Here is a 452,088-nt window from a genome sequence, read left to right as displayed (position 1 = left end):
GCTCGTATCGATCGCAACCTCGTCTTTCATTTCGAGTTTGATCGTCTCAGTGAGGGCTTGCCCGCCCCGGAACTTCGGAACCGAGAGCCTGTTCTCGACATCCGTACCTCGCACTGTCGTCGTCAGATCGAACACGATGTCGGCCATGTGTTTTGTCGTATCCCGGTTGTCGGGGATGGAATGACCGGAGAGGCAATGAAGAATCGCGATACTGCCCGTATTCACCATGTGGTTTTGCAGGTCGTTGAGGAAGTTCTGATAGCGGCTTGGCTCCCGCCGTTCGAGCGCGTCGACCGGATCAATGATGAGATTCGCACCTTCCGGAAGCGCACGGATCAGTCGGTTCGCCTGATCGAGCGGTTCGTTGCCGCTGATATCTCGTACCGTTGGACTGCCGGTCGGGGCGCTGGTCGATTCGATGGCATCCCTGACGGCCTGATCGTTTCGCTGGCTCGTGAGATAGAGCGACCCGCGCGCAGCGGTCAACTGGTACAGAAGTAGTTCCGACTGACTAGCTGGGGAGGCACTAAAGGCGATAATGCTCCCCGGAGGAATACCTCCGTTGAGCTTCCTGTCGAGAACGTCGATTCCCGTATCCAGCCGCCCCGTCATTGTCTGGGTAGCATAGTTTCGTTTAGTACATAGTTCTTTGCCTCTTACCAGAGTACTGGCCAGAGTAGTCAATCATCCAATGTTACTGATCTCCAGTTGGCCGACCACGTGTTCGTAGGTCCGTCTGACCTCCGGGGATCGTAGCGGTCGCCTGGTATCTGGAATCGGAATAATCCTGCTGGTACCGAGGAGTCGTTCCGCCCCCTCGGGGACGGTATCTGCCCCGGTAATAACAGCCCCGATGACCGGCGAGCCGAGCTGTTCGGCCATCGCCGCGGTCTTTGCAGTATCTCGGAGACTCGCCGGTTCCGCGGTCGAGACCAGCAGAATTCCTGATGCAACCTCGATGGGAACTGCGGCGTCCCTACCAGCACCCGCGGGACAGTCGATCACTGTCTGTGCCGGATGACCTCCACAGAACTCCTCGACCCGCTCAAAGATCTGCTGGCGTCCCTGTGGCGTCGCCGTTTCTGGTGCTTCGAGGATGGTTACTCCGGGGCCAGCACATCGGTCCCTCAACTCCTCGACTCGGATCGAGCGGACAGGTAGCGATCGAAGCGGGGCTGTTTGCGCTAGCGAGCGGAGGTCTGGCATATCCCAGTCCCCCTCGACGCCGATTACTGGCGAGTCACTCCCCGCAACGATTGCTCGCGCTATTGCTACTGTCGTCGTCGTTTTGCCGCAGCCGCCTTTCCCGCCTGCGATGGCGATCACGGGGTGTCTGGTGCGGGATCGTATATAAACCCCGGGACTACTCCTCGGCGCCCGCCGTTCTACCCACACGGTCAGCTGCTCGCTCCGGGTCGTCGATTTCGTCCATCACGCGCTCGTGGAACGACTGCAGGACGGCGCTTTCGTCCTCCGCCAGTACGACATCACTGGCGGACAGCGTGGCCAGTCCGAACGCGCGCGGTGTCGGCGAGTTTACCGGCTGACTGACGACGTCGATGTCGCCGCGCTGGATCGCATCCAGTATCTCCTCGATCCCGTCGAGATCGAGTTTGTCCTCGATAATCTCGCGATACGTTTCCTCGATAACGGCGAACTCATCCAGGTCCTGTGCGAACCCGAGCAACATCTCGCTGGATACCTGCTGTTCGCTCGCGGACTTCTCGTAGCCCTTGTACCGTTTGAGGATCATCAGCGAACGCGTTGCGTTGATCCGAAAATACCGCTGGAGGAGGTCGGTCCCGTCGAGACTCGCCCGTAAGAGTTCCCTGGCGTTCTCGGGGGCAGTATCTTCTATGATACCCTGTACGTCGACTTTTCGGTTCAGTGGCATCGAGATGGTAAAACCGTTATCCGCGACGGCGACGGTCACGTTGGCGTTCGTCTCCTGTGCACAGCGATAGGCGAGCAAACGCGAGAGGCCGTCGTTGAACTGTCGGCCGTAGTTCGAGTGGACGTGAAATCGCCGCTCGTACTCGTCGTGGTCCCGCTCGACTTCGATCGCCAGTCGCTCGTCGGTGCTGACGCTCTCGACGCCCGCATAACGGATCTGGTGTTCGAAGATTCGTGCGATCGCACGGACACTGTCGTCGTCGAGCGGGAACTGTCGGAGCCAGTGACGGACGGAGGCCGCGTCACCTTCCTCGTACTTGTCGACGATCTCACGCTGGAATCGCAGGACCTCTTTTCCAAGATCGTACGAGAGCGGAAGGCGCTCGGAGTACCACGAGGGGACTGTCGGCCGGGCGCTCGTTCGATCGACGTAGACTTTCGATCCACGCCGATACCGGTACTCGAAGTTCGAGCCGCCGAGGACGAAGACGTCACCCGGTTCGAGGGTGTCGAGGTACGTTTCGTCGAGCTGTCCGACCCACTCGTCGCTCGCACGAGTGAAGACGTCACAGCTAAACGAGTCGGGGATCGTCCCGATATTGGTCATATAAATAACGCGTGCGAGTCGGCCGCGTTTTCCGATCAACGGCAGTCCGACGGGAAACTCTTCGTGGTGATGTTCGCCCTCCGGTGGATCGTTACGGTCGCGCCAGATCTTGGCGTAGACGTTCTTTGCTTCGAGTCCCTCGTAGTCGGCCGTCAGGTAGCGAGCGAGTTGCTCGAACTCCTCGTCGGTGTAGTCTCTGTAGGGGTAGGCTCGGCGTAGAATGTGTAGAACTTCTGCCTCGGGGCGGATCTCCCCGATCGCCATCCCGTAGACGTGTTGGGCTGCAACGTCCTGTGGCTTCGACGGGATATCGACACTGTCGACGAACCCCTCCTCGGCCGTTTTGAGCATGACCGCACACTCGATGAGTTCGTCGCGATCGAGGGCGATCACCCGCCCGGTGACGGTCTGGCCGACGCGGTGGCCCGCCCGTCCGACGCGCTGGAGCAGCGAGGCAACGGACTTCGGACTCCCGACCTGTACCACGAGATCGACGTGTGGCATGTCGATTCCCAGTTCGAGGCTCGTCGAGGTCGACACGAACTCCAGCGATCCGTCTTTGAGAGCCCCTTCGATCCGTTCGCGTTCGTCCTTCGAGAGACTGCCATGGTGACAGCCGGAGTTCTCCTCATCGTACCCCTCGAAACGCTCGCGGAGGTTGTGCAGGACGCGCTCGGCCCCTGATCGGGTGTTCGTAAAAACGAGCGTGTTGGTGTGGTCGTCGATCAGGTCGTGTAGCTTGCGGTAGAATCGGTCCTGAATCACGTCACGCCGGGTGTGGATCAGGTCGGCGGTCGGTGACTGCAGTTGGATGTCGAACTCGCGGGCAAACCGCGCGTCGACGATTTCGTACGGCCGGGAGTCGCTGCCGGGTTCTGCCTGTCCGACGAGGAACTCCGCAACGGTCGAGAGTGGATCGATCGTCGCCGAACAGCCGATACGAGTGGGCGAGCCGTCGGCGAGTGCTTCGAGCCGTTCGAGACTCACGCTCAGGTGCGTGCCGCGCTTTCCCGATGCCAGTGCGTGGATCTCGTCGACCACGACGTACTCCACTGTCCGGAGTTTCTCGCGGAATTTCGGAGAGTTGAGCAAGATTGCGAGCGTTTCGGGCGTCGTGTTGAGGATGTGTGGCGTCTCCTCGAGCATCCGCTGGCGCTCACTGTCTTTCGTATCGCCGTGACGAATCGCGTGGCGGATATTCGATGCGTTGTCGGTGTCTGCCCGTTCGCGTTCGATCTCGGCGATGCCGTCGAGTGGGACGGTCAGGTTCCGGTGGATATCGTTCGCGAGGGATTTCAGCGGAGAGACGTACAGACAGTAGACCGAATTGTCGAGACCCTGCTCCCGTTCTCGGGTGAACAGTTCGTCGATGATTGCAGTGAAGCTGGCGAGCGTCTTGCCGCTGCCCGTCGGCGCACAGATCAGCGTATGCTCGTCGTCGTCGATCAGTGGGATGGCCCGCTTCTGAGGCGGCGTAAAAAAGCCCTTGTTCTCGTCGACGTACTCGCCGAACTCCCGCACCCACCATTCCTGGACGAGCGGATCGAGTCGTTCTAGAACGTCGCCGTCGGTGACAGACTGACTGTCGATAGTGGTCTTACCGACGCGCTCGATCAGCTCTTTCCAGCCCATTATCTGCTACTGAGAGTCGGTCGCCCAAGTGCGTTTGGTCGGGCCGAGGAAAACTACTGTTCGCTGGCTTCGTCGCTGGAGTCGTCTGCACCGCGAGCCATGGCTGCACTGGCTCCCGCCGGGCCGTTCGCCTCCAGACGTCGCTCGACCAATCCCTCGAAGTCGGCACTCGAGTCGTACTCGTCGCGGCACTGAAGGACGACACCTCCACGGTCAGTTATTTCGTACAGGCCCGAGCGCTCGGCAGGGCCGATCTTTTCGACCAGTCCGTAATCCTCGAGCACGGGTAACCGGTTGTTGACGTTCTTTCGGCTCTTGCCGGTGATGTGAGCGAGATTCGGAGCGACGTTGCGTCCGTAGGCGTGTAATGCTTCCAGTATCAGGAAGTCTGTTGGCTGTCGCAGTTTCACGGTTGTACTCCTTGAGTAATGATAGTTGGCGCCCGATAAGTAACCATCCCTTTTCTACTGACCGGGAACGCCGAAATCAACAGCCAATGGAAATTACCGTCGGCAATTATAAGTTGCGGGGGCACGATAGGCTATTCGTGGCCTGGCGAGTCAGATGTCCCAGACCCCCGAACGCCGGGCCACAGTTCAGCCATGTCAGAGCACTACGACCGCCCTCTCCCGGAGGCTGCCGATGACAGACCACAGTAGCGTGGAACGGTTCGCGGAGACTCGGCCCTCCCGTTCCTCCCCAGCAGTGGTTCTCTTGACAGACACCGAGGGCTATCGAACGACGGTTCTGTCCGCGCTGTCCGACGCTGCCACACTGACAACGGTAGATACTGCCCACGACGTGACGATCGCGGAATTCGATCTCGCCATCGTCGAGCAGGGAAAGCTTCCGGACAGGGTGGTTGAGGGAGAGACAACGTGCAAGACGCCGATTCTGTACATAACATCCGATGAGTCAAGCGTTCCGTCCAGCGTCTGGAGGGCGATCACCGACGTAGTTTCGCCCTGTGCAACGACTGCATCTCTGGGTGCGCGAATCCACAACACTATCAGTACTCCGAGGGACCATCGACAGCAACACGGCCTCGTCGGTATCGATTGTGTTCCGGAACCAACAGTATCGGTCGATGTCACCGACGGAAAACGGATCGTGAGACATACCAACACTGCGTTCGAGACGGAGTTCGGTTTCGAACCGGAAGACGTGACGGACAGGCGACTCGAAGAACTGATCGTCCCGGACGTGTCAAGAGAGTACACCGCGGACCTCACCAATCGAGCAGTCGCCGGAGAAACCATCGAACGCGTGCTTCGCCGGGATACGCGATATGGGCGACGGGATTACCTCGTTCGGATGGTCGAATCCCACCACTGCGAAGCCGATCTCTGGATCACGTACACCGACGTAACGAACAAACGGTGTCGGGAACAACAGGTCAAAGTACTCAACCGCGTGCTCCGTCACAACCTCCGCAACGATATGAACATAATCCTCGGGAACGTCGAACGGCTACTCTCCGAGGTCGACGACCAGCGTGCGGCGGAAGTCGGCGAAGAGATCAGACGGGCAGCCGAAAGTCTCGTCGGACTGGGCGACACGGCAAGCACCCTCCGGGAAACATGGGACAACGTCGATCCGACTGCGATCGATCTCGTACAGGTCGCCGAGCGCGTACGACGGGATGTTCGCAGGGAGACTCCCTCCACAGAAATACGGGTAACAACCCCAGAACGGTGCTGGGTTAACGGCGATTCCCGACTGGTCGCCGCGGTCTCCGAACTGGTCGAAAACGCGATCGATCATACGCCCCCTGGTACGGACATCGAGCTCGAAGTCGAATCGGAGGGTGACTGGGCGCGGATCAGTGTGCTCGACGACGGACCGGGACTGCCAGAGTCGGAACGGGCAGTCCTTAACGGGAACGCTGAGACACCGCTTGATCACGGCAGTGGACTGGGTCTGTGGATCGTCAACTGGATCGTCTCGGTTTCGGGCGGGCAACTCGCAGTCGATGTCGACGAGGGAGCCAGTACGGCCGTGACGATCTCGTTACCGATTGCTGATGTGGAGGCGAAGTGAACCACCGGTTCACACACTAATAGAGTTGAATGTTGACTGTCGTCGGTATGTTTATTCACATCCTCTTCGTAGATGGGTTCTACATGGGTAGTACCCGTCTCGGTGGGAGGTGTTCGGCCTCATGAATATCGAATTCACAGCGCGCGAGTCTGGCGGGGTAGAAATCGTCGACCCGATCGAGCGCGTTCATTACACGCTGAACACGCCGAAACGACAGTCGGTCAGCGATGCCGACAGCGCGCGCTTTCGATTTCCCGTCGACGCCGCCGTGCAGATACACTGTAAGCGCATAACCCTCCCCACCGTCCCCGCGACGCTCGTACGGGACGGCTCCGGCAGCGTCGTCACGCAGATCGAACATTTCTCAGACGGGTCACTGCCGGACGGCGAGTACGAGATCGAACTCTCGCTCCCGCTCAAAGTGTACATTCGTGTGGAGAGTGCGATCGAGTTCAGCTCGGACGACGAGCAGCTGGTGATCGACTTCGGGAAGCCCACCGACGTCTCGATCGGCGCACGGTCGAAACACGAACAGCCAGCGGGAACGATTACCACGACCGAGCAGCCGAGAGATATTATGCAAACGGTGTCGGCGCTTGGCTCCTCGCTGAAAACCACTTCGCCTGAACGCTCGCTGCCCACCCTTCGTGGCCATCCGCCGGAGATCGAACTCGGCGAACGACTTTCGATCCCGGACGGAATCACTGCGCCCGATACGGAAATCGAACTGCAGGTTCCGCTCACGTACGAACACGTGTTCCCCGCCGCGCCGCTGGCGTACTACCTCGGTGCGACGATGTGCCCCGGGGAGGAGCCACGAATCGTGACGGGCGACGGCTACACACAGGAGCTAATCGCAGCACCAACCTACGAGGAGCGCGTCGCCCGCACGCTCAAGCAGGTGTTCTTCCTCGACTGTGTGACACGCACGGAGGGGTTGTATCCGGTCCCGCTGCGGGAACGATCGCGTCTCGAAGAGCGGATCGAACTGCCCTTCAACAGGCTCTACGAACTCCCGCCAGCGGATCGCCTGGCGACGTATCTCGACGCTGTGGCCTACAGCGACGTCGATGACCTGCTCCCCGACTGGAAGCTCACGACACACGTCTCGCCGACCGCAGGGACGATCGAAACTCTGCCGTACCTGATCAACGACCTCGCGATCGTCCGAATCGCCGATCCGCAGGAACTCTCCCGCTCGTCCGTCGAGGACACTGGCATGGGGGCGTACACCCGCGGTGCTGACACCCGAAGCGCCACCGGGCAGTCCCCCGACACAACCTACGTCCAGCTAGACGAAGACGACGACGCAGTCGAGCAGGCCTGGATCGGCGACGAGACCCCGGTCGGCCTGAGCAAAGCGATTCCCGAAGCCTATCGCAACCGGTTCGACCGCGAGCCGTCCAGCGGAGACATCTCGATCACAGTCATCTGTAACGACGACCGGATGGACCGCGAACGCGGCGTCGTCGACGAGGTGTACGGTTCGCGCGAACGCCTGCCCTTCGAGGTCTCGATGAGCCACGATCTGACGACCGAGGAACTCGCGGACGCGCTCGCCCAGCCTGCCGACTTTCTCCACTACATCGGCCACATCGAGGACGGCGGCTTTCGCTGCACCGACGGTCTCCTCGACGCAAGTGAACTCGATAGCGTGGCCGTCGATGCGTTCCTGCTCAACGCCTGCCAGTCCTACCATCAGGGGCGGGCGCTGATCGAAAATGGCGCGATCGGCGGCGTCGTCACGCTAAGCGACGTCATCAACTCAGGCGCAATCCGTATCGGTTCGACGCTCGCACGCTTGCTTAACTCCGGATTCCCGCTTCGTGCCGCGTTACAGATCGCCAAAGGGGAAAGTATCGTCGGCAGCCAGTACCTCGTGATCGGTGACGGCGGGTTGGCGATTACGCAGGCTGAGAGTGGGACGCCGTTGCTCGGCCATATTGAAGAACAGGCAGACGAGTACGAGCTTACTCTTGAGGCTTTCCCAACTACTTCTGGCGGGATGGGTGGGTTGATACAGCCGAACGTCGAATCGATTTCTAGTTATAAAATCAATTCTGGACCGCTAGATCCGGTTAAAATGACGCGTGAAGAGCTATTACGGTTTTTGCAGCTCGAAATGGCACCTATGAAAATGAACGGTCGGCTGCGATGGAGTACAGAATTAACGGCGGAACTTTCTTCAGACTAATCAATTGTTTTTGCCATCGCCGCCGCCGCTCCACCAACCTGACTGAGCGCCAGCAGTATCGTGAACAGCACGCCGATCATCCGCGGGTGTTCTCTGAGGAACGATTCCATCTTGCCGTTGTTGCTGTCTGCCATGGTACATACCAATGGTAATTGCCGATGGAAATAAAGATATTTAAAGTATACTTACAGTAAAAATAATGGATTATACTATATTCAAGAGAAAGTATTTTTTAAATACTATCAGCAGTCGAATAGAGCTGTTTAAGCCACTATTACTCGGAAATAAGGACTAACCACCGGCGGACGTCGTTCCGGATCAGTTTGAGAATCGGGGGACGGTCTCCGTCTCGACGACGGTATCGAAGGCACTGCGTAGCATGTAGATCGTCTGGTCGTCGTGGGCGGCGGCGTCGAGGTAGAACTGGCCGACCGCGTCGGCAGCAGCAATGCGACTGGTGAGGATGTGCAAGAACCGGAAGAGGCGTTCGGTTTCGATATCTTCGAGCAGTGCGGTCAGCGAGTGGACGCAGACGACGGTCCCGCCCGCGTCATCGAGGAGCGAACTGATCTCGATACCCGTAGTGCTCAGGTTCGTGGGGTCCGAGAGCCGTTTGACAGTCATATCGTCGGCCGTGAGGTCGGAGTCCGCATCGGTCAGCAGGCGTTTTCGTCCGTCCACACTGAGCCGCTCGGTGCGTTCGATCGCTGGCGTCGGATCCGGACCACAGGCGAGTACGAGCAGGTCGTCGACCGACCGGGCTCGCACGAACCGCTCGGTGTATTCGATGTCGCTTTGATCTCCGGGAATGAGTATCAACGCGCTGGTCCCCGCTTTCTGGGAGGGAGCTGTGGACGATTGTCCGGTGGTTAATTTCTCGTCGTCGGCCATAGGTCATATCTTGGAAGATGCGTATAAATGTATTCTGGAACAACGACGAGCGAGTCACAAGAGATTATGTGAGCGACGACGTGCATCTATCCATGCGCGTCACATTTCTGGGGACCGGCAGCGCGATGCCGACCGGCGAACGGTATCAATCGGCGACGCTGCTGCGTGACGACGACCGACGACTGCTCGTCGACTGTGGTGCTGGGACGCTACAGCGGCTCCAGCAAAGCGGCGTCGGCTACGAGGCAGTCGCTACGGTATTGCTCACGCACCACCACCTCGATCACGTCGCGGATCTCTTTCCGCTGCTCAAAGCACGGTGGCTCGCCGGTGAAGAACATCTCACGGTCGTCGGGCCACGTGGGACGAAAGCGCTGGTCGACGGACTGTTCGAGGTCCACGATTACCTTGATGGGCGAATCGACGTGAGTATCCGCGAAATCGCATCCGGCGAACACGTGATCTCGGGGTTCGATCTGAGCGCACGTGAGGTCAGGCACTCGAAACGGACGCTCGCCTATCGGTTCGACGATCGACTCACGCTGAGCGGGGACACCGAGGCGTTCGAGGGGCTGGCCGACTTTGCAGACGGCTCGGCCGTCTTCGTCCACGACTGCTCGTTCCCGGACGACGTCGACGTCGACAACCACCCGACGCCGACCGAGCTGGGGAACGTCCTGTCGGGCCACGAGTACGGCCGTGTCTATCTCACGCATCTGTACCCCCACACCGACGGCCGCCACGACGAGATGCTCGACGCGATCGCGGCACAGTATGAGGGCGAGGTCCGGTTCGCCGAGGATCTCATGACGGTTCGAGTGAGCTAGGACTCGTCGTCCGAAAGTGGCCGGGACAGTCGATCGAGCCGATCCTGAGCGCTCTTTTTTCGGTCCGTCGTCTCATCCGGTTGGTAGCTGAGGTCGGTGAGGGTGGCGTCTTCGACCGTCGCTCGAAACACTGCCCCCTCGTGACGTCCGTCTTCAGGCACCTCCAGCACGTCTATCACGTACTCGTCGACGACTGCACCGTCGGCTTCGAGCAGGAGCGTTGCGTGTTCGCCGTCGACGATCCGATCGAGGACGGCGTCGTACGTTTCACTCATCAGTGGATACTAGCCACGACAGGGGCTTGAGTGTCCGGTGATGTGATCGCCGCCGTGTCGTCCTCGGGCTTGTGTTCTACCAGCTCGGCAGGGTCGGTGGTCTCGTCGTGTTCGGTCGTGACGGTCGTCTCCTCGCCATCAGTATAAACTACGATATCTCCGTGGACGCCGGTCCAGTAGGTCTCGATGTCACGACCGGCGAACGACTCCATGACCTCGTCGTGGGGATGACCGTACTGGCTATCGAGCGCGCTGGAGATCACGGCAACCTCGGGCTTGACGGCATCCAGGAACGGCTCGGTCGAACTGGTCGAGGAGCCGTGATGGCCGGCCTGATAGAGTTCAGCATCGAGTTCATCGCCGTGCGCGTCGACCATGCGCTGTTCGGCGTCCTGTTCGGCGTCTCCGGTCGTAAGATAGCTCGTCCCGCCGATTTCGACCGACAGCGTAACGCTGTTCTCGTGAAGATCAGTACCTGAATCGCCTGCAGGAGGGTTGTATACCTCGACGGTCGTCTCGCCGAACGCGAAGCTATCGCCGTCCTCGACAGTACGAAGATCGACGTCGTGGCGCTCGACAGCATCGAGATACCGATCGTATGTCGCGGAGGTATGTGCAACACCGCTGTCGTAGGCTGTTCCGATCCCCTCTGCGTCTTCCTCGTAGTAATCGATCACCGCCTCGTGGCCGCCGATGTGGTCGGCATGGCCGTGGGTCGCCACGAGGTGATCGATCCGCTCGACATCCTGTTCGTCGAGATAGGCGAGGACTTCCTCACCGTCCTGTCGCCAGTCTCCGGTGTCGATCAGCATCGTTTCACCTCCGGGTTCGATCAGCAGGGTCGCGTCGGCCTGTCCGACGTCGATATGGTGGATCTCGACGGCGTCGTCGAGCGGCTCGGTCGCTTCGTCCTCGGTATCGCCGAGGGACGCGGTCTGTTCATCATCGGCTGCATCGACGGGGATGTCGCCGACACAGCCTGCCGTGACGAGCAGGAGGCTGACGCAGACGACGAGGAGCCCGCGGTGCATACCCTTTTGACGGTACTCTGTCGCATAAACCTCCGGGCGTTTCTCGACTCCAGAGACGTTGATTTTCCGTACGACTGCAAAGGAATTATATTCTGATCGAATAAATACCGCACCATGACGACCGGGATATTGATCGCTGGTGGCGTCGTACTCCTGTTGGTCCTGATTGTTCTCTTCATATACGTTCCGGACTGGGACACGACCTCGGAATCGACGAAGGCCGCACAGTCCGCACTGGAGACAGTAGCACTGGGTCGGGACGCGGATCTCGTTGCGGAACCACCGAGCGTCCATAAGACACCAGAGGTGAATACGCATCGAGATGGCGATCCGATCGTTGTCCCGATTATCGAAGTCACGCTGGATACTGACGACGAGCCGGATCGTGCGACCGGCTATCGGATCGCCGCGGGCGTTCTCGAAGCGGTCCATCCGGAGTACACCGATACCCACGTCCGGAACTACGACATCCATTTGGTCCAGGACGAGGACACCTGGGTGAGACAGCCGGACAAGTGCCGAATCGCCGTCACGCCAGCACTGGTCGAACGACTTACCCGCGAACCGGATTTCGACGCGCAGGATCTCCAGCGGGAGGTCGAAGCGGCAGACGACGGCGATGACGAGATTCCACCTGTGGCGTGGGGTGAACCGCTCGACTACTGGCATAATGATGGGTCGTCAGCGGCGGCCGTCACGACGACTGGCGTCCAGTAACAGAGAATCGGCGACGAAACGAGGAACCGACGCTCTTACTCCTCTGTGTTTTCGTCGGCACCGAGCACGCGGTTCGCGGCGTATACCGCCCCGCCAGCGACGCCCGCCGCACCGGCAGCGACGCCGAAGCCGGGCAGTCCATCGTCCTCGTCGTCAGCGTCGTCGTCTTCCTCCTCTCCGTCTTCCTCGTCGATCTCTTCGTCACCGAGCGCGACGTAGGGGATCTGTGCGTAATTGTCCTCGTCGTACGCGAGTGCGTCCTCGTTGTCGACGTCCTCGGCAGTCAGTAGATCGATGACGTTCGGGGCCGTGCCGTGTTCCGCGCCGCCGAACTGCCACTCGCTGGCCTCGGATTCGACTGCCCGGACGCCGCCGTCACCGTAGCCGTCGTAGCTCATGACGATCACGGCCATACCGGCTTCGGGCAGGTAATCGATCGCGTGCTTGTCGAACTCGACGACGATAGTGTTCGGATCCTCGTCGGGATCGTAGCTGTAGTCGCCCTCCTCACCGACGATGTCGCCGTCGGCATCGTAGACTGTGTGTTCCCCCGGCCCGGCGGTCAGGACGTGCTGGTACGGTGCGGCGAGTTCGGCGTTGACGCCGGTTCGGGCCTCCGTTTCCCCGTCGTCGACCTCCGGATCGTTGAGATATACCTGAATGTGCTGGTGTGAGACGCCGCTGTCGTTGTCCCATGGGTTCGACACCTCGTTATGGAACTCGAACTCGAAACGGAACGTCTCGTCTGTTTCTTCAATGGTTACGCCCGCGAGATCGAACTCGCCTTCGGGGATCTCTTCCGTACCGGGGTAGGTGTAGTTGCCCGGACCGAAATCAGTTCCTTCGGGCTGTTCGAACTCCGCGATGACGTTCCCCGGCAGGCTGAAGTCGGTCGGCTCGTCGGCTTCGAGGACGATTCCAGTCGGGACATCGATCTCGACGTACTCGTGTTCCTCATTGACCTCGAGCCCGGCATCGTCGCCAGTGATGAGGTTTTCCGATTCGACGTAATCGCCGATCCGGACGGTCTGTGTGTCGTCACTGAAATCGAGCAAGACGACGACGCGTCGATCCGTCTCGGGATCGTAGCGTGCGTACGCGAGCGTGGAGTCCGAATCCGCTTCGTAGTCGATCCGTTCGACCCGGGCGTGATGCTGGAGGGCGGGATGGGACTTGCGCAGGTCGACGAGCTGCTGGTAGAACTCCAAGGTGTTCTCGTCGAAGTCGCCCCAGTTCATCGGCTCACGCCAGTCGGTCAGGCCAGTCTCCTGCCCGTAGTAGATCATCGGGACGCCGGGGAGGGTAAACGTCGCCGTCCCGGCAGCCAGCTGTGCCATGAAGCCGTGCTGTTCGAGATACCGGTCCGTGTCGTGGTTCTCTATGTACTGCATGAACAGCGACTCGGGATGTGCGCCGTTCCGGAACCGGTCCTCGTAGGCTTCGAGGACTTCCTCTGCCGTTCCTTCCGCAGCAGCGCCGAGCGCGCCGTGGAGGTGGTTGTCGTAGTGGACGTCGAAGCCGCCCGCACCGAACTCTTCGTCGTACGGCAGCGTCTCGTCGAGCATGAAGAAGTCGGAGTCGTACTCGGTGACCCGCTGGTAAATCTCCTTCCAGAAGTGGTTTGGCACGCCCCACGCGATGTCGGCGCGAAAGCCATCGACTTTGGGTGCCCAGAAGTCGACGACGTCGAGACACCACTCGCGGACTTCAGGGTTTTCGTGATCGAGGTTCGGGATCCCGTCCCAGCCGTAGTACGCCTCGCGGTTGCCGTCATCGTCCCAGCGGAACCAGTCGTAGTACTTTTCATGCTCTTCGTGGCTCTCGTCGAGCGCCGCCTGGAAGAACGGATGATTCTCGGAGGCGTGGTTGATGACGAGGTCGAAGACGACCTTGATGTCGCGGTCGTGTGCCTCGTCGACCAGGTTCTCGAAGTCTTCCATCGTTCCGAGATCCGGATCGACGTCGAAGTAGTCGGTCTTGTGGTACCCGTGGGGGCCGCCTTCCGCCTCTGGCGTTCCGAACCCGCGGTCGGTCGGCACAAAGGGCGTCATCCACAGAACGTCGACGCCGAGCTCGTCGAGATGGTCGAGTCTGCCGGCAATCTCGTCGAATCCGGGCGTGTCGTCCGTGGCGATCGTTTCGCCGTCGAGCTCCTGTTCGGGGAAGCGCCGCGTGAAAATGGAGTAGATAATCGAGTTTTCGACCCAGTCAGGAGCTTTGTACGGGTGTTCGACGTGCAAATCGTCACCCTCGGGAACGAGCTTGATCATGTCCGCAACGGAATGGCGGTCACCGACCGCGACGGCGTGGACCCGGACCGGGTCGGTGATCTCCGACGCGGAGATCGTCCCGTTGCCTGCGAGCACGTCTTTGTCCCGATCGTCGACGTAGAACTCAACGTCGACCTGCTCGTCGATGACATCCTCGCGGTCTGGGGCCATCGCATTCGCCGAGAGCAGGACCTGTCCCTCGACGACTTCGGCATCGAGATCCACGCGCGGACGTGGATCGTCCTCGTCTTCCTCGGGGAAGACACGGACCGTCAGCTCGTGTGTACCGTCGGGCGCGTCGAGTTCGAGGGTATACTCGCCCGGAACGTCCGGCTCGAACTCGGCGACCGCGGCGTCAGTGGGGGTTGCCGAGGAGTCAGCCGGGGCATCGACGACCGACCAGGAGTACTCTGCGTCGCCGTCCGGGTTCCGTGGCGCGAGGTCGTCCCGGATATTTTCCTCATCGAAGTTCGGGTTGACGAATCCGCGTCCCTTATGTGTAAACCGTGGGGGGCCGGGGTGATGAGAGCCGTCGTCTGTCTCCAGATCGAGCTCCGATCGGTTCTCCGTGTGGTCCGCAGCGGCGGGGACACCGGTTGCCGTCAAACCGGCGACAGCGGCGAGACTGGTGATGAATGTTCTACGTTGCACTGTACCACCCAGTTAGACTACGGACTGATAATAATTATGGTAATCAATTACTTCACAGATTTAATTTCTTCCGTCTACTTCGGAGTTGTATTTGTATATTACACCAGTATTCCCCGAATACGGTGTGATCCGTTAATTCACGATGTGCTGTCCGGACGCTTCTCCGAGAGGACCGTCCGCTTGAACCGACAGACCTCCTCGTCGTCCTGATTGAACACCGCTACAGCCATTGCGACGATCCCACGCTCGCCGTCGCTGGTCTCTCGCTTGTCCGTGACAGTCGTCTCCGCGCGGATCGTATCGCCGTGGAACACCGGGGCAAGATGCTCGACGTCGTCGTAGGCGAGGTTCGCAACGATCGTCCCGTCCGTCGTCTCGGGGATGGTCAGCCCGACGGCGAGGCTCATCGTGTACAGTCCGTTGACCACGCGCTCGCCGAACTCCGTCTCGGCGGCAAACTCGGCGTCGAGATGGAGCGGCTGTTGGTTCATCGTCAGGTCGCAAAACCGCTGGTTGTCGCTCTCACTTATCGTCCGTCGTTTCTCGTGTACGATTCGCTCGCCGACCTCGAATTCCTCGTAGTACTTGCCGGCCATACCTGGGAATCAGCCAGTATTGACAAAAGCCCACCGGCAAGAGTGTCCCTACTGGGTGCGACATCGGCCTCCGTACTGGTGGATTGCGGTGGTTTTTAACGGAGGGGGACCTACCGGACGGACATGACTGACGACGGGCAGACGGGACTTGCCGAGTTCGGTTTGGGGGAGGATGACTCGTCCTCCAGCGACGACGAGCGGGATCTCGCCGCGGAAGCCCGGGCTGTGGCCGGAGACGGCGACGGAAGCGGGATCGAAACGATCGATCCGACGCGGGACGGCCTCGATGCTCGGTACGGCGAACCAGCCGAGACGATACGGCTCTCCGTGATGCAGATCGATTACACGATCGCGGGGCGAGGGCAACACGAGCGGCCCATCATCAACGTGTTCGGCCGGGACGAGGACGACGACCCACATCACGTCAGAGTGCTCGGCTTCCAGCCGTACTTCTATGCTCCTACAGATACCCTCGAACGCCCACCCGAAGAGGAGTACGACGGCCTGGTCGACTCCGACGAGACCGACGAGAACGGCGAGCCCTTCGAGAGCATTCGCGGGGAACACCTCACGAAAATCTACGGCCGAACGCCGCGGGACGTCGGGGAGGTCCGTGACGAGTTCGATCACTACGAGGCCGACATTCTCTTTCCGAACCGGTTCCTGATCGACAAAGACATTCAGAGCGGCGTCGAGGTGCCTGTGCGCCGGGACGAGGAGGGTGCGTTGATCGTCGCCCACGAGGAAGTCGAGGCGGCCGAGATGACCGCGACACCGCGCGTCAACACGTTCGACCTGGAGGTCGACGACCGACACGGCTTCCCCGAACCCGAGGACGCCGAACAGCCGATCATCTGTCTGGCGAGCCACGACTCCTACGACGACGAGTACATCCTCTGGCTCTACGACGCACCGGTCGGCGGCGTCGATGCTCCAGACGCCCTGGAGGGCTACGATCCGCTCACCGACGAGGCCGACTACGAGGTCAGAACGTTCGACAGCGAGGAGGCGCTGCTGGAGGCGTTTCTGGACTATCTCGGAGACACCGATCCGGACGTCCTCACGGGCTGGAACTTCGAGGACTTCGACGCGCCGTATCTGGTCAACCGACTCGAGAATCTCGGCCTCTCGTACGATCGCCTCTCCCGCGTTGGCGAAGTCTGGGCCGGTGGGTGGGGCGGCCCGGATATCAAGGGACGGGTCGTCTTCGATCTGCTCTATGCCTACAAGCGCACCCAGTTCACCGAGCTCGAATCTTACCGGCTCGACGCCGTCGGCGAACAGGAGCTCGGCGTCGGCAAGGAACGGTACACCGGTGATATCGGCGATCTCTGGGAGGACGATCCCGAACAGCTTCTAGAGTACAACCTCCGGGACGTCGAACTTTGTGTCGAACTGGATCGCAAACAGAATATCGTCGAGTTCTGGGACGAGGTCCGAACGTTCGTCGGCTGCAAGCTTGAAGACGCACCGACACCCGGCGACGCAGTCGACATGTACGTCCTGCACAAGGTACACGGCAATTTCTCGCTTCCCTCAAAAGGGAAACACGAGGGGGAGGATTACGAGGGAGGTGCCGTCTTTGACCCGATTACCGGTGTTAAAGAAAACGTCACCGTGCTTGACCTGAAGAGTCTATACCCCATGTGCATGGTGACGACAAACGCCTCGCCCGAGACGAAAGTAGATCCCGACGAGTACGGTGACGAGACCTACCGTGCACCCAACGGGACGCACTTCCGCAAGGAGCCGGACGGGATCATCCGGGAGATGGTCGACGAACTGCTGACCGAACGCGAGAACAAGAAAGAGCTCCGGAACGAGCACGATCCCGACAGCGAGGCCTACGCCAGATACGACCAGCAGCAGGGAGCTGTCAAGGTTATTATGAATTCGCTCTACGGTGTTCTGGGATGGGATCGGTTCCGTCTGTACGACAAGGAAATGGGTGCAGCAGTGACTGCAACGGGACGTGAGGTAATCGAGTTCACCGAAGAGGCTGCGAACGAACTTGACTACGATGTGACATATGGGGATAGTGTCACCGGTGATCGACCGATCGTGGTGCGGGACCCCACCGGAGCCGTTCGAATCAGGCCGATCGAAGAGTTGTTCGAGACGGGAAGCGATCTCGACGCCGCTGGCGAGGTTCTCATCAGTGCTGACGGCGGGACAGTCGCTACAGCGACGACCGGGAAGGATCGCCGGACACTCGACGGCTGGGAAGCGTTATCGCTGTCCGAAACCGGAGAAGCCGAGTGGCAGCCGATCGAGGGCGTGATCCGTCACGAAACGGACAAACCGGTCTGTCGACTCCAGCACAAGTTCGGCGAGTCGACGGTGACACGAGATCACTCGTTCGTCGTCGAGGACGACGGCAAGTACGTCGAAGCGAAGCCAGAGGATGTCGACGAACCGCTCCGTGTACCTACCGTCCCATCGGTCGAGCCGATCGAGACCATCGATGTCTACGAGGTGCTTGACGGATATGTCCGTGAGTACGAGGACGGTCGGAGTGTGGGCAGCGAGAACGCAATCTCGAAAACCAAGCGCATCCATGCGGACGACAATCGAGTCTGGTTCGGACACGAACACCACGACGACGTCGAGTCGACTATCTCTGTCCAGCGGCACATCGACATCGATTCCGAGGACGGTCGAGCGCTCGTCCGCCTGCTCGCCGCCTACATTTCCGAGGGGAGCGCCTCGACAGTTGAGACGACAGAGGCGAAGTTCGGCGCGTCGGTTGCCGAGTCCCGGCGGGAGTGGCTAGAAGGACTTCAGGACGATTACCGGAGACTGTTCGAGGGTGCAACTGCCGGGATCACGGCTTCTGACAGCCGGGACGAGCGTGCTATCGCGTCCGACGACGGCGACGACTACGTCTACGACGACGGGACGTTGAAACTCCAGATGATGAATGAGCTTTCGGCGGTGTTCTTCCGCGAGTTCGCAGGGCAGTCATCCAGGGGTAAACGTATCCCCTCTTTCGTTTTCCATCTTCCATCGGAGCTTCAGGACCTGTTTATCGACGTCCTCGTCGAAGGGGACGGCTCCCGTGAGTTCCCGCGGTACTCCGAGGGATATTGCGAACGGAACTTCGACTACGAGACCGTGAGTCGGGAACTCGCGGCAGGACTCTCGATGCTGCTTACCCAGCGCGGACGCAAGCACTCGCTCAAATACCGGTCTGAAAAGGGAAGCTACACGATCCGCACGTGTGAGTTCTATCGATCGGGCCGAGAGCCTGTCGTCCGCGAAGTCGAACACGACGGCTACGTATACGACCTGAGCGTTGCCGAGAACGAGAACTTCGTCGACGGGGTTGGCGGTGTCGTCCTGCACAACACCGACTCCGTGATGCTCGAACTCGGTCCTGATATCGAAACTGACGACGCCATCGAGCAATCCTTCGAGATCGAGGAGCACATCAATTCCGCGTACGACCGGTTCGCGCGTGACGAGCTGAACGCTGCCGAGCACCGCTTCCAGATCGAGTTCGAGAAGCTCTATCGGCGATTCTTCCAGGCGGGCAAGAAGAAACGCTACGCGGGCCACATCGTCTGGAAGGAGGGCAAAGACGTCGACGACATCGACATCACCGGGTTCGAGTACCAGCGTTCCGATATTGCCCAGATCACCAAAGAGGTCCAGCTGGAAGTGATCACCCGGATCGTCCGCGGTGAGGATATCGAGGACGTCAAGACCTACGTCCACGACATCATTCAGGAGGTGCAGGCTGGCGAGGTTTCGCTGGACGAGATCGGGATCCCCGGTGGGATCGGCAAGAAACTCGACAACTACGACACCGACACGGCGCAGGTCCGGGGGGCGAAGTACGCCAACGAGCTGCTGGGGACGAACTTCTCCAGTGGATCGAAGCCGAAACGGCTCTACCTCAAAAAGGTCCATCCGAGTTTCTTCGAGCGGATGGAACGAGAGGAAGGGTTCGATCCGCAGACCGATCTCCTCTACGGCGAGTTCAAACGCGACCCGGACGTAATCTGTTTCGAGTACGACGATCAGATCCCAGAGGAGTTCGAGATCGACTACGAGAAGATGCTCGACAAGACGCTCAAGGGACCGATCGAGCGCGTTCTCGAAGCGCTCGATATCTCCTGGTCGGAGGTCAAAAGCGGCCAGGAGCAGACGGGGCTCGGCGGGTTCATGTAGCACGGCTGTTCTGGTTGCCAGTCGGGCGACCAGTTTATACTCCCCCACGCAGAACCCCACAGATGTGACAGATCGAGGATCACGCCACGGCCGCCTTTCGTATCACGGGACACCCGGCCCGCTGAACTCGCTCCAGCACTGGCCCGACGCGAAACACCCCCTGCGGATCATGCTCAACTATGTCGTTATCGTTCTCTGCCGGATCTCTCCCAGCCTCAAACTGAAAAGCTGGCTGCTCCGCCGCCTCGGCGTGAGCGTCGGCAAGGGCGTCTCGTGGGGACTCGAATCGACGCCGGATGTCTTCTGGCCTGAGTTGATTACCGTCGAGGACCACGCAATCATCGGCTACGACGCAACGATACTCTGCCACGAGTTCTTGCAGGACGAGTACCGACTTGGTGAGGTTGTCGTTGGCGAGCGGGCGATGATCGGAGCGGGCGCAGTCGTCCTTCCGGGTGTCGAGATCGGAGCGGGCGCACAGGTTGCGGCGAACTCGCTGGTCACAGAAGACATCCCGCCGGGTGAGACAGTCGCCGGCGTTCCGGCGGAGCCACTGTCCTCGAGAGATGAGTCGGACTAGCGTATTTCGAGCGGAAACTGGCCTGGCGATCTGGAGCCAGACGGATCACAGAAACCGGTCATCTGCTGTTTTCGCCTCGACGTCATCGTGACTCTCCGCAACCCACCCGTCGTCGGTGGACGAGGGAATATCGAACCCCGAAACGAGCGGTTTGATATCGAGCAATGGCGTTCCGTCCACTACGTCGACATCCCCGACAGCGAGCTCGTTGTCGTCGATAGATTCCACGGAAACAACTGACAGCCCGATCCGGTTAGGGCGACGCGGAGCGCGAGTTGCAAAGAGTCCGCGCTCCGTTTCGTCGAGGAACGGTTCTACACTCATCGAGGCACCGTCCTCGCCGGCGTGAAAGTGATACAGGAGGATACAGTGTGAGAACCCGTCGAGATCAGCTAGACCCTCGGCGTACTGGGGTTCGAGGACTACTGTCCCCCGCGCTGCTTCGTCCCCGGATGGCTGAATCGGCATTCCATCGGGGTCTTCGAAGGGGGTGAAGATCGTTCCGATAGGCTCGTACTCGACAGTGTCCATGGCTGAGAGCTATCGCTCAGCGGAGCATCAATCCTCCGAAGACCGCCGATTGTTACGCAAATTCACGGGTCACCCGATGAACGAACCCAAGCTATCTTGATAGCGCGCCGCGATAGTACTGGTATGGCTGACGAAATTGACGACACGGACGAACTGCCGTCAGTGCCGGGTCGACTCGCGAGCGAACAGCCCGAGGTATGGGAGGCGTACTCGGACCTTGGTAAAGCCTGTTCGGAGGCCGGCCCCATCGACGACGAGACGAAACGGATCGTGAAGCTCGCGCTCGCCGTTGGCGCGCAGTCCGAAGGGGCAGTCCACTCGCATACACGGCGCGGTCTCGACGAGGGGATCGACCCCAAAGCGCTCGAACACGTCGGTATTCTTGCGATCCCGACGCTCGGGTTTCCTGAAGCGATGGCAGGGCTAAGCTGGATCGAGGATTACACTGACGAGTGAAAACGGAGACGGGTTCTACAGCAGGTCCTCGACAGCGTCGGCGACTTCTTCCGGCGTATCACCGACTGGAACGCCGGCGTCGTTGAGCGCGTTGATTTTCGACTCCGCGGTGCCGGTACCGGAACCGGAGACGATCGCACCGGCATGGCCCATCCGTTTCCCCGGCGGCGCGGTGCGGCCCGCGATGAAGCCAGTGACCGGCGTGTCCATGTTCTCTGCGATGTACTTGGCAGCCTGTTCCTCGTCCTCGCCACCGATCTCGCCGCACATCACGACGACATCGGTGTCGGGGTCGGACTCGAACGCTTCGAGCGCGTCGATGAAGGTCGTCCCGATGATCGGGTCCCCGCCGATGCCGATGGCGGTGGACTGGCCGAGTCCACGGTCAGTGAGGTTATCCACGACCTGGTAGGTCAGCGTACCCGAACGCGAAACGAGCCCGACGTTCCCCGGGGAGAAGATGTTGCCCGGCAGGATGCCGAGTTTCGACTCGCCCGGGGTGATGATGCCCGGACAGTTCGGGCCGATCAGGCGCGTATCGGTCTCGGTGAGGCGTTTGTTTACCTTCGCCATATCCTGGGTTGGGACTCCTTCGGTGATGGCGACCGCAAGGTCGAGTGGTGAGTCAAGTGCCTCGAAGATGGCGTCACCCGCGAACGCTGGCGGAACGAAGATGACGGATGCGTCGGCGTCTTCCTCGCGTGCTGCCGCCTCGACGGTGTCGTAGACCGGCACACCGTGGACTTCCTGCCCGCCGCGGCCAGGTACCGCACCGGCGACGACGTTGGTCCCGTACTCGATCATCTGTCCGGCGTGGAACTTCCCTTCACCGCCGGTGATCCCCTGTACGACAACGCGTGTGTCTTCATCTACCAGAACGGACATTATGCATCCACCTCCTGTGCGTACTCGACCGAGCGTTGTACCGCGTCCTCGAGCGTCTTCTCGATGGTCACGAGGTCCTCGTTGAGGATCTCCATTCCCTCCTCCCAGTTGGTCCCGGCGAGTCGAACGACGACCGGTTTGGGAATCTCGTCGAACTGTTCGAGCGCGCTGTTGATCCCCTTGGCGACTTCGTCGCCGCGGGTGATCCCACCGAAGATGTTGAACACGACCGAGTCGACGTTCTCGTCGGAGAAGACCATATCCAGCGCGTTGGCGATTCGCTCGGCTTTCGCGCCGCCACCGACGTCGAGGAAGTTGGCGGGCTCGCCGCCGTAGTGATCCACGAGGTCGAGCGTCGTCATCACCAGCCCTGCACCGTTGCCGATGATGCCGACGTTGCCCGAGAGGCGGACGTAATCGAAGCCGTACTCGTCGGCCTTGGCTTCGAGTTCGTCGCCGCCCGCGGAGGTGTCCTCCATCTCGACGAGGTCGGGCTGGCGGAACAGCGCGTCCTCGTCGATGTTCATGACGGCGTCGGCAGCGATTACCTCGTCGTCCGCCGTGACCATCAGCGGGTTGATCTCGGCTTCCGTGGCGTCGTTGTCGGCCCAGAGCTGATAGAGCGTCCGCAGGACCGAGGCGACGTCAGTGGCGACCTCACGGTCGACGCCCGCCTCGAAGACGGCGCGGCGGGCCTGATACGGGAACATTCCGAAGGCCGGATCGACGTGCTCGCGAACGATCGCGTCGGGGTCCTCCTCGGCGACCTGCTCGATGTCGACGCCGCCTTTCGTCGAGACCATCGCGACCGGCTTGCCCTCGCCCCGGTCCATCGTGATCCCCAGATAGAGTTCGTTGACGAAGTCGACGGCACCCTCGACGAGCACGCTGTCGACGTGCAGCCCCTTCAGGTCCATCCCGAGGATCGACTCGGCGGCTTCGCGGGCCTCCTCGGCGTCGTCGACGAGTTCGATCCCGCCGGCTTTCCCGCGTCCACCGACCTGTACCTGCGCTTTGATCGCGACCGGATACCCGATCTCATCGGCCGCCTCGACCACTCCGTCGGCGGTCTTCGCGAGCGTCGACGGCGGCGTCGGAATCCCGGCGTCGGCGAACACCTGCTTCGCCTGATATTCGTGTAGCTTCATTCTGACTCGTCATCTACTTTCGCAGAACCCGAGTTAGTAGTGTCGAAACGTGCCGGTGGGAAACACACCGCTTGCGGTGGCCGGCCGTCCAGACGACCCCACTCAGGCGGGCTGTCCACTCACGGAGAGCGACGCCGAACAGAGCCCACCCAGTGCGATAGTTTGCCAGTACGCAGTGAGTCGATAGAGGATCGCAATCGCCGTGGCAGTCGCGGGCGACAATCCAGTGACGAGCGTGATCATTCCGGCAAGAACGAACTCGACGCCGCCCAGACCACCCGGGAGAGGTACCAGAAAGCCTAGCTTGCTCAGTGCGACGACCAGGAACGCCAGCCCAAGTGGAATGTGGGTCCCAAGCGCGAGCGCGACGATGTAAACGGGAAGCATAAGGAAGAACCAACCGACGTGCGCGTAGACAACTGCCGCGGCCACGCTCCGGCGGTCTTTTGACACCAGGTCGAGCGTTTCGTAGAACCCGGCGAGCCGTTCACGCACCGCCTCCTCGCTGATTCGTTCCGCCAGATTCGTCGAAACGTAGGCCACGAGCGCCCGGACACCCCCTGTGACCCCCACAACCCCACGCTGGACGATGCCGCGTCGAGACCAGAAAACGGCCAGCAGTCCACCGACCGCTGCTACGAGCAACGGGACGGCCACGTAGTAGAGACCCAGATTCGGCAACCGGGATTGTCCGACGACGAAGTACACAAAGCCGACGGTTCCGAACGTATAATAGGGCACGTAGTTCAGAAAGTCCGCACTTACGACCGTCGCCAGGTCGGACTCGTACTCGCTGTTGGTGTACTGGGAGAGAACGTAGGCAATACCCGGCCCTGCCGCGACCTGGCCGTACGGGGTGACGTACTTGAGGAACATCCCAGTCAGGAAGATCCGCAGAACGAGAAGACGTGGTGTGCTTTCACCGATGATCCCGAGTAACCGATACCAGACCATACTCCGAAATACCTGACAGACGCCTGCGGCGACAAACGCGAGCGCATATATCGATAACGATGCGTCCCCCGCAGCATCGAATACATCGTCCCAGCCGACAGCGTAGACGAGGAGCACGAGCGCAATACCCGCACCTGCAAACCCAAGCAGTAGCCGACGATCCATTACAGTGTCCCAGTAATCCGAGTTACAAAACGTTTGGTCTCTTTCCGTACCGTTTGGTCTCTTTCCGTACGCCGAGCGGCTGACAAAACCGCGGTACGTCTCCGCGTGGTAACGACTGTCCCCCCGCCGCCAAACGAAAGCCCTTTTATTCACCCGTGGAATAGAACGGAGTGCAGTAAGACAGCGGGCGTGGGTAGCCAAGCTAGGCCAACGGCGCAGCGTTGAGGGCGCTGTCCTGTAGAGGTCCGCCGGTTCAAATCCGGTCCCACGCATCGCATTGGCGGCCACACCGCCGAAGTCGATGCACGGTGCATTCCTCTTGGGACTGCACCCACGCACAACTTCTACCGAAACAACGTCCGAGAGAGCGATCAGCCCGATTTGATATCGAGTCGGCTCAAACCAATCAGCGATGCTTCTATCGACACATCCACTACAGGCTTGCACTTTCACGGCCAGCAACACATGGCCGAGGCGCGCTGTATGCGCGCCGACGGGGGAGGGCAGGCGGTCCGCGGTGGCAGCCGATAGCAAAGCGACCGGTCGACGACGAAACGCGTTTGACCGCGGGCGCCACTAGAACGACCAGTGACAGAGGACGAGCCCTCGCCGCCCGACGAATCGCCTGCCGACTCGGACGACACTAATACCCCCCGGACCCTCTCGATCAGCAGCTTCTACGACGCGCTCGAAGCCGTCGGCCGACCGGTCATCACTGCCAGTGAGCTCGCCCGTGAAGCCGACTGGAGCCACGCCGAAGCCGACGGCGCGCTCGACAATCTCGTCGGGTCGGGGGAGCTCCAGCGCATCGACGTCGAAACCGACCCAGTCGTCTGGTTCCCGACTGACTGGGGCGAGCTCGCCGACCGCGAACGCGTCATCCCGTTCCCCAGACGCCGCGAGATAGTCGTCGACAAACCAACCCAGTTCACCCGCGCACAGCTCTCGCAGTTCGCCCATCTCGTCGACGTCTCCGGCGCAGAAGCCTACCGCTACGAGATCCGGAAGGAAGACATCTGGCAAGCGCCCTACGAGAGCTTCGACCGCCTGCTCCGCACGATCCGGCAGGTGCTCCCCGAGCGTCAGCCCGAACTGGAAGAATGGATCAAAGATCAGTGGAACAGAGCCCGTCAGTTCCGCCTCCGCACGCACGAGGACGGCTACACCGTCCTCGAAGCCGTGAGCGCCGAGCTGATGGGCAACGTCGCCAGACAGGAACTCGACGAGAGCCAGCTCCGTGCGCCAATCTCGGACACCGAAAGCTGGGTCGCCGAGGGATCGGAGGCTTCGATCAAGCGGAGGCTCTACGAGGCGGGCTATCCCGTCCAGGATAACCGAGAGCTGGAGACTGGCGACCCGCTCGACATCTCGCTCGATCTCGACTTGCGCGGATATCAGCGCGACTGGGTCAGCCGGTTCGTCGACTCCGGGTCGGGCGTCCTCGTCGGCCCGCCGGGAAGCGGCAAGACCGTCGCTGCGATGGGAATTATGGAGGCGGTTGGCGGCGAGACGCTGATCCTCGTGCCGACCCGCGAACTGGCGAGCCAGTGGCGCGACGAATTGCTCGCACGGACCGACCTCACGGCAGAGCAGATCGGTCAGTACCATGGCGGCGCGAAAGAGATCAGGCCGATCACGATTGCAACCTATCGCACCGCAGGGATGGATCGGCACCGCTCGCTGTTCGACAGTCGGCGATGGGGCCTGATCGTCTACGATGAGGTCCATCACGTTCCATCCGACGTCTACCGGCGGACCGGCGAGTTGCAGAGCCGCCACCGGCTCGGCCTCTCGGCGACCCCGATCCGCGAGGACGAGCGCGAGCAGGATATCTACACCCTTGTCGGCCCGCCGATCGGCACCGACTGGGACGAACTGTTCGACGCTGGCTACGTCCAGGAGCCCAAAGTCGAGATCCGGTACGTACCCTGGGACGAGGAGACCTATCAGGACGAGTACGCCACCGCGGAGAGTCACGAAAAACGCCAGCTTGCGGCGGCCAACCCACTCAAGACCGACGAAATACGGTCGATCCTCGGCGAGCACGGCAATGCGAAGGCGCTCATCTTCGCGGATTACATCGATCAGGGCGATGCCCTGGCAGAGGCGCTATCGATCCCGTTCATCAGCGGCGAGATGCGCCACGCGCGCAGGGAGAAACTGTTTTCCCAGTTCCGGCAGGGCGAGCGGGACACGTTGATCGTCTCGCGCGTGGGCGACGAAGGGATCGATCTCCCGGACGCCGATCTGGCAATTCTTTCCTCCGGACTTGGTGGGTCACGTCGGCAGGGCTCCCAGCGTGCGGGGCGGACGATGCGTCCCGCAGGAAAGTCCCGAGTGTACGTGCTGGCGACTCGCGGGACGACCGAGGAGGACTTCGCACAACGCCAGTTGCAGCACCTCCGATCGAAGGGGATTCGCGTTCAGGAGGTCGATAGCGAGCGAGTAAATTTGGAGTAGATTCAACTCCGGTTTAACGGTCAAGGTCGGGTCGTTATAATAGAGAGACTCCCTATATTTACTGTATCAGACGTAATTTTCTCATCCCGGAATGTTTTAGTAATATTGGAGGCAATCGATTGCTAATGAATTGGGACTCCATCACACTCCGGAAAGACCGGGGGATTACCCCCGTTGTCGCCGTGATTTTACTTGTGGGACTCGTTCTTATGAGTGCCACACTCACTGTTCTTGCGGGGATGAGTCTGATGGAGACGATCGAGGACCAACAGGATTTCGAGGAGGCGGAAACGGACATGCAGACCATCCAGTCCGAGTTACATGCTGCAAGCACCAGCCAGGATGCGTTCAACTCGTTTGTTTCGACTAACGAGGATGTTCGTGTGGGAGGGGATGCAACCGTCATGCTAGAAAGCGGAGGCGAGAAGGCCGAAATCCCACTGCAGTCACTCGTTCGTGACACTGACACTGGCCACGTGACGCTGGAAGGCGGGGGTATCTTCCGAACGCAGGATGGCCACACGACGATTTCGTCACCACCTGACATCCGAATCGACGATGAAGGTATCGATATCCAGTTGAGTGGGTTCGACGGCGAGGCAGGTCATTCGAGTGACGAACTCCGGATTGAAACGGGCCCAGAGATCGATCTTGATGAGGACACACAGGATGACCTCGACACCGTCATCGACGAGTTTGTCGATCCGGACGAGGATCCAAAACTGGAGCTAACCGTCGAGAGCGAGCATGCTGAAGCGTGGGAGCGACACTTCCAGAATCAGGATGCATCGGTCTGGAGTATCACGACGGACCTCGACGATGACGAAGTCGAAGCCACAATTTACCGCGGGGACGGAGAGGATGGGATCCTTATTAAAACCGACGACGGATACGGACTCGATACGCCGAACAATCACGTCGTCGAAACGAATGACAACCAGATTTTCGCCGATCCACTGCTTATTAACGCCGAAGACGACGCAGTAACACCGGAGATGGAGCTGTCGGTGTGCGAAACTGACGGCACCCTGCTGGAGGACGAGCGGGTCGCTTACGATGACGAGCTCTCTCCCGACGAGGAGGTAGTGGTTGGCGCTAACAACAACGAATGGCTACGTATCGACGATGATGGAAACGTCGACAACAGTGGGAACGCGTTCTTCAACCCAAGATCCAACGGAGACCGAGCGTTGGACTTGACAGAGGGGGAACGGTACGAATATCGAATCGAAACCGACCCGGGTGAACAGGACCACGAAGGCTGGTTCTACTACACCGACACAAATGACATCGACGGGGGATTCGTCTTTGAGGAAGTTCAAACGGAGACCGTCGACGGCGAAATTCGGATACGTGCGGACATCACGAACATCGACGACTCATCGGATACGCAGGATATCGAACTGGAAATCGAGGGTGTAGCGGATCCGATCATGCGTGACGGTCTCGATCTCGACCAGGGCGAAACGGAAACCGTCGGGTGGCAACTCGACGAGTCCAGTTTCCCAGAAGGGGAGTACGATTTCACCCTGTCCACCGAGAGCGTCATTGGCGGCGACGAGGTCGAGTATGACGGGACGGTTACCGCACCGAATGCCGTAGAGGCGTTCCGGATCACCGATGATCTCGGGGTTCCGGAAGACGACTGGATCGGGGAAAACCCCCACATCGTGAGTAGCGAAGACGACGTGACAATCAAGGCCGAGATCACCAATCAGTATCCGGAGCAGGAAACCCAGGATATCACCCTTGATATCGACGGAGAACCACAGAGCGATACAAAAGAGACCACACTCGACTCCGGTGAGTCGAAGGAGGTCGAATTAACGGTTGACGATCTCGACGGCAGCGATAGCGGGGAACTGTATGAATACACGATCGCGACTGAGGACGATGAGTTAGACGAAGCGGGTGCGTTCCTCGTCGTCGACGAACCATCCGAGTTCGAGATTACCGGCCACGAGATCGACGGCGCGATTAAAGCTGGTAGTCCGCTCTCGGTGAACGTTGATATCGACAATCAGGGGCCAGCGGACGAGCAGTTCGTCCTGCTCACGGATTTCGATGACCAGTTCGTCGACAGCAATGAGGTGGAGATCGACAATCGCGGGACTGCGAACGACGTGTCGCTCACCTGGGGCGAGGTCGTCCCGGCCGACGATGGCGCGATTACGGTGACCACAGCGACCGATAGCCAAACGATAGCCGAACCTGACGACATCGACCCGTTCGTCGACATCAAGGATGTCAGTATCGACGGCCCGATCGAACAGGGTGAGTCGGCGACTGTCGACGTCGATATCACGACGACCGGCGACGCGCCGGACGATCACGTCCTGCAGTTGAACGACTCCGGAGAGACGGAAACGGTCGTGAGCGATCTCGATGACGGTGAGGGAACGGTGTCGTTCGAGTACGACACCGATGCTGACGTGATCACGCACCGCCTGCACCTGGAAACGTACGATCAGGCTAACAACGTCGTCGATGCCGAAGCGGATGAAGTGCTGGTAGTTGAGCGGGATGGCCCCGTCTGTGGAGATGTCGACTACGAGCAGGACGAAGACGATTTCTACCTGATCGAGACTGTCGATCAGCTACAGTGTATCAACGAGCACGGGTTGGACGAGAACTACCGGCTCGCAAACGATATTGATGCGCACGGGACCGAGTACTGGAACCCACAGCTATTCGGAGAGGAGCAAGGATTCGAGCCGATCGGTAGTGAGAGTTCTGACTTCACTGGCACCCTAGATGGCGATGGGAACGAAATCCGTGGATTGAGCATAGATAGACCGTCTGAAGATGGAGTTGGCTTGATCGGGGTCGCTGGGCTGGACAATAATCAAAATCAGGGGAGTGTAGGTGACGGTGCATACGTTGAACGGTTGCGTTTGAGTGATATCGATGTTGCTGGAAATAAAGAAGTCGGCGGGCTTGCTGGAAACTTCGCTGGGACTGTGGAGGATGTGTCAGTTGAAGGGACGGTAACTGCCGACGAACAACGCGCCGCAATTGTCGTGGGACGAGCAAACAATGCAGACTTATCTAACCGCATCGTTGCTGTGGGTGAGGTTACTGGTGGGAGCACTGGCGCTGAAGTTGACCGTGGTATTGGGGCAATTGTTGGACGTCCCTCTTGGTACACGACGGTCGATACGGGGTACGCGCAGGCTGATGTCACTGGGCCGGAGAACGTCGGTGGGTTGATGGGCACTTCATCACGTTATGCGTCCGAATTCGAGCAAATGTACTTCGTCGGTGATGTAACAGCAACAAATAACCCGGACACTGCTGGGGCAATTACTGGACTCATCGAAGATCCACCGCGAGGAGCTGGCGGAGAGGATGTGTTCGATTCCAGTGTTTACTGGGAAACGAGCGCCACAGACGATGCTTGGGGCTCAGTCGACCCAGGGGCTCAATTCACCGATGATATGCAGGAACGCTCCGACGAGATGATGCAAGGGTTCGATGTAAACCAAGATGACAAACTTGGAGACCTTGATTTCGAAGAGGACCACGAAGACAATCCGTGGGTCGCCATCCCGGGCGATTACCCGCGCTTCGCCTGGGAACTCGCCGCGGAAGGCCAGTTCGAGGTCGACATCAACGAGGACGAATCCACGACCAGCGTCACCGCAGGCGAGGAGGTCGACGTGAGCACGACGATCACGAGTCGGTACGCCGACAGGGACGAGGATGCGACCGAGACGCAAACAATAACGCTGATCGGTCCCGATGGAGACATCGTCGCGAGTGAGGAAGTGACGATCGACAGCACGCTCGGAACGGACGAGGAAGTCGACCGTACCATCACATGGCCGACCAGCATTCAGGACGAAGGTGACGGTCAGGAACTCACAGTACGAACCGAAGATGACCAGGAGGACACGATCACTGTCGACATCGACGAACCCGAACGCGGTGTCGGTAGCTCCGATCCTGACGTTGACGGCGGGGACATCGACATCGGTGACGATATCGGTTCAGGCGACGTCGAGGATATCGACCTCGAAGACGAAATCGACATCGGTGTCGACGTGATCGAGATCAGCTAGAACCGGTACTCGACGCCGTCATCCCCATCTTCTACAGTAACCCCGAGCGCTTCCAGATCGTCACGCAACGCGTCAGCACGCTCGTAGTTACCGGCCTCCCGTTCGTCCTCGCGGACGTCCAGCACGAGCTCGACCAGTTCTTCGGCGAGTCGGACGTCCCCGCCGGTGTCGCCGTCGAAGGCGAAGCCAAGCGCCTCGCCGCCGAGCGTCTCGAAGGCGTCGATGGCGTCGGTGAGGCCCTGATAGTCGTAGCGGTCCGATTCGACGTGTTTGTTCACCGCACCGGCGATCTCCAGCAGCGCGGCCAGCGCCTCGCGGGTGTTGAAGTTGTCGTTCATCGCCGCCTTGAACTCCGATCGGGCGTCCTGAACGGTCTCGTGGAGCTGCTCGTCGCGGACTTTCGTCCCGGCGTCGGGACTGTCGGCGGCCTCGACGGCGGTCCGGTAGCCACGGTCGAGGCGCTCCCAGCGCTCGACAGCCTCGTCGAGGGCCGCCTCGCTGTAGGTCTGTTTGCTGTCGAAGGCCGCCGAGAGCAGGAACATCCGGATGGCGTTCGGGCCGAACTCGCCCATGGCGTTGCGGACGGTAAAGAAGTTCTCCAGGCTGGACGACATTTTCTCGCCATCGGTTTCGAGCAGGTTGACGTGGAGCCAGTAGCGGGCGAACTGCTCGCCGGTCGCGGCCTCGCTCTGGGCAATCTCGTTTTCGTGGTGCGGGAAGATCAGGTCCTGCCCGCCGACGTGGATGTCGATCGAGTCGTCGAGATGCGTCGTGCTCATCGCGGAGCATTCGATGTGCCAGCCGGGACGGCCCTCGCCCCACGGCGACTCCCAGGTCTGCCCACCGGAGTCGGCGTCGTCAGGGTGGGCCTCGCCCGCCTTCCAGAGCGCGAAGTCGGCGGGGTTTCGCTTCTCGGAGCGTTCGTCGGGGTCGCCCTGCGATTCGATCTCCTCTAGATCCTGATTCGAGAGCTTGCCGTACTCGTCGAACGTCGAGACGTCGAAGTAGACCGAGCCGCTGGCTTCGTAAGCGTGGCCCTGGTCGATCAGGGTTTCGACGAGGTCGATGATCTCGGGAACGTGCTCGCTTACTCGTGGGTAGACGTCGGCACGTTTGAGATTCAGCGAGCGCATGTCCTCGATCGTCTCGCCCACGAAGTGACGGGCGACCTCGGGTTCGGTGTCGCCGAACTCCTCACCGACTCTGGCGACGATCTTCTCGTTGACGTCCGTGAAGTTCTCGACGTGGCGGACGTCGTAGCCCAACTGCTCCAGCCAGCGGTGCATTACGTCGACGTGAACCCACGAACGGGCGTGACCGAGATGTGGAAGGTCCGAAACCGTCAGGCCACAGTAGTACAGGAGCACCGAGTCGGGATCCTGTGGCTCGAACGGCTCCGTCTCGCCCGTCAGGGAGTTCGTGACCTGCAGCGTCATCGTGTCGGTAGTTCAGCCAGCGGGCGCTTGAATCCACCGACTGCGGGAGGCGAAAGCTGGAGAGCTCCGGAGGGTGGGGCCGCCTGACGGAGTGTAATATTGTAACATTCTATAGTAACAGCAAGGACGCCGACTCGAAACCCACAAGCATCCCTCGTCCCACCCACCAGTAATGCCTACGGGTGCGATACCGACGGCGTCGCTGTCGGGCGGGATGGATCTACATATCACCCTCGAAAGCGGCCAGTCGTATCTCTGGCGACGCGAGGATGGACGGATGTACGAGAACGCCGATGAGGGCTCACCCTGGTACTACACCGTCGTCGACGGCGACGTGATCCGGGTCCGACAGACGGAGTCGACAATCGACTGGCACGCCAGCACGGATGCAGAGGGACTGGTCAGGGAACTGTTACGGCTCGACGACGATCTGGACGGAATCTTCGGGGCTGCGCCCGACGAGCCGATGCTCGACGAGGCTTACGAGTACGCGAAGGGACTCCGACTCGTCAACGATCCGTCATTCCCCACGCTAATCTCGTTTATTCTCTCCCAGCAGATGCGGGTCGAGCGCATCCACTCGATGACGACGACGCTGGCTCGCGAATACGGTCGAGAGATCGCGTTCGACGGGCGGACGTATCACGCCTTTCCGACGCCCGAGGAACTCGCTGGGGCGACTGAATCAGAGCTCCGCGAGCTCGGACTGGGTTACCGTGCGCCGTACGTGGTACGGACCGCGGAGATGGTTGCAGAGGGCGAGGCCCACCCGAACGAAGCGCTCGGACTCCCCTACGAGGACGCCCGCGAGAGCCTGACGCGGTTCGTCGGCGTCGGTGACAAAGTCGCTGACTGCGTCCTGTTGTTCTCCCTCGACTATCTGGAGGCTGTTCCGCTGGATACGTGGATCAGGACCGCAATCGAAGAGTACTTTCCCGACTGTGATCGCGGCAGCTACGCCGACACCTCCCGGGCGATTCGCCGCCGGTTCGGCGTCGGCGACGGCGACGACTACGCGGGCTACGTCCAGACGTACGTGTTTCACTACCTTCGGACGCGGGAGTAGCACGACCGTACAGGCAGCTATTGCGATGGGGCGGAGCTATCCCTTGATGTTGCACACGGGGAACGTCCGGGCGACTTTATCGCCGATTCCGAGCGCGTCCGAGACCCGGACCACTTCGTCGACGTCTTTGTAGACACCGGGTGCCTCTTCTGCCACTGTTGCTCCGCTCTGGGCTTTCACGTACACCTGCTGGGACTCGCGCAGATCGTCCTGGACGTCGCCGCCCCAGAACTCGTTTTTGGCCTGCGTCCGGGACATGAGACGCCCCGCGCCGTGTGCTGTCGAGCCGAACGTCTCTTCCATCGAGCGGTCGCCACCGCGCAAGACGTAGCTGCCCGCGCCCATGCTGCCGGGGATGATGACCGGCTGGCCGACGTCACGATAGGCCGCCGGAACCTCGGGATGCCCGGCAGGGAACGCTCTGGTCGCCCCCTTCCGGTGGACGTACAGCTCCCGGTCCTCACCGTCGACGGTGTGGGTCTCCTTCTTGGCGATGTTGTGGGCCACGTCGTAGAGCAGTTCCATCTCCATCTGTTCCCACGTCCGGTCGAAAACGCGCTCGAACACCCGCCGCGTGCGGTGCATGATGAGCTGGCGGTTCACCCACGCGAAGTTGATCGCGGCACACATCGCGCCGTAGTACTCCTCGGCGAGTTTCGACCCGGCAGGCGCGGCGGCCAGCTCTTTGTCCGGTAGCTGCTGGAGGAGCCCGCTGTGGGTTTTCTCGATCTTGCGGAGGTAGTCGTTGCAGGTCTGGTGGCCCAGCCCGCGGCTCCCGCAGTGGATCAGGACGACGATCTGGTCCTCGCGGAGATCGAACTCGTCGGCGACGTCCTCGCGGAAGACATCAGTGACGCGCTGGACTTCGAGGAAGTGGTTCCCGCTCCCGAGGCTCCCGATCTGGTTTTTGCCGCGATCTTTCGCCTTCTGTGAGATCGCGGATGGATCGGCGTCGGGGCGACGCCCTTCGTCCTCGCAGGCCAGCAGGTCGGCTTCGACGCCGTAGCCTTCTTCGACGGCCCACTCGACGCCGTTTTCGAGGATGGCTTCGACGGTGTCGATGTCGCTTTCGACGATTCCGCCGCCGCCAAGACCCGATGGAACGTTGGCAAAGAGCGAGTCGACGAGCTCCTCCTCGTGGCCTTTCACGTCCTCGTACGTGAGGTTAGTCGTCATCATTCGAACTCCGCAATTCACGTCATAGCCGACCGCTCCCGGCGAAATACAGCCGCTTTCGGCGTCGAGTGCTCCCACGCCCCCCACGGGAAACCCATACCCCTGGTGGCCGTCGGGCATACAGATCGCGTGTTTGGTCATGCCGGGGAGATGCGTCGCGTTTTTCAGTTGCTGGAGGGTCTTGTCCTCCGAGATCTCGTCGAGCAACTGCTCGCTGGCGAGGACACGCGCCGGCGTGCGCATATCCCCTTCCTGTGGGATCTCCCAGACGTAGTCCCGTACCTTGTGCAGCGTGATGCCATCGGCGTCGTAGGTGGTCATACTCGAACATGCAACGCGGACGGCCCAATAGGTTACGACGTGTTTCGACACTGTGAAGTCGTGGCGAACTGGTGACGCGTTCCGGAGTCACGAAGCAGGTGGTCACGCCACGCTGACCGCCCCGTGATGATTCGTCAGGGCATACGCGAGGCTGGCCGCGGAATCGTATTTGAACCTGTGGGGAATAGCGATCTGTCGAGGGCGCACCTACAACCCGTCGCCCCGGTCCGACATCACCGCCTCGCCGGGACGGGTCATCGCGCCGACGCCGAGTTTTGTGCCAGCGTTGAGGCTCGTGTTGATCCCGGTCTTCACGCCATCGGCGAGGACGACCCCGAGCTTTCGGCGACCTGTGTCGACCTGCTCACCTTTGACCGCCATCTGGACCGGCTTGTTGTCGTGACGGAGATTGGCGACGATGGTTCCTGCCCCGAGGTTCGCGTCGGCACCGATCACCGAGTCGCCCACATATGAAAGGTGGCCGACGCTGGCGTCGTCGAGCAGTATCGAGTTTTTGATCTCGACGCCGTTGCCGACGCGGGCGTTTCTCCCGACCACTGTCGCTCCGCGGACGTAGGCGTTCGGCCCGACGTCAGCCCCGGACTGAATGAGGACCGCCCCCTCGACGTACGCCCCGGAACGGACACAAGCGCCCTCCTCGACGATGACCTCGCCCTGGATCGTCGCGCCGTCCTCGACCGTCCCGTGGATCCGACGCGAGAGGGTATCGAGCAATCGTTCGTTGGCGTCGAGCAGCTCCCACGGTCTTCCCACGTCGAGCCAGCGCCCGCCGTGTTCGACAGCGACGACCGGTCGACTGTCCTCGATCGCGAGTTCGATCGAGTCCGTGATCTCGTACTCGCCGCGCTCGCTGCGTCCCGTCCGGTCGATGTACTCGAAGATCTCCGGTTCGAAGCTGTACAGCCCGAGGTTGGCGAGATTCGAGGGGGGATCGGACGGCTTCTCGACGATCCCAGTTACCCGGTCGCCATCTCGGGAAATGACGCCGTATGCGGTCGGATCATCGACGCGCATCGTGGCAATGGCGCTGGTCTCGGCGTCGGCCAGCTTGGCGACGAGCCCGTCATCGATCATCACATCTCCGTTGAGCGCAAGGAACCGCTCGCTGATGTGTGGTCCAGCTTCTTCGATCGCGTGTGCTGTGCCCCGCTGTTCGGTCTGTTCGACGTACGTAATCGGCTTGCCGAGGTGTTCGTCCCCGAGGTGCGAACGGATCGAGTCTGCCCGATACCCGACAACGAGGACGTAGCCGTCGACGTGTTCGGCAGCGATATCGAGGACGTGCTCGACCAATGGTTTGCCGGCAACCGGAAGCATCGGCTTGGGTCTGGTCGCGGTCAGCGGTCGCATCCGCGTTCCTTCACCTGCGGCGAGAACGACAGCTTTCATCGTTCTATCACCCCAGTTGTGGAGGGCTGGGCGGTCGGGGTCTCTCCGCCGTTGTCTGTGTGAGTCACGGGTGAATGTCCTCGTACTGGTTTGAATACTTTGGCGTGGCAGCGGTGCTGGGTTCGTCAACTCGGTGCCACAGGAACAGCAAAACGATGACCAGCAAGGTTTTTGCGGGCGTGGCGAGCATCCGGAAACGATGACCGAGGACGTCTGTGTGTTGATCCCAACCCTCGACGAGGCCACGACGATCGGTGACGTGATCGATGGGTTTCGATCGGAAGGGTACGAGACGATCCTCGTAATAGATGGCGGATCGACTGATGGAACGCAATCGATCGCACGCGAACACGGAGCTGACGTCCTCGAACAGCGCGGCGATGGGAAAGGCCAGGCTGTGTCGGAAGCCCTCAACCGAATCGAGACCGAGTACGTGCTGCTCGTTGACGGGGACGGGACGTATCGGCCAGGGGACGCCGAGAAAATGCTCGAACCGCTCAGGGAGGGGCGAGCAGAACACGTCATCGGCAACCGGTTTGCGGATATGACACCAGGGGCGATGTCGCGGCTCAACCGGTTCGGTAACCGACTGATCAACCGGACGTTTGCCGCAGTTCATCACCGAGATCTCACCGACGTGCTCAGCGGCTACCGGGCGTTCACCGCAGACTCTGTCCGTCAACTGGACCTTTCGGCTAACGGGTTCGGGATCGAGACTGAACTGGCAGTCGAGTGTGTCCGCCAGGGGATCGACATCGAAGTCGTCCCAATCACGTACGAGCCACGGCCCGATGGCTCGGAAACGAACCTCAATCCGATCCGAGATGGCGCAGTGATCTTCCTCACACTCTATCGACTTGCCAAACTCAACAACCCGATGCTGTACTACGGCTCGATCGGGTTGACGAGCGGTACAGTCGGCGTTGTCCTCGGCCTCTACGTCGGCTACCGCTGGTTCTTCGAGGGGATCAGCCACGAGGTGCTTGCGTTGCTGTCCGCATTTACGATATTGCTGGGAGTCCAGATACTAATGTTCGGTATCCTCTCTGATATGATCGTCACGCTGCACCGGGAACAGCGACGGCGCATCGAGCGGATCGCGGAGGACGACGAGTGAGTACGGTCGGTCTAGAACGGAAGCATCTCGCGGACCTGTGCCAGCAGTCCGACCGACGTCGAGTTCCGTCGCTCCTCGAAGACGGGATACAGGGCATTGAGCAGGTCCTGTTCCGAGTCGAACTCCGAGCGCCCCGTTTCGTCGAGTGCAGTTCGAAGATCGACGGTGAAACCGTGGGTGTTGAACGGGATGGACTCGTTCTGGATGGCGTCGACGATCTCTTCGTCGGTCGCTGGAAACGCCAGATCGGTCTCATCGAGACGGGCGTCGACGGCCGCGATACCGAACTCGATCGCGTCGGGTTCTTCGCTGCCGTTACTCGGTGGGCGGGCTGCCATACCTAACACAGATACGTCCCCCTAAATCAACTCTGTGCTTGCCCGCCGGGAGCTAGTTCGGTCGCAAGGTCTATCGGTATCTCCGGCCAACGTCCGGCCATGACCGAGTACACGACCGTCTCGATCCCGAAGGATCTCGCCGACCGGGTCGACGAGACTATCGAGGGGACGAGCTTTTCGAGCACCAGCGACCTCGTCCGGTTTATGCTCAGAAGTATCGTCATCCAGCACCAGCAACGCGGCGAGCTGACCGAAGCCGAGTTCGAGGTACTCGCAGAACAGTTGAGCGAACTGGGCTATCTGGAGTAACCGTCCTCGAACCCATCCTCGGGCGGGATAGCGTTGAGGATAGTGAGGGATAGCCGCCTGCCCGAGCGATTATACGCCCGAAGGTCCGATCGCTTCCAGGGCGGGACGGCGACCAGCATCACCTCGTGAAGATCGTCTTCGCGCGTCACGTCGTGGGTACCGTCAGGATGTGAGAGGAACCGCCCCTGTGTCTGTCGCGGCGGGATTGTAAAGTCCATCCCGAAGACGACGTTAACTGACCGATCCTGCTGTGGGACGTACAGATCCGTGAACACGGGGGTATCAGGGTCGAGATCCTCGGCCCCGTCGAGGTCGCCAGCGGGAGTCACCGACAGCGCCATACTCAGCGACTCGGGATCCTCCTGGGCGGCATACTCCAGCAACGCATCTACCAGCCCCTCGGTCACGAAGACGTCTGTGTCACGGCTCACTGTATGGTGCTTGAGGGGAACGGCTGTTAACGATACCGCTCCGGACAGCTCAGAACGGCAACATCGAACGCGCCGCGGAGAGGTAGACGCGAGGCATCCGCTTTCGGGACCCGGCGAGTGCGTCCCGCATCGCGGGCGTTGCGTCTTCCAGTACGGGCGTGCCGTGGCCGACGAGGAGCCGCTCTGCGTCGACGTTCTCGAAGGCGTCCCGTGGCGGGGTCCCGCGACGCATCGGGTGGACACCGACGCGCTCGTCCGCGGTAACGAAGTAGCTCGCCCGGCCGAACGATTCGGGAACGACGAGGGTTCCGCTCTCGGCATCGTACAGCGCGATCTCCTTCCAGAACCGGCTCTCGACTACCGGGATGACCTCGAAAGGCGTGCCCTGCAGGGTGTCGCCGAAGCGCTCGATGTCGGCGTCGAGCGCTGTGGCCACGTCGTCCATCGACTCGTGGACGTAGACGGGCACGTCGTGACGCCGCGCGATCGCGGCGCTGTCGCGCTTGTGCCGGTCGAGGAGAACGACGACGCCCGCGACTGGGCCATACTCCGCGACGGCATCGTCCAGTCCATCGGCATCGACCGGATCGACCAGCCAGACCTCCTCGTCGACGACGATCGCGTGACCGGCGCGTTCCATCCCCTCGTCGGGATAGGCAATCCAGCTCATTCCGCCGTCCCACTCGACCGTCTTCTCCAGTTCGGCTTTCCCGCTGGCTTTGATGGGCATCTGTCTGTCGGATACTGGGGAACCGACGCCGATAAACCCTGTCGTCGCGGTCAGTTCTGTAACACTACAGTTATCGAAGTGCTCACTACAAATAATATAGTTAATTACTACACTTTCCGAAGTAAAGCCGTCCTCCGATAGCGGCGAACGACGGGTCGAAAGTAGGGAATATATACACCGGGCCGCTAGCCGAGTCCGTGGCATCGCCCTACGATATCCTCGGCGTGACGCGTGACGCCGACGAGGAGGAGGTGCTTGACGCCTATCGAGAACGAGTCAAGGAGACGCATCCGGACCACGGCGGCTCCGCACGCGCGTTCCAGGCCGTCAAAACGGCCTACGAGCGGATCGAGGCGGGCGAGGTCAGTCCGGTGTCGGTTCACGAGGGACGCGAAGCCGTCGAGGAGACCGACGAGCGTCCGCAGTATCGGGTGGAGTTTCTCAACTACGAGCGACTGGACGAGCACGACTGGAGCCTCGACGACGAGGACCTGTTCGAGAAGGCAGCCGACGCGAATCTGGGGAACGCGGACTACGGTGAGATCACGGTCGAGGAGTCGGAAACGTTGCTCGAAGCCGCCGAGAACGCCGGGCTGGCATGGCCCTTCGCCTGTCGCGGCGGGGCCTGCTCGAACTGTGCGGTCGCGGTGATCGACGGCGAAGTTCCGATCCCGACGAGTCACGTTCTCACCCAGGAGATGATCGACCGCGGAATCCGGCTTTCCTGCATCACGACGCCGGTAACCGAGGACACGCAAGTCGTCTTCAACGTCAAACATATGCCCGCGATGGAGGACCTGCTGCTCTCGGAAAGCCGGTTCAACCGGGCGTACGGAACGGATTAACTACAGGCAGGTGTACGAAACAGACGGAGCTACAGCCGGTCGCGATCGATCTCGACGCCGGGCGGCGTGACGATCAGGAATCCCCGAAAGTGGACCAGTTCGCCGTCCTCGTCGCGCACCTCCCGGGCGAAGCCAGCAGCCAGTTCGTTCACGTCCCCATCCACATTGAGTACAAGGACGTTTCCGTCCAGGACGGTCTGGAGCCACTCCGCGGGATCGGTTGTCCCATCAAGCACGCCCAGCACGACCCGCCCCTCGAGGGACTCGCCGTCTTCCTCGTCCTCTATGTAGTCTTCGACCGACCGGAGATCGAGGTTGAAATCGGACATGTCCCACCCGAGGCACCCCCCCGAGAAAAAACCTTCTCAGTTCTGTGGGAGAAGCGTCTGCTCACTGGCCTGTGGACACGACTCGTGGTGATCCCGAGAACGTATGTCGTCTGACGCCGCTTCGCTGGCGAGCACAGGGTGAACTGCTCCGGGGTCAAGCCCCGAGGCACTCGGCCTGTTCCGCCTGTAGATCCGGATTTGTCATATTTGACGTCCTCTCACCGGGCCGGACTGGCCGAACGAACGATACGCTTATATGTTGGGACGTGATTCGTTGAGATACCATGTCCGACCAACCGTCCATGGATTCGTCCTCTGACACCAGTCAGGGGGGTCGAGTTCTTCCAGGGCACGTTAGATTCCACTGACGAAATTGAGTCAGCACGCGTTTTCGATACCACACTCCGCGACGGAGAGCAGTCACCCCGCACATCGTTCTCGTACGAAGACAAACGCGAGATAGCGGCTGTGCTGGACGAGATGGGCACCCACGTCATCGAGGCCGGGTTCCCCGTCAACTCCGACGCGGAGTTCGAGGCAGTACGTGACATCGCAAAACACACGTCCACGACGACCTGCGGTCTGGCCCGGGTCGTCGACAAGGACATCGAGGCCGCGCTCGACAGCGGCGTCGAGATGGTCCACGTGTTCTCCTCGACGAGCGATGTCCAGATCGAGGATTCGATGCACGCAACCCGCGAGGAAGTAGTAGAGCGTTCGGTCGCCGCCGTGGAGCGAGTCAAGGATGCAGGCGCGATCTGCATGTACTCGCCGATGGACGCGACCCGCACCGACGAGGACTATCTGATCGAGGTAATCGAGGCGGTAACCGAGGCCGGGACCGACTGGATCAACATCCCCGATACCTGCGGCGTGGCGACGCCGCGCCGGTTCTACGACCTGATCAGCACGGTCGTCTCCCACACCGACGCCAACGTCGACGTCCACACCCACGACGACTTCGGGCTGGCGACCGCCAACGCCCTTTCGGGCATCGAGGCGGGCGCAAAACAGGCACAGGTGTCGGTCAACTCGATCGGCGAGCGCGCTGGCAACGCGGCCTACGAGGAGTTCGTGATGGCGATCGAATCGGTGTATCAGGTCGATACCGGCATCGACACGACACGTATCACCGAGCTCTCGCGGCTGGTCGAGGAGAAAAGCGGGATCGACGTGCCGGGCAACAAGCCCGTCGTCGGCGAGAACGCCTTCTCCCACGAGAGCGGTATCCACGCCGCGGGCGTCATCGAGAACTCCGACACGTTCGAGCCGGGCGTCATGACCCCACAGATGGTCGGCGCACACCGCAAGCTGGTGCTGGGTAAACACACCGGCAACCACTCGGTTCGCGAACGGCTGGAAGACGCCGGATTCGCGCCGACCGACGAGGAAGTTCGGGCGCTCACACGTCAGGTGAAAGACCGTGGCGCGGAGAAAGAACGTGTGACGATGGAGATGCTGAAGGAGTTCGCCCACGAGCAGGGCATCAAGCGCACCGAGGAGGTCCGCGCCTGATGACCGCTTCCCGGTTTGCCGGTAGTGACAACCCCGAGCTACCGGTACACGTCGCTCCGACTCACAAGAATTATGTACACGAAGGGCATCAGAAGCGTACTGATGACACGGACCGTCACGGCTGGTGTGCCCGAGGCCGCCAGCACCCGGTCCGTCCGACGTCTTCTCGGTGTGATCGTAGGGGCCTTCTAGCCCCACCACTACTACAGTTTTCGACCCGGCCCGCATCGACCGTAGATCACACAGTCACCGCTCGAACCATGTATCGATCCCGACACCCACGACGACAGTATCGCCAGCCAACCACCACAGCACGGCCAACAGGTGATCGTGCATGAGCGAACCGGCACACGCCGCGGAGATTCCCGAGGACGGTGAAGACGCCAAAGCGGACCAACAGCCCGTCACTACGGGCGCGGAGGCGGTCGTCCGCGCGCTCGAAAACGACGGCGTCGAACACCTCTTTGGCGTTCAGGGCGGGGCGATCATGCCCGTCTACGACGCGCTGTACAGCTCAGAGCAGCTCACCCACGTCACGATGGCCCACGAGCAGGGTGCGGCTCACGCTGCGGACGCCTACGGCGTCGTCGCAAACGACCCTGGTGTCTGTCTTGCGACGTCCGGGCCGGGCGCGACGAACCTCATCACGGGCATCGCGGACGCCTCAATGGACTCCGATCCGTTCGTCGCCCTGACTGGACAGGTCCCGACGAACTTCGTCGGTAACGACGCCTTCCAGGAGACGGATACGACCGGCGTGACCGATCCGATCACGAAACACAACATCTTTGCGGACGACTCCGATACGGTCGGCGACGATGTCGGCTCCGCGCTCGCGCTCTCCCGTGAGGGACGACCCGGTCCGACCCTGGTCGACCTGCCCAAGGATATCACGCTGGGCGAGACCGACGCCGAACCGGGCGAAGCGACGGTTCCGGACACATACGAGTACACCGAGCACGCCGAGCCGGACAGTATCGCGGAAGCCGCACGCGCGATCGAAGCTGCGGAACGGCCCACGATCCTCGCGGGCGGGGGTGTCATCCGGAGCGAGGCCTCCGAGGAACTGTACGAGTTCGCGACGGAGTACGAGATCCCGGTCGTCACGACGATGCCGGGCACCGGCGCGTTCCCGGAGGACCACGAGCTCTCGATGGCGGGCGGCGGAATGCACGGCACCGGCTTCGCCAACATGGCGATGCACCATTCCAGCCTGCTGATCGGTATCGGGACGCGCTTCGACGATCGGCTGACCGGCGGCATCGAGACGTTCGCCCCCGAGGCCGAGGTCGTTCACGTCGATATCGATCCCGCCGAGATCAGCAAGAACGTCCATGCCGACTACCCGCTGATCGGCGACGCGGGGACGGTTATCGAGCAGCTCGACGACGAGATCGAGCACGCGCCCGACGCGGACGAGTGGCGCGAGCAGTGCCAGACGTGGAAAGCGGAGTATCCGATGGATTACCCGGTCCCCGAGGACCGCGCGCTCCAGCCGGAGTTCGTCGTCGAGGCGCTGGACGAGGCCACGAGCGATCGTGCGATCGTCACTACCGGTGTCGGCCAGCACCAGATGTGGGCCTGGCAGTACTGGGACTGGCTGGAACCGCGCACGTTCGTCAGCTCGAACGGTCTGGGAACGATGGGCTACGGCCTGCCCGCGGCGATCGGCGCACGCGTCGCGGCCGACGATGACCAGGAGGTCATCTGTTTCGAGGGCGATGGCTCGTTCCTGATGACGATGCAGGAGCTCTCTGTCGCCGTCCGCGAGAACATGGACATCACCGTCGCCGTGTTGAACAACGAGTACATCGGGATGGTTCGCCAGTGGCAGGACGCCTTCTTCGAGGGGCGTCACGCCGCCTCGGAGTACGGCTGGTGTCCCGAATTCGACAAGCTCGCCGAGGCGTTCGGCGCCCACGGCGAGGCAGTCGAGAACTACGACGAGGTCGCAGACGCCGTCGAGGCCGCAATGGAGTACGACGGCCCGAGTGTCATTGACTTCCGCATCGACCCACAGGCGAACGTCTACCCGATGGTCCCAAGCGGTGGAAACAACGGGAAGTTCGCACTGAACGCAAGCCAGCTGGACGACATCTGACAATGAGCGACGACATCGATTCCAAGGCACTGGAGGGACCGCATCCGAGCGAACGACCGGAGACGTCACGAAGACGCAACCCGCAGGGAATCCGGATCGACCCCGACGCAGAGGCCGAACCGGACACCCGGCAGGTCGTCCTCTCCGCGCTGGTCGCTCACGAACCCGGCGTACTCGCGAACGTCGCCTCGCTGTTCAGCCGGCGCCAGTTCAACATCGAGAGCCTGACCGTCGGCGCGACGACCGACGAGAACCGCGCCCGAATCACGCTCGTCATCGAGGAGCCGGATCCGGGCATCGAGCAGGCCAAAAAACAGCTACAGAAGCTTGTGCCTGTCGTCTCCGTGACCGAGCTGCCGGCCGACGCGACGCGGCGGGATCTGGCCCTGATCAAGGTCGATGGGACCCATCCCGATCAGGTCCAGTCCCTGGCGGAGATGTACGGCGGGCAGGCGGTCGACGCAGGGCAGGAGACCGTCACCGTCGAGATCACGGGAAGCGAGCAAAAGATTGACGCCGCGATCGACGCGTTCGAGCGGTTCGGGATCGTCGAGATCGTCCGGACCGGAACGGCCGCGCTGACCCGCGGCGCAGAACGGACCGCGCCCAACGGACCGCAGATCGCAGAACCGGAAAGCAAAGAAGTGCCGGCCGACGACTAAACACTGAGAGACCTATGGCAGACGAATTTACCACGACAGTATATCGAGACGAAGACGCGGATAGCACGTATATCGAAGACAAGACGGTCGCCGTTCTCGGCTACGGGAGCCAGGGCCACGCACACGCGCTCAACCTGAACGACAGCGGCGTCGACGTGATCGTTGGCCTGCGCGAGGATTCGTCCTCGTGGCCCGAGGCCGAAAGCGAGGGGTTGCGCGTCGAGACGCCCGATGTCGCCGCCGCCGAGGCCGACATCGTGCAGATGCTCGTGCCCGACACGATCCAGCCCGCAGTCTACGAGGCGATAGCCGATGGACTGGAGGCCGGAGATACCTTGCAGTTCGCTCACGGATTCAACATCCACTACGGCCAGATCCGCCCGCCGGAGGACGTCGACGTGACGATGGTCGCTCCGAAGTCCCCCGGCCATCTCGTGCGCCGCACCTATCAGCGCGGCGAGGGTGTTCCGGGTCTGATCGCGGTGTATCAGGACGCGACCGGCGATGCCAAAGAACAGTCGCTGGCCTACGCGGAAGCGATCGGCTGTACCCGTGCGGGCGTCATCGAGACGACGTTCCAGGAGGAGGTCGAAACCGACCTGTTCGGCGAGCAGGCCGTTCTCTGTGGCGGCGTCACGGAGCTGATGAAGATGGGCTACGAGACGCTCGTCGATGCGGGCTACTCCCCGGAGATGGCCTACTTCGAGTGCATGAACGAGATGAAGCTCATCGTCGACCTGATCTACGAGGACGGGCTGATGGGCATGTGGAACTCCGTCTCGGACACCGCCGAGTACGGCGGAATAACCCGCGGCGAGTACGTCGTCGACGACGAGTACGCCCGCGAGGGGATGGAGCAGGTACTCGAAGAGGTACAGAACGGCGAGTTCGCCCGCGAGTGGATCACCGAGAACCAGACGAACCGACCGAGCTACAAACAGCTGCGCGCCGCCGAGGAGGGACACGAGATCGAGGACGTCGGCGGCCGTCTGCGCGAACTGTTCGCGTGGGAAGAACAGCGGGAGGAAGTGCCAGCAGATGACTGACAGCATGCAAGACGTCGATCACACCCACCCGTTCGGGGACGCCAGCGCGGCCCGCTCGTTCGAGCGCGGCCCGACAGTCGTTACCGACGGCGGGTCTCCAGAATCGGACGAGACGAGCGACGGACAGATGGCGGACGTCGATCACGTCCCGCCCCATGGCGAGGGGGCAGCCCCCGCCTTCGAGCGCGGCGGAGACCGGCAGGCTGACGTAGTCACACACGACGAGGGAGTATATAATGAGTGATGGAACGCTGTACGACAAGGTATGGGAGAACCACAAGGTAACGGAGCTGCCGAACGGACAGGATCAGCTGTTCATCGGCCTGCATCTCGTCCACGAGGTGACGAGCCCACAGGCCTTCGGCATGCTGCGCGAACGCGACCTGAACGTCGCGTACCCCGAGCGGACGTTCGCGACGACAGACCACATCGTCCCGACTCAGGAGGAAAAGCGAAAACGACCCCTTGAAGACGAGAAGTCCGAGGAGATGCTCGATGCCCTGGAGACCAACACGGGCGAGAACGGCATCACTTTCTTCGACTTCGAATCGGGCAAGCAGGGAATCACGCACGTCGTCGCGCCCGAACTGGGGCTGAGCCAGCCCGGGATGACTGTCGCCTGTGGTGACAGCCACACGGCGACTCACGGTGCCTTTGGCTCGATCGGCGTGGGAATCGGAACCAGCCAGATCCGCGACGTGCTCGCGACTGGCTGTATCGCCGCCGACAAGCAGAAAGTCCGCCGTATCGAGATCGAGGGGAGTCTCGGCGAGGGCGTCTACGCCAAGGACATCATCCTGAAGATCATCCAGGAGCTGGGCGTTGACGGCGGGGTCGGTCACGTCTACGAGTACGGCGGCCCGGCGATCGAGGAGCTCGATATGGAAGGCCGCCTGGCGATCTGTAACATGTCGATCGAGGGCGGCGCGCGAGCGGGCTATATCAACCCCGACGAAACCACCTACGAGTACCTGCGCGGTCGCGAGTACGTCCCCGAGGGCGAGGCCTTCGACGAACTCGTCGAATACTGGGAGTCGATCAAAAGCGACGCCGACGCCGAATACGACGACGTCGTGACGATCAACGTCGACGACATCGACCCCCTCGTGACCTGGGGGATCAACCCCGGACAGGTCATCGAGGTATCCGAGCCGATCCCGGCTCCCTCGGATCTTCCCACCCAGACAGAACAGGAGGCCGCCGAACAGGCGCTCGATCACATGGAGCTGTCGCCGGGCGACTCGATGCTCGGCTACGACGTCGATGTCGCCTTCCTTGGCACCTGTACGAACGGTCGAGTCTCGGACTTCGAAGTCGCTGCCGACATCATCGAGGGCCAGCAGGTCCCCGACGACGTCTGGGCGCTCGCGGTTCCCGGATCGGAGACCGTCCGCAAGGAGTGTGAGGCCCGCGGTATCGACCAGACGTTCATCGAGGCTGGCTGGGAATGGCGACGTGCTGGCTGTTCGATGTGTCTGGCGATGAACGACGACAAACTCGGTGCCGACGAGGTCTGTGCGTCCTCCTCGAACCGGAACTTCATCGGCCGGCAGGGAGACAAGGACGGGCGGACCGTCCTCATGAGCCCTGCGATGGTCGCCGCCGCGGCGGTAGAGGGTGAAGTTACCGATGCCCGACGGTTCCTGGACGACGGACCGTCGGACGTGCTTGCAGCCGACGACGTCGAGGAGGTGGCAGACTGATGTCGGGTGAGAACCACATCACCGAGGTTTCGGGCACCGGCGTCCCGATCCCCGGCGACGACATCGACACCGATCAGATCCTGCCCGCGCGGTTCATGAAAGAGGTGACCTTCGACAACATGGCCGATTACCTCTTTTACGACGCGCGGCGGGACGACGACGGCGAGTTCAACGACCACCCGCTCAACGAGTTCGAGGGGGCCAACATCGCGGTCGTCAACAAGAACTTCGGCTGTGGCTCCTCCCGCGAGCACGCCCCCCAGGCCATGATGCGCTGGGGCGTCGACGGCGTCGTCGGCGAGACGTTCGCGGAGATCTTCGCGGACAACTGCAAGTCCCTTGGCATCCCCGCCGCGACGGCGGACAAAGAGACCGTGACCGCGCTCCAGGAGTGGATCCGCGAGCACCCGGACGGCGACGTCGAGATCGACGTCGAGGACGAGACCGTCACCTACGGCGAGACCACTGTGGATGTCGATATTGACAGCTCGATGCAAGAAGCGCTCGTCGACGGGATCTGGGACACGACCGCGCTGATGTACTCGAACATGAGCAAGGTCGAGGCGACCGTTGACGGGCTTCCCTACGTCGAATCGGACGAGTGAACTACCCTACCCTACTCGCTCACGGCTGACGCCGTTCGCTCCTTGAGGGTAGGGCTTCCTGATTCTACGACGCGCTTTGCAGATACAGGCGTATCCACAGGGAGCGCAGTCTCTACAGGCGTTGATTCGGAGTATCCCACTCCTATGTCTTCGAGGCCGCGAGAAAGAATGTTCCACGCCGCGTTCGCGTCCCTGTCCGCCTCAAACCCGCAGGCGGGACAGGAATGTTCACGGACCCACAACGGCTTCTCCGTCGAAACGCCGCACGCCGCGCACTCCTTGGTCGTCCCTCCCGGGTTGACCGCGACGAAGTGCGTCCCCTCGCGCTCACACTTGTATTCGAGCAACGAGAGGAACGTTCGCCACGCCGCCGACGCCCTGTTGCGACTGTTCGACGGTGATTCGAGCATCCTCTTCACGTTCAAGTCTTCGACCGCCACGAAGTCGTACTCTCGGGCGTAGTACGCCGAGAGCTTGTGGAGGAAGTCGCGGCGCTTCCGTCGAAGGTCGGCGTGACACTCCGCGACCCGTCGCCGTTGCTTCTCCCAGTTGTTCGACCCGTGTTCCTTCCGTGAGAGGGACCGCTGTTCGCGTTCCAAGCGTTCGCGCTCGTCGGTGAGGTCGAGCGACCCGACCGCCGTCCCGTCGGTGTCGTGGGCGTACTTGAGAATTCCTACGTCGATACCGACGTATTTCTCGGGGTTCTCAGGCGGTTCGGGTGGTTCGCGGTCCATTTCGACGCCGAAGGTGGCGAACCACTCGCCCGTCGGTTCCTTCTTAACCGTGACCTGTTTGAGCGTCGCGTCGTCGGGGATGGCGCGGTGGAGTCGAATCGGTATGTTTCCGAGTTTCGAGAGTGACAGCACAGTCTGACCGCCCTTCTTGTCGAGCTTGAAGCCAGACTGACTGTACGTGAAACTGCGGAACTCCCGTGGCGACTTCCACTTGAGTTGACCGACGCCGTAGCCGTTCTTCTTGAGCGCCGAGAGTCCTTTGAGGTTGTCGAACAGGCGTTCCACGACGGTTTGGAGGACCTTCGAGTACACGTCCGAGAGGCCGTCCCACCACTTCTTGAGGTCGGGAAGTTCCGACCGAAGCGTGGTCATGGACGGCAGTTCGCCGTGTTCATCTTGGTACTCGTTGAGGCGGTAGAGCGTGTGGTTGTACAGTTGCCTACAAATGTCTCGGTGGCGGTCCAACTCCTCGCGGTGGGCGTCGGACGGTTTGAGACGGTACTTGTAGGCGTAGTACATCCGTTACTCTCGCTCCTCGATTAGTTCATCCAATTTTTCTTGAACGAACGAGGAAAGGTTCAGGTGGTTTTCCTGAATCCACTCGGCTTGGTCGTCGCGGATAGAGATGTTCTTGCGCGTTGCCACACCACACAATACACAAACTACACAAATAAGAGTTGCGATTGCGTGGGCCTGTGGGCCGAGTGTTGAACGTGTTTGCTACTCGTGCGGCGCTGTATCCCCTCCCTACTCGCTCCCTTCGGTCGCTCCTTGAGGAAGGGGGCTTAGCGCCTCGGTTCAGCTAAAACCGCCGTAGATTCGTTTTTCTGAGTTGCTGACGGAGAGAGTAGCTGTATCTATTGTACAGCATCAATCAATACATATCAATATAACTATACCACTGTGCTTTTGACCATAGAAACCAACCTCGCGGTGCATGTCGAACCAACAGAGCCGCCGCCGATTTATCGCTGCGAGTGGAACCGTCGCCCTCACTGCCCTGGCCGGCTGTGCCGATGACGGCGATGAAAACGGAGCCGTGGAGGTCGACGATAGCGACGACGAGAACGGAACAGAAAACGATGACGACGGATCTATCGGCGAGATCGACGAGGTCCCTGTAGCGATCGAGGAGTATCTACAGGACGCGCCTAACTACGATGGGACGATGGTCGACGCGACAGGCGAGGAGCAGGTGACAGTCTCACTGACTGACACCAACGTCTTCGAACCGGCCGCGATCCGGATCGACTCGGGCACGACCGTCGAATGGGTCTGGGAGGGTGGTGCGCACAACGTCGTCTCCGACGAGGATTCCGCATCGGACTTCAACAGCGGTGATGTCGTTGCCGAAGACGGGACGACTTTCGATCAGTCCTTTGACGACGACGGGATTCAGCTGTACTACTGTGAACCCCACACTGCTGAAGGGATGTACGGCGCGATCGATGTCACCGAGACCGAAGGCTGATCGACCACCCGCAGTAATTGCGTTTTTGTCCCGCTTCTTTGTCCCGCCGGACCGGTCGCCGTGAGATACAAAACCCCGCCAGTCGAAGATCATCTGTGGCACCTTCACACGTCCTCGTCCCGCTGGACGGCTCGCCGCTGGCTGACGACGCACTCGAACACGCACTGGAAACGTTCGAGTGTCCGATCACGGTTGTGAACGTCATCCTGCCGCTCGACGCGCCGATGAGCGAGGGGGGTCTTCTCGGCGCTGATGAGGAGCGAGTCGGTGCCGCCCGCGAGCACGCCGAACTGGTAATCGAGCAAGCGGAACGTCAGGCAGACGTGGCGGATCGAACGGTCGACATCATGATCGAGACTGGTGATCCGGCGGACGTGATCCTCGACGTTGCCGAGGACCGTGACGTCGATCACGTCGTCATGGGCGGGCACGGCGGCGACGCGAATCGGATCGCAAAACGGCTCCTCGGGACGGTTGCGACGAAAGTCGTGGCGGAAGCTCCGGTGTCCGTGACTGTGATCAGGTAGTTACTGAATTCCCAGCACGGTCGAAAGCAGTTGATACAGCCCGAAGCCGATGACGATCGACGTCGAGAGCGTGATCAGCCAGAACGCCAGCGTGACGCCGATCTTTCTGCGCGAGACGCCAGCCGAGCCAGCGGCGAGCCCGCCCCCGATCACGCCCGAGATGATGATGTTATTGAAGGAGGTGGGGATGCCAAGCGCGATTGCGATCTGGGCGATGATGAAGCCGGGGACAAGCGCGGCGATCGACCGACGAGCTCCCAGCTGGGCGTACTCTCGGGAGGTTGCCTGCAGCAGCCGTGGTGCGCCCATCCATGCACCGGCAAGGATCCCCACTGCACCGATCGTCAGCAGGACGATTCCTGGGAGCCCGAGTTCGACGCCAAAGAGGTTTTCGAGGGGGCCGGTTGCCAGTCCGACCTGACTGCCCCCACTGGAGAAAGCGACGACACCCCCCAGCACGAGGAGGAACGTTTTGATACCCTTTTCGGCCGATTTTATGGTCTGCTTGCGGATAAACGAGAACCCCACAACGCCGAACACGAGGGTTACGAGCACGACAGCGACGTCGATCCCAAGCACTGTGGGTTCTCCGACGAGCCGCGAGACGAACTCCGCAACCGAATTCTGGTCGATTTCCGGTGGCGACGGTATCACGCCGAGTCGAATATTCGCGAGGATCCCACCGACGATACCCGCCAGCAGCGGAACTCCGACAGTATCGGGAATGTCGTCCCGTCTGAGTAGTTTCGCGGTTATATAGGCCATCCCACCGGAGGTCGGGGGGACGAGGAGCCAGAAGGTGACGAGTTCGCGATACGTATCGATTGCCGGCGCGCCGCCGAGCGAGAGCCCGACACCGACCATCGCTCCGGTCGTCGCGAACGCCGCTGGCACCGGATACCCGGAGTAGACACCGAAGATCATGAATGACGCAGCAGTGATGAGTCCCGCAATCGCGGCGAGCGCGGTAATCTGAACGTCGAGAATCAGGCTCTGTCCGACAGTCTCGGAGATCGCACCACCCTGCGTGAGCGCGCCCAGCGCCGCAAGGATGCCGATAATAAACGCCGCTCGCATTGTCGAGATGGCGTTCGCGCCGATCGCCGGGGCGAAGGGGGGCGAGTTGCTGTTCGCGCCGAGCGCCCACGCCATAAACAGGCAGGTGAGGGTCCCCAGGCCGACGAGCGCCCAGAACGCAACCGACACGTCAGGGCCACCCCGATCTGCGACACTTGGTCCTCGGGAGCGCCGACGGGTCGTGAGTTCCGATCCCGGTAGCGTACATATCATGGGATGTGTCGGCGGAGCGGTTAATCCTTGAGGTGACGTCGCGGTGTCGAACCGAATCCCTTTCTTATCCTCACAGCATCTGGGGTGGTAATGACACATCGGATCGCCGTGATCCCGGGCGACGGAATCGGACAGGAAGTGACCCCAGCGGCAGTCGAGGTGCTCGACGCCCTCGATATCGAGTTCGATTTCGTCGAGGGGGATGCGGGTGACGCGACGAAAGCCGAAACTGGTGAAGCGCTTCCACAGGATACCCGCGAACTCGCACGCGGTGCCGATGCGACGCTGTTCGGTGCAGCGGGCGAGACCGCCGCCGACGTGATCCTCCCGCTGCGTGAGGTCGTCGGCTCCTTTGCCAACGTTCGCCCGGCAGTCTCCTACCCCGGCCTCGACGCCGTCCAGCCCGATACCGACCTCGTCTTCATTCGTGAGAACACCGAGGGCGTCTACTCGGGGATCGAAAGCGAAATCGCCGACGGCGTGACGACGCTGACTCGCGTCATCACCGAGGACGCCTCACGGGATATCGCCGAGTTCGGCTTCGAGTACGCCGAGACGAACGGCTACGACGACGTGACGATCGCCCACAAGGCAAACGTCATGCGCGAGACGGACGGGCTCTTTCTGGAGACCGCCGAGGCCGTCGCCGAGGAACGCGGCGCGGAATACGACACCGCCCTGATGGACGCGCTGGCGATGCATCTGATCACCCATCCCGAGGACTACGGCGTCGTCATCTGTCCGAACCTCGCGGGCGATATGCTGTCGGATCTGGCGGCCGGACTCGTCGGCGGTCTCGGACTCCTCCCGAGCGCGAACGTCGGGTCGGAGAACGCGCTGTTCGAACCGGTCCACGGCTCTGCGCCCGACATCGCCGGTGAGGGCGTCGCCAATCCTACCGCAATGATTCTGTCGGCCGCGATGATGCTCGACCATCTCGGATACGGCGAGGACGGTGACCGGGTCCGCGATGCGACCGAAGCTGTCCTCGATGCGGGGCCACGCACACCGGATCTCGGCGGCGATGCGTCCACCGAGGACGTCACCGCGGCGATCATCGAGCGGCTCTGAGTGTCCGGTTACTCCTTTTGACTGTATTTTCCGGGGGTCTGTCAATGGTGAGCCCCGACGATTAAGCGACCCCCGCGCGAAATCCAACGTATATGCCAGAAATAGATCTCGACGAGGAGACGATCGAACGACTCGACAACCTGCAGGTCGAGGACGAGTCCTACGACGAGCTAATCAACGAACTGATCAACATCTATCAGGCTGAAGAACTGACGTTATTCAAAACTGAGTAGTAGTTCCCACCCGGTCAGCTTAGCCCAGCAGGTAGCGCAGCCACGGATTCTGCTGGACGATCTCGGTCTGTTCGAGTTTGGAATCGAGGCCGAGGATCCGGCCAGCGCCGAACGCGCCGAGACCGAACAGCAAGAGCATGTAGACAAAGGAGCTGTCGATGAAGTAGCCGTTCTCGACCGGGAACCCGGCCATGAGTCCACCCTCCCACGCGGCGGTCCAGAACATGAGCATCTGGATCGCACCCATCATAGCCGCAAAGCGGACGAAGACGCCGAACAGGAGTGCAAGTCCGATGAGTACCTGTCCGAAGATCACGAGCGGGTCGAACAGCCAGGCGAGGTCGGCGAATGCGGCGAACATTCCGCTGAGCGGGTTCGCCGGATCGATTGCGTTTTCGAGAAATCCTGCCGAACTCCACGCGAGCGGATCGCCGAAGCCACCTTCGGCCCACTTTTCGATCCCTGCCTGAAAGAATATCCACGCCATCACGAGACGCAGGGAGAGCATCGAGTAGCCGACCCACGTCTCCGAGTATTCGTAACTTACCGTTCGACCGAACATCTCGGTTTCGAGCGTCCGTTCCGATGGTTGCGTTGCCATTATTGTTGCCTCCAGTTCTGGGTTCTCAGGCAAAACCCTTCAAATGACGGGGTCGGTTTTCAAAGAGTGGGAACTACAGTTTTCGGGCTATTCAGACGCTCTCGCTGCCGCATTGCATGCCGTCTCCCACTGTCCCTGTGATTCGAGATGGGACTGTAGTCGCTCTGCGTACTCCTGAGCGAGAGTCTCGGCTGCTTCGATCCGCTTGGCGTCCCCACCGCCGTCACCACCCATCCCGAACACACCCAGTATGCTGTCGATGATGCCGCCACCCCCACTGCCTCCCGACGACCCTCCCGGGGCTCCGCCCATCGCGCCCATCTGATCGCGCACGTCGTCCAGTGCGGGCATCACCTGCGGGACGCTCTCCGTGTTTGCGACGACCCGGGCCTCCTCCGGCGTCTCGGGGTTCTCGATCTCCAGCTCCACCGCGGTCATGATCATCCCCCACTCCTGGCTGGAAAACTCGGATGCCTGTACCTGTTCCGAAAACTCTTGATCTACTTTCATACGTGCGCCGACGATCCTGTCGGTCCAGTCACTGTTGCCCATATCGGTCGTACGGCTAACAGCCGTATTAGATCTGTGGAAAACGGAGCCGCCCGATCAGTCGTTGATCGTCACGTCGGCGTGCAGACTCTCTTTGAGCGCGTCGTGGACCTTGCAGAGTTCCTGAGCGCGCTCGTTGACCTTTGCTGCCGTCTCGTCGTCGAGGTCGGCCTCGGTCGTGACGTCGAACGAGATCGATTCGAGCTTGTCGTCGTCGTTCAGTTCGCCCGTAACCGCGATCTCGACCTCGCCGAGGTCGCCGCCGCCACGTTGTTCGGAGCCGACGCGGAGCGCCGGGACGAAACACGCGCTATACGTGGCGAGCAGTGTTTCGAGCGTGTCAGGCGCGTCCTCGCCGGTGGCGTCGATGGTCGTCTCGAACTCTCGAATCTTGTTCTGCGTCGAAAAGCCCTCCGTGGAGGTGCTGTGTACTTCTTTGGCCATAGCAGCCACTGTTTCAACGCCCGTCGTTGTAAGGGTTGTTCAATCGGAAAGCGGATGGTGAAAGCTACGACGATAGCTCGAAGCTCTCGTCGCCGTCCAGCACGTGGACGTCAGCGTCGCTTCCCGTCGCTTTCACCTCGCGGACGAAGTCGTCCGTGTCGATCTCGATCGGCGGGAACGAGTCGTAATGCATCGGGAACGCGTGGTCGACATCGAGCCAGTCGACTGCGATTGCCGCCTGCATCGGCCCCATCGTGAAGTGATCGCCGACCGGAACGGCCGCGGCGTCGGGTTCGAGATACGGCGCGATCACGTCGCGCATCTCGGTCATCAGCCCGGTATCGCCTGCGTGGTAGAACGTCGTACTCTCCTCGTCAGCGACCTGCGTCGGCTTCGTGTCGCTGATGACGTAGCCCGCCGGCATTCCGGCACTGGGTGCCTCGAAGCCCGAGCCCACGCCGTTCGAGTGGTCGGCCCGGTGCATCGTCACGTAGGCGTCGCCAAGTTCGACCGTTCCGCCGAGGTTCATTCCGATCACTGCGTCCTCGTCGACACCGTGCTCGCTGACCACGTGTCCGGTCACTTCCGGGTTGCCCACGACTGTCGCGTCCTCGAAGGCCCCAACATCGGCGACGTGGTCGTCGTGACCGTGGGTGAGAAGCACGTAATCGGGGGAGTCTATGTCCGTAGGGTCGAGATCTGTCTTCGGGTTATCGAAGAACGGGTCGATCAGCAGGTCGGTGTCTCCGACGACGATGCGCCAGGTCGAGTGACCGTGCCAGGTGAGTTCCATGGTACGTCGGGGCGTACTCCCTTCATCCACTTAGTGGTAACTGAATTGACTGATACGGAGTCCCATAGATACCCAACAAGAACGTACCGGTCACCGGCAGGTACTGGCACGTTCCGGCGCTCCAGCGCTGAAGGCGGTCGCGAGGATGGGACTTTTGAGCCTCCCGGATAAACTGTGTCCATGCTCACACTACAACTGGACGACTTCATGCTCGAACTGAAAGACGGCGCGATCAAGAACGTCGGGCCGTCGAACAAGACCGCGACGGCGAAGCTATTCGACGTGGAGCAAGCAACAGCGCGGGAGTTCGGCGACAAGCGCGTCAAACTCGTGTTCGAGGATGCTGAGGGCAGCGAGATACAGGTGGCACTGTTCCCCGAAGACGTCCGATCCATCGCCGAGGATATCGACCAGCTAGAAGCGGAGAGTCCGGCCTTCGAGTAGTCGATCCGACGTCAGTCCCGGCCACGCGCCGAGAGAGTTTCGACAACAGTTTTAGGGCGGGGCTATTCAATTCGATCAAATGAGCAACTGTATCATCTGTGGCAAGCCCGTGGATGGGCTCGTCTGTAGCACACACGAAGAGGACGTTGCGTTCGAGTTCCGTGGGAACTCCCCGGAGCAGCTCACGCCGAACCGGTATTATAAGGGTGAGGTCGATGGCTTCGCCGAGTTCGGCGTCTTCGTCAACATCGGCGATAGCGTCACCGGCCTCCTCCACCGTAGCGAACTCGATCAGCGACTTGACAGCCTCGACTGGGACACTGGCGACGACATGTACGTCAAGGTCAAATCGATTCGGGACAACGGCGATGTCGATCTGGGCTGGTCGATCCGACAGGAAGACCGGGATTTCCGCGGCCGACTGATTGACGCACCGAGCGGCGACAAAAAGTACGACGAGGACGAGTCGGGAAACGCCGATAAGTCGTCGGCAACGGTCGACGACGATACAGCACCTGACACGACGGACGAGACGGTGGCTCCGAACGGTGGCACGACGCAGGGAGAACAGCAGACCGGGGACGCGACGACGGTAGTCGACGAAGCAGTCGAGACGCTCGTCGACGAGTCTGCCGATGCGGACGACGCGGAATCGTCCCTCGAAGATGGCGAATCGGACGAGGAAGAACCGGACGACGATATCGAGGCGGATGAGCCGGAGCCCGACATCGACGACGAGCCAGCAGACGATGTAGCGGCGGAGACGATCGAACGTTCCGAGATCGACACGCTCGGAGACAGAGTCGGCGACCGCGTCCGGATCGAAGGAGAAGTCGTGAGCGTCCGGCAGACCAGTGGCCCGACGATCTTCGAGCTGCGAGACGAGACCGGCACCGTCGAGTGTGCCGCCTTCGAGGAAGCGGGCGTTCGAGCGTACCCCGAGATCGAGACCGACGACTTCGTCAGGCTCGACGGCGAGGTCGAACTCCGACGCGAGGAACTGCAGGTCGAGACCGCGGCCCTGATGGAGCTGACCGGCGGCGAGCGCGCCGTCGTCGAAGAGCGACTCCGGGACGCGCTCTCGGAGGCTGCCCGGCCCGAGGAGATCGAGCTGCTGGCCGACCACGACGCCGTCGCCGCAGTCGAGGATGGAATCGAAGCCGCAACGACGGCGATCCGTCGCGCCATCATGATCGGTCGACCGATCGTCGTTCGCCATAGCGCGACCGCCGACGGCTACGCGGCCGGTGCCGCACTCGAACGCGCTGCACTGCCCCTGATCCGCGAGGAACACGACCGACAGGATGCGATCTACAACTACTTCAATCGACGACCGCTCGAAGGTCATATCTACGACATGGAGGCCGCGACCAACGACGTGACGAACATGCTGGAAGCCCGTGAACGACACGGCGAACAGCTACCCCTGGTCGTGCTTGTGGACGTCGGTAGCACGAAAGAGTCCAGAGACGGCTACGAACTGCTGGATGTCTACGACGTCGAACGCGTTGTAATCGACACCCACGCGCCGGACGAGGGCGTCGATTCGGCCGTCGATACCTTCGTCTCCGCCGAGGATGTCACGACACCCGCGATCGCAGCGAACGTCGCTGCGGCGGTCAACCCCGACGTTCGCGCTGATCTCGAACACGTCCCCGCAGTTGGGTACTGGGAAGCCGCTCCCGAGCAGTACGTCGAGCTTGCCAACGAAGCGGGCTACGACACCGAGGCAGTACAGGAGCTCCGCGAAGCGATCGCGCTGGAGGCGTTCTACCAGACCTACCGCGACAAGCGCGAACTGATCACGGACCTGCTGTTCGAGCGCGCCGAGGGGCTCGCCGGGCACGTCAGCGAGCAGTTCCGAACGAAACTCGACACCGAGATCGAGACCGCCGAACGGAACCTGACCACGCGGGAGGCAAAAGGCGTTCACTTCGCGGTTCTCGATACCGACGCCTACACCCACCAGTACGACTTCCCGACGACGACGCTACTCGTCGACGCGCTCCACCGTCGCGAGAGCGAGGAGCTGGGGACGCCGCTCGTGACGCTCGGCGTCGACGACGACGAGATCCATGTGCGTAGCTCGGTTGGCCTCGACGTCCGAGAGATAGCCGACCAGGCAGCCGAGCGAGCCAACAACGCCGCCGTTTCCGCGGTGGGTGGCCGTGACGGTCACATCGAGTTCCTCGCGGGCGGCCGTGACGACGTGCTCGAAGCCGTCATCGCATCGATCGCGAGCGAGCTGTAACCAGTCGATACTCTTATTCGCCGCAAGTCGCTTTGATCGGGTAATGAGTACCGAGTCGGACGCCACCGAAAGCGAGGCGTTCGAGAACGCCTGTTCGGAGCTTGTCGATCAGATCCTCGCGGGGGAGATAGAGCGAGACGACCTGGAGAGCGCCAAGCTCGATGTCTGCTCGGAGTTTTCCTCGCCCAAGGTGCCAAAACATACTGACCTACTGGATTACGCACCGCAGGAGCGCCGCGAGGAACTGGAAGCCGTCCTGCAGCGCAAACCGGTCAGAACGGCCTCGGGCGTCTCGCCGGTGGCGATCATGACCAGCCCGCACAACTGCCCGCACGGGAAGTGTCTGTACTGTCCCGGCGGCCCGGGCTCGGAGTTTTCGAGCTCACAGAGCTACACTGGCCACGAGCCAGCGGCGGCCCGTGGCGAGCAGAACGACTACGATCCCTACGGGCAAGTGACCCTGCGGCTCCACCAGCTCCGGGAGATCGGCCATCCCGTCGACAAGGTCGAGCTGATCCTGATGGGCGGGACGATGACCGCCCGGAGCCACGACTATCAGGAATGGTTCGTCAAGCGCGCCCTCCAGGCGATGAACGACTACGATCTGGAGGCAGAGCCCTCGCCCGCCGAGGAAATGAGTTTCGCACCCGACCCCGAAGACGTCGAGTTCGAGTATCTCGAAGACGTCATCGCGCGAAACGAGACAAACGAGATCCGCAATATCGGGACGACGTTCGAGACCAAACCGGACTGGTGTGACCCCGAACAGATCGACCGAATGCTCGATCTGGGTGGGACGAAAGTCGAGGTCGGCGTCCAGACTACCTTCGAGCGGATCAACCGCGAGATGCATCGCGGTCACGGCGCACAGGCGTCGATCGACGCCAACCGCCGGCTTCGGGACGCCGCGTTCAAGGTCGGCTTCCACATGATGCCCGGCCAGCCCGGTATGTCCCACGAAATGTGTATCGAGGACTTCCGCCGGCTGTTCGAGGACGAGGAGTGGAAGCCCGACTACCTGAAGATCTACCCGACGCTGATCGTCCGTGGGACCCGGACCTACGACATGTGGCACGACGGCGAGTACGATCCCCTGACCAACGAGGAGGCCGCCGAAATCGTCGCCGAGATCATGTCGATGATTCCCCGATACACTCGGCTCCAGCGCGTCCAGCGGGACATCCCCGCGGACTTCATCGACGCAGGCGTCTGGAAGTCCAACCTTCGCCAGCTTGCCTGGAAGGAGATGGACAAGCACGGCTGGGAGTGTGAGGACATCCGGTCCCGTGAAGCGGGGATGAATGATGAAGAGCCCGAGAATATCGAACTCGACGTGATGACCTACGAGGCAAGCGGCGGGACGGAACACTTCATCAGCTTCGAAGATTTCGAGAAGGACATTCTGGTCGGCTTCTGTCGACTCCGGCTCCCGAACGACCCCGTGCGCCGGGAGCTACAGGACGCCGCGCTGGTCCGGGAACTGCACGTATACGGCAGCGAGGCCGCGATCGGACAGGACGCCGCCGGAGACCAGCACCAGCACAAGGGGTATGGTCGACGCCTCATCGAGACGGCAGAGGAACTGGCCGCCGACGCTGGCTACGGCAAGGTCAGCGTGATCAGCGGCATCGGTGCCCGCGAGTACTACCGTGAGAAGCTGGGGTATTATCAAGACGGGCCGTACGTGAGCAAGCGATTGTAGCGAGCGAGGGCGGTCCGAGCGAGCAGTTTTTGGCCGAGATTTTTCGAGGAGTGTAGCGAGCCGTTCAGTCGGCCACCGCCTCGATCCGGTCGTTGACGCTCGCCTCGGCATCGAGGAGCGTCGTTCTGGACCCGGCCTGAAATTCGAACGACACTGTCGTTCCGCTGGAATCCTCGGTGTCGAACTGGACCCGCCCGTCGTGTAGCTGTGATACCCACCTGACCAGCCACAGGCCGACGCTACTGGCGTGGACGAGTGCAGTCTCTTCACCTGCATCGAGTGATCGCAGTTCCGCATCCGGGATTCCCGGACCGTTGTCTTCGATGTCAAGCGAGACCGCGCCGTCCGTCCGATCCAGCGAGATGTGGATCTGACGAAGAGATTTTTCGTTGTGTCTGACCGCGTTTTCGAGGACTTCCCGGACCGCGTATCGGATCGACTCGTCGCATTCGACCCACGCTCTGGACGGGAGATCGGTCGTGATATCGACGGCGAGATTCCCCGACCCGGCGTGTTCAACCTCGCTCTTGACGATTTCGACGAGGTCTACAACGTGCTCGTCGCTAAGGGTCGGATCGACGTTTTCGAGCATCTTTAGCTTCTCGCTGATTGCCGTAATCCCTTCGGCAGTCTGCTGGACCGCTCTGGCGTGGTCCCGATCCGTTTCGCAGTCCAGACGCTCGGTGAGGATCTCGGCGTACCCCTGTATCACGTTGATGTCGTTTCGGATGTTATGTCGGAAGACCCGGTGGAGCACCTGCAGTTGTTCGTTCGCAGCCCGTAGCTTCGTCTGGGCGGTTGACATCTGCTGGCGGTGGATGGTCGAGAGCAGGTAGATCAACACGGCAGAAAGAGCGATGAAGGTCCAGCTTTTTGCCAGTCCGATCGCAGTCGGCGGTGCCTGAGCGGTAAAGAGCGCCGCCAGCAGCAAATCCGTGGCAGGGACCCAGAGAATTCCGAATACCAAGTACCCGAGCGAGATTTTCAGCGGCGACATGCTGATCAGGGACTTGACGCGACTCATACGGAGTATCAGTAGTTCGATGCCTATAACCATGGCGACTGGCAATAATTTCACAGGAACGGTAAACGCCAGAGTTAATAATAATGGAGTAGAGAATAATAACACTGCCGTAGCGGTCCCACAATACTACCCGTGAACGAATCACACGAGCTCCACGAAGACGAGAGCGCCCAGAACCTCACCGGGCTCCGCGCGATAATCGAAGAGTACGACAACGAAGCCGACGAGTGTACTATTTTCCCGTCCGACGTCCCGGACGACCGGGAGACGACCACCTGGATCTCGGCGAAAGCAGAGTCGTTCGTAGCCCTCGACGACCGACAGTAATCAGACCAATTTATCCGTACTTCGGGGACCACCCGTAGGAATACCGACAGTTTTTATCAGTGCCGTCGTAGGTGCAACCCATGCACGAACGAACCGCAGAGCGGTTCCGCGAGAACGCTGTCGGAATCGCGTCGACAGTCGTTACCGGGACGTGGCTGGCGATGCTGTTTCTGATCCCCGACAGCATGGCCTGGCTAGCATTCTTGCTCTTTGGTTACATCGTTATCGTCCCCGTGACCGCGATGCTGTTCGGCGACGAAGAGGAGATGGAAGAATGGGTCGACGAGTACGACGGGGAAGTGTCGACACCACGAGACGACGACTCTCACCCGAGAGATGCCCTCGAAACGCTGCGGACTCGATACGCTCGCGGCGATCTCACTGACGAGCAGTTCGAGCGGAAACTCGACCGGTTGCTGGAAACGGAGACGCTCGAAGACGTCGAGGATAGACAGCGGCGCAAGGAACGCGATGTCGAATTCGAGCACTGATCAGACCGCGAGCGCGACGTCCACCACGAGCATCACGCCGAACCCGGTGAGGAAGGTGAGCGTCGCCAGATCGGCGTAGCCGTGGCCGTGGCTGGAGGGAATCATCTCCCGGAAGACGACGGCGACCATCGTTCCGGCCGCAAATCCGGCTGCCGCGGGGAACAGTCCCGAGACGACCGTAACGAGCACGAACCCGAGTGCCGCTGCGATCGGTTCGGGGACCGCACCCGAAAGCGTCGTGTAGAGGATCGTATTCCCCTTCGAGAGCCCTGCCCTGTCCGCGGGGACGGCCATCGCGAAGCCGTCAGGGATGTTCTGGACGCCGATTGCGATGGCAAGAGCGACACCAACGGCGTCGAAGCCGCTGGCAAAGGCGATCCCGATGGCCAGCCCCTCCGGGATGTTGTGGATAGTGATCGAGCCAGCGATCAGCACGGCCTGTCGCCAGTTTTCGGCGTTCTTGAGCGTGATATCGTCATCAGCGCCGTGAACCACTGGCCCGCGAAAGTACAGGTGAACGTGCGGTAACAATCTGTTAGCACCGAGCAGGGCGATACCGCCGACCAGAAAACCGCCCAGCACCTCGCCGATGCCGCCGAGTTCGAGGCCGGGGACGAGCAGGGCGAACACGGCCGCACCGAACATGATCCCCGCCGCCATCCCGACCGCACCATCGTAGGTTCGGTGGCTGATCCGTCCGGTGATCAGGACCGGGAGTGCGCCGATTCCGGTGGCACAGCCAGCCGCGAGCGCGATTAGCGTGACTTCCAGCAGTGAAACCATCGATACGACCACTTGACAGTTCGTCGGGAGGGGACTTCAGTATCCATGCGGAGCGACACGCATTTTTGCCCCCGGCAAGACCTGTGGGTATGGACCAGAAGCAGGAGCTGACGAGCGTCGACCTCGCCGCCCTCGTCTCCGAGTTCGGAGCGTACGAGGGGGCGAAAGTCGACAAAGCCTATCTCTACGGCGACGACTTCCTCCGGCTGAAGATGCGGGATTTCGACCGCGGTCGCGTCGAGTTGCTGGTCGAGATCAGCGACGTCAAGCGTGCCCATCTCGCTGCGCCCGAGCGCGTCCCCGACGCGCCGGGGCGACCGCCGAACTTCGCAATGATGCTTCGCAACCGGCTTTCGGGTGCGGACTTTGCCGGGGTAGAGCAGTACGAGTTCGACCGGATCCTCAGTTTCGAATTCGAGCGCGACGACGAGAACACGACCATTGTCACCGAGCTATTCGGGCCGGGCAACGTCGCTGTCGTCGACCCGAACAACGATGTGATCGACTGTCTCGACACCGTCCGGCTGAAATCCCGGACCGTTGCTCCCGGCGCACAGTACGAGTTCCCCGAATCGCAGATCCATCCGCTGACGATGTCCTACGAGGCCTTTGTCGCGATCATGGACGACTCCGATTCCGACGTCGTCCGGACCCTCGCAACACAGCTCAACTTCGGCGGGCTCTACGCCGAGGAGCTCTGTACCCGCGCAGGCATCGAGAAGACGACCGACATTGGCGATGCCGACGAGTCGGTGTACGAACCGCTGTACGCCGCCATCGACGAACTCGCGGTCGAACTGCGGACCGGAGGCAGAGACCCCCGCGTGTACTACGAGGAAACCGACGAGGGGAGCCGACGGCAGGTCGACGTGACGCCGATCCCGCTGGAGGAGTACGATCACCTGGAGAGCGAGGTCTTCGACACGTTCAACGCCGCCGTCGACGAGTATTTTTATAAACTCGATCTGACCGAAGAGGAGGAAAGCTCGGGCGAGACACAGCGGCCCGACTTCGAGAGCGAGATCGAGAAACAACAACGGATCATCGAACAGCAGGAGGGCGCGATCGAGGGGTTCGAGCAGGACGCCGACGTCGAGCGCGAAAAGGCCGAGTCGCTGTACGCCAACTACGATCTGGTCGACGAGGTGCTCTCGACGATTCAGGCCGCCCGAGCCGAGGACGTGCCGTGGGACGAGATCGAGGAAACCTTCGAACAGGGTGCAGAACAGGGGATCGCAGAGGCCGAAGCCGTCCGCCGGATCGACGCCGACGAGGGATTCGTCACCATCGACATCGACGGCGTCGACGTGCGCCTCGACGCGAGCGAGGGCGTCGAACACAACGCTGATCGATTGTATCGGGAAGCAAAGCGTATCGAAGAAAAGAAAGAGGGCGCGCTGGCGGCCATCGAGGACACCCGCGAGGCGCTCGAAGACGTCAGGCAGCGCCGCGACGAGTGGGAACGGCGACAGGAGCAAGACGACACGGACGAGGAGGGTGACGACGAAGAGACCGATCGCGACTGGCTCTCCATGCCGTCGATCCCCGTCCGTAGCTCCGAGCAGTGGTACGAGCGCTTCCGCTGGTTCCGCACAACCGACGGCTATCTCGTGATCGGCGGGCGGAACGCGGACCAGAACGAGGAACTGGTCAAGAAGTACCTCGACAAGGGCGACCGCTTTTTCCACGCGCAGGCCCACGGCGGCCCGGTGACGATTCTGAAGGCCACGGATCCGAGCGAGGCGGCACGCGATGTCGACGTCCCTGACTCCAGCGAGCAGGAGGCCGCACAGTTCGCGGTATCCTATTCGTCGGTCTGGAAGGATGGCCGCTACTCGGGGGACGTCTACGCAGTCGACCACGATCAGGTCTCGAAGACGCCCGAGAGCGGCGAGTTTCTGGAGAAAGGCGGCTTCGCGATCCGTGGCGACCGCGAGTACTTCCGGGACGTCGAGATCGGTGCCGCGGTCGGGATTACCTGTGAACCGTCGACGCGTGTAATCGGTGGGCCACCCGCCGCGGTTCGCGAACACGCCGAGACCGTGATCGAGGTCGAACCGGGCAGGTACGCACAGGGAGACGTGGCAAAACGGATCTACCGGCAGTTCCGCGAGCGGTTCGCGGATACCTCCTTCGTCCGGAAGGTCGCGAGCCCCGATCTGATCCAGCATTTCCTGCCGCCGGGCGGGAGCCGAATGCTGGACGAGTAGGGGGGACCAGACAGTCTCTGTTACTGCTCGCCTAGATTCGGCACCCACACGTGTACGGTCGTACCACTATCGGTTACCTCGAAGTCGAGATCACCGCCGAGTACCGCGACGACCCAGCTGACGAGCCAGAGCCCGAGTCCGCTCCCGTGGTAGAGCTGTGAGCTCTCCCCGGATTCGATCGCCTCGATCTCGTGATCGGGGATTCCGGGGCCGTCGTCGGCGATCACGATGGCGACACCATCCGAGTCCCTCGTTGCAGTAATCCCGAGCCGTCGTTCTGACGAGTCGTTGTGCTGGAGGCCGTTCTCGACGAGGTTTTCGAGTACTACTTCGAGTTGGTGAGGGTATGTCGAGACAGCGAGATCCGGTGGGACGTCGCTGACGATTTCGGCCGAGGGGTAGTTCCGGGCAGTCCGTTCGACGATCCGATCGACCAGATCACCGATTGCGACCCGCTCGATCGCACGGTCGGCTACCGACAGGTGACGTTCGACGGCGTGTGCTTGCTGGCTAAGGTCGACGATCCCCTCGATGACGGCTTCAATCTCGTCGACACGCTGTTGGCGTTGCTCGGAATCCTCGATCTCGGCCAGCTGAGTGACGTGCCCCTCGACGAGGGAGAGTTCGTTGCGCAAGTTGTGTCTGAGGAGCCGGTTCAGCACGGTAATTCGCTGTTGTCGTCGCCGCTTCCCCGTGACATCTCGATAGACGACCGCATAGCCCATCACGTCGCCGGTCGGGCCCTCGACTGCTGAGCGGCTCGTCTGAAGCGTTCGGCCGAGTCGGTCGATCGTTTCGGGGACATCTGTCGGACCACCATCTCCAGTCTCATGGAGGTTCGCCAGTGGCTCACCGAGACACTGGGCACGGTCGCAATCCAGCAGTTGGCAGGCGCTCTCGTTGATCTGTAACACCGTCCCGTCAGTCGAGACGATGACGACGCCGTCGTCGAGTTGCTGGAGCGCCCTCGCTTCGCCGATCCGACGGGTTGCCGGGACGAACTCGAACAGGCGATGTCTGGCAGCCGCGTACGTGAGCGCAACGCTCATTGCACCAAAACCGAGTGGCAACAGGGGCATCGCAGGGTCCGGTTCAAGCTGCATAACGTCGATCCCGGCCGCCACGTACGGCGAGACCGATCCGAGAAGGAGGGCAAACGCCTGCTCGGAGAACAGCTCGTCGTGCTCCGAGAGCGATCTGTGAAGGAACACGAGCCCGATGGGCGACAGCGAGAACAGCGCGAGCAACTGGACGACGTGGATGACGTTCGAGTCGGTATCGACGATCGGCACGTCGCCCGAGAGGTCGACGAACACCTCCGAGAAGACCAGCCCGTGAATCGGACCCGTGACGTTGAGCACGAACACGCTAGCCAGTACCGTGATGACGGCGAGATGTCCACGACGTCCCAGCAGTTCCGCCCGACCAGTGTAGGTGAGCACGAAGAGAAACCAGCAGGCGACCGCCAGCGTTCCGAGTGCCAGCTGGAGGTGTTCCAGAAATGCCAGTGTCGCCGGAGCCCGAATCACCGTCGCGAGAAGAATATAGGTCCCCGTGTAGACACAGACCACGAGGTTCATTGCAGTAAGCCAGAGCGCGCCGGGAATCGTCCGATACCGGAACGTGTACACGGAGAGCACACCGGCCGTGACGGCGACGACGACGAGCACCCACACCCACGCTGGCATCGCGGCAACTCCGTCCATTGGCGATCGTTCGTCCTACACCACACCATACTGATAATTCAATGTATCGGCCACTTCCCGACGGGCACGAATAACAGCGCACTTACCGGACGGGAACGCACCAATCGATATGAGAATTCAGGATCGCCATCAGGTCGAGGGGGGTCGCGAGCGGATGACGCTCGTCCCCGAGAGCCTCGACGACCTCTGGCATCTGCAGTACGTCCTCGAACCCGGCGACCTCGTCGGCGGCGATACGACGCGCCGGATTCAGCGCAACGACGACCAGATGCGCGACACCGGTGGCGAGCGCGAACACATGTCCGTCACCATCGACGTCGAGGAAGTCGAGTTCCACAAGTTCTCGAATCGCCTGCGCGTCGCCGGAACGATCGACGACTGCTCGCGAGAGGACCAGCTCGGTCTGCATCACACGCTCAACGTCGAGGAACGCGACGAGATCACCGTCGAAAAGCGGTTCAAACCCGATCAGGAAGAACGGTTGCAGGAGGCCGTCGAAGCCACCGATAATCCGGACGTCGCCATCGCGACCGTCGAGGAGGGACAGGCACACATCCACTCGGTCGAGCAGTACGGCACCGAGGAGTACGCCCGATTTACGGGCACGACTGGGAAAGGCGAGTTCTCCCGGTCGCGCGACGAGTTGTTCGGGGAGCTAACCGACGCGCTCGCCCGTCTGGACGTCGACGCCATCATCCTTGCTGGACCGGGATTTACCAAGAAAGACACTTACTCGTACATCGAAGAGGAAGCGTCGGAACTGACAGACAGAATAACGATGGTCGACACGAGCGGCGTCGGCGACCGGGGCGTCCACGAGGTGCTCAAGCGTGGTGCGGTCGATGACGTCCAGGCCGAAACTCGCATCGCCGAGGAGGCAGACCTGATCGACGAGCTAACACAGCGGATGGCTGACGGCGCAAAAGCGTCCTACGGTCCCGGGAACGTCGCGGAGGCAGCGGAGTTCGGGGCGATCGAGACGCTGCTGATCCTTGATGACCGGCTCAGAACCGAACGAAGCGGCGAGGGGGACTGGGCGATCGACGCCGACGACGTGATTACGCAGGTCGAACGACAGGGCGGCGATGTCGTCGTCTTCTCGGGCGAATTTGATCCCGGCCAGCAGTTATCGAACCTCGGCGGGATCGCGGCACTGCTCCGATATCGCCTGGATTGACAGTGGTACATTGTTTACAAAGTTACTCGTCGTCGAACGGCGATCCGGCGGCTTCCGGTTCGTGTCCATCGAGACTGATGATGTTCTCACGGCCCACCCGTAACTTCGAGAGCTCTCCCTCGTCTTCCATATCCGAGAGAAGCATACTCACCTTCGACTTCGACCAGCCGGTCTCTTCGACGATCCGAACCTGTTTCATCCGGCCGCCGTTCTCCTCGAGGAGCGACCTCACGCGCGCTTCGTCGGTCAGTAACTCCTCGTCAGGAACCGCCGGGTCGTCCGTCGACTCCGACGCCGACGGCTCAGTCGAATCCCTCGATTGCTCGGCCGTATTGGCGGGCACAAGCCGTTCGAACACCGTCGCATCACGTCGCCACGCGACGATAATTCCGATTCCGAGCACGAGCACGATAATCCCGGTGAACAGCATCCACGGATCGTCGTCTTCCGACCCGTTCGGATTCGCGTTCGGTTCACCGTTCACCTCCGATTCATCGACTGCATCTGCAGGCTGAAGGACCGCTCGTGGCTGGTTATCGCTGAAGACCTCCTCTCCCTTCCACGTAATCGAGTCGCTGTCGGTCAGCTCCGATCCCGAGTACTCTCCGGTCTCTCTCGGCTCGTATTCAGTGAAGACGAGTCCATCTCCGGCCTCGAAGACGATCCACTGATCCTCACCGATGTAGTGTCCGCCCTCGTAGATATCGCCGACCACCACGCGGTCGTCCTGTTGGTCACCGAACCCTTCCCAGTAAAACGACATTCTGACGACGCCGACCGAGTTACCCTGCGTGTCGGTTTCAACGCCAGCCTCGCGTTCGAACTGCCGGGCCGCCATCTCACGGTCCAGTTCGTCATCCGCATTCCTGACGAGTGCCTCCGCCTGATCGCGGAAGTCGGCGAACAACTGGTGGTCCTCGTCGTCATTGAACTCGGCTGCGAACGTCTCGAACTGTTCGACCTCTTCATCGTCGTCGAGATGCCGGTTCGTCTGGAACGTCCACTGTACCGTCCCGTTCTCGTGGATCGTGAGCTTGAACTGTTCGTTGTCGACTTCCTCGCTCTGAGCGGCCGACAGCTGGCTGTCGGTTTCAACTTCGCTCGTTGAGACGTGCTCGCCTGCCGTCACACTGCCGGTTGCAGGAATAACACCCAGAGTACCCACAATCAGCAGAATAACCACGAGTCCGATACCCAGCGAGCGCTCCATAGTATAGTAGAACAACGCGGGTAGTACAAAAGACCTTGCGACAGGAGACGGGTCGGAAAATCTACTGACAGATCAGGGAGCCAATCGGTTCTTCCGTCCTTTCATGTGCTCGTTGTAGTACTCGAACGTGATCGGACACCATTCTTCGGCAATATCGAGGATATCCTCGGTTAGTCCACGGATCTCCCACTGCGCGTCGGCTTCGCCTCGCATATCCGCCACGTGCATCAGCATCCGGGCGTTCATCGACATCACCATGTTCACTTCAGTCCCGATCGGTAGGACGAATCGGGCGTCCTCCGGCGGCATCCCCAGATCAAGCAGTTCCTGATAGTCCTCCACCGACTGGCGTACCGACCGCTGAAATATCTCCTCGCGACGCTCGACCGTCTCGTCGTCGACCTGTCCCGCTTTCTGATTCCGGCCGACCCAGTTGGGGTCGCTCGCAGAGGGGGGTGTGACAACCATCTCGCCGTCCTCGACGTCAGCAGGATCAACGTCGTCGAAGGCGACGTAGCGCATCGACTGCACGTCGAAAGAGACGTGGCGGTGACGCGTGATCTGTGCCATACACGAGCGACTGATCCCTTTCACGGCGAACGTTATTTGCGGGTGCTCGAACGGCCCAAAGTGGCCGTGGTTGAGCAGATGGCCGATCAGTGTCGCCTTTTTGTCTTCGATCGTTTCACCGTCTACCGACTCCATCGTCTCCTCGAAGGACTGGTCGCCAACGAATTCGGACATGTAGTCGTTCCGCGCGCCGGTACAGATGACCTCCTCGGGGTTTTCCGTTGCTTCGAGCAGTTGGACTTCCATACACACGTGGCTAGAGGGGAGATAGATAATCCTACTGTTCCCCCATGGGATCGAAGCGCCCACGCGAGCAGTGTACAGTATGGTGTATCAAACCGCAGCACCGGACGAGGTCGACTCAGTGATCGACGACGGACAGGGCGGCATGTGGTTTCTCGGGGACGCACTCGATACGGCGGCACTCGGTGTGACTCTCCTCGAACTCGAAGAGGGAGAGAGCGGGCTGTAGCACGACCACAGCGAAGACGACATCGAGGAAGTCTACGTCGTGATCGAGGGAGCAGTGGAAGTCGAACTCGACGGGGACGCCGAACGTCTCGGACCGGACGTGGCGATCCGGCTCTCGGCGGACCAGACCCGGCAATTACATAACATTGACGACGGGAAGGTACGGCTGCTGCTGGTAAGCGTACCGGAGTAGCGACCTCGTGCCGACAGGTCCAAACACCGGGCTGACCTATCAGCCTGCTATGGTTACGAACATCGCGAAGGGCGTACAGGCGTTCACCAGCAACGCGTTTCTCGTTCCGGGTGACCGGACGGTGCTCGTCGACACAGGCGCGAACTTCGACGCCGTTGGCAGACTCCGCGAGCGCGTCGACACGCTCGATGCGGTGGTCCTGACGCACACACATCAGGACCACATCGACAACGTGCCCGCAATCACGGACGCCTTCGATGTCGAGACGTGGGGCTACGATGCCGACCACTCAGCCGTCGACGTTGCCATCACGGACGAGGAAACCCTCATACTCGGCGACGACGAGTACGTCGCCCTGCACACGCCGGGTCACAAGAACGATCACCTCTGTTTTTATTCGGCGGCGGCGAGCCGGCTGTTCGCTGGCGACCTCGTGTTTCAGAACGGCGCGTTCGGTCGGACGGATCTTCCTGAAGGCGATCGTGAACTGCTGGTCGAGAGTATCGATAGAGTGCTCGCCCGAATCGACGACTCGCTCTCTGAGTTACACGTGGGCCACGGGCCGAGCGTCACGAACGAGCCCTACTCCCAGATCGAGCTTTCCAGGCGAATGGCGCGCGAGCGATGACTCGGCTATCGTGGTCTGCAGTCAGTTCCTACTCGTCGGTCTGCAGGCCGTAGTAGCCCGGTTCATCCTCTGATCGGGGGTCGGCGATCACCAGATCGTCGGCGTGGACCATCACCCACGGGATCGCCCAGTCGAGCAGGACGTCCTCGGTTTCGGCCTCCAGCTCGGCGTCCGGGTCGAGTTGCTGGAGCAGGCGAGCGATCTCGTAGACTGTGTACAGTTGGTCCGGTTCGAGCAGATCTTCGGGCGTGCTGAATTCGCAGGGAAAGAGCTGATCGAACTCGGATTTTGGTATCGGCATACCGGTCTGTAGACCAGACTGGCGGGTAAATGGCGCGGTTCGGTCCCGGACCACTACAACACCGTCCAGTATCAACTCTCGATTTCGGGCGATCCCCGTCAAACTTAAATATGGCTCCGGCAAAGCCCCACTGTCTAATGCCCAAAGTCGAGATCAACGTGCCCGAACATCTGGAGATGCAGATCACACAGATGATCGAGCAAGGCGAGTTCGTAAACCGTGAAGAAGCGATCGAAGACCTGCTGTCCGCAGGCCTCAAAGCGTACAAGACGAGCGGTCCTTCCGACGACACACAACAGGGGTTCGACGAAGGGCTGGAAGACGACGGAATGATGGGTCACGACGACGAGTACGTCTTCTAGCACGACTCCGTTCGACCGGAGAGAAGCGCTGGTGCTTTTACGCAAGACGTTGACTTCCATGTATGGTCAGTGTCACTGTCTGGAACGAGTACCGACATGAGCGAGAGAACGATGAAGTCGGTGAGATCTATCCCGATGGAATCCACACCGCCCTCGCGGAACTGCTCGAAGACGCGGGCCACGACGTCCGCACTGCGACGCTCGACGAGGACGAGCATGGTCTCCCCCAGGCGGTCCTCGACGACACTGATGTCCTCCTGTGGTGGGGCCATATCGCCCATGACGAAGTGCGCGACGACGTCGCAGAGCGCGTCGTCGAACGGGTCCGGGAGGGGATGGGCTTTCTGCCACTCCACTCCGCACACTACTCGAAGCCGTTCAAGCGTCTGATGGGGACGAGCTGTTCGCTCAAGTGGCGCGAAGTCGGCGAGACCGAACGGCTCTGGACTGTCGAGCCGGGACACCCGATCACCGCCGGTCTCGACGAGTCCATTGAGGTGCCAAAAGCGGAGATGTACGGCGAGCGCTTCGACGTACCACAGCCCGATGCGCTTGTCTTCGTGAGCTGGTTCGAGGGCGGCGAAGTGTTCCGCAGCGGCTGTTGTTACCGCCGTGGGAGCGGCCGGATCTTCTACTTCCGCCCCGGCCACGAGGAGTACCCGATCTACTTCCAGGACGAGATTCGACAGGTGATCGTAAACGCCGTCGACTGGGCCGCGCCGACCGACGGACCGGAGCCGTACTTCGGAAACGCCGAGCCAGCCGAGTCGATCGAAAAGTAGGGATCAGTCGAAATCGGGGAGATCGTCTGGCGCGTCGTACTCGGCTTCCCAGTCGATGTACTCCTCTTTGAGCACCTCCGAGATGATCTGTCCGAACTCCGTCATTGCGGCGTTGATACCCGAGACGGTGCCCCAAGAATCGAGGTCGGAATGGTACTCCTGCTCGCGCCAGTCCTCCGGAATGCCAGGCGCGTTGTACCCCACCCGATCTGCGAAGTCGTCCCAGAAGAAATCGAACGCGGCGAACATACCGAGTTCGACCGCTATCCTGTACTCCTCCTCATCGAGGTCGGTGTGATCGCACCAGTGATCGAACCCCTCGACCCAGGCACCCTCCCGAAGAAACGTTTCGAGATCGTCACGGCGGTACTCCGAATCCTCATCGAGATGATCGTCGTCTTCGTACTTGTCGGGGACCTGTTCGACCAGTTCCGGCGGTTCAGGGGGGTCGACATCGAGACTCATATACACGTTGTAGGGACGAGGAGTGAATAAGGTTCCCGCAGGCGATTGCGTCGCGCTGGGGCGTCCAGTCAGTGCTGGTGGAGCGGACGACGCTCCATCTGCTGGCGCAACTCGGCCAGTGCGGCCTTGTCGACACCGCCGTCGAACTGCGCGATCAGCGTGAGTACTTCGGGCTTTGGCACCTTGACGCCGCCTTCTTCGAGGACATCTTCGGGGCGTTCGCGGAGTTCTCGGATCGTCCCGACAGCGAGCAGATAGGGGATCGCCCACGCGGCCAGCGTGTTCCCGCGGTGTTCCGGCAACGCTTCGAGATAGATCAGAGCGTCGTCGAGATAGCCCGCCGCTCGGTCGGTGACGCGTTCGATCACGCTCGTCACCTCGCGGCGGTTCTGTTTCTCGCAGACGGCGTCCTGCTCGACGCCGTACTCTCGTAACCAGCTCGCGGGCAGGTAGACGTTGTTCTCCTCGTGGTAGTCGTCGGTGACGTCCTTTGCAACGTTGACGAGCTGAAGCAGGAGAGCAAACGAACGGGCGTGTTCCTGTAACACTTCGGTTCGCTGTGGGTCGGTTCCCCGGGTGACCAGATTCGTTATGAGTTCGCCGACGGTCCCGGCGGCGTACCAGCAGTACTCCTCGAGTTCGTCGGGTGTCTCGATCCGCAATCCGCCCGTCTCGGCGTGCCGGTCAACGAACGTCGCCATTCCGCCAACCAGTTCGCAGACAGGATCTCGTATCGCTTCCCGGTCCGCTTCCGGGAGATGCTCGAAGGTCCGAACGATGCGGGGGGCGTTCTCGACGACCTCCCAGTCGTCGGCGTCCTCGCCGGGTTCGTCAGGAATCCACTCGGCGACGTCATCGTCGAACTCTTGGACTGTCACGTCCCCATCACGTGCGATCGCTTCTTGGTACTCTTCAAGCAACTCCTGCTGGATAGCTGGGGGGATATGGCCCGCGTCCTCGACCGTATCCGCGACGCGACAGAGGAGGTAGCCGACACATATCCGCGAAGCCATAGGCTCGTCCAGCACGTCAATCGTGATCGCAAACGTTCGCGAGACGTCCGAGACGGCGTCGAAACACCAGGCCAGGTCCTCGTCGAACGTCACCTCTTGGGTGTCGTTCATCCTCGTAGTAACTTCTCTAGACGCCAGAGATAAAAAGGTCTAAGGAATCACCTCCAGCGGAACATCCACTACTCGTGCGTTGTAAACGGTTTTTGATGCACGTTATGAAAACGGTGAAGTGACATGACACGAACGGTTCGGTATGGATTTCACGCTCACGACGGAGCAACGCCAGATCGACGAGATGGTGACGGAGTTCGTCGATGAGGAAGTCGTCCCACGGGCAGGGGAGATCGACGAGACCGACGAGTTTCCGCGCGACCTCCTCGACGAGATGGCCGACCTCGGCCTGCTCGGAATGCCGTTTCCAGAGGAGTACGGCGGTGCCGGACTCGATTATCACAGCTACGCGCTCGCGCTGGCGGAGATCAGCCGCGGTAGCGGTGGGCTCGGGACGATCGTCGCCGCCCACACCAGCCTCGCGGGCAATATGCTCTACGAGTTCGGCGACGACACACAGAAAGAAACGTATCTGACGCCGCTCAACGAGGGCCGGGAGATCGGCGCGTTTGCCCTCTCGGAACCGGGCGCGGGCAGTGACGTGCCCGCGATGGAGACGACTGCCGACCCGGTTGGTGGTAGCGATAGCGATGCCGCCGAGTACGTCCTGAACGGCAACAAACTCTGGATCTCGAACGGCTCGGTCGCCGAGACCGTCGTCGTCTTCGCCAAGACCGACGAGGAGGCCGGAAACAAAGGGATCTCCTCGTTCGTGGTTCGACCCGAGGAAGACGACGGGTTCCACGTCGAGGGCACCGAACACAAACTCGGGGATAAGGGCTGTCCGACCGCGGAGTTACGGTTCGACGACCTGCGAATCCCCGCCGAACGTCGCCTCGGCGCGGAGGGCGACGGGTTCGTCCAGGCGCTGAAGACGCTCAATGCCGGGCGGATTACTATCGCGGCCCGTGGGGTTGGAATCGCGCAGGCCGCCCTCGACGCCGCCGTCGAGTACGCAAACGAACGCGAGCAGTTCGACCAGCCTATCGGCGAGTTCCAGTCGATTAAACACAAGATTGCCGACATGGACACCAGACTGCAGGCCGCAAAACTGCTCATGCACCGCGCGGCCGACCGGAAGATTCGGGGAGAGAAGTACATCAAGGAAGCCGCTCAGGCCAAACTCTACGCCAGCGAGGTCTCGCGCGAGGTCGCCAACGAGGGGATCCAGATCCACGGCGGCTACGGCTACACGAAGGATTTCCCTGTCGAGCGCTACTACCGTGACGCGAAGCTCAACGAGATCTACGAGGGGACGAGCGAGGTGCTTCGGAACACGATCGGCGATCAGGTGCTCGACGGATAGTCGAGCTCCTCACGCATCCACTCGAACTGGCGCTCGACGCTCCGGCGTCCCGGTTCGGTCAGCGCATACACGTCGTGCAGTCCCTCGGTTCGCTTCTCGACGAATCCCGTTCGTTCTAGCTGGTCGAGCGCGCCGTAGAACTGCCGCGGCTCGAACCGTCTGTCGTATCGTCGCTCGATCGCCGTCTTGAGCGCCTGACCGTTGCGTTCCTCGTCGTACAGCAGTACACAGAGGTCGCGTCGAAGGCCGCTCTGGAGCCACTGGGACATACTCGATACACTCACGGCAGGCGCTTTGCCGTTCCGATACTGCTTCCGGAACCGACAGCTTCGATTAGGGGCCGTCCTAACCGCCGTGTATGAGCGACGGGACCGCCGAGGCAGACGACGTCACCGCGGAGTACTACACGACTGACACCGAGCGTATCCTCGCGTTCGAAGTGGACGGCCGGACTGCCGCGATCGCCCAGAACAGCGAAGGCTACGCGATGCTGAAAGTCCGGCCGAGTGCGGACGGCGACGAACTCGAACGCTACTACGGCTTCGACATGGCACTGGACCACGCCGCCGAACTACTGGGGACGTCACCGAACGATCTCCCGGTACCCGACGCTGCGAGGGACATGGGAATGTAACCCCCGTCGAACTGGCGCGCTCAGTTGACGGCCAGGTAGACGAACAGAAAGGAGAAATAAATCAGTACGAGCACAGCCAGCACTTTCAGTCGGAAGAGACCGATCTCATCGTTTTCCGCCAAGTAGGCTTCCTGAAACGTATCACGTTCGTCGTCATCGATCGACTCGGGATGATCGAGCCCGACGTGCAACTTGCGGAGCCGTTCGGTCCTGAACGGTCGGTTACAGTACGGACAGCTGTGTGTCGGTGCATCGTCCGGAACCTCGTACCGGCTCGGACCGTGGGTTTGGCTTCCAGACATGCGCGATTACAGCCCTGCGCCGACGTACAGCACGACGACGAGGAACACCCAGACGATATCGACGAAGTGCCAGTACATCGAGGTTGTGCTCACGGAGACGTGACGTTCGGCGGAGTACTGCCCCCTGAGCGCCCGGACGAATACGATACTCATCATGACGATACCGAGCGCGACGTGAATACCGTGCAGACCAGTCAGCGCGTAGAAACCGTTCGAAAACGCGCCCTCGAAGAAGCCGTAGTTGTACTGGACGATGAACTCGTAGTACTCGAACGCCCAGCCGCTAATGAAGATCACGCCGAGGAGGATCGTCAGGCCGAACAGTCGGATGAACCGTTTTCGGTTCTCGTTGAGAAGCGCGACGTGTGCGTAGTGGATCGTCGCACTGCTGGCGAGCAGGATGATCGTGTTGAAAATCACAACGGAATTGACTAGCGCCGGAACATCGCTGAAATCACCGGTCGGCCAGCTCGCGCCAACGCGGATAAAGAAGTAGTAGACGAACAGTGCACCGAACGTAGCTATCTCGGAGCCGAGGAAAGTGAGCATTCCCCACCGAAGCTTCTGTTCGTGTTTATGATCGGCTTCACGACTCCAGAAGTCGGCGACGAAGGCGTGGTAGAGCCAGCCGTAGATCCCGCCGAGGAAGATCAGTGCACTCAGTGCGAACGTGACGCCACCGACGAGTTGTTCACCGAGTAGATAGATTGCAGCAGCAATATAAAATCCTGATCCACCAACCGCCGTAATGAAGGGCCACCAGCTAGCCTCCCCGAATCCGCGGGGGAAGTCTTTCACCGCGGGAAGGTGGTGCCCGTGGTCGTCAGCAGCGTCGTCAACGGTCATATGGAGGGGTTATACTCCGAGTATTAAAAATCCATCCAACCGAACCAGCGTAACGGACTAGATCGAGGCGACTGCTGCGCTACCGGACAGCTACAATCGTCGCTGGGGCTGATACTTTGCCGATAGTTCTCGACCGAGGTACATCGTCACGATGACGAGGACACCGACGAAGACGATCGATCCGACAAGCGGTGTCGGAACGGCTGTAAACAGTCCTGGAGCGACGGAGTAGACGCCAATCGCTGTCAGTCCACCAACAAGGAGCCAGAGGACAGCGACGAGCGCGCGAAACCACAACTGTTCGCCGAAATCGACCCCACCGCTTTCGAGTGCTTTGTGACTGGACATATTCTCAACCCGTTATTTGGGGACCGGATTATTAAAGAGGCAGTCGCTTCCCGCGATCTGAGAACGTCTCAATCGGCAGGTCGTTCGATGACCCACACCAGAGCGACAAGGGATATTGCATAGATCACCAACGAGAGTTCTGCCGCACTATCGAGTGTTCCAGTCGCCGCGACCGATCCCCCACTGAGTGCACCGACGACGAGGGCAAGCAGTGAACCGGTACAGGTCACACAGCTCAACAGGCCGACCAGTCCGACAGAACCGGCTCCAAGCGATCGACCGAGTGCAACGTAGACCAGATAGGTCAGTCCGAGGTAGGCGACGACGCGGAACGGAACGACCGATACTGTGAGGCCCGATCCTTCGTAGACGATCATCGGTCCCCACCCGGGGGGGAGCGAATGAACCGTGAAACCACCACCCGCACCGCCGATAGAGACGAGCCCGCCGACCCACGAGAGGAGCAAAAAGTATGCACCTGCGATCACAGAGACCGTTCCGGACACTGGCGGAGACCGTCGCCATGCGACGACAATCGCGACTAGTGACAGGTTGATCCAGATCAACGGATACGCATACTGCCAGGCCGACACATCGGTCGCACCGGACGTCTGTACGTACGCCAGCACGGCGGCTACTTCCACCAGGAGCACTCCGGCACCCGCTGCAAGCAGTCGATACGGGGGGGACGTCTCAGGAACCGTCTGTCGGTGTACTCGTTCCATGGGCTGATCAGGAGTTCACGCTCGAACCGTCCGGGAACCTCCCATAGATGATGAGGGCGGCGATGTAGAGCCCTCCGACGAGCATCGTGGTACGGGCAGAAACCTCGATGTTCACGAATGACAGGAGCGTCCTGAGCTCGATTAGTACCGGGATGCTAAACCCGATCAGGATCAGGAGCCCTGTATTCGAGATCCTACTCATCGCAACACCTCGATGAAGTGAGTGAGATCGGCCATGACAGGGAAGGCTTCACCACCGAGACCGAACAGGCCACCGTCACTAACGATGCTGGCGAGAGGGAGCGTGTACGCGAGGATAACCATCACGATCGCGATTGCCGTCCAGAGCTTTAGATTGTCGAGGACCTGCGGGGCGTCTTCGGGTCCGGACAGTGCCGGAGGCAGCTCATCGTCGACAGGGTTCTCGACGCGGGGCCCAAGCGCGGTGAGCAGGGCATTCCCGAGGAACAGGACCAGTGAGACAAAGAGGATGGTCCCGCCGAGCGCGATCTGGGCGTCCAGTTCTCCAACCGTCCCAATCGATGCCTCGAAAGTGACATCCTGATACTGCGGCTCGGCAGTCCGGCGCGGAATACCGAGTAGACCGGCCCGATGCATCGCGTTCGACATGAACGTCATGCCGACGAACCAGAGGATCACCTGAAACAGGCCGATCTGTTTGCTGTACAGCGGGGAGCCGGTGAGCTGTGGGAGGAGCCAGTACGTCCCCGCCATCAACGTCAGCGCGACGGCAGTCCCGACTGTCAGGTGGAAGTGGCCGGGCACCCACAGCGAGTTGTGCACGAGGTAGTTGATATTCATGCCGGCGTTGATCATCCCACTAAATCCGCCTGCGGCAAACATCAACCCTGCAAGCGCCATCCCGGCGAAGGCCGGGTCGCGCCACGGAAGGGCCTTGAGCCAGCCGAGTTTGCCCTCGCCACCGCGCTGTCGCGCGCCGTGTTCCATGCTGGCGACCACGGTAAAGGCGGTGAGCAGGCTCGGCAGGAGCAAGAACATCGTGTTGGTCATCGCGATGAACTTGAACCCTTCCGCGATACCGGGATCGAGATACTGGTGGTGGATCCCGACCGGCGTCGAGAGCAACAGGAAGAGAACGAAGACGACACGTGCGAGCGGGTCGCTGAAGAGCCGTCCGCCCGAAAGCTTGGGCAGCACAGTGTACCACAGCAGGTACGCGGGCATCAACCAGAAGTACACGACGGGGTGACCCCAGTACCAGAACAGCGTCCGCGTCAGCAGCGGATTGACTGTATCGACCAGGCCCAGCGACCAGGGGAGCAAGAAGACGAGGATGGCGACAGCGATACCGAGCGTCGCAATGTACCACATGATCATCGTCGTCAGCACCATGAACGTCTGCAACGGAATCCTGTCGTCGGGGTTCTCTTTGGTCCATGCCCACCACGATCGGAACCAGTCAGCACCGGCAAGCCACGTCCCGATGACGAACATCGTCAGTCCGATGTAAAAGAGCGGATGAGCCTGCAGCGGTGCGTAGAACGTAAAGAGGACAGCCGCGCTCATGTTGATCGAATCGACAAAGCCCGCGAAGATCGGGATCGCCACGAACACGGTCCCCAGACTCATCAGCGCGTACCACGACCAGGTAAACCGGATGTCCTCGACGTGTCGATCGAGGCTCGACGTGACTGCCCACGTGAAGATGCCGACCAGGAAGAAGATAGTGAACGTGATCACCATGAAGACGCCGTGACCGGTCAGCACGTCGTAGTACTGTGTCGAGTCGATAATCCGGACGAAATCAGTGCGATGGAGCGTCTGTATCAGGCCGAAGACGCCACCGAAAAACAGCGCGACGAAGGAACTGTACAGTGAATAACGGATGATACGGGCTTCCTGTGGAAACCGATCGACGTACGTGCTCATTCTTCGTCCACCTCGAACTCGTCTTCAGGGACGACATGTACCTCGCCTTCCATCCCGTGGTGGCCCGCGCCACAGTACTCGTTACAGACGACTCCGTACTCGCCAGGCTCCTCGAACTCGACCGTCATCGTCGCCACCTCCCCGGGAATCACCATCGTATTGACGTTCGTACCGACGATTTCGTAGCCGTGTATCACGTCCGGCGAGGTGACGTGGAAGGTCACTGTACTGTTGGCCGGCACCTCGAGGGGATCGGGATTAAACCGGTACTGTTCGGCAACGACGTACGCCTCGTAGGTCCCATCATCCATCTCTGCGACGCGTGGATCAGCGAATCGCTCGTCCTCGTCGAGTCCGTCCGGATCGATCGAGGACTCCGAGTCGTCGATCATCGCTATACCGAGGCCGACAGCCCCGTAGGTTACTGTCGCGATGAACCCCACGATGAGCACCATCGACGCGACGAGCCAGAGTTTCTCGTAGCTGTGAATATTCATACTGTACCGACCACCGTCGGGCCGTGTTCGGCGAACTCGACGAAGTACATGAAGAACCACATTATTGTGAGGATCACGAAATATATCGCAATCAGCGTGAGCGTTCCGATCGGGTCGAACTCGTCGTGCCCGATTTCTCGTATTTCTCGTTCCTCGGTCATATGGCCCCTTTAGAAACACCTCATTTCTACGCTGTCGTCTATTCTCATGTTTTGGGATTGTGACCAAGATTCATGTAGGGCATCCCCCGATATGTGGGTATGACTACTTCTCTTCTCACGCCTCGACACGGCGCAGCGCTGGGATTACTGGCCATCATCCCCGCGCTCGTGTACGCGATCGGACGCCCGAGTCTGGCCGGCTACGTTGCGGCTGTGAACATCGTGATCATTTTCGGGTCGCTGTACATCGCGATGCAGCCTGTCGAGGGGGACCTCCACGGTTCCGATGACGACTCCCACGAGTCGACATAGCGGATGAGCGCGACCGTTCTCGCGGTGGTCGGGGCTGGCGGTCTCTCGGTCGTTGAACTCGGCGTCTTCGTGCTGATCGGGCTCCTCGCGGGCGCACACTGTCTCGGCATGTGTGGGCCGCTCGTCACGGCGTACGGTGACCGGATCTCGGCGTCCAGGGACGACCGCCGCTCGGACACGCTCTCGTGGTTCGAGGTCCGCCAGCACGGGCTGTTCAATCTCGGCCGGACTGCCAGCTACGCGGCGATCGGTGGGGTGTTCGGCCTGCTCGGTGCCGTCGCATTCGCTTCGAGTGAGGCTATCGCGGCCGCCGGTGATTCGGTGCGTGCCAGCACTGGTATCATCGTCGGGATCGCGATCATCCTCGCCGGCGTCTACTACCTCCGTGGTCAGTCGGGCGTGCCCGGCGGGCGGATTCCGGTCCTCGGAACCGTCTTCAGACGTCTGAGTGGACTCCTCGCAAGCCGTGTCGACCGCCTGGCGACTTCCGGTGGGATCGTCGGTCTCGGCGCGATCCATGGTCTGCTGCCCTGTCCGATCATCTATCCGGCCTATCTGTACGCCTTCACAACGGGCGATCCGATCCACGGTGCGATCGTACTGGGCGTACTCGGCCTCGGGACGATCCCGACGCTCTTTATTTACGGCACGTTCATTCAGGCAGTGTCGGCGACGTCCCGTCGCCGCGTCCACCGCGCGCTTGGTGCTGCGTTCATTCTCCTTGGATACATACCGCTCCAGCACGGACTGATGCTGTACGGGATCCATCTGCCGCATCCGCCGCTCCCTCACTATCAGCCGCTCTGACCATGCAGAACGCTGCTTCCACCCGGCAACAGTCGACAGAAACCGACGCCGAGTGTCGCCTCTGCGAACTGCCAGTTCCCGCAGAACCCATCACCGACCCCGAGGTGGACGGCGAGTTCTGCTGCAGAGGCTGTCTGGCGGTCCAGCGTACCCTCGGTGACGTCGATGCTGACGGAGTCGACGAACTCCGGGCGGACACCGCCGACGATCCCGATGAGGTTGAAGGGGAGGAGCTGTACCTCGCGGTCGATGGCATGCACTGTTCGACCTGTGAACTGTTCCTCGAAAACCGTGCGAGTGAGATCGACGGCGTCGAGGCGGCGCGGGCGAGCTACGCGACCGACACGGTCCAGATCACCTACGACGCCGAGACGACCGATCCCAGTGATCTTCCCGACGCGATCTCGGGGATGGGCTATGAGGCACGTCCACGAGCGGACGATACGAACAGCTCCACCGAGAGCGCCGCGCTGGTCAAGTTCCTGCTCGGCGGCGGGCTGTTCGGGATGATGGTGATGCTCTGGTACGTGCTCTTTCTTTACCCCACCTACTTCGGCTTCGATCCGGTCGTCGAGCTGGGCGGCTTCGACGGGCTCTACATCTACGCCAACATCTGGCTGCTGACCTCGCTGGTTCTCTTTTACACCGGGTATCCGATCCTTCGGGGAGCCCTCGTCAGTCTCCGTGCGAGGCAGCCGAACATGGACCTGCTCGTCACCCTCGCTGCAACAGGGGCCTACGCCTACAGCACCCTCGCGATGCTCGCCGGGCGGTCGGATCTGTATTTCGACGTAACGGTAGCGGTCGTCCTGGTCGTCACCGCGGGCAACTACTACGAGGGGCGGATCAAGGAACGCGCGGCGGGACTGCTATCTGATCTGACGCAGTTACAGGTCGAGGACGCCCGGCTGAACGAGAGCGGCGAGTCCGTCCCGATCGACGCGGTCGATGCTGGCGAGGAACTACTCGTCAGGCCGGGCGAACGGGTGCCGCTCGACGGGACAGTTCTTGACGGGAGCGCGGCCGTCGACGAGGCGCTGATCACCGGCGAATCCGTCCCCGTCGAGAAAGGGCCGGGCGACCCCGTGCTCGGCGGGACGGTTGTGACCGACCAGCCGCTCGTCGTCGAGGTCGGCGAGGAGGCCGCAAGCACGCTCGATCGCATCGTCGAACTGCTGTGGTCGATCCAGAGCACGCGCCCCGGCGTCCAGCGGCTCGCAGATCGGCTCGCGATCGTGTTCGTCCCGCTCGTCGTTTTGCTGTCATCGGTCACCGCCCTCTGGTTGCTCGCCACCGGATCAGCGTTCACGCCGGCGATGCTCACCGCGCTCACCGTGTTGATCGTCTCCTGTCCCTGTGCGCTCGGACTGGCTACACCGCTTGCTGTCGCGTCCGGCGTACAGACGGCCGCAAAGCGCGGGATCGTGATCGCCGCGGAGACCATCTTCGAGGACGCGCCGGAGGTCGACATCGTGGCCTTCGACAAGACCGGAACGCTGACGACAGCCGAAATGACGGTCGAGCGCGTCGACGCCGACGACACCGAAGCCGTGCTCGCCCGTGCGGCCGCGCTGGAACGACTTACGGAACACCCGGTCGCCCGGGCGATCGTCGAACACGCCGGCGATGCTGACGACAGTTCGTCCCACGAAGTCGACGAGTTCGAACGCCACGCCCGCGGCGTTACGGGACGACTGGACGGCGATCAGGTTGTTGTCGGCCATCCACTGCTGTTCGCGGAACGTGACTGGGAGATCCACTCCCGGTTCGAATCGACGATCGCCGAGGCGCGTAACAGCGGATCCGTGCCGATCGTCGTTGGGTGGAACGGACGGGCCGCGGGCGTCGTGGTGGTCGGCGATACGCCACGACCGAACTGGGACGACGTCCTGTCACGGGTTGGCGAGGACCGGCGGGTCGTCGTCATCACCGGCGACGAGGGAGCAGCGGCCGAGCGGTTCCGTGTCGCCCCGGCGGTCGACGATGTGTTCGCGGGAGTCCCACCGGAAGCCAAAGCCGAGACCGTCAAGCGGCTTCGAGCGCAGGGCACGACCGCGATGGTCGGCGACGGGAGCAACGACGCACCGGCGCTGGCCGCTGCGGACGTCGGGATAGCACTCGGTAATGGCACCGAGCTAGCGACGGACGCCGCAGATGCCGTGATCGCCAGCGGCGACCTCGGCGGCGTCCCGGACGTGTTCGACCTCGCGGCGCGGACGAACCGTCGGATCAAACAGAACCTCGGTTGGGCGTTCGTCTACAACGCTATCGCGATTCCACTCGCGATCACCGGCCACCTCAACCCCCTGCTGGCCGCCGCCGCAATGGCGCTGTCGAGTCTTCTGGTCGTCCTCAACTCTTCGCGGAGTCTATAGGCGGGTTTCGGCGCTCGTACCAGATGCCCTAATGTGGTCCACTGCCTGTTTCCCTCCATGTACGAGAACAATCTCGGCAGACGACGGGTCCTGGTAGCTGCGACCGGGGTAGCGGTTGGCGCGCTCGCCGGTTGTCTCGGTGATGACGATACACCGGAGCCGATCGCCCTCGACGACGGACAGTCCTGTGATCAGTGTGGCATGGTGATCGAGGAACACCCTGGCCCAACTGGGCAAATATTCTTCGAGGACTACCCGGACGATCGGGAGGGCCCAGCACACTTCTGTAGCGGTACCTGTACCTACCAGTACCGGTTCGATGCCGAAGATGCCGGGCAAACGCCGATCGTCACGTATCTCACCGACTACAGCGGCGTCGATTACAGCCTCACGGACGACGAGGAGCAGCCGTTCATCTCTGCGCACCTGGACCCGGACGACTACGCCGATGAAACAGGAATGACCTTCGCCGCAGGATCGGATGTCCACGGCGCGATGGGTCCCGATCTGATTCCGTTCGGGGACGACGACGATGCCGCGACCTTCGCCGACGAACACGGTGGTGACGTCGTCACCCACGACGAGATCAACCGCGAGCTACTCGATGCGATGGCGAACTGATCACCGCTGCGAGACGCCCAGCGCAGCGACGCTCAGCCCGATCACTGTCCAGACCAGTAGACTGAACGTGCTCGCGACGGGCGAGGCGTAGCCGGTCTCAGTCTCGAACGCGACGTACAGTACCGTCTCGAACACCAGCCCCCGGTAGGCACTCGTGGGCGACGCCGCGATTGCTGTAATCAAGGTATCACCGGTCACCCATCCCGCCCCGACACCACGCAGGACGAGCAGATCCAGCCCAACTACGAGTCCACCGAGACCGACGACAGCGAACGTCAGTGCCGTTTTCCGGGTGCTCGCCAGCGCGGAGAGTGCAAGCACCACAGCCAGCACCATCAGTGCGTAGGCAAGCGTCAGGAGGACGAACCGACCGAACAGGAGTGGCGAGTCGATGCCACGGTGGGTCGCGACGATCGTCGTGTCCGGTCCAGCGGAGAGCCAGACGAGGATACCGACCACGAAGAGTGGGAGACCGAGCATCGCCACGAGAGCGACCGCTCGGCCCACGTACACGCCCGCGACGTACGCCCAGTCAGGCACCGGATAGGTCTCCAGTACTGACAGCTCGTCACGCTGGATATCGTCCGCAATCGACCGGTAGCCGATCGCGAACGCGACCGCCGGAACGAGCAGTTCGAGCGGCAAAAGCAGATCGACCGCGGTCGGGACGTATCCGGCGTCGATGCCACCACCAACGATCCCGATACCGATAATAACGGCGGCGACACCGGCGAACAGTAGAAGGTAGCTACGCGACCGGACGATACTCGCCAGTTCACGACCGAAGAGGACCCGCGCCGCACGGCGACCGCTCATGTGCTTACCCCCGCGACATCGACCGTCTCAGTCGAACCAGTCGTGGCCGCTCCAAACACATCCCAGAGCGAGTCGACGCCGTGAGCCGACCGCAGGTCCGTCGGCGTCCCGTCTGCCACGACGCTTCCGCGGTCGAGCACGAGCACGCGGTCAGCGGTTCGTTCGACTAGCGAGAGATCGTGCGAGCTTACGAGCACTGCTGTGCCGTCGGCGGCGAGTTCGTTTGCAACTTCGAAGGTCCGGCGCCGCATCCCGGGATCGAGCCCGCTCCCCGGTTCGTCGAGAACGACAAGCGGCGGATCGCCGACGGTTGCCTGTGCGATTCCGAGCAGTCGCGTCATTCCGCCAGAGAGGGCTTCGACGCGGCGGTTGGACGCGTCCGCAAGGCCGACCTGTGAGAGCCGATCCGTCCCCTCCTCCTCTACGAGCGCGCGATAGAAATCGATCGTCTCACGAACGGTAAACCCCGGTCTGAAGGTCGGACGCTGGGGCAGGTACCCAATCTCGCGCTCGCGGTCCGGCCCCCGATACTCGACGGTCCCCTCGGTCGGCGATAACAATCGGGCAAGCACGCGCAAGAGCGTCGTCTTTCCCGACCCGTTCGGTCCGACGATCGCCATCACTTGCCCCGGCTCGACGTCGACCGAAATATCGTCGAGCACGTCGACCTCATCGAAGGAGTGACTGACGGATTCGGCTCGAAGGATCGCCTCGGTCGTCACGATGTGTCACCCCCCTCCTCGACGGAGTCGGACCGTTGCTCTTCGTCGAGCGTTGCGAGCGTCTCAGGGTTTGCAGGCTCCGCAAGCGGCGCGGTGTCGATGACGCTTCCACTACGGAGTCCGGGCGTTGTCCCGCGTAACTCACTCAGCCCCCGTGCGGCGGGGGATTCCGCGAGGGTCACCGCGCCATCGGTCCGATGAAGTTGGCTCTGCACGGGGTCTGTCGGCGAGTATGAGCGGTCCAGTACGCCACCGGATGACGAGCCGTACGCACCATCCCAGTAGTTGCCCGCTCCGTCGAATGTCCAGATCCGGAGCGGTCCGATGTTCGCGTCGACGTGCTGGTCGTTTGCGATGATATCGTTCTGTACGACCCGGTTCGAAGCCAGGATCGATCCGGTTCGGAGACCGACATCGTTGTCGTAGACGACGTTTTTCTCGTATAGCGACTGATCCGCGCTTGTCGTGATCCCGTACTCGTTGTCCGCGACGACGTTGTCGGCGACGTAGCTCTGTGATCCGGCGGGAAGGATCCCATGCGTCGACTCACGGACATCGTTGCCGACAATCGCGTTGTGAGTCGGATTCGTCATAATCGTCAACCCGGCGAGTTCGTGCCCACGAGCGTGGTTGTCCGCGATCACCGAGTCCGAGCTGTGCATCAGATGGACGCCAAAGCGGCTGTCGTAGAACTCGTTGTCCCGGATCACAGTCCCGTGTGAGCGGTGGAGGTAGACGCCATCGCGGCCACCGTCGAACGTGGAGTTCTGGACCACACCCGGCGAACGCATCGACATGACGCCCATAAAGCCGTCACGCCACTCCTCGCTCCCATCGACTGCGATCCCATCGACGACCGCGTCCGGGGCGTCACGAAGTAAGACACCGTTTGCCGGTGTCTCGATCGAGACGTCAGCGATGTAGACGCCGCTTGCGTCGACGACGTGGACGCCAGCATCACCGTGTCCGTACCCCGATTCGATGTTGGCGTCCCAGTCATCTTCGTCCTCGTCTTCAGTCGCCGCATCGGGATCGCGAGTCTGATTGCCAACCCCTTCGACGTGAACTCCTTCGATGGCTACGTCGTCGGTCCGGACTTCGATAACGTTCCCCTCGCCGTCACCGTGGATCGTCGCGTCGTCGCCACTGAGCGTAAGGGGCTTGTCGATACTGATCGTCTCCTCGTACGTCCCCGGCTCGACGTTGACTGTCGACCCCGCCGGTGCATCGTCGATCACTTCCTGAATCGTCTCTCCGTCCTCGACGGTGCGTACTTCCTCGCGGTCGAGCAGGGGAGTGACAGCGTCGACCCGATCGTCCGCCTGTGCGCGCTGGTCGTCGACCCCGTCCCGGACGATATCGGCGCTATCGACATCGAACGTTCTGGTGCGGAGTTCAGCCCAATCTACGACCTCGCCGCCGTACTCCGAACTGAACTCGGCGGCAGCGGATTCCGTGCCGAACGGGACGACCGCATCTCCAGCGGGCGTACGCGCCTCGCTGTCGACTACGAAAGACGCATCGCTCGCATCGACCCAGCCAGTCGATGTCTCGGCGGTCAGATACCCCTCATCCGTGAGTTCGACTGACGTCCTCCCGTAGTTCGAGACGTAGACGACCAGCGGGTAGCCGAACTGCTGCTCGTGTTCGGGCTGGTCGAGCGTACTAACTGCCTGCTCGACACCGTAGTAGCCGACTACGTACTCGTACTGGGAGTAAAACACCTGCACACGGGGGATCGAGAGGTCCTCGTGCTCGGCGTCACGCTGGTCTTCCTGTGAGATACCCAGCGTCGTCACTGAGTCGAACGGTTCCGGCGAAGGGGCCGCTTCGTCAACATCAGCGACGAACACGCCGACAGCAATGATTCCCATCAGGCCAGCGATGATCACCACCGCAATGGTTAGCTCCCGACCACGGTACAGCATCTGGTTCACACGTCGTTATATCGGGTGTGGTGATTTACGTTGTCTGGTGTGGTTCTCGAACGGGCAGCGAAAACAGGCTCGCAATAGCTGTACGATCCACTGGTCGTGCTGAAAACACCGGAGGGTTACTCGTCGTTACCGTTCGCTTCGTCGCCGTTCTCCTCTTCTTCAGCTTCGGCCAGTTGCTCTTCCATGGTCTCGTCGAACTCCTCTTCAGTGACGACGTGGGTCTCAAAGAGCATGCCCGAATGGCCAGCGCCACAGTACTCAGTACAGTAGCCCTGATACGAGCCAGTCTCGGTCGGGGTCGTCGACACAGTGTGGACCACGCCGGGCTGGGCCTGCTGTTTCACGCCCAGCTCCGGTATGTGAATCATATGTAACCAGTTCTCCGCAGTCACCTGCATGTACACCTCTTGCCCCTCAGGGATGTACATCTCGTTCGTCATCTCGACGCCCTCGTGCTCGTTCTGGTACTCGAAGTGCCACTGCCAGGCGTCGTCTCCCTCGATTTCGACAACGACGGCGTCTTCGGGTGGTTCGTCGTCGGCCATTGAGCTGACCTGGGGATCCGCCATGACCTCGAAGGCGGCAAAACCGACGAACAGCAGGACGATAGCAGTCGCGATCGTCCACGTGATCTCCAGACGGCGGTTCTCCTCGGTCGGCTTCGGATCGTCGTTGTTCCGGAACTTCAGGACGGCGTAAATGAGGATCCCTTGAACCAGTAACGTGATCGGCAGGGCGACGATGAGCAGCCGTTCGTTGAGGTCGTAGATCAGCTCCGCAGAGGTGGACGCCGCCGAAACCGGCTGAGCCAGTAGCAGCAACAGCGTCCCCGTCCACACGGTGATCAGGGCGATCCGCGCTCTCTTCATTATGGGTCATTCTTAGGGAAAGGGGGTTAAATATGTGCTGACTTTTCGACTCACAGCCCGACAAAGCGCGCCGCATAAGTATCCCCAGTCGAATGGTATCTCAAGAGGTAGTCGTACGTGTCACACCCCGCCGTTCGAAGCGAATCGAGTTTCCCGCTGGTCGGTACTCACGACCGGTTCACGTGGTTACTGACCACGACGGTGATGGGTGTGTATCTGCTGATCGTCGTCGGCGCGACGACGACGATCACCGACGCTGCAGCGGCGTGCGGGGGCTGGCCAGCCTGTGGCGGAGAGTGGGTTGCCATCTCCGATACACAGATCGCGATCGCATGGGGCCACCGAGTAACTGCCCTTATCGTCGGTCTGCTCGTCGCGATCACCGCTGGAATCGCCTTGATCGGGGACGCGTCACGACGTGTTCAGGCGGCGCTCGGGCTCGGTGTAGCCCTGTACACGACACAGGTGGCTATCGGCGCGGCCGCCGCGACCGTTGGTCTGACCGGTGTGCTCTCGAACCTGCACCTGCTCGTCGCGATGGCCGTGTTTGGAACGCTGGTGATCGCGCTCGCGTGGACACTCGAAGCCGAGACGGCCGGTCTCGACGTCGACACCGATCCCGCAGAGCCGGAGCCCGAGCCCGAACCAGTCGAAGATGTTCCGACACCCGCGGTCCCGGATGACGTGCTGGGCCGGGCAAAACTGACCGCATTCGCCTATTTCCGACTGATGAAACCGCGTCTGATGTGGCTGCTCTGTCTCGTGGCATCAGCAGGAATGGCGCTGGCCGCAGGTCCCGACCTGACCGTTCGGACAATCGTGTTGACGCTTACCGGTGGTGTACTGGCGATCGGCGCGAGCGGGACGTTCAACCACGTACTGGAACGCGACGTCGACAAAAAGATGGCCCGAACCTCGGACCGACCGGTCGCAACCCACCTCGTCCCCGTTCGAAATGCGATAGCCTTTGGAGGCCTGCTGACCGTCGCGTCACTCGCCGTTTTCCTGCAGGTGAACCTGCTTGCGGCAGCGCTTGGACTGATTGCGATCCTGTTTTACAGTGTGATATACACGCTGGTACTAAAGCCGAACACGGTCCAGAATACGGTGATCGGCGGCGCTGCCGGAGCACTCCCTGCGATGATCGGCTGGGCGGCCGTCACAGGACGGATCGGCCTGCCGGGGCTCGCGCTCGCAGGTGTGATCTTCCTGTGGACACCCGCTCACTTCTACAACCTCGCACTGGCGTACAAGGACGACTACGCCAGAGGCGGGTTCCCGATGATGCCGGTCGTCCACGGTGAAGCGGTCACGAGAAAGCATATCCTGTGGTATCTGGCTGCAACCCTGCTGGGCGCGAGCGCACTTTCGGTCATCACGGACCTCGGCGTTCTCTACGCCGCGACGACAGTCACCCTGGGCGCTGTCTTCCTCTGGGCAGTCATCCGCCTCCACTGGGAGCGCACCGAACAGGCGGCGTTCCGCGCGTTCCACGCCTCAAACGCCTATCTCGGTGCGCTGCTCGTCGCAATCGTCGTCGACGCACTCGTCCTGTAACTGATGCGCTTACTCACAGAACAATCCGATCTCGATCGTTTCCTGCCCGGCAGGGAGACCGCCCTGCTGTACGCGGTCATCATCAACACCCAGCTCATCTTCGTCGGTATGTATCTTCTCATGATCGGTCAGACGAGTGTGACGACGTTTCACGTCTACCCACTGATCTGGTTGAACGTCGGCGCGTGGGCGCTCTACCGAACGTCGCCGGCCGAGGCGTCAGTTCGAACACGGCGGATCGCGCGGGCAGTCGCCGGGGGCTATTTCGTGCTGCTTGCCCTCCTCGGCGGGCTGGTCTCACCGGGTGCGTCGTTCTACGAGACAGCCTTCGCAGGCGGATTCAACGTGAACGTCGTGGGGCCGCCGGGGCTCGTCCCGAACCTGTACTACGGCGGTGAGCTTATCGAGCTCTCGCTGATGCCCGCCCTCCTCGTCGGCTACGCCGCGCTGACCTATCTCGTCTACGCGACGATTATCGATGCGACCAACGCCGCGATCTCGGGGCTGCTCGGATTGATCTCCTGTGTGAGCTGTACGTGGCCGCTGATCGCCGCCATCGTGGCAAGTCTCACCGGCGGTTCGGCGAGCGCGTTCACCGCCGCCACGTCGGGGTGGTCCTTTGGCCTGTCGACGGCCGTCTTCGTCGTGACGGTCGCCCTGCTGTACTGGCGGCCGTTCGGGCGGTAGCGTCAGCGCCCACACTCGTCTCGGGCGCTTTATACTTCGGAAGGTAGAAACCCCACGTAGCTGTGGCCCGTCTCTCGCTTCGAACCAGTTTGAAGACGCTCGACGAGTTTGACGCGCTCGTACTCGTCTCGTTACTCTGGTTTCTCGCGAAGTTCGTCCGTTATGCGTTCCCGCCGCTGTTCGAGCCGCTACAGGGCGTCTATGGAGTCACGAACGCCGAAATCGGGTTTGCGTACACCGGGTTCATGCTGACCTACGCCGCGATGCAGTTCCCCTCGGGCGCGCTCGCGGATCGGTTCGGCTCGGTTCGCGTCATCGCGACCGGAAGTATGGTCGCCGCGCTGGCGGCGCTCGCCCTGGTTATCGATTCGCCCTTCGCCGTCCTCGTCGGCGCAATGGTCCTGATGGGCGCGGGGACGGGTGCACACAAGACGGTCGCGATTCGCCTGCTTTCGCGCCTGTATCCTGCCAGAACGGGCCGGGCGCTGGGAACGATGGATACGATCGGCACGTTTGCGGGTGTGGTCGCACCGGCGGTCGTCGTCGCCGTCCTTGCGGGACCAGCCCTGCTCGGCGAGAGCTGGCGCACGGTCTTTCTCGTTGCTGGACTCGCGGGGGTCGCCGGAACGGTCGCGTTCACGTTGCGGGTCTCTGATCCGGACGGGACGGACAGTGCTGGCGCGTCAGGCGGGACAGTTCGTGAATACGTCACGCTCTTTCGAAGCCCGCGCTTGCTCGCCTTCGTCCTCGTCACGGTGCTGTTCGGGTTTACCTACAACGGCGTCGTCGCCTTTCTACCGCTGTATCTCACCAGCGAGGCGGGTCTGACGCCCGCGACCGCGAGTCTGCTCTTTGCGGCGCTGTTCGCCGCGAGCGTCGTGCAGGTCGTCTCCGGAACGCTCAGCGACCGGGTTGGCGAGTTACCGGTGATCGTCGCTACGCTCGCGCTGGCGACGACCGCACTCGCCGCGCTTGTCGTCCTGACGCCGACGGGTCGGCCGCTCGTGCTCGGCGCGGTCGTCGTGGTGATCGGCCTCGGCTCACACGGATTTCGGCCAGTCCGGGGTGCCTACTGGATGTCGGTGCTCCCCGAGTCACTTGCGGGGGGCAGTCTGGGAATCGTTCGGACGCTCCTGATGGGATCGGGTGCGCTCGCTCCGGCCGTCGTCGGCGTCCTCTCCGAGTCGGTCGGGTTCGTCCCGACGTTCTGGGTCCTCACAGCGACGATTGCCTGCTCCGCTACGCTCGCCGCGGTGTTGCTGTTCACCCGATGAAACCCGCTGGCTCCCCCGGCCGTTGATACTGTAGGCGACGCGTTAGTACATATGACAGCGACCCTCACACAACCAACGGTCCTTCTCCCGGTCGACGTCGACGAGCCGACGACGCCGCCGGACGCACTCATCGACCTGCTGGGCCCCCACCGTGTGGTCGTCCTCGGCTACGGAATGGTCCCCGACCAGACGCCGACCGAGCAGTACGAAGCCGAGTTTGGAGACGCTGCGCGCGAGCGGATCGGGGCCATCGTTGACGAGTTCGAGGGCGAGAACGACGTCATCTCGACGGTCGTTTTCACGAGGGACCGATCCCAGACGGTGGACCGCGTCGCCGAGGAGCACGGGGTCGACGCAGTGGTAACACCCGCCGAGATCGACGACCGCGTAGACGAGGTACTCGTGCCCATCAAGGGCGATCCAAACATCGTACGCATCGTGGAGTTCACGGGTCGATTGCTCGACAACGGCGAGGCATCGGTTACCGTGTTCCACGTCGCGGAGTCGGACGCCGACGAGGCGCGTGCGGAGTTCCTGTTGCGCGGTGCCTGCGACAAACTCCGGGAATACGGCGTCGATGCCGACCGAGTGGGATGGAAACAGGAACGGTCCGGATCGGCGGCGAAAACGATCGCAGCGACTGCCGAGGAGTACGACCTACTGGTCGTCGGTGAATCCGAGCCATCGCTCCGGCGACGGATCCTCGGTGGCGTCACGGGCCGGATTAGCGACCGAACGAACCGCCCGACGCTCGTGGTCAGGCGTCGGTGAGTACGTCCCCGCAATCAGTCTCGATGGCCCCAGCGCTTGCCCTCCTCGTCGTAGCGGGCCTCCGAGATCCGGTCGTGCTGGTCGTCGCTGAGCGAGACGTCGACCGCGCCGACGTTCTCGTCTAGCTGGTCGACGGTGCGCGCGCCGACGATCGGGACGCAGGTGAACTTCTCCTGATCCATGAGCCAGCGCAGGGACACCTGTGCGGGCGTGGCGTCGACCTCCTCGGCGACGGCCCGAATCTCGTCGAGCACCTGCCAGCCCCGATCGGAGACGTAGAAGTTGTCGAACCGGGGGTCGATATCGCCGCGTGAGCCCTCCGGTGCGTCGATGCCATCGTCGGTGCGCTCGTACTTGCCCGTCAGGAACCCGCCCGCCAGCGGCGAGTACGGACAGACCGCGATGTCCTGATCGGCGCAGACGTCCAGATAGTCCACCACGTCGTCGCGATAGGCGGCGTGGAACAGGGGCTGGGTTACGTCGAACCATTCGAGCCCCTCCACGTCGCTCTTCCAGAGGGCCTTCGTGAGCTTCCAGGCGGCCATCGTCGACGCCCCGATGTAGTGGACCTTGCCCTCGCGCACGAGGTCGTTGAGGGTCCGCAGGGTCTCTTCGATCCTCGTATCGTCGTCGAAGCGGTGGATGTAGTACAGATCGAGGTAGTCGGTACCGAGCCGATCCAGCGTGCCCTCTATCTGTGACCGGATGTGCTTGCGTCCAAGCCCCGAGTCGTTCGGGCCGGGTTCGCCGTCGCCGTCGTAGGGGAAGTAGACCTTCGAGGCGAGGACGAAGTCGTCGCGCTTCTGGTCTTCCAGCCACTCGCCGATCCACTGCTCGCTTTTCCCGTTCGGCGTGCCGTAGACGTTCGCGGTGTCGATGAAGTTGATCCCGCGCTCCGCCGCTGCATCGAGCAGTTCGTGGGCCTCCTCTTTGCTCGTTTCTACGGTCCCATCGGTGTCGCGACCGAAGCGCCACGTACCGAGACAGAGCTGTGAGACTGACGTGCCGGTCGAACCGAGCTGTGTGTACTCCATACGACCGCATATCGCCCGCCGAGGGAGTTAATCGGTTGGGTAGCGGTCAGCTGGTACGTCGGATCGTGGAACCGTCGTGACAGGCACAAAACATATACGACGATCCCATCACCGATTACCCATGGTCACCCCTGAATACGCGCTGGAGGGTAGCCGATGACACCCCCGAGCCGTCGGCAGGTCCTCGGCGTGAGTGCTATGGCTCTCCTCGCTGGCTGTGTAGACCAAGAGTCACAGCCGGAAGACGAACACGGGGATGACGACGAAGACCCCGACGAACAGCAGAATGACCCCGATGAGGAACCACCGTCAGACGAGTATCTGTATCTGAGCGCATGGATTATAGAGGATGTACCGGCATCTATTGACCCGATTCCATCAGACGATGATCGAGTCGACGGCGTTGGCCTCTTTACCGAAGTGTTCGAGAAACTTTCTGACGAGGATCACGAACGAGGGACTGTTCGGAGTGCTGAATTCGGCGAGTTCGAGGCGGTTTCTACCGGCGAAATCAGTGTAATGAGCGAGGATGGGAAAGCGACACAGGAGGCCTACGAGGATCTTCCAGAACAGAGTTCCGAAGAGCTTCCAACGACGCCCTATCTCGAACACGAGGGGGAAGTCATTAGCGTTCGTCTTACCGTTTTGAGAGAAGAATAGTATCATCGAATAGTATGTTTATTTACCAGAATCAAGGCGAGAATGCCCCTTCCTCAACGAGCGACCAACGGGGGCGAGTAGGGAGGGGATGAATCGCCGCACGCAGTGCAAACCATTAAATAAAAATATTTTTAATCAATAAATAGCGATGGAATACAGTCACCGCTACCACGCTTACCCGACACAAGAGGTGGCGGAGACTGTCGAACATCACATCGACGTTCATCGCCAAGCGTACAACTTTACGCGGTACGAATACACAACCCACAGAGACGCCGACGATGTTGGATCGGCGTACAAGCATCACAACCGTCTCACCGACTGGAAAGACGAGTTCCCCCTGTTCAAAGAGGTTCACTCCAAAGCACTCCAGCGAACCGTCACGCGGTTCTACCAGAACCTCTCGAACCTCTCTGAACAGAAAGCTAATGGGAACACTGTCGGGATGCTCAAGTGGAAATCTCCGGCGGAGTACCAGAGTATGACGTATTCGCAGTCCGGCTTCGAACTCAAAAACAAGAGTGGCCGCCACGCGACACTCTGGCTCTCGAAAATCGGTGACATCAACATCCGGTACCACCGCGAGATCCCCGACAAAACAGACATCAAAGAAGTCACAATCAAGAAAGAGACAACTGGAGAGTGGTTCGTCTCTTTTGGTCTCGAAACCGACGAGGCCGATCTCCCCGAGAAACCTGACGTGGATTCGCTCACCACGAACAACAGCGTTGGCATCGACCTCGGTATCCGCAACTATATTCACACCAGCGATGGAAAGACCGTGGATTGGCTTGATCTCGAAGACGAGCACGAACAGCTCCGCCGCGAGCAACGCAAGCTCTCACGGAAGGAACAAGGGTCAAACAACTACGAGAAACAACGACTGAAGGTTGCGAAAGCCAAGCGTCACCTCCGGCAGAAGGTGCTGGACTACCAACACAAACTCACGACGTGGCTGGTCAAAGAGTACGACGCTGTGTTCGTTGAGGACTTGAACGTAAAAGGGATGCTCGAACAGTCCCACAACGCTCGTAACAAGCAGGACGCGGCGTGGCGACAGTTCATCACGCTCCTCGAATACAAAGCCGAGTTGTACGGGACACACGTCGTTCAGGTCGAAGCCGCTGGGACGACGAAAGAGTGTGCGTCGTGTGGCGTGGAAGCCGCGAAACCCATCTGGGTCAGAGAACATTCCTGTCCGTCGTGTGGGTTCGAATGTGACCGTGATGCAAATGCAGCGATGAACGTCTTGCAGAGAGGCTTTTCTGAGTTAGGGCTGGGATGGCCCGAAGACACGCCTGTGGAGACTGCGCTCCCTACGGACACCACTTCGGTGTCTGCAAAGCGCGTCATCGAAACAGGAAGCCCCACCCTCAACGAAGCCGCACCAGCGGCTGAGTAGGGTGGGGTAGTTCACGCGACTTCTCGACGATCCCTTCGAGTTCGTCCGCGTCCTCCTCCGGGAGCGTTCCGAATCCCTCAGGCCAATCGGCGGTCGCGTCGTCCAGTATGCGATCCACGAGGACGTCTTCCCGGATGCCGATGGTCTCTGTCCCCACACTTGTGTCTGTATATACAAACACAACACCACTGGTGACGGCTCACTCCCCGAGAAACTCGTTCAGTTCCTGGAACTCCTCTCTCGACAGAATTACGTGCGTCTCGAACGCGTCGAACTGCTCGAAGTCGTCATCGATCGTCAACACCGTGTTGACGCCCTCCTCGATGGCGACCTGTGCGTAGTAGCCATCCCAGCCGCCGACGTTGGCGGTCCGGGCGCGGTCGAAGCCGCCGCGGACCGTCGCCTCCGGCAGTCGGTTACACCAGTGGACCCGCCGGGCATCCATGAAGTTCTCCAGCAGTCGGGCGGCTTCTGCGTTCGTCCGCCCGTAGTAGGTCGTCAGCACGGCATGGGCACCGAACAGCGCGGGGTAGGGGACGACGGCGTCGATTTTGCCCGCGATCGCGTCGTGGACGTACGAGAGCGCGGCGTCGCGGACCGGCGCGTCGGTGTGTGCCAGCGCGATCACACCGACATCGAACAGGTATGGCCCTCCGCCATCGCTCATCGATCGCCCTCGCGCGCACCACGCTCCACGGCCTCGCGGTGCCGACGGGCGCTCGGCGCCACATCGTCAAGCGGCTTCAGGTCGCTTTCCGCACCGGTCTCTCCAACGAGTCGCTCCATCCGTTCGATGACCTGTTCGGGATCGGGTTCCGGTTCGACGACCGCTTTCCCGTCCTCCTCGCGGACCTCGACCTCCGTACCGGGCGCGATACCGAGCCGCTCACGGAGCTCCTTTGGAAGGACGATCCGCCCTTTTGCGTCGACCTGAACCATAGTCCCACTTTGAGTGGGAAACGTATAACAGTTTTCGCTCACGTCATCCCACAGTGATTAGTCGGCTCGGTAACAACCTCGAATCATGACACTCACTGTCGCGGGCTTCGGCCTCGGCGGCCTCGGTCAGCTAGAACTCCAGTTGTTCGCGGATATGGACGGCGTCGACGTGATCGCCGGTGCCGATCCGTCCGGAAAGGCCCGAAAGACGTTCGCAAGCGAGTTCGACGCCCCGGCGTACGAGACGACCGACGAACTCCTCGACGAGCACGCGCCGGATATCGTGAACATCGCCTCGATCCACTCGGTCCACCACGAACAGGTACTACAGGCCCTCGACGCCGGGGCGCATGTCCACGTCGAGAAGCCGATGACCACGACCGTCGAGGACGCCGTTACGCTCGTCGATGCCGCTGCGGCGTCGAATCAGCAGGTGCAAGTGGGCTACCAGCGTCACTTCGATCCGCGTTTTCGCGAACTCCGCGAGTGTATCGAGTCGGGGATGATCGGCGAGCCACACTTCGTGGACTGTCACCTCGAACAGGACTGGGTCGACTACGCGAAGACGTGGCGTGGCGATCCCGAGCTATCCGGCGGTGGCTTTCTCTATGACTCGGGCTCGCACCTGCTCGACGTCCTGCTGTGGACGCTCGACGCCGAGCCGGTCTCGGTGAGCGCGACGATCGACGAGCACGGGACGGGCGTCGACATCAACAGCGCGCTCTCCGTGGAACTTGAGCGCGAGGACGGGCGAGTGACCGCGAGCGCCGCGCTCGTGGGCAATGGCCCAACAACGCCGGATGTCGGTGACTCGCTGAACATCTACGGTACTGACGGAAGAGTCTCTCAGGACGAGAGCGGCGTGACGCGAACCGACCCGGGCGGGGAACCGGCGTCGATTCCAGTGGAGGGCGAGACGGACTTCGTCACTCTGACCGAGGCAAAACTGGAGAACCTGCTCGATGCGATCCGCAACGACTCGGCGGTTGCGGTACCGCCCGAGTACGGCCTGTGGGCCATCGCACTCGCCGAGGCGGCAGCCATCTCGGCCGAACGAGGGGAGCGCGTCGACGTGCAGACGCTGCTCGAAAACGCGCGAAGCGGGTAGACTCGTTTCAGTTATGTACTTCAATACTTGTAGCATATTGCTACAGTATTCGAAGTAAGGGAATATCGATGATGAGTTCCTCACGCGCCCGAGTTCGTCAGCTCGGCAGCCGCCCGGTCCGGTCGACGATGAACAGTATGACGACGCTCGCACCCAGAACGACCGCGCTGGCGGCGAACACCTCGTCGTAGGTGTAGCCCCCCTCGATGAAGACACCAAGTACATACGACCCCAGCGACTGGCTGAGCATCCAGATGGAGCTGAAGACCGCGTAGGCGCTCCCGCGGGTCTCGTCGGGGAGCGTCCCGAGGACGTAGGTATCGACTGCAGGGAAGAGCGTGTGGATGACAAAGCCGATAACGACAGTGACAGCAATCAGTCCAGGAAGGCTTTCGACGGTCGTCAAGACGAACAGGCTTGCGGCGAAGGTTCCGACGATACCAAGCAGGTAGGGAATTTTTGGGAGTCGATCCGCGAGATCGCCACCGACGAAGAAGGCGGGGATCCCCGCAGCAAACACCAGCGTGAGCATCGTGCTCGACATGCCCCGGGAGAGCCCCTTCGACTGCATGTAGAGTTCGTAAAAGTTGAACACACCCTGCCAGATGAAGACGGTGATGCCAGCGATAGCGAGCGCTGTCCCGATGAGTCGCCACTCCGAAAGCGCGCCAGCGATCAGATCGCTATCCTCCCGACCGGCGTCGGGGAGGTCCGTCTGACCTGCGACCACGTAGATATAGAGGGTAACAGCACCCGCGCCAACGGCGATGAGCCACAGCGAGAGCCGCCAGTTCACGAACAGCGTCAGCGCGACCAGCGGGGCCGCGACGACCGCTGCGACCTGACTGGCCGCGCCGTGGACCCCCATCACCCGACCAACCCGGTCGGGAAACAGTTCGCTCACCAGTGGGTTCGCCGAAACGAAGTAGACCCCCGAAGCGATCCCCATGAGGAAGGTCCCGATCATCAGGTGTGGCACCGTCGTTGCGGTCGCCGCCACCGCCGACGAGCCTGCGAGGATCGTCCCCGACACCAGCACGAGATGATGCCGTGGGACTTTGGTCAGCAACCAGCCGGTTGGCAGCCGAAGCGAGGCGCTACCGACCCACGCAAGCGTAACGACCAGCCCGGCCGTGGCCTCACCGATGGCGAACTCCGCGATAAAGACATCGAGCAACGGTGCGAAGATGATCCGTGCGAGGTTGACGAGAAAGACGAGCCCGCACAGGGAGGCGAAGAGTCGAGTGCGACCCACTTTAGGAGTCTGCCAGCAGTTCCTCGGCTGTCACCAGCGATTCGAGTTCGACGTCGATTTCAGCGAGGTTCTCGCGCCCCCCTTCGTTTCTGTCGACGACGACTACCACGCGGTCGACCGTCGCACCCGCATCGCGCAGCGCTTCTACGGCGTCGACCGCGCTCTGTCCGGTCGTCGCGATGTCTTCGAGGACGACTATCTCCTCACCGTCGTCGAGATGCCCCTCGATCAGATTCGCTGTCCCGTACTCCTTTTTTTGCTTGCGGGCGATCACGTAAGGCTGACCGGTCTCGACGCTGGTAACGGCGACCAGTGGGACGGCACCGAGCGCGACGCCTGCGAGTTTCTCATCGTCGATCCGCTCAGCGAATGCTTCGGCGATCAACTCGAGACAGTGCGGGTCGGTCTCGAAGAGGTACTTGTCGACGTAGTACTCGCTCGTCCCGCCGTGAGAGAGCTCGAACTCGCCGTACTGGACCGCGTCGGCGTCCCGCAGCGCCGCAATGAGTTCGTCGTTTGCCATACTACCAACTCGTTACGGGGGCGGTATAAGCGCCGTGAAACGTCGGCGTGAGGACGTGGGGACGCAGGGAAACGCGGGCGCCGCCGGATCGATCACTGCGCCGCCGCGGCGTCGACGACCCGCCCGACGAACAGCAGCGTCTCTGTGGGCCGGTCGCGGATACAGAAGAGGAACGGTCGATCGACGGTCATCTCGAAGGTGTCCTGTGGTGCCGACTCCTCCATTCCGACCGCGGTCGCCGCGGCGGCCTCAGTTCCCTCCTCGTCGACCGATACGAAGGCGTCGTGCCAGACGTCGCTGATCGCCAGCCCGCCGTCCTCGACGATTCCGCTGAAGTCGGCCGAACCGAGGTCGAACGCGACTTCCATCCCGAGTGCCGAGAGGACCTCTTTGAGCGCGAACGAGGACTCGTACTCGAAGCGCGGTAGCTCGATCGTCCCCTGAATCGTGGATAGCTCGCCAAGCAGTCCACCGAGCGTCGCCGGATCGAGAGCCTCCTCGAAGGCCTCGAACTCGCCCTCGGCGGGCAATATCACGATCATGCTCACTTCGTTGCCGACGTAGGGCAGGTCGACGAGCTGGTGGCCATCGACTTCGGCGTACGGGAACCGTTGTTCTTGAGACATCATCTCGACCTCCCCAGTCTCGCCGTCGAGCGCGGTGAACTCGGCGGGCTCGGTCGCCCCCTCGTTGAACTGGTGGAGCCAGCTCGCGTGAAAGTAGATCGCGTTGGTCAGCACGAGGACGGTCGAGGCATCGACGGCGTTCTGCGGGAGTAACTCGTCGATCCGGTCTTCCGTCTGCTCGGCGATGTACTCGTTGATCTCGGTGCGAGCAGCCCCGGGATCAGTCTCGAAGGGAACCGAACGGAGCTCTGCGCCGTAGTGTTCGTCGAGGGTGTCGAGAAACTCGTCCCGATAGGGGTATTCCTCGCGCCCCCAGACGTCGTTGACCGCGCGGAGCGTGAACGGCTCGCCGTCGTTGTTATCCTGGGCGTCCGAACGGGCATCGAGTTCGGCGTCCAGATCCGCGAAGGCGGCATGCTGTTCGTCCTGATCGAGCGCGAAGGCGAGTGCGTCGGCCATCGCCGTCTCGGTGTCGTCGCGCGCCCCCGCCCACGTCATCGCCAGCGCGGCGCGGATGCTATACGGTGAGAAAAAGAGGTTCTCCTCGGGGGTGTCCTCGATCAACTCCACGAGGGCGTCCAGTGCGAACTGGTCGTTGCCAGCAACGAGCTGGTCCAGATCTTGAGTGGGGAGATCGTCGATGCTCCCACCCATCCCCCCACCGGGGCTATCGAGCCCGTCCAGACACCCGGCGAGCAGCGCGCCCTGTACCGCGCCGGCCAGCGCCAGCACCTCGCGACGACCGCGCGCCGGCGTCATTCGCTCCCGTGTCATACTTGCAGAGTCGACGACCCACACAAAGGGCTTTCTGTAGACTCAAAGAGCTGCTGTCGTCATCCTTCCTCGTAAACCGTTTTAAACACGGGCTTCAATTGAGTGCATATGGGATTTGACGAGATGGACGTCGACACCATCTGGATGGACGGCGAGTTCGTGGACTGGGAGGACGCCCAGATCCACGTGCTCACACACGGACTGCACTACGGTACTGGCATCTTCGAGGGTGTGCGATGTTACGACACCGAGGACGGCCCAGCTCTGTTTCGCTGGGATGCCCACCTCGACCGATTTTACGAGTCCGGCAAGCCCTACGAGATGGAGATCGAACACGACCGCGAGGAACTGACCGAAGCGACGATGGAGCTGATCCGCAGACAGGACCTCGAATCCTGTTACATCCGGCCGATCGCCTTCTACGGCTACAACAGCCTCGGCGTGAGTCCGAAAGACTGCCCGACCCGCACCGCCATCGCATGCTGGCCGTGGGGTACCTACCTCGGCGAGGACGCCCTCGAAAACGGCGTCGAGGTGATGGTCTCCTCGTGGCGGAAACACTCCTCCAGTCAGATCCCGACAAACGCCAAGACGACCGGGCTCTACGTCAACAGCATGCTCGCTGGGGAGGAAGCCCGCCGAAACGGCTTCACCGAGGCAATCGTGCTCGACAAGGAGGGCTACGTCGCCGAAGGCCCCGGCGAGAATATCTTCCTCGTCCGCGACGGCGAGCTGTACACGCCCGCGCTCTCCCAGTCGATCCTCGACGGCATCACGCGCCAGAGCGTCATCGAGGTCGCCCGCGATCTGGGCTACACCGTCCACGACCAGGCGACGATCGGGCGCGGCGAGTTGCACACGGCTGATGAACTGTTCTTCACCGGGACCGCCGCGGAGGTCACGCCGATCCGGCAGGTGGACAACGTCGAGATCGGCTCAGGAACGCGCGGGCCGGTGACCGAGGAGATTCAACAGGAGTTCTTCGACATGCTCGAATCGCCACCCGAGAAGTACGACGACTGGTTCACCTACGTCTAGAGCATCCAGCGTCCCGTGTTATTCGTCGGACTCGATCGTCACGTCGGTACTGTCTTCGTGTTTGCGGTTGTCGGACCCCTGTTTGTCCTCCTGATCTCTCGACACCCGCCGCGGATCGAGCCGACCGTACTCGGTGTCGGCCGCCTCCTGTACATCGATCGGGATCCCACCGATACTCTGTCTTCCTGGCCCGTTCCCGTTGGAATCACCGAAGCCAGCGCTCAGCAGTCGTGTCAGCGCCTCCTCGACGCGCTCATCGACCTCCTGGATGTCCTCGGGTTCGACCTCGATGACGAAGCCAGTAGTGATGTTCGGCGCGGTCGGCATGAAGAGGATCTCCCGGCCGTCGCTGGTCTGCTTGCCGGTTTTAAACGCGGTGAGACGCATATCGTCCCACGGTTCTATCTTGACCGGGGTCTGAAGGGCGTCGGTCCCGCCCAGTGCCGTCTCGGCCGCCATCTTCGAGGCGTTATAGACGACGCGAAGACCCGGGAGACGGTTCACCAGATCGTCGAGTGCGCTCTCGGCGAATCCCCCGAGTGCGGTCCGCATCAGATACCCCACTGCAAACACCAGTAACACGAACACGAGCAGGGTTACGATGACTCGCACCAGGTCAGTCGGAAGCCAACCCAGCCCCACAGTCGCGAGCAGGTCACCGTCGATGGCGGCGACGAACGGAAGCCCGGCGATGAACCCGGCCAACCAGATAACCACCCAGAGCGTGACGATGATCGGAACCAGGACGACGAGACCGCTCCCGAAGTCCCGTTTCCATGTTGTCATTACTTCCACTTCGGCGTCCTCCCTAATGAGCGCTGTTATCCTTCACCGTCGAGCGCGAGGAAAAACGATCAGGATCGCCCGAGCACCGCTCTCGCAGCGAACAGCGCGTTCTCCTTGCGCTCCATGACGCGCCGGTAAAAGTATGAGAGCCACCGATCGCCGTAGGGCGCGTACTGCCAGACCGTACAGTCCTCAGCGAGATCGATCTGAGCGGATTCTCTGACGCCCATCAGCATCTGGATCTCGAAGTCGGTCCCGTGGCGCTCGTGGAGTTCCTGAGCGTGCTCGATCATCGCCGGGTCGTGACTACCGACCGCGACACCGGACTCGCGGTGCTCGAAGGCGTACCGGAGTAGCTCGCGGTACTCCGCGTTGACGCGCTCTTTGCGACTGTAAGAGATGTCGGCTGGCTCGTCGTAGGCCCCCTTGACGAGTCGGAGCTTTCCCGGCACATCGACCAGTCGTTCGAGATCCTCGCGGGTCCGTTGCAGGTTTGCCTGCAAACAGAGCCCCACCGTTCCGTGTTCGCGGGCAAGCGGTTCGAATGCGTCAATAGTGGTATCGGTGGTCGTATGATCCTCCATATCGACCCAGACGAACACGTCCCGCAGTGTGGCGTGCTCGACGATCGCTGTGAGGTTCGTCTCGAAGTACTCTGGATCGACGTCGAGACCTATCTGCGAGGGCTTGACCGAGATACAGGCCTGCAGATCCTCCGCCGCGATATCCTCTATCAGCTGGAGATACGCGTCCCGATCCGCGGCCGCCTCAGCGCGCGCATCGTAGTGCTCGCCGAGCAGGTTGAGGATCACGCCGATGCCGTGTTCGTTGTACTCGCGGGTGTGAGCAAGTGCTTCGGCGGGGGTCTCTCCGGCGACGAAGTTGTTCGCAATCGGCGGGAGCATATCGGACCGTTGGTAGTGTAGGGTTGTATAGTGTTCCCCGCCGAGAATCGTGAGTGTTTATGCCGGTCGGCCGACAGACCCGTGTATGAATCCACTGGAGATCGTCGTCGTTGCCTTCTGGCTGATGTTGCCCGCGTACGTCCCCAACAACGCGGCCGTGCTGACCGGCGGCGGCCCACCGATCGATGGCGGGCGAACCTGGAACGACAAGCGTGTCCTCGGTGACGGAAAAACGTGGCGGGGGACTGCGGGTGGCATCCTCGCGGGTGTTGGCCTCGGCCTCCTGTTGAATTTCCTCGCCGAAAGCGTCAGCTCGGCGTTTGCGTTCACTGTCCCCGAGTTCCCACTCGCGGCGCTGTTCGCACTGGCCGCCGGAGCGATGCTTGGCGACATTCTGGCGTCCTTCCTGAAACGCCGAACGGGGCGTGAACGCGGTGCGGCCTTCCCCGGTATCGACCAGCTGGACTTCGTCGTCGTCTCGCTCGTGCTAACCGCACTGGTCGCCACAGACTGGTTCATCCAGTGGTTCACGCTGCCGGTGATCCTCGCCGTCCTGATCCTGACGCCAGTCCTGCACGTCGGGACGAATATCATCGCGTTCAAACTCGGGCTGAAAGACGAACCGTGGTAGCCGGGCGTTGATCGCCAACCGTCGTATAGTGGACAGGATTCTTCAGTGGGAATCGACTACCGACTACTATGACGCGATCAGCGACGCCGCCACGGGATGTATCCGGGCGAGCAGATATGACTACCGTCGGCTACATCATCGCTGGCGGTGTACTACTCCTGTTGTTCCCGCTGTTACCCTTCATTGCACTCGCGTGGTTACTCAGTCGATGGCTGGGTACCGAACCGCGGGCGGAGAAAGCCTGAGGAACACTACCGACGGGCCGACCACTGACCGATTGGCTAGAACGGGATGGTAGCCAGTAGACTCGCGACCGTCGCTGGCATCTCGCCGTCAGTCGTCAGGACGACGTAGAGTGCGCCAAACTGGATGGCGTTGAATGCCCCATGGATTACGATGGGCACGAAGAGGTTCTCGGTGTACTCGTACAGGCCGCCGAGCACGAGACTGATGAAGAACAGTCCGATGATCGTCGGCATACTGTCGAAACCGCCGTAGGCCGGAATGTGGACGACTGCGAACAGCACGCTCGCGAGAACGAGGCCTGGCAAGACCCCGGAACGATTGACGAACTTCGTCTGGATGAGTCCGCGAAAGAGCAGCTCCTCGCCTGGGCCGATCAACAGGAACGAAAGCGGGATCATCACAAGCAGTATCTCGGGATTGGCGGTCGCCATTTCGACGACTTCGTGTTCGGATCCCTCGTAGCCAAGCGCCGCCAGTGCGCTCTGGACGCCGATCGAAGCCGCGAACGCGCCGAGAATCCCTCCGAAGACCCAGCCGACCTCCCGGAGTGTCGGCATCCGGAGCCGAATGAACTCGAGTCCGTATCCCTGACGGGACATATACCATGCCGAAATCCCGAGCATACCGATTCCCTGCAGAGTGACCGTCGAGATCACTGATAACAGGACAAGATCTTCGAACACCGGGACGCCGACACCCTGTAATGCGACAAGTATAATCACTGCCGTGACGGTTCCGATCAGGAACGCCCCGATTACCAGTCCGATCGAGACGGCGGTGATACGGAGTAACGACCTGTCTCCATCACCGTCCGACTGGATATCGTCGTCGCCGGTCGTGTCCCCGACAAAACCGTCGGTGTTTGGGTCGTCACTGTCAGTTGTGTGCCAGTCGTTACCGTCCTCGGGCGGGTCATCGACCCCCCAGCCATCGCCGTCCTCCGGTGGGTCGTCGTCGACTCCCCAGTCGTCGCCATCCTCGTTCCAGTCTGACATCTGTCGGACTCTACGGACTGGACGGCCTAAAAGGTGCCAATTCCGGGTGGTCGCTCACAGGCTCTCTCGCTCTTCGGGTGCACCCTTCGAGATCGAGGTGTCGACCATACTGGACAGTTCCTGCACACAGTTCCGACAGTACCGATATTCCGGTTCGTTCTCGGTGTGACAGAAACCACAGTGGACCACTGGCTCGTCGTCAATGTCGCCTCCGGACTCGGATCGGGTGGCGTCTACGGCCGGATCCGTCTGTGCTGGGGTATTTTTATCGACCGGCAGTCCGTCGGAGCGGCGGTAGAGGTAGTAGCCGACGAGCAGGTGCATCAGCACGAAGATGCCGGCGTACGCGAGCACCCACGTCGGAACCGTCTCGACGGATATCATTGAGCGAAAATACGCGCTCTCGATACTAAAACGTTATCGGGGCGAGACCGTATCCTACTAACGGCTTGCACGCCGAATAGGACGTATGCCTACGGCAACTCGGGACGGCGTGTCACTGTACTACGATACCTGGGGAAGCGGGGAGACGGTCGTTTTCATCGAGGACGTGGGGTTTGGCGCGTGGCTCTGGGGGTGGCAGAACGACGCCCTGGCTGGGCCGTTCGAGACGCTCGTCTGGGACCTTCGAGGGACTGGTCGGTCCGATGTGCCTGAAGGACCGTACACCGTTCCACAGATGGCCAACGATCTGGAGGCGGTGCTCGCCGACCATGGTGTCCGAAACGTCCATCTCGTCGGCTGCGGACTTGGCGGAATGGTCGCGCTCGATTACGCACAGCGACACAACCGCGCCGAGACGCTGACGCTGATCGGGACGACTCCGGGCGGCGACGAGGCTGAGCGAAACATCGACCGGCTCGACGACGCGTTCGCGCCGCGGGACGACGAGGAAGCGCTGGCGTCGTCGCTGGAAGCGGTTCTTTCTGCCGCTTTCCGGGAGCAACATCCGGAGGCAGTAGAGCGGATCACGGCATGGCGCGCCGAGGACGATGCCGGACGGGAGGCATGGGAGGCGCAGGCGGCCGCGTTCGAGGGCTACGAACACCGAGATCCGCTGTACGAGACGACGGTGCCGACGCTCGTACTGCATGGCGAAGACGACGAAATCGTCCCATTCTCGAACGCCGAACTGCTAGATCGGGAGCTGCCACGGAGTGAACTGGAGGCCGCACCCGAAGCAGGCCATCTCGTCGGCGTCGAGCGGGCGACCGGCGTCAACGACGCGATTATCGGGTTCCTTGAAGCGCACGTCGAGTCGGACCAGTGAGGACTGGTTGCACGGTTGAATATATAAACCACGAACCACCTCGTTAATCGTTAGCACGACTCAACAGCCGTTTGAGACCGTCTACATGCAGAATCTCTGTCACAGGATGCGGCACGTTTCTCGTGGGGCGGAATGCCTTTTAGCGTGTACGGCCTCCAGTTGAGTACAGATGAGTCGACCGCGCATCGCCGTGTTGAACGCAGCCCACGACCCCGAGCACAACCGGCGGAATTTCCGCCGGGAGCTCGACGCCGACCTCGTGGAGTTCGACGTAACTAACGTCGAGGTTCCATCCGAAGTCCGGCGCTTCGACGGGGTCGTCGTCACAGGGTCACGCGTCTCCGTGTACTGGGACGAAGACTGGATCGCACCCACGCGAGAGTGGGTGCAGGGGGCTATCGAGGCAGGGCTGCCGTGTCTAGGCGTCTGTTGGGGCCACCAGCTACTGGCCGACGCGCTCGGCGGCGAAGTCGCGGATATGGGCGAGTACGAGATCGGTTACCGCGAGATCGAACACCACGGCGAGTCGAGGCTGTTCGACGGGATCGACGAGCGGTTCACCGCCTTTACGACCCACTCCGACGAGGTGGTCTCGCCACCCCCCGGTGCCGAGGTGCTCGCCGAGAACGACTACTCGATCCACGCGTTCCGCAAGGATCGGGTGTTCGGCGTCCAGTTCCATCCCGAGTACGACACCGAAACTGCTCGTGAGGTGACGCTCGGCAAGGATCTGGCCGACGAGCGCATTCAGCAGGTACTCGACGGCATCACCGAGGAGAACTACGCGAAGGCCTGCGAGGCGAAACTGGTCTTCGAGAACTGGCTCGACTTCGTTGACGATCTGCGTCAGCCCGAGACCGCCGTCGGCAGTGACGCCGTGGATCCGGCAGGGGCAGACTGAGAACCAACTTCGGTAGCGGTTCCGACCTGAGCGGACTTCTCCGGCCTGCTGTGCCATACTTCAATAGCTGTAGTGTAATGCTTCTAGAACTGTAGTGTTGTACTTCGAGTTCTGTAGTCACCGGCGGACGTATTTTGGCCCCACGGGTAGAATTCCCACCATGCTCGATTATGTCGATCTGGAGGCCGACCTCGCCGAAGAAGAGCGGCTGATCCGCGACACGGCCCGGGAGTTCGTCGCGGACCGCGTAAAACCGTCTGTCGGGGAGTGGTTCGAGTCCGGCGAGTTCCCCGAACACCTGATCGAGGAGATGGGTGATCTGGGGTTTTATGCGCCGAATCTGGAGGGCTACGGCTCGGCGAACGTGAGCGAGCGAGCGTACGGCCTGCTCATGCAGGAACTGGAAGCGGGCGATTCGGGGATTCGCTCGATGGCGAGCGTCCAGGGCGCACTCGTGATGTATCCGATCCACGCCTTCGGCACCGCCGCCCAGAAGGACCGCTGGCTCCCCGCGCTCGGTCAGGGCGATGCAGTCGGCTGCTTTGGGCTCACGGAACCGGAACACGGGTCCGATCCGGCCAGCATGGAGACCCGTGCAGAGGTGGACGGCGACGGCTACCTGCTCACAGGAACGAAGACGTGGATCACGAACGCGCCGATCGCTGACCTCGCGATAGTCTGGGCACGGGACGTCTCCGCGGAGGGTCAGCCGGTCCGTGGCTTCCTCGTCGAGACTGACGCTGACGGAGTAACGGTGAGCGAAATCGACGGCAAGCTCTCGATGCGGGCGTCCTCGACCGGTGAGATTTCGATGGACGACGCCTATGTTCCGCCGGAGAACGTCCTCGACGTTACGGGGATGAAAGGGCCGCTCTCCTGTCTGACCCAGGCCCGGTACGGCATCGCCTGGGGGGCGGTCGGCGCGGCCCGGGACTGCTTCGAGACGGCCCGCGAGTACGCGACCGATCGCGAGCAGTTCGACCGACCGATCGCGGGCTTTCAGCTGCAACAGGAGAAACTCACCGAAATGGCAACGCAGGTGACGACGGCCCAGCTACTGGCCCACCGGCTCGCCGACCTGAAGGAACGCGGTGATCTGCGTCCACAGCAGGTCTCGATGGCGAAACGCAACAACGTTCGGATGGCTCGCAAGCAGGCCGCTGTAGCTCGTGAAATACTTGGTGGGAACGGTATCACCACGGACTACTCGCCGATGCGCCACCTGGCCAACATGGAGACCGTCTACACCTACGAGGGGACCCACGATATTCATTCGTTGATCGTGGGTGAGGATCTCACTGGCCTTGCAGCCTTCGAGTGACGCGAAAGCGTCACGAGAAACGGTGGGAGGACAGTGAGCAATCGGCCTTGCAGCCTTCGAGTGACGCGAAAGCGTCACGAGAAACGGTGGGAGGACAGTGAGCAATCGGCCTTGCAGCCTTCGAGTGACGCGAAAGCGTCACGAGAAACGGTGGGAGGACAGTGAGCAATCGGCCTTGCAGCCTTCGAGTGACGCGAAAGCGTCACGAGAAACGGTGGGAGGACAGTGAGCAATCGGCCTCGCAGCCTTCGCGTAAAGGGAAGGGCCGCTCTGGCGGTTCTCAGAGAGTATCAGTCCGAAACGGTGAACGATAGCTGGTCGTCGTCCAGATCGTTCAATAGTCCGGAGCGGTCGGCCCGGTTGACAACGTACTCGCCGATGTAGACGGCCAGCGCACCGAGTGCCACGCCGACGACCACATCAGTCAACCAGTGGATACCCAGATACATCGTCGAAATCACGACGCTTGTTCCCAGCAGGAGCGCGAACGGTGTCCAGCGGGGGAACTCCCGGTGGCTCATCAGTGCCAGAATCATTGCAGTAACCGAAAGCGAGGTGTGCAACGAGGGGAAGACGTTGGTGTTGGTGTTGACCGCCGAGGTCAGAAACATCACTTCGGGGTACACCTCGTACATCGGCTGGCTGAGCAACCCGTCCATCACGTTACGCGGGCCATAGGCGATAAACAGCGTGTACATCAAGACACCGATACCGTAGTTGGCTGCGTATGCGATCAGCGTCACTTTCAGGTTGTGAAGGCTATCGCTGAACAGATATGCGATCATCGGGAAGACGAGCAACGCCACGTAGCCGAACACGTAAATAAACGAGAAGTAAAACGCTGCTTGCTCCGGAAACGCGTTCTGGAGCGCAATGAGGAACTCTCCTTCGATACCATATAACACACCTGTGACGTTTTGTCCGACCACCCACGAGATGTCCTGACTGACGTCGTGGAGACCTTTGTTAATTCCAAGTACGAGTACAAGCACAACCAAAAACGGCGCGACGTTGTACAGGCGGCGCTTGAACACCTCGGGTTCACGGAGGGGCGCAGAGAGGTGGGAGGGACCGACACAGACCACTAGGAGGGCTCCGAGGAGGGCGGCAGTGCCGAGGGCGACAATTCCTGTAACTATCAGTAACGACATCCTATATGTATCCACGAGCGTCTCGATAATGAAACTACTGTCTCCAGATTGTCGGGATGACTCCCTGTTCGTTCGGGATTCTTCAGGATAGTTCACGACGGATTGGAGAGGTGTGTCAGCTATGTCGGTAGGCGTGTGCTGCCCGTGCAGCCAACCGAGCGACACGCACAGGCTCTGGTCGGCCATTCCCAGAGGCAAATCTCTGCACGACTGTCTCGGTGTCGACATCTCCAATCGATCTAACAAAAATCGTGTTGCCGTCGACGGATACCGATTGTCGGGTGGGTAGAGACCGATAGATCTCCAGGCGTTTCCGGAGCGATTCCCCCTCGAATTCGCGTCGTATCGCCGGTTCTAGTCCGGTACTGTCTTCATAGCTCACCGAGAGTATCGGCCGATCGATCCGGTCATATACTGCCTGGAGATCACAGAGGTTGTACCAAGATAGTGCGATCCCCGATAGCAGTACATAACGGATGTCGTCGCGGTCGACCAGACGACAGACAGCGTCGGTCACGTCCAGACCGCCGACAGTGGTCCGTTCGAAGCCAATGCCATCTACTACTCGATCAGCCCGAACGACCGCGCCCGCAAGCGTGGCGTACGACTCATCAGCCGAACCGCTGTACGATTCGGCGATCCCAAGCGCCCGCGTTCCGGGCCGCATCGACGTCACTCGTCTTTGATCTCTTCGAGACGGTCAAGGAGTTCGTTGTTCGATGCCCCAATCTCGTACTCTATCTCGCCGTCGTGCTCGCTGCCCGCTCCGACGTTGTTCTCATCAATATCCGTATCAAAATCCTGATTTTCCTGTTCGGATTCGTCGTAGCTACCGAATCCCATACATGAACCATTAACGATTCCGCACACTAAAATCATACGCCGAGGTCGGTCGTAATGGCTCCGTTTCGCATCCAGTTGTTATTCGGGTAGTCTCCCCAGCTGCCGGGCCCACAAGCGTTATATACGTAATACTCGGAAATGAGTAGTGTGCCTTTCGATGTCCGCCCGTCAACGGCGGTCACCATCCTGTTCGTCGTGATCGCTACGATCGCTGGCGCGTCGATAGTGACCGCCGAGTTCTCCGAACCAGCGTCGACCCAGGAACCCGAAACTGTGACGCTGGAAGACGGGTCGGAACTGTGGCCGTACACGAGTCGAGAGTCGAGCACTCAGGAACGAACGCTCTCGATTAACCTCGTCGTCTATGGCGATTCCGATGTGACCGAGCGCGCACTGCGAGAGTCCACGCTCGCAGACTGGGAAGACATCGAAGAGGACGAACAGGATATCGCCCCAGCAGAGGAGTTCGAGATTGATGGAAACGCAACGTCGACCGTGGCGTGGGGCGGCGCGGATGGTGCGACCCGGTACGTGTATGTCGATCCGGCCGACGGAACGCCGGTGTGGCTCGTGGAGTCATATCAGCTAGCGGACGGTGACTATCTCGGCGACCGGCGTCATATTCGGGCCTACAACGATCCAGACGACGGGGACTGGACCGCGATGCAGGCCCACGACGAGCACTGGGACTGGTTCCATCTGCGACACACCGTCCACAGTATCGAAGACTCCCAGCTAGCCGTCGAGGAGGAGTTCATCGACCGATGGTATGTCGAGAACCTCAGCCGTGATCGGTTCGGTAACGACGAGAGCTCCGATGCGGACGGCTGGGTGACGATCGTCGATCTCGACGACCGTGCCACGTACCTGCTGTTTGCTGGCCTGTTGCTTGGTTCACTCAGGGCGGCCCGGACGGTCGAGCATAGTCAGGAGCTGTGGTCGAACGACGACGTTCAGACGACGGTGCGCTCGTTGCTGGCTGTCGCCGTGCTGGTCGCTCTCTACCTGTCCATTCGGTTCGGTGCGGTCGGCGCGGAGCGTCTTCTCCCCGAACTCAACCCAAAGCTCATCGTGGCCGTCTTCTACCCGCTGCTGGTGATCGGGTTTCCGATCGCGGCCTATCTCACGACGCGACAGCTTGATCGATCACAGGCGTTTACCGCGGCAGCCCTTGGCTTTGCAGTCGCTATCTTCCTCGATTACACGGTTATGGGTGTGACAACGCTCCCACTCGACACGTTCGTCCATCGTGGCGCACTCGCCGTTGGGATCGGGTTGATCGCTGCAGGGGCGTCACAGACAGCGCGGAAACCGGGGATCGAGTTCGGCTACGTCAGGACTGGTGCATTGCTCTGGGCCGTCGCGGTGACCCTCCCACTGTTGCAGTTCGTCTAGTCGGGACTTCGGTAAGGTCGCTCCCACGTTGGCGTGGCCCGGGCGTACACGACGACGCCGGTAAATATCACGACGTAGAGGAGCCAGTTCGGCAGGCCGATCCAGCTAAAGATCGACGATGTCAACAGCACCCAAGTCGCCAGCACTGCTGTATCTGTCAGTATCCGCTTCCGGTTGTATTGCAGGTATGCAACCAGTCGGCGTGACCGTGACGGGATCGTGGGTGGGCTTCCGTTATTACTCTCCGTAAGAGCAACCTCGTGGGACGTCTCACTGTCTGAATCGGTCATTACCGATCAGACTGTGGGAGTTCGATAGCCTGGCCATCCACGAACACCGTCGGCTCCCGCAAGATTCCATCGAGGTGGAGCGGCGCGTCGGTATCCCCGCCGATCCCGGCGTCGTCTCCGATTGCGATATGTACGGTCCCGGCGGCCTTTTCGTCGAGGAGAACGGATCCAACCAGTTCAGGTACACCGACGTTCGTCCCGATCCCCAGTTCCGCGAGGTTGTACGCGTCCTGTCCGACCTCCTCGCCAGCGGTCTCGATCTGTGCGCGTATCTCGTCGTCGCTGATTTCGGTGACATAGCCGTCCTCGACCACGAAGGAGAGCTGTTGGCCCTCCCCGAGCAGGCCGTGAGGCCGCATCGTGCCGTCCACGACGAACGTTCCGTCGGCCGAGGTCGGACTAATAAATACCTCACCAGCGGGCAGGTTCGAGAACTCACCGGGCTCGTGAACGATCCCCGTATCTGTCTGCCACTCCCGGCCGCCCACCGCGAAGGTGATGTCCGTGCCCGCGGGCGTCGTGACCCGGATCTCGTCGGCGTCCTGAACGGTCTCTAGCAGCTCCGCGGAGGCCGACGCGATCGATTCGTAGTCGGCGTCGAGACCGGTCGTGAACACGTCCTCGGTGATTCCCGGCAGCGTCGCGCCGCGCGCGCCCGACTCACACGCAGTTCCGCGAGCACGGGTGTGACTCAGGCTCTTTGTCGTCGGCGCGAGGAAGACGTCGGATTCGGCCATCGCGGCGGCAACCGGGGCTGGGGGCTCCTGTCCGTGCTGGTCCCCCGGCTGATAGCGCAGGATCGTCGCCTCGTCAGTGACTGCTGTTGCGGCGTCGTACAGCGCCTCGCCGATCGGCTGGCGCTTGTCGTCGGTAACGATCAGACAGGACTCCTCGGCACGGACATTCAGACACTGCTGTACTGCAGTTTCTGCGGCCTCGTAGAGCTCGCTCATACCGACTCCTCGGCTGGCAGCGTGTTAGGTCTTGTTCTCCCGATGCTCGAAAAATATCCGAGAGTAGAGCGTTACTTTTCGAGCGCTTCGATCGCGGCCAGTGGCTCGCCGGTGAGCGCTTTGAGGTATGCCCCTCCGGCGATCGAGAGATGATTGAAGTGTTCGGTCCCGATGTCGTACATCTCGACCGAGCGGGAGGTATCGCCACCGCCGACGACCGAGAAACAGTCGGTGTCGGCGACCGCCTGCAGGACGCCACGGGTCCCGTAACTGAACTCCTCGATCTCGAACACGCCGAGCGCGCCCTTCACGAGGACCGCCTCGGATTCCTCGACGTGTGGCCGGTACGCGTCGATCGTCGCCTCACCGATATCCATGTACTCGTCGGGCCCGCCCTGCAGGCTCTCCATGCGGTCGGTAACCCGCTCTCCGTTCTCGTCCTCGCGCGCGACATCGACGGGAAGGGAGATCCGGTCACCGTACTCGTCGATGACCTCGCGGATCGTCTCCTCGTTTGCCTCCCAGTTGTCGTCGTAGAGGCCGCCAGGACCCTCCGGCGTGTCCCTGCCGATCTCGTAACCGTTCGCGCGCTGGAATAGGTGGCCGACGATCCCGCCGAGCAGGAACTGGTCGACCTTTTCATCCAGATGCTCCATCGCCGCGATGACGTCCTCGGCCTTCGTGCCGCCGAGCACCATCGTGACCTTCCCGTCGAACTCGCGGCGCTCGACGCTGGTGTTGTACTCGTACTCGTCGGCCATCACACGTCCAGCGTAGCTGTCCATGACCTGCGGGAAGCCGACGATCGAAGTGTGTGCACGGTGGGCGACCGAGTAGCCGTCGTTGACGTAGGCATCGAACTCCGGTGCGAGTGTCTGGACGAACTCCGTCTCGCCGTGCTCTTCTGGCGTCAGGTCGGCGAGTTCCTCGTCGGTCATCCGGACGTTCTCCAGCAGGATCACGTCGCCGGATTCGAGATCGTCGATCGCGTCCAGTGCCTCCTCGCCGTAGGTCGAGGGGACGTACTCGACCGACTCACCGACGTGATCCGCAAGGATATCCGCGTGCTGTTCGAGCGTGACGAACGTGTCACGGCCCGGACGGCCCTGATGGGCCATCAGTGCGATCGCGTGATCGTTCGCGAGCAGTTCCGAGATCGTCTCCGCGTGACGCACGAACCGTCGGTTGTCCTGCACCTCCCCGTCGTCGACAGGGGCGTTCACGTCGATGCGCATCAGGAGTCGTTGCTGGTCGTCGAGGTCGTCGATAGTTTCGAACATAGTTTGGTATGGGCTGCGGTGAATTAAAAAGGTGGTCCGTCGCTCAGGCTTCGTCGAGGGCGTACTGCGCGAGGTCGATCATGCGGTTCGAGAAGCCGACCTCGTTGTCGTACCACGCAAGCACCTTCACGAGACCGTCTTCGACCTTCATGGTCGACTCGGCGTCGATAAGGGACGAATACGGCTGACCGATGACGTCACGGGAGACGATCTCGTCTTCCGTGTAGCCCATGACCCCCTCGAGCTCGCCGTTGGCTGCTTCCTCGAACGCGGCGTTGACTTCCTCGGCGGAGACCTCTTCGGCGAGGTCTACCGTCAGGTCGGTGATGGAGCCGTCCGGGACGGGGACGCGCATCGCCATACCGTCGAGCTTGCCTTCGAGCTCCGGCAGGACCTCGGTGGTGGCCTGTGCGGCACCGGTCGAAGTCGGGACGATGTTTTCGGCTGCTGCGCGGCCACGGCGTCGTTTGGCGAGCGGACCGTCAACCAGTGCCTGCGTGCCGGTGTAGGCGTGTGTCGTGGTCAGGACGCCGGATTCGATGCCGAACTCCTCGTCGAGCACCTTCGCGACCGGTGCCACGGAGTTCGTGGTACAGGAGGCGTTCGAGAGGACGTCTTCGCCGTCGTACTCGTCGTGGTTGACGCCGAAGACGATCGTCAGGACCTCCTTTTCACCTTTCGGCGGTGCGGAGATGATCGTCTTGTCCGCGCCCGCTTCGACGTGCTTGTAGGCGTCGTCGTAGTTCCGGAACAGGCCGGTACACTCGAAGGCTGCGTCGACATCGTACTCTTCCCACGGCAGTTCGGCGGGGTCGCGCTTGGAGAAGACGTCGAACGTCTCGTCGCCAACAACGATCGAATCCCCGTCAACGGAGACATCGTCAGTACGGCCATGGACGCTGTCGTACTCGAGGAGATACGCCATATCGTCGATATCCATGACATCGTTGATACCGACGATTTCGACGGTATCGTCTTCGAGTGCGGCACGGAATACGTTTCGACCGATGCGGCCGAAGCCGTTCAGTCCAACTCGGGTCGGGTCGTCTGGAGATCCACTCATACCTGAACATTTTCTATGTCCTGAGTAAAGTATTTATCTAAAATCGCCTCGGTCAGCACACATATACTGCAAAAAATAATTAAGATGTGACGGACGTAGTCGTGCTGGTTGAGGAACTATACACTCGCCCAACAAGCAGGAACAAACACTGCTACGCCGACCCATGCGTGTCTTCCGTCCAGTCGAACACGGGCTCGCTGTCGATATACTACTCGGTTACGTATTCTAATCTATAATCGGTCAGGAAAATTTATGACACTCGGGATTGGAGACGTAGATATGCTCTCCGTGGGTGTTAACGGCTATGGGACGATCGGGAAACGCGTCGCCGATGCGGTCCGTGTCCAGCCCGATATGACTGTACGAGGCGTTGCCAAAACGTCTCCGGGCCACGTTGCCGATCACGCAACCTCGATCGGGTACCCGCTATACGCGGTCTCCGAGGACGAGATAGCTTCGTTCGAGGCCGCAGGTCTCGACGTTGCGGGAACCATCCGGGAGCTCGTCGCCAAGAGCGACGTGATCGTTGATGCCACTCCCGGGGGTATCGGCGAGCAGAACCACACACTGTACGAGCAACTAGAAACCCCGGCAGTGTTTCAGGGTGCCGAGACACCAGCAGTCGCAGAGACCAGTTTCAACGCCCGTGCAAATTACGACGAGGCCAGAGATGCGTCGTACGTGCGTGTCGTCTCCTGTAACACGACGGGGTTATCGCGATTGCTCGCACCACTGAAAGAGGCATATGGCATCGACGCGGTTCGCGCAACGCTGATCCGTCGCGGCGGTGACCCAGACCAGCCCTCTCGGGGTCCGATCAATGATATCCTTCCAGATCCAGTTACCGTTCCCTCACATCACGGACCGGACGTCCGAACGATCTTCCCTTCGCTCTCGATCGATACTATGGGCGTGACCGTCCCTGCCACACTGATGCACCTTCACGGCGTTAACGTCACGCTCGAATCGACGCCCGACATCGAGGCCGTTCGCGACCTGCTAGCAAAGGAACCCCGGATATTCGTCGTTCCCGAGTCCGCCCGAATCGAGGGCTGTGGCGCACTCCGCGAGTTCGCACGGGATGCTGGACGCCCTCGTGGCGACATCTGGGAGAACTGCATCTGGGACGAGTCAATCTCTGTCAGCGGAAGCGAGTTCTACTGCTTTCAGGCGATCCACCAGGAAGCAGATGTGGTCCCCGAAAACGTCGATGCGCTCCGCGCGATGTTCAACCTGAAAGACGCCGCCGAGAGCATCGCCACAACCGACGAACGTCTCGGGGTCTCGTTCCGTCAGCACTCACGGGCCAGCGAGCAAGTGTTCACTGAGCGTGCGTGTGACGACTGAACAAACTCCAAGGGCCGGTAGCATCTCGAACGTACGGATCTGAACCAGCGATTGTCAATCGCTGGTAGCGGTGACTGTGACCTGCCTTTCCGGACCGCCGGAACGAATGACCAAACGGACACGGTGCTAGACACTGTCGACATACGGATTCTGGTCTGACTGGACCGTGATCGGCGCTACTCTAGCATGGACAGAAGGCTTTTGCTGGGCTGGTGACTAGCCACAGCTATGAGACGCGACGACCGCGACGATCCCTTCGATGATCTGTTTCGCGAGATAGAGCGGATGATGAACGATATGATGAGCGGCGATGTAGACTTCGAGTCCAGCACTGGCCTCGAGTCCGGGCCGGGGTTCGGCGCCGATACCCACGTCGACATCCACGAAACCGACGACGAAATCCGTGTAATCGCCGACATCCCGGGCGTCGACAAGGAAGCGATCGACCTCAAGTGTGATGGCGAGGTACTGACGATCTCCGCGGCGAACGAGCGGCGTCAGTACGACGACAAGGTCTCTCTGCCGGGTACTGTCGACGAACACTCCGCCGACGCGACCTACAACAACGGCGTTCTCGAAGTCGTCTTCGACCGCGCCGACGACTCCGCGGACATAGACCTCGACTGAGCGCTCCGCGCTCGCGGGCAGCGGACGCCGTCCAACTTCTCGTCACCGCTTTGCGGTCCGCTCGATCGACGCTGATAACCGGTCATAGAAGCCGTTCTCGTACTTCGTCGCCGCATCGACCGTCGGCCGCGCATTCGTCTCGCTGACGACAGCCCGATCCTCGCTTACGAGGAGATCTACCCCAAGCAGCGAGATATCTAGCTCCGCTGCTACCCGTTCGGCCAACTCACGCAGGCGATCCGGCAGATCGACACCGCTCGCGTTCGCACCACGGTGGACGTTGTGTTTCCACTGGTCGGAGCGAAGCGCGTCATCCGGCAACCGCCGTTCGACGGCACCGACGTACTCGCCGTCAACGATCATCGCCCGATAGTCGGTCGCGTCCGCGATGTACTCCTGCACGAGAAACGACTTGTCACCGGTCGCGCGGTAATCGTGTACAAGATCGAGGTAGTCGACAACGCCCAGAAACGAATCGAGATCGTGGACTTTCGCTACGCCGACACCGCGTGTCGCCGAGTTGGGTTTGACGACAACCGGCGGCTCGAATCGTTCAAAAACGTCGACCAGCTCGGCCTGATCGACAGGGTTCGATACCATGGCCGTCTTGGGAACTGGAACTCCGGCGGCGTCGAGTCGAGCGATCACGCCACCCTTGTTTCGTGAAGTGACGACCGCCTCGCGGCCGTTGATCCAGGGGATATCGAACAGTGCGTCGGCCACCCCACCTTCCATGAGTCGTCCCGGATAGACGAAGCCGACATCGAACTCCCCACGTCGTCCCGCATCGCCCGTGAGTGCGAGTGTCCGCTCAGTAACTGGAACGTGATGAAGCCGGATGTCTCGGTCTGCCAGTGGGTCGCGGATCCGCTCGAACGTCTCCGCACGGTTGACCGCGACGAGGTCGATCATAGCCGTCACTGGGGAACAGAAACGCAAAAGGATGCTGTTCGGTCACCGACCGATCTCAGGCGACGAGTTGCTCTTCGCCACGCTCGACGACGATCCGGCACGGCGGCGAGAGCTTGTTGTAGGACCGTCGGAAGGCTTCTTTGACCTCGGCGGCCTGATCGACGTCACACCAGGCGGTGAAGATGCGGTCGCCCTCGGGAATCCGGGCGGCGGTGCCAACGATCTTGCCGAAGGACTGGCGCATCCCGTCGGAGACACGGTCGGCTCCTGCGCCGGTTGCCTGTTTGTTCTCACGCAGGACCTGGTGGGGGAACTTCCGCAGGGTCATCTTGTAGTTGCCCTCGCCGAACTCCTTGATGAGGTGGCGATTCGCGGACAGACGGGCGCTTTCGAGCGCGCCGTGGCGGAGCTGGACGGCTTCCTCGGTGACCAGACTGATCTGGACGGGGTAGTCATCGGGATCGGCCTGCAGGTCGCCCATCTGATGCTGAGCGATCTTCGAGCCGGGAATGCCCCCCATATACTCGCGGCGCGTGTAGGAGGGCTTGTCTATCTGCCGATACATAGAGGCGGGTTTCTCGGACATGGTTGTTATCCGGACGGATGCCGAGGCGGCCGATAAAGCCTTCGAAGGGACGGACAGTCAGCCGAGTCCAACCTCGTATATCACGGCAACGTACAGCACCGCATACTGGAAGGCGTTAAACGCGCCGTGAATGAGCGCAGGGACGAGGACGTTGTCAGTACGTGCGTAGGTTACCGCCAGAACGAGCGACAGTGTGAATGCCAGCGCGAGGCCGGCCAGTGCGACCGAAAACGGAGCGGTGGCGTACGCCGGGAGATAGATAGCGGCGTACAGGACACTACTGAGCACGACCGAGCTGGTCCGGGTAAACGAGGAGTACAACGATCGCTGGATCACGCTCCGAAAGAGCAGTTCCTCGGCCGGCCCGACCAGCAACGCCGAGATGAGCAACACAGCAAGGAACAGCTCAGGAGGGGGATCGAGATCACCTTCGATGACACCAGATGGCGACGGGGGGACTCCAAGTCCAGCGAGTAGCTCCGCACTGAGGAGCAAGACGAGCAACAGTCCAATGAATCCTCCAAGACAGTACAGGAGCTCCCGCGTGTCCAGCCAGCGGATATCAATGGACTCGATTCCCCGCTCTCGCCAGTAGAGATACACCACCGTGACGGTCACGAATCCGGCTGCGGCCGCAAGCTGGCCACTCACAGCATCCGCGAAGCCCCGATCGACAACCAACAGTGCGGTTGTGATCGAGCCGACCAGCGCGTCGAAAACTCCAGTAGCGATCACCGCAGTCACCGCGACAATGCTGGCGACGAGGAGCGTGTCCAACCGGTCAAGTAACTCGTCAACCCGCAGTTCAGCCCAGTCGACTATCCCGATCACACCGCTTGTCACGCCGACCCCAACTGCCAGCGGCGGCCAGATCGATACCGCAATCCCCGCGTCAGTCAGCACGACGATTACGGACAACGAAGGTAGTACCGCTCCCATGCTTCCGCCGACCGTCGCCACCACACCGGTCCAGCGGCCGAGCCAGCCGTACCGGCGACCAAGAAACCCGGCGAGGGAAAGGAGTGCGAACGCGGTGGCCAGCAACGGTGGTGAGACCGGGATCGGAAGGGCATCGTCAACCACCGGCGGCGAGGGCCAGGGCTGGAGCGTCGCGGCCGCAGTGAGAGCCGCGCAGGCGATTCCCATATCGACGAATCTCCCCCGGTCCATGCTTTGGGCCACCACTCCAGTGGCGCTATTCGATCCGTAATGTTGTTTTCGCGTCGACAGCATCGGCCTCCTCGAACTCGCCACCGCCGAGCAGGCCGCGAGCCGCACGTTTCCCCCACTCAACAGCGGGCTGCTGGAACGTATCGACGCCGTAGAGTTCTCCCGCTAGCACGCAAGCGGCCTCCATCCCGTAGAGGAGCCCCCCAAGACTGCGCTCGTCGACGCGATCAATTTCCACCCGGATATTGGGGCGTCCCGCCGCGGCGAGACTTGCCTCGGTCGCGGCGAACTCGGCGTCGAGCAGCTCGCCCAGCGAGCGATCGCCGAGATAGGAGAGTCCCTCGATATCGGTAGTCGGTATATTCCGGTCGGCCCGTTCGGTCGCCCGGACCAGCGTGACCATCGTGTTTCGGGGACCTGCACGGTAGAGCTGCAACTGGGAGTGCTGGTCGGTCGCACCGAGAGTCCGAACCGGCGTCTGTCCGAGACCGTCCTTGCCCAGACTCTCGGCCCAGAGCTGTGCGAACCACTCCGCGTAGGTCTCCAGAGACTCGGCGTAGGGCATCATCGCGTTGACCGCCGCCCCGCGGACATCGAGCGCGTACGCCGTCGCGCCGTAGGCGTATGCGGGGCACTCGAACAGCGAGCCAGTGAGGCCGTCAGCGACCTCGCCTGCCCCCGCAAGAATCGCTTCGATATCGTGGCCATCGAGTACGGCGGCCGCAAGACCGACTGTAGAGAGTACAGAGAAACGACCCGGTACCCCATCTGGGACCTGCAGGTTCGGCAGGTCGTGTGTCTCTGAAAGCTCACGCAGCGGCCCTTCATCGCCGGTCGTGACGAACGTCCGGTCAGTCCAGTCGACACCCGCCTGGTTCATCGCATCGCGTACGACGAGGAAATTCGCCAGCGTCTCCGCGGTCGTCCCCGAGCGGGAGACGACGTTGACTGCGGTATCCGACAGCGGGACGGCATCGAGCTGTTGGGTAATTCGCGCCGGGTCGACGTTATCGAGCACGTGGACCGAAAGGTCTCCGTCCAGGGCGTCCACGAGCGTCGCCGCACCGAGCGCGCTTCCGCCGATGCCCACAAGGAGGAGATGATCAGCGTCGTCGAACGGTTCGACTGCAGTCCGGATCCTCGACGGATCGGCGGTCTCGGGCAGGTTGAGAGCCGCGTAGCCGTGTTCGCTGTTCGCCCGACCACGTTCGATCCGCTCGTGGGCCTGTGTGACGCCCTCGTCGAGGCGCTCCAGCGAGTTACGAGAGACTCCTGGGGAAGCCACCGTCGCGAGCGCATTACCGATATCTACGTCCATACGAGAGGTTCCAGCCCGCGGGATCAAAAACCCGCCGCACACCGTGGGAACGCGAGCCGGGAGCTTCGGGACTAACGGCTCGTCAGCGATGTACCGGGCGGTTTAACCCGTCGCCGTTCTAATTGGCGGGCAATGACTGATGCGGCGACGGACGGGACAGCGACCGAGAGTGGTTCACGGAGTATTCTCCGCAGGTCCTACGGCCGGACCGTCCGCGCCAGCGACTCGTTGCTGTTGCGCTCGTACGCAGTGGTGAGTGCTCTCGTTGGACTATTCATGGTAGCGCTGGTCCTGCTTGGTCTCCCGATCTGGATCGCCCAGACGGAAGGGTCGACAGCCACGAATATGATCGGCCGGGCGCTCCTACCGATCGTGGGGCTGGCCTTGCTCGCCCCACTTGTCGGTCCAGTGCTCTACGCGGCGAAGAACCGCGCAAAGGGACGTGCTGATCGGAAAGGTGACGCCGCGCTTGGAGCCGCTGGATACCTGTTTGTACTCTCGATGTATCTCTCGCTCGTGATCTCTGCCCCCGAAAGTGCCCGCTCGGACCCACCCGCACTCCTCTCGCCTGCCATCGAGTTCTTCTACGGACTGCCGCCGCTTGCGGGTTTGCTCCCACCAGTCGTGGGGGCCGTCCTGATCTACGCAGTCCAGCGCTGGATCTGGCGGTGAGCCCGCCGGTTAGGCGAACACGAAACCCCGAAGTGTCCCGGATCGATTACTGGAAGTATGACAAGAAAGACAGGCACGTTCGTCGTCACCAGTGCGGACGAGGACTCGGCAGTCTTTCGCGACGTGACGAACGGGCAGATACACACCCTCGGGACGAATCCAGACGTGAGCGAGCGGGACGTCGTCGACGCGACCATCGAACCGGAACCCCCGATGGACGTCGTCTGGTCGGTCCTCGAGATCGATGCTCGTCGAGAGATCGAGATCGTCGATTCCGAGCTCTCGCCGACGAAACAGGCCAGAGAGATCGCCGCCGACCAGTCAATCGGCGACGTCGAGCGCGTCGAGCGCGCCGGAACTGGCGAACTGCACGTCATCTCAGTACCCCCATCGGAAACTGCGGCTGCCGCCGCTGATGTGGTCGACGACCTTGCGACGCTTGAACGCGCAGCCCGGCTGGACGCCGTCCGAGTCGAGGTCCGATCCGACGCCGATGAAGGGGTGCTCAACGTCAGATATCTTCCCGACTGAACCGGCGAGAGCTGGCTGCTCGGCCACTGAGCGTGCAAGTTCTTAATTATTGTTTCTTCGTAGGCGACGCGATTAAGCCCCACCAGTGCCTATTTTCGTCGTAGACGTAATCAGAATGTCCACAATGTCACTCCCTGAACAGCTAGAGCCGTATCGAGATCGTTTCGAGAGCATCGACCGAGAAATCGCGGCGTGGATGGACCGGTGGAGTCTTCCGATTCTGCAGTTCGGGCTCGGTGTCGTGTTCATCTGGTTCGGCGCGCTAAAGGTCTTCGGCGTCAGTCCAGCGGGCGATCTCGTCGCCGCGACGGTCTACGTGGTTCCGCCCGAGTTGTTCGTCCCGATTCTGGGGGTCTGGGAGGTGTTGATTGGGGTCTGTCTCCTCTACAAGCCGCTGATACGGCTCGGTATCCTGCTGTTGGCGGTACAGATGCCGGGTACCTTTCTGCCGCTCGTACTGTTACCGGATGTAGCCTTCGTCACCTTCCCCCACGCGCTGACAGTCGAGGGGCAGTACATCATCAAAAATCTCGTGATTATCGGTGCGGCACTGGTGGTCGGCTCGACAGTTCGGGAGCAGGAGTGAGCGGTCTGCCCTCTATTCTCGCCGACGCTCCTCGGCCAGTCGGAATGCAACGACCGCGAAGCCGGTGATCGTCAGTACGAAGCGCTCGCCGGTGCCCGCAATGGGAAACCGTCGCTCGACGTCCTCGGGCGTCTCGCCCGGCGTCGGATTCACGCCGGTCGTGTAGTGAGTATCCTCAACTGTGCCTTCTGCGGTCTCGCCGTCGATGAACGTCTGGACGAGCCCGCGCTGATCGGAAATAAGGAGTTCACCCGAGAGATCGTAAAATCGGTCGTGCAGGGGCCAGAAGAGGTTTACGCCGTTGAAAAACGCATCCAACAGGATGTGTCCAAAGATCAGCGCGACCATGCTGACCCACGTTACTCGGACCCCCCAGTCGCCCCACTTGCCTTTGACGTACGATTCCTCACGCCAGCGGACGTCCCACCACAGCGCCAGCAGTACCAGGGTCGGAAAGACGAGGTTGTGGAAGTACGCACGATGTGCTCCCGGAATCCAGATATCGATGATCGTATCCAGATCGATAGCGGCGGTGACGGCCATGACGATGAAGATCGACTTCGCGTCAAAGTGGCGTGCGAGCAATGCTGTCCCGATCAGTCCGGCGAAAGCGACGTGAACGACGGTCGAGGGCATATATTGCGTCAGGGCTGTTCCATGTTAGCATTTATGTTGCCGATACTCAGATGGGGTTCGTCAACTGTCGAATTCCACTTTCGATATTCTTTTGGTCCGCGCTTGCACAGCACTGTGCATGACGACCCAGCAGGACCCCCGGCGGAATCTCGCCGAAAAGATCGCGGGCGAGATCACGCTCAGCGACGATCCCGGCGCGACCCTGCGCAAGTGGCGGACCGACTTCGACGCCTCCCAGACGGAACTCGCCGACGAACTCGATATCTCCTCCTCGGTCATCAGCGATTACGAGAGCGGCCGCCGCGCGAGTCCTGGCATTAGCGTCATCAACCGTATCGTCGAGGCGTTGCTCGCTATCGACGAGCGTCGCGGCGGCGACCGGATCCGTCAGTACGCCCGCGTGCTCTCGGCTGGTTTCGAGAGCGATATCGTTCTGGACCTGCGCGAGTACTCGACGTCGATCCCGCTCGACCGGTTCTATGATGCTATCGACGCCACCGAAATCGTCGACGGAGAACAGGACTCGGTGACCGGCCACACAGTGATCGACAGTATCAGCGCGATCACCCGTCTCTCCAGTGAGGAGTTCTTCCGACTGTACGGCCAGAGCACGAATCGTAGTCTCGTCTTTACTGGCGTCACCCGCGGGGAGTCACCGCTGGTCGCACTCCGCGTGGTCAACCCGACGCCAAATGCCGTCGTCCTCCACGGACTTGACCCCGACGACCTCTGGGAACACGCCCCCAAACTGGCCGCGATCGACGGTTACTCGCTGGCCGTCTCGAACGCCGAGGTCGACGGCATGCTCGATTCGATCCGCGACCTGCCCTGATTATTCGGCGTGGCTGGCCGTCACATCGTCGAGGATCACCACTTCTCCATCTACGACATCCACTTCGAGCAGATGCTGGACATCGATCGGCAGCTCGACCGGGTCCTCTCCGGTTCGGCGTCGGATGACGACCGCCGCCTCGACGAGTTCGCCACCGGTCTCGGCGATAGCGTCACACATTGCCCGGATCGTCCCGCCGGTCGCGTAGACGTCGTCGACAAACAGCAGACGCTCACCGTCCTCGATACAGTTGATGTAGAGTTCGTCCTCGGCGTAGCCCGTCGTCTGGTGGACTGCAACCTCATCCTCGAACCCGTACTCGCGTTTTCTGGCGACCACGAACGGAATTCCCGTCTGCATGCTCAGGGCAGCAGCGTGATGGACGCCCATCGCTTCTGCCGTGATGATCCTGTCGACCCGATCGAAGTCTACGACGTCCTCGAATGCAGTTGCGATCTCGCGTAACAGGTCCGGCTGGACCTCCGGCAAGCAGTCAGTTACCGGATGGACGAAGTACTGGTACTCGCCTCGGTCGACGATGGGTGCCTCGCGCAGCGTGCGCTTGAGCGTCTCCATACTGGAATATCGACGGCACCGATCAAAAAACGACCGGGCACTGTGAAGCCACCGAAATCGTCAGGTGGACGCTATTAGTAGTGAAAACCAATGCCGGAACATCTCTACACCGAATATCCTGAGTTGTACGACGCAATCCAGTCGGGCTGGAACTACGACCGGGATGTGCAGTTCCTCCACGAGGCGCTGATGCGTCATGATATCGACGGGAATCGACTGCTGGAAGTCGGATGTGGAACAGGGGAACACACGACCCGACTCGCCGCTGCCGGATTCGATGTAACTGCGGTCGATAAGCACGCAGGAATGCTTGATCGTGCCCGGGAGAAATGCGATGTGAACTTCCACCGGATGGCGCTCCCTGACCTCCCGTCCGGACGGTTCGACGCCATCGTGGCGATCCGTGGCGTCGTCAATCACCTCCCGCCGGACGCCCTGGAGCCAGCACTCTCAGCGATCGAAACACACCTCGCAGGGGGCGGACTCGTTGTCTTCGACAACTCAGCACTACCGGCAGAGGGAAACGATCTGGCACTGGACGACGGAACTGACGACGACCCGGCCTACGCCCGCATCGCCAGACACGTCCCCACCGACGACGGGCGACTGGAATGGCAATCCGTCGTGTTCTCCGATGAGACGTGTTTCGTCAACACGCGCCGGATGACACCGTTCGAAGACGAGCAGACCGCGGCTGCGCTCGACGACTATGGATTCGAGGTAGAACGACACGACGGCTATGGTCCACAGGACCATCGAACCGTCTTTGTTGCCCGCGCCTGAGCCTTACTCGACGTAGCGGTACTTGCGCTCGCCCATCCGACCCCAGCCATCGAAGACGAACTCGGACTCGGGTGTCGTAAGCTCCTCGACTTCCGTATCCATCTCGTGGTTGTGGGCGTCGTGGATCTCCTCGTACTCCGAGAATGTGAGTTCGTAGCGCGATTCAAGTTGTTCGTCGACGTTCAGCGCCTCGATCTCCTCGCGCCAGTTCCCCTGGACGGTCTCGGTATGGATCTCGGCCTGTGCCCCGCTGCCATAGGAGCCGACCAGCAGACGCTGTCCTGCGAGATCGGTATCATGCTCGGCGGCGTGACGGAGCGCGCTGATCCGCGCGACGTGGACCGAGCCGGTGTACCAGTTGCCGACCTCGCGAGCGATGCCGAGCGTCGGTTCGATCGTCGCCGTGTACCAGTCCTGATACCGTTCGGTCCCCGAGAGCGCATCGGTGTACTCGGTCAGTGCGTCGAAGAATGCCTCGTCGTCGGCAAACTCCTCGCGCCGGGGCTGCTCGCCGATCTCCTCGGCCATCACGTCAGCGATGTCGGTGTCGCGGATCAGGTTCCGGTACGCCAGCACGGCAGCCTTGCGCACCATTCCCGGGAAGGGCGTGTGGAAGGGACCGTACGCGAAGTCGTTGGGGTGGATATCCCCCGCCACGGACTTGTAGTCCTCCAGCGCCTCGCGCATCCGCGCGAGATACACCTGCACCGATCGCTTGCCGTCGACGCTCGGGAACTGCTGGTTGGGCTTGAGAAAGTCTGTCTCGTCGGCCGAACCATAGCCCTGCTCGACCGACAGCGAGACGAGATCCGGATCCTCGTCGATGAGCATTGCCACAGCACCCGCACCCTGTGTCGCCTCACCGGGATCGTCCCGCGCGTACAGCGCCGTGTCCGTGGCGATCACGAGCGCCGCCTTGCCGCGATTGCGCCCCGCACGGATCCAGTTGTACGCGTCGTCCAGACTCTGCGTGCCCGCGATACAGGCGAACTTTCGCTCGCCCTTGTTCGCGTGGTGGAAATCGCCCTCGTAGACCTGTTCGAGACAGCCAGCGACGTACGTCGACACCGGCTTGGAGTTGTCGAAGGCACTCTCGGTGGCCACGTCGATCCGCCCGATGTCCTCGGGTTCGAGTCCTTTGCGCTCCATCAGGCGATGGGAGGCGTTGGCCGCCATCGTCACGATATCCTCGTAGCTATCCGGGAACGAACTGCCGGTCAGTCCGAGCCCCTTCGTGTACTTCTCGGGATCTTCGCCCTTCTGTGGCGCGAACGTGTTCGGCAGGTCGAGTCTGAGGTTGCCCGTCCTGATCTCGATGGCGTCGATACCGACTTCAGTCATGGCTAGACGTGTGTGAAGGTTCTATATGGGTTTGTCGATAGGGGTTTCGACGATTGTCGTCTTGTTCGGGCTTTCGGGACTCCAAAACACCTGCACCGCGATCATTAGCTGACTCCTACGATCTATCAGTCCACCACGATCGTATACGAGCGCTGACTTCCGTCAGCAAAGTACAGAGTCAGGTCGATCTCTTCTCCACTCATGTCGACCCGCGTCCCTCGACCGTCACCATCGCCCTCCTCGAAATCCCTTAGCGCAACAGTCAGTTCGCTTTCAGGATCGATACTGACAGACGTATCGAGGGATTCAGTTTTCCCACCGATTTCGATTCCATCCCCACTATCGAGGTTCAACGCCTCCGTCCCGCCAATTGTGACCTCCGGCGAGTTCTGGTCGTTGATTCGGGTTGCGACCGTCGTCGTACTCTCTATCGATATCGAGTCTATCATCACCTGCGTGTCACCGGTATTCCCGATATCGAAGTCGACGCCTGCATTGTTGTTACCAGTCGCGACAGGTGTTCCAACCTGTTCGACAGAGTTTGCTGCATTGTTCACCGTGAACGATCCCTGTTCGCTCACTTCCTCGGCGTTCTCGGCATCCGCAGTTGTCGTGTACGTGTATTCGTCTTTTGGGAACTGATCGTCCACGGTGAACGTCACCGTAGTCTCACTGCTCGCGGTGATATCATCGGCGTCAATTGTGTCCTCGTAGACGTTCCCTTCAGTGTCGCCGTCTATCGAGAGCGTCACTACGAGGCCCTCAGTCGCCACGCCGTTTTGCTCGTCGACGGTTACATCGACTGTATCGTAGGTCGTACCCGGAGTGCCGTCTTCAAGCCCGCTCACGTCAGTAATTTCGAGAGACGCGTCGGTCGCATCGGTAAGCTGGAAGTCCTGTTCGGTCGTTTCATCTTCGTTGACTTCGAACGTTGCTGGCTCCGATTCCCCGAACCCGTTTGCGTTCGCAGTAACATCCTCGTACGTTCCGGTGAGGACATCGGTAATATCGTAATTACCGTCGCCATCGGTCATCACTGTCTCGTCGATTCCATCACCGCTGATAGTCACCTCTTCGGTTTCAAGTGGGCTACCATCTGGTTCTGTAATCTGCCCTTCCAACGTCCCAGTCGCGTCGGAGATAACTTCAACAGTGATCCGTTCTTCGTGTCCACCGCTCGCGACAAACAGGTCAAATTCCCCAAGTTCGTCGAAGTCTCGAATCTCAACCTCTGCAGTACCATCAGTGAACTCGGTGTCTTCAGACTTGATACTGATACCTGTGTTATCACGGTCCCGGTAGTAGAAGTCGACGTTCGCACCGTTGATATCGCCCGGGATTGTCTCGGCAAGGAAAATTGAATCGCCAGCGCCCCGCACGACCTCGTAATCTGCAGTATCACCCGGCTCGACGTTACCGTCAGGTTGTGGCTCAGACCATTCGATATCATACGTGCTGGTGCCGACAGACCCGCCAGCCTCCGCGCCAACATCGTTCTCATCCACTGTCGTCGTCAGCGTCTTCTCGTCGACGGTACTGCCGTCGATCGACCAGTCGATCTCGTCGCCCACACGATTCGCACCGACGGAGACGCGTCCGTCGCTGTCGCTCGTTTCCTCGTCGCCGTCGATCTCGACGGTCGCGCCCTCGACGGGGTTGTTGAACCGATCACGGACCTCGACGGTCGCCGTATTCACCTGATAGAGATACGCAGCACGGTCCTCGGGCTCTCCACGCGTGACGCTCCCGACGCCGACCTCGGCCATCCGCAGGTCGAGCTCGTCGTCGACGTCGAACTGGACCGCCCCGTCACTCGCAGCAACATCACTGAGCTCGTCGTATTCTTCGAGTTCCTCTACCCAGTAGGACTCGTGGCGCTCGCTGATCGGGAGCGTGATCGTACCGTCAGTGACCGTCACGGTGTTCCCCGAACTGCTCAGCGACCGCCGGGGCACCGTGACGGTCGAACTCGACGCCGCCTGTACCTCCCCGCGGAGCGTGATCAGTGACAGTTCGCCGTCGTCGACGAGGTCGCCGGACGCGAGCGTTGTCGGTGACCCACGCGGATTGTCGTTGATTAGTTCGCCGTGTTCGTAGACGGTTGTGGGTGCGTTCCGGTACTCGTTGTAGTTCGGTTCGTACTGGAGCCGGTTTGTCGTAATCGAGTCCCGATCGGTCCAGAATGTTTGGACATTGTCAGCGTCATCGATGGTGACTCCGTCAAACGCAATCTCCCCGTTCTCGACCGTCCGCAACTGCCCACTCGGGGACCCCGGATTCACGAAGAAGGTCCGCGAGGGGTAGGTCGTCCCGAGCCGAACGGAGTGTGACCCGCGCGTCCCCTCTCGCGCGGAGGCGTCAATCCCGTTCGTGAGATCGACCATCTGGCTCTGGACGTCCTGGTTGTGGTTGAACTCCACGCCGGAGTTCTGGCTGGGGACGACGGTGGCCTGATAGGAGGCCATCGCGATCACGATGAAGGCAAACAGGATCATGGCCCCGATCTGGATGGCCGCGCCGCGCTCGTCGCCCCTGAACGTCATACTACAGAGTGGATGGTATCCGGCAATAAAAAGGCTGTTGCGGAACCGACCCGATCAAACGGGGTCTGGCCCTCACCTCTGGTGGTTACCCCCCAGTCAACTCATTCTGCCGGGCGGTGTCGCCACCATGGTGCCTGCCACCGCAAGCACGTTGGCGCTATGTTGGGTGGTCAGACCGTGCTCGCCGCCGCCGAGCAGGCCCGACGCTGGCCCACGCTAGTCGCGCCACTTGATCGAACAGCCCTGCGAATGACGCCACTCAACGTCAACCGGCTCACCGGCCAGGATCGATTCTATCGCCTGTTGCACGTAGAACTCGGTCGCGTCCGAGTCGGGATCCATGGCGTCGTCAAGACGGCCCTGATAGGCCAGTCGGAACTCGCCGTCTTCGTTCGCGAAGAGGAACGGGTCAGGCGTACAGACCGCACCGTAGGCTTCGGCCACCTCCTGAGATTCGTCGCGAAGATATGCGTCGTAGGCGATCGTACCGTCATCGACGTACTCGACCATCGCCTCGAAGGAGTCGTCGGGATACTCCTCGGCATCGTTGGGGTTGATGCCGACGACGGCGGCGCCCTCGTACGACGCCGCGAGCTCGTTGAGGTGGTCGAACTTCGCTTTCGCGTACGGGCAGTGGTTACACGTGAAGACGATCAGGAGTGCCTCATTGTCCGCAAAGGAGTCGAGGGTGTACGTCTCGCCGTCGACTCCGGGCAGTTCGAAGTCGGGTGCTGGATCGCCGTCCTCCAGTGCCGGATCTGATTCTTTCAGTACCATACCTGCCTTTCGGACGGCTCGGTTTTGTCGTTTGTGTCTATAGAGGGCAACAGTGCGGCTCCCACCCGAGCGCGAACACGCGGCGCTTTTCACTCACCGGGCCGGAAGATGCTCATGCTCACTTTCGTCGGACTCGGACTCTACGACGAGCGCTCGATCACGGTCGAGGGCCAGCGCGCCCTGCGCGAGGCCGATCGCGCGTTCGCGGAGTTTTACACCAGCAAGCTGATCGGTACCAGCGCCGAGGAGCTCGAAGCCCACCACGGCACCGAGATCGACGTGCGCGACCGGGCGGGCGTCGAACAGGATCCGGAACCGATCCTCGACGCCGCCGCGTCGGGCGACGCCGTCTTTCTCACTGCCGGGGATACTATGATCTCGACGACCCACGTCGACCTGCGCCTGCGTGCCCACGAGCGCGGCATCGAGACTCGCGTGATCCACGGCATCACCGCCCAGACGGCGACGAGTTCGCTCACCGGCCTGCAGAACTACCGCTTTGGCAAGGCGACGACGCTTCCGTTCCCCTACGCCCACGGCGCGGACGGGTTGCCCGCGAGCGTCACCGACACCATCGAGGCGAACCGTGATGCGGACCTGCATACGGTCGTCTACCTCGACATCAAGGCCGACCGAGAGGAGTACATGACCGCCGACGTCGGCGCTGAGTTGCTCGCCGAGGAGTACCCAGACCTCGTAGGAGTGGTCGTCGCCCGTGCGGGCAGTCCGGAACCGCTGGTCGAGGCTGCCCCACTGTCGGACCTCGCCGAGCGCGAGTTCGGTGAGCCGCTCCACCTGCTCGTCATCCCCGGCGAACTCCACCTGCTCGAAGCCGACGCACTCTGTGAACTCGCGGGCGCGGATCGGGACGCACTCGAAATTTCTTGAGCGAGGTGAACTGCTGGCTGTGGACCGCGAAATTCAAATGACCGACCGTTCTACACGACGTATGGCCAAATACTCGACCGGCGGCTCCTCGGACTCGGGGGACGGCGGTGCCTGCGAGCTGTGTGGCGCGACCAGCGAGTCGCTTCGCACCGCGAAGGTCGCGGGCGCGACGCTCGATGTCTGTCCGGACTGTCGCCCACACGACGACAACGCGCACAAGGACAAGAAACAGCGGCGGAAGCAGGGCGGCGGGAGCGACAGTGGCTCGACTGGCTCGTCCTCGACGGCGCCCGAATCGAGCGGCCCACAGACCGGCAGCGAGAGCATGTGGGACGGCGATACGAGCCACTGGGAAGAAGGCGGGACCGACTACGACGACGACCAGCTTCCGTATCTGATCCGTGGCTACGGCGAAATCGTCGAAGACGCCCGACAGAATGCCGGACTCCAGCGCGAGGAACTCGCCGATGAGCTCGGCGTTCCCGAGTCCGATCTCCTCGCCGTCGAACAGAGTCGTGCAGTCGAGTCCGGCATCGGCGGCTCCCTCATCGAGGCGCTCGAAAAGCGGCTGGATGTCGAGTTAGTCGACGAGTGAGCTATCATCAAAGCGGGACAGAAAAACAGGGGTGAGAGTAGATCAGACGATCTGTAAATGGTCCTCACGCAGTTCGTCTTCGGTGAACTCCTGTTCGTAGACCTCCGCATGTGTTTGCTTGCCAGTTCAACCGCTTCCTCCTCGTTTTCGGACTGAATGATGAACCGACACGTATCCGACACCGATTCGCAGTCCAGTTTGTGTGCTTGTGCCATAGTATCCCCCGCGACGTCGGACGATTTTCGAGAATCCAACCAGTGTACTGGTCGATCGGCGTCGCTTTGTTCCCAGTCCCGTTCCACCCCCTGTACGCCTATTTTGCCGTCCGGGCAGGACGCCGAGACGCCCCGCTTTCGCGGCGTGACAGCTGGGGGCGTGGCTGTACGGCACCGTTGTGGGGGCAACGCTGATCGGGGTGTTGGCGTCGCCGCCGGATCCGATCACCCAGAGTGCGATCCAGTTCGTACTGCTCGTACCCGCTGGCGTGATCCTGTACCTGCTCGTCTTCGCGGGCGGGACCGATATGCTCATCCGTCGTTTCAGTCAATTCTGACTGCGCCCTAGCTTTTTCGCGTGAGCGCCGGAACTACCGGTATGGAACTGTCCGACGAACAGCAGGCCATCCGGGACGTAGTCCACGAGTTCGCTGTCGAGGAGCTTCAGCCGATCGCCCGGGAGGCAGACGAGACCGAACAGTTCCCGGAGGACATCTGGGACGGGCTGGCGGACCTCGATCTGACCGGACTGACAACGCCCGGGGCCTACGGCGGCTACGACGCCGATCGAGTGACCTACGCACTGGTCAACGAGGAGGTCGCGTACGGCGCGCTGGCGGTAGCGACCGCGCTGTCGGTCCACTGTCTGGCAACCTCGTGTATCGCGGAGTTCGGTAGCGAGAGACAGAAAGACCGGTGGCTCCCCGAGATGGCAAAGGGGCGACCCGTCGGCGCGTTCGCACTCTCGGAGCCGGGAGCGGGCTCGAACCCCGCCGAGATGACAACCGAGGCCCGACCCGTGGGCGGCGATGGGGACAGCGACCCGACAGAGTACGTCCTCGACGGCGAGAAGCAGTGGATCACCAACGGCGAGCGTGCGGGCGTCTACATCGTCTTCGCGAAGACAGACAGCGAGGATCCGGACTCGATCACGCAATTCGTCGTTCCGGGCGACGCTGACGGCCTCTCAGTGGGCGATCCGGAGGAGAAACTCGGCCTCCGCGCCAGTGACACCACCTCGCTCACCTTCGACGACGTGCGGATCCCCGCCGAGAACCGGCTGACGCCCGAGGGGGAGGGCCTGAGCGCCGCGCTCTCGATCCTCACCGGCGGACGAATCGGGATCGCCGCCCAGTCAGTCGGCCTCGCCCAGTCGGCCTTCGACATGGCACGTGAGTACGTCGGCGAGCGCGAACAGTTCGGCGGTCCAATCGCCGACATTCAGACGGTTCGACACAAAATTGCGGAGATGTACGCGGAGATCCAGAGCGCCCGGGCGATCACACTCACTGCTGCCCGGGCAGACGACCGCGGGGACGACGGCCCCCTGCAGGCAAGCGTGGCCAAGTACGTCGCCAGCGAAACCGCCATGGACGTTACCAACGAGGCAGTTCAGCTCCACGGCGGCTACGGCTACGTCACCGAGTTCGACGTCGAACGGCTCTACCGGGACGCCCGCGTGACGACTATCTACGAGGGCACCAGCGAAATCCAGAAGACGATCATCGCACGGCACCTGCTCGACTAGTCCTCACGCAGGCGTTCAACGTCCTCCCGGAGCGCTTCGAGTTCGTCCTTGCGTTGATCGAGCTCCGAGAGCGCGTCGTCGACCTCGGCGAGCAGTCGGTCCGGATCTGGAGTATCAGTGTCCAGCAGGACGCCGTGTGCGGTCCCATCGATATCGTCCTCGCCTATCGACTCGACGCGCACGTCGGGCCTGTCGACGCCGTTTGCTGGCGTCGAGCCGGTCCGTTCGACGGGCTCGGCCGGGACGCCGGTTACGGTCGTTTCCGGCGGGACGTCCTCGACCACGACCGCGCCAGCACCCACGGTGGCGTCCTCCCCGATCGTGATGTCACCGATCAACGTGGCGTTCGCGCCGAGGGTCACGCCGTCTTCGAGCGTCGGATGGCGCTTCTCGGGATACGGCGAGTTACCGCCCAGCGTACAGCCGTGATGCATGTGAACGTCGTCGCCGATCGCGGCCGTTTCGCCGATCACGACGCCGGAACCGTGATCGATGAAACAGCGCCGTCCGATCTCCGCTGCGGGATGGATCTCGATATTCGTGAGCCCGCGGGACAGGTGTGAGACGAGGCGGGCGAGCCAGTGAAAGCCCCACGACCAGAGAGCATGGGCGATCCGATGGAGCCAGACGGCCTGCAGGCCAGGATAGCAAGTAATGACCTCGCGACGGGTTTTCGCGGCAGGGTCGGTCTCCAGCGCCGTCCGGACGTCCTCGCGCAGTCGCTCAAACATGAATCAGTGTCCGCTGTCCAGGCAATTGATCGACCGGTTCAGTTCGCCTTACGCCGCTCCCCCTCAGACGACAGCACCGGGCCACGGTGTCGCAGTGGCTATCGAACGCGAACGCATCGGTGTTGGCTGTCGTCCACATACTCGATGGTAGTATCGACCCGGACAAAAAAGGCGTTCCATCCGTCGGGGAAACGGCAAGAGGTTTTTTCACCGGGAACCCCCTCGGTACGGTAGATGGACGGCGACCACACCGATCCGGCAGAACTGGCGGCCGCGCTCCGCGAACGCGCACTGGATTCGCCAACCGATGTCGATACCGGTCGGATCCGCGCGCTGCTTTCTGACCCGGCGCTTCCACCCGGTGTTCACGCGGACGCCGTGGCTGCCCTGCTGGAAGTGGCCCAGAGCGGGCAACACGTCGACGGGGAGTTCGCTGGGCTGGTCGCCCGATTACTCGGTCGCCCCTCGCTCGATGCCGATCCCCTGCTGTTACGCTGTCTCCGTGCAATCGCTGTCGACCATCCCGAAGCGGTGCTCGACCACAAGGACGTGATCGTCGAACACGTGACTGTCGAGGACGACGAGAGCACGCAGGCTGCGACCGGCTGCTGCGTGGAGCTCGTTGCAACGGATCCCGAAGGGTTGCTCGATCTCGTCCCGACGCTGTCTGCCCTGCTCGACGCCGACGATCCGACGCGGACGAACGCGCTCTACGTCCTCTCACAGCTCGCCGTGGGCTACCCCGAGGAAGTCAAACCAGTCGTCCCACAGCTACTGGACGGGATATCGGATCGGGCGGTTGCCTATCAGACCAACGCGCTGTCCGCGCTCGGCGCGATCGCATCGGCGTATCCGTCGGCTGCGGTCGAGGCCATCGATGAACTGACGGCGCTTGCCGACGCGGACCATCCGGGCGTCCGGGGGAACGCCATCGGTCTGATCGCGGACGTCGCACAGGAGCATCCGGACCGTACGACCGATGCGGTCGACGTCGTGACCGAGCGTCTCGACGATGACGACGAATACGTCCGTGGCAACGCCGTCTCGGCGATCCTGCACGTCGGGCTTGAACGTCCCGATGCGATCGTCGAGGCGACCGACCGACTCGAAGAGAGACTAGACGACCCTGCGCCTATCGTGCGTAGCAATGCCTGCAAGGCGGTCGGGTCGCTCGACATCGAGGACGCCAGAGAACGGCTCGAAACGCTCGAATCCGACGACCCGAACGAGGAGGTACGCGAGCACGCCGGATGGGCCTTGGAGCAACTGGAGTAGGACTCACCGACGCCGAGCGTACACCGCTACCGCGAGCAGGGCAACGACGACAGCGACGATCCCAAACCCTGACAGCGAGTCGTCCGCGTCCAGTTGATCGGTTTCGCTCTCGTCATCGCCGTTCTCGGAGTCGTCATCCTGGTCAGTAGACTCCCCGTGTTCCTGATCAGTATCGTCAACACCGTTGTCGTCAGTACTGGTATCATCGTCCTCTCCGTTCGTGTCCGTCTCGTCATGATCAAGCTGGAGGACGACAACCATCTGCCCGTGTGAGTGCTCCGGATCATACGTCCAGCCACCACCGGCTTCCTCGTAGGAGCGAGCATCGGCCAGCGGGTCGACACTCGAATTCCACGACTGGGCGTCCTGCTGGAGATATCCGACTACCTCGATCCGGTCCTCGTACTCGCCGTCGACTTCCGCCTCGCCGTACTCGACTGTGCCATCCGCGGGCATGCCGTGAATCTCCAGACAGTGCGAGTCGAGATAGCCGTCGCCCTGCGGGAGATCCGGATCAGTACCGAACTGATCGGCATCCAGTGGGCGCTCGTAGTGCTCGGTCAGCGGGAGCTCGACCACGAACGGGTCGGCGTGTGAGTGCCAGTCCAGCGATTCGCCGGTCGGGACTGTAACCGTGGTGTTCGGGACCGTCTCCCCGACCACTACCTCACCGTCGTCGTTGTACAGCGACACACAGAGCTTCCCGGAGCCATCGCCGAGGTACGGATCGCGATACTCGTCACGGGGATTGACGTAACTTATCCAGCTGCCGTCGCTGGCTTCAGCCTCGAAATACGGATCACCGCGCTCTGGGACCGGTTCGATGTACGGTTCTTCGACCGTATCCTGGCTCTGATCCTGATCGCTCTGTTCACCTGTTGTTTCGTTCTGTAACGGGGCGGTATCGTCACCAACGGATGACCCCCATCCCACCTCGGAGGTCAGACCGATCATACCTATCCCGATCAGCGCCACCCCAACGACGAGCACGACGACGGTCGATCCCGATAGCTCGGCCATAGACTGAATCGACTATCGTCGACCTGCGACGTAACTATACGTCGTCTACCGGCAGGTAAAGATAACCTACTAACAGTTCCCTGTGCCGGGAGCAGACTGTGACGGGCGTGATCAGAACTAGCTGTCAGCGAACCCACAACTGCAGTACAGAAAAGGAGCAGGCCGTCTATTCGAGATCGAAGCGGTCGAGTTGCATTACGTGCGCCCAGGTGTCGACGAAGTCCTGAACGAACGTCTCCTCGGCGTCATCGGCCGCGTAGGTCTCGGCGATAGCACGGAGTCGGGAGTGCGATCCGAAGATGAGATCAACACGGGTGCCCGTCCATACGAGTTCGCCGGAGTCCCGACCGTAGGCCTCATAGATACCGTCTGACGCGGATTCCCACTCCGTGTCCATATCCAGCAGGTTCACGAAGAAGTCATTTGTCAGCGTCCCCGGCCGGTCGGTGAGGACGCCGTGATCCGAGTCCTGATAAGTGGCTCCGAGCGCGCGCATCCCGCCGACGAGGACAGTCATCTCGGACGCCGTCAGGTTCAGCAGCTCGGCTTTATCGACGAGCAGTTCCTCCGCGGGCTGGTCGAGGTCGTCGCCGAGATAGTTCCGGAACCCGTCGGCCTTCGGTTTGAGTGCCTCGAAGGAGTCGACATCGGTCTGTGCCTGAGTGGCGTCAGTCCGCCCCGGCTCGAAAGGAACTGTTACGTCGTAGCCAGCCTCTGCAGCGGCCTGTTCGACGGCCGCGTTGCCGCCCAGTACGATCAGGTCGGCCAGCGATACCCGGGTGTCATCGGACTGGGAATCGTTGAACTCCGCCTGAATCTCCTCCAGCGTCTCCAGCACGGTCGCTAGCTGTTCTGGCTCGTTGACCTCCCAGCTTTGCTGGGGTTCGAGGCGGATCCGGGCTCCGTTCGCGCCGCCGCGTTTGTCGCTGTCGCGGTACGTCGACGCCGACGCCCACGCCGTCTTGACCAGCTGCGGGATCGACAGCTCCGACCCGAGGAGATCCTCTTTGAGCGCCGCCGCGTCGTCCGCATCGATGAGATCGTAGTCCGCGTCGGGAAGCGGGTCCTGCCAGATCATCTCCTCGTCCGGAACCTCGGGACCGAGGAACCGCGAGGGCGGGCCCATATCCCGGTGGGTCAGCTTGTACCAGGCTTTCGCGAAGGCCATCCCGAACGCCATCGGGTTCTCCTGGAACCGCTCGACGATCTCGCGGTACTCGGGATCCCGCTTCAGCGCGATATCCGTCGTCAGCATCATCGGCGTTTGCGTCTCGGATGGGTCGTGAGCGTCCGGAACGGTGTCTTCTAGCTCCTCGTCTTTCGGCGTCCACTGCCAGGCCCCGCCGGCACCTTTCTCCGGTTCCCACTCGTAATCGAGCAGGTTGTTGAGATAGCCCATATCCCACTCTGTCGGAGACTGGGTCCACGGACCCTCGATGCCACTGGTAATCGTGTCGGCCCCCTTGCCGGAGCCGTGCTCGTTCTCCCAGCCCAGCCCCTGCTGTTCGATCGGGGCGGCTTCGGGTTCGGGGCCGAGATTGTCCGTATCGTCGGCGCCGTGAACCTTCCCGAACGTGTGTCCACCCGCTATGAGCGCCGCCGTCTCCTCGTCGCTCATCGCCATGCGGTCGAACGTCTGTCGAATGTTCTCCGCCGAGGCCTCCGGATCGGGGTTCCCGTCCGGCCCCTCCGGGTTCACGTAGATGAGGCCCATGACGGACGCGCCGAGTCCTTCCTGAATGCCCCCCGGCTCGTCGAAGCGCTCGTTCGCTTCCATCTCGTCTTCGGGTCCCCAGTAGACCGACTCGTCAGGCTCGAACGCGTCCTCACGTCCGCCAGCGAACCCGAACGTCTCGAAGCCCATGGACTCGATGGCGACATTTCCTGCCAGAATCATCAGATCGGCCCACGAGAGTTTGCGGCCGTACTTCTGTTTGACCGGCCAGAGCAGTCGGCGGGCCTTGTCGAGGTTCGCGTTGTCCGGCCAGCTGTTGATCGGTGCGAAGCGCTGTCGGCCACCTGCCGCACCGCCCCGGCCGTCGCTGGTCCGATACGTGCCCGCGCTGTGCCAGGCCATTCGAATCATCAACGGCCCGTAGTGGCCGTAGTCGGCCGGCCACCAGTCCTGTGATGTCGTGAGAACATCCTCGATGTCGGCTTTTACGGCGTCGAGATCGAGCGACTCGAACTCCTCGGCGTAATCGAACTCCTCATCCATCGGCCCGACATCGCGGGCGTTCTGGTCGAGTGTTTTCAGATCCAGCTGATTCGGCCACCAGTCCTGATTGGACCAATTCATCGTCAGATCTTTACTCGTTTGGCCTGATAAAGTTGTTCAAGTGATTGAGGAAGTTCCTCGTTCAATAAAAATTTTAAGCAGTTCAAGAACTGTCGTGTGAGGTCGTAGACGGCATCTCGATTCGGTCGCCGTGATATGGGAAACACGCGTTCTGACCCGTCGCTACGCTCTTCGTCGTGACGTCGTCAACTTCGCTCCGCGCGCCTTGCGTAGTTCAAACCGTCCCAACATGGCGGAGTTGCTGGCCGCGGATTGCTCACAGCAAAATCAGTGGGTTGGGCAAGATTTGAACTTGCGGCCCTCGCCGTGTGAAGGCGATGTCATAACCAGACTAGACCACCAACCCGCGTAAAAAATCGTACCGCCGCTCCGAACTTAAGCCTTACTTTCGGCAGGTGCGGCGTCCTCGCCGTGACGATAGGCGTGGATCCGCTCGCGGGCCTTTCCGACGGCCTCTTTTGCCTCACCTTCGGCCCGTTCCTCGATCTCTTCGAGGTCGGCCCGGATCTTGTCGAGGCGGCTCGCCTCCGGTTCTTCGTCGCCGCCCGTTAGTTCCCGGAACTTCTCCTCGACGGGTTCGAGCTCCTCGGCAACGCCCTGTTTAGCTTTCTTTCCGGCGCGGGTCAGGTAGTATCGTGCATCCTCGAAGTGCTTGTTCATATCCGACCTTACGCAAGGGACAGATATAACTCTTGTGCCCTAACCGATCTGACGTGTCGTTCTGACTATACAGATAATCGCACTACAGTAGTACTGAGAATTGGAGGATGACGACATGAGGACCTCTAACTGAGACAGAGTATTTCCGGATTTCCAGCGGCCGAACGCGGGGACAACCGCCAGTAGTGCGTCACCGGTTCACAAACCGTTTTACCGCTCCGCGGCCCAGCCACGCACGATGTTCAGTCGGCTCTCGATCCCGACGCCGTTTCAGGTCGGTCCAGTGAACGCATATCTCGCCGATGGGACGCTGATCGATCCCGGTCCCGACAGCGACGAGGGGTGGGAAACGCTTACGGAGAAACTGGCGGCCGAAGACTGCCGGATCAGCGATCTCGAACGAGTGGTTGTGACACATCCGCACCCGGATCACTTTGGCATGGCAAAGCGCCTCCATGACCGCGGAATCGACGTCATCGCCAGTCCCGACACGGCGACGATCATCGAGGCATTCGACGAGCGCCTGGCGTACGAACAGTCCTTTTTCGAGGAGTTTTTCGTTCGCCACGGACTCGAACGGTCGACCGTCGAAAGCGTAATAACGCTTCCCGAAGCCTACCTGCCGTACGCGCCGAACTCACCGGTCGACCGGGTCGTCACGGACGGCGATAGTGTCGCTATCAACGGCGTCGAGTTGACGGTCGAGACCCGCCATGGACACGCGGCGGGCGAGTTGCTGTTGAGCTACGAGGCCGACGGAGAGAACCGGGCGGTCGTCGGCGATCACGTTCTCGGTGACGTGACGCCGAACCCGCTCTTGCGGCCGCCGATGAACGACACTGACGAACGCCCACGGGTACTACCGACGTACAACGAGTCGCTAACGCAGCTCCGGGACCGTCCCTTCGATCAACTTCTCCCCGGCCATGGTGAGCTCATCACGGAGCCATCCAACCGCATCAGTGAGATCCTGACGGCCCACGAGGACCGGACAGAGAACGTCCTCGCGCTACTCGATGGGGAGACGAGCGCCCGTGAAGTGATGGAGGGGCTGTTCGACGACCTGCCGGTGATCGAGTACTTCCCCGCGATGAGCGAGGCGGTCGGCCATCTTGACGTGCTCGAAGCGCGTGACAAAGTGCGTGCGATTGAAGAGGACGGCCGAACCCTGTATACAAAGAGATGAACCGCACACAGGCGGTTGCGCTCGGCGAGGCCGACGCCGATATCGCAATCACAGGGGGACGCGTTTTCCTGCCCGAGACCCGCGAGTTCCGTTCGCTTGATGTCGCTATCGTCGACAACGAGATCGCCGCACTCCCCGACGATGCCAGCGACGTCATCGGCCCCGAAACTACCCAGCTATCAGCTGACGGGCGGGTCGTCCTGCCGGGACTGATCGACGCACACACGCACGTCGATACCGTCCAGTCGCTGGAGAACGCCTATCACCACGTGCTGGCCACTGGAACCACGACTGTCGTTACCGAAGCGTCGGGGCCTGGAAGCCTGTTTGGCGCACGCGGCGTCGAGGCGCTGCTCGCGGCGACTGCCTATCTCCCAATCACCGTCAGGGTGACCGTGCCGACGATGCCCCTCGTCGACACGTTCGAGGGACGACGCGCAAGCAAGAAGGAAGCCGAAGCGCTCGTCGACCTGCTCGACGACGACCGTGTCGTCGGCGTCGGCGAAACCGACTGGATCCACCTCGTCGGTCGGGACCACGACCTCGACGATCTGTACGACCGCGCCCGCCACGCTGGCAAGCCGATCTGCGGTCACGGCGCTGGCTGTCGGGAGGAGAAACTGACCGCCTTCGCCGGACTCGTCGACAACGATCACGAGGCGATCAGCGGAGACGGGATGATCAACCGGGTCGAGCGCGGCATCCACACGATCGGACGGTACGGGACGATCCGGGACGATATTGACGCCCTCGCCGACGCAGTCGATCGGGTCGGCTCCTCGGAGCTCTCGCTGTCGACCGACGGAATGTGGCCCCGCGACCTGCTGGACGAGGGGGCGATGGACGCCGTCGTCCGGCGGACCATCGATGCGGGCGTCGATCCCGCCGATGCGCTTCGGATGGCCACGCTGAACCCGGCAAGACATTTCGGGCTCGACGACCGGGGTTCACTTGCACCCGGTAACGTCGCCGATATCGTAATCGTCGACGATCTGACGGCGATGAACGTCGCCACCGTCCTCTCGGGCGGTGAGGTCGTCGTCGAGAAGGGCGTACATCAGGTTGCGCCGAGGAGCCACGAGTACCCCGAGTTCGTCTACGACTCGATCGACGTCGAGAGCGATCCGGAACGGTTCACCGTCCCCGCGAGCGCGGCCGACGCGGACGGTCGGGTGCGCGCGATCGAAATCGGCGAGGGCTTGCTCTCGACCGAGACGACGGTCCAGCCGCGTGTCGAGGACGGGACCCTCCACGCCGCACCTGAGCGGGACATCGCCAAGGTCACGCTGCTGGACCGCCATCCCGACGCCGATGGAACCGGATTCACTGGCTTTCTGGCGGGCTACGGGATCGAAGAGGGCGCGATCGCAACCAGCATGACCATGGAGTCGACGGGCGTACTGGCGGTCGGGACGAGCGACGATGCCCTCTCGGCTGCGGTCGAACACGTCGAAGCGCAGGGCGGCGGCTGGGCGGTCATCCGCGACGGCGAGGCAATCGCCGAGCTTCCCTATCGGATCGCTGGCGTCGCCGCCGATCTCGAAGTCGAGGAGACGGCACAGCTTCTGAACGCAGTCGAAAAGGGGTCGCGCTCGCTCGGCGTCGACGTCGATCGTCCTCTCCTGACACTCACGTCGCTCCCCTTTGTCGGCGTGCCGACGTTCAAGATGACGTGCTCGGGGTACGCTGACGTACTCGGCCGATCGCTGGTCGGACTCACGCCCGACGAGGCGGACGAGTAGAAGACGGACAGGAGGCGAGTAGCTCAGTAGGTCGGATTCTCTTCAGGCACGTCGTCGCGCTTGTTCACCACGCGAGCGAGCACGAACAGCGCGTCCGAAAGCCGGTTCAGGTACTCGATCACGACGTCGTTAATCGTCTCCTCGGCAGCCAGCGCTACGGCACGGCGCTCCGCGCGACGACAGACAGCCCGTGCGTGATGCAGGCTCGCACCGCTTTCGCCGCCACCGGGCAGGATGAAGCTCTCCAGCGGGTCGAGTTCCTCGTCGTGGTCGTCGATCCAGCCTTCCAGCGTTTCGACGTGCCCCTCGGTGATGACAGGGTCGTCCTTCTCGGGTGCAGGGTTTGCGAGGTCCGCCTGTGCGATGTGAAGGTGGTTCTGAATCCGTTCGAGCTGGTCGTCGATGTCGTCGTAGCCGCTCGGCCGGACTGCGCCGATGAGGGCGTTAACCTCGTCGACGGTGCCGTAGGCCTCGATACGCGCGCTGGTCTTCGAGACCCGCGACATGTTCCGTAGATCGGTCATTCCCTCGTCACCGCGACCGGTGTAGATCTTCATACGAGGATTGTGGGCCCGAGCGACCTTAGTTGATGCTACCCGAAGCGGTCACGGCAAAACCGGATGTGACCGGGTTACTCTAGCCCGTAGTCCGCCAGCGAGTGGTAGTGTTTCCAGTAGCCGGTGATCGAATCGAGCGCGAACGTGAGCGTCCCGTCCGACAGGTCCAGCGTGACCTGTTCTGTCCCGATTTCGGTGTCGTGAAGGTGTAGCTCCAGAGGCACGTCGAACTCCTCGACGTTTACCATCAGTTCGCCAGTCGCTTCCAGTTCGGATTGTAGTGTCTCCTGATCCATCGTTCCGGGTGAGAGTCGGGACGACACCCTCGAAAAAGATGCTGTGATTCTTAGAAACTGGGAGCGGCACCGAACGATGAGTTTTGTATAGCTACATAGCATATATACCTTGATTTTTACCGTTACCGGGCTATCCTGAGCGATTCCAACTATCGAACGGGACTGCCCCCAATCAGAGGGATTAAGCGGACAGACCGGAAACACCGAGGTATGGAACGCGAGATCTACTGCCCCACCTGCGAGGGTGAAACGACGTTCTGGCTCGCGGCGAGCACGGAACTCCATCTGGGTACGAAGACGAAGTGGCGCTGTTCGGAGTGTGAACGTGGCGTCGTTCGGATCGGTGAGGACGTCGACACGGCCGCTGCCTAGTTGTTCTCCTCGGCGTCTTTCCACTCACCCACGCCGGATGGATCGAGATGAACATGGGCGTCCCCGACGTCCTCTTCGGCCCGCAACATGTCGACGAGCTCCGACTCCACATCGTGGGCTTCACGGAGCGGGAGGCCCCCGTCCACCTCGGCATGGGCTTCGACTTCCAGGACTGTCCCATCGTAGAAGACGACCAGATCGTGAACGCCCTGGACATCCGGATGTGACTGTATCGTCTCCCGGACTGCCGCCCGCTGCTCGTCCGACGGTGCTGCGCCGACAAGATACGAGACGTTCTCCCGCCCGATCGAAACGCCCTGATACACGACCAGCACGCTCACCAGTGCACCGGCAAGCGGATCGAGCAGTGGATAGCCAAGCAGAACGCCGAGTACGCCCGCGACGACCGCAAGCGAGGTGTAGATATCGTTCAGGCAGTCGGTGGCGAGTGCCGACAGCGCGGTCGAGCCGAGATCCTCATTAACTCGCTTCGTGTACCAGTAGACGGCGTACATATCGGCGATCGCAAAGGCGAGCGCGCCGAGTAGAAGGTAGCTGAACTGGGCAAACTCGTCGGCGAGCAGGCCCTGCACCGACTCGTACAGAAGATTGATTCCGAGGAGGGCGATCGCGACCCCGACGAACAGCGCCGTAAGGGGTTCTATCCGCGAGTGGCCGTGGGGATGTGTCGCGTCGGGATCCTTGAACCGGGCCTGCCCCCAGATCAGTACGACGATCGAAGCGACCAGATCGGCGATCGAGTGTGCGGCGTCGGCCAGCAGGGCCACGGAGCCAAAGGCGAGGCCGACTGCCCCCTCGACGACGATTTTGGCCGCGTTTCCGAGCACGTTGACCCACGAGGCGCGGGCAAATCGTGACTGCTCGGCGTCGTCCATAGTCGGTTTAGATTCAGTCTAAACTTGAAGCTTGTCATCGGGAGAAGCGGTAACCCGTCGTACTAGAGCGCTTCGGAGATCCCTCGTGCGAACTCGTCGAGCGGGAGCACGGAGTAATCGACCGAGAGAGTATCCTGAGTCGCCCGAATCTTGCCGACGAACGTCGAGATCTCCTCTAGCTGACCTTCAAGCACGAAGAGCTCCATGCAGTAGCTTTCGCCGACGTGGCTGTGGAAGTTCGAGGCGACCAGATCTTCGTGTTCGTGACGAAGATGCATCATCTGCTCTTCGACGCTGGTTGTCTCGTAATCGAAGACGACGGTCACCACGCCCATTAGCTCCTTCCCCTCGAGCTGTTTGTCCTCGAATTCACCCAGCAATCCCCGGGATGCTTCCCGCATAACTTCGCTACGGCCGGTGTAGCCGTGGTCGTCGGCAAACTCGTCGATCCGTTCGAGCAGTTCCTCGGGCATCGAGACGCTTACGACAGTCATATGTTAATCGAAGCGCGTTTCGTTATTAAGGATTACTGAATTCACTGCCAAAACCGGGTAGAGGTTACTAGCCTATTCGTCGAGTGCCTGCCAGGAGAGCCGCAGGTTTCGGGCGGCCGCCGTCTGGTCGATCAGCCGCGCAGCCGTTCGTTCGGGAGCGCTCGCGAGCGTCTCGTCGTCCTCCTCGATTACCGCGTTGAACGCCCGTGCGAGCTGATCGAGTGTATCCTTGCTCTCGATCTCGGTTGGCTCCGTCATCAGCGCCTCGCCGACGATTTCGGGCCACTTCGTCGTCGGCGGGTGGACGCCGTAATCGAGCATCCGCTTTGCGACATCGGCGGCGTCCTGCTCGCCCGCACTGGCCACGAACTCGTGGTGGAACGGACCGTATGGGACCTCGTACTCGACCTGCTCGCCGAGATAATTGGCGTTCAGCACGGCCTTCGCGCTGGCGTCCGCGAGCCCTTCGTCGCCGAGCCGAGCGATGTAGGCGTACGCCTTCACGAGGACGAGCCAGTTGCCCGAAAAGCCATGAACCTTGCCGATCGAGTGTTCGGGCCTGAACTCCTCGTAGCCCATCTCGGAACGCCGGACCCGGGGAGCAGGCAGGAACTCGGCAAGCTCGTCGACGACGCCGACCGGCCCCGCGCCGGGGCCACCGCCCCCGTGGGGCGTCGCGAACGTCTTGTGCACGTTGTAGTGCATGATGTCAAAGCCCATATCGCCGGGGCGGGCGCGACCGAGCAGGGCGTTCAGGTTCGCACCGTCATAATAGAGCAGTCCGCCGACGTCATGAACCATCGCGGCGATCTCCTCGATATCGCGCTCAAAGAGGCCGAGCGTGTTCGGGTTCGTCAGCATGAGCGCTGCGGTCTCCTCGGACAGCGCGGTGTCCAGAGCGTCGAGATCAACGCGACCGTCCTCGCCGCCGGGCAGCGAGACCACGTCGTAGCCGCCCAGGGCGGCGCTGGCGAAGTTCGTCCCGTGAGCGCTCTCCGGGATGATAACCTCACTCCGGTCGTCGCCTCGCGCTTCGTGATAGGCCTTTGCGACCAGAATGCCGGTGAACTCGCCAGCCGCACCGGCTGGGGGCTGCAGTGAGACGGCATCCATCCCGCCGATCCGTGCGAGGTAGTCCTGTAGTCGGTACTGAAGCTCCAGAGTGCCCTGTTTTCGGCGTTCGGGCCGATCCGGGTGGATGGCGGCGTCGCTGAGACCGGCGACGTCCTCGGTGAACTTCGGGTTGTACTTCATCGTACAGCTGCCCAGCGGATACGGTCCCGTGTCGATGGCGTAGGTCATCTGCGAGAGTCGGGTGTAGTGACGCGCGAGTTCAGGTTCGGAAAGCTCTGGAAGCGTGAGTTCGTCACGGGTGAGTTCGTCGGGCAGTGGGACGTCGACAGTGCTGTCATCAGCTGATTCAGCGTCACCGCCGTTGATCTCCACCGTCGTCTCGTCCTTCTCGGACAGCAGCGGTTCGTAGACCGACTCGTCGTCACGTCGCCAGCGGGCCTGATCGAACGTCATCCCTCGATCACCTCGGTAACGGCGGCGACGAAGCCGTCGAGATCGTCTTCGGTGAGGTCGTTCACGCACAGTTGTATTTCGTGGTCATCGACGGCATGAACTGCATAGCCCTGATCGGCGAGTGCATCGACGATGTCGACTGCGGGCTGCTCGGTTTCCGCGACGAACTCGCGGAGGTGATGACGGTCGTGGACGGGGGCGTCGATCCCCGAAAGCTCGTCGAGGGCGTCGGCGAGGCGGCTCGTCCGGACGATCGAGTCCCGTGCGGTCTCGACGAGGCCACTCGGGCCGAGCCACGCCGCGTGGATGGCTGCACGGAGCGCGACCCACGCCTGATTCGTGCAGATGTTACTTGTCGCCCGTTCCTGCCGGATATGCTGCTCGCGGGTCTGGAGCGTGAGCGTGTAGGCGCGTCGCTCCGCGGCGTCCTCACTCGCCCCGACCAGCCGTCCCGGCACCTGCCGGACGTACTCCTCGCGGGTGGCAAACATCCCCAGTCCCATGCCGTAGCTCGCCGGGAGACCGAGGACGCTCGCATCGCCGATCACGACATCCGCACCGACCCGTGCCGGTTTTTCGAGCACCGAGAGCGAGACCGGATCGGAGCCGAGTGCAAAGAGGGCGTCGTGGCCGTCCGCGATTCCGGCGATGGAATCCAGTCGTTCCTCGATAACGCCCCGAACCGTCGGACTTTCCGCGTAGACGAGGACGACGTCGTCCTCGACCAGCTCGGCCAGCGCGTCGACGTCGACACAGCCGTCGTCCATCGGGTACGACTCGACGTGCAGGTCGGTTCCGGCGACGTAGTTGTCCAGCACCCCACGTTTGCCCGAGCGGAGATGAGCGGGCACGAGCACGCGCTGGCCGGTCGTCGATCTGATCCGATCGGCCAGGGTCGCCGTCTCACCGAGGGCCGTCGCCGCGTCGTACATCGAGCAGTTCGCGACTTCGAGCCCGGTGAGTTCGGCCAGCATCGACTGGTACTCGAACAGTACCTGCAGAAAGCCCTGCGAGACCTCGGGCTGGTACTGGGTGTACGACGTCAGAAACTCGGCGCGCTGGGAGAGGTTGTCGACCAGCGAGGGGACGTACGTATCGTAGTGGCCGCGGCCGAGCAACTCGACCATGTCGTCGTTGCGGCCGAGCATCCGTTCGACCTCCGTTCGTACTTCTCGTTCACTGCGTGAATCGATCCCGAACGCACCGTCGAAGCCGACCCCCTCGGGGATATCAAACAGGTCGGCCTCCGCCTCAACACCGATGTCGGCGAGCATCGCCGCAGTCTCGGCGTCAGTGTGGGGCGCGTACGGGCTTCCACCGGAGCGGGTCACGGCTGGATTCCCACCCGGCTACCGTGTAGAGCTGTCACGAGTGGGGGTTACGACTAGTCGTATATCAGAATCCCGGTTCCGGAGACTGCGACGCTGCAGTTGGCGATATCGTACAGGGAACTGAGACGATGCGAAACAGGCGTATATCAATCAACGCTATATCAAATGCTGCATTCGGTCGGGATGACCTCTTTCAGCCCCCTCACGTCGTGTCGACCATGCCGGAGTCCGTCGTACCGCCGCCGATGGAGCCGGGCGACCGAATCGCCGTCCTCACGCCGATCGCGCCGCTGTCGCTCGGCGAGAGGGTTCGACTGGAGCCGGAAAACGGACCGATCGTGTTCGAGTAGGCTTACTCCGTCTGGTCGGCGTACGCCTCGGCCGACAGCAGGTCGTCGAGGTCGCTCTCGTCGGCGAGTTCGAGTTCGAGCATCCATCCCTCGCCGTAGGGGTCGTCGTTGACGAGTTCCGGGGCGCTAAAGAGCTCCTCGTTGACCGCGGTGACCTCGCCGCTCACGGGGGCGTACAGATCCGAGACGGCCTTGATGCTCTCGATGACGCCGAACTGCGCTTCGGCGTCGAGATCGTCGCCGACGTCGGGAAGTTCGACGAAGACGACGTCGCCGAGTTCGTCCTGCGCGAAGTCCGTGATGCCGACGCGAACGGTGTCTCCGTCGCGTCGCGCCCACTCGTGGGATTCCAGGTAGCCGAGTTCGTCGGGGGTTTCGAAGCTCATCTGTATTCGTCCAGTAGGTTTGCTGGTTCGACCCTTGCCTTTTTCGGCTGGCCGCGGATCTCGACGCGGACGGTCTCACCGACGTCGGCGTGCTCGTGGTCGACGTAGCCCAGTCCGATCGGTTCGTCGAGCGTCGGGCTCATCGTCCCGCTCGTTACGGTGCCGATCGTCTCGCCGTCGGGCGTCGTGATCGGATAGCCGTGCCGCGGGACGCCCCGGTCGATCAGACGGAGGCCGACGAACTTCTGGTCCGATCCCTCCTCGTGAACGCCTTCGAGCGCGTCACGTCCGACGAATTCGGTATCGAGTTTGACGCTGAAGCTGACGCCCGCCTCGTAGGGATTGCGGGGGTCTGTCTCGTAGTCGAAGTCCTGTCCCGAGAGCAAGAATCCGGCTTCGATCCGGAGCGTGTCGCGTGCACCGAGTCCACAGGGCTGACACTCGAAGGCCGACCAGACCGTCTCGGCCTCGTCCCACGGCGCGAGGATCTCGTAACCGTCCTCGCCGGTGTAGCCCGTCCGGGAGACGAGCGCGTCGACGCCCGCGACCGTCGTGTACTCGGCCTGGAATGGAGAGAGATTTCGGATGTCCCCCGCGGTGACTGCCGCGAGCGTGTCCGGCGCGTCGGGTCCCTGCAGGGCGACCATCGCGTACTCCTCGGTGCGGTTCGTAACGCTCGCATCGAGACCCCACTCGTCGCGGTGGGCGACCCACCGGTCGTACATGAGTTCGTCGTGGCCAGCGTTCGGGACGAACAGATACCGGGCGTCGTCGCCATCCGGGGCGACCACACGGTCGCCCTCGGGGAGCCGGTAGACCACCGTGTCGTCGATTATCAGCCCGGCCTCGTCGGTGATCATCGAGTACTGGGCGTCACCCGGCGAGAGGGCGGTGACGTCGTTCGAGGTCAACCGTTGCATCAGTCGGGTGGCCTCGGGCCCGCTCACCGCGATCTCGCTCATGTGTGACACGTCGAAGATCCCGACAGACTCGCGGACGGCCTCGTGTTCCGTCCGAATCGAGTCGAACTCGACGGGCATCTCCCAGCCGCCGAAGTCGGTAAGTTTGGCGGCCCGGTCGTCGTGTACCGCAGCGAGCGGCGGCAGGCGAAGTGACATACGGGTGGATTGTCGGGCAGGGAGTAATGGTTTTCCGTCCGTTCCGTGCCGGGGATCGAGCAGTTGTCGCGCCCGGCGTTTCGTCACACCTTTCCGCCGAGACTGGATAGAACGCCCATGGTTGATCGGTTACGCGCCCTGCAGGACCGGATATCGGCGGTCGACAACGCCGACCGCGTTCGGGTCGGGCTGTTCGTGGACGGTCCGAACGTGCTCCGCGACGAGTTCGACGTCGACCTCGACGACGTTCGGGACGCCGCCGCGGAGTTCGGCCAGCTGGGCGTCACGCGACTCTATCTCGACGAACACGCCACGCCGGGGTTGATTCAGGCCGCCGAAGCGCGGGGCTACGAGGTCGTCATCACGAGCGGTGACGTCGACGTCAAGCTCGCCATCGACGCCGCCGAAACGGCCGTCCGCGACGAGATCGACGTGCTGGTGATCGCCTCGCGGGATACGGACTTCAAGCCGGTGCTGGAGACCGCGGGCCGGAACGGCATCCGTACCGTGGCGATCGCTCCTGGGACGCACGGCAGATCTGATGCGCTACGGAATGCGGCGAACGACGCCGTATTGCTCGGGGAGTGAGGAAACGCCGGGAAACCACGACTACACTTTTCGAAGTGAATAGCTATAGATTTTGAAGTATAAGAATACACTTTTCGAAGTTAGTGACGACGGACGACCGTTCGGGTCGAAACGAAGTCCTTTCGACGCTACCCTCCAACCTCGACCCATGGAACTCGACACGCCGGTACTGGACAACCACATGCACCTCGATCCCGACTACGGGCGGGGACTCGACGCAGTCGAGGACTTCGCCCGACTCGGGGGGACGCATCTGCTGGTCGTCAACAAGCCCTCGTGGCATCTCGACGTCGAGGCGGAGACGGGCGAGGACTTCCGTGAGGTGTTCGAGCGCACGATCGCGGTCGTCGAGGACGCGAGCGAACTGCTCGACGGGCGGGCGTGGCCCGTTCTGGGCGTCCACCCGGGCCTGATCTCCCGGCTCGTCGACGAGCGAGGATTCACGCCCGAGGAGGCGCGCAATCTCATGCAGGCCGGGCTGGACGTCGCCGCGGAGATCGTCGAGGACGGCCGGGCGCTCGCGCTCAAATCGGGACGGCCTCACTACGACGTCGAGGATGCCGTGTGGGACGCCTCGAACGCAGTCATGCGCCATGCCTTCGAGTTGGGTGCTGAGCTGGACTGCGCTGTGCAGTTACACACCGAGGGAAGCGACGATCTGACCGAGGTCGCCGACTGGGCCGAGGACGCCGGCCTTCCGGCCGAAAAGGTCGTCAAGCACTACTCGGGCGGCACGCTCGCCGGTCCGATCCCGAGCGTGATGAGCGAGAAGGACCGCCTGCGCGTCGCAGCCGAGACGGGCGAGCCGTTCCTCATGGAGACCGACTTCGTCGACGATCCGGACCGACCCGGCGCAGTGATGGGACCGAAAACCGTCCCACGGCGAGTTCGCTGGCTACTGGAGGAGGGCCACGACGACGCCGTGAGAATCGCACACGTCGAGACGCCTCGCACAGCGTACGGGATCAAAACGCGCAATCATTTATAAATCGTCTCGCAAGTATACGAACGACTGGACGAGCACTAAACTGGCTTCTCCGTGTCTCTAGGGGCCGTTTCTACGGGATAAAAGCAGGTTCGTCCGAAGCTCTCGGAGAGAAAGGGTTTTCAAGCCGCCAGCGTACCGTCAGAGTATGAGCGCGCCGCCGAACGAGTTCTACTCAGAGGAACGCTGGCAGAACTGGCTCGACCGAATTACCGACGAGGATCTCGATCCCGAGGACGAGGACTCCGCACGCCTCCTGCTCAACCTGCAGGACGATGCCGCGATCGCCGTCGCAAAAGTCGTCTCGGCCCACGATGAGGGCGAGATCGACGCCGACACGGCGATGGACGAGATCGAGGAGATCCGCGAGATCGTGCTGAGCGAGGTCGAGTTCGACGACGAGGAGAAAGAACTGCTCGTCGACGACGTCCAGACCAGCCTCGTCTGTGTCTTTTATGCCGCCGAGGAGTACGTCGCCAACGGTGCGCCCGACGACGCCGGTATCGAACAGTACGTCCGCGCGGCTGCGGACGCTGAGGCCGAAGAGGACATCGACGCAGCGCTAGGCTACCTCGTGCAGGCCGGGACGATGATCATCGAGGGCGAGGAACTCGACTTCTCGATCGCCGAAGAGCTCGAGTACGGGCTCGTCTCGACGTGGGTTAACGGTCTCGACAGCCTCCAGAGCGCGATGAGCGACCCGGAAGTCGTCGAAGAAGAAGACGAAAACTGACCGAACGGCGACGCGGGCGACGGACCCGATTCACCTCCCGCTTTCCGCCAATCCTTTTTAATCACTCGCTGCGAAGTGGGGAGCGATGACGGTAGAAGAACGTGCCGAGGAGCTCGCCTCCGACCTCGGTGTTGACAAAGAGGAGGTCACAGAGGACCTGGAGAACCTGGTCGCCTACAGCGTGCCGATCGACGAGGCCGTACAGAGCCTGCGGCGCAAGTACGGCGGCGGTAGTGACTCCACGGGAACACAATCAAAAGACGGGATCGACGAGATCACGACCGCGGACGGGAGCGTCACCGTCACCGCGCGCGTACTGACGGTCGGCAAGCGCTCGATCCGATATCAGGGCGACGACCAGACAATCTTTGAGGGGACGCTCGCCGACGAGTCCGGCAGGATCGATTATACGGCGTGGCAGGACTTCGGGCTCTCGGCCGGCGACACGCTCACGATCGGCAATGCGGGTGTCCGCGAGTGGGATGGGAAGCCGGAGCTCAACCTCGGCGAGGGGACGAGCGTCGCCGTCGAAGAGGACCCCCTCGACGTACCCTACGAGATCGGCGGCGATGCCGACCTCGTGGACATCGAGACGGGCGACCGCGGCGTCAACGTCGAAGTACAGGTGGCAGAGGTCGAGCGCCGGACGATCGATGGCCGCGACGGGGAAACTGATATCCTCAGCGGCGTGCTCGCCGACGAAACCGGACAGCTTCCGTTCACTGACTGGGACCCACATCCCGACCTCGAGACCGAGGGGAACTCGGTGAGAGTCGAAAATGCCTACGTCCGGGAGTACCGTGGCGTCCCGTCGATCAACGTCTCGGAGTTCTCGACCGTTTCGGTCCTCGATCGGACAGTCGAGGTCAGCGATACCGGCACTCGACTCCCGATCGGCGAAGCGATCGATGCGGGTGGCGTCTACGACGTCGAGGTGACGGGGCACGTGCTCTCGGTCCGGGAGGGTTCCGGCCTGATCCAGCGCTGTCCCGAGTGCGATCGAGTCGTGCAAAACGGCCAGTGTCGCACACACGGCGAGGTCGACGGCTACGACGACCTGCGCGTGAAGGCGATCGTCGACGACGGGACCGGAACGCTCACTGCAGTGCTCGATGCCGAAATCACCGAGGAGATCTACGGCGGCGGCCTGGAGAAGGCGCGCGAACAGGCCCGCGAGGCGATGGACCAGACCGTCGTCGCCGACTCGATCCGCGAGGAGATCGTGGGCCGGGAGTTCCGCATCCGCGGGCATCTCTCGGTCGACGAGTACGGCGCGAACCTCGATGCCTCGGCGTTCGCCGAGGTCGACGACGAGCCAGAATCGCGTGCAACCGCCCTGCTGACGGAGGTGCGCGGATGAGCGGATCCGACGAGGTCGGTCGCCGCGAGGTTGCCTATCGGCTCTTTGCGGCGGAGTTCGAGGATGCGACCCTCGATTACAGGGAAAGCGACGAGGAGCGCGCCCCGAACTACGTCGTGACGCCGACCGGCGCGCGCGTCAATCGCATGTTCGTGGTCGGCGTCCTCACCGAGATTGAACAGGTCAACGAGAACGTGTTGCGCGCGCGGATCGTCGACCCGACCGGCGCGTTCGTCGTCTACGCCGGGCAGTACCAGCCCGACGAGCTGGCCTTCCTCGAACGGACCGATCCGCCCGCATTCCTTGCTATCACCGGCAAGGCCCGGACCTTCCAGCCCGAGGACTCGGATCGGATCTTCACGTCGATCCGGCCGGAAAGCATCAATCAGGTCGACGCCGCAACCCGGGACCGCTGGATCGTCGGCACTGCCGAGCAGACGGTAGAGCGCGTGGCGACGATGGCGACCGCGCTGGAGCGCCCGGAAGCGGGCGAGGAACTCGAATCCCTGCTCGTCGACGCTGGCGCGACATCCGAACACGCGAACGGGATCCGACTCGCGCTGGAACACTACGACACGACGCCGGCGTATCTCGACGCGATCCACGACCTCGCCGTCCAGGCGACCGAAACCGTCGCGGGCGAGCGCGATGAAGTAGCCGATCTGGCCGTTGCACCCGGCGAGGGCGACGGGAGCGTAACTGTCGACGACCTGCCGAAGGGCCTCGGCGAGATACCCGATCCGGGCAATGTGGAGAGTGCGGACGACAGCGTCGCGGGCGAACCGGAGACCCCCGACGAGCCGTCCGAAGCGGAGACAGAGGAGACGGCGAGCGACGACGATCCGGAATCAGTCGTCGACGACGATCCGGGTTCGGAACCGGTAGACGAAGTATCGGGGGATTCGACCGGCGAATCCGAGACGGAAACGGTGAGCGAGGAGCCAGACGAGAGCGTGACTGCCGACGATGCAATGGCGGCCAGCGAGTCCGTCGGCAACTTCGAGACTGGGGACGACGATACCGAGGCCGAGGCTGCCGGAGCGGACGAAGCTGCGCCAACCTCGGACGGAACGGAGCCCGATCAGGACGCCGAGTCGACCGCGCCGGACTCCGACGACTCGGCGACGGGCGAGATGTACGAGTTCTCGGACGACGAACGAGAGGAGATCGAAGAGGAGTACGGCACCGAGTTCTCCACCGGAACCGAGGTGCCCGAACCGGGCGAGGTCGACATCGAGACACCCGATCCGGACGAACTCGGCGAGCAGGCCAAAGAGGACATCGAAGCGTCCACAGAGGACGATACGGAATCCGACGACGACACCACAGCCAAAGACGAAACGACGACCGACGACACCGGATCAGAGGAAGAAGCAGAGCCCGAGGAGGAAACAGAACCAGGGGAGGAGACAGGTCCCGGCGAGGAAGCGGTGAACATCCCCGACGACGTGACGCTGACCGACGTCGTCATCGAGACGATGCAGGAACTGGACGACGGCGACGGCGTCGACCGGTACGACCTGATCGACGCGGTGATCGAGGATACGGGGATGACCGAACCGGACGTCGAGGACGCCATCGAGGAGGCACTGATGGGCGGTCGGTGTTACGAGCCGACCGACGACACCCTGAAGCCGATCTGATGGCGACGGTCGAGCCGCTCCCCGGTGAGCCCGCTGCAGTCGCGGATATCGACGGCGAGCCAGCGCTGGTCCTCGCGGACGTCCACGCGGGGATCGAATCCGCGCTCCGGGCGGAACGCGGGCTCTCGCTCGATAGCCGGGCGGAGACGCGCCGCGACCGGATCGAGCGACTGCTCGTCGGGACCGACGCGACACGCCTGATCGTCCTCGGCGACCTGATGCACTCCATTGGCGGCCCCGGCGGCGCGGAGCGTGGGGAGATAGAGGTACTGCTCGAATCGCTTCCCGCGGTCGACGTGACGCTCGTCAAGGGAAACCACGACGGCGAAATCGAGTCGTGGATCGAGGGGGTCACGGTGACAGAAGGCGGGGGCGTCCGACTCGGCGCGGTGGGGTTTGCCCACGGCCACACGTGGCCCGACCCGGACGTCCTCGCGGCCGATATCGTCTGTGTGGCGCACGAACACCCGCAGGTCCGGCTCGAAGACGAGGTCGGTGGGAGCCGCGCCGAGCGCGTCTGGCTGCGGGGGGAGCTGAACAGGGGCGTCTTCGAGGATCGGTACGACGCGCCGGTCGCGGCGTCCGAGCTGATCGTCGTTCCGGCGTTTAACGATCTCGTCGGCGGGACGTGGGTCAACACGAACGACGAGTTTCTCGCTCCCTTCCTCCCGGACGCGCTGGTCGACGGACAGGCGTACCTGCTGGACGGCACGCGGCTGGGCAGCTTCCGCGAGATTTGACCGGCAGAATACTTCGTATTCTCCCTCCGAACTGCCCGTTTGTCCACTATATAGACGTATTATGCCACTACAGACCACATTAGTGAAAACCGATAAGTACTGTGTTCGCTGGTATCAACGCACATGGTTCGATCCGATCCGTACACGCCCACATCGGCGTATTATGAATGCACGGAGTGTCTGAGCAGAACGACCGAGGAAATCACCGGCAACTGTCCGGAGTGTGGCGGCGTCGTCCGCAATATCGCGGTCGCCCGAGAGTAGGTCACAGGCCGAGGCCACGACAGAAGTTGTGCGTGGCGAACACCTGCCCATCGTCGGTGACGTAGACGCCGACGCCGCCGGATTCCCAGCGGTCGTGGAGCATGTTCTCACGATGGCTCGGAGACTCCATCCACTGGGTGACGAGTCCCGCTGCCAGTTCCTCGTTCGTGGTGTACGTGACGGTCTCACCGTCGACCTCGACCGGCTGGGCTGCCCACGACATGGCGATGTTCTCGCCGTAGGCGTAACAGCCGCTTCCCACCTCACGGTAGCGGTCGTGGGGGCCGTCGCCTTCGGGCGTCCTATGCGAGAAGTACTCCCTGTCAGCCATGTCCTTGCTGTGGGCGCGGGAAACTGACGCGACGGTCGAATCCCACTCCACTGGGTCGAGTCCGCGAGCGGTTCGGCGCTCGTTTACCCGTTCGTGGATCTCACGTTCGACTGCAGTGCTGTTGACTTCCCCGTCGTCGAAGCCGTAGGTAGAGGTGTTCGGATCACCGGGCGCGACCTCGTCGTCACTCCCCGGTATCGGCACGTCCTCGATCGGACCGAGATCGACGCCCACGCCACCGACCTGCAGGGCGGCGACCACGAGGACAGACATGACGAGAACGACGATCAGGGCCTTCACCAGCCCGACGAGCAGGCCGAGCGTTACTACGACCAGTCTGGCCAGTACTGCCAGCGGCGCAACCAGCACCCGGAACAGCGTCGTGAGCAAGGGCGTGGACATGAGAGAGAGACCCAGTGCGGATACCCGGACTGGGGTCTCGGGGGTAATGACTATACAGCGCTTACCGTCAGGGGGTACGAGACGCCGAGCCAGATGCCCGGGAACAAATGGCTTAACCTCGTCGCGCCCGAACTGAAGACGATGACAGGGGGCGAGGTTGCCCCGGATTCTGCGGCGTTCACGCATCTCGGCGAGCGGGTCCGGGCGGCGCTTTCCGAGCGGGGCTTTTCGACGCCGACGGAGCCACAGCGCCGCGCGATTCCGCCGCTAGCTGCCGGGGAGAACGGGCTCGTAATCGCGCCAACCGGGACGGGAAAGACCGAGACCGCGATGTTGCCGGTGTTCGACGCCGTCGCGAAGCGCCGCGCCCAGACGCCCGACGAGGCTGGCGATCCCTACCCCGGCTTCGCGGCGCTGTATATCACGCCGCTTCGTGCGCTGAACCGCGACATGCGCGAGCGTCTTGAGTGGTGGGGCGAGCAGTTAGATGTAAGCGTCGACGTCCGCCACGGCGATACGACCGACTATCAGCGGAGCAAGCAAGCCGAGAACCCGCCCGACGTGCTGGTGACGACGCCCGAGACCCTGCAGGCGATGTTCACCGGCTCGAAGCTCAGGGTGGGGCTGGAATCGATCGATCACGTCGTGATCGACGAGGTCCACGAGCTCGCGGCCTCGAAACGGGGCGCACAGCTCTCCATTGCGCTCGAACGCTTGCGCGAGGTCGCCGGCCAGTTCCAGCGGATCGGCCTCTCGGCGACGGTGGGTGATCCCGAAGCGATCGCCGACTTTCTCACGGGCGGGCGCGAGTGTGCGATCCGGAGCGTCGACGTGGGGAGCCGGATCGAACTCGATGTCGAGACGCCAGCGGTTACGCCGACGGACGAACGCCTCGCTGGCGAGCTGATGACCAACGAATCGGTCGCGAGCCACGTCCGGCGGATCGTCGAACTGGTCGAGGCCCACGAGTCGACGCTGATCTTCGTCAATACGCGACAGACGGCGGAAGCACTCGGCTCACGGTTCAAGACGCTCGGACCGGACGGCGACGTGCGGGCGCTCGATACCGACGTGACGATCGGCGTCCACCACGGCTCGCTCTCGAAAGACGCCCGAATCGATGTCGAGGACCGCTTCAAGGCGGGCGAGATCGACGCCCTCCTGTGTACCTCCTCGATGGAACTGGGCATCGACGTGGGCCACGTCGATCACGTCGTCCAATACGCCAGCCCCCGGCAGGTTTCGCGCCTGCTCCAGCGCGTCGGGCGGGCAGGTCACCGGCGGGATCAGGTCTCTTCGGGGACGGTGATCACGACCCGGCCGGACGACACGTTCGAGGCGCTGGCGATCGCACGCCGCGCGAAAGCAGGCGAGGTCGAACACCACCCGATCCACGAGGGGAGCCTCGACGCGGTCGCCAACCAGACCGTCGCGCTGGCGATGGGTCACGAGGAGATCGCAGTCGAGACAGCCTACGGGATCGTAAGCCGGGCTTATCCGTTCCGGGGACTCTCCGAGGCGGCGTTCCGCGAGGTCATCGAGGAACTCGCGGGCAACCGGGTGCTCTGGTACGACGAGGGCGAGGACCGGATCGAGAAGACCGGCGGCACCTGGCAGTACGTCTACGCGAACCTCTCGATGATCCCCGACGAGGAGACCTACGAGGTCCACGACGTGGCCAGCGGCCGCCAGATCGGGACACTCGACGAGCGGTTCGTCGTCAACTTCGCGACGCAGGGCGAGGTGTTCATCCAGCGCGGCGAGATGTGGCGGATCACCGACATCGACGACGAGGAAAGCGAAGTCAAAGTCTCGCCGATCGAGGACCCGGCGGGCGAGGTCCCCTCGTGGATCGGCCAGGAGATCCCGGTTCCCCGAGCGGTCGCGGGCGAGGTCGGCGAGATGCGTCGGGTCGCCGAACCGCAGTTCGCTGGCGGCGCGGACGCCGGGCGCGTCGCAAGTGAGTTCACGCGTCGGTATCCGGCAGACGAACACACTGCTCGCGACGCTCTGACACAGCTAGAGCGCCACGTCGAAACCGAGCATCCGATGCCGACCGACGACCGACTTGTCATCGAGCGCGAGGGGCGGACGATCCTCGTCAACGCACCCTTCGGCCACCAGACAAACGAGACGCTCGGGCGGGTGCTTTCCTCGCTGCTCGGCCAGCAGACTGGCTCGTCGATCGCGCTCGACGTCGATCCGTACCGGATCGAACTGGAGACGCCCGGCCGGATCGACGTCACGGACGTCGTCGAGGTGCTCGAAACGACCGATCCCGACCACGTCGAGGCGATCATCGAGTTGAGTCTCAAGCGCTCAGACACCCTGAAATTCCGGCTCGCACAGGTCGCCGAGCAGTTCGGTCGGATCAAGCGCTGGCAGGGCGACGCGAGCGTTTCCAGTGGCCGCCTGCTCGCCGCGCTGGAGGACACACCGGTCTACGACGAGGCGGTCCGGGAGGTGTTCCACGAGGACCTGGACGTCGACGCGGCAGGCGACGTGCTGGCGGCGATCCAGCGCGAGGAGCTGGACGCCGAGATCGTCGGCGGTCGCACGCCGGTCGGTACCGGGGGACGCTCCAGTGGGACCGAGTTACTCTCGCCCGAGAACGCCGACGCGAGCGTGATCGACACCGTACGCGAGCGGATCCAGAACGATCGGGTCATCCTGCTCTGTCTGCACTGCACGGAGTGGAAGACCGAGAAACCGGTCCGACGCGTGCGCGACCAGCCGAGATGTCCCGAGTGTGGCTCGACCAGGGTCGCCGCGCTGAACCCGTGGGCCGACGAGGTCGTACAGGCCGTGCGAGCCGCAGAGAAAGACGAGGAACAGGAGCGCCAGACAGAGCGGGCCTTCCGCGCCGGGAGCCTAGTCCAGACCCACGGCAAACAGGCAGTGATCGCGCTGGCTGCTCGCGGTGTCGGCCCGCACAACGCCGCCCGGATCATCAACCGACTGCGAGAGGATGAAGACGAGTTCTATCGGGACATTCTGGAACAGGAACGACAGTACGCCAGAACACAGTCGTTCTGGGATTGAAACGAGCCGACCCGCCCGAACCCGACCCATCGAGTGCCGTCGGTGGATCCCCAACCTCATTACGGTCTCCACACCAAAACGACGTATGAAGTTCGCACCGGGGGCGCGCAGGTACGCGGTCCCATTGCTCGTCACCGCGGTTCCGGGCATCCTGTTCGCTCCGCCGGTCGGTCTCGCGCTAATCGCGCTGGCGGCTGGCGTACTGTACTTTTATCGCGACCCGGACCGATCACCGCCGCCGAGCGGCGTCGTCTCGCCGGCGGACGGCAAAGTCTCCGTGATTCGTGAGGAGGGAAACCGCATCCGCGTCGGCGTATTCATGAACGTCTGGGACGTCCACGTCAATCGCGCACCGGTTGGCGGCGTCGTCGAGGATGTCGAACACGTCTCCGGTGCACACCGGCCCGCATTCTCGAAGGAGTCCGACCGCAACGAACGCGTCCATCTTCGCTTCGAGGACCACACGGTGACGCTGATCGCCGGGGCTTTCGCCCGCCGGATCCATCCCTACCCCGATGCAGGGGCAGAGATCCAGCGTGGCGACCGGATCGGGCACATCTCCTTTGGCAGTCGCGCAGACGTCCTGTTGCCACCCGAGTACGGTCGCGCCGACCTCACGGTCGAACGCGGTGAGAAAGTGCGAGCGGGCGAGACGGTGCTGGTCCGGAAGTGAGTATGCGAACCCACATGGAACACAAAGCTTAGTACTGGCCACCCGGTGGACCCGACTATGGAGCGACGGCGGGCGCTGAAGTACATCGGTGGGGGCCTGCTCGCCCTCGGCACCGGCCGGGCGGCCCACAACACGGTCATCGGGTACGGCCGCATCACGGGAACGAACCTCACCGAGCAGGATCTACACCCGTTGATCGCCGAACGCCTCGGTGCGGACGGTTACACCGCCGGTCTTGGCGAGTACACCGTCTCGGTGTCGGGCGATGAGATCGCAGTTTCGGCGTCCGGCGAGCACGTCGAGACCGTCTCCGTGAGCGACGCGACTCGCGAGGAAGCAGCCACTATCGACGACGAGTACGACCTCGACGAGGGGCCGGTCGAACAGCTCGTCCGGGACGTCGAGGCGCTCCGGGTGGGCGAGTACGTCGTCGAGCCCTCCGGCTACGAGGCCTTTTTCGATCGACTGCGCGAGGTCGACACCCGGGCACACTCGGTCGGCGCGGCACGGAACCTGTGGACCGACGCCGACCCCGAAGTCGTCGAGGAGTTTCTCGGCTCGCCACCGACCGATCCCGAACGCGCCGTCGTCGAACTCATGGACGCGTTCCGCGAGTACTCGAACTACGACGTACCGCGCTATCTGGCGGGAGCTGTCGAGGATAATATCCTCATGAGCCGCGTAGAGCTACGGGAGTACTTCGAGTCCCCGACCGACTTCGCAGCGATCGCCGAGGACGAAAACACCGGTCTGTTCTGCACCGAGTTGACCCGCCGGTCCATCGAGGCGCTGCAGGCCGTGCCCGCACACGAGGCGACGCTCCCGGTCGTCGCAGGCTACGTCCGGAACGCTCGTCACAAACACGTCTACACGGCCATCGCAAGCCTCTATCGACGGGACGACGAGCTCATCCTCCCGATCACGTTCGTCGACTACACCGACACGACGCTGTACGACGACTTCCGGGTCACGCGGCTCACTGGCGAAGGACTGGATGCGTACGATACAGGCCACCGGGCGACCGAGATGTACTGGTAAGGGACACAGGGCGCTGGAATTACAGGGAATCGAGCGTCGGCTCGACCGATTCGATCGCCCGCTCGAAGTGCTCGCCGGTAATCTCGATCTCGTCGGCGCGCTCGTTGGCTTCCTCGGGCCCCAGCCTCTCTGCTGTCTCACGGATCGAGAGCATCGATGCCTCGCGAACGATCGCCTCAATGTCCGCGCCGGTATAGCCTTCCAGCCCGTCGGCGATCTCCTCCAGGTCCACGTCGTCGGCGAAGGGTTTCCCCCGGCCGTGAACATCGATGATCGCCCTGCGTGCCGTGGCGTCCGGCGCAGGTACCTCGACGTGGTTGTCCAGCCTGCCGGGTCGGAGCAGGGCAGGGTCGATCGCGTCCTTTCGGTTCGTGGCGGCGAGCACGACCAGATTGGGGTTCTCGACCATTCCATCCAGCTCGGTCAGAAGCTGTGAGACGACGCGCTCGGTCACCTCGTGGCTGTCCTCACGCTGGGCGGCGATGGCGTCGATCTCGTCGAAAAAGACGATACTGGGTGCGGACTGGCGGGCACGTTCGAACACCTCTCGCACGGCTTTTTCGCTTTCCCCGACGTACCGATCGAGCAGTTCGGGGCCGTTCACGTGGACGAAGTTGACGTCGCTCTCGCCCGCGAGCGCCCGGGCAAGCAGGGTTTTGCCTGTCCCCGGCGGGCCGTGCAGCAGGACGCCGCTGGGAGGGTCGGTGTTGGTGACGCTAAACAGTCGGTCGTAGGTGAGCGGCCACTCGACAGCCTCGCGGAGGGTCGACTTGGCGTCGTCAAGGCCGCCGACATCGGCAAACGAGACGTCCGGCGTCTCCGCGACCCACTCGCGCATCGCGGAGGGATCGACGGCGGCCAGCGCGTCTTCGAGGTCGCTCCGCGAGACTTCAAGCTCCGCGTCATCGAGCCCGTCAGGATCGCTCCGGGCGCGCCGGAGCGTCAACATCGCGGCCTCGGTCGTCAGGGCGTCGATATCCGCGCCGACGAAGCCGTGTGTTTGCGCGGAGAGCTTCTCGACCGAGACGTCTTCGGCGAGGGGCATCCCGCGGGTATGGACGTCGAAGATCTCCTTGCGTCCGCTCTTGTCCGGAACGCCGATCTCGATCTCGCGGTCGAAGCGGCCGCCCCTGCGGAGCGCGGGGTCGATGGCATCGACGCGGTTGGTCGCCCCGATGACGATCACGTCGCCACGGAAATCGAGGCCGTCCATCAGGGAGAGCAACTGGGCGACGACGCGGTTCTCGACGTCGCCGCTGTCCTCGCGCTGTCCGGCGATCGAGTCGATTTCGTCGAAGAAGATGATCGCCGGGGCCGACTCCTCGGCCTCCTCGAAGATCTCGCGGACGTGCTCTTCTGACTCGCCCTTGTACTTCGACATGATCTCCGGCCCGGAGACAGTAATAAACTCCGCGTCGACCTCGTGCGCCACCGCGCGGGCGATCAGCGTCTTCCCGGTCCCGGGCGGGCCGTAGAGCAGGACGCCCTTGGGCGGGTCGACACCCAGCCGCCGGAACAGTTCGGGGCGGCTCAGCGGGAGTTCGATCATCTCCCTGACCTGTTCGAGCTCCTCGTCGAGGCCGCCGATATCCTCGTAGCTGACCCGCGCTGGGGGCTGAGCCTCCTCGTCTACCTCGTCCTCGTGGGCTGGCTGTTCCGTCGACGTACCTGCTGAGGCGTCCGGTTGTTCGTCGGATCCAGCAGGGGGCGGCGTTACCACGACAACCGTCTGGTCGGTGATTCGGACCGGCCCGTCCGGCGAGGTGTCAGTGACGGTAAAGGGCTGGCTGGCAACCCGTTCCAGCGCGACCTGTTCGCCCTCGCTCACCGGGCGGTCGTGCAGGTCGCGGTTGACCGCCCGTTCGATCACGCGCTGGTCGACGTCCGCGAGCGACTCCGGCGGCGTTAGTTTGACCGAGATGGCGTCGCTGAGCGAGCCCGGCTGAACCGTTACGGTATCGCCGATGCTGACGCCCGCATTCGCTCGCGTGTCCGCGTCGATGAGGACCGCCCCGTCGGGAACATCGCCACTCGCAGGCCACACTTTCGTCGCCGTCCGGCGTTCCCCCTCGATGACGACCGTGTCACCGCTGAGGACGCCGAGTTCGCTGCGGGCCGACTCGGGAAGGCGGGCAACGCCGCGCCCGGCGTCACGTTTCTGGGCGGCTTTGACGGTCAGGCGAACGCCACCCGATTGCTGACTCATACCCACTATTTACATCCGGTCGTTCTTGAAGGATTCCCTCCATGTGTTCCCAGTCAGCCACGCACATCCTCGAAATGAACTCCCGTCGCCGTGCTAGCGGTTCCCTTGCTTATATGCCCGGTCCGCCCCACGAAGAGACCATGGAGTTACTTGACGACACAATCGTGCCCGAACACGCCCGGGACGTCAAACAGGAGGCCAGCGAGTTCGCCAACGAGTATATCGAACCCAACGCCGAGGAGTACTTCCGCAAGGGCGAGTACCCACACGACATCCTTGAAGCCGGACAGGACGCCGGACTGGTCGCCCAGGACATCGGCGAGGATCTCGGCGGTCGGAACCTCTCGCTGACCGAGGTGCTGGCGATCGCGGAGGAGTTCTATCGAGCCGATGCCGGGATCGCGCTGACGCTCCAGCTCGCCAGTTTCGGCGCCGAGATCGTCGAGGAGTACGGCACCGACGAACAGAAAGAGGAGTATCTCCGACCGGTCGCCGAGGGGGACCAGATCACCGGCCTCGCGGTCTCGGAGCCCGAAACCGGGAGCGACCTCGCCGGTATGCAGACTACCGCCGAAAAGGACGGCGACGAGTACGTTATCAACGGGGAGAAGTTCTGGATCGGCAACGGCGTCGAGGGCGACTGGCTCACTCTCTATGCCCGGACCGGCGACGACGAGAACAACCGCTACGGCAACCACTCGATGTTCATCATTCCCACCGAGGGCGAGGGGTATCACGCCGAGCATATCCCCGAGAAGATGGGCTTTCGCGCCTCCAAGCAAGCTCACATCGTCTTCGAGGACTTCCGCATCCCCGAGGAGAACCTCGTCGGGACCGAGGGCGCTGGCTTCTGGATGCTCGCCGAGTTCTTCAACCACGGCCGGATCGTCGTGGCGGGCCACGGTCTTGGTCTCGCTGCAGCCGCCATCGAGGAGACGTGGGAGTTCATCCACGGCCGCGAGGAATTCGGCCGCACCATCAACGAGTTCCAGGCGGTCCAGCATGGCTTCGCCGACATGCGCATGGAGTTCGAGAGCGCCCGGGCGCTGACCTGGCGCGCCGCCGAGAAGGTCGAGCAGGGCGAGGATCCCGGCCTCTGGGCCGCGATGGCCAAGACGAAAGCGACCGAGGCGGCGACCGACTGCGCCGAACAGGGAATGCAGTTCCACGGCGGGCGCTCCGTCCTCACCGACCGCCGGATCGCCCGTGTCTACCGTGACGTGCGCGTTCCCGTGATCTACGAGGGGGCAAACGAGATCCAGCGAAATCTGATCTACCGGCAGTCCTGACGCCCACCAGTGAGCAGTAGTCTTATTTGTATTGTACACATCTAACAATACATGTCCGGAACAGCCGACAGTGACGTCGACTCGCTCGGGATCGTACTCGAAACCGCCGACCCCGAACGTGCGTGGAACGCGTTCCGGCTCGGTATCACGGCGCTGGAGGATGGCAAAGACGTCTCCGTCTTCCTGCTCGGCGAGGGCGTCGAGGCCGAGGAGATTACGGACCACGATGAGTTCGACGTCCGCGCCCGGATGGAGGCGTTCGACGAGGCGGGCGGCCAACTGCTCGCCTGCGGCACCTGTCTGGAGATCCGCAACAGCGAGGGCAGCGACGTCTGTCCCGTCTCGACGATGTCGGATCTCCTCGACGTCGTCACGACATCGGATCGTGTGCTGACGATCGGGTAGTCCGGACGACTGCGGCACGCCACAGTTTTCGAGGTGACAGTACTGGTCTCGAAGCTAATACTACAGTTCTCGAAGTGAAAGACTTCGTAATCTGTAGCAAGGGCAGACTGGCTCAGAGTAGTTTCGACAGCACCCGATCGAAGATACCCGATGGCGGCGGCGTCTCACCGTCGCCGTACTCCTCGTAGAGATACTCAACGATGTCGTCGCTTTCGGGCATTCCCTCGATGCCGTTCGATCGGTCGACCAGCACCGGGACGCCGCGCTGTCCGCTCGCCGCGTGAACGGCGTCCCGGTCGCTCCGCGAGCGTGGAACCTGATGTGTTTTGTACGACAGGTCGAGGTCGTCAAGCGCGCGGCGAACTTTCGCGCAGTACGGACAGCCCCGCAAGTTGTACAGTTCGAGCGCCGGGGACGAATCTGTCATACTGGTTGTCCGGACTCGATGCTCCAGTGTGTTTCGGTCACCGCTCGAACCGATAGGGAGCTATCGGGTGAGCGGATCAATGCAAGATGCAACAATCGATACTACTCTTTGTGCCGTACACTCACATGCGTCGTGGCGGATCGGCGTGCGAACAAACGGGGGCTACCACCATGATAGTACGATCTGCCTGTTCGAACTCGGATGCACCGGGGAGGAACAGCCGACCGACTACCGGAGGTGCGTAGCATGGCCGAACTCCAGCAGTTTACCGAAGGTCGGGGGATCGGTCTGTCCGTCCTCGGGATGGCGTTGCTGATCATCGGCGGCTCGATGCTGTATCACTCGGTACTGCCGACCGCGGGTGCTGTGATACTGGTACTGGCGGTCCTGTGTATGCTCGCTGTCGTGGGCTTCGTGTAGGGAAAACGTTTGTATCACCCTGTCGTACTCGTTTCTGTGCCACTCGACGAAACCGACGCCGAGATACTGCGCCTGCTCGTAGAGGACGCCAGCCGCTCGTACCGCGAGATCGGCGAGAAAGTCGATCTGACTGCCCCGAGCGTCTCCGACCGGCTCGATCGCCTGCGGGAGTACGGTGTTCTCGAACGATTTACCGTAGCTGTCGACCAGTCGATGTTCAGTAACAGCGCGGCGCGGCTGGTCGACATCCAGGTCGGACCAGGAGACGCCGAGGGACTGGCGGCGGGGCTCGAAGCAGTCGACGGTATCGAACACGTCATCCGCACCGAGAGCGGGCGGGTCGTCGCACAGGCGCATCTCGCCGAATCCGACCTTCGCGAGCGTCTCAGTGATCTGCTGGCTGACCGCACCGTCATCGAGTATCGTGTCGAGAGCGTCGTCGAATCGGCGTGGAACCCCGACCTGCACGGCGGCGAGTTCGCCGTCGACTGCGTGGAGTGCGGCAAGACCGTCGAGGGCGAAGGGGTCACGGTCGAACGTAACGGTAACCGGTACGTTCTCTGCTGTCATTCCTGCGAGTCGTTGTTTCTGGAGCGGTACGAAGAGCTGGAGAAGGGAGTAGATCACTGAGCGCCCCCGAATCATTAGGCCAGGGGCCGATACTTCCACAGTTCGTTAGGGGCAACCCGTTTGAATACAGAGCCAGTAGGAACACCCAGTAATGAGTACGGAAACCGCCCACCTTCAGATCGTGGGCATGTCGTGTTCGACGTGTTCCGGCTCGGTCGAGGAGGCCGTCGGCGCACTAGAGGGCGTCGAGTCGGCCAACGCGAACTTCGCGACCGACGAGGGGACCGTCACCTACGACCCCGATGTCGTCTCGCTGGACGAGATCTACGCCGCGATCGAGGACGCGGGCTTCGAGGCAGAAACGGCTTCGGCGTCGGTCGGGATCGCCGGGATGTCCTGTTCGACCTGTGCGGAGTCGAATCGTGAGGCCATCGAATCGGTGCCAGGTGTGATCGAGGCGAGCGTCAACTTCGCCATAGACGAGGCACAGCTGGTCTACAACCCGGTCGACGCGTCGCTCGACGAGGTGTACGATGCGATCGAGGACGCCGGATTCGATCCAGATCGCCCGAGCGGCGACGAGGAAACTGATCTAGCCGAGGAACGCGAAAGCGCCGTCGAACGCGAGCTGAACAAACAGCGCAAACTCGTCATCGGCGGCGGAATCCTCTCGATCCCGTTTATCGGCGTGATGATCGAGATGTTCTTCCCCGGCGTCCTGCCGAGCGTGCTGGTTGCGCCAGGCTGGGTCGAGTTCGTCCTTGCCACGGCGCTGATGGCGACGCTCGGCAAGGAGTTCATCGTCGGGGCGTACGAGGCCGCGGTCAACACCGGCCGGGCGAACATGGATACGCTGGTCGCGGTTGGTACCTCTGCTGGGTATCTTTATTCGACCGGCGTCGTTGCCGGGGCGATTCCGGGCGGGCTCTACTTCGAGGCCGTCGCGATCATCCTCTGGTTCATCACGCTCGGCAACTGGCTCGAAGCGCGCTCGAAAGCTCGCGCGAGCGACGCGCTCCGGACCCTGCTGGAGATGGAGGCCGACGAGGCGACAGTGGTCGTAGATGGTGAAGAACAGGTCGTCCCCGTCGAGGAGATAGAGGTCGGCGACGTGATGAAGGTCCGTCCCGGCGAGCAGGTTCCCACGGACGGCGTCGTGGTCGACGGCCAGAGCGCGGTCGACGAGTCGATGGTCACCGGTGAGTCAGTCCCGGTCGAGAAAGGCGTCGGTGACGAGGTCGTCGGCTCGACGATCAACGAGAACGGCGTGCTACTGGTCGAGGCGACACAAGTGGGGAAAGACACCGCGATCCAGCAGATCGTCCAGCGCGTCAAGGAGGCCCAGGCGCGCCAGCCGGACGTCCAGCGGCTGGTCGACAAAGTCTCGGCGTACTTCGTTCCCGCAGTGATCGCAAACGCCGTCTTCTGGGCGCTCGTCTGGGCACTCGCCCCGGAAACGCTGTTCGTCGTCGCGTCGTGGCTCGGCGATCTACTCCCGCTGTTAGAACCAGTGGGTGGTGGGCCAGTCGAGGGTGGCGTCACGATCCTTGAGTTCTCCATGGTCGTGCTCGCCAGCGCCCTGCTGATCGCCTGTCCCTGCGCGCTGGGGCTGGCGACGCCCGCGGCGACGATGGTCGGTTCGACGATCAGCGCGACCAACGGCGTCCTGTTCAAGGGTGCGGACATTCTCGAACGGGTGCGCGACATCGACGCGGTGGTCTTCGACAAGACGGGAACGCTGACCCACGGCGACATGGTGCTGACAGATGTCGTGTCGATCCGGGACGGCGCGGCGGCAGACGGCGTCGCAGCAGACGGCTCCGGCGAGGAACGCCCCGACGGCGGTGCGATCGTGAGCGATGAGCGGGATTCGACAGTCGACGAAGACGACGTGCTGGCGGTCGCCGCAAGCGTCGAGTCCGACTCCGAGCACCCGCTCGCGCAGGCGATCGTCGAGGGGGCATCAGAGCGTGGCGTCGAGATCGAGGACGCAACCGGGTTCGAGAACATCCCTGGTCACGGTGTCCGCGCCGAGACGCCCCGGGGCGAGGCGCTGGTGGGGAACCGCAAGCTCATGCGGGACAACGGGATCGATCCCGACCCTGCCACCGAGACGATGGAACGGCTCGAACGGGAGGGCAAGACCGCGATGCTGGTCGCACTCGATGGCAAACTGATCGGCGTCGTCGCCACGGCTGACACGGTGCGAGAGAGCGCGAAAGAGACCGTCGTGGCCCTGCAAGATCGTGGCCTGGACCCGGTCATGCTCACCGGCGACAACGAGCGAACCGCTCACGCGGTCGCCGAGCAGCTGGGGATCGACCCGGACGACGTCTACGCCGAGGTGCTGCCAGACGAGAAGGCCGACACCATCGAACGGATTCAGGGAGACGACAGGCGGGCGATCATGGTCGGTGATGGCGTCAACGACGCGCCCGCGCTGACGACCGCTCACGTCGGCATCGCCATCGGGAGCGGTACTGACGTCGCCATCGAGAGCGCGGACGTGACGCTGATGCGCGACGATCCGGCGGACGTTCTCAAGGCGATCCGGATCTCCGAGGCGACCATCTCGAAGGTCTGGCAGAACCTGTTCTGGGCCTTCGTCTACAATACGACGCTGATCCCGATCGCCTCGCTAGGCTTGCTCAACCCCGCGCTCGCCGGGCTGGCGATGACCGGCTCCAGCCTGTCGGTGATGGCTAACAGTCTGGCGTTCCGCGGCTACGATCCACACGAAGACTATCACCTCGCCGTGACGAAGCCGTTCCGTGCCCTTGTGGGGGTGGTTCGATGAGCGATCGTGTCTCCCGGCGGTCGGTGCTGGCCGCCGCGTCCTCGGTCGCCGCCGTTTCGGTTGCGGGCTGTCTGGGCGGCGACAGCACGGACGAGTGGGCGTACTCGGGGACGCTTTCGGTCACTGCTCACCAGTACAACAGCCCGAACTGCGACTGCTGTGACGCCTACGAGGCGTATCTCGACGATCATCTTGAGGGATCACTATCGTCCTCGGTCCCGGAGGAGATCGAGACGGTGAAGGCCGACCTCGGCATCCCTGACGACCTGCACAGCTGTCACACGATCGAGTTCGGGTCGTACTTCGTCGAGGGACACGTCCCGGTCGAGACGATCGCAACACTGCTCGACGAAAATCCCGATATTGCGGGTATCGCATTGCCGGGGATGCCCGCTGGCTCGCCCGGAATGGGTGGCGAAAAGGACGAGCCGTGGACGGTCTACGCTGTCGACGAGAACGGAACTGTCGACCCATTCGTGGAGCTGTGACATCGGCAGGTCGGGCCAAAAAACACTTACAAACTGGCTAGTAATTGCTTGCCAGATGAATCGAAGACAGGTCCTCGCAGCTACCGGGGCGTTCGGACTCGTATCACTGTCAGGCTGTCTCGGACTGGCCGGACTGGATGACCACGAATCGACAGCAGGGGGCGTCGACGCCGACACCCGTGAGAGCACGGACTACCAGCAGGTCGGGGTCGACGACATCACCATCGAAGAGTCTGTGGGAGTCGGCCCAGTCGAGGAGTCTGTCCGGGTCGTAAACTACCTGACAGAACACGAGAAGACGGTCGACATGGGGCCGCTCGGCGAACAGCGCGGAGCCGTGTTCATGGTGCTGACGACGCCCCGGATCGGGATTCCGAACTATCAGTTCAATCCCGTCGAGGACATGTCGACGCACGAACTCGTCGAACTGGTCGAGGACAACTACGACGAGATGGACGATATCGAGCACCAGGAGGATTACTCGATGACGATCCTGGACCAGGAGACGACGGCCTCACGGTTCACTGCCAGCGCCCAGTTCGAGGGCGAAGACGTGGACGTGTACCTCCACGTCAGCGAGGCCGTCGAGACCGACGACGACCTGCTCGTGACCATCGGCGTCTACCCACAGGAAGTGGCAAATCAGGAGGAAGACAACGTCGACGAACTGATGGAAAACGTGGTCAAGGAGGCAGACGAGAGCGAAGGCAACGGAGACGAAGACGATGGTGACGATGACAGCGATAATGAGGCAGACAGCGACGAGGGAGACGGTGACGAAGACGACGAGGAATCCGACGATGGTCTGGTCTAGACCTGTTCGGTGACCCACTCGATAAGGTCGGCGTGTTCGTCCGGCCCGATCCCGTGTCCAGTGTTATATGTTCTCGATGTCACCGGAGCGCCGAGTTCGCTCAATCGTGTCGCAGCAGCGTTGGTCCGCCCCGATGGGATGATCTGATCCTGACTCCCGCCCGCGATGAAGACCGGTACGTTCTCGATCCCGTCGGGAGTTAGGTCGGCGTGTGAGTCGGGCAGGTAACAGTGGAGTGCAGCGACCCAGTCGTACGCCGTGGGAGCTTCGAGAAGCAAGGAGAGGCTCGTGATCCCGCCCTGACTGAAGCCCAGCAGGCCGACCCGGTCGTCGTCGAGGTCGTATTCCTCGATTGCGGCGTCGATCGACTCCTCGATCAGATCGAGGCTCCGACGGAACTGCTCGGGATGTGGCTGGCTCTGGTGGAGGCCGCCGCCCGAGAGGTCGAGTTCGTACCAGGTGTACCCGCCCTGGAGCGGATCTGGCGCACGGAGACTGAGGACGAACAGCTCGTCAGGGAGTCGCTGTGCAATCGGCAGGAGGTCGGTTTCGTTTGCACCGCGACCGTGGAGAACGACGACAGCAGGATGCGGCCCCTCTCCATCGGCGGCGATCGTTCGATGTTCGAGCGGTAGCGCCGGAGTCTCTGGCATGAATGCATACAGTGTTCCGAGCGGCTTGAAGTTCCTGAAAGAGGCGAGGATGTGGCCGACTATCACGGCGGTTGGGCAAACGCCGACGTTATACGTCCCAGACCGCTACGACGGACAATGAACGAGCAGACGGAGTACAGCGACGGGGACCTCCGGAACACCGGCATGTCCCTCAAGCACGACCGAGAGTGGGATTACGAACTCGACCGGATCGTCGAGGCAGTCGAGGAACGCGACGCGAGCAAGGTGGGTCTGCAGTTCCCCGAAGGACTCAAACGCCGTGGGCCGGACGTCGCCGATGACCTGCGCGAACTCCTCGATGACGACGTGACGATCATGCTCTCGGGTCAGCCCTGTTACGGAGCCTGCGATCTGGACACGTTCATGATGCGCCGAACTGACGTGTTCGTCCACTTCGGACACAGCCCGATGAAGGAGTCAGAGAAGATCATCTACGTGCCGCTCTTCTCGAACGTCGATGTCATGCCGATCATGGAGGAAGCCAAGGCAGAACTGGCAGACCCCGACGACGATCCCGACGTGGGCCTCGTGACGACCGCCCAGCACATGAACCGCTTCGGGGACATGGCCGACTGGCTCGAAGAGCGCGGGTACGAGGTCCACACTCGTCGCGGTGACGAGCGACTGACCCACGAGGGGCAGGTGCTCGGCTGTAACTACGCCTCGGCGGACGTCGACGCCGACCAGATCCTCTACGTCGGCGGCGGCAAGTTCCACCCGCTCGGACTGGCGATGGAACACCCCGACAAGAACGTCATCATCGCCGATCCGGTCAACAACGTCGTGACGATCGCCGACACGGAGAAGTTCATGAAACAGCGCTACGCGACGGTCCACAAGGCAATGGACGCCGAGACGTTCGGTGTGATCTTCTGTACCAAGATCGGACAGGGCCGGATGGAGATCGCCGAGAAGATCCTCGACAGCAACGACAACGCGTATCTGATCACCATGGACGAGGTAACACCGGACCGTCTGCGAAACTTCGGTTTCGACGCATACGTCAACACCGGCTGTCCCCGGATTACGACCGACGACGGGCCGCAGTTCCACAAGCCGATGCTCACGCCCGGTGAGTACCAGATCGCCGTCGGGAACAAGCCCCTCAACGAGCTGAGTTTCGATACCTTCCACGGCACCTGGTAGTATCGGCGGTCGGCCCCGGCAGCGGCGCCGTCAGTACCGTTATTATCCCCCGATGAGTACCCGCTTTCATGGACCGAGATAGTACGCTGTATGCGCTTTTACACTACGCGATCTTGCTCGTCGCTATCTTCGCCGTTCTCGGTGGACTCGAACTGGTGAGCGAGGACGTTCCGTTCTGGCTCGGCCTCAGTATTGCCGTCGCCATCGGGATCCTCTATCCGTCTATTGTCCGCGGGATGGGCGTCGCGCCGGAACAGTGGGAGTAAGCGCCCTGGTTCTGCCACCCCGGCCTCTCTCCACACTGGTCAAATATGAAATAATTAGGGGAACAGTCATGAGTATGCGGTAAGAAAACGTCGCCAATGAGCCAGGACGACTCCGACGGCCTGCCCGACAACAGGCTGTTCGAGCTATACGAGCAGTACATCGGCGAACCGGACACGCAGACGGACGTTTACCTCGGCTTCGGGCTGTTCTTTATCGGTGTCGCTCTCGCCGTGATCGCGGCGATCACGTTCGTCACCGGGGTCGCGGCCTTCGGCTATCGCGAGGGTTCGTATTTCGTCTTCGCCAACGTCGCGTTCGTCGCCGCGTTACTCTCCCTGCCGGTGTTGTTGCTCGGCATTGACGTCTTGTTGCCAGTCAAACAGAAGGCAGTTATTGCGTCCGCAGGCGGTGTCCTGGTTACCGTCGTTGCCACGGCCGCCTTCTCGTGGTACTACCCCAGCCAGTGGGCCGAGTTCGGCGCGTCGACGATGCTCGCAATTCTCGGCACGTACGGCGTCGGACTGGCAGTGGTTGCAGCCGCGACCGGTGCCGCACTGGTGGCCCACCAGCTGGAGCGGGCAAAACCACACCCGTCCGAGATCGAGGGGATCGAAGAGGACGACGAAGCGGAGTCCATCAGCGAGGCGGAGATCGAACAGGACATCGAAGCTGCAATGGAGGGCGTCGAGATGTCGTGGGGTGGCGTCGAAAAACACGAGTCGAAACGGCTCTCGTTCAGCACCGAGGATAGCTTCGAGGCGGCAAACGTCGATGTGGAAGCGGAAACGACCAGACAGAGTGGTGGTGTCGACGCACAGGTCAGCGGACTCAAAGCCCTCAAAGGCGGTGATACCAAGACTGCAACTTCCTCGTCGACGGTCGACGACCAGACCACGAAGCTCAACGAGCTCCGACAGCGCCGACAGGAAGAGCAGGCGGCCGACAGCGCCGACAGTGTACTCGGTGATATCGGGCTGCTCGACCGGCTTCGTGGACTCGTCGGACGCAACTGATCGCTCTCGTCGACTCGGTTATATTTACTCGCCAGAAAGTTCTGTAAATATTTCACATAGTTTTATTGTATGGGGGCGGACTTGTATCGTATATGGCGAAAGGCCTAGACGTCGGCACAATGAACATCCTGTCGGCACAGCAGGATGGTAACGACACCGTCTTCGTGCAACAGCGTAACTCGTTCGTCGAGATCGACTACTCGGATATGGCCGAGCAGATGCTCTCGCGAAGCGAAGTCCTCCACATCCGCAAGGACGACAAGGTCTACGTCGTCGGCGACGACGCACTCAATTTCGCGAACATTTTCAACCGCGAGACGCGGCGTCCGATGCAACACGGCATCCTCTCAAGCGACGAGAAGTCGGCGATCCCGATGATGAAACTCATCATCGAACAGGTCGTCGGCGAGCCGAACCATCCCGGCGAGAAGCTGTATTTCTCCTCGCCCGCGGATCCGATCGACTCGGATCTGTCGACGCTGTATCACCAGAAGACCCTCGAATCCTTCATCAGCGACATGGGCTACGACGCCGAGCCCATCAACGAGGGGATGGCGGTCATCTACAGCGAACTCGCGGACAACGACTTTACGGGACTCGGTATCAGCTTCGGTGCCGGGATGACCAACGTCTGTCTGGCCTACTACGCGGTGCCGGTCATGAAGTTCTCCGTCGCCCGCGGTGGCGACTGGGTCGACGAACAGGCCGCACAGGCGACGGGGACGCCGGTCGACAAGGTCACCTCGATCAAAGAAGACGACTTCGAGCTAGACTTCACGACCGATGTCGGCGGCGTCGAGGGCGCACTCAGCATCTATTACGAGAACCTGCTGGATTACGTCATCGACCTGATCGTCAAGGAAGTCGATGAGGAGGACGTCGAAGAAGGTCTGGACGTCCCGGTCGTCGTCACTGGCGGCACCTCCAGCCCCGACGGCTTCGAGGATCTGTTCCGCGACCACCTGCAGGACGCGAACATCCCGTTCTCGATCAGCGGCGTCAGCCACGCCAACGAGCCGCTGTACAGCGTCGCACGCGGTGGCCTCGTTGCCGCCCGCTCCGACGAGGAAGCGCCGGCAGCCGGTGGCGAGGAAGAAGAAGCCGCGGCCGCAGACGAGTAACGCGACCCGGCGATATTTTTTCGACGAAGTGCAGATAGCGACTGCGAGAAGGTTTTGTACGGCCCTCCACAACCATCGTCGAGACGCTGGCGGAAGTCCACGGCTGGACGATGAGGGTTGACGACGCGAAAGAGAATGAAACGGGTGCGCGCTTCGAAATAAGTACTTGAGAGTCTACTCTCCGCGGAATCTGGCCATTGCGTCCTGCCAGGTCTCGAACTCCTCGGGTTCGCTCGCGTGGTCTACAGCAACCCCAGCATAGCCACATGACTCACAGACCTCCGCCTGATGCCCCTCCAGAGTGTAGGTTTTCAGCGTCGCAGAGCAGCGTGGACAGTCCATATCGATGTCGAAGAAGGGCATCAACTTAACTATTTTTCCGAGTGCATTCCAGTCGATAGATCCGCCTCTGCCGGCAAGATTATTACTATAGAGCATTCATCATGTTTTTGTATTCCTATTGTGTATGTCTATCACGCATGTATCAGTCGTCCTCGGGCAGTGGGGCCGCCGCAGTGCGGTATCAGTCGACAGTCACGGTGCCGGAAGCTACCGGGGTGAGTTACCGATGAGCACGAAACGACAGCTCGCCCAGCAACTCGGTGTCGTGGGAGGATTCGACGATCCGTCGGTGGAGCTGGAGCAGTACAGGACGCCGCCCGATCTGGCTGCGCATCTGGTTCACATAGCGGACCTGCAGGGCGACGTCGACGGTCGGACCGTACTCGACCTCGGGACGGGGACGGGGATGCTCGTGCTTGGTGCGGCGCTTCGCGGTCCGAAGCGAGCGATCGGCGTCGATATTGATCGCGGGGCGCTCGCTACTGCCCGGCAGAACGAACGCCGCGTCGGTACGACCACGGACATCGGCTGGGTGCACGCCGACGCGACCCGTGCGCCCCTCTGTATCGAAGATGCCGTCGTACTGATGAACCCGCCCTTTGGCGCACAGGACGGGAACGAACACGCGGATCGCGCGTTCCTCCGGACGGCGAGCGAGGTCGCTTCTGTCTCGTACTCGATTCACAACGCCGACAGTCAGGAGTTCGTCGAGGCTTTTGCTGCCGACAACGGTGGCGAGGTGACGCGGGCGTTCCGCGCCGAACTCGACCTCGACCGACAGTTCGAGTTCCATCGCGAGGACCGACACGTCGTCGACGCCGAAGTGTTCCGGACCGAGTGGGACTAGAAGCCGTGACGTTCCGCGCGGGCGACCTCGACGCTCGTGTCGCCGCGTTCGGCGACGATCACCGTCCGATCAGCAGCCTGATCGCGCTCGAAGGTGAGCCCTCCAGCATCTACGGTCTCGTTTTCGGCCGGTAGCTCCGTGCGACCGAGCTCGTTGTCTCCCTCCGCGACGACGAGGGTGAACTCACCGTCCCCGGGGACGACCGAGACACTTCGCCCGTCGATTCGAGGGGAGGCGCGCTTTTCCTCCGAGGCGAACACGGATCGCTCCTCCTCGCCAACTGCCACCTGATAGACGCTCTCGTTGCCGGTCGGAGTCCAGCCCGTTCGTTCCACGGGAACCGTCTCGCTCCAGCCCGGCCCGCCAACTTTGACCTCGGTCGATCCCCTGAATTCGAGCCCCTGCTTCGAGGTATGGGTCATCCAGATCTCGCGATCCTCGCTGGTGACGATCACGCCGCTGGTGTTCACAGCCGTACTCTCACCGAACAGTTCGATCTCGCCGACGTACACCATCTCGTTTAGGACCTCCTCGTCGTAGGTGATCTGATAGTCCTCCACGGTCACCGCGTCCTCACCCAGATCCGCGTTCTCGACGACCGCGAGGTTGGGGATGATGGCGGGACCAGCGAGCGCGGCGACCGCGAGGATCACGAGCGTGAGGGCGACACCGCGGCGTGTCGTCGAGCGCACGAACCGCCGCTCGGAGGCTGTCACCGCGAGCGTGACGAGCAACGCGAGGATGACTACCAGTGCGACGCCGGGGCCACGAAAGAGCACGTACTCGCCGCCGCCGCGGAACCAGTAGACCAGATGTAACCCCTGCACGACGCCGAAGATCACCGTCGCCCCGAGCAGTCGGGCGGCATTCGGGCGTCTGTCCCGACGGTAGAGCACGAACAGCCCGAGGACGATTCCGAGCAGGAACCCAAGCGCGTGACCCTGAATCGCGATCGTTGCCCACGAGGGTGCTGACGGCGCGCTCGGAGATGTCGTCGCCACGACGATCGGATCGAGCAATCCCTGGAGGACCGTCCCGGCGACTCGCGAGACGAGGATCCCGACAATCGTCACGATCGGATAGTGGACGATCGCAAACCCGGCGAAGGCGAAGACGACGCCCGAAAAGCCGATGACTGGACCGAGCGCGAACAGGCTCGTGGCGAGACCGACTAGCAAAACGACCGCCGGAAAGACGAGAAATGCGCGGATCCACGGATTCGTTTGCCACGAACCGAACGACTGGGTGCCACGCTCGTCCGGAAAATGCCCCCACGCGTACTCCGCGATCGGTGCCAGAACGATGGCGCTGGTGAGGTTCCCGATGATGTGGCCGGGACTGGCGTGGGCAAAGCCGGAGGTAAGCCAGCCGGTGGGATAGAAGTACGACCACGACCGGTAGGGAATCACCAGCGGATCGGACCAGTTCGAGAGGCCGTCCTGCAAGAACAGGTAGACCGAGAGGACAAAGATGATGGAGACGAGCGTTCCCCATGGAATCCCGAGCAGGAGGCGTGATCGGACACGACGACCCCACCGACCGCCCGGCCGGTCGAGATAGACGACCGCTCCCAGCGCAATTGCGAAGACGAAAACGAGCGACCCGCCGAGCGCCCACGAGGGCAACACCATATTAGCGCCGCCTGACGAGTTCGCTCAGCCGTTTCGTGATACTTTCGCTGTCGCCGAGTTTGAGATAGTAGGCGTCGCCGCCATCCTCGTAATAGTTCTCGATACGACGTTTGATCTCGAAGCCGAGCGACTCGTAGAACTTGAGTGCGTCCTCGTTAGTCGCACGGGCGTGGCAGGTTACCGACCCGTGTTCGTCGGCGACGCGGGCGACGAGACGTTCGCCGAAGCCCTCACCGCGGAAATCGGGGGAGACGGCGAGAAACAGGATGTAGCCGTCACGTCGGACCGTCGCGAAGCCGACGAGTTCATCACCGGCGAGGAAGACGTGGACCGTCGAGCGCCGGTATGCGTCGGTGAAGAAGCCGCGTCGCTGTTTGAGCACACCCTCTTCGCTGCGGATCCGCTCTTTAAGTCGCCAGGCATCACCCATAAGTTCGTCGTCGCCGGGGGCAACGACGCGCGAATCGACGTTGACGCTCACTGTCGCTACGTAACGGGGACGTGAATATAATTCCACCGGCAGATCGCCACGCCCAGCGAGAAACCGGGGTATTCACGGTCGCCGCTCCCGTCGGTTCGGTCGTGAGCTACGAACTGCGTGAGCACACGGCCGACATCGCGGTCGAGGCGACGGGTGAGACGTTCGCCGCCGTCGCGGCGGCAGTTGCTGACGGGTTGGCCGCGGCGATGTGTGAGTCGGTACCCGAAGACGGCGATCGGTTCGATCTCTCCGTCACTGCCGAGAGTCGGGAAGCGCTCCTGTTCGAGTATCTCGACGAACTCATCTACGAACGGGACGTCCGGTCAGTCCTGCCGGTCGATAACGAGGCAACCATCGCCGAATGCGACGGGGAGTGGACGCTCGAGGGCTCCGCGCGGGGCATTCCCCTGTCCGCCGTGACCGCTCGGGAGGTCAAAGCGGTCACCTACTCGGAGATGGTCGTCGAAGCGCGTAAGGGGGAGTGGTACGCCTACGTGGTCTTTGACGTCTGAGACGGGAGACTGGTCATCGTAACTGGTCCGATCAACGGGATACTTTTGATGGCTGGCGACTAGTACAAACTGTATGACATTGTCCGGTCCTCGACGCCCCTCGGTGCTGGCGGCGTCGATCGTCGCCTCGCTCGTCCTCTGGCTTTCATTCGCTGGCTCCGCGAGCGCCCACGAAGAGTATGTCGTTGATCAAGAGCAGGACGTTACCGTTACCGAGTTTCTCGGAGACGCACTGTCTGATCCGTTCGTCGTCGGGCCGCTCGTCGCCGGGGCCATCGGCGTTCTCGCAGTGATCGTCGCGTATCTCTACGTCCAGCCGTTACAGCAGGATATCGGCGCGTTCCGGGCCGCGATGGTCGAGTACACCGAGTACGTCCCGTGGCTGCTGCGGATCTCCTTTGGTATTCCACTGATCGGTGCTGGCTTTAGCGGCTACTTCATTACCCCGGCGCTCGAAATCGAGCTCCGGATTCTTCAGGTAGCGCTCGGCTTCCTGTTGCTCTTTGGCTTTGCTACCCGGATCGTCGCGCTGATCGGACTGGTTATTTACGTCGGCGCTGCGGCCGTCTACCCGATTTTGTTACTCCAACTGGAGATGGTCGGCGGGCTGGCAACCCTCGCGCTGGTTGGGAGCGGTAAGCCGAGCGCAGACCACGTCTTCCAGCGCCTTGCCGGGACGCCGGGGACGGTCTACGGCCGACTCGACGTGGTCCACGATCTCGCCCAGCGGGGGCAGGAGTGGATTCGACCGTACGAGCGGTTCTTTCCGACCGTCGCCCGGGTCGGCCTCGGCGTCACGTTCATCTATCTTGGCGTCAGTCAGAAGATCCTCCGGCCCGGTATCGGGCTCGAAGTCGTCGATCACTACGATCTCACCGGGGTCATCCCCGTTGCACCCGAACTGTGGGTGCTCGGTGCGGGTCTCACCGAGACGGCACTGGGTATCGCCCTGATTCTCGGGCTGTTTACACGTGCGGGCGCAGCCACGGCCATCACGATGTTCGCTCTGACCCTATTTGCCCTGCCCGACGATCCGGTGCTCGCACACGTTGCTCTCTTCGGAATGGCGTCGGTGCTGCTGATCGGTGGGAGCGGGCCCCTCGCGCTTGATAATCGGGTCGAGACGCTCGCGTCGGCCATCGGTGGAGGCCGTGAAAATGCCCCGGACATAGCAACGTGATAGTCCGGCTCCCGCAGGACACCAAGACAGGAACACAGCGACGGGTCGTGTGAACACGTACCGACCGTTTCACGCCCGAACACCCGCGATTCAGCCAGTCTCGACTGTCCGTCTATCGTTGCGTTTAAGTACGGCAACGGGGAAGGTACGGCTGCAATCCAATGTAGGGGCAGCGGCCCCGAGTCCGTCAGGGCGATGATAACACACGCGAGTCGTGGTAGCCAAGCGGCCCAAGGCGCATGGTTGCTAACCATGTGGCGTAAAGCCTCCGGGGTTCGAATCCCCGCCACGACGTCAATCATCTTCCGACCAGCCGCTTGGTCGGTGGATTGTCCCAGCAGTCGGCGATCGACTGCAACCCTACACACCACACATGAGTGCAGAAGAACCACAGGACGAAATCGAGGACGACGAGGACCTTCGGTATTTCGTCCGCATCGGGCAGACCGATCTTGATGGGACCAAGAGCGTCGAACGCTCGCTCATCGAGATGAACGGCATCGGCCGTCGGACGGCCCGAATCATTGCGGACAAAGCCGGTGTCGACCGACAGGCAACGTTCGGTCGACTGGACGACGACGAGATCGACGCGGTCGTCGATGTCGTCGACGAGTACGCCGAGGAAGTCCCCGACTGGCTAACGAATCGCCAGCGGGACTTTTTCTCGGGCGAAACGAGTCACAAGGTCGGCAACGACCTCAACATGAAGCGCCGTCACGACATCAACCGGATGAAGATGATCAGCTCTTACAAAGGCGTTCGACACAACCGTGGCCAGAAGGTACGCGGCCAGCGGACCAAGTCCACTGGACGTACCGAGGGGACCATCGGCGTCAACGTCGAAGAGCTTCGTGAAGAGGCCGCCGAAGAAGCAGCAGAAGCCGAGGGGGATGACGAATAATGCCGCTCGGTAACAAAACCAAAGCGTACGAGACGCCCAACCATCCGTGGCAGGGCGAGCGTATCGCGGGCGAGCACGACCTCGTCGGGCGCTACGGGCTCGCGACCAAAGAAGAGCTCTGGCGCGCACAGTCCGAACTTCGTGGCATGCGTCGTGAGGCACGACGCCTCATCGGCGAGGCGCTCGGTGACACCGAGGCGGCAGAGGAAGCCGGCAGTGAGTTCCTCGCACGCCTCAAGCGCGACGGCATCCTCGACGAGACGGACGGTCTCGACGACGTGCTGTCCCTGGAGATCAACGACGTGCTCGAGCGCCGTCTCCAGACAGTCGTGTACCGACAGGGTCTCGCAAACACTCCCCAGCAGGCACGACAGTTCATCGGTCACGGCCACGTGGTCGTCGGCGACCACCGCGTGACCGTCCCGTCGTACACGGTCGAGGTCGACGAGGAAGACTCGATCGAGTTCGACGAGACGAGCCCGCTGGAGGACGAACTACACCCGGCACGAGCGGAGGAACAATAACATGGCAGAAGACGGAAAGTGGGGCGTAGCCCACGTGCACGCATCGTTCAACAACACGATCATGACGGTCACGGATCTGACAGGCGCGGAGACGATCGCGAAGTCCTCCGGCGGCGCAGTCGTCAAACAGAACCGTGACGAGGCATCCCCGTACGCGGCCATGCAGATGGCCGAACAGATCGCCGAAGAGGTGCTCGCAGCGGGCATCGACGGTGTCCACGTCCGCGTTCGCGGACCCGGCGGGAACCTTCAGAAGAGCCCCGGCCCGGGCGCACAGGCGACGATCCGTGCGATGGCCCGAGCCGGACTCGAGATCGGTCGTATCGAAGACGTCACCCCGATCCCACACGACGGATCGCGCGCACCGAAAGGCAAGGGCGGATTCTGACGACCATGCCAGTGGATTACGAGGTTGAGTTCATCGAACGGTCCGATCGATCCGCGCGGTTCCTCGTCAGAGGAGTCACGCCGGCCTTCGCCAACGGAATCCGTCGCGCGATGATCGCCGACGTACCGACGATGGCGATCGATACGGTCAACTTCGTCGAGAACTCGTCGGTGATGTTCGACGAGCAGATCGCGCTCCGGCTCGGTCTGGTTCCGTTGACCACACCCCCCGAGGAGTTCGAGGTGGGGGACTCCGTCACCCTCTCGCTCGATGTCTCGGGACCGAACACGGCCTACTCCGGCGACCTCGTCAGTCATGATGAATCCGTCGAGGTAGCCACCGAGGGCGTACCGATTATCGATCTCAAGGAGGGCCAGCGTCTCGAATTCGACGCCGAAGCCAAGATGATCACTGGCAAAGACCATGCCAAACATCAGGGCGGCGTCTCCGTCGGCTACCAGCATCTCCAGTCCGTGGAGGTCGTCGGCGACCGCGGCGAGTTCGAGGAGGACGAGACCCGGATCGTCCGGGGCGTCGTCGAGGACGACGGCGAACTCCTGCTATCAGAGGAGTTCGATAACGACCTCTCCCAGCGGTATCCCGGAAAGGAAGTCGAGGTCACCGACGTCGAGAACGCGTTCGTGTTCCACGTCGAGACGGACGGCTCCTACACGGTCGAGGAACTCGTTACGCTGGCGGCCGACTCCATCGCGGATCGGGCAGACGAACTCGAAGCAGCAGTACAGTTATAGAATATGACCGCTCCAACAGACCACTTACCCCTGACCGACGCCCGGGCCGGAAGCGCTAGCTTCGCCCGACGTTCGGCTGGCTCCGACGCCGTCGACTACGAGGGCGGAGCCGTGGCCGTCCCGCGATCGCGGGCGGCCTCGATCGAAAGTGGTTTGAAGGGGCACCGAGTACACGAGAATGCGGGCAGGGATAGCCAAGTTTGGCCAACGGCGCAGCGTTCAGGGCGCTGTCTCGTAGGAGTCCGCAGGTTCAAATCCTGCTCCCTGCATCACCGTTTTCACCCCTATCAGGAGGAAAGTTATGAGTAAGACGAATCCGAGACTCAGCAGTCTCATCGCCGAGCTGAAGTCGGTTTCTCGAACCGAGGACGCGAACGTCTGGAGCGACGTCGCTTCCCGGCTCGAAAAGCCCCGCCGCACGCACGCGGAAGTGAACCTTGGCCGCATCGAGCGCTACGCCCAGGAAGACGAGACGGTCGTCGTTCCGGGCAAGGTGCTTGGCAGCGGCGTCCTGCAGAAGTCGGTCACCGTTGCAGCGGTCGACTTCTCGGGTACGGCCGAGCGCAAAATCGACCAGGTCGGCGAGACAGTAGAGCTAGAACAGGCAATCGAACAGAACCCCGAAGGATCCAATGTCCGGGTGATCCGATGAGCGTCGCAGAGTTCGAAGCCGACGTCATCATTGACGCGCGCGACTGTATCCTCGGTCGCGTTGCGAGCAAGGTGGCCCAGCAAGCGCTCGACGGCGAGCGTATTGCTGTGGTCAACGCCGAAGATGCGGTCATCACCGGCAGCGAGGACGACGTGATGAGCACCTTCGAGAAGCGAGCCGAACTCGGCTCCGACCGCGGTCCGTACTACCCCAAACGGCCGGACATGATCTTCAAGCGCTCGATTCGCGGCATGCTACCGTACAAGAAAGATCGCGGTCGCGAAGCCTTCGAGAACGTCCGCGTCTACGTCGGTAACCCGTACGACGAGGACGGCGAAATTCTCGAAGGAACCTCGCTCGATCGACTATCGAACATCAAGTTCCTCCAGCTCGGAGAGATCAGTGAGAACCTGGGTGCTAACCGAACATGGTAACCAACACCAGTGGAAAGAAGAAAACCGCCATTGCGCGCGCTACCGTGCGCGAGGGCGAGGGTCGCGTACGAATCAACTCCCAGCCGGTCGAGCTGTTCGAGCCGGAGACCTCCCGACTGAAGATGACGGAGCCGTTCCGCATCGCCGACGATGTCCGCAGCGACCTCGATATCGAGGTCAGCGTTGAGGGCGGCGGGATCTCCGGACAGGCCGACGCCGTACGAACGGCGATCGCACGCGGGCTCGTCCAGCATACGGGCGATGCCGAACTCCGTGATGCGTTCATGGAGTTCGATCGGTCGCTGCTGGTCAACGACGTTCGCCAGTCCGAACCGAAAAAGTGGGGCGGGCCCGGCGCGCGTGCCCGCTACCAGAAATCCTACCGCTAAGGTGAACTAGTATGATGGTACCAGTCCGGTGTTTCACGTGCGGCAACGTCGTAGGTGAACACTGGGAGGAGTTCAAAGAGCGGGCTCGTGAGGGCGATGAGGATCCCGCCGAAGTTCTCGACGAACTCGGCGTCGAGCGACATTGCTGTCGCCGGATGCTCGTCTCCCACAAAGACCTCGTCGACATCGTCGCACCCTATCAATAATGGCAGGGACACAGCGATACACACGATACGAGAAAGCACGGATCCTCGGCGCACGGGCGCTGCAGGTTTCGTACGGAGCGCCGGTGCTCGTCGAGACTGATCAGGCTGAACCGATCCTGATCGCAGCGGAAGAGTACGATGCAAACGCCCTCCCCTTTACAGTTAATCGATCATGACACTGATTACTGACATCCGACTTCGACGGATTCTGGACTCGCGTGGTAACGCAACGGTGGAAGCAGACGTGCTGACCGAGAGCGGTGGCTTCGGACGTGCTGCAGCGCCGAGCGGCGCATCGACCGGCGAATTCGAGGCGATCGAACTGCCGCCGAACGAAGCGATCGCAAACGCGCGAGAGCACGCCGTCCCGCGCCTCGTCGGCGAGGTACACGCGGGCGACCAGCGCGCGGTCGACAACACGCTTCGCGCCGCGGACGGCACCGATGATTTCTCGGAGATCGGCGCGAACAGCGCCGTCGCGATCAGCATGGCGACCGCGAAGGCCGCTGCCGACGTGCTCGGTGCACCGCTGTACCAGCATCTCGGTGGCGCGTTCCGCGGCGACAACTTCCCGGTTCCGCTCGGGAACGTCATCGGCGGCGGTGAACACGCTGCCGACGCGACGGATATTCAGGAGTTCCTGTCGGCACCGGTCGGCGCACCGAGCGTCGCCGACGCCGTCTTCGCCAATGCGGCGGTTCACCAGGAGATCCACGACATGCTCATCGAGCGGGACACGCCCGCGGGCAAGGGCGACGAGGGCGCGTGGGCACCGTCGATCGACGACGCCGAAGCCTTCGAGATCCTGGATGAAGCCACCTCGACGGTCGCTGAGGAGGTCGGCTTCGAGATCAAGTTCGGACTCGACGTCGCGGCCGCGGAGATGTACGACGAAGACGAGGGGGGCTACGTCTACAGCGATCAGGTCCGTGACACGGACGAGCAGGTCGAGTACATCACCGAACTCGTCGAAGAGTGGGATCTCGCGTACGTCGAGGACCCGCTCGACGAGAACGACTTCGAGGCCTTTACTGACCTCACCGCCAACGTCGGCGACCAGACGCTGATCTGCGGTGACGACCTCTTTGTCACCAACGTCTCGCGCCTGGAGAAAGGCATCGAGATGGACTCGGCCAACTCCATCCTGATCAAGCCCAACCAGATCGGCTCGCTGACCGACGCGTTCGACGCCATCGAGCTGGCCGCGAACAACACCTACGACGTCATCGTCTCTCACCGCTCCGGTGAGACCGAAGACACGACGATCGCACACCTCGCCGTCGCAACCGACGCCGACTTCATCAAGACCGGCGCGGTCGGTGGCGAGCGCACCGCAAAGCTCAACGAACTAATCCGCATCGCGGACGACGCAGCATGACAGAAAACGACGTAGAACAGGAAGGGCTCGACGCCGCCGAGGAGGCGGTCGACGAAGAGCCTGATCCGGGGGCCGGACCGGCCGCCGATCAGGACGCAGAGTCCGTCGAGGAAGCGCCCGCCGACGCCGAGGAGGCCGAGGACGAACCACAGCTAGACGAGGACGTCATGGCCGACGACGAGGCCGACCTCCTCATCCCGGTCGAGGACTACCTCGGTGCCGGTGTCCACATCGGTACACAGCAAAAGACCGCGGACATGGAGCGGTTTATCCACCGCGTCCGGACCGACGGTCTCTACGTGCTCGACGTGGGCACGACGGACCAGCGGATCCGCACCGCCGCGGACTTCCTGTCCAACTACGACGCCGAGCAGATCCTCGTCACCTCCTCGCGCCAGTACGGTCGGTTCCCGGCCGAGAAGTTCGCGGAGGCAGTCGGCGCTCGTGCCCGTACCGGACGCTTCATCCCCGGTACGCTCACGAACCCGAAGTACGACGGCTACATCGAGCCGGACGTGCTGGTCGTCACCGACCCGATCGGCGACGAGCAGGCCGTCAAGGAGGCGATCACGGTCGGTATCCCCGTCATCGCCATGTGTGACTCGAATAACTCGACGAGCAACGTCGATCTGGTCGTCCCGACCAACAACAAGGGTCGCAAGGCCCTGTCGGTCGTCTACTGGTTGATGGCCAACGAGCTGCTCGACCGCCGCGGCGCGGAGCCGAGCTACGCCCTCGACGACTTCGAGGACGGTATCTGAGGCGTTCGGTTTTCGTTTTTTTCAGGTATGCCACGAGCAGCGACTGCATCAGAGATCCATCCCGCCGTTGACGTCGATCACTTCACCGGTAATGTAGGATGAGTCCTCGCTCGCGAGGAATCGGACGGTCGAAGCGATGTCGTCGATCGTGGCAAACCGATCGAGTGGGATGTCTTCGAGGATCTTCTCCTGTATGTGATCGTCGACTTCGGCGAGCATGTCGGTCTCGGTAAAGCCCGGACAGACGGCGTTGGCGGTCGAGCCCGACCGGGCGAGTTCGAGCGCGATGGTCCGGGTAAAGCCAAAGAGGCCGCTTTTCGCGGTGGCGTAGTTGGCCTGCCCGAAGTTGCCCTGCTTGCCGACGATCGAGGAGATGTTGATCAGCCGCCCTTCCTCTGCGGTTTTGATATCGTCGAAGAACGTCTGGGTGACGTTGAACACGCCGCCAAGGTTGACGTCGATCACCTGATCCCACTCCTCGCGGGTCATCTCCTCGAAGCGGGTGTCCTGTGTGATCCCGGCGTTGTTGACCAGCACGTCGACCGGACCGAACTCGTCGTGGATCTCCTCGCGCATCGCCTCGACCTCGCGGCGGCCAGTGACGTCGGCCTGAGCCGCCATCGCCGAACCGGCCCCCGTCCGGATCTCCTCGACGACGTCCTCGGCCTTGGTCGTTGAACTGCGGTAGTTGATCACCACGTTCGCTCCCGACGCTGCAAGGTGTTCCGCGATCCCGCGTCCGATCCCCCGTGACGATCCCGTGATGAGGCAGGTCCTGTTGTCCATGCTGTAATCCACGGGCCAGCCCGTGATAATAGTGACATCAGGATCGAGTGCAATAAAGGTGTACCGCGGACGCGTCTGGAAGCACCGGTCAGTCGTCGATCGATTGGGCCTGCTCGATCCAGCTCTCGACACGGCTTGCCGGGAGGTTGACCGCCCCGGCGACGGTCTCGGCGTCCGCCACGGCCAGCGCGGCGACGGTTCCGTAGCCGGCGTCGGCTAGGCGCTCCTCGTAGGCCGGACCAATGCCGTCGAGGGTCTGCACGGATGACGATCCGTCGTCGGCTTCGACAGCCGCGTGCTCGTCGGCGTGCGCTTCGACCTGCGAGCGTTCCTCGAACCACGCACAGACGTCCGGCCAGAGATCGGCGTGCGAGCGCGAGGAGACCGACATGCCGATGTGTCCAGTCTTGAACTCCATGACGGTCGTGTCGTCGCTGGCGACGACGTCGTTGAACGGCTTCGACGCCGCCGGCGGGATGAGGTGGTCGTAGTGCGCGACGATGTTCAGCACCGGCATATCGATGTTTTCGAGATCGACGTGCTCCCCGCCGAGTTCGAGTTCGTTACGATAGAGCCTGTTTTCCTGATAGATATCCTCGATGAACTCCTCGAAGGTGGCTCCGGCAACGTCGATACCATCACCGAGCCACTCTTCCATGCGTGCGAAATTTCCGACGAAGTCCTCGTCCTCGACGTTGTCGTAGAAGCGGACGTACTTGGTGACGTAGTTCTCGACCGGGTCCATCAGCGCGAAGCCCACGTCCAGAAACTCCGCGGGGACGTTCCCGAACGTATCGGTGACATCTTCGGGATCGAAGTATTCGTCATCCCCCCAGAGTTCGAGCACACCGCCGGTCTCGTCGAAACAGAGACCGGCCGCCATCAGGCCGAGGTTACGGACTTTTTCGGGGTGAAGTGCGGCGTACATCGTCGACATCGTTCCGCCCATACAGTAGCCCAGCAGGTTGATGCTGTCCTGATCGGACCGCTTGCGGACGACATCGACGCAGTTGTCCATGTAGCGGTTGACGTAGTCGTGGAGCCGAAGCGAACTGTCCAGCTGTGATGGCTCGTTCCAGTCGATCAGGTATACGTCGAACCCGTTTTCGAGGAGGGTCCGGACGACCGACCGATCGGGCTGCAGATCGAGGATATACGGTCGGTTGATCAGCGCGTAGACGATCAGAATCGGAACGTCGTGTTGTTCTTCGGTCTGTGACTCGTAGTGGTAGAGCTGGAGCTTGTTCTCCTCGTAGACGATCTCCTTTGGCGTCTCGCCGACCTCCGACTCGGCGATGGTCTCGTTCGCGCCGGGCATCTCCGCGGACCGTTTGATGACATCCGCGGCGTTCTCCCAGGCCTGACGTTGAAGATCCAGCGTGGCAGTGTAGGGGTTTCTCATCGGTCGGTTACTCCCCGTCCTGAACGTGTTCGAGCACCAGGTCGATCTTCTGTTCGACAGCGTGCTGGCGGCGTTCGAGGTCGACGAGTCGCTCGCCGATCTCCTCGACGTCGCCCTGGGTCGGCATCCTGAGTTGGCGGAGCGTCGCCTCGGCGCTCTCGTCAGCCACCTGCTGGACTTCGAGGGCATCACCGACAGTCTCACCCGTCATCGCCGCGAACGCCGATGTCGACATGACTTCTTTGAACGCCTGATTGGCGTTGTTGAGCCAGATATCGCGGAACTCCTCGACGGTAACGTCCTCGCCCGCAGCGGCATCGCCGGTGCGCTCGACCATCTCCTCGGCAGCGTCCATCCACACCTGATAGGCATTGGTGTAGCCCTCGATCCCCTCGCTCATTCGTTCGTCGTCGCTTGCTGCATCGACGGTCTCGGTCCAGGCTTCGACGAACTCGGCCTGTGCCTCGATGTTCTCCTCGAAGGCGTCGGCGAACTGCTCGTTCATCTGCTGCATGAACTCGGTCCAGCTATTCTGTACTGCGTCAGTGTCGTATGTATCGGTCATAATAAAACGGGTTTCGCGGGCCCGAAACAAAAGCGTTCGGCGGATTACGGCGCTGAGACGTCGATCTCTTCGGCGGTGGATTCCATCTCTTCTGCCATCTCGACGGCACTCGACTCGACCTCCTCGTGGATATCAAGGTAGGCGTCGAAGCCATCGTCGACGGCCGCTACGTACTCGTTGCTCGCTTCCTCGAATGTCGCGTTCGCCTCGTCGAGAGTCTCGTGGATCGACGCCCACGCCTCGTCGCTGATCTCGCCGTAGGCATCGAACTGCTCGTCGACGAGTTCACGGGCCTCGGTGAAATCCATCTCGCTGCCCTCAGGGGTCATCTCCTCGACGGCGTCGAAGTAGCTGTGGATGGCGTCCTGAGTCATGCTGGCGTTTTGCTCGCCCAGCTCCTCGACAGTCGCCATACTGTCGACGAACGCCGACATCGCGGTCTGCTGGGCGTCGACGGTGCTTCTGGTCATGCGCTGGCTCGATTCGAGAACGGTTCGCTGGAAGTCGAAGGCTGTCTGGATTGGATTCTGGTTACTCATTGGAATCACCTGTGTTGATCGGGATGACGATGGTCTGGACGATGTCTCCCTCGTCGATATTGAGCGCCTCACGCTCTGCGTCCGGAATGCTAATCCGCCCGCCGCTCTGGACGCGAGTTTTGAACGTCGCGGTACCCATCGTCATCGCCGGAAAGCCGGACATACTACTCGATCCCGCGCTGGTGGCGGAGAGGAACTGTCTCGCGAGCGCCTGCTGGCTCTCGACGGCCTGCTCGCCCGCTTCCTGTAACTGCTCGGCGAACATCGCCGGCGGCCACCCCATCCCGGTCGTCTCGTCTGTCATCACCTGCATCTACACCCCCCATAGACTTAACTCTTGCCGCAAAATGGTTTCACATGGTATTGAATGGTTTTGTATGGTGGAAAACGCGATCCCAACCGGACGACTCTCGGGGAGAGTCATCTCACCGTCTGAACAGAGATCGTGGCCAGAGGACACTTATACGCCCTCACCTAGTGGTACGTATGTCCGAGGATACGGGAGCTACGAGCCCTCTCGCGGATCTCACAAGCGCGTGGGTGCAGTTGGGAGAAAGCGCGGTAAAGAGCGCAACAGCGATGAACCGCGCTGCGATGGGTGCATCGGTCACTAACGGAGAACACTCCGAGGAGAACGGGGATGAACTGCCAACTGGAGATGACGAGCTCCGATCGGGATCGATCCCGTCGCTGGCGTTCGAGGACGAGGACTGGAGCTTCGAACGATCAGTCGAGCGGGCCGACGCGATCACTGTTGGGGATCGTGTCAGCTTCAGCAAGCCGGTCGACGACGAGGATGTAAAACGGTTCGCAGTCGCTAGCGGCGACACCAATCGACTACATATCGACGACGAGTTCGCAGAAGACTCCCGCTTTGGCGGTCGAATCGCTCACGGTACGCTGGTGTCCGGACTGATCAGCGCCGCCCTCGCGCGCCTGCCCGGACTCACGATCTATCTCTCACAGGACCTGGAGTTCCGCGGCCCCGTCCGTATCGGCGATCGCGTCACCGCGACCGTCGAAGTCATCGAGGCGCTCGGCAACGATCAGTACCGACTCAGCACGATCGTCAGCGACGACGAGGGGGAAACGATCATCGATGGCGAAGCGGTCGTACTGATCGACGACCTGCCCGCGGAGTAGTCGCGCGCGAAACCGATACACCTTGATCGGTCGCAGTTCACAGTGTCGTGATGGACCAGCAACCACCTGCGCGAGCCGAATTCTACTCTCGAAACCACTACTTTTGCTCTATCTCCTTTCCACAGGCCGATTCGTTCATGGTTTTGCACCCACAGTTTGACGGTCGTGGTGTTTTCGGCCAGCCTAAACCGCCACATATATATTGTTTAGGGCAGCCTAAATCAAGATATGGCACACGATGGCTCCGATCGGTCCGGGCGCACTGAGATCGACCACTCCCGGCGTCGCGTTCTGGCGGCCTCAGGCATTGCGATCGCAGGATCAGTCGGAGTGGCTGGTTGTCTTGGGGACGATGCCGGAGATCCGTTCGATGACTACGGCCCACAGGCCGCGGCGCTCGAATCTACTGCGGTATCGTGGGACGACCTCGGTGACCTCGAAGGAGAGTTGACGATCTACTCGGGGCGCACCCGAGATCAGATCGACCCGCTGTTCGAGATGATCGAGGACGAGTACCCCGACTTTACCGTTGAGGTCGACCAGGACGGAAACGAAGATCAGCTCAATAGCCTCCGTGAGGAGGGTGAGAACAGCCCTGCGGACATCTTCTACACCCAGTCTTCGGGGGCGCTCGCAGCACTCAAGTCGGACGGTCTCGCTCGCGAACTACCCGAGGACATCACTGGAGCCGTCGACGACGACTGGAGTGACCCCGATGGCGAGTGGACCGGCGCGTCCGGGCGCGTCCGGGCAATCATGTACGATACCGACGAGTTCGACGGAGCGGATCTGCCAGAGGATATCTTCGCGTACGCCGAAGACGAACAGTTCCAGGATGTCATCTCGACGCGCCCGAACTCGGGAACCTTCCGGTCGTTTATTACTGCGATGATCGAGATGGAAGGCGAGGACGAAACCCGGGGATGGGTCAGCGACATGGTGAACCAACAAAACGCCACGCTGTATTCAAGCGGGTCACAGCAGGCCGAGGAGGTCGCCTACGGCGATCAGGACATCGGCCTCGGCAACCAGTACTACGCAGGACGCATCCTGAACGAGGATCCCGATGCCACGCTTGACGTTGCATTTACCAGCGACGATCCCGGCTGCCTGTTCAACGTCTCCGGTGTGGCAATCCTCTCGGCTTCGGACAGACCGAACCTCGCCGCGGAGTTCACCCGCCACATCCTCGCCGCAGAGGGACAGGAGTTCTTCGTCGATGTCAACGGCGAGTATCCCGTGATCGACGGCGTCGAGTACGTGGGTGACCTGCCAACGGTTGACGAGATCAATCCGCCGTCGTTCGACCTGAACGCGCTTGGCGACGTGGAAGCCGCGAGCGACTTGCTCCGCGAGGAAGGAATGACAGTCTGAGACGGGTAGCAGACCCATGAGACAGTCGGCTGACAGGCCGTGATTTAGGAAAGCCTAAAAGCTTCGCTGATAAAGTATACCGATAGAGTTGTCCCGTGGGTAGCAATCGTTTCGGTGATCTGGTGGCATCGGACGACACCGATGCCGCGTCAGTCGGCCTCCTCCTATTGAGCGGTGCCATCGCGGCGCTGGTCGTTTCGCCGCTGCTGTGGCTCCTCTTGCGCGCGTCGGAGGTCGAGGCTACGCGAGCGGCTAGCCTGATGTTGTCGTCGGATACCGTCGAGATTTTTACAAATAGCGTCGGGCTAATGGCCGTCGTGACCATCGCCTCGATTCTTATCGGCGTCCCCCTCGCGTTTCTGACCGTTCGCACTGACCTTCCGTACCGCCGGTTCTGGACCATCGTCGCCGCCTTGCCGCTGGTGGTCCCCAGCTACATTGGGGCGTTTGCGTTCGTCTCGGCGTTCGGTCCCCGGGGCGAGCTGAGTTCGCTTCTCGGCGTCGGGTTGCCCGACGTCTATGGTTTTTACGGCGCTGCGCTCATCATCACGTTGTACACCTATCCGTACGTCTTCCTCACGACGCGTGCGGCACTGCTCTCGATGGACTCCTCGCTCGTCGACGCCGCCCGGACGCTCAACTCGGGGCGGTTCAAGGCGTTCCGTCGCGTCACCCTCCCACAGATCCGTCCCGCCATCGCCGCCGGTGGACTGCTCGTTGCCCTGTACGCGATCTCGGACTTCGGGACCCCCGCGTTCATGCAGGTACGGGTGTTCACGAGTGCGATATACTGGGAGTACGGCGCGTTCAACGTCGAGTACGCCGCCTTGCTCTCCCTGCAATTGATCGCCGTCACCGCTGTCGTAATCGCCATCGAGGCTGGCGTTGGCCACGACGACGACGCCAGCGCGGGGGGCGCGGACGGCACACGGCTCCGACTCGGCGCGTGGCAGTGGCCCGCAATGGGCGCGTTCGCCGCCATCGGCTTTGTGACCCTTGTCGTTCCGGTGGCAATCTTTGGACTCTGGTTCTTCCAGGGCGCGGGCGGGGATGTTCCGTCGCTGGAGTTCCAGCTTGAGTACGTTGTCAACTCAGTTACACTCGCCGGGCTGGCGGCTCTGGTCGCAAGCGCGCTGGCGATCCCGGTCGGGTATATGGCAGCCCGATCGGATTCACTGTCCGCTCGCCTGTTCGAGCGCATGACCTACGTCGGCTTCGCGGTTCCCGGTATCGTGATCGGTCTCGCGCTTGTCTTTTTCGGCTCGAACTACCTGCCGTGGGTCTACCGGACGATCCCGCTGCTCGTGTTTGCCTACGTCGTTCGCTTTCTCCCGCAGGCAGTCGGGAGTACCAGAACGTCGGTCCTGCAGGTCGACGAGCGCCTCGACGAGGCCGCCCGGACCCTGAACGCCGGGCGCGTCGAGACGTTCCGCCGGGTTACGCTCCCGCTGATCGCACCGGGCGTCATCGCGGGCGGCGTCCTCGTCTTCCTGACGACGATGAAGGAGCTCCCGGCGACACTGATGCTCCAGCCGGTTGGGTTCGACACGCTGGTGACGATTATCTGGGCTGCTCACGAAAGCGTCCACTACCGTTACGCGGCTATCCCGGCACTCATCCTAATCGTGATCTCCGGACTCTCGATGATCGTGCTGCTACGACAGGAGAAGTACAATGTCAGCTGAACTAACTACCACCGCGACGGAGCAGACGACACAGAACCGCCGACGAGAGGGAGTATCACAGCAGACGTCGGACGAGCCCCTGTTGCGGATCGACCGTATCTCGAAGACGTTTGGGGCGGAACAGGCCGTAGAGGACCTCTCCTTGTCGGTCGAACAGGGCGAACTGCTAACCCTGCTTGGCCCCTCAGGCTGCGGAAAGACGACAACGCTCCGGCTCATCGCCGGACTCGAACGACCGGATTCGGGGGCGATCCGCGTCGATGGACTGCCAGTGGCCACGGGAGACGGGACGTTCGTTACACCGGAGGCCAGAGATATCGGCGTCGTCTTTCAGGACTTCGCGCTATTTCCGCACATGACCGCCGCCGAGAACATCGCCTTCGGGATCGACGACCTGTCCGACGCCGAACAGGAGCGGCGTGTGACGGAGTTGCTCGATCTCGTCGGGCTCGATGGACAGGGCGACTCCCGTCCCGAGGAGCTCTCGGGCGGTCAACAACAGCGAATCGCGCTGGCGCGCTCGCTCGCACCCGAACCCGAGATCCTCCTGCTCGACGAGCCGTTCTCGAACCTCGATGTCGATCTGCGCGTCGAGATGCGCGAGGAGGTCCGTCGGATCCTCAAAGAGACCGGTGTTACCGCCGTTTCCGTGACCCACGACCAGGAAGAGGCACTGTCGATCAGTGACCGGGTGGCAGTGATGCACGAGGGGCGACTCGAACAGGTCGGTCGGCCCGAAGCCGTCTTCCAGCGGCCGAAATCACGCTTCGTCGCCGGCTTTCTCGGCCACGCGAGTTTCCTTTCGGGCTACGTCCGGGGCGACAAGGTCGATACGTCAGTTGCGTCGATCGATCGCGAACAGATTCACGGACTGGCGAGTCAGTACGACATGACCGAGATCGACGTGCTCGTCAGGCCCGACGACATCCTGGCCTATCCGGCAGACGAGGCGGAGGCCGACGGCCGGGTGACCTATCGACGGTATCTCGGTCCCTCGGTGCTGTATCGGGTCGAGCTCGACAGCGGCGAGACGATCGAATGCATGCACAACCATAGCGAGTCGATGGATCTCGATACGCCGGTCACCGTAACGCTCACGGCCGACCACGAGCTCGTCTGGTTCCCCGAAGGCAGTCAAAGCCGGTAGGTGTCCGAATACCCGCGCGCCGCAGGGTTCATACGCGATGAACAAATTGTCAGTATCATGGATAGAGACACGGGTGCGGCCACAACAGGACTGATCGCCCCGGCGATCGCGGCGGTGACGATCCTCGCAGCGACATTCGTCGATCCGGGGTTCGTCTGGGCCGACGACGCGCTCTCGAATCTGGGGGAACTCCCGGCTGGCGAATCGATCACGCTCTCCTTTCTCGCCGAATCCCCCGAATTCGTCCTGTTCAACGGTGGGCTGATCCTGACTGGGATCGTCGGGCTGGCCTTTGCCTGGCGGCTGTGGACCGACGCGAAGAACTGGCTCCATCGACTCGGTGCGGTCCAGTTCGCCGGGGCACTGATCGCGCTTGCCCTTGTGGGCGTCTACTACATCCCGCGGGAGCCCCACGGCGCGGTTGCGATCGCTCACTATCTGCTCGGGATCGTCTTCCTGTGGACACACGGTACGGGGAGCGTGCTCGCCGGTCGCGTCCGGTGGGGCCTCGTAACGATCTGGCTCGGCATCGTTCACCTGGTGGCGTGGCTCGTCTGGGCTGCTCTGCTCACCGGGCCGATCCCCGGTCTCGCAATCCCCGAAACCGTCGGTGCTGCGATCTTTGGAGGCTGGACAGCCGTCGCCGCTCGCGCCAGGCTCGGCTGGCCGCCGCTGCCCGGCGCGCTGGATCGGTGACGATCGGACGGAGCGCGTCCCTCGGACGCGTTTCCGGTGTGCTGGCAGAAATCCTTAAACCGTGGACGTTCCTACGGGTCCGTATGCACAAGGACGAGCTTCTGGAGCTTCACGAGCAGATGGTCATCATCATGGAGAACTTCGCCGAGCGCGAGGGCGTCGACGACGAACTGTTCGAGCCCTACGACGAGCTCGAAGTGGACCCATCCCACGTCCACAAATCCAAAAGCGAGCACAAACACGCCGTCTTTGTCCTGGGCAACGCGCTGGCAAACGCAATGAGCGACGACGAGTTCTCCAGTGCCGGACGTATCGGCAAGCGCATGGAAGAGCTCGCAAAGGACGCCGAAGGCAAGATCTGAGCCGGACGGCGAGGGATTCTGAGCACGACGAGGCTATTTCCAGCCTGCGAGACCGACGCCGGAAAGTATTTGTTTCGCTTGTGGCTTGTACCCGTATATGAATACGCGCACGCTTGAGCGCGTCGAGCGGTGGGAGTCCCGACCCTACTCCGGAGGGTACGAGGGGCTCCGTGATCTCGCCGGAACGGAGTTTACCGGCGCGGTCGAGACCGCTGGGACGTGGTTGTTCATGCTCAACGGCCGGATTATCGGCGTTCACGACGGCAGTATCGAGGCGTTCGAGGACGGATCGGGCACCGCCTACGTCGCCCCCGAGCCCGCACTCCCACTGCTGTTCACGATGTGGGAAGGCGAGACTGAGACACGAGCGAAGTACTACACTGAAGACACTCCCGTCAGCGAGGTCGATAACACGCTTACTTCGGGGTCGTTTACCGGCTACCTCGAACTGAGCGAAAACGTCCTCAGTGGCGACTACTTCGTCGTCTATTATGGCGGTCGCTCGATGAGTGCCGCCTTCGTCGGCACCAGAGAGGAGCTCCTGGGAGGTGACGAGGCGTTCGAGCGCGCGAACGACGAAGTCGGCATCTACGAGGTCGTTGACGCCGATGTCGACGTCATCGAGATCCCGGAAGCGGAGCCCGAACCGGAGCGTGCCGAGAGTACCGACCCATCGACAGAGGACGGCGGTACGTCCCCGGAAACGTCCGATTCTGTCCGGGGACCCCCGGCGGTCGACTCTACCCCGGCAACGGATGAGCCTGCCGAGACGACAGGGGCCAACGAGAACACCTCCGACGCGGTGTCCGCGACAGCGCCGGACTCCTCGAGGGACGGCCGGGCAAGCGCTCAGCAAGAAGCGGACGTGGGACAGACAGACGGGGAGACGGTTGGGAACGCTACTCCGACGACTAATACGGCCCCGGATGGTGTTGAGGACACCGCAGACGTGTCGACTACTCGGAAGTCAGATACCCACGGACAGTCCCCCGAGGAGGAACGCTCCTCTACTTCCACAGGCGAGCGTAACGGGACGGACGACGCGTCAATCGAAACTGGCAACTCACCGACCACAGAGCAGTCCGACGACCGGCCCGTTAACGGGAGAACGACGGCCGATGCACCGCCGAAAGAGTCGACGGAAGTCACGGCACAGCCCGCAGATACTGGAAGTCGTATCGGCGAAAACGTCGACGACACGTCAGTCAGCGGTGAGATGAGCGCAGACGAAGGGACGACCAGTGCGACGGTGCCAAGCGAGACGACGACCAGTGACGCAGTTCCGGACGAGCCAACAACCAGTGATGATGACACCGGGTCTGTCACGACATCGGAACGGACCGAATCGGACACGCCATCTGGATCAAATGCGCCGCCGGGAGCCGACGATGCGCAGGATGACCCCATCGAGGCGGAGGCAGACTGGCGCGAAACAACGGTGATTCCCTCGATTGACCCGACCCATACTGAACATCCAGGACCCGATACCGAGGACGCGACCGGGAAAGCCGCCGAGTCGCCAGCGACCACCCGAAGCAGTCCCGGGCAAGCGGGGCAGCAGCGATCACTGTCGGAGACGGGTCGACAGGCCAGGTCGACACCGGACCGGCGTGAGAATCCGACCACTGAACAGCGCTCCAGCGACGGAGACGAACGCGCGAGTAGGACCACAGTCTCTGAAGACAGGCACTCGAACGCCGCGACGGTTCCGAAAGCGCGGGTCGCCGAGCGTGAAGAACGGATCGACGAACTGGAAGCGAAGATTGATCAACTCGAAGCAACCCGCGAAGAGCTCCGAACCGAACGCGACGAGCTGGCCGCCGAAAACGAGTCGCTTGCCGACACGGTCGAACAGCTCGAACACGAGGTCGAGCGACTCCGCTCCGAACGTGACGAACTCGAGGCGACTCTCGAAGCAGCCGGGAAAACGGCCTACGATTCGAGCCAGCAGATCCAGCCCTCACAGGCGATTTCCGGGACGAATCTGTTCGTCCGGTACGGGTCGAAGGGTGAGGCGACCCTGGAGGCGGCACACGACGGTGCGGCAACCGCAGAGGACGTCAACGCGAACCTGCAACTCGAACGTCATACGACGTTCGACGCCGAATCCGTCGCCGTGCAGGGCGAGCCGTACGACGCGTTCCTCGATGGAACACTGGAGATGCAGTTCGTCGACTGGATCGTCGAGACGCTGCTCTACGAGATTCAGGATACGGGCAATCAGAGCGGCCTGCGTGACCTCTACGACGTCATCCCGGATATCGATCGTGTGGAGTTCGATGGGGAAATCGAGCTCGCGTACACGGAGAACGGCGAGGAGGTGACCGAGGTCGCCGCGTTCGACGTCGTGTTACGAAACCGGATGGGAGAGCCCCTGATCGTGGCCGATATTTCGGACTCGCGAGACCCCGCAGGCGAGCGGATGCTCGTCGAACTGGAGTCCGATGCGAGCCGTGTCAAAGAGAGTTCGGAGACGTTGAGTGCCGCCTTCCTTGTGACATCGTCCTTTTTCGAACCGGGAGCGCTCGAAGCCGCAAGCGAGGCGACGAGCGGGAGCTTCCTGAGTCGGGACTCCCGAATGAGCTTCGTCAAGCAGTCCAGAAAACAGGGCTATCATCTCTGTCTCGTCGAGGCGCGCGGCGACGAGTTCCACCTGAACGTACCGGAGCTCTAGCTCTGGACTTCGACCGCGTCGTCGATTTTCATCGTGTCTAGTTTGTCGACGATATCGTCGAGTTTCGCGTCGAGTTCGTCGACGAACTCCGCGGTCCGTTCGGTCGTGATCGCACCCTGACTGGACGGCTCGATGAGGTTCTCCTCTTCGAGCACGCGCAGGGAGTAACGCACCTTGTGGTGGGGGTATCCTGTTTCGTTGGACATCTTGACGATTCCGATCGGCTCGCTCTCGATGACCATCTTCAGTACCTGCAGATGCCGCTCCAGCATGTCCACTTCTTTCTCAAGCCGGTCTATCATGGCATTTGTTAACTTGTCGTAGCAGGTTTTAAAGGTTGCCCTCCGAATCAAGAGAATCGACTGACTGTATCCTTTCTCGTGGTGGTAGTTAACACGTTCGGTCCTCGGTCAGGGTTCCTCCTCGTACTCCGTCCCGTACTTGATGAAAAAATAGGCCATAAACGTGACGACCACCAGCGCAGCGATGGTCGCGACTGCAAGTGTAATCGCGTCTCCTGGTATGACCGGCAGGGCAGTGCCGTTGTCACCGTTCGTGGTCGCTCCCTCTTCGAGCTGAATCGTTCCAACCATCCCGACAGAGAGGTGTGGGTCACAGTGAAACTCGTAGGTGCCCGGTACCTCGAACGTGAACTCGTACTCGAATCCTGTATCCTCGATCGGATCATGCCCCTCCCAGTCGGCCTCGTCAGGCTGGGAGTCGACAGCAATGTTGTGGGTATCGGTGATCCAGACGAACTCGACGGTGGTCCCGGGCGGGATCACAAGTGGGCTGTCGGTGCCCGGTTCGTACGCGAAATCGACGAGTTCGACAGTTACTGTTTCTCCGTCCTCGCCGTTTTCTGCGTCGTCAGGTTCTTCGTCACCGTCCTCTTGTTGTGCGAGAAGTGTTGTGGACGTACCGATCCCACCGCCAAGAACCGCTCGCCGACTTACGCCGCTGGTTTCGGCCCCATCGCACCGTTCGCCCTTTGCTCTCGTCTCGACGACGGGGTCGGTCATCCCGACGTGGCTCTGGCCTGGAACGTCGTCACTCCGCGACAGTCGCTGTTGTGCCATCATCGTCCCCAAGTAGGGCTATGCTAACATGAAACATAAGCGTGCACGCGCCACAGGAGATTCGCGTCCGAACCACACAAACCGTAATCGGTTTATCGGGAGCGATAGAACCCGACTGTGTTATGACCGTAACCATCGTCGGGTCCCAGCTCGGCGACGAAGGCAAAGGTGGCGTCGTCGACCTCTACGGCGACGCTGCCGACGTAATCGCCCGATATCAGGGTGGCGACAACGCCGGCCACACCGTGGTCGAGGACGGGACCAAGTACAAGCTCTCGCTCGTTCCGAGTGGAGCGGTTCGTGGAAAGGTCGGGGTGCTCGGCAACGGCTGTGTCGTCAACCCGAAGACCCTGTTCGACGAGATCGATACGCTCCGCGAGCAGGGACTCGATCCGGACGTCCGCGTCGCGCGTCGTGCACACACTATTCTCCCCTATCACCGCGTGCTCGACAACATCGAGGAGGACGTCAAAAGCGACACCGACATCAAGGTCGGCACGACCGGCCGAGGCATCGGCCCAACCTACGAGGATAAAGCGGGACGTCGGGGCATCCGCATCGGCGATCTGCTCGATCCCGACGTGCTCCGAAAGCGGTTGGAGTACGTCGTCCCCCAGAAGCGCGCGCTGATCGAGGATGTTTACAACGTGTCGCTTGCCGACGTCGACGACGTTATCGAGGGCGTTGACGTGCAGAACGCCTTCGACGTCAGCGCGCTCTACGAGCAGTACCGACGGTTCGGCGAGCGCCTCGACGAGGAGAACATGACCGTCGCAGCAGGTGAGTTCCTTGCCGAGACGATCGAGGACGGCGGCGAAGTGATGTTCGAGGGCGCGCAGGGCACATCGATCGATATCGACCACGGAAACTACCCGTACGTCACGTCCTCGAACCCGACCGCGGGTGGCGCGGCAGTCGGCACCGGTCTCGGCCCCACGACCGTCGGGCAGGGCGAAGTCATCGGCATCGTCAAAGCCTATCTCTCGCGCGTGGGGTCGGGGCCGCTCCCGACCGAGCTGGGCGACGTCGACGAACAGATCGAGGGCACCGGCGAGGGCGAGGAGTACGAACTCGCCACCTACATCCGCGAGGAGGGCGGCGAGTTCGGGACCGTCACTGGCCGCCCACGCCGGGTCGGCTGGCTCGACATGCCGATGCTCCGTCACGCCGCCCGCGCGAATGGTTTCACCGGACTCGCGGTCAATCACATCGACGTGCTGGCCGGACTCGACGAGGTGAAGGTCGGCCACACGTACACGGTAGACGGCGAAGAGATCGATACGATCCCGGCAACGACCGAGCGCTGGGAACGCTGTGAACCGAACCTGAAAACCTTCGAGGGGTGGGAGGACGTCGACTGGGGCGACGTTGCCCGGGAGGGCTACGAGGCCGTCCCCGAGAACGCGAAGACCTACCTCGAGTATCTCAGCGAAGAACTCGACACGCCGGTCTACGCCATCGGTGTCGGACCGGGCCGCGACGAGACGGTCGTCCGCGAGAACCCCTTCGAGAACTGACCGCAAACCCGCACGTTTTTCTCCCTCGCATCCAACCAGTAGAACATGAAAGAGTCGCTGCTCGACATCATCTGCTGTCCGCTCGACAAAGCTGAACTCGAACTGGAGGTCCACGAGCGCGAGGGCGAGGAGATCCTGGAAGGCTCGCTGACCTGTACCGACTGTGGTGAAACCTATCCGATCGAGGACGGGATCCCGAACTTGCTGCCGCCGGACATGCGCGAAGCGGCCTGAGCGTCGGTGTCAACCTTTTTACCCTCTCGCTGCAACCGGTGAGATGTGTCCGACGACCTCCGCGTCCATCTGAACCGCGACGAACGTCACGCCATCGAGCCAGTGGAGTCCTCACTGGCGGTGGCGGAGGGCTTCGAGGTCATTATCGAGAACCATGGCGACGCATCGCATGTCAACATCGGACTCGGCGGTGACCTCGCCGCTGGCGGTGCGGTCGCGACGCCGAATCCCTTTGTCCCCACCGAGGAGACGATCCGCATTGCTGTCGACATCACGACTGCCCACCGACCGCTGGAAGGTGTACTGACGATCTCGACGGGATACGGACAGACACGGGTCGAGCTCCCGATCTCCGTTGTCACCCCCCAGCAGACGGGCGTCGACGCGGCTCCGACCCCGAAGAGAGCGAACGGTAGTGGCACCGGTGAGACGGTGCCACTGAGCGACCTCCAGAATCTCGTTGATAGCTTCGACGACCCGGGGACGATCGCGCTAGTCGCGCTGGGTGTGCTTGCGCTCGTGCTCGCGGTAGCTACCGCTTTGCTGATCGACAGCCTCGTGGTCGTGCTCGCCGTGATACTGGTCGTCCTCGCGGTTACCGGGAGCGTCGCTATTGGATTGCAGTCGTAGTGTTACAGGACGTATGGGCCAAACGACTACTCCTCGACTTCGTGAGCAGCTAGCTCGCCGTCCTCGTCGAACCGTTTGGCTCGCAGATAGCGCGCACGATATCGGTTGGCCCCCTTGTAAACGTCGGCCTCGCGGATCTCGTCGACGCGACCCTCCGCGACCGTGTCGATGATCTCCTCGATCTGTCGGAGTTCGCTCAGCGTTAGATCGATCTGGAACGTCTTTTCCGACTCGTTTTCGAGCGTCGTCCACTTGCGCGCCGCGGCGACGACGAGCGAGCACGGCTCCCGACACGGGTACTCGCCGTCCCCGCCGTCCGCGGCGAGGTGGTCATCCTCGGCGTACTGCCACTCACGGCGTTTGGTACACTGGGAGTCGACACAGCAGGCCTCGGCGATACACTCGACTGCCTCGCGGTCGAGTTCCTCGATAATCTCGTAGATGCCCGTCTGTCGTTCTGCAGTGTCGCGCCAGTGGGTGATATCCAGTTCACCCTCGCGCTCGCGGTGCCAGTTCGGAACGGTTGCAGGATAGATATACTCGACCGTCTGGAGCACGTCCGGCGCGTCGAGCGCGGGAAAGACCCAGCCGGACTGAAGCGTCGGGGCGGTTTTGAGGGGTCGATAGCGCCCGTCATCGTCGTATGTCGTGAGATCACGCGCAGAAAGCGGGTCGTCGTAGGTATCGAGGTCCGCGGCGTCGTGATCCACGTCGTCGACGTGTCGTACGTCGTACTGTCTGATCCCGTCCTCGCCGACCGTGGTCGTGATCGCCAGCTGTCCCCAGTGACAGGTCACCCCGTCGTCCAGTTCAGCGTAGCGTGCCGGTGGAGCGAGTCCATCCGCGTCTTCGAGCCACTGCAGGAAGGCCAGTCGGTCCGCTTTCGTGGTGTCAACGACGTGGGTCCAGTAGTACCAGTCGGTGACGTATGGCGAGTGCTCCGTGGCGACTTCGTGGAGCTCGCTCTCGGTGAGTTCGGAGAACTCCTCGTCGAGGATGTGGAAGGCATACTCCTCCCCGTGTTGTTCCACGGTCAGCGCCTCGAAGTCGATCCCTTCCTCGGCGGCCGATAGCAGGGCGTCAAACTGTGTTGCGTTCATCAGTCACCCGCCACCGGCTCGTCGCTCGTCTCCTCGCGTACCTGTTCGATAGCTGTTCCGACGTCCGCTCCGGCGTCCGCAGCACGTTCGAGCACTACGTCGGCCATCAGCGCCTCCGTGCCAACCGCGCCGGAGTACCAGAGGCGGTGACCGTTGACCTCGCCCGGGACCGGATAGCCGGTCCGGTAGTCGTCGGTCAGCCCCATGTCTTCGGGGATGTCCTCCTGGGTGTGGAAGCCATCCGCGATGAAGAGAGGCACGACGACGATATCTCTCGACTCGAAGAAATCGGTGACGTCGTCGACTTCGGGCTCCTCGTCCATGAAGACGGACTGGACCTCGTCGAACCGGCCGCGCTCGCGGATCGCATCGGCGTGATAGTAGATCGCCTTCGCGCTGTTCTCGTTGCGCTCGGTTCCATGACCGACGACCGCAAGGCCGAACCCGTCGTCGATGCTCGCGTCGTGGCCGGCAGTAACCGACTCGGCACGCTGGACGATCACATCCGACATCGCTTCGTGAGTGCCGACCGGGCCGCAGTAGTGGATCGTCTTTTCGACATCGCCCGCTCCAAGCGTCGCCTGTGTGGCACTGACGCCGTCTTCGGAGTCCCACTCGTCGACATCCCAACCGTCCAGCCGGAGCTCACGGGGGATTACCTGCTCGGTAAAGTATCCCTCGCTAATAAACATGGGCACGACGTACACTTCGTCGCTCTCGACGGTGCGAAGTACTTCCCGAAAGCTCGGTTCTTCCTTCCAGAAGGCCTCTTTGACCTCGTCGAACGCGCCTGTCCCGCGGATCCGATCCGCGTGATCGTACGTGGGCGTACTGGAGTCGGGATTCAGGTGCGAACCGTGTGCGACGATAACCAGCGCTTGCATGGACGACGCTCAGGCCCGAACTCTCTTAGGGACTTCGGCTGCGGAATCACTCGCAGTGAGGGCCCTATGACTTAATTTGCCGGGGGCCGTCCAGAGCGATATGTCACTCGCAGAGCAGACTCGATCGGCCGTCCGCGAGCAGCCGTTCCTCTTCGATGCACTTCGGGCAGGTGTGCTCAACTATACTGCGGCCGCCCGGTTTCTCGAAATCGACGGTGACGAAGACGCGATCGCAACCGCGCTTCGGCGCTTCGGTGAGGAGCTGGAATCGTACGACGAGGAGTCGGTTCACGCGACAGTGACGATGCAACGACGAGTCGGGATCACCGAGGCTCCGAATCCCGATGCGTTGCTCCAACTCGGCGATGTCGGCGTGGAGCCGGATGGACCGCACACCGCCATCTCGGCATCCGGCGATGTGCCACCCGGCGCGCTGGGGTGCATCTGTCAGCGCCTCCGTGCAGCAGGGATCGAACTTGCCGCGGCCGCGGGTGTCGGCGGCGAGCTCTCGCTAGTCGTGGACAACGACGACGCGGTCGACACGCTCCGGATCGTTGAGGATGCGGTCGGGTCGCTACCGGTCCAGAACGGGGACTGACCGGGCAGTTCGTAAATAGAGGTGTTCTCGGAGGGGATGAGATCAGGGCTAACCTTCATACTGTTTCGATCCGAAGGACATAAACGAGCATGAACTGCAGAGTTGTCGTCGAGGCTGCCGTGCCGGTATACGACGTGGAAACGCCTGACGAGGCCGTTCGGATCGCCATCTCGAAAACGGGTGCGATGCTCAACCCGGACCTCAACTACGTCGAAATTGACATGAGCGACCGCGCGTGTCCGCACTGCGACGGTGAGCTCGAACCGGCGTTCATCGCTGCCGACGAGGCGCTGGTCGCCCTCGAACTGGAGATGACCGTGTTCAACGTCGAGCGCGAAGAGCACGCCTCGCGGATCGCCCGCAAGGAGATCGGACAACGTCTCGAAAACATCCCATTGGAAGTGCTCGAAGTCGAAACGATCGAGGAAGGCGACGAGGAGGATGAGGGCCAGGCCGATAGCGGGAACGGGGACGAGCATGACGGCGACAACGGCGGGAGCCAGCAGGGCACCGAGAACGACGACCCCGACGAGCGACGAGCTGCCGAGTCATCCGATGACGAAGAGATCCTCCCGGAGTTCGAGGACCTGATCGAGTAGCCAATCAGCGCGAAACTCTGCACTCGACAGTATTGTATTCATCTGCGTGCGCAACGTTCGACGAGCGCACCGCTAGGGAAGTGTGGCTTCAGGGAGGATCGCAATTGGAGAGATCTCAGTCGGCGGTCGCAGGAACGGCTTCGGTTTCTTCTTCGAGATCAGAGGTAATACAGTTCGCAAGCGCAAAGACAGCGGCCTTGTGATCGGTTTTCGATTTGTGGATGGATGTCGGTCGTACACCGAGATCCTCGTAGTCGGAGTAGTCGAGCGAAAGCTCGTTGTACTCTTCGTAGTTGTTGGATACTTCTGCGAGCAGTCCGTGAAGGTGAATGAGCTCCTGCTTCTTCATGGGCACATACGTCTATAGAGTGCAGGGTTATATTATTATCCTGAGAGCCGTTACCACATGTCTTCGTCCCGAACGGTACGCTCAGCGTTCGGATACGCAGTTCGCCCCCGTGCTGTCAGGCGTAAGCTAAACTTACTGGTAACGAATACGTGCGAGGTACTGAACGTTTTTGTTCTTTTGTTAGCTAGAGCCGGATATGGACTACGAGAAGCAACTCGACCGAGCGATCGAAAAAACACCGGACATTACTGATGAGTCTGGCCGATTCAGTATCCCTGACCCGACTGTTCGGGAGGAAGGTTCGACAACGGTGTTCGAGAACTTCCAGTCCACGGTCGATCGGTTCGGGCGCGAGGACACTCACGTGATCAAGTTCCTGCAAAGCGAGCTTGGGACAAACGGCGAGATCGACGAAAGTGGCCGAGCCCGACTCACCGGATCATTCCGTGAGACACGCATCTCTGACGCACTCGACGAGTACGCCGAAGAGTTCGTGCTCTGTAACGAATGTGGGCTTCCGGACACCCGGTTCGAGCGCGAGCGGGGCGCGCGGGTGCTTCGCTGTGAGGCCTGTGGCGCGATCTCACCGACCGGAGAGTAGCTACTCGAACTGCTGGAGCGTCTCCAGATCCCGATCGGTACGCATAAATTCCGCGAGCTGACGGCTCGCGTGGCAGTTTGGACAGTGAAACAAGTCCCGCGAGTGTGGAAGTCCGCTCACGGCCGACTGCCAGTTTTTACCACATTCCGGACAGAGAAGTCGTGCGGACGCTTCGTCCATGAGAATGGTGTACACATAGCAGTGTCATAAAGATTGTTCCCCGCCAGCAATCACGTGACTGCTGGATGCAGCGAGGTCGGAAAATCGAGTGTCGTCCTAGATCCGGCCGACGTTCTGGACATCGACGCTTTCGACGCCCTCGACAGTAGAGAACGCTTCCTCGACAGCTTCGGTACCGCCCGCATCGTCCGGAACGATCACGGTCGGAATGAGCGCAACGAGACCGAACGCGACGTCGTCACGTTCGACGCCGTTGATCTTCGCGCCCTCGGGCAGAGAGCTTTCCAGACGGTCCTGAAGTTCGTCCAGGTCGATCTCGGGGCTCTGTGGCATGACCTTGACAGCGGCGGCGACTTTTCCCATGGTTACGGCCCTCGGAACCCGCAGTCCGGGCATTCATACAGGTTGCTCTGTTTGCGGCACTTCGCACAGCGGACGATCTGGGCACCGCAGTCCGGGCACTTGAACGACGCAGCGCTCGTTCCTGCGATGTTGATCCCGCACGAGACGCACTTTTGGGCTCGCGCCTTCTGGGACTTGCTCATACACCTTTGTATCCCGTCACCGCTTTTAACCGTTTTCTTCTGGACGCGGCTAGAGGCTCAGTACCAGCGGCCCGATCAGTACGCCCATCAGGTGAACACGGCGAGCGCCGAGATGTGGCGGGACGAGCCCTATCAGCGTCGCGACGACGAATGCGGCGATTCCAGTTGGTCCGGCAAGCAATGCAGAGAGAACGACCAGGAGCGCGATAACGCTCACGGAGAGTACCCGGTAATCCATCTTTCCGACGACCTGCAGGTACCAGTCGCCGACGGTGAGCACGATGAGAAAGCCGATGATCCCCGACAGCGCGACTGCCGCCAGCAACAGGGGAAGTTCAACCGGTGCCCCCGTTTCCTGATATGCGACCATCACGCCGGTTCGTGGCTGTCCGATCGCCGAGAGCGCAAAGAGCGCAAAGATCGTGTTTGCAGTATCGACACCACTCGTGGCGACCACGTACCCCCGATCGTCGACACCGCCCGGCAGGAGGGCAAGAACGGCGACTGCGGCGATAGCGGCCGAAATTCCGGGCAGGTACCCAACGACCGCACCTGCAAGCGTGCCCGCAGCGGCAGTCGCCAGCACTCTCCGGCGTGTCGATCGTATCTTCGGGTCCTGCTGGTCCGGGATACCGCCCCCAGCCATCGCATCGAGCAGGATCGGTGCGCCAAACAGCCCCGCGAACAGCGGCGCGAGCATCCCCCCAGCGTCCAGCGGTGCGGCTGGATCGATCGAGAGTGTCACCGCGCCGAGTGCTGCGCTTGCCCCGATCCCAACTGCCCCACCGATCTGCGCGCGACGCGTCGGTTCGGCGACGATCATCGCCACGACGACAGCCACCAGAAGCAACTCCATATGGGCCATAATCGCCGGGTAGTTCGACTCCATTCCACGAGTGATCGGGAAGGCCAGGACTGCCCCACAGCATACTGCCAGTAGACTACCGAGTGCCGTGAGTCGGATCGCCTCCTCCCCGCGGCCCTGCTGGACCAGACGGTGTGCGGGCAGCGTGGTCACTGCGGTCTCGGCGTCAGGCACCCCCAGGGCGAGCGCTGGTACGGCGTTGACAAACGTGTGGACGACGCCCGCCGAGAGCATCGCCACGCCGACCAGTAGCGGAGATGCCGGGACTGCGGGCGCAAACGACGCCAGTACGAGTGCGAAGTTGTTGGCGTGCAGGCCAGGGATCAGCCCGCTAATCGCCCCCATCGTTGAACCGACGCCAATGCATGCGAGCGTGAGAAGCGTCAACTCGGGGTCAAGGACGGGCTGTACTCCCAGCGGTTCCATCGTGACTCTCTGGCCGCCCGATCACGTATGAACGTCCGGCCGCTCGTGTCCCGAAGCGGCTTCGAGAGATGTAACCACAAACAGTTACAGTAGTCCGAAATCCGACAGTGGTTTTAAGCACTATCCTCTCGAAGGAGGACGTATGTTGACCGACGGGTTCGGCAGGGAGGTCTCCGGCGTCCGGATCTCCCTGACCGACCGTTGTAACTTCGATTGCGTCTACTGTCACAACGAGGGGCTGGGAGATACTCGCGGGCCGATGGAGCCACAGGACGATGAGATGAGCGCCGACGACGTGGTCCGGTTTCTGGAAGTAGCCAGCGAGTTCGACGTGCAGAAGGTCAAATTCACCGGTGGCGAGCCGATGCTCCGACAGGACCTCGAAGATATCATCCGACGGACGCCCGACGAGATGGAGGTCTCATTGACGACGAACGGGACCTTCCTGCCCGGCCGTGCGCCCGACCTCGTCGATGCCGGACTCGAACGGGTGAACATCTCACAGGACTCGATGGATTCCGAAGATTTCGCCGAAGTGACAAAAAGCGGCGCGTTCGATCGAGTGCTGGAGGGCGTGGACGCCGCCCTCGAAGCCGGACTCCATCCAGTGAAACTGAACATGGTCGTGTTCGAGAAAACGGCGGGCTACGTCCCCGAGATGGTTGAGCACGTCGCCGAAAACGACGGCCTTCAGCTCCAGTTGATCGAGTATATGCCTGAACTGGCTGGACATCCGGAATGGGCTATCGAGATCGAACGGGTCCACGAGTGGCTCGCCGAGCAAGCCGAGGAGATCGAGATCCGCGAGATGCACGGACGCAAGCGCTACTGGATCGGCGGCAACGCTGATGCCGACGAGCCAGACGATGGTGCCGGAATGGTCGAGATCGTCGATCCCGTCGGCAACGAGTCGTTCTGTCGGAACTGCCACCGGGTACGCGTGACCCACGACGGCTATCTCAAGGGCTGTCTCAACCGCAACGACGACCTGCGCTCGATGGGCGAGATGACGAAATCGGAGATCCGCGAGCAGTTTCGTGAGACGGTCGACAATCGGGTTCCTTACTACGGCGAGTACATGATAGAGAACGAAGAGGGCGAGTGGGAAGTCAACGAGAAGTACCTTCAGACCGTCTGATCGGCCGACCGCTAGACTTTTTCGGCTGACCGTCGGAGTGAGTGTATGATCTCGCCCGGTCAGAAAGCCCCTGATTTCTCTCTTCCAGGCGTCATCGACCGCGAGCCCGCGATCTACGATCTCCATCAGTTCATCGACGACGTCGAGGCTGTCGTCCTCGCCTTCGCCCCATCGGCACACGCGCCCGTCTGTGAAGACGACCTGCGCGCACTCGGAGAGTCGGGGTGGGACGACCGCGGCGACCTGCTCGTATGGGCAATTACAGGAGACTCGTTGTTTGCGAACGCCTCGGCTGCACGGCGACTCGGGATCGGTTTTCCCGTCATCAGTGACTTTCACGCCGGGATCGCCGATTCCTACGGCGTGAGTCTTGACGACTGGCACGGCCACCGCGACATCCCCGGCCGGGCGTTGCTGGTGGTCGATTCCGGGTGGACCGTCCGCCACGCCTGGTCGCCGTCCGATCCGTTCGAGGTCCCCCGTGGGTCGCCGTTCGCAGCGGTCGCCGAGGCGCTGAACGAGTGTGGCGTCGACGTCACCGCACCCGAGGTCGAGGATCGCGTCGACCACTGAGTTGGGAATCGATTCCCTCCCGACGGTAACAGACGGCACATATTAGTGCCGATACCGGTTACACTGCGACAGGATGCCATCAGATGTCGACTTCGGGGAGCAACTCGAAGCCCATACCACCGACTACCTCGATCGATTCGAGGACTGTGTCACGCTGTTGCCGGAGCTGTTCGATCAGTACGCAGCCGGCGAACCGACGGACGAAACCGTCGAGCGGATCGAAACGCTCGAAAGCGACTGTGACGATATCATACACGATATCAACGCCGCGATCACGAACGCCGGTCCCGGCGAGATGGGGCTGTTGAACTCCCGGATCCACTACAACGCCTCCGCTCTGCTGGAGTTCTACAAGAACCTCGATACGGTCGCGAATCTCGCAGAACGGATCGCCGACGAGCTCGTGATCGTCAACCCGCCACACGACAACGAGTGTTTCGAGGGGCTCCACGAGCTCGCCGAGCACACGATTGAGGCGGTCACGGTGCTCGAAGAGGTCGTCGCCCAGTTCATCCACGCACTCTGTACCACCGACGCGTCCGTCTCACTCGTCGACGGAATCGATCGAGTAAGCGAGATCGAGAGCATCTGTGACGATATTCGTAACGGCGTGATCGAGCAAGCCTTCGCCGACGACGCGATCGAACAGCCGCTGGTCTACCGCGAGTTCGCCATCCTCCTCGACGAACTCCACAACACGATGGAAGACGTCACCGACCAGATCATCATCATCGCGAGCAACGAGCAAGGGATCGTCACGGAACCGAAACCCGCAGACGACGAGTAATCGACGTTCACAGGTCCGACGACACCGGGTTGCTGGATCAGCAAACATTATATTCCCTTGCGACGAACTGACATTTATGTCCCGCCTGATCAAACTGCTGCTCGTGGTCGCCGTAGTCGTCGCGCTCTGGAAACTACTGTCTACCGAAGAGGAAATCGACGTCGAATACAGCTGAACGAACCACTTACCCTTCTCGCCGCCTATCCGTGCGTATGTACGGCGTCGTCACGCGCAACGAGGAAGAGCTCGGCTGGGCGGAGTTCGACCGGGCGTTCCACGAGGTCAAAGATGTCACGGGTCGGGCCACCGAACCAGTTCCGAACGCGGTCAATATGGTCTCCTGTTTCGGGGACAACGCCGCTGCAGAGGCCGAGCCATCGCTGGTGCCGGTAAGCGAGGACGGCAAGCGAGCGACCCGTGATCAGCCCTACTTCGACTGGGCCTATATCTGTCCGACACAGCCGGAGTACCGGGAGGGACTATTAGAGATTATCGAGGAGTGTGCCGCGCTCGGGGAGGTCCGACTCGACGACGTCGGCTTCCCCCGCGAGGGGTACTGTCACTGCGAGCGCTGTGATCGGCTGTTCGCCGACAGCGAGTTCGAGGACCGCCTCGCGTGGCGCGCCGACGTCGTCACCGAGTTCATCGAAGAGGCTTCGGCACTCGTCGACGGAAAGACGTATCTGACGCTGTATCCCGATCCCTATCCCGGCCATCTCTACGAACGAGCGGGGATCGACGTCGACGCACTGGCCGAGCACGTCGACGAGTTCGTCATTCCCCTGTACGATATGGCCTATTCGACGACCTACTGGCTGGAGACGATCGCGAAGGGCTTCGAGTCGCTGCTGGAGACGCCGTTCAGCGTCGAACTCTACGCCGTCGACATCGACATCGACGAGCTGATCCACGCCGCCGAAGTCGCCGACGCATACGCCGAGGCAGTCCTGTTCGGCTACGACGCGAGCAACGCCCGCGCAGCGTTGCGACGAATGCGTGCCGACGACCGCGACGGCGTCAGTCACGGGCCGTAGCTGCCCGACCGAACGATCACTATTAAACACCTGTAATATGGGGCTTTACTGATACCCCTGTGGGGAACAGTACAGTATCATATGAGTTCGCTCTTTCCGGGTGCTGAAACGCTCGATCTCTACGTCGAGCTGGAACTCGACCTTCCCGGCACGCATCCGTGTGCGATGCGGAAGCTCGGTTCCCAGGAGGATACGCTCGACTCCGTTTCCCGCCGTAGCGACGGGAACAGATGCTCGCTAACGGTCGAGGGAGCACCTAGTGACAGAAACGAGGCGCGAATCGAACAGGTCGAACAGCCCTGCCACGAGGGGCAGTGTTACTACGAACTCCTCGATCGTGATGGGTTCAGTGCCGAGATTGCGGCCGTCACCGAAACCGGTGTTCGGGTGGAGGCACACGTTCGGTCCCGCACGATACTGACGGAGATCGTCGAAGACCTCTCGGCGATCGGTGATGTCACGGTCCAGAAGTTGGCCCAGCACGGGACCGACGCCGAGCTGTCCGACCTGCGAACGATCGATTTCGGCATTCTCACCGAGTTAGAGCAGCAGACGCTACAGCGAGCGGTCGCAGACGGCTACTACGACCAGCCCCGGACGACATCCCTGGAGGAACTGGCCGAGCAGTTCGATATCTCGAAAGGGACCCTCTCCCAGCGGCTGCGATCGGCCGAGCGAAAACTCGTTCTGGAGGCGGCCTGCGATAGTTTTGCCGAGGGGACTTAAAGAGCCTCACAGTTAGGAGTGACCCTCTGGGTAGTCACGTTGTTACATACTACCGAGGGAAATCATGAACCGAGGTGGCAGTAGATGAGCGAGGGGGAATCGAACTCAGTACGGCGGCGGACGTTCCTCAAGGGCTCTGCCGGAGCGCTCGCAGCCGCGGTCGCTGGCTGTGTCGGCCGTGGAGACGAGGAGTCCGCCACGGCAGCGAACCGACAGACGGTCCACAACAACTGCTGGATCTGTCGGGCGAGCTGCGGGCAGGAGGTCGTCCTCGAAGACGGCGAGGCTGTCGATCTCACCGGCGTGGATGGTCACCCGAAGGCCAGCGCCGGGGCCGGGACCGAGGGAACGCTGTGCTCGAAAGGGCTCGCCCAGCTCGATAAGACGTACAACCCCAACCGGATCACCCGCCCGTATATCCGCGAGGACGGTGACTTGCGCGCCGCCGACTGGGACGAGGCGATCACGTACGCCGCAGCACAACTCGAAGCGTTCAGTGAGGAGCACGGTCCGGAGAAACTCCTTCGCTACCAGGGCTATCCCCTCGGTGGCGATTTCCACGACCTGCTCTTCCGGGACCTGTACGGCGCGCCGCTGCAGGTCGGCCGCAAAACGACCTGTCACGGCCCCTTTTCTGATTCCTGGGAGTGGATGGCCGGCTACGGCCGCGAGTGGCCCGACTGGAAGAACTCGGAGTTCATGATCGCGTGGGGGCGGAACCCGATAGAATCGTTCCGCGGTCAGTGGGAGCCGAAAGCGATCATGGAGACGATCGAGGAAAACGACGCAACGCTCGTCTGCATCGATCCACGGTACACGAAGACGGCCGAAATCGCCGACGTGTGGATCCCGATCGAACCGCGGACCGACGGAGCACTCGCGCTCGCAATGGGCCACGTCATTATCGAAGAAGAGCTCTACGACGAGGAGTTCGTCGAGGAGTGGACTCACGGCTTCGGGGCATACCGCGACGCCGTCGCCGACAAGACGCCCGAGTGGGCCGCGGAGATCACCGATGTCGATGCCGAGATTATCAGGCAACTCGCCGTCGGCTTCGCCGAGGCTGCTCCCAGTTCAGTTGCGTTCCCGTGGACCGGCCTCGCGTTTCAGGGCAACGGCTTCAAGAACTGCCAGAACGTCCACGCGCTCAACGGGCTGGTCGGCAACATCGATCGGGAGGGCGGCACCCGCCACTGGCAGTCCGGCTTCTCGCTCGCCGACCCGTTCGAGGAGCGAGGTATCGACGTCCCGGCCAACCACGAGGATCGGCCCACGCCGGACTACGACGACTATCCCTACCAGCGCCACATCCGCGACCTCTCGCACAACGCGGTCCCCATGGCGGTCGAACGCGGCGACATCCGTGGCTTTGTCAACAACTGGTCGGCCCCGCTCAAAAGCGGTAACAGTGACGCGTGGGCCGAGGCGCTGGAGGCGATGGATCTCGTGATCACTGTCGACGCGTTCTGGAGCGGGGTCAGCCGTCGCGCCGACGTCGTGTTCCCCGCCGCGTCGACCCTCGAACAGCCCTTCCTCGATGCGGGTGGGGACGGCTCGTACAGCGAGTCGGGCTGGGTCACCGCCTCGAACGCCGTCATCGAACCGATCGGCGACTGCCGGACCGACTACGAGATCTACAGTGCGCTGGCAGAAGAGCTGGGCTGGGGCGAGTACTTCCCGTGGGAGGATGCCGCGGAGTTCTACGACGAGCAGCTCTCGGGTGTCGGACTGTCGTTCGACGAAGTCGCCGAACAGAGCTACGAGATCGTCTCCGACGTCGGGTACGAGCAGTGGCGCGAGGACGGCTTCGACACCGAGACCGGGAAGTTCCAGTTCGATCTCGACGTCGTCGACGACTACGCCGCCCTCGCCGAGGAGACCGGTGCGAGTACGGCTCCGGAGTGGCACCCGCCGGACGACGACCAGTACGGCGAGACCACCGACGAGGAGTACCCGCTGTTGCTGACCGACGGGTTCGTCGAGCAGCTCTCCCGTGGCCACTGTCAGGCCCTCGACGAGGCAGTCGAGGAGTATCACGACCGGTTTGGCTTCCGATACGAGGAGTACGACGGAAACTTGCTCCACATCAATCCGGTCGATGCGGAGCCTCGCGGCATCGAAACCGGCGATCGAGTGCGGGTCGAATCCCCCGACGGGGCGGTCGAGCTGGTTGCTCACGTCTACGAGGGCGTCCGCCCGGGGTGGCTGTTTACCGTCGCCGGGTTCGGCGAGTACTCGATCGCCCCCGATCAGGCCGGGGCGAACATCATGACGATGAACACCGAACGACACGTCGAGCCGGTCTCCGGACAGACCGATCGGAATCATCCGGTCGAAGTCGCGCCCGCCGGAGGTGACGGCGTATGAGCCAGTGGGGCTTTTATTTCGATCCCGACAAGTGTATCGGCTGTCACGCCTGTACGCAGGCCTGTCAGGTTCGGAACGATATCGACCCTGACGAGGGCGTCACGTGGCGACGGGTCGAACACGTCGGCGAGGGCGAGTTCCCGGACTACGAGGAAGTCTCGATCTCGATGAGCTGTTACCACTGCGGCGAGCCCGAGTGTCGGGACGTCTGTCCGACCTTCGCCCTCGAAAAACGGGAGGAAGACGGTATCGTCACCGTCGATCAGGACCGGTGTATCGGCTGTAACTACTGTTCGTACGCCTGTCCCTACGGCGCGGCCCAGTTCGGCGAGAACGAACTGGTCCAGAAGTGTCACGGCTGTCTCGGCTCCGGGGCCGGAGACGGGCACGGTTCCCCACCGCGTGAGGAGTCCGACACGGCGCGGGAGACGCCCGCCTGTGTCGATAACTGCGTGACGGGAGCGCTCGATGCGGGACCGATCAACGAGCTGATCCGCGGAGCTTCGGAAGAAGCGGCCGAGGAGTTCCAGGCGGACGAGGGAGGTCCGGCGCTCGTCCTCGAACCCGCGACCGGAAGTACTGCGGAGGTGAACGGCGATGATGGATAGTCCGGACGGGCTCGTCTGGCTGACCCAGCAGGAGTACGGCTGGTACATCGCCGCGTATCTGTTCTTCAGCGGGCTCGCCGGCGGTGCGTATCTGACCGGCTTTGCCGCCGATCTGTTCGGCTGGCGCTCGGGCGATGAGGCCACCGAACAGTCGATGCGTGCGATTACGCAGTGGGGCGTCATCCTGGCACTCGGCGCCGTCGCAGCGGGCATGTTCTTCCTGCTGTTCTTCCATCTCGGCGCGCCGCTCCGGGCGATGTTGTTCCCGGTTCTGTTCGTTAACTTCGGCTCGTGGCTCGTGATCGGGACCTGGATCATCGTGTTGTTCTCGATCGTTGCGGTCCTGCAGGCACTCTGGTTGCTGTGGGACCCACACAGGCTGACGGCGACCGGGCGCGTTCGCGGTGGACTCACCGGCACGAGTGCGTTCCCCCGGCGGATCACCGCGTGGATCGAGACGCGCGGTGGCGTGCCGATAGATACGTGGCTCACTCGGCTGGCTGCCTGGACCAATCCAGGGCGAACCGGACGGCTTGCCCTTTCCGGCGTCGGCTCGGCGCTCGCGCTCGGGATGGTCGCGTACACGGGGCTCAAACTCGGCTACGTCTCGGCGACCACGCCGCTTTGGGACGGGACCTTGCTTCCGTTCCTGTTCCTCGCGAGCGCGCTCTCGATCGGGCTGGCAGCCACGATTGGGGTGACGGCCCTTTTCGAGGGAATCCACGGGACGAAGGTGACGACGTTCAGCATCGCCGACGATGTCATTATTCTCGGCGAAGTCGTCGTGCTGGTCCTGCTGCTGGCGACGCTCGCCTCCGGTGGTCCGGGTGCAATAGCCGCCTTCGAGTTGCTGACAACGGAGTACGGACTCCTCTTCTGGGGCGGCGTTGTCACGATCGGGCTCGCGCTTCCGCTGGCGCTTTCGGTCCTCCTGATCGCCGTCGAGCGGCGGGCCGACGTTCACACCAGCGAACGACTGGGTCAGCTCGTCCGCGGTGCCTACACGATGAAGTTCAGCTTTGTCGTACTCGGGGGCGTCGCGCTCCGCTATCTGGTCATCGCTGCGGCCTACAATGCGCCGCTTACAACCTGAGCATCGGCATTCGACTACCCCCACTATCACACTACACATGTCCAAACGATACACGAACAACGATCACGACTCGTATCGACACCCCGCTGTGAGCGCGGGCGACCTGACTGACCGACGCGGGACGTGGGTCTCGTTATACACGCTGCTCGCGGAGGGGCTCAAACACCCCGACGATCGACTGCACCGTGACGTCCGGGAAGAACGCTTTGCGGACGAGCTGGCACGACACGCCGATGAGCTCGGTATTCCGTTACCCGTCGAGCCCGGCGACCCCACGCACGCGCCGGAGACGCGCGCCGCGTTCGACAGCGAGTACATCGCCCTGTTCGAGGGGCTTGCCATACCGTACGCACCGCTGGTCGAGTCGGTCTACCGGCCCTGGCGAGCCGGCTGGTCGAGCGACGGGTTGCTGTCGGGACCGCCGGCAAGCGATATGCGGGACCGATACGACGCCGCAGGTGTGTCGATCCCCGACGCCTACGAAGCGGATCATCTCGCACTCCTGCTGGAGTATGCGGCTGCACTCCTGGAGTCCGGAGAGGACGCCGCATACCGAACGTTTGTCGATCAGCATCTCGACTGGTTACCGGCGCTCCGCCGTCTCGTCGACGACGCTGCTGCGGATGCCCCGTTCCACAAGTACTGTGTCGTCGCGGTCTGTGAGACGGTCACTACCGCCAGACGGCGGCAACGGCTGCCCGTTCCGGAGCCGGAGCAGGTCGACGAACAGATCGAGAGAGCGAGTACCCACGTCGAATAACGATGTCACACCAACGTTCCACCGCTGGAACCGCAGTCGAGCCACCGACAGCACACGTTAGCTTCTACGTGTCCGTCGTGGATGGGGAACGAGCCAGAGACGTGCTGGGGCATCTCACGGACTGTCTCGGCGAAGCGGACCGATACACCGTGCGGTGGGCGGAGGACGTCCAGTCGAATCCGGTATTCAGTCCGACAGCTCCGGCCGCGGATGCCGTGACCGACACCCAGTTACGCGCCGCCCGACTTGCGGTCGAACGTGGCTACTACGACCGGCCAAAGTCCGTCAGTCTCGACACGCTCGCAGAGGAGCTCGACGTCAGCCCTTCGGAGGTCTCGCGACGACTCGGAGAAGTCGAACGCAAGCTCGTCAGATCGCTGGTGGAGTATCGTGGCTGATCCGACGGTCAGGAGAGCACCCGGTCGCGCCACGCGAGGATCTCTCCCCGGTCCCGTGTATCCGCCGGCAGTTCGTCGAACCAGCGCGCGTCGCTGATCTCCTCGTCGGGGTCCTCGATATCGATGGCCGTCGTCTCGGCCTCGGCAGCAAAGATCGGCAGCACGCCCCACGTCTCGGTGGCGCCACAGCGAACCGTCACGTCGGCTCGAAGTGCGAGCCCGTCGTACGACGCCTCGATTCCGGCTTCCTCGCGAAGTTCGCGGCGGGCTGTCTCCCGAAACCGCTCCCCACGGTGGCCACAGCCACCCGGGAGGACCCACCTGTTGGCATCCTCGTGGTACACCAGTAGTAGTTCGCCTGACGGGCGGTACACGATCGTCTGTGTGCCGTACGGCGTTCCTGACTGCTGGATCCGCTCGACGAGGGTCCGGAAGTGGTGTCGGGAGACGGTCCGAGTGCGCTCGTAGCAAAGCGTGGGCTCGTACCGGCTGTCGAGGTCATGAGCGGCCTGTTCTGCGCGCTGTGTCGCCTGATCCGCGAGATACCAGAGGCTATCAACTGTACTCATATCTGGAGAGTATCGTCTCGTGGTCGGGACTACACGATCGCAATTCGGGATGGAGGGTGCCGTTCATACCCCGTATACTGACCCCATTCGTGAATAGATTTCGGTGACAAACAGACCGTGCTCTACCTATTTTCGACAGTTGAAAACCGGCTGCTCGTTTTATTGCGGTCCGTCGTTGATCGCTACTATGACGCTCGAACTTACGCTTAGCTGTGATAACAGCGATCTAAACCGTGCGCTGTTGAACGGGGAAGTCGAACCGGACGGGATCGATCTGATGACGACGGTGACGTATCCGCCGAAACGTCATCGGGACTTCTTTCGTAACCAGCATGTAGACATCTGCGAGGTCGGACTCGCGTCATACCTCTCCTCACGCGACAGCCCAGAGGAGTATCCGTTCACAGCAATTCCGGTGTTCCCGAGCAAGCAGTTCCGGCACGCCTTCTTCTATACACACGCAGACGCCGATTTCGACGACGTATCCGATCTAAACGGTGCTCGAATTGGAGTCCAGTCGTGGCAGACGGCAGCAAACGTGTGGACGCGTGGAATCCTCGGCGAGCAGTACGGTCTCGATCTCGACTCCGTCGAGTGGTACCGTCGACGAGAAGATGACGTTCCGGTCGAACTGCCGGAACGGTTCGAGATCCAACCGGTCCCCGGTGTGCAGGATGGGGATGCGATCGAGGAGCCAAAGGACATGCAACGAATGCTAGCCGATGGAGAACTCGATGCGGCTATGGATCCGTCTGAGACCCTCCTTCGGGCCGCTGCGGAGTCAGAAGAGATCGAATTCGTCTTCGATGAGCCACGCAAAGAGGAGCGTGCATACTTCGAGGACACAGGCATTCATCCACCGATGCACGTGATTGCCATTCGGGATGAGCTCCTCGATACTCACCCTTGGGTCGCCCGCAGTGTTTACGACGCGTTCTGTGATGCGCGTGATCGCGCGCTCGAATGGAACGAACGCCCGCTGTATCATATGTCAATCGTCTGGGCACACCTGTATCTGATAGATGAACGAGAGCTGTTCGGCGAGGATCTCTGGGAGTACGGCCTCACTGAAAAAACCCGCAGAGAGCTCGAGACGTTCAGTCGGTACGCTGCAGAACAGGGACTTGTCGAGCAGTCGTACGATCCTGGGGATCTCTTTGTCGATATCGATACAGAAAGAGCCGGACACGATTAGGTCGATAGGCCCAGTTCGCTCCGGAGAATCCGTTTGAGCTCCTGAAACTCCGCAGATCCCTCAATTTCGACGCGGCGCGACCGCCGTGGGCGGTCGAACGGGACAGCAATCTCTCTGGTGATCGATGTCGGCCGACAGGAGAGCAACAGAACCCTGTCAGCGAGGTACAGAGCCTCTTCGAGGTCATGCGTAATATACAGGATCGTCTTCGCTTCGGTCTCCCACAGTTCCAGAAGTTTGGTCTGCAGTTCGCTTTTGGTCTGATAATCCAATGCGCCGAACGGTTCGTCCATTAACAGTACATCTGGATCCGCAGCAAGTGCTCTGGCAAGACCCACCCGCTGTTTCATTCCGCCGGAGAGTTCTTCTGGGTAGCTCGCCTCAAATCCATCAAGCCCGACACGTGTTAGCCAATCCACAGCGGCGGTACGGGCGGCCGTTCCCTCTTTGCCCTGCAGCACGAGCGGAAGCGCCACGTTGTCGACAACGGTCTTCCACGGCAGGAGTGCGTACTGCTGGAACACCATCGCAACATCGCCTGATGGTCCGGTAATCGGGTCATCATGTACCCGGATCGACCCCTGATAGTCGTTGCCGATCCCGGCGAGTAGCTTGAGAATCGTTGTCTTTCCACAGCCGGAGGGGCCAAGCAGAGCGACGAACTCACCATCGTCGACTCCAAACGAGAGGTTTTCCAGCACAGCAAGCGCATCCTCACCGGAGCCATAGGACTTGGTGAGGTTCTCGACGGTAATTGCCTGTGTCATCGTTATGCACCTCCGTTACCGTACTGCCAGTCAACGATGTGTCGCTCAAGTGCAGTTACACTCCCGAACAGCACCAGTTGTGTGATCGATACCGCAGCGATCCCGGCGAACATCTCCGCAGTCGCCATATGGTTGTTGTACGTCAGAATAAGGTGGCCAATCCCCTGCGAGCCAGCAAGAAACTCGCCGACGATGACGCCGGTAAACGAGAGGATGACACAGATCTTGATTCCGGCAAACACCGCTGGGAGGGAAGCGTACAGGTAGACGTGAACGAACACCTCACGACGGTTCGCGCTGAAGCTTTCTAGCATCTCTATTAATTCGTCGTCCGTAGATTTGAATCCGGATAGCGCGTTGACGACCATCGCGAAGAAGCTGATCAGATAACTGATTACGACGATAGTGGGAAAGCCGAACCCAAACCAAACGATAAACAGGGGTAGCAGCGCCACGACAGGGATCGAACGAGCGATGATCACGTACGGGTAAAACGTCGTTTCGAGCACCGATGACTGAGCCATCGCAACCGCCATGAGATACCCGGAGACGATTGACAGAGTTGCGCCGAGTCCGAATGCCTGCAGGGTAATGAGGAGTTGCTCGGCAATTGTCCCGTAGTTCTCGACGAATGCGCCCGCAATTGCGGATGGGGGCGGTAGAATAAATTCCGGAATTGCCATTGCAGCCACGATCAACTCCCAGAACACGAGGATACTGATAAAGACGGCTGCGGGGAGAGCGACTTCCGACGGGACACGGAACGAAGATACGTCGGCGACGTATCGGTCTCCGGTAGCCATCGTGTCACTCGATCTCTCTGTCGTATGTCGATTCGAGTTCCTCGTAGTAGATCTCGGCAGTATCGGTCGACAGTTCGGTGTTCTCTTGGATGAACTCGTTTGTGTATGTATCCTCGATGGGAATCTCACCCTCGATATAGTCGATCGATGTCAGAACGTCTCGGGTGTTTTCCATCTTTTCTGCAGGGATCCAACCTTTTCCGCGCTCTTCTCCTATCTCTCTGGTCGGAACTCGTGATTCGTAAATGTAACCGAGGGTCTGTCGTTCGAGTTCCTCGTCGAACTCAACGACCTGTTCGCGATGAGCATCGATCACTGCCTCGAGGTCGGTCACGAATGAGCGGTGTGCTCGCAACCAGCCACGAACGAACCGACCGACGAACTCCGGTCGATCAGTAACGAGCTCATCTCGTGTAAAGAGGCAGACGCCGAGATGGTTGAGTTCCGTAGCTATATCGAGTGTATCGACGTCGTACCCCTCGTTTTCGAGTCGTACCTTCGACTGCGGCCAGTAGGAGATGTTCGCATCGAGTTCCCCTTGCCGTAGCAAGGTATTGTGGGCTCCGGGCTGGACATCCTGGAACTCGACGCCGTCGGGATCGGCACCGTTTCGCTGCATTGCGATCCGTACAAGATCCCCTTGAATCGACCATGGGAACACACCGACGGTTTCCCCTTCTAGGTCGCTCCACGAGCTAATACCGGCATCATCGAGGGCGACGACACCGTCCATCGGTTCAAGCACGTGCCCGATCATCGTCAGATCCGCACCTTCCTCGATTGCCTGGAGAACCGCTCCCGTATCTGCGTTCCCGAACTCGTCTTCACCCTGATTGACCGACTGTACCGCCGCCTGTGAGCCGGAGGACTCACGAAATTCGACACTCAGGTTTTCTTCCTCCCAGCTTCCGAGAGCGATTCCTCCATCGTTGACCGCCGATGCGAGTCCCGACCGTTCGAATCGGTGACGGTACGAAGCGGACTCGGTGTCGTCACCGCCGACCGCATCGAGACAACCAACAAGCGATACCGTCGATGCGCCCGCCGCAACACCGAGAAACCTCCTGCGGGACGTAGCGAGCGATCTGTCGAGGGTAGTCTGCATCCTGGTTACAAATTTTTTGTAACCAATAAATAAGGCCCGTGCCGATTTTTGCTATCTGAGAACCGATAAAGGCGGATATTAGCTTCTTCCCAAGCGCTGGCAGCGAAATCCACTCTCTCTACCGATCGGTACGAAACACGTAGCTCGATGCGCCAAGCAGTGCAACCACCACGAGCACCGACAGGACGCCGACACCGAGCGAACCGTCACCCAGCTCGGCGATCAGTCCTGCAACGCCACCCGCTGTGACCCGAATGCTCACCGTCTGCGCTCCGGTGCCGTCGTCGACGGTGATGCGCTGAGTACCCGTTTCGTCGAAGCGATGAGTCGCCACGACGGTCGTTTCACTGTCGGCGTCGAGATACACGGTCGTTTCCTCGATTGTCTCGCCGCCCGTACGAATCTGGACGTCTGCCCGGCCCGGAAGCGGATTGTCGTTGGTTACGGTCGCCGAAACGGTCACGTCCTCGCCAGGGGTGACACGACCGGGTGAACGTGTCACGTCGGTCACTCTGGCCGTTGCGGGCTCCTCGACGATCACGCGGCGCTGGTCGTCGCCGAACGCGACGGTCCGCTCGCCCTGCTCGTCGAACCGATGAGAGACTTCAGCAGTCGTGCGTTCGCCCGGATCGAGCCGACCGGTCGTCCGGTCGACGATCTGCCCATCGACGCGAAGCCGTGCCTCGTAGTTGCCAGCGCTATCACCGGTGTTCTCGACGATACCGTCGATCGTCAGACGCTCGCCCGTGACGACGGTGATCGGGTCCTCGTCGCCGATCGATCGGTCACGATACTCGCCCTCGACACGGATTCCGTCGGCGTCGTCGGGTAGCGAATAGCCGATCCGCGCGGGTGAGGTACCGAAAGCCGCGGCGTGTTCGTCGCCCGACCAGACGGCCGCAGTCTCGCTCGTCGTCGTCAGCCGCCGGGCGGTCTCTCGTGGCTCCTCGCCGCCCGCCGAATCGACGTAGTCGAGGAACGCATCGCTGTCGACGGGCTCGGAGGCCTCGTTCATCCGGCCGAACGGATCCTGCAGGCTCGCACCGCCGTCGGTTTCGAGCCTGAGCTGTCGGTCGATCTCCCCCGCGGCCAGCGCGCCCTTGTTGTAATCGGTGCCTCTGGCCCAGCTATCGGGGTCGGTGAGGACGGCGTCAGCGTGGCGCTCGTGTGTGCCGGCGTCGAGTCGCGCCTGAAACTCCGAGAACTCGATGCGGTCCTCTTCGAGAGTGAGCAACGCGGCGTAGTAGGTTGCTGTCGCCTCGGTGAACCACCGCGCATCGGGGTCGGCCTGGTAGCCCTGACGGGTATGGACGTACTCGTGAACCCAGACGTTGTCGGCCGTGTCGAGGACCTCGTTGTCCCGCACCCAGAGGTCTGCGGCACCGGTCTGGAGGCCGCGGACGCCCCACCTGACCTCGCCGGTCGGCACCGCCAGCATGAACACCTCGTCGTCACGGCTCCCGACCTGCATCGCCTCCGAGGCGTGGCTCACGGATGCGAAGATCTCGTCGGGCTCTTCGGCGAGGTCCGCGGCCTCCGGGACGACGAGGTCGAACTGCTGTCCGTGTGCCTCGTGGGTATGGGTCGTCTGCTCGCCGAGGAAGGCGATCCTGTCACCGGATGCGCCGGGACCGTCGATGCTCGTCGAGCGTTCGAGCCCCACGGGCCCGCCGCCGCGCCAGCCCCAGCTGTGGGAGAGGCGTGGCTGTGCCATCACCGTCCAGTCCTCGGTGTCGGCGAAGATGTAGGTGCCCGGTCCAGCGATCGGGCCATCCTGCTCCAGTTGCTGATTGACCGACATGGTGTATCTGATCGTCGGGCGCTCGGTGCTCCCGTCCCAGACGTACCGGCCGTCCTCGCCTTCGGTGAACCCGTCGGCCTCCTCGACGTTCGCCTCGTCGAAGAGCCGGACGTCAAGCGAGGCGAGCCGCTCCGGAACCCGATACTGGAGTTCGACGCCGACCTCGCCGGTCCGGTCGGGACGCTGGGAGAGTGCAACGTCGAGTTCGATTCCATCAGTAGGATCGCCCTGTACCGTCTCGGCCGCGCCGTGGTTGGCGACGCCATCAATGGAATCGTCGTCGAGACCGTCGACCTCCTCACCGTGTGCCACGAGGGCGTCAGCAGGGGGATCGGTGTGGGTTCCGGTGGTGAGTGACTCGTTGGTCTCGACACTCTGGCCGTGATCGCCTGCAGTCGTCTCGATACCCGAACCGCCCGCGGCTACGACGGCCACGCCGCCAGCCGAAAGCGTGACCGCGAGCACTGCAATCAGGAGAAACGTTCGCCAGTTCACTGTTCCGATGGAAGGAGTACGGTAACTTTAGCTTACTGCCCGTATCGACGCTTCAGAGAACTACTATGATTTTCGAAGTAATAACTTCGATGATTGTATCATAGGTCTCGCGGACGGACAGTATCCCCTGTCGACGATTTCATACCGGCATACCGGTTCCTGATCCAGTACGTTATTGACGGTCGACGACAAAATCGTAGATATGGACGGAACACTCGACCACGTGATGATGCGCACCGAGGATCTGGATGCCGCGCTGGAGTTCTACCAGACGCACTTCGGCTACGAGGAGAAGGGCCGCTGGGACGCCGACACCTTCACCAACGTCCATCTCGGCCCCGAGGATATGCACGAGGATGGCGCGACGCTGGAACTCACCTACAACCACGACGGGCGCAGCTACACGATGGGCGACGCCTGGGGCCACATCGCGGTCCGCGTCGAGGACGTCTACGAGGCCTACGAGGAGCTGATGGACGCTGGCGTCGAGGACTACCGCGACCCCGACTCCTGTGGCGGGAGCTACGCCTTCGTCAAGGACCCGGACGGCCACGAGATCGAGATCGTCGAGCGCGACCACGGCGCGCGCTGGAGCCTCGATCACACGATGGTTCGGGTCGAAGACGCCGACGCCGCGATCGGCTGGTACGCCCGCAAACTGGAGTACGATCTGTTCCGGCGCTCCGAACACAGCTCCTTTGCGCTGTACTTCATGAAGCCCGAAGACGCGCCCGACGAGGCGATGTCCGTCGAGCTTACCTACAACTACGACGGGCGCAGCTACGAGATGGGCGACGCCTGGGGCCACCTCGCGGTGCGGGCCGACGACCTCCACGACGACTGGGAAACCCTGCTCGAACGCGGCGCTGAGGACTACCGCGATCCCGAGTCCTGTGACGACCGTTACGCGTTCACGAAGGCCAACGACGGCCACGAGGTCGAAGTCATCCGGACGGACTGATCCCAGCGAGGCACTGGGCTTTCGACCGCTTGCGGATCGGACGCCATTTTTATCGACAGCACTGGACAGCGATCGGACTGAGCCTTGCCTGTGATCACTGATTTCAGTAGTCGGTAGTCGCCAGTTCACGCGCGCTCGGACTCCCACCGCCGTGGGGGGTGTCCCGGAACCGGACCTGTGCGGCGTGGATCGTCTCTGTCGCGTCGTCGATCACGACGACTTCGCCGGGCTCAGTCGGCAGCCGTTCGTCCAGTGACTCGTTCATATACGTCGGCTGGGCGGCGGTCAGCGCTTCGAGGTCGGCCTCCGCCGTCAGTCGGTGGGAGATCAACACGTCGGACTGGGAGATGGCGATCTCCGAGACTGCGCTGGGTCGCTGGGTCGCCAGCACGAGGCTCACGCCCGGCGCGCGCCCTCGTGTGAGGATCGTATGCAGTGCGGGCTGGCCGACGCCGCCGAAGAAGGTATGTGCCTCGTCTATCAGCAGCCACGGCAGTCGGTCGATCGACTCGTCGACCCGGGCTCGATACAGCGCCTCGCCGACACCCCGACAGACGGCGTTCATCGGCGCGGCGGAGAGCCCCGATAGATCCAGGACAGAAATTTCCGTCCCCGAAAGCACCGCGGCGTCGAGCCCGTTGGGATCGAAGACGCCCCACGAGTCCGCGAGGTCGATGTGGTTCACTGCCGCGCGGACAGCGTCGGCCGGCGCGTCGCTTGCCTCGACGTGTCGGGCCATTCCCGAAAGCGTACTCGACTCCTGGGCGGCCTGCCAGACCAGCCCACCGGCCCCGCTTTCGGGCGACAGTCCGAGCAGTGAACACCACGAACGCGGGTCGAGCGTGTCCGCGGAGACCGCCGGGGCGTCCAGCACCTCGACCGGTACCGGGTCACCATCTGCCCCGTCGCCGAGCGTCCCGAACACGCCCATCGGGTCGATGACTACCGGCGCGACGCCGGGTGCCCGTGCCAGTTCTTCGGCGACGACCCCCATGGTAAACGATTTGCCGTAGCCGCGTTTCCCCACGATCAACATCGCGTGTGGGCCGTCAAGATCCACGTGTAGCTTTGCCCCTTCGCTGCCGTCGAGCGCGCGGTACTGGCCGAGATAGCCCGCCTGCCGGGGCTCGGCGTCAGCACCGCGACCGATGACGAAGCTCATGGCCGGGTGTCGTGCGTAACCGGGTTTGAACGTTCGGACGTGGAGCGGAGACACACACCACCTTTCCGGTGGAACGCTTGCTCTGCGTGACCTCACAGATATGGGAGACACCGGCTTTCCGGTGAAATACGTGTGAAGGCACCGCGACGAGACGGATGGTAGAACGGCCCCGCTGGGAGAGCGGTCTGCGTCACTCGATGTTCACGAGGACATCACGGACGACTTCGGGATCTTCTAGCAGTCGGTGTTTCGTGAAGTTGCCTTCCGCGCTGCCGCCCGAGTGCCGGGACTGTTCGAGAACGTCGAGGAACGCGTGTTCTTTCAGCAGGTCGCGTACCCGCCGTAGTGAGAGGGGATCCGAGCCGACGTCCTCGCAGAGCTGTTCGTAGACATCGTAGATCGCAGTCGTACGGAAGCCGTCCTGGTGGGGTTCGTTGAGCGAAAGGTGGGTCAGCGCCTGCAGGACGTACCGTGAGTGAGGCGTCGCACCGCGGATCAGCTCGCGGAACCGGTCGGTTTCGGCCTTCTCGCGGGCGTCGGTGACGAACTCTTCGCGGACTGTTTCGGCGCTGTTCGCCTGTGCGATCTCACCGGCATACCGCAACATATCGATGGCCTTCCGGGCATCGCCGTGTTCCTGGGCCGCCAGTGCTGCGGCCCGTGGAATGACACCGGATTCGAGCACGCCGTCGCGGAACGCGTCCTTCCGCGCGTTCATGATCGATCGGAGCTGGTTGGCGTCGTACGGCGGGAAGACGAACTCCCGTTCACAGAGGCTGCTCTTGACGCGCTCGTCCATCCGGTCTTTGTACTTGATCTTGTTGCTGATACCGATAGCACCGATCTTGCAATCGTCGATCTTGCCGGCCTCGCCTGCCCGCGAGAGCTGCATTAGAATCGAGTCGGATTCGAGCTTGTCGATTTCGTCGAGAATTACGAGCACGACATCGTACTGGGCGTCGAGAATCGACCAGAGGCGTTTGTAGTAAGTCGCTGTGCTGATCCCCTTGTCCGGGATCGAGACGCCGGTTTTCTCGGCGTCGTTAATCGACGCTGCGAGTGACTGGACTGCTTGCGTTTCGGTCGTGTCCTGCGAACAGTCGATGTAGGCGTAGGTAATCGTCACGCCTTCCTGGTCGGCCGTCTCGATCAGGCGTCTGGAGACGTGCTTTGCACACAGGGACTTTCCGGTCCCCGTCTTCCCGTAGATCAGCAGGTTGCTCGGGCTCTGTCCGAAAATAGCGGGATTGACGGCGTTGGCCAGCGACTGGATCTCGTCGTCGCGGCCGACGATCCGGTTCTTCTCGGGGAGGTGGTTGATCTCCAGTAACTCCTTGTTGGCGAAGATCGGATCCTCCCGAGTGAACAGCTCGTCGTCTGCATCCATACGCACCACACCGTGTTTCCGGTGAAAGTAGCTTCCGTTTTCGGAACAGTCGTGCACGAGAGACACCACGTTTCCGGTGAAAATGGGGTAACGGGAGTAGTAACTGGTCTGAAATAAGAAGCGGCGGGCTCGTCCGGCAGTAGAGCGAGTAGAATGCCGATCGAGGAGGAGACAGGATAGAACAGACCTCTATTCGTTCCAGCCACGGAACGACTACTCGTCGCCCCACTCACCAGTCGCCGATTCAGATAATGGACTGTACTCAATACCATTAGATAAAACTTATGTAAAATGTGAATGATTATTACGTCAATCCTATCGCGGAGTCGTCACTCTACTAGTTATCACCGTCTGTAGTCAGCCATATTTCACCGGAAACCCGGTGTGTGTCTACATGGAAACCCGGTGTGTGTCTACATGGCAGGTAGTTGAGGTGTGCTGCCAGACGTGACTCCCACCATCTCTCTACTCTACCGGAAATCCGGTGTGTTTGTACTCTCCACAGGCCTACCACCGCCGTCCTCACGATTCGTTTCCGCTGACATCCTCAAGCCCCGGAAATTCCAGATACTCCGACGCAACCCGATCCGTCGTATAGACGTCCTTTCCCCGCTTGACGATCCGCTGGCCGTCCGCTTGCAGACGTTCGGCATCGACGACCAACAGGACCGGGTCATCAGTATGACGCCCACCCACCGACAGCGCGGCCGCTCGCGTTCCCGAAAGGTGGACTTTCTGGCGGTTCATCGGTTTGAGCCCCTCTGTGAGAATCGAATCGACGTGTCGCGGCGCAGTGCCGTGGTACAGCGTGTCCGGTACCGGCGTCTCCTCGTGGTCAAGATCGACGTCGACAGAGTGGCCGTACGCAGCACGAATACGGCCCCCAGAGCGACCTACCCCGGCCGTGTAATCCCACTCGAAACGCCCCTTCGGATCAGTTAGTACGACCGCTTCGACGTGTTCGCTCACCGCCCAGCCGTACCGATCCGTGACCACATCGATAACTGAATCGAAGGCTGTCCAGCCGTGCGTGTCCAGTTCCAGTCCGACATCAGCCGGGAAATGTCTGAGCGCGCCGCTGAGGAACTTCGAGAGCTGCGTCCGGCGACCGCTTTCCAGCAGAACGTCAAGGGCTTCCCCGCAGTCCGGGCAGGTCGTCCCCGAGACGTAGCCGTGTCGATCACAGACTCCTATATCGCTCATAATCGGGAGTAACCAGTGCGATGTATTTCCATACCGCGGTGAAAGATTTATCCCGCCGACCACTCAACACCATACATGACCTACGATACCGTCGTCTTCGACAACGACGGTGTCCTCGTCGAGCGAACCAGCTTCGAGATCCTTCGGGACGCGACCCACGAAACCTTCTCGCAGTTCGGTGTGACCGACATGGACGCCGATCACGTAGACAGTATGACAGTCGGGGCGACCCCCGCGGACGTCGAGTACATCTGTGGCCAGTACGATCTGGTCCCCGACACGTTCTGGCGCGCGCGGGAGGACGCCCTCGCAGCAGTCCAGAAAGACGAAGTTCGAGCGGGCCGGAAGACGCTGTACGACGACATCGACACACTGGCTACCCTCGACGTCTCGATGGGGATCGTCAGCTCGAACCAGCAGGAGACCGTTGACTTCGTGCTCGATTACAACGACATCCGCCATCGGTTTGGCGCGGCCTACGGGCGCGAGCCGACGATCGAGAGCCTGAAACTTCGCAAGCCCAACTCACACTATCTCGACCGGGCGCTAGCCGATCTGGACGCCGACTCGGCGCTGTTCGTCGGCGACAACGAGTCGGATATTCGAGCCGCACAGAACGCCGGGATCGACTCGGCGTTCATCCGTCGTCCACACCGTACCGACTGGGAACTCAACGTCTGGCCGACGTGGGACATCCAGTCGCTTGAGGATCTGCATCGGATCTGTAGTTGAGGTTGGAGCGACTGTCCGGTAGCCTACCGCTCAGTTTTGATGGGCTCCACAATGATCCCATCGGGGTCGGTATCCGCGACCGTGATCTCATCGCTGGTTGCCACGTGTATTTATTGGCCGACCCCCCTACTATCGGACAATGACTGACAGTGCTTTCGACGAGTTCGATCACGACGCCCACATGCAAGAGGCGCTCTCGCTCGCCCGCGAGGCGGCGGCCCGTGGCGACGAGCCCTTCGGCTCAGTACTGGTCCGGGACGACGAGGTGATCATGGCCGAATCGAACCGGGTGAATACGGAGAATGACCGACGCCGCCACCCGGAGTTGCATCTGGCCTATCGGGCCTGTCGGGAGCTGACGCCCGAAGAACGCGCCATTACAGTGATGTATACGAGTACGGAGCCGTGTCCGATGTGTGCAGGTGGGATGCGAGCAGCTGGATTCGCGCGAGTGGTCTACAGCGTCGGCGGCGACGAGCTTGACGACCTTGCTGGGAAAGCTCCACCGGTACGGTCCGCGGCGATTCTCGACGACATCACGACCGTTGTCGGACCAATATGTAACGGAGCAGGCCGGAATATACACAAAGAGTACGGATGGTAAGTTCCGACTCCGCGCTTCGGGCCCCGTTCACGGCTGCCCCGTTTCCCACAGTCGTCTTGCGAAGAGCGGACAGTTGTCTGACTGATAGTTAAGTAAGTGTACTCTCATTCCCGAGTATGTGGTTGTTCACCCGGCTTCGACGGTGGCTGTCGTCACCACAGGAGGGAGAGCCTGCCAGTCGGGGGGCCTCCTCGGAACGCTCCTTCGAGATGGAAACCGACGATTTCGTCGTGATCCCCGTTCGTGAGGAATCTGACGGTCGGTGAGCACGTAGCGATCATTTCTGATCTCCTCTAGCTGCTCGGGGCCACCCTAGAACGCGGGCTGCAGCGGGTACCAACCCGTATCAGGTCGTGTTGCGCGTTTGAATGTCAATTGATATTAACTAGTATGATAAACTGGCACAACCTATGCATAGTTAGAATGGATATTAGAACCGACGCCTGCAGCCAGAGAGAACAATGAAAGCGATGGACCAGATCGTACAGACGATCCAACAGACGGCTCACTACGTGAACACGAACCTTCCCAACCACGCTCAATCACGGGTTAGCGTAAACGCAAGCGGTGATAAACAGACGGACGCCGATGTTTGGGCCGATCACCTGTTTTTCGACAAGCTCTCGGCGCTCGATGCTGTCGGGAGCTACGTCAGCGAGGAGCGTGACGCCGCAATCGACTGTGGTGAGGGCTACGTCGTCACGATCGATCCGCTCGATGGCTCCTCGAACCTGGCCTCGAACAACTCCGTCGGGACGATCGTCGGCGTCTACGAGGCGGAGCTACCGGCCACCGGTAGGGAACTGTGCGCCGCGATGATGGTCCTGTATGGCCCCTACACCACGATGACGGTTGCTCGAGATGACAGGGAAATCGTTCAGGAATATCTGCTGCGCGACGGGTTCAGTGAGCGATGGGGCGAGTTCTCGCTCCCGGACGACCCGAAGGTTATCGGCCTCGCCGGAAAGAAGTACGCCCGCTCGGAGGGGTTCAATGAGCTCGCCAAAGAGCTCGAACAGCATCTAAAACCACGGTACGGCGGCGCAACGGTCGCCGACCTCGCGCAGGTGCTGGAGTATGGTGGACTGTTCGGCTATCCGGCAACCACGGAGTATCCGGACGGCAAACTCAGAGTCTATTACGAAGCAGTGCCGCTTGCCTATCTGGTAGAGGAAATCGGCGGACGATCTACCGACGGCACGCAATCGTTACTCGATGTGGAACCCGACGGACTCCACGCGCGGACGCCGACGTTCCTCGGCAACGAGGACCTGATCGAGCGGGTCGAGGCCCACATGGGTGACGGTTCGTGAACAGACTGGGAGCTGCACGCAGTCAACGAAATTCCAGCAGCAATTGCTCGAATGACAATAGATGACGCGACAGAAGGCGAATGGAAATAACATGATCGACGAAACCGTCAGAGAAATCACAGAGATGCAGACTCGTAGCGCCTCCCACGTCACCGTTCGGGCGGCAGAGGCGCTGCTCGAATTGCTCGATCGGGAGTATCGCTCGATAGAGGAGTTCCAGCGTGATCTGGAACGCAATAGCCGAGTACTGAAAGGGGCTAACCGGTCACACGCACCCCTCAATACCACTCAGCGTCGGATTATCACTGCTGTCTCGGGTGCTGATCTGGAGACCGTCGCCGAGGCGAAGGCGGAACTGGAACGGGCCGTCGACGAGGTCATCACGGAAGTCCAGGAGAGCAAGGAGGGTGCAGCCTCGCGAGCAGCAAGTCTCATCGAGGACGGTGACACGATCCTGACCCACTCGAACTCCTCGACTGCGACGCTAACTCTCGAATACGCAAGCGATGCCGGAACGGAGTTCACACTGTACGTCACTGAAACCCGGCCGAACTTCTTCGGCCGGCTGACGGCCCGCCAGTTCGCTGACGACGAGAACGTCAACGTGCGGCTGATCGTCGACAGCGCGATGGGGACGGTTCTCCCTGACTGTGATCGGGTGATTGTTGGCATGAACTGTCTCATCGGAGACGAAGTGTACAACCGCGTGGGAACGTACCCGATCGCCACTACTGCTGCTGATCTGGACGTTCCGATGACGATCGTCGGCTCATCGTCGAAGTTCATCGGCGACGGCTTCGAGTTCCGGCAGACTTACCGATCGGGCAGCGAAGTGATGCTCGAACCGTCAGAGGGCATCGACATTGAGAACCCGCTGTACGATCGAACGCCGACGCGCTTGATTGATCAGGTCGTCACGGAGGACGGCGTGATACAGTTCTGAACGACCAGTTTCGGACAGGATCTCGATTGGTTTCCACTTCGGACCAATTCGGTCTGTGCGGGTCCCACGTTTTTGTACTACGTCGAAGCAGTACGAACTATGACCGACAGGCTGGATCCTACGGAGGAGTACGACGGCACTGTCACTGTTCGACTCCTCGACGACGACGAGGGCGTCGACGAACTCACCTGTTCGTCGTTCCGGGAAGCGATTGGAAAAATCAAGACCCACATGGATGCTGTCACGGCCGCGAAGATCGTCGACCGAGACGACGAGGTCGTCTTCACGTCACGGGAGATGAACATCGAGGACTGGGAACGCGAGTGGCACCGCGCGAAACGCAGCCTGTCGGTCGATATCGACGAGCACGACTGTCCACACGACAACGTGGCGTGTTTCGCCGACGACCGCTGTGTCGAATGCCGAATGGATCGGGTACAGGAGCAGTTTCGACGCGCGGAGTGATCCGGGGCGAGCCTGAACGGAAGGTCCCTCTGTTGTGGGCACTGATCATTATTGTTCTCCGGTCGAAATACAGTATCTGATATGAACGATGCAGTCATCGTCGACGCGGTCAGAACACCGTTTGGAAAACACGACGGCGCGTTTCGAGACACACATCCACAGGATCTTGCGGCCGAACCGCTCGCCGGGCTCGAAAACCGCGTCGGGTTCGATCCCGCGGTCGTCGAAGACGTGGTGTATGGCTGCGTGACGCCGGTGGGCGAGCAAGGGTTGAATATCGGCCGGATCGCACCGATGGTGGCTGGGTGGGGCGAAGGGGTTCCCGGCGTCCAGTTAAATCGGATGTGTGGCTCCGGCCAGCAGGCGGTCAACTGGGCAGCCTCGTCGGTGGGAGCGGAGTTTCACGAGGTGCTCGTCGCGGGTGGCGTCGAACACATGAGCAGAGTACCGATGGGCAGCGACGGGAACGCCGAGCACGGTGTCGTCGACGAGCACGCACTGACCGACTCGTACTTCCAGCACTTCGAGGAAGCGACCTCGCAGGGAGAGGGTGCCGAGCGGATCGCCGAGGAGTACGGATTCAGTAGGCGAGAGGCGGACGAACTTGCCGCCGAGTCCCAGCGACGCTGGGGAGAGGCGTGGGAGGCGGGGCGGTACGACGACCAGATCACGCCCGTGGAGACGACGCTCGAGAACGAGGCGATCCGGGTAGAGCGCGACGAACACCCGCGACCGGGAACGACCGCTGAGGACCTCGCCGACCTCCCCCTTGCCTTCCGCGAGGAGGGTGATGGGATTCACCACGCTGGAAACTCCTCGGGAATCGTCGACGGGGCAAGTGCCCTCCTGGTGACGAGCGAGGCCGCCGCCGAGAGACACGGCTGGGACCCGATGGCCCGGATCGTCGAGACAGCAGTCGTCGGTGTCGACCCGATCACGATGCTCACGGGGCCGATTCCGGCGACCGAACAGGTACTCGACGACGCCGAAATGACGGTCGACGACATCGACCTCTTCGAGGTCAACGAGGCCTTTGCCTCTGTCGTACTCGCGTGGCTCGACGAGATCGGGGCAGACTGGGGTGCTACCAACGTCAACGGCGGCGCAATCGCGCACGGCCACCCGCTTGGCGCGACCGGCGCGGCCCTGCTGACGAAACTCGTCCACGAACTCGACCGGACCGGGAACGACATCGGCCTCTCGACGATGTGCATCGGTTTCGGGCAGGGAATCGCGACGATCGTCGAGCGGCTATAGCGTCTTCGAGTTGTGAGCACCATCTGTCGCTACAGAGGAGGACCGTTAGTCGCCCAGTTCTGGCGACCGGTTCACCCGGTTCGACACGAATCACCACGGGGTTCGACACGAAGCTATTTGACCACCACGGACAATTCGGTAACAACTGGCATGCCTCCGAAAGTACTGTTACTCGGCTGGGGATACCCACCGAACATTACGGGTGGTCTAGATACGGCGATTGCCGGGCTCTACGAGGAGCTGGCACCGCGGGACGACATCGAGGTTGAACTGGTATTGCCCGCGGAGTTTGCTCCCGAGGATCGACCGGGTATCCACGGCGTGCCGACTGGAGAAGGTGGAATCTTTACTCGGGTTGCCCGGCTCGCCAGCGCCTTCTCGAAGCGCGCCAGCGACGCGGACATCGTCCACACGAACGACTGGTTCGGCTACGAACCCGGTAGCCGGGCGAGCACGGCCCACGACGTGGAGTGGATCACGACGTTCCACTCGCTGTCGGTCGACCGGAACGTAACCCCGCCGGAGCGAGAGGTACGAATCGAACAGCGAATCGCCAACCGTGCCGACGAGCTGATCGCAGTAAGCGAGTTCACCCGTGGTCGGATTCAGGAGGAGTTCGACGCGGACGCTCGCGTCATCTATAACGGCTTTACGTCGGTGGAGCCGACCGGACGTGATCTCAAAGCCGAACTCGAAATCGACGACAAAATGCTGTTTTTCGTCGGTCGACACACCGACCAGAAGGGACTGTCGTACCTCCTGTACGGGTTTTCGAAGCTTCAGCGCAAGGACGCGACGCTAGTCATCGGTGGATCGGGCCATCTGACCGACCAGCTCAAACGGTTCACGGAGCTGCTCGGTATCGAGGATCGAGTCCGGTTCGTCGGGTTCGTCCCACAGGAGGAACTCGGGGATTACTACGCCAGCGCGGATCTGTTCGTCTCCCCGTCGCTATCCGAACCGTTCGGCATTACGATCGTCGAGTCGCTCTCGGTCGGCACGCGAGTCGTCGCGAGTCGAAGCGGGGCGACGGAGATCCTCCCGGACGACTGCGTGATCGAGGTCCAACCGGACTCGGCGTCGATCGCCGATGGGATCGAGCGCGCGCTTGCGATGACAACACCGATAGAGTACGAAGAACGGACCTGGGCGCAGGTCGCCGACGAGCACGTTGCGCTGTACAGGGAGCTTGCCGGGCGATAGCCCGGACGGTCAGCGCAGAAACCGGACGTCAGTAACAGGTTCCGGATGGACGATCACGTAGCCATCACTGGTCGACTGCATTCCCTCCACCGAGGATATGTCGACACCCGACCGATAGGGGCTCTCGGACCCGTCCGATGCGGGCTCGTAGGAACTCTGTTGCCCCGATCGTGGCTGGCTTTGGTAGGGTGTTTCGCGTTCCGGTTCCCGCTCGAAGTCCTCGGGAGGGAGATAGATGTGTTCGCCGCCATCCGAGCGGACGATCACCGCCGTATCCCTGTCTCCCGTGACGATGATCTCCGTCTGCCCGTCATCGATCTCCATCTCAAACGTGACCGGGGACATCCCTGTGTCCCCCGGGTCAGTAGCTGATCCCATACATCATAGTTACAGGTCCCGACCTTAACAGTTCGCAGGGGGCGTGCAGCGACGACCATTTATATTTCAATACACTAACCAATACGCTATTGATAGCTCCTGTGCTTGTATCATTATATGGAGCAGATTTCGTTCGGTACTGACGGCTGGCGTGCGACGCTCGACACCTTCACCGAAGACCGAGTCCGCATTGTCGCACAGGCGGCCGCCTCGTACTTCCGGGAGCAGGACGCCCAGCACGTCGGCGTCGGCTACGATGCCCGCGAAACGTCACCTGCGTTTGCCGAGGCAGTAACGGAGGTCCTCACGGGGAACGGTCTCGACGTCGTCCTCAGCGAGCGCGACGTGCCGACGCCGGTACTGGCGTGGACCGTCGACGATCGGGACCTCGACGGTGGGGTCGTCATCACTGCGAGCCACAACCCGCCGGAGTACAACGGGATCAAGTTCCTCGGGACCGATGGCTCTCCGGCCGATGAATCGGTCACCGAACGGTTAGAGGAACTCCTCGCTGAACCCGATCTACTTCCCCAAGACGAGCGAGGGACCGTGAGCGAGGAGCCGCTGGTTCCCGAGTATCACGCACACGCGGAGACATACGTCGACACCGACATCCAGGGGCTGTCGATCTGCTACGACGCGATGCACGGGAGCGGTCGGGACGTCACGGACACACTGCTGGAAGCCGCCGGAGCGGACATCGAGCGACTGCGCTGTGATCTCGATCCGACGTTCGGTGGCGGATCACCCGAACCATCGGCAAAGAAGCTAGAACGACTCGCCAGCCGAGTCACGAGTGGTGAAGCCGACCTCGGCATCGCCAACGACGGCGACGCCGACCGCATCGCGGTGGTGACGCCCGAACGGGGCTACCTCGATCCAAACCTCCTGTACGCAGCGCTGTACGAGTACCTGCTCGAATCCGAGAGCGGACCCGCCGTTCGGACAGTCTCAACGACCTTCCTGATCGACAAGATCGCGGCAGCACACGGTGAAGACACCGTCGAGGTGCCGGTCGGATTCAAATGGGTCGCCGATGGGATGCGTGAGTCGGGCGCGCTCTGTGGCGGCGAGGAGTCCGGCGGCTTCGGACTGACCGACCACCTGCTGAACAAGGACGGTGTCTTGCTCGCCCTGGTGATCGCCAGCGCACACGTCGAACGGCCTCTCGACGATCGGGTCGACGACATCGTCGCCGAATACGGAATCATCCATCAGGACCGGATCAGCGTCGACTGTCCCGACGACCGAAAGACCGCAGTACTACGCGAACTGGACGGCTCACTGCCAGACTCGATCCGCGGCATCGACGTCAACCGGGTCGACGAGACGGACGGGTTCAAGATCTTCCTCGAAAACGGCGCGTGGTTGCTGGTTCGTCCCTCTGGTACCGAACCGAAACTGCGCGTCTACGCGGAAGCCGACAGCGACGAGCAGGTGGCGAACCTGCTCGAAGCGGGTCGAGACATTATCGAGCCACTAGTATAGATCGTAAGCAACCGGAGCTCCCCACACCTAGTCGTCCATCACTGAAATATCGCTAATAAGCGACTGGGAGATCCGGAGATCCTCGACCTCGATCCCCGTATCGAGGATCGTCTCGTCGACGTTACAGTTCTCGACCGTGGCGTCCGGGAAGACGAGCGTCCGTTCGAGCGTCGAATCGCGAACGGTCGCCCCGGCCATCACGTGGACCGTCTCGCCGATCTCGCAGTTCTCGACCGTGGCGTCGGGGTCGATCATCGACCCGCTATCGAGTTTCCACTCGACCGTGTCCAGATAGGAGTCCGCCGAGCCGATGTCGAACCAGACGTCGTCGAAGGTGAAGGCGTGAACCGGCTCGTTCGACTGGAGCCAGTCGATATACCAGCCCGGTTCGTCGGGGTTGTTGTCGCCCTCGAGGTACTCATCGAAGCGTACCGAGTCAGAGGGGAACGCGTAACAGGCGATCGAGACCATTGTACTGTTTGGCTCGTCGGGTTTTTCCTGGAAGTCGACGACACGGTTGCCGTCGAGTTCGACCAGGCCGTAGGACTTGGCCTTCTCACGCGAGCCGACGTCGTAGGCCGCGAGTGTAGGTGTACCGTTCACCTCGAATTCGTCGAGGAACTCGCCGAGGTCAAACCCGATCAGGTTGTCCCCCGCGATGACAAAGAGGTCGTCGTCGACATCTTCACGATCGACAAGTTGGGACAGCGCGCCGACGACGCCGAACTTCTCGTCTTCATCCACCGTGTCCTCGACGGAGAGCTTTGTTTTGTCGTACCCCCGATCAGCAAGGTGTTCTCTGAACGTCTCTGCGAAGGCTTCGTTCGTACTCAGGTAGACCGTGTCGATCCGGTCGTCGTCTTCTAGCTGCTGGAGTATTCGATCGATAACTGTTGTCTCTCCCACTGGAAGTAACATCTTCGGCCGGCGACGAGTAATGGGCCACATCCGCGTAGCGAACCCCCCAGCCAGAACAATAGCGTCCATATGTGAAATTTTCGTTCAACAGATAAAAAACTAGTGGCGAGACGGCGCGTTCAAATACCTGCCCGTACTACTCGACTGTCCGCCCTGCTTTGAGCGTATACACCGTCCCAAGCATATGTGTCCCGAGGAGTTCATACCCACCAAAGACGTCATCAACCGCTGCCCGGACATCTCCATCGACGTTCCAGTTGGCGTACCAGCGAAGGAACCGGGCCAACAGTGGGTTGCCCAGTCGGAGCGGTCCTGACTGAAACCTCTGTAGATCGAGAATACCAAGCGGTGCGCCCTCAGTCAGTGCCCCACGTACGTTTCGGACCGTTCGCTCGACATCGGGCATTACACTCATCGAGAGCGTCGCGAGCGCGGCGTCGTACCCAGTTCCCAGATCAGCGGTCGTTGCATCAGCACGCCTCACATCGACGTTCTCCCACCGGTTTTCATTGACTCGTGCGTTCGCCTTTGCGATCATCTCCGGGCTGTAGTCGATCGCTACGAGCTGGCCCTCGTCACCGATCGCGTCCAGCACTGGTTTGAAGTTGACGCCGGGGCCACAGCCGATTTCGAGTACCCGATCACCCGGTTCGAGACCGAGATGCCCGATCAGATCCTCGCGTATCGGCTCGAAATCCTGCTCGCTCATCGAGTACCAGTCGCTCCACCGATCCCAGACAGTCGCACTGCGCTCTAAGTGTTCTCGGTACTCCCCCTCGGCGTCCGGTTGACGTTCGATGTCAGTCATCATCCGACATGTATGCCATCATATGACAGCATCATGAATATTCCTGTAGTGGAGTCTGGACGCAAGAGTAGCTACGGGCTCCGGCAGGAGGTTTGGTGTGTTCCGAGCGAATGGAGAGTGCAAATCCAAAAGGAAGCGAGTCGTTCACTCGGACTGTGCCGTCCGAAAGGCCGAGGCGACGTTTTCCCGCCACTGTCGGGCGGTGTTGAGCTCCGTCTCGATCGCAGAGAGATTCTGCTCGATCATCTCGTTAGTCTCCTCGAGCCGACCTTCGATAGTTGCGAGCTCCGCCTCACGTCGACTGCCGTCGTCTTTGAGCGTCTCGACATCCGCTTCGAGCCGCTCGATTCTCTCGTTTTGCTCCGTGATGCTGTCCCGGAGCCTCCCAAGCTCCCCGTGGAGTTCATCTACCTCTTCGAGCAGGTCGGTATCGGCGCCGAACAGATCTTCCATCGCCTCGATGTAGGCTTCGAGGTCGAGAAACCGCGATTTGAGATAGTTTAGCTGTACCTCTACCTGCCGATTATCGCGGATGCCCAGCGCGTTACGTAGTTTGGCTCGCTTGGAATCGCTGACGTCCTCGTCCTCGAGCGCGGTGATGAGCATGTCGACATCGATCGCTGTCTTCTGGTTTTCATCCCCGTCAGTGATTTCGATACGGGGGTCGTCGTCACGTCGCTGCTCCGCACCCCCATCGGTGGTTCGCGGCCGGCTGTCGCCCGTATTGGCAGACTCCTCGGCTTCCTCCAGCAGTTCGTCGAGGCTCATGCTGTCCTCGTTCTGCTCGAACGTGCCAAAAGAGTCGAGAAACTCCAGATACACAGGATCCTCGACGAGATCGTCCGCACTGAGTTCCTCGACTTCCCCCTGTAGCTCCTCAAACGTCTCGGTATCTGACGACGCGTTCCTCGTGTCCGCACCGCCGCGAGTAAATTCGTTCGTTCCCTCCCGGTCCCCAAGCCCCGGATCGTTGTCTCCCATTTGATATCCCCCGGATTCAGCTATTTCCAAACCCAATCAGTTAATTGACCTACATGTTAAAAAGTGCTTGGATTGTTACGTATAGTTGCGGGTTGTAGTCGGCTACTACTGGAGAGTAGGAGCAGGCTAGGCCGGGTTCCGATCAGAGTGGCTGGTAGTACGGAATCGGTGGGTGAGGCAGCGCCACGCCAAACATCGCGAGCCCATGCTGGAGCGGGATGTATCCGAGTAAAACGAACGCGACACCGAGCACGCGGTGTAGTTGAACACGCGTTTGGGTATCGATCGACTGAAAGACCGTCCCGGTGAGAAAGACGGCCGGAATCGTACCGAGACCGAGCACACCGAGGGCAGCAGCCCCACCGATCGGATCTCCCTGAACGAAGGCATACAGGAACGCCGGATACAACAGCGGACACGGGAGCAGTCCGTGGGCCGCACCCAGTCCTGCAATCCGCCAGTTGCCGACCCACCGATCGACGCGTGGTACCAGCTTCGCACTGATTACGCCGGACAGGCGGGCGGTCCCGGGGATCGAAATATCGTGCGCATGGTTGCCGACGACGTACCGAAGGCCGATAGCGACGATGAGCGTCCCGACGATCAGTCCAGTAATCGCATGCACATCACTCGCAATGGCCGTTACCTGACGACCGCTGACGAACACAAGATTTCCAGCGAGGCCGAAGAGCCCGCCGAGCAACGCGTAACTCGTAGTCCGACCGAGATTGAACAGTCCATGCTGGGTTACGTGAGTGAGTGTTAGGCTATCCCCACGTCGGGTACTCGCCCGCAGTCTGTCAGCGTACATGGTGACCAGCGGACCACACATCCCGATACAATGTGCACCGCCGAGCAAACCGACGAGGGCGAAAACGGCGAGACCGATCGGCTCGCCAGCGTACAGATCACCCGACGGTGCACAGGAGGCAATCATCGTCTATCAGTCGTGTATCGCTGGATCGTAGTTCGTGACGATGTCGTCGATATCGTCGATTACTTTCTCGGGATCGATGTTTTCCCCACGGTATGCACGCTCTACGACTCCACCGGGGTTGACGAGCAGCGTCACGACGATATGCAGGAAATCGTAGTGATCGACCCGGTCGCTCTCGTCGGTCCGTTCGAAGTCGATTCCAAGACGGTCGCGAACGACCGTTCGGGCTCGCTCGGGCGTTTCGGGACGGAGGAACTTCCAGTTCCCGAGCGAGAGATCGGCACCCATCATCTCCGAAGATTCCCTGAGCGCCGTCTCGTCGTCGCGTTCGGGATCGAACGTGATCGGAAGGAACAAAACATCGTCCGTCCGATCCAGGTCGTCGACGAGTGACTGTACCCCGGCAAACCGATTGAGAAGGACGCCACACTCGTCCGGACAGAACGTAAACACGCCGGTGAGCAGGGCTGTTCGGTCCATTGCAGTCGAGTCGAACACACTGTTGCTCAGTCCGTCTGGAAGCTCGAATTCCGGGAGCGCCTCCCCATAGGCCGGGTAGGGGAGGTCCTCGCTGTCGGCCAGCTGATCGTCCGGTTCGTCGAGAACGACCCCGTCGGGCTCGTCGTCGAACACGTCGGTGAGACAGCCAGCAGTGCCGATCAGGCCCGTGGTGGCGACCGCAGAGAGATACGATCGTCGGTCCATATCAACCGGTAGGGCTCCCTATGAATAACCGGATTGGTGTGATTGACGAAAGCGTCCGACGGTAGCCGATACGGAGTCAGACCGTTCTACCGACTGATATCAGTGCGACGCTCCTCGATCGGCTCCGGATCCGGCTGGTAAAAGAAATTGGGCCGCTCGATTCGGTTGTCGTACTGGTTCTCGAAGACGTGCGTCGTCGCCGAGCTCATCGGTGGCAGTAACCAGTCGCGGTCTCCGGTGACATCACGACCCGCCGCGTTCTCGTTTCGCTCGAACTGCTGGAACTGATCGGTCACTTTGTGGTGGTCGACGATCCGGACACCCGCCTCGTCAAAGGAGTGCAATACTGCCCGGTTCAGTACCAGGAGGGCTTCGTCCTTCCAGAGGTTCCGGTCGCGATCCGTCTCAAGCCCGAGCTGTTCGGCAATGGTCGGCAACATATCGTACCGGTCCTCGTCCGCGAGGTTCCGCGAGCCGATCTCCGTCGAGACGTACCACCCGCTAAATGGCGCGGCAGTGTACTGGATCCCGCCGAGCTCCATGCGCATGTTCGCGACGACGGGAACGTCGTACCAGCGAAGGCCAAGCTCCGCGAACCAGTCGTACTCGGGGTGAGAAAGCGGGACCTCGCCGATCGCGGATTCGGGAACGTCGAACAGTTCGGGCTCCCGGTCGCGGATCTGGATGACGTGTGGCTGAATATCGAACCGTGTGCCATCGCCCTCCCAGCCACGGGACCGACAGTAGTCGGTCAGCGCGACCTCGTCGGGATCGCCAACGACGCCATCGTCCGTTTGATATCCCGCGTACCGTAACAGTTCGTAGTTCCAGAGCCGCACCTGCTGCTCGCCGTCGATCATCGGCTTGAATACAGTGAGCAGCGGCACTATATCTCCGCCGTTGCGCGCCCGTTCGAGGTGCTCACAGCAAGCCTCGTGTACCTCGCGTGCTGTCTCACAGTCCCTGCGGTCGAGGACGTTCAGCCGCTGCCAGAACAGCCGGCCGATACAGCGGTTACTGTTTCGCCAGGCCATCTTCGCGCCGTGTTTCAGCTCTACGGTGGTGTGGTCGTAGTGGCCACGGCGGGCGATCTCGTCTTCGATCTCGTCAAGCCGGTCTTCGATTTCGTCTTCCTTGCCGAGTTCCGTATAATACTGCTCGATAAAATCGTGAGCCTGTTCGTATAGTTCAACCCGATCGTACTCGGGTAGTGGCTCGTGCATACCGGGAGTTAGGATTACCAGGATTTACGCCTGACGGCACGCGTTTGTGCTCGAATCATCGAGTCAGAGGCGAACGGCATCGACGTGTTTTTGCCCTTACATGCCAACACAACGCCGTGAGTCTCTCCCAAGACCTGCTCCGGCGACTGCGAGCCCTCAACGAATCGGGGAACCTATATCTGTTTCTCGGTGGTCTCACCGCATTCCTCTCATGGGTTTTTATGCCGCTCCTCGGGCTGATCGCGGGGTTCTGTGGAATCGAACTCTACCGGAAAAAGGGACTACCCATCACAGGGATCGTGATCGGTGGAATCGGGATTACTGCCGTTCTGACGTGGTTTGTGATTCTCGCCGTGTACTAGGGAGTAATCACGGCCCGCCCTTCGATCTCGTTGTCTTCGAGCATCTCGGCTACGTGATTCACCTCGTCGAGACCGAACTGCGTGGTGTGAAGATCGACATCGCCGCGGTCGACGAGTGCGACCAGCTCCTGAAGTTCGGTGTATTTGCCGACGATGTTGCCCTGGTATGCGAACTCACCGTTGACCAGCGCCTGTGCCGGTTCGTGGATATGCCCACCGTAGCCGATGATATGGTGGTCGCCACCAGCGGCGCAGATCTCCGGAGCAAGCGCGGTTGTCGCATCCGCACCGACGAAGTCGAGTACCTGCGCCGCACCGCCACCGTCAGTGAGACTCTCGATCTCGCTGGGAATATCCTGACTCTCGGGATCGAGCGTGTGGTGTGCGCCGAGGTCGCTCGCGAGGTCTCTGGCCTCCTGTTTGATGTCGACGGCGACGATGTCGGCCGCGCTCATCGCGTCGATACACTGTAGTCCGATGTGGCCGAGGCCACCGACCCCGATGACCACTGCTGTATCGCCCGGGACCAGATCGCCGACAGCTTTCTTTGCGGCGTGATACGCGGTAATCCCGGCGTCCGCATGTGGCGCGATCTCGGCCGGATCGACACCATCGGGAAGGGGAATCACCGCCCGCTCGTTCGTGAGTAGCGTCTCGGCGAAGCCACCGTCGGTCGTCAGTCCCGAGAACTGATCGTTCTCGCAGTACATCGTCTCACCCATCCGGCAGGGCCGGCAGGTTCCACAGGTACGGACCGGATGGCAGATCACCTGATCACCTTCGGAGACGAGCGTCACCTCATCACCCACTGCCGCAACCGTTCCGGCGTTCTCGTGGCCAAGCGTCATCGGTAGCGGCTGTGGGACGTACTCCTCCCACATCCCCTCGATGATGTGATTGTCCGTCTGACACCAGCCCGCCCCATCGACGTCAATAAGCACGTGATCGCTGGCCGTGATCTGTGGTTGGTCTACCTCGTCAAGCGAGAGTCCGTTCGACATATCGTGGGTGTACTCGTGGAGTCTGGCTGCCTGCATAGCTACGAATTCATCACGAACAATTATAAACATATGTTCCGCGGCAGAGAGCCATCCACGTAGCTGGAGATCGTCGCTGGATCAGAGTGGAGAGGGATTCGAGCCCCCGTGCCAGTGGCAGGGACACACACGCTGTCAAGTGACCCATCCCGTTTTGCCGTGTCGGATATTCCATACTGTTAGGGACAACACTTAGGAGTACAGAATAGTTTCATCTGAGCGATGCCATCCACGCAGGAGCAAACTGAGGAGACCGACACACTATCGAGACGGGGGCGTAAGGATGTATCCCAACAGGAGAATCTCTTTCGGAACCGGCTGTCGACCGACGAGATTTACGAACGGGTACTCATCGAGGCCGACGAAGAAATCGGGCGCTGTAACCGGGAACTGTTCTTCAGCGGTGTCGCAGCCGGGTTCGCCATCACGATCACCGTTCTCATCTACGCATCGATGACAGCCGCAGCGGGGGATACCCCGCTCATCGGAGCGTTGCTCTATCCGATCGGCTTCATTTATATCATTCTGGGCAACTACCAGCTGTACACCGAGAACACGCTTCCACCCGTGGCACTCATTCTGGATCGACTGGCAGGGGTGCCCGCGATGCTTCGGATGTGGGGAGTCGTACTGATCGGTAACCTCGCCGGTGGAACCGTCGGGGCGTTGTTGCTGGCATACGGTGGCGTGCTGGATCCGACAGCGGCGACGACACTTACGGGTATCGCGATGACCGGCATCGAAACCCCCTGGTTTGACCTCTTCTTCAAGGCAGTCTTCGCTGGACTGATCGTTGCCGGCGTCGTCTGGCTGGACTTCGGGGTCCGTAGCGCTACCGCCCGGTTTCTCCTCGTCTACATCGCCTTCCTCACGATCCCGCTGGGCGGCCTGTTCCACGTCGTGGTCGCAAGCACCGAGGTGATGTATCTGGTGTTCCTCGGGGAGATCGCGTTCCTCAATGGCGTTCTCAACTTCGCACTGCCGGTCCTGCTCGGGAATACGATCGGCGGCGTCGTACTGGTCACCACCATCAACTACTACCAGACGTCACACGAACTCCACGAGATTTCGGACAAGCTGTCGGTGTCGGACTGGCTCTTTACGACCAAGACTGCCCTCGACCCGGAGACGCTCCAGGAGCGCCTCGAATCGAAGATCTCCCACTGAGGGGATCGACCCGCCGTTCCGGACCGTTCCCAGCATTCGCGCGCTACCGTCCTCGTAAAACTCTCACTCGATGGGCGTTGTAACAACCCTGCTGACTACACCGTACGAATTTAGTAGAGACCGAGAGTCAATTGACGAAGAGGGTAGTCGTTACATACCCATTAACAATGTAACGAATACATACATGATTTACAACAACACACTGTTAAATTTTTCAAGAAGGGCCTTCAGTAACTCTTGAGATATTCATCCGCAGTGTGTACGATTTATGCTCAATATACGTTTCTTTTGCTTTATCGGGATCTGATACGTGGTCGGGGAGCTGTTCACGGGCCTCGCGGGCCTCCTGTGCTTTCTCTCCTGTTCGCGGAAACGTGTGTTCCATGGCCGCTTCCCCGTATAGTTCCTCTTCGGATTCGGAATCTGACTCGAAGATCAGGTCAAGAGCATCGTTGATTAGTTCGACATCCTCTATACGTTCGTCGTCGGATGGAACCGGCTCAACACCATCTGGCGCTGACTCAACAACTTCAATGGTCACGCCCACTCCTAAATTCGAAGCAGGGTTTTCCCACGGATCACCATCGTATTCGTCCTCGTCTTGGTCAACGGAGAAAAGGCACCCTGCGGTACCTATCCCACAGCCCACTCCGCACACCCCAAGAAATCCTCTGCGGTTCATATTTTGACTCATCTGACATCTGGACAGATGTCTTGTGGGCATTTTACACATATTATGTGAACAAAATGTCATTCGTATCTACCACAAGGATGGCAGTCAGTACGCAGGGCTACCTAACGGCTGAGTCACTGGTAGTGGCCTGAAACAAACGACGTAGGTACGGTACTCGCCGGACTCCCCTGACTGGTAGTACAGCCTTCAACGGAGTCACCCAACCCTACTCGTGGCCGGAGATCGGTACCGGCTCGTAGGGCGCTTCGAGATACTCGATCTCGCTCTCCGAGAGATCGATCTCAGTCGCCTCGACGGCGGCTTCGAGATGTTCGATCGAGGAGGTGCCAAGGATCGGCGTCGTCACCCACTCCTTGTGGAGCAGCCACGCCATCGCGATCTGGGCCATCGACCGATCCTTTTCTGCGGCCAGTTCCTGGACGCGCTCGTTGATCTCGCGGCCACCGCCTTCCGCGTACGGACGTCCCAGCGAGGACTCGTGTTCGCCGCGGATCGTCTCGTCGAACTCCTCGTGGGGGCGCGTGAGAAAGCCAGCACCGAGGGGACTCCACGGCATCACGCCGATGCCTTCCTTCTCGCACAGGGGGAGCATCTCGCGTTCCTCCTCGCGATAGGCGAGATTGTAGAGGTTCTGCATGGTTGCAAAGCGTTCGAGACCAAGTCGGTCGCTCGTGTGAAGTGCCTGCTGGAACTGGTGAGCCCACATCGAGGACGCACCGATATGTCGTACCTGTCCGCGCCGAACGGTGTCGTCGAGTGCCCTGAGGGTTTGCTCGATAGGGGTATCGTAGTCCCAGCGATGGATCTGGTAGAGATCGACGGTGTCCATCCCCAGCCTGTCCAGTGAGTTCTGTAACTCCTGTTCGATGGCCTTCCGCGAGAGCCCCTCGGAGTTCGGGTCGCCCTCTCGCATCTGGAAGCGGACCTTCGTCGCGACGACCATCTCGTCGCGGTTGTACTCGGCCAGCACATCGCCGAGAATCTCCTCACTTGTACCCGTGCTGTAGATGTTCGCCGTATCGAAGAAGTTGATACCCAGTTCGATCGCGCGCTCGATCAGCGCCTCGCTTTCCTCCCGATCCAGCATCCACTCGTTGTCGTCGCCAAAGCTCATACAGCCCAGACAGAGTTCGCTCACGTCGATGCCGGTGCTGCCGAGTGTGGTATACTCCATAGACGAAGTGGGTAGTCGGATCGGCAAAAGCGTTCGCGTACCCCACTCAGGCTTCGTCGTTTACGATCGACTGAAACGCCCCCATCGCCTCGCGCCAGGCGTCAACAATCTCGTCGTCGCGCTCGCTATCCCACGGCTCGATCTTGTCGTGAGCATCAAGCCACTCAACCGCCCGCGAAACCCCTTCGGAGAACGAGGTCGTGTACTCAAAATCGAGCTCCCGACGGGCTTTGCTGTTGTCGAACACCGTGGCGTAGTACGTGTGGTTTTCCAGTAAATGACGGCGCTCTGGATCAGCCTCCAGCAACTGCTCGGTCGGGATGTGGACGAGTTCGGGCTCGGGGGCATCAAGCGCATCGGCGACGATTTCGTAGTACTGGTTCCACGTGATCACCTCCTCGCTGGTGACGTGATAGGTCTCGCCGTACGCAGTCTCGTTGCCCACGGCGTTGACGAACGCCCGCGCGACGTCCTCACGATGGCAGGGTCCCCACAGTGAGGTACCATCTCCGTGAACGACGATCGGCTTGCCCTTCCGGATCCGATCGAGGAAGTACGTCCCGTCCCCGAACGTGTGAAGCACTGGCCCCTGATCGCCGTAGGTACTCCACGGGCGAATGATCGTGCTTGCGAACGCCTTGCCGTCGGCCTCGACGAACACGTCCTCGGCGGCCGCCTTGTTCGCCCCGTACTCGCTGGTCGGCGGTTCCCGTGGGGCGTCCTCAGTGACCGGATTGGTGTCGAGCGGCCGACTGTAGACATCGATCGTCGACGTGAAGATGTACTGGTCGATCTCGCCCGCAAACGCGTCGACCGCCCGTTTGGCCTGGTCGGCGTCGAAACAGACCATGTCGATGACGCAGTCGACGTCGAGGTCGCCGACCTGCGCGACGAACTCCTCGTGGTCGTCACGGTCGCCGTGGACGAACTCGACCACGTCGGGGACTGCTGCATCCGTCTCCCCCCGCGTAAAACAGACCACGTCGTGTCCGGCGTCGACAAGCTGGCGCGTAATTTCGGTGCTGATCAGTCCCGTCCCGCCAATGATGAGAACGTCCATGCACGGTCGTCACACCGCGCCGGGAAAAGTCCCCGGCTACGTCGCGTGTGATTCGATCAGTGTGACCAGCCGCTCGGTTTCGACGAACCCCTCGGCGAGTCGGTCGACTGGCTCGCCGTCGACGAAGAGAACGAACAGCGGGACGCTCCTGACGTTGTACTCGTCGATCAGCGGCGGATCGTTGCGGGGGTTGATCGTTCCCACCGTCGCGGGGGCGTTCCGGTGGACGTTGCCGAGGATAGGCTCCATCGACTGACAGATAGAACAGCCCTCGGTGTAGAACTCGACGAGGGCGAGGTCGTGTTCGGTCACGAACTCGTCGAGTTCACTGCCCTTTTCAAGTACTGTCGGTCGATTGGAGCCGGCCTCCGGACTACTCATATTCGATATATACCGTTCGGACCATTGGGTGTTTCGGCGAACTACAGTAGGCTGCGCTATTTTCCAGCGGCTCGTTACGTCTGACGAAAAGTTAACGTGATTCCCCACTCATGGACAGGTATGGAAAACTCCTCAGCGGAGATCACTGCGCTGGTCGGCCGTGAAGTCTACTCGAACAATGGGGTGTTCGTGGGAGAGATCGAGGACGTCCGCCTCGATCTCGACAAACAACAGGTGACCGGACTTGCTCTGCACCAGCTCAATATGGAGCTGTTCTCGGGACACGTCGGGGATGGACGCGGCATCATGATCCCGTATCGGTGGGTTCGGTCGGTGGGCGATGTCGTGCTTATCAACAGTATCGTCGAGCGACTCAGCTCACCTGACGAGAACGACTCAAGCGAAGTCGTCGTGTAGCGTGCTCTGAACCGGAGTGTTATCGTCGGCTACGGTCCCGTGTAGGCGCTTCCACCGGCAAACCCGCGTTCAGGATCGGACTGTAGGGTAGCCGATGGTGCAGACGTGGGGTCGCTCACAATCATTGCATTCACAGCAACTGGTTCGAAGTCATATTACTGTTTCCCCGGCCGCCAGCAAGGGCCAGATTTCCCCAAATCCATAATGTATATTTAGGATATATAAATGAATGAAAGATTTGGCTCAGCTTCGGCCAATAAAATTAAGTATCTCACCGTCTTCTTCTGTAGATAGGTATGACTTCGAATTTACTCGACACACAGCTTGATGAAATTCTTCGCGAGATGATCGATGACGCCGACGACGAGTTACTGCTCGTAAACCCGGCCAAGGGGACGATCGAAACGTTCGTCGATGTGGCGACCCACGCTGACGCAGAACTCCCCTCTGTCCAGCTTCTTGCCGAAGAGCGGACGCTAAAAGACGTCATGGACGACTTCATCATCGCGAGTAACACCGCCGATCTCGTCGAGATGGGCATACTCTCGCTCCGGACGGTCGAAAGTCCGCCCCGGAACTCCCTCGTCATCACAGACGAGTCCATCGTCGCGCTAATCGACACGGGTAACGAGGTCGCCGGACTCGTCTCCGAGGACGATGCATTCGTCGACCGAACAGTCGAGACGTATCGGAGCCGGTGGGAGGCAGCCAACGAGTTCAACCTCCGAACGCCGCCGATTTCGCGCGTTCGCGAGACCCTCAGCGAAGAGATCAGCGCCGACGCCGAGGCCGACTTCTCGAACATTCTCGACTCTCTCGAAACTGCCCGCGGCGACGGTGACGGACTCGACGAGGTGACGATCAGCCTGCTCGTCGCAGCGAAAAACGAGGCTCTGCTCTACGATATCAGCAAGTGGGGCGAGGACGTAGGCATCGCGTCAAAGGCGACGTTCTCCCGAACGAAAACGAAGCTCGAAGATATGGGCCTGATCGACACCGAAAAGGTCCCGATCGATGTCGGTCGACCGCGTCTCCGCCTGAAGTTCGGCGACGACCGACTCCGTGACGCTGACAACGGTCAACTCGCTACAACCGCACAGTCGATCCTGAACTAGATCCCCACGCTTTTTCGACACCCCGCCCGATGCTCGGGGTATGGACGTTACACTCGTCGGCGACGGTCCCGCGATCGACGCCCTCACAGAGACGTTACACGAGGCATCGATTTCGACGCAAACGGCCGACGCCGACGCGATCGGAGCGGCCGAATTGGCTGTCGTTTCCGACCTCGCTGGCGCAGCGGTATTCGATCAGGCGAACAGGGCCGCTCGTGAGGGCAGAACGCCCTGGCTTGCCATCGAGGTCGGCGGGATCGGCGGTCGCCCGATCGGCGACGTCGATGCAGCCATCTCCGGATTCGCCCCTGTGACGGGCTGTTATAGCTGTCTTCGGACGCGCGTCGACGCTGATCGAGATTCTGAGACACCTGACAGCGAACCTACAGCTGACCGGACTGCGGTCCGACTCGCAGGCTCGGTCGCCGGTCACGAACTCGTGCAGTTGCTCTCCGGCGAAGACTCGCCCGTACTGGGTGGCGTCATCGAGATCCCACACCACCGACGCCAGTTCCTACCAGTACCGGGCTGTGAGTGTGGGTCCTCCCCTGACGCCGAAATCGATCTCGCGTACGAACGGTCCCCCGTCGATGCGGCGCTCGAACGCGCGGAGATGGCACTCGACGATCGGGTCGGCATCGTCGAGTCGGTCGGGGAGATCGAATCGTTCCCGGCCCCGTACTACCTCGCAAACGTTCGTGGAACCAGTACCTTCAGTGACGCCGACGCGCCCGCGAAGGCTGCTGGCGTCCATCCCGACTGGAACACCGCATTCATGAAGGCGCTTGGGGAGGCGCTGGAACGCTACGGGGCGGCGATCTACCGCGACGAGGAGTTCCAGCAGGCCCGTCCAACGGACGTCGAGAACCCCATCACACCGGATCGGTTCGTGCTCCCGGAGGACACCGACGCCACGCTCGACGGGCCGATCCCGTGGCGTTCCGGGCTGGACCTCGACACGGGAGAGACGGTGTCAGTTCCCGCAGAGAAGGCACACTTCCCGCCGCCGACCCGTGAACTCGGTCCCGCCATCACGACCGGCCTCGGGCTTGGTTCCTCGACCGTTGGCGCACTGCTGTCGGGGTTATACGAGGTGATCGAGCGTGACGCGACGATGCTCGCGTGGTACTCGACGTTCGAACCCCTCGCACTGACGGTCGACGACCAGGCGTTCCAGTCGCTGGCCCGTCGCGCCCGAAGCGAGGAACTCACCGTGACGCCCCTGCTCGTCACACAGGATGTGGACGTCCCGGTTATTTCCGTCGCCGTCCACCGGGATGGCGAGTGGCCGCGGTTTGCGGTCGGCTCGGCAGCTGCTCTCGATCCCACAGACGCAGCCCGAGACGCTCTGGCTGAAGCCCTCCAGAACTGGATGGAGCTCCGGTCGATGGGGCGAGAAACCGCGAGCGAGGAAAGCGGTGCGATCGGCGAATACGCCTCGTTCCCCGAGGAGGCAGCCACCTTCGTGGATCGAGGGGACCCGATTCCGGTTGATTCGGTGGGGCCGGACGACGTTCCCGAGGGCGAGGGGGAACTCGATATGCTCGTCGAGCGGGTCGTCGACGCAGGGCTGTCCCCCTATGGTGTCAGGCTCACGCCGCGGGATCTGGAGACGATCGGCTTCGAGGTCGTTCGTGCGGTCGTCCCCGAGGCACAACCGCTGTTCACCCGCGAGGCGTTCTTCGGCGAGCGCGCACGGACGGTCCCCGACGACCTCGGGTTCGAGCCGCGGCTGGACCGTCGGTTCCATCCGTATCCCTGACGTTCCGATCGTCACATCGATCTTCCCGATTCCTGTCAGGACTGTTTCTCGGACGTTCCGTATTTTGCTGAATACTCGTTTATTGCCGTTCATAGCGTCTAGTCCACTGTATCATGGGAACAACCAGCAGTGATGGAACCCTGATAGAATCGGCACACGATAACGTGGGCGCACGCAAGCGACGGTCGGGACTGATGACGGTCCGTAGCGGGATCTTTTATCTCTCGCTCGTGCTAGCAGGCGTCCTGTCCGTGCTGTTCCTTCCGGAACTACTCAGCACGCTTGCGACCGGCTGGACCGCTACCGGAGCCGCCGAACTCGGTATCCATCGGCTTCACATCATGGGTATCGCGACCGTCGTGACGATATTCCTGCTTGGTCTGTTCGCACAGGCGTACCGGCCGAAAGCCCGAGTGGCGTCGATGTGGGGTGCATTCATCGTCATCACCTCCGTTACTGCGGGGACCGTCTGGTACGGTGTTGGCCGGCCCGAAGAGGTGATCCCGTTTTTCGTCCTCACGGGTATCGCGCTGGTCGCCCACCCTGCGGGCCGACGGCTGTTCAGGCGTGGTGACTCCTACAGTCCCGCGCTGCTGGGGCTGGTCGCCCTCGCAGCCGTTCCGCTGCTGGCGTTCATCTCGACAGAGCTGGGCGCCAGCACCGGCACGCTCGATTCACACGGCATCATGGGACACCACGTGATGATGGTTGGCCTTGCCGTGGCACCGCTGGCGTACGGTGTGTTCGCCGCACTGGGCTTTGAGGGCTGGCGGCTCGCCTCGTGGCTCGCCGCAGTACCGATGGGCTACTACGGCCTCATGTCCATCTCGTTCCCGGCACAGTCCAGCTCGGCAGGTGTACTGTGGGGGAGCGCGGCCATCGTCTGGGCGCTCGCGTTCGTCATCGTCGCGGAGTACTCCCGCAGGTCGGGCTCAGACGTGCTCCGACGGTCGAGATGAGCCACGGAGCAGCTGCTCGACGACCGCGACGACGAGTACGATCGCCAGCGGGAGAACCCAGAACATGACGTACACCGAATCGGGCCGGAGCGTCACGCCGGGTGTCGCACCGACCTCGCTCGCGGCCGCAAACGACTGCCAGCTTCGATAGAACGACCACGAAAAGAGAACGATTAGCGTTACGACGGGCGCGACGAGTCCGCGACGATACAGCAGGACGGCTGGCACCGCACCGAGGACGACGAGGCCAAGACAGGCAGCGGCAAGCAAGAGCGCACCGGCGGCCTGTTCAGGGGAGAACACCTCGCCGAACGATCCCGGACGGATCGACGCGTACGCCCACAGCGCAACGAGCGCGTGGAGGAGGCCACACGCGAGCCCGAGAAGGACCGCGTCACGAGTGAGTATCCCGCTCGATGATCGCTGGAGAGTGTGCAAGGACGAGGACATAGTAAAAGTGTCATTTTTCAACCAAATAATTGTTGGGACGCTTGGGTCCGGTCCGAACGACCGGCCTGATTACTGACCGGCCCGAGCGGGCGCTCAGATCCCCAGTGTCGCCCGCAGGAAGTCCCGGGTGCCCGGACCGAGACCGACTGCGAGAACGGTGATCAACAGCAACATCGCGTAGGCCGGGCTCTCCTCGAAGATCCGGTCGTCGAAGATCCAGACGACGAAGACTGCCGCGCCCAGCTTGAGGAAAATGAATGGCCACGCGGTCCCGATGGCGTCGGTGAGCCACTGGGGCTGGACCGTACCGGTATTGTTGTAGATGAAGCCGTTGACGACGTGTTTGGGGCCGTAGTCCGGCAGGCCAAACACGTGGTTCCAGTCGAGGCTGAGGACGTTCGCAACGCCGTCGACGTTATGACCCCAGATAACCAGCGCGCCCATGAGTCCGGTACCGGCGTTGACACTGGGGGCAAAGCGTTCGGTCGCCCACCACGCTGCCGCGGTGAGAATCGTCGCGCCGACGAGCGTGATGACCGGCACCCAGACGTTGAACGTGATCGCGTCGGACACCTGAATCACCCAGCCGAGATACGCGAGCGTGATCGCAAGCAGGGCAGAGCCTGCGACTGCAAGCGGTGGCTGGAACCGGTCGACGAGCCCACGTTCCGAGAGTCCGATACTCACCAGCAGTGCCGCGAGTGTCAGGAAAAAGACGGTGAAGTAGATGAAGGGGCTGATCAGCGCGGCGCTCCAGGGATACGGCACGGTCGCGGCGGCCTCCGGTCCGAGCGTGATCCCGACGTCCTCGACAGTTCTTAGCGCCCCGCCGAAGAGGACAAAGGGGAATAGCGCGAAGAAAAACGCCGGATCGTAGCCGATCTCGAGACGGTGAAGCAACAGCACGACGCCGACAAGCATGAAGATGAGGATCAGTGCGTAGCTGATGGTCGAGACCGTCGTATAGCCCGGCTCGGCGACGTATCCCGTTGCCTGAGCACACTCGGTAGTGCTCGTCAACAGTGTCGTCTCACCGCCCTCCCGGACGGCACACGTCGCCCCCTGCCCGTCGGCCGCAACGGGTCCCCAGAAATACTTCCAGATGAACCCATCATAGACCTGCCGCGGAAACGCGAGTGCGCCGACAACGAGGATGCTGACGATGCCGACCAGCGCAGCGAGCCACGCCCGAAACGGCTCGTCGATCCGTTCGTACAGCTCTTCCATACACGATACAGCGTCCGGGTGGACTTTCAGGGTTCCGGTCTATTGCATCGCCCGCAACAGAGCGTCGTGGAGGTGGCCGTTCGACGCGACCAGCCCCTCGCTGCCGACCTCCCAGCGCTCGCCGTGGACGTCCGTCACGACGCCGCCAGCCGCTCTGATCAACTGTACGCCCGTAACCGAATCCCACGAGTTCGGCGTGATGGGCGAGGCAGCGGCGTCGACCGTTCCACTCGCGACCATCGCAAGCGTCGCCTGGGCCGACCCAAAGCGACGGATGTCGCCGAACTGTCGGCCGAGTCGGCCGATCGTCTCGACGTGATCCTCGCCCTCCATGAACCCCCACCAGAGCGTCGTCGAGACCTGTGCCGCGGCCGGATCGCTCCGCTCGCTCACCGAGATCGTATCGCCGTTCAACCGTGTCGTCGAGTCGTCCGCGACGTAGGCCTCTCCAAGTGCTGGCAGAATTGTCGCGCCCGCGATGGCCTCACGATCCACGACCGCTGCGACGCTCGTACACCAGATCGGGTTCCCCCGCACGTAGTTTGCCGTCCCGTCGATCGGATCGACGATCCACGCCGGGCCCTCTTCGGGCACCTCCTTCAGTGCATCATCTTCCTCCCCGACGATTGGATCGTCGGGATACCCACTGTGGACCGCGTCGAACACCGCTCGCTGGGCGTCTCGATCGGCCTCCGTGACGACGTCCGACGGGTTTGCCTTCGTCTCGACGTCCAGTTCTCCGCGGAACAGCGCAAGGGCACGATCAGCGCCCGCGCTGGCCGCACGTTCGGCGATCCCTGCACGTTCGCCTGCGTCGTTTCCCATATCCTCTGCTACCGGGAGGACGCCCCTCACTCTGTCGGTCCCGTCGCTCAGCCGAGCCGTTTGACCGCCACCCGCTTGCGCCCTCCATCCCACTCAAGCGTCGTTTCATCGACGATCCGGTCGCGCACCGCTTCTCGCCAGTCCTCGACGACTTGCTGGTGGTACTCCCGGTGTCGTTCGGGCGTGTACTCGCGCTCCGATGCGGACCGGAGATCGTCTTCGGTCTCTTCGGGCTCGGGATACGTCGGTAGCTCCGCGATCAGTTCCGTGGGGTCGACGTGGACCGGCACTGGGTCGTCGGACTCCGCATCCGTAACGCTGTACTCTCCCTCACGCACCCGGTGGATCCGCGCCCGCATCCGCCCCGCGTACGGTGGCGTCACGCGCAGGACGACCTCATCGGTGCTGCGAAGCGTGCGCTCGGCTGCCGTCACCACGTCGTCAGCCGTCACCGCGATCGACCTGATACCGCTCGGGTCCGACTCCTCGCTCATTACCCTCCACTTGGCCTGCGTGTACTAAGACCTGACTTCCGGCTGCATCGTTAGCCAGAGTCCCAGGGGGATCGTCCCGGCGACCAATCCGTAGACTACCCCCATAATCGGATCGACGCCGAGCTGTGGGTGGAAGGCGTACCCGAGCGCGGCACCAGTGATATCACAGACGGTCGCAACGATGATGAGTCGAGTGGCGAAGGGCTTGGAGTGGAACCATCCGGCGGACATGTTGTATTTACGCTAATATTTCGCAGTTAAATTAGTGTACTGATTGCGATATCTGTGGAGCTTGGCCAACACACCGTCGATATTAGTCACTGTTCAGTCGGCGTTCAGTATGGCATTTGGGTACACTCTCCAAATCAATGCGAGGGAAGGGATATCAACTACCCGTCTCTACTGTGCTCGTCGAGATTCGGGCTTATCCGTGAACTCGGCCTCGAACCCATCTGGGTAGGCGGAAAATCCGCCGTTCGGGTTCACTGTTCCGGACTTCAGGGCAAGTTGACTGTTGCCCGTCCGCCGAGACGACTGTTGGCCCCGACGGACGTACCGCATACCGATATTTTTGGCTGCATTGTAGTCGGTGTTTGCTTCGGCTCCGCACTTGTGGCAATTAAATCGACACCGAGACTGCCGATTCTCATCACTGACGAACCCACACTCCGAGCACCGCTGTGATGTATACCCGGCCCCGACCTGTCGTACTGCGAGCCCGGCGACCTCTGCTTTGTATTCGGTCTGTTCGTAGAGGGTCCGGAACGCCCAACGATGTCCCCAGGCCCCACATGTCCGGTCGCGAATGCCGGTCAGGTTCTCAAATACAATGATATCACAGTCGTAGCGGAGTGCTTCGGCTATTAGCGCGTTCGACACCCGGTGCAAGATGTCCCGAACGTATCGAAGTTGACGGCCACTCGCCTGTGCCAGCGTCCGGCGAGCACTCCGCGTACCGGTTTGCTGTAACCCCGTGCGGACTGTCTCGAACTCCTGAAGTCGGTGGGTCAGCTCCCGGCCATCGAAAAAGAAAGCCGTACTGGTTACGGCGAGGTTTTCGATACCGAGGTCGACCCCGAGAACCGTTCCGTTCTCGGCGGTATTTCGTTCGGTATCTGTCTTTTCGCGTCGAAATCCGAGATGTAGGAAGAACTCACCGTCCCGAACAGTAAGTGTACTCTCGGTAACATCCCACTCCTCCGAGTCGAGATACTGACGCTGATAGCCATCGCCGTCGTTCGGGAGAGCCAGCGGACATCGAACACGGCTTTCTATCGTCGTGAGGGACACGGTATCGTCGTCGAATAGCGTCAGTGTCCGCGTATCGTATTTTACTGTCGGAGCGCTGAAAGTCGGCTTGCTAGCCACCTTGCCGTTCGACTGCCGTTCGAGACAGCTAGTAATCGCTTGTGCGGACTGGTGAGTGGCGAGAATCGCGTGTTGGCTACCCAGATCAGTCTCGCCGCGGACAGTATCGTAGGCCAGTGGCTGAACGTCGCTTTTTTTGCTACACTTGCCCCAGGCCAGATCTGTGGCAATCTGACAGCCACGCTTCCACTCGGTAATCGTCTCTTCAAGCAACTCCCGTTGCTCGTCGTCGACCGAGATGCGGGTAATTGCTGTTCGACGAACGTACTCTTCTGGCACTATTTTATCGTATGCGCGCATTCGTTTAAAAACATGAGGTGAATAAATCAGTTGATCTCCGGACTTGGACAGCGCGATACCACCTGTGAGAGCCCTGTAGAAATTCTCCCACAGATGCTTTCAGAGATGCATCTATTCTCCGAGTACACCACATGAGAAGTTTGCGAGGGCAAGACGCTCCGTCTTGCCGCACTGTTGTGAGCCCGTGTGGGCCGTCAGTGCGAGGGATGCGATTTGAACGCATGGACCTCTACAGGAGCGGATCTTGAGTCCGCCGCCGTTTCCAGGCTTGGCTACCCTCGCACGCAAATCGGTGTAGTCCGTGGGGTGGGTTTAACCCATCGGTTTTTCGTCGGCGTAGGCCGTCCGAATCGCCGCCCGGAGCGACGCTTCGTCGGATTCGTACGCCAGATGCGCCGGACAGTCACAGTCCGAGGACCCGAAGCCGGCCACTGGCGAGTCGGGAAGCGTCTCGGCAACCGCACATTCGACGTCTTCCTCGGGCTGGCGCACGACGTCCGCGAGCGCCGTCGCTGGATGGCCCAGCAGGTAGTCGATATGCCAGTGACGGACGTCGTGCTCGCCCGATGCGACGCGGCGATGGCGGTCGATTCGGGAAAAGCCGCCCGCGCCAAAGGCGCTGCCGGTGTAGGCGTACCAGCCAGTGGGAAACTCGTGGGTTCCGAGCGCGCCGATTTTAGTTTCAATCGAGCTGGGCAGTTCGATCAACAGGGTGTAGGTGCCGCCGGTCATCAGTCGTCGAGCCGAGAGCGGTGTTCTGCAGCCAGCTCTTCGGCCTGCTCTCTGGTCTGCGTTTCTTTCCACCGCACCGCAGCCGCATCCCGATAGCCCACTGCGCTTTTGAGTACGTCTTTGAGCATCCCGGTCTCGACGGCGAGAACCTCACCGTCTGCAGAGCCGTATTCCACGACGCCGTACCGGTTCGGCGCGGCTCGCGCAGCCGACCGATCGAGGTCGCGCCACTGTGTGCGAAGCGGCATCTTACTCCTCGTCGCTCTCGTCGACGATTTCGTAAGCCTGCTCGCTCAACTCGTCCTCGGCGAAGACGAACACGCGCCCTCGCGCGACTTCGGGGTCGGCCTCGACGATAACCGAGTGACCCTCTGCCCGGGCGTGGACGCCGGGGAACAACTGTGTCTCCTCTCCGGGATCGACGAAGACCCGGCCGACCCCGGTCGTTTCGAGGATCGAGTCGTGCGTGTTCCGGTCGTTGACGTACATCATCACGCCCTCCGTCTCCGTCGGAGCAGTCACGAGCACCTGCACGAGCTTTCCGGGTGCTGTCCGAACTCTCCCGTCTGCTTTCTGTGGTGGCCCGTGATAGAAGACTTCTCGCCCGTCGAGATACTCGACCGTAATCCCCGACTCTTCGAGGGAAACGCCGAGCGTCGACGGTGCGACATCGTTGCGTGCGCTCATAGCCGACGGTTGGGTGGACAGGGGGAAAAACGCCCCGTTCGTGGGCGCTGACTCCGGCAATGTGGGGACCGTCGGAAAATATTTATTCGATGCCGAGTAGCAAGCAGTGGAGCTGTCACCGTACCGCATGAAAGCGCTTGTCACGTCGAATTTTTCGTCTAACGGTATCGAACGGCTAGCTGCGCTCGGCTTCGATGTCGAGTTCGATCCGATCGAGGATCGCCCATCACGACACTCAGTCGAGACGCTACAAGAGAAGATACAGGGAGTGTCAGTGTTCGTCTCGGGGTTCGATGGCGTCCCGGCCGAGCTGATGGACGCAGCCGACGACCTCCAGCTGATCGCCTGTCCGCGCGGTGGTCCCGATGCGAGCGTCGATATCAGTGCGGCGACGGAGCGCGGGATCCCGGTGCTGTACGCACCGGGCCGCAACGCCGAGACGGTCGCCGATCACACGATGGGGCTGTTGCTCGCAGCGACGCGCAACATCGCGCTCGCGGATCGACGGCTCCGGTCAGGACAGTATACGGGCGAGCCACGCGAGGACGCCTCCGCGGGCGGCGAGCGCGAGGACGTCACCTGGGGGATCGGCGCTGACTCGCCGTACACCACCCTGCGGGGGCCGGAGCTACACGGCCGAACGATCGGGCTCGTCGGGTTCAGTCGGATCGGTCGACGCGTCGCGAAACGGGCGAGCGCTGGTTTCGGGATGGACGTCATCGCGTACGATCCGTTCGTCGACCACGTCGAGATGGAGCCGTTCGATGTGGAGAAAGTCGACGAGCTAGAAGCGCTGTGCTCGCGCAGTGATGTCGTCAGCCTCCACGCTGCGGTCGCGCCGAGCTCGCGGGGGATGATCGGCCCCGAGGAGTTCGCGGCCATGCCCGAGCACGCGTACTTCGTCAACACGGCTCGTGCGGCGCTCGTCGAGGATGGGGCTCTGCTATCGGCGCTGGAAGCCGACCAGATCCGTGCGGCTGCGCTCGACGTCTACCACGAGGAACCGATCGCTGAGGACCACCCGTTGCTTGACCGGGACGACGTCGTCCTGACGCCACATATCGGTTCGGCCTCCCAGGGCGTCATCGACCGTCATACCGAGCTGACGGTCGCCGATATCGAGGCGCTGGCCGCTGGCGAGCGTCCGATGCACGTCGTCAACCCGGAGACACTGGAGGGGTTCTCGCTAGATCTATGAGCGAGTATCAGGCCGTGCTGTTCGACATGGACGGCGTCACGGTCGCGACTGCGAACGCCTGGCGGGAGCTCGAAGCCGAAGAGATCCTGCCTGCCGCGGGGGAGGGAATCGATATCGAGACGATCCGAGCACTGAGTCCCGAAGACTCGTACGAACGGCTCGAATCGATGGACGAGGTTACGTTACGGGTCGACAGGGACGAGTTCGTCGGTCTGTACGACGAATACGCCGAGGAAGTGTATCTGGAACGTGCGACGCTTCTGGACGGCTACGAGGCGTTGCTCACGGACCTGCGCGCCGCGGGAGTGGCGCTCGGCCTCGTCTCTGCGTCCTGCCGGGACTGGGTGGAGCTGGTGCTGGACCGGTTCGAGCTCCACGACGCATACGACGTGGTCGTTTCCTCGACCGATATCGACGGACCGTCGAAGCCGAACCCGACGCCGTATCTGACCGCAGCCGACCAGGTCGGCGTCGATCCGGAGCGGTGTATCGTCGTCGAGGATTCCGCCCACGGGATCGCGGCCGCGACAGCCGCCGGTGCCTACACGATCGCACTTCGCGGCGCGGGCAACCGGGAGACGGATCTCTCGCCCGCCGACACGGTCGTTGCGGATCCCGAAGTCCTGCGAACGCACCTGTTCGACCTGCTCTCCTCGGAGATCGAGCCCTCGCCGTCTCCCGGAGAAAGGTAAGAGGTAAGTGGACTTTCTAACTCTGTCACGGTATGAACGGTAGCGCCGAAGCCCCGGCCGCGGGAACGATCCTGAACGCGCTCGCGAGCGGGAAGGGATCGGCCTTCGCGATCGACGAGTACACGACTGCGACGGTCTCGCTGGACAGTGACGCCGACGCCGTGACGGGAGATATCGACGGTGCACCCGACGCCGACACCCGGCTCATCGAGCGCTGTGTCGAGCTGGCAACCGAACGCTACGGCGATGGCGAGGGGGGCACTGTCAGCACCGAAAGCGAGGTGCCGATGGCCTCGGGGCTCAAGAGTTCGAGTGCGGCCGCGAACGCAACGGTTCTCGCCACGCTCGATGCGCTGGGGATAGCCGAGGAAGTCGAGCGTGAGACGGCCTGTCTGCTCGGCGTCGAAGCGGCCCGTGACGTCGGCGTCACGATCACCGGCGCGTTCGACGACGCCTCCGCGTCGATGCTCGGTGGCGTCACGGTCACCGACAACACCGAGGACGAACTGCTCTCCCACGAGACCGTCGACTGGGACGTGCTGGTATACACGCCACCCGAACAGGCCTTTAGCGCCGACGCCGACGCCGAGCGCTGTCACCGGATCGCCCCGGTCGCCGAACTGGTCGCAGAACTCGCCGTCGACGGCCGGTACGGGCTGGCGATGACCGTCAACGGCTTTGCCTTCAGCGCGGCCCTGGAGTTCCCGACTGCGCCCGCCATCGAGGCGCTTCCCGAGGCCTACGGCGTCTCGCTGTCGGGCACCGGCCCGAGCGTCGTTGCCATCGGCGACCGAAAAGCACTCGAAGGGGTACAAGAGACATGGAACAAGAGACGTGGGACCACATGGCTGACAACGACACAATCGGCGGGCGCGCGGACGAGATGAGCCTCGACGAGCTCCGCGAGGAGATTCAGGATATCGACCACGAGATCGTCGAGTTGATCGCACGGCGCACGTACGTCGCCGACACGATCGCACAGGTAAAAGAACAGGAGGGCCTGCCGACGACCGACGAATCCCAGGAGGAGGCGGTGATGGCTCGCGCGAGCGAGAACGCCGATATGTTCGACGTCGACCGGAACCTCGTCAAAGCGATCTTTCGGCTCCTGATCGAGTTGAACAAGGCCGAACAGCGGGAGTCCCGCTAGCGTTCCGTCAAACCGAGACTGTATTCGAGTGCCGAATCGACGTCTTCCATCCGAGAATCCGGAACAGAGCCAATCGACTCCGTGATTCGATGCTCGATCGAAACCGTGCGAATCTGACTACAGAGCGCGACTGAATCCTCTCGAAGGGGGGACTCCGCAGCGGTGACGAGCACCTCGAACGGATACAGTTTGTCCCCTCGCGACGTCGTGAAGGGGACGACGATCGTCGTCGGGGCGTTCTCGTTTCCGACATCGTTTTGCACGACCAGACAGGGTCGCGTGCCTCGCTGTTCTGACCCCTCTGTCGGATCAAGTTCGACGATGACGATATCTCCACGGCGAACGTCCATCGATTACCACTCCGGAGAATCGCCAAGACGGTCGTTGGCCTCGCGAGACACGCCAGCCATCTCGGCTTCGAGAGCTTCTGCGTCTGCCGCATACTGTCGATAGCCCTCAGCTATTTCCTCGCGGCTCATGGGTTTCTCGATCGTGATCTTCCCGTCCTCTTCGTGGACGAGTACCTCGTCACCTCCGTCGATACCCAGTTTCTCTCGCAGTTCTTTCGGTAGAGTGACCTGTCCGCGTTCACCGACCGTACGCTCCTTGCTTCGACCCATACATATCCATATCATATTCATATTCAAATCCCTTTCGCCTGTGCAAAGGTGGTAGAAAAGCGAAAGTCCAGCGTCGACACCGTGGTCTTCGAGTGCAAGGAGAACTTTCGACGCCCCAATGAACGCGTCTCGGAGGTCTCCGCCTGCCCACTAGCTGTCGTACTGCTCGGCCGTGACCGTGTACCGATGGTGGTCGATGATCTCGCCATCGGGCCGCCGCGTCGCGTTGCGGACGATGCCGTCGTACTGCCCGCCGTGTTCGTCGACGTACCGCTCGACGGCGGCCCGGGAGCGCTCGTTTCCGTCCTGGACCGGGACGGCCACCAGATCGAGATCGAGTCGCTCGAACGCCAGCTCGATCATCGCGGCGGCCCGCTCGCCGGAGTACCCCCGCCCCCAGAACGGTTTTCGGAGCCAGATCGCCGGTTTCCCGGTTAGCGTCTCCCAGTCGACGATCAGTCCCCCCGCGCCAGCGATCTCACCCTCGCCGTCCTCACCGGGTTTCGGCCGGATTACGTACTCTGCGCGCTCTCCCCTGTCCCACTTCCGTTCGAGCGAGTCGAGATACTCGCTCGTCTCCTTGACGCTCTCGTGTGGGTCCCACGGCAGGTAGCGGGTGATGGCCTCGATATCCGTCCGCTCGCCCGAACAGAGTTCGTGATACTCGAAGACGTCGACGTGCTCGTGACCGAGGCGTTCGAGGCGCAGTCGCTCGGTCTCGATCCGTTCGGGAAACAGCGCTGACACGCTCACTCACCCGGCGACACCGAGGGCGAGTCCTCGGCCCCCGCCGTCTCCGTCCCCGCGGGATCGAACAGTTTGTCCTCGGGCGCGGTCCGGCCTGCGAGGGATTCTTGCAACCTGTCGGCGACGTCCTCGCGTAGCTCGTTCGCTCGCTCGCGGTCGATATCGATCGCTCTGGCGTCCTGGCCGATCAAGCTACTGGAGCCGGCGGTGTCGATCGTGAGCGTCGCAAGCTTGCGGCGACGCTGGAAGATCGTCTGGCTGTCAAGCACGGTCTGGACGCGGTGGTACGGGACCACCGTCGTGGTTCGATTCCAGAAGCCCGCCCGCGTGACGACGTGATCGTCGACCAGAGCGTAGCCGAGGTGTTTCCATTTGAGATGTGCGCCGATCGGCACCGCAATCACGCCCAGTAGCATCCAGTACCACTCCAGCCCGGGCACGAAGAAGCGCTCGGCGAGGAAGACGAGCCCGGTCAGGACGCCCAGCACGCCGAGATAGCGGAAGAAGTACCGCTCACGGGCGCGTTTCGGTGGACGCTCGAACTCGACGTCACCGTACGGTTCGATCGACTGGGCGAGCCGGAGCACGCGCTCGCGTTTCGCGATCGGAATGGCCGACTGGGAGCCGCCCGCCTCGCCCGGCGAGTAGCCCGCCGTCTCGATGAGCAAGGAGGCGTAGCCGACGGCGCGTTCGAGAACGTTCTCGCTGATCGTCAACGTCTGGACTTTCTCCAGCGGGATCGTCCCACTGTACCGCTGGAGGAGCCCACGCTCGAATCGGAGTTCCTCGCCCGTCCGAACGAGCTGGAAGTCGTAGTAGTTCGTCACCGAGATAATCCCGCTAGCGATCGATGTCAGCAGGTAGAGCACGATAGCAGCAAGCGGTGCGACGACGTACAGGGGGCCAGCCCACAGCGCAGGATCCGCGAGTGCAGGCGAGAGAAACGGGATCGCAAGCGTCAACAGCGGAATCAGTCGCAGATCGATCGAGACGACACCGAGGACCGCCAACTCCCACTCGGTGATCTCGAACAATTGCTCGGTCTCACGTTCGGAAACACCCTCGTCATCCGTTTCCGCTGCGCTTTCTGTCGCCGAGCGGCGTCGCTTCCGCCGACTCAGTTCATTCTGCAGGCGCTTTGCTTCCTCGAAGCTGACGTAGCGAAGTTGTGCTTCGGCTGAGCTCCCACCGGCGGTCTCCAGTGAGACCTCGGCGATGCCGGCGAGTCGCTGGATCACGTTGCGACTGATCCCGACGTTCTGGATCCGCCGGTAGGGGATCTCACGGTTTCGCCGCGAGACGACGCCGGAGACCAGATCGAACGTGTCGTCGGTCAGCTCGTACTCGAAGCGCTGGAAGTAGAGGAACTCCCAGACGACTGCGCCGACGAGTCCGGCGAGGATCGCAGCGCCGAAGATCAGTGCCCCGGTCGTCCCACCGATGACGGCGGTCCCCGAAAACCCGATCAGGAAGACGATCCAGAGCAGGCCAAGCGCCGTCTGGACGCTCCGGTAGGGTACCGAAAGCGGGTGCAGCTTCGTGCTCATACGGCGTCGTCGCCCTCGGCCAGAATCGCCATCTGCTTGAGCCGATGCTGGAGGTCGTCAGCCCCGTCGGCGGTGAGGCCCGGGATCGTCACGTCAGCGCCGCGCGAACCGGCGGTGTAGACGACCGACGACGCGAGCCCGACTAGCCGTTCGACCGGCCCACGGCTGGCGTCGACGTGCTGGATGCGGACGTACGGCACGACGGTACGGACGCGCGTGATGACCCCACGTTCGAGATAGAGCGCGTCCTCGCGCACCTCGTACTCCCAGACGCGGTATCGCAGGATGGCGTGGACGACGCCGAGCAGGGCGAACACGCCGAAGACGGCGGGACCAACCCAGATCCCGACATCGAGGACTGCAAACTCGATCGCTCCCGCGATGACCCCGAGGAAGGTCGCAGAGATCAGCGACTGGACGATCCAGACGATCCGCACTTTCGGGTTTAGCGACTGCGGGGGGACGGTGAGCGCTGCCGCGTCGACGTCTTCGAGCTGTTCTCGCAAATCGTCGGTCGTCACGCTGTCGACCGTCTCCGTGTCGGCGGGTGGCTCCGATTCCTTCCCCGTTCGCTCCGCCCCCGGGGATGTATCAGCTCTCGCGAAGCCGTCCGACGCGACCGCCGGCTCGTGGTCCGCCTCAGTGGAGGGTGCGCTCGTCTCATCGGCCTGTCCGCCGGTCGAGTGCTCCGGCGGCTCCGACTCGTCGTTCCCGCTCATTATGGAGCTATCAGTCCGTGATCCGTATATAACCCCGCAATCCGGACGGGAATCGGATCGACGGTGCCCAGTCAGGTTACCACAGTCACGTCACTCCGTCATCGTAGACGATCTCCCCGTCGACGATCGTTCCAACGACGGAGATGTCCTCGATCGTCCCGGGCCGCTCGAAGGGATCGCTATCGAGAACAACCGCATCGGCAACCATCCCCGGTTCTAGCGTGCCTTTCCAGTCGTCGGTCCCCTCCGCGACTGCACCCCCGTGGGTGTACGCCCTGAGCGCGTCGCCGACGTCGAGCCGCTGGGCAGCGGTCGGTGCATTGACTGCGTGGTGGATCCCGTACAGCGGCCCGGACGGCATCGTATCGCTGCCGAAGGCCAGATCGATCCCCCGATCCCGGACATCGCGGAGTCGGTTCGTCCGGCCGTGCCAGCGCGATTCGAGCCGATCGGCGTAGAGCCCCGAGTCCCCGGCCCACTGCAGGAAGTTCGGCTGCATGCTTGCGAGAGCGTCGATCGACGCGACCCTGTCCAGTTGGCTGTCGGTCGCCAACTCGAGATGTTCGATACGGAGGTTCGGCGGGGACGTCTCGTACCGATCGGCGACGGTCTCGAACGCGTCCAGAACCCGGTCGATCGCGGCGTCGCCGATCGCGTGGACGGCGACCCGCTGGGAGCGCTCTGCCGCCTGATTGAGAACTGAGTCGAGCTGACTGCGGTCGATCACGAACTCGCCCGTGTTGCCGGGATCGTCAGCGAACTCGCCGTCGAGCTTCGCGGTTCTGGAGCCGATCGATCCATCGACGAACAGCTTGACACCCAGTATGCGGAGTCGGTCGTCTCCGAACCCGGATGCGAGCTCGAGGGCTGCCAGTTCCTCGGCACGCTCGACGTGGATGTAGTAGCCGATCCGGAGGGACAACTCGCCGTCGCGTCGGGCCCGCTGGAAGGCTGCATGCATGGGATCGCCCGTTCCACTGGGTGTCGTTAGCCCCGCCATATCCTGGACGGACGTGACACCGAGTTCGTGCAATCGGTCGCAGGCGGCGTCGAGCAGTTCACGCGCACGCTCGCGGTCGGGATATGTCTCGCGCTGGACGAGTCCTGCGGCCTCCTCCACCACGATTCCGGTCGGCGTGCCAGTGGCGTCTCGCTCGACACCGTCCGCTCCGGCGAACTCGAGGCGCTCGATCGCTCGCGTGTTCAGCGAGAGCGTGTGTCCGTCGACTCGCTGCACGACGATCGGGTGCTGATCGCTGATGTCGTCGAGCTCCGCCCGGCGAAGTCGGGTATCGTCGTCCCATCCGCTCTCGTCGTAGCCGAATCCAAGTACCCACTCCCCTGGTTCGGTGCGACCAGCGTTGGCGGCCAGCTGCGCCAGCACGTCCCGTCTGCTCTCCACGCCGCCGAGATCCGTCTCCCGTTCGTAGAGCCCGACCCAGAGAACGTGTGTATGGGCATCGTGAAACCCGGGCACGACGACGCGTCCGTCGAGGTCGATCCGACGGGCCGAACTCCTCTCGCGTGCTCCAATGCCTACACCCGAGACGACGCCGTCCTCAAACCTGATGGCGTCCGACGAAGCGGTGGATTCGCCCAGCGGATACACCCGCCCCCCGTGTAGAAGTGTTGCATCCGTTTCCATGGGTGCTTGTGGCATCCTCGCGGTAAATATGTGTGGATCCTCCAATAATAGCGAGTTCTCTCCGTGTTAAAGCCAGTTATCACGGAAATTGGTGACCTGTCTCTCAGCCTGTTCGATGGCTCCGGCTCGTATCGGCCATCACGAGCCACGGACGACCCATTGACATCCTCCCGCGCCTGAAGACGCGGGCGTCCGCCGTCTATCTGTCAGGAATCAACCTCGGCCCGCTTCGTGATCGCTCCCGTGGCGGGAAACAGCCGACCGGTCTGCAGATACAGTCCGGCGAGCAGACAGACCGCTCCAAACAGGGCGACGACCGCGGAGCCTGTGTAGACGACCGTGAACCCGATTCGATCGATCAGCGGGAGACCGATGACCGGGCCCAGCCCTCCGCCGATGTCACTGAAAACGTTGATCGAGCCGCTCGCCCGCCCCATCCGGTCACTGGGCGTGAAATCAGCCAGCAGTGCCATGAGCGGTCCGAGCGTCCCACCGGAACCGATCCCAACCATCAGACATGCACCGATCAGCAGCTCAGCGGACCGGGCCCACGGCAAGATCGCTAGCCCGGCTGAGAACAGACAGAGCGAGCAAAGCAGTGTCGGGACCCGCGATCGTCGACCGTCGGTAATGTAGCCACCGACAGTCATTGTGACTACCTCGACGAGAATCGTCGCGCCCATGAAGATGCCGGACGTGCCCTGTGGACCGAACCCCAGAACGCTGATGTCGGCGCGTTCGAGGAACAACACCAGCGACGCGAGCAACACCCCGAGATACCCGAACCAGATGCCGAAGTTGACACAGCCGAGCGTGACCGTCGGGAGACTCGTGTCGACGTTCAACGGTTCGAGTGACCGATTATCCCGCTCTGTCACGTGGGTTTCCGGAACCGATGCAACGCCCAGGAGAGTCGCAATCAGCGCGAACCCGGCGGCAAACAGGAACGCCTCGGCGTTGCCGGCGAGTTCGCTGATGACGCCGCCGATGACCAGCCCCGTGGGAAATCCGAGGATACTCCCGCCCCGGATCAGTCCCATGCTGGTGCCTCTGGACTCAGGGCTGGTGACATCTGCAATGATCGTGTAGGAGGTCGCGAGCACGAGCGCGCTGCCGGCCCCATGGAGCACCCGTGCGATGAAGAACCAGACGCCCGGGAGGGACGATTGGAGCGCCACGACGTAGCCAACTGTCGCGATCGTCTGAATACCGAGCCCGATGACGAACGGTCTTCGGGTTCCGTAGGCGTCAACGAACGCACCGGCGGGGGCATTCGAAACGAGCCGCGAGAACCGGTTTGCACTCAGAATCACCCCGACCAGTACTGGCGAAATGCCGAGCACAGTCCCGATCGTCGGAAAGATCGGAAAAACGATCCCGCCACCAAACCCCACGAGGAACGTACTGGCGACGACCGAGAGTATGATCAGTCGAGGGGGCTTCTCGAACTCCGGGCTACGATCGTCCTCCGAAATACGGCGTTCTCGCGTCGATCCGCCATCGCCCCCACTACCGGGGGTCCCGGTCATGGATATACTGACCAGTAGTCTTCAGGCGGTGTGTTGTCCGGCCGCACCGGCTGCCGGATCGGGGGTGGGACCACACTCCGACGCGACACGTGGGTGACGGTCAGCAGACAGGCAAAAGAGTAGAACTTGCCGATGGCTCGCTGATATCCTTTGCTCGCGGTACTCGTGATGACCATACGAACCCGGGCCGGACACTGATTATAAACGCTTTCATAAATTCCCTAATACTACATCAGTAGTAGTATTATATACCGCATCTCCGGACGAACGTGGGACTATATCGTGGGATCATCTGTTTCCAGCACTCTCGATCAGCACGGACCTCACCAGTTCAGACTGCGATGAACCGCACCTGCTTGACGCCACCGAGCGATTCCATTCGATGGACCAGCTCCCGGATCGAACCGCCGGGACCGTCGACGACGATCGTCTCCAGACAGCGGTGTGCAGCAAAGTGGACGTGTTGTGTCGACACGATCACTTCCTCGTTGTCGTGTTGAATATCGAGCAGTTCGTCGTTCAGACCCGGAACGTCGTGATCGTAGACGATCGTGATCGAGCCGCTGTGGTGACGGTCGGTATCGTCGTCCCAGTGTCGATCCGTCAGGAACAGCCGCAAGGCGTCCCGGAACGCCTTCGACCGGCTCGCGTATCCCCATTCTTCGACGACCGCATCGAGCTCGTCGATCAACTCCGGATCAGTCGTGAGGCTCACCCGTTCCACACTGTCTGCCATACTGGGCTCTCCAGTTCGAGCCGTATATACTCGTGGTCTGGCGCAGTTATGACGGAATAGCTAGTTGAATATTATTATTCTACATAGGAATAATACAGAAACGTCTAAAAGGGCGCTTCAGAACGAACCCCCAATGACGACCAGACGGGATCTGCTCCGTGGCTCCGGGGCGCTGATGACGGGAACTGTGCTTGCCGGGTGTACGTTGTCCGCAGAGGACAGTGATCTGTTCGCCTCGTTTTTTACGCTCGCGGAATTCACACGCGCAGTAGCCGGTGATGCGTACGAGGTCGAAAACGCCGTTCCCACGGGCGGGCACGGACATGGCTGGACGCCGTCGGTCGATATGCTCCCCTCGATCGTCGAGTCACAGGCGTTCGTCTACCTCGATATCGATGGGTTCCAGCCCTGGGCCAGAGAAGCTGCAGAGCAGGTACGCGACGAGCACGAGGACGAGGTCCTCCTCGTCGACGCACTGGCGGGGATCGAGCTACTGGAGTACGACGGTCACGGTGGACATAGCGACGGGGACGATCACGACGACGAAATCGGCCAAATACACGCTATCGAGCTGATCGATCGCTCGATCGACCAGCCTGTCGGCGAGGCCCACGGCGACCACTGGCACGGTGGGCCGTCGGATGTTCCACTCGGGGAGCACGTTTCACTCGGCGCAGTCGTTACCGACGAGGACGGTGTCGAGGTTCCGCTGGGCGATGACACCCCGTACGCACTCGACGCCCGCGTCGAGAACGGCGGCAGCGCGCTCGATGTCGAGAGCCACGGCGATCACGTTCACCTGCACGGGGAAGCCGTCGGGACGGTCGATGTCGTGTTCCAGCTCGTCGAGGACGGCGAGCCTCGCTGGGAAGCACCACCGGCGACCACGACGGTCGGTGCGTCTGACGACGGCGACGACGCGGGACATTCGGATACCGGACACGGTCACGACGATGACGGTCACGACCACGATCACACCCACGGTGAGCACGACGCAAAGTTCTTCACCGACCCGCTCAGGGCAAAGCAGGGGATCCGGAACATACGGGATGCACTCGTCGAACTCGATCCCGAGAACACCGACAGTTACGAGGCGAACGCTGCGGCGTACATCGAGCGACTCGACGACCTGCACGAGCAGTACGAGAAGAGCCTCGCCGACCGCGAACACGACGTAGTAGTCATCGCGGGCCACGACTCGTTTCGCTATCTCGGCGACCGGTATGGGTTCGAGATCCACACGCCGGTCGGGCTCTCGCCGGATCACGAGCCAGCGCCCGACGAGATCGCGGAGACTGTCGGGCTCGTCGAGGACCAGGGTATCGACTGCATCCTCTGGGACTACTTCGACGGGAACGATATCGCGACGGTGATCGCCGACGAGGCCGACCACGAGGTCGACATCGAGATGGTCTCACCCGCCGAGAGCGTCACCCAGGAGTGGGACGAAGAGGGGGTCGGGAGTTACCTCAGCCAGATGGAAGAGATCAATCTCCCGGCGTTCGCGAAAGCACTGGGTGCAAAGTAGCCGTCGCCAATGGATGGGATCTCTCGACCGACTGGCCGCCGACTGGAGTCCATCGCGCTGGTCGTCTCCGCCCCGTTCCTGCTCGGCTTCGTCGCCATCGCCTTTGGACTCATGCCGGAGCGGTTCTTCGAGCGTGCGTGTGCAGTGGGTGAATCGGCAGGGACGCGGATCGCCTGCTACGGCTTCATGTGGAACGCAGTGACCACCGGGATCTTCATCGGGTTGATCGGCCCGCTCGTCGGCACCTACCTGGTTCACCGGGAGATGGCGCTGATCGGCGAGACGCTGGCTCACACCGCGTTCGCAGGTGTTGCGTTCGGGACACTCGTGCTCGGCGCATCCGGATGGGAGACGCCACTTTTGCTCACCGCACTCGGTGCAGCCGTCGTCGGTGCCGTCGGTGTCCAACTGCTCGCCGATCGGACCGACGCCCACGGTGATGTCCCCGTCGCGATCGTGCTGACCGGGAGCTTCGCGGTGGGGGCACTCTTTCTCGATCTGGGTGGGGGCTTCGCGTTCGTCGATATCAACAGCTATCTGTTCGGGAGTATCTCGATTACCGACGACAGAAGCGTCGCGCTGATGGCGATTCTCACCGGGATCGTCGTCGGGACCGTGGCGACGACGTACAAACAGCTCCTGTTTATCACCTTCGATCCGCGGGCGGCCCGGGTTGCACGACTCCCCGTTTCGCGGTACAACGGACTGCTTGTCGTACTGACGGCACTGGTCGTCGTGGGCGCAATGCAGATCCTGGGCGTTATTCTCGTCGCCGCCATGCTGATCGTTCCGGTTGCCGCCGCGTCGCAGGTCGCGGATAGCTTTCGTGGGGCGATGACCGGCTCCATCGTCGTCGGGGAGCTCTCGGTGCTCGGCGGCCTTGCGCTCTCCTGGCAGTACAGTCTGCGCCCGGGGGCAACAATCGTAGTTATCGCCATCGGAGTCTATCTCGTCGCGGTGGCGATCACGACGGTCGACCGACGAGCCATCAGTCCCCGATGACCCGGGAGTCGACGGTGGGCAGGCGGTCAACGGGAGTCTCAAAAGACGTATTAATTCCGACCGATCGGTGATATTTTCCAGCTTCTGGTGACATTCGCGTTCTATTGCAGAGAGCAATGGCGGTTTTTTCGCCAATACGAACCATCATACAGACGTTGTTCGTACGACCAGTCAGTATGAGCGTACTCGACGAAAGTACTACTACCCACACGGGGGGTGAACGGCGTGTCTGACGGGGTCGTACCGGGCGAACTGATTCGGACGGATGATCCGGTACAGATCAATGCGGGGCGTGAAACGACCGAAGTCACGGTCGAGAACACCGGCGACCGGCCGGTACAGGTCGGCTCTCATTACCATTTCTTCGAGGCAAACCCGAAGCTCGATTTCGATCGCGAAGCTGCATTCGGGATGCGGCTGAACGTCCCGGCAGGGACGGCGATCCGGTTCGAGCCCGGCACCGAGCGAGACGTGCCGCTGGTGACGATCGGTGGGGACGGTATCGTTCAGGGAATGGCAGGACTCACCAACGGTGATATCCACGATGACGACGTGAAGCAGCGAGCGCTGGAACGGGCGAGCGAGCGCGGCTTTCTGGGGGTGACGGAATGACACGAGAGCTCTCACGGCAGCAGTACACCGACCTGTACGGAGCGACTGAAGGTGACCGGCTTCGGCTGGGCGACACCGAGCTGATCGCCGAGATCGAGACTGATTACGGTACCCCCGGTGAGGAGGCCGTCTTCGGCGGCGGGAAGACGATGCGTGACGGGATGGGGATGGCCCCGGGTACGGGTAGCGCCGAGGGCGCACTCGACTGGGCCTTCACGAACGTCGTCATTATCGACCCGACTCTCGGGGTCGTGAAAGGCGACATCGGTGTCAAGGACGGCGAAATCGTCGGGATCGGCAAGGCCGGAAACCCGGCGACGATGGACGGCGTGGACATGGTGATCGGACAGAACACCGATACGATCCCGGCGGATGGGATGATCGCGACGCCGGGTGCGCTCGACATTCACGTGCACTTCAACAGCCCACAGCTGTTCGAGCACGCGCTCGGGTCGGGCATCACGACGATGCTGGGGGGTGGCTTCGGCGGCGGTGCAACGACGTGTACACCTGGTCCCGAAAACATCAAGCGACTGCTGCAGTCGGCCGACGAGTGGCCGATGAACGTCGGCGTCTACGGTAAGGGCAACTCCTCGAAACCCGGCTCGCTCCACGAACAGGTCGAGGCGGGAGCGTGTGGTCTCAAGCTACACGAGGACTGGGGGACGACCCCCGAAGCGATCGACACCTGTCTGGATGTCGCCGAACAGGAGGACATTCAGGTCTGTATTCACACCGACACGCTCAACGAGTCCGGCTTCGTCGAGCACACCTTCGATGCGATCGGCGAGCGAGCGATCCACATGTTCCACATCGAAGGGGCGGGCGGCGGTCACGCGCCCGACGTCCTCGAGCTCGTTGGCCACCAGCACATGCTCCCTTCGTCGACGAACCCCTCGATGCCGTTTACCACGAACACCGTCGACGAGCACCTCGATATGGTGATGGTCTGTCACCATCTCGACTCGGACGTCCCCGAAGACGTCGCCTTCGCGGAATCACGGATCCGTGCCGAGACGCTGGCCGCAGAAGACGTGCTCCACGACGAGGGAGCGATCAGTATGATGACCAGCGACTCCCAGGCGATGGGACGACAGGCCGAAGTCATCGCCCGGACGTGGCAGACTGCGGATAAGATGAAACGACAGCGCGGTCCGCTACCCGAGGACGAAGGGACCGACGCGGACAACGCCCGGATCGCGCGATACGTCGCCAAGTACACGATCAATCCGGCGATCACCGCGGGGATCGACGATTACGTCGGCTCGCTGGAACCCGGCAAGATGGCTGACCTCGTGTTGTGGGAGCCCGACTTCTTCGGCATCAAGCCCCACACCGTGATCAAAGGCGGTTTCCCGACGTGGAGCGAGATGGGCGAGGCCAACGGCTCGTTGATGACCTGCGAGCCCGTCGTTTCGCGTCCACGCGCTGGTGCAATGGGCACGGCCAAGAACGATGTAAGTATCACGTTTGTCAGCGAGGCGGCAGAGGCCGCCGGCGTCGGCGAGGAGTACGGTCTCGAAACGGATACCGTTGCCGTGGAAGGGCTGCGGGAGGTCCGGAAAGCCGACATGCTGCACAACACGTACTGTCCCGACGAGATCGAGATCGACGCACAGACCTTCGAGGTATCGATCGACGGCGAGCACGTAACCTGCGAACCTGCCGAGGAGATCGCACTCGCACAGCGGTACATGCTCTGAGGTGTCCCGACTATGAAACTCACCCCCAAGGAAGACGAGCGCCTGACGGTGTTCATGGCGGCGGAACTGGCACGCAAACGCAAACGACGCGGGATCGAACTCAACCACCCGGAGACTGTGGCGTACATTTCCGACTGGGTCTGTGAAGGTGCCCGTGAGGGCAAAGACGTCGCCACGCTGCGCTCGGAGGCGACACAGTTACTCTCACGGGAGGACGTCATGGAGGGCGTCCCGGAGATGGTCGACATGATTCAGGTCGAACCGGTCTTCCCAGACGGGACCAAGCTCGTGACGGTCCACGAGCCGATCCGTGCGGATACGACCGACCAGTTAGAGGCGATCGACGACCACATGCGGACCATGGAGGGCGACTGATGGACTACCGCGACGTCGCCAAGGTCGGGCTCGGCGGTCCGGTCGGATCGGGGAAGACGGCACTCGTAAAGCGGCTCGTACCGCGGCTCAGCGAACGCGGCTACGATGTCGGCGTCATCGCCAACGACATCATGACGCAGGCGGACGCCGACCGACTCCGCGAATCCGTCGCCGGGACCGTGCCAGGCGACCTCGTGCGGGGCGTCGAGACCGGTGCGTGCCCGCACACGGGGATCCGGGAGGACCCGTCGATGAACCTCTCGGCAGTCGACGAGTTCGTCGAGGAGCATCCCGAACTTGACATCGTCCTGATCGAGAGCGGTGGTGACAACCTCGCTGCGACGTTCAATCCCGAACTCGCAGATTACTTCATGTTCGTCATCTCGGTCGCGGAAGGCGACGACATTCCGGCCAAGCGCGGGCCGGGCGTCACCCAGTCAGACCTGGTCGTGATCAACAAGACCGATCTCGCGCCGTACGTCGATGCGGATCTGGACCTGATGGCCCGGGATACGCGTGAGGTCAGAGGGGACGACGAGTTCGTCTTCACCGACTGCAAGGCCGAGGAGAACCTCGATGTCGTCGCCGAACGGATCGAGCACAACGTGCTCTTTGCCTGATGAGCGGGCTCGACACGACACCTGACGGCGACGGTGTCACCCTCCCGCCGGCGTTCGCGGAGTACGCCAGCGAACCGCTCGATCAGATCCCAGCCGGGACGGTGGGCAAAGACGGCGTGCTCGAAGCTCGTTTCGTGGGGGGTCCCTCGGGAACGCGGATGCTCAGGGATTACTCCCGTGTGCCCTTCCATCACACCGGACCACTCGGCCACGACCCCTGCGACGGGATGGCCTCGCTCTGTGTCCAGACGCCGACCGGCGGCGTCGTTCAGGGCGATCGGCACCGACTCTCCGTCGACGCGGAAGCGGGGGCGCTGGCCAGTGTCACGGGACAGGGGGCCACGAAGGTCCACTCGATGCAGGCCAATTTCGCTCATCTCGGGGTCGAGCTTACGGCCAGCAGCGGCTCGTACCTCGAATACGTACCGGACCCGACGATCCTCAACCGCGATGCACGCTGCCTCCAGACCATCGATGTCGCTGTCGACGAGGACTCCACCGTCCTGTGTACCGACACGCTCGTCCCTGATGGCCTCTCGGAGCACGCGCCGTTCAGTTTCGACCGGTTTCACTCCAGCGTGACCGCCGAGTCCCACGGCAAACGCTGTCTGACCGACACCGTCGTCCTCGACCCCGAGACGCGAGACCCGAGAACACCGGGCGTCTTCGGCGAATTTGGCATCGTTGGGACGTTGTACGCCATCTCTCCGGGCTCGGACGCGGCAACGCTGAGCGACACGGTTCACGATCGGCTGGCTGATGGACAACCCACGGAAGAGGGGCCCGCGGGCGAGATCCTCGCCGGGTCCTCGACGCTTGCCGACGACGCGGGGATCGCCGTTCGTGTCCTCGGCGACCGGTCGGCGGACGTGACAGCGACACTCGGGGACGCCTGGGATGCGCTGCGACGACACCTGATCGACGCGCCAGCACCCGACTTACGGAAGTTCTGACAATGTACACTGTAGACCACATCATCGGTAACACGAACCACGACGACGCGCTCGGCGAGGCCGCCGAGGCACACGACTCCGCAGGAACGCTCGAACGCGTACTGCTGGATGCGAGCGAGCGAAAGAAGTCACGATTACGCGTTCACACGGAGGCAGGGACCGATCTGGGCGTCCTCGTCGACAAGCCCGAGCTGGAAGACGGGGACGTGCTGTATCACGACGACGACCGGATGATCGTCGTCTCCTTCGAGGAGCGCGAGGCGTTGACGATCGACCTCCCCACGGAGACGGCGCTGTCAACCGCTCTGGAGCTTGGCCACCGTGTCGGTAATCAACACTGGGATCTTGCCGTCGAGGGCGGGACGGCCTACGTCGCCGTCGAAGCTGAGCATCGTATCGTCGAAGACGTGTTCTCCGAGGTGCTCCCACCAGGAGCCGACCTCGATTACGAGTTCGTCGATCCCGCGCTGTTTCTCGACGGCGAGCAAGCAGCCGAACACTCACACGAGGACGGTCATTCCCACGCGGGCGGGGATCATGACCACAGCCATTCCCACGGCGAGAACCACCACGGTCGTGGAGATGGAGAACACAGCAAAGAGGGCCACGGGCATGACTGAATCCAGCGCCGACGCCTTCCTGACGTCGCTCCGACTCGCTGATTCGTTTCTCCCCGTTGGCGCGTACACGGCCTCGTATGGGATCGAACAGTTCATCCAGACGGACCGGATCGACGACGCCGCGGATCTTCGGGCAGTGCTCGACGATTACTTGCGGTCCGTCGTCGGTCCGGCCGAAATCGTCGCGCTGGGGAACGCACATACAGCGGCTGCTCGGGAGGACGGCGAGGCCCTGATCGAAATCGATCGGCGGCTTCACTCGATGACGGTACCGGCGGAGTTTCGCGAGAGCTCGGAGAAAGCAGGCGAGCAGGTGCTCTCGCTGTTCGATGGCGGTACCACAGCGCCGGCGTATCTCGCCGCAGTCGAGGACGGGCGGGCACCGGGGAACTACGTCGTCGCGCTGGCGGCCATCGCACAGCAACGAGGGCTCTCCCGTGAGCAAGCCTGTCTGGTCCATGGCTACTCCTTTGTCACCGACCTGCTCGGTGCGGCCCAGCGACTCGGACGTCTGGCTCACACCGACATTCAGCGTATCCTTGATGAACTCCGCCCGGTACTCACCGAGGTCGTGGATCGGTATCATAACCGTCCGCTCGACGCCATGTGGTCGTTCGCGCCGACGACCGAGCTGATGGGGATGGGCCACGAGCGCGCGGACCGGCGGCTGTTTATGTCCTGATACCGTCCAGTCTACGTCTGTCGTCGGGGCAAAGGGTTCGAGAGCTGCCGTCTTCCCCACACCCCAGGGCACTCTGGTTGCTGTTTCCGTAGATCGCTCGTTGCAGTTGCCGGCCACTACCGTCAGCAGTTGTTAGAGACTATCCTGCACCAGCGGGGTCCGTTTCACATAGTTTAAATAATCACAATATAAGCTTTGCAGATTGAATTTTGGTTTTTATCCATCCAAATGCTATCATAATAAAATATTTGAACATCATAGGTGCCACTTAGTGTCTGCAACACACTATTCAGCCGACTGTACCTCACTCATCAATATGGACAGAAGCCTATTATAGACTGAGATTATGCTACAAGTTGTTAGTATGAGTGGCAAAAGCTCTACGTACGGCAGAAATAATTCGAGTAGAAGAAAATTTATCAAAGCAGGAGCTGTGGCAGCAGTCGGCGGACTGGCCGGCTGTCTCGGTGACGAAGACACCGACGAACCGACGGAGAGCAATCCGCTCGAAGTCGAGTTCTTTGGCGGTGTGTTTCAGGAAGTACTCGATGAACATCTCATCGACCCCTTCCGGGAGGAGACCGGTATTGCAGTCGAGAGCAGTGCTGGTTCGAGCGCGGGTGAACCGCTCCAGCTAAACTCCGCAGTACAGGCAGGAGAGGCACCGATCGACCTTGTCGCTGCATCACCAGTGAACCGGATCCGTGGCGAACGGCTGGGTAACTGGTACACCTACGAGGAGTCGGACGTGCCGAACATCGACAACGCCGTTGACGATCTGGTGTCGTACGACGAGGAAACTGGGGAAGTCACGGGTGTGGGCGCATACGGCTGGTTCGGAACGATCGTGAGCCAGACCGATCTGTTGGACGAACCGGTTACCAGCTGGGAGGCGCTCTGGGAAAACGACTACAACTGGGCGCTCAGTGAGTCCTCACAGACGACGTTGCTCGATATAACTTCGGAGATCTACTTCGGCGGTACCGACCACCAAGATACCGAAGAGGGCCTCGTAGAGATCATGGAAAAGATCCAGGAAGTGACCGACAACGTCGGGCTATGGTACGACGGCGAAGCGGAAGCACAGCAGGCGTTGCTCGACGAGAACGTCGAGGTCTCATCGCTGTTTCACGACGTGACGCTGGTGATGGAAGACGATGGCGCTCCCGTGTCCACGAACTTCCCCGAGGAGGGAGCTGTCCAGAACGACGCAAACTGGGTAATTCTCGACTCGACCGACTTCCCTGAGGAAGCTCTCGAGTTCATCAACTACACGCTCCGCCCGGAGGTTCAGGAAAACATCTCCGAGAACCTCTACACGTACCCAACCGTCAAAGACGAGTTGCTCGACATGGACGACGAGCTGCAAGACCGTATCTTCGGTCCCGGTGTGGATGCGGCGATGCGCCCGAACCATCAGGCCAAAATCGAACACGAGGAGTTCCTCGATGAGACCTGGAGGGAAATGGTACTATGAGCGCCGGGGCACATCTCAGCCTGAACAATCTGACCAAGGTCTACGACGGCCGGGTACGAGCAGTCGACAATGTCAACCTCGATGTGCAGGAAGGCGAATTCGTCACCCTCGTCGGCCCGAGCGGCTGTGGGAAATCGACCACGCTGCGGATGATCGCCGGCTTTATTCAACCGACGAGTGGCTCGATCGCGATGAACGGTCAGGATATCACCGCCCTGTCGCCGGACCAGCGTGATATCGGGATGGTGTTTCAGTCGATCGCACTGTTTCCACACATGACCGTCGCCGAGAACATCTCGTATGGCATGAAAGTGTCCGACGAGAGCTTCACACAGGAGGAGATGGACGAGCGAGTCGAGGAGATGCTCGAGCTCATCGAGATGCCAGAGACGGCTGACCGGTATCCCGAACAGCTCTCGGGTGGCCAGCAACAGCGGATCGGCCTTGCCCGGTCGCTGGCTTTGCAGCCCGAGATCCTGTTGCTCGATGAACCGCTCTCGGCGCTAGACGAGAAACTCCGCGAGCAAATGCAAACCGAGCTCACGAAGATCCAACAGGAACTCGGCGTCACGACGGTGTTCGTGACTCACAACCAGGAGGAGGCGATGACGATGTCCGACCGGATCGTCATCATGGATGACGGCCACTTCGCTCAGATCGGCGCGCCCGACGAGGTGTACGATGACCCCGAATCCACGTTCGTGGCGGACTTCATGGGGAAATCCAATCTGTTCCCCGGTACCGTGTCCGATTCCGGCCGGAGCCGATCGACAGTCACGACAGACGCCGGCGAGTTCGTCGTCAACGACACCTCGTATGGCGCGGGCGCGAGCGTGCAGGTGCTGGTCCGGCCCGAGGACCTGACCATGTCGAAGACGACCGATACGCGACCCGAGAATGCGATGACCGGTACCGTCGACATCATCCATCTGCTCGGCTCCGTCGCCAGGTATTATATCACCTCCGAGCACGGAGGCCAACTGATCGTCGAGGATCAGTCCGACGGACAGTCGGTCAACGAGGGCGATCGGGTTCAGTTGTCGTTCGATCCTGCCGACTCTCGTGTGATCCCCGATCCCGAACCAGCAATAGAGACAGACGCATCCGAACCGGCAATGGGGGTGTACAGCGGTGAGTAGCAAGACGGTTGGGATCGGTGACCGGTTCCGCGATGTCGCACCGAGTCGGATAACGGACAACTTGGGCTACGTGATAATTAGTATTCCTGTCACGTTGCTTGTGGTCTTTTTCCTGATCCCGACCCTGTATCTGTTCGCAACGACGGTCTTCCCACGAGAGGCATCAGGCTGGTACAGCTTCGGGTTCACCCTGGAGCACTACGCCCGACTGTTCGACTCGCCGATCTACCGACAGTACCTGATGACGACACTCGAACTCGCAGCCGTCACGACGGTCATCAGTGTGACACTCGGCTACCCGATCGCCTACTGGATCGCACGTGTCGATTCGCCAGCAATGAAGCGGGGGCTCCTCCTGATGATCGTCGCGACCATGTGGATCACCGTGATTATCCGCGCGTATGCGGTACAGGTAGTGCTAGCGGGCAACGGGATCCTGAACAGCCTGTTGATCGATCTCCGGTTGATCAGCGAGCCGATTACGAGCAGTACCGGCTATCTGGCCACGATCATCGGGATGGTGTACGGATTCCTGCCGTTTGCAATTCTGACAATCTACACCAGTATTGCGAACATCAATCCAAAACTGGAGGAAGCATCTCGAAACCTCGGAGCATCCAAGCTACAGACGATCCGGCACGTCGTTTTGCCGCTCTCGAAAAACGGGGTTGCCGGAGCGACCGCGCTCGTGTTCATTCTGGCGATCGGATCGTACGTGGTCCCCATGCTCCTTGGAAACACATCCGAGTGGACTCTCCCGGTCATCATCACCGAGCAGGTCAACGAACAGATGAACGTCCCGTTCGGGGCTGTGCTCTCGGTCGTGCTGACGGGCCTGACGGTGTTTTTCTTCCTGATCGCCGTGAAGGTGCTGGGACTGGGATCGTCGGAACTGGTCGGCGATACTCCGGAGGGTGAGACCGATGGCCAGTAGCCACGCACCTGATTCGAGCACCGGTACGGGATTGTCGATTCCGTGGCAGTCTATCGGGTCCATTCTGGCGAATCTGTACATCGCCATAGCGATCCTTGCGCTTGCTATACCGCTGGTGATCATCGTCGCCGTATCGATTACGGCCGGTGATTTCCTGCAGTTCCCACCCGAAGGGTTCTCCCTCCAGTACTACGCTGAAATCCTGGGCAGTGCAAACTGGCTGAGTGCAATCCAGCTATCGGTAACTGTCGCAGTCGCGGCGTCGATACTCGCGACAGCCCTCGGTGGTGCCCTTGCGTTCGGTCTCAACCGATACGACATTCGCTACTCGAAATCGATCTGGGGACTGGCCGTGCTCCCGATTCTGGTACCGCCGGTCATCATCGCCGTCGGACTCATGGCGTTTTTCCTGATCATCGATATCTGGGGGACAACTCTTGCGATCGTGCTGGCTCATGGAGTCCTCTTCTCGCCGTTCCCGTTTATCATGATCAGCTCCGGTCTCGACGAGATAGACGGCGCAGTCGAGGAGGCCGCACGAATCCTCGGTGCGAGCCGGACGCAGACGCTCCGGACCATCACAGTACCGCTGATCGCATCCAACGTAGTCATCGGGCTGTTGTTCGTGTTCATCATCTCCCTCAACGAATATCTGGTCGCGCTGTTCGTGAGCGGACCGGGAACGGAAACGGTCCCGATCCTGATATTCTCGATGCTGCGGTACGGCTACGACCCGTCGATCGCGGCGATCAGCGTGATCTACATGGTAGTAACAGTTGGCATCATCCTGATTATCGACTTCAAACTTGATGGGCAGCTCTGGTAATATGGGCCAGTACACACAGATCGACGACGACGGCGCGGAAACGGTCTACGAGTACATGCAGTACGGGTTCAGGCCGCAGAACGGCCCCGTGGAGTTCGATCCGGACGATATTCGGAAACCGATCGGGGACCGTCGCGGCCTGTACGTCGACGGTGAGGAAGAGCCGGTTGCAATCTGTCGACACTACTGGTTCGACGTCTCGGTCCGCGGACAGACCCATCCCGGAGCGGGGCTGACCTCGGTCATCACACCGCCTGAACACCGCAGAAACGGCTACGTCTCCGAGATCCTCGCGGAGACGCTCACCGAGTACGAGGAACGGGACCGGCACTTCTCGATCCTTCGCCCCTTCGATTACGGCTTCTATCGATCGTTCGGGTGGGATACTGCCAACGAAGTCCGGAACTACGAGTGTCCGGTCGAAACACTCGCGTTCGCGGCCGAGACTCTCGGCGCTGCTGGTGAGTATAGACAACTCGGCGTCGATTCGTTCGATACCGTTGCACCGGTGTACGAGTCGTTCTCGGACAACTACTCGCTGACTATCGAACGGGATGCCGAGTGGTGGCGTCACCGTGTCTGTTACAGCCGCGACAACGACCCCTACGTGTATGCCTGGTTCAAGGACGGCGAGCCCCGCGCGTATCTCGTGTTTCGCTTCACCGGTGACTACCACAGTCGCACGATGAAGGTCAGGGAGTTCGCCTACACGGACGAGGAAGCGTTACACGCCGTGCTTGCGTTCTGTTACAACCACGATTCGCAGGCGGATACGATCGAGTTCCACGCGGCGGACGACTCCGTGTTTCGAGATCTCCTCACATCGCCCGACGACGTCGAGTGTACGCTCAGTACGGGGCCGATGGTTCGGGTCGTCGATGTCGAATCGACGTTGTCGGCACTTTCCTATCCCGCGGTCGAGGACGAGATCGTCCTGTCGGTTAGCGACGATTTCGCCGACTGGAACGACGGGCGATTCCGTCTGTCAGTGAGCGACGCTACTGGCCGTTGTGAGCCGACCGTCGCGGACCCGACTGCACGGCTCGATATCGCCGCGCTCTCCCAGCTCGCCGTGGGACATCGCTCGGCGACCGCCCTCGCCCGGGCCGGGCGGCTGGATGCCACTGGAAACGCCACCGAAACGCTCGATCGGCTGTTCCCCGCTACACCGGTGTACATTCGTGATCGGTTCTGACCCTGATTTCGGCGTCACGAACCACGGGTCCCCGTTCCGAGTGTCACTATGAGCGAGAACGACGAGGGAGCAGTGACAGAGCGATCCTCGTGGTTCATCATTTTTTCGCTGCTCGTTTCGACGTTCTTCTCGGGCTTTGGCGGCGGCGTCGTGTTCCCCATCTTTCCGGCACTCGGAACGATCCTCGGGATCTCGCCGTTTCTGGTCGGGGTCATACTGAGTGCAAACCGCTTTTCACGCCTCATCTGTAGTGCACCGGCGGGAGCCATCGTCGATCGGTTCGGGGCGCGCACCCCGTACGTCCTCGGTCTGGGAATCCAGGCCATCGCGACGTTTGGATACATCGTCGCACTGTACGTGCCGCTCCCGGAGGCGTGGTTCCTCGGCTCGCGGATCGTCCTCGGGGCCGCCAGTGCACTCACGTTCGCGACCTCCTACACGATCGCAGCAAACGTCAGCGTCGGGGACTCCCGGGGGATGAAAATGGGGCTCATTCGCGGCGGCAGTATCCTCGGCTTCCCGACCGGACTGCTGGTCGGCGGCGTCGTCAGTGATCTCATCGGCATGTCGGCGGCGTTTTTCGTGGCGGCTGTCTTTGCCGTCATCGCCACCGGCCTTGCGTACTGGACGATTCCCGAAACGCACGTCGAGGACGGGACGAGCCGATCGGTCAAGCCGTGGGACATCGACACGAGCATCCCGACGCTGACGCTTGGCCTGGTGAACTTCGGCATCTGGTTTGCGTATATGGGTGTCCTGTTTGCGTCGCTCGTGCTCTTCCTCGAGGCGACCGGTATCGGAGCGCTCGGGTTCGACGCGCAGGGCTCGTCGGGGATCTTCATGGCGCTGACCGTGTTGTCGGCTGCCGTGTCGATGTTGATCGGTGGGAAAACGAGCGATACGTGGGACTCGCGGGTACCCGTCATGCTCGTGTTTCTGAGTCTCCTGACGGTCGGATTCGTGCTGTTACCGTGGGCGGAGTCGGCACGTCAGCTCGCTCCGGTGTGTGTAGTCATCGGCACAGGCATGGGTGGGACACTTGGCCCCTACATGGCGTTGCTTGCGGATCTCACGCCGGAAGAGCGGATGGGACGGGCGAGCGGGACGACTAACGTGTTCAGCGATATCGGGGGTGGGCTCGGCCCGATCATTGCGTTACCGTTGATCGAGAGTATCGGATTCGTCCCGGTGTACACCGTTTCTGCAGGGTTCCCGCTGTTTGCTGGCGTTGCGCTGGTCGTAGGACTCTACGTTTCGACGGGGAAGCTGTTCCCGAAAACCGGCGGCACTGACAGCACGGTAGAAGCTGCGGACTAACCGGTCGATTCCAAGTATCCTGACTTCGGAATACGACAGCCACCGGCTTGCCGAGTCATGAAAAACCTATTCGTCCATATCGAGGCCGCATCGCAAAAATGGCGGGAACAATATCGTATATGACTGCACGAATGTTTGTACAACTGTGGCAAAATCAGAGCAAACAACCAGGTTCGCGGACAGGGATCGACCAGGATACTCGGGCGTCAAGACCTTTTTTGGGGGCGACAGCGTGGAGCCGGAGGAGCTAGACGGGACTGTCGATGTCGCGGCGTACGGCGTTCCCTACGATGGTGCCGTAACGAACAAACCGGGCACACGGTACGGACCCGAGGCCGTGCGAACGGCGACGAACCGCTATTCGCGCGTCTTCGACTCCGATAAGAAGCGATACAGTATCGCAACCGATCGAACAGCCTCCTACGATGGGGTGACGGTCAGGGACTGTGGGGACGCGCCTGTTACGCCAAACAGTACCGAGGAGACGTACGAGTCGGTCGTCGAGTATGCCGAGACGATCGCGACAGAAGCGATGCCCGTGATGATCGGTGGGGATCACTATCTCACGTATCCTGCCTTCGTCGGGTACGCTAACGCGGTCGAGGACGATATCGGCATCATCCATCTGGATGCCCACGAAGATATCGGATCGAGCGACCTCTACGGAGAGCACTATCATGGCTCGCCGATGAGTCGTATCGCAGACACGGAATACGGTGGCCTCGAGAACCACGCGATGGTCGGGATCCGGGGGCACAGTCGGATGGAAGTCCTCGATGCGATCGAAGAGGGCCTCCACATCGAATACGCCAAAGACGTCCACGAGAAGGGAATCGAAGCCTGCATCGAGAATGCTATCGAACACGCGACGGACGGTGTCGATCACGTCTACCTGACGATGGATATCGACGTCGTCGATCCGTCGTACGCACCGGGAACCGGGACGCCAGCTCCCGGCGGGATCACCAGTAACGACCTCCTCCGCGCGGCCGACCGACTCGGTGAGTGCGACGCGATCGGTGCCGTCGATCTCGTGGAGGTGCTTCCGACCGAGGACCCGGCCGGAACGACCTCGCTGGTCGGAGCGAACGCGCTATCACGGTTCTTCGAGTCGTACTTCTACGAGGAGTGACCGCTCTCTCCCCCGTCTGCTCATGGCGTCGGCGCTCGTCAAGGAAGAGACAGTAGCGCCTCGATTCCGGTGATCGACAATTTGGTCCGCGGCACGGCTGACAGCACCGGCGTTCTGAGGAACGTTCAGCAACGGCGAGTAAATAATTTTGCAAACCGTGATCAGAATACCGAACCGCTGACCGATCGTATCTAACTATGCCTATTAGTACCTAATGCTTTGCCTTGCTGCAAGTATTATTTGAACTATGTTCATTAACTCTATGCGGCGGCAGTTGGTAGTATGGCCAGAGCTGAGCCAGAAGAGAAGTTCAGAGATCGTGATAGTCCGGGCTACTCCGGTGTCAAAACGTTTCTGGGGGCCGATACCGCCGAACCAGAGGAGATAGACGACAGTGTCGACGCGGCAGTGTACGGTGTCCCCTACGATGGAGCAGTATCGAACAAGCCCGGAACCCGGTACGGCCCGGAGGCGCTCCGCGCGGCAACTGCCCGTCGGGGATCCTACACCTTCGAGTCCGACAGGAAATCCTACAACATCGCGACGGATCGAAGTGCGGCCTACGACGAGATCACGTTTCGTGACTGTGGCGACGCGCCGGTCGTTCCGAACGATATCGAGGCTACCTACGAGTCCGTCGTCGAGTTTTCCGAAACCGTATCCGAACAGACGATGCCGATCATGATCGGCGGCGATCATTATCTCACGTACCCGGCGTTCGTCGGCTACGCCAACGCCGTCGAGGACGATGTCGGCCTGATCCATCTCGATGCACACACGGATACCTGGGGGGAGAGCGACCTCTACGGCGAACACTACCACGGCTCGCCGATGGCCCGGATCGACGAGACGGAGTACGGCGGGTACGAGAACCACGCGATGGTCGGGATCCGGGGCCATGCTGACATGGAGTTCCTCGATATCGTCGACGACGAGGGACTGTACGTGGACTTCGCGAGAGATGTCCACGAGAAGGGGATCGAAGCGTGTATCGAAGGGGCAATCGAGCACGCGACCGACGGTGTCGATCAGGTGTATCTGACGATGGACATCGACGTCGTGGATCCCTCGTTTGCACCCGGCACCGGCACGCCCTCGCCCGGCGGGATCACCAGCAACGATTTCCTCCGGGCTGCGGACCTGCTCGGCGAGTGCGACGCGATCGGTGCCGTCGATCTCGTGGAGGTGCTCCCGACGGAGGATCCGGCCGGAACGACCTCACTGGTGGGTGCGACCGCTCTCACGCGATTCCTGGAATCGTACTTCTACGAGGACACCCAGTAGTGAACGGCCGGTCGTAGAGCCGGGGAACAGGCAAAAAAGCCGAGTCCATTTGTAGCTCCCGTGGTGAAAAAGCGTTCTGCATTTCACGCAGCCAATCCCGGGACGAGCCACGAAACGACCTTACGTAGATTCGTAGAACTTCGCTTCGAGCAACCGGCTCACCGCGTTCGATCCGAGAAGTGAGGTCGTGTTGCCGGTGTCCAGTCGTGGTGCGACCTCGACCAGATCGGCAGCACCGATGGCATCACACGCGCCAAGCCGGTCGACAGCGCGCAGGAACTGGTTGCTGGTCAATCCGCCGTGTTCCGGGGTGCCAGTGCCCGGTGCAAAGCCGGGATCGACGACATCGATGTCCATCGTCAGGTAGACGTGATCCACGTTCTCGGTGACGTGGTCGATCGCACCCTGTACGCTCGCCTCGATCCCTTTGTCGTGAACGTCGGTCGCGTAATCAACGTAGAGATCGCGCTCCTCGAGAATATCGAGAAACGAGGGGCGTGAGTGGCCACGGATACCGATCATGGCGTGGTTGTCGTAGCTACCATACTCGGACTCGTCGATCCGGGCCATCGGCGAGCCATGATAGTGCTTTCCGTAGAGATCGCTGTCGTCAGACGTGTCCGAATGAGCATCGAGATGGATCAGACCAACATCGTCCTTGACAGTGTTCGCATAGCCAACGAACGCCGGATACGTGAGGTAATGATCGCCACCGAGCATCACGGGCATCGTCTTCGCCGCGACCGATTCCATGTATTCCGTCACCTTCTCGGCGGTCGCTTCGATGTCGTTTGGGACGACTGGCGCATCGCCGCAATCTCTGAGCGTCACGTCGCTGTAGTTGGCCGTCCGCTCGGTGGGGAGCGATACCGCCTCCGTGTCCGAGTGAAACCGACGCCCCTGCCAGGCGCTTGATTTTCGCAGCGCCGACGGCCCATGACGAGCGCCGGGTTCTCGCGTGACGCCACCATCGAACGGAATGCCGACGAACCCGACGTCGACATCCGAAGTCAGTTCCGATGGCTCACACGCTGGCGCTCTGAGGAACGTGTGTATGCCGCCATAACTCGTCGGATACGAATCCGAGGTTGTCTCGTCGTCTTCCGTGTCGGTGGGCTGTTGTTCTGCGTCCGGTCCGGAGTTCGTTGCCATGCCGAATCAGATTGGACACAATGGTATAAGATCGCGGTATAATGTCTGCATATTCTACTATTGCCACATAATTACTGTACATTGTCCGATGATACGGGCAATACACGCCGCCGGTCACGAGATCGAGTACCCGCCGTCGGCCGTCAACGCGTGGCCGGTGACAAAGGATGATTCTTCGCTAGCGAGAAAGACAACGCAGTCGGCGATCTCCTCGGCCTCGCCCAGCCGCCGGAGCGGGTAGTCCTGTACCATCTCCTCACGAGCAGCCTCGGGGTCGCTTCGACCGGCAAAGTACGCATCAGCGAGCTGCGTGTCGATAAAGCCCGGACAGATCGCGTTCGCCCGGACGCCGTCGGGTCCGGCTTCGGCGGCAGTAGCCCGGGTGAAGTTGATGACTGCTGCCTTGGTCAGCGCATACACCGACTGGTACGGAAAGCCGAGTTGCCCGGCCAGCGAGGACATGTTGACGATTGTGCCGTGTCCCTGTTCTCGCATGATCGGCAGGGCAGCGTGTGTGCCGTTCCACGGTCCCTTGAGATTGACGTCGATCACGTAGTCCAGCACGGACTTGTCGACGTCCTCGATTCTGCTCGGTGGCTGGCCGATCCCCGCGTTGTTGACCAGGACGTCAAGCCCGTACGTCTCGGCAGTGTCCTCGACTGCGGCCCGGAACGCGTCGGCATCTGTCACGTCGAACTCGTAGTGGTCCGCGCTCCCGCCCGCCTCGCGGATCTCGGCGGCGGTTTCGGCGGCCGCGTCGCCGTCCACATCGGTCGAGATCACCGTCGCACCCTCCTCAGCACAGCGGAGCGCGCTCGCGCGGCCGATTCCCGAGCCCGATCCCGTGATAAGAACTGTCTTGTTATTGAGTCGCATACTCGTGGGACGGTCCCCGGGATTATGTACGCTACGCCTCAAAGGACGTAGCATTCAGCGTGGAATTCCGTGCTAACTACTGAGGCGGCAGGTGAATACTCGCCATTCACAAGCCGATGTTTCAATCGAGTCGCGGTGTGGCGCATCGCGAGTTCCGGTGTGGAAGACCGACGCAATCGGAGAGATCGGCCCTAGAATTGAGAATATATATTCTCCTGTGGAAACAAGGTTCACTGTGGACACCACCAGACGGCGAAGAGTACGAATTGTCCTCTTGTGTGCCCTGACGGTCACTCTGGGGAGCGGCATCCTCTTTGTCGGTGGTGGGGTCGAAATCACAACCTTCGCGGTTGAATCCGATGAACGTGCGGCCGCTGACCAGCTGTCTGAATCCTTCGACACCGGGGAGCAACAGATCACACAGGTCGTTATCACCTCCGACCAGAACGACACTGCCTCGACGGCAGCGCTTGAAGAAACACTCACGCTCCAGCAAGCGATCAGGGATGACGAAACAATCAACGGGACGCTCGACGGACCACAACCGACGGTCGGTGTCGCAAACGGTGTCGCGGTCGCGTCCGATCCGCGGATCGCCTTTGCCGAAGAGATTACAATAGCGGACAAAGCAAGTGCACTGGACGGGCGAACCGACGAACAGACGGCGGCAGCGCTCTCGGTTGCCCTTCGTGACGACGAGATGACTCCCGAGGGACAGCCCCCGGTGTCCGCGCTGCTGCCGGAGAACTATGCTCACGGTGAGGAACCGGCATCCGCACAGTTGCTGATCGTCGTCCACGACGAGGACGCCACCGACGACGAGCTACTGGATGCCCAACAGCAGATCGAGTCGCTCGCCGACGATCGGCTGGAGCGGACAGACTCGTTCGTCTTCGGCGAAGCGTTACTCTTCGAGCGCGGTGGACAGGCGACGGCCGAAAGTTTCGCTGTGGTCGGCCCACTGATCGTGCTGGTCGTCCTGACGATGCTGGTTGTCGCATACCGTGATCCACTGGACGTGCTACTGGCATCCGTCGGGATCGGCGTCGTCCTCGTCTGGCTCGCGGGAATACTCGGCTGGCTCGGCCGTCCGTTCAACCAGTTGCTCATCGCTGTGCCGTGTCTACTGGTCGGACTCGGAATCGATTACTACCTCCACGTCGTGATGCGGTACCGCGAAACCCGGGGAGATGATCCATCCTTCCGGCCAGCAGCAGCCATGTCGATCGCACTCGCCGGGGTGCTCGTTGCGATCGGGACGACGACGGTCACGACTGCAGCCGGCTTTCTCACTGGACTCGTGAGCCCGATCGAGATCCTGCGGGAGTTCGGTCTGGTCGCCAGCCTTGGCATCGTGTCGGCGTTTGTCGTCTTCGGCTACCTGATCCCGGCGCTCAGAGTCGAGATCGACGAACTGCTCCACCAGCGAGAACGACAGTCGGATCGGGCTCCGCCAACGGTTGGTTCTCTGGGTATCGTTGCGCGACCGCTGGATCAGTGCGCCCGACTCGTCGCACGCGCACCACTGGCGGTCCTCGTCCTCGCGTTCCTGTTCACGGTCGGTGGGGCAATGGGCGCAACAGCAGTAGATACCTCCACCGAGCGAAGCGACTTCTTCCCCGAGGAACGGTCCGGCTGGATGGAGCAGTTACCGGCGGAGATTCGCCCGGATGCGTACGGTCTCAGAGAGCAAGCGACGTTTCTCGAGGAGACGTTCCCGCGCCACACTGACCGGACCGTCGAGGTATGGATCGAGGGGGACGTGACGGACGACTCCGTCACTCAAGCGCTGCAGGCGGCGGAGACGAACGCGTCGGCGATGGACACCACGGGGACGCCGGTCGACGGCGGGGGCCCGGTCGAGAGCCCGCTCGGGACGATCGAGGACGTGGCGGCAGAGAACGAAACGGTCGCGGAGCTCGTCGACGAGCACGATACGACCGGCGACGGCGTCCCCGATGAGGACCTCGCGACCGTCTTCGACGCGGTCTATGAGGCAGATCGCGATGCCGCGGCGGCGACGATCAACCGGACCGACGGCGGTGCCTACGAGGCGGTTAGACTCTCGGTCGTCGTCGACGAGTCGGCCGATGACTCGGCTATCCGAAGCGATGCGGTGGCGATCACGGACGCGGTCGAGACGCATCCGGAACTGACCGCCGTCGTAACCGGCGAACCGATTCTCGACGATGTCCAGGAGCGGGCGGTGCTCGAAACTGTCTTGCTGACGTTTCTGCTCGCGCTCGCCGTCATCGGAGCGTTGTTGACAGTCGTCTTCCGATCCCGACACCGGTCGTGGCTTCTCGGGGCGATAACGGTCGCACCAGTGGTCGCTGCGATCGCGTGGCTGATAGGGACGATGGCTGCGCTCTCGTTGCCGTACAACGCCGAGACAGCACTGATCACCGCGATCGCAGTCGGACTCGGCACGGACTACACCGTTCACCTGACCGAGCGATTCCTCGCCGAGCGCGAGCGGGCAGGACTGCGCGACGCGCTGGAGGTAACACTCCGCGAGACGGGTGGGGCGGTCCTCGCCAGCGCGATCACGACCGCCGTCGGGTTCGGACTCCTCGCGCTGACCCTGGTGCCATCGCTCCAGCGCTTTGGCATCGTCACTGCAATCGTGGTTGCCTACGCGTTCCTCGCGAGTGTACTGGTGTTACCGAGTCTGCTCGTCGTGTGGGACCGGACCAGAAGAAAGTAGAACGCGAGTAGATCGGAGAGCGCTCAGTCGTCGTCGGGATGAACGTTTGTTTCCATCGCTAAGTCGTCCTCGGCGTAGCCGACACAGGTGAGGAACCAGCCGTCCTCGATCTGCTCGTCGTCGAGGTACTCGTTGCCGTCGTGGCTAATAACCTCGTTGGCATCCCCGTCGTAGCGGGCCGTACACTGGCCACAGGTGCCGGCTTCGCAGGCGTAGGGCAGATCCCACCCCTCGTCCAGTCCGGCGTAGAGCAGCGCTTCCTCTTCATCGACCTCGATGGTCTCGTCGAACTCCAGGAACTCGACTTCGTACATTTCGGCGGCTTCTTCTTCGCCGTTCTCTTCTTCGGGTTCGTCTTCCTCGCCGTTTTCTTCCTCTTCGGGTTCGTCTTCTTCCGGTTCGTCCTCTTCGTCGTCGAACAGGCCGAGACAACCCGAAATCGCGATGGTTCCGGCACCGCCCATCGCAACTAGCAGGCGTCGGCGTTCGGGATCGGCACGGACGCGACGTCGGTTCGGGTAATCGTTGTCATCGGCGTGGTCGTGGAGGGGGTCAGAGTGCTGTGACTTACACTTAATGATAGCTGCTGTTCACGGGTCTGGGTTGTCCTGTATATTACATTCCTTTTTACACTTTTACATTCCTTTTTACACTTGCTCAGGACGAGCGGCTGTTACAGCGAGCTGTACGGAATCATATAAATGACTGAAATATGCAGACACATAGATGTACCCACAGGTAGTGAAGGAAGAATATGGGCGATGACCAACCGTCTGAACCGCCGATAGACGAAGAGCAAGCAAAAGAGATCGAAGAGAGTCTCGACGGAACGTTCACGATGCCGCGGGGGAGTTCGGAAACCCACCGTCGGCGACTACTGGGTGCCATTGGTGGCCTCGGGACCGTCTCCGTGGCTGGCTGTCTCGGCCTGTTCAGCGAACCGGAAGACGACACTGCTGACGATCCGGAGCCACAAAACGGTGACGAGGACGACGAGGAAACAACAGAGCGTCCAGATTACACCGAAATCGACACGATGATGCCGGACTGGGTGATGAAAGACCTCGTCATCTCACTCGATACCCAAGTCGCGTACAACGACGAGCAGATTTTCTTCAACTTCGAGTGGGACTGGGACGTACCGAACGGTTGGTTCCACGACCTGTTCGTGTACGAAGACGACGAATGGGTACGGTACGGTGAGCCCAACCCCGGCGCCGCGGATCCGGACTACGGCGTCGGCGATATTTTCAGTGGCTTTACCGAGGATAGGCTGGCCTTCTTTATTGATGACGGTAGTGTCGAAGGGTTCGAGAACTTCGGCGGCTGGCTTACTATCCACGAGGGAACGCGAACGCTGCCGGGAGCAGTCGAAGGTGAGGAAGTCGAAGAGCACCCACACCACGGAGACATCCTCGAAAATGACGACGTCAGAAAGTACATTCCACAATCCAGAAACGGCGAGTGGTGGGAAAACGACTGGGACGACGTCAAAGATCAGGAGGAGCTTGATGAGATGCTAGAAAACGGAGAGTTCCTTGATATGCCCATGTTCCGGGCACACCGTGGTGGACCTGGCGGGTACGCCACGACACACTGTATTCTTGACCACCGTCATGGTGCAATGGATGAACCCTCGACGCGGGTCCGCAACAGCCAGGATCTCGTGGACGGCAACCCCGAGTATATGTTCGATCCGGATATCGTCGATGGAGGGACATTGGACCTCGACGAGATTTACGAAGGGGAAGTGTTACAGACCGATACGCACGCCTTGATCGAGAACGAAAACATGGTGCCGTTCGACGAGGAGGAGGCTGACGTCTACGAGGGGGCAGTCATCCCCCGACGCTACAACCGTCCAGACGCAGTCGAGGGGCCAGGGGCAATCTGGCAAGTGGACGCAACTTGGGAAGACGGAACGTGGACGGTCCAGATGTGGCGTGACCTCTCTGTGGGGTATCTCGGTGAAACGGAATTCGAACCGGGTGAAGTCTACGACTTCTCACCGGCGGTCCATGGTGGAGGTGCCCAGCGCTGGCACTGGGTCGGATATCCGTACAAACTCGGACTCGGCGTCGAGCCCGAATACCAGGGTGAGAGTGATGAACTCGGCACATCGGAACTGGTCGCCGAAGAGATCGAGGGCGAACCAGACTGGGACGACATCGAGACCTACACACTTCCGCTGATGTACCCTGGTCAAACTGACTGGACATGGATGATCAGTGGGGAACACCCTCAGGTCGACGATATCCGAAACAACGAGATCAATATCTGGGAATACCACGACGAGGCTCCCGAGGAGTTCGCACAGCGCATGATCGATCTGGAAGAGTCGATGGCGCCGCGCAAATAATCCTCGCACAGGGGATTCGACCACGGTCGCTCTTTCCGTCTCTGTGACGGAGGCACCGGTTAAAAAGCTGTAATATACAGCGAGTGGCGTAGACAGGATCCGCTAGTACAGTTATGTATGAGTAGAGGCCCACCACCAGCTATCGAAAGCAATGAGTGGGAGGAATGGACGGCTGAAGTAGTCGAAAAAAACGGGCTTTGACATCGAGCCTGACGTCGAAATGGGCAGAGATGCCCAGCGGATGCTCGAACTCGAGAGCCCGGACATCCCGCGGAAGTAACGGTTGCGACGGGGTAACATCCCGTTCCGTGGGGTCGTCGGATTTCGAACACACATGTACGACGATATCGCCGGTCTCTCAGTGACGCTCGGAAGCGACGGGTTCGACCGTCTCGAATCGATCCGTGACGGCGCGGAGCCGACGGCTCGCCGATCGATCCACGAGGAGAGTGGGATCGAGGAGACGTTTGTTCTCAATACGTGTCAGAGGTGTGAACTGTATGCATACGGATCCCGCGCACGCTGCGTACTCGCGGAGGTCGGTCGGTGCGTCGGCGTCGACGTCACGCCGGACGGCGGTCGGTTGCTAACCGGGGAAGCTGCCGTTACCCATCTCTTTCAGGTTGCCTCGGGACTCGAAAGCGGGGTGCTCGGGGAGGACGAAGTGCTTGGACAGCTTCGTGATGCGTACCACAACGCAGTTGATGAGGGCGCGGTGAACGGACGGCTGGAGACGGTCATCTCGAAATCGATCCGCGTCGGCGAGCGTGCCAGAACCGAGACCGCGATCAATGAGGGTGCGGTCTCGCTGGGGAGCGTCACCCTCGATCGGATCCACCACGAACTTGCCGCGGTCGAGGGGCCAGACCGGATCGCCGACTGTGACGTGCTGGTCGTCGGTGCTGGCGAGGTCGCGGAGCTGGTCGTCGACTCCATCGCCTGTCGGACCGGCACTGACGGGTCGGTCGTTGTTGCGAACCGGAGCCGGCACGGAGCCGAACGGCTCGCGGAAACGGTCGATGGGGAGGCCATCCGGATCGCGGATCTGTCGAACGCATACTTTGAGCGTGCGGACGTGGTGGTGTCCGCCACGGGAGCCGACGACCGCGTCCTCACGCTCGGCCAGCTTGTCGGCCACGAGCTGATCATGATCGATCTCGCGAACCCCCGCGATGTCGATCCGGCTGTCGCCGACCTCGATGACATCTCGGTGACGACCATCGACGAGGTGTTGGCCGTCAGAAACAGCGAGATACGACGGCGCGAGGCGGCGATCGACGACGTCCGGGCGATTATCGACGAGGAGAGTGACCGGCTCGAAGAACAGCTCCGGGTCGAACGTGTCGACGACACACTCGACCGGATCTACTCGCAGGCGCACACGCTCCGCGAGTCCGAGACCGAGCGGGCGCTTGCACGGTTACACAACGAAAAGGGGGAGCCGCTCACGGAACGCCAGGAGACTGTGGTCCGGGATCTCTCGATGGCAATTGTCAACAAGCTGTTACATCCCACGACGTCCGAGCTACGTCGGGCGGCAGCCGAGGACGATCAGGAGACCGTCGACACGCTGCTTCGACTTTTCGACAACCACCTCACTGAGGAGTGAGATCCAGCGGAGTGAACAGGAGTACTTATAAATTTTGAACTGGTGGCCCAATGAATCCCTCAGCAACGCGCGGGCGGCCGAACGCCCCGGTTCCGGACGGCACGATGTTCAGACATTCTACAATGTTTGGAATTTGTGCACGACGTGGCCACCGACCGGTGCCGACCAGGCCGAAATCCCCGGCCGCTACAGAACGGTGCCGTGTTTCTTCTCGGGCACCTCTTTCTCGACGTCCTCGTAGAACGCAAAGCGGGCGGCCAGTTGCGCCCGGAGATCGCTCGGCGGGACGATCTCGTCGATGACGACCTCGCTGGCCATTCGGTGGACGTCGATGTCCTCGCGGTACTCCTCGCGGAGCTCCTGTTCGCGTTCCGCCCGCTCGTCTGGATCGTCGATCTCGTCGAGTTTGTTGGCGTAGACGGCGTTGATCGCGGCCTCGGGCCCCATGATCCCGATCTCGCCGGAGGGTAGCGCGATGACGCTCTCGGGGTCGTAGGCGGGGCCGCCCATGGCGTAGATGCCCGCGCCGTAGGCCTTGCGAGTGACCACCGTCTGCTGTGGGACGGTCGCAGAAGAGGTGGCGTAAATGAACTTCTTGCCCTGCTCCAGAATACCCTCCTTCTCGACTTGCGACCCCGCCATGAAGCCGGGCGTATCGCAGAGATAGAGGATCGGGATCTCGTAGGCGTCGGATTTCCAGATGAACTCCGCGGCCTTCTCGGCGGCGTCCGGAAAGATCGCCCCCGCACGTACCGCGGGCTGGTTGGCGACGATGCCGACCGGTCGGCCGTCGATTCGTGCATACCCGGTGACGATTTCCTTGCCGTAGCCCTCTCGAAGTTCGAAAAAGGAGTCGGCGTCGACGACTCGCTCGATCAGGTCCAGTACGTCGTAGCTCTCATTGGGTTTCTCGGGGACGACGGCATCGATCCCGTCGGGGGACTTCACCGGTGGTCGCCCCTCGCATCGCGGCGGGTTCTCTCCCGCTTTGTCGGGCAGGTAGCCGATGAGATCCGCAACCAATTCGCGGGCGTGCTCCTCGTCGCGGGCAATCAGGTCCGCGCTCCCTGACTCCTCCATGTGTAGTTTCGGGCCGCCGAGCTCCTCCAGATCGATCCGCTCGCCGGTGACCATCTCGACCATCCGGGGGCTGGCGATTGCCATCGCGCTGACGTCCTCGACCATCACGGTGAAATCGGCGAAGACGGGGGTATACGCCGCGCCAGCGATACAGGGCCCGTAGAGGACACAGATCTGCGGGACGCGTCCGGAAAGCATCGAGTGGTTGTAGTAATACTTCCCGATTCCCTCCCGGTTGGCGAAAAATCCGGTCTGTTCGTCGATCCGACCGCCCGAGGAGTCCATCAGGTACAGCACCGGTTTGCCCGATTTGAGCGCCCGCTGTTGCATCCGCAGGAACTTCTCGACCCCCCGTCGGGCCATCGAACCCGCTTTGACGGTGAAATCGTTCGCCATGAAGTGAACGTCCCGTCCCTCAAACGCCGCAGCACCTGTCAGCAGACCATCAGCAGGTAGTCTCGTGTCGGCATCGTACTCGTCGACCTCGGGACTGTTCGGATGCCAGCTATCGAAGTTGGCGAATGCACCGTCCTCGAAGTGGAGGGCGGCCTCTTCCCCGTCCGACACATCGTCGTCGCCGAACCACAGCGCCAGACGCTCGCGGACGAACAGTTTACCCTGCTCGTCGAGACGCTCGCGATACTTCCCCGGACCGCCCTGTTCGATATCGTCGATCTCCTCCCGAAGTCGTCGTTCCCGGTCCGTCGGTCCAAGGTCGGCTTCCGACCCACTGATATCGCCGTGTTCTCGGGGGGGTCGGTCCGGATCGTGACCTGGAGAACGTGTAACGGTCGGTTCCGGCTCCGTTCCGACATAGACCTCGATCCGCTCGTCGACGTGGGTCGCAAGTGCCGCGGCGATCGCTGTGGCCTCCTCGTCGGTCGCCGTGTTCCCGATACGAACTTTCACGTCACTGAATGGAACGACTGCCGATAAAATATTTTGGTCGTTCGTGATATTAGTTCCCGGACGTTGCCGGTTTCCAGCTCACCTCGATCTCGATCGTCTCGTGATCCCCTCTGAGCAGCGCCGAGCGTTCGATAACGTCGATCGAGTAGTTGACTTCCTCGGGCGGAGACACTCTGACGGACTTGTTTCCGACCGAAATTCGCGTCTCCGCATCCTCGAAGGCGTCCGCGAGCTCTCGGAGGTACGCTGCGATCTCTTCGGTCGACACCGTCTCCGAACTGGACGTTCGTTCTGCCATGAACCAACAGCATTGTCGACGCGGAATAGTAATACTGTGATTAAAAGGTAACGGCCGAACCGTCCCCCTTCAGCGGCGCGTGTGACACGGCCGTCCTCTCTCCTCTTTCCCCCTGGCGGCCCGTCTCCCCAGCGGGCCGCGCAATGGCCTGTCTCCCCAGCAGGCCGGCGGACGCTGCTGCGTCCACTTGCTGAAGAGTGGGAGTATTCGCTTTGTTATACAGTTTCTACTGGGGAGTAGGTACTGATTACTGCAGGTTCACGTGGCGAGCGAGCGTTCGAGTTCGTCGATCAATGTCTTGTTACCGACGTGCAGGGGACACCGCTCGTGTAAATCACCGGGTTCGATCTCGAGGATGGACCGGCGGCCGTCGCTAGAGCGTCCGCCTGCGCATTCCACGATATAGGCGATCGGAGCGGCCTCGAACTGGTGGCGAAGCTTTCCGGCTGGTTTGGATTCGAGTGCCGGGTATGCGAACACGCCACCGTAGCCCAACACCTGATTGACGTCGCCGACCAGTGCACCCCCATACCGGAGCTTCAGGTTCTCACGGATCCCCTCGGCATACGCCTCGAAGGATTCGGACCATTGGTCAACTCTCCCACCGAACCCAAAGACGCTGGGTTCGGACGGGAGTGTCAGATCCCGTTTCTGGCACTCTAGCTCACCGTGGACCACCTCGTACTCGGCAACAGTTCCGGCCGTCGCCGAGACCATCGTGATCGTGGGGCCATAGACGACGAAGGCCGCCCCGACGAGATCACGACCGCTCGCCGGCAGCGGCCCATCGTAGACACCAACAACTGTCCCGACGAGATTGTTCGAATCGAGGTTCGAGGAGCCATCGAGTGGATCGACGGTGACGCTCAACCCGTCGCCGACATCGACTGGTTCCGAGCGTTCTTCGCTCGCGTACGTTCCCACTCCATCGATGTTGCCGAGCCGCTCGGCGAGCAGTTCGTCGAACCAGAGATCGGCTGCTCGCTGTCGCTCACCGCTTCTGTTCGTTGAGTCAGTCTTCCCGCGACGGCCTCTGATCGCATCGCGCAGTTCGGGCGTGCTCTCGGCGACCGTCTCGAAGACCTGGTCAGTGATCGACGTCCGCACCTGACCCGTCGCAGTCGCTGTTCGTACCGTTTTCATACTGTCACTCATCGACCGGTCCCTCCGTTCCGTGTTCGCGTCGACTCTGGAGTTAGTGGGGCAGTGCGTACCGAGTATAAAGTGTCGCTCGGAGCGTTCATCTATTTCGTAATCCGGTAATCAAATATATATACCTATTGGTCGGTCGCCAGTAGGAAGAACGGAGTGCAGAAAACAATACAGGGTATATACTCCTATTTGCGCCGCTTGTCTGACGAAGAGCAGATTACTACAGAAATAGTTAATTCGTCGCTAGTGAGTACTCGTCGTCGCCTCCGAACGCCAGTGCTTGACTCGCTCGTGCTCAATGTCGAGTAGGTCAGCGACCTGTTCGGGATCGGCCGTGGCAAGCCGGCGTACCGACGTAATTCCCGCCTCGGCCAATAGTTCTGCATCGTCGTCCGTGACCCCAGCAACCGCAGTGACGGGATCGGACTTCGACCGCTCGCGCCACGCCGATTCGGCCGCGACAGCTGTCCCTCCTCCATCGGTCTCGGCGTCGGCCGCTGCAGTGGTCGTTCCGCGCCCGGACGTCCAGTCGTCCTCGGTGAAAGAGTCGTCAGTATCGTCGATGTCTCCGGACGGCGTCCAGTCTCCGTCTCGAATCTCTGACCGGTTCCCGGTGTGACCAGCCGACGATCCAGCGGGAGACCAATCGCCATCCATTGCGGAGTCGGTAGTCGAATCGTCAGCTCCCGAACTCGCCGCAACCCACTCTCGTTCCCCGTCACGAAGCCCGCGAACGTTCTTCGAGCGGTTGTCGAGCTGGCTTCCCTCACCCCCGAAGGACCACGGGAGCGAGTGCCAGCGCCTGATCTTCGTCGCCACGCCCGCATTGATACCTGCGTCGACAAGTTGCTGATAGGAGACGCGCTTGTCGCGGATATCCGCCACCTCTACGCTCTCGGTTCGCAGCGTTTCGGCGGTCGCCGGGCCGATATAGCGCAACTCCTCTAACTCCTCTCGTGTATCCTCGCTCACGGGTTATCACCTGATTATTCAAGGATTATTACACAGGTTCTTGAAACTTGCTCCCGATATCATACGACTGGATCCGTCAGACTTGTATTGGTTACTGTAGTTTTCCTGAGGAACAAACGTTTATCGCGGCTGCCGTTCTACTGGGCGCCATGCACGGGGATCTCGATGCCATCGAACGAGTGGGTGTCGTCGGTGCCGGGACGATGGGCAGTGGAATCGCACAGGTCGCCGCAACCGCGGGCTACGACGTCGTACTGCGAGATATCGACCCCGACCTCGTCGAGGAGGGGCTCGACCGGATCGACGACAGTCTGGGACGGCTCGTGAATCGCGGCGACATGACGGAGGCCGATGCGGAGGCTGCCCGCGACCGGATCGACGGGACGACTGATCTCGACGACCTGGGGAGTTGCGATATCGGTATCGAGGCTGTCGTCGAAGACATCGAGATCAAGCAGGACCTCTTCTCGTCACTGGACGACCTGGTCGACGAGGACACCTATCTCGCCACCAACACCAGCACCCTCTCGATCACCTCGATCGCCAGCGCGACCGATAGGTCAGAACGAGTCGTCGGTCTGCACTTTATGAACCCGGTCCCGATCATGGACGGCGTCGAGGTCGTCGTCGGCGAGAAGACGAGCGAGGCGACTGCGGAACTGGCCCACACCTTCGCCGAAGACCTCGGCAAAGAAACGTGGGAAGCCGACGACAAACCCGGCTTCGTCACGAACCGGATCCTCATACCCTGGATCAATGAGGGAATCCGTGCCTTCGACGAGGGCGTCGCCAGCAAGGAGGATATCGACCGCGGGATGACACTCGGTACCAACGTTCCGATGGGGCCACTCGAACTCGCAGACCACATCGGGCTAGACGTCGCCTTACACGCCTCGGAGACGCTCCACGAGGAGCTCGGTGATCGGTACACCCCCGCGTATCTGCTCAAGCGGAAAGTTGCGGCGGGCGACCTCGGCAAAAAGACGGGTGAGGGGTTCTACGAATACGACTGATCACGTTCTCATCGGGTGGGAAACCGCGTCGGTATTAAGCCGTATTGTGGGAGACGGCTCACCAATGACCGGTAGTCGAATCGCCACGGAGAAGAGTACGACGATCAAGCACCCACACGGACAAGTGACAGCCACTCGACCGGAGGACGACTGCTGATGCTCGGGACCGCCCTCGCCCCAGTACTGGGAATGCTTGAGCCGACGTTTCTGAGTCGGTCACAGTTCGCGTGGACGATCACGATTCACATCATTTTCGCGTCGCTATCTGTCGGGCTCGCACCATTTGTCGTCTACTTTACGTGGAAAGACGTCAGAACGGGGAGCCAGCGGTACGCCAGGCTTCGGGAGTTCTGGGTAACGGTGTTCGCGATCGGCTTCGTGATGGGTACTGCGACGGGTATCCCGATGAGCTTCCAGTTCGGCACGAACTTCCCCATCTTTTCGGAGGTGACCGGCGAGCTGATCGGAGGGCCGCTTGCCTTCGAGGCGAAGATGGCCTTCTTCCTCGAAGCAGTCTTCCTCGGTATCCTGCTGTTTGGCCGCGAGCGGGTCAGCGATCGGACCTACGTGCTGTCGTCGGTGCTGGTTGCAGTCGGGGCGTGGCTGTCGGCGTTCTGGATCATCGTCGTCAACGCGTGGATGCAGACACCTCAGGGCTACGAACTCGTCGACGGCGGGAGCGGACTGGAGGTCGCCACGATGACTGATCCTGTCGCTGCACTCTTGACCCCGCGACTCCCGTGGATGTACGCCCATATGCAGCTCTCGGCTGTGATCGCCGTTGCCCTGCTGATCGCGGGGATCGCGGCCTACTTCATCTGGCACAACCGCGACTCGAAGGTCTGGCGAACCGCCCTGATGATCGCGATCGTCGTCCTGATCGTCACCGCGCCGCTACAGGCGCTCCAGGGTGATGCGTACGCGCGCCACGTCGAGGACACCCAGCCCGCGAAGTTTGCCGCGATGGAAGCCCACTACGAGACTCAGACTGGGGCCGATCTGCACATAGTCGCGTTCCCGAACAGTCTCGACGGACTCACTGACCCACGGGCAGAGAACCTCTGGACGATAAGTATCCCCGAGTTAGCCTCGGTGTTAACGGGTGGTGATGCGGACACCGAGGTGACCGGCCTCAACGAGTTCGAGGATACACCCCCGGTAGCGGTGGTGTTCTGGTCCTTCCGGGTGATGGTCGGCCTGGGGATCTGGTTTATCGCCCTCTCGTTGTGGGCGGGCTACCGGGCCTATCGAGGACAGTTGACCGAGAGCAACCGGTTACTGGCCGCATTCATGCTGTCGACGCCGCTCGGGTTCATCGCGATGATCTCGGGGTGGTACACCACCGAAGTCGGCCGCCAGCCGTGGATCGTCCAGGACATCCTGACGGTTGAAGAGGGTGTGTCGGAGACGCTCTCGACGACCGAGGCACTCCTGTCCTTTGTTGCTTTCTTCATCGTGTACACGCTACTGTTTCTGATCTTCGTCTACGTCATCTGGCGGATCATGGGCCGCGAACGGGAACGGATCGAAAGCGTCGCTGCGACCGAAAGTGCCGACACCGACCCGGGGACAACCGCTGACGCCGCCACTGACGGTGGAGCGAACACGGCGCGGCGTGACGACGAAGACGCGCCAGAACAGCCGAATATCGGGGACGAAGCCACGGAGGGCACCCACAAATGACGCCGCTGTTCGTCTCGCTGGACGAGTATCTCATCGGCTCGCTGCCCGAGTTGTGGTTCGCTGTCGTCATGCTCGCGCTGGGACTGTACGTCTTCCTCGACGGCTTCGACTTCGGGATCGGTATGCTGTATGCCACCTGTGAGACCGAGGCCGAACGCGACACACTGATGGCTGCGTTCGGGCCGATCTGGAAGGCAAACGAGGTGTGGCTTGTCGGGTTCGGTACGTTCCTGATAGCCGCGTTCCCCCCGGTGTACGCCCGACTGCTCAGCGAGCACTATCTCCTGGCGGTCGCGATCCTGTTCGCGCTGATCGCGCGGGGTGTCGCGCCGAAGCTTCGTGACGAACGCGAAGACGCCACGTGGCAGGAGACCTGCGACCGATCGTTCATCATCGGAAGCTTCGTCTCGCCACTCCTGCTCGGGACACTGGTGGGCAGCTGGGTGTTTGGCACCGGATCGCTCTCCTTGCCCGCCGTCCTGACTGGCGTTGTCGTGGTTGCACTGTCGCTGAGCACTGGAGCAGCGCTACTTGGTCTCAAGACCGACGGCGCGCTCCGGCACCGGATGGCACGGTACGGGCAGGGTGCCGTGATCAGCTATCTGGGCGCAGTTGTACTGTTGCTCACCGTCGCCGTCGTGCTCGACGCCGGGGCGATCCGGTCGGTCGTCGCGTCACCCAGCGGCATTGCGATCGTCCTCGCGACGATCGGGCTGACAATCGCTTCGGTCCTCTTTGCCGAGCGTGGCGCTGACGGCGCGTGGTTTGCCAGCACTGCTGGCCTTGCGCTCGCCTTGCTCGCGGTCGTGGTCTCGTTGCTGTATCCGACGGTCTACCCGGCTGCCGAGATAACAGTTCGGGATGCAGTCGTCTCGCCGATCCCGCTCAACGTCTCGACGATCGTTGGACTACCCGTGCTCGTGCTCGTGCTGGGATATTTCGCCTATCTGTACTCGGTCTTTTCCGGCCCCGTCGACGAGAACACCTTCAAGGGCGGGTACTGACAGATTTTTCGCTTCGACATCCGCCAATATTAAGTCAGGTGGGGTATTCTCCAGGGTATGGCAACCAACACACGCTCGGGCGGACTGGGCTTTTTTGACCGCCTGAAGACCGGCTGGACGCTCACGAAGGATAGCGTCGGTGTGATCCGCGACCACCCGAAGCTGATGATCTTCCCGCTTCTGGCGGCGATTTCGAGTATCTTCTTTCTCGTGCTCTTTTTCCTCCCGATGGTGCTTGCGGAGTTCATCGGCGGTGGACTGGAGTACGTCGTCCTGTTCGTGCTGTACTTCGTGACGACCTTCTTCAGCACGTACTTCTCTGCGGCGCTGGTGTATGCCTCGAACGAGGCGTTTCACGGGCGCGAGCCGGGGATTCGGTCGAGCATGTCCGCGATCAACGATCAGCTCGGACCGATCGTCGTCTGGGCGCTGATCTCCGCGACGGTCAGTATCCTCTTCCGGATACTGGAGAACTCCGATAGTCCGGTTGCGGCCATCATGCGGTCGCTGTTCGCACTGGGCTGGTCGATTATGACCTTCTTTATCGTCCCCGTCATCGTCTTCGAGGACGTTTCGACGACGGAGATGTTCAAAAAGAGCGGTGGGACGTTCAAAGACACCTGGGGGGAGACGCTCGGGGCTGGCTTTGGGATCACGGGGATCGTCTTGCTGTTTGGCGTTGGCTTCATCGTCGTTGCGCTTGCGCTGTCTGCCGTCGTGGCGACGGCGCTCCCCGGCGTCGGTATCGTGCTTGCGATCGTCTTCGTCGCGGTCGCGATCACCTTCAGTTACCTCCTTAGCCAGACGATCTGGGGTATCGCGAAGACGGCACTGTACGTCTACGCTCAGGAGGGTGTCAAACCGGATCAGTTCGACAACTTCGACTTCGAGACGCTCGGGGGACGGACCGAACAGAAAGCAAATACGGGCAGTAGTCGTGGGCCGATCTCGGGGACCTTCGTCGACGACTGAGCGTTAGTAGTCGCCGTTTTCTCCGGCCAGTGCCTGCTGGCGCAGCTGTTCTTCACGCTCCGAATCGACGACGAGATCCGGAACTTCCACGGTATTCCGATCCTCGTCGATAGCGACGTAGATGAAATAGGAGTCTGCGGTCTGTTCTGTCTCGGCAGTACGCGGGTTCTCACGGTAGGTCTGGACTCGCACGCGGACGCTCGACGTTCCGGCCGCGTAGACGTACGCCTCGATCAGCGCGGTATCGCCGACCTCGATCGGCCGCTTGAAATCGACCCGATCCATCCGGGCGGTGACGCAGGTCTCGCCCGCAAAGCGCATCGCGGCCATCCCGCCGACCTCGTCCATCCACTTGACGACGTTGCCTCCGTGGGCGGTTTCGAGGCTGTTGGCGTGGTTTGGCTGGACCATCTCGCGGTTCTCGATGTACGAATCGAGGAGGTTTGTCGGCATACTCGAACTCGTCGGAGACGTGGCAAGTGTGCTACGATCGGCTGTCGATATCGGAGGTACGGAACCCGTGACACGACAAGCGTAAAAACCGCGCCCGTATATGTCGCCGTAGATGACCGACGCAGCGGAAGCCGAGGACGTGGACGCCGTCCCGTCGGGGGAAGGGAGCGTAACCGTCGTCGGGACGGCCCACGTCTCCGCCGAAAGCGCCGAGCGGGTCGAAGCGCAGATCCGCGAGGAGCGCCCGGACGTCGTCGCGGTCGAACTCGACGAGGGGCGGTATCGGCAGATGCAGGGCGAAACGCCCGACGATATCGAGGCCAAGGACCTGCTTAGCGGTAACACCGTCTTCCAGTTCCTCGCCTACTGGATGCTATCGTACGTCCAGACACGCATGGGAGAGAGGTTCGACATCGAACCGGGCGCGGACATGCGGGCAGGGATCGACACGGCCGAAGAACTCGGGATGGGCGTCGCGCTCGTCGACCGGGATATTCAGGTCACGATGCAGCGCTTCTGGACGAGACTCTCGATCGGCGAGAAGGCGAAACTCGTCGGCGGACTCGCGCTCGGGATCACCGATCCACGAACCCTCGGCGTGGTCGGCGGCGGCGTCATCGGGATGTTCCTCGGCGCGATCGCCGGCGTCTTCCTCGCGCCCGCACTGGGTTACGGCGAACTGCTGACGCTGGGGGTGACGAGCGCTGGACTCCTCCAGCTCGTCGGCGCAGTCTCGTTCGGAGCTATCGCCGGGCTCGTACTCGGCTTCCTCTTCTTGCCGACGCTCCGGCCACCACCCGGACTCCCGCTCGATGGCTTTACGACCCGATTACTGGTCGGTGCTGTCGCCGGTATCGCCGCGGCCGTTGCGCTCGTCACGAGCGGGGCCGCTCCGCTTGGCTTCTTCGGCCCGGCAACCTTCGAGGGCTACGGCGTCACGGCGCTCCGGCTCGGCACTGGCGTCGCTGCTGGCGGGGCGGTCGGCCTGCTCGTCGGCACGCTGATCGGTCTCGCGCTCGACGCCTCGATGGAGGAGGTCGAGGGGATCGACGAGGAGTTCGACATCGAGGAGCTCACCGACGGCGATGTCGTCTCGGCGATGATGGAGGAGTTCCGCCGGTTCAGTCCCCGCGGTGCGGAAGCGCTGATCGACGAGCGGGACGCCTTCATCGCACACAAGCTCAACGCGTTACGTGCAAACGGATACAACGTCGTCGCTGTGGTCGGGGCAGGCCATCAGGCCGGGATCGAGCGCTATCTCGATCAGCCGACGACGCTACCGGATATGCAATCGATCTCGACGACCGCGAAACAACGCCGATTCTCGATCGGCAAGGCGGTCGGCTACCTGTTTACTGTTGGCTTCGCGGCCTTCTTCGTCCTCCTTCTGCTTGCGGGCGTCGAAGACGGCTTTCTCCTGCGGCTGTTTGCCGCGTGGTTCCTGATCAATGGCGTCTTTGCCTTCGGCCTTGCCCGACTCGGCGGCGCACACTGGTCGAGCGCGGGCGTCGGCGGTGCGGTCGCGTGGCTGACCAGCATCAATCCGATGCTCGCACCCGGCTGGTTCACCGGCTATATGGAACTGCGAAAGCGCCCCGTTAATGTCAGCGACATCGGGACCCTAAACGAGATCCTCGACGATACGGAGAGCCCGATCTCCGAGCTGATCGACCGGATGTTCGAGGTGCCACTGTTCCGGCTGATCACGGTTGTCGCGCTGACGAACATCGGCTCGATCATCGCCAGTTTCCTCTTCATTACGGTCGTGGTGCCCTACATGGCACCCGAGATCGGCGGGCTCAGCGGCGTCGGCAACGAACTGATCAACGGCGCACGGAACGGCGCGGAGATCGTCCGCGGCCTGCTTCCCTGACCATGGCAGGCGTACCGACCCGAACACGGCGACGAGAGTTGACCTTTAGCACCGACGAGAAACGAGACCTGGCCATCGCGTGGATCGCGCTGGGCGTCGCCTTCGCGATCTTCATCTTCCTGCACATGGCGGGTGGCACGGCAAGCGTCGGCGGGATCTTCGTCCTCTCGATGGTCACCGTGGGCGTCGGCTTTATCCTGCACGAACTCGCCCACAAGGTCGCTGCAGTCCGGTTCGGACAGGTCGCCGAGTTCCGCGCCGACTACGGCATGCTCTTTCTCGCAATTATGAGTGCGATTATCGGCTTCATCTTCGCCGCACCCGGCGCGGTCCACCATCGTGGCCGGATCACGCTCGCCGAGAACGGCCTGATCGCACTCGCCGGACCGGCGGTGAACCTCGCGCTCGCGGCCGTCTTCCTCCCGCTCGTGTTCGTCCCGATCGTGTTCGTCGAACAGATCGGCCGCTTTGGCGTCTTCATCAACGTCTTCCTGGCGACGTTCAACATGATCCCCTTTGGCCCGCTCGATGGGAAGACGGTGTTCGACTGGAGCAAGCCCGTCTTCCTCGTCGTGTTCGCACCGTGTCTCCTCCTGACCTACCTCGTCTTCACCCGGATCGGGTTCGGTCTCTGATGGACTCTCACCAGCTTCCCATCGCGATCGGCGTCATGCTCGTCTCCGCAGCGGCGGGCGCGGCGGTCTCGGGCTACCCACAGTGGGGAATCCTGCTGATCGGAGCCGTTGCTGGTCTGCTATCGATCGCGCTCGGGATCGTGATGGCTCCGAAGCCACCCATGGGCGAGTAAGCCTGTGTTCGACGTCTTTCCGGGCTATTTGACGATTGTCACGGGGACTGTCGTCTTGTCGACGACGGTCTTTGCGACGCTCCCCACGACGTACTCCGACCGGTCCGACAGGCCCCGGTGGCCGACGTAGATACTGTCGAAACCCTGCTCCTCGGCGTGCGTCGTGATCGCGTCCGCAGGCCGCCCTGTGAGCAGTTCCGTCGTACATTCGACATCCGTCTCGAACCCTTCGACCACGTCTTTCGCCAGCCGCGCCGCGTGTTCGACGATCCGTTCGCCCTGTTCCAAGGCGGCGTCCTCGCCGGGCAACACGACCTGTCCGTCGACCAGTTCGGTCTCAGGCGTCAGGACGTGGACGATTTTCAGGTCGGCGTCGACCAGTCCGGCCTGCTCGGCCGCGTGTTCGATCGCCGTATCGCTGACTGCGGAGCCGTCGGTTGCCACGAGATACTCCATACCTATCACTACTCACCAGATTATTGTAATGGTTTCATGGTTTCTCAGGCTCCGAGAACCACCGATACTGACGAGGAGTGTCCCGCCGACAGAGCGCTCAGTCAGCCGTCCCGTTCGGCTCGATCAGTGCGAGGATCCGTTGGTCCAGTCCATCCCCCACCACGTCGACGGTCTTCGCGTCCGCATCGTACTGTATCAGTCCCGTCGCTTCCAGTTTCGGGAGATGGTTGTGATGGAGCGCGATTCGAACGCGCTCTGCCTCGGTCATGGTCGGTCCGCCCACGTGTACCTCTCCAGCGACACGCCCGGCGAGATGATCTAGTTCGATCGGCCGCTCCTCGGTCGCCGCTATGGTGTGGAGGGCTACCTGTCGGGGTTCGCTGGCAACTGCCTCGAACAGTTCCTCCGTCGGTGCTGTTTCACTTTCGGTGGGGGTATTCGTCGTCATTTGTGGGTCACCCGTGTCGTCTGCGTCCAACCAAGAGTCTCACTCATACTCAGTACCACGCTATCGAGTCATCTCACCGTTTGCCCTGATACACAATGCGACTATGCGGAGTCGCTCGGTACGAGCGTGTTTTTCGCCAGCGTAACGATTGCCCGTCGGAGCCGTTCGGTCACAGCCTGATCAGAAATGCCCAGTTCCGCGGCGAGTTCGTTCGTGGTACAGCCACGGGGGATCTCGTAGTAGCCCATCTGGATGGCGAGTTCCATCGCCTCCCGCTGGCGCTCGGTCAGCCCGTACCACGGCCCGGCATCCGGTTCCGTCGGATTGTAGATGCGCGTTATCTCCAGTGAAATTGACGCCCGCTCGCAATGATCCGTAAACTTCGTGAGCAACTCGTGTTCCGGAAAGCGGATCTCGAACTTCCAGGTATCGGCCGTGCCCACGGCGCTCAGGAGATGGCCATCGTACTCGCCGATTCCGGCAAACAGGTGGTCCTGATTTGCGTCCCAGTCGAGCGTAAACAGCGTCCGCCCCTCAAAGACATCCACTGTAGTCGCGTCGTTGACGGTCGGATGTTCCTCGATCCGCTCGGTAAACGAATCCCGGGAGACGTCGTGGATCCAGAACAGGGGAACGGTCGCTTCGCCAGTCGGAACGAGACTTTCGAGTTCGATAGAAGTGGTTCCGGCGACGGTGAGAATACGCCCGAGTTCGAACTCACCCGCCGGTACTCGAAATTCCGCAATTACGCTCATTTAGTACTCCCCCATTTAGTATGCCCGTACAAAATGTGGTGGCTTGGTATACCAAGCACCCCTCGTTCGGTGCTGTTCGAGTCCGCAACGCGGCGCTCGGCTTCCGGTCAGTGTCCAACTGTGTGGCTTGGTACACCATCACTTGGTGTTATACACGGTACCACCCTATGAAAGTCTATGGCCACGGTCATGGAGTTCACCAGCCCGGCCGCCGAGTTCCCGCTCGGGACCGTCTTCGAGACCCTCCCGACGGTGACCGTCGAACTGGAACGGCTCATCCCCCACGAGACGGTGATCATCCCGTACTTCTGGGTTCGGGGAGCCGAGGCGACGGACATCGAGGCGGCGTTTAAATCCCACGAGGGGACGAACGAGATCGAACTCGTCGACAGCGTCGAACAGGAGTATCTCATGCGCGTCGAGTGGGATCGGGAGTACGTGGGGATCCTGGACGCCCTCGCGGAAACGAACCTCGTCGTTCTCTCGGGGATCGGGACGGCCGACGGCTGGAAGTTCGAGGTTCGCAGTGAGCAGCGCGCGGAGATCAGCGAGTTCCGGTCGTACTGTCAGGATAACGATATTCCGATTACGATCACGGCCGTTCACTCCCTGTTACCCATACACGGAGAGGGCTACGAACTGACGGATACCCAGGAGGAGGCACTCGTGCTGGCCTTCGAACGGGGCTACTTCGATTCGCCCCGGACCGCCTCGCTCGAGGAGATCGCCGACGAACTCGGTATCGCCCAGCAATCCCTGTCCTCACGGCTCAGGCGCGGCCATCGACGGCTTATCGACGCCACACTGATGACGGAGTAGCGTGCTGATTTACTTATATAGATTCTGTATAGTCAGTGCTCAATTTCAAACGCTCAAGCCGACTAAACCACTTGTTATGAGCAAGACATGGAACGGGTGTCGACTGCAGTCACTGGAGTTTTCGCGCCAGTCACAGAGCTATCGTGCCCGGTACGACCGCGAGACGTGTTCGGCAGATATGGCCGTCGTGAGTTCGCTTTCGAGCGTGTTAGATGTCGACCCGATCGAGCTAGAACCGATTCAGTACTCGGTAGACACCGATGCGTTGAATGATGTGGTCGACCACGCAGATGACGATACGAACGTGTCCTTTGAGTTCGAGGGCTACGAGATCTCCGTCTCGACCGACGGGATCGTCGATCTCACGCCGCCCGACGAGGGACCAGCAGCTGACATAGCCGAGGGTATCAACTGATGGATCGAACCGAATCTGCGATCATCTCGGAAGGGGAATTTCAGGCTGCACTCGCGTCGCTGCTCCGCAAAGCCGACGCCAACGACGTCGAGGTCGAAGGCGGGTGGGACTGTCGAAACGGCGACGAGCATCCCGACTGGGACGTCATGGTCACCGAAGTGAAAAAGAACGCCGACGCCGAGTAGCACGTTCCTGTCGCTGGATTCGACGCAAGACCCCGAACCGAGCGGCTACCGTTCCTCCTGCGCTAGCAGTATACGCCGCAGACGACGGCCCGGGTACTCACCGATTGTGCGACGAGAACCGTCAATCGTGGGGTCGTCGGTTCGACCACCGGTCGGGTAAAAAGCGTTTGCCAACGCCGTCTATACGTGCTCGAACCGAAGTAATACACCGTATGCGCTGGCGTTCGGACGCAGGCGGGCCTGAACGGGTCGGCTGGTGGCTGTTTGCGCTCGCGTTAGCGCTCGTTCTGGTCACCACACTGTCCGTCTATCTGGGCTGGGCCGTGTTCGGACTCTTTCTGTACTACGTCGTGCGTCCGGTCGCCAGACGGCTCCGACAGCGGGGCGTTTCACCCGGGCTCTCCGCGGCCCTCTCGCTGGGACTGATCGTCTTTCCCTTTGTTGTGGTTCTGGGGGTGTTCGTCGTCTTCGTACTCGGAGAACTCGCGGCGATAGAGGCGACTGACGTCGAACGAGTGATCGAAGCGCTCTTTCCGGGTCTCGCCGTCGAAGCGATTCCCACGAGCCAGGAGCAGCTGTACGTCTTCGTCGACACTTTGCGAAGTGAGCCGACAGTGGTCACGCTCGTCGCCCTGGCGAGGGGGTTCGTCGGCACGTTCACCGCACAGGCGTACAACGCGTTTCTCACGTTCGTCTTTGCGTTCTTTCTCGTCCGTGACGAACGACGACTCGGAGAATGGTTCAGAACGACTGTCGCGGAGGACGGCACCGACCTCGTCGTCTACCTGCGTGCGGTCGATCGAGGGCTCTCCTCAGTCTACTTCGGGTACACCCTCACGATCATCGTGATCGCTCTCGTCGCCACGGTTATCTACAACCTGCTGAATCTTATCGCGCCGCCGGGACTCGCGATCCCACACGCGATACTACTCGGGGTCGCTACCGGGCTTATTTCGGTCGTTCCGCTGTTCGGTCGGAGCCTTCTGTACGGCTCAGTCGTGCTCTATCTCGCGATCACAGCATTCCGGAGCGATCCGCGTGCACTCTGGTTCCCAGTGGTGTTCTATGTCGTGATGGGCATCCTCTTCGACAACGTCATCCGGACCTACGTGCGACCTTACCTGTCCGGACGGCTCTTCCACACCGGACTCATCATGTTCGCATATCTACTCGGACCGGTCGTGTTCGGCTGGTACGGTATCTTTCTCGGACCGTTCATACTGGTTATCACGGTGCAGTTCCTGCAGGTGCAGTTCCCGAAGCTACACAGTGCGTGACCGTCCCGTTCAGTAGTTTTTGAACAGCACTGCCCGCACGTCGTCTTTTGTCGGGGCGTCCTCGGTGGTCCCATCCGGGAGGTCGACCTCGTAGCGCGCGTCGCCGTCCGTTTCGCGCCACTTGTCGTCGTGGGTGTCGAGCAGCGACATCATCGCGGAGAGTCGGTCCTCACCGCTTTGGCTTTCCTCGTCTCCGGCGCTGTCCGATTCGTCTCCGGCGCTATCTGCCTCCTCGGGTTCGGCATCCTCGTCGGCACTGCCGCTGTCTGTTTCTTCGTCGTCGATATCGGACTCGGCATCGTTTTGATCGTCGCTCCCATCCGCATCGGCCCCAGCGACACCCTCGGCGAGCACATCGTCGAGTGTCCCATCGTGATCGTCGATCAGGTACTGCACCGCGTCGCTGACGCGGACGTGACCGTAGGGACCGACGATGTCGGCTTCGAGTTCTGAACGCAGATCCTCAAGATACTCCTGTTGATCCTCGGTGATCTCTATCTCGGGCATACACGTCCCTGCGAAGCGGACTATTAAATAGGCTGTGACGACGTTCCGATTCAACGGCTGCACCGCTCTGCAAGTAGGTCGAAAGAAACCGAGTCGACGAGCGACCGCTTCAGATCAGGTCCTGCTCCTCGAGCTGGGCGAGCACGTCATCGACGAAGGCCTCCGGCGTGTCGTAGGGGAAGTCCCCGCCGCCGAGTTTGGTGTTGAGCTCCATCGCAGTCATCGAGAAATCGCCGGACTCGAACTTTGTTCCGGGGCCGTTCGGCAGCGCCGGTACGAGATCCATCGGGCTGGAAATCGGGTAGTCAGCGCCCTCGAAGGCGTCGATCATCTGGTCTCTGAGATCGTCTTTGTCTGCCATGTGTCTACACGTGAACCGGGATAAATATTAAACTTTCGTGTAGTTCTCCCGATCGGCGCCCCTGTCAGTACCTTTTTTGTCGTCACTGCGATAAAGGCTGGCATGAATCGTTCCCAGTCGTTTCTGCTGGTCTGTATCGCGATCTCCGCGCTCGCGGCATTCATCGTTGTCCTGCCGTTTATCGAGTACGTCCTCTCGGCGCTGGTGATCGCGTACGTCCTCTACCCGCTCCATCTCCGCCTCGTTCCGCACGTCGGCGAGCGAATATCGCCGATCCTGCTAATTGCTGGAACCGTGATTGCGGCGTTACTACCCTTCTATTACATCGTTACTGCCCTGATACGTGACCTCCAGAACCTCGCCCGGGGGCGGACGGGACTCGAAATCGAGGAGGTCGAGGCTACCCTGTTCGACCAGTTCGGGCTCATCGTCGACATTGAATCGTTGCTGATGACCGGTGCGCGCGAACTGCTGGAAGTGCTGTCATCGAGTGCAACCGGCTTCGTTGCCCTCGCGCTTCGGACTTCACTCGGGCTCGCCCTCCTCCTGTTCCTGATCTACTACGGGCTCAAGGACGGTCCCGAGTTCGTCTCGTGGATCAAGGAGAACTCACCGCTCCCCCGGACCGTCACGGACAACCTCTTCGGGCAGATCGAACAGACGACCCGGGGCGTCGTCATCGGTCACATCTTCGTCGCGATCCTGCAGGGCCTTCTCGGCGGCATTGGCCTCTGGCTCGCCGGGCTTCCAAACGTCGTCTTCTGGACGTTCGTGATGATCGTGCTGGCCTTCCTGCCGCTGATCGGCGCGTTCATGGTCTGGGGGCCCGCGGTGATCTATCTCGTGATTATCGGTGATCCCGTTTCGGCGACGTTCCTCGGGCTCTACGGGGTGCTCGTCGTGAGTATGGTCGACAACTACGCCCGGCCGATCGTGATCGACAAACGCGCGCGGCTCAACCCCGGCCTCATCCTCGTCGGCGTCTTCGGCGGGGTGTACGTCCTCGGCTTTGTCGGCCTGTTCGTCGGGCCGATCGTTCTCGGTATCTTCGTCGCGATGGTGGTCACGTTCGTCGACGACTACGACGAACTCACCGTCGGCGAACCCGCAATCGACGTGGCCGCAGCCGAACGCTCCAGTCAGGAGCTCGGACCGGTCGATACGTTCGATCCGAGCCAGCAGCCCGGACAGCCGACCGACCCCACGCCGTCTGACTCACCCGATGGATCGACCAGCGGCGACGAGTGACTCAGGAGCGGTTGTATTCGGGAGCCAGATCCTCGGCCCACTCCAAGGCCTCGTCGATGTTCGTGACCGGCGGCGAGCAAGTAAAGGAGCGGCAGGTGTAGATCGTCGGCTCTCCCTCGGCCTCGCGCTCGTGCCAGATCGGGGGGGCCTCGTCCAGATCCAGCGCGTCGAGCCACTCGGCCAGCCCCTCGGCTGTCGGAGGACGTCGGGCCAGAATCCGGTTCGGAAGGTACGTCTCGCCAAGTCGCTCGCGCCACGCGTCGGGCAGCGAGTCGGCGGCGACGGTGAGTTCGAGGTCTCCGGTCCGCCGTCGGTCGGCGGCCAGCGTCAGCGTCGTGTGCTCCATCGGACTCGACTCGATATGCTGGCCGTGGGTCGAGAGGACCGTCTCGACGATCTCGTCGAAGCGGTCGTGATCGACAAAGGGGTCGAGCGAGAGCAGGACATCGACCGCGACGCCGAGGCTCGACGGCGTCGACTGATCGCGCCGTTCCTGTGGCCGGGTTACCAGCGACTCGCCGCTCTCGGACGTGTAGTAGATCGTCTTTGCCGACTCGTCCCAGAACTCCGCCTCGATCGTTCGGGCGAGATCGAGTGCGAACGCGAGGTGCTCGACCTCGCCGGTCGCCTGGTAGCAGTCGAACGCGCCGCGAGCGAGGAAAGCGTAATCTTCGAGATAGCCCTCTCCCTTGATGTCGCCGCCGTCCGCGGTGGGTTTGTACCGCCGGGCGAGTTCGCCACGTTCGGCGTCCCAGAGCTGTTCGCGCACGAACGCAAGTGCGTCCGCGGCGAGGTCGGTCCAGCGCTCGTCGAGGAGTCCGCCCTCCGCGAGCGCCGAGATCAGCAGGCCGTTCCAGCCCGCGAGGATCTTCTCGTCGCGCGCTGGCCGAATCCGCTCTTCACGGGCCTCGAACACCCGCTCGCGCGCGTCGTCGAGACGCTCTCTTACCTCGCTCTCGGTGAGGTCGTACTCCTCTGCGAGCGACTCGGCGCTCCGGGCGAGCGTCAGCACCGTCTTGCCCTCGAAGTTACCCGACCGGGTGATTCCGTAGCGATCACAGAACAGGTCGGCATCGGCGTCGAGAATCCCCTCGATCTGGCGGGGCGTCCAGACGTAGAACTTGCCTTCCTCGCCGTCGCTCTGGGCGTCGAGCGTGCTGTAGAAGCCGCCGTACTCGTGGTCGCCGACGCCCTCCCCGTGAGTCAGCTCGCGCTCGACGAACTCGAAGGTCTCCTCGACGACGCGGGCGTAGCGATCGTCGCCGGTGAGCTGATAGCCCGCCAGATAGGCGCGCGGGATCTCGGCGTTGTCGTAGAGCATCTTCTCGAAGTGGGGGACGATCCACTCCCGGTCGGTCGCGTAGCGGTGGAAGCCGCCGCCAACGTGGTCGTAGAGCCCGCGGTCGGCCATCGCATCGAGCGTTTCGATGGCGGCCTCGCGGAACGTCTCCCGGCCGGTGCGCTCGTAGGCCCGCATGAGCAGGTGAATCCGTGTCGGCTGGGGGAACTTCGGTCCGTCCGAGCCGAACCCACCGTGGTCGCGGTCGGCCGCGCGAAGCGCCGTGTTCGCCGCGTCGGCGAGCACCGAGTCACCGACCTCGGTCGGCTGTCCCGGCGTCTCCTCTAGCTGGCCTTTCGCGGCCCTCGTCCACTCCTCGGCACGCGATTCCATCTCCTCGCGAGACTCCTCCCACGAGTTCGCGATGTTGTCGAGCAGGTCGAGAAAGCCGGGCATCCCCTGTCGGCTCTCCCGCGGGAAGTACGTCCCCACGTAGAAGGGCTTGCCCTCGGGCGTGAGCCAGACGGAGAGGGGCCACCCGCCGCGCCCGCTCACCAGCTGGCAGACGGTCTGGTAGACGCTGTCCAGATCGGGCCGCTCCTCGCGGTCGACTTTAATAGGAATAAAGTTCTCGTTGAGTTTCTCGGCGACGGTCTCGTCCTCGAAACTCTCCTCTTCCATGACGTGACACCAGTGACACGCCGAGTAGCCCACCGAGAGGAAGATCGGTACGTCGCGCTCCTCGGCGGCCGACAGCGCCTGTTCGTCCCAGGGCTGCCAGTTGACGGGGTTGTCCGCGTGCTGTCGGAGATACGGGCTCTGTTCCTCGTCGAGGCGGTTTCGACTGGTGGGTTCGGTCATACACCCCGTACGCGCTGGCGGCCCTAAAGGGCGTCCTTGCTGACAGTGAGGGTATCATAGAACACTTCCCACGGTGTTGTTACAGATTCTGATTAATCCACCGACACTAGGCGTGAAAATCGTCTGCACCACACTGCTCGGCGATTGACTGAAGTGTCCCGATTGGAATATCGTCTGCCGATGTCATCGGAACGGCCACGATACGGACTTCGTCCGTGTCAGGCGACTCGTAGCGGAGTTTCAGATGGCTGCCAACGCGGCCTGTCCGGACGAACCCGTGGTCGATCAACACGGACGCGATTTCACGTCCGGAGAATTTCGTCCGGACCATCTACTGCATACAATCGGGGAGCTCACTATCCCCAGGCTCAACGCCATCAATCCCCCATTCTTCGAGATCTCGCTCAGTGACTGGCTCCCCACCCCCCTCGTGCAACTCAAGCGCCTCCGCGAGCATTCGGAGCGCTTCCGTTTTCGTCTCTCCGAAAGAAGCAACGCCAGTTTCGAGGTCACGCGCTGTGATCTTCCCATCATCCTCGTGGATAAACTCCACGCCTTCTTCGGGAGACTCGTCACGCGTTGCACTGGCCATACTTCGAGTAAGCGAAGGCGGGAAATAAGCGTTCGGTTGGAATCTGCACTGTGACATCCTCGACAGTGTATGGGACGCCCCCAGACGGCCAGTGACCGCATCAGGGTGGTCGGCGGGGCTGGCCTTCGATCCGCATCTCAGTAATCGGGCCGAGAGCACGGCCCACGCGACAGCGTGGGATCGTGCTCGACGGGGGAGGGCAGGCGTCGTGACGCCAGCAGAACACCTCCCCCGACGCTATCCCAACAGCACCCCGACGCTATCCCAACAGCACCCCGACGCTATCCCAACAGCACCCCGACGCCCTTGCCGATGTTACAATGTTACATTGTATACAAAATCACAAACAGTACACTGTGACAGTCGTTCGGACACTGTCCAGCCGTTCTCCCACCGTCGACCCACACAGCGGCCCGTCTAGCGCGTACCGGCGACGACTGCCCAGATGGCGACGAGCGTCACACCGAGGGTAAGCGCCACCGCGAGCACGTACCCGTTCGTGTAGGCAACGCTGGCAGCTCCGAGCGGCGGCATCGCCAGCGCGCCCACCCCGCCAGCGACGTTGAAGATCCCGACGATCGCCGTGTCCTTCTCGGGATCGTAGACGCTCAACAGGAGCGGGATGTAAAGCGTCGCCGAGCCGCCGAGTCCCATCCCGAGCAGGAAGATCGCCGGGACCAGCATCGGTAGCTGTGGGGCAAACAGCAGAGCCACTCCTGCGGCCGCACAGGCAAGCGAGATGAGAAAGCCGCGTCGTGCCCCGATCCGGTCGGCCGCGTAGCCGCTCCCGATCCGCGAGATGATACTCACGCCACCGATGAGGCCAAAGGCCATGGAGGCGGCCGCCTCGGTCAGCCCACGCGCGGCAAAGAGGTCGACTGCGTACGCCGCAAGCAACTGATACCACGCAAAGGCAAGCGCCATACCGACGAACAGCAAGTGGAAACGCCGCGTCCAGAGCAACCCGCGGACCCAGCCGCCCAGCTCCCCGAGTGTCGTCGACGACGCCCCCGTCCAGGTCGGGCGACCGCAGACTACTCCGGCCGCGAGAAAGGTCACCGCCGAGACGCCCACGATGAACAGGAACGCCCGTTCGATCCCCACGGCATCGATCGCATACTGCCACAGCGGCGGCAGGACGAACAGTCCCAGTCCGTTGCCCACGAAGATCAGGCCCGTCGCGGCCCCACGGCGCTCGTCGAACCAGCGCGGAATGACCGATGCCAGGACCACGAACACGGTCCCCAGCGCGAGGCCGAGGGTGGCAAACACCACGAGCAGGCCGACGATCGAGTCGATCAGCAGGAGCGTCGGCGCAACGAGTCCGGTGGTCACCGCGCAGACCAGGACGATCCCGCGTGCAGGAAGCCGTGCCGCGACGACGCCGATCAGCCCCGACCCGATAAAGAAGGTAAACAGCATGACGGAGAAGACGACCGATAGCTCGACCGCGGGGACGCCGAAGGCCTCGGATAACGGGGCTCTGAGGATGCCATACGATAGCGGTGTCCCGAAGGTAAACACCATCGCTACCGCGCCGACGATGGCAACGAACCAGCTATATCGGCTGTCGGGCGTCGCTCCGCGAGTGTCTGTCACTACAGGTGAATTGTCCACCAGATGCGAAAAAGATCCCGTCTTTCAGTGCTGCTCGAACAGTCCGTAGCGCTCCTGAAACGCGATCGTCACGCCGTTCGTCCAGCCGAAGCCGTCCTGTAACTCGTACTCGCCACCGCCACCGAGCCGACCGTCAGCTGTCACGTCGTACTTTTCGACCATGCGTCCCGTGCGCTCGTAGACAGTGCGGGCATGATCGACCCAGCGGGTGGCGATCTCACGCGCCAGCTCGTCGTGGCCGGACCGTTCCAGCCCGAGCACCGCGAACCAGTGCAGCGGTGCCCACCCATTGGGTGCATCCCACTGCTCGCCACTTTCGGTGAGCGTCGTAACGAGGCCGCCACGACTGAGGAACTGGTCCCGGAGGTGGTCGGCGACGGCGGCCGCCTGCTCGTCGCTTGCGAGACCGGTGTACAGCGGGACGGTTGCGGCGAGCGTCCACTTGGTGGTCCGGTCGCCCTCGACAAAGCTGTAATCGAAGTAAAACCCGGCCTCGTCGTCCCAGCAGTACTGATCGATCGCTTCCGCCCGGCGCTGCGCTGCGGTGACGTACGCCTCGCTCGCGGCGTCGTTTCCGAGGTGGGCGTGCCAGCCGGCCAGATCCCGCTCGACGCCGTACAGCAGGGCGTTCAGATCCACCGGCACCAGTTCTGTCGTGCGAATCGTCTCCATCGACTCGTCCCGGCACCAGCGACTGCTGAAGTCCCAGCCGGATTCCGCGGCCGCACGGATGTCCCGGTAGAGTGTCTCCCGATCGCGGTCAGGGACCCGTTCGGCGAGTTCGACGTCCTCGTCGTAGGATTCCCGGCGCGGGCCGGACGACTCGTCCCAGTAGCGGTTGAGGACGGCGTCGCCGAGGTCGACGACCCGCCGTGTCGCCGTTCCTGCGCCGGCGAGTTCCTCCCGGCCGCTCATCCAGTACTCGTATTCTGCGTCGAGCGCGTCGAGGTACGGCACTACCGCCTCGGTGCCACGCTCCCGTTCGAGGATTTTCACGGTCTCGGCAAACAACGGCGGTTGCGTCCGGGTGGTCTGATACTCGCGAGTGGCGTTTGGAACGTAGCCGAACTCCTCGACGGCCCACGCGAAGTTCTCCACGATGTTTTCGACATCCTCGAAGCGATCGCTGGCTGCGAGCCCCTCCGCGGTGAAGTAGCTGTCCCAGTAGTAAAGCTCCCGAAATCGCCCACCGGGCGTAATATACGGCTCGGGCGTTCCGATCAGTGAGCCGTATTCGATCGCCTGCTCGTCGTCGGGATGATCGACGAGTCTGGGCCAGAGCGCCCGGATGTGAGCTGCCATCGATTCCGCCGTCTGTTCCGAGTCGTACTCGGTGTCCTCGCTCGCGTTGGGAACCTCAAAGTGTTCGTAGACGAACGATCGGAGATCGAACGCCGGGTCGTGACGCCGTTCCTGAAACCGCTCGTGAATCCGGTCTGGATCCATACGTGGGACGCTATCGACAAACGTCTTCGAGTCCTCGAAGATATCGCTCCGCTGGACTGCCTCGAACAACGGGCCACGAAGAGGCGGAGAGGTAGTCATACCGGGATAGTACGACGAGTACGGTGTTTACTCTTTCGACTAATTGTGTATGGGTGTTGTAAACTATCTGTCCGTCAGGGAGACCGCGATGGTATGGACAGCCGCTGTACCGAGAACAGCAACCTTTACACTGTGCTGTGGCGGTGTTTCGGGTATGTCAGAAACCGTGTTGCTCGTCGGCGGCGGCGGGCGCGAACACGCCATCGCCCGAGCGCTCGAAGACAGTGATGCAACCGTGTACGCCTGTGCGGGGAACCGAAACCCCGGTATCGATGCGATTGCCGCAGACTTCGAGACACTGGAGACGACCGATCCCGAAGCAGTCGTCGAGTATGCCGAATCCGTCGACGCGACGCTCGCCGTCGTCGGTCCGGAGGCACCACTGGCCGCGGGTGTCGCTGACGCGCTCGACGAGGCTGGTGTCTACGCCTTTGGCCCGCAAGCCTCGGAGGCCCGCATCGAGACTGACAAGTCGTTCCAGCGGGAGTTCATGGCCGAGCACGATGTCCCTGGCTGTCCCGATTTCGCGGTGTTCGAAGACGGCGAGGCCGCCTGCGAGTACATCGACGAGTACGACGGCGACCTCGTCATCAAGCCCGCCGGGCTGACGGGCGGCAAGGGCGTCAAAGTGATCGGTGATCAGGTGACCCCCGAGGAAGGCAAGCAGTATATTCGGGACTCCGAGTACGACCGGATCGTTCTCGAAGAACGTCTCGTCGGCGAGGAGTTTACGATTCAGGGCTTCGTCGCCAACGGCTCGCTCCGGATCACGCCCGCGGTCCAGGACCACAAGCGCGCCTACGAGGGCGACGAGGGGCCAAACACCGGCGGGATGGGCAGTTACAGCGACGCCAGTTTCCAGCTTCCGTTCATGACGAAAGCCGACTCCGCCGAGGCGCTCGACATCATGCGCTCGGTCGTCGACGCACTCACTGGCTACAAGGGCGTCCTCTACGGGCAGTTCATGCTCACTGCCGAGGGCGTCAAGGTCGTCGAGTTCAACGCGCGATTCGGCGATCCCGAGGCGATGAACACCCTGCCGGTGCTCGAAACCGACTTCCTCGACGTGCTGACGGCGGCTCGCAATGGCAAATCCCTGCCAGAACTCGCGTTCGACGCGCAGGCCACTGTCTGCAAGTACGCGGTCCCTGACGGCTACCCCACCGATCCCGACGCGGGCGCGCTGGTGACGATCGACGAGGACTCCGCTGGCGACGCCTTGCTGTACTACGCCAGCGTCGACGCCCGCGAGGACGGCATCTACACGACGACGTCGCGGTCCTACGCCGTCGTCGGCGTCGCCGACACGATCAGCGAGGCCGAGGAAATCGTAGAGGACGCCCTCGAACGCGCTGGAACCGACGGCCTACGCGTGCGCCACGACATCGGGAAGGCCGAGCTCGTCCAGCAGCGGATCGACCACATGGACGAGCTGCGCGGCGAGCAGGAGTAGTTCGCCCACTCCGTTTTCAATCCGCCTGCGGCAGCGAGTACGCCCCGAGCGCGAAGAAGACGACTGCTAGCACCGAGAGGACAACGAGGTCGGCGAGCGGGTCTCCACCCGTCGAGAGCGCCCGGACGCCACGGGCGAAATACGTGAGTGGGGACAGCTCCATCAGCGGTGCGAACCACTCCGGCAGGAGGTCGGGCGGGACGAACGTATCCGAAAGGAACAGGAGGGGAAGGCCGATCGAGTTCGAGGCCGCGATCGCCCCATCCTGAGATTCCGTATAGCTCCCGAGCATCGCGCCGACGCCACAGAACAGCACGACACCGGCGATGATGAACGGAACCAGCAGGGGTGAGAGGGGAAGCGCCGCGCCAGTGAGGACGGCGACGAGCACGAGCACGAGCAGGCTGGCGATGCCGATGATGACGACATTGACCAGCGTGTGGGCGGCGAGCCACTCCGTTTTCGAGAGCGGCGTCGTCGCCAGCTTCTCGAAGCGGTTCCCGTCGCGATGCCGGGCAACCGTGGAACCGACCCGCGAGAGGGGAGTAAAGAGGACGACGACGGCGACGTAGCCGGGCACGTAGTACTCCGCGGGCTCGGTGAAGAGGCCGCCACCGCCCGGATCCGTCCGAACGAGCGCCCCGAAGATGACGATCAGCAGGACGGGAAAAAAGAAGGTGAAAAAGACCGCGGTTCGGCGGCGTAGAAAGGAATGCCAGGAGGCGTGAAACTCCGATCGGATGCGGGTAAGTGTGCTCATGCGTCACCACCCGCGGCTGGTGCTTTACGTGACCTGACGTCATCTCCTTGCAGTCCACTTTCTTCGTCCCCGGCGAGGGTCATGTACACGTCTTCGAGGGTCGGCTCGCGCCACGTCAGAGCGGTGTAGGCAAGCCCCTCCGTTTCCAGCACGTCCACGACGCGTCCGATCTCGGTCGGTGCGATGCCGTGGACATCGACGCCACGGCGTGTCGGCTTGGCGTCGAAGCCGCTCTCTTCGAGCATCGACACAACAGTCTCCGCTTCGGCGTCGAGATCGATCTCCAGTCGGCTTTCGCCGCCGTATTCGTCGAGCAGTTCCTCGGGAGTCCCTGTCGCTACGAGTTCACCATCGGCGAGCAGGCCCACTCTGTCGGCAAGCGTCTCGGCTTCTGCCATGTCGTGGGTCGTCAACAGCACTGTTGTCCCGCCCGCCGCGAGCGTCTCGACGCGCTCGGCGACGGTACGACGGCCCGCCGGATCGATCCCGGTCGTCGGCTCGTCCAGAAACAGGAGGTCGGGGTCGTTGACCAGTGCGCTCCCCAGACAGACGCGGCGTTGTTGCCCCCCTGAAAGGTTCTCGTACCAGGTGTCGCCCGCATCGCCCAGGCCGACCGTCGCCAGCACCTCCTCGGGATCGAGTGGGGCATCGTACAGCCCAGCGTAGTACTCGAGCAGCTCGCGGGCGGTGAGTCGGCCCGGCGGCGAGAAGCTCTGGGGGAGGACGCCGAGGCGATCCGAATCGACGGCCTCCGGAGCCTCACCAAACACGGAGATGCTCCCTGCGGATGGCTCGACCGTCCCCGTGAGCGTCCGGACGAGCGTGGTCTTGCCCGCGCCGTTCGGGCCGATCAGCGCGAACACCTCGCCCTCATGGATCGACAGCGAGACGCCGTCGAGTGCCTCGACTCCCCCGTAGGCTTTCGAGACATCGTCGGCCGACAGCAATGCGTTCATACCCTCACTCGGGAGTGGGCCGGAAAACCCCCTTCGGTTCCGGGCCGAAAGCTCACCGGCGTGGACCGCAACTGGACTCTTTGTCTCAGATCGCCCGACGAGAGCCAATATAGACGCCAAAATGCCTATATACCGGGAGTAGCTTACACTCGGATATGTCACGGTCTGCGCTCGTCGGCAACGTCACCGCCATGCTCGAAGACGCAGGCTTCGCTGTGAGTGACCGCTGTGCGACGCGTCCGCGGAGTTTCGACGTCGCGGCCCGCCGCGGCGACGAACTCGTGTTGTTGAAAGTGCTCGGTAACGTCGACGCCTTCGACGCGGAAACGGGCGAGGAGATGCGCCGCATCGGCGCGTATCTGGATGCCACGCCACTGGTGATCGGCCTCCGAACCAGGGACGAAGAGCTAAAACCCGAGGTCGTCTACTTCCGCCACGGGGTCCCAGTACTGAGCCCCGACACCGCGATGGATCTGTTCGTCGAGGGCGTCCCGCCGCTGATATACGCCGCACCGGGCGGGCTGTACGTCAGTATCGATGGCGATATCCTCGCGGACAAACGCGAGGAGCGCGGCTGGAGTCTCGGCCAGCTCGCGAGCGAACTCGGCGTCTCCAGACGTACAGTCTCGAAGTACGAGGACGGAATGAACGCAAGCATCGAGGTTGCGATGCAGCTCGAAGAGCTCTTTGGCGCTGGACTGACCAGTAATGTCGACGTGCTTGAGGGAGCCGAGGACGTCCGGGAGACCGACCCGACTCCCGACGCACCCGATGCCGACCCCGACGACCAGCGGATCGTTACGGTGATGACCCGCGCTGGCTACGAGGTCCATCCCACCCTGCGCGCGCCGTTCAAAGCCGTCAGTGAGGAAGAAGACGACGCCGATCCCGCCGAGGGGACGGTGCTGACGGGCCACTCGGAGTACACCCGGACTGCAGAAAAGCGCGCGCGGATCATGGGCTCGGTCGGGCGCGTCGTCGGCACGCGATCGGTCTACTTCGTCGATAGCGCCAAACAGACCTCGATCGAGGGGACCGCGCTAATCGAGCGCGAGGAAGCCGAAGCCATCGACGACCCCGACGAGTTCCGCGATCTCATCCGCGAGCGCGCGGAGTACGAGGAAGAGCCAGCCTGAGGATCAGTTCGGATATTGGTCTCGAACATCCCGAGTTGCAACGCGCGCCCACAGCGTGAGCAGCCGTGGCGTCATGCGTACTGTTCGTCGAGATACGCGACAATATCGTCGCTTTCGGGCATCCCGTGGACATCGTTTGTTTCGTCGATCAGCACCGGGACGCCGGTCTGGCCGCTGACTTCTTTTACCTCAGTGCGCTCGGAGTGGCTGCGTGGCACTTCGCGGCTCTCGTACTCCAGCCCCAGTTCGTCGAGTTTCGAGGTGACTTTCGCACAGAACGGACAGCCCGGCAGTTCGTACAGTATCAGATCGGACATTCAGCGGTAGTTAGGGGTGATTCGGGAAGAAAGCGTTGGTGCTGTGCGTCGGCGGCGCCTCAGAGGATGAAGCCGCCAGTCTGGAGCACATAATAGGCGACCAACACCACAGCGAGCACCCACTGGCCGAGCCGGACGTCGCTACCTTCACCCATCGATGCCTTGATGATTGGATACGCAATGATGCCTGCCGCGAGACCATCGGCGATCGAGTACGCCAGCGGCATGATCGTGATTGTAAGCGCGCCAGAAATCGCCCATGCGGGGTGACTCCAGTCGATGTCGGTGACACCTTGGAACATGATGATACCAACGACAACAAGTGCGAGGAACGAGGCGTATTCGGGAATAATCGACACGAGCGCAACGAACGGGAGCGCAAGCAGGAAGCAGGCTGCAACGACGAGCGCGGTGAAGCCGGTCTGACCACCTTCCTCGATACCGGTCGACGACTCGATATACGTCGTCACGGTCGAGGTGCCGACCATCGCACCGAAGGTCGTACCAACCGCGTCGGCCATGAGTGGTTTTTCCATCTCCGGCAACTCGCCTTTGTCATCGAGGAAATCACCGAACTGCGCGACGCCGATGAGCGTCCCCGCGGTGTCGAAGAAGTCCACGAAGAAGAACGTCAGCATGACGAAGAGGAACGTAACTGGCTCGATATCGCCGAGTCCTTCGATGAACGCACCGGCAATCGGCGTAAAGTCGTACTGGACGCCAGTCACGATGTTCCACAGGCCGGTGACGATACCCTCTTCGGCGAACGTGGAGTAAAGTTCACCGTCGACGACGGTATCCGGATCGGTCAGACCGGATGCGGCAACCAGCCAGCCGACGATCGTCGTCGTGAGAATACCGATCACGATTGCGCCCGTGACATTGCGGGCCCAGAGAATCAGCGTTAATGCAACGCCCAGAACGCCGAGGGTCGCAACTGGGTTCGATGCGATATTGCCGAGCTCAACGAGGGTGCCCTCGTAGCCGACGATCACCTGCATCTCCTGGAGACCGATAAACAGCAGAAAGACACCGATACCGGCACCAACCGCATACTTGACCGGTTCTGGAAACAGGTTGATAATATATTCACGAGCCCCGATGGCAGTGAGGATAATAAACAGAATCCCCTCGACGAACACCGCAGCGAGGGCAGTCTGCCACGGTATCCCGAGCGCGATGACGACGGTGAACGCGAAGAAAGCATTTAGCCCCATGCCCGGGGCGAGTCCGAACGGCCGGTTTGCGTACAGCGCCATGACGATCGTCGCCAACGCCGATGAGAGAATCGTCGCGATGGCGATCATCTGAATCACTTCGCCCTGACTGTAGCCGTCGATGACGATCGCTTCGGAGAGAATGAACGGATTGACGACGATGATATACGACATCGCCAGAAACGTCGTCACACCGGCCAAAATCTCGGTTCGTATGTCAGTATCGTGCTCCTCGAAGCCGAAAAAGTCCGCTACTTGGTCCACTGCCATTGGATGTTTGTGCAGTCGGCGAAGATCAGACTTAAATATTTTCTTCTCGATTGGACGCTGCTATACACGTTCATGTCTAACAATTCGGTCAGACACCGACCCGACGAGTGGACAGAGGCATCAATACGGAAACGCAGGCCGGTGAGGAAATCTGAACCGTGTACAGTCTCTGGGCTTCACATCCGTTCACCGAAGCGACCAGCGGCTTCAAGCCATCGCTCACCACGTTCGCGATAGCCTCGCAAAAGCAAGCCAGTGAGGGATTTGAACCACGGTCACAGCAAAGCTGTTCCCTGATACAAATCCCCAATCGTTGCTTCGCTCCTCACGTCCGTTCGTCGCAGAAACAAGCCGGTGGGGGGATTTGAACCCCCGGCCTAATCCTTACGAAGGATTCGCTCTAGCCAGTCTGAGCTACACCGGCGCTCACTCAATGATACGACGCAAAACCCCAATAAGGGTTGCGAATTACGCCCGGGTCAGTCGGACGTCGAGACAGACGTTGAACTCGTGGGGGGCATACGAGCGCACCGTGTGAGCGCGCTCGACCGTAACGTCGTATGCCGGTTCTGCCGCCGCACGGATCGCTCGCTCACCGGGGCCGTACGGGTCGTCCTCGTGTTGAATGTCGTAATAGTGGAGCACACAGTCCTCCCCGGCGAGTTCGACTGCGGTATCGAGGAACTCGTCGGCGCTGTGGGGGAGGTTCATCACGATTCGGTCGGCCCAGCCGCTGTACTCCGCGGCGACCTCACGGATGTCGCCCGCAATCGCCGTTACACGCTGTTCAACGCCGTTTCTTCGGGCGTTCTCGCGGAAGTACTCGATGGCGCGCTCGTTGATGTCCGTACCGACGACAGTGGCACCGCGGGTCGCCGCAGGGATCGCGAAGGGGCCGACGCCCGCGAACATGTCGAAGACCTGCTCGCCGGGCGTGATCTGCTCGACGACGCGGTGGCGTTCCGTGGCGAGTCTCGGCGAGAAGTAGACCGCGTCCAGATCCAGTGCGAACTCACAGCCGTACTCGCGGTGTACCGTCTCAGTGCTATCACCGACCAGTACCGTCCAGTCGCGGACGCGCTGTTCGCCCTTGATTTTCGAGGCGCGATCGAGCACCGTCTCGACGGGGAGGGCGGACTCGTCGACGGCGTCGGCGATCTCGCGTGCCCGCTCCGGGTCGTCCTCGTCGAGGATCACGACATCACCGAGCCGTTCGTAGCTCGGCTCGTAGCCCAGAATGTCGGCGGGCATCTCCGGGAGCGATCGTTCGGGGAGGTCACGGGTGACGAGCTCATACTCCTCCGGGACGGCGTCCGGATCGACCACCGGGATGTAGATCGCCCCATCTTCGGCGACGATCTCGACGTCCTCGGCGACCAGATCGGCCTCGGCGAGCGAACGACGCGTCTCCTCGCCGCGCTCGCGGGGGACCCGTACGCAGTGGGCGTCCATGGGCTATTGTGAACGCGCCCCGGAAGTAACCGCTTCGTTTCTCACTCGATGCTGACGGGGGCGTCGTCGCTCTCGCCGGGCTTCCACTCCAGCTCGAACTCGATGCTCAACTCCTCGCTCCCAGCTTTCCCCTCGCGTTCGGCCTTGATCTCGAACGTCGGGTTCTCCGGTGGATCCATATCGACGGACTGATCGCCCGCCGTGAGGGTAATCGACTCCCCTGTGTCCAGTTTATCCGCGACAGCGCGGAGGGTGTCAGCGATCTCTGCGCGGCTCTGCTTACGTTCTGTCTCGAACAGCACTTCTTCTGGCATACCTTCTAGTAGGCGTCGTATCGACATAACTCTCTGCCTGATCGAACCACTTCCAGAACGTTTCAAATTGGTAGTAATTTGTCAGAAGCGATCGGCAATTGACCAGTAAAAGGACGTTCCAGTGAGTGTGCAGCGTTACGCCGTCATCTATGCAAGACGACACACTTATTTTCACGGGAGGGTTACTCTCGAATCGTTATACGATGTACGATCTAACAGGGTTCCAACGTGATCTGTTGTACGTCATCGCCGGGAAGGACGAGCCTCACGGCCTCGCTGTCAAAGACGAGCTAGAGGAGTACTACGAGTCGGAGATACACCACGGCCGCCTCTACCCCAACCTCGACACACTCGTCGACAAGGGACTCGTGGAGAAAGGCGAGCGCGACCGCCGGACGAACACCTATTCGATCACGCGACGCGGGCAGCGCGAAATCGACGCCCGGGACGAATGGGAGTCTCGCTACACCGACGACGAGTAAGGCGCTGAACATCCCTTGATCCGGACCGGTCACGACTGAAAGGGTGGCACCGGCACCCTGTCAACCGTCGTAGGGGGCTGCCCTCCGCTGGTCTGGACGGCAGTTCCCTCCTGCTTCTCCTCTCTCGTGGGTACTGCAATCCCAGCGAGCAGTCCAGCCACAAATCCGCCCGGTTGGTTTAACATACCGCGAAGATAAGGAATAATTATGGACAGAAAGACAGCAGAACCGGTTGTCACCGACATTCCCGGCGATCGGGCAGACGAGTGGGTCCAGTATCACCACGAGTTCGCTGCCCCGAGCACCTACGTCTACGAGTTCGTCTGGGACGTGACGAGCGAGTCGATCGGTCCGTTCTGTACAGACATCGACGGCAACGTCTTGCTGGATTTCACCGCTCACGTTGCGGCCTCACCGCTTGGGTACAACAACCCCAAAGTCACGCGTGCGATGGAGGGGTTTGACATTCCCGAACCGACGAAGATCGCCGGGCAGGACTTCTACGCCAGCGGTGGCTGGCCCCCCGAGGACCCAGAGTTCCCCGGCCCGACCCAGCTGATGGAGCGCCTCGTCTCCGCCTCGGACGGGCTCGATCAGGTGTTCCTCTCGAACACGGGTGCGGAGGCCGTCGAGAACGCCATCAAGATCTGTTATGCCGACCGCGGGCATCGTGGCGTCACCTTCGACGGTGCCTTTCACGGCCGCACGCTGGGTGCGCTCTCGCTCAACCGATCGAAGGCGGTCCATCGCAAGGGCTACCCGGAGATCCCCGGCGTGCTCAGCGTCCCTTACTGCACCTGCGAGGACGAGTGTACCTGCGGATGGGAAACCGACGGCCCCGCTGGCAACGCACTCGGCGACAAACTCCACCCCGAGCGTGGCGTCATCGATCCCGAAGAAGTGGCCTACATCATTCTGGAACCGATTCAGGGCGAGGGGGGCTATCGGATTCCCTCGGATCGATTTCTGGAGGACATCGCCACGATCCGTGAGCGCTACGGTATCCACATCATTGCCGACGAGATCCAGTCAGGACTGGGTCGGACCGGCGAGTTCTGGGCGATCGAGCACACGCCGATCGAGCCGGACGTCATCGCCAGCGCGAAGGGCCTGCGTGTCGGCGCGACGATCGGGCGCGCGGACGTCTTCCCCGACGAGACGGGTCGGCTCTCCTCGACGTGGGGCGCGGGCGATTTCCTCTCGGCGCTCCAGGGCGTCGCGACGGTCGACGCCATCGAAGAGTACGACCTGCAGGAGAACGCGACGAGACGTGGGAAGCAGGCAAAAGAACTGCTCTCGGACGCTTACCTACCCGGCGTCGAGGACATCCGCGGGCGGGGTCTGATGCTTGCCGTCGAGTTCGACACGAAAGAGCGGCGTGAAGACGTGGTACGCGCGGCGCTCTCACACGGCCTGCTGACGCTTGGCTGTGGTCACAAAACGTTGCGCTTGCTGCCTCCCCTGGACGTCACCGAGCGAGAGATCGAGATGGGTGTGGAGTTGCTTGCGCAGGCTGTTCAGGACGTCGCCTGACAGGTCGGCTGGGTGGGTGACGCCCCCGCACGATATTTCGTGAATTCTCACACATACCGTCAGCTTATTCATCGGATAGTCAAAGGGGAAGTGTATGCTCCCCGGTCTCTCAACACTGTTCGTGTTTCTCGCCTGGACAGTGTTCGTGCTGTACTCCGTGTCGATCCTCACCTGGTTAGTGCAGGTGTTCGTTCTCGGGCGGAACCAGCTCGTTTCCGAAGAGGATCTGGCGTACGGCCACGATGACGTGCAGGTGCGTATCCTCACCATCGGTGCGGAGGCCGTCGTCCAGGCAACGGTTGATTCCGTCCCCGACGCCGTCGAGGACATCCACGTGATCGCCGAACGCGATATCGAGATCGACGGTGCGACGGTCCACGTCGTCCCCGAGGAGTTCGACTGTGCGGCTCGACACAAGGGCCGTGCCCTCGAATGGGCCCGCCGTGAGGTTTCCTGTACTCGAGAACATATCCTCTATCTCGACGAGGACACGATCGTCCAGAACTTTCAGGGCCTGCCCGACGCGGACGTCGTCCAGATCACCGAAAAGCCCCTGTACACCGGCTCCTTGCTCGCCTTCCTCTGTGAGACGTTCCGGATCGGCTACCAGTACGAACAGCGCTCGTTTGGCTGGTTCACGTATCCGCTGTACGCCTGGGGCGGCGGTGTCGCGATCCGGAAATCGCTCGAAGACGAGCTCACGTGGGACGTCGAGACGATCACCGAGGACACGAATTTCGTCTGGCGCGCTGCGGAGTCCCGCGATCTTGATTTTCGCGTGCTGAACCTGAAGTTCCGGAATCAGGCTCCGCCATCGGTGCGGGGGATGTTCCGCCAACGCCGCCGCTGGTTCGCGGGAACCCAGCACGCGTCGGGATTGCTACCCGGCCGGTACAAGCTACTCTTTGGCTTTCGCCTCATCACCTGGGCCATGTCCCCGCTGATCCCAGTGTTGTCACTCCTATTGCTGGCCGTCCCGCAGTACGTGCCCGAATCAACCCTGTACCAGTTTGGCTCGCTCGGCCTGTTTGGTGTGCTCTTTTTTATCACGCTGCTGGGGACGCTTGTGTATCTCCCCCGCGAGCGTGTCACACTGCTTGCGCTCCCGCTGACGCCACTGCTGGTCGTGTTGAACACCGCCGGCGCGCTCTGGGCGCTCATCTCCCCGGTCCACACCTTTGCCGTCACAGAGAAAGTAGCGCCCGCTCCAGAGCACGTCTCGCCGCGGGAGATCGAGCGAGTACACCCGAAACTCGAACCGGGGGCATTCGAGCACCACGATGGGGCCGATCGGCTGATCGCGGACGGGGGTGTCGACGCAGAGGACGATGCGATCCCTGCACCCCAGGAGTGAGCGAGTTCACGGGGAGCCCCTGGTCTTTATCGGCTCCGGCCTGCTACAGAGAGCAGTGATCCGATGCCCGCTGGCCAGACACGGCGACGGCAGTTGCTCGTGACATTCGGTTGTCTTGCCGGTGCTGGCTGTCTTGCCCCCACAGGTGACGACGGATCGCCGCCGGAAACAGAGCCTGATCACTGGCAACTCGTCGTTGACGAGCAGTGGGAGCGGTTCGACACCGATCGGTGGGCGGTCGGCTTTATCGACCGCGCCGAATGGATCCCCGACGACGATGCGACGGTGAGTGCCGATCACGTCACGGTCACCGACGGACAGTGTCGGCTGACCGTCGAGTCGACCGGGGCCGGGCCGGAGGGCTGTTTTCAAGGTGTCATCAATTCGAGTGTGGGCGGTGAGTCCCACCATCCAGAGGTGGGGATCCCGATCGATCCAGTCCCCGGCCAGTACGTCGAAGCGAGGCTCCAGCTTCCCACGCGCCCCGGCGTGCTCCCGGCGTTCTGGATGCACCCAGCCAATATGCACTGGCCACCGGAAATCGATATCGTCGAGTGGATTCCCGGAACGGATCCCGACCGCGTACAGGTCGACGTCCACTGGAGTCGGTCCGGCAGGTCGAACGACATGGAGACACACGAGCACGACCCGGTCTCCCTCGACGTGGGGGCAGACGTCTCGGCGGGGTTCAATACTTACGGCTGTGCCTGGTTCGAAGACCGGATCGAGTGGTACGTCAACGGCCGTCGGGTCCGAACGGTGTCGGGCTCCCAGCCGATGATCAGCGCGCTTACCGACACACCAGCGCGGCCGTTCGGCCTGATTTTTTCGACACACGTCAACCGAATCGGGGAGGCGGCCCTGGAGGAACGCTGGTCGGAGCACCTGCTCATCGACTGGGTGCGTGTCTGGGAGCGGGCCGACTAGCTACTGTGCTTCCCGCAGACAGTACGCGTGGCCCGGCTCCTCGAGAACCGTCTCTTCCTCGTCGTCGTAGTAGTTCGAGAAGACGCCGCGCTCGGCGTAGTAGACGCGACCGTCAACGGGTACCGCCGCGCTCGTGACCCGGCCGCGGTTCTCGACCCGCCAGCACCGGTCACCGGTCTCGCGATCCAGCGCGTACAGATGGCTGTCGTACGAGCCTGCGAGCACTTTGCCCGCAGTCGCAGTAAGCGCGCCGATCACCCGCCCGTTCACGTTAGTGGTCCAGATCTCATCGCCCGAGTCGGCCTCAAGCGCGCGCACGATGCCGCTGTCGCCGCCCGCGTAGACGATATCCTGCTCGGGATCGACGGCGGGGTTGGACATGTTCGACCGGCCGGTGTCGACGGCCCACTCCTCGCTGCCGTCCTCAAGGTCGAGACAGTAGAAGTTGTTGTCCCACGAGCCAAAGTAGCCCCGCCCGTCGTGGGCCGCCACGGTGCCTTTGATCTCCGCACCCGCGCGGAACTCGCCGCCCTCGCGCTCCTCGCCGTCGGCATCGGCCTGGAACTCCCAGAGGAACTCCATCGAGGGGAACTCCCAGCAGTAGACGACGCCGTCGTTCGAGCCCGCCACGATCCGGCCCAGATCGAGGTCGATCGTCGGTGAGGGATGGGGCTGGCCCCAGATCCGCCCATCGCTCCACAGCGGCTCGCCCGTCTCGGCGTCGAGTTCCCAGAGCGCCCCCGAGGAGGGGCTTCCGTACTCGGCGATCACGTACAGCGAGCCCTCGTAGTACGCCGGGCTGGAGCCGACCGCAAGCGTCCCGTCGAGGTCCGAGGAGGGCGTGTGCCAGACGATCTCGCCGTCGTCGATATCCAGTGCGTAGACGTCGCCGTCGTAGCCACCGATGTACGCCGTGTCGCCCACGATGGCCGCCGAGCCGTGAAAGCCAAAGTCGGTCGCGCCGGTCTGGACGGTCCACTTCTTCTGTCCGTCCGGGCAGTAGGCGTCGATCCGGCCCGTATCGCCCGCGAAGACGATGGTATCGCCCGCCGGGGTCGGGACCGGGCTGGCCTTCGCCGCCGTATGGCCCACGTAGTTCATCGGCGTCGACCAGTTGACCTCGACTGACTCGGGGACGTGCTCGTCGGGGTAGTAGTACAGTCGCCGGAGCCCACGGCCGAACATCGAGACGTCCTCGTCGGGATGGGTTGCGTACTCCGAGACCGAACTCGCCGGTTCCACGGGATCACACTCGATCGTCTCCTGGGGGCTCGGCTCGCCGCCGAACTCCGCACAGCCCGCGAGTCCGGCCGTGGCCGCCACGCCCGCCGCCTGGAGGAGTCGGCGTCTGGTGGCCCAGGGGTCACTGGTGGAGGGGGTCATTATGCATGGAGATAGGCGGAACCCGCAAAAACGTCACGGTCGGGAGTACAGTCGAGATCGTGCTCGCTATGGAGATTACTCGTCGTGAACCAGCCGATCAGGGCAGAGGAGATATCAAGGCAGGTCTGTGGTAGCGTTGATGAGGTCGTCTTCGGTGGTCCAGATATAGAGTCGGCCAGCTTCAGCAAGCATCTCAAAGATTGCTGTCTGCATCCCACTGTAGGGATTCTCAGTATTCGCGTTCGTTTCAACAGCTTCCGGTGTCAGGTCGGTGTACTCGCGTTTGAGCACATGTGTTTTCTGGAAGTACGTTTCGAGAGCTGTGAAGTAGCCCTGTTCGACGAGGAAACCGCCCTGATCGTGTTCGCTAACACCGATGATGAAATCGGTGTAGTCGGCAAGAATTCGGAATTTGAGATATGTGTTCACCCATTCTTGCCGGATATCAACCATCAAGAACGCGTACGCGCTGGTGCGTCGGTTCAGTCTATCTTTGACGAGCTGGAGTCGGTGGATTTCGGGGCGACCGTAGCCACCAAGTACGAAGTACGCGCAATCGGCCGAAAAGATCGGAGATAGCTCTGCGACACTGTGCTTGAGGGCCTCGTATTCCTCCGGCGATAACGAAGTATCGTGGAGGTATTCGTTGGCTTTTTCCGAAAGTTCCGCCGCTCTGTTCTCCTCGATCATATATGGTAGTGACTGCGGCTCCACATTAATGCAGTGATCGAATCGGTTACCGATTCAGTCATAACCGATTCGTATCTGGGCGAAATACTTAATCCGGTTCTCCCCAAAGTAGTGTACATGAGCACACCAGACCACCCGACGGGCGGGATCGATACGGTGCGGGAACGACTGAACGTCGTCACCCAGGAGACGCGATTCTCGCTGATTCAGGATATCCTCGGGCATCCTGCCCAACTGCCGACGCTGAAGGAACTGGACTACGTCAACCCGGATAAAAGTCAGACGACGATTCGCCAGCACCTCCAGAAACTCGTCACCGAGGGCATCGTTGAGGAAGTCGCGCTGCCGAAAGACCAGCGGCAAAACGACCTCCCGTACAAGTTCTACGGGCTTAGCGAGGAGGGCCGTGAGTTCCTGGATGAACACGGGCTACTCCGTGCGGAGGAAACGCTGGGGGAGATATACAACACCATCGAAAAAACCGAGACTATCCAGCGGTACGAAACCGCACCGCGGCCCGACCGCTAACACTTTCGCACCACGTTTCAGCTGTTTCACTTGGCGGTCCAGATCAAAAACTGCCCCATCACGAGACGTTGGGCTTCAGCGCGGTTTCGCGAACCCGCTCGAACGCGTCGGCGTTCTCCCGTGCGAGCTCTCGCATGGTGTCGGGGTGTGCATAATAGTACGAGAGTGCCTCGTACACTGCTGCAAGCGCCACGTCGAGCTGATCAGCAACGTGGGGCGGTGACTGATCGCCGTCGATCACCATGTCGGCGACCTGTCGAACCGCAATTCGAGTCCCCTCGATCCGTGGCTCACCCCTGAGAACGTCTTCGTCCTGGGTGATAGTCATACGCAATCGTATGCGCGGCTCCACTAATACGTTTGTGGGGCGAAATTGACGACTGCCAGCCACGGGCGGAATCCGCAAACACGTCACGGTCCGGAGTACAGTATGTCGTCGATATCATCCTCGTCCGTCGCAGTTCCCGATGCTATCCGTCCACTGCGCATCGTTGCTTTCTCGGATGCCGAAAGCGGGACTGCACTGTCCCGGAACGAGTCGACGATCTCGTTCGGTGACCGGCAGGCAGTGTCGAGAATTCGCGTGAGTAACTCCTGTTTCGTGATGGATTGTCCGGTCTGGCATCGTATCTCCGCCTGCAGCGCTTCGAGGCGGGCGTTCGTCTCGTCGTCGATCCGAATCTCCCGCATGCTCAGTTGTTCGCGCTACTGCCACAAAACGATGCTGTAGCTACCGCTCTCGGGTGTAGCACGCAAAAGAAAGGAACTGCAAGGGAACTCGACTACGTCAGTCGAGTTTAGTTGTTGTTACGACGGCGTGCGAGGAGTGCAGCACCGAGGAGCGAGAGGACAGCGACCATCAGGCCGAAGCCGGGCTGGTCGTCGTCATCTTCGGGTTCCTCGACGTCATCGTCCTCTTCGACGTCGTCATCTTCTTCGACGTCATCGTCTTCTTCGACGTCGTCATCTTCTTCCTCGTCCTCATCGACGTTGACGGTCAGCGTTCCGGTCTGACTGTCATCGTCGGTGGCGACACCGTGCTCGTACTCGCCGTCGAGCTCAGCAGTGTCGACATCCTCGAACTCAACAGTGTAGTCCTCGTCACCGTCGAGGGTAACCTCTTCAGTGGCGATGGCGTCACCGTCGAGCGTGAGGGAGACGTCCTGGGTACCTTCCTCGTCACCAGTGTTGGTGATCGTGGCCGAGACGTCGATCAGGTCGCCCTGATCAACTTCAGCGTCCTCGGGGTTGAGGTCAGAGACCTCGAAGAAGGCTTCTTCTTCCTCAGGTTCTTCTTCTGCTTCGACGAGCGTGGACTCAATCTCGTCTTCGTAGTCAGTCGAGAAGCTACCGTCCTGTGCGCGGAGGTCGAACGTCTGTCCAACTTCCTCGCCCTCGAAGTCGTAGACAGCGGTGAAGACACCGTCGTCGTCGACTTCAACGGTCGAGGTCATCGTGAAGACACCGGCTGCGCGAGCGCGGGTGTCGACCTCGCTGCCAGCTGCAACGTTGGTCTCACCAGTCATCTCGGCATCAGCCTGAGCGGGCACTTCCTCAGCGGAGTCGTCCCACTCAAGTTCGCGGTCCTCAATGTCGAATTCGCCCGTGAGGGCGTCATCGTCACTGGCGAAGAAGCTATCCTCGAAGACGTTGTAGTTCACGTCGAACTCAACGTCGAGTTCGTCGGTGTCGTCACCGTAGAACTCCTCGGCAGGCTCGTCAACGGAGATGACGAGCGTACCGTCGTACTCGTTGTCGTCACCGTCTTCGAGGATGGTGACGTCAATCTCTTCTTCGGCACCGGTGGTGTCGTAGATGTCGTCGAACTTGTCGTCGTTACCAACGTACCAGACGTCGGGGTCAGCGTTCGGGGAGACATCACCTTCGAGGAAGCTGAGAACGGCACCCTCGTCATCACGGTCTGTGGTGAGGAGGTCGCCGAGCTCATCTTCGTCGAAGTGTTCAACAGCGCCTTCCAGACCGAAGTCGTCGATGCTCAGGAGGACCTGATCACCGTGTGCGAACTCGTCAGTCTGGCTGACAACTGCGTCGTCACCGAAGACATCGTCGAGGTCCTCGGCGTTATCGTCAGCAGGTGCGGTCCAAGTTGCGCTGTCGGACGGACCACTGTACTCCGAGATCGTCACGAAGCCAGTGTCAGTCTCGTCACCAGCAGCGGTCTCAGCGAACAGTTCGTAGTCACCGGCCGCAAGCGGACGGTTGAGATTCGTATCTTCCTCGACCGTCAGGTCAACATCGTCTTCCTGAACGGACCAGACATCCTCACTGTCGAACTGCTCGCCCCAATCACCATCACCGCCAGCCGTGAAGCTGTTGAACTCGAGCGTGATGGTGTCGTGGTCATCGTTGTCCTCAACGAAGACTTCGGTTTCGTAGCCGACCTCATCCTCGTCGCCGAGGATGATGGTGCCTTCGTCAGTTGCTTCGAGAGCGATCTCGATCTCGGAGACGTCACCGCGATCGATCAGCTCCGCGTCGACAATTTCGACTTCCTCGTCACCCGTCTCGGTGACGGTCACAGAGGCGCTGTCGGAGGCCGTAGTGTCGACAACGTCGAAGTCGAAGTCGTAGTCGTCAGCGTCAACGCCCGTGAAGTCAAGCGCGAACGTGCGGTCGCTACCGCGGTCGAGCGTCACGGTTTCGTCATCCTCGTCGACGCTATCGACAGCGCCGCCGAAGATGTCTTCAAGATCCTCTTCGTCGAGGCCGTCAGCGGACACTTCGAGCGCGTAGGAGCCACGGTTGGACTCAACGTCAAGCTCAAAGTCATCCGTGATGTCGCTGACTTCGTCAGCTTCGAACTCAGCGTCGAGGTCCTGAACTGCCAGCTCGAAGGTGTCAGCCTGATCTGGGTCGTTCTCACCGCCACTACCAGTCAAGTAGTAGTTGTCAGCGTCACGGTCAAGATCAACCGTTACGACACCAGCGCTATTTGCACTCAGTTCCGTAACAAGGCTTGTAGACCCATCATCGTAGGTCCGAAGCTGAACGTCTTCGTTGTTGTCGAAGCCGTCAACAGCGATTTCCTGGCCGCTCCAGACAAGCGATCCGGACAGATCACTGTAGTCGGAGTAGTAGACGTCAACGCCGAGTTCTCCAGCGATGTCAGCTTCCGTATCCTCGTTGACCGTCAGCGTCGCATCGTCACTCAGGGTTTCAGCGCCCTGTGGGACCATGTCGCCAGCTGCGCCGTCATCGGAGAAGTGCACGTTGGCGTCTAGGTCGTATGGACTAGACTCGTGGGTGAGGACCGTATCGAGTTCAACTTCAATGTCGTCCTCGTCACCAGTCTGCTCTTCACTGACGCCGAGGATATCGCCGTCCTCGTTGGTGATGGAGACGAAGTAGTCAGCGTCTTCGCCGTCATTGAGGATTGCATTATCGACTTCAAGCTCAGTCACAGGCTCGTCCTGATCAGCTGGGTCGAAAGTGATCACACCACCAAAGACCGTAGCGGTCTGATCGACATCTTGAGCACCGCTGAGGTCATCTACATCTTCGTAGATCTCAACCGTGTGCTCGCCAGGCGAGGCCTCTTCAACTGTCTCGCCGTCAACATCGTCGTCCTCAGCTACGGTGACCACTACGTCTTCGCCGTCGATATCACCAACCTGTGTGATACCGACAACGTCTCCGTCAGTGTCGTCGCCCTCGTGGACGACAACATAATTACCTGCATCTGCCGTTACATCCTCGACGGTAATATCAGTACCGTCAACAGCCTGGTCATTGAACTCCAGGCTCGCTTCGTTGGCGGCTGCGACGCCCGCGAACGATGCGGACATTGCAACCATCGAAAGTACCATAATCGCGGCCAGGAACACTGCGCGTCCCTTTTTGCGATATGATTCTGTATTGCTTGTCATGTGTTGTTGTGTTATCTCATTGTCGTCGGCATCAGCATCTTTCTCACGCGGACCGTGATACTCAACTGCTGGTACCATGGGTAGGGGTACGTTATACAAGTTAGACCATGATTATAAATGCTTTGTGGTGGTTTCGGGGCATGGTAAACCGTGCCATAACCCCTGAAGTCGACGATATCGGTGAATTAAGTAAATCTTACCGTCAGACATTCGTCCGACTCACTATATAAACCGCGAGCGGATCTGTTGTCTCACACCAGTGTACGTAACTGTTGGATCCCGAACACCCAGCTCCAGACACCGCCGAGGAGGAGTATGACCGACTCAGATCTTCGTGACCAACTGGACGAGAAACACGAGCGCAACCGGGAGCTCCGGCTGGACGCAATTCATCGGTGGGTGGAGTTTATCGAGGAGCAACCGCCGGAGGTGTGGGGGCCACAGCAGAACAGACTGGTCAACTCACAGTTACAGTCCGCCCGCGAGTCCGGACTTGACGCCGAGCACTACCGGCGTATCGAGGAGGCGGGCAAGAATCAGACGGAGTAGCCTGCCACAATCAGGATCACGCCCGTGCCAGCCACGACGGGACGAACTCGCCGGTCGAGACGCGATCCCAGACGACGATCGCGGAGGGCAACACGAGCACCGAGCTCAGCCACGCGTAGAAGACACCCAGTGCGAGCAGCAGGCCGAACTCCATGATCAGTGGGATCAACGCCAGATACAGCACCCCGAGGCCACTCACCGTCGTCAGCATGCTGCCGGTGAGCGCGCCTCCAGTCCCACGCACTGTCGTCTGGAGGGCGTCCTGTATGCTTTTCCCGTCCTCGAACTCGTCGACAAAGCGGTGCATGAAGTGGACGGTGTAGTCGACGCCAAGCCCGATCGACACCGACAGAATCGGCGCGTTGATCGGTGAGAGTGGGATATCAAACGCCCGCATCGACCCGGCCAGCAACGCCACGGCGAGCAACACCGGGACGAGGTTGAGCACGCCGTAGACCGCCCGCCCTTCGAGCCACCAGTACGAAAGCACCAGAAAGACCATGGTGAGGACGAACGCGACGAGCAGGCTGTTCAACGACGCATCCGTGATCTCTTCGAGGATCGACTCGAAGATGACGAGCTGTCCGGTCGCCGTCGCATCGAGACGCATGTCCTCCGCGAGCGCGCGGGCGGCAGCCACTGCCTCCTCCTGTTCGGCATCGACGTCGACCTGCACGTCGATCACAGCCCCAGTTCGGTCGGTCGTCAAGCGGTCCCGTGCCTGATCGCCCGCGGGCGAGTCGAACAGATCATCATACACCACGTCGACGTTCCGGTCCGGGATCCCGTCACCGCTTCCGTCGTACCGTTGAACAGTTCGGGCGAACTCGGGATCCGCCGATTCGTGGGACTCGATCACACTGAGGATCGACTCGGCATCAGCCTGCCGCCCCTCGGACTTGAAGGCATCGTCGGGGTCGTAGAGCGCACGGTCGATCTCCGTGAGGCCGCGATCGGATCGTAAGTCATTGTCGTCGACATATATTGTCACCGAGTCCTGGAACCCCTGCTCGAAGTCGTCTTCGAGATACGAGAGCACCTGTATGAACGTGTACTCACCCGGCTGGAGCGGTCCGGGCAACGACTCGTACTGCTCGATCCGATCCTCGTCCGGGAAGAAGGCCTGCTCGTCGAACTCGGTATCGACGCCGGTCCCATACGCGGTCGCCCCGACACCGAGTGCGAGCACTGTGACGAGAAACACCACTGGGGCGACTTTCGAGATCGTCACACCCACCGTGAGCACTCGCCCCAGCGCGGAGTCTTCTTTTCCGAGCGGGCTCGTTCCAAACTCGGGGAATCGCGTTCCCTCGCGGAGCGTGTCAGCGCCCACCTTCCCGGCGGGGAGGAAGATTCCGAAGATGAGGAACGTAAAGATGATCCCGGCAGTGCCGACGATCCCGAAGTCACGGGTGACATCGCTGATGAGGTTCGCCAGCAGGCTAAACACGGTCGTCAGCGTAACGATCAGGAGGGCAATCAGGAGCTGCTGGGTGGTGATCCGCATCGACTCCTCGATCTGTTTGCCCAGCTCCCGTTCTTCCCGATAGCGATTGATAATATGGATTCCGAAGTCGATCCCGACGGCGAGCAACAGCGCGAAGACGGTGATCAGCTGATCCGAGAACGGGATCTCGGCGAGCGTCATGAAGCCAAACGTCCAGATAAACGTCAGTACGAGGGAGACGAGCCCCAGCATGAGATCGATCGGATCCCGATACGCAACACCGAGGAAGAAGATGATCAGGATAATCGCCGCGGGGAAGACGACGATCGCCGTGTCGCTGAGCAACTGAAGTGTCTCCTCTTCGATGATCGCATCGCCGAAGAGGATGACGTTCTCGCCGGACTCGTATCCCTCAATGCTGTCCGCGATATCCTGTGTCTGGAACTGGAGATCGGCCGTATCACTCGTCTCCGCGTTTGGCGGGGTATTGTACGTGATTGCCACCTGCGCGACCGACGCCGACCCCGACTCCGGTTTGAAATCCGTGCTGACGGGCAGCCCAGCCGTCTCGTCGGCGTCCGCAATCGCCTGGTCGAGCTGGCGCTGTGGCGTGCGCTCGATCGTGCGATACTTGTCTTCAGCTGTCGTCGCGTCGGGATCGAGCTGCTCTGCGACAAGCGAGGCCGGACTCGTCGAGGACTCGACACGCAACCCGTCTTCGGTCTCGATACGGTCCTGGAAGGTTAACATCCGTAACAGCGACGGCTTCGAGAGGACGTTTCGATCGTCCTCCACGAACAGCTGTGCCGTTGTCCCGCCGGTATCACGCCCCTCGTCCCGGAACTCCTCTTGGATCTCATCGAACGCTTCCTGTGCGTCCGAGCCTTCGGTGAACTGATCGGCACCGGCCTCCTCTTCGCCCTCGCTGACGGCGATCGCCCCCAGGAAGACGGCAGTGATCACAACGAAGACGAAAACGACCGTCCAGGGGCGCGTTGTGATTGCTGTGTTGACCCACCGTGTGAGACGGGAGTCCTCCGCCTGATCAGTGTCTGCTGAACTCATCAGCTGTTTGCCCGCCGCTGCCACCAGACTCCAGCAACGGCGATAGCCGCGAGGACACCGCCGATCGGGAACAGAAGAGCGAGCAGCCCACCATCATCATCTTCTACCCCTTCCTCGACATCGACCGGGAACTGGTAGGTATCGGAGACAGTCGTGTCACCACGCTCGGTATCGTACTGGAAGTCGAGCTCGACCGGATACGTCTGGACCTGTGCGTTCTCCGCTGCGGTCATATCGAACCGGATCTCGGCGGACTCATCCGGTGCAAGCGAGGGGACGAACGCCTCGTCGTCCTCACTTTCCAGCGGGCTATCCGTGTACAGGGCTGCATCGATATTTGAGAGTGTTTCGGGCCGCTGGTTCGTGATTTCTATGATCAGGTCTGCAGTCTCACCCTGCCGAACTGTCGTCTCTACGCCATCCAGCGAGAATTCGTCAGTCCGAGGATCCACCACGACACGCTGGGAGATCGGGCCATCCTGTCCCGTCGATCGGTCCCCGGAGCCGTATTCGACTGTGAACTGGAGCTGGCGTGGCCCTTCATCTGCCTGCCCACTCACGTCAGTCGGATATCTGAACGAGGTTGTCTCCCCTGCATCCAGTTCGGGCAGTGCGTACCGCGTATCCTCGATGAACAGCGACTCACTCTGGGGCTCAACGATCAGTACTGCGTCGTCAACGTTCCGGGGCCCCTCGTTCGTGATATTCCCGGTGACCTCGCCGTCGTAGCCAACCGACAGCGTATCCTCTATGGTATCGATAGCAAACCGCTGTTCGGCTGCCGGAGCGAGACTGGCCGTTTCGGGCCCGGCCTGTCGTTCGATCCCGGCGCCATCTCGATAGCTAAGGTCAAGCTGGATGGGCTTTTCGCCGCCACTTGTCGTCTGGGGGATCTCCACATCAACCGTGACCGATGCTGACTCATCCGGTTCGAGATCGCCGAGTAGCTCTTCGGCAGTGCCGCCGTCAACCGTTATGCCGCCGCCACCACTGATCGTCGCCTGCGTCGCGTTTGCAGCCTGTGCGCCGACGTTTTCGACAGTTAGTGTTGCCGGTCCGTCCCCGCCAGGCTGGACGTCCGTGTCAACATTGGAGATGTCAAACCGTGGCTCGTCGGGAACGACGATCGTGAGATCGAACCGTTCACTGTTGGTCCTGTCCGAGCGCGTTCCGGAGTTATCCGACACCTGCCACGTGTAGGCGTAGTCGGCTTCGACGGTGATCTCGTACTCGCCCGGATCGAGATCATCGGGCGCTTCGATGCGCTGTGTTGCGCTGATGCTCTCACCCTCGGGTAACGACCCCAGCGAGGACTGGCCCGACTTCACGTCAAACGGCCCCTCATCAACGACTTCGACTGAGAGGCCACGGGCGGTCGTCACACGCTCGCTCTGGGTGCCAGTATCAAGGTCGCCCCGGTTTTGCAGCTGAATCTCGATCGATTCCTCGGTGCCAGCGTTGAGCTCCGGCTCGGGCAGGAAGGCGTCGAGGTCGGGCTCACCCCGTGTCAGCTCGCCGGACGATGAATCCGGAGCGGACTGCTGGGCAAGGACGGCTGGGACGGCAATGGTAACAGCGGCCAGAACGACAACCAGCGCCGCGACCGCAACAGCAGTTCGTCGATCCGCTTTCACAGAAACCACCTACTCACTTGTCGGGGAGGACGCCCCATTTGGACCGACTTCACGCTGTCGTTCATGCACACTTGTTTGGGACCTGATTATTAAGAATTGTGATTGAACATTCAATCACTTTGTTTATCGTGCTCGACATCGAAATTGGAGTATGCTACAGGTGGGACACACCTCCACAGATGTTGGTTGTTTATATATCCAGATAGAGTCACCATCGACCCAGAGTGGACCACCGTGACAATGGCTGAAGATCCGTTTGCGGACGCGGCGACGACACAAGAGGAGATCCTTGGGGCAACGTACAGGGCACTGTGTACTGACGGCTACGCCGATATCACCATCAAATCGATCGGTGAACAGTTCGAGAAGAGCCCGTCGCTTATCTACCGGCATTACGAGGGAAAAGACGACCTCGTGCGAAGCTGTCTGGAGTACCTACTGGAGGGCTTCGAGAGTCAACAGACCAGTGGTGAGCTCGAAAACCCCCAGGAGCAACTCGAGGAGTTCGTTACGTCCATGCTCTCCACGGAGCTCGACGACGAAGAGCGCCAGTTCATGGCGACACTCGTTGCCCTCCGGGCTCGGGGTGTTACCAACGAGGAGTATCGAAAGCTGTTCACACGCAGTGATACGATCCTCCGATCACATCTCGTGTCAATCATCCAGTCCGGAATCAACACAGGGGAGTTCCAGGAGTGTGACCCGGAAAGCGTCGCAGAAACACTTCTCTCTATTCTCTCCGGCGTCTCGACCCGACAGGCCACATCCATGTCGGATGAGTGGGTCATCGATGTCCACTCTGAGGTCGAGGAATACCTGACGCTGCGTGTCTACGCTGAGTGATTCGGCCATCAGTTGCGGTCGAAAACCGCCCTACGATTCTGTCATGGCGTCATTAGTGTCAGTACTCATTATTGTGTGAGACGCTCGTCTCACAGATAGGCGTTTCCTGTGTTGCCGGGGGGCCACAGCCTATTCCAAACAGCATCTCGGCTGTTGATATTCGACACAGTCAAGTGATACCGTTCCCCTCTGCTCCGGAGTCCTGGAGTCGCTACTCCTTAATTGCGTCCTCGACCAGCGCTCGCGCTTCCTCGTACAGCTCCGTCGTCGTGGCCTCAGTTCGACCCTCCGCAGTCACCCGAACCAGCGGCTGGGTCCCACTGGCGCGCACGAGAAACCAGCCATCCTCGCGCTCGACCCGGACGCCGTCGAGCGTTTCGACGGACTCGTACTCCTCCTGTGCACGCGCGGCGACCCGTTTCATGATCTCGCGTTTGGCGTCGACTGCGATGCTCTCCCGGCGAAGCGGGTAGTTCGGAAGCTCCTCGACCAGCGCCGACAGGGGCCCCTCCCGGTCGACCAGGGTGGCGAGCTTCGCTGCGGCGAGCGGACCATCCGGAGCCAGCGTTTCGTCGGGCCAGATCCAGGCACCGCTTGGCTCCCCGCCGAACACCACGTCGTCCTCGCGGGCTCGCTCTGCGACGAACACGTCACCTACGCGTGTGCGCGTGAGCGACGCACCGACCTCGGCGAGCGTGTCGTCTACCGCGAGGCTGGTGTTCAGCGGGGCAGCCACGACGTCGCCCTCGCCTGCCGCCCGGCGACCGAACAGGGCAAGGAGGGCGTCACCAACGATGAACTGGCCGGTCTCGTCAACCGCCATCATCCGATCGGCGTCGCCATCGTGGGCGATCCCCAGCTCGGCGTCGGTTGCGGCGACGTGTGCCTGCAGCGTCTCGCAGGCCGCCTCCGTGGGTTCGCTCGGCCGACTGGGGAAGTGGCCGTCCGGCTCGCCGTTGAGTGTCTCGACCGAGCAGTCTAGCTCGCGGAGGACGCCCGCCGTGACGCCGCCTGCACCGTTGCCGACGTCCACGACGACCGAGAGGTCCTCGATCGGGGCGACCGCATCGACGATGGCTTCGTGATGGCGAACCGTCGCGCCGTCCCACTCGCTCACTTCCCCTACGGCATCCCAGTCCGCGGGATCGTACCCGTCGGCCTCGACGAGCGCCTCAATACGCTCCCGTCGTTCCTCGTCGAAGGCCATGCCCGAGGGCGTCCAGAGTTTGATCCCGTTATCCGTGGGCGGGTTATGCGAGGCGGTGATCATCACGCCCGCATCGGCGTCACGCCAGGCCACCGCCCGCGCAAGGGTTGGGGTGGCGACCATCCCACAGTCAGTGACATTCCCACCGGACTCGCGGACGCCAGCCGACAGCGCGTCGGCGAGGAGCGGACCCGTCGTTCGCGGATCCCGACCGACGACGATCCGTTCTGCGCCATCCGCGACGAGTGCGCGTCCGATAGCTACCGCCAGATCGACCGTCACGTCCGTTCCGAACTCCCCGCGAACGCCACTTGTGCCGAACATATGTCATCTGACGTGTCGATCCCTAACAGTCGTTCGCCTTTCGGCCACCGAGGTCTCATACGCAGATGATGCCATGGAAGACTACGCAGGATCCGGGAGTTTATACGACTCAGCCTACCTGAAACGCGTATGGACGCTGTCATTATCGCTGCAGGCGAGGGGACCCGGATGCGCCCGCTTACGCGTGGGTGCCCGAAACCGTTGTTGCCACTGGGCGAATCGACCCTCATCGAGCAGACAATGGCTCGGTGTGTGGATGTCGTCGATCGGTTCGTTGTCGTCGTCGGCTACATGGGTGAGACGGTCAAGGACCGGCTGGGAGCGGAGTACGCGGGGATCCCGATCGAGTACGTCACACAGGAAGAGGCGCTCGGGACCGCCCACGCGATCGGCTGTGCACGGGAGGCAGTCAGTGATCGATTCCTCGTGATCAACGGCGACGTCGTCATCAACGAGACACTGCCCCGACAGCTTGCCGCGGACGATGGTGCGACGGTCGCCGTCCAGCCAGTTGCAAATCCGAGTTCCTACGGCGTGGTCGAGATCGAAGGTGGCGAAGTGACGAGCCTCGTCGAGAAGCCGGACGATCCGCCATCGAATCTAATCAACACAGGCATCTACGCGTTCGAGCCGTCGATCTTCGAGTATATTGATCAGACAGAAAAGAGCCCGCGTGGGGAGTACGAGATCACCGAAGCGATCGAGTTATTGATGGCCGATGACCAGTCGGTCACGGCCGTCGAATACGACGGTCCGTGGCTCGATGTCGGACGCCCGTGGGAGCTGCTGAATGCCAACGAGGCTGTGCTGGACGGGCTGGACGGTCGAATTGACGGGACCGTCGAGGACGGCGCGACCCTGCAGGGCGAGGTCGTCGTCGAATCCGGCGCGCGGATTCGCTCGGGTGCATACGTCGAAGGCCCCGTAGTGATCCGCTCGGGGGCTGATGTTGGACCGAACGCCTACGTTCGCGGCTCCACGGTGATCGGCGAGGACGTCCGGGTTGGCAACGCCGTCGAGGTGAAAAACTCCGTCCTGATGGCTGGCACCGCAGCGGGCCATCTCTCGTATATTGGCGACTCGGTGCTCGGGCAGGACGTCAACTTCGGCGCTGGAACGAAGGTTGCGAACCTCCGCCACGACGATAGCGCTGTCCGGATGCTGGTGAAAGGCGAACAGATCGACACTGGCCGGCGCAAACTCGGCGTCGTCGTCGGTGACCGAACGAAAACGGGGATCAACACGAGCCTGAACGCTGGCGTAAAGCTGGGTGTCGAGACGGCAACGATGCCCGGAGAGTCAGTACTGCACGATCGGACGAACTAGCTGCTGCTTGCGGACGTTCCAGAGACAAAGCTCCGGAGTTTGCTGCGGGAGTAGGACAGGCCCGGACGGCCATCAAACCACCAGACAATGATGGTGATCCCGAACAGGCCGAACTCGAACAGCAAGTAGTTCGACAGATCCAGCGTGAGGAATGCGTCGATGACCGATGGAGTCTCCCCCTCCTCGTAACCAGGGACAGAAAGCAGGGGCCACAACAGAAAACGTGCCTCGGCTGGGTCGCCCCACAGGAACGCGGGTACGGCGTCGACAATCACGTGCGAGAGGTTTCCAATCGCGAACGCGATGCCCCACTCCGCTTGGAGCCGGTGGTGACGCCGACAGGTCTCGTAGACCGCGAGGCTGACCGGAACGGCAAACAGAAAAGAGTGGGCGAGAGTTCGCCCAGTTGGGAGGATCCCAAACGTCCACGACAGCGGCTTGTCAATCAGGTCGGGAAACTGTGTGCCGACGACGAGGAATATCGTCGCAACAGCCAGTGGTCGGTGTCCGTATCGAGTGCGCGTGTAGAGCGTATACAGGAGGTACCCAACCGCGAGATGTCCCCAGGGCCACATATCCCGCTGTAGAACTGGAAGCAACTTAACTTGCGGTCTATGAACAATGTGGCTGTTGACCGTCTGAATATGATTGCTGGCGTGGATCCAGCATCAACAGTCCGAAGGACGGGAGTCCTACTGTGGGATCTAGTGAGCTGATCAGGTCCTGCGATGACCCACTATCAGCACGGCTACAACCCCGACAAGCGTGACCAGCACGCCGAATCCTGGCTGGTCATCGTCAGCAGGTTCGTCGTCGGCAGTATCGTCTTCGGTTTCGTCGTCCTGCTCGGTATCATCAGCGTCCTCATCTTCGGTCTCATCCTCTTCAGTGTCGTCCTCCTCGGTGTCATCGTCGTCCGCCTTGGTGACGGTGAATGAGAGGTCCGTCGAATCGTCTTCCGTTTCGAGGACCATGTCGTACTCGCCCGCATCGTCGAAGGTGGTTGACAGCGTCACATCGGCCGCCTCATCACCATCGAGAGCCGTCGTATCGCTGTCGACAACGTCGCCGTCGAGAAGTAGCGAGACATCCTGTTCGTCATCCTCGTCGCCGGTATTCTCGACTGTCGCTGTGACCGTTAGCGTCTCGTCAACGCTGATCGAGGAGTTCGCCTCGACTGTCGAGATATCGAACGCCGCAGGGTCAGGCGATGGGGTTGGAGGCGGTGACGGGGCTGGCGACGTGTCGTCCGAGTCGTCAACGTCGACGGTCAGACTGTCGTCACCAATGATCTGGACGTCCGGCTGATTGTCAGCCGTCGCCACACCGGTGAATGCATACTCAGTGTCGTCCGCTGCGTCTTCTGGGACGCTCACTGAGTAGGAAATCTCAACGGTATCACCGTCTTCGAATGGCTCTTCGAGCCCGATAGTGAGGCTTTCGTCGTCGATCGCATCGATCACCGGATCAACCGATTCGCCGTCGTGTGTCACCGACTGTACGGTTGCGTCCGAAACCCGCTCGTAGTCCTCGAAGACGGTAATCCGGTCAGCATCATCGTCGAGTTCCAGCGCCAGGTCAACAGTAGCGGTTTCACCCGCGTCAACGGTAGTCGGATCCAGTGACCGATCCGCCGACGCTATCGGATTCTCCGCGATCTCAACGGACGAGTCGCCACCGATATCCACGTCTTCCTGCTCGTCGATCCCGGCCGTGCCATCGAACGACACTGTCTCGTCACTGTCGACCGCGTCTGCAACGGTCACCGTGTACTCGACAGTGACCGTATCACCGTCTTCAAAGGACTCTTCTGCTGCAACCGTGAGCCCGCGATCATCGACAGCAAAGATCACGGGATCGATAGACTCGCCGTTGTGTTGCAGATCACCAGCTTCCGCAGCACCGGCGTGTGTGAAGTCGTCCTGGATGGTCAACCGATCACCGCCGTCCGTGACGGTGAGCTCAACGGAGACAGCAACACTGTCCCCGGGCTCAACTACCGTCTCGCCGACCGTTCGGTCAGCCGTGTCGACTGATGCGAGGCCGACACCGCTGAACGCAACACTGGCTGCGACGACCGAGACGAGCAGCACCGCAGCGACCGTGACAGCCCGTGACTTCGTTTGAGTGAATTTCATATCGTGTGTCACCAAGCTGTACCGTTATTCGGAGTCTCCACGACGCCAGTTGTCCGCAGCATCGCGGAGCGTGTCGGTGTCTGTCTTTCCATCCTCCCAGTCGGATTCGGCGTCCTGGAGGCTCTCTGTCGATACGTCGCCGTCTTCAGTGTAGTCGTCGAGGTCTTTCGTCTCCACTGCGTACGGGATTGTCGCACGGTCCTCCTCGGTAGCAGAGAGAGCGTCCTCCTGTGAGACGGTTGGCGGGGTGACGATATCGAGCACTCGTGGAGCGTTGTCAGTGTCGGCGCCCGCAAAGTTCCACTCCTGTTGGGAGTCCTCTGTTACTACGTCGCGCAAGCCACCGGGGCCGAAGCCGTCGTGAGCGGACACCGCGAACGCGAGTTCATGATCCACCAGCGGTGCCTCGAGTGCCTCAGTCGAGAACTGAAGGACGATTGCATCGTCCATCTGAACGAGTTCGATATCCAGGTCGCCGATACTGTCTCCCTCGGCGTCCTCGAACTCGGTGATGTCCTCGCCATCTGCGGCCAACATATACTGGTACTCGGCTTCCAGAGTCGCCTGGACCCCCTCGCGGGCGTCGTCGGTTCCCGGAGCTTCACTGTCAGGATTCCGGATGTAGACCTGCGGGACCGGATGTGAGAAGCCGCGAGGCAGGTCGAACTGGTTCTCGAGTCCGTCCGGGTCCATCTCGAAGGCGACTGCTGCGCGTTCGTCGTACTGATCTTCGTAGACGGCCACGCGGTCGATGTCTATGGAGCCGTCCGGAATCTCGAACTCACTCGGATAGATGTAGTTTCCGGGACCGAAGCCGGTTCCGTCGCCGCCGTCGTATTCGCGGACGAGTTCACCGGGATAGACTCGGTTGCGGATGCCCTCCACCATGTCGAGAAGGGGAATTACGGCCTCGTTTTCGGTGTCGTATTCGAGTGCCTCGCTGTTGTCGATGTCGTTCGGCGTCACCGCATCGATGATGTAATGACGGGTGAACGGGTTGTCCGGGTCCTCCCACTCATCGTCATCGAAGCGCGTGTCCTCGAATTGGAAATCACCGCCGTCTTCGGTCACCGCACGGAACCCACCACCATCTTCGCCCAGAAGTAGCGGTGCGAGTTGGAGATCTGTCAGGTCGCTCTCGAATGAATCCTTCGGAATCGTAACCTGGATCTCGTTACCGTCGGTCTCTGCAGTCCCGGTTGCAACAGGATCTGGATCCTCCTCATCGATCTGTTCGGTGGTGAAGACTCTTGGGTCAGTGAACCCGTCCGCTTCGATCCAGAGGTTGTATTCATCCTCGAACGAAGTGAAGAACGCATCGCCGAAGGGATCGAAGTCGACACCGTCCGCGTCGTGGGATTCATCGCGGACGAAAATATGTGGGAACTGAAGTGAGAAACCATTCTCGTCGTCGAACGGACTTTCCAGGTCCGCAATCTCGAACGCAAACTGCACACTCTCCTCGCTCTCACGAACTTCGAAGTGCGTAAGATCGAATGCACCCTCGTTGAACGCCTCGTCCGTCGGGTATTCGTACCAACCGGGACCATCGTCCGTCCCTTCGGGAACGTCCCACGATGCCAGCACGTCGAACTCTTCACCGAAGTCCTCGGTTTCGAGCACGACGAGATCGTCGACTTCGACGATCGTCACCGAGTCGTCCTCGTCGTTGTGGTCGGCAGCGACGTCTTCCTCGTGGAAGTGGTCAAATGTGTCCGTTTCCTCCGAAAGCTCGACGGTTTCTGGCTCTTCGTTGAAGTTGATCACGACCGAGACCCGCTCGGGACCGTCGATGTCGAGATCGGAGCCATCTCGACCGAACAGGAGGAGTTCCGCGTCTTCTTCGTCCTCGACGTCGAAGAAGATTGGCTCGAAACTGGCATCGGTATGGAGGACCTCGTGCTCGTGATAGAAGTCGATGAGGTCCTTGTAGAACTCGAGGTGGTCTTCGGGATACTCGTCCCAGTTCATGAACGCCCGCTGTCGACCGCCGGGTCGGACGTCGGCGTCGACGTTGATCATCTCGCCGTCGTCCTCGAAGCCGCGATCGTCCTCGTCGCCAAGGTGTCTGCCTTCTCCGAAGCGGCTAATCTGGCGCTCCTGTCCATAGTACAGTTTCGGGACGCCGGGCATCGTGATCGCGGCGGCCCAGCACAGTCGCATTCGCTGGGCGAAGAACTCCCACGTTTCGTCGTCGATCTCATCGTGGTTCGGATCATCGAGATCGACGGCGGCCTGATTGAGTGCGCGGAGTTCGTCATGGTTTTCGAGCGTGTTGACGAACAGTGAGTGGTCGGGAATCGCGTCCTCCGTCCGCTGCTCTATGTCGCCGAACAGGGAGCCGCCGTGAGCGTCGTCCGCGATAACACCATGAGTTGTCGTCAGGAAGCCAGCCGTGTCGTGGTGCAGCGAGAACATGTTCTCGGAGAGCGCGGCAACCCGCGGGATCGACTCGTCGAACATCAGGAACTCGCTGTCGTTGGCTCGGACGATTTCACGGATTTCCTTCCAGACGTCGTGGGGGACGCCGTAGGCGATGTCCGCACGGAAGCCGTCGACGCCGACTTCTCGGGACCAGAAGTCAGCGACTGCGAGCATGTACTCCCGAAGTGCGACGTTATCGAAGTTGAGATTCGGCATCACCTGCAGGTCCGCAAAGCCGGTGACACGAGGCTCGTCTTCGAGGAGGTTGCCGTCCTCGTCGACGAGTTCGACATCAGCACGGTCCCACCAGTCGAAGTACGGGCTCTCTTCATCCCACTCACTGACGACTGGCCAGGGGTCCGCCTCTTCGGTTTCGGCGATTGTTTCCTGGAACTGTGGATGCGTCCGGCCGGCATGGTTAATGACGATATCGAAGAGGACCTTGATATCGTGCTCGTGACATTCCTCGATGAACTCCTCGTACAGTTCCAGGGCGTGCTCACGCTCCCATTCGGGCGATAGGTCTTGCGAGATACCAGTGTAATCGGTCGTGTCGTACCCGTGTGGGCCGCCACCCGAGAGATGCTGTTCATCGGGATCGATTCCCATTCCGTCCTCGAGATCGAACCCATCGAGATAGGCGAACTGCCGTTCGACACTTGTCGCCGGGACGACCGGTGTAATCCAGAGGACGTCCACGCCGAGTTCGTCGAGATAGTCGATACCCCGAGCATCCTCGCTTCCGTCTCGGAGCGTCCCGTCGATCAGCGTTTCGAGCGTCGTCTCCTCGCGCTCGCCGCCCCACGAGCGCGGGAAGATCTGGTACATAACGCTGTCTTTGAGCCATTCGGGTGGCCGACTCGGAAGCTCGATCGAGCCGTCGTCGTGGAGTTCGATCACGTCGGCGGCGCTCTTTTTCCCTTCTGCGTCGTCGAACGCCGCTGCGTGAACGCGTGCTGATCCGTCGAAGTCCTCCGTGTCGACCGTCGCTGTCAGTCCATCCTCACTGACATCGATATCGTCGTTCGAGAGCCCATCACGGTCGTCGGCAACGAACACTGCCCAGAGGTCGTCTTCGTCAGAGTCGACCTGTGGTGCGGGGTCGGCGTTCGAGTGGACCGTGAAGGTCCCCGCTTCTTCGTCGTACTCGGCGTCAAGGTCGATCCGTGGGGCACCGTTATCAGTATCGGGCGTACTCGGATAGACTGCCGCCCCGTCAGTTTCCGGGAAGGCATAGATCGTCAGTTCGTGGGTTCCATCCGGCCCGTCTAGTTCCAGCGTGTACCAGCCTTCGGCATCCGCCTCGAATTCGACGACATTGTCCTGTCCGGCGTCGTACCGGGGGACGTCACTCGACGGGGTGGCAAACGAGAGAACTTCACTCTGGCCATCACTGTCTTCTGGTGCATCGACAAGCGACCATTCGAAGTCATCCGGAGCGTATCCATCGAAGTTCTCGCCGAGCTCTGGAAGACGCGGACCGAGGTGGTCTCGTCCCTTGTCGAAGAGAACACTGCCGTCGGGCTCTTCGAAATCTGGTGTCCCCTCAGCGTTGAAGCCAACCGCCCAGATCGGGTTAAACAGCGTTTCACCGACTGCGACGAACCGGGGTTCGCCGGGATGGTGTGACTCGACTGGTGTTTGTGGGTCGAATCCCTCCGGAAGCAATGCTTCCGCGTCGGTTGTGGTAAATTCTTCTTCCGCGAAGGTGGGCGCACCCATCGCAGAGAGCATTCCCGCCCCTGCGACACCGCCGAGCAGGGAACGTCGACTAATCTCGTGGAAGTCCGAGTCTTTAGTCATGGGAAACCCCCAGCCCGGTCGTGATGTCGTTGAGATACTCGTCTGGCTGAACAGGCAGCCAGTCAATGGCACTGTAGCTTTCTATCATGGTTGTGAATACCAAGTCCGGCGAAATGTAATGAACTAATACATAATAAATACTATGATGTATTTGTACAACAACCGTTGTTATTGTATCGGCAGTGAAAAAATGAGCTGTAATGAACTACGAAAGATCTTGAGAGCAATGGCGTGAACCAACAGTGGTGGATTCTTAGGTTTCCGCCCCCTCCCATCGGCAGTCGGTGGTACTCCCCGCTCAGAAGGGTTCTGTAGTGATGAGGCGAGGCATTACGGAGTACGCATGATGTATCTCCGGCTTTCCTCAGACTGTAATGGGACGTAATGCTGGTCACCAGTCAACAAAGCAAGTCGGCATCCTCTATACCTACCCCTTTCAATACATTTATTAAGTAACAATAAGATCCAAACATGTCGTATGAGATTGTCAAGCACGACACTCTCCGGGGATCGTACGGTCGACGACGCGACATCGCTCGCGTTATCGATCGACGAAGTGATCGGGGAATACATCCGCGAATTCGCAGAAGAGCAACATAGCACCTATCGGGATGGACTAAAACTCATCGCTGCGGGCGCTCTGACGATCATTTTCGCATACGTCGTCATCGGCGGCGTCTGGGTCGCAATGGTCGGTGCAGCGATCGGTGGAAAGGGCCTGGTAGATCTCAAACGGGCCAGAGACGAGCGCCCGGAGATCCGTGTGACCGGCGCACGGAAACGATACTGGACAGGATATGCATTTCCACGGGGCGAAGGGACGCTGCTGTTTGATGCGACCGATACAGCATCTCACACGGAGTTCAATCTCGAACGGCTGGATGATCCGGACGCGCTGGCCCAGGCCCACAACGAGCTCACGAAGATCGACCGATTCCCGACCGTTATCGATCCCGAGGACAACGTCGAAGAGGATATCGTCCGTCATCTCGGGAACGTACACAACGAACTCGCAAACACGGAGGAACTGACGCTTTCCGCGCCGGTTATCGAAGGCGACAATCCACTTGTCGAGGGACTAGAACGGATCGAGCCCGCGATGAGTGATGGTGGCGTCGATCTCGACCCCGAGTACGAGCTCGACGAGGCTGCAGAGATCGTCGACACGATCGAGGACTTAGAACAGCTCGCCTTCGAGACCGACCCAGGGGAGCAACTGCGTGAACTCAAAGAGAGTGCAGACGAGACGGTCACACACGTCGTCGAGACGCAATCGGACGCGATCGATACACTGAACGACCATATCGAGACCGCGGGAGATCTTCTCGCGACGACGACGTACAAGTTCTACTGTCCAGTCTGCCAGATCGACGAGGTCGAATCACAGCTTGAGGGCACACTCTCCGACGGTGCGGAGTGGCACTGCCCGACGTGTACGAACACGTTCACCGAGGGCGTCATCATCCCGAAACATCGGATGAAAGACGAAGTGATCGAGGACGTGTGGGACCAGCTCTGGATCGAGAAAGACGACGAGCGCCGCCGAATCTACGAGTCCATCGAGGATCAAAAGACCGAGCTCGGAGAGCGTGAATACGAGCAACGCCGCGAAGAGATCCGAACGGCTAGCGGTCGGATCAAGGACCGGCGCGCAAAGCTCCGGGACCTGCAGACTCGTGCACGTGCCGGCAAAGGAAAAATCGACGAGATCGGTGATCTGATGGTGAAATATCGGGGGCTTGCCGAACAGCGCAAGAACAAGTTCCGGACTGAAGTCAATCAAAAGGCCGAGGAAATCGACCGACGCACGAGCGAGCTTATCGAGGAAACACGAAACGTCGAACAGGAGCGGCTCGAACAGGCCGAACAGCAAGCACAGGCCAACGCACAGATGCTTCGGGCCGAACAGGAACGTCGCCACAGAGAGAAGATGGCGGCACAGGAACAACTCATCGATGTCGCCCAGCAGAACCTCGAAGCCAACGAGGCGGCCGCCGAGTTCGCCTACGAGAGCGCGAAGGCAAACCGTGTCGGTGCCGAAGCATCTGTCAGGAACTTACAGGCCAGCAAGCATCAAAAGCAGTTGCTCGAATCCATGGAGGACATAGACAAGAAACAACACATCATGGACGTCAGGGGGAGCGTCAATCCGATCCCCGCGATCAACAAGGGGCACATGATGGCGAAACGAGCAACCGGAATGAGCCGAGCAAAACAGAACTAACATGTCGAGTCAAGATCTCCACCCACTCCTGTCGAACATCAGCGAGCGTATCGGCAACGTCAGAACCGAGATACAGAACCTGATCGGAGAGGTACAGAAGATCCGAACGGCGATCACAGAGGGTGTCGAGACGATCGTCGATGCGATCAACGACAACACACAGGCACAGGCCGAAGTGAAGCTTATCGACGAGATGTCGGAAGTCCATAGCCTCGAACCGCAGATCGCGGCCGAAGAAAAAACGATCGAGGAGGAACGCGAGGAACTGGAGTCGACCCTCGATCGGATCGGCGAGCGATACCAGGAAAAACAAGAGGAGCTGGATCGCAAGGCCGAAAAACGAGTCCGCGATGTCGGCTCACACATCTTCGAGATCGACGAAAACGAGTTCGAGGAATCCGTCGAAACGCCGTTTGTCGAACACGTCACGAGCACGTGGGCCGAGTTCCGTGAACACAACAACACGGTCCAGTCCTCACGCGAGGGATCGCTCCGGCAAGCAATCGATCGGGCATACGACTCGATCGATGGGTTCATCGACCGACGTGAGCGCTTGCTCGACGATATCGATCACCACCGGGCCGACACGGCACTCACGATCGATGAGCCGACACCAATTCAGGTGCCGTGCTGGGAGATCACCGTCGAACGGGGAGCAGAGAGCAAAACCTTCGTCGTCGGACCGTCACAGATCCAACACGACGATGGAGAGTGGCTCTCCGCATCGATCGATCAACTTGACCAGTTCGACGATCCGATGTACGCAGTTACTGGTCGACCCCCGGATGACACCGCACGACTGGACGTTCGGAAGGACGATCTCGTGGACGTGATCGACCAGCATGGAGAGGAGCGTCTCGGTGGGCTTGTCTCGTACAGCGATGCGTTCGATGGCGTGATCGAAGATGGAGTCCGAATCGAGGTGGAAGAGTAATGGCTGACCTCTCGGATACCCGGGCGATCGTCGACGAGAGCGAGGTCTACGAGGGCCAGATCATCCCGACCGTCCAATCCGAAATCGGGCGTGACGTGACGGTCGGTCCAGATGCCGTGGTGACCGACGGAATCTACGGGAACGACGTGGCCATTGAATCCGGCGCACGCGTCGAAGCCTCAGTGATGGGAAGGACGGGCGTCGAACTCGACGAGTGTGAAGTGTATGGTGACGTTGGAGCAGATGGCCGGATTACTGGAATCGATGCCTATACGCATAGCAGTGTCAGCGGGACGACGATCCGCCTCCAGAACTGTGTGATTCGTGGAAACGTCGTCGGTACGACCGTCCGCCTGGAGAACTGTCTCGTGCTCGGCATCGCTGCTGCCGAGCGTGAACTCGTCCTCGAAGATAGCTTGTGTTACACGTTCAAGGCCCCTGGCGGCGGTGAATGCAGTGGTTCACAGGTGCTGCTCCCGCAAGCTGTCGCTGGTGAGTCGTTCACTATCGCGGACCCGATTTCGGTCATCGGGCTGCCGATTTCGAACGAGGACTCATCTGAGATCGAGCTCACTGACGAGGACCGTGTCGAGTACGACGAACAGACCTATCTGACGATCGCCGACCGGGTGCTCGATCTCGACGGGATCGAGGATCGTATCGAGACACTCGAAGCGATGCTGAGGGAGGTAGTTGACGAGGCCGAGGCTGCTTCGGAGGCAGACCTCCGTGCGACAGTCGCAGCTGCGCTGGATATCGACGAGGAGCGATTGCCCTGAGACCCACCTACCTCTGAGTCGTTCCCCATCTCCTCGATTCACGGGTACCGCTGCAGGAGGAACTCTGTAGACGGTAGTCGAGAAGACATCCACAAGATACGCTTGGCCTGCGAACAGCTGCTGGCTGACATCGACTGAGACGTGTGTGGAACAACCTTTTTGTGACTCTCGTTGCGAGTCAGAGCAAGTGAATAGAGTGACGGCAAACGGGACAGACGACGGCCGCGACGAGGATGCTACGCACGCAGGGAAACGGGTCGGTGTCGACGTCGGAGGGACGTTCACTGACGTCGTGCTGGTCACAGCGGACAGTCTGGTCACGGCGAAGGTCTCCTCGACCGAACCCCAGCACGAGGGGGTGCTGTCCGGGATCAGAAAAGCCTGCAATCGGGCAGGGATCGCGCCAGACGAGATCGAATCGTTCGTCCACGCGACGACAGTTTCGGTTAACGCACTGCTGGAACGCGATGGTGCCGAGACCGCGCTCGTGACGACGGCGGGCTTTCGCGACGTGCTCGAAATCGGCAGGCAGACGCGCCCCCATCTGTACGATCTCTCGGCGGAGAAAACGCCGCCGCTGGTGCCCCGGCACCGTCGATTTGAGCTCGACGAACGCTCGACTGTTGACGGTGTCGATACGCCGGTCGATCTCGACGCGCTCGACGAACTCGTCGAGACGCTGTCGGACGTCGACAGCGTCGCCGTCTCGTTTCTTCACGCGTACCGTCACCCTGCCAACGAAGCTGAGGTCGCAGCGACGCTCCGGGAGCGGCTTGACGTGCCGGTGTCGGCCTCCAGTGAGGTCCTGCCGACGTTTCGTGAGTACGAGCGGACATCGACGACCGTGGTCGATGCCTACCTGCGCCCGGCGATCGACTCGTATCTCGGCGAGCTGGTCGCGGGGGCCACGGAGATCGGCCTTCCGGAACCACAGGTGATGCAGTCCAACGGCGGGATCGCCGACCCGGATCACATCAGGGAGCGCGCCGTTACGACGGTGCTTTCCGGTCCCGCTGCGGGCGTGGTCGGCGCGAGTGCAAGCGCAGACGGCGTACTCGACACAACGGGCGTCGAGGGGATCGTCACGTTCGACATGGGCGGCACCTCCAGTGATGTAGGCGTCGTCAGAGAGCGCGACATCGCGCGGACGACCGACGTGACGGTTGCCGGGCAGCCGATCGGCACCCCGATGGTCGACATCGAGACGGTCGGCTCCGGCGGGGGGAGCATCGCCTGGGTTGACGAGGGGGGTGCGCTCCGTGTCGGGCCCGAATCCGCCGGCGCGGACCCCGGCCCGGTCTGTTATGGCAACGGCGGCGATCGGCCGACCGTCACCGATGCGAACGTCGTGCTTGGCTACATCGGCGCTGGCACGGAGTTCGGCGGCGAAGTCGCGATGGACGAGGCGGCCGCCCGCGAGGCGCTCGCCGATCTGGCCGAAGAAGCAGGTCTTTCCTCGGCGGTCGAGGCAGCCGAGGGGGTCTACAGGGTTGCGAACGCGACGATGACCCGGGCGATCCGCTCGGTGACGATCGAGCGTGGCCACGATCCGCGCACGTTCGCCCTCGTCGCGTTCGGGGGGGCCGGACCGATGCACGCGGCCGCCCTCGCCGAGCAACTCGATATCGATCGCGTGGTGTTCCCGCTGGCTGGCGGGGTGCTCTCGGCCTACGGGCTGCTGGCAGCCGACGAGAAATACGACGCGGTGCGGACCCGACGGGTCGAACTCGCGGAGGCGGATCCGGAGACGATTGTGGGAATCTACGAGGAGCTGATCGACGAGGTCGAGTCGAACGTCACCGCCGAGGAAGCACCCGTGATCGAGCGAACGGCGGCGCTACGCTACCGCGGCCAGAGCTTCGAGCTGGACGTCGACGTCGACGTCGACGAGCGATTCGATCCGGCGACCGTCCGCGAGCGGTTTACAGCGGCCCACAGGCAGGCGTACGGCTACGCGATGGACGACCCCGTCGAGCTCGTCACACTGCGGGTGACCGGAACCGTTGAGAACGAGCCGCCGCGGACCCAGTACCGCCCCCATACCACAGAGTCGGCGGAATCGAAGGACCAGCCGACCACGCGGTCGGTCGTCTTCGATGGCGAGGAGCAGAGGGCAACCGTATCCGGTCGAACCGAACTCGAACCGGGAACGACGATCGACGGGCCGGCGATTCTCGAAGGCGAGGAGAGCACGACGGTGATACCACCAACCTGGACGGGGACCGTTCGAGGGGACGGTGCTGTCGTCTGCACGCGCGGTGATCGACGATGAGCCTCGATGCGGTAACGCTGGAAGTGCTGCGGAATCAGCTGGTCGGGATCGCCGAGGAGATGGGCGAGGTGCTGATTCAGAGTGCGTACTCGCCAAACATCAAGGAGCGACAGGACTGTTCGACCGCGCTGTTCGACGCCCACGGCCGGATGGTCGCGCAGGCCGAACACATTCCGGTCCACCTGGGTGCGATGCCCGAGGCGGTCTCGGCCGTCCGTGAGCGCGACCCAGAGCCGGGAGAGGCCTACGTGCTGAACGATCCGTTCACCGGCGGGACGCATCTGCCCGACATCACGATCGTCTCGCCACTCCACCTCGACGGCGAGATCGTGGGATACGGGGTCACGCGCGCCCACCACGGCGATGTCGGCGGGATGTCTCCGGGGAGCATGCCCGCCGGTGCGATGGAAGTGTACCAGGAGGGAGTACGGCTTCCCCCAACCTGCCTCGTCCGTGAGGGCGAGCTTCGGGAGGAGCTGCTCTCGCTGATCCTCGCCAACGTCCGGAACCCCGAACAGCGCCGGGCGGATCTGCGCGCCCAGCTCGCCGCGAACGATCGTGCCGACTTGCGCCTGCGTGAACTCGTCGACGAGCACGGCAGGGAGACGGTCGAGACCGGCTTCGACGAGGTGATCGAGTACTCGCGCAAGCGGATCGAGGCCAAAATCGAGGCGATTCCGGACGGTGAGTACGTCGCCGAGGACGTCCTCGAAGGTGACGGTGTCGTCGACGAGGAGATCCCGATCGTCGCGACCGTCACCATCGACGGCGCGTCAGTGAGGGTGGATTTCGCAGGGAGCGCCGACCAGATGCCGGGGAACATGAACGCGCCGCTTGCGGTCGCACAGAGCGCAGTCTACTTCGTACTCCGCGCGGTGACTGACCCGGATATCCCGCCCAACGCGGGCTGTTACGAGCCCATCGAGGTACGCGTCCCGGCGGGATCGATCCTGAACCCGCGCCCGCCCGCGGCGGTCGTCGGCGGGAACGTCGAGACCAGCCAGCGAGTCACCGATGTCGTTCTCTCGGCGTTCGCCGAGGCAGCCCCCGACCGGGTTCCCGCACAGGGACAGGGGACGATGAACAACCTGATCATCGGGACGCGGGACACCGACGGCTTCACGTACTACGAGACGATCGGGGGCGGCTTCGGTGCACGACCGGACCGGGACGGGATGGACGGCGTGCAGGTCGGCATGACGAACACGCTGAACACGCCGATCGAGGCGCTGGAGAACGAGTATCCGTTCCAGGTGCTCGAATACGCGCTTCGCAACAGGAGCGGCGGCGATGGCCAGTACCGGGGCGGGATGGGACTCACTCGCTCGCTCCGGCTGGAGGAAGAAGCCACGGTTTCAGTACTGACCGAGCGGCGACGACTCGCTCCGCAAGGACTCGACGGCGGCGAACCGGGTGCCACCGGCGAGAACCTGATCGACGGCGACCCGATCCCCGCGAAAACCACCGTCGACGTCGACGCCGGATCGACGGTCACGATCAACACACCCGGTGGAGGGGGGTACGGTGATCCCACCGAGCGAGCGACGGAGCTTCGTGAACGAGACAGTATTGACGGGCGCAGAAATGCGGACGACGATTGAGTCAGAGACAGAGAAGCAACCGCCTCTCGGTGGGGATCGGTTACTGGGTGAGTAGACGGCGAACGATCAGATTCGCAATGGCCAAAATCCGTCTTCTACCCGCTACTCGGCTTCTGCAGTGGCGGCTTTCTCTTCTTTCTCCTGAAGCCGGCGTTCTGCTTCGTCGCGGTCTTCGGGGTAGCCCACATCGATCCGCCAGCCGTCGAGGCCGATCGCGTCGATCGTCCGGCCGGACTGGATCAGCAGGTCAATCGCCTCGCTGATCTCGTACTCGCCGCGATTCGAGGGCTGGACGAGCTTGCAGGCGTGGAAGATCGCTGGGGAGAACGTGTAAAATCCGGTCATCACCAGATTGCTCGGCGGGTCGTCGGGCTTCTCGACGACATCAGTGATCTCGCCGTAGTTGTTGGTATCACAGACGCCGTACCGGGAGGCCTCCTCGTGGGGAACCTCTTCGACGAGGAAGGCCGCATCCGCGCGGGATTCTTTCTGTCGGTGGACGACGTCGTCGAGATTCGCCTCGAAGATGTTGTCGCCCAGAATCAGCATGAAGTCGTCGTCGATATGCTCCTCGGCGGTGAGCAACGCGTGGGCGAGGCCCTTCTGCTCGCGCTGGTGGGTGTAGGTGATTGGAATGCCGTCCCACTCGTCGCCGTAGTGCTCGATGATGTCTTCCTTGCGATAGCCCACGACGACGACGAACTCCTCGGCACCGAGTTCGGCCAGTCGCTCGAAACAGTGAGTGACGATCGGCCGGCCGTTTACCTCGACCAACCCTTTCGGCTTGTCGTCGGTGAGCGGGCGGAGGCGCGTGCCCTTTCCGGCCGCGAGTACGACTGCTTTCATACTCACAGGCATTGGTTGCTCCGGTAAATACTTTATTACTCTGTCATGAATCAGTGATAGATTCGTTGTGAGGGCCGGTTGCGCTACCGTGACCGAAGGTTTGTGTATCTCCACCATCGAACAGTGGTACAATGCAGGCTGTCGTTCCGGCTGCAGGGACGGGGACTCGGTTGCGCCCACTGACGAGTGACACGCCCAAAGGACTCGTCGACGTGGGAGGGACGCCGATCCTCACGCGCTGTTTCGAGCAGCTCGTGGAGATGGACATCGAAGAGATCGTCGTGATCGTCGGCTACGAGGGCCAACAGATCGTCGACCACTACGGTGGTGCCTTTGACGGAGTCGGGCTCACGTACGTCCGGCAAGCCGAACGTCTGGGGCTAGGCCACGCAGTACTCCAGGCACGCACACATGTGTCCGGGCCGTTCGTCGTCGTCAACGGTGACAACGTCTTTGGGACGCCGCCCCGGGCGCTGCTCGATGCGTATCGGGAGACGGACGTGGACGGCGCGGTGTATGTCGAGTCCGTGAGCCCGGAGGTAGCCCGCCAGACAGGCGTCGTCGAGCTGGCTGATGGGCAGGTTGTAGATCTCATGGAAAAAGCCGAGACGCCGCCGTCGCAGCTCGCGAACGCTGGCTGTTATATGCTTCCCGAGGCGATTTTTCGGGCGTGTGACCTGCTTCGACCGGGCGCGGAGGGCGAGTACCAGTTGAGCGACGCGGTCGGCGTCCTCTGCCGGGCTGGCTACGAGTTCACCCCTGTGGAACTGGAGGGATGGCGAGTGAACGTGAACACACCGGAGGATATCGAGCGTGCGGAAGCGAAGCTGTCTGATGGAGAGTATTTTCACGACTGAAGTCGTGGATACCGCCACCTTTCATTGGTCGGCGATCGTTTCCTCGAGCTTTGCAGGGAGTCGTTGCAGGCAGCTCTCCAAAAAGCTCAGGGGAGCTTCTGCCTCAAGATGGCCAGGCTCGTGGACTATTTCTTCAGCAGTTTCGATCTGAAAGTGAGTAGTGCCGAGCGCTTCGTGGTCGTCGTCTTTGTGCCATCCAAGACTGACCGCATCGTCGACCCACTGCACACGCTGGACATCCGTGCCAGCACGGGGACGCCAGGTGACCTCAACCGTGGCCCAATCTCGGGGAAATGTTTCCCCTACGAACATCTCGATATCAACAGTAGCAACAACAGACCGTGGACGGAGTCGGGAGGGTTGATACTGGACATCGGAAAACCCCGGTTCTTTGTCGAGCCGTTCCTTGATCCGTCGGAGTCCTTCACGGCGAGTAAATCCTCGGCCACCAGCAAGAAACAGAACCATTCTGTCGCTAGCCTTCCTGTGGAAGTGTTCCCAGACCACTCTCCCCGGTATGTGGATCCACGTCGAGCTTCGTCAGTGAACTTTGCAGGCTGATAGCAAGCTGAATTGCTTCCCGCACCTGAATGTTGTATTCCCATTCCTCGATGGTTTCGAGGCGATCCCGTCGATCGCTGGGTGACAGCTCCTCACGTCCAAGGCTCTGGCGAAGTTCCTCAAGTGACTCGACTCCGTACGCCGATTTCCACGAGTCGATTTCGTCACCGATTGCACGCAACTCCCCGGTGAGTTCATCGACAGACTGCTCTTCAGCGAGGGTGCGAACCTCACGAAGGAATTGTGTGACATCGTCCGGCCTGTAACACGTGCCGTCAGCTGTTTCGACGACCGAAAGGTCCCCCTGATCGGCCATCCGATCGAGGTATTTGACGGCTGTATCCCGTGACACGTCCGCTTCTTCAGCGATCCAGCCAGCGTTTCGTGGCGTCGTTCGAGTCAGCGCAACATGCCTGACCCGGTCAGCGGCATCCATTTCTGCTGGCCACACATGTGATTGATCGGTCATGGGTTTCTCTAGAGTCGCTGTTGACTAATAGTTTGGCATAGGACGGAATAATTTGGTATGTCCCTGTCGGAACGGTTGACTGGCGAGGTCCAGACGGCGTCGGCCAGCTGTGCATGCACACAATGCACGGTCACTGTGCTGTCTGTGAACACGCCGGAGGATATCAACCGTGCAGCAGACTCAGTGAGAGGACACCAGCACGTCAGTGTCAGACGGAACCTGAACCGAGGCGTCGACGTACGAGGCCACGGTCGAGCGGAGTTCCTCGGTCGCGTCGGCAGCGTCCGGGTACAGGTGCGTGAGGTATACCGTCTCGATCTCGACGTCCTCCTTCCGGAGCGTTCGTCCCAGCGACGTGGGGGTTGGGTGGTTCGAGGGACTCGGGTGGGAGTCACGATACGCACAGTCGTGGAGCAGTACCTCGCAGCCATCGGCGAGCCGGGCAACGTCCGGGCTGGCTTCCGTATCACCGCTGAACGTGAACTGATCGCCGAAACGATAGGCCAGACAGTACGCGGAGTGGTCCGCTTTGACAGCTCGTACGTCGAATCCTGCAATGGTGTGGGTTCCGGGCTCAATCTCCGTGATATTCAGGTCGGCTCGCTCTCGGAGGTCGTCGACTGCCAGGAGCTGGGTGATCGTGGCCCGTGTTCCGGGTGGGCCGATCACCGTGAGCTCTGGGTTCTCCGAGAGGACGCGTGCCTTGACGATCGAGGAGATGTCGGCGACGTGATCGAGATGGAGATGGGTGAGGAGTACTGTATCGATCGTCTCTGCGGGATGTGCTATCTGGGCCAGTCGCTGGAAGACGCCGTTGCCCGCGTCGACGAGCAGTGTCCGATCGGTCGATTCGAGGAGGATACCGGTCTGATATCGGTCGCCGGTGGAGTGGGCAGCTCCGGTGCCGAGGACAGTCACGTTCATGGCTGGTGTAATGACTTGTGGCCACTCAGGCGTATCGGGTGAACGGATCGTACCTTTGGTGTCGATCGCCCGCGAGGATCCGGCTGAGGTTCTCGTGACTTTCGACTGGCACTATTCGAGGAGGGACCTGATGTCGACGTGGTCCACATAGGGCTCGACGAGGTACCAGCACAGGCTCACCGAGACCGACGCCGCATTGATGAAGACGTCCGTGAGTGCCATGTGTCGCTCCGGGACGAATCCCTGGGCGAGTTCAATGACCGCGCCATATCCCGTGGCGAGGGCGAGGACGAGCAGTGCCTTGCGTTTTCGTGAAATCGGGCGGTCCGTGAGGGCGTACGCGATCGACAGGCCGAGCACGAAGTACGCGAGGAAATGTCGCCAGGTTGGGAGTGCGATGCTGTCCGGCGCGGGGGTGTCCGGGGGGATTGCGAGTACCGAGAAGTAAAAGATGATCCCACAGACGATCGCGACGGCAAGGTATCGCAGCGAACGTGGGAAGACCGGCAGCGGAAGGCGCATGTACAGGTGGTCCGGGAGTACTGGAAAATAGCTGTCGGATTCGTGGTGATTGGAGTGACTTGTACCTCAAAAGCCCCTGGCGTGCTCGACTCCCGCGGCTCGCTGCGCGCTTCGGCCTCCGGCCTGCAGTGCTTGTTTCGCCGGGGTTCGGCGAGCCCGCCAGCCCCTTTTATTCCCACCCCGTGGTTGGTGTGGGCTGGTACGTGCTCATGGGTGTTTCGGGCGTTTTGACGAAGCTTTTTATCACTCAGGTACCATGTGCGCGTATGAGCGACCGACTATCGGTCGATCCGACCGGGCTCAAGCTCGCGCTCCTCGTTGGGGGCGGGCTCTTGCTGTTCATTTTCGCCGGACAGGTGCTTCGGTTTATGAGCCGGATGGTCTCCTGGGGATTGTTCGTGTTGCTCGCCGCCCTGGCAATGTATGTGGTGTATGAGGTGTACACGGGCTGGTCGGCAGGCGCGGAGTCCCAGCGGAGTGTCGAGACGTCTCGGTCGGAGACTGCAGATCCCGTGAGTGATGTCAAGACCGAGTACACTGAAGGCTCGATGTCAGAAGCCGAACTGGAGGAAGAACTCGATCAATTGCTTGACGATCAACAGGAACGAGAGAGTCGAGACATGAGCGAACTCGAAAAAGAGCTGTGAGTGGTGGGGAACAGACCAAAAGAACAACAGTTTTTGGACTGCTGACCGACTCCTCGTGTAATGCAGGTACTCGTCACAGGCGGCGCGGGATTCATCGGTGGTCACATCGCCGAGCGACTGGCGAACGAGGGCCACGACGTCACGGTGTTCGACAAGTTCGTCCCGTACTACGATCTGGGGATCAAAGACCACACCGTCGATGTCTGTCGTGAGGCGGCCGAGGAAAACGGCGGCTCCTACGAACTCATCGAGGGGTGTCTTACCGATGCGGAGCTCGTCGAGGATGCCATCGAGGATATCGATGTCGTCTACCACCAGGCCGCACAGGCTGGCGTGCGCGCAAGCGTTGACGAACCGAAGAAGGTCAACGAGTTCAACGTCACCGGCACGATCAACGTGCTCGAAGCCGCGCGAAAGCATGACGTTGAGCGAGTGGTTGTGGCGTCCTCGTCATCCGTGTACGGGAAACCCGAGTACCTGCCGTACGACGGGGATCATCGGACCACGCCCGTCTCGCCCTACGGTGTCTCGAAGCTCGCGACCGAGCAGTACACCCGCGTGTACAACGAGATCTATGGGTTGCCCACGGTTGCCCTGCGGTACTTCACCGTGTACGGCCCGCGAATGCGTCCCAACATGGCCTTCACAAACTTCGTCTCGCGGTGTCTCCACGGCGAGTCGCCTGAAATCTACGGCGACGGCGAGCAGACGCGGGATTTCACCTACGTCGACGATATCAAGCGCGTCAACGAGCAGCTGCTGACCGACGACAGCGCGGACGGCGAGATAATGAACATCGGCTCGACCGACAACATCGATATTCTGACCTTGGCGGAGGTCGTGCGCGACGAGATCGATCCCAGTCTGGAGATTGAGTTTACGGATGCGCGGAAGGGCGACGCCGAGCACACGCATGCGGATATCTCGAAGGCCAACGAGTTGCTTGGCTACGAGCCGACCGTCGACATTCGCGAGGGGGCTGAGCAGTTCATCGAGTGGTACCGGGCGAACGAGGAGTGGTACGACCCCTTGGTTCGGAATTCATAATTTGAGGGCACTGCGGCCCGGGAGAATCCTCAATCGTCAGGTTGTATGTAGAATCATGTTGCAGTATTTTTCACCGCGACACTCCGGTGATAGTATTGTCAAAGCATTTATGAGAACTGCGGTGTCTGTAAGTAAATAATGCTTACCGGGTGGCCGTATCGGATCGCGAGTGCTATCGGAACCGTGGTGCTGGCACTGACTGCTGTCCTTGTGGCGAACCATCCGGTACCACAGCGGGTGTTCACCGAGTACGTGCCGCTGTTCAATCGACTGGAGCCGACGGTGCTCTGGGGTAGTTCGCTCGTGCTGGTCGTCGGACTGACAGTCGGTGCCGTGACACTGGCACTTGTTCCGCTGTACAAGCCACGCCCACGTCGCGTCCTCGATACGGTCGCCCTGACCGAGAAACGCCTCGTTGCGAGCGGGCTCGCGCTCGCCGCGATCGGCTTCTTCAATTTCTCGTATCGGGTTCCACGCGCGACGCTCGTGATGACGATGGGACTACTCGGGCTGGCGCTTCCGGTCTGGTTCGTCTGGATTCGCCACCGGCCGGATACGGACGGTAGTCGGACGATCATCGTCGGCGACGATCCCGCACAGATCGAGCGCCTGCAGCCAGACGTGGACTCACCACTCCTCGGCTATCTCTGTCCGACCCACGCTGTCAAGCAAATCCCCGTCCCCGGCTCCAGTCACAGGGAGCCAGAAACGGTCGTGGCCGACGGCGGTGATGTAGGGCTGAAGCGCCTCGGCGGGCTCTCTCGGCTCGAAGACATCCTCGTCGAACACGATATCGACACGGTCGTCCTCGCGTTCCACCAGCCGGATCGCCAGGAGTTCTTCGGCGCGCTCCACGCCTGTCACGACCACGGCGTCAACGCGAAAGTCCATCGGGACTACGCCGATAGCGTGCTGGTCAGCGAGGGCAGTGTCGGGACGCTCGTCGACGTCGACCTGAAACCCTGGGACGCACAGGATCTCGTGTTCAAGCGCCTGTTCGACATTGCGTTCGCCGGGAGTGCGTTGCTCGTACTCGCGCCCGTTATCGGCCTGATCGCGCTGGCGATCAAGATCGAGGGACATGGGCCGATCTTTTACGAGCAGGAGCGGACCTGCCTCGACGGCGACACGTTCATCGTGCGCAAGTTCCGGACGCTCATCCCGACTGACTCGGATGTCGATCTCGATATCGAAGAGGACAGAGAAACCCCGCTTGGCAACTTCCTGCGGACGACCCATCTCGACGAGATTCCACAGCTCTGGCCGATTCTGGCGGGACAGATGAGCGTGGTTGGTCCCCGACCGGCAATCACCGAACTGGAGCCGGGGTATCGGGATGAGGTCGATGAATGGCAACAGCGCTGGTTCGTGAAGCCGGGACTGACCGGTCTCGCACAGATTAACGATGCGACCGGTCACGAACCGGAAAAGAAGCTCCGGTACGACGTGCAGTACATCAGAAAGCAGTCGTTCTGGTTCGACGTCAAGATCGTGCTCCGACAGCTCTGGAAAGTTGTCGAAGACGTGATCGGACTGGTCGGAACCAAAGAGTCGAAGTAGGCTCAGGCAGTCGGCGAAATCAGCGACTGCAGTCCCTCGTCGAGTTCTATCGTGGGTTCGTACCCGAGGAGGGTACGGGCCTTCTCGATATCGGCTTCGCTGTGCGAGATATCACCTTCTCGTGGGTCGACGTGAACGACATCTGATGACGAGTCGGCCACATCTCTGATCGTCTCGGCAAGGTTCTTGATCGTGACACTGGAGCCAGTCCCGATATTGAACGCCTCACCGACGGCATCCGTTTCGCCAGCGCGGAGGTTGGCCTGCACGATATCGTGGACGTGGACGAAGTCACGGGTCTGCTGGCCGTCTCCTTCGACGGTGATATCGCGATTGTCCTGGGCCTGTTCGTTGAAGATACTGATGACGCCACTGTAATCGCCAGCAGTCTGTCGAGGGCCGTAGACGTTGAAATATCGGAGCGCGACGGTGTCGACACCGTAGAGCTCGTGATACAGTCGTGCATAGCGATCCTTGGTGATCTTTTCGAGTCCGTACGGCGAACTCGGCGTAGTGGGATGGGCTTCGTCGATCGGTATGTACTCGGGATCACCGTAGATCGCACAACTGGATGCCAGAACCACGCGACAATCGTGGTTGCGGGCGTGGTCCAGAATCTGTACGGTCGGGGCGATGTTAGTCCCGAAGCTCTCGACTGGCTCTTTGACTGACTTCTGGACGCTCACTTGCGCCGCCTGATGGTAGATGATGTCCATACCGGACATGCTCGTTGCGAGTGTCTCCGAGTCGGTGATGTCTCCTTCGAGTAGTTCAGCTTTGGAGGGCACGTTCTCCCGCGAGCCAGTCGATAGGTTATCCAGTATCGTCACATCGTTGTCCGGAACGAGCGCATCGGCGAGGTGACTGCCGATGAATCCCGCACCACCGGTAATCAGAATGTTCTGGTCGGTCGGTCCGATATTGTTCATATTACATACAGATTCGAGGGCGAGAATAAGAGTTTCTAGTCGGAGACGGCGCGCCGATCAGTCCTGTCGCGGAAGTTCGGACGTGAGTGGAGGTTTTTGTACTCGCTCCGGTCGGCCTTTGCCCTCGCCAAGTGTCAGTACGGTTGTCGAAACATCGTCCGGAAGCGCATCCTGCGTATCGAACACGATCGAGGCCTGCTCGATATCGTCGTATGTAAACGCGTCATGGTCGACCAGCAGCAGGACGCCATTGGCGGAAGCGATCTCGCCTGCGCTGACTTCGTCCTCTGGTACTACCGACTGGCCAGCCAGATCGATTTCGTCGACAAGGGGATCGACTACTGTGAGATCGACGCCACGCTCGTGGAGCTGTTCACAGATCGCCAGCGCAGGCGAGTTTCGCAGGTCGCCGATGTTCGGTTTGTAGGAGACACCGAGTACTGCCAGCGAGGAGTCTTCAAGCGGTGTATCGCGGGCTGCAAACGCGGTGTCTACTGTGTCGACGACGTGGGACGGCATCGACTCGTTGATCGAGTGGGCTTGCTCGACGAGTTCGAGCGGGACACCGGACTCCCGGCCTTTCCAGGTGAGGAACTGCGGGTCCACTGGGATACAGTGCCCGCCCACGCCCGGACCAGGGGTAAACGCCTGGAAGCCAAAGGGCTTCGTTCCGGCAGCCTCGATCGCCTCCCAGACGTCGATCTCGGTTTCTTCGGCATGTCTGGCCAGTTCGTTGACCATCGCGATGTTCACCATCCGGTAGGTGTTTTCGAGGACCTTCGTCAGTTCGGCGGAAATCGTCGACTGTACAGGGACCGTCTCGTCGACAACCGACTCGAATAGCGTGACTGCTGCTGCGCGTTCAGTGTCGGAGTCTGCCCCCACGACAAGCGGGATCTCGTGGAAGTCGTAGGCTCCGCCGGGGTTGATCCGCTCCGGGGCGAAGGCAACGAGCGTGTCGTCGCCGGGTGTCCGGTCGCCTTCGCGAAGCGTTTCGCGCACGACTTCGTCGGTCGCCCCGGGGTACACCGTGCTACAGCAGACGACCAGGGTCTGTCTGTTGGGTGCGTGCGTGGCGACGCTCTTCGTGGCTTTTTGTACCGCGGACATGTCCGGCTCGCCACCTTCGACGCCGGTCGGAACGGCCATCACGAACGCGTCGGCTTCTTCCAGCCCATTGGGATATGTCGTGGGCTCGAACCCGTGATCGAGGGCTGCTTCAAGCGCATCGTCCGAGACGTCCTCGATGTACGAAGATCCTTCTCGGAGCTGCTGGACGCGATCGAGGTCGATATCGAAGCCGATTACCCGAAAGCCTGCCTCGGAGAAGTGACAGGCCAGCGGGAGGCCAACGTAGCCCAGTCCGATCACTGCGATCGTGGCATCCCCACTGATAATCCGATCACGGACCTGACTCATTCAGGCCACCTCGGTGAGTTTGGGTTTGCGTTCCGCGATCACGTCCTTCAGTATCCGGTCGAGTTCGGTTTCTGGCTTCCAGCCGATCGTCTCTTCGAGCAGGGTCACGTCAGGCTCGCGCTGCTGGGGCTCCTCGAAGTCCTCGTCGTAGGCCACCTCGTAGGGAATGTGTTCGATTTCCGAGTCCGAATCGGTGAGCTCGACGACCCGCTCGGCGAGGTCATTGATACTGGTCGGCTGTGGAGCGCCGATGTTGTACACGTCTCCCTGGGCTGTTGGCGTGCGGAGGAGTTCGTACGTGGCTCGGACGGCCTCTTCGACGTGGGTGAAACTCCGGGTCTGGGTGCCGTCGCCGTAGACCGTCAGGGGTTCGTTGGTGAGTGCCTGCTCGACGAACGTCGGGATCACCATGCCGTACTGGCCGGACTGGCGTGGGCCGACGATGTTGAAATAGCGGCCGACGACGACCGGGAAGTTGTGCTCCTCGTGGTAGGCCAGTCCATACGCCTCGTCGACGGCTTTCGCTGAGGCGTAGCTCCAGCGCGGGCTGGTTGTCGGGCCGAGGACTCGGTTGTCGGATTCGGAGAAGGGCACTGCTGTGGATTTACCGTAGACCTCCGAGGATGACGCGATGAACGTCGGGACATTCTGTTCAGCTGCAGCTTCGAGGACGTTTTCTGTTCCAGTGAGGTTCGTCTTGAGCGAGTCAAGTGGGTGATCAACGATCTTCTCGACGCCGACCGCGGCGGCGAGGTGGTAGACATAGTTAGATCGCTGGACGTGCTCCGTTACCAGTGATTGATCTCTGACGTCGCCGTTCACAAGTTCTACTCTCTTTGATTCTGGAAGGTTCTGGGTTCGTCCGGTCGAACAGTCGTCGAGAACGAGTACCTGCTCCTCGGAGTGCTCTAAGATGTGCTCAATAAGGTGGGAGCCAATGAAGCCCGCACCACCGGTAAGCAGAGTAGTCATAACTTACTCAGTATTCAACAACTCCTAGTACTAATGATTGGCTATTTTAGAAGTTGGACTACCACATTCCTCCCAAGGTCCTCTTATGAAGTGTTACTACCCTCTCACACGTTTACGCTCTATGGTCTATAAATTGCTTATCCCGCGAGTCAGTTAAATAAACGACATCCAGTAAGAAAGGGAGAGAGAACTATTATACAAAACCGCACCTTTGGAATTTGAGAAATTTTAACCATTGCTTAGCCCACATTTCGTGATACTATTCGTTACCAGACTGTAGGAGGCACTTGCATCGATGGATAGTAGGCAGATCTGACTTCCGAACGCTATTTAACCGCGCCGCAAAAAAATGCGGGGCGAATGCGAATCTTCCGAAAGGAACGGAACCACGCAAAATATTCACACTGTCAAATCTCCGGAGGTCATCAATGACTCTTCAGATTGCCATCGTGACGCAGGATGATCCGTTTTATATGCCGGCGTTCTTTCAGGAATTTATCCCCAAATTGGATGAAGCCGCTATCGAACGTATGACGATTCTTAATCTTCTCGACGAAGCCTTGCCTGAGTTTGCCATGCGTATGTTTAATTTCTATGGACCGGTGAATTTTACTCATCGGTCGCTTTCGTATGTATATCGAAAGGCGTCTGATGCGCTTAGTACTCAATCATATTCCGTGGCGTCAGTGGCTCGAAACTACGGAATCTCTATTGAAGAACGACATGACATCAATGCAGAGTCGTACATCCAATGGGTCGAAGACGCCGATATTGATATTTTATTATCTGTCTCGGCACCACAGATCTTTGAGGAACGACTGCTCAATGCACCAAGCCGATATTGTTTGAACGTCCACACAGCAGAGTTGCCGAAGTATCGCGGAATGCTCCCGACGTTCTGGGCATTGTACCACGGTGAGAATGAGATCGGAACCACAGTACACACGATGGTGCCGGAGATAGACAAGGGCCAAATTGTGAAACAGCAAACCTTCCCTGTAAGTGCGGACATGACCCTTGATGATGCGATATTGAGGGGAAAACGGGAAGGCGGTCAGCTAGCCGCCGAAGCCATCAACGAGATCGCGGACGGAACGGAATCGACGAGAGAGATGACTGGCGAGGGTTCGTACTTTTCGTTTCCAACGAAGAGCGATAGAAAGGAGTTCCAGAAGCGAGGAAATCAACTTATATGAACGAGATGTACCTTTCATTCGATGTTGAGGATTGGTTCCACTCTCATAACCTCAATAGTCTTGATCAAAGTCGTTGGGACGAATACGAACTTCGCGTACAGCACGGTATGAATCGGATCCTTGATTTACTTGACAAACATGATGCGAAAGGGACGTTTTTTGTGTTGGGCTATATTGCCGATCGGGCTCCAGATGTTGTCGCTGAGATTGACGACCGAGGTCATGAGATTGCCAGTCACGGATACAACCACCGGCTTCTTTACGAACAGGAGCCCGAAGAAGTTCGTGCGGACATTGCCAGATCAGTAGATTTGCTCGAATCAATCACCGAAAATCGGGTTCGCGGCTATCGAGCACCGAGCTTCTCTATCACGGACTGGGCAATCGAGATTCTTGACGATTTAGGCTTTGAGTACGATTCGAGTCTTTTTGCCGCTCCGATTCACGACCGATATGGTGGACTGAGTTTTGATTCGACGGAGACCTTTGCCGAGATTCGAGACGGATTTACCGAGGTTCAACTACCGCTTATCGACGCCAAGATCACTCGGATCCCGTGGGCAGGAGGCGGGTATTTCAGGGCCATCCCATACCCGATATACGAACGTGGTTTGAAACGGATCGCAAAGCGACGCGATTGCGTGTTCTATCTTCATCCGTGGGAGCTTGACCCGGATCAGCCACGTGTCAACGACGTAAAGTGGCAGTATCGCACACGACACTACATGAATATCGGTCGAACAGAGCGCAAGCTGGAATGCCTTCTCTCAGATTTCGATTGGAAGCCGATCGGTGAAAGCGTATGATGCCCCACGGGCAGATCGACGATTATTGGACAGCCTCAACGGGAGTGATTGGATAGATGCGCATTCTTCGTGTGAGCCACTGGCTGTACCCAGATGAAGTTGGTGGCGGTAATTATCATGTTCACGCGCTGAGCCGCGATCAGGCCTCGATGGGACACGAAGTGACGGTCCTGAAAGTCTCTAACGATGTCGATTCGGTCCGCAGAGAGGAGCGAAATGGATACGAAGTTGTGTACTGTCCCGCGACTGTAAACCTCCTCAAGAACGAGATATCCATCCCAGCGGTCCGGCGTATCCTCGGAGCGAGGGAGTTCGACGTGATCCACGCGCACTCTCACTTCTATTTCAGCACGAACATTGCAGCATTAAAGCGACGGCTGGGAGACATCCCACTCGCGATAACGAACCACTCGCTCTACACACAGTCAGCTCCGGAACGGCTGTTCTACTACTATCTGAAAACGATCGGAAAATGGACGTTCAACAGTGCGGATGTCGTATTTTGTTACACTGAAGAGGAGCGCCAAGCGACCAGAGAGATCGGCGTTACAACTGATATTAAAGTAATAAAGAACGGAATCGATGCGGAAAAGTTTCATCCCGATGGTGCCATCTCTGAGCTGATCGCTTCGGATGTACCAAACGTGCTGTTCGTTGGACGGCTAGTTGAGGGGAAGGGACCGCAATACGCGATCGACGCGATCGAACGCGTCCGGGCAGACCATCCAGACGCAAGGTTGTACCTGGTCGGTGACGGGCCGCTTCACGAGGAACTCGAAGCCGACGTTGAGGAGCGGGGGTTGGAGTCAGCTGTTGAGTTCCTGGGATTGGTTGAGTACGACAATATGCCGAAAGTATTTCGGACGGCAAACGTACTGTTGCTCCCCAGTCGGGCAGAGGGGTTCCCACGCGTCGTCATGGAAGCCATGGCGTCCGGGACGCCGGTGGTATGTACCGACCTCGATCAGATTGTTGACTTCGTTTCTGGGGCAGGAGAGACAGTCGAGTGGGGAGACGTCGTGAGTATGGGATCAGCCCTTGGACGAATACTCTCGGATCCTCAGACGCAGGATGCATATGGAACGAATGGTCGAGAAACTATCGTGAACGAGTACTCGTGGTCGGAGACGGTACGGGCCACCACAGAGTCGCTGTACCAGCTTCATACTGAATCAGAAGGTACGTGAGACGTCTGGCGACAGTGCTGGATTTTTGATAGTCTGATCATCTGCAGACAAGTACCACTGAGGCGGAGGCGTTTGAGCGTCTCGTAAGGGTTCTCGACAGACTGCTGAACTTAATCATGGAGTGATTCGACTGCAGCCACAACCCTATCTACACCCCTATCGAGATCAGCGTATGTTTCGTTTTCAACGACTATCGACTCATGGGAGTCTATGGAGTGGATCAGGCGTTTGAGCGAGTCGTAGCCGTCGACACCACGATCAAACTCCGGAGTGTCGGGGGAAAATCTGGTGTCACCATCCTCTCGCGAGTGGAGTCGTTCCTCGATAGTCTCCGTGTCCGCCTCCACGAGAACTACGAGGTCGGGGGCAGTCCTCGATAGGAACCCGTCGAAGCGATCGAAGAGGGAATTCCAGTCGGCCGACGAGCGGAAGCCGACCGACCAGACTCCCTGATACGGACCCTGGTCCAAAATGGTCACCCCCGGATTCCTACGGGTGCGAGCCATGACTCCAGCGACATACTGTAGATTGAATCCCACCCGGACAAGATCACTGAGTGTAGCTTGGTTGGTCGAGGACAGTATCGGCACCAGCGGAAGAGCTATTCGCGGTCGTAGGAAAGTGTGTTCGGTGACAAAGCGACTCTTCGATAGAATCCTGTATGGACCAGAACGGTTGTCAATGTGCCAGGTTGGCTCTGTGACTCTTGATTGGGAGCCCGAGAGTTCTCCGGCAACTCGGCGTGAGAGGGTTGACTTACCGACACCCGGAAGTCCGACGAACTCGACAATGATAGGGTCAGATGTCATTGAGTTTTGACGATTTGTTCATATCACGTCCCACACTGTCTTTTTAATCTCTTTCAAAACATCTTCGATGTCTCGGTGAGTATCAACGGTAACCACACAACTGTTCTCGTATGCAAGGGACTCAATAACCTCTGACTTTCGCTGTAAGTTTGTCATTGGTGTTTCGGGCTTCCGATCCTTTGCGACATCTGGATCTGTGTGTAGTTTAATGACGAGATCGGGCGAGTTGTCTTCCAAGTCAGCATAAATATCTCGCTCCCAGGCCGCAATTCTTTTCAGGAGTCTATATCTGCTGTCGGCCCAGGCCTGCAGAAGGGGACCGTCGTTGATGTCATCAAACTGATTTTGGGGATATCGATCCATCAACACAATCATCCCACGGTTTCGAGCTCGAGTCGCTCTTCGACGCTTTTTTCGCTTTTCACGGGCGAGCAATATGGACCAAACAGCTTTGGGAACACCAACACTTTCGTCAGTATCTATGGCTTTATTTTCTCTATCACCGCCGTTGGTCTTTTCTGAAGCTACGAGTTTGTCCGCAGACCGGTTTTCGTACCCTGTTGAATCACCGTTGGTGGAAGAGGATCGCAACTCGTTGAGCTTCTTTAAGGGATATCGAAGAAGTGAAGACGGACCATCACCGCTGCCGAAGTATACTGTGTTGACATCCATCTTCCATGACAGCCATTCGTGAAGCGAAGAGAGATGCGTCGATTTCCCAGATCCATCGATCCCGATGATTGCGACCTCGACTCCACGGCTCGGAAGCTTTCGCCTCGAGGGATACGGACGGTTCAAGAACTCGCGATTGAGCTTTCCGAACCCACGAAATGCTTTTCGTGCCAGTGCCATTGGCATCGTTGACCACGATGGGTACGTGTTGTATGCATCAAGTTCGGATCGGACAGGATTCCCCAACCGGATAAGATCACGGATGGTCGGATCTCCTTCCAGGACTTCCCCGATTCGTGCAGCCGCATTCGGATTCAGTAAATCATGAGCAATGGTTTCTAACTCGGATTCATCGGCACGTTCAGATAGCCAATCGTATTCTTCAAGAAACCCCTCGAAGTATGACCGGCGTGCGATCGGATTGTAGCGATGGATTTTCAGGCAATATCGGACCATAAGTAAAAACAGTTCCATCGTCGGATCGGTAATCGGAACTCCGGAGTCCGGATCGATGATCCGCCTTTCCAATACATATGGGCCCCATGGGGTAACGTATTCTTTCAGAAACGGGGTGCCGAAGGTGAGTTCGAAGTGAAGGTGGACGTGAATAGAGCGACCGGTTTCAGGGTCATGGCCGACGTAGTTCTCTATTCCAGGGTGCCCAGTGAACGCAACGTCTTCCAGCTCAATGTATCCGTGTTCGCCGAGAATTTGTCTAAAGGTCTGGCGGTCTTCACGATGACAGAGGATATCAAGATCTGTATTCGCGTTCAGTGCTGCAGGTAAATTCTCATTGCTTTTCCAGTGGCAGTAGCGAACTCCACACGAGTTCAACGATGATTTAAGAGCATTGACGGCTGGAATCATAATCACAACTGACGATTACGGTTTTGGTTGATGAGATTAGACGGCAGTAAATGATATTCCATATAGACGAAATCCTCCCAGACTATCTTAAAAACTGCTAACTCGGCGTAGACTGTACATGTATCAAAGGTCCAGAGCTCTCATGAGAGGAGCATGGTATAGGAAACACTACATATATACCATCCCAGCGACTCGTATGGAGTATCAAAATGCGCGTCTGTCACGTCGTCAACGTTCTATCGGATACTACAATGGCAGGAGATCTGGCAGTGAAGCAAGCTGAAATGGGTGACGTAGATCGGATCGACTTCGGGTGCTGGAGAGGTTGTGATACGTCACTAACCCATGATGATGTCCATGTTCACGACCTGACCCACGGTAACACTACGCGTCTTGAAAAAATCAGGACTCTAAAACGACTTGTCGCCGAATCAGACGTAGTTCACGTTCATCATACGATTTCGGGTGCCGTTGCAACGCTTCTGTCCAATCTACACAGAACACCAGTAGTAGTAACCGAACACAATAGTCATCGTGGGTATAAGACAACTCGATTGATAGTTAACAACGCCACGGGACGGTTTGCAGACCGTGTTGTCTGTGTTTCGGATTCAGTGAAAGATTCGTTTGCACCGTGGGAGCAGAAACTCATCGGCAAAAATAAGTTACAAACGATATACAATGGCGTAGAGATTGACCGGGTAGAGCGGGCTAAGAACATCGATTGGAGCATTCACAATCAAGTTGAGATTGATCCCGAAGCGGTTATTGTTTCTTCTGCGGGGATGCTGATTGAACAGAAAGCACAGCACATTCTCATTGACGCAGTCGATGAAGCAAACAAAACAGCCGAGACACCGATAGAACTCGTCATCTCGGGATCAGGGCCAAGAAAAGAAGAACTTCAAGCTCAGATCGACGACTCAGATTTCAGCGACCGAATGCACCTTCTTGGGTTCCTGCCCAGACGTGAACAAGTGTACAAAATGATGCACGAATCGGACATATACGCCATGCCATCTCGTTGGGAAGGATTTTGTGTCGCAGCTCTTGAAGCGATGGCCGCGAAAACCGGGTGTGTTTTTTCAAATATAGAGGCTTTTACTCCATTCTCTGATGTGGCCTCAATACATGACCGAGGATCATCAAAAATGTTGGCAGAAAAAATCTGCGGATTAGCCGAGAATGAAAGCAAACGGATGAGTTTGTCAGATGAGGCAAAAAAATTGGTGAAAAATAAATACAGTCTGGAATCTACTGCAAAGTCATATTTAAAAGAATATTGTCACATAGATAATGACTGAGATCAGAAAGAAACTATTAATCGGGAGATTATATCTATATTACCCCCCACAACGACAACCGTGTCTACCGGTATATTTGATTAAGCTGATGCTTGCACACTATACGAATATAATTGGGCAAATGAAAAACTTTACAGCACAATAATGACTAATAACAAGCTAAATATTGCTCTAGTAGCAAGGAAATTAGATATGACGGGTGGAGGATCTGATCAGAGTTTAAAATTGCTCTATAACACGTTATCTAAAAAAGGACACAATGTAGATATCATAACCGTTAATTCTGATAAGAATAATTGTGATTCAGTAGAACCTATTGAGTATCAAGTCCCCCGCAATCGGATAAAGGAGATAAAGAGAACAAAAAATATTCTTCAAAAACATGAATCATACGATCTATATCATATATTTAACCCAGGCCTCTTAGTTGGAGCTGGGCTCTACAAAAGTATTGGAGATAATCCGGTAGTTGGAAGGCTAAATACGTATAACTTGTTTTGCACAAATATTTCAAAGATGGACGATAGTTGTCACCGTGACTGCAAAACTATTGACAAGATTTCACATGATGATGTGAAAGATATTAAAAAATTTGTGAAGTTCCCAGAATATCTCTCGAGAACCCATATTATACCACATATTGTTAATAATGTTGACTTATTATTTGCGCAAAGTCCCTCTGTAAAGAAAATATACAAAGCAAACGGTTATAGTAATATTATAACTATTCCAAACTTTTGTGATCCAAATTTTCCACCGAATAGAAAATCCAGCGATGTTAGGAATACCAATAATCAACCTACTAAATTCTTATATGTAGGGAGACTAGAAAAACAAAAAGGGATTGACACTCTCTTATCTGCATTTGAACAGGCCGGTACCAAGAGTAAATTAACCATAGTTGGTGATGGTAGAATGAAAGCTAAAGTGAAAAGTTATGCAGATTCTCGTTCGAATGTAAGTTATCATGGCTGGATTGACCACGCAGATCTCTTTTCATATTATAACCAGTCAGATGTTTTTGTCCACCCAGGCGAATGGCCGGACCCATGTCCAAGGACGATATTGGAGTCGCTTCAGTGTCAAACACCATGTCTTGTTTCGAACGTAGGAGCTCCCCCATGGATGGCTGGTGACGCTGGAACGACATATCGACCTGGGGATCCAGTCGATCTAGCAGAGACTATAACAGCTTTGAGCAAAAATGATTATAGATTGAATCAATTAGAGTCTAATACTGAGGCCAGAGTAGACTTCTTTTCGAAAGACAACATTCTACCACAAGTAATAGAAAATTATAACCGGTGTGTCTAGCCACATAATGATATGAACTGTAAAGCTTGCGGGAGCGATATGAAGCTAATTTATGAAACGACAGACATACGTTACACCGACACCCCAAATGAGGAATTTAAAATATTGGAATGTATTGATTGCGGTCTGGGTATTACTACCCCATTTCCCGAGAACTTAGATAATTACTATCCCAAAGAATATTACGATAGTAGATTAAATTTTTTAAATGGGAATAAATCCTCTGCAAAAAAAGTATATGATATTATTGAACGTTCACTTGCACCCGATCCACTATTACCAAACCCCGGTAGATTGTTAGTAATTGGTTGCGGTCCGGGAACTAAATTAAATAAATATAAAAAAGAAGGATGGGATTGTATTGGAATTGAACCCAATCAGTCAGCTGTTGAAGCGGGACTTGAGATGTTTGACTTGACGATATATAATGGCACACTTGAACAAGTCAATTCCGAGGTGGAGTTTGAGCCTTTTGATGCTATACTATTCGACCATGTCTTTGAACATATACCAAATCCAAAAGAGGTACTTAGGATATCTAAATCGCTTCTCAAGAAAGACGGGAGGTTGATTATTGAGGTTCCAAATTTTGGTGGTTGGGGTCGGAGGCTGTTTAACCAGTCGTGGGGTGATCTGGATGTACCCAGACATATTTATCATTATACACCACGTTCACTGAGAGAGTTAACTGAGTCCATTGGATTCAGCCAGAAAAAAATTTCATTTGATGGAAGTCCTAGACTTCCTGCTAGATGGTTGTTAAACCACCTAGATAATTCAATGTTTGAGAAGTTTCCGTTTGAGATATTATGGATTGCTTTTTTACCATATGGTGTCTGTTCGAAACTTCTTGGCAAGAGCAGGTTTAGGCAATCTTTTATATTGAAGTGAGTATTTCATTAACACGGTTTAGTTGAGTACTCCCTCAGTAGCCGTTCCGGTTCGAATTTCGTCCGGAGATGGCAGGGTATCGTGTTCCCGTAGGTGTGTTCTGGCTCGAAGCACAGAGCGTAGAGACAGAGGTCCCGTCGGAACGGTCGCCAACGAGGCACTCATAGATGTCCTCAGCAGTGACTTCAGCGTTATTCGTTAAGCAGAGCAGAACTCCCTTGACAAAGTCGAACGTGTCTCTCGAGAAATAAACAATATATTCAATGATATTTTAGCCACATGCACCGACGAATGTAGAAACCTGGCTACAAGTTTTCTCGGTCTGGCGGAATTCGCTTAATTAAACACGGAGAACCTTATCAGGTTTATAGAATCAGCTCAAATAATCATAATGACTACGAAAAGCAATGAGTATATATATGTGTGATTGATATTCCATTGATAACGTGTTAAGCATGAAACGTAATCTCAATCAGATACAGAACATTAATTTGAGACCTGTAGAAATTGCGTTTCTAGCTGTCTTCCCATTGGCCCTTTTTACCGAACCACTTCCTCGTTTCATGTACATTCGTCCTGTTGAATTCTTACTGATCGGAATAGCATTGTGGGTTATAATACGCCATCGTCAAGTCTACATCTCAAAGTCGAGATTGAGTTTAATTATTGTAGGGTTTGTATCGTATTTTATGATTATAGGACTCATAGCCCAGCTATGGTTACAGCTTGATTTTTGGAGTTTTGCACATGGGTATATACCTGCAGTAAGAACATTAATATATTCTACCATTTTCTTTTTGGGCGTCCACTTATTTATTAAAAGAGACTGTTTATTTGATATTTCTTTTATTATAATAGCTGGGTCGCTATTTATATTCGGGATCTACGCGGCTATCCAGTTTCTCGCAATCAGTACATCACTCTTTGCTATTGATAATTTACCGTATATTGCTACGTACGAGCGTACGGATGGGACGGAATATATAGTTGATCATGCACCAACTGGGTTTGGAACCCACGCTTTTGTTCTGGCAAACTACGGGTTATTACTCTTCGTTATCGGCACCTCCATCCTCGTCTCAAATTTTTACCATCGACTGGTTGGAGTTCTTAGCGTTTTAATGGGTATGCTGATGATTTTTATTAGCTACCGACGAGCTCAGATTGGAACCCTAGTTGTATTGATGATCTTATATGTGGCCATAACACCGATAGATATCCGAAAAAAAGCTATTATAGGAGGAACAAGCATAACAGGCGTATTAGCCCCTTTCGTGTTTATTGACGAAGTGCGGGAAATTAACCAAGAGCTGGGTCACCGTCTTGAGTCGATGATGGATCTTATTACTGGAACTGACAGTGGATCTACTGGTTTAGAGGGACGTGTAGACGGTACTTGGGACGCATTTTTAACACTCTTTTTGGAATATCCCCTTGGATATGGGTTATATCCTCCAAACGTCCTCGGGATGGGATCTGATAGTGCATACCTCACCTATCTTGCATGGGGAAACATTGTTGGATTACTCCTCTTTTTGTTGTTTTTGTGGTATCCATTATATCTGACAGTCACGAAGCTCACCAAGCTGGACTATCTAAACTCACGTCAGGTGTTTATAGTCTTTGCAACATTTGGAATATTGTGTTCAATGACGATGACAAGTATATTTGGTGGTTCAGTAATGTCTTCCACCACAAATTTTGGCATCTGGCTCATAATGGCTGGCCTGATATCAATCGTCTATCGAGATCCGGGGTCTAATCAATGACGTCACAGCCTGCCAACAGACGTTCAATTCTTCACGGTGTAGGACTAATCTTTCCTGCTCTACTCTCAGGATGCCTGAATCCCAATTGGGGGGAAAATGATGAGAATGATTTGGTCCCAGATCCGGACTGGACGCATACTCATCATAATGACGAGGTGGAAGCGGTAACGTTCAACGATGGGCGTGTTTTTAGTGGAGGTCGTGAAGGGGAAGTAATTTCATCGAATAGTCACAACGGAAATGAGCTTTGGCAGCATACATATCTTCCAGAAGGACTAACAAGAGATGTGTTCTCGATTGACGATACTGTGCTCAATTGTGGGCTCGGGAACGCAGTAGTTGCTGCTGACACCAAACAAGGTTCAAAAAAGTGGTTGCATACACACCATGACCATCCAGTATATGAGGTATCAGCAGGACCCGACCGGGCATATTCTGGTGATCGTGGTGGTTTCGTGATAGCTGCCAATCTGGCCGATGGCGACAGATACTGGTCACACAGCTACCATTCAGACGAAGAAGCCACACCGCAAGATGAAATGATCCGGACGGTGCACTATTCTGAAAACAAGAATGTTGTCTTAAGCGCTGGTTACGACCGTCACGTGATAGCTGCTGACGCAGATGATGGCAGCCAGGTTTGGGAATTCGACCGTTCCAGAAGGATAAAATCTGTTGACATGGCTGGAGAGCTAGTTCATATTGGTATTTGGTCAACTTCATCTGACGAAAAGGTCGAGGCCATATCATGGGAGACACAGGAAAAGGTTTGGTCCCACAAAGCGCATGACCCGGATAGCAAGGGTGTTCAAGAGATTCATTCAAATAATGGAATAGTAGCCAGTGCAGGAGACGATCACAAGGTAGTGGTAGCAGAAGCAGATACAGGGGAAATCATTGATACCCACACCAAGCACACGGACGCTGTTCGGTCGGTACACGTTGAAGATGGGTGGGTCCTTTCTGGGTCACGCGACGGGCAAGTAATACTCCACGAAATTAATTTTGATTAACTCTTTGCTTCTTATTGGATCCAGTCGAGATAAGCTGACGTAGCTATTGAGCCATCTAATTTGATTGTCTTGCTTTACTTAGGACCGCAGTCGGAGAATACTTCTTTACAGAAATAAATGGAGTGATATGGAACTTGACGGCCAGAGGGTGCTCATAACTGGTGGCGCAGGATTTATAGGTTCCCACGTTGCAGAACTGCTTCTTCATCGGCATAATGATGTTTTCATTGCGGACGATTTCTCGAACAGCACCAAAAAGTGGGTCCCAAAAGATGCGGACGTCATTGAAGCCGATCTGACGAAACAAGATACTGTGGAAAAAGTAGTCACCGACGACTTGGATATTGTATTTCATTTAGCTGCTCGAAAAGACCCTAATGACGATGATCCACAGGGACAGTTCTCAGAAAATACTACAATGACGCACTTGTTGTTAGAACAGTGTCGGACAGTTGGTGTAGACCAGTTTGCATTCGCGTCATCATCAACCGTCTATGGGGAAGCGCCACGACCGACACCTGAAGACTACGCACCCTTAGAACCAATCAGCGTGTATGGTGCCAGCAAACTCGGTGAAGAAGGACTGGTATCGACGTATGCTCATTCCCACAAAATGACTACGTTCATTTTTCGGTTTGCAAATATCGTCGGCCCGCGGCTTCGGGGAGCTGTTATACCAGACTTTATTGAGAAGTTACGTGCAGACCCAGACTCGTTAACGATTCTAGGTAATGGCCGTCAAGAGAAGTCATACATGCATGTTACTGACTGCGTCAATGCGATGTGCTATATCGTTGAGAACGCGACTGAACGGACGGAGCCAGTACATACGTTCAATCTCGGAACAAAAACCACTACTTCAGTAGACGAGATTGCAGAGATCGTTTCTGACGTATTAGATATGGAACCGTCCTTCGAATACACAGGCGGTGACCGGGGATGGACTGGCGATGTTCCAAAGATGCGTCTTTCAGTTCAAAAGCTAACTGAGTTGGGTTGGGAACCGAACCATACGAGCTCAACTGCTGTTCGAAAGGCAGCCGAAGAATTGGAAGGTGCCGATTTTGACGCAGCGAAAGTTGAGAAATGAGGTGGGAGACATATATTAAAACACATGTATCTTTGATAGTCGATTATTGGAGCAGGTCTGGATGGAACAATTAGAACCGAAACCGATCGACAGATACGGAAGGGATTTAATGTTATTGTCAAGAGTGTATAGTGACCAAGAGACACATGGACCCATTGCCGTCAAATACGGCCAATCAAAGCCTATCTAAGATAAATAAATGAATATTATTCGAGGTTTTGTCTCAATTCTTGGATCGAAGATAGGAAAACTCATACTTGGAGTGGTAATTACTCCACTTATTGTTCGGTTCCTTGGAAGCGAACTTTATGGCGACTACGCGTTCCTTATGTCTCTACTCGCAATTACGATGATCATCGTAAATGCGGGGATATTCGATGGCACCCGGAAGTTCATCGCTGAAGACATGAAGAACTCTAATTGGGTTGAGCAAGTATTTGGGTTTTATTTACGCGTCGCCATCATCCTTGCACTCATTGTTGCCGTAGCGTTTGCCGTGTTTTCATGGATCGGACTCGCCGAGCGGTTCCTTGGAGATGGGTTCGAGGTCTACTTCTATCTTCTCGGTCTTCTAATCGTTGCCCGACAGGCGAACTCCGTTGCTCGCGGCGGGCTAATGGGACTTGGATTGGAAGATCGGAGTGAACCGCTACTTGTGATTCGAAAGCTTCTATTTGGAGTCTCAGCGGTGTCGCTACTCTATTTGGGCTATAATGTGGGCGGTGTACTCGTCGGGCATTTCCTAGCAACAAGTGTCACAGCGGCGGTTGCTTACGTCTTCTTTTTCAAACGAGTCGATGTCAAATCTGTATTTATCCCCGTCACCGATGGTTTTCCAAAAAGAGAGTTGCTGTCGTTTAATGGCCTCAGTATCGTGTTAATCCTGCTGACTGCTTCACTTTATCATGTCGACATCCTCTTTTTACGGCTGATAGCGGGCGATCAAGCAACTGGATACTACCGAGCAGCCCTTGTAATCGCAGAATTCCTCTGGTTTGTTCCAACAGCGTTACAGATGGTTCTATTACACTCTTCATCAGAGCTCTGGTCCAAAGGTGAAAATACTCGTATCACAGAATTGTCATCACGGGCGACCCGATATAATCTCTCGTTTATACTCCTACTGGCCATTGGACTCACAGCTCTCGCAAGCGACTTCCTCCCGTTGTACTTCGGCCCCGAGTTTGAAGCCTCCGTACTCCCACTTCTCGTATTGCTTCCAGGGGTGATAGGGTTCGCTCTCGCCCGTCCAATGTTTGCTATCGGACAAGGAAAGGGAGACCTGAGTATTTTAATTGGGGCGACCGGTACCGCTGCGCTTGTCAACCTGTTATTGAACGTGCTGCTTATTCCAATGTATGGGATGATCGGTGCCGCTGTAGCAACCAGTATTGGATACGGTCTCATGGCTGTGTTACACACACTCGCTGCACGACGTAACGGGTTCAATCCGGTCCAGAACCTGCGACTAGTCCGGATTGGAATAGTCGCCGTGATCGCCGCTATATTTATTTTCGGAGCTGCCACCCTAATTGAGTCCTCAATAATATCGCTTATCGTTGTTCCCCCACTGGGTTTCATCGTATATTCGGTCTTGACGTTCCGATTCGAAGTCATTAGTATAGAGGAGCTGGAGCCGGTTACGAACCGACTGCCTGAGACATTAGAGAAGCACATTGAGCCCGTACTACAATGGATTACATGAGTTTCCTCTTAGGTCAAGATTGTGATATACTCATAGATCTCACAGACAGAATATGAACACTCGATGACTTACTCTCTGGAATCGAGTACTTTCTCTACTTTGGGACTCTTCCCCCGTATTATGAATACGGAAAACCTGTTTTACCCCAATATATGTACAGTTTCACACCCGCAGTATTGATTCCCGCTTCCTGTGTAGGATCCAACTAGTCTCCACTACTACTATTGTGCGGGAGTACGTTTCTTGTGCTTTCCAACAAAGAGTTCTCCTCTCGATGTCGTCTCTTCGATCGATATGCGTGTCTCGATAACGATCTCCGCCTTGAAATCCAGTTTGTACTCGTGGTAGTGCCCGCCCCTCTCCCTCTTCGTTTTACTCAAACCACTAGAGGAACCCGAGCATTTGGAGATCTCAGAAATGATCCTAAATGCTTTTCAACGTCGTCAACCGATCGTCCTCGCATTCGGCGTCGGCATTCTGGTGCAGATCGTAAATCTCTTTCGAGTAGACCGGTGTCTCGCCGCGCTCTTCGAGATAAGAAATCGTCCTCAAAATGTACCGGACCCAGAGCTTCTGATTGTGGATTCGGTTTTTCAGTCGGCGCGTGTCACTCTTCCACGCGTTGCTTCCCACAGACCTGAAGCAGGTCGACGGTCAAACGAGCGCCCCATATAAAAGCGCGTGAATTGTACTCTCTACCTTTCGCAGCGAAAATGTCTGACTACTCAAACGTAAATCAATCACCCAGCGAAACCGTCTCTCCGTCGACGACATCAGTTTCAGTCACGGTAACCGTCTCGTCCCCAGTCGTATACTCTCCGGAATATGGAACCGTCACAGCAAAGTTCCCATCTTCATCACTCTCGACCGTTCGTTCGTACTCAAGCGTCCTCTCATCAACCGTCACCTCAGTCGAAACGGTGACGCTCTCGTTCGCGCCAGTCTCCCCTTCGATTGTCGCCCCGGGAACCATCGCGAACGCCGCAATAGTGTGATCATCATCGACGGTGAGTAACTTGTAATGTGCGAGTCCCTGTTCACCAGCACCGAGCACATTCAGCAACTGCTCCTGAGTAGTACCCGACGGTACCGACTCGCCCCGCTCCGAAACCACGACATAGCCAACACGATCGCCGAAGTCGGTATATGACTCATCGGGACTGGTCCCACTGACAAAATCGTTGTAATTGTCGTCCGCAAAGGAATAGAAGTCCGACTCGCCGTTAACGTGATAGTTCTGCATCCGGTTCCGCGGCCACTCGTTCAGCACGAAGTTTTCCGGGTACTCCCGATCGACGTCCTGTTCGAACTCTTGGATCGCCTGGTTCGCCTCGTACTCGGCATCCGTGTAGGTGATCTGACTCGTGAGCGAGGGCACATAGATCAGGCCGAACCCACACACGAGGACGCCGATCACGAGTAGGTAGCTCACCTTCGTGCCACCCGGAACAGAGATCGACGATCTGCGCCCACCGTCTGCCACAGCCCCGGTCGGATCCTCGTCCCGAAACACGGTTGGATCCCGAGCGATATCCACCGCCGAGAGCAGATACACGAATCCGATGCCGCCGAGCACCGACAGCGGCACGATCAACTGTGCAGCAAATCGCACCTGTATCGTCGCAATGACGAGCCAGAATCCAGTATAGACGACCAACAGTAGCCACCCGGGCTCGTAGTGGCGATACGCAAGCAGTGCAACCCACGCGAACACAGCCATCCCGAGGTAGAAACCGACTCCGAGCTGGATCAGCGGGCCGAAGATCACGCCGTAATCGAATGTGAACAGCGAGACCGACTCTGTGTACCTTTCTCTGAGAAAGAGGTCGTCCATCCGGCCCCGCAATTCGATCCAGTCTTCGGGACGAATTCGCCGAAACAGATATAGTCCGATTCCAGCGAGCGCCCCCTCGGTGGCTACCAGTCCGACCGGGTGGAGCTGCCACCGTCGCCAGACCTCACCCAGTGCGAGCACCGCTAGCGCGCCAGCAAACACCAGCACGGGCGTATAGGCCACGAAGCCCGCGTGCCACTCCCAGTTCGTGTGCAGCCAGACGGATATCGCGGCACCAACGGCGACCCCGACTAACACTGGCAGGTTCGCAAGCGTGGGCGATATCCCCTCCCGGGCGTCGACGACGGCCCGAAGTCCGATATAGGCTGCGAGCGGGATGAACATGAGCGCTGATCCACCCCACAGATGCGCGGAGATACCAAGCGAGAGTCCAAGTACTCCAGCAACGAGCCACGTCATCGGCGAGCGAAGATGCCCGAGGACTGCACTCCGCTGGTCTCCTCCTTCGGCTCGTGTCTGGATGTCCATCGCCAGCCACGCCAGCGTCAATAGCGTCACGCCCAGCCAGAGGTATTGGTGCAGTCGGTGTTCTATGAAGCCCACGCCCGTGTACACCGCGTGGACGGGAGCCACCGCAAGCAACACAACCGAGGCGATCCCGACTCGGACATCTCTGGTCACCACAACAGCCAGTTTATAGACCACGACGCCGAGCGCGAGCGTCGCAACCACTGGCAACCAGGCGGCGACCATGTCCACCGCCCACTGGTCTCCGCCGAGGATGGCGGCGAACCACCAGTTGAACGCATGGCTCAAAGGGCGCGTGCCCCCAGCTCTACTGGGCATGTTCGCAATCACTTCGAGGTTCGTCGGATCCGACGAGACCGCTAGCAGTTCGTTCATCCAATATCTATACATATACGGGTCGTTCCCCGGCGACACCACGTCGTCCCCGCGAAATACCGACCGATACTGCGTGATGCGCATCACGAACAGAAAGACGAGCGCGCCAGCCAGCCCGGCCATGGCGCGCGGGTCGACGTCAAGTGAAAGATCGAGCTCCGAGAACAGCCCAGTCTTCCCTTCGTCGTCGACCTCGATGGATTCCCCCGCAAGCGCCGCCTCGATGGCCTCCCGATCGGCGACGCGGTACTCGCCGTCTACCTTCTCGACGATCCCCTGCGAGACGAGCTCGCCGAAGGTCCCCGAATCCAGCTCCAGATCGTCGAAGGTCCAGGTGTCGTGGGCCGCGTCAGTCTCCAGCAGGCCTTCGAGTGCCGACTCGGCGTCCGACCGGTCGTCGAGAAACGACCGGGTGGTGTCCCACACGGCCTTCGGATCGCCGTCGGCGTCAGTCGTCATTGCTACATGCATACTGCTTGCCTACTATGTGGTTTTCGCTCTCTCACAGACGTGTCATTCTCATGACCATCGGTATCAAAACCCGCGATCATATATCCGGGCCAACAAAATATATATGTGTCTGGGACATAGCGTAGTGTATGACCGACGAGCCACCATCTCCTGACGGGCCTGACGAGTTCCCCACCGAAGAGGAACTACCGGACGACCCGGTAACCGTGGATGATATTGACCCGTTCACTGTTGATGACGGTGACTTCGAGGACATCGATGACTTCGCAGGCGCGGAGTGGAAAAACGAGACCACTGCGGACGAGCGAATTCGCACGGTGATCAACAGAACGACGATTCCGAAATCGGCGGGCGACATCGCAAATACAGCGCTGGTCTCAGAAACAAAAGCCAGAACCACGCTCAACAAGCTTGCTGAAGACGGTCTCGTTAGAAGTTATCAGACGGACTCTGGAAAGCTGTACGGTCGAGACCCAGAGTGGCATCTTCTCAAACAGATCAGGCAACTCGCCGGTAGCGAGACGCTTGTCGATCAAATCCAGCGGGTGAAACAGGAACTCGCAGAGTACAGAGATACATATGATGCACCCGATCCAGAGGAACTCCTGATTTCAGACAGGGAACTCACCCAGGATGAACTCGACGATGTCTCTCACTGGCGGACTGCAAAGCGAGAGCTCAGCCACCTCAGAGCGGCATACCGTCTCAAGGAGGCGAAAGAACAGGCAGCTACCGTAACTGAACCAGGAGATCGACAGACGGGGACGCAGACACCGACCCGCGCTGGCAATCAGCATCTACTCCAGTAATGGGGATGGGGAACGGCTCTCCAATCGATTCGGAAGCGATTGATGAGAGCGTAGAGCAGATGCGTCGACAACTCGACAGAGGAGTTGTCAACGTCCGATTCCGGTATCAGAAAGGTCGCCCGTTCACACAGCGGAAAGGAGAAGATATCAGAACGGCACGGGTCACTGTCACCCCCGGAATCCAAGAGCGAGGGGGATATTTCGATATTCAGTGGTGGAAGAATGGGGACTACAAATACCACTATCGGGAGGACGCACTGGAGTTCAGGTTCGGGCGGGAGGCGGCGAATGAACCCACCAGTAAGCCGGTGCAGCATTTTCATCCGCCGGGCGATCTCGACGCACATAGGCAATCCTGTATCGGGGTTGAACAACCACCTGAACTTGTCACGATTGCGGTACTGAAGACGTGGTGGACAGCGGTCGAGAACGGTGATGAGAATCTGGTCAACGCGCAGAACGGCTTGCCATAAATCAAGAAGAACCTGTGTCTGGGCTTGCACAATAAAAACAGGGAACTAGTCTGCGCTGGCAGGAGTGCTGTCTGCATCGACGTCCTCAAGAAGGGGATAGTCGATCTGCATCTCGATTCTGTCGAATGGGACAACGGGCTGGATCGCTCCACTGGGCCCTCCTTCCTTGAGTTCGAGGATGCCCAGCACTTCGAGGTGTTTCAGATCTGCATGGACATCCGAGACGTCGCGGTCAACGAGTCGTGCAGCCTCACGCATACTTGTAGGGCGCTCCTGAGCGATTGCCTGGATGAGCTCAAGGCGCAGCGGGGTGAGGCTGTCGACAAGATCGTCATAGGTCCCAAATTGAAGTACTGCACGCTCATCGTGTTCATCCAGTTCATCAGCCTCGGCACGCTGGATGAACTGGAGTGTGTCCTCTCGGAGCTGTGATCGGTCGCCGACTGTGATATAAAGCGTGGTCATGGGTGGGTCTGTGGGATGTGGATTGTCTCTGGTGTGGTCAATAGGGACGTGGGGGGTTGCCACCGACGGTGTCCCAGTACTCATCGGCACTGGCCCAGAACTCGACGATGAGTTCTTCCATACCGGGGAATTCGACATCTGCGTCACCGGCAGCAGTGTGTAGTTCGTGGCCTTTGGTGTCCTCGTGGGCGTTGTCGTAGCGAACGAGCGTCAGATCCTGCAGCGTTCCCAGATGCAGTGTGTACTTCCAACCGGACGGGTAGGTCTCTGTATCGGTTGTACGCCGGATGACGACGTTCTCGACAAGTCCAGTTTCGACGTGGGTGTACCGGTGCGTGAGTTCATGGCCCATCCTCCGTCCGTTTGTTGGTCGCTTAACAGCATAAGTGTGTTGGGCATGGACCCAACAAACATTCGGGGACCTCTTTTGATGTACTGATCGCAGTCGTCCCACGGGAGACGGGCGCAACACTAGTCACTCACAATGAGTTCGATGGCGTAACTGTCAAAATCTGCTGAACCCCAGTCTCGAACATGGGGACCGAGCAGCTGCTAGGTCGGGCCAACACCCAAGCCCTTTTGTCGACGCCAGCAAGTCCTATTGCCAATGACCGATGGCAGGCAGCTCCTCGACGAGAACGGGAACCTCTTCGGGGTCGTCAACATCGTCGACGTCCTCGTCGTGCTCATGGTTCTCGCAGTCGCCGCAGCGGGTGGCGCACTCGTGCTCGCCGCGGGAGACGAACCGACAGAGGAACCAGAACCGGACACAGCGACGAAGTACGCGACGATCGATCTGGGCAACCAGCCCGATCACGTCGTCGAGCAAATCGAGGAGGGCGATAGCGTCGATCTGGGTGGCCAGAGTAGTCTCACGATCACGGACATGCACGCGACGCCGGTCGCGAACCCCGACGACGATACCGACATCCACCTCGCGATCAGGGCCGAGGTCGAGGGTGTCATGGAGGACGATAGCTTCCGGATCGGCGACGAGGGACTCCAGCTCGGCCAGGAGTTCGAGCTCGACACCGAGGAGTACACCGCAAACGGCGAGGTCACCGCGGTCGACGACGAATCCGACGCGCTGGCACGGACGACGAAACCCGTGCTGATCGAGACGTCGATGGGCGCTACGACGGCCGAGGAGATCCAGCCGGGCGACGAACACGAACTCGCGGGCTCGACGGTCGCCACCGTGGCCGAAGTCTACTCCTATCCCACGGCAAGCGACGAGCGCCTCGTACTGCTCGGCGTCGAACTCACCGCCCTTGAGGGCGTCGACCAGCCCACCTACGGCGGCGACGAGGTCACCACCGACACACAGATCGCGTTCAGCACGGCCGCCTACGACGTCACCGGGCCGGTGATCCGCAGTGATAGCACAACGGAGTTCGGCGAGCCGACCACGACCACCGCGGAGGTTGAGCTTACGGGTGTCGACGAGGAGTTCGCCGAGACCTTCGAGGCCGGGATGACCGAGACCGAGCGCGGTGAGACGCTCGCGACGATCACCGACGTGGACGTCCAGCCCGCACAGGTGGTCCTCGAAAGCGACGACGGTGACATCCACCTGCGTGATCACCCCACCGAGAAAGACGTGCGGCTCACGGTTGAGCTGGAAACGCGCCAGACCGACTCCACGCTCCGGTTCCACGGCACGTCGATCGAGCAGGGCGACACTATCACACTCGCCTTCGAGGATCTGACGATCGACGGTGAACTCAAAGCACTCGACCAGTAACCATTCATGACCGACCAGCCCGAGCCATCGACTGAGACGGAACCGACCGACGACAGCGAAGAGACCGACGACAGGGAAGCGACCGAGCCATCCAAGACGCAGGATTCGGACGGCTCAGAGACCCAGACCGTACCCGACCGGATCGGCTCGATGCTCGCGGCGGGCAAACAAACGATCACCGGCCCACTTGAACGCATCACACGGCCGATCAAGCGTGTCGTCGCAAACTCCCGTATCGTGAGCGCTGGGACCACGCTACGGAGATGGATCGAGGCGTCCTACCTCTATCGCTGGTTCACGGCCGAGCCCGAGCCGGACGTGATCGTCATCGATCTGCGCGAGACGCGGACGATCGGTCCGTTCATCCGGCTACTCGATGCGACGATCGAGCGTCTCGTACCGATCTGGGAGCAATCCCGGGTGAAGTCACTGGGTGAGCGACTCCTTGCGCAGTCGCTCGCAACGCCACTCCGGGTGGGCGGTATGGGGCTCGCACTCGCCGTGCTTGCAAGCGGCCTGTACACGCTTGTGTTCGGATCCTCCTCGATGACTGGAGTGCTTGTCCACCTCGCCCTGCTGGCAGTCGCTGGACTAGGAATTCGATCACGGATGAGCTGGGCGGAGCTTCGAGAAACAAGAGTCATGCAGGTTCTCATCGCTGCGTTCGAACCGCCGGAGCCCCCTGAGCGGGGGGAAACAACAGAAGAGGAAGGGCAGACAGATAGGAAGTGACGGCCATCACGTCGAGTGCTGTCAGTCAATTCGAGTCCCCCACGGAACGAAAGGCGACGATCGATGCACACCCCCACCCGTCATTTCCGCTGTTCTTTGTTCAAAAGTGACGTGCCTCTGCCATCGAATTATTCCGGTGTCGGTAGAACGAGAGTCCACTGACAAGCCCACGACTTCAGTCGTGGGGAACTGACACACTGCAACCAGTCTCCCACTGACAGAAAGTGAGTACATTTCGTGTGCTTTTCACAGCATGGTCTCCTCGATCGCTTTCCAATCTGGATGACGATCTCGGCGTTGAGATCCAGTTCGTATTCGTAGTACTGCCTGCCGCTCAATCCTTCGTTTCATTCGAACCGCTGGAGGAACCGTCACACCCTCTGGTTTTAAGTTGTATTGAACCGTCTGGCTGTTCATGAACAATAGGTCAGTTCAATCAAGCAGTACGTGTGACGGGACGCACATCTGCATCCCGGTCCCGGTTGGTGATCGTGATGCGTTCGCCCACAACGCAGTCCCGGAAATCCTGCAGTTGCTCACGGATAATCCGGGTGAAACGTTCACGAACCGGGAGCTCCACCGCCTCACCGGGAAAGGTATGGGAAACGTGAACGCAGCTGTGGTCTCGCTTGAACAGCTCGGTGCGGTAACTGTCGACCGCGACGGCCGGGCGAATGCCGTGCAAATTAACGCGTCGAAACTTGTTCGTAGCGAGGATCGAGTTACGTCACTCCCTCAATCCGAGTACCACGCACCGGTGCGAGCAGTTCGTGAGCGGATTCTGGAACGAATCGATGACGACGCAGGGATAGTGGTGTTCGGAAGCATCGCGCGCGGCGATGCAGACCGTGCCAGCGATATCGATATATTCGTTGTCGTTCCGGGTGATCGAATGGCAGCCCAGCGTCATGCGCACACGATCGAGGACGAAATCACATCGGAACGATTCGATGGAGACCGATACGAACCGCATATCGTGGTGGAGACACGAGATTCTGCGCCCAGCCACGACCGTATCCGTGATGTGCTCACGCAAGGAATTACGATTCACGACAGTGCTGCGTTGCAGGCGGTGAAACGCGAGGTGTTCGAAAATGGGACTTGAGGATGTTGTGGATGCCGTTGCTTGCGTTGAGTCGTTATTGGCTGACGGTGAGACCGGCCCGGTGCAGCATTCGTTGTCGTGGCAGCAAACAGACGGTGACGTGCAACTGGGGAAAGCGTGTGCAATGCTGGGGACGTGCCGAGAATTGCGGCGCGGCACGAATAATTATGTGAGTTTGACCGAACTGTCGTTCAACGCGATCGAGCGATCATTCCAATTTTATTTGGTGGACCAGACTGCGGCTGAGTCATCGGATTTCCGGGCGCACGAGCAGGTGTTCGAAGACATTGACGGACGCGGAGTGTTTTCTGATACTGGTGTGCCCGGACGGATTGATTCATTCCGGTCGGAACACCGTGCCAGAATATATTATGATATCGATCGCCCGGGGCGAGATTTGGCATACGGCATGCATGATTTGGCTGAGGAAGTACACGCGTATGTCGTGGAGTTCGCAGACGCTCATTCGCGGTGTAGTTGCGATGGCGAGTGACTGGCTATCGTTTCCCCGGATGCTATCGAACCCCAGTCACTGATACTCTCTATCCATACTCGAAATCCACTGTCGACTTTGGAGTGTCTCTGACCTGACAAAGAATACCACATAACTCATCTGGCACCGGTATCTCCGGCTCGCACTGTCGATCAGGCTTCAACACTCCTATCGTATTTCTGTTTATACTCCATTCCACTGTAGTGAGAGAGTACATTTCGTGTGCTTTTGACGGCGAGGGCCCATCCTACAGCCTGGTCTCCTCGATCGTTTTGCGCGTCTCGATGACGATATCGGCGTTGAGATCAAGTTCGTACTCGTAATACTGCCCGCCGCTCAGTCCCTCGTTGCGCTCGAACCGCTGAAGGAACCCGAGCATGTGAAGATCCGAGAGGTGATCCTGAATACTTTTCAGCGTCGTCAGTGGATCGTCTCCGCATTCGGCGGCGACGTCTTGATAGAGATCATAAATTTCTTTCGAGCGCACGGGTGTCTCGTCGCCCTCTTCGAGATAGGCGATCGTCTCCAGAATGTACTGGTCGTGGATGGTCTGCTCACGGATTCGGTTTTGTAGCCGACCGCGCTGCACTCGTTCTCGTGCCGCTCCGATGTGGTCGTCCGTGACGCAATCGGCTTCCTCACGTAGTGCAACCTCCCCACCGACCCGAAGCAAATCGATCGCCTGCCGAGCGTTCCCCATATCCTGTGCGGCAAGCGCCGCGGCTCGACGTATTGCGGACTGATCACAGGCGTCTTCGGCGAACGCTTGTTCTGCTCGATCCTGCAGGATGGTACCCAGTTCGTTCGCGTTGTACGGGCTAAAGGAGATTTCAGTCTCCATCAGCGTGTCCTTCACTTTCGGCGAGAGCGACGTCCGGAACGTGTAGTTGTTGCTGATCCCGATGATACCCACCTGTGCATTGGTAATGTGGCCGTTGGCGCGTGCTCGTGGGAGTTCGTAGAGCAACGTGTCGGCGTCGTCGAGGTGGTCAATCTCGTCGAAGACCATCAAGTGTGTCCCCCCGAGTCGATCGAGTTGCTCGTAGAGCTCGGTGAAGGCATCGCCAGTTCCGAGCCCTCGCTTTGGAAATTCGCTAGCATTGGCAGGGAGTAGTGTGTTCACAAGCTGTCTAACGACCATGAAGACGGTCTTGCCGTTGCAGTTGATCTCATGGGTGTACAGTTCGTCAGCTTCGTCCCGGGTTTCGACCTCCGTTTGCAGTGCCTCCAGAATGTAGGTCGTTACCGCCGTCTTTCCGAGGCCGGCTTTCCCGTACAGCATTACGTTTTCGGGCTCTCTTCCAAACAGAACGTCCTGTAACGCGTAGCGATATTCCTCGATCTCAGCCTCTCGTTCTAGGATAGTCTCCGGTTGGTAGCTCTCTGTCAGCACCTCCTTGTCCGCAAAGATCGTGTCCATCATCCCGCCGAATGGATTGCCCATTTACTAGAAGGTGTTTGTCAGACTATTTAAAATCCGATGTTGTTAGTTTCGTTTGCTATTCGTTGCTCTCCTGGCTCTTCGTATCCCGCTGCACGGCGATGGTTTGTCCGACAAGATTACTGAAAGCACACGAAACGTACTCTTTGGCCCCTCAAAGTAGGTCCATTATCCGAAGAAAAGCACACGAAACGTACTCTCTCACTTTCGTAGATCCCATTGCCGAACGTCGGACGTTTCCGGAAACTAGCCGGTTCCACAAACAAAATGTACGAGGGAGACACTCTACCCACTGAAAGCACTCACGTGTGGTCAATTCCGGAAACCTCCCAGACACACTTTTGTGACCAGACAAAAAACCAGGGTATCGAACAAAGATGATCCGTGATGCTCGCGTCCTCCGTGCTGGTTTTGTCCCGCGAGAAGTCGAGCATCGCGATGCCGAGGTCAATCATCTCTCCAGTGTTCTCGAACCAATCACGAATGGTGAGCCCGCGGACACTGCCATCGTCACCGGACCCAGTGGAACCGGAAAGACCTGTCTCTCAAAGTTCGTCACCGAACGGCTCCGCGAGGAAGTCCTTGACGTCGAAGGCACCTACGTCAACTGCTGGCGCAACTACACCCGATTTCGGGCGCTGTACCAGATTCTCGATGATCTCGGCAAGACGATTGACATCCATCGCCAGTCGACGCCACACGACGAATTGATCGAACGTCTCCAACAGTACGACGGACCGCGGGCTGTCATCATCCTCGACGAGGTCGACCAGCTCGAAGATCCGGGAGTACTCTACGATCTACACAGCCTCCCGCAGTTCGCGGTCATCTGTATTGCTAACGAGGAAGAACAGTTGTACAGCCGTGTCGACGACCGGCTCGTGAGTCGCCTGCGATCCAGCGAGCACGTCCGTATGGACAAGTACCATAACGACCAGCTCTTCGACATCCTGACCGCCCGTGCGAAATGGGGTCTCGAACCCGATATCATCACCGACGACCAGCTCTATCACATCGCGGATGCGGCCGCTGGCGACGCCCGGCTGGCGATCGGCATGCTTCGGACCGCAGCCAGCACGGCTGCTCGCGAAAATCACGACCGGATCACCAACGACTTACTGCAGGACGCCGCCGGTGATGCCCGCGCACAGATCAGACAGAAGAGCCTCGACTCGTTGACCCCACACCAGCAAGTCGTCTACGAGATCGTCAACAAGTACGGCCCGGTCGGACCGAGTGAGATCCACGAGCGCTATACTGCGGAAGTCGAAGACGCGCGAACGAAACGGACTGTCCGTACGTACCTCTCGAAGATGGCCCAGTACAACCTTCTCGAAGCTGAAGGGACGAGTCGGGACCGAGAGTACTCGCTCGTCGAGTCGCCGACGGCATCGCAGTAGTCGGGGGGCTGTGGAACGGAACCGGTTCAAACAATTCTGGAGCCATCAGTAGCAATAGTCATGACCAGAACTCGGTTGACCTTGCTCGATTGTTGATCGAACCGTGACGCTTCCGGAACCGTTCCCAGAAGTCGCCCCGATCGGTGGAAATCAACGGAGGGCCAGCAGTCCCTCCCGGAGGGCAACCGTTCCCTGAAACGTGGAAGTGCCACGCCGCGGCTTATCCACCCTGTCGGCATCTAGTAACATATGCTTGAAGACGCACGACCAGCAGCGGAGTCGTTGCGGGCCAACCGACCAACCAGAAGTGCAGACGAGAATCGCGATTTCGTCGATCTCGCCGATCCAGCGACCGAGAATCAGCTACTCCCGTCACTCGATGACGGGATCACACTACTGGACGTCGAGGGAAGTCGGGGCGTCCCGATCCTCCAGTCGCTCGTGCTCGACCATCTCCTCATACACGATGGCCTTGCCTTCTGGGTCGATGCAAACGGACACGCGACGACCACGACGCTCGCCCGGATCGCGCCCAGCCAACGGTTGCTCAACCGAATTCAGGTGGCACGTGGCTTCACCGCCTACCAGCACTACGGAGCGGTCTGTGATCTCACGACAGCGGTGAACCAGTCAATCAAGACATCCACGGCCGATATCGGGGCGGTCGGTCGAGGGGCACCAATTTGCGACGAGAACACGTCTCCCCATACCCCTGCTCTCATCGTCGCCCCAGCCATCGACGCGCAGTACCGTGCCGACGATACGCTCTGTGAGACACATGCCGAAACCCTGCAGGCCCGGGCGCTCGCGAAGTTATCGACCTACGCCGATGGGTACGACGTTCCAGTACTCGTCACCCGGAGCAGGCGTGATGAGTTCACCACCGCAGTCGCAACGGCTGCAGACCATCACATAGAGTGTGAACAGACACGAATGGGTCCACGGCTCCTCGGCGAGGAGTTCGAGACGCTCGTCTATCCCGTTGACGACGGCGCGTACTACCAGACAACGTTCGCGTACTGGCGAGAGCTGCTCGCGGCTCGCGCTACCCGGGTCGGTATGGAACCGACAACGCCGTCGTCCTCGACTGCAACCCGGGATGGCGTCGGGACGGGCATCACAGCTGCTGGGGAGAGGGCGTCGACCACTACTGACCCACTGCTCGATGCGTGGACGGCAACTGACACTGGAGGGCGATAAGATGGGCCGGACGAATCCAACCTATCGGGATGCGTTGCGAGCGATCGAGGAACGGTGGGCGGACTTTCGACGAGCACTCCGGCGTCGTGACCAACCCCGCTTTGACCAGCTGTTCGAGTACGCGCGCGAGCATGCGGATGCGAGCGGCCTGTTAAACCATCAGAATCCACTCCTGCCCGCGCTCTTCAGCATTGATCTCGAACAGGAAGAACGCCTCGACGACCACGAAGCGCGCCTCGACGAACTGGAAGCCGCGCTCGAAACAGCGGGCGATCAGCGGGAGTTGATCGATACTGACCGCATGGAGTCCGATCAGCGATGAGTTCCCTCTCGACCGTCGCATTTGATATCGAGACGACCGGCTTCACGGTCGGTGACCGGCTGACAGTCGTGGGATTCGATGCTGAGATCGGCTCGCACGTGTTCCTCAACACTGACGGGAAAGCACCCACCGAAGGGCTGGAAGAGAGAATTAACGATGCGGTGACGACGCCCGTGGCGCTCTCAATACACAATAGCGAGGACGCTCTCCTATACGCCGTCACTGAGTTCGTTGAGTCGACGCTCTCTGACCAGGATATCAAGCTCGTCGCGTACAACGGCGAGACGTGGAACGGCGGGTTCGACCTGCCGTTTCTCCGTACACGGCTCAACCACCACGACCTCGGGTGGCCGTTCGAGGATATCCCGTATATTGAGGCAATGGACGTGTTCCAGTCTCGCTTCAACACCACCGAGAACTCGCTTGTTGCAGTCTACGAGGAACTGATCGGCGGGGACGTCGGAGACGTCGATCCGTTCGTTGATAGCGCGTCTGCCGTAGATGCATGGGAGCGCGGTGAATTTGAGGACGTTGTGCTGCACAACGTTGCCGACATTCGTCGGACACGTGCACTGATGGATCTGGCAGAGCGCTATTGCTCGAAATCTGATTTTTCTATGAAGTCGCTCGATCCAGTTGTCAGCGACCGACACTGACGGAACAGGAGGAGAAGCCGGGATCGCGCGTGTAAGTGAATTGCTCTGTTACCGATTCGCCAGCCGGTACAGCAACAGTCGTGGGTTCTGGCTCTCCTGCCCCAACTCGGAAGTCAACGTCCATCTCACCGTGACTTCCTCCCACGAGTAAACTCGTGGGCTTCCCCCCCGCTGACGCGTGATTCAGTCGTCTGAACTACCGGGGGCAACGTTCCCAGTCTCGCTACTGGTACTCTGGTTCGCGGGTGCCTCTTTGGTCGAAAGACCAGAGTGTTTCACCGTCCACTCAGAGTCGTCCCACTCAAGGCATGGTACCTGACTGTGGTGTCCATCCGCCGTCGTGTTCTCTCGGGCGGCCACGGGCCGAGCCATCGACCCACTTGTTTGAATCTCTATGCTCTCACTAGCGTGTTTCCGCAGGAAATTCGCTGATCCTGCAACATCCGAATGACCCTCACAGCCACACGAGTGGCATTGAAGTAAGTCAGTCTGTGTATTCTTCGACCTCGACGACCGCTTTCGTCGCCGAATGAGTGAGATCACCATCGCTGGAGACTACAGGCGCATCCAGCTCGCGCCCGACGGCTGCGATCAGCGCGTCCGGCCCATCGAGATAGGGGCCACCGGGCGCGATCTCGTCTGCGATCTCGCCAGCTATCGTCGCCGTTCGTTCATCGACAGCGTAGACATCGGCCCAGGAAAGGTCGGCACGAACTCCGTCGACGTCGCCGTCCGGGAGATTCCCTGCACCAACAAGGACCTCTGTGTAGGCCGGGACAGGCATTACCCAGCGGATGTCGTCACCGCCTGCGGATTCATAGAACTCGCGAGTTGCGTCGACGCCATCCAGATAGTCGATCAGAAATGACGCATCGAGTACCTTCATGCGCTGTTTTCGGACCGGCGGCGCATTCGCTCCTTGCGTTTTTCCTTTGCGTTCTGGCGGGCCTCACGGATCTCCTGGGCTTCTTCATCAGACCAGCGACCGAACCCATCGTAGAAGTCTCCGACGGCCGTCTCGCCGAGGACACGCTCAAGGACGTCGTTGTAACTTTCGCCTTCGCGCTTGTGCTTTTCCAATTCTCGCTTCACCGTGTTGCTCACTCGAATCTGCTCATCGGCCGTTCCCATCTCACGTTGACAATCGTGTTGACGCTACTTCGGTCTTTGGTCAGCCTCGTCGAGAAGTGGTGGGACTGTCACCGAGTCCCGCCGGTGAGATGCCGATATTCCGGAAACCACCTCGGAAGTGAAACATCACGGACGTGAAGGCCCAAATCGACCACAATCAGCGTTCTAAAGTCCTGTATATTGACTCCGGAAGGGACACGCCACGAATTATGCACGAGTCGGATCTCATAGTCACCAGATGCCGTTCACGATCGACTTTCTGGACGATGGGCGCGTTCTGGAGTGGGAGGCAACCGCTGCTGGCGCAGTCGTCACCGAGACTGACGAGTACACGCCACGGTTCTACGTCGCTCCTCGCGATCCCGACGCCGATCTCGATCTCACGGCACTCCAATCGATGTACGACCAGCATCCGGACGTCGACGCGACCGAGATGGTGTCTCGGCGTCCCGGCTTTCGACGAGATGAGGAGTCTGTCCTCGCTGTCGACGTCGAGCACGTCAACTGCGTCACTGGGCTCGCCCGGCAAACACGGCAATTGTCCGACTACCCGGTTGGTGATCTTGCCTGCTTCAATGTGGACCTCTCACGGGAGTTCCGGTACTGTCTGGAGAACGGCGTCGATCCGACGCCAGCGAACGAGCTGTCGACCCTCCGACTCAGCGTCCCGGTGGCCGAAACGAGCAACGATCTCTACGGGGAGTTGACCGTCGCTGGCGAAACCATCACTGGATCCGTGGAGGATATCCTGACTGGCGTCCGGGCGAACATCGAGACACGTGATCCCGATGTCCTGGTCTGCTCGACGAGCGAAATCATCCCGACGCTGTACGAGATGGCGACGGTGGCGAGCATTGACGAGTTCACGCTGAGTCGGTGGCCCGGCGTGGACTACCAGCAACTCGCGAGCCAGTCGACGTACTCGAGCTACGGTCAGGTGGGACATTCGCCGGCGCGGTACAACGTGCCCGGTCGGGCAATCATCGACGAGTCGAACACGTTCTTCTACGGGGAGACCAACCTCGACGGCGTCCTCGATCTCGTGTCACGCTCGAAGAAGCCGGTCCAGGAGCTCGCTTGGGCATCGATTGGGAACGTGCTCACGGCGATCCAGATCTGCGAGGCTCACGACCGGGGCGTCCTCGTCCCGTGGAACTCCTGGCGTCACGAATTTCACAAGCCGATGGGGACGCTTCACGACGCCGACCGCGGTGGGTTCATCTTTGCGCCCGAGGTCGGCCTCCACGAGAACGTCCACGAGCTCGACTTTTCGAGTCTGTATCCGAATATCATCTGCACGCGAAACGTCTCCCCGGATGTGATTCGGTGTGACTGCCACAGCGACCGCGAGGACGTCCCCGAACTCGGCTACTCGATCTGTGACACGCGAGGCTATCTCGTCGACGTATTGGAACCGATTATCGGCGCTCGCGACGACATCAAGACAGCTATTGATCGTGAAAACCACCGTGACGATCCTGACGAGGATCGGCTGGCGGAACTCGAAGGACGGTCGGGCGCGCTGAAATGGATCCTCGTTGCGTGCTTCGGCTATCAGGGATTCAGCAACGCGAAGTTCGGGCGCATCGAGTGTCACGAGGCGATCAACGCATTCGCTCGCGAGATTCTGCTGGAGGCCAAAGAGCGGCTCGAAGCCGGTGGCTGGCGCGTTGTCCACGGCATCGTGGACTCGATCTGGGTGACTCCGGATTCCGACGTCGACGACGATGAGCGCGAGGCCCTCGAAACCGTCGCAGCGAACATCACTGAGGCGGTCGAGATCCGGCTCGAACACGAGGCACAGTATGACTGGGTGGCGTTCGTCCCCCAGCGCGAGAGCGATGCTGGCGCACTGACCAGGTACTTCGGGAACGTTGCAGGGGAGGACGAGTTCAAGATCAGAGGTCTCGAAGCCCGACAACGCTCCACTCCGCCGTTCATCAAGGAGGTCCAGCGAGACTGCCTCGACCGGCTTGCTGGCACACGATCTCCTGACGCGGTGCTCAGACGTCTCGAACGAGCAATCGAGGCACTACATAACGGAGAGGTTGCAGTGGAACGGCTCGTCGAGCGAAATCGGGTCTCAAAGCCACTCGAAGGCTATACGCAGAACACACAGAACGTGGCAGCCCTGAAGCGGGCACGCGATCACGGTCTCGCTGTTCATCCGGGCCAAGATGTCGAGTATGTCGTCGTTGACGACGAGAAGACCTCCCGGGACCGCGTCTCACTTGTCCATGAAGATGTCGAGACCTATGACGCCTCATATTACGAGAAACAGCTGGTCCGAGCTGTTGAAAGCGTTTTGTCACCGCTCGGCTGGGACCGAACAGAGATTCAACGTACCATTGCTGAGACTCGGGAAATGAACCTGTCTGCCTTCACTGAATTCGGCGACAACTAATCGTTGGTATCGCTGTTTGGTGGTGGCCAGATATGGATTGAATTTTCTACGGCCTCATCAGCGATCGAGGCGGATACCCCGACCTCAAGGGTCGGGGTTGTTGACGGGAGAACCAGACGAAGGCGCGCGAAGAGCTCGTGAAATAGTGGAGAGTCGGGGTGTTATCTCGATCGTCCATTGACATCCACCCACGACTGAAGTCGCAGGATTCCTTTCGTGGGAGCCTCAGTCGTCCTGAGCTTCCTCGAGAGCGATATTCCTGGTCGACGCGGTACTCTGGTCTGTGTACTCCTCGTTGGCCGTTGTCTCCACCGCGATGGAGGGCGGGCTATTGGGGTGGCTCAGTACCAGATCTCGCGTCAGTATTGCCAAATCTGGGAGATACAGCCACTCTTGTGGCTGTTTGAATGATGGTGTGCTCGTACTGATTGGTGATGGTGGACGTTCCCAGAGCAGATCCATAGTCGACAGAGAGCCGTTCTAGCGGTTCCACAGGCCGATTATGAACTTCTCGTGACTACCTCTCTGTACTTGATACCCCCCATCAACCTCGGAGCGACCCTGAATCAGAATATGACCAGTTCGGACAACTCGGTAGTTACTCCTCAGGGTTGCCTGACGCCGAGAGTCGACGGTCAAGCTTCAACGCGATGGTGAAGACGCGCTTCCGAACTACCTCGTGTTCGGCGACACGCCACCCAGCGAAACAGCCGACTGTCCCAACGAGCGCCAGGAGTCCATCGGTCGAACCACCGCTGGCCACGGCGGCGAGGACGGACAGCACGATCGCGATGGTGAACGCCCGCATCGCATCAGCCCGCACGAACGACCACATCGCGTAGAGATACGCCATGCCGAACGCGACCGACGCGAGGACGTCGACGAGATAATGGACGCCGAGTGCGAGCCGGGAAAAAGCAACCAGACTAATCAACGCGGCGGCCACCGCCCAGCGCCCCCTGTGCGTCCAGACGCGCCCCCAGAGTGCGAGTGCGCCCCATAGGACGGTTGCGGTCATCGTGTGCCCGCTCGGGAACCCCTCGCCCGACCGGGGCGTTGCCTGCAGCTCGACGGGTGGGCGCGGCAGCCCGAACGCGCTCTTGAGAACGATCGCCAGCGAGAGCCCGCCGAATACGACGGCGATCAACGTGATTGTTCGCCGGGAACATAGCCGCTCCCGATCGCCGGTTTGGATCTGCTGGCGGACGCCGAACGCGAAGATCACTGTAATGACGAGTGCGGCGACCTCGATGTCGCCTGGTAGTGCAAGCAGTCGGCCAACGAAACTGAATCCATCAGGGACGAACTCGCGGACGAACTCGGTAACGCCGACTCCTCTACTCATTCGTTTATCCCGACAGATGGCGACCGCTAAAATCCTTCGCAACAGCGGTACTAGCGCGATGGGACGAGTGAGTGAGATGTTCGCCCACTATCTGGATATTTGATGGTCAAGATCTAATGTGGGCGCTTTTTATGGGACACCCACCCATCGTTTCCGCTGTTCTGGTACAGTATATTCTCGGAGCGTGAGGCAGTTGACCGCAGTCCGCACACGTCGTTTCGCCACCACAAGTTTCGAGTCGTCCTGGACACTCAGGGCAGGTCGTTTGGTTAACCGTCTTTCCATCGTCTTCGTCGAAGCCAGTTTCGTAGACATCTCTCAGTGACATAGTCAGTACACAGGACATTCTTCAGAACGCCCCGTACCCGCCAGGGGGCGATACAAATAGCGTGCGGGAGATGAATGTGGACTGGTGTGTTCCGTAGCTCTCAAGCAGAGAGTGTGGGATCGATTGCGTTCAATGCAACAGTATTCCGAAATCGCACCGGCTCACCCCCCTCTAAACCTTACCTTCTTGCGTTGGTAGTACACATAGATTCATACAACACGATCGTATCGTCACAAACCGAGGGCACGATTCGAACTCGATGAATGAGTCCACTCGATCGGCGATAATCGCCGGAATGGCCATTTTTGCAGTCGCCTACGCAGCAGCAACGCTCGAATCGACGATCCAGCCCGAGGGGGGTGGTGGAGACGGAACGATTGGGGATGGTGACGGTGGCAGCGGGGTAGTACCAGTCGCGCAATCGGAATCACCCCCCGGCGAGACGATCACGATTCCCTTCCTCGATGAAATACTCGCGATTCTCGCCGTCGCCCTGCTAGTAGGGCTCATTGCGTACGTGCTTATCTACCGGCGACAGGCTTTTGCCATGTTCCTCGTCATCGTCGCCTCACTTGTGGTCTTGTACCTTCTTTCAACAGTTCTGGACCCGACAGCTATCCCTCCGGACGTACCGGAACTGGAACCAGGAGACGAGACTCCGGTCGGTGACGGTAGCGGCGAGGGGTGGGGCGATGGGACCGGTGTCGATCCAACGCAACCATCCCCATCAGCACTACTGGTAGTGCTCATAGTGGGACTCTCCGTCATCGGTGGGGTCCTTGCGCTGTTGAGAACCCCAACCGACGACAGCGACGAGTCTACACAACAGTCCACTGGGGGCGGTGAGAACGCTGCGGCCATCGGCCGAGCAGCAGGACGGGCCGCTGACCGGCTTGAAGCGGAGGTGGATGTCGATAATGAGGTGTACAAAACCTGGCGTGAAATGGCCGAGTTGGCCGATGTCGATACCCCCGAATCAAGTACTCCGGGGGAGTTCGCCGATGCTGCCGTCGAGACGGGTCTCGGCCGTGCCGATGTAACTGAACTCACTCGTCTGTTCGAGGATGTACGATACGGCAACGCAGAACCATCCGAAGAGCGGGAACGGCAGGCGATTACGATCTTCCGACGGATCGAGAACCGATACGCGGAGGAGGATCCGTGAACTATCGGCACGTCGCGCTTGGTATCGGTATTCTATCCCTGGGGGCTAGTCTACTTGCGATCATCTCTCCCGGGCTGATAGCGGTCACTCTCGATCAGGTACTGATCACTGTAGTCGGTGGAATAGTCATACTACAGGCGCTTCGCGTTATTTTGGGTCGCTGGCGCGAGGACCGGGATGAGGCTGTGACTCCTGACCCGGAACTCCCGATTTCGACCTCGCCACCAGGTGAGGAGTTAAAAGACGAACTCGAACGGTTTCTCGGCACCAAGCGGCTCTACTTTCCCCGCGCTCGTCTTCGGACGGGACTCCGTGAGGCTGCCGTTACTGTACTTGCTCAGTACGGGTCGTATTCCACAGCCGAGGCTGAGGAGGCAGTCGAGGCAGGAACGTGGACTGATGATATCTACGCGGCTGCGTGTATCGGTGGCGAACAGGCACCGACACCACCACTCCGTGTACGCGTCCAGAACGCATTTCGAGAAGAGTCGCCGTTTGAGCGCGGTGTTCGACACACCGTCGACGCGATTGCCGCGGCTGCTGGCGTAGCATCGCCCTCGAACGAAGACGCGACCAAGAAACCGCGAACACAGGAAGATCGACGAACGGAATCCAGTGTGGAGACATCACGGAAGCGGTCCACGGGACGGACTGACGACACCAGCAACAGACACGAGCCGAAAGACGCCCTCAGACGTGCAACACATTCGACAGGGCACTGGACAGGCGTCAGTGTCGTTGCACTGGTGAGCATCGGCGTCGGGATTCTCGTCGAACAGCCTGCAGTACTGCTTGCCGGGACTGTCGGCATCGGTTACGCTGCGTACGCCCGCTCATCGGCGCTGCCGCCTGGTAGTGTCTCCCTCTCTCGGACGCTCAGTAATGAGCGGCCGGAACCGGGTGAGGAGGTCGAGGTAACGGTCACCATCACAAACGACAGCGAGCAGGCGCTGGCGGATCTGCGACTCGTCGACGGTGTCCCAGAATCGCTCGCCGTGACGGATAGCTCACCGCGTATCGGCACGGCACTGCGGGCGGGAGAGAGTCGATCGTACACCTATGCAGTGACTACCCGTCGAGGCGTCCATACGTTTGGGCCAGCGACGCTGATCGCACGCGACCTTACGTCCGCAAAAGAGCAAGAGCGACGCCTCAGCACAGAAACAACGCTAACCTGTATTCCGTCGCTCCGAGCGATAACCGAGCCGATCCCACTTCGAGCACAGGCGACGCAGCAAGTCGGTCACATCGAGACCGCTACCAGCGGAGACGGGGTCGAGTTCTATGCGACAAGAGAGTACCGACCAGGCGACCCAATGAGTCGAATCGACTGGAACCGTCGCGCACGGACAGGTGAGCTCACGACAGTCGAGTTCCGAAACGAGCGTTCCGCGAGCGTCGTCATCGTGGTTGATACCCGCGAGGAAGCGTATCTCTCGCCCGAGCCGTACGCCGAACATGCACTCGACCGTGCGGTCGACGCCGCCGGACGGCTGTTCGTGACGCTGGCCGATTCGGGAGACACAGTGGGGATCGCTGCACTGGGCGACAGCTCCTGTTGGCTCGCCCCAGGCTCCGGTGTTGATCACAGGGACACCGCACGAGAACTGCTCGCAACGCATCCTGCATTCTCCCCGGTTCCGAGGAAGACCCGTTCAGTGGTGGTTCGACACCGCAACCGCCTCAGAAAACGACTGTCTGCGGGCACACAGGTAATCGTTCTCACACCGCTGTGTGACGAGTTCGGCAGCCAGTTTGCCAGGCGGCTCGACGAACGCGGCTACCCAGTCACGGTGATCAGCCTCGACCCGACCGCCAGCCAGACGACTGCACAGCGATTTGCACAGGTCGCCCGACGACTTCGACTCACGACCCTGCGAAGCAACGGGATTCCGGTTATCGACTGGGAATGGGACGACTCGATTACTGCCACGCTTGCCCGATTCAACGAGCGGTGGTCGCGATGAACCCCATTGATCGAGATCCAGTACAGCTCAGTAGCCTGGGAGCAGGGTGTGCTGCGGTCGTTGCGTTCGGGCTCAGCGCGTTCTACTCGTGGCCGGCCCTCGCTATCGGCGCAGTAGGACTGGTTCTCGTCTTTGTGGGGCTCATCCGTGGACTGTATACTGCAGTCACTGTGGGCGCGTTCGGTCTGTTCGTGGGCGCGATTCTCGCTGGTGTACAGACCACGGCTGTTGGTCCGATACTTGGCAGTGTTACTGCAGCAGTACTGGCGTGGGATATCGGCACGAACGCGATCAGCATCGGGAACCAACTGGGACGTGAGGCCGACACGAGACGTCTCGAAGCGGCCCACATAGCCGCGAGCACTGGGGTTGGCGTCATAACGGTTAGCATCGCATACGGACTGTACATGACCGGCACCAGCGACCAACCGATCACGGCCCTGTTCTTGTTATTGCTCGCTGCAGTCCTGTTGCTGGAATCACTCCGCTAGTCGACGGTCGGAACTTCGACCTGTTCGAGCACGCTGTCGATCACCTCCCGTTTCTCCACGTCGTTCACGCGTGCATCAGCAGTCAAAACGAGCCGATGAGCGAGCACCGGTTCGGTGATTGTTTTCACGATATCTGGTGTTACGTACTCGCGACCCTCGATAACTGCCCGAGCCCGTGCCGTTTCGAACAGTCGTTGTGCACCGCGCGGCGACACGCCGACACTCACACGTGACTCCTCCCGCGTTCTGCGGCTGATATCGAGCATGTACAGAATGAGATCCTCGTCGACGCGGACGGTCTCCGGGACACGCTGTAGCGCGCGAACACGATCGGGAGTGAGTACAGGATCGACGGACGGACTCCGTTCCTCTCGACCATCTCGGCGGAACAAGAGTTCCGCCTCCCCCTCGTAACTCGGATACCCCATGCTGGCCTTCACGGCGAACCGATCGATCTGTGCCTCCGGCAAGGCGAAGGTTCCCTCCTGTTCGACGGGATTCTGTGTCGCGATGACGAAAAACGGGTCCGGAAGTTCGCGAGTGTCCCCATCGGCTGTGACCTGACGCTCTTCCATCGCTTCCAGCAGGGCGCTCTGGGTTTTCGGTGGCGCCCGATTGATCTCGTCAGCGAGCACGACGTTTCCGAATATCGGCCCCTCATTGAACTCGAAGGTGCGATCGCGCTCGTTGAATACGTGCGTGCCGGTTACATCTGCCGGGAGGAGATCAGGAGTAAACTGCACCCGTGAAAACGACAGCCCCAGTGCCGTGGCCATACTTCGGGCAGTCAGTGTTTTTCCGGTCCCCGGAACGTCCTCAAGGAGGACGTGCCCCCTGGCGAGCACACCAAGAAGCACCGTTTCGAGAAACGAACGGTCAGCGATAACCGCGTTTTCGACCTCGGTCAACACAGCATCACACTGTGCACTCGCCTCGTCGATACGCATCGTCATATGTAGCCCATTGATCATCCGGGTACAAAGATTGGTCTCCCTCGGCGAGCGGTGTGTACGAACCGACACTCCGAACCCGATGCGCTCGGTGGAGGCGACTGCTGGCTGAAAGAGTCGTGCCGTGCCTGATGACCTCGGAGCAGAGACCGCAACACACTATTATTGTGACTGACACGTCTACAGTATGCAAATCAACGTCATCGGGAGCGGCTACGTCGGGACGACGCTCGCCGCCTGTCTCGCCGATCTGGGTCATGACGTGCTGGCGATCGATATCGACGAGGAGGTCGTCGCAGCGCTCAACGACGGCCGGGCACCCATCCACGAACCGGGGCTCGACGACCTCATCGCCGAGCACGCGGGCGACCGTCTCCGCGCGACCACGAGCTACGAGCGAGTTCCCGAGGCAGAGGTTACCTTCCTCGCGATCCAGACGCCCTCGCGCGAGGACGGGAGTATCGACGCCGCACCGCTTGCCGCGGCCGCGGAGATGACCGGCGAGGTACTGGACGGGACAGACGACGATCATCTCGTCGTCGTCAAGAGCACGATCACGCCGCCCGCGCTCGCGGAGGTCAGGACAGCAGTGCTCGACGCGACCGGAGACACTACTGGCAGGATTAGCGTCGCGACGAATCCGGAGTTCCTGCGTGAGGGCACCGCAGTCGAGGACTTTCTTTCCCCCGAGAAGATCGTCCTCGGCGCGGACGAACAGTGGGCAACAGAACGCCTCGAAGCCGTCTACGAGCCACTGCTGGCCGACCACGACGCACACGTCGTCCGGACTGATCCCGACACGGCGATGCTGATCAAGTACGCCAACAACGCGTTTCTCGCAACGAAAATATCGCTGATCAACGACATCGGCAACGTCTGCAAGGAGTTCGGCGTTGACGCCTACGAGGTCGCCGACGCGATCGGGATGGACGACCGTATCGGTGAGCGCTTCCTCCGAAGCGGCGTTGGCTATGGGGGAAGCTGCTTCCCGAAAGATGTCGCGGCGCTCATCGCGACCGCCGAAAACCAGGGCTACACGCCACCCGTACTCAATGCCGCAATCGAACTCAACGACCACCAGCCCGAGCGCATGCTCGATCTCCTCGAGGAGCACGTCGATGTCGAAGGCGAACGCGTCGCCGTCCTCGGCCTGGCGTTCAAGCCCGGCACCGACGATACACGCAACTCGCGGGCGATCCCGATCATCGAGGGACTTCAGGAGCGCAGTGCCGAGGTCGTCGGCTACGATCCCGTTGCGACCGAGAACATGCGCGAGCACTTCCCGGATATCGAGTACGCGGACTCACCAGCAGAAGCGCTCGACGGCGCTGTGGGAGCACTCGTCGTGACCGACTGGGACGAGTTCGCAACACTTGGAGACGCGTTCGAGACGATGGCCGAACCCGTGGTGATCGACGGCCGACGGATCGTTGCGCCTAGCAACGATCTCACGTATGAAGGTCTGACGTGGTAAGGAACACCAGCCGCTGATCACCGAGGGGACATGCGGTCGATGTGGTATCCAACCGAAGAGAACGGGGCAATGGTACCGACCCGTCGGCGATCATCGGTAGCAGATCGCTGTCGCTGGATGCACCGTATCGTTTTTTCTCCGAGCGCGAGAAGTAAGCGGTATGTCACCGACGATCTATTTCATCGGAGCCGGTGCAATCGCCCGCAATCACGCCGACTCCGTCGGATTGCTACCGAACGCCGACGAGATCGAGATCGCTGCAGCGGACCCGACTCCAGAGGCCCGCGAGCGGTTCGCAGCGGCCGTCGACGATGTCCGTCTCTACGAGGACAGCGAGTCGATGCTGGCCGAGCCGGTCGACCCGAACGATTTCGTCGTCGTCGCAGCGCCCCCATTCACACACCACGATGAGACGATTGCGGCCCTCGAAAGCGGCCGACACGTGCTCTGTGAGAAACCACTGGCACCAACCCTCGACGAAGCTAAATCGATGCTCGCAACCGCAGCGGAGGCCGATCGAATTCTTGGCTCCTGCAATTGTCGCCACTATCGAACGCCCGGCACCGAGCGGGTCAAGCGACTGATCGACGATGGGGCAATCGGCGAGCCGTACCACGTCACCTGGAGTACGCGTCGACAGCGCGGCCGCCCTGGAATCGAGTATCAGCCGGAGTCGAAGTGGTTCCTCGACAGCTCGAAAGGCGGCGGCGGCATCATCATGGACTGGGGGCCCTACGAGTTCGCAGCGCTGGACGATCTCATCGATCCTGACCGCATCGACGTCATGGATGCCTGGACTGCCCAGCCCGAGACTGGCGTGGATCCGGAAAAAATTCCGTTCGATGTCGAAACACACGGCGGTGCGACGCTCGTGTACCGTACCGACGAGCACGATGTACGGGTAACCTACGAGCGGGCGTCCGGAACCCACGGCGAGGAGCGGGATGTCACGGAAATCGAAGGAACCGAAGGTGCGATCCGCTGGGACTGGACCGAGGCCGGTACGTCGACAGTAACGCTGGCCACCGACGAGGGCGGCGATGTAGTCGAGGAGGAAATAGACGTCACCCCGGACGAAGAGATCGGAGCCCACGATCGACCACTCGTGTATTTCAACCGTGTCGTGCGCGGCGGAGACGCCCCGATCCGAACCGGTGAGGAAGCGATTACGTCAGTTGCGATGATCGACGCGATCTATCAGTGTGTCGAGTTGGGAGAGCCCCAGCGAGTGGACTTGGCGAAGATTGCTTGAACGAGACAGCCGCAACGCAGGGAGTATATATTTCCAGCCGCTGACAGACAACTAACGAATGTACGACTTCGTCGTTGTCGGCTGTGGTCCGCCCGGAGCACGCTTTGCCCGGCGCGCCGCCGAAGAGGGCCACGACGTACTCGTCTTCGAGAAAGGAGAGATCGGCGAGCCGCTGGCCTGTTCGGGCCACGTTAGCACCGACATCTGGGACTTTACTGGCCCTGACGCGCGCCAGGAACTCCTCCAGAACGAGATCCGTGGCGCACGCTTCCACGTCGACGAACCGCAACGCACCGCGAAATCCACAGACGAACGCGCTCGCGAGGCTGGACGCCAGCTCGACCACGCGGAACCGTTCTACCGGGACGAGACGATCTCGAACGTTATCGACCGGGTCGGACTGGATCGCCACCTCGCCGACCTCGCACGCGATGCCGGTGCTGACGTCCGCGATCACCACACCGTCACGGAAATCGAAGAGCACGAAGATCGGGCCACAGTGACCGCCTCGACACCTAGAGACACGATTACCGTCGAAGGGAAGATGGTGGCCGGCTGTGATGGGCCCCGTTCCCGTGTCCGGGATGCCCTCGGTCTCGATGAGCCAGACGAACTCCTGCATGGCGTGTTGGGGTTCGATCCAGCCCCCGATCCCGGCGACTACGTCGACGTCCATCTCACCGCACCGCGCTTTTTCGCGTGGCGAATCCCGCGGGGCGACGCCGGCGTCGAGTACGGACTGGCAGCTCCACCCGGCGATGGCGTCCAGCAGCTGTTCGAGCAACTCCGAAGCGACTACGGCGTCGACCTCGATCGAACCTGCTCGGGAGCGATCCCGATCGGCCCACCCGAGCGCGTCACGACGCGACGGGGCTTTCTTATCGGCGACGCCGCCGCCCAGACCAAACCGTTCACCGGCGGGGGAATCCTCTACAGCATGACTGCCGCCGATCATGCAGCGCGAACGATCGATCCGGACTGGCCGCCGACCCTGCAGGCGTACGAACACGCGTGGCGCGAGGACCTGTCTCGCGAGATTCAACTGGGGCATCTACTTCGGCGCGCGTACAGCCTCCCGGAACCGATCCAACGAGCGGGTTTGCGCACGCTCTCGGGCGAGATCGGCGTCCACATGGACCGCCCCACGTCACTATTTTCACGCGAGCAACTCGGCGCGCTGCTCTCACGCTGATTCCGCGTCGTCCTCGACAGGAAGCGCGGGTCCGATTCCGTCCACGTCTGGAACGTCGTCCGACCCATCGAGGATCCGTCGTGCCTCCTCGGCCCGTGTGTCTCCGAGGCCTTTGACGAGTGTCAGCGCGCGGCTGAGTCGCGTGCGCTGCCATGCTTTCTCGCGGTGCTGGTACGTACGGATACTGCGGAGGAACTCCGGCTTCGAGAACTCCGGCCAGTACGGCGTACAAAAGTAGACCGCAGCCTCGTTGCCGTTGGCATACCACGGGAGGAAGTTACTCGTCCGTTCGTCGCCGCCAGTCCGGATGATGAGGTCGACGGCGCGAACCGGGCGATCATAGAGCTGGCTCTCGACGGTCTCGACATCCAGATCGTCGGGGGAAAGCGTTCCTTCGTCTACCTGCTGAAGGATCCGCCGTGTCGCAGAGAGCAGTTCCGATCGACCGCCGTACGCGAGTGCGATGTTCAGAACGAACGACTCATACTCGCGTGTACGCTCCTCGGCGTAGTCGACGACCTCCTGTACGCGGTCCGGCAGGCGTTCGATATCACCGAGTGCACGAATACAGACCTCGTTCTCGTGGACGCGGTCGGCGTCAGCGAACTCGCGGAGTTTGTCCTCGATGAGATCAAATAAGGCCTCACGCTCGTCGGGCGGGCGCTCGAAGTTCTCCGTCGAGAACGCGTAGACGGTCAGTTCCTGAATGCCGAGTTCCTGGCACCATTCGAGTAGCTGTTCGGTTGTTTGTGCGCCCTTCCTGTGGCCGTTTGATTTCGTCTCACCCTGCCGTCTGGCGTACCGTCGATTACCGTCCTGAATAACAGCGACGTGAGTAGGAACGTCGTCGATTTCCCTGCGTAACAGGCGCTCGTACAGCCTGCGCCACTGCTTTCGCAACCACCCACTCATGCTTACTTGCTGAAAGATAGAGCGACGGCCCGCTTGTACTTTCTGGTCAAAAACAAGATCCTGAACACCTCCCCAAATCGTAGCAACTGCGGATTCCAGCATAATTAAGTAGCCAAAAAATATTGACTACACAACATGACTACTCTGCCAGCCATCGTTCTCGCTGCTGGTGAAGGCGAGCGGTTGCGCCCACTGACATATCGACGACCGAAACCGCTGTTGCCCGCCGGCAATCGCCCGATTATCAACCACGTTCTCGACACGCTGGTCGACGCGGGGATCGAAGAGATACATCTCGTCGTCGGGTACGAGAACACGCGGGTGCAAGACAACGTTGGCTCGACGTACCGCGACGTGCCGATCGAATACGTCCAGCAGGACACACAGCTCGGCAGCGGCCATGCGCTTTTGCAAGCCAGAGATGTTATCGACGATTCGTTTGTGGTCGTGTACGGGGACCAGATCGTGGAGTCCTCGCTCATCAGCGCTGTTGTCGAGACACACACTGCAGAGGACTCGCCAGCGACACTCGCAGTGCTCGAGGATAGCCGGGCACAGGAGTACGACGGCGTCGGTATCGACGACGGTGTTGTCACCGATATCGCTATCGGGCCTGACGTCCCACCCGGGTACGGGCTGAACGCCGGAGTGTACGCCTTCGAACCTGATGTGTTCGAAGCGCTTGCGCCAGCATCCAGCGACGACGGGACTGTGACAATTCCCGGTGCGATACGGACCATGCTGGAGCGCAACCAGAAGCTCCGAGCCGTCGAGACTGACGGCCTCTGGGTCGATGCGAACTATCCCTGGGACCTCCTTACGGTCGCCAGCGAGCTGTTCGACCACGGCGTGCTTACGGAAACTGACAAGGAGATCCCCGAGAGCGCCACTGTTCACGAGAGTGCGACGATTCGATCCCCCGTCGCAATAGACGAAGACGCCGTCGTTGGACCCGGTGCAGTGCTCGGTCCGAACGTGTGTCTCGGCGAGAATGCGACGGTTGAGGCCAACGCAGTCGTCGACAACAGTATAATCGATGCCGATGCACGGGTTGGCCCAAACGTGACACTGCTCGACTCGGTGGTCGGACAGGGAGCACAGATCGGTGCCGGAACGACGATTGCTGGCGGCCCCGGTGACGTCCATGTCGGCACGCGTGTCTTTGAGGATGAGCCACTCGGCGCAGTGATCGCCGATCGTGCTCGACTGAGCGGTGGCGGTAGCGTTGCCCCCGGGACGCTCGTTGGACCAGACGTGTTCACAGAGACAGGCGTGAGTCTGAAGGGGACCATCGATCCCGGACAGGAGGTGGTCAGATAATGTGTGGGATCGTCGGCTACGTCGACCGTTCGGGCAACCCTGCCGCACTGGATGTCCTCGATACCGGCCTTTCGAGTCTCGAATACCGTGGCTACGATTCGGCGGGCGTGGCGCTCGCAGACGACGATCTCACTGTCGTCAAGCGTGAAGGGAAGGTCGAAGCGCTAACTGCCGCGCTCGCCACCGAGGCACCGGACGACGTGGCTGTTGGCATCGGACACACACGCTGGAGCACGCACGGGCCGCCGTCGGACACGAACGCACATCCGCACACGGACTGCACTGGCAACATTGCTGTCGTCCACAACGGTATCATCGAGAACTACGATACGCTCAAGGCCGAACTCCAGGAACGCGGGCACGTCTTCGAGAGCGAGACGGATACCGAAGTAATCCCCCATCTTATCGAGGACGGGCTCGATCGTGGCTGTGATCGTGAAACCGCATTCAGGGGTGCGATCGATCGACTCGAAGGGAGTTACGCAGTCGTCGCAACCTTCGCCGACGAGAATGAACTCCTCGCGACCCGGCAGGACTCGCCGCTGGTTGTGGGGCTGGGTAACGACGGCTACTACCTCGCCAGCGACGTGCCAGCGTTTATCGAGTACACCGACCGCGTCACCTACCTCGAAGACGGCGAGTTCGTCCGCGTCACACCGACAGGAGTGAGCGTCACCGACATCGAAGGGACCGAGATAGAGAAATCCATCTCGACGATCGACTGGGACCCCGAAGACGCCGGTAAAAGCGGGTATGAGCATTACATGCTCAAGGAGATTCAAGAACAGCCACGAGCGCTCAGAAAATGCCTGCGCGGCCGTGTTGACGAGATCGAGGGGCGAGTCTCGCTGGATCTCGATCTGGACCGGTCAGGAGTCGATAGTACCCATCTCGTCGCCTGCGGCACAAGCTATCATGCAGCCCTGTACGGTGCGCAGCTGCTTCGTGCCCAGGGAATCCCTGCTCAGACGTTCCTCGCGAACGAGTACGACGAAACCTGTCTCGCGGGCGAGAGACCCCTCGTCGTCGGCGTCACCCAGAGCGGCGAAACTGCTGATACGTTGGGAGCGCTCCGAACTGCCCAGGCAGCGGGTGCGGAGACGCTCGCCGTGACGAACACGATCGGTAGCTCCGCAGCCCGTGAGTGTGATCACGCCCTGTTCGTTAGAGCTGGCCCAGAGATCGGTGTTGCCGCGACCAAAACGTTCGCAAGCCAGCAGACCGCACTCCACCTGCTCGCGCTGTGGCTCGGGGGAGGTGACGTCGACCCCGGTCACATTGCTGCTCTTCGTGCGATACCGGAGCAGGTCCAGTCGATTCTCGACGACGATAGCGCCCGCGAGGTTGCCGCCGAACTGGCCGACTCCGCGGCGTACTTTTTCATCGGCCGCGGTCCACAGCATCCGGTCGCGCTCGAAGGCGCACTCAAGCTCAAGGAGATCTCCTACGAACACGCCGAGGGCTTTGCCGCTGGCGAACTCAAACACGGCCCGCTCGCGCTCGTTACCCCCGAGACGCCCATCATTGCGATGGTCACCGGATACGACGAGCGAGCCAGGAAAACGGTCGGGAACGTCAAAGAGGTCCAGGCCCGTGGCGCGCCGGTCGTTGCCGTCACGGACGGGAAAGCGGATGTCGAGCAGTACGCCCAGCACGTCCTCACAGTCCCCGAAACGACCCCCGAGATCGCTGCCCTGCTTGCGAACGTTCAGCTCCAGTTGCTCGCGTACTGGATCGCGCGGGATATGGGGCGACCGATCGACAAACCCCGAAATCTCGCGAAAAGCGTAACCGTGGAGTGAACCGCGCGCTCAGAACTCGATAAGCGCGCTCACCGGCGCGTCCGTCCGCTCGCGGGCGCGCTCGATGCCGTCGTCGCCGACCGCGATCAGGGTGAAGACGCCGCCGATCTCCGCGCCAGCGCGCTGGGCGATATCGAGCAGTAGTTCTTGGGTCTCGCCCGACCGGATCAGATCATCGACGACAAGCACGGTATCGCCATCATTGATGGCTGCGGCTGGGAGGTAGTAGGTCAGTTCGATCCCCGACTGGAGGCGCTGGCGGGACTCGATGAACTCCTCGACTGCGGTCTCTTTGGACTTTTTCGCATAGGCTGCCCGTCCGTCGTAGTAGCTGGCGATGGCGGCGGCGAGGGTGATGCCGTCGGTCGCAGCAGTGAGGACGACATCGGGGCGGTCGAACTCGAAGGCCTCGGCGGCGACAGGTGCCACGAGATCCAGAAACGACTGGTCGAAGACGATCGTGGAGTTGTCGACGTATCCCTCGTCGTCGGTCTGTACGCGGGCTGTGAGTTCCTCTGCGAGCGCGTCGCGGCCGATTCCGGTAACAACGTCGCGGGCGCGATCGTCACTCGGCAAAACGTGTCCGTTAACGTAGCGATTGAGATCGCCCGCAGGCAGCCCGGTAAGCTCGGCTAGCTCGTCGTACGTGCGCGTCTCCTTGAGCATCCGGAGAACGGAGACAGCTCGCAACTGGAGGGCCGCCTTCTCTGCTCTATTCATACAACATATGCACGGTTCCACAAGTATGGTGGTTACGATCCCTAACGGTGGCATCTACCCCACGAACGTGGTCTATTGGCGTGCCGCCGTCAAGCGGCGATCAGACCGGCCAAGATGACGTAGCAACCCACAGCGACCAGAACGGCGGGAACCAGCCAGCGGTCAAGCCGGTCGGAGATCCCGTCAATCGCGACGTGATAGACAACGAGCAGTGCAACGAGAAACACGATTCCAGCGCCGATCAGATACGCCCCGATGATGAGAACCAATGCCTCCGGTGAGAGATCCGCAAAGAACGGAACGAATACGGCCATATTATCGCCGCTCATGCCGATTCCCGTCATGGCGACCACACCGATACGTCCCGTCGTGTTCGGAACGACCGCCGATTCTTCGACGACCGTTTCTGGCGGGCGGCTGATAAGTCCCCAGAGTCCGATACTGAGCGGAACGACGCCGAGGAGAAACGTCCAGTTGGACAGGATCTCACCAGCGATGAGTGCCCCGAGAACAGCACCAGTGAGACCGATAGAAAAGCCCACGTAATGCCCGAGGAAGACCTCACGAATCCGATAATCGTTGTCCGCACAGAACGCACTGATGACGACGAGGGTGTCCAGTTGTGTCGCGGCGAACAGCCACGCGCCAAGAAACAGGACTGTGTCCACGGATACTGCAGTTCTCTCACTACGAATGTATAGTAGTTTTCCGTTGGCTGTACCAGTCCTTCCAGCCTCGCCTCGGTATCGGCCACGCACTGGGACCGGAGACGACTCGATCCGGGCCGGATATTCGGCCTAATCGGCGAGGAAGTCCGGCTCGGTCCGCTTCTCGTCGCGCTCGCTCCGCAGGTGATCGCGGAACGTGTCGATTTCGACGTCGTACTCCTGCTCTTCGAAGCGGTCCCGAACGGAGATGTTGCCGTCCTCCTGCTCGTTGTCGCCGACGATGATCATGTAGGGAACGCGGTCGTCGTGGGCCGCGCGGATCTTGCGCTCGATGGTCGAGTCGCGATCGTCGACCTCGACGCGGAACTCGTCGAACTCGTTTTTGACGCGGTGGGCGTAGCCGAGGTTCGCGTCGCTGATCGGCAGGACGCGGACCTGCTCGGGGGCGAGCCAGAGCGGGAAGTTGCCCGCGAAGTGCTCGATGAGGACCATGAAGAAGCGCTCGTAGCTACCGTACAGCGCGCGGTGGATCATCACCGGCTTGTGGTCCTCGTTGTCCTCGCCGACGTAGGACAGGTCGAAGCGCTCGGGCATGTTGAAATCGAGCTGGACCGTCGGGCCGTCCCAGCGGCGGCCGATGGCGTCCTCGAACGCGAAGTCGATCTTCGGGCCGTAGAACGCCCCGTCGCCCTCCTCGACCTCGTACTCCATCGACCGGCTTTCGAGGACGCTTTCGAGCTGTGACTCGGCGCGCTCCCAGATCTCGTCGCTCCCGACGCTCTTCTCGGGACGGGTCGCGAGCGCGACCTCGTACTCCAGATCGAAGGTCGTGAGCACGTCGTCGATCAGGTCCATGATCTGCTCGACCTCCTGGCGGATGTCCTCGGGGCGGACGAACAGGTGGCCGTCGTCGATGGTAAACGCCCAGACCCGCGAGAGTCCCGAGAGTTCGCCGCTCTGTTCCTTGCGATAGACCTTGCCGTTCTCGGCGTACTTGATCGGCATGTCCCTGTAGGACCACGAGCTATCGTCGAAGATCGTGGCGTGGCCCGGACAGTTCATCGGCTTGAGACCGTACTCGTCCTCGCCGACATCGAAGACGAACATATCGTCCTGATAGTTCTCGTAGTGGCCGCTTTTCTCCCAGAGGTCGGTTTTGAACAGGTGGGGCGTCTCGACGTACTCGTAGCCTGCATCGAGGTTCAGATCGGCGACGTACGATTCGAGCTCCCGCAGGATCGTCTTGCCCGGTGGGTGATAGAGCGGCAGCCCGGGGCCGGTGACGTCCTGAATCGAGAACAGGTCCATCTCCGCGCCGATCTTGCGATGGTCGCGGCGCTCGGCTTCACGCCGGCGCTCGTGGAACGCTTCCAGATCCGACTCGCTCTCGAAGGCCGTCCCGTAGACGCGGGTCTGCATCGGGTTGTCCTCGTCGCCACGCCAGTAGGCTGCGGCGATCTCCAGCAGATCGACCGCACCGATCTCGCCCGTCGATTCGACGTGTGGGCCAGCACAGAGATCCTCCCACTCGCCCTGTTTGTAGAAGGTGACCGTCTCGCCATCCTCGGCGAACTCCTCCAGCAGTTCGAGTTTGTAGCGCTGATCGGCCAGCCGTTCGCGGGCCTCCTCGATCGACACTTCCTCGCGCTCGATCTCGTAGTCGGCCTCGATGATGTCTTCTATTTCGGCGTTGATCTCCGCGAGATCCTCCTCGTCGAGGTCGATATCGTCGAAGTCATAATAGAACCCCTCGTCGGTCGGCGGCCCGATGGCTAGCTGGACGTCGTCGTACAGCCGCTCGACGGCCTGTGCGAGACAGTGCGAGGCCGAATGGCGCATCACGCGGATCGCCTCGTCGGAGTCCTCGGTGACGATCTCGATGTTCGCGCCGCTTTCCGTGATCGGCTCGTCCTTCGAGACGAGTTCGCCGTCGATGCGACCGGCGACCGTGTCGCGACCGAGGCCGGGGCCGATCTCGTAGGCGACGTCCTCGACGGTCGCGCCGCGCTCGACGCTGAGCTCGGAGCCGTCGGGCAGTACTACCGATATGTCGTCCGCTGAATCTACATCCTGAGACATTGGTACACCTCCGGCTGGTCGGGGGTGACCAGCGAGAGAATCGGCAGGCGAGAGTTGTAGTTAGGTACGGGCGAGCGCCCGGCCTGTAAAGCAGCCACCTGCCATTTGTATCCACAGATACCGTGGGATCGAGTAAAAGCGTTGTGATAGGCAGTTCCAGCGATGTTCATCCCGTCGTATCCGGCAACTCGACCTCGTCGGGATGGGGCATCCAGAGTAAATCGATCGTGATACCGAGCGTGAGCGGAATCCCGATCACGACGATCAGCGCCGTCGTCCGATCGGCTGCGGCGGTCCCGATGCCGAACGGACCACTGAGCAGCATCGTCGAGGCGACCAGCAACATCGGGATCAGGATCGCCGCATATAGCGCTGCACCCCAGTTGGTCGTCAACCGAATCCGGAAAAAGCGCGTGACGATCGCCGCCATCGCCGTGTGGACGACAAACAGGATGCCGTATCCGATCACCGTGCTCACTGCAACCATACTGTAGCTAGTCGCCGCTCGGCCTTTGTCCTGTCGGAAAGCGACGAGCGACAGCGGCAGGACAACCGTTTTGCCACGAGCGCGTGAGTGTGGAGTATGCACCGGGCGATCGCCGAGCGTGATGTCGCGGAGACGGCGGTGACCGAGGCCGGAGCCATCGATCTCTACCGCGAGATGGTGCGCGCCCGGACGTTCGACGACCGGGCACTCGCCCTTCAGCGGCGTGGCTGGATGAGCGGCTACCCACCCTTCCGCGGACAGGAAGCGACGCAGGTCGGCGTCGCACACGCAATGGCGGCGACCGACTGGCTGGTCCCGACCTACCGCTCGAACGCCGCCCAGATCGCCCGTGGCGTCCCGATGAGCGATCTCTTTGCCTTCCGGAAGGGCTATGCCGAGTTCCAGTCGGGCCACGATCTTCCGGTCTTCCCGCAGGCCGTCCCGATCGCTACCCAGCTCCCCCACGCTGCGGGGCTCGGGATGGCAGCACGACATCGTGGCGACGAGACGGCGATACTCACACTATTTGGCGACGGCGCGACCAGCGAGGGCGATTTCCACGAGGCGATGAACTTCGCCGGGGTGTTCGACGGTCCTGTCGTCTTCTGCTGTGAGAACAACGGCTGGGCCATCTCCCTTCCGCGCGAGCGCCAGACGGCCAGTGAGACGATCGCAGGGAAGGCAAGCGCCTACGGCTTCGAGGGGAAACGGGTCGACGGAATGGACCCTATTGCGGTCGCCGAATGCGTCGCGGACGCGCTGGCGACCGCCCGCGAGTCCGGCCCCGTGCTGATCGAGAGTCTAACCTACCGGCTCGGCGCGCACACGACCAGCGACGATCCCTCACGATACCGCGAGGACGATCTGGACCTCCCGGAGTGGCGCACCGCCGACCCCATCGAGCGCTACGAGACATACCTCCGGGAGCAGGGGCTACTTGACGACGAGACTATCGCGGAAATCCGTGAGGACGCCGACGCTGGGATCGCCGCCGCCGTCGAGCACGTCGACGCGATGGCCGACCCGGATTCCAGTGAGGTATTCGATCACGTGTACGACCGACTCCCTGCGGAGCTACGACGCCAGCGCTCGACGGTGGACTCTGCCGGGGAACAGAACTAGCCGACGAACTGCTCGACCTGCGGGAGTCGCCGTTCGAGGTCGACGTCCGGCTCCAGAGCCGGATCGGCCCCGAGACGGTCGAGTACGAGAAACACGTCGACTCCGCGGCGTTCGAGCCAGCCAACGACGCCCTCGATCGCGGCGCGGTTGTGCGCCAGCGACTCCAGCAGATGGACGAGCACGACGACGCCGACCGTAGCCTCGCTGTTGGCAGGCATTGCATCACTGAGAGCGGACACGTCGATCGAGTCGGAGGGAGACTCGTTGATGGGCGAAATCGAGAGACAGGTAGAACAGATCGCGACCCGATCGGCGGTCTCGGGGACGTGCTCACGCAGTCGCTCCGGTACCGTGGCGACAACCGTCTCGCCGCCGCAGTCCGGACAGCGCATCGCTAATCGCTCGCTTGCGGTTCTTCGAGCGCGGCGGCCTCGGCTTCGGCCTTCTCCTCTTTCTCGGCCTCTTCTTTTTTCTCCTTGATTTTCTTCATACGGAAGATCTCCTCGCGCTCTTGCTCTTCGAGTTTCTGCTCGATGTACTCCTGGTTGTCGTACAGGTCCGGAAGCAGTTTGAACTCCAGGGCGTTGACGCGGCGTTTCGTCGTCTCGATCTCGTTTAGCATCTTCTTCATCGCGGTCTCGACCTCGGCCGCGAGGATGATCGACTCCAGCAGTTCCTCGTAGGCCTCGGCGACCTCGTCGATGCGTGAGGAGGTGCCAAGCACGCCGTAGCCACGCTGGTCGAGCGTCTTTCGTACCCGGGTGGACTCGATCTGAGGAACCACGACGCCCATGATGTTTTTCGACTCCGTGGTGATCTCGGGGTGTTCGTGGAGCGCAGCGGCAGCGCCACGGACGGCCACGTCGCCTTCCATCGCCCGGGCCATGTTGATCGTCCGCTGGGCATGGTCGTAGTTCGCTTCCATATCCGCCCGGACGTCCTGTGCCTGATCGAGGATGTCCATGAACTCCATGATGAGGCCGTCACGCTTCTTTTCGAGCGTGTCGTGGCCCCGTTCGGAGAGCTCGATGCGATCCTCGATCGCCATCAGGTTCTTCCGAGTGGGCTTGACGTCTTTGGCCATTTGCTGTCCCCTAACGAACCCAGTCGGATAACTGTTACCAGATCCGTCGGCCCCGAACGAAACCGATTTGCCCACCGGCCGAGAGCGTCGAAGCGATGACGACGTTCGGTGCAGACGAGGCCGGTCGGGGACCGGCGCTGGGTTCGATGTTCGCCGGTGCCGTCGCGGTCGCGGATCTGGACGACCTCCCCGATGGCGTCGCCGACTCGAAGCAACTCACCCGAGCGCGCCGGGCCGAGCTATACGAACAGTTGTGCGAGGACGACCGGATCCGAACCGCGGTCGCGGAAATCCCGACTGGCCGGATCGACGATCCGGAGACTGACATGAACACGCTGACTGTCGAAGCACAGGCAGCGGCGATCGGGCAGGTCGTGTCGGCGGGCGACGAGGGCGTCGTCGACGCCTGTGATACCTCCGAGTCACGGTTTGCCCGGCGGGTCGCCGATGCCGTCCCGGCCACCATCGAGATCACGGCCGAACACGGCGCGGACGACGAGTATCGGATCGTCGCAGCGGCGAGCATCGTCGCCAAGGTCACACGGGATCGCCATGTCGACGCCCTGGCGGAACGCTACGGCGCGGTCGGGAGCGGTTACCCGAGCGATCCAGCGACTCGCGAGTTCCTCGAAGACTACGTCGCCGAACACGGCGAGCTTCCGGAGTGTGCGCGTGAAAGCTGGGGGACGTGTACGGACGTGCTGGCGGCAGCGGAACAGACCGGACTCGACGGGTTCTGAACTACCGATAGAACGGTTGTCTCGACCGATCGTCGTTGCGTTCACCGATGCCCGGCATCGGCGGCAGGGTCCGTTTGTGCGCCCCGTCGAGATACATCGTCGCGACGTCGTCTGCAGTCTCGACCGGAACGTCGACGCGCTCGGCGGCCGCCTCGATATCGTACTCACGATCAACGAGGAGTCGGAGCAAGCGATCGAGCGTCCGATAGCCCGCGCCGAGTTCGGCTTCGTCGGTCTGTCCCGACCAGAGACCGCCGGTCGGCGGTTTGCTGATGATCCGTCGTGGTACCCCGGCGTGGGGAGCAAGTGCTCGGACCTCAGTCTTGTACAGGTCCCCGAGTGGGAACAGATCGGCTGCGCCGTCGCCATACTTGGTGTAATATCCAAGCAGTAGCTCCGATCGGTTCGATGTCCCGAGGACGAGTAGCGATCGGGTGTTGGCTGCGTAGTACGCACAGAGCATCCGGAGGCGCGCAAGTACATTGCCGGTTGCCACCCGATCGGCGTCGTCGCCCAGCGCTGCTCCGACGACAGTCTCGAACGTTTCGAGAAGCGGTTTGAGCTGTATCTCCTGAAAGTCGATCCCGAAACCGTCGGCGATCGTCCGGGCTTCCTGTGCGTGGACGCTGTCGGTCTTGCTGGCAGGCAGGCTCAGGCCCAGTACGCGGTCACTGCCGAGCGCTTCGGCGGCGAGCGCAGCGGTCAACGTCGAGTCGATCCCGCCGCTCATCGCCACCACGACCCCTTCGGCGTTGGCGTCGACGACGGTTCGGCGGATGAACTCGACGATCTCCTCACGTGCCGCGTTGAGACCGTCCATCGTCGAAAGGAAGGTTGGTCCATCACGTTCCCCCAGATACCGATCGAACGTTTTGTTGTTTCCAGATAGCATGGCCATTCAACCACTTCAACCCAGTAGAATTCAATGAGTTTGTAGTATTTAGGACTGATCCTTGAACAACTAGTAGAGTAGAGTGTAATAGGTGTGTGAAGCGCGAACAGAGAGCAGGCTATGAAACGGGAAGACAGTGAGAAAACGCAAACGGAAGCTGATCGACGGCTACTTGTCCGTCTTGATCTTTCGCAGGATGCTCCCGTAGGCCGGACGGGTGATGAACACCCCGATCAGCACCCCAATGATCGTGATGATCGCGAAGCCGCGCAGGTCTCCGAGCGAGAGGAATGCGAGCGGACTCATCGCGATGATAGTCGTTGCTGCGGCTGCACCGATGATCCAGAACGCCTTCCGGAATCGGCTGTCGAAGACCCGCTGTGAGGAGACGTCGCCTTCGGACATCACCTCGTCGGCGATGATGATCAGGTCGTCAACACCCGTCCCGACGACGGCGATGAACCCGGCGACGTGAGACAGATCCAGCGGTAACTTGATCGCGGCCGCGAATCCAAGCAGGATCAACACCTCCGAGAGCGCGGTCAGCGACATCGGCGCGGCGACGCGTGGATCACCGTATCGCAGGAACACCATCAGAACGACGGTGAGTACTGCAAGCCCGCCAGCTAGCAAGGCGTTACTGATGAACTGGTCCGCTCGCTCCGAGGAGATGGTCTGGCTCGTCCCGTCATCGAGGTTCAGCGTCGTCGGCAGGCTCCCTGCCTGCAGGCTGACACGAATGTCCTCGGCGCTTTGCTGGTCGGGGGAGGTGGCGACGAACGTCGGGTTGTTCTGCCACGTGCCCTCGTTGAGTTGATCCGCGAGGCCCTGTGTCATGCTCAGTCCGCTGATCGTCTCGCCGTCCAGCTGGATCAGCTGACAGTAGCCGTACGGCGGTTCTCCTGCCTCGCTCCAGCCACAGGCACCGACGCCCTCTGTCGTGATGCCACTATCGACCAGTGTGGTCTGGTACTCCTCTGCGGCCTGGTCCGTTACCACGACTGGCACTCGATACTCGTCGTCCTCGCGCTGGACCTGTGAGACCGAATCGATATCGTCACGGCTGAGGACCACTTCCTCGGTGTACTCGTCCTCGTTTTCGGCGGGAGTATGGAGTACGACCTCGACGAGGTTCTGGTCACGGATCAGCTCGCGCAGGTCGGCGGTCGTCGTGCCGGGCGACTGGACGACGATGTAGTGCTGGCCCCCAGCGGAATCCTGTCGGACAGTGCCACCCTCGAAGCCGGATTCACCCATCCGTTCGTTGAGGATATCGATCATCGACTGCCGAGTTTCTTCGGTAACACCACTCCTGACCTCCGTGTTCGGCCCGGCATAGCCCGTATTCTCAACCGCGACTTCGAGGTCATCCTCAGTGACGTTCTCGTGGAACACCTCGACAGTGCGTTCGTTATCAGTCTCACCCTCGACATTCGCCTGCACGTCGCGTTCGCTGAGCTCGAGCTCGTCGTCGTTGGCAACGAGTTCCTCGTAGATTGCGCTCTCGATCTCGCTGTTCAGCTCAGTGATCGACTCGTCCTCCGTGTCGACGTCGATTCCTTCGGCTGTCGTCCCGATGACCGGCGCACGGACGCGCGCGCCGCCGGAGAGTTCTATCCCGTACTGAAGATTCGACCATTCCGCAGTCGTGTCACCCTCCTCACGTTCACCAAGGGTATCGCCGAAGCTCGCCCCTGGAACGAACAGGAAGAAACACGACAGTGCGATCAGCGCAACGAGGATCAGGATCCGCCAGTTGTTACGGACGAAATCACGCACGCTCATCGTTTGACCCCCTCGAACTTGTACCAGCGGAGCAGGCTCAGGTTGAGCAGATAGGTGTTCATCAAGTCAGCCATCAGTCCGATCACGAGCACGAAACCGATCTGCCAGAGAATACCGATCCCGAACAGATACGCGACAACTGTGAGGACGGCCATCGCGGACATCGACGTTACGGTCATCGTGACGCCAGTCTGCATTGCCCGATACGTGCTCTCGTAGAAGTCCCCGCTTCGGCGTAAGATATGATTGTTGAGCAGTATATCGGAGTCAACACTGTATCCAATCAACATCAACAATCCGGCAACAGTCGCCAGCGATAACGGGATTCCAAGCAGGTTCATCGCCGCCAGCGGAATCATGATGTCCGAAAAGGCAGAGACCACGATCGCAATACTTGGAATGAACGTTCGGAAGAGTGCAAAGGCAAGAACGGCCATCCCGAGGAACGCGGCCGTCAAGCCGTACAGCGCCGTCCGCTGGTTGTCGCTACCGAAACTAGCGGAGAACGTACTTGCCTCCTGTACGACGCTGTCGCTCCCCTCAACTGGCGATAAGTTCTCGTCAGCCTGTTGCTCGATCGCCTCGGCGTCGTCCGATCGGAACTCGAGGATCCACTGGTTGTCATGCTGTGTCGATCGGATGTTCTCGACGTCTTCTGCGAACGCTGTCTCGATCGTATCCGGGTCATCGCTCGTCTCGACGGTGAGCTCCGTACCACCCGCGAAGTCGATCCCGAGCGTCGCCGGCGCACCGGTGAAGATGAACCAGCCAATAATAACCGCAAGCGCAACCGCCAGTACGGCCAGCGGAACAGCCGCAAGCTGGCGGTTCGTGTACCGGTCGTAATCGGGCTCCGGTACATCGAACTGTCTCATATATGCCCGTGTCTCTGCGTGGGGCTTGGATAAGTTTTCTTATCTGGACTGGGACCCGCTCGCGGACCGCTAGGCCTGCACATACACCGCTTCTGTCGTCGGCAGCGAGAGCAGCCACAGCGATGCCATGGTGTAGAGCACCATCACGGCAATGAAGGGGAACTGGCTGCGAATGGCCTGAAGCCGGCCGGGGAACAGCTCGAAGGACGTCGCGTGGGCGACCCAGATGGCGAGGACGTGGCCCGCGAGGACGAACCCGATTTCGAGCAGGTCGGCCCAGCCGGGGAGGACGACCTGTGTGAACGCTGCTGGCGGCGGCGGGGACAGAGGGCTCACCATTGCCGTCCACAGCGACGGACTGAGCGCGACGAAGAAATTGAAGTAGTGTGCGAGATGGTAGCCCGCCGCGATGCCGAGCAATGGCGGGGCGAACCGAAGGGCGAGATATCGGACTGACAGATACGTCCCCGAGCGTCGACGTGCCCGCCGAGAGGCAAGCCAGTATGCGGCGAGGAAGAGTGCGTACCCACTGATGAGCAAGAACAGATAGGCAAAGACCGGCGGCAGGCCGACACGGACGAGGGTTTCGACCGTCGTCACGCCGGGTGCGGTGACGATAAATCCGCTGTAGGTGAGCTCCCAGACGAGCAAGACGACGAATGCGACACCGGAGAGGTCGGTGACGAGATCAGTCTCACCGAGGCGCGCGCCGGGCGAACGCAGTTCCCAGCCCGCGTCGCCGCGCTGGAACGGCCCGACTGCGCCATAAAACCGGAACCACAGCGAGATCGGGTCGGCCTGCCGAAACCAGTCATCGGGCGAAAAGAGGACGGCACCGGCGATCGTGTAGATCGTATAGCCGACGACGCCCCACGCCAGCACGGCCGGCGCTTCGGAGACCGGCGCGACGATCTCGATCCAGATCAGGGCCAGCAGGGCGACGACTGCGGGCCAGCGCCCCACGTTGGGGTACTCGGCGAAGCCGTTTGGCACCAGCTCAACAACCCGCCGCCACGGGTTGATAGTGGGCCAGGGATTGCCGAAGAGATAGGCGATAATCGTTAGCGCCGATCGGACCCCGACGAACACGAAGAGGACTGCGAAGCTCGCACTCCCGAGCTGGGGACCGGTAAAGCCGGTGTAGACGACGAGCACGAGCGCGAGGCCGGAGAGGAGCGCGCCCACTGTGCCGACGAGGGCAAGCAGCGTGTCGCCACGAGGGATCGACGGACGTCTCGACCAGTCGTGGTAGGCCCGGATGAACTGCCGATCGGTCATCAACATCGACAGCATCGCGGAGGCGGCGATTACCGCCCCTCCAGTTATCAGGAACAACCACGTCGGCACTGCGACCTCGCCGCGTTCGCCCTCCAGTCCGGCGACGACGTTCGAGGCCGCGACGACGTCGACGAACGCGATCAGCACGAGTACGAGTCCCACGAGTATGGCCGTCAGTCGGGTCCGTCGAGCCTGGAGACGAATCGACATCTATGAAAACTGAATTATTCGACCGACATCTAGCTGTCGTCTCGCTCTGGAGCTCGGACCGTCACGCATGTTATCCGAGCATCGACTCGCTGTGCCCGTACGTCGCCAAAACAAGCACCGTCGTGTACTCGTCGCGCGCGGCCTCTGCTTCGACGATGCGGGTTCCGGGCTCGCCGAACGTCCAGTCGCGTAATTGCTGGCCCGCTTCGATCCCATCGAGGACGCGCTGACTCGTCGTCTCCGATGGAACCCGGCCCGCTGCCTCATAGAACAGTCCGGGACCCGCTTCGCTGCGCACCCAGCCGAGTCCGGCGCTGATCGACGCTCCGTCGGTCGCGGTTGCCCGTCCCTGAACCACTGTTAGCTTGTTGCCCGCTGGCCCCAGATCGGGCGCGGTACCAGCAACTTCAATCTCGGCGTCAGCCGGGATCATCGAGGAGACGGTGACGAGGTTATAATTGTGAACGCCAGCGTCAGCCAGCGCGGCGTCGTACGACGCCATCTCCGTGGGGCCGTCACCGATGCCCCAGACGATCCGAATCGTGTTCATACCGAAGGAAGGGGATCGGACCGATAAGGCGTTACGATCCCGACTCGTCCTCGTCGTCTTCGTCCACGTCACCCTCACTCGCGCTGTCCTCGGCGACGCCGACCGATCGGGTCCCGTGTTTGCCGTCCTCGGTCACCGAAACTGACGAGGGTGCACTCTCCTCGAATTCGACCCGCAGGACGTACGCGTCAACCGACTCGTCGGCGGTACACTCGTACTCGCCATCGAGATCGACCTCGACATCGGCGACGGTTACGTCGAGTTCGTCTTCCTGCTGGTCGAATTCCAGTTCGGTTACCTCGGTCGTCTTGCAGCTACTGGAGCCGACGCCGATGGCCCCCTCGATCGTGACATCGTACGGACGGATGTCCACGGTCGGCGGTTCCTCGGCATCGTCGAAATTGCCGCGGTCGAGATCGAGCGTCACGTCGGCGATTCCCTCGGGCAACGGATCGATGCCGTGGTCCGCATCGTCGGTATCCTCGGACGACCTGTCCGTGACACCGTCGCGGTCGAACGTCGCTTCGCGGCGTTCGTCGAGCGTGTCCTCGACGGCCCGGACCGTCTCGGGAATCCCATCGTCGAAGTCGGCGGTCAGCTCGTAGGCCGTGCTCGCGATATCGTCCGTACAGATCCGTGGCTCGTCGTCGGGCGAGTCGTCTTCCGTTTCCACGTCCTCACAGACGACATCAAGGCGTGCTGCATCCGCGTCATAGTCGACTGTCGTTGCCTCGACGGTCTTGCACGTGCTGGAGCCATACGTGATCCGCCCGGTGACCGAGACGGTGTCGTGATCGAATTCGACCTGTGGTGAGTCCTCAAACTCCGCCGCGTCGATGTCGAGGCGCAGATCCCAGTCGACGAGTTCGCCAGCAATCGGAGCGTCGGCGACATCAACGCCGTTCCCACTCGCGTTTCCATCGGCACCATTGCGACCGGGATCCGGGTCTTCGACACACCCTGCCGTAATCGCGAGGCCACCAGCGACCCCGGCAAGGAGCGTTCGTCTGTTCATACAGGAAAAAGACCGTATGGCCGTGTAAAACCGCGGTTGGCTCAAATAGTCGTTTGAGCTACCTCACGGTGGTGGCTGACGCCGGAGTCCTTTCCGACGAGCACCCAGCCCGTGTTCGATCCGGTCACATTCCGGACAGACACCGATTCCCTGCACGTTGGTCAACAATTCGTCACACGCACGACATCGGTCCGGCAGCTGTCCCGGTTGCGTCGGTTCCAGCGAGAACATATCCATGCTGTCGGTTCTCAGAGCCGCTATCGCGTCGGTAACGCTGTAGCGCTCCTCGCCACGGGAGTGTGGAAAGACGTTGGACAGTTGCCCCCCAGCGTACACCGTGAGACAGATAACCGGCGTCCGGAGAATCGTTCGCCGTTCCCCGGTGAACGACGATGTCGTGGTACGTACGTCGAAGGGGGGTTGGATACTCACGTCGTGGTCATCAGCCCACGCTTCCATCTCCCGAAACGCATCGATGACTCCAGTGTACGGCGTCCGCTCGGAGAGCACGATTTTGTCGGGCCATGCGTGGACGGAGGCGCTTTGGATCATCTCGTCGGACTCGAGCTGACGAACGGTTTCGATCTTCGAGTCGATCGGCTCGACGAGCTGTGCCGGTCGGACGTAGACCGACACGTCGAGTGGTTCTGGTCCGGTGGACATTCGGTGTGTCATACTCGCCCACAAACTCGTATAACCGTAGTTGTACGATACTCACGTTCGGTTCACACAGGAGAGGTATGGAGGAGACGTAGTGGCCAGATCAGTCCGAAACCGCCGTGATTGTTGGCGAGGACACCAGGGTTAGTACGCGTAATCGACGTAGCCCGGCGACGTGATCGGCTCGCCCGCGCTGTCCTCTTCTAGCTTCTCTATGGCCGCCTCGAAGTCGCTCATCCGAACCTCCGTGCGTTCCTCGCGGATCGCAAACATCCCCGCTTCGGTCGCAACGCTGGCCATCTCTGCACCGCTTTTGCCCTCGGTTTCATCCGCGAGCTCCGTGAAGTCGACGTCATCGGCCAGATTCATCCCACGGGTGTGGATCCGGAGGATCTGTTCGCGGCCGTCGAAGTCGGGTTCTGGTACCTCGATGAGTCGGTCGAACCGGCCGGGGCGCAAGATTGCGCGGTCAAGCATATCGAAGCGGTTCGTCGCCGCGATGATTCGAACCTCGCCACGGGCCTCGAACCCGTCCATCTCCGAGAGGAGTTGCATCATCGTGCGCTGGACCTCGGCGTCACCCGACGTTTTCGAGTCGGTGCGTTTGGCCGCGATGGCGTCGATCTCGTCGATAAAGATGATAGCGGGTTCGCGCTCGGTTGCCAGCTCGAAGAGATCGCGGACCAGCCGGGAGCCCTCACCGATGAACTTCCGGACGAGCTCGGAGCCGGCCATCTTGATGAAGGTCGCGTCGGTCTCGTTCGCCACGGCCTTGGCCAGCATCGTCTTTCCTGTCCCGGGTGGGCCGTACAGCAGGACGCCACTCGGCGGGTCGATACCCGCTTCACGGAACTTCTCCGGATTGATCAGCGGCTCCTCGACAGCCTCGCGAACCTCCCGGATCTGCTCGTCGATGCCACCGATGTCGCCGTAGGTGACATCCGGTGACTCGTCGACCTCCATCGCCTGTGCGCGCGCGTCCGTCTCGCCGTCGAGGATCGTCTGAATGCCAAAGGAGTCGTTGACCGCAACGCGGTCGCCCGCGGTGAGTTCTTCCTGCATATTCGGTGGGATCTCGGTAAGAACCTCCTGGTTGTTCCCGTGTTGTTTGACGATCGCTTCACCTTCGGAAAGCTCTTCGACCGTCGCGATGTACAGCGACGACGTTTTGAGTGCCTCGTTCTCTCGTTCGAGACGATCAGCTTCGGTGCGGAGCTCCTTGCGACGTTCGTCGGCGGAGTCGAGCTGTTCGGTTAGCTCGTCGTGTACGTTCAGTATTTCTGCGAAATGCTCCCGTAACGCCTCGAGGCGCTCGGTGTCGGACATATCGGGATCCAGGTCGAGCCGGGGGCGATCCGGAAGAGAGGGACTGTGCGCCATTAGTACGAACCTTTGTTGCCCACGTTAAAAGTGCCTTTTGGGTCCGGGAGCACTGTACAGCATCGACGACCGAAGCCGAATCAAAAGTGAATCGTATGGATGGATGGACCGATGGAAGCGCTATCCTTCCATGCCGCCGAAGGACAGCCCGCTTTCGACGTAGCGCTGGCTGAAGAAGTAGATCAGCGCCACCGGCAGCGCATACACCAGTGCGTACGCCGAGAACTGCCCCCACGGCGTACCGAACTCGTCGATCAGCCGATAGAGCCCCACCGAGAGCGGATGTTTGTCCGCGCTCAGTAGAATCTGTGCCAGAATGAACTCGTTCCAGCCCGCGAGGAAGACGAAAATCAGCACGACGGCGAGGCCTGGCTTCGAGAGCGGGAGGACGATTTCCCACATCACGCGCCATCGCGACGCGCCGTCCATGATCGCCGCTTCCTCGTAGGATTCGGGGATGTTGTCCATGAACGTCTTTAGCAGCCACGTATTGAACGGGATCGCACCCGCTGCGTACAGAATCGCGACCGCCAGAAAGCTGTTCAGGATCCCAAGCTGGTTGAAAACGACGTAAATCGCGATCAGTGCTGCGATCGAGATCCCACCACCGACCTGCGTGAGCAGGACGTAGCCATACAGCGTCGGCTTTCGACCGTAGAACTCACGCCGTGAGAAGGCGTACGCGGCCGGGACGATTAGCACGAAGCTGAACACAACCGTCGGGATGACCAGTTGCAGGCTGTTGGCCAGGAACGACGAGGTGAACGCCTCCCACATACTCACGGTCGGGTCCTGAGGATTGGGCCGGAAGAAAAAGCCCGACTCGTACCAGAGCCACTCGAACGCGGCCAGGTTGTACTCCGTCGGGGAGGCGAAAAAGCCCTCCTCGTACAGGCTTGCCGCACCCGTCCCCGCGGCCAGCGCCACGTTGATCATGTAGTAGAGTGGGAACAGGATGATCAGCAGGATCGCGATCGCACCGAGCGTTGCGCCGGCTGTCAGTCCGACGTCTCGGTAGGACGCCCGGCCATCGCGGAGCGCTCTGACCGTTCCGACTACCTCACGACCCGCGCGGATCGGTGCCTTTGCGCCGTGGACGATGTCATCCTTGATCTCACCAAGGATGTTTTTACTCATACTCATTGGTCAGATAGTCCCTCCGCGAGTCGGCCTTTCTTGACGTTGATCCACATGAACATCCCGATGAAGATCAGAGCGATCACCATGATTGCAGCACCGAGCCCCATCCGCGGCGGCGACTGGAACGCCTCACGGAACCCGTACAGCAGGATGAACTCGTTTTGCCGCCGCGGACCGCCCATGTTGAAGATGAACGGCACGAGGAACTGCTGGAACGATGCCGCTCCAGTCAGGATCGACGCGAACCAGACCGGCCGTTTGATCGCAGGAAGCGTCACGTGGACGAACCGATGCAGATAGCCTGCCCCATCGACTTTCGCCGCATCGTGCAGCTCACTGGAGACGTCCTGCAGTGCACTGACGATGATGATCAGCATGAACGCGTACGCCAGCCACAGCTCCGTGACGACGTACGAGAAGAAGGCCATCCAGCGGTTGAAGAACCAGCCGATCGGCTCGGGATTCTGTCCGAGGAAGCCAGCAATGTTGATGTACACCTCGTTGACGATCCCGAAGCGTGCCGGACTGAACAACTGTCGCCAGACGGTGATCGTAAAGACCGGCGGCAGGCCAAGCGGGATGATCGCAAGCGCGCGCATGTACCGCTTGCCGCGGACGCGGTCGTGCGTGAACACGAGTGCGAGCGCTATGCTGAAGAAGATCTTGAGAACGACACTGACGAAGACGAACAGCCATGTAACGCCCATCGACGTCCAGAACTGGCTGTCCTGAACAAGTCGACCGTAGTTATCGAGCGCAATGAAATCATACGTGCCCTGAATGAGGTCCTCTGCCCCACCGGCGTTGGTAAAGGAGAGGAAGATCAGGTACATGATGGGATAGAGCATGAAGATCCCGTAGGTCAGCAACCCCGGAAGGACCAACAGCCCCGCCTGATCGTCTTTCGAGGGCAGACGCTGTGCTACCCATGACCGGTCGGCTTTTTCACTGGAGAAGCTCATGAAAGAATGTTGCTATGAGATGCTTACTCGTCGTCCCAACTGTCGCGGATGGAGTCTGCCGCGGAGGCGAACTCCTCGGCGATGTCGCCGTCGTCTGTAAGGACCGCACTGATCGCGTCCTCGAACGGCTCCCAGACCTGGTTCATCCGGGCGTCGACCGGCATCGCGACACCCTGTTCGAACGCGGACTGGAAGGCCGCGACCTCGTCCGGGAGTCCATCCTCGTCGATGTCCTGAATGACGGGGATGTAGAACTGCTCGTCGGCCCACCGCTGCTGGAACTCCTCGTTCGTGGTGTAGTACTCTCCGAACTCGATTGTCACGTCTTTCCGGTCCTCGTCCTCGTTGATCATGTCGGAGAAGTACCAGACATCGATACCGGTGTACGGAGCGGCCTCACCGCCGTCGATTGCGGGAAGCTCGGCAACCTCGAAGGTGGCATCCTCATCGTTGAAGTCGCTAACCGCCCACGGGCCGTTCATGTGGATCGGGACGTCGCCACCGGTGAACGGCGAGACCTGCGCGTCGTACTCGAGGTCACGCGGCATGTACTCGTACAGGTCCCGAACGATCTCCATCCCTTCGTGCATCTCGTCGTCCTCGAGTCCGAGGTGCGCCTCTCCGTCCTCGTCGACCTCGAAGATCATGGAACCGAATGCCTGCAGTGCCCAGCTGAACGTGTACACGTTCACGTCCTGGGAGAACCCGTACTGGCCCTGCTGTGGGTCGTGGAACTCCTCGGCGATCTCGAGGACCTCCTCGAGGGTCTCCGGTGGCTCGTCGATGAGGTCGGGGTTGTAGAACATCGAGATCGTCTCGCCTGCGGCCGGGAGGCCGACAACAGCATCGGTGCCCGGCGGCTGGACCGCCTCAACGGCAGGGGGCGTGAACTCATCTTCGAGGGTGATCGTCAGGTCGTCCGAAGCGTCCGCGAGGAAGCCTCGGTCCCAGTGGTTGCCGACCCAGTCGTGCGCCCACGACCACATTTCGGGCCCTTCGCCGGCTGCGACAGCCGTCTCGACACGGTCTTCGAGGTCACCGACCTCGGAGACGGCGATGTCGTGGTCGGTCTCGTCCTCGAACTGCTCGACCATGTCGTTGAAGATTGCCAGCTCACCTTCGCCGAGCTCGTGCCAGATGGCCATGTCGCCTTCTGGCCCGTCGTCGCCGCCGAGACAGCCTGCGAGTGCGCTTGCCGCAACAATTCCGCCTGTGCCTTTAAGTACCGTCCGTCGGTCCATATCCATGGATGAATCATTGAAGAATTATAACTTCCATTATTTAATAGTTTGGGTTTTGCTGCCGATAATGCGGACTGGCTACCCTCCCAAGCCAGTACTATTCTCCGATCGATCAACATCGAACTGTCACAACCACCAACGAGACCAGCAACGAGTCCGGGATCATCAGTTCCATAATCGTCTGGAAGACCACTGTAACGGCGCTAACAAGCAAGATGACCTATTTCGTCACACCTCACAGCGCTTGAGTAAGAGTTATACGTTCCGATACCGGCACAAATAATAATGGCAAGCATTACAGTGAGAAACCTTCGGAAGGAGTACGACCAGGGAACCGTCGTGGCCGTCGAAGGCCTCGATCTGAATATTCAGGACGGAGAGTTCATCACCGTTGTTGGCCCCTCCGGTTGTGGGAAGACCACCACCCTGCGCATGCTTGCAGGCCTCGAACCGGCCACAGAAGGAACGATACACATCGGTGACGAGGACGTCACTGACCTCCACGCGAAGAACCGCGACGTGGCGATGGTGTTCCAGAACTACGCGCTGTACCCACACAAAACGGTCTTCGAGAACATGGAGTTCGGGCTCCGGATGAGCACCGACCTGTCGCCCGAGGAGCGTCGTGACCGCGTGCGCGAAGCCGCCGAGATGATGGGAATCGAAAATCTGCTGGGCGACAAGCCGGACCAGCTATCCGGCGGACAGAAACAGCGTGTCGCGCTCGGGCGCTGTATCGTCCGTGAACCGGGTGTCTTCCTGTTCGACGAGCCGCTCAGCAATCTGGACGCGAAGCTACGGACCACGATGCGTACCGAGATCCAGCGGCTACAGGAGGAGCTCGGTGTCACCTCGATCTACGTTACTCACGATCAGGAGGAAGCGATGACGATGGGCGACCGGATCGTCATCCTCAACGATGGCGAACTCCAGCAGGTCGGACAGCCGAAAGAGGTCTACGAGAATCCGATCAACGAGTTCGTCGGTGGCTTCATCGGCTCCCCGTCCATGAACTTCATCGACGTCGAGGCCACTGCAGTCGGCGATGGGATCCGCCTCTCGGAAGTCAATGGGCAGTTCCAGTACACGCTCTCGGGCGAGTACGGCGGCGACCTCAACACCAGCCTCAGTGGACAGCGGTTCACCCTCGGCATTCGTCCAGAAAACGTGAAGCCGACCCGGACGGCGGGCGATCAGACGGTTACTACGACCGTCGAGGTCGTCGAACCGATCGGCTCCGACAACTATCTCCATCTCGATATCGGCGAGGAGTTCATTGCGCGCGTCGAGGCCGATTACGAACCGGAGACCGGCGATCAGATCGAGATCACGTTCAAAGAAGAGCACGTCCATCTCTTCTCGCCGGAGACGGGACTCGACGTCCTCACGAGCGACGAGGACAGAGTGAAAGCAACGACAGCCTGACGCGACGGCCACCCTGGCTGACTCGACTTACCTTCCGATTCACTGTTTTTGCACATAGTGGGAGCGACAGCGCTCTCCAACAGCACTCGATGCGAGAAACGTCACAACAATCGGGCCGTACTCGGGCTGTTCACAGACGGCACGAGGCGGATGCCCCGACCCTTGAGGTCGGGGAGGAAGCCGACACTCGATGAAACTCATCACACCCTCTGGAAGGGCTGACTCCCCTCCCCCCTCTACAGATGAACTTTTGATACAGTCCATTGGCAGCCGCTTCTCGGATTGGTCGCTGGATTGGCTCCACAACCGCGCCAACGATCTCATCGCGGAAGCCCAAGCCACGGATGTGGACGGCATCATTTTCGAGAACCTCGATCACATCCGCGAGAACATCGCTACTGGTTCGAAGTTTCAGCAGTGGGCCTACGCGAAGTTCGTGGAACTCGTGGAGTACAAGGTTGAATCCACGGCGTTGTTCGTGGATACGGTGAACCCTGCGTACACGAGTCAACGGTGTTCGAACTGTGGATTTACCCACGAGGACAATCGTGACGACAAACAGTTCGAGTGCGTGGATTGTGGGTATGAGGTGAATGCGGATTACAACGCGGTCGTCAGACTGTGTCTGACGGGCAGCAAACGCGAAGCGTTTGCCACGGCGAAGAACATTGCGAGTCGGTATTGCGGGTATATCCATCGCGGGCAGAAGTCTCGCGGTGGATGGGCCACCAGTCAACTGGCCCTCAAGTCAGGGACGTTGAACGTGAACGGCGATTACACGCCTGCCGAGTTACTCGGTTAAAACGGGAGTCCACTGACAAGCCTCGGGGTCGTACGGAAATCTCTGATTTCCGTGATGACGAGACGCTCTGCGTCTCGAACCACTTGACCCCGAGGCGGTTGACTCTCGCCAATGACCGGTGTCCACTGAACTCGCTCCGGGCAAACACCGCGAACCACTCACTGAGGAAGGGGGCTCAGCGCCTCAATCAGCTAAGAGTAAACGCTATCAGTCGTCAGCGAGCGTCGCCTGTCGAGGGTCCTTACCCGACATCGCCGTAAGCTCGGTCTCGGTTGCGAGCCGAAGCGCGTGAGGCCAGCCAAGCGGTGTCGCACAGTCGGGTGTGCCGTCGTCGAAGAACTGCTCGGGCAGATACGTCGATTCCAGACAGAGCGGACCGTCCGGGCGGATCGCCTCCATGAGATCCTCCGCACACTCGGCCAGTTCGGAGGCCTCCTCACGGTCGTACTCTTCGAGGAGGCGCGCGAGTTTTGTCGCGGAGTTCGCACCCCAGGCAGTCGAGACCGTCCAGATCTTCTCGTCGGCCTGTTTGCGCATCCGCCACTCGTCCCCCTCGAACCGGAAGAGACCGCGAACGTCACTTTCCTCGGAGTCCCGATAGAGCCCCTCGATCGTCGTCGAGAGGTGTGAAGCGAGCCGATCGAGTCGCTGGTCGTCGATCTCACCGATCGCCGCGTAATCGTGATGAGCCCCGGCCAGTGCGAGCGCACTGGAATCGAGCCGTTCGTCGAGCTCGCCATCCTGCAGGCGGATCGCATACGCACCCCGCTCGGGCATCCAGAGCTCGTCGATCGCGTCGTAGACTGCATCGGCCTGCTCGGCCGCGTGTGCGGCAAGCTCGTCGTCGACCGGTGCACGAGCAACGGCGGCGTACGCGTGCAGGAAGGTCGCAGCTGTGTGTGCAAACTGTCCGGTCATGTTCTCCCAGGCGTTCTGTGCCGTCTGTGGGAGCCCGTCGTCGTCGAGCGTGTCGTCGAGCCCGTCGATCGCGTCGGTGATGATCTCCTCGACCTGCGCCGGATCAGTCGGCGAACCGACCCGGAGATACGTCGCGAGGAAGGAGACGACGCTGCCAGTCTGGTCGGCCTGATAGTCCGATCCGTCCTGTGGTCCGTCGTCGGCGTCGACGCCCTCACGCTCCTTGCCGGCCTCGATGCGGCCGTGAGCCCACCCCGGCGCGAGCGAGCCATCACAGGGCCAGACCCGGTGGGGCCAGGTTCCGTCAGGTCGCTGCGTCTCGGCGTAAAACTGCGTGCTCGCTTCGTGCCACGCGGAGAGATCGAGATCGGTCCGCATGTCGGCTTCGAGCAGGAACCGAGAAATCTCGGCGTCATCACGGAACCACGTGTACCCGTACCCACCGGAGTAGGTGTAGGTCGGATCGAAGTCCGGCCCGGCGATTCGCCCACCGGTGTGGGTAGAGAGCAAGGACAGCACCCGGAGATCGTCCGTCGGGATCCGCTCGTCGTCGAGCCCGGAAGACCAGTCAGGCATCTGTGCGCGTCCCGCTTCGAGCACCGTCTCGCTGGAGTCATAGCGCGTCGCGAGCGATGTCACTTCGTCAAGCGCATCGTTCTGTGGGGTCTCGGCGATCTCTGTCAGCAGTGATACGACCGTTACACTGCCGTTCTCGAACGGAATGGCCGCGAAGGCGGTGCCGCCAAGCTTGTTCTGCTCGTAGCGACCGTCGTCGACCGCACGGGGGAATTCTACCGGTCCGTCCTCGTCTAAGACCTCTTCGATCTCCTCGGGAACCTGCCCCAGTAGCGTCTCGAACTCGGTCGAAGCGGCGAGATAATCGTGTTCACGCCGGTGATGCACTTGGAGGGCATCGGGGTGCGTGAGCTGTCCGACGCGGGTTGATGTCGCTTCGGGCGCGAACGTGACCGAAACACAGAGCTCGGCGTCTTCGGCTCCGTCGATCTCGACGTTCGTGACGTGAGCGCGATCGAGCGTCAGGTCGCGTTGTCGGATCATCACCGAGCCGTCGGTAAGCTCGGTCTCGACAACAGCGGTCCCCTCCGCGTAGCTCTGGGCCTCGGTATCGAGTTCATCGAACCAGGTGATCTCCCCAGCAGTCCGCAGGCCGAAGCTGAGAGATTCGATACCGGCGAGACCGGTCAGTGGGTACGAGAAGTCACGCAGCGAGCCGTCACGGTCGACATGAACGAGCCTGCTGTCGATGCCCGAGAACATACCTGTAGTCGACCGGCGCTCACCGGGGAACTTCGTCTCGCTACCGAGAGTCTCCTTGTAATCGCGAAGCGCAGTCCTGAGTTTCATTACCTGCTAAAAATCCACCCAGAGATATAAATATTGTTGAAATAGTAATTCACAGATAGAGGCCCTGAGCGAGCGGCCAACGTTATTTAAGCTCCGTTCCAACGCTCAACTGGCGTGCCACAGCTGATGCGATTCGTTTACTTGGGTGGGGCGGGAGTGGCCGTATATGACCGATCCAGGCCCTCCACGTACGACGACAGTAGGCGATTCGATCCAGCTGGCTCCGTGGAATCCCGACCCTGACGAACGCTATCACTGGCGTATCGAGTCGGCACCCGAGGGAAGCGAGGTGGTACTCGATGATGGCCCAGTAGTCGAGCTGTGTCCCGACGTAACGGGCACCTACGAGTGTATCCTGTCCGCTCCGGACGGCGAGCACACCAAGCGAATCCGCGTATTCGAGGACGACAGCCGCCCGGCACGGTTCGAGCTACCGGTTGACGAATCGCCCGTCGCACCCGATGACGACGGTGAACTGGTGATTCATGGCCCCTTTAACGAACACATTGTCGGTCCCGAGCGTCCCCGACTCGACGGTGACAAATACGTGTACGAGACCGACCTCCCCCCGGGCGAGCATATGCACTTTTTCGGCGACCCCGACGGAGACGTTCGGGCGATCCGGGACAAACTCACGGTACCCGGTCCGGGTAAACCACGGGTTCGGCTCGACGCCGAACTCACCGATGAGGACGTCGTTCTTACCGCCACGGCGCGCGCACCACCCACTGACGAGTACGCCGACAGCGACGTCGACGTGGAGTTCTACCTCGACGACCGGGATGGAGTCGACCGCACCGCGCTCTCGGTGACGGGCCACGAAGCCCGACTCCCACGCTCGGCAGTTGATGGCGAGGTTCGTATCCATGCCGTGCCGGTCGCCGAACGCCATGGCGTCGCCGACTACGTGCGGATCGACATCGATTCCGAGACCGTCACGCGGCCGAACGAGCCGCCGGAATGGGCCGAGTCGGCGACGATCTACGAGGTGTTCGTCCGGGAGTTCGCGGGGGGCCGCCTCGATACGACGTTCGAGCGTATCGAGGAACGCCTCGACTATCTCGACTGGCTGGGTGTCGACTGTCTCTGGCTGACCCCGGTGCTGGAAAGCCCGACCCGTCACGGCTACCACATTACCGATTATTTCGATACCGCAAGCGATCTCGGCACCCGCGAGGAGTTCGAGGCGCTGGTCGATGCGTGTCACGACCGCGGAATCCGCGTGGTCTTTGACCTCGTGATCAATCACACTGGGGCCGACCATCCCTACTTCCAGTTGAGCGCGGCGGGCGTCGACGGCTACCGGGAGTGGTACGAGTGGGAAGACGGCGAACCACGACACTATTTCAACTGGTCGACGATCCCGAACCTCAACTTCGAATCGCTCGCAGTTCGCCGGTTCCTGCTCGACGTGGTCGACGAGTGGGCCCCAGTCGTCGACGGCTTCCGGACCGACGTTGCGTGGGGTGTACCCCACAGCTTCTGGAAAGAGCTCCGCGAGCGGATCAAACGGGACGATCCCGAGTTCCTGCTGCTCGACGAGAAGATCCCCCACGAACCGGAGTACCACGAGGCCGAGTTCGACCTGCACTACGATACGACGCTGTACCGGCAATTACTCGACGTGGGCCGAGGCGACGCGCCAGCCGAGTCATTGCTGGATGTCCCGGATCGGATCGCAGATGCCGGATTCCCCGAGTACGCCCTCCAGATGCGCTACGTCGAGAACCACGACGAGGAGCGCTATCTCGAACAGTGTGACGAGGCGGCGCTCCGGGCAGCGGTCGCCACGACCCTGACGTTCCCGGGCGTCCCAATGGTGTACTACGGACAGGAGCGCGGGATGACTGGTTATCGAGACCGGATGGCCTGGGTCGACGGCGACGACGAACTGACAGCATTCCATCGACGACTGCTCCGAACCCGCGACGAGGAACCCGCGCTCCGTGGGGGCGATGTGACCCGCGTGGAGTGGGACGTTGTCGACGGGGACCACGGTCGGGTTGTCGCGTTCGAGCGCGTTGCCGATGCAGGAGACGACGAGGAGTCGCTCGTCATCGCGCTCAACTTCGAGGCGGAGCCAGCAGTCGTCGACCTTCCCACGATCGAGCCGACCGATCTTCTCACCGGCGAGGATGTCGAGGTATCGACCAGCGAGAGAGACGAGGGTACCGACGGAGTCCGGGTGCGCGTAGAGGATGCTGTCGTCTGTCGGCGACCAAAATGAACGGTTGATTCGTTTGGGACTTCGGCGCTGGCGACCACTGACGTCCGAGTCGGTACCGTGCTGGCCGATCAGCCGGAAGCCGCCTATCTTTAAGTTGGCTGATGAGCAAATACTTCACAGTTAATATGGATGGACGGGGACTCGAAGACCTGCTAGAACAGTTCGGCCTATCCGAAAAAGAGATCGACACGTATCTGGCGATTCTCGAGCGCGGCGAGGCGAAGGCAAGCGAGATCGCCGATGAGGCGGATGTCTCGAAACGATACGTCTACAGTATCAGCGAAGAGCTCGACGAGCGGGGCTTCGTCGAGGTCAAAGATCACGAAGTACCGACGAAGATACGCGCAATCGCTCCAGAGGACGTCATCGAGCAGCTCTCGGGGACGCTCGACACGATGGAGCCAGAACTCGAACGGCGGTTTACCAGCACCGAGGAGTCGATCAAACAGTTCGAGGTGATCAAGTCCCGGTCGACAGTTCTCAAGCGGATCGAGACGCTACTGGAACGTGCCGAAGAAGAGGTGACGCTGATCTTGCCTCCCTCGTTGCTGTCCTCGCTTCGTTCGACGCTCGTCGAGACGGTCGAGCGGGACGTGATGGTACTGCTCCTTCTGAGTGGACCCGAAGCCGAAGAGACGCCGGTCGAACAGCTCGACGGTGTCGCCAGCGCTGTGCGTTCCTGGCAGGCCCGCGCCCCGATGATCATCACCGTGGATGCGGAGTTCGGACTGATTGCCCCGAACGAGATGCTGTCGGCGTCGAACGCCGAGGCAAACGCCATCTCGCTCGTCCAGCAGCAACTCGTTCCGGTGATCGTCGGGTCGTTCTTCGGTAACTACTGGCCGATCGCCAGAGAACTTTATGTCGGCGGGCCGATCGAGCTCCCCAAAACGTTCACGAGCTTCCGTCACGCCGTCTTGCAGGCCGCGCTACGGTCGAATCAGGGAGAGACTGTCACGGCAATCGCTACGGGGCGGACGGTCGGGTCGGAAACCGACACGGAGACGATCCAGGGACCGATCGTCTCGGTCCGGCAGGGGATGGTCAAACCGGCGACGAACTCGTTCCCGGTCGAAAGCGCGTTCACACTCGACGACGACGGGGAATCGGTCTCCGTGGGAGGGAGCGGCGCGTTCATCGAGGACTTCGAGGCCGAGACGGTCAGATTAGAGTAGTGCCTCGAACTCCGCTAAGTGCTCGTCGTACGTCGAGAGTGCAGCTTCTATCGGGTCGGGCGAGGACATATCGACGCCCGCATCGGCGAGCAGTTCGAGCGGGTACTGGCGCGAGCCCTGTTCGAGGAAGCCGAGATACCGGTCAACAGCTGGCTGGCCCTCCTCGACGATACTGTTGGCGAGCGCGACTGCCGCGCTAATCCCCGTACTGTACTGGTAGACGTAGTAGGCCCGGTAGAAGTGGGGGATCCGCATCCACTCCCGGGCGATCCGGTCGTCGATCGCCGCGGGCTCGTAGAACTCCGCCTTGAGGTCGCCGTACAGTTCGTCGAGCCGGTCCGGCGTGAGCGCGCCGCCGTCCTCGACGATCTCGTGGGCCCGATGTTCGAAGTCCGCGAACATGGTCTGTCGGTACAGCGTCGACCGGAAGCGTTCGAGATACTCGTTGAGGATGTGTCGTCTGAGCTGTGGGTCTTCGACGGTATCGAGCAGATGGCGAGTGAGCAGGGACTCGTTGACCGTACTCGCGACTTCCGCGGTGAAGATCTCGTAGCTGCTGTAGACGTAGGGCTGGTTTTCGCTGGTGTACTGCGAGTGCATCGAATGGCCCAGTTCGTGGGCCAGCGTGAACATCGAGGAGACGTCGTCCTGATAGTTCATCAGGATGAACGGCTGGGTGTCGTACGTACCGCCGGAGTACGCCCCGCTCTGCTTTCCGCGATTCTCGTAGACGTCGACCCAGCGCGAATCCAGTCCCTCCGCGACGCGGGACTGGTACTCCTCGCCGAGCGCGCCCAGCGCCTCGACGACGTGCTCGCGGGCCTGCTCGTACTCCAGATCGGGGCTCTCGGTCTCGGTCATCGGCATGTACAGATCCCACATCCGGAGCTCGTCGACGTCCAGCGCCCGACGTTTCAATTCGGCGTGGCGGTGGACTTTGTCGAGATTGTCACGAACCGTCTCCACGAGGTTGTCATAGACCTCGACGGGGACGTTCGGGCCGTCCATCGCGGCCTCACGAGCCGTCTCGTAGTTGCGCGCGCGAGCGAGTTTCACGTCGGCTTTCACGCTGTTACGATAAGATGTCGCCACCGTATTGCGAATCCCCTCCCACTCGTCGTAGAACTGTTCGTAGACCTCGCGGCGGAACTCGCGGTCGGGATCTTTCTGCAGATTGGTGAAGTTCGCCAGCGAGATCTCGACGGCCTCACCGTCAGGGTCCTCGACGGTCGGGAACTCCACGTCGGCGTTCGTGAGGATGTTGTATATCTCGCCGGACGCGCCAGTAACCTCCGAGAGATCCGCGAGCAGTCCCTCGATCTCCGCCGAGCGGGTGTGCTCGCGCATCCGGACCACGTCGTCGATGTAGTGCTCGTAGACGTCGAGTTCGGGCTCGGAGTCGATCAGGGCGTCGAGTTCATCGTCGTCGAGAGACTGGAGTTCCGGCTCCAGAAAGCTTGCTGCACTGGAGGCGTCGGCCGCGAGCGACTGCGAGCGCGTCGTCATCGCCTGATACTCCTGATCGCGGGTATCCTCGTCCCGGCGCATCCGCGCGTACGCGGCGATCTGCTGGACGTCTCGCATCACCGACTCGTATAGCTCAAGAAACTCCAGCAGGATCGTACCGTCCTCGACGACCTGCCCCTCGTAGCTCGCCAGATCGTCGATGCGCTCCTCGACCGTCTCGTAGGCTGCCTCCCACTCCTCGTCGGTTGCGTAGATGCTTTCGAGATCCCACTTGTACTCCTCGTCGATCTCCGAACGGTCCGGTACGGAACTCATTCTGCTGGGTAGTTCGGCGCGATACGTCAAAATTCTGTTGCCAAGGTGGTGGAATCTCCGGTTTTCGGGGGATCACACGGCGACTGCTCAGCGACCCCCGGCGACTTCGATCGTTCGCGCCAGACCGAGCACCGCGAAGTAGCATCCAACCGTCAGGAAGAGACCGAACAGCAGCCAGCCAAAGAGCGTCGTGCCGAGTCCGGGGTCGCGAAACAGCGGCCCGACGAAGTGATAGCCCCCCACCGCGAGGAGCGTGCCCGCCGTGATGAACAGCGATGCGCGCCAGTACGCGCCGTACTCCTCGGGTGACCGGTTCATGTGCCCGCCGACGGCGTGTGGTCACAAAATCGTTGCCCTCCGGCGGTGCCGCAGGGGTCCAGTGGTTCTGTATCAACGTTTTCCAACAGCCGGCCTCCGGGTCGGACTACAGTGTGCCTGTCTTCGAAATCCTGGCTCGGACCAGTGGTTATTCACTATCCGAGCTATTACTCTTCTCTGTTGGATGATTGAGCCTCTCTCCTCACTTGTAACCCAGTTGCCCCTGTTTGAGATATATCTGACTGCATTTACAGCAGCGGCGCTCATCTGCGTTGTCAGTATTCGTCGCGCTCGTCGGATTGCCGACCGTGACACCCGCCGCAGTCTTGTTGCCCTGCTGGCGACGAGCGGGCTGTGGGCGGCGTTTCACGTGGGATATCTCGTCGGGCCGACAGCCAGGATTCAGTATGGGTTCTACATGCTGGGGCTGATCGTCGGGCTCGCAACGGTTGGGCCATGGCTCTACTTCTGTTCGGCCTACACCGGACGGGCACTCCACCACAGCCGAACGTATCAGAGAATCGCCATTGCTGTCTATCTCGGTATCGTCACGGTGAAGGTCACGAACCCAGTCCACGGGCTGTATTTTACCGCGGCGATGACAACCGACCCGTTTTCACATCTGATGATCCAGCACGGCGTGATCCACTGGCTGTCGATGGGGCTGGCCTACTCGCTTGCCGTCGTCGGGATCTTCATGCTGTTTGAGCTGTTTGCACAGGTCGATTACGACACCAGACCGTTTGTCGTTCTTGTCGGACTGACCGCGCTGCCGGTTACGTTCGATATTGGTGGCTTCGTGTATCCACAACTGGTGGATCTAACCTACTCGGCACTCGGTGTTGCGCTCTTTTCGGTCGGCGTGCTGTACGTGTACATGGACCGTTTCGAGACGATCCAGCTGGCCGGTCGGTACGACGACCCGGTGATTGTGATCGGTGATGACCTCGAAATCCGAGATTACAATCGGCGCGCGGAAACACTGTTCCCGGAGCTGAGGGCCGCTATTGGGAAGAACCTGGAGCAAGAACTCCCGGATCTGGCAGCCGGCATCACGACCGAAACGGTAATCGAACGACAACAGGATGGCGAGACCAGATACTATCAGCCAAAAACCAACCCATTCAGTGCGAGCCAGGCCAACCTCGGCCAGTTGATCATCTTCAACGACATCACCGAACAGGAGCGGTATCGCCAGCAGCTCGAAGCACAGAACGATCGCCTCGAATCGTTCACGGGGATGGTCTCTCACGACCTCCGGAACCCGTTGAACGTCGCCCAGGGCAACAGCCAGATCATCAGTGAGCTGTTCGAGGCTGCAAAAAACGAGGATGGCAGCTACGAGCCCCTTGGTACCGAGACGCTGGCAACCATCGATGATGCCGCCGACGCGCTCACGGTGACGCTGGCGCGGATGGAGCGGCTGATCGATGACCTACTCGTACTGGCCCGGGAAGGACAGTTGATTGACGAGACCGGGCCGGTGTCGTTGAGGACTGTCGCTCAGGACGGCTGGCAGATGATTGACCAGCGCGAGGCGACGCTCGTAGTGGAGGAGAACCCGACGATCACTGCCGATCCTGACCGCTTGCAACAACTCTTGGAGAACCTGTTTCGGAACGGCATCGAACACGGTGGGAAGGATGTAACGATCCGGGTCGGTGCGCTGGCGGACGACACCGGCGTGTATATCGAGGATAACGGCCCCGGTATCCCCGAGGATATCAGAGATGAGGTCTTCGAGTCAGGGGTTACCACCAATCAGGATGGAACCGGCTTTGGGCTCGCGATCGTCGGTGAAATCGTCACGGCTCACGGCTGGACGATCGAGTGTACCGAAAGCGAATCCGGCGGCGCACGGTTCGAGATTACAGTTGAGGTGATCGAGTGATCCCCGCTGAGTTGTGTGGAAGACTCCCGGCAGTCGGCGGGGAATCTGGACGGAGAACTGCTGAACAGGGCCACAACCCGAGTCAGTCGTCGATCGCGGCGTCAACACCT

Annotated in this window: 457 protein-coding genes, 6 tRNA genes and 5 pseudogenes (2 of these 468 cut by a window edge); 241 read left to right on the top strand and 227 right to left on the bottom strand. The window is 60.9% G+C overall.

What is annotated here, in order from left to right; translation table 11 throughout:
- From AArcS_RS04345 to AArcS_RS04330, 4 genes are all read right to left on the bottom strand, one after another.
- A protein-coding gene (locus AArcS_RS04345) for an RAD55 family ATPase (protein WP_238479203.1) crosses the window boundary here: on the bottom strand, window positions 1-612 show its 5' portion. The gene continues 15 nt to the left of window position 1, outside the view; 612 of the gene's 627 nt are visible here — the first part of the coding sequence; its start codon is at window positions 610-612; its stop codon lies off the left edge, out of view.
- A 72-nt stretch (window positions 613-684) separates the two neighbouring features.
- Window positions 685-1,326, bottom strand: coding sequence for a nucleotide-binding protein (locus AArcS_RS04340; RefSeq protein ID WP_238479202.1), 642 nt, complete (start codon window positions 1,324-1,326; stop codon window positions 685-687).
- A 37-nt stretch (window positions 1,327-1,363) separates the two neighbouring features.
- A complete protein-coding gene (locus AArcS_RS04335; protein WP_238479200.1) occupies window positions 1,364-4,132 on the bottom strand; it encodes an ATP-dependent helicase in 2,769 nt (922 codons plus the stop codon).
- A 53-nt stretch (window positions 4,133-4,185) separates the two neighbouring features.
- On the bottom strand, window positions 4,186-4,542 hold the full coding sequence (locus tag AArcS_RS04330) for a winged helix-turn-helix transcriptional regulator (protein ID WP_238479198.1): 357 nt from the start codon (window positions 4,540-4,542) through the stop codon (window positions 4,186-4,188).
- A gap of 232 nt (window positions 4,543-4,774) precedes the next feature.
- Here AArcS_RS04330 and AArcS_RS04325 point away from each other — a divergent pair, with 232 nt between their 5' ends.
- Together AArcS_RS04325 and AArcS_RS04320 are read left to right on the top strand one after the other, a co-directional pair.
- Window positions 4,775-6,172 (top strand): sensor histidine kinase, encoded by a 1,398-nt coding sequence (locus AArcS_RS04325; RefSeq protein WP_238479196.1) that lies wholly within the window; start codon window positions 4,775-4,777, stop codon window positions 6,170-6,172.
- Window positions 6,173-6,293: 121 nt separating this feature from the next.
- On the top strand, window positions 6,294-8,366 hold the full coding sequence (locus AArcS_RS04320) for a CHAT domain-containing protein (RefSeq protein WP_238479195.1): 2,073 nt from the start codon (window positions 6,294-6,296) through the stop codon (window positions 8,364-8,366).
- On the opposite strand, the gene AArcS_RS04315 is transcribed toward AArcS_RS04320, so the two are convergent.
- Together AArcS_RS04315 and AArcS_RS04310 are read right to left on the bottom strand one after the other, a co-directional pair.
- Window positions 8,363-8,500, bottom strand: coding sequence for a DUF7503 family protein (locus AArcS_RS04315; protein WP_238479193.1), 138 nt, complete (start codon window positions 8,498-8,500; stop codon window positions 8,363-8,365). The two genes, AArcS_RS04320 and AArcS_RS04315, sit on opposite strands and share 4 nt — an antisense overlap.
- A gap of 184 nt (window positions 8,501-8,684) precedes the next feature.
- Window positions 8,685-9,257, bottom strand: a complete 573-nt coding sequence (locus tag AArcS_RS04310) for a DUF7504 family protein (protein WP_238479192.1) — start codon at window positions 9,255-9,257, stop codon at window positions 8,685-8,687.
- Between the two features lie 92 nt (window positions 9,258-9,349).
- Between AArcS_RS04310 and AArcS_RS04305 the strand changes: the two genes are divergently transcribed.
- A complete protein-coding gene (locus AArcS_RS04305) occupies window positions 9,350-10,084 on the top strand; it encodes an MBL fold metallo-hydrolase (protein WP_238479191.1) in 735 nt (244 codons plus the stop codon).
- On the opposite strand, the gene AArcS_RS04300 is transcribed toward AArcS_RS04305, so the two are convergent.
- Both AArcS_RS04300 and AArcS_RS04295 read right to left on the bottom strand, forming a co-directional pair.
- Window positions 10,081-10,359, bottom strand: a complete 279-nt coding sequence (locus AArcS_RS04300) for a DUF3006 domain-containing protein (RefSeq protein WP_238479190.1) — start codon at window positions 10,357-10,359, stop codon at window positions 10,081-10,083. The two genes, AArcS_RS04305 and AArcS_RS04300, sit on opposite strands and share 4 nt — an antisense overlap.
- The gene (locus AArcS_RS04295) at window positions 10,359-11,390 is read right to left on the bottom strand and encodes a ComEC/Rec2 family competence protein (protein WP_238479189.1); all 1,032 of its coding nucleotides are present in this window, start codon (window positions 11,388-11,390) and stop codon (window positions 10,359-10,361) included. Before AArcS_RS04295 ends, AArcS_RS04300 begins: the two co-directional genes overlap by 1 nt.
- Window positions 11,391-11,504: 114 nt before the next feature.
- Between AArcS_RS04295 and AArcS_RS04290 the strand changes: the two genes are divergently transcribed.
- Window positions 11,505-12,107: a hypothetical protein gene (locus tag AArcS_RS04290; protein ID WP_238479188.1), complete on the top strand. Its 603-nt coding sequence runs from the start codon at window positions 11,505-11,507 to the stop codon at window positions 12,105-12,107.
- Between the two features lie 35 nt (window positions 12,108-12,142).
- On the opposite strand, the gene AArcS_RS04285 is transcribed toward AArcS_RS04290, so the two are convergent.
- Together AArcS_RS04285 and AArcS_RS04280 are read right to left on the bottom strand one after the other, a co-directional pair.
- Entirely contained in the window at window positions 12,143-15,028 is a 2,886-nt protein-coding gene (locus AArcS_RS04285) for a glucodextranase DOMON-like domain-containing protein (protein WP_238479187.1), read from the bottom strand.
- A gap of 137 nt (window positions 15,029-15,165) precedes the next feature.
- On the bottom strand, window positions 15,166-15,624 hold the full coding sequence (locus AArcS_RS04280; RefSeq protein WP_238479186.1) for a MaoC family dehydratase: 459 nt from the start codon (window positions 15,622-15,624) through the stop codon (window positions 15,166-15,168).
- A gap of 123 nt (window positions 15,625-15,747) precedes the next feature.
- Here AArcS_RS04280 and AArcS_RS04275 point away from each other — a divergent pair, with 123 nt between their 5' ends.
- Window positions 15,748-19,797 carry a DNA polymerase domain-containing protein gene (locus tag AArcS_RS04275; RefSeq protein ID WP_238479185.1) on the top strand — a complete coding sequence of 1,350 codons (4,050 nt, stop codon included), beginning with the start codon at window positions 15,748-15,750 and terminating at the stop codon, window positions 19,795-19,797.
- Between the two features lie 64 nt (window positions 19,798-19,861).
- Complete coding sequence (locus tag AArcS_RS04270; protein ID WP_238479184.1) at window positions 19,862-20,377, top strand: acyltransferase; 516 nt, start codon at window positions 19,862-19,864, stop codon at window positions 20,375-20,377.
- Between the two features lie 45 nt (window positions 20,378-20,422).
- Here AArcS_RS04270 and tsaA read toward each other — a convergent pair whose 3' ends face one another.
- Entirely contained in the window at window positions 20,423-20,908 is a 486-nt protein-coding gene (gene tsaA / locus AArcS_RS04265) for a tRNA (N6-threonylcarbamoyladenosine(37)-N6)-methyltransferase TrmO (protein ID WP_238479183.1), read from the bottom strand.
- Window positions 20,909-21,031: 123 nt separating this feature from the next.
- On the opposite strand from tsaA, the gene AArcS_RS04260 reads away from it, so the two are divergent.
- Window positions 21,032-21,364 (top strand): carboxymuconolactone decarboxylase family protein, encoded by a 333-nt coding sequence (locus tag AArcS_RS04260; protein WP_238479181.1) that lies wholly within the window; start codon window positions 21,032-21,034, stop codon window positions 21,362-21,364.
- A gap of 15 nt (window positions 21,365-21,379) precedes the next feature.
- Here the strand turns inward: AArcS_RS04260 and sucD are convergent, their stop codons facing one another.
- From sucD to AArcS_RS04245, 3 genes are all read right to left on the bottom strand, one after another.
- Entirely contained in the window at window positions 21,380-22,249 is an 870-nt protein-coding gene (gene sucD / locus AArcS_RS04255; RefSeq protein WP_238479180.1) for a succinate--CoA ligase subunit alpha, read from the bottom strand.
- Window positions 22,249-23,397 (bottom strand): ADP-forming succinate--CoA ligase subunit beta, encoded by a 1,149-nt coding sequence (sucC, locus tag AArcS_RS04250; protein WP_238479179.1) that lies wholly within the window; start codon window positions 23,395-23,397, stop codon window positions 22,249-22,251. The genes sucD and sucC overlap by 1 nt, the downstream gene beginning before the upstream one ends.
- 102 nt (window positions 23,398-23,499) lie before the next feature.
- Window positions 23,500-24,516 carry a lysylphosphatidylglycerol synthase transmembrane domain-containing protein gene (locus tag AArcS_RS04245; RefSeq protein ID WP_238479178.1) on the bottom strand — a complete coding sequence of 339 codons (1,017 nt, stop codon included), beginning with the start codon at window positions 24,514-24,516 and terminating at the stop codon, window positions 23,500-23,502.
- A 187-nt stretch (window positions 24,517-24,703) separates the two neighbouring features.
- Here AArcS_RS04245 and AArcS_RS04240 point away from each other — a divergent pair.
- The 3 genes from AArcS_RS04240 to AArcS_RS04230 all read left to right on the top strand — a co-directional run bounded on the left by AArcS_RS04240 (window position 24,704) and on the right by AArcS_RS04230 (window position 31,037).
- Window positions 24,704-24,788, top strand: a tRNA-Leu gene (locus tag AArcS_RS04240).
- 316 nt (window positions 24,789-25,104) lie between these two features.
- The gene (locus AArcS_RS04235) at window positions 25,105-26,976 is read left to right on the top strand and encodes a DEAD/DEAH box helicase (RefSeq protein ID WP_238479177.1); all 1,872 of its coding nucleotides are present in this window, start codon (window positions 25,105-25,107) and stop codon (window positions 26,974-26,976) included.
- A 125-nt stretch (window positions 26,977-27,101) separates the two neighbouring features.
- A complete protein-coding gene (locus AArcS_RS04230; protein ID WP_445668771.1) occupies window positions 27,102-31,037 on the top strand; it encodes a DUF7289 family protein in 3,936 nt (1,311 codons plus the stop codon).
- On the opposite strand, the gene cysS is transcribed toward AArcS_RS04230, so the two are convergent.
- On the bottom strand, window positions 31,034-32,473 hold the full coding sequence (cysS, locus tag AArcS_RS04225; protein WP_238479175.1) for a cysteine--tRNA ligase: 1,440 nt from the start codon (window positions 32,471-32,473) through the stop codon (window positions 31,034-31,036). The genes AArcS_RS04230 and cysS overlap by 4 nt on opposite strands.
- Before the next feature lie 172 nt (window positions 32,474-32,645).
- On the opposite strand from cysS, the gene AArcS_RS04220 reads away from it, so the two are divergent.
- Window positions 32,646-33,539, top strand: coding sequence for a DNA-3-methyladenine glycosylase family protein (locus tag AArcS_RS04220; RefSeq protein WP_238479174.1), 894 nt, complete (start codon window positions 32,646-32,648; stop codon window positions 33,537-33,539).
- Between the two features lie 36 nt (window positions 33,540-33,575).
- Here AArcS_RS04220 and AArcS_RS04215 read toward each other — a convergent pair whose 3' ends face one another.
- Together AArcS_RS04215 and glmU (AArcS_RS04210) are read right to left on the bottom strand one after the other, a co-directional pair.
- The gene (locus AArcS_RS04215; protein ID WP_238479173.1) at window positions 33,576-35,036 is read right to left on the bottom strand and encodes an RtcB family protein; all 1,461 of its coding nucleotides are present in this window, start codon (window positions 35,034-35,036) and stop codon (window positions 33,576-33,578) included.
- A gap of 207 nt (window positions 35,037-35,243) precedes the next feature.
- Entirely contained in the window at window positions 35,244-36,446 is a 1,203-nt protein-coding gene (glmU, locus tag AArcS_RS04210) for a bifunctional sugar-1-phosphate nucleotidylyltransferase/acetyltransferase (protein WP_238479171.1), read from the bottom strand.
- Window positions 36,447-36,645: 199 nt separating this feature from the next.
- Here glmU (AArcS_RS04210) and aglJ point away from each other — a divergent pair, with 199 nt between their 5' ends.
- Window positions 36,646-37,563, top strand: coding sequence for an S-layer glycoprotein N-glycosyltransferase AglJ (gene aglJ, locus AArcS_RS04205; protein WP_238479169.1), 918 nt, complete (start codon window positions 36,646-36,648; stop codon window positions 37,561-37,563).
- Between the two features lie 11 nt (window positions 37,564-37,574).
- Here the strand turns inward: aglJ and AArcS_RS04200 are convergent, their stop codons facing one another.
- Window positions 37,575-37,901, bottom strand: coding sequence for a hypothetical protein (locus AArcS_RS04200; protein ID WP_238479168.1), 327 nt, complete (start codon window positions 37,899-37,901; stop codon window positions 37,575-37,577).
- A gap of 99 nt (window positions 37,902-38,000) precedes the next feature.
- On the opposite strand from AArcS_RS04200, the gene AArcS_RS04195 reads away from it, so the two are divergent.
- On the top strand, window positions 38,001-38,210 hold the full coding sequence (locus tag AArcS_RS04195) for a ribbon-helix-helix domain-containing protein (protein WP_238479167.1): 210 nt from the start codon (window positions 38,001-38,003) through the stop codon (window positions 38,208-38,210).
- Here the strand turns inward: AArcS_RS04195 and AArcS_RS04190 are convergent.
- Window positions 38,198-38,641 (bottom strand): JAB/MPN domain protein-containing protein, encoded by a 444-nt coding sequence (locus AArcS_RS04190; protein ID WP_238479166.1) that lies wholly within the window; start codon window positions 38,639-38,641, stop codon window positions 38,198-38,200. The genes AArcS_RS04195 and AArcS_RS04190 overlap by 13 nt on opposite strands.
- 49 nt (window positions 38,642-38,690) lie before the next feature.
- Window positions 38,691-39,371, bottom strand: a complete 681-nt coding sequence (locus AArcS_RS04185) for a hypothetical protein (RefSeq protein WP_238479165.1) — start codon at window positions 39,369-39,371, stop codon at window positions 38,691-38,693.
- Between the two features lie 197 nt (window positions 39,372-39,568).
- On the opposite strand from AArcS_RS04185, the gene fer reads away from it, so the two are divergent.
- Window positions 39,569-40,216, top strand: a complete 648-nt coding sequence (gene fer / locus AArcS_RS04180) for a ferredoxin Fer (RefSeq protein ID WP_238479164.1) — start codon at window positions 39,569-39,571, stop codon at window positions 40,214-40,216.
- Window positions 40,217-40,245: 29 nt separating this feature from the next.
- Here fer and AArcS_RS04175 read toward each other — a convergent pair whose 3' ends face one another.
- On the bottom strand, window positions 40,246-40,545 hold the full coding sequence (locus AArcS_RS04175) for a DUF5779 family protein (protein WP_238479163.1): 300 nt from the start codon (window positions 40,543-40,545) through the stop codon (window positions 40,246-40,248).
- A 279-nt stretch (window positions 40,546-40,824) separates the two neighbouring features.
- Between AArcS_RS04175 and AArcS_RS04170 the strand changes: the two genes are divergently transcribed.
- The 7 genes from AArcS_RS04170 (at window position 40,825) to AArcS_RS04140 (ending at window position 48,177) form a co-directional block, all read left to right on the top strand.
- Window positions 40,825-42,060: a LeuA family protein gene (locus AArcS_RS04170; protein ID WP_238479975.1), complete on the top strand. Its 1,236-nt coding sequence runs from the start codon at window positions 40,825-40,827 to the stop codon at window positions 42,058-42,060.
- Window positions 42,061-42,394: 334 nt separating this feature from the next.
- The gene (gene ilvB, locus AArcS_RS04165) at window positions 42,395-44,161 is read left to right on the top strand and encodes a biosynthetic-type acetolactate synthase large subunit (protein ID WP_238479162.1); all 1,767 of its coding nucleotides are present in this window, start codon (window positions 42,395-42,397) and stop codon (window positions 44,159-44,161) included.
- Window positions 44,162-44,163: 2 nt separating this feature from the next.
- Complete coding sequence (ilvN, locus tag AArcS_RS04160) at window positions 44,164-44,823, top strand: acetolactate synthase small subunit (RefSeq protein ID WP_238479161.1); 660 nt, start codon at window positions 44,164-44,166, stop codon at window positions 44,821-44,823.
- A 14-nt stretch (window positions 44,824-44,837) separates the two neighbouring features.
- On the top strand, window positions 44,838-45,869 hold the full coding sequence (ilvC, locus tag AArcS_RS04155; protein WP_238479160.1) for a ketol-acid reductoisomerase: 1,032 nt from the start codon (window positions 44,838-44,840) through the stop codon (window positions 45,867-45,869).
- Complete coding sequence (locus tag AArcS_RS04150; protein WP_238479159.1) at window positions 45,862-46,113, top strand: DUF7989 family protein; 252 nt, start codon at window positions 45,862-45,864, stop codon at window positions 46,111-46,113. Before ilvC ends, AArcS_RS04150 begins: the two co-directional genes overlap by 8 nt.
- Window positions 46,106-47,572, top strand: a complete 1,467-nt coding sequence (gene leuC / locus AArcS_RS04145) for a 3-isopropylmalate dehydratase large subunit (protein WP_238479158.1) — start codon at window positions 46,106-46,108, stop codon at window positions 47,570-47,572. The genes AArcS_RS04150 and leuC overlap by 8 nt, the downstream gene beginning before the upstream one ends.
- On the top strand, window positions 47,572-48,177 hold the full coding sequence (locus AArcS_RS04140) for a 3-isopropylmalate dehydratase small subunit (RefSeq protein WP_238479157.1): 606 nt from the start codon (window positions 47,572-47,574) through the stop codon (window positions 48,175-48,177). The genes leuC and AArcS_RS04140 overlap by 1 nt, the downstream gene beginning before the upstream one ends.
- Window positions 48,178-48,188: 11 nt before the next feature.
- On the opposite strand, the gene AArcS_RS04135 is transcribed toward AArcS_RS04140, so the two are convergent.
- Both AArcS_RS04135 and AArcS_RS15845 read right to left on the bottom strand, forming a co-directional pair.
- Window positions 48,189-49,430 (bottom strand): RNA-guided endonuclease InsQ/TnpB family protein, encoded by a 1,242-nt coding sequence (locus tag AArcS_RS04135; protein ID WP_238479156.1) that lies wholly within the window; start codon window positions 49,428-49,430, stop codon window positions 48,189-48,191.
- A gap of 3 nt (window positions 49,431-49,433) precedes the next feature.
- Complete coding sequence (locus AArcS_RS15845) at window positions 49,434-49,556, bottom strand: hypothetical protein (RefSeq protein WP_259371239.1); 123 nt, start codon at window positions 49,554-49,556, stop codon at window positions 49,434-49,436.
- A 292-nt stretch (window positions 49,557-49,848) separates the two neighbouring features.
- Here AArcS_RS15845 and AArcS_RS04130 point away from each other — a divergent pair, with 292 nt between their 5' ends.
- Both AArcS_RS04130 and AArcS_RS04125 read left to right on the top strand, forming a co-directional pair.
- Complete coding sequence (locus AArcS_RS04130) at window positions 49,849-50,382, top strand: halocyanin domain-containing protein (RefSeq protein WP_238479155.1); 534 nt, start codon at window positions 49,849-49,851, stop codon at window positions 50,380-50,382.
- 95 nt (window positions 50,383-50,477) lie between these two features.
- Entirely contained in the window at window positions 50,478-50,909 is a 432-nt protein-coding gene (locus AArcS_RS04125; protein WP_238479154.1) for a universal stress protein, read from the top strand.
- On the opposite strand, the gene AArcS_RS04120 is transcribed toward AArcS_RS04125, so the two are convergent.
- Window positions 50,910-52,061, bottom strand: coding sequence for an inorganic phosphate transporter (locus tag AArcS_RS04120; RefSeq protein ID WP_238479974.1), 1,152 nt, complete (start codon window positions 52,059-52,061; stop codon window positions 50,910-50,912).
- A gap of 228 nt (window positions 52,062-52,289) precedes the next feature.
- Between AArcS_RS04120 and AArcS_RS04115 the strand changes: the two genes are divergently transcribed.
- Window positions 52,290-53,270, top strand: a complete 981-nt coding sequence (locus AArcS_RS04115; RefSeq protein WP_238479153.1) for an isocitrate/isopropylmalate dehydrogenase family protein — start codon at window positions 52,290-52,292, stop codon at window positions 53,268-53,270.
- 92 nt (window positions 53,271-53,362) lie between these two features.
- A complete protein-coding gene (locus AArcS_RS04110) occupies window positions 53,363-53,503 on the top strand; it encodes a DUF7557 family protein (protein ID WP_238479152.1) in 141 nt (46 codons plus the stop codon).
- 19 nt (window positions 53,504-53,522) lie between these two features.
- Here AArcS_RS04110 and AArcS_RS04105 read toward each other — a convergent pair whose 3' ends face one another.
- The 4 genes from AArcS_RS04105 to AArcS_RS04090 form a co-directional block, all read right to left on the bottom strand.
- Window positions 53,523-54,104 (bottom strand): DoxX family protein, encoded by a 582-nt coding sequence (locus AArcS_RS04105; protein WP_238479151.1) that lies wholly within the window; start codon window positions 54,102-54,104, stop codon window positions 53,523-53,525.
- Window positions 54,105-54,191: 87 nt separating this feature from the next.
- Entirely contained in the window at window positions 54,192-54,656 is a 465-nt protein-coding gene (locus AArcS_RS04100; protein WP_238479150.1) for a DUF5799 family protein, read from the bottom strand.
- Window positions 54,657-54,710: 54 nt separating this feature from the next.
- Window positions 54,711-55,097, bottom strand: a complete 387-nt coding sequence (locus tag AArcS_RS04095; RefSeq protein WP_238479149.1) for an OsmC family protein — start codon at window positions 55,095-55,097, stop codon at window positions 54,711-54,713.
- Window positions 55,098-55,161: 64 nt separating this feature from the next.
- Window positions 55,162-55,890, bottom strand: coding sequence for a metal-dependent hydrolase (locus AArcS_RS04090; RefSeq protein WP_238479148.1), 729 nt, complete (start codon window positions 55,888-55,890; stop codon window positions 55,162-55,164).
- A 180-nt stretch (window positions 55,891-56,070) separates the two neighbouring features.
- Here AArcS_RS04090 and AArcS_RS04085 point away from each other — a divergent pair, with 180 nt between their 5' ends.
- The 3 genes from AArcS_RS04085 to AArcS_RS04075 all read left to right on the top strand — a co-directional run bounded on the left by AArcS_RS04085 (window position 56,071) and on the right by AArcS_RS04075 (window position 60,287).
- On the top strand, window positions 56,071-56,334 hold the full coding sequence (locus AArcS_RS04085) for a hypothetical protein (protein WP_238479147.1): 264 nt from the start codon (window positions 56,071-56,073) through the stop codon (window positions 56,332-56,334).
- A gap of 79 nt (window positions 56,335-56,413) precedes the next feature.
- Window positions 56,414-58,585, top strand: coding sequence for a DHH family phosphoesterase (locus tag AArcS_RS04080; protein ID WP_238479146.1), 2,172 nt, complete (start codon window positions 56,414-56,416; stop codon window positions 58,583-58,585).
- A gap of 43 nt (window positions 58,586-58,628) precedes the next feature.
- Entirely contained in the window at window positions 58,629-60,287 is a 1,659-nt protein-coding gene (locus tag AArcS_RS04075; protein ID WP_238479145.1) for a tRNA uridine(34) 5-carboxymethylaminomethyl modification radical SAM/GNAT enzyme Elp3, read from the top strand.
- A 64-nt stretch (window positions 60,288-60,351) separates the two neighbouring features.
- On the opposite strand, the gene AArcS_RS04070 is transcribed toward AArcS_RS04075, so the two are convergent.
- Window positions 60,352-61,311, bottom strand: coding sequence for a sensor histidine kinase (locus tag AArcS_RS04070; protein WP_238479144.1), 960 nt, complete (start codon window positions 61,309-61,311; stop codon window positions 60,352-60,354).
- A gap of 132 nt (window positions 61,312-61,443) precedes the next feature.
- Here AArcS_RS04070 and AArcS_RS04065 point away from each other — a divergent pair, with 132 nt between their 5' ends.
- Window positions 61,444-61,638: a DUF7511 domain-containing protein gene (locus AArcS_RS04065; protein WP_238479143.1), complete on the top strand. Its 195-nt coding sequence runs from the start codon at window positions 61,444-61,446 to the stop codon at window positions 61,636-61,638.
- Window positions 61,639-61,718: 80 nt separating this feature from the next.
- Window positions 61,719-62,129 carry an SHOCT domain-containing protein gene (locus tag AArcS_RS04060; RefSeq protein ID WP_238479142.1) on the top strand — a complete coding sequence of 137 codons (411 nt, stop codon included), beginning with the start codon at window positions 61,719-61,721 and terminating at the stop codon, window positions 62,127-62,129.
- On the opposite strand, the gene AArcS_RS04055 is transcribed toward AArcS_RS04060, so the two are convergent.
- Window positions 62,130-62,912, bottom strand: a complete 783-nt coding sequence (locus tag AArcS_RS04055; RefSeq protein WP_238479141.1) for a ZIP family metal transporter — start codon at window positions 62,910-62,912, stop codon at window positions 62,130-62,132.
- 89 nt (window positions 62,913-63,001) lie between these two features.
- On the opposite strand from AArcS_RS04055, the gene rqcH reads away from it, so the two are divergent.
- Window positions 63,002-65,122, top strand: a complete 2,121-nt coding sequence (gene rqcH / locus AArcS_RS04050; RefSeq protein ID WP_238479140.1) for a ribosome rescue protein RqcH — start codon at window positions 63,002-63,004, stop codon at window positions 65,120-65,122.
- Between the two features lie 20 nt (window positions 65,123-65,142).
- Here rqcH and AArcS_RS04045 read toward each other — a convergent pair whose 3' ends face one another.
- Entirely contained in the window at window positions 65,143-66,828 is a 1,686-nt protein-coding gene (locus AArcS_RS04045; protein ID WP_238479139.1) for a sensor histidine kinase, read from the bottom strand.
- A gap of 109 nt (window positions 66,829-66,937) precedes the next feature.
- Here AArcS_RS04045 and AArcS_RS04040 point away from each other — a divergent pair, with 109 nt between their 5' ends.
- Window positions 66,938-68,005: an mRNA surveillance protein pelota gene (locus AArcS_RS04040; protein WP_238479138.1), complete on the top strand. Its 1,068-nt coding sequence runs from the start codon at window positions 66,938-66,940 to the stop codon at window positions 68,003-68,005.
- 22 nt (window positions 68,006-68,027) lie between these two features.
- Here AArcS_RS04040 and AArcS_RS04035 read toward each other — a convergent pair whose 3' ends face one another.
- Window positions 68,028-69,215, bottom strand: a complete 1,188-nt coding sequence (locus AArcS_RS04035; protein ID WP_238479137.1) for a helix-turn-helix transcriptional regulator — start codon at window positions 69,213-69,215, stop codon at window positions 68,028-68,030.
- Window positions 69,216-69,287: 72 nt separating this feature from the next.
- Window positions 69,288-70,031, bottom strand: a complete 744-nt coding sequence (gene thyX, locus AArcS_RS04030) for an FAD-dependent thymidylate synthase (protein WP_238479136.1) — start codon at window positions 70,029-70,031, stop codon at window positions 69,288-69,290.
- A gap of 79 nt (window positions 70,032-70,110) precedes the next feature.
- On the opposite strand from thyX, the gene AArcS_RS04025 reads away from it, so the two are divergent.
- The 3 genes and pseudogenes from AArcS_RS04025 to AArcS_RS04015 all read left to right on the top strand — a co-directional run bounded on the left by AArcS_RS04025 (window position 70,111) and on the right by AArcS_RS04015 (window position 71,077).
- Window positions 70,111-70,257: a hypothetical protein gene (locus AArcS_RS04025; protein ID WP_238479135.1), complete on the top strand. Its 147-nt coding sequence runs from the start codon at window positions 70,111-70,113 to the stop codon at window positions 70,255-70,257.
- 18 nt (window positions 70,258-70,275) lie between these two features.
- A pseudogene (locus tag AArcS_RS04020) lies at window positions 70,276-70,449 on the top strand (cupin domain-containing protein); the annotation flags it as partial.
- 49 nt (window positions 70,450-70,498) lie between these two features.
- Entirely contained in the window at window positions 70,499-71,077 is a 579-nt protein-coding gene (locus AArcS_RS04015; RefSeq protein WP_238479133.1) for an MBL fold metallo-hydrolase, read from the top strand.
- Window positions 71,078-71,105: 28 nt separating this feature from the next.
- Here the strand turns inward: AArcS_RS04015 and AArcS_RS04010 are convergent, their stop codons facing one another.
- Window positions 71,106-71,378 (bottom strand): DUF5827 family protein, encoded by a 273-nt coding sequence (locus AArcS_RS04010; protein WP_238479132.1) that lies wholly within the window; start codon window positions 71,376-71,378, stop codon window positions 71,106-71,108.
- Window positions 71,379-71,515: 137 nt separating this feature from the next.
- Between AArcS_RS04010 and AArcS_RS04005 the strand changes: the two genes are divergently transcribed.
- Window positions 71,516-71,740 (top strand): ribbon-helix-helix domain-containing protein, encoded by a 225-nt coding sequence (locus tag AArcS_RS04005; protein ID WP_238479131.1) that lies wholly within the window; start codon window positions 71,516-71,518, stop codon window positions 71,738-71,740.
- A gap of 62 nt (window positions 71,741-71,802) precedes the next feature.
- The gene (locus AArcS_RS04000; protein ID WP_238479130.1) at window positions 71,803-72,522 is read left to right on the top strand and encodes a ThuA domain-containing protein; all 720 of its coding nucleotides are present in this window, start codon (window positions 71,803-71,805) and stop codon (window positions 72,520-72,522) included.
- Between the two features lie 3 nt (window positions 72,523-72,525).
- Here AArcS_RS04000 and AArcS_RS03995 read toward each other — a convergent pair whose 3' ends face one another.
- A complete protein-coding gene (locus AArcS_RS03995; RefSeq protein WP_238479129.1) occupies window positions 72,526-72,987 on the bottom strand; it encodes a DUF7992 family protein in 462 nt (153 codons plus the stop codon).
- Window positions 72,988-73,055: 68 nt separating this feature from the next.
- Window positions 73,056-74,111, bottom strand: coding sequence for a phytoene/squalene synthase family protein (locus AArcS_RS03990; protein ID WP_238479128.1), 1,056 nt, complete (start codon window positions 74,109-74,111; stop codon window positions 73,056-73,058).
- Between the two features lie 142 nt (window positions 74,112-74,253).
- Here AArcS_RS03990 and AArcS_RS03985 point away from each other — a divergent pair, with 142 nt between their 5' ends.
- On the top strand, window positions 74,254-75,417 hold the full coding sequence (locus tag AArcS_RS03985; protein WP_238479127.1) for an acyl-CoA dehydrogenase: 1,164 nt from the start codon (window positions 74,254-74,256) through the stop codon (window positions 75,415-75,417).
- Here AArcS_RS03985 and AArcS_RS03980 read toward each other — a convergent pair.
- A complete protein-coding gene (locus AArcS_RS03980; protein WP_238479126.1) occupies window positions 75,399-75,686 on the bottom strand; it encodes a PadR family transcriptional regulator in 288 nt (95 codons plus the stop codon). The genes AArcS_RS03985 and AArcS_RS03980 overlap by 19 nt on opposite strands.
- Before the next feature lie 89 nt (window positions 75,687-75,775).
- Between AArcS_RS03980 and AArcS_RS03975 the strand changes: the two genes are divergently transcribed.
- The gene (locus AArcS_RS03975) at window positions 75,776-76,051 is read left to right on the top strand and encodes a DUF7111 family protein (RefSeq protein ID WP_238479125.1); all 276 of its coding nucleotides are present in this window, start codon (window positions 75,776-75,778) and stop codon (window positions 76,049-76,051) included.
- A 20-nt stretch (window positions 76,052-76,071) separates the two neighbouring features.
- Here the strand turns inward: AArcS_RS03975 and AArcS_RS03970 are convergent, their stop codons facing one another.
- The 8 genes and pseudogenes from AArcS_RS03970 to AArcS_RS03935 all read right to left on the bottom strand — a co-directional run bounded on the left by AArcS_RS03970 (window position 76,072) and on the right by AArcS_RS03935 (window position 80,841).
- Window positions 76,072-76,353, bottom strand: a complete 282-nt coding sequence (locus tag AArcS_RS03970; protein WP_238479124.1) for a DUF7410 domain-containing protein — start codon at window positions 76,351-76,353, stop codon at window positions 76,072-76,074.
- A 6-nt stretch (window positions 76,354-76,359) separates the two neighbouring features.
- Window positions 76,360-77,199, bottom strand: a complete 840-nt coding sequence (locus AArcS_RS03965; RefSeq protein WP_238479123.1) for a cytochrome c oxidase subunit 3 — start codon at window positions 77,197-77,199, stop codon at window positions 76,360-76,362.
- A gap of 90 nt (window positions 77,200-77,289) precedes the next feature.
- Entirely contained in the window at window positions 77,290-77,547 is a 258-nt protein-coding gene (locus AArcS_RS03960) for a hypothetical protein (RefSeq protein WP_238479122.1), read from the bottom strand.
- A 68-nt stretch (window positions 77,548-77,615) separates the two neighbouring features.
- Window positions 77,616-78,272, bottom strand: a complete 657-nt coding sequence (locus AArcS_RS03955) for a DUF7546 family protein (RefSeq protein WP_238479121.1) — start codon at window positions 78,270-78,272, stop codon at window positions 77,616-77,618.
- Window positions 78,273-78,279: 7 nt separating this feature from the next.
- Complete coding sequence (locus AArcS_RS03950; protein ID WP_238479120.1) at window positions 78,280-78,474, bottom strand: hypothetical protein; 195 nt, start codon at window positions 78,472-78,474, stop codon at window positions 78,280-78,282.
- The gene (locus tag AArcS_RS03945) at window positions 78,471-80,183 is read right to left on the bottom strand and encodes a b(o/a)3-type cytochrome-c oxidase subunit 1 (RefSeq protein WP_238479119.1); all 1,713 of its coding nucleotides are present in this window, start codon (window positions 80,181-80,183) and stop codon (window positions 78,471-78,473) included. Before AArcS_RS03945 ends, AArcS_RS03950 begins: the two co-directional genes overlap by 4 nt.
- Before the next feature lie 2 nt (window positions 80,184-80,185).
- A pseudogene (locus AArcS_RS03940) lies at window positions 80,186-80,680 on the bottom strand (cytochrome c oxidase subunit II); the annotation flags it as partial.
- Window positions 80,677-80,841 (bottom strand): cytochrome oxidase, encoded by a 165-nt coding sequence (locus AArcS_RS03935; RefSeq protein WP_238479117.1) that lies wholly within the window; start codon window positions 80,839-80,841, stop codon window positions 80,677-80,679. The pseudogene AArcS_RS03940 and the gene AArcS_RS03935, both read right to left, overlap by 4 nt.
- Window positions 80,842-80,940: 99 nt before the next feature.
- Between AArcS_RS03935 and AArcS_RS03930 the strand changes: the two genes are divergently transcribed.
- The 4 genes from AArcS_RS03930 to AArcS_RS03915 are packed head-to-tail and all read left to right on the top strand — an operon-like array spanning window position 80,941 to window position 84,956.
- Window positions 80,941-81,153: a DUF8131 family protein gene (locus AArcS_RS03930; RefSeq protein ID WP_238479116.1), complete on the top strand. Its 213-nt coding sequence runs from the start codon at window positions 80,941-80,943 to the stop codon at window positions 81,151-81,153.
- 3 nt (window positions 81,154-81,156) lie between these two features.
- Complete coding sequence (locus tag AArcS_RS03925) at window positions 81,157-81,960, top strand: sulfite exporter TauE/SafE family protein (RefSeq protein ID WP_238479115.1); 804 nt, start codon at window positions 81,157-81,159, stop codon at window positions 81,958-81,960.
- Window positions 81,961-81,962: 2 nt separating this feature from the next.
- The gene (locus AArcS_RS03920; RefSeq protein WP_238479114.1) at window positions 81,963-84,335 is read left to right on the top strand and encodes a heavy metal translocating P-type ATPase; all 2,373 of its coding nucleotides are present in this window, start codon (window positions 81,963-81,965) and stop codon (window positions 84,333-84,335) included.
- A 57-nt stretch (window positions 84,336-84,392) separates the two neighbouring features.
- The gene (locus tag AArcS_RS03915; protein WP_238479113.1) at window positions 84,393-84,956 is read left to right on the top strand and encodes a nitrous oxide reductase accessory protein NosL; all 564 of its coding nucleotides are present in this window, start codon (window positions 84,393-84,395) and stop codon (window positions 84,954-84,956) included.
- Here AArcS_RS03915 and AArcS_RS03910 read toward each other — a convergent pair whose 3' ends face one another.
- The 4 genes from AArcS_RS03910 to coxB form a co-directional block, all read right to left on the bottom strand.
- The gene (locus AArcS_RS03910) at window positions 84,957-85,772 is read right to left on the bottom strand and encodes an ABC transporter permease (protein ID WP_238479112.1); all 816 of its coding nucleotides are present in this window, start codon (window positions 85,770-85,772) and stop codon (window positions 84,957-84,959) included.
- Complete coding sequence (locus AArcS_RS03905; protein ID WP_375139645.1) at window positions 85,769-86,497, bottom strand: ABC transporter ATP-binding protein; 729 nt, start codon at window positions 86,495-86,497, stop codon at window positions 85,769-85,771. The genes AArcS_RS03910 and AArcS_RS03905 overlap by 4 nt, the downstream gene beginning before the upstream one ends.
- Window positions 86,491-88,422 carry a NosD domain-containing protein gene (locus AArcS_RS03900; RefSeq protein ID WP_238479973.1) on the bottom strand — a complete coding sequence of 644 codons (1,932 nt, stop codon included), beginning with the start codon at window positions 88,420-88,422 and terminating at the stop codon, window positions 86,491-86,493. Before AArcS_RS03900 ends, AArcS_RS03905 begins: the two co-directional genes overlap by 7 nt.
- A 125-nt stretch (window positions 88,423-88,547) precedes the next feature.
- Complete coding sequence (coxB, locus tag AArcS_RS03895) at window positions 88,548-89,300, bottom strand: cytochrome c oxidase subunit II (RefSeq protein WP_238479110.1); 753 nt, start codon at window positions 89,298-89,300, stop codon at window positions 88,548-88,550.
- Between the two features lie 117 nt (window positions 89,301-89,417).
- Between coxB and AArcS_RS03890 the strand changes: the two genes are divergently transcribed.
- The 4 genes from AArcS_RS03890 to AArcS_RS03875 all read left to right on the top strand — a co-directional run bounded on the left by AArcS_RS03890 (window position 89,418) and on the right by AArcS_RS03875 (window position 93,589).
- A complete protein-coding gene (locus AArcS_RS03890) occupies window positions 89,418-90,857 on the top strand; it encodes a heme o synthase (RefSeq protein ID WP_375139632.1) in 1,440 nt (479 codons plus the stop codon).
- 3 nt (window positions 90,858-90,860) lie between these two features.
- Window positions 90,861-91,544, top strand: a complete 684-nt coding sequence (locus tag AArcS_RS03885) for a DUF7546 family protein (RefSeq protein WP_238479109.1) — start codon at window positions 90,861-90,863, stop codon at window positions 91,542-91,544.
- A 62-nt stretch (window positions 91,545-91,606) separates the two neighbouring features.
- Window positions 91,607-92,818, top strand: coding sequence for an MFS transporter (locus AArcS_RS03880; protein WP_238479108.1), 1,212 nt, complete (start codon window positions 91,607-91,609; stop codon window positions 92,816-92,818).
- 51 nt (window positions 92,819-92,869) lie between these two features.
- Window positions 92,870-93,589 carry a universal stress protein gene (locus AArcS_RS03875; RefSeq protein ID WP_238479107.1) on the top strand — a complete coding sequence of 240 codons (720 nt, stop codon included), beginning with the start codon at window positions 92,870-92,872 and terminating at the stop codon, window positions 93,587-93,589.
- A 14-nt stretch (window positions 93,590-93,603) separates the two neighbouring features.
- Here the strand turns inward: AArcS_RS03875 and AArcS_RS03870 are convergent, their stop codons facing one another.
- Window positions 93,604-94,623, bottom strand: a complete 1,020-nt coding sequence (locus AArcS_RS03870) for an aldo/keto reductase (protein WP_238479106.1) — start codon at window positions 94,621-94,623, stop codon at window positions 93,604-93,606.
- A gap of 156 nt (window positions 94,624-94,779) precedes the next feature.
- Between AArcS_RS03870 and AArcS_RS03865 the strand changes: the two genes are divergently transcribed.
- Both AArcS_RS03865 and AArcS_RS03860 read left to right on the top strand, forming a co-directional pair.
- On the top strand, window positions 94,780-95,283 hold the full coding sequence (locus AArcS_RS03865; RefSeq protein WP_238479105.1) for a hypothetical protein: 504 nt from the start codon (window positions 94,780-94,782) through the stop codon (window positions 95,281-95,283).
- Window positions 95,284-95,431: 148 nt separating this feature from the next.
- On the top strand, window positions 95,432-96,685 hold the full coding sequence (locus AArcS_RS03860; protein WP_238479104.1) for an RNA-guided endonuclease InsQ/TnpB family protein: 1,254 nt from the start codon (window positions 95,432-95,434) through the stop codon (window positions 96,683-96,685).
- Here AArcS_RS03860 and AArcS_RS03855 read toward each other — a convergent pair.
- The 3 genes from AArcS_RS03855 to AArcS_RS03845 are packed head-to-tail and all read right to left on the bottom strand — an operon-like array spanning window position 96,657 to window position 97,624.
- Window positions 96,657-96,842 (bottom strand): hypothetical protein, encoded by a 186-nt coding sequence (locus AArcS_RS03855; RefSeq protein WP_238479103.1) that lies wholly within the window; start codon window positions 96,840-96,842, stop codon window positions 96,657-96,659. The two genes, AArcS_RS03860 and AArcS_RS03855, sit on opposite strands and share 29 nt — an antisense overlap.
- A 42-nt stretch (window positions 96,843-96,884) precedes the next feature.
- Window positions 96,885-97,352: a type II toxin-antitoxin system VapC family toxin gene (locus tag AArcS_RS03850; protein WP_238479102.1), complete on the bottom strand. Its 468-nt coding sequence runs from the start codon at window positions 97,350-97,352 to the stop codon at window positions 96,885-96,887.
- Window positions 97,349-97,624: an AbrB/MazE/SpoVT family DNA-binding domain-containing protein gene (locus tag AArcS_RS03845; RefSeq protein WP_238479101.1), complete on the bottom strand. Its 276-nt coding sequence runs from the start codon at window positions 97,622-97,624 to the stop codon at window positions 97,349-97,351. Before AArcS_RS03845 ends, AArcS_RS03850 begins: the two co-directional genes overlap by 4 nt.
- 85 nt (window positions 97,625-97,709) lie before the next feature.
- On the opposite strand from AArcS_RS03845, the gene AArcS_RS03840 reads away from it, so the two are divergent.
- Window positions 97,710-98,732, top strand: coding sequence for a Gfo/Idh/MocA family protein (locus AArcS_RS03840; RefSeq protein ID WP_238479100.1), 1,023 nt, complete (start codon window positions 97,710-97,712; stop codon window positions 98,730-98,732).
- Between the two features lie 97 nt (window positions 98,733-98,829).
- Here AArcS_RS03840 and AArcS_RS03835 read toward each other — a convergent pair whose 3' ends face one another.
- The 3 genes from AArcS_RS03835 to AArcS_RS03825 all read right to left on the bottom strand — a co-directional run bounded on the left by AArcS_RS03835 (window position 98,830) and on the right by AArcS_RS03825 (window position 101,910).
- Window positions 98,830-99,987 (bottom strand): MFS transporter, encoded by a 1,158-nt coding sequence (locus tag AArcS_RS03835; RefSeq protein ID WP_238479099.1) that lies wholly within the window; start codon window positions 99,985-99,987, stop codon window positions 98,830-98,832.
- 1 nt (window position 99,988) lies between these two features.
- Window positions 99,989-100,510, bottom strand: coding sequence for an orotate phosphoribosyltransferase (gene pyrE / locus AArcS_RS03830; protein ID WP_238479098.1), 522 nt, complete (start codon window positions 100,508-100,510; stop codon window positions 99,989-99,991).
- Between the two features lie 92 nt (window positions 100,511-100,602).
- A complete protein-coding gene (locus tag AArcS_RS03825; RefSeq protein WP_238479097.1) occupies window positions 100,603-101,910 on the bottom strand; it encodes a serpin family protein in 1,308 nt (435 codons plus the stop codon).
- Window positions 101,911-102,018: 108 nt separating this feature from the next.
- Between AArcS_RS03825 and AArcS_RS03820 the strand changes: the two genes are divergently transcribed.
- Window positions 102,019-102,948, top strand: coding sequence for a branched-chain amino acid transaminase (locus tag AArcS_RS03820; protein WP_238479096.1), 930 nt, complete (start codon window positions 102,019-102,021; stop codon window positions 102,946-102,948).
- A gap of 18 nt (window positions 102,949-102,966) precedes the next feature.
- Here AArcS_RS03820 and AArcS_RS03815 read toward each other — a convergent pair whose 3' ends face one another.
- Both AArcS_RS03815 and AArcS_RS03810 read right to left on the bottom strand, forming a co-directional pair.
- Window positions 102,967-103,734 carry a DUF502 domain-containing protein gene (locus AArcS_RS03815; protein WP_375139631.1) on the bottom strand — a complete coding sequence of 256 codons (768 nt, stop codon included), beginning with the start codon at window positions 103,732-103,734 and terminating at the stop codon, window positions 102,967-102,969.
- 68 nt (window positions 103,735-103,802) lie between these two features.
- Window positions 103,803-104,639 (bottom strand): proline dehydrogenase family protein, encoded by an 837-nt coding sequence (locus tag AArcS_RS03810; RefSeq protein WP_238479095.1) that lies wholly within the window; start codon window positions 104,637-104,639, stop codon window positions 103,803-103,805.
- Window positions 104,640-104,724: 85 nt separating this feature from the next.
- Here AArcS_RS03810 and AArcS_RS03805 point away from each other — a divergent pair, with 85 nt between their 5' ends.
- Window positions 104,725-105,270: a CDP-2,3-bis-(O-geranylgeranyl)-sn-glycerol synthase gene (locus AArcS_RS03805; protein ID WP_238479094.1), complete on the top strand. Its 546-nt coding sequence runs from the start codon at window positions 104,725-104,727 to the stop codon at window positions 105,268-105,270.
- A 68-nt stretch (window positions 105,271-105,338) separates the two neighbouring features.
- On the top strand, window positions 105,339-105,515 hold the full coding sequence (locus AArcS_RS03800; protein WP_238479093.1) for a DUF7535 family protein: 177 nt from the start codon (window positions 105,339-105,341) through the stop codon (window positions 105,513-105,515).
- 36 nt (window positions 105,516-105,551) lie between these two features.
- Here the strand turns inward: AArcS_RS03800 and AArcS_RS03795 are convergent, their stop codons facing one another.
- Both AArcS_RS03795 and AArcS_RS03790 read right to left on the bottom strand, forming a co-directional pair.
- On the bottom strand, window positions 105,552-106,511 hold the full coding sequence (locus tag AArcS_RS03795; RefSeq protein WP_238479092.1) for a CPBP family intramembrane glutamic endopeptidase: 960 nt from the start codon (window positions 106,509-106,511) through the stop codon (window positions 105,552-105,554).
- Between the two features lie 54 nt (window positions 106,512-106,565).
- Window positions 106,566-106,895: a DUF7577 domain-containing protein gene (locus tag AArcS_RS03790; RefSeq protein ID WP_238479091.1), complete on the bottom strand. Its 330-nt coding sequence runs from the start codon at window positions 106,893-106,895 to the stop codon at window positions 106,566-106,568.
- A gap of 85 nt (window positions 106,896-106,980) precedes the next feature.
- Here AArcS_RS03790 and AArcS_RS03785 point away from each other — a divergent pair, with 85 nt between their 5' ends.
- The 3 genes from AArcS_RS03785 to AArcS_RS03775 all read left to right on the top strand — a co-directional run bounded on the left by AArcS_RS03785 (window position 106,981) and on the right by AArcS_RS03775 (window position 110,003).
- Entirely contained in the window at window positions 106,981-107,781 is an 801-nt protein-coding gene (locus tag AArcS_RS03785; RefSeq protein ID WP_238479090.1) for an alpha/beta fold hydrolase, read from the top strand.
- A 169-nt stretch (window positions 107,782-107,950) separates the two neighbouring features.
- A complete protein-coding gene (locus tag AArcS_RS03780) occupies window positions 107,951-108,682 on the top strand; it encodes a type 1 glutamine amidotransferase (RefSeq protein WP_238479089.1) in 732 nt (243 codons plus the stop codon).
- Between the two features lie 160 nt (window positions 108,683-108,842).
- Window positions 108,843-110,003: an acyl-CoA dehydrogenase family protein gene (locus AArcS_RS03775; RefSeq protein WP_238479088.1), complete on the top strand. Its 1,161-nt coding sequence runs from the start codon at window positions 108,843-108,845 to the stop codon at window positions 110,001-110,003.
- Between the two features lie 290 nt (window positions 110,004-110,293).
- On the opposite strand, the gene AArcS_RS03770 is transcribed toward AArcS_RS03775, so the two are convergent.
- The 3 genes from AArcS_RS03770 to AArcS_RS03760 all read right to left on the bottom strand — a co-directional run bounded on the left by AArcS_RS03770 (window position 110,294) and on the right by AArcS_RS03760 (window position 111,997).
- The gene (locus AArcS_RS03770; protein ID WP_238479087.1) at window positions 110,294-111,154 is read right to left on the bottom strand and encodes a phosphatase PAP2 family protein; all 861 of its coding nucleotides are present in this window, start codon (window positions 111,152-111,154) and stop codon (window positions 110,294-110,296) included.
- Window positions 111,155-111,269: 115 nt separating this feature from the next.
- A complete protein-coding gene (locus AArcS_RS03765) occupies window positions 111,270-111,821 on the bottom strand; it encodes an endonuclease dU (RefSeq protein ID WP_238479086.1) in 552 nt (183 codons plus the stop codon).
- Between the two features lie 5 nt (window positions 111,822-111,826).
- Window positions 111,827-111,997, bottom strand: a complete 171-nt coding sequence (locus tag AArcS_RS03760; protein ID WP_238479085.1) for a DUF5786 family protein — start codon at window positions 111,995-111,997, stop codon at window positions 111,827-111,829.
- Between the two features lie 138 nt (window positions 111,998-112,135).
- Here AArcS_RS03760 and AArcS_RS03755 point away from each other — a divergent pair, with 138 nt between their 5' ends.
- The gene (locus AArcS_RS03755; RefSeq protein WP_375139630.1) at window positions 112,136-113,392 is read left to right on the top strand and encodes a hypothetical protein; all 1,257 of its coding nucleotides are present in this window, start codon (window positions 112,136-112,138) and stop codon (window positions 113,390-113,392) included.
- On the opposite strand, the gene AArcS_RS03750 is transcribed toward AArcS_RS03755, so the two are convergent.
- The 4 genes from AArcS_RS03750 to gap form a co-directional block, all read right to left on the bottom strand.
- Window positions 113,389-113,682 (bottom strand): DUF8119 family protein, encoded by a 294-nt coding sequence (locus AArcS_RS03750; protein WP_238479083.1) that lies wholly within the window; start codon window positions 113,680-113,682, stop codon window positions 113,389-113,391. The two genes, AArcS_RS03755 and AArcS_RS03750, sit on opposite strands and share 4 nt — an antisense overlap.
- A complete protein-coding gene (locus AArcS_RS03745) occupies window positions 113,682-114,635 on the bottom strand; it encodes an aminopeptidase (RefSeq protein ID WP_238479082.1) in 954 nt (317 codons plus the stop codon). The genes AArcS_RS03750 and AArcS_RS03745 overlap by 1 nt, the downstream gene beginning before the upstream one ends.
- Before the next feature lie 71 nt (window positions 114,636-114,706).
- The gene (locus AArcS_RS03740; RefSeq protein WP_238479081.1) at window positions 114,707-115,915 is read right to left on the bottom strand and encodes a phosphoglycerate kinase; all 1,209 of its coding nucleotides are present in this window, start codon (window positions 115,913-115,915) and stop codon (window positions 114,707-114,709) included.
- 43 nt (window positions 115,916-115,958) lie between these two features.
- Window positions 115,959-116,978 carry a type I glyceraldehyde-3-phosphate dehydrogenase gene (gene gap, locus AArcS_RS03735; protein ID WP_238479080.1) on the bottom strand — a complete coding sequence of 340 codons (1,020 nt, stop codon included), beginning with the start codon at window positions 116,976-116,978 and terminating at the stop codon, window positions 115,959-115,961.
- Between the two features lie 279 nt (window positions 116,979-117,257).
- Between gap and AArcS_RS03730 the strand changes: the two genes are divergently transcribed.
- Window positions 117,258-118,325, top strand: a complete 1,068-nt coding sequence (locus AArcS_RS03730; protein ID WP_238479079.1) for a type II glyceraldehyde-3-phosphate dehydrogenase — start codon at window positions 117,258-117,260, stop codon at window positions 118,323-118,325.
- A gap of 228 nt (window positions 118,326-118,553) precedes the next feature.
- On the top strand, window positions 118,554-118,952 hold the full coding sequence (locus tag AArcS_RS03725) for an Hsp20/alpha crystallin family protein (RefSeq protein ID WP_238479078.1): 399 nt from the start codon (window positions 118,554-118,556) through the stop codon (window positions 118,950-118,952).
- A 42-nt stretch (window positions 118,953-118,994) separates the two neighbouring features.
- Here AArcS_RS03725 and AArcS_RS03720 read toward each other — a convergent pair whose 3' ends face one another.
- The 4 genes from AArcS_RS03720 to AArcS_RS03705 are packed head-to-tail and all read right to left on the bottom strand — an operon-like array spanning window position 118,995 to window position 122,938.
- A complete protein-coding gene (locus AArcS_RS03720) occupies window positions 118,995-119,864 on the bottom strand; it encodes an ATP-grasp domain-containing protein (RefSeq protein WP_238479077.1) in 870 nt (289 codons plus the stop codon).
- A 55-nt stretch (window positions 119,865-119,919) separates the two neighbouring features.
- Complete coding sequence (locus AArcS_RS03715; protein WP_238479076.1) at window positions 119,920-120,450, bottom strand: 50S ribosomal protein L16; 531 nt, start codon at window positions 120,448-120,450, stop codon at window positions 119,920-119,922.
- 57 nt (window positions 120,451-120,507) lie between these two features.
- Window positions 120,508-121,596, bottom strand: coding sequence for a CPBP family intramembrane glutamic endopeptidase (locus tag AArcS_RS03710; protein WP_238479075.1), 1,089 nt, complete (start codon window positions 121,594-121,596; stop codon window positions 120,508-120,510).
- A gap of 49 nt (window positions 121,597-121,645) precedes the next feature.
- Window positions 121,646-122,938, bottom strand: a complete 1,293-nt coding sequence (locus AArcS_RS03705) for a phosphoglucose isomerase-related protein (protein WP_238479074.1) — start codon at window positions 122,936-122,938, stop codon at window positions 121,646-121,648.
- A gap of 132 nt (window positions 122,939-123,070) precedes the next feature.
- Between AArcS_RS03705 and AArcS_RS03700 the strand changes: the two genes are divergently transcribed.
- The 3 genes from AArcS_RS03700 (at window position 123,071) to AArcS_RS03690 (ending at window position 124,727) form a co-directional block, all read left to right on the top strand.
- A complete protein-coding gene (locus tag AArcS_RS03700; RefSeq protein WP_238479073.1) occupies window positions 123,071-123,610 on the top strand; it encodes a DUF8056 family protein in 540 nt (179 codons plus the stop codon).
- A gap of 57 nt (window positions 123,611-123,667) precedes the next feature.
- A complete protein-coding gene (locus AArcS_RS03695; RefSeq protein ID WP_238479072.1) occupies window positions 123,668-124,141 on the top strand; it encodes a DUF5812 family protein in 474 nt (157 codons plus the stop codon).
- A gap of 124 nt (window positions 124,142-124,265) precedes the next feature.
- On the top strand, window positions 124,266-124,727 hold the full coding sequence (locus tag AArcS_RS03690; RefSeq protein WP_238479071.1) for a DoxX family protein: 462 nt from the start codon (window positions 124,266-124,268) through the stop codon (window positions 124,725-124,727).
- A 12-nt stretch (window positions 124,728-124,739) separates the two neighbouring features.
- Here AArcS_RS03690 and AArcS_RS03685 read toward each other — a convergent pair whose 3' ends face one another.
- Entirely contained in the window at window positions 124,740-125,363 is a 624-nt protein-coding gene (locus tag AArcS_RS03685) for a metal-dependent hydrolase (RefSeq protein WP_238479070.1), read from the bottom strand.
- A gap of 118 nt (window positions 125,364-125,481) precedes the next feature.
- Between AArcS_RS03685 and AArcS_RS03680 the strand changes: the two genes are divergently transcribed.
- Window positions 125,482-126,195 carry a helix-turn-helix domain-containing protein gene (locus AArcS_RS03680; RefSeq protein ID WP_238479069.1) on the top strand — a complete coding sequence of 238 codons (714 nt, stop codon included), beginning with the start codon at window positions 125,482-125,484 and terminating at the stop codon, window positions 126,193-126,195.
- On the opposite strand, the gene hpt is transcribed toward AArcS_RS03680, so the two are convergent.
- Window positions 126,196-126,771 (bottom strand): hypoxanthine/guanine phosphoribosyltransferase, encoded by a 576-nt coding sequence (gene hpt / locus AArcS_RS03675; protein WP_238479068.1) that lies wholly within the window; start codon window positions 126,769-126,771, stop codon window positions 126,196-126,198.
- A 90-nt stretch (window positions 126,772-126,861) separates the two neighbouring features.
- On the opposite strand from hpt, the gene AArcS_RS03670 reads away from it, so the two are divergent.
- Complete coding sequence (locus tag AArcS_RS03670; RefSeq protein ID WP_238479067.1) at window positions 126,862-127,554, top strand: class I SAM-dependent DNA methyltransferase; 693 nt, start codon at window positions 126,862-126,864, stop codon at window positions 127,552-127,554.
- Window positions 127,555-127,557: 3 nt separating this feature from the next.
- On the opposite strand, the gene hmgB is transcribed toward AArcS_RS03670, so the two are convergent.
- The 3 genes from hmgB to AArcS_RS03655 all read right to left on the bottom strand — a co-directional run bounded on the left by hmgB (window position 127,558) and on the right by AArcS_RS03655 (window position 132,215).
- The gene (gene hmgB, locus AArcS_RS03665) at window positions 127,558-128,895 is read right to left on the bottom strand and encodes a hydroxymethylglutaryl-CoA synthase (protein WP_238479066.1); all 1,338 of its coding nucleotides are present in this window, start codon (window positions 128,893-128,895) and stop codon (window positions 127,558-127,560) included.
- A 125-nt stretch (window positions 128,896-129,020) separates the two neighbouring features.
- Complete coding sequence (locus AArcS_RS03660) at window positions 129,021-131,438, bottom strand: carboxypeptidase-like regulatory domain-containing protein (protein ID WP_238479065.1); 2,418 nt, start codon at window positions 131,436-131,438, stop codon at window positions 129,021-129,023.
- A gap of 216 nt (window positions 131,439-131,654) precedes the next feature.
- Window positions 131,655-132,215, bottom strand: a complete 561-nt coding sequence (locus AArcS_RS03655) for a thioredoxin family protein (RefSeq protein ID WP_238479064.1) — start codon at window positions 132,213-132,215, stop codon at window positions 131,655-131,657.
- A gap of 114 nt (window positions 132,216-132,329) precedes the next feature.
- Between AArcS_RS03655 and dph5 the strand changes: the two genes are divergently transcribed.
- Window positions 132,330-133,103 carry a diphthine synthase gene (dph5, locus tag AArcS_RS03650; protein WP_238479063.1) on the top strand — a complete coding sequence of 258 codons (774 nt, stop codon included), beginning with the start codon at window positions 132,330-132,332 and terminating at the stop codon, window positions 133,101-133,103.
- Between the two features lie 61 nt (window positions 133,104-133,164).
- Window positions 133,165-133,698, top strand: a complete 534-nt coding sequence (locus AArcS_RS03645) for a helix-turn-helix domain-containing protein (RefSeq protein WP_238479062.1) — start codon at window positions 133,165-133,167, stop codon at window positions 133,696-133,698.
- Between the two features lie 42 nt (window positions 133,699-133,740).
- Here the strand turns inward: AArcS_RS03645 and AArcS_RS15985 are convergent.
- Window positions 133,741-133,913, bottom strand: a pseudogene (locus tag AArcS_RS15985) (DUF1059 domain-containing protein).
- A 179-nt stretch (window positions 133,914-134,092) separates the two neighbouring features.
- Here AArcS_RS15985 and AArcS_RS03640 point away from each other — a divergent pair.
- The gene (locus tag AArcS_RS03640) at window positions 134,093-134,251 is read left to right on the top strand and encodes a hypothetical protein (RefSeq protein WP_238479061.1); all 159 of its coding nucleotides are present in this window, start codon (window positions 134,093-134,095) and stop codon (window positions 134,249-134,251) included.
- Window positions 134,252-134,292: 41 nt separating this feature from the next.
- On the top strand, window positions 134,293-135,441 hold the full coding sequence (locus AArcS_RS03635) for an acyl-CoA dehydrogenase family protein (protein WP_238479060.1): 1,149 nt from the start codon (window positions 134,293-134,295) through the stop codon (window positions 135,439-135,441).
- A gap of 224 nt (window positions 135,442-135,665) precedes the next feature.
- On the opposite strand, the pseudogene cysE reads toward AArcS_RS03635, so the two are convergent.
- Window positions 135,666-136,172: pseudogene (gene cysE / locus AArcS_RS03630) on the bottom strand (serine O-acetyltransferase); the annotation flags it as partial.
- Window positions 136,173-136,406: 234 nt separating this feature from the next.
- Between cysE and AArcS_RS03625 the strand changes: the two are divergent.
- Complete coding sequence (locus tag AArcS_RS03625) at window positions 136,407-137,447, top strand: sister chromatid cohesion protein PDS5 (protein ID WP_238479059.1); 1,041 nt, start codon at window positions 136,407-136,409, stop codon at window positions 137,445-137,447.
- A gap of 3 nt (window positions 137,448-137,450) precedes the next feature.
- Here the strand turns inward: AArcS_RS03625 and AArcS_RS03620 are convergent, their stop codons facing one another.
- From AArcS_RS03620 to AArcS_RS03605, 4 genes are all read right to left on the bottom strand, one after another.
- Window positions 137,451-138,467 (bottom strand): hypothetical protein, encoded by a 1,017-nt coding sequence (locus AArcS_RS03620; protein WP_238479058.1) that lies wholly within the window; start codon window positions 138,465-138,467, stop codon window positions 137,451-137,453.
- 166 nt (window positions 138,468-138,633) lie between these two features.
- Window positions 138,634-140,766, bottom strand: coding sequence for a catalase/peroxidase HPI (gene katG / locus AArcS_RS03615; protein ID WP_238479057.1), 2,133 nt, complete (start codon window positions 140,764-140,766; stop codon window positions 138,634-138,636).
- Between the two features lie 271 nt (window positions 140,767-141,037).
- A tRNA-Val gene (locus AArcS_RS03610) sits at window positions 141,038-141,112 on the bottom strand.
- Between the two features lie 29 nt (window positions 141,113-141,141).
- Window positions 141,142-141,426 carry a DUF7553 family protein gene (locus tag AArcS_RS03605; protein ID WP_238479056.1) on the bottom strand — a complete coding sequence of 95 codons (285 nt, stop codon included), beginning with the start codon at window positions 141,424-141,426 and terminating at the stop codon, window positions 141,142-141,144.
- Window positions 141,427-141,664: 238 nt separating this feature from the next.
- Between AArcS_RS03605 and AArcS_RS03600 the strand changes: the two genes are divergently transcribed.
- Together AArcS_RS03600 and AArcS_RS03595 are read left to right on the top strand one after the other, a co-directional pair.
- Entirely contained in the window at window positions 141,665-142,612 is a 948-nt protein-coding gene (locus AArcS_RS03600; RefSeq protein WP_238479055.1) for an MBL fold metallo-hydrolase, read from the top strand.
- A complete protein-coding gene (locus tag AArcS_RS03595) occupies window positions 142,609-144,354 on the top strand; it encodes an adenine deaminase C-terminal domain-containing protein (protein WP_238479054.1) in 1,746 nt (581 codons plus the stop codon). Before AArcS_RS03600 ends, AArcS_RS03595 begins: the two co-directional genes overlap by 4 nt.
- 23 nt (window positions 144,355-144,377) lie before the next feature.
- Here AArcS_RS03595 and AArcS_RS03590 read toward each other — a convergent pair whose 3' ends face one another.
- Together AArcS_RS03590 and AArcS_RS03585 are read right to left on the bottom strand one after the other, a co-directional pair.
- A complete protein-coding gene (locus tag AArcS_RS03590) occupies window positions 144,378-144,911 on the bottom strand; it encodes a cob(I)yrinic acid a,c-diamide adenosyltransferase (protein WP_238479053.1) in 534 nt (177 codons plus the stop codon).
- A 74-nt stretch (window positions 144,912-144,985) separates the two neighbouring features.
- On the bottom strand, window positions 144,986-145,207 hold the full coding sequence (locus AArcS_RS03585) for a hypothetical protein (protein ID WP_238479052.1): 222 nt from the start codon (window positions 145,205-145,207) through the stop codon (window positions 144,986-144,988).
- Window positions 145,208-145,417: 210 nt separating this feature from the next.
- Between AArcS_RS03585 and AArcS_RS03580 the strand changes: the two genes are divergently transcribed.
- The gene (locus tag AArcS_RS03580; protein ID WP_238479051.1) at window positions 145,418-145,579 is read left to right on the top strand and encodes a DUF7838 family putative zinc beta-ribbon protein; all 162 of its coding nucleotides are present in this window, start codon (window positions 145,418-145,420) and stop codon (window positions 145,577-145,579) included.
- On the opposite strand, the gene AArcS_RS03575 is transcribed toward AArcS_RS03580, so the two are convergent.
- The 4 genes from AArcS_RS03575 to gcvPA all read right to left on the bottom strand — a co-directional run bounded on the left by AArcS_RS03575 (window position 145,576) and on the right by gcvPA (window position 149,827).
- Complete coding sequence (locus AArcS_RS03575; RefSeq protein WP_238479050.1) at window positions 145,576-146,475, bottom strand: cation diffusion facilitator family transporter; 900 nt, start codon at window positions 146,473-146,475, stop codon at window positions 145,576-145,578. The two genes, AArcS_RS03580 and AArcS_RS03575, sit on opposite strands and share 4 nt — an antisense overlap.
- Before the next feature lie 62 nt (window positions 146,476-146,537).
- Window positions 146,538-146,969, bottom strand: coding sequence for a CopG family ribbon-helix-helix protein (locus tag AArcS_RS03570; RefSeq protein ID WP_238479049.1), 432 nt, complete (start codon window positions 146,967-146,969; stop codon window positions 146,538-146,540).
- 72 nt (window positions 146,970-147,041) lie between these two features.
- Window positions 147,042-148,496, bottom strand: coding sequence for an aminomethyl-transferring glycine dehydrogenase subunit GcvPB (gcvPB, locus tag AArcS_RS03565; RefSeq protein ID WP_238479048.1), 1,455 nt, complete (start codon window positions 148,494-148,496; stop codon window positions 147,042-147,044).
- Entirely contained in the window at window positions 148,493-149,827 is a 1,335-nt protein-coding gene (gene gcvPA / locus AArcS_RS03560) for an aminomethyl-transferring glycine dehydrogenase subunit GcvPA (protein WP_259372677.1), read from the bottom strand. Before gcvPA ends, gcvPB begins: the two co-directional genes overlap by 4 nt.
- 218 nt (window positions 149,828-150,045) lie before the next feature.
- On the opposite strand from gcvPA, the gene AArcS_RS15840 reads away from it, so the two are divergent.
- On the top strand, window positions 150,046-150,177 hold the full coding sequence (locus tag AArcS_RS15840) for a hypothetical protein (RefSeq protein ID WP_259372676.1): 132 nt from the start codon (window positions 150,046-150,048) through the stop codon (window positions 150,175-150,177).
- Between the two features lie 2 nt (window positions 150,178-150,179).
- Here the strand turns inward: AArcS_RS15840 and gcvH are convergent, their stop codons facing one another.
- On the bottom strand, window positions 150,180-150,563 hold the full coding sequence (gene gcvH / locus AArcS_RS03555; protein WP_238479047.1) for a glycine cleavage system protein GcvH: 384 nt from the start codon (window positions 150,561-150,563) through the stop codon (window positions 150,180-150,182).
- Window positions 150,560-151,681 (bottom strand): glycine cleavage system aminomethyltransferase GcvT, encoded by a 1,122-nt coding sequence (gene gcvT / locus AArcS_RS03550; protein ID WP_238479046.1) that lies wholly within the window; start codon window positions 151,679-151,681, stop codon window positions 150,560-150,562. Before gcvT ends, gcvH begins: the two co-directional genes overlap by 4 nt.
- A 117-nt stretch (window positions 151,682-151,798) precedes the next feature.
- Here gcvT and AArcS_RS03545 point away from each other — a divergent pair, with 117 nt between their 5' ends.
- The 7 genes from AArcS_RS03545 (at window position 151,799) to AArcS_RS03515 (ending at window position 157,994) form a co-directional block, all read left to right on the top strand.
- On the top strand, window positions 151,799-152,269 hold the full coding sequence (locus tag AArcS_RS03545; RefSeq protein ID WP_238479045.1) for an NYN domain-containing protein: 471 nt from the start codon (window positions 151,799-151,801) through the stop codon (window positions 152,267-152,269).
- A gap of 148 nt (window positions 152,270-152,417) precedes the next feature.
- Complete coding sequence (locus AArcS_RS03540; protein WP_238479044.1) at window positions 152,418-153,257, top strand: TatD family hydrolase; 840 nt, start codon at window positions 152,418-152,420, stop codon at window positions 153,255-153,257.
- Window positions 153,258-153,402: 145 nt separating this feature from the next.
- A complete protein-coding gene (locus tag AArcS_RS03535) occupies window positions 153,403-153,987 on the top strand; it encodes a DUF2150 family protein (protein WP_238479043.1) in 585 nt (194 codons plus the stop codon).
- Between the two features lie 85 nt (window positions 153,988-154,072).
- Window positions 154,073-155,347, top strand: a complete 1,275-nt coding sequence (locus AArcS_RS03530) for a Single-stranded DNA binding protein (RefSeq protein WP_238479042.1) — start codon at window positions 154,073-154,075, stop codon at window positions 155,345-155,347.
- Window positions 155,344-156,990, top strand: a complete 1,647-nt coding sequence (locus AArcS_RS03525; protein WP_238479041.1) for an RPA family protein — start codon at window positions 155,344-155,346, stop codon at window positions 156,988-156,990. The genes AArcS_RS03530 and AArcS_RS03525 overlap by 4 nt, the downstream gene beginning before the upstream one ends.
- On the top strand, window positions 156,990-157,730 hold the full coding sequence (locus AArcS_RS03520) for a metallophosphoesterase (protein WP_238479040.1): 741 nt from the start codon (window positions 156,990-156,992) through the stop codon (window positions 157,728-157,730). Before AArcS_RS03525 ends, AArcS_RS03520 begins: the two co-directional genes overlap by 1 nt.
- Window positions 157,731-157,853: 123 nt before the next feature.
- Window positions 157,854-157,994, top strand: a complete 141-nt coding sequence (locus AArcS_RS03515) for a rubrerythrin-like domain-containing protein (protein WP_238479039.1) — start codon at window positions 157,854-157,856, stop codon at window positions 157,992-157,994.
- A 1-nt stretch (window position 157,995) separates the two neighbouring features.
- On the opposite strand, the gene AArcS_RS03510 is transcribed toward AArcS_RS03515, so the two are convergent.
- Window positions 157,996-158,727: a CAP domain-containing protein gene (locus AArcS_RS03510; protein ID WP_238479038.1), complete on the bottom strand. Its 732-nt coding sequence runs from the start codon at window positions 158,725-158,727 to the stop codon at window positions 157,996-157,998.
- Window positions 158,728-158,868: 141 nt separating this feature from the next.
- Here AArcS_RS03510 and AArcS_RS03505 point away from each other — a divergent pair, with 141 nt between their 5' ends.
- The 3 genes from AArcS_RS03505 to AArcS_RS03495 all read left to right on the top strand — a co-directional run bounded on the left by AArcS_RS03505 (window position 158,869) and on the right by AArcS_RS03495 (window position 163,480).
- Window positions 158,869-161,769, top strand: coding sequence for a DEAD/DEAH box helicase (locus AArcS_RS03505; RefSeq protein ID WP_238479970.1), 2,901 nt, complete (start codon window positions 158,869-158,871; stop codon window positions 161,767-161,769).
- An 85-nt stretch (window positions 161,770-161,854) separates the two neighbouring features.
- Window positions 161,855-162,442: a protein sorting system archaetidylserine decarboxylase gene (locus tag AArcS_RS03500; RefSeq protein WP_238479037.1), complete on the top strand. Its 588-nt coding sequence runs from the start codon at window positions 161,855-161,857 to the stop codon at window positions 162,440-162,442.
- A 57-nt stretch (window positions 162,443-162,499) separates the two neighbouring features.
- Window positions 162,500-163,480, top strand: coding sequence for a hypothetical protein (locus AArcS_RS03495; protein ID WP_238479036.1), 981 nt, complete (start codon window positions 162,500-162,502; stop codon window positions 163,478-163,480).
- A gap of 19 nt (window positions 163,481-163,499) precedes the next feature.
- On the opposite strand, the gene AArcS_RS03490 is transcribed toward AArcS_RS03495, so the two are convergent.
- Window positions 163,500-165,686, bottom strand: a complete 2,187-nt coding sequence (locus tag AArcS_RS03490) for a CDC48 family AAA ATPase (protein ID WP_238479035.1) — start codon at window positions 165,684-165,686, stop codon at window positions 163,500-163,502.
- A gap of 140 nt (window positions 165,687-165,826) precedes the next feature.
- Here AArcS_RS03490 and AArcS_RS03485 point away from each other — a divergent pair, with 140 nt between their 5' ends.
- Both AArcS_RS03485 and AArcS_RS03480 read left to right on the top strand, forming a co-directional pair.
- Window positions 165,827-166,975, top strand: a complete 1,149-nt coding sequence (locus AArcS_RS03485; protein ID WP_238479034.1) for an acyl-CoA dehydrogenase family protein — start codon at window positions 165,827-165,829, stop codon at window positions 166,973-166,975.
- A gap of 51 nt (window positions 166,976-167,026) precedes the next feature.
- On the top strand, window positions 167,027-167,380 hold the full coding sequence (locus AArcS_RS03480) for a DsrE family protein (RefSeq protein WP_238479033.1): 354 nt from the start codon (window positions 167,027-167,029) through the stop codon (window positions 167,378-167,380).
- Between the two features lie 112 nt (window positions 167,381-167,492).
- Here AArcS_RS03480 and AArcS_RS03475 read toward each other — a convergent pair whose 3' ends face one another.
- Window positions 167,493-167,807 (bottom strand): glutathione S-transferase N-terminal domain-containing protein, encoded by a 315-nt coding sequence (locus AArcS_RS03475; protein ID WP_238479032.1) that lies wholly within the window; start codon window positions 167,805-167,807, stop codon window positions 167,493-167,495.
- 246 nt (window positions 167,808-168,053) lie between these two features.
- Between AArcS_RS03475 and AArcS_RS03470 the strand changes: the two genes are divergently transcribed.
- The 5 genes from AArcS_RS03470 (at window position 168,054) to AArcS_RS03450 (ending at window position 172,896) form a co-directional block, all read left to right on the top strand.
- Entirely contained in the window at window positions 168,054-168,227 is a 174-nt protein-coding gene (locus AArcS_RS03470; protein ID WP_238479031.1) for a hypothetical protein, read from the top strand.
- 36 nt (window positions 168,228-168,263) lie between these two features.
- Window positions 168,264-168,857, top strand: a complete 594-nt coding sequence (locus AArcS_RS03465) for an AsnC family transcriptional regulator (RefSeq protein WP_238479030.1) — start codon at window positions 168,264-168,266, stop codon at window positions 168,855-168,857.
- 91 nt (window positions 168,858-168,948) lie between these two features.
- Window positions 168,949-171,594, top strand: coding sequence for a heavy metal translocating P-type ATPase (locus AArcS_RS03460; RefSeq protein ID WP_238479029.1), 2,646 nt, complete (start codon window positions 168,949-168,951; stop codon window positions 171,592-171,594).
- The gene (locus AArcS_RS03455) at window positions 171,591-172,082 is read left to right on the top strand and encodes a DUF411 domain-containing protein (protein ID WP_238479028.1); all 492 of its coding nucleotides are present in this window, start codon (window positions 171,591-171,593) and stop codon (window positions 172,080-172,082) included. Before AArcS_RS03460 ends, AArcS_RS03455 begins: the two co-directional genes overlap by 4 nt.
- Before the next feature lie 55 nt (window positions 172,083-172,137).
- Window positions 172,138-172,896 (top strand): DUF6517 family protein, encoded by a 759-nt coding sequence (locus AArcS_RS03450; protein WP_238479027.1) that lies wholly within the window; start codon window positions 172,138-172,140, stop codon window positions 172,894-172,896.
- Here the strand turns inward: AArcS_RS03450 and AArcS_RS03445 are convergent.
- Complete coding sequence (locus AArcS_RS03445; protein ID WP_238479026.1) at window positions 172,893-173,549, bottom strand: alpha/beta hydrolase; 657 nt, start codon at window positions 173,547-173,549, stop codon at window positions 172,893-172,895. The two genes, AArcS_RS03450 and AArcS_RS03445, sit on opposite strands and share 4 nt — an antisense overlap.
- 117 nt (window positions 173,550-173,666) lie before the next feature.
- Here AArcS_RS03445 and dph2 point away from each other — a divergent pair, with 117 nt between their 5' ends.
- The 4 genes from dph2 to AArcS_RS03425 all read left to right on the top strand — a co-directional run bounded on the left by dph2 (window position 173,667) and on the right by AArcS_RS03425 (window position 177,117).
- Window positions 173,667-174,716: a diphthamide biosynthesis enzyme Dph2 gene (dph2, locus tag AArcS_RS03440; RefSeq protein WP_238479025.1), complete on the top strand. Its 1,050-nt coding sequence runs from the start codon at window positions 173,667-173,669 to the stop codon at window positions 174,714-174,716.
- Window positions 174,717-174,784: 68 nt separating this feature from the next.
- Window positions 174,785-174,982: a hypothetical protein gene (locus AArcS_RS03435; protein ID WP_238479024.1), complete on the top strand. Its 198-nt coding sequence runs from the start codon at window positions 174,785-174,787 to the stop codon at window positions 174,980-174,982.
- Window positions 174,983-175,078: 96 nt separating this feature from the next.
- A complete protein-coding gene (locus AArcS_RS03430; RefSeq protein ID WP_238479023.1) occupies window positions 175,079-175,996 on the top strand; it encodes a cell division protein CdpA domain-containing protein in 918 nt (305 codons plus the stop codon).
- Between the two features lie 92 nt (window positions 175,997-176,088).
- On the top strand, window positions 176,089-177,117 hold the full coding sequence (locus AArcS_RS03425; RefSeq protein ID WP_238479022.1) for a disk-shape morphogenesis protein volactin: 1,029 nt from the start codon (window positions 176,089-176,091) through the stop codon (window positions 177,115-177,117).
- 174 nt (window positions 177,118-177,291) lie between these two features.
- Here the strand turns inward: AArcS_RS03425 and AArcS_RS03420 are convergent, their stop codons facing one another.
- Window positions 177,292-177,459, bottom strand: a complete 168-nt coding sequence (locus AArcS_RS03420) for a zf-TFIIB domain-containing protein (RefSeq protein ID WP_238479021.1) — start codon at window positions 177,457-177,459, stop codon at window positions 177,292-177,294.
- Between the two features lie 226 nt (window positions 177,460-177,685).
- Between AArcS_RS03420 and AArcS_RS03415 the strand changes: the two genes are divergently transcribed.
- On the top strand, window positions 177,686-178,306 hold the full coding sequence (locus AArcS_RS03415) for an METTL5 family protein (RefSeq protein ID WP_238479969.1): 621 nt from the start codon (window positions 177,686-177,688) through the stop codon (window positions 178,304-178,306).
- Here AArcS_RS03415 and AArcS_RS03410 read toward each other — a convergent pair.
- Together AArcS_RS03410 and AArcS_RS03405 are read right to left on the bottom strand one after the other, a co-directional pair.
- Window positions 178,303-179,937: a rhomboid family intramembrane serine protease gene (locus tag AArcS_RS03410; RefSeq protein WP_238479020.1), complete on the bottom strand. Its 1,635-nt coding sequence runs from the start codon at window positions 179,935-179,937 to the stop codon at window positions 178,303-178,305. The genes AArcS_RS03415 and AArcS_RS03410 overlap by 4 nt on opposite strands.
- A gap of 1 nt (window position 179,938) precedes the next feature.
- Window positions 179,939-180,418: a GNAT family N-acetyltransferase gene (locus tag AArcS_RS03405; RefSeq protein ID WP_238479019.1), complete on the bottom strand. Its 480-nt coding sequence runs from the start codon at window positions 180,416-180,418 to the stop codon at window positions 179,939-179,941.
- 101 nt (window positions 180,419-180,519) lie between these two features.
- On the opposite strand from AArcS_RS03405, the gene AArcS_RS03400 reads away from it, so the two are divergent.
- The 15 genes from AArcS_RS03400 to rpsB all read left to right on the top strand — a co-directional run bounded on the left by AArcS_RS03400 (window position 180,520) and on the right by rpsB (window position 188,495).
- Window positions 180,520-180,930 carry an archease gene (locus AArcS_RS03400; protein WP_238479968.1) on the top strand — a complete coding sequence of 137 codons (411 nt, stop codon included), beginning with the start codon at window positions 180,520-180,522 and terminating at the stop codon, window positions 180,928-180,930.
- A gap of 73 nt (window positions 180,931-181,003) precedes the next feature.
- Window positions 181,004-182,110 carry a DoxX family protein gene (locus tag AArcS_RS03395; protein ID WP_238479018.1) on the top strand — a complete coding sequence of 369 codons (1,107 nt, stop codon included), beginning with the start codon at window positions 181,004-181,006 and terminating at the stop codon, window positions 182,108-182,110.
- A gap of 211 nt (window positions 182,111-182,321) precedes the next feature.
- A tRNA-Ser gene (locus AArcS_RS03390) sits at window positions 182,322-182,404 on the top strand.
- A 79-nt stretch (window positions 182,405-182,483) separates the two neighbouring features.
- A complete protein-coding gene (locus tag AArcS_RS03385; RefSeq protein WP_238479017.1) occupies window positions 182,484-183,011 on the top strand; it encodes a 30S ribosomal protein S13 in 528 nt (175 codons plus the stop codon).
- The gene (locus AArcS_RS03380) at window positions 183,011-183,535 is read left to right on the top strand and encodes a 30S ribosomal protein S4 (protein WP_238479016.1); all 525 of its coding nucleotides are present in this window, start codon (window positions 183,011-183,013) and stop codon (window positions 183,533-183,535) included. The genes AArcS_RS03385 and AArcS_RS03380 overlap by 1 nt, the downstream gene beginning before the upstream one ends.
- Before the next feature lies 1 nt (window position 183,536).
- The gene (locus tag AArcS_RS03375) at window positions 183,537-183,923 is read left to right on the top strand and encodes a 30S ribosomal protein S11 (RefSeq protein WP_238479015.1); all 387 of its coding nucleotides are present in this window, start codon (window positions 183,537-183,539) and stop codon (window positions 183,921-183,923) included.
- A gap of 5 nt (window positions 183,924-183,928) precedes the next feature.
- The gene (locus AArcS_RS03370) at window positions 183,929-184,675 is read left to right on the top strand and encodes a DNA-directed RNA polymerase subunit D (RefSeq protein WP_238479014.1); all 747 of its coding nucleotides are present in this window, start codon (window positions 183,929-183,931) and stop codon (window positions 184,673-184,675) included.
- 184 nt (window positions 184,676-184,859) lie between these two features.
- Window positions 184,860-184,944, top strand: a tRNA-Leu gene (locus AArcS_RS03365).
- A gap of 32 nt (window positions 184,945-184,976) precedes the next feature.
- Window positions 184,977-185,327 carry a 50S ribosomal protein L18e gene (locus tag AArcS_RS03360; protein ID WP_238479013.1) on the top strand — a complete coding sequence of 117 codons (351 nt, stop codon included), beginning with the start codon at window positions 184,977-184,979 and terminating at the stop codon, window positions 185,325-185,327.
- Window positions 185,324-185,761: a 50S ribosomal protein L13 gene (locus AArcS_RS03355; RefSeq protein ID WP_238479012.1), complete on the top strand. Its 438-nt coding sequence runs from the start codon at window positions 185,324-185,326 to the stop codon at window positions 185,759-185,761. The genes AArcS_RS03360 and AArcS_RS03355 overlap by 4 nt, the downstream gene beginning before the upstream one ends.
- On the top strand, window positions 185,755-186,150 hold the full coding sequence (locus tag AArcS_RS03350; protein ID WP_238479011.1) for a 30S ribosomal protein S9: 396 nt from the start codon (window positions 185,755-185,757) through the stop codon (window positions 186,148-186,150). Before AArcS_RS03355 ends, AArcS_RS03350 begins: the two co-directional genes overlap by 7 nt.
- 11 nt (window positions 186,151-186,161) lie before the next feature.
- Window positions 186,162-186,356, top strand: coding sequence for a DNA-directed RNA polymerase subunit N (locus AArcS_RS03345; RefSeq protein WP_238479010.1), 195 nt, complete (start codon window positions 186,162-186,164; stop codon window positions 186,354-186,356).
- Entirely contained in the window at window positions 186,356-186,532 is a 177-nt protein-coding gene (locus AArcS_RS03340) for a DNA-directed RNA polymerase subunit K (RefSeq protein WP_238479009.1), read from the top strand. Before AArcS_RS03345 ends, AArcS_RS03340 begins: the two co-directional genes overlap by 1 nt.
- Entirely contained in the window at window positions 186,529-187,734 is a 1,206-nt protein-coding gene (gene eno / locus AArcS_RS03335) for a phosphopyruvate hydratase (protein WP_238479008.1), read from the top strand. The genes AArcS_RS03340 and eno overlap by 4 nt, the downstream gene beginning before the upstream one ends.
- The gene (rpsB, locus tag AArcS_RS03330) at window positions 187,731-188,495 is read left to right on the top strand and encodes a 30S ribosomal protein S2 (RefSeq protein WP_238479007.1); all 765 of its coding nucleotides are present in this window, start codon (window positions 187,731-187,733) and stop codon (window positions 188,493-188,495) included. The genes eno and rpsB overlap by 4 nt, the downstream gene beginning before the upstream one ends.
- A gap of 48 nt (window positions 188,496-188,543) precedes the next feature.
- Here the strand turns inward: rpsB and AArcS_RS03325 are convergent, their stop codons facing one another.
- The 5 genes from AArcS_RS03325 to AArcS_RS03305 form a co-directional block, all read right to left on the bottom strand.
- The gene (locus tag AArcS_RS03325) at window positions 188,544-189,281 is read right to left on the bottom strand and encodes a beta-ketoacyl-ACP reductase (protein WP_238479006.1); all 738 of its coding nucleotides are present in this window, start codon (window positions 189,279-189,281) and stop codon (window positions 188,544-188,546) included.
- A gap of 88 nt (window positions 189,282-189,369) precedes the next feature.
- Entirely contained in the window at window positions 189,370-190,683 is a 1,314-nt protein-coding gene (gene phaC, locus AArcS_RS03320; protein WP_238479005.1) for a class III poly(R)-hydroxyalkanoic acid synthase subunit PhaC, read from the bottom strand.
- Window positions 190,684-190,690: 7 nt separating this feature from the next.
- Complete coding sequence (locus tag AArcS_RS03315) at window positions 190,691-191,248, bottom strand: poly(R)-hydroxyalkanoic acid synthase subunit PhaE (RefSeq protein WP_238479004.1); 558 nt, start codon at window positions 191,246-191,248, stop codon at window positions 190,691-190,693.
- A 44-nt stretch (window positions 191,249-191,292) separates the two neighbouring features.
- On the bottom strand, window positions 191,293-191,787 hold the full coding sequence (locus AArcS_RS03310; protein ID WP_238479003.1) for a hypothetical protein: 495 nt from the start codon (window positions 191,785-191,787) through the stop codon (window positions 191,293-191,295).
- Window positions 191,780-192,091: an AbrB/MazE/SpoVT family DNA-binding domain-containing protein gene (locus AArcS_RS03305; RefSeq protein ID WP_238479002.1), complete on the bottom strand. Its 312-nt coding sequence runs from the start codon at window positions 192,089-192,091 to the stop codon at window positions 191,780-191,782. The genes AArcS_RS03310 and AArcS_RS03305 overlap by 8 nt, the downstream gene beginning before the upstream one ends.
- A 182-nt stretch (window positions 192,092-192,273) precedes the next feature.
- On the opposite strand from AArcS_RS03305, the gene AArcS_RS03300 reads away from it, so the two are divergent.
- The 7 genes from AArcS_RS03300 to AArcS_RS03270 all read left to right on the top strand — a co-directional run bounded on the left by AArcS_RS03300 (window position 192,274) and on the right by AArcS_RS03270 (window position 200,868).
- Entirely contained in the window at window positions 192,274-192,930 is a 657-nt protein-coding gene (locus AArcS_RS03300; protein WP_238479001.1) for a MaoC family dehydratase, read from the top strand.
- A 228-nt stretch (window positions 192,931-193,158) separates the two neighbouring features.
- Window positions 193,159-194,304 carry an extracellular solute-binding protein gene (locus AArcS_RS03295; protein ID WP_238479000.1) on the top strand — a complete coding sequence of 382 codons (1,146 nt, stop codon included), beginning with the start codon at window positions 193,159-193,161 and terminating at the stop codon, window positions 194,302-194,304.
- 95 nt (window positions 194,305-194,399) lie between these two features.
- Window positions 194,400-195,989: an ABC transporter permease gene (locus AArcS_RS03290; RefSeq protein WP_238478999.1), complete on the top strand. Its 1,590-nt coding sequence runs from the start codon at window positions 194,400-194,402 to the stop codon at window positions 195,987-195,989.
- Entirely contained in the window at window positions 195,979-197,136 is a 1,158-nt protein-coding gene (locus AArcS_RS03285; protein WP_238478998.1) for an ABC transporter ATP-binding protein, read from the top strand. Before AArcS_RS03290 ends, AArcS_RS03285 begins: the two co-directional genes overlap by 11 nt.
- Window positions 197,137-197,193: 57 nt before the next feature.
- Complete coding sequence (locus tag AArcS_RS03280) at window positions 197,194-197,832, top strand: DUF998 domain-containing protein (protein WP_238478997.1); 639 nt, start codon at window positions 197,194-197,196, stop codon at window positions 197,830-197,832.
- Between the two features lie 83 nt (window positions 197,833-197,915).
- On the top strand, window positions 197,916-198,194 hold the full coding sequence (locus tag AArcS_RS03275) for a UPF0058 family protein (RefSeq protein WP_238478996.1): 279 nt from the start codon (window positions 197,916-197,918) through the stop codon (window positions 198,192-198,194).
- A 97-nt stretch (window positions 198,195-198,291) separates the two neighbouring features.
- Window positions 198,292-200,868, top strand: a complete 2,577-nt coding sequence (locus AArcS_RS03270) for a DUF7527 domain-containing protein (RefSeq protein WP_238478995.1) — start codon at window positions 198,292-198,294, stop codon at window positions 200,866-200,868.
- Here AArcS_RS03270 and AArcS_RS03265 read toward each other — a convergent pair.
- Window positions 200,865-201,170, bottom strand: a complete 306-nt coding sequence (locus AArcS_RS03265; protein ID WP_238478994.1) for a hypothetical protein — start codon at window positions 201,168-201,170, stop codon at window positions 200,865-200,867. The genes AArcS_RS03270 and AArcS_RS03265 overlap by 4 nt on opposite strands.
- A 108-nt stretch (window positions 201,171-201,278) precedes the next feature.
- The gene (locus AArcS_RS03260) at window positions 201,279-201,950 is read right to left on the bottom strand and encodes a cupredoxin domain-containing protein (RefSeq protein WP_238478993.1); all 672 of its coding nucleotides are present in this window, start codon (window positions 201,948-201,950) and stop codon (window positions 201,279-201,281) included.
- Between the two features lie 119 nt (window positions 201,951-202,069).
- Here AArcS_RS03260 and AArcS_RS03255 point away from each other — a divergent pair, with 119 nt between their 5' ends.
- The 3 genes from AArcS_RS03255 to AArcS_RS03245 are packed head-to-tail and all read left to right on the top strand — an operon-like array spanning window position 202,070 to window position 204,328.
- Window positions 202,070-203,464 carry an adenylosuccinate synthase gene (locus AArcS_RS03255; protein WP_238478992.1) on the top strand — a complete coding sequence of 465 codons (1,395 nt, stop codon included), beginning with the start codon at window positions 202,070-202,072 and terminating at the stop codon, window positions 203,462-203,464.
- A 45-nt stretch (window positions 203,465-203,509) separates the two neighbouring features.
- Complete coding sequence (locus AArcS_RS03250) at window positions 203,510-203,698, top strand: methytransferase partner Trm112 (RefSeq protein ID WP_238478991.1); 189 nt, start codon at window positions 203,510-203,512, stop codon at window positions 203,696-203,698.
- Window positions 203,699-203,743: 45 nt separating this feature from the next.
- On the top strand, window positions 203,744-204,328 hold the full coding sequence (locus AArcS_RS03245; RefSeq protein ID WP_238478990.1) for a DUF7524 family protein: 585 nt from the start codon (window positions 203,744-203,746) through the stop codon (window positions 204,326-204,328).
- Between the two features lie 26 nt (window positions 204,329-204,354).
- On the opposite strand, the gene AArcS_RS03240 is transcribed toward AArcS_RS03245, so the two are convergent.
- Window positions 204,355-205,428: a DR2241 family protein gene (locus AArcS_RS03240; protein WP_238478989.1), complete on the bottom strand. Its 1,074-nt coding sequence runs from the start codon at window positions 205,426-205,428 to the stop codon at window positions 204,355-204,357.
- Window positions 205,428-206,312 (bottom strand): CbiX/SirB N-terminal domain-containing protein, encoded by an 885-nt coding sequence (locus tag AArcS_RS03235; RefSeq protein WP_238478988.1) that lies wholly within the window; start codon window positions 206,310-206,312, stop codon window positions 205,428-205,430. The genes AArcS_RS03240 and AArcS_RS03235 overlap by 1 nt, the downstream gene beginning before the upstream one ends.
- Window positions 206,313-206,412: 100 nt before the next feature.
- Here AArcS_RS03235 and AArcS_RS03230 point away from each other — a divergent pair, with 100 nt between their 5' ends.
- Together AArcS_RS03230 and AArcS_RS03225 are read left to right on the top strand one after the other, a co-directional pair.
- Window positions 206,413-206,910: a DUF7523 family protein gene (locus AArcS_RS03230; protein WP_238478987.1), complete on the top strand. Its 498-nt coding sequence runs from the start codon at window positions 206,413-206,415 to the stop codon at window positions 206,908-206,910.
- An 89-nt stretch (window positions 206,911-206,999) separates the two neighbouring features.
- Window positions 207,000-207,509 (top strand): DUF555 domain-containing protein, encoded by a 510-nt coding sequence (locus AArcS_RS03225; protein WP_238478986.1) that lies wholly within the window; start codon window positions 207,000-207,002, stop codon window positions 207,507-207,509.
- Window positions 207,510-207,624: 115 nt separating this feature from the next.
- On the opposite strand, the gene AArcS_RS03220 is transcribed toward AArcS_RS03225, so the two are convergent.
- The gene (locus AArcS_RS03220; protein WP_238478985.1) at window positions 207,625-207,858 is read right to left on the bottom strand and encodes a UPF0058 family protein; all 234 of its coding nucleotides are present in this window, start codon (window positions 207,856-207,858) and stop codon (window positions 207,625-207,627) included.
- Between the two features lie 196 nt (window positions 207,859-208,054).
- Here AArcS_RS03220 and AArcS_RS03215 point away from each other — a divergent pair, with 196 nt between their 5' ends.
- Complete coding sequence (locus AArcS_RS03215) at window positions 208,055-208,459, top strand: translation initiation factor IF-2 subunit beta (RefSeq protein WP_238478984.1); 405 nt, start codon at window positions 208,055-208,057, stop codon at window positions 208,457-208,459.
- Here AArcS_RS03215 and AArcS_RS03210 read toward each other — a convergent pair whose 3' ends face one another.
- The 4 genes from AArcS_RS03210 to AArcS_RS03195 all read right to left on the bottom strand — a co-directional run bounded on the left by AArcS_RS03210 (window position 208,460) and on the right by AArcS_RS03195 (window position 210,475).
- Complete coding sequence (locus AArcS_RS03210; protein ID WP_238478983.1) at window positions 208,460-208,639, bottom strand: DUF7836 family putative zinc-binding protein; 180 nt, start codon at window positions 208,637-208,639, stop codon at window positions 208,460-208,462.
- A 96-nt stretch (window positions 208,640-208,735) separates the two neighbouring features.
- Complete coding sequence (locus tag AArcS_RS03205) at window positions 208,736-209,002, bottom strand: elongation factor 1-beta (RefSeq protein ID WP_238478982.1); 267 nt, start codon at window positions 209,000-209,002, stop codon at window positions 208,736-208,738.
- Between the two features lie 2 nt (window positions 209,003-209,004).
- Window positions 209,005-209,184, bottom strand: a complete 180-nt coding sequence (locus AArcS_RS03200; RefSeq protein WP_238478981.1) for an HVO_2753 family zinc finger protein — start codon at window positions 209,182-209,184, stop codon at window positions 209,005-209,007.
- A 49-nt stretch (window positions 209,185-209,233) separates the two neighbouring features.
- Window positions 209,234-210,475 carry a tripartite tricarboxylate transporter permease gene (locus AArcS_RS03195; protein WP_238478980.1) on the bottom strand — a complete coding sequence of 414 codons (1,242 nt, stop codon included), beginning with the start codon at window positions 210,473-210,475 and terminating at the stop codon, window positions 209,234-209,236.
- Window positions 210,476-210,617: 142 nt separating this feature from the next.
- Between AArcS_RS03195 and moaA the strand changes: the two genes are divergently transcribed.
- The 10 genes from moaA (at window position 210,618) to AArcS_RS03140 (ending at window position 219,959) form a co-directional block, all read left to right on the top strand.
- Complete coding sequence (gene moaA, locus AArcS_RS03190) at window positions 210,618-211,613, top strand: GTP 3',8-cyclase MoaA (protein WP_238478979.1); 996 nt, start codon at window positions 210,618-210,620, stop codon at window positions 211,611-211,613.
- A 45-nt stretch (window positions 211,614-211,658) separates the two neighbouring features.
- Entirely contained in the window at window positions 211,659-212,186 is a 528-nt protein-coding gene (locus AArcS_RS03185) for a redoxin domain-containing protein (protein ID WP_238478978.1), read from the top strand.
- 73 nt (window positions 212,187-212,259) lie between these two features.
- On the top strand, window positions 212,260-212,973 hold the full coding sequence (locus tag AArcS_RS03180; protein ID WP_238478977.1) for a DUF47 domain-containing protein: 714 nt from the start codon (window positions 212,260-212,262) through the stop codon (window positions 212,971-212,973).
- 212 nt (window positions 212,974-213,185) lie between these two features.
- On the top strand, window positions 213,186-214,007 hold the full coding sequence (locus tag AArcS_RS03175; protein WP_238478976.1) for a hypothetical protein: 822 nt from the start codon (window positions 213,186-213,188) through the stop codon (window positions 214,005-214,007).
- Window positions 214,008-214,088: 81 nt separating this feature from the next.
- Window positions 214,089-214,733 (top strand): helix-turn-helix domain-containing protein, encoded by a 645-nt coding sequence (locus AArcS_RS03170; RefSeq protein WP_238478975.1) that lies wholly within the window; start codon window positions 214,089-214,091, stop codon window positions 214,731-214,733.
- An 84-nt stretch (window positions 214,734-214,817) separates the two neighbouring features.
- On the top strand, window positions 214,818-217,100 hold the full coding sequence (locus AArcS_RS03165; RefSeq protein WP_238478974.1) for a molybdopterin-containing oxidoreductase family protein: 2,283 nt from the start codon (window positions 214,818-214,820) through the stop codon (window positions 217,098-217,100).
- The gene (locus AArcS_RS03155; RefSeq protein WP_259372675.1) at window positions 217,097-217,708 is read left to right on the top strand and encodes a 4Fe-4S dicluster domain-containing protein; all 612 of its coding nucleotides are present in this window, start codon (window positions 217,097-217,099) and stop codon (window positions 217,706-217,708) included. The genes AArcS_RS03165 and AArcS_RS03155 overlap by 4 nt, the downstream gene beginning before the upstream one ends.
- Window positions 217,698-218,801 carry an NrfD/PsrC family molybdoenzyme membrane anchor subunit gene (gene nrfD, locus AArcS_RS03150; protein WP_238478973.1) on the top strand — a complete coding sequence of 368 codons (1,104 nt, stop codon included), beginning with the start codon at window positions 217,698-217,700 and terminating at the stop codon, window positions 218,799-218,801. Before AArcS_RS03155 ends, nrfD begins: the two co-directional genes overlap by 11 nt.
- A gap of 37 nt (window positions 218,802-218,838) precedes the next feature.
- Window positions 218,839-219,561, top strand: a complete 723-nt coding sequence (locus AArcS_RS03145) for a molecular chaperone TorD family protein (protein WP_238478972.1) — start codon at window positions 218,839-218,841, stop codon at window positions 219,559-219,561.
- A 2-nt stretch (window positions 219,562-219,563) separates the two neighbouring features.
- Window positions 219,564-219,959, top strand: a complete 396-nt coding sequence (locus tag AArcS_RS03140) for a helix-turn-helix domain-containing protein (protein WP_238478971.1) — start codon at window positions 219,564-219,566, stop codon at window positions 219,957-219,959.
- A gap of 8 nt (window positions 219,960-219,967) precedes the next feature.
- Here AArcS_RS03140 and AArcS_RS03135 read toward each other — a convergent pair whose 3' ends face one another.
- Complete coding sequence (locus tag AArcS_RS03135) at window positions 219,968-220,528, bottom strand: NUDIX hydrolase (protein ID WP_238478970.1); 561 nt, start codon at window positions 220,526-220,528, stop codon at window positions 219,968-219,970.
- A gap of 187 nt (window positions 220,529-220,715) precedes the next feature.
- Here AArcS_RS03135 and AArcS_RS03130 point away from each other — a divergent pair, with 187 nt between their 5' ends.
- On the top strand, window positions 220,716-221,723 hold the full coding sequence (locus AArcS_RS03130) for a substrate-binding domain-containing protein (protein WP_238478969.1): 1,008 nt from the start codon (window positions 220,716-220,718) through the stop codon (window positions 221,721-221,723).
- On the opposite strand, the gene AArcS_RS03125 is transcribed toward AArcS_RS03130, so the two are convergent.
- The 4 genes from AArcS_RS03125 to AArcS_RS03110 all read right to left on the bottom strand — a co-directional run bounded on the left by AArcS_RS03125 (window position 221,720) and on the right by AArcS_RS03110 (window position 226,694).
- Entirely contained in the window at window positions 221,720-222,490 is a 771-nt protein-coding gene (locus AArcS_RS03125; RefSeq protein WP_238478968.1) for an ABC transporter ATP-binding protein, read from the bottom strand. The genes AArcS_RS03130 and AArcS_RS03125 overlap by 4 nt on opposite strands.
- A 2-nt stretch (window positions 222,491-222,492) precedes the next feature.
- Window positions 222,493-223,293, bottom strand: coding sequence for an ABC transporter permease (locus tag AArcS_RS03120; RefSeq protein WP_238478967.1), 801 nt, complete (start codon window positions 223,291-223,293; stop codon window positions 222,493-222,495).
- 4 nt (window positions 223,294-223,297) lie between these two features.
- Window positions 223,298-224,398 (bottom strand): ABC transporter substrate-binding protein, encoded by a 1,101-nt coding sequence (locus AArcS_RS03115; protein ID WP_238478966.1) that lies wholly within the window; start codon window positions 224,396-224,398, stop codon window positions 223,298-223,300.
- Window positions 224,399-224,516: 118 nt separating this feature from the next.
- Window positions 224,517-226,694: a CARDB domain-containing protein gene (locus AArcS_RS03110; RefSeq protein WP_238478965.1), complete on the bottom strand. Its 2,178-nt coding sequence runs from the start codon at window positions 226,692-226,694 to the stop codon at window positions 224,517-224,519.
- 202 nt (window positions 226,695-226,896) lie between these two features.
- On the opposite strand from AArcS_RS03110, the gene AArcS_RS03105 reads away from it, so the two are divergent.
- Window positions 226,897-227,655 carry a VOC family protein gene (locus tag AArcS_RS03105; RefSeq protein ID WP_238478964.1) on the top strand — a complete coding sequence of 253 codons (759 nt, stop codon included), beginning with the start codon at window positions 226,897-226,899 and terminating at the stop codon, window positions 227,653-227,655.
- A 103-nt stretch (window positions 227,656-227,758) separates the two neighbouring features.
- Here the strand turns inward: AArcS_RS03105 and AArcS_RS03100 are convergent, their stop codons facing one another.
- The 3 genes from AArcS_RS03100 to AArcS_RS03090 all read right to left on the bottom strand — a co-directional run bounded on the left by AArcS_RS03100 (window position 227,759) and on the right by AArcS_RS03090 (window position 231,407).
- Window positions 227,759-228,817 carry an ATP-binding protein gene (locus AArcS_RS03100; RefSeq protein ID WP_238478963.1) on the bottom strand — a complete coding sequence of 353 codons (1,059 nt, stop codon included), beginning with the start codon at window positions 228,815-228,817 and terminating at the stop codon, window positions 227,759-227,761.
- Between the two features lie 190 nt (window positions 228,818-229,007).
- Window positions 229,008-230,204, bottom strand: coding sequence for an orc1/cdc6 family replication initiation protein (locus tag AArcS_RS03095; RefSeq protein ID WP_238478962.1), 1,197 nt, complete (start codon window positions 230,202-230,204; stop codon window positions 229,008-229,010).
- Window positions 230,205-230,726: 522 nt separating this feature from the next.
- Entirely contained in the window at window positions 230,727-231,407 is a 681-nt protein-coding gene (locus AArcS_RS03090) for an RNA 2'-phosphotransferase (protein WP_238478961.1), read from the bottom strand.
- Between the two features lie 75 nt (window positions 231,408-231,482).
- Here AArcS_RS03090 and AArcS_RS03085 point away from each other — a divergent pair, with 75 nt between their 5' ends.
- The 8 genes from AArcS_RS03085 (at window position 231,483) to AArcS_RS03050 (ending at window position 237,924) form a co-directional block, all read left to right on the top strand.
- Window positions 231,483-232,139: an HAD family hydrolase gene (locus AArcS_RS03085; protein ID WP_238478960.1), complete on the top strand. Its 657-nt coding sequence runs from the start codon at window positions 231,483-231,485 to the stop codon at window positions 232,137-232,139.
- A 139-nt stretch (window positions 232,140-232,278) separates the two neighbouring features.
- Window positions 232,279-232,743, top strand: coding sequence for a nucleoside deaminase (locus AArcS_RS03080; RefSeq protein WP_238478959.1), 465 nt, complete (start codon window positions 232,279-232,281; stop codon window positions 232,741-232,743).
- Between the two features lie 116 nt (window positions 232,744-232,859).
- Complete coding sequence (locus AArcS_RS03075; protein WP_238478958.1) at window positions 232,860-233,009, top strand: hypothetical protein; 150 nt, start codon at window positions 232,860-232,862, stop codon at window positions 233,007-233,009.
- Window positions 233,010-233,204: 195 nt separating this feature from the next.
- Window positions 233,205-234,056 (top strand): class 1 fructose-bisphosphatase, encoded by an 852-nt coding sequence (locus tag AArcS_RS03070; protein WP_238478957.1) that lies wholly within the window; start codon window positions 233,205-233,207, stop codon window positions 234,054-234,056.
- Window positions 234,057-234,147: 91 nt separating this feature from the next.
- Window positions 234,148-234,999, top strand: a complete 852-nt coding sequence (locus tag AArcS_RS03065; protein ID WP_238479967.1) for an eIF2B alpha/beta/delta subunit family protein — start codon at window positions 234,148-234,150, stop codon at window positions 234,997-234,999.
- A 99-nt stretch (window positions 235,000-235,098) separates the two neighbouring features.
- Window positions 235,099-235,464, top strand: a complete 366-nt coding sequence (locus AArcS_RS03060) for a hypothetical protein (RefSeq protein ID WP_238478956.1) — start codon at window positions 235,099-235,101, stop codon at window positions 235,462-235,464.
- Between the two features lie 81 nt (window positions 235,465-235,545).
- Window positions 235,546-236,721 (top strand): thiolase family protein, encoded by a 1,176-nt coding sequence (locus tag AArcS_RS03055; protein WP_238478955.1) that lies wholly within the window; start codon window positions 235,546-235,548, stop codon window positions 236,719-236,721.
- A 150-nt stretch (window positions 236,722-236,871) separates the two neighbouring features.
- A complete protein-coding gene (locus tag AArcS_RS03050) occupies window positions 236,872-237,924 on the top strand; it encodes a glycosyltransferase family 4 protein (RefSeq protein ID WP_238478954.1) in 1,053 nt (350 codons plus the stop codon).
- Window positions 237,925-237,933: 9 nt separating this feature from the next.
- On the opposite strand, the gene AArcS_RS03045 is transcribed toward AArcS_RS03050, so the two are convergent.
- A complete protein-coding gene (locus tag AArcS_RS03045) occupies window positions 237,934-238,302 on the bottom strand; it encodes a DUF7510 family protein (RefSeq protein WP_238478953.1) in 369 nt (122 codons plus the stop codon).
- Window positions 238,303-238,419: 117 nt separating this feature from the next.
- On the opposite strand from AArcS_RS03045, the gene AArcS_RS03040 reads away from it, so the two are divergent.
- Window positions 238,420-239,790, top strand: a complete 1,371-nt coding sequence (locus tag AArcS_RS03040) for a phosphoglucomutase/phosphomannomutase family protein (protein WP_238478952.1) — start codon at window positions 238,420-238,422, stop codon at window positions 239,788-239,790.
- 27 nt (window positions 239,791-239,817) lie between these two features.
- On the opposite strand, the gene AArcS_RS03035 is transcribed toward AArcS_RS03040, so the two are convergent.
- From AArcS_RS03035 to AArcS_RS03010, 6 genes are all read right to left on the bottom strand, one after another.
- Complete coding sequence (locus AArcS_RS03035; RefSeq protein ID WP_238478951.1) at window positions 239,818-240,777, bottom strand: nucleotidyltransferase family protein; 960 nt, start codon at window positions 240,775-240,777, stop codon at window positions 239,818-239,820.
- A gap of 67 nt (window positions 240,778-240,844) precedes the next feature.
- Window positions 240,845-241,519, bottom strand: a complete 675-nt coding sequence (locus AArcS_RS03030; protein WP_238478950.1) for a class I SAM-dependent methyltransferase — start codon at window positions 241,517-241,519, stop codon at window positions 240,845-240,847.
- Window positions 241,520-241,660: 141 nt separating this feature from the next.
- The gene (locus AArcS_RS03025) at window positions 241,661-242,497 is read right to left on the bottom strand and encodes a hypothetical protein (RefSeq protein ID WP_238478949.1); all 837 of its coding nucleotides are present in this window, start codon (window positions 242,495-242,497) and stop codon (window positions 241,661-241,663) included.
- A gap of 142 nt (window positions 242,498-242,639) precedes the next feature.
- Window positions 242,640-243,434: a sulfite exporter TauE/SafE family protein gene (locus AArcS_RS03020; protein WP_238478948.1), complete on the bottom strand. Its 795-nt coding sequence runs from the start codon at window positions 243,432-243,434 to the stop codon at window positions 242,640-242,642.
- Window positions 243,435-243,440: 6 nt separating this feature from the next.
- Complete coding sequence (locus AArcS_RS03015; RefSeq protein ID WP_238478947.1) at window positions 243,441-244,139, bottom strand: SCO family protein; 699 nt, start codon at window positions 244,137-244,139, stop codon at window positions 243,441-243,443.
- A gap of 86 nt (window positions 244,140-244,225) precedes the next feature.
- Window positions 244,226-245,362, bottom strand: a complete 1,137-nt coding sequence (locus AArcS_RS03010; protein WP_238478946.1) for a nitric oxide synthase oxygenase — start codon at window positions 245,360-245,362, stop codon at window positions 244,226-244,228.
- Window positions 245,363-245,478: 116 nt separating this feature from the next.
- Here AArcS_RS03010 and AArcS_RS03005 point away from each other — a divergent pair, with 116 nt between their 5' ends.
- The gene (locus tag AArcS_RS03005) at window positions 245,479-245,724 is read left to right on the top strand and encodes a hypothetical protein (RefSeq protein WP_238478945.1); all 246 of its coding nucleotides are present in this window, start codon (window positions 245,479-245,481) and stop codon (window positions 245,722-245,724) included.
- On the opposite strand, the gene AArcS_RS03000 is transcribed toward AArcS_RS03005, so the two are convergent.
- Window positions 245,721-246,761: an NAD(P)-dependent alcohol dehydrogenase gene (locus tag AArcS_RS03000; RefSeq protein ID WP_238478944.1), complete on the bottom strand. Its 1,041-nt coding sequence runs from the start codon at window positions 246,759-246,761 to the stop codon at window positions 245,721-245,723. The genes AArcS_RS03005 and AArcS_RS03000 overlap by 4 nt on opposite strands.
- A 222-nt stretch (window positions 246,762-246,983) precedes the next feature.
- On the opposite strand from AArcS_RS03000, the gene AArcS_RS02995 reads away from it, so the two are divergent.
- On the top strand, window positions 246,984-247,928 hold the full coding sequence (locus tag AArcS_RS02995) for a formate/nitrite transporter family protein (protein ID WP_238478943.1): 945 nt from the start codon (window positions 246,984-246,986) through the stop codon (window positions 247,926-247,928).
- 214 nt (window positions 247,929-248,142) lie between these two features.
- Here AArcS_RS02995 and AArcS_RS02990 read toward each other — a convergent pair whose 3' ends face one another.
- The 4 genes from AArcS_RS02990 to AArcS_RS02975 all read right to left on the bottom strand — a co-directional run bounded on the left by AArcS_RS02990 (window position 248,143) and on the right by AArcS_RS02975 (window position 251,237).
- Window positions 248,143-248,610 carry a hypothetical protein gene (locus tag AArcS_RS02990; RefSeq protein WP_238478942.1) on the bottom strand — a complete coding sequence of 156 codons (468 nt, stop codon included), beginning with the start codon at window positions 248,608-248,610 and terminating at the stop codon, window positions 248,143-248,145.
- A 217-nt stretch (window positions 248,611-248,827) separates the two neighbouring features.
- On the bottom strand, window positions 248,828-249,796 hold the full coding sequence (locus AArcS_RS02985; RefSeq protein WP_238478941.1) for an aldo/keto reductase: 969 nt from the start codon (window positions 249,794-249,796) through the stop codon (window positions 248,828-248,830).
- 46 nt (window positions 249,797-249,842) lie between these two features.
- A complete protein-coding gene (locus tag AArcS_RS02980; protein WP_238478940.1) occupies window positions 249,843-250,856 on the bottom strand; it encodes an NAD-dependent epimerase/dehydratase family protein in 1,014 nt (337 codons plus the stop codon).
- A 36-nt stretch (window positions 250,857-250,892) separates the two neighbouring features.
- Window positions 250,893-251,237 (bottom strand): thioredoxin family protein, encoded by a 345-nt coding sequence (locus AArcS_RS02975; RefSeq protein ID WP_238478939.1) that lies wholly within the window; start codon window positions 251,235-251,237, stop codon window positions 250,893-250,895.
- 120 nt (window positions 251,238-251,357) lie between these two features.
- On the opposite strand from AArcS_RS02975, the gene AArcS_RS02970 reads away from it, so the two are divergent.
- From AArcS_RS02970 to AArcS_RS02955, 4 genes are all read left to right on the top strand, one after another.
- Window positions 251,358-251,654, top strand: coding sequence for a PRC-barrel domain-containing protein (locus AArcS_RS02970; RefSeq protein WP_238478938.1), 297 nt, complete (start codon window positions 251,358-251,360; stop codon window positions 251,652-251,654).
- Window positions 251,655-251,950: 296 nt separating this feature from the next.
- On the top strand, window positions 251,951-252,769 hold the full coding sequence (tbsP, locus tag AArcS_RS02965; RefSeq protein WP_238478937.1) for a transcriptional regulator TbsP: 819 nt from the start codon (window positions 251,951-251,953) through the stop codon (window positions 252,767-252,769).
- A gap of 40 nt (window positions 252,770-252,809) precedes the next feature.
- The gene (locus tag AArcS_RS02960; protein WP_238478936.1) at window positions 252,810-254,531 is read left to right on the top strand and encodes a SagD/YcaO family ATP-dependent cyclodehydratase; all 1,722 of its coding nucleotides are present in this window, start codon (window positions 252,810-252,812) and stop codon (window positions 254,529-254,531) included.
- Between the two features lie 113 nt (window positions 254,532-254,644).
- Window positions 254,645-255,490, top strand: a complete 846-nt coding sequence (locus tag AArcS_RS02955) for a hypothetical protein (RefSeq protein ID WP_238478935.1) — start codon at window positions 254,645-254,647, stop codon at window positions 255,488-255,490.
- Here AArcS_RS02955 and AArcS_RS02950 read toward each other — a convergent pair.
- The 10 genes from AArcS_RS02950 to AArcS_RS02905 form a co-directional block, all read right to left on the bottom strand.
- The gene (locus AArcS_RS02950; protein ID WP_238478934.1) at window positions 255,464-255,940 is read right to left on the bottom strand and encodes a hypothetical protein; all 477 of its coding nucleotides are present in this window, start codon (window positions 255,938-255,940) and stop codon (window positions 255,464-255,466) included. The two genes, AArcS_RS02955 and AArcS_RS02950, sit on opposite strands and share 27 nt — an antisense overlap.
- Before the next feature lie 93 nt (window positions 255,941-256,033).
- The gene (locus AArcS_RS02945; protein ID WP_238478933.1) at window positions 256,034-257,167 is read right to left on the bottom strand and encodes a DUF63 family protein; all 1,134 of its coding nucleotides are present in this window, start codon (window positions 257,165-257,167) and stop codon (window positions 256,034-256,036) included.
- A 39-nt stretch (window positions 257,168-257,206) separates the two neighbouring features.
- Entirely contained in the window at window positions 257,207-257,992 is a 786-nt protein-coding gene (locus tag AArcS_RS02940) for an inositol monophosphatase family protein (RefSeq protein ID WP_238478932.1), read from the bottom strand.
- A 47-nt stretch (window positions 257,993-258,039) separates the two neighbouring features.
- The gene (locus AArcS_RS02935) at window positions 258,040-258,486 is read right to left on the bottom strand and encodes a DUF8009 family protein (RefSeq protein WP_238478931.1); all 447 of its coding nucleotides are present in this window, start codon (window positions 258,484-258,486) and stop codon (window positions 258,040-258,042) included.
- Between the two features lie 24 nt (window positions 258,487-258,510).
- Window positions 258,511-258,717 (bottom strand): DUF8141 family membrane protein, encoded by a 207-nt coding sequence (locus AArcS_RS02930; RefSeq protein ID WP_238478930.1) that lies wholly within the window; start codon window positions 258,715-258,717, stop codon window positions 258,511-258,513.
- A 168-nt stretch (window positions 258,718-258,885) separates the two neighbouring features.
- Entirely contained in the window at window positions 258,886-260,133 is a 1,248-nt protein-coding gene (locus tag AArcS_RS02925) for an RNA-guided endonuclease InsQ/TnpB family protein (protein ID WP_238478929.1), read from the bottom strand.
- Between the two features lie 219 nt (window positions 260,134-260,352).
- Window positions 260,353-260,436, bottom strand: a tRNA-Leu gene (locus AArcS_RS02920).
- Window positions 260,437-260,466: 30 nt separating this feature from the next.
- On the bottom strand, window positions 260,467-260,886 hold the full coding sequence (locus AArcS_RS02915; protein WP_238478928.1) for a GIY-YIG nuclease family protein: 420 nt from the start codon (window positions 260,884-260,886) through the stop codon (window positions 260,467-260,469).
- Window positions 260,886-261,134, bottom strand: a complete 249-nt coding sequence (locus AArcS_RS02910) for a DUF7508 domain-containing protein (protein ID WP_238478927.1) — start codon at window positions 261,132-261,134, stop codon at window positions 260,886-260,888. Before AArcS_RS02910 ends, AArcS_RS02915 begins: the two co-directional genes overlap by 1 nt.
- 1 nt (window position 261,135) lies before the next feature.
- Complete coding sequence (locus tag AArcS_RS02905; RefSeq protein WP_238478926.1) at window positions 261,136-261,573, bottom strand: DUF5796 family protein; 438 nt, start codon at window positions 261,571-261,573, stop codon at window positions 261,136-261,138.
- Between the two features lie 106 nt (window positions 261,574-261,679).
- On the opposite strand from AArcS_RS02905, the gene AArcS_RS02900 reads away from it, so the two are divergent.
- Genes AArcS_RS02900 through AArcS_RS02885 form a run of 4 tightly spaced genes read left to right on the top strand, consistent with a single transcriptional unit; the run spans window position 261,680 to window position 264,613 of the window.
- A complete protein-coding gene (locus tag AArcS_RS02900) occupies window positions 261,680-262,771 on the top strand; it encodes a 2-hydroxyacid dehydrogenase (protein ID WP_238478925.1) in 1,092 nt (363 codons plus the stop codon).
- On the top strand, window positions 262,768-263,463 hold the full coding sequence (locus AArcS_RS02895) for an HAD family hydrolase (protein WP_238478924.1): 696 nt from the start codon (window positions 262,768-262,770) through the stop codon (window positions 263,461-263,463). The genes AArcS_RS02900 and AArcS_RS02895 overlap by 4 nt, the downstream gene beginning before the upstream one ends.
- 32 nt (window positions 263,464-263,495) lie before the next feature.
- A complete protein-coding gene (locus tag AArcS_RS02890) occupies window positions 263,496-264,350 on the top strand; it encodes a shikimate kinase (protein WP_238478923.1) in 855 nt (284 codons plus the stop codon).
- Window positions 264,308-264,613 (top strand): chorismate mutase, encoded by a 306-nt coding sequence (locus AArcS_RS02885; RefSeq protein ID WP_238478922.1) that lies wholly within the window; start codon window positions 264,308-264,310, stop codon window positions 264,611-264,613. Before AArcS_RS02890 ends, AArcS_RS02885 begins: the two co-directional genes overlap by 43 nt.
- Here the strand turns inward: AArcS_RS02885 and AArcS_RS02880 are convergent.
- The 8 genes from AArcS_RS02880 to nikR all read right to left on the bottom strand — a co-directional run bounded on the left by AArcS_RS02880 (window position 264,610) and on the right by nikR (window position 272,156).
- Window positions 264,610-264,963: a type II toxin-antitoxin system PemK/MazF family toxin gene (locus AArcS_RS02880; RefSeq protein WP_238478921.1), complete on the bottom strand. Its 354-nt coding sequence runs from the start codon at window positions 264,961-264,963 to the stop codon at window positions 264,610-264,612. The genes AArcS_RS02885 and AArcS_RS02880 overlap by 4 nt on opposite strands.
- A 3-nt stretch (window positions 264,964-264,966) precedes the next feature.
- A complete protein-coding gene (locus AArcS_RS02875; protein WP_238478920.1) occupies window positions 264,967-265,233 on the bottom strand; it encodes an AbrB/MazE/SpoVT family DNA-binding domain-containing protein in 267 nt (88 codons plus the stop codon).
- A 150-nt stretch (window positions 265,234-265,383) separates the two neighbouring features.
- A complete protein-coding gene (locus tag AArcS_RS02870; RefSeq protein ID WP_375139644.1) occupies window positions 265,384-265,971 on the bottom strand; it encodes a GNAT family N-acetyltransferase in 588 nt (195 codons plus the stop codon).
- 11 nt (window positions 265,972-265,982) lie between these two features.
- The gene (locus tag AArcS_RS02865) at window positions 265,983-267,527 is read right to left on the bottom strand and encodes a PH domain-containing protein (protein WP_238478919.1); all 1,545 of its coding nucleotides are present in this window, start codon (window positions 267,525-267,527) and stop codon (window positions 265,983-265,985) included.
- Complete coding sequence (locus AArcS_RS02860) at window positions 267,524-268,033, bottom strand: PH domain-containing protein (RefSeq protein ID WP_238479965.1); 510 nt, start codon at window positions 268,031-268,033, stop codon at window positions 267,524-267,526. The genes AArcS_RS02865 and AArcS_RS02860 overlap by 4 nt, the downstream gene beginning before the upstream one ends.
- A 298-nt stretch (window positions 268,034-268,331) precedes the next feature.
- A complete protein-coding gene (locus tag AArcS_RS02855; protein WP_238478918.1) occupies window positions 268,332-269,891 on the bottom strand; it encodes an amidohydrolase in 1,560 nt (519 codons plus the stop codon).
- Window positions 269,892-270,097: 206 nt separating this feature from the next.
- Complete coding sequence (locus AArcS_RS02850; protein ID WP_238478917.1) at window positions 270,098-271,420, bottom strand: MFS transporter; 1,323 nt, start codon at window positions 271,418-271,420, stop codon at window positions 270,098-270,100.
- A 331-nt stretch (window positions 271,421-271,751) separates the two neighbouring features.
- The gene (nikR, locus tag AArcS_RS02845) at window positions 271,752-272,156 is read right to left on the bottom strand and encodes a nickel-responsive transcriptional regulator NikR (protein ID WP_238478916.1); all 405 of its coding nucleotides are present in this window, start codon (window positions 272,154-272,156) and stop codon (window positions 271,752-271,754) included.
- A 133-nt stretch (window positions 272,157-272,289) separates the two neighbouring features.
- Here nikR and AArcS_RS02840 point away from each other — a divergent pair, with 133 nt between their 5' ends.
- The 17 genes from AArcS_RS02840 to AArcS_RS02760 all read left to right on the top strand — a co-directional run bounded on the left by AArcS_RS02840 (window position 272,290) and on the right by AArcS_RS02760 (window position 289,555).
- Window positions 272,290-273,684 (top strand): metal ABC transporter solute-binding protein, Zn/Mn family, encoded by a 1,395-nt coding sequence (locus AArcS_RS02840; RefSeq protein WP_238478915.1) that lies wholly within the window; start codon window positions 272,290-272,292, stop codon window positions 273,682-273,684.
- Window positions 273,685-273,693: 9 nt separating this feature from the next.
- Window positions 273,694-274,686: a metal ABC transporter permease gene (locus tag AArcS_RS02835; protein ID WP_238478914.1), complete on the top strand. Its 993-nt coding sequence runs from the start codon at window positions 273,694-273,696 to the stop codon at window positions 274,684-274,686.
- A 216-nt stretch (window positions 274,687-274,902) separates the two neighbouring features.
- Complete coding sequence (locus tag AArcS_RS02830) at window positions 274,903-275,298, top strand: urease subunit beta (RefSeq protein WP_375139629.1); 396 nt, start codon at window positions 274,903-274,905, stop codon at window positions 275,296-275,298.
- Entirely contained in the window at window positions 275,295-277,001 is a 1,707-nt protein-coding gene (gene ureC / locus AArcS_RS02825) for an urease subunit alpha (RefSeq protein ID WP_238478912.1), read from the top strand. The genes AArcS_RS02830 and ureC overlap by 4 nt, the downstream gene beginning before the upstream one ends.
- A 12-nt stretch (window positions 277,002-277,013) precedes the next feature.
- A complete protein-coding gene (locus tag AArcS_RS02820; protein ID WP_238478911.1) occupies window positions 277,014-277,376 on the top strand; it encodes an urease subunit gamma in 363 nt (120 codons plus the stop codon).
- Window positions 277,376-277,996, top strand: a complete 621-nt coding sequence (ureG, locus tag AArcS_RS02815; RefSeq protein WP_238478910.1) for an urease accessory protein UreG — start codon at window positions 277,376-277,378, stop codon at window positions 277,994-277,996. The genes AArcS_RS02820 and ureG overlap by 1 nt, the downstream gene beginning before the upstream one ends.
- Window positions 277,996-278,949, top strand: a complete 954-nt coding sequence (locus AArcS_RS02810; RefSeq protein ID WP_238478909.1) for an urease accessory protein UreD — start codon at window positions 277,996-277,998, stop codon at window positions 278,947-278,949. Before ureG ends, AArcS_RS02810 begins: the two co-directional genes overlap by 1 nt.
- Before the next feature lie 2 nt (window positions 278,950-278,951).
- A complete protein-coding gene (ureE, locus tag AArcS_RS02805; protein WP_238478908.1) occupies window positions 278,952-279,569 on the top strand; it encodes an urease accessory protein UreE in 618 nt (205 codons plus the stop codon).
- Entirely contained in the window at window positions 279,562-280,251 is a 690-nt protein-coding gene (locus tag AArcS_RS02800) for an urease accessory protein UreF (RefSeq protein ID WP_238478907.1), read from the top strand. Before ureE ends, AArcS_RS02800 begins: the two co-directional genes overlap by 8 nt.
- A gap of 433 nt (window positions 280,252-280,684) precedes the next feature.
- Window positions 280,685-281,728, top strand: a complete 1,044-nt coding sequence (locus AArcS_RS02795; protein WP_238478906.1) for an ABC transporter substrate-binding protein — start codon at window positions 280,685-280,687, stop codon at window positions 281,726-281,728.
- Window positions 281,725-282,867 (top strand): ABC transporter ATP-binding protein, encoded by a 1,143-nt coding sequence (locus tag AArcS_RS02790; protein ID WP_238478905.1) that lies wholly within the window; start codon window positions 281,725-281,727, stop codon window positions 282,865-282,867. Before AArcS_RS02795 ends, AArcS_RS02790 begins: the two co-directional genes overlap by 4 nt.
- Complete coding sequence (locus tag AArcS_RS02785; RefSeq protein ID WP_238478904.1) at window positions 282,860-283,801, top strand: ABC transporter permease; 942 nt, start codon at window positions 282,860-282,862, stop codon at window positions 283,799-283,801. Before AArcS_RS02790 ends, AArcS_RS02785 begins: the two co-directional genes overlap by 8 nt.
- Window positions 283,791-284,627, top strand: coding sequence for an ABC transporter permease (locus AArcS_RS02780; protein ID WP_238478903.1), 837 nt, complete (start codon window positions 283,791-283,793; stop codon window positions 284,625-284,627). Before AArcS_RS02785 ends, AArcS_RS02780 begins: the two co-directional genes overlap by 11 nt.
- A 1-nt stretch (window position 284,628) precedes the next feature.
- On the top strand, window positions 284,629-285,822 hold the full coding sequence (locus tag AArcS_RS02775; RefSeq protein WP_238478902.1) for a GNAT family N-acetyltransferase: 1,194 nt from the start codon (window positions 284,629-284,631) through the stop codon (window positions 285,820-285,822).
- 48 nt (window positions 285,823-285,870) lie between these two features.
- Window positions 285,871-287,139, top strand: coding sequence for an MFS transporter (locus AArcS_RS02770; RefSeq protein WP_238478901.1), 1,269 nt, complete (start codon window positions 285,871-285,873; stop codon window positions 287,137-287,139).
- Between the two features lie 145 nt (window positions 287,140-287,284).
- Window positions 287,285-288,271 (top strand): agmatinase family protein, encoded by a 987-nt coding sequence (locus tag AArcS_RS02765; RefSeq protein WP_238478900.1) that lies wholly within the window; start codon window positions 287,285-287,287, stop codon window positions 288,269-288,271.
- A gap of 282 nt (window positions 288,272-288,553) precedes the next feature.
- Window positions 288,554-289,555 carry an agmatinase family protein gene (locus tag AArcS_RS02760; protein WP_238478899.1) on the top strand — a complete coding sequence of 334 codons (1,002 nt, stop codon included), beginning with the start codon at window positions 288,554-288,556 and terminating at the stop codon, window positions 289,553-289,555.
- 120 nt (window positions 289,556-289,675) lie between these two features.
- On the opposite strand, the gene AArcS_RS02755 is transcribed toward AArcS_RS02760, so the two are convergent.
- Complete coding sequence (locus AArcS_RS02755) at window positions 289,676-290,707, bottom strand: agmatinase family protein (RefSeq protein ID WP_238478898.1); 1,032 nt, start codon at window positions 290,705-290,707, stop codon at window positions 289,676-289,678.
- Window positions 290,708-290,821: 114 nt separating this feature from the next.
- Complete coding sequence (locus AArcS_RS02750) at window positions 290,822-291,583, bottom strand: SDR family NAD(P)-dependent oxidoreductase (protein WP_238478897.1); 762 nt, start codon at window positions 291,581-291,583, stop codon at window positions 290,822-290,824.
- Between the two features lie 235 nt (window positions 291,584-291,818).
- Here AArcS_RS02750 and AArcS_RS02745 point away from each other — a divergent pair, with 235 nt between their 5' ends.
- Window positions 291,819-294,290: an efflux RND transporter permease subunit gene (locus AArcS_RS02745; RefSeq protein ID WP_238478896.1), complete on the top strand. Its 2,472-nt coding sequence runs from the start codon at window positions 291,819-291,821 to the stop codon at window positions 294,288-294,290.
- A 23-nt stretch (window positions 294,291-294,313) separates the two neighbouring features.
- On the opposite strand, the gene AArcS_RS02740 is transcribed toward AArcS_RS02745, so the two are convergent.
- Window positions 294,314-294,754, bottom strand: a complete 441-nt coding sequence (locus tag AArcS_RS02740) for a 2Fe-2S iron-sulfur cluster-binding protein (protein ID WP_238478895.1) — start codon at window positions 294,752-294,754, stop codon at window positions 294,314-294,316.
- A 290-nt stretch (window positions 294,755-295,044) separates the two neighbouring features.
- Here AArcS_RS02740 and AArcS_RS02735 point away from each other — a divergent pair, with 290 nt between their 5' ends.
- On the top strand, window positions 295,045-296,649 hold the full coding sequence (locus AArcS_RS02735; protein ID WP_238478894.1) for an ethylbenzene dehydrogenase-related protein: 1,605 nt from the start codon (window positions 295,045-295,047) through the stop codon (window positions 296,647-296,649).
- Window positions 296,650-296,983: 334 nt separating this feature from the next.
- Window positions 296,984-298,258 (top strand): glutamyl-tRNA reductase, encoded by a 1,275-nt coding sequence (gene hemA, locus AArcS_RS02730; protein ID WP_238478893.1) that lies wholly within the window; start codon window positions 296,984-296,986, stop codon window positions 298,256-298,258.
- A 186-nt stretch (window positions 298,259-298,444) separates the two neighbouring features.
- Here the strand turns inward: hemA and AArcS_RS02725 are convergent, their stop codons facing one another.
- The 4 genes from AArcS_RS02725 to AArcS_RS02710 all read right to left on the bottom strand — a co-directional run bounded on the left by AArcS_RS02725 (window position 298,445) and on the right by AArcS_RS02710 (window position 302,669).
- The gene (locus AArcS_RS02725) at window positions 298,445-300,247 is read right to left on the bottom strand and encodes an acyl-CoA carboxylase subunit beta (RefSeq protein WP_238478892.1); all 1,803 of its coding nucleotides are present in this window, start codon (window positions 300,245-300,247) and stop codon (window positions 298,445-298,447) included.
- Between the two features lie 49 nt (window positions 300,248-300,296).
- Complete coding sequence (locus AArcS_RS02720) at window positions 300,297-300,545, bottom strand: amphi-Trp domain-containing protein (RefSeq protein ID WP_238478891.1); 249 nt, start codon at window positions 300,543-300,545, stop codon at window positions 300,297-300,299.
- Window positions 300,546-300,803: 258 nt separating this feature from the next.
- Entirely contained in the window at window positions 300,804-301,688 is an 885-nt protein-coding gene (locus AArcS_RS02715; protein WP_238479964.1) for a class 1 fructose-bisphosphatase, read from the bottom strand.
- A 252-nt stretch (window positions 301,689-301,940) separates the two neighbouring features.
- Window positions 301,941-302,669: a DUF7409 domain-containing protein gene (locus tag AArcS_RS02710; protein WP_238478890.1), complete on the bottom strand. Its 729-nt coding sequence runs from the start codon at window positions 302,667-302,669 to the stop codon at window positions 301,941-301,943.
- A gap of 149 nt (window positions 302,670-302,818) precedes the next feature.
- Between AArcS_RS02710 and AArcS_RS02705 the strand changes: the two genes are divergently transcribed.
- The 4 genes from AArcS_RS02705 to AArcS_RS02690 all read left to right on the top strand — a co-directional run bounded on the left by AArcS_RS02705 (window position 302,819) and on the right by AArcS_RS02690 (window position 307,341).
- Complete coding sequence (locus AArcS_RS02705; protein WP_238478889.1) at window positions 302,819-303,682, top strand: 3-hydroxyacyl-CoA dehydrogenase family protein; 864 nt, start codon at window positions 302,819-302,821, stop codon at window positions 303,680-303,682.
- A 156-nt stretch (window positions 303,683-303,838) separates the two neighbouring features.
- Complete coding sequence (locus AArcS_RS02700; protein WP_238478888.1) at window positions 303,839-305,365, top strand: cytochrome ubiquinol oxidase subunit I; 1,527 nt, start codon at window positions 303,839-303,841, stop codon at window positions 305,363-305,365.
- Complete coding sequence (locus AArcS_RS02695; RefSeq protein ID WP_238478887.1) at window positions 305,362-306,369, top strand: cytochrome d ubiquinol oxidase subunit II; 1,008 nt, start codon at window positions 305,362-305,364, stop codon at window positions 306,367-306,369. Before AArcS_RS02700 ends, AArcS_RS02695 begins: the two co-directional genes overlap by 4 nt.
- A 57-nt stretch (window positions 306,370-306,426) precedes the next feature.
- Complete coding sequence (locus tag AArcS_RS02690; RefSeq protein WP_238478886.1) at window positions 306,427-307,341, top strand: DUF6159 family protein; 915 nt, start codon at window positions 306,427-306,429, stop codon at window positions 307,339-307,341.
- A 3-nt stretch (window positions 307,342-307,344) separates the two neighbouring features.
- On the opposite strand, the gene AArcS_RS02685 is transcribed toward AArcS_RS02690, so the two are convergent.
- Window positions 307,345-307,794, bottom strand: a complete 450-nt coding sequence (locus AArcS_RS02685) for an acyl-CoA thioesterase (protein ID WP_238478885.1) — start codon at window positions 307,792-307,794, stop codon at window positions 307,345-307,347.
- A 112-nt stretch (window positions 307,795-307,906) separates the two neighbouring features.
- Here AArcS_RS02685 and AArcS_RS02680 point away from each other — a divergent pair, with 112 nt between their 5' ends.
- The 3 genes from AArcS_RS02680 to AArcS_RS02670 are packed head-to-tail and all read left to right on the top strand — an operon-like array spanning window position 307,907 to window position 310,475.
- Window positions 307,907-309,667 (top strand): TraB/GumN family protein, encoded by a 1,761-nt coding sequence (locus tag AArcS_RS02680; protein ID WP_238478884.1) that lies wholly within the window; start codon window positions 307,907-307,909, stop codon window positions 309,665-309,667.
- A 2-nt stretch (window positions 309,668-309,669) separates the two neighbouring features.
- Window positions 309,670-310,302 carry a zinc metalloprotease gene (locus tag AArcS_RS02675; protein WP_238478883.1) on the top strand — a complete coding sequence of 211 codons (633 nt, stop codon included), beginning with the start codon at window positions 309,670-309,672 and terminating at the stop codon, window positions 310,300-310,302.
- Window positions 310,302-310,475 carry a hypothetical protein gene (locus tag AArcS_RS02670; RefSeq protein ID WP_238478882.1) on the top strand — a complete coding sequence of 58 codons (174 nt, stop codon included), beginning with the start codon at window positions 310,302-310,304 and terminating at the stop codon, window positions 310,473-310,475. The genes AArcS_RS02675 and AArcS_RS02670 overlap by 1 nt, the downstream gene beginning before the upstream one ends.
- Before the next feature lie 24 nt (window positions 310,476-310,499).
- Here AArcS_RS02670 and AArcS_RS02665 read toward each other — a convergent pair whose 3' ends face one another.
- The 3 genes from AArcS_RS02665 to AArcS_RS02655 form a co-directional block, all read right to left on the bottom strand.
- A complete protein-coding gene (locus AArcS_RS02665) occupies window positions 310,500-310,931 on the bottom strand; it encodes a universal stress protein (protein WP_238478881.1) in 432 nt (143 codons plus the stop codon).
- A 97-nt stretch (window positions 310,932-311,028) separates the two neighbouring features.
- Window positions 311,029-311,379: a DUF7344 domain-containing protein gene (locus AArcS_RS02660; protein WP_238478880.1), complete on the bottom strand. Its 351-nt coding sequence runs from the start codon at window positions 311,377-311,379 to the stop codon at window positions 311,029-311,031.
- Window positions 311,380-311,480: 101 nt separating this feature from the next.
- Window positions 311,481-312,134: a helix-turn-helix domain-containing protein gene (locus AArcS_RS02655; protein WP_238478879.1), complete on the bottom strand. Its 654-nt coding sequence runs from the start codon at window positions 312,132-312,134 to the stop codon at window positions 311,481-311,483.
- Between the two features lie 177 nt (window positions 312,135-312,311).
- Between AArcS_RS02655 and AArcS_RS02650 the strand changes: the two genes are divergently transcribed.
- The 4 genes from AArcS_RS02650 (at window position 312,312) to AArcS_RS02635 (ending at window position 314,830) form a co-directional block, all read left to right on the top strand.
- The gene (locus tag AArcS_RS02650) at window positions 312,312-312,953 is read left to right on the top strand and encodes a helix-turn-helix domain-containing protein (protein WP_238478878.1); all 642 of its coding nucleotides are present in this window, start codon (window positions 312,312-312,314) and stop codon (window positions 312,951-312,953) included.
- 76 nt (window positions 312,954-313,029) lie between these two features.
- Window positions 313,030-313,368, top strand: a complete 339-nt coding sequence (locus tag AArcS_RS02645) for a HalOD1 output domain-containing protein (RefSeq protein WP_238478877.1) — start codon at window positions 313,030-313,032, stop codon at window positions 313,366-313,368.
- Window positions 313,368-313,553, top strand: a complete 186-nt coding sequence (locus tag AArcS_RS02640; protein WP_238478876.1) for a hypothetical protein — start codon at window positions 313,368-313,370, stop codon at window positions 313,551-313,553. The genes AArcS_RS02645 and AArcS_RS02640 overlap by 1 nt, the downstream gene beginning before the upstream one ends.
- 212 nt (window positions 313,554-313,765) lie before the next feature.
- Entirely contained in the window at window positions 313,766-314,830 is a 1,065-nt protein-coding gene (locus tag AArcS_RS02635; protein ID WP_238478875.1) for an AI-2E family transporter, read from the top strand.
- Between the two features lie 9 nt (window positions 314,831-314,839).
- Here AArcS_RS02635 and AArcS_RS02630 read toward each other — a convergent pair whose 3' ends face one another.
- A complete protein-coding gene (locus AArcS_RS02630; RefSeq protein ID WP_238478874.1) occupies window positions 314,840-315,337 on the bottom strand; it encodes a DNA polymerase V family protein in 498 nt (165 codons plus the stop codon).
- A gap of 109 nt (window positions 315,338-315,446) precedes the next feature.
- Entirely contained in the window at window positions 315,447-315,698 is a 252-nt protein-coding gene (locus tag AArcS_RS02625; RefSeq protein ID WP_238478873.1) for an MTH865 family protein, read from the bottom strand.
- A 102-nt stretch (window positions 315,699-315,800) separates the two neighbouring features.
- Here AArcS_RS02625 and AArcS_RS02620 point away from each other — a divergent pair, with 102 nt between their 5' ends.
- Window positions 315,801-316,946, top strand: a complete 1,146-nt coding sequence (locus tag AArcS_RS02620) for an AI-2E family transporter (RefSeq protein ID WP_238478872.1) — start codon at window positions 315,801-315,803, stop codon at window positions 316,944-316,946.
- A gap of 1 nt (window position 316,947) precedes the next feature.
- Here AArcS_RS02620 and AArcS_RS02615 read toward each other — a convergent pair whose 3' ends face one another.
- The 5 genes from AArcS_RS02615 to treF all read right to left on the bottom strand — a co-directional run bounded on the left by AArcS_RS02615 (window position 316,948) and on the right by treF (window position 322,840).
- Entirely contained in the window at window positions 316,948-319,086 is a 2,139-nt protein-coding gene (locus tag AArcS_RS02615) for a thioredoxin domain-containing protein (protein WP_238478871.1), read from the bottom strand.
- Between the two features lie 106 nt (window positions 319,087-319,192).
- Window positions 319,193-319,417: a type II toxin-antitoxin system HicA family toxin gene (locus AArcS_RS02610; RefSeq protein ID WP_238478870.1), complete on the bottom strand. Its 225-nt coding sequence runs from the start codon at window positions 319,415-319,417 to the stop codon at window positions 319,193-319,195.
- Complete coding sequence (locus AArcS_RS02605; protein ID WP_238478869.1) at window positions 319,418-319,678, bottom strand: type II toxin-antitoxin system HicB family antitoxin; 261 nt, start codon at window positions 319,676-319,678, stop codon at window positions 319,418-319,420.
- Window positions 319,679-320,095: 417 nt separating this feature from the next.
- Complete coding sequence (locus tag AArcS_RS02600) at window positions 320,096-321,277, bottom strand: MFS transporter (RefSeq protein WP_238478868.1); 1,182 nt, start codon at window positions 321,275-321,277, stop codon at window positions 320,096-320,098.
- Window positions 321,278-321,319: 42 nt separating this feature from the next.
- The gene (treF, locus tag AArcS_RS02595) at window positions 321,320-322,840 is read right to left on the bottom strand and encodes an alpha,alpha-trehalase TreF (RefSeq protein WP_238478867.1); all 1,521 of its coding nucleotides are present in this window, start codon (window positions 322,838-322,840) and stop codon (window positions 321,320-321,322) included.
- Window positions 322,841-322,994: 154 nt separating this feature from the next.
- Here treF and purD point away from each other — a divergent pair, with 154 nt between their 5' ends.
- Complete coding sequence (gene purD, locus AArcS_RS02590; protein ID WP_238478866.1) at window positions 322,995-324,293, top strand: phosphoribosylamine--glycine ligase; 1,299 nt, start codon at window positions 322,995-322,997, stop codon at window positions 324,291-324,293.
- Window positions 324,294-324,309: 16 nt separating this feature from the next.
- Here the strand turns inward: purD and AArcS_RS02585 are convergent, their stop codons facing one another.
- The gene (locus AArcS_RS02585; protein WP_238478865.1) at window positions 324,310-325,053 is read right to left on the bottom strand and encodes an ABC transporter permease; all 744 of its coding nucleotides are present in this window, start codon (window positions 325,051-325,053) and stop codon (window positions 324,310-324,312) included.
- Window positions 325,050-326,009: an ABC transporter ATP-binding protein gene (locus AArcS_RS02580; protein ID WP_238478864.1), complete on the bottom strand. Its 960-nt coding sequence runs from the start codon at window positions 326,007-326,009 to the stop codon at window positions 325,050-325,052. Before AArcS_RS02580 ends, AArcS_RS02585 begins: the two co-directional genes overlap by 4 nt.
- A 155-nt stretch (window positions 326,010-326,164) precedes the next feature.
- On the opposite strand from AArcS_RS02580, the gene AArcS_RS02575 reads away from it, so the two are divergent.
- Window positions 326,165-327,145: a transcriptional regulator gene (locus tag AArcS_RS02575; RefSeq protein WP_238478863.1), complete on the top strand. Its 981-nt coding sequence runs from the start codon at window positions 326,165-326,167 to the stop codon at window positions 327,143-327,145.
- A gap of 71 nt (window positions 327,146-327,216) precedes the next feature.
- Here the strand turns inward: AArcS_RS02575 and AArcS_RS02570 are convergent, their stop codons facing one another.
- From AArcS_RS02570 to AArcS_RS02550, 5 genes are all read right to left on the bottom strand, one after another.
- Window positions 327,217-327,462: a glutaredoxin family protein gene (locus AArcS_RS02570; protein WP_238478862.1), complete on the bottom strand. Its 246-nt coding sequence runs from the start codon at window positions 327,460-327,462 to the stop codon at window positions 327,217-327,219.
- Window positions 327,463-327,521: 59 nt separating this feature from the next.
- Entirely contained in the window at window positions 327,522-328,949 is a 1,428-nt protein-coding gene (locus tag AArcS_RS02565) for an NCS2 family permease (protein ID WP_238478861.1), read from the bottom strand.
- A 349-nt stretch (window positions 328,950-329,298) separates the two neighbouring features.
- A tRNA-Thr gene (locus AArcS_RS02560) sits at window positions 329,299-329,373 on the bottom strand.
- A 44-nt stretch (window positions 329,374-329,417) separates the two neighbouring features.
- The gene (locus AArcS_RS02555) at window positions 329,418-330,401 is read right to left on the bottom strand and encodes a class I SAM-dependent methyltransferase (protein WP_238478860.1); all 984 of its coding nucleotides are present in this window, start codon (window positions 330,399-330,401) and stop codon (window positions 329,418-329,420) included.
- Between the two features lie 41 nt (window positions 330,402-330,442).
- Complete coding sequence (locus tag AArcS_RS02550) at window positions 330,443-330,715, bottom strand: amphi-Trp domain-containing protein (RefSeq protein ID WP_238478859.1); 273 nt, start codon at window positions 330,713-330,715, stop codon at window positions 330,443-330,445.
- A gap of 203 nt (window positions 330,716-330,918) precedes the next feature.
- Between AArcS_RS02550 and AArcS_RS02545 the strand changes: the two genes are divergently transcribed.
- The 4 genes from AArcS_RS02545 (at window position 330,919) to AArcS_RS02530 (ending at window position 335,011) form a co-directional block, all read left to right on the top strand.
- Window positions 330,919-331,197 (top strand): helix-turn-helix transcriptional regulator, encoded by a 279-nt coding sequence (locus AArcS_RS02545; protein ID WP_238478858.1) that lies wholly within the window; start codon window positions 330,919-330,921, stop codon window positions 331,195-331,197.
- Window positions 331,198-331,404: 207 nt separating this feature from the next.
- Entirely contained in the window at window positions 331,405-332,730 is a 1,326-nt protein-coding gene (locus AArcS_RS02540) for an aminotransferase class III-fold pyridoxal phosphate-dependent enzyme (protein WP_238478857.1), read from the top strand.
- A 94-nt stretch (window positions 332,731-332,824) separates the two neighbouring features.
- Window positions 332,825-334,084: a glycosyltransferase family 2 protein gene (locus tag AArcS_RS02535; protein ID WP_238478856.1), complete on the top strand. Its 1,260-nt coding sequence runs from the start codon at window positions 332,825-332,827 to the stop codon at window positions 334,082-334,084.
- Between the two features lie 63 nt (window positions 334,085-334,147).
- The gene (locus AArcS_RS02530) at window positions 334,148-335,011 is read left to right on the top strand and encodes a glycoside hydrolase family 16 protein (protein WP_238478855.1); all 864 of its coding nucleotides are present in this window, start codon (window positions 334,148-334,150) and stop codon (window positions 335,009-335,011) included.
- On the opposite strand, the gene AArcS_RS02525 is transcribed toward AArcS_RS02530, so the two are convergent.
- Together AArcS_RS02525 and AArcS_RS02520 are read right to left on the bottom strand one after the other, a co-directional pair.
- Window positions 335,012-336,394, bottom strand: coding sequence for an outer membrane protein assembly factor BamB family protein (locus tag AArcS_RS02525; protein WP_238478854.1), 1,383 nt, complete (start codon window positions 336,392-336,394; stop codon window positions 335,012-335,014).
- A gap of 114 nt (window positions 336,395-336,508) precedes the next feature.
- Window positions 336,509-337,084 carry a DUF8170 family protein gene (locus AArcS_RS02520; RefSeq protein ID WP_238478853.1) on the bottom strand — a complete coding sequence of 192 codons (576 nt, stop codon included), beginning with the start codon at window positions 337,082-337,084 and terminating at the stop codon, window positions 336,509-336,511.
- Window positions 337,085-337,201: 117 nt separating this feature from the next.
- On the opposite strand from AArcS_RS02520, the gene AArcS_RS02515 reads away from it, so the two are divergent.
- Window positions 337,202-337,612 (top strand): transcriptional regulator, encoded by a 411-nt coding sequence (locus AArcS_RS02515; protein ID WP_238478852.1) that lies wholly within the window; start codon window positions 337,202-337,204, stop codon window positions 337,610-337,612.
- A 58-nt stretch (window positions 337,613-337,670) separates the two neighbouring features.
- Here AArcS_RS02515 and AArcS_RS02510 read toward each other — a convergent pair whose 3' ends face one another.
- The 3 genes from AArcS_RS02510 to AArcS_RS02500 form a co-directional block, all read right to left on the bottom strand.
- Entirely contained in the window at window positions 337,671-337,940 is a 270-nt protein-coding gene (locus AArcS_RS02510) for a DUF433 domain-containing protein (RefSeq protein ID WP_238478851.1), read from the bottom strand.
- An 83-nt stretch (window positions 337,941-338,023) separates the two neighbouring features.
- A complete protein-coding gene (locus tag AArcS_RS02505) occupies window positions 338,024-338,302 on the bottom strand; it encodes a hypothetical protein (protein ID WP_238478850.1) in 279 nt (92 codons plus the stop codon).
- 107 nt (window positions 338,303-338,409) lie between these two features.
- The gene (locus AArcS_RS02500; RefSeq protein WP_238478849.1) at window positions 338,410-341,499 is read right to left on the bottom strand and encodes a BGTF surface domain-containing protein; all 3,090 of its coding nucleotides are present in this window, start codon (window positions 341,497-341,499) and stop codon (window positions 338,410-338,412) included.
- A gap of 315 nt (window positions 341,500-341,814) precedes the next feature.
- Between AArcS_RS02500 and AArcS_RS02495 the strand changes: the two genes are divergently transcribed.
- Entirely contained in the window at window positions 341,815-342,048 is a 234-nt protein-coding gene (locus AArcS_RS02495) for a DUF8150 family protein (RefSeq protein WP_238478848.1), read from the top strand.
- A 16-nt stretch (window positions 342,049-342,064) separates the two neighbouring features.
- On the opposite strand, the gene AArcS_RS02490 is transcribed toward AArcS_RS02495, so the two are convergent.
- Both AArcS_RS02490 and AArcS_RS02485 read right to left on the bottom strand, forming a co-directional pair.
- Entirely contained in the window at window positions 342,065-344,560 is a 2,496-nt protein-coding gene (locus tag AArcS_RS02490) for an efflux RND transporter permease subunit (RefSeq protein ID WP_238478847.1), read from the bottom strand.
- Window positions 344,560-346,194, bottom strand: a complete 1,635-nt coding sequence (locus tag AArcS_RS02485) for a COG1361 S-layer family protein (protein ID WP_238478846.1) — start codon at window positions 346,192-346,194, stop codon at window positions 344,560-344,562. Before AArcS_RS02485 ends, AArcS_RS02490 begins: the two co-directional genes overlap by 1 nt.
- Window positions 346,195-346,434: 240 nt before the next feature.
- On the opposite strand from AArcS_RS02485, the gene AArcS_RS02480 reads away from it, so the two are divergent.
- Complete coding sequence (locus tag AArcS_RS02480) at window positions 346,435-347,037, top strand: TetR/AcrR family transcriptional regulator (protein ID WP_238478845.1); 603 nt, start codon at window positions 346,435-346,437, stop codon at window positions 347,035-347,037.
- Between the two features lie 211 nt (window positions 347,038-347,248).
- Here the strand turns inward: AArcS_RS02480 and glmM are convergent, their stop codons facing one another.
- Window positions 347,249-348,568, bottom strand: a complete 1,320-nt coding sequence (gene glmM / locus AArcS_RS02475) for a phosphoglucosamine mutase (protein WP_238478844.1) — start codon at window positions 348,566-348,568, stop codon at window positions 347,249-347,251.
- Window positions 348,569-348,697: 129 nt separating this feature from the next.
- Here glmM and glmU (AArcS_RS02470) point away from each other — a divergent pair, with 129 nt between their 5' ends.
- Entirely contained in the window at window positions 348,698-349,894 is a 1,197-nt protein-coding gene (glmU, locus tag AArcS_RS02470) for a bifunctional sugar-1-phosphate nucleotidylyltransferase/acetyltransferase (RefSeq protein WP_238478843.1), read from the top strand.
- On the opposite strand, the gene AArcS_RS02465 is transcribed toward glmU (AArcS_RS02470), so the two are convergent.
- The 3 genes from AArcS_RS02465 to AArcS_RS02455 all read right to left on the bottom strand — a co-directional run bounded on the left by AArcS_RS02465 (window position 349,891) and on the right by AArcS_RS02455 (window position 356,259).
- Window positions 349,891-350,469 (bottom strand): metal-dependent hydrolase, encoded by a 579-nt coding sequence (locus tag AArcS_RS02465; RefSeq protein WP_238478842.1) that lies wholly within the window; start codon window positions 350,467-350,469, stop codon window positions 349,891-349,893. The genes glmU (AArcS_RS02470) and AArcS_RS02465 overlap by 4 nt on opposite strands.
- Before the next feature lie 141 nt (window positions 350,470-350,610).
- Window positions 350,611-352,032, bottom strand: a complete 1,422-nt coding sequence (locus AArcS_RS02460) for a PGF-CTERM sorting domain-containing protein (RefSeq protein ID WP_238478841.1) — start codon at window positions 352,030-352,032, stop codon at window positions 350,611-350,613.
- A gap of 24 nt (window positions 352,033-352,056) precedes the next feature.
- Entirely contained in the window at window positions 352,057-356,259 is a 4,203-nt protein-coding gene (locus tag AArcS_RS02455) for a glucodextranase DOMON-like domain-containing protein (protein ID WP_238478840.1), read from the bottom strand.
- A 478-nt stretch (window positions 356,260-356,737) separates the two neighbouring features.
- Between AArcS_RS02455 and AArcS_RS02450 the strand changes: the two genes are divergently transcribed.
- From AArcS_RS02450 to AArcS_RS02430, 5 genes are all read left to right on the top strand, one after another.
- Window positions 356,738-358,483 carry a hypothetical protein gene (locus AArcS_RS02450; RefSeq protein ID WP_238478839.1) on the top strand — a complete coding sequence of 582 codons (1,746 nt, stop codon included), beginning with the start codon at window positions 356,738-356,740 and terminating at the stop codon, window positions 358,481-358,483.
- Between the two features lies 1 nt (window position 358,484).
- Entirely contained in the window at window positions 358,485-359,417 is a 933-nt protein-coding gene (locus AArcS_RS02445; protein WP_238478838.1) for a hypothetical protein, read from the top strand.
- Entirely contained in the window at window positions 359,417-360,196 is a 780-nt protein-coding gene (locus AArcS_RS02440; protein ID WP_238478837.1) for a hypothetical protein, read from the top strand. Before AArcS_RS02445 ends, AArcS_RS02440 begins: the two co-directional genes overlap by 1 nt.
- A gap of 187 nt (window positions 360,197-360,383) precedes the next feature.
- On the top strand, window positions 360,384-362,468 hold the full coding sequence (locus tag AArcS_RS02435) for a hydantoinase/oxoprolinase family protein (protein ID WP_375139628.1): 2,085 nt from the start codon (window positions 360,384-360,386) through the stop codon (window positions 362,466-362,468).
- Window positions 362,465-364,069: a hydantoinase B/oxoprolinase family protein gene (locus tag AArcS_RS02430; protein ID WP_238478836.1), complete on the top strand. Its 1,605-nt coding sequence runs from the start codon at window positions 362,465-362,467 to the stop codon at window positions 364,067-364,069. Before AArcS_RS02435 ends, AArcS_RS02430 begins: the two co-directional genes overlap by 4 nt.
- 102 nt (window positions 364,070-364,171) lie before the next feature.
- On the opposite strand, the gene aglF is transcribed toward AArcS_RS02430, so the two are convergent.
- Window positions 364,172-364,915 carry a UTP--glucose-1-phosphate uridylyltransferase AglF gene (aglF, locus tag AArcS_RS02425; RefSeq protein ID WP_238478835.1) on the bottom strand — a complete coding sequence of 248 codons (744 nt, stop codon included), beginning with the start codon at window positions 364,913-364,915 and terminating at the stop codon, window positions 364,172-364,174.
- A 131-nt stretch (window positions 364,916-365,046) separates the two neighbouring features.
- Here aglF and AArcS_RS02420 point away from each other — a divergent pair, with 131 nt between their 5' ends.
- Window positions 365,047-365,772 (top strand): sugar phosphate nucleotidyltransferase, encoded by a 726-nt coding sequence (locus AArcS_RS02420; protein WP_238478834.1) that lies wholly within the window; start codon window positions 365,047-365,049, stop codon window positions 365,770-365,772.
- Between the two features lie 21 nt (window positions 365,773-365,793).
- Here AArcS_RS02420 and AArcS_RS02415 read toward each other — a convergent pair whose 3' ends face one another.
- The 4 genes from AArcS_RS02415 to AArcS_RS02400 all read right to left on the bottom strand — a co-directional run bounded on the left by AArcS_RS02415 (window position 365,794) and on the right by AArcS_RS02400 (window position 368,248).
- On the bottom strand, window positions 365,794-366,240 hold the full coding sequence (locus AArcS_RS02415; protein WP_238478833.1) for a hypothetical protein: 447 nt from the start codon (window positions 366,238-366,240) through the stop codon (window positions 365,794-365,796).
- Between the two features lie 7 nt (window positions 366,241-366,247).
- Window positions 366,248-366,802 (bottom strand): DUF7342 family protein, encoded by a 555-nt coding sequence (locus AArcS_RS02410; protein ID WP_238478832.1) that lies wholly within the window; start codon window positions 366,800-366,802, stop codon window positions 366,248-366,250.
- Window positions 366,803-366,982: 180 nt separating this feature from the next.
- Window positions 366,983-367,726: an MBL fold metallo-hydrolase gene (locus AArcS_RS02405; RefSeq protein WP_238478831.1), complete on the bottom strand. Its 744-nt coding sequence runs from the start codon at window positions 367,724-367,726 to the stop codon at window positions 366,983-366,985.
- A gap of 111 nt (window positions 367,727-367,837) precedes the next feature.
- The gene (locus AArcS_RS02400; protein ID WP_238478830.1) at window positions 367,838-368,248 is read right to left on the bottom strand and encodes a VanZ family protein; all 411 of its coding nucleotides are present in this window, start codon (window positions 368,246-368,248) and stop codon (window positions 367,838-367,840) included.
- A gap of 266 nt (window positions 368,249-368,514) precedes the next feature.
- Here AArcS_RS02400 and AArcS_RS02395 point away from each other — a divergent pair, with 266 nt between their 5' ends.
- From AArcS_RS02395 to AArcS_RS02385, 3 genes are all read left to right on the top strand, one after another.
- Window positions 368,515-368,895, top strand: coding sequence for a hypothetical protein (locus AArcS_RS02395; RefSeq protein WP_238478829.1), 381 nt, complete (start codon window positions 368,515-368,517; stop codon window positions 368,893-368,895).
- Between the two features lie 60 nt (window positions 368,896-368,955).
- On the top strand, window positions 368,956-369,942 hold the full coding sequence (locus AArcS_RS02390; RefSeq protein ID WP_238478828.1) for a GDP-mannose 4,6-dehydratase: 987 nt from the start codon (window positions 368,956-368,958) through the stop codon (window positions 369,940-369,942).
- 138 nt (window positions 369,943-370,080) lie between these two features.
- Complete coding sequence (locus AArcS_RS02385; RefSeq protein ID WP_238478827.1) at window positions 370,081-371,502, top strand: sugar transferase; 1,422 nt, start codon at window positions 370,081-370,083, stop codon at window positions 371,500-371,502.
- Window positions 371,503-371,504: 2 nt separating this feature from the next.
- On the opposite strand, the gene AArcS_RS02380 is transcribed toward AArcS_RS02385, so the two are convergent.
- Genes AArcS_RS02380 through AArcS_RS02370 form a run of 3 tightly spaced genes read right to left on the bottom strand, consistent with a single transcriptional unit; the run spans window position 371,505 to window position 374,822 of the window.
- The gene (locus tag AArcS_RS02380; RefSeq protein ID WP_238478826.1) at window positions 371,505-372,431 is read right to left on the bottom strand and encodes an NAD-dependent epimerase/dehydratase family protein; all 927 of its coding nucleotides are present in this window, start codon (window positions 372,429-372,431) and stop codon (window positions 371,505-371,507) included.
- 57 nt (window positions 372,432-372,488) lie between these two features.
- Complete coding sequence (locus AArcS_RS02375; protein ID WP_238478825.1) at window positions 372,489-373,850, bottom strand: nucleotide sugar dehydrogenase; 1,362 nt, start codon at window positions 373,848-373,850, stop codon at window positions 372,489-372,491.
- Window positions 373,851-374,822, bottom strand: coding sequence for a GDP-mannose 4,6-dehydratase (locus AArcS_RS02370; RefSeq protein WP_238478824.1), 972 nt, complete (start codon window positions 374,820-374,822; stop codon window positions 373,851-373,853). It lies immediately after the preceding gene.
- A 428-nt stretch (window positions 374,823-375,250) separates the two neighbouring features.
- On the opposite strand from AArcS_RS02370, the gene AArcS_RS02365 reads away from it, so the two are divergent.
- From AArcS_RS02365 to AArcS_RS02355, 3 genes are all read left to right on the top strand, one after another.
- A complete protein-coding gene (locus AArcS_RS02365; RefSeq protein ID WP_238478823.1) occupies window positions 375,251-376,018 on the top strand; it encodes a formyl transferase in 768 nt (255 codons plus the stop codon).
- Entirely contained in the window at window positions 376,015-376,824 is an 810-nt protein-coding gene (locus tag AArcS_RS02360) for an XrtA system polysaccharide deacetylase (RefSeq protein WP_238478822.1), read from the top strand. Before AArcS_RS02365 ends, AArcS_RS02360 begins: the two co-directional genes overlap by 4 nt.
- Before the next feature lie 71 nt (window positions 376,825-376,895).
- Window positions 376,896-378,011, top strand: coding sequence for a glycosyltransferase family 4 protein (locus AArcS_RS02355; RefSeq protein ID WP_310736982.1), 1,116 nt, complete (start codon window positions 376,896-376,898; stop codon window positions 378,009-378,011).
- A 110-nt stretch (window positions 378,012-378,121) separates the two neighbouring features.
- Here AArcS_RS02355 and AArcS_RS02350 read toward each other — a convergent pair whose 3' ends face one another.
- Window positions 378,122-378,820, bottom strand: a complete 699-nt coding sequence (locus tag AArcS_RS02350; RefSeq protein ID WP_238478820.1) for an AAA family ATPase — start codon at window positions 378,818-378,820, stop codon at window positions 378,122-378,124.
- Window positions 378,821-378,838: 18 nt separating this feature from the next.
- Window positions 378,839-380,359, bottom strand: coding sequence for a nucleotidyltransferase family protein (locus AArcS_RS02345; protein ID WP_238478819.1), 1,521 nt, complete (start codon window positions 380,357-380,359; stop codon window positions 378,839-378,841).
- Between the two features lie 251 nt (window positions 380,360-380,610).
- Between AArcS_RS02345 and AArcS_RS02340 the strand changes: the two genes are divergently transcribed.
- The 3 genes from AArcS_RS02340 (at window position 380,611) to AArcS_RS02330 (ending at window position 383,868) form a co-directional block, all read left to right on the top strand.
- Window positions 380,611-381,663: a glycosyltransferase family 4 protein gene (locus tag AArcS_RS02340; protein ID WP_238478818.1), complete on the top strand. Its 1,053-nt coding sequence runs from the start codon at window positions 380,611-380,613 to the stop codon at window positions 381,661-381,663.
- A gap of 144 nt (window positions 381,664-381,807) precedes the next feature.
- Complete coding sequence (locus AArcS_RS02335) at window positions 381,808-382,977, top strand: glycosyltransferase family 4 protein (protein ID WP_238478817.1); 1,170 nt, start codon at window positions 381,808-381,810, stop codon at window positions 382,975-382,977.
- 12 nt (window positions 382,978-382,989) lie between these two features.
- Window positions 382,990-383,868, top strand: a complete 879-nt coding sequence (locus tag AArcS_RS02330; protein WP_238478816.1) for a class I SAM-dependent methyltransferase — start codon at window positions 382,990-382,992, stop codon at window positions 383,866-383,868.
- A gap of 20 nt (window positions 383,869-383,888) precedes the next feature.
- On the opposite strand, the pseudogene AArcS_RS02325 reads toward AArcS_RS02330, so the two are convergent.
- Window positions 383,889-384,082 (bottom strand): annotated as a pseudogene (locus AArcS_RS02325) (ISH3 family transposase); the annotation flags it as partial.
- Window positions 384,083-384,557: 475 nt separating this feature from the next.
- Between AArcS_RS02325 and AArcS_RS02320 the strand changes: the two are divergent.
- From AArcS_RS02320 to AArcS_RS02305, 4 genes are all read left to right on the top strand, one after another.
- Entirely contained in the window at window positions 384,558-385,637 is a 1,080-nt protein-coding gene (locus tag AArcS_RS02320; protein ID WP_238478815.1) for a hypothetical protein, read from the top strand.
- Window positions 385,634-386,650: a WD40 repeat domain-containing protein gene (locus AArcS_RS02315; RefSeq protein WP_238478814.1), complete on the top strand. Its 1,017-nt coding sequence runs from the start codon at window positions 385,634-385,636 to the stop codon at window positions 386,648-386,650. The genes AArcS_RS02320 and AArcS_RS02315 overlap by 4 nt, the downstream gene beginning before the upstream one ends.
- Before the next feature lie 127 nt (window positions 386,651-386,777).
- The gene (locus AArcS_RS02310; RefSeq protein WP_238478813.1) at window positions 386,778-387,740 is read left to right on the top strand and encodes an NAD-dependent epimerase/dehydratase family protein; all 963 of its coding nucleotides are present in this window, start codon (window positions 386,778-386,780) and stop codon (window positions 387,738-387,740) included.
- 199 nt (window positions 387,741-387,939) lie between these two features.
- Window positions 387,940-389,445: an oligosaccharide flippase family protein gene (locus tag AArcS_RS02305; RefSeq protein WP_238478812.1), complete on the top strand. Its 1,506-nt coding sequence runs from the start codon at window positions 387,940-387,942 to the stop codon at window positions 389,443-389,445.
- Between the two features lie 423 nt (window positions 389,446-389,868).
- Here AArcS_RS02305 and AArcS_RS15835 read toward each other — a convergent pair whose 3' ends face one another.
- Both AArcS_RS15835 and AArcS_RS02300 read right to left on the bottom strand, forming a co-directional pair.
- A complete protein-coding gene (locus tag AArcS_RS15835; protein ID WP_259372674.1) occupies window positions 389,869-389,997 on the bottom strand; it encodes a hypothetical protein in 129 nt (42 codons plus the stop codon).
- Window positions 389,998-390,181: 184 nt separating this feature from the next.
- On the bottom strand, window positions 390,182-392,602 hold the full coding sequence (locus AArcS_RS02300) for a hypothetical protein (RefSeq protein WP_238478811.1): 2,421 nt from the start codon (window positions 392,600-392,602) through the stop codon (window positions 390,182-390,184).
- Window positions 392,603-392,742: 140 nt separating this feature from the next.
- On the opposite strand from AArcS_RS02300, the gene AArcS_RS02295 reads away from it, so the two are divergent.
- Both AArcS_RS02295 and AArcS_RS02290 read left to right on the top strand, forming a co-directional pair.
- Window positions 392,743-393,423, top strand: a complete 681-nt coding sequence (locus tag AArcS_RS02295) for a winged helix-turn-helix domain-containing protein (RefSeq protein WP_238478810.1) — start codon at window positions 392,743-392,745, stop codon at window positions 393,421-393,423.
- A gap of 5 nt (window positions 393,424-393,428) precedes the next feature.
- Window positions 393,429-393,896 (top strand): toxin-antitoxin system TumE family protein, encoded by a 468-nt coding sequence (locus AArcS_RS02290; protein WP_238478809.1) that lies wholly within the window; start codon window positions 393,429-393,431, stop codon window positions 393,894-393,896.
- A 45-nt stretch (window positions 393,897-393,941) separates the two neighbouring features.
- Here AArcS_RS02290 and AArcS_RS02285 read toward each other — a convergent pair whose 3' ends face one another.
- Complete coding sequence (locus tag AArcS_RS02285) at window positions 393,942-394,361, bottom strand: HVO_A0114 family putative DNA-binding protein (RefSeq protein WP_238478808.1); 420 nt, start codon at window positions 394,359-394,361, stop codon at window positions 393,942-393,944.
- Window positions 394,362-394,398: 37 nt separating this feature from the next.
- Complete coding sequence (locus AArcS_RS02280; RefSeq protein WP_238478807.1) at window positions 394,399-394,713, bottom strand: toxin-antitoxin system TumE family protein; 315 nt, start codon at window positions 394,711-394,713, stop codon at window positions 394,399-394,401.
- Window positions 394,714-394,968: 255 nt separating this feature from the next.
- Here AArcS_RS02280 and AArcS_RS02275 point away from each other — a divergent pair, with 255 nt between their 5' ends.
- The 4 genes from AArcS_RS02275 (at window position 394,969) to AArcS_RS02260 (ending at window position 398,435) form a co-directional block, all read left to right on the top strand.
- Window positions 394,969-396,105 (top strand): DUF4330 family protein, encoded by a 1,137-nt coding sequence (locus AArcS_RS02275; protein ID WP_238478806.1) that lies wholly within the window; start codon window positions 394,969-394,971, stop codon window positions 396,103-396,105.
- A 6-nt stretch (window positions 396,106-396,111) separates the two neighbouring features.
- Entirely contained in the window at window positions 396,112-396,837 is a 726-nt protein-coding gene (locus AArcS_RS02270) for a hypothetical protein (RefSeq protein ID WP_238478805.1), read from the top strand.
- 415 nt (window positions 396,838-397,252) lie between these two features.
- Window positions 397,253-397,942 carry a nucleotidyltransferase domain-containing protein gene (locus AArcS_RS02265; RefSeq protein ID WP_238478804.1) on the top strand — a complete coding sequence of 230 codons (690 nt, stop codon included), beginning with the start codon at window positions 397,253-397,255 and terminating at the stop codon, window positions 397,940-397,942.
- Window positions 397,932-398,435 (top strand): DUF8154 family protein, encoded by a 504-nt coding sequence (locus AArcS_RS02260; RefSeq protein ID WP_238478803.1) that lies wholly within the window; start codon window positions 397,932-397,934, stop codon window positions 398,433-398,435. Before AArcS_RS02265 ends, AArcS_RS02260 begins: the two co-directional genes overlap by 11 nt.
- Before the next feature lie 247 nt (window positions 398,436-398,682).
- Here the strand turns inward: AArcS_RS02260 and AArcS_RS02255 are convergent, their stop codons facing one another.
- Entirely contained in the window at window positions 398,683-399,879 is a 1,197-nt protein-coding gene (locus tag AArcS_RS02255) for an orc1/cdc6 family replication initiation protein (RefSeq protein ID WP_238478802.1), read from the bottom strand.
- 374 nt (window positions 399,880-400,253) lie between these two features.
- Between AArcS_RS02255 and AArcS_RS02250 the strand changes: the two genes are divergently transcribed.
- The 4 genes from AArcS_RS02250 to AArcS_RS02235 all read left to right on the top strand — a co-directional run bounded on the left by AArcS_RS02250 (window position 400,254) and on the right by AArcS_RS02235 (window position 403,454).
- On the top strand, window positions 400,254-401,276 hold the full coding sequence (locus tag AArcS_RS02250; RefSeq protein ID WP_238478801.1) for a Cdc6/Cdc18 family protein: 1,023 nt from the start codon (window positions 400,254-400,256) through the stop codon (window positions 401,274-401,276).
- A 249-nt stretch (window positions 401,277-401,525) separates the two neighbouring features.
- Window positions 401,526-402,476 carry a hypothetical protein gene (locus AArcS_RS02245; protein WP_238478800.1) on the top strand — a complete coding sequence of 317 codons (951 nt, stop codon included), beginning with the start codon at window positions 401,526-401,528 and terminating at the stop codon, window positions 402,474-402,476.
- A 1-nt stretch (window position 402,477) separates the two neighbouring features.
- A complete protein-coding gene (locus AArcS_RS02240) occupies window positions 402,478-402,798 on the top strand; it encodes a DUF8156 family protein (protein WP_238478799.1) in 321 nt (106 codons plus the stop codon).
- Window positions 402,795-403,454 (top strand): 3'-5' exonuclease family protein, encoded by a 660-nt coding sequence (locus AArcS_RS02235; protein ID WP_238478798.1) that lies wholly within the window; start codon window positions 402,795-402,797, stop codon window positions 403,452-403,454. The genes AArcS_RS02240 and AArcS_RS02235 overlap by 4 nt, the downstream gene beginning before the upstream one ends.
- Window positions 403,455-403,938: 484 nt before the next feature.
- Here the strand turns inward: AArcS_RS02235 and AArcS_RS02230 are convergent, their stop codons facing one another.
- Both AArcS_RS02230 and AArcS_RS02225 read right to left on the bottom strand, forming a co-directional pair.
- The gene (locus tag AArcS_RS02230) at window positions 403,939-404,340 is read right to left on the bottom strand and encodes a PIN domain-containing protein (RefSeq protein WP_238478797.1); all 402 of its coding nucleotides are present in this window, start codon (window positions 404,338-404,340) and stop codon (window positions 403,939-403,941) included.
- Window positions 404,337-404,585, bottom strand: coding sequence for an antitoxin VapB family protein (locus AArcS_RS02225; protein ID WP_238478796.1), 249 nt, complete (start codon window positions 404,583-404,585; stop codon window positions 404,337-404,339). The genes AArcS_RS02230 and AArcS_RS02225 overlap by 4 nt, the downstream gene beginning before the upstream one ends.
- 238 nt (window positions 404,586-404,823) lie before the next feature.
- On the opposite strand from AArcS_RS02225, the gene AArcS_RS02220 reads away from it, so the two are divergent.
- Window positions 404,824-406,989, top strand: a complete 2,166-nt coding sequence (locus AArcS_RS02220) for a type B DNA-directed DNA polymerase (RefSeq protein WP_238478795.1) — start codon at window positions 404,824-404,826, stop codon at window positions 406,987-406,989.
- A gap of 598 nt (window positions 406,990-407,587) precedes the next feature.
- Here the strand turns inward: AArcS_RS02220 and AArcS_RS02215 are convergent.
- Window positions 407,588-408,334 carry a phosphatase PAP2 family protein gene (locus AArcS_RS02215; RefSeq protein WP_238478794.1) on the bottom strand — a complete coding sequence of 249 codons (747 nt, stop codon included), beginning with the start codon at window positions 408,332-408,334 and terminating at the stop codon, window positions 407,588-407,590.
- Window positions 408,335-408,921: 587 nt separating this feature from the next.
- Between AArcS_RS02215 and AArcS_RS02210 the strand changes: the two genes are divergently transcribed.
- From AArcS_RS02210 to AArcS_RS02200, 3 genes are read left to right on the top strand one after another with little or no spacing between them, the layout of a single operon-like run.
- Window positions 408,922-409,827 carry a DUF4129 domain-containing protein gene (locus AArcS_RS02210; RefSeq protein WP_238478793.1) on the top strand — a complete coding sequence of 302 codons (906 nt, stop codon included), beginning with the start codon at window positions 408,922-408,924 and terminating at the stop codon, window positions 409,825-409,827.
- The gene (locus AArcS_RS02205; RefSeq protein WP_238478792.1) at window positions 409,824-411,794 is read left to right on the top strand and encodes a DUF58 domain-containing protein; all 1,971 of its coding nucleotides are present in this window, start codon (window positions 409,824-409,826) and stop codon (window positions 411,792-411,794) included. Before AArcS_RS02210 ends, AArcS_RS02205 begins: the two co-directional genes overlap by 4 nt.
- On the top strand, window positions 411,791-412,285 hold the full coding sequence (locus AArcS_RS02200; protein ID WP_238478791.1) for a DUF7519 family protein: 495 nt from the start codon (window positions 411,791-411,793) through the stop codon (window positions 412,283-412,285). Before AArcS_RS02205 ends, AArcS_RS02200 begins: the two co-directional genes overlap by 4 nt.
- Here the strand turns inward: AArcS_RS02200 and AArcS_RS02195 are convergent.
- Entirely contained in the window at window positions 412,282-413,232 is a 951-nt protein-coding gene (locus AArcS_RS02195) for an AAA family ATPase (protein ID WP_238479962.1), read from the bottom strand. The genes AArcS_RS02200 and AArcS_RS02195 overlap by 4 nt on opposite strands.
- A gap of 190 nt (window positions 413,233-413,422) precedes the next feature.
- Here AArcS_RS02195 and aglM point away from each other — a divergent pair, with 190 nt between their 5' ends.
- The 3 genes from aglM to AArcS_RS02180 all read left to right on the top strand — a co-directional run bounded on the left by aglM (window position 413,423) and on the right by AArcS_RS02180 (window position 417,153).
- A complete protein-coding gene (aglM, locus tag AArcS_RS02190) occupies window positions 413,423-414,709 on the top strand; it encodes a UDP-glucose 6-dehydrogenase AglM (protein WP_238478790.1) in 1,287 nt (428 codons plus the stop codon).
- A gap of 160 nt (window positions 414,710-414,869) precedes the next feature.
- Window positions 414,870-415,961: a Gfo/Idh/MocA family protein gene (locus AArcS_RS02185; protein ID WP_238478789.1), complete on the top strand. Its 1,092-nt coding sequence runs from the start codon at window positions 414,870-414,872 to the stop codon at window positions 415,959-415,961.
- A gap of 58 nt (window positions 415,962-416,019) precedes the next feature.
- The gene (locus tag AArcS_RS02180) at window positions 416,020-417,153 is read left to right on the top strand and encodes a geranylgeranyl reductase family protein (RefSeq protein ID WP_238478788.1); all 1,134 of its coding nucleotides are present in this window, start codon (window positions 416,020-416,022) and stop codon (window positions 417,151-417,153) included.
- Here AArcS_RS02180 and uppS read toward each other — a convergent pair.
- Window positions 417,145-418,065, bottom strand: a complete 921-nt coding sequence (gene uppS, locus AArcS_RS02175) for a polyprenyl diphosphate synthase (protein WP_238478787.1) — start codon at window positions 418,063-418,065, stop codon at window positions 417,145-417,147. The genes AArcS_RS02180 and uppS overlap by 9 nt on opposite strands.
- 135 nt (window positions 418,066-418,200) lie before the next feature.
- On the opposite strand from uppS, the gene AArcS_RS02170 reads away from it, so the two are divergent.
- Both AArcS_RS02170 and glmS read left to right on the top strand, forming a co-directional pair.
- Window positions 418,201-419,385, top strand: coding sequence for a sugar phosphate nucleotidyltransferase (locus AArcS_RS02170; RefSeq protein ID WP_238478786.1), 1,185 nt, complete (start codon window positions 418,201-418,203; stop codon window positions 419,383-419,385).
- Window positions 419,385-421,187 (top strand): glutamine--fructose-6-phosphate transaminase (isomerizing), encoded by a 1,803-nt coding sequence (glmS, locus tag AArcS_RS02165; RefSeq protein ID WP_238478785.1) that lies wholly within the window; start codon window positions 419,385-419,387, stop codon window positions 421,185-421,187. Before AArcS_RS02170 ends, glmS begins: the two co-directional genes overlap by 1 nt.
- Before the next feature lie 9 nt (window positions 421,188-421,196).
- Here the strand turns inward: glmS and AArcS_RS02160 are convergent, their stop codons facing one another.
- From AArcS_RS02160 to AArcS_RS02145, 4 genes are all read right to left on the bottom strand, one after another.
- Complete coding sequence (locus AArcS_RS02160; RefSeq protein WP_238478784.1) at window positions 421,197-421,907, bottom strand: phosphoribosyltransferase family protein; 711 nt, start codon at window positions 421,905-421,907, stop codon at window positions 421,197-421,199.
- Window positions 421,908-421,996: 89 nt separating this feature from the next.
- The gene (locus AArcS_RS02155; protein ID WP_238478783.1) at window positions 421,997-422,575 is read right to left on the bottom strand and encodes a cadmium resistance transporter; all 579 of its coding nucleotides are present in this window, start codon (window positions 422,573-422,575) and stop codon (window positions 421,997-421,999) included.
- Between the two features lie 129 nt (window positions 422,576-422,704).
- Complete coding sequence (gene thrS, locus AArcS_RS02150; protein WP_238478782.1) at window positions 422,705-424,654, bottom strand: threonine--tRNA ligase; 1,950 nt, start codon at window positions 424,652-424,654, stop codon at window positions 422,705-422,707.
- Window positions 424,655-424,820: 166 nt separating this feature from the next.
- Window positions 424,821-425,141 carry a DUF7991 family protein gene (locus AArcS_RS02145; RefSeq protein ID WP_238478781.1) on the bottom strand — a complete coding sequence of 107 codons (321 nt, stop codon included), beginning with the start codon at window positions 425,139-425,141 and terminating at the stop codon, window positions 424,821-424,823.
- A gap of 96 nt (window positions 425,142-425,237) precedes the next feature.
- Here AArcS_RS02145 and AArcS_RS02140 point away from each other — a divergent pair, with 96 nt between their 5' ends.
- Window positions 425,238-426,263 carry a thiamine pyrophosphate-dependent enzyme gene (locus tag AArcS_RS02140; protein WP_238478780.1) on the top strand — a complete coding sequence of 342 codons (1,026 nt, stop codon included), beginning with the start codon at window positions 425,238-425,240 and terminating at the stop codon, window positions 426,261-426,263.
- Here AArcS_RS02140 and AArcS_RS02135 read toward each other — a convergent pair.
- Together AArcS_RS02135 and AArcS_RS02130 are read right to left on the bottom strand one after the other, a co-directional pair.
- Window positions 426,260-426,655 carry a DUF6276 family protein gene (locus AArcS_RS02135; protein ID WP_238478779.1) on the bottom strand — a complete coding sequence of 132 codons (396 nt, stop codon included), beginning with the start codon at window positions 426,653-426,655 and terminating at the stop codon, window positions 426,260-426,262. The two genes, AArcS_RS02140 and AArcS_RS02135, sit on opposite strands and share 4 nt — an antisense overlap.
- Window positions 426,656-426,657: 2 nt before the next feature.
- Window positions 426,658-427,347 carry a V-type ATP synthase subunit D gene (locus AArcS_RS02130; RefSeq protein WP_238478778.1) on the bottom strand — a complete coding sequence of 230 codons (690 nt, stop codon included), beginning with the start codon at window positions 427,345-427,347 and terminating at the stop codon, window positions 426,658-426,660.
- A 95-nt stretch (window positions 427,348-427,442) separates the two neighbouring features.
- Here AArcS_RS02130 and rnhB point away from each other — a divergent pair, with 95 nt between their 5' ends.
- Window positions 427,443-428,087: a ribonuclease HII gene (gene rnhB / locus AArcS_RS02125; RefSeq protein WP_238478777.1), complete on the top strand. Its 645-nt coding sequence runs from the start codon at window positions 427,443-427,445 to the stop codon at window positions 428,085-428,087.
- Window position 428,088: 1 nt separating this feature from the next.
- Here rnhB and AArcS_RS02120 read toward each other — a convergent pair whose 3' ends face one another.
- The 11 genes from AArcS_RS02120 to AArcS_RS02070 all read right to left on the bottom strand — a co-directional run bounded on the left by AArcS_RS02120 (window position 428,089) and on the right by AArcS_RS02070 (window position 440,075).
- The gene (locus tag AArcS_RS02120) at window positions 428,089-428,979 is read right to left on the bottom strand and encodes an NAD+ synthase (RefSeq protein ID WP_238478776.1); all 891 of its coding nucleotides are present in this window, start codon (window positions 428,977-428,979) and stop codon (window positions 428,089-428,091) included.
- A 168-nt stretch (window positions 428,980-429,147) separates the two neighbouring features.
- Window positions 429,148-430,764 (bottom strand): preprotein translocase subunit SecD family protein, encoded by a 1,617-nt coding sequence (locus AArcS_RS02115; protein WP_238478775.1) that lies wholly within the window; start codon window positions 430,762-430,764, stop codon window positions 429,148-429,150.
- Window positions 430,761-431,639: a protein translocase subunit SecF gene (secF, locus tag AArcS_RS02110; protein WP_238478774.1), complete on the bottom strand. Its 879-nt coding sequence runs from the start codon at window positions 431,637-431,639 to the stop codon at window positions 430,761-430,763. Before secF ends, AArcS_RS02115 begins: the two co-directional genes overlap by 4 nt.
- A gap of 69 nt (window positions 431,640-431,708) precedes the next feature.
- Window positions 431,709-433,127 carry a hypothetical protein gene (locus tag AArcS_RS02105; protein ID WP_238478773.1) on the bottom strand — a complete coding sequence of 473 codons (1,419 nt, stop codon included), beginning with the start codon at window positions 433,125-433,127 and terminating at the stop codon, window positions 431,709-431,711.
- A gap of 70 nt (window positions 433,128-433,197) precedes the next feature.
- Window positions 433,198-433,677 carry a pyruvoyl-dependent arginine decarboxylase gene (locus AArcS_RS02100; protein ID WP_238478772.1) on the bottom strand — a complete coding sequence of 160 codons (480 nt, stop codon included), beginning with the start codon at window positions 433,675-433,677 and terminating at the stop codon, window positions 433,198-433,200.
- 31 nt (window positions 433,678-433,708) lie between these two features.
- On the bottom strand, window positions 433,709-434,692 hold the full coding sequence (locus AArcS_RS02095; RefSeq protein ID WP_238478771.1) for a hypothetical protein: 984 nt from the start codon (window positions 434,690-434,692) through the stop codon (window positions 433,709-433,711).
- Window positions 434,693-434,755: 63 nt separating this feature from the next.
- Window positions 434,756-435,355 carry an HTH domain-containing protein gene (locus AArcS_RS02090; protein WP_238478770.1) on the bottom strand — a complete coding sequence of 200 codons (600 nt, stop codon included), beginning with the start codon at window positions 435,353-435,355 and terminating at the stop codon, window positions 434,756-434,758.
- A 141-nt stretch (window positions 435,356-435,496) separates the two neighbouring features.
- Window positions 435,497-436,732, bottom strand: a complete 1,236-nt coding sequence (gene pan2 / locus AArcS_RS02085) for a proteasome-activating nucleotidase Pan2 (protein WP_238478769.1) — start codon at window positions 436,730-436,732, stop codon at window positions 435,497-435,499.
- A gap of 120 nt (window positions 436,733-436,852) precedes the next feature.
- Window positions 436,853-437,875: a sugar ABC transporter permease gene (locus AArcS_RS02080; protein WP_375139627.1), complete on the bottom strand. Its 1,023-nt coding sequence runs from the start codon at window positions 437,873-437,875 to the stop codon at window positions 436,853-436,855.
- Window positions 437,872-438,834, bottom strand: a complete 963-nt coding sequence (locus AArcS_RS02075) for a carbohydrate ABC transporter permease (RefSeq protein WP_238478767.1) — start codon at window positions 438,832-438,834, stop codon at window positions 437,872-437,874. Before AArcS_RS02075 ends, AArcS_RS02080 begins: the two co-directional genes overlap by 4 nt.
- Before the next feature lie 23 nt (window positions 438,835-438,857).
- On the bottom strand, window positions 438,858-440,075 hold the full coding sequence (locus tag AArcS_RS02070) for a sugar ABC transporter substrate-binding protein (RefSeq protein ID WP_238478766.1): 1,218 nt from the start codon (window positions 440,073-440,075) through the stop codon (window positions 438,858-438,860).
- A gap of 285 nt (window positions 440,076-440,360) precedes the next feature.
- Between AArcS_RS02070 and AArcS_RS02065 the strand changes: the two genes are divergently transcribed.
- Both AArcS_RS02065 and AArcS_RS02060 read left to right on the top strand, forming a co-directional pair.
- On the top strand, window positions 440,361-441,500 hold the full coding sequence (locus AArcS_RS02065) for an ABC transporter ATP-binding protein (protein ID WP_238478765.1): 1,140 nt from the start codon (window positions 440,361-440,363) through the stop codon (window positions 441,498-441,500).
- A 190-nt stretch (window positions 441,501-441,690) separates the two neighbouring features.
- Window positions 441,691-442,302 (top strand): zinc ribbon domain-containing protein, encoded by a 612-nt coding sequence (locus AArcS_RS02060; RefSeq protein ID WP_238478764.1) that lies wholly within the window; start codon window positions 441,691-441,693, stop codon window positions 442,300-442,302.
- A gap of 207 nt (window positions 442,303-442,509) precedes the next feature.
- Here the strand turns inward: AArcS_RS02060 and AArcS_RS02055 are convergent, their stop codons facing one another.
- Window positions 442,510-444,585 (bottom strand): DUF7997 domain-containing protein, encoded by a 2,076-nt coding sequence (locus tag AArcS_RS02055; RefSeq protein ID WP_238478763.1) that lies wholly within the window; start codon window positions 444,583-444,585, stop codon window positions 442,510-442,512.
- 166 nt (window positions 444,586-444,751) lie between these two features.
- On the opposite strand from AArcS_RS02055, the gene AArcS_RS02050 reads away from it, so the two are divergent.
- Together AArcS_RS02050 and AArcS_RS02045 are read left to right on the top strand one after the other, a co-directional pair.
- Window positions 444,752-446,812, top strand: a complete 2,061-nt coding sequence (locus tag AArcS_RS02050) for an alpha-amylase family glycosyl hydrolase (RefSeq protein ID WP_238478762.1) — start codon at window positions 444,752-444,754, stop codon at window positions 446,810-446,812.
- A gap of 101 nt (window positions 446,813-446,913) precedes the next feature.
- Window positions 446,914-447,987 (top strand): TrmB family transcriptional regulator, encoded by a 1,074-nt coding sequence (locus AArcS_RS02045; RefSeq protein WP_238478761.1) that lies wholly within the window; start codon window positions 446,914-446,916, stop codon window positions 447,985-447,987.
- Here the strand turns inward: AArcS_RS02045 and pepF are convergent.
- Both pepF and AArcS_RS02035 read right to left on the bottom strand, forming a co-directional pair.
- Window positions 447,979-449,769, bottom strand: a complete 1,791-nt coding sequence (gene pepF, locus AArcS_RS02040) for an oligoendopeptidase F (RefSeq protein ID WP_238478760.1) — start codon at window positions 449,767-449,769, stop codon at window positions 447,979-447,981. The two genes, AArcS_RS02045 and pepF, sit on opposite strands and share 9 nt — an antisense overlap.
- A gap of 87 nt (window positions 449,770-449,856) precedes the next feature.
- Window positions 449,857-450,087, bottom strand: coding sequence for a hypothetical protein (locus AArcS_RS02035; protein ID WP_238478759.1), 231 nt, complete (start codon window positions 450,085-450,087; stop codon window positions 449,857-449,859).
- A 184-nt stretch (window positions 450,088-450,271) separates the two neighbouring features.
- On the opposite strand from AArcS_RS02035, the gene AArcS_RS02030 reads away from it, so the two are divergent.
- Window positions 450,272-451,978 (top strand): ATP-binding protein, encoded by a 1,707-nt coding sequence (locus AArcS_RS02030; RefSeq protein ID WP_238478758.1) that lies wholly within the window; start codon window positions 450,272-450,274, stop codon window positions 451,976-451,978.
- Window positions 451,979-452,060: 82 nt separating this feature from the next.
- Here AArcS_RS02030 and truA read toward each other — a convergent pair whose 3' ends face one another.
- A protein-coding gene (truA, locus tag AArcS_RS02025; RefSeq protein WP_238478757.1) for a tRNA pseudouridine(38-40) synthase TruA crosses the window boundary here: on the bottom strand, window positions 452,061-452,088 show its 3' end. Its footprint extends 806 nt past the window's final position; the window shows 28 of its 834 coding nt (coding positions 807-834); the start codon falls outside the window, past its right edge; its stop codon occupies window positions 452,061-452,063.

It is taken from the genome of Natranaeroarchaeum sulfidigenes (genome assembly GCF_017094485.1).
Lineage (GTDB): Archaea > Halobacteriota > Halobacteria > Halobacteriales > Natronoarchaeaceae > Natranaeroarchaeum > Natranaeroarchaeum sulfidigenes.
Note: the sequence above shows the minus strand (reverse complement) of the source record. Positions and strands in the feature narration are given on the sequence as shown.

Coding starts and splice junctions, on each gene's coding strand:
- AArcS_RS04335 (WP_238479200.1), bottom strand. CDS start 4,132: ATGGGCTGGAAAGAGCTGATCGAGCGCGTCGGTAAGACCACTATCGAC.
- AArcS_RS04325 (WP_238479196.1), top strand. CDS start 4,775: ATGACAGACCACAGTAGCGTGGAACGGTTCGCGGAGACTCGGCCCTCC.
- AArcS_RS04320 (WP_238479195.1), top strand. CDS start 6,294: ATGAATATCGAATTCACAGCGCGCGAGTCTGGCGGGGTAGAAATCGTC.
- AArcS_RS04315 (WP_238479193.1), bottom strand. CDS start 8,500: ATGGCAGACAGCAACAACGGCAAGATGGAATCGTTCCTCAGAGAACAC.
- AArcS_RS04310 (WP_238479192.1), bottom strand. CDS start 9,257: ATGGCCGACGACGAGAAATTAACCACCGGACAATCGTCCACAGCTCCC.
- AArcS_RS04305 (WP_238479191.1), top strand. CDS start 9,350: ATGCGCGTCACATTTCTGGGGACCGGCAGCGCGATGCCGACCGGCGAA.
- AArcS_RS04300 (WP_238479190.1), bottom strand. CDS start 10,359: ATGAGTGAAACGTACGACGCCGTCCTCGATCGGATCGTCGACGGCGAA.
- AArcS_RS04295 (WP_238479189.1), bottom strand. CDS start 11,390: ATGCACCGCGGGCTCCTCGTCGTCTGCGTCAGCCTCCTGCTCGTCACG.
- AArcS_RS04290 (WP_238479188.1), top strand. CDS start 11,505: ATGACGACCGGGATATTGATCGCTGGTGGCGTCGTACTCCTGTTGGTC.
- AArcS_RS04280 (WP_238479186.1), bottom strand. CDS start 15,624: ATGGCCGGCAAGTACTACGAGGAATTCGAGGTCGGCGAGCGAATCGTA.
- AArcS_RS04275 (WP_238479185.1), top strand. CDS start 15,748: ATGACTGACGACGGGCAGACGGGACTTGCCGAGTTCGGTTTGGGGGAG.
- tsaA (WP_238479183.1), bottom strand. CDS start 20,908: ATGGACACTGTCGAGTACGAGCCTATCGGAACGATCTTCACCCCCTTC.
- AArcS_RS04260 (WP_238479181.1), top strand. CDS start 21,032: ATGGCTGACGAAATTGACGACACGGACGAACTGCCGTCAGTGCCGGGT.
- sucD (WP_238479180.1), bottom strand. CDS start 22,249: ATGTCCGTTCTGGTAGATGAAGACACACGCGTTGTCGTACAGGGGATC.
- sucC (WP_238479179.1), bottom strand. CDS start 23,397: ATGAAGCTACACGAATATCAGGCGAAGCAGGTGTTCGCCGACGCCGGG.
- AArcS_RS04245 (WP_238479178.1), bottom strand. CDS start 24,516: ATGGATCGTCGGCTACTGCTTGGGTTTGCAGGTGCGGGTATTGCGCTC.
- AArcS_RS04230 (WP_445668771.1), top strand. CDS start 27,102: ATGAATTGGGACTCCATCACACTCCGGAAAGACCGGGGGATTACCCCC.
- cysS (WP_238479175.1), bottom strand. CDS start 32,473: ATGACGCTGCAGGTCACGAACTCCCTGACGGGCGAGACGGAGCCGTTC.
- AArcS_RS04220 (WP_238479174.1), top strand. CDS start 32,646: ATGCCTACGGGTGCGATACCGACGGCGTCGCTGTCGGGCGGGATGGAT.
- AArcS_RS04215 (WP_238479173.1), bottom strand. CDS start 35,036: ATGACCACCTACGACGCCGATGGCATCACGCTGCACAAGGTACGGGAC.
- glmU (WP_238479171.1), bottom strand. CDS start 36,446: ATGAAAGCTGTCGTTCTCGCCGCAGGTGAAGGAACGCGGATGCGACCG.
- aglJ (WP_238479169.1), top strand. CDS start 36,646: ATGACCGAGGACGTCTGTGTGTTGATCCCAACCCTCGACGAGGCCACG.
- AArcS_RS04200 (WP_238479168.1), bottom strand. CDS start 37,901: ATGGCAGCCCGCCCACCGAGTAACGGCAGCGAAGAACCCGACGCGATC.
- AArcS_RS04195 (WP_238479167.1), top strand. CDS start 38,001: ATGACCGAGTACACGACCGTCTCGATCCCGAAGGATCTCGCCGACCGG.
- AArcS_RS04185 (WP_238479165.1), bottom strand. CDS start 39,371: ATGCCCATCAAAGCCAGCGGGAAAGCCGAACTGGAGAAGACGGTCGAG.
- AArcS_RS04175 (WP_238479163.1), bottom strand. CDS start 40,545: ATGTCCGATTTCAACCTCGATCTCCGGTCGGTCGAAGACTACATAGAG.
- ilvB (WP_238479162.1), top strand. CDS start 42,395: ATGAGCGAACCGGCACACGCCGCGGAGATTCCCGAGGACGGTGAAGAC.
- ilvN (WP_238479161.1), top strand. CDS start 44,164: ATGAGCGACGACATCGATTCCAAGGCACTGGAGGGACCGCATCCGAGC.
- ilvC (WP_238479160.1), top strand. CDS start 44,838: ATGGCAGACGAATTTACCACGACAGTATATCGAGACGAAGACGCGGAT.
- AArcS_RS04150 (WP_238479159.1), top strand. CDS start 45,862: ATGACTGACAGCATGCAAGACGTCGATCACACCCACCCGTTCGGGGAC.
- leuC (WP_238479158.1), top strand. CDS start 46,106: ATGAGTGATGGAACGCTGTACGACAAGGTATGGGAGAACCACAAGGTA.
- AArcS_RS04140 (WP_238479157.1), top strand. CDS start 47,572: ATGTCGGGTGAGAACCACATCACCGAGGTTTCGGGCACCGGCGTCCCG.
- AArcS_RS04135 (WP_238479156.1), bottom strand. CDS start 49,430: ATGTACTACGCCTACAAGTACCGTCTCAAACCGTCCGACGCCCACCGC.
- AArcS_RS04130 (WP_238479155.1), top strand. CDS start 49,849: ATGTCGAACCAACAGAGCCGCCGCCGATTTATCGCTGCGAGTGGAACC.
- AArcS_RS04120 (WP_238479974.1), bottom strand. CDS start 52,061: ATGGCGTGGGCGCTCGGCGCGAACAGCAACTCGCCCCCCTTCGCCCCG.
- AArcS_RS04115 (WP_238479153.1), top strand. CDS start 52,290: ATGACACATCGGATCGCCGTGATCCCGGGCGACGGAATCGGACAGGAA.
- AArcS_RS04110 (WP_238479152.1), top strand. CDS start 53,363: ATGCCAGAAATAGATCTCGACGAGGAGACGATCGAACGACTCGACAAC.
- AArcS_RS04105 (WP_238479151.1), bottom strand. CDS start 54,104: ATGGCAACGCAACCATCGGAACGGACGCTCGAAACCGAGATGTTCGGT.
- AArcS_RS04100 (WP_238479150.1), bottom strand. CDS start 54,656: ATGGGCAACAGTGACTGGACCGACAGGATCGTCGGCGCACGTATGAAA.
- AArcS_RS04095 (WP_238479149.1), bottom strand. CDS start 55,097: ATGGCCAAAGAAGTACACAGCACCTCCACGGAGGGCTTTTCGACGCAG.
- AArcS_RS04090 (WP_238479148.1), bottom strand. CDS start 55,890: ATGGAACTCACCTGGCACGGTCACTCGACCTGGCGCATCGTCGTCGGA.
- AArcS_RS04085 (WP_238479147.1), top strand. CDS start 56,071: ATGCTCACACTACAACTGGACGACTTCATGCTCGAACTGAAAGACGGC.
- AArcS_RS04080 (WP_238479146.1), top strand. CDS start 56,414: ATGAGCAACTGTATCATCTGTGGCAAGCCCGTGGATGGGCTCGTCTGT.
- AArcS_RS04075 (WP_238479145.1), top strand. CDS start 58,629: ATGAGTACCGAGTCGGACGCCACCGAAAGCGAGGCGTTCGAGAACGCC.
- AArcS_RS04070 (WP_238479144.1), bottom strand. CDS start 61,311: ATGAGTCGCGTCAAGTCCCTGATCAGCATGTCGCCGCTGAAAATCTCG.
- AArcS_RS04060 (WP_238479142.1), top strand. CDS start 61,719: ATGCACGAACGAACCGCAGAGCGGTTCCGCGAGAACGCTGTCGGAATC.
- AArcS_RS04055 (WP_238479141.1), bottom strand. CDS start 62,912: ATGGTTTCACTGCTGGAAGTCACGCTAATCGCGCTCGCGGCTGGCTGT.
- rqcH (WP_238479140.1), top strand. CDS start 63,002: ATGGACCAGAAGCAGGAGCTGACGAGCGTCGACCTCGCCGCCCTCGTC.
- AArcS_RS04045 (WP_238479139.1), bottom strand. CDS start 66,828: ATGGACGGAGTTGCCGCGATGCCAGCGTGGGTGTGGGTGCTCGTCGTC.
- AArcS_RS04040 (WP_238479138.1), top strand. CDS start 66,938: ATGAGAATTCAGGATCGCCATCAGGTCGAGGGGGGTCGCGAGCGGATG.
- AArcS_RS04035 (WP_238479137.1), bottom strand. CDS start 69,215: ATGGAGCGCTCGCTGGGTATCGGACTCGTGGTTATTCTGCTGATTGTG.
- thyX (WP_238479136.1), bottom strand. CDS start 70,031: ATGGAAGTCCAACTGCTCGAAGCAACGGAAAACCCCGAGGAGGTCATC.
- AArcS_RS04025 (WP_238479135.1), top strand. CDS start 70,111: ATGGTGTATCAAACCGCAGCACCGGACGAGGTCGACTCAGTGATCGAC.
- AArcS_RS04015 (WP_238479133.1), top strand. CDS start 70,499: ATGGTTACGAACATCGCGAAGGGCGTACAGGCGTTCACCAGCAACGCG.
- AArcS_RS04010 (WP_238479132.1), bottom strand. CDS start 71,378: ATGCCGATACCAAAATCCGAGTTCGATCAGCTCTTTCCCTGCGAATTC.
- AArcS_RS04005 (WP_238479131.1), top strand. CDS start 71,516: ATGCCCAAAGTCGAGATCAACGTGCCCGAACATCTGGAGATGCAGATC.
- AArcS_RS04000 (WP_238479130.1), top strand. CDS start 71,803: ATGGTCAGTGTCACTGTCTGGAACGAGTACCGACATGAGCGAGAGAAC.
- AArcS_RS03995 (WP_238479129.1), bottom strand. CDS start 72,987: ATGAGTCTCGATGTCGACCCCCCTGAACCGCCGGAACTGGTCGAACAG.
- AArcS_RS03990 (WP_238479128.1), bottom strand. CDS start 74,111: ATGAACGACACCCAAGAGGTGACGTTCGACGAGGACCTGGCCTGGTGT.
- AArcS_RS03985 (WP_238479127.1), top strand. CDS start 74,254: ATGGATTTCACGCTCACGACGGAGCAACGCCAGATCGACGAGATGGTG.
- AArcS_RS03980 (WP_238479126.1), bottom strand. CDS start 75,686: ATGTCCCAGTGGCTCCAGAGCGGCCTTCGACGCGACCTCTGTGTACTG.
- AArcS_RS03975 (WP_238479125.1), top strand. CDS start 75,776: ATGAGCGACGGGACCGCCGAGGCAGACGACGTCACCGCGGAGTACTAC.
- AArcS_RS03970 (WP_238479124.1), bottom strand. CDS start 76,353: ATGTCTGGAAGCCAAACCCACGGTCCGAGCCGGTACGAGGTTCCGGAC.
- AArcS_RS03965 (WP_238479123.1), bottom strand. CDS start 77,199: ATGACCGTTGACGACGCTGCTGACGACCACGGGCACCACCTTCCCGCG.
- AArcS_RS03960 (WP_238479122.1), bottom strand. CDS start 77,547: ATGTCCAGTCACAAAGCACTCGAAAGCGGTGGGGTCGATTTCGGCGAA.
- AArcS_RS03955 (WP_238479121.1), bottom strand. CDS start 78,272: ATGGAACGAGTACACCGACAGACGGTTCCTGAGACGTCCCCCCCGTAT.
- AArcS_RS03950 (WP_238479120.1), bottom strand. CDS start 78,474: ATGAGTAGGATCTCGAATACAGGGCTCCTGATCCTGATCGGGTTTAGC.
- AArcS_RS03945 (WP_238479119.1), bottom strand. CDS start 80,183: ATGAGCACGTACGTCGATCGGTTTCCACAGGAAGCCCGTATCATCCGT.
- AArcS_RS03935 (WP_238479117.1), bottom strand. CDS start 80,841: ATGACCGAGGAACGAGAAATACGAGAAATCGGGCACGACGAGTTCGAC.
- AArcS_RS03930 (WP_238479116.1), top strand. CDS start 80,941: ATGACTACTTCTCTTCTCACGCCTCGACACGGCGCAGCGCTGGGATTA.
- AArcS_RS03925 (WP_238479115.1), top strand. CDS start 81,157: ATGAGCGCGACCGTTCTCGCGGTGGTCGGGGCTGGCGGTCTCTCGGTC.
- AArcS_RS03920 (WP_238479114.1), top strand. CDS start 81,963: ATGCAGAACGCTGCTTCCACCCGGCAACAGTCGACAGAAACCGACGCC.
- AArcS_RS03915 (WP_238479113.1), top strand. CDS start 84,393: ATGTACGAGAACAATCTCGGCAGACGACGGGTCCTGGTAGCTGCGACC.
- AArcS_RS03910 (WP_238479112.1), bottom strand. CDS start 85,772: ATGAGCGGTCGCCGTGCGGCGCGGGTCCTCTTCGGTCGTGAACTGGCG.
- AArcS_RS03900 (WP_238479973.1), bottom strand. CDS start 88,422: ATGCTGTACCGTGGTCGGGAGCTAACCATTGCGGTGGTGATCATCGCT.
- coxB (WP_238479110.1), bottom strand. CDS start 89,300: ATGAAGAGAGCGCGGATCGCCCTGATCACCGTGTGGACGGGGACGCTG.
- AArcS_RS03885 (WP_238479109.1), top strand. CDS start 90,861: ATGCGCTTACTCACAGAACAATCCGATCTCGATCGTTTCCTGCCCGGC.
- AArcS_RS03875 (WP_238479107.1), top strand. CDS start 92,870: ATGACAGCGACCCTCACACAACCAACGGTCCTTCTCCCGGTCGACGTC.
- AArcS_RS03870 (WP_238479106.1), bottom strand. CDS start 94,623: ATGGAGTACACACAGCTCGGTTCGACCGGCACGTCAGTCTCACAGCTC.
- AArcS_RS03865 (WP_238479105.1), top strand. CDS start 94,780: ATGACACCCCCGAGCCGTCGGCAGGTCCTCGGCGTGAGTGCTATGGCT.
- AArcS_RS03860 (WP_238479104.1), top strand. CDS start 95,432: ATGGAATACAGTCACCGCTACCACGCTTACCCGACACAAGAGGTGGCG.
- AArcS_RS03850 (WP_238479102.1), bottom strand. CDS start 97,352: ATGAGCGATGGCGGAGGGCCATACCTGTTCGATGTCGGTGTGATCGCG.
- AArcS_RS03845 (WP_238479101.1), bottom strand. CDS start 97,624: ATGGTTCAGGTCGACGCAAAAGGGCGGATCGTCCTTCCAAAGGAGCTC.
- AArcS_RS03840 (WP_238479100.1), top strand. CDS start 97,710: ATGACACTCACTGTCGCGGGCTTCGGCCTCGGCGGCCTCGGTCAGCTA.
- pyrE (WP_238479098.1), bottom strand. CDS start 100,510: ATGGCAAACGACGAACTCATTGCGGCGCTGCGGGACGCCGACGCGGTC.
- AArcS_RS03825 (WP_238479097.1), bottom strand. CDS start 101,910: ATGACACGGGAGCGAATGACGCCGGCGCGCGGTCGTCGCGAGGTGCTG.
- AArcS_RS03820 (WP_238479096.1), top strand. CDS start 102,019: ATGGGATTTGACGAGATGGACGTCGACACCATCTGGATGGACGGCGAG.
- AArcS_RS03815 (WP_375139631.1), bottom strand. CDS start 103,734: ATGACAACATGGAAACGGGACTTCGGGAGCGGTCTCGTCGTCCTGGTT.
- AArcS_RS03810 (WP_238479095.1), bottom strand. CDS start 104,639: ATGCTCCCGCCGATTGCGAACAACTTCGTCGCCGGAGAGACCCCCGCC.
- AArcS_RS03805 (WP_238479094.1), top strand. CDS start 104,725: ATGAATCCACTGGAGATCGTCGTCGTTGCCTTCTGGCTGATGTTGCCC.
- AArcS_RS03800 (WP_238479093.1), top strand. CDS start 105,339: ATGACGCGATCAGCGACGCCGCCACGGGATGTATCCGGGCGAGCAGAT.
- AArcS_RS03795 (WP_238479092.1), bottom strand. CDS start 106,511: ATGTCAGACTGGAACGAGGATGGCGACGACTGGGGAGTCGACGACGAC.
- AArcS_RS03790 (WP_238479091.1), bottom strand. CDS start 106,895: ATGATATCCGTCGAGACGGTTCCGACGTGGGTGCTCGCGTACGCCGGC.
- AArcS_RS03785 (WP_238479090.1), top strand. CDS start 106,981: ATGCCTACGGCAACTCGGGACGGCGTGTCACTGTACTACGATACCTGG.
- AArcS_RS03780 (WP_238479089.1), top strand. CDS start 107,951: ATGAGTCGACCGCGCATCGCCGTGTTGAACGCAGCCCACGACCCCGAG.
- AArcS_RS03775 (WP_238479088.1), top strand. CDS start 108,843: ATGCTCGATTATGTCGATCTGGAGGCCGACCTCGCCGAAGAAGAGCGG.
- AArcS_RS03770 (WP_238479087.1), bottom strand. CDS start 111,154: ATGTCGTTACTGATAGTTACAGGAATTGTCGCCCTCGGCACTGCCGCC.
- AArcS_RS03765 (WP_238479086.1), bottom strand. CDS start 111,821: ATGCGGCCCGGAACGCGGGCGCTTGGGATCGCCGAATCGTACAGCGGT.
- AArcS_RS03760 (WP_238479085.1), bottom strand. CDS start 111,997: ATGGGATTCGGTAGCTACGACGAATCCGAACAGGAAAATCAGGATTTT.
- AArcS_RS03755 (WP_375139630.1), top strand. CDS start 112,136: ATGAGTAGTGTGCCTTTCGATGTCCGCCCGTCAACGGCGGTCACCATC.
- AArcS_RS03750 (WP_238479083.1), bottom strand. CDS start 113,682: ATGACCGATTCAGACAGTGAGACGTCCCACGAGGTTGCTCTTACGGAG.
- AArcS_RS03745 (WP_238479082.1), bottom strand. CDS start 114,635: ATGAGCGAGCTCTACGAGGCCGCAGAAACTGCAGTACAGCAGTGTCTG.
- AArcS_RS03740 (WP_238479081.1), bottom strand. CDS start 115,915: ATGTTCGAAACTATCGACGACCTCGACGACCAGCAACGACTCCTGATG.
- gap (WP_238479080.1), bottom strand. CDS start 116,978: ATGAGTGGATCTCCAGACGACCCGACCCGAGTTGGACTGAACGGCTTC.
- AArcS_RS03730 (WP_238479079.1), top strand. CDS start 117,258: ATGCTCTCCGTGGGTGTTAACGGCTATGGGACGATCGGGAAACGCGTC.
- AArcS_RS03725 (WP_238479078.1), top strand. CDS start 118,554: ATGAGACGCGACGACCGCGACGATCCCTTCGATGATCTGTTTCGCGAG.
- AArcS_RS03720 (WP_238479077.1), bottom strand. CDS start 119,864: ATGATCGACCTCGTCGCGGTCAACCGTGCGGAGACGTTCGAGCGGATC.
- AArcS_RS03715 (WP_238479076.1), bottom strand. CDS start 120,450: ATGTCCGAGAAACCCGCCTCTATGTATCGGCAGATAGACAAGCCCTCC.
- AArcS_RS03710 (WP_238479075.1), bottom strand. CDS start 121,596: ATGGGAATCGCCTGCGCGGCTCTCACTGCGGCCGCGACGCTCCAGCCC.
- AArcS_RS03705 (WP_238479074.1), bottom strand. CDS start 122,938: ATGGACGTAGATATCGGTAATGCGCTCGCGACGGTGGCTTCCCCAGGA.
- AArcS_RS03700 (WP_238479073.1), top strand. CDS start 123,071: ATGACTGATGCGGCGACGGACGGGACAGCGACCGAGAGTGGTTCACGG.
- AArcS_RS03695 (WP_238479072.1), top strand. CDS start 123,668: ATGACAAGAAAGACAGGCACGTTCGTCGTCACCAGTGCGGACGAGGAC.
- AArcS_RS03690 (WP_238479071.1), top strand. CDS start 124,266: ATGTCACTCCCTGAACAGCTAGAGCCGTATCGAGATCGTTTCGAGAGC.
- AArcS_RS03685 (WP_238479070.1), bottom strand. CDS start 125,363: ATGCCCTCGACCGTCGTTCACGTCGCTTTCGCCGGACTGATCGGGACA.
- AArcS_RS03680 (WP_238479069.1), top strand. CDS start 125,482: ATGACGACCCAGCAGGACCCCCGGCGGAATCTCGCCGAAAAGATCGCG.
- hpt (WP_238479068.1), bottom strand. CDS start 126,771: ATGGAGACGCTCAAGCGCACGCTGCGCGAGGCACCCATCGTCGACCGA.
- AArcS_RS03670 (WP_238479067.1), top strand. CDS start 126,862: ATGCCGGAACATCTCTACACCGAATATCCTGAGTTGTACGACGCAATC.
- hmgB (WP_238479066.1), bottom strand. CDS start 128,895: ATGACTGAAGTCGGTATCGACGCCATCGAGATCAGGACGGGCAACCTC.
- AArcS_RS03660 (WP_238479065.1), bottom strand. CDS start 131,438: ATGACGTTCAGGGGCGACGAGCGCGGCGCGGCCATCCAGATCGGGGCC.
- AArcS_RS03655 (WP_238479064.1), bottom strand. CDS start 132,215: ATGGTACTGAAAGAATCAGATCCGGCACTGGAGGACGGCGATCCAGCA.
- dph5 (WP_238479063.1), top strand. CDS start 132,330: ATGCTCACTTTCGTCGGACTCGGACTCTACGACGAGCGCTCGATCACG.
- AArcS_RS03645 (WP_238479062.1), top strand. CDS start 133,165: ATGGCCAAATACTCGACCGGCGGCTCCTCGGACTCGGGGGACGGCGGT.
- AArcS_RS03635 (WP_238479060.1), top strand. CDS start 134,293: ATGGAACTGTCCGACGAACAGCAGGCCATCCGGGACGTAGTCCACGAG.
- AArcS_RS03625 (WP_238479059.1), top strand. CDS start 136,407: ATGGACGGCGACCACACCGATCCGGCAGAACTGGCGGCCGCGCTCCGC.
- AArcS_RS03620 (WP_238479058.1), bottom strand. CDS start 138,467: ATGGCCGAGCTATCGGGATCGACCGTCGTCGTGCTCGTCGTTGGGGTG.
- katG (WP_238479057.1), bottom strand. CDS start 140,766: ATGAATTGGTCCAATCAGGACTGGTGGCCGAATCAGCTGGATCTGAAA.
- AArcS_RS03605 (WP_238479056.1), bottom strand. CDS start 141,426: ATGAACAAGCACTTCGAGGATGCACGATACTACCTGACCCGCGCCGGA.
- AArcS_RS03600 (WP_238479055.1), top strand. CDS start 141,665: ATGTTCAGTCGGCTCTCGATCCCGACGCCGTTTCAGGTCGGTCCAGTG.
- AArcS_RS03595 (WP_238479054.1), top strand. CDS start 142,609: ATGAACCGCACACAGGCGGTTGCGCTCGGCGAGGCCGACGCCGATATC.
- AArcS_RS03590 (WP_238479053.1), bottom strand. CDS start 144,911: ATGAAGATCTACACCGGTCGCGGTGACGAGGGAATGACCGATCTACGG.
- AArcS_RS03585 (WP_238479052.1), bottom strand. CDS start 145,207: ATGGATCAGGAGACACTACAATCCGAACTGGAAGCGACTGGCGAACTG.
- AArcS_RS03580 (WP_238479051.1), top strand. CDS start 145,418: ATGGAACGCGAGATCTACTGCCCCACCTGCGAGGGTGAAACGACGTTC.
- AArcS_RS03575 (WP_238479050.1), bottom strand. CDS start 146,475: ATGGACGACGCCGAGCAGTCACGATTTGCCCGCGCCTCGTGGGTCAAC.
- AArcS_RS03570 (WP_238479049.1), bottom strand. CDS start 146,969: ATGACTGTCGTAAGCGTCTCGATGCCCGAGGAACTGCTCGAACGGATC.
- gcvPB (WP_238479048.1), bottom strand. CDS start 148,496: ATGACGTTCGATCAGGCCCGCTGGCGACGTGACGACGAGTCGGTCTAC.
- AArcS_RS15840 (WP_259372676.1), top strand. CDS start 150,046: ATGCCGGAGTCCGTCGTACCGCCGCCGATGGAGCCGGGCGACCGAATC.
- gcvH (WP_238479047.1), bottom strand. CDS start 150,563: ATGAGCTTCGAAACCCCCGACGAACTCGGCTACCTGGAATCCCACGAG.
- gcvT (WP_238479046.1), bottom strand. CDS start 151,681: ATGTCACTTCGCCTGCCGCCGCTCGCTGCGGTACACGACGACCGGGCC.
- AArcS_RS03545 (WP_238479045.1), top strand. CDS start 151,799: ATGGTTGATCGGTTACGCGCCCTGCAGGACCGGATATCGGCGGTCGAC.
- AArcS_RS03540 (WP_238479044.1), top strand. CDS start 152,418: ATGGAACTCGACACGCCGGTACTGGACAACCACATGCACCTCGATCCC.
- AArcS_RS03535 (WP_238479043.1), top strand. CDS start 153,403: ATGAGCGCGCCGCCGAACGAGTTCTACTCAGAGGAACGCTGGCAGAAC.
- AArcS_RS03530 (WP_238479042.1), top strand. CDS start 154,073: ATGACGGTAGAAGAACGTGCCGAGGAGCTCGCCTCCGACCTCGGTGTT.
- AArcS_RS03525 (WP_238479041.1), top strand. CDS start 155,344: ATGAGCGGATCCGACGAGGTCGGTCGCCGCGAGGTTGCCTATCGGCTC.
- AArcS_RS03520 (WP_238479040.1), top strand. CDS start 156,990: ATGGCGACGGTCGAGCCGCTCCCCGGTGAGCCCGCTGCAGTCGCGGAT.
- AArcS_RS03515 (WP_238479039.1), top strand. CDS start 157,854: ATGGTTCGATCCGATCCGTACACGCCCACATCGGCGTATTATGAATGC.
- AArcS_RS03510 (WP_238479038.1), bottom strand. CDS start 158,727: ATGTCCACGCCCTTGCTCACGACGCTGTTCCGGGTGCTGGTTGCGCCG.
- AArcS_RS03505 (WP_238479970.1), top strand. CDS start 158,869: ATGACAGGGGGCGAGGTTGCCCCGGATTCTGCGGCGTTCACGCATCTC.
- AArcS_RS03500 (WP_238479037.1), top strand. CDS start 161,855: ATGAAGTTCGCACCGGGGGCGCGCAGGTACGCGGTCCCATTGCTCGTC.
- AArcS_RS03495 (WP_238479036.1), top strand. CDS start 162,500: ATGGAGCGACGGCGGGCGCTGAAGTACATCGGTGGGGGCCTGCTCGCC.
- AArcS_RS03490 (WP_238479035.1), bottom strand. CDS start 165,686: ATGAGTCAGCAATCGGGTGGCGTTCGCCTGACCGTCAAAGCCGCCCAG.
- AArcS_RS03485 (WP_238479034.1), top strand. CDS start 165,827: ATGGAGTTACTTGACGACACAATCGTGCCCGAACACGCCCGGGACGTC.
- AArcS_RS03480 (WP_238479033.1), top strand. CDS start 167,027: ATGTCCGGAACAGCCGACAGTGACGTCGACTCGCTCGGGATCGTACTC.
- AArcS_RS03475 (WP_238479032.1), bottom strand. CDS start 167,807: ATGACAGATTCGTCCCCGGCGCTCGAACTGTACAACTTGCGGGGCTGT.
- AArcS_RS03470 (WP_238479031.1), top strand. CDS start 168,054: ATGGCCGAACTCCAGCAGTTTACCGAAGGTCGGGGGATCGGTCTGTCC.
- AArcS_RS03460 (WP_238479029.1), top strand. CDS start 168,949: ATGAGTACGGAAACCGCCCACCTTCAGATCGTGGGCATGTCGTGTTCG.
- AArcS_RS03455 (WP_238479028.1), top strand. CDS start 171,591: ATGAGCGATCGTGTCTCCCGGCGGTCGGTGCTGGCCGCCGCGTCCTCG.
- AArcS_RS03450 (WP_238479027.1), top strand. CDS start 172,138: ATGAATCGAAGACAGGTCCTCGCAGCTACCGGGGCGTTCGGACTCGTA.
- AArcS_RS03445 (WP_238479026.1), bottom strand. CDS start 173,549: ATGCCAGAGACTCCGGCGCTACCGCTCGAACATCGAACGATCGCCGCC.
- dph2 (WP_238479025.1), top strand. CDS start 173,667: ATGAACGAGCAGACGGAGTACAGCGACGGGGACCTCCGGAACACCGGC.
- AArcS_RS03435 (WP_238479024.1), top strand. CDS start 174,785: ATGGACCGAGATAGTACGCTGTATGCGCTTTTACACTACGCGATCTTG.
- AArcS_RS03430 (WP_238479023.1), top strand. CDS start 175,079: ATGAGCCAGGACGACTCCGACGGCCTGCCCGACAACAGGCTGTTCGAG.
- AArcS_RS03425 (WP_238479022.1), top strand. CDS start 176,089: ATGGCGAAAGGCCTAGACGTCGGCACAATGAACATCCTGTCGGCACAG.
- AArcS_RS03420 (WP_238479021.1), bottom strand. CDS start 177,459: ATGGACTGTCCACGCTGCTCTGCGACGCTGAAAACCTACACTCTGGAG.
- AArcS_RS03415 (WP_238479969.1), top strand. CDS start 177,686: ATGAGCACGAAACGACAGCTCGCCCAGCAACTCGGTGTCGTGGGAGGA.
- AArcS_RS03410 (WP_238479020.1), bottom strand. CDS start 179,937: ATGGTGTTGCCCTCGTGGGCGCTCGGCGGGTCGCTCGTTTTCGTCTTC.
- AArcS_RS03395 (WP_238479018.1), top strand. CDS start 181,004: ATGACATTGTCCGGTCCTCGACGCCCCTCGGTGCTGGCGGCGTCGATC.
- AArcS_RS03385 (WP_238479017.1), top strand. CDS start 182,484: ATGAGTGCAGAAGAACCACAGGACGAAATCGAGGACGACGAGGACCTT.
- AArcS_RS03380 (WP_238479016.1), top strand. CDS start 183,011: ATGCCGCTCGGTAACAAAACCAAAGCGTACGAGACGCCCAACCATCCG.
- AArcS_RS03375 (WP_238479015.1), top strand. CDS start 183,537: ATGGCAGAAGACGGAAAGTGGGGCGTAGCCCACGTGCACGCATCGTTC.
- AArcS_RS03370 (WP_238479014.1), top strand. CDS start 183,929: ATGCCAGTGGATTACGAGGTTGAGTTCATCGAACGGTCCGATCGATCC.
- AArcS_RS03360 (WP_238479013.1), top strand. CDS start 184,977: ATGAGTAAGACGAATCCGAGACTCAGCAGTCTCATCGCCGAGCTGAAG.
- AArcS_RS03355 (WP_238479012.1), top strand. CDS start 185,324: ATGAGCGTCGCAGAGTTCGAAGCCGACGTCATCATTGACGCGCGCGAC.
- AArcS_RS03350 (WP_238479011.1), top strand. CDS start 185,755: ATGGTAACCAACACCAGTGGAAAGAAGAAAACCGCCATTGCGCGCGCT.
- AArcS_RS03345 (WP_238479010.1), top strand. CDS start 186,162: ATGATGGTACCAGTCCGGTGTTTCACGTGCGGCAACGTCGTAGGTGAA.
- AArcS_RS03340 (WP_238479009.1), top strand. CDS start 186,356: ATGGCAGGGACACAGCGATACACACGATACGAGAAAGCACGGATCCTC.
- eno (WP_238479008.1), top strand. CDS start 186,529: ATGACACTGATTACTGACATCCGACTTCGACGGATTCTGGACTCGCGT.
- rpsB (WP_238479007.1), top strand. CDS start 187,731: ATGACAGAAAACGACGTAGAACAGGAAGGGCTCGACGCCGCCGAGGAG.
- AArcS_RS03325 (WP_238479006.1), bottom strand. CDS start 189,281: ATGGACAACAGGACCTGCCTCATCACGGGATCGTCACGGGGGATCGGA.
- phaC (WP_238479005.1), bottom strand. CDS start 190,683: ATGAGAAACCCCTACACTGCCACGCTGGATCTTCAACGTCAGGCCTGG.
- AArcS_RS03315 (WP_238479004.1), bottom strand. CDS start 191,248: ATGACCGATACATACGACACTGACGCAGTACAGAATAGCTGGACCGAG.
- AArcS_RS03310 (WP_238479003.1), bottom strand. CDS start 191,787: ATGAGTAACCAGAATCCAATCCAGACAGCCTTCGACTTCCAGCGAACC.
- AArcS_RS03305 (WP_238479002.1), bottom strand. CDS start 192,091: ATGACAGACGAGACGACCGGGATGGGGTGGCCGCCGGCGATGTTCGCC.
- AArcS_RS03300 (WP_238479001.1), top strand. CDS start 192,274: ATGTCCGAGGATACGGGAGCTACGAGCCCTCTCGCGGATCTCACAAGC.
- AArcS_RS03295 (WP_238479000.1), top strand. CDS start 193,159: ATGGCACACGATGGCTCCGATCGGTCCGGGCGCACTGAGATCGACCAC.
- AArcS_RS03285 (WP_238478998.1), top strand. CDS start 195,979: ATGTCAGCTGAACTAACTACCACCGCGACGGAGCAGACGACACAGAAC.
- AArcS_RS03280 (WP_238478997.1), top strand. CDS start 197,194: ATGGATAGAGACACGGGTGCGGCCACAACAGGACTGATCGCCCCGGCG.
- AArcS_RS03275 (WP_238478996.1), top strand. CDS start 197,916: ATGCACAAGGACGAGCTTCTGGAGCTTCACGAGCAGATGGTCATCATC.
- AArcS_RS03270 (WP_238478995.1), top strand. CDS start 198,292: ATGAATACGCGCACGCTTGAGCGCGTCGAGCGGTGGGAGTCCCGACCC.
- AArcS_RS03265 (WP_238478994.1), bottom strand. CDS start 201,170: ATGATAGACCGGCTTGAGAAAGAAGTGGACATGCTGGAGCGGCATCTG.
- AArcS_RS03260 (WP_238478993.1), bottom strand. CDS start 201,950: ATGATGGCACAACAGCGACTGTCGCGGAGTGACGACGTTCCAGGCCAG.
- AArcS_RS03255 (WP_238478992.1), top strand. CDS start 202,070: ATGACCGTAACCATCGTCGGGTCCCAGCTCGGCGACGAAGGCAAAGGT.
- AArcS_RS03250 (WP_238478991.1), top strand. CDS start 203,510: ATGAAAGAGTCGCTGCTCGACATCATCTGCTGTCCGCTCGACAAAGCT.
- AArcS_RS03240 (WP_238478989.1), bottom strand. CDS start 205,428: ATGAACGCAACACAGTTTGACGCCCTGCTATCGGCCGCCGAGGAAGGG.
- AArcS_RS03235 (WP_238478988.1), bottom strand. CDS start 206,312: ATGCAAGCGCTGGTTATCGTCGCACACGGTTCGCACCTGAATCCCGAC.
- AArcS_RS03230 (WP_238478987.1), top strand. CDS start 206,413: ATGTCACTCGCAGAGCAGACTCGATCGGCCGTCCGCGAGCAGCCGTTC.
- AArcS_RS03225 (WP_238478986.1), top strand. CDS start 207,000: ATGAACTGCAGAGTTGTCGTCGAGGCTGCCGTGCCGGTATACGACGTG.
- AArcS_RS03220 (WP_238478985.1), bottom strand. CDS start 207,858: ATGAAGAAGCAGGAGCTCATTCACCTTCACGGACTGCTCGCAGAAGTA.
- AArcS_RS03215 (WP_238478984.1), top strand. CDS start 208,055: ATGGACTACGAGAAGCAACTCGACCGAGCGATCGAAAAAACACCGGAC.
- AArcS_RS03210 (WP_238478983.1), bottom strand. CDS start 208,639: ATGGACGAAGCGTCCGCACGACTTCTCTGTCCGGAATGTGGTAAAAAC.
- AArcS_RS03205 (WP_238478982.1), bottom strand. CDS start 209,002: ATGGGAAAAGTCGCCGCCGCTGTCAAGGTCATGCCACAGAGCCCCGAG.
- AArcS_RS03200 (WP_238478981.1), bottom strand. CDS start 209,184: ATGAGCAAGTCCCAGAAGGCGCGAGCCCAAAAGTGCGTCTCGTGCGGG.
- AArcS_RS03195 (WP_238478980.1), bottom strand. CDS start 210,475: ATGGAACCGCTGGGAGTACAGCCCGTCCTTGACCCCGAGTTGACGCTT.
- moaA (WP_238478979.1), top strand. CDS start 210,618: ATGTTGACCGACGGGTTCGGCAGGGAGGTCTCCGGCGTCCGGATCTCC.
- AArcS_RS03185 (WP_238478978.1), top strand. CDS start 211,659: ATGATCTCGCCCGGTCAGAAAGCCCCTGATTTCTCTCTTCCAGGCGTC.
- AArcS_RS03180 (WP_238478977.1), top strand. CDS start 212,260: ATGCCATCAGATGTCGACTTCGGGGAGCAACTCGAAGCCCATACCACC.
- AArcS_RS03175 (WP_238478976.1), top strand. CDS start 213,186: ATGTACGGCGTCGTCACGCGCAACGAGGAAGAGCTCGGCTGGGCGGAG.
- AArcS_RS03170 (WP_238478975.1), top strand. CDS start 214,089: ATGAGTTCGCTCTTTCCGGGTGCTGAAACGCTCGATCTCTACGTCGAG.
- AArcS_RS03165 (WP_238478974.1), top strand. CDS start 214,818: ATGAGCGAGGGGGAATCGAACTCAGTACGGCGGCGGACGTTCCTCAAG.
- AArcS_RS03155 (WP_259372675.1), top strand. CDS start 217,097: ATGAGCCAGTGGGGCTTTTATTTCGATCCCGACAAGTGTATCGGCTGT.
- nrfD (WP_238478973.1), top strand. CDS start 217,698: ATGATGGATAGTCCGGACGGGCTCGTCTGGCTGACCCAGCAGGAGTAC.
- AArcS_RS03145 (WP_238478972.1), top strand. CDS start 218,839: ATGTCCAAACGATACACGAACAACGATCACGACTCGTATCGACACCCC.
- AArcS_RS03140 (WP_238478971.1), top strand. CDS start 219,564: ATGTCACACCAACGTTCCACCGCTGGAACCGCAGTCGAGCCACCGACA.
- AArcS_RS03135 (WP_238478970.1), bottom strand. CDS start 220,528: ATGAGTACAGTTGATAGCCTCTGGTATCTCGCGGATCAGGCGACACAG.
- AArcS_RS03130 (WP_238478969.1), top strand. CDS start 220,716: ATGACGCTCGAACTTACGCTTAGCTGTGATAACAGCGATCTAAACCGT.
- AArcS_RS03125 (WP_238478968.1), bottom strand. CDS start 222,490: ATGACACAGGCAATTACCGTCGAGAACCTCACCAAGTCCTATGGCTCC.
- AArcS_RS03120 (WP_238478967.1), bottom strand. CDS start 223,293: ATGGCTACCGGAGACCGATACGTCGCCGACGTATCTTCGTTCCGTGTC.
- AArcS_RS03115 (WP_238478966.1), bottom strand. CDS start 224,398: ATGCAGACTACCCTCGACAGATCGCTCGCTACGTCCCGCAGGAGGTTT.
- AArcS_RS03105 (WP_238478964.1), top strand. CDS start 226,897: ATGGACGGAACACTCGACCACGTGATGATGCGCACCGAGGATCTGGAT.
- AArcS_RS03100 (WP_238478963.1), bottom strand. CDS start 228,817: ATGAGCTTCGTCATCGGTCGCGGTGCTGACGCCGAGCCCCGGCAGGCG.
- AArcS_RS03095 (WP_238478962.1), bottom strand. CDS start 230,204: ATGGATGCAGACGACGAGCTGTTCACTCGGGAGGATCCGATCTTCGCC.
- AArcS_RS03090 (WP_238478961.1), bottom strand. CDS start 231,407: ATGAGCGATATAGGAGTCTGTGATCGACACGGCTACGTCTCGGGGACG.
- AArcS_RS03085 (WP_238478960.1), top strand. CDS start 231,483: ATGACCTACGATACCGTCGTCTTCGACAACGACGGTGTCCTCGTCGAG.
- AArcS_RS03080 (WP_238478959.1), top strand. CDS start 232,279: ATGACTGACAGTGCTTTCGACGAGTTCGATCACGACGCCCACATGCAA.
- AArcS_RS03075 (WP_238478958.1), top strand. CDS start 232,860: ATGTGGTTGTTCACCCGGCTTCGACGGTGGCTGTCGTCACCACAGGAG.
- AArcS_RS03070 (WP_238478957.1), top strand. CDS start 233,205: ATGAAAGCGATGGACCAGATCGTACAGACGATCCAACAGACGGCTCAC.
- AArcS_RS03065 (WP_238479967.1), top strand. CDS start 234,148: ATGATCGACGAAACCGTCAGAGAAATCACAGAGATGCAGACTCGTAGC.
- AArcS_RS03060 (WP_238478956.1), top strand. CDS start 235,099: ATGACCGACAGGCTGGATCCTACGGAGGAGTACGACGGCACTGTCACT.
- AArcS_RS03055 (WP_238478955.1), top strand. CDS start 235,546: ATGAACGATGCAGTCATCGTCGACGCGGTCAGAACACCGTTTGGAAAA.
- AArcS_RS03050 (WP_238478954.1), top strand. CDS start 236,872: ATGCCTCCGAAAGTACTGTTACTCGGCTGGGGATACCCACCGAACATT.
- AArcS_RS03045 (WP_238478953.1), bottom strand. CDS start 238,302: ATGGGATCAGCTACTGACCCGGGGGACACAGGGATGTCCCCGGTCACG.
- AArcS_RS03040 (WP_238478952.1), top strand. CDS start 238,420: ATGGAGCAGATTTCGTTCGGTACTGACGGCTGGCGTGCGACGCTCGAC.
- AArcS_RS03035 (WP_238478951.1), bottom strand. CDS start 240,777: ATGGACGCTATTGTTCTGGCTGGGGGGTTCGCTACGCGGATGTGGCCC.
- AArcS_RS03030 (WP_238478950.1), bottom strand. CDS start 241,519: ATGATGACTGACATCGAACGTCAACCGGACGCCGAGGGGGAGTACCGA.
- AArcS_RS03025 (WP_238478949.1), bottom strand. CDS start 242,497: ATGGGAGACAACGATCCGGGGCTTGGGGACCGGGAGGGAACGAACGAA.
- AArcS_RS03020 (WP_238478948.1), bottom strand. CDS start 243,434: ATGATTGCCTCCTGTGCACCGTCGGGTGATCTGTACGCTGGCGAGCCG.
- AArcS_RS03015 (WP_238478947.1), bottom strand. CDS start 244,139: ATGGACCGACGATCGTATCTCTCTGCGGTCGCCACCACGGGCCTGATC.
- AArcS_RS03010 (WP_238478946.1), bottom strand. CDS start 245,362: ATGCACGAGCCACTACCCGAGTACGATCGGGTTGAACTATACGAACAG.
- AArcS_RS03000 (WP_238478944.1), bottom strand. CDS start 246,761: ATGCAGGCAGCCAGACTCCACGAGTACACCCACGATATGTCGAACGGA.
- AArcS_RS02995 (WP_238478943.1), top strand. CDS start 246,984: ATGCCATCCACGCAGGAGCAAACTGAGGAGACCGACACACTATCGAGA.
- AArcS_RS02990 (WP_238478942.1), bottom strand. CDS start 248,610: ATGAACCGCAGAGGATTTCTTGGGGTGTGCGGAGTGGGCTGTGGGATA.
- AArcS_RS02985 (WP_238478941.1), bottom strand. CDS start 249,796: ATGGAGTATACCACACTCGGCAGCACCGGCATCGACGTGAGCGAACTC.
- AArcS_RS02980 (WP_238478940.1), bottom strand. CDS start 250,856: ATGGACGTTCTCATCATTGGCGGGACGGGACTGATCAGCACCGAAATT.
- AArcS_RS02975 (WP_238478939.1), bottom strand. CDS start 251,237: ATGAGTAGTCCGGAGGCCGGCTCCAATCGACCGACAGTACTTGAAAAG.
- AArcS_RS02970 (WP_238478938.1), top strand. CDS start 251,358: ATGGAAAACTCCTCAGCGGAGATCACTGCGCTGGTCGGCCGTGAAGTC.
- tbsP (WP_238478937.1), top strand. CDS start 251,951: ATGACTTCGAATTTACTCGACACACAGCTTGATGAAATTCTTCGCGAG.
- AArcS_RS02960 (WP_238478936.1), top strand. CDS start 252,810: ATGGACGTTACACTCGTCGGCGACGGTCCCGCGATCGACGCCCTCACA.
- AArcS_RS02955 (WP_238478935.1), top strand. CDS start 254,645: ATGGGAACAACCAGCAGTGATGGAACCCTGATAGAATCGGCACACGAT.
- AArcS_RS02950 (WP_238478934.1), bottom strand. CDS start 255,940: ATGTCCTCGTCCTTGCACACTCTCCAGCGATCATCGAGCGGGATACTC.
- AArcS_RS02945 (WP_238478933.1), bottom strand. CDS start 257,167: ATGGAAGAGCTGTACGAACGGATCGACGAGCCGTTTCGGGCGTGGCTC.
- AArcS_RS02940 (WP_238478932.1), bottom strand. CDS start 257,992: ATGGGAAACGACGCAGGCGAACGTGCAGGGATCGCCGAACGTGCGGCC.
- AArcS_RS02935 (WP_238478931.1), bottom strand. CDS start 258,486: ATGAGCGAGGAGTCGGACCCGAGCGGTATCAGGTCGATCGCGGTGACG.
- AArcS_RS02930 (WP_238478930.1), bottom strand. CDS start 258,717: ATGTCCGCCGGATGGTTCCACTCCAAGCCCTTCGCCACTCGACTCATC.
- AArcS_RS02915 (WP_238478928.1), bottom strand. CDS start 260,886: ATGACCGGCGGCACCTACACCCTGTTGATCGAACTGCCCAGCTCGATT.
- AArcS_RS02910 (WP_238478927.1), bottom strand. CDS start 261,134: ATGCCGCTTCGCACACAGTGGCGCGACCTCGATCGGTCGGCTGCGCGA.
- AArcS_RS02905 (WP_238478926.1), bottom strand. CDS start 261,573: ATGAGCGCACGCAACGATGTCGCACCGTCGACGCTCGGCGTTTCCCTC.
- AArcS_RS02895 (WP_238478924.1), top strand. CDS start 262,768: ATGAGCGAGTATCAGGCCGTGCTGTTCGACATGGACGGCGTCACGGTC.
- AArcS_RS02890 (WP_238478923.1), top strand. CDS start 263,496: ATGAACGGTAGCGCCGAAGCCCCGGCCGCGGGAACGATCCTGAACGCG.
- AArcS_RS02885 (WP_238478922.1), top strand. CDS start 264,308: ATGGCTGACAACGACACAATCGGCGGGCGCGCGGACGAGATGAGCCTC.
- AArcS_RS02880 (WP_238478921.1), bottom strand. CDS start 264,963: ATGGACGTTCGCCGTGGAGATATCGTCATCGTCGAACTTGATCCGACA.
- AArcS_RS02875 (WP_238478920.1), bottom strand. CDS start 265,233: ATGGGTCGAAGCAAGGAGCGTACGGTCGGTGAACGCGGACAGGTCACT.
- AArcS_RS02865 (WP_238478919.1), bottom strand. CDS start 267,527: ATGAGCACGAAGCTGCACCCGCTTTCGGTACCCTACCGGAGCGTCCAG.
- AArcS_RS02855 (WP_238478918.1), bottom strand. CDS start 269,891: ATGGAAACGGATGCAACACTTCTACACGGGGGGCGGGTGTATCCGCTG.
- AArcS_RS02850 (WP_238478917.1), bottom strand. CDS start 271,420: ATGACCGGGACCCCCGGTAGTGGGGGCGATGGCGGATCGACGCGAGAA.
- nikR (WP_238478916.1), bottom strand. CDS start 272,156: ATGGCAGACAGTGTGGAACGGGTGAGCCTCACGACTGATCCGGAGTTG.
- AArcS_RS02840 (WP_238478915.1), top strand. CDS start 272,290: ATGACGACCAGACGGGATCTGCTCCGTGGCTCCGGGGCGCTGATGACG.
- AArcS_RS02835 (WP_238478914.1), top strand. CDS start 273,694: ATGGATGGGATCTCTCGACCGACTGGCCGCCGACTGGAGTCCATCGCG.
- ureC (WP_238478912.1), top strand. CDS start 275,295: ATGACACGAGAGCTCTCACGGCAGCAGTACACCGACCTGTACGGAGCG.
- AArcS_RS02820 (WP_238478911.1), top strand. CDS start 277,014: ATGAAACTCACCCCCAAGGAAGACGAGCGCCTGACGGTGTTCATGGCG.
- ureG (WP_238478910.1), top strand. CDS start 277,376: ATGGACTACCGCGACGTCGCCAAGGTCGGGCTCGGCGGTCCGGTCGGA.
- AArcS_RS02810 (WP_238478909.1), top strand. CDS start 277,996: ATGAGCGGGCTCGACACGACACCTGACGGCGACGGTGTCACCCTCCCG.
- ureE (WP_238478908.1), top strand. CDS start 278,952: ATGTACACTGTAGACCACATCATCGGTAACACGAACCACGACGACGCG.
- AArcS_RS02800 (WP_238478907.1), top strand. CDS start 279,562: ATGACTGAATCCAGCGCCGACGCCTTCCTGACGTCGCTCCGACTCGCT.
- AArcS_RS02790 (WP_238478905.1), top strand. CDS start 281,725: ATGAGCGCCGGGGCACATCTCAGCCTGAACAATCTGACCAAGGTCTAC.
- AArcS_RS02780 (WP_238478903.1), top strand. CDS start 283,791: ATGGCCAGTAGCCACGCACCTGATTCGAGCACCGGTACGGGATTGTCG.
- AArcS_RS02775 (WP_238478902.1), top strand. CDS start 284,629: ATGGGCCAGTACACACAGATCGACGACGACGGCGCGGAAACGGTCTAC.
- AArcS_RS02770 (WP_238478901.1), top strand. CDS start 285,871: ATGAGCGAGAACGACGAGGGAGCAGTGACAGAGCGATCCTCGTGGTTC.
- AArcS_RS02760 (WP_238478899.1), top strand. CDS start 288,554: ATGGCCAGAGCTGAGCCAGAAGAGAAGTTCAGAGATCGTGATAGTCCG.
- AArcS_RS02755 (WP_238478898.1), bottom strand. CDS start 290,707: ATGGCAACGAACTCCGGACCGGACGCAGAACAACAGCCCACCGACACG.
- AArcS_RS02750 (WP_238478897.1), bottom strand. CDS start 291,583: ATGCGACTCAATAACAAGACAGTTCTTATCACGGGATCGGGCTCGGGA.
- AArcS_RS02740 (WP_238478895.1), bottom strand. CDS start 294,754: ATGGGCGGTGCCGGAACCATCGCGATTTCGGGTTGTCTCGGCCTGTTC.
- AArcS_RS02735 (WP_238478894.1), top strand. CDS start 295,045: ATGGGCGATGACCAACCGTCTGAACCGCCGATAGACGAAGAGCAAGCA.
- hemA (WP_238478893.1), top strand. CDS start 296,984: ATGTACGACGATATCGCCGGTCTCTCAGTGACGCTCGGAAGCGACGGG.
- AArcS_RS02720 (WP_238478891.1), bottom strand. CDS start 300,545: ATGGCAGAACGAACGTCCAGTTCGGAGACGGTGTCGACCGAAGAGATC.
- AArcS_RS02715 (WP_238479964.1), bottom strand. CDS start 301,688: ATGAAAACGGTACGAACAGCGACTGCGACGGGTCAGGTGCGGACGTCG.
- AArcS_RS02705 (WP_238478889.1), top strand. CDS start 302,819: ATGCACGGGGATCTCGATGCCATCGAACGAGTGGGTGTCGTCGGTGCC.
- AArcS_RS02700 (WP_238478888.1), top strand. CDS start 303,839: ATGCTCGGGACCGCCCTCGCCCCAGTACTGGGAATGCTTGAGCCGACG.
- AArcS_RS02695 (WP_238478887.1), top strand. CDS start 305,362: ATGACGCCGCTGTTCGTCTCGCTGGACGAGTATCTCATCGGCTCGCTG.
- AArcS_RS02690 (WP_238478886.1), top strand. CDS start 306,427: ATGGCAACCAACACACGCTCGGGCGGACTGGGCTTTTTTGACCGCCTG.
- AArcS_RS02685 (WP_238478885.1), bottom strand. CDS start 307,794: ATGCCGACAAACCTCCTCGATTCGTACATCGAGAACCGCGAGATGGTC.
- AArcS_RS02680 (WP_238478884.1), top strand. CDS start 307,907: ATGACCGACGCAGCGGAAGCCGAGGACGTGGACGCCGTCCCGTCGGGG.
- AArcS_RS02675 (WP_238478883.1), top strand. CDS start 309,670: ATGGCAGGCGTACCGACCCGAACACGGCGACGAGAGTTGACCTTTAGC.
- AArcS_RS02670 (WP_238478882.1), top strand. CDS start 310,302: ATGGACTCTCACCAGCTTCCCATCGCGATCGGCGTCATGCTCGTCTCC.
- AArcS_RS02665 (WP_238478881.1), bottom strand. CDS start 310,931: ATGGAGTATCTCGTGGCAACCGACGGCTCCGCAGTCAGCGATACGGCG.
- AArcS_RS02660 (WP_238478880.1), bottom strand. CDS start 311,379: ATGACGACGAATACCCCCACCGAAAGTGAAACAGCACCGACGGAGGAA.
- AArcS_RS02655 (WP_238478879.1), bottom strand. CDS start 312,134: ATGAGCGTAATTGCGGAATTTCGAGTACCGGCGGGTGAGTTCGAACTC.
- AArcS_RS02650 (WP_238478878.1), top strand. CDS start 312,312: ATGGCCACGGTCATGGAGTTCACCAGCCCGGCCGCCGAGTTCCCGCTC.
- AArcS_RS02645 (WP_238478877.1), top strand. CDS start 313,030: ATGAGCAAGACATGGAACGGGTGTCGACTGCAGTCACTGGAGTTTTCG.
- AArcS_RS02640 (WP_238478876.1), top strand. CDS start 313,368: ATGGATCGAACCGAATCTGCGATCATCTCGGAAGGGGAATTTCAGGCT.
- AArcS_RS02635 (WP_238478875.1), top strand. CDS start 313,766: ATGCGCTGGCGTTCGGACGCAGGCGGGCCTGAACGGGTCGGCTGGTGG.
- AArcS_RS02630 (WP_238478874.1), bottom strand. CDS start 315,337: ATGCCCGAGATAGAGATCACCGAGGATCAACAGGAGTATCTTGAGGAT.
- AArcS_RS02625 (WP_238478873.1), bottom strand. CDS start 315,698: ATGGCAGACAAAGACGATCTCAGAGACCAGATGATCGACGCCTTCGAG.
- AArcS_RS02620 (WP_238478872.1), top strand. CDS start 315,801: ATGAATCGTTCCCAGTCGTTTCTGCTGGTCTGTATCGCGATCTCCGCG.
- AArcS_RS02615 (WP_238478871.1), bottom strand. CDS start 319,086: ATGACCGAACCCACCAGTCGAAACCGCCTCGACGAGGAACAGAGCCCG.
- AArcS_RS02610 (WP_238478870.1), bottom strand. CDS start 319,417: ATGGTCCGGACGAAATTCTCCGGACGTGAAATCGCGTCCGTGTTGATC.
- AArcS_RS02605 (WP_238478869.1), bottom strand. CDS start 319,678: ATGGCCAGTGCAACGCGTGACGAGTCTCCCGAAGAAGGCGTGGAGTTT.
- treF (WP_238478867.1), bottom strand. CDS start 322,840: ATGACTACCTCTCCGCCTCTTCGTGGCCCGTTGTTCGAGGCAGTCCAG.
- purD (WP_238478866.1), top strand. CDS start 322,995: ATGTCAGAAACCGTGTTGCTCGTCGGCGGCGGCGGGCGCGAACACGCC.
- AArcS_RS02585 (WP_238478865.1), bottom strand. CDS start 325,053: ATGAGCACACTTACCCGCATCCGATCGGAGTTTCACGCCTCCTGGCAT.
- AArcS_RS02580 (WP_238478864.1), bottom strand. CDS start 326,009: ATGAACGCATTGCTGTCGGCCGACGATGTCTCGAAAGCCTACGGGGGA.
- AArcS_RS02575 (WP_238478863.1), top strand. CDS start 326,165: ATGTCACGGTCTGCGCTCGTCGGCAACGTCACCGCCATGCTCGAAGAC.
- AArcS_RS02570 (WP_238478862.1), bottom strand. CDS start 327,462: ATGTCCGATCTGATACTGTACGAACTGCCGGGCTGTCCGTTCTGTGCG.
- AArcS_RS02565 (WP_238478861.1), bottom strand. CDS start 328,949: ATGGCAGTGGACCAAGTAGCGGACTTTTTCGGCTTCGAGGAGCACGAT.
- AArcS_RS02555 (WP_238478860.1), bottom strand. CDS start 330,401: ATGGACGCCCACTGCGTACGGGTCCCCCGCGAGCGCGGCGAGGAGACG.
- AArcS_RS02550 (WP_238478859.1), bottom strand. CDS start 330,715: ATGCCAGAAGAAGTGCTGTTCGAGACAGAACGTAAGCAGAGCCGCGCA.
- AArcS_RS02545 (WP_238478858.1), top strand. CDS start 330,919: ATGTACGATCTAACAGGGTTCCAACGTGATCTGTTGTACGTCATCGCC.
- AArcS_RS02540 (WP_238478857.1), top strand. CDS start 331,405: ATGGACAGAAAGACAGCAGAACCGGTTGTCACCGACATTCCCGGCGAT.
- AArcS_RS02535 (WP_238478856.1), top strand. CDS start 332,825: ATGCTCCCCGGTCTCTCAACACTGTTCGTGTTTCTCGCCTGGACAGTG.
- AArcS_RS02530 (WP_238478855.1), top strand. CDS start 334,148: ATGCCCGCTGGCCAGACACGGCGACGGCAGTTGCTCGTGACATTCGGT.
- AArcS_RS02525 (WP_238478854.1), bottom strand. CDS start 336,394: ATGACCCCCTCCACCAGTGACCCCTGGGCCACCAGACGCCGACTCCTC.
- AArcS_RS02520 (WP_238478853.1), bottom strand. CDS start 337,084: ATGATCGAGGAGAACAGAGCGGCGGAACTTTCGGAAAAAGCCAACGAA.
- AArcS_RS02515 (WP_238478852.1), top strand. CDS start 337,202: ATGAGCACACCAGACCACCCGACGGGCGGGATCGATACGGTGCGGGAA.
- AArcS_RS02510 (WP_238478851.1), bottom strand. CDS start 337,940: ATGACTATCACCCAGGACGAAGACGTTCTCAGGGGTGAGCCACGGATC.
- AArcS_RS02505 (WP_238478850.1), bottom strand. CDS start 338,302: ATGCGGGAGATTCGGATCGACGACGAGACGAACGCCCGCCTCGAAGCG.
- AArcS_RS02500 (WP_238478849.1), bottom strand. CDS start 341,499: ATGACAAGCAATACAGAATCATATCGCAAAAAGGGACGCGCAGTGTTC.
- AArcS_RS02495 (WP_238478848.1), top strand. CDS start 341,815: ATGACCGACTCAGATCTTCGTGACCAACTGGACGAGAAACACGAGCGC.
- AArcS_RS02490 (WP_238478847.1), bottom strand. CDS start 344,560: ATGAGTTCAGCAGACACTGATCAGGCGGAGGACTCCCGTCTCACACGG.
- AArcS_RS02480 (WP_238478845.1), top strand. CDS start 346,435: ATGGCTGAAGATCCGTTTGCGGACGCGGCGACGACACAAGAGGAGATC.
- glmM (WP_238478844.1), bottom strand. CDS start 348,568: ATGTTCGGCACAAGTGGCGTTCGCGGGGAGTTCGGAACGGACGTGACG.
- glmU (WP_238478843.1), top strand. CDS start 348,698: ATGGACGCTGTCATTATCGCTGCAGGCGAGGGGACCCGGATGCGCCCG.
- AArcS_RS02465 (WP_238478842.1), bottom strand. CDS start 350,469: ATGTGGCCCTGGGGACATCTCGCGGTTGGGTACCTCCTGTATACGCTC.
- AArcS_RS02460 (WP_238478841.1), bottom strand. CDS start 352,032: ATGAAATTCACTCAAACGAAGTCACGGGCTGTCACGGTCGCTGCGGTG.
- AArcS_RS02455 (WP_238478840.1), bottom strand. CDS start 356,259: ATGACTAAAGACTCGGACTTCCACGAGATTAGTCGACGTTCCCTGCTC.
- AArcS_RS02450 (WP_238478839.1), top strand. CDS start 356,738: ATGAGATTGTCAAGCACGACACTCTCCGGGGATCGTACGGTCGACGAC.
- AArcS_RS02445 (WP_238478838.1), top strand. CDS start 358,485: ATGTCGAGTCAAGATCTCCACCCACTCCTGTCGAACATCAGCGAGCGT.
- AArcS_RS02440 (WP_238478837.1), top strand. CDS start 359,417: ATGGCTGACCTCTCGGATACCCGGGCGATCGTCGACGAGAGCGAGGTC.
- AArcS_RS02430 (WP_238478836.1), top strand. CDS start 362,465: ATGAGCCTCGATGCGGTAACGCTGGAAGTGCTGCGGAATCAGCTGGTC.
- aglF (WP_238478835.1), bottom strand. CDS start 364,915: ATGAAAGCAGTCGTACTCGCGGCCGGAAAGGGCACGCGCCTCCGCCCG.
- AArcS_RS02420 (WP_238478834.1), top strand. CDS start 365,047: ATGCAGGCTGTCGTTCCGGCTGCAGGGACGGGGACTCGGTTGCGCCCA.
- AArcS_RS02415 (WP_238478833.1), bottom strand. CDS start 366,240: ATGGTTCTGTTTCTTGCTGGTGGCCGAGGATTTACTCGCCGTGAAGGA.
- AArcS_RS02410 (WP_238478832.1), bottom strand. CDS start 366,802: ATGACCGATCAATCACATGTGTGGCCAGCAGAAATGGATGCCGCTGAC.
- AArcS_RS02405 (WP_238478831.1), bottom strand. CDS start 367,726: ATGAACGTGACTGTCCTCGGCACCGGAGCTGCCCACTCCACCGGCGAC.
- AArcS_RS02400 (WP_238478830.1), bottom strand. CDS start 368,248: ATGCGCCTTCCGCTGCCGGTCTTCCCACGTTCGCTGCGATACCTTGCC.
- AArcS_RS02395 (WP_238478829.1), top strand. CDS start 368,515: ATGAGCGACCGACTATCGGTCGATCCGACCGGGCTCAAGCTCGCGCTC.
- AArcS_RS02390 (WP_238478828.1), top strand. CDS start 368,956: ATGCAGGTACTCGTCACAGGCGGCGCGGGATTCATCGGTGGTCACATC.
- AArcS_RS02385 (WP_238478827.1), top strand. CDS start 370,081: ATGCTTACCGGGTGGCCGTATCGGATCGCGAGTGCTATCGGAACCGTG.
- AArcS_RS02380 (WP_238478826.1), bottom strand. CDS start 372,431: ATGAACAATATCGGACCGACCGACCAGAACATTCTGATTACCGGTGGT.
- AArcS_RS02375 (WP_238478825.1), bottom strand. CDS start 373,850: ATGAGTCAGGTCCGTGATCGGATTATCAGTGGGGATGCCACGATCGCA.
- AArcS_RS02370 (WP_238478824.1), bottom strand. CDS start 374,822: ATGACTACTCTGCTTACCGGTGGTGCGGGCTTCATTGGCTCCCACCTT.
- AArcS_RS02365 (WP_238478823.1), top strand. CDS start 375,251: ATGACTCTTCAGATTGCCATCGTGACGCAGGATGATCCGTTTTATATG.
- AArcS_RS02360 (WP_238478822.1), top strand. CDS start 376,015: ATGAACGAGATGTACCTTTCATTCGATGTTGAGGATTGGTTCCACTCT.
- AArcS_RS02350 (WP_238478820.1), bottom strand. CDS start 378,820: ATGACATCTGACCCTATCATTGTCGAGTTCGTCGGACTTCCGGGTGTC.
- AArcS_RS02345 (WP_238478819.1), bottom strand. CDS start 380,359: ATGATTCCAGCCGTCAATGCTCTTAAATCATCGTTGAACTCGTGTGGA.
- AArcS_RS02340 (WP_238478818.1), top strand. CDS start 380,611: ATGGCAGGAGATCTGGCAGTGAAGCAAGCTGAAATGGGTGACGTAGAT.
- AArcS_RS02335 (WP_238478817.1), top strand. CDS start 381,808: ATGACTAATAACAAGCTAAATATTGCTCTAGTAGCAAGGAAATTAGAT.
- AArcS_RS02330 (WP_238478816.1), top strand. CDS start 382,990: ATGAACTGTAAAGCTTGCGGGAGCGATATGAAGCTAATTTATGAAACG.
- AArcS_RS02320 (WP_238478815.1), top strand. CDS start 384,558: ATGATTATAGGACTCATAGCCCAGCTATGGTTACAGCTTGATTTTTGG.
- AArcS_RS02315 (WP_238478814.1), top strand. CDS start 385,634: ATGACGTCACAGCCTGCCAACAGACGTTCAATTCTTCACGGTGTAGGA.
- AArcS_RS02310 (WP_238478813.1), top strand. CDS start 386,778: ATGGAACTTGACGGCCAGAGGGTGCTCATAACTGGTGGCGCAGGATTT.
- AArcS_RS02305 (WP_238478812.1), top strand. CDS start 387,940: ATGAATATTATTCGAGGTTTTGTCTCAATTCTTGGATCGAAGATAGGA.
- AArcS_RS02300 (WP_238478811.1), bottom strand. CDS start 392,602: ATGACGACTGACGCCGACGGCGATCCGAAGGCCGTGTGGGACACCACC.
- AArcS_RS02295 (WP_238478810.1), top strand. CDS start 392,743: ATGACCGACGAGCCACCATCTCCTGACGGGCCTGACGAGTTCCCCACC.
- AArcS_RS02290 (WP_238478809.1), top strand. CDS start 393,429: ATGGGGAACGGCTCTCCAATCGATTCGGAAGCGATTGATGAGAGCGTA.
- AArcS_RS02285 (WP_238478808.1), bottom strand. CDS start 394,361: ATGACCACGCTTTATATCACAGTCGGCGACCGATCACAGCTCCGAGAG.
- AArcS_RS02280 (WP_238478807.1), bottom strand. CDS start 394,713: ATGGGCCATGAACTCACGCACCGGTACACCCACGTCGAAACTGGACTT.
- AArcS_RS02275 (WP_238478806.1), top strand. CDS start 394,969: ATGACCGATGGCAGGCAGCTCCTCGACGAGAACGGGAACCTCTTCGGG.
- AArcS_RS02270 (WP_238478805.1), top strand. CDS start 396,112: ATGACCGACCAGCCCGAGCCATCGACTGAGACGGAACCGACCGACGAC.
- AArcS_RS02265 (WP_238478804.1), top strand. CDS start 397,253: ATGAACAATAGGTCAGTTCAATCAAGCAGTACGTGTGACGGGACGCAC.
- AArcS_RS02260 (WP_238478803.1), top strand. CDS start 397,932: ATGGGACTTGAGGATGTTGTGGATGCCGTTGCTTGCGTTGAGTCGTTA.
- AArcS_RS02255 (WP_238478802.1), bottom strand. CDS start 399,879: ATGGGCAATCCATTCGGCGGGATGATGGACACGATCTTTGCGGACAAG.
- AArcS_RS02250 (WP_238478801.1), top strand. CDS start 400,254: ATGATCCGTGATGCTCGCGTCCTCCGTGCTGGTTTTGTCCCGCGAGAA.
- AArcS_RS02245 (WP_238478800.1), top strand. CDS start 401,526: ATGCTTGAAGACGCACGACCAGCAGCGGAGTCGTTGCGGGCCAACCGA.
- AArcS_RS02240 (WP_238478799.1), top strand. CDS start 402,478: ATGGGCCGGACGAATCCAACCTATCGGGATGCGTTGCGAGCGATCGAG.
- AArcS_RS02235 (WP_238478798.1), top strand. CDS start 402,795: ATGAGTTCCCTCTCGACCGTCGCATTTGATATCGAGACGACCGGCTTC.
- AArcS_RS02230 (WP_238478797.1), bottom strand. CDS start 404,340: ATGAAGGTACTCGATGCGTCATTTCTGATCGACTATCTGGATGGCGTC.
- AArcS_RS02225 (WP_238478796.1), bottom strand. CDS start 404,585: ATGGGAACGGCCGATGAGCAGATTCGAGTGAGCAACACGGTGAAGCGA.
- AArcS_RS02220 (WP_238478795.1), top strand. CDS start 404,824: ATGCCGTTCACGATCGACTTTCTGGACGATGGGCGCGTTCTGGAGTGG.
- AArcS_RS02215 (WP_238478794.1), bottom strand. CDS start 408,334: ATGAGTAGAGGAGTCGGCGTTACCGAGTTCGTCCGCGAGTTCGTCCCT.
- AArcS_RS02210 (WP_238478793.1), top strand. CDS start 408,922: ATGAATGAGTCCACTCGATCGGCGATAATCGCCGGAATGGCCATTTTT.
- AArcS_RS02200 (WP_238478791.1), top strand. CDS start 411,791: ATGAACCCCATTGATCGAGATCCAGTACAGCTCAGTAGCCTGGGAGCA.
- AArcS_RS02195 (WP_238479962.1), bottom strand. CDS start 413,232: ATGCGTATCGACGAGGCGAGTGCACAGTGTGATGCTGTGTTGACCGAG.
- aglM (WP_238478790.1), top strand. CDS start 413,423: ATGCAAATCAACGTCATCGGGAGCGGCTACGTCGGGACGACGCTCGCC.
- AArcS_RS02185 (WP_238478789.1), top strand. CDS start 414,870: ATGTCACCGACGATCTATTTCATCGGAGCCGGTGCAATCGCCCGCAAT.
- AArcS_RS02180 (WP_238478788.1), top strand. CDS start 416,020: ATGTACGACTTCGTCGTTGTCGGCTGTGGTCCGCCCGGAGCACGCTTT.
- uppS (WP_238478787.1), bottom strand. CDS start 418,065: ATGAGTGGGTGGTTGCGAAAGCAGTGGCGCAGGCTGTACGAGCGCCTG.
- AArcS_RS02170 (WP_238478786.1), top strand. CDS start 418,201: ATGACTACTCTGCCAGCCATCGTTCTCGCTGCTGGTGAAGGCGAGCGG.
- glmS (WP_238478785.1), top strand. CDS start 419,385: ATGTGTGGGATCGTCGGCTACGTCGACCGTTCGGGCAACCCTGCCGCA.
- AArcS_RS02160 (WP_238478784.1), bottom strand. CDS start 421,907: ATGAATAGAGCAGAGAAGGCGGCCCTCCAGTTGCGAGCTGTCTCCGTT.
- thrS (WP_238478782.1), bottom strand. CDS start 424,654: ATGTCTCAGGATGTAGATTCAGCGGACGACATATCGGTAGTACTGCCC.
- AArcS_RS02145 (WP_238478781.1), bottom strand. CDS start 425,141: ATGGTTGCAGTGAGCACGGTGATCGGATACGGCATCCTGTTTGTCGTC.
- AArcS_RS02140 (WP_238478780.1), top strand. CDS start 425,238: ATGCACCGGGCGATCGCCGAGCGTGATGTCGCGGAGACGGCGGTGACC.
- AArcS_RS02135 (WP_238478779.1), bottom strand. CDS start 426,655: ATGCGCTGTCCGGACTGCGGCGGCGAGACGGTTGTCGCCACGGTACCG.
- AArcS_RS02130 (WP_238478778.1), bottom strand. CDS start 427,347: ATGGCCAAAGACGTCAAGCCCACTCGGAAGAACCTGATGGCGATCGAG.
- rnhB (WP_238478777.1), top strand. CDS start 427,443: ATGACGACGTTCGGTGCAGACGAGGCCGGTCGGGGACCGGCGCTGGGT.
- AArcS_RS02120 (WP_238478776.1), bottom strand. CDS start 428,979: ATGCTATCTGGAAACAACAAAACGTTCGATCGGTATCTGGGGGAACGT.
- AArcS_RS02115 (WP_238478775.1), bottom strand. CDS start 430,764: ATGAGCGTGCGTGATTTCGTCCGTAACAACTGGCGGATCCTGATCCTC.
- secF (WP_238478774.1), bottom strand. CDS start 431,639: ATGAGACAGTTCGATGTACCGGAGCCCGATTACGACCGGTACACGAAC.
- AArcS_RS02105 (WP_238478773.1), bottom strand. CDS start 433,127: ATGTCGATTCGTCTCCAGGCTCGACGGACCCGACTGACGGCCATACTC.
- AArcS_RS02100 (WP_238478772.1), bottom strand. CDS start 433,677: ATGAACACGATTCGGATCGTCTGGGGCATCGGTGACGGCCCCACGGAG.
- AArcS_RS02095 (WP_238478771.1), bottom strand. CDS start 434,692: ATGAACAGACGAACGCTCCTTGCCGGGGTCGCTGGTGGCCTCGCGATT.
- AArcS_RS02090 (WP_238478770.1), bottom strand. CDS start 435,355: ATGTCCACCGGACCAGAACCACTCGACGTGTCGGTCTACGTCCGACCG.
- pan2 (WP_238478769.1), bottom strand. CDS start 436,732: ATGGCGCACAGTCCCTCTCTTCCGGATCGCCCCCGGCTCGACCTGGAT.
- AArcS_RS02080 (WP_375139627.1), bottom strand. CDS start 437,875: ATGAGTATGAGTAAAAACATCCTTGGTGAGATCAAGGATGACATCGTC.
- AArcS_RS02075 (WP_238478767.1), bottom strand. CDS start 438,834: ATGAGCTTCTCCAGTGAAAAAGCCGACCGGTCATGGGTAGCACAGCGT.
- AArcS_RS02070 (WP_238478766.1), bottom strand. CDS start 440,075: ATGGACCGACGGACGGTACTTAAAGGCACAGGCGGAATTGTTGCGGCA.
- AArcS_RS02065 (WP_238478765.1), top strand. CDS start 440,361: ATGGCAAGCATTACAGTGAGAAACCTTCGGAAGGAGTACGACCAGGGA.
- AArcS_RS02060 (WP_238478764.1), top strand. CDS start 441,691: ATGAAACTCATCACACCCTCTGGAAGGGCTGACTCCCCTCCCCCCTCT.
- AArcS_RS02055 (WP_238478763.1), bottom strand. CDS start 444,585: ATGAAACTCAGGACTGCGCTTCGCGATTACAAGGAGACTCTCGGTAGC.
- AArcS_RS02050 (WP_238478762.1), top strand. CDS start 444,752: ATGACCGATCCAGGCCCTCCACGTACGACGACAGTAGGCGATTCGATC.
- AArcS_RS02045 (WP_238478761.1), top strand. CDS start 446,914: ATGAGCAAATACTTCACAGTTAATATGGATGGACGGGGACTCGAAGAC.
- pepF (WP_238478760.1), bottom strand. CDS start 449,769: ATGAGTTCCGTACCGGACCGTTCGGAGATCGACGAGGAGTACAAGTGG.
- AArcS_RS02035 (WP_238478759.1), bottom strand. CDS start 450,087: ATGAACCGGTCACCCGAGGAGTACGGCGCGTACTGGCGCGCATCGCTG.
- AArcS_RS02030 (WP_238478758.1), top strand. CDS start 450,272: ATGATTGAGCCTCTCTCCTCACTTGTAACCCAGTTGCCCCTGTTTGAG.